The sequence below is a fragment of the Streptomyces sp. NBC_01506 genome (assembly GCF_045040295.1).
Taxonomy (GTDB): domain Bacteria; phylum Actinomycetota; class Actinomycetes; order Streptomycetales; family Streptomycetaceae; genus Streptomyces.
The window spans coordinates 4,200,109-4,656,246 of record NZ_CP109422.1 but is presented as its reverse complement, the minus strand read 5'-3'; the positions used below and the strand labels follow the sequence as shown (position 1 = coordinate 4,656,246).

The 456,138-nt window shown below is 70.2% G+C and carries 410 protein-coding genes, 1 tRNA gene and 8 pseudogenes (2 of these 419 cut by a window edge); 238 read left to right on the top strand and 181 right to left on the bottom strand.

Features of this window, described 5'->3' with window-relative positions:
• Together OG329_RS20315 and OG329_RS20310 are read left to right on the top strand one after the other, a co-directional pair.
• On the top strand, positions 1–469 hold the 3' portion of the coding sequence (locus OG329_RS20315; RefSeq protein ID WP_405797003.1) for a J domain-containing protein. The gene continues 455 nt to the left of window position 1, outside the view; 469 of the gene's 924 nt are visible here — the last part of the coding sequence; its start codon lies off the left edge, out of view; its stop codon occupies positions 467–469.
• 68 nt (positions 470–537) lie between these two features.
• Complete coding sequence (locus OG329_RS20310) at positions 538–882, top strand: rhodanese-like domain-containing protein (RefSeq protein ID WP_405797002.1); 345 nt, start codon at positions 538–540, stop codon at positions 880–882.
• Positions 883–976: 94 nt separating this feature from the next.
• Here the strand turns inward: OG329_RS20310 and OG329_RS20305 are convergent, their stop codons facing one another.
• Genes OG329_RS20305 through paaA form a run of 5 tightly spaced genes read right to left on the bottom strand, consistent with a single transcriptional unit; the run spans position 977 to position 4,606 of the window.
• Entirely contained in the window at positions 977–2,041 is a 1,065-nt protein-coding gene (locus OG329_RS20305) for a 2Fe-2S iron-sulfur cluster-binding protein (protein ID WP_405797000.1), read from the bottom strand.
• A complete protein-coding gene (paaD, locus tag OG329_RS20300) occupies positions 2,042–2,548 on the bottom strand; it encodes a 1,2-phenylacetyl-CoA epoxidase subunit PaaD (RefSeq protein WP_405796998.1) in 507 nt (168 codons plus the stop codon). It abuts the gene before it with no gap.
• Positions 2,542–3,312 (bottom strand): 1,2-phenylacetyl-CoA epoxidase subunit PaaC, encoded by a 771-nt coding sequence (paaC, locus tag OG329_RS20295; RefSeq protein WP_405796996.1) that lies wholly within the window; start codon positions 3,310–3,312, stop codon positions 2,542–2,544. Before paaC ends, paaD begins: the two co-directional genes overlap by 7 nt.
• On the bottom strand, positions 3,309–3,599 hold the full coding sequence (paaB, locus tag OG329_RS20290; RefSeq protein WP_405796994.1) for a 1,2-phenylacetyl-CoA epoxidase subunit PaaB: 291 nt from the start codon (positions 3,597–3,599) through the stop codon (positions 3,309–3,311). Before paaB ends, paaC begins: the two co-directional genes overlap by 4 nt.
• Complete coding sequence (gene paaA / locus OG329_RS20285) at positions 3,596–4,606, bottom strand: 1,2-phenylacetyl-CoA epoxidase subunit PaaA (RefSeq protein WP_405796992.1); 1,011 nt, start codon at positions 4,604–4,606, stop codon at positions 3,596–3,598. The genes paaB and paaA overlap by 4 nt, the downstream gene beginning before the upstream one ends.
• A 114-nt stretch (positions 4,607–4,720) precedes the next feature.
• Here paaA and OG329_RS20280 point away from each other — a divergent pair, with 114 nt between their 5' ends.
• From OG329_RS20280 to OG329_RS20270, 3 genes are read left to right on the top strand one after another with little or no spacing between them, the layout of a single operon-like run.
• Positions 4,721–5,509 carry a DUF5819 family protein gene (locus OG329_RS20280; protein WP_405796991.1) on the top strand — a complete coding sequence of 263 codons (789 nt, stop codon included), beginning with the start codon at positions 4,721–4,723 and terminating at the stop codon, positions 5,507–5,509.
• Positions 5,506–6,831 (top strand): HTTM domain-containing protein, encoded by a 1,326-nt coding sequence (locus OG329_RS20275; protein ID WP_405796990.1) that lies wholly within the window; start codon positions 5,506–5,508, stop codon positions 6,829–6,831. The genes OG329_RS20280 and OG329_RS20275 overlap by 4 nt, the downstream gene beginning before the upstream one ends.
• Positions 6,832–6,869: 38 nt before the next feature.
• Positions 6,870–7,622, top strand: coding sequence for a TrmH family RNA methyltransferase (locus OG329_RS20270; RefSeq protein WP_405796988.1), 753 nt, complete (start codon positions 6,870–6,872; stop codon positions 7,620–7,622).
• A 56-nt stretch (positions 7,623–7,678) separates the two neighbouring features.
• Here the strand turns inward: OG329_RS20270 and paaN are convergent, their stop codons facing one another.
• The gene (paaN, locus tag OG329_RS20265; RefSeq protein ID WP_405796987.1) at positions 7,679–9,388 is read right to left on the bottom strand and encodes a phenylacetic acid degradation protein PaaN; all 1,710 of its coding nucleotides are present in this window, start codon (positions 9,386–9,388) and stop codon (positions 7,679–7,681) included.
• A gap of 256 nt (positions 9,389–9,644) precedes the next feature.
• Between paaN and OG329_RS20260 the strand changes: the two genes are divergently transcribed.
• Both OG329_RS20260 and OG329_RS20255 read left to right on the top strand, forming a co-directional pair.
• Entirely contained in the window at positions 9,645–11,180 is a 1,536-nt protein-coding gene (locus OG329_RS20260) for a 3-hydroxyacyl-CoA dehydrogenase (RefSeq protein WP_405796985.1), read from the top strand.
• Positions 11,177–11,791 (top strand): TetR/AcrR family transcriptional regulator, encoded by a 615-nt coding sequence (locus OG329_RS20255; RefSeq protein WP_405796983.1) that lies wholly within the window; start codon positions 11,177–11,179, stop codon positions 11,789–11,791. Before OG329_RS20260 ends, OG329_RS20255 begins: the two co-directional genes overlap by 4 nt.
• Positions 11,792–11,853: 62 nt before the next feature.
• On the opposite strand, the gene OG329_RS20250 is transcribed toward OG329_RS20255, so the two are convergent.
• Complete coding sequence (locus OG329_RS20250) at positions 11,854–12,369, bottom strand: Lrp/AsnC family transcriptional regulator (RefSeq protein ID WP_405796982.1); 516 nt, start codon at positions 12,367–12,369, stop codon at positions 11,854–11,856.
• A 175-nt stretch (positions 12,370–12,544) separates the two neighbouring features.
• Between OG329_RS20250 and pdhA (OG329_RS20245) the strand changes: the two genes are divergently transcribed.
• The 7 genes from pdhA (OG329_RS20245) to OG329_RS20215 all read left to right on the top strand — a co-directional run bounded on the left by pdhA (OG329_RS20245) (position 12,545) and on the right by OG329_RS20215 (position 20,816).
• Complete coding sequence (pdhA, locus tag OG329_RS20245) at positions 12,545–13,726, top strand: pyruvate dehydrogenase (acetyl-transferring) E1 component subunit alpha (protein ID WP_405796980.1); 1,182 nt, start codon at positions 12,545–12,547, stop codon at positions 13,724–13,726.
• Positions 13,723–14,754 carry an alpha-ketoacid dehydrogenase subunit beta gene (locus tag OG329_RS20240; protein WP_405796979.1) on the top strand — a complete coding sequence of 344 codons (1,032 nt, stop codon included), beginning with the start codon at positions 13,723–13,725 and terminating at the stop codon, positions 14,752–14,754. Before pdhA (OG329_RS20245) ends, OG329_RS20240 begins: the two co-directional genes overlap by 4 nt.
• Positions 14,754–16,109 carry a dihydrolipoamide acetyltransferase family protein gene (locus OG329_RS20235; protein WP_405796977.1) on the top strand — a complete coding sequence of 452 codons (1,356 nt, stop codon included), beginning with the start codon at positions 14,754–14,756 and terminating at the stop codon, positions 16,107–16,109. Before OG329_RS20240 ends, OG329_RS20235 begins: the two co-directional genes overlap by 1 nt.
• A 176-nt stretch (positions 16,110–16,285) precedes the next feature.
• Positions 16,286–17,236: an NTP transferase domain-containing protein gene (locus tag OG329_RS20230; RefSeq protein WP_405801931.1), complete on the top strand. Its 951-nt coding sequence runs from the start codon at positions 16,286–16,288 to the stop codon at positions 17,234–17,236.
• A complete protein-coding gene (locus tag OG329_RS20225) occupies positions 17,233–18,663 on the top strand; it encodes a molybdopterin molybdotransferase MoeA (RefSeq protein ID WP_405796976.1) in 1,431 nt (476 codons plus the stop codon). Before OG329_RS20230 ends, OG329_RS20225 begins: the two co-directional genes overlap by 4 nt.
• A 20-nt stretch (positions 18,664–18,683) precedes the next feature.
• The gene (locus tag OG329_RS20220) at positions 18,684–19,742 is read left to right on the top strand and encodes a potassium channel family protein (protein WP_405801929.1); all 1,059 of its coding nucleotides are present in this window, start codon (positions 18,684–18,686) and stop codon (positions 19,740–19,742) included.
• Positions 19,743–19,829: 87 nt separating this feature from the next.
• Positions 19,830–20,816, top strand: a complete 987-nt coding sequence (locus tag OG329_RS20215) for an NAD(P)H-quinone oxidoreductase (protein ID WP_405796975.1) — start codon at positions 19,830–19,832, stop codon at positions 20,814–20,816.
• A gap of 121 nt (positions 20,817–20,937) precedes the next feature.
• On the opposite strand, the gene OG329_RS20210 is transcribed toward OG329_RS20215, so the two are convergent.
• The 7 genes from OG329_RS20210 to OG329_RS20180 form a co-directional block, all read right to left on the bottom strand.
• The gene (locus OG329_RS20210) at positions 20,938–21,498 is read right to left on the bottom strand and encodes a bacterial proteasome activator family protein (RefSeq protein ID WP_405796974.1); all 561 of its coding nucleotides are present in this window, start codon (positions 21,496–21,498) and stop codon (positions 20,938–20,940) included.
• A 120-nt stretch (positions 21,499–21,618) separates the two neighbouring features.
• Complete coding sequence (locus tag OG329_RS20205; RefSeq protein ID WP_405796973.1) at positions 21,619–24,588, bottom strand: ABC transporter permease; 2,970 nt, start codon at positions 24,586–24,588, stop codon at positions 21,619–21,621.
• Positions 24,585–25,328 carry an ABC transporter ATP-binding protein gene (locus OG329_RS20200; RefSeq protein ID WP_405796972.1) on the bottom strand — a complete coding sequence of 248 codons (744 nt, stop codon included), beginning with the start codon at positions 25,326–25,328 and terminating at the stop codon, positions 24,585–24,587. Before OG329_RS20200 ends, OG329_RS20205 begins: the two co-directional genes overlap by 4 nt.
• A gap of 99 nt (positions 25,329–25,427) precedes the next feature.
• Positions 25,428–26,114: a PadR family transcriptional regulator gene (locus tag OG329_RS20195; protein ID WP_405796970.1), complete on the bottom strand. Its 687-nt coding sequence runs from the start codon at positions 26,112–26,114 to the stop codon at positions 25,428–25,430.
• 158 nt (positions 26,115–26,272) lie between these two features.
• On the bottom strand, positions 26,273–26,917 hold the full coding sequence (locus OG329_RS20190; RefSeq protein ID WP_405796969.1) for a hypothetical protein: 645 nt from the start codon (positions 26,915–26,917) through the stop codon (positions 26,273–26,275).
• 170 nt (positions 26,918–27,087) lie between these two features.
• Complete coding sequence (locus OG329_RS20185; RefSeq protein WP_405796968.1) at positions 27,088–27,423, bottom strand: hypothetical protein; 336 nt, start codon at positions 27,421–27,423, stop codon at positions 27,088–27,090.
• A 45-nt stretch (positions 27,424–27,468) separates the two neighbouring features.
• The gene (locus tag OG329_RS20180; protein ID WP_405796967.1) at positions 27,469–29,100 is read right to left on the bottom strand and encodes a protein kinase domain-containing protein; all 1,632 of its coding nucleotides are present in this window, start codon (positions 29,098–29,100) and stop codon (positions 27,469–27,471) included.
• 446 nt (positions 29,101–29,546) lie between these two features.
• On the opposite strand from OG329_RS20180, the gene OG329_RS20175 reads away from it, so the two are divergent.
• Positions 29,547–31,148, top strand: coding sequence for a protein kinase domain-containing protein (locus OG329_RS20175; RefSeq protein ID WP_405796966.1), 1,602 nt, complete (start codon positions 29,547–29,549; stop codon positions 31,146–31,148).
• Positions 31,149–31,176: 28 nt separating this feature from the next.
• On the opposite strand, the gene OG329_RS20170 is transcribed toward OG329_RS20175, so the two are convergent.
• The 3 genes from OG329_RS20170 to OG329_RS20160 form a co-directional block, all read right to left on the bottom strand.
• The gene (locus tag OG329_RS20170; RefSeq protein ID WP_405801928.1) at positions 31,177–32,298 is read right to left on the bottom strand and encodes a phosphotransferase; all 1,122 of its coding nucleotides are present in this window, start codon (positions 32,296–32,298) and stop codon (positions 31,177–31,179) included.
• 45 nt (positions 32,299–32,343) lie between these two features.
• Complete coding sequence (locus tag OG329_RS20165) at positions 32,344–32,817, bottom strand: pyridoxamine 5'-phosphate oxidase family protein (protein WP_405796964.1); 474 nt, start codon at positions 32,815–32,817, stop codon at positions 32,344–32,346.
• Between the two features lie 162 nt (positions 32,818–32,979).
• Positions 32,980–33,639, bottom strand: coding sequence for a response regulator (locus tag OG329_RS20160; protein ID WP_405796963.1), 660 nt, complete (start codon positions 33,637–33,639; stop codon positions 32,980–32,982).
• A gap of 326 nt (positions 33,640–33,965) precedes the next feature.
• Here OG329_RS20160 and pdhA (OG329_RS20155) point away from each other — a divergent pair, with 326 nt between their 5' ends.
• From pdhA (OG329_RS20155) to OG329_RS20145, 3 genes are read left to right on the top strand one after another with little or no spacing between them, the layout of a single operon-like run.
• Positions 33,966–35,159: a pyruvate dehydrogenase (acetyl-transferring) E1 component subunit alpha gene (pdhA, locus tag OG329_RS20155; RefSeq protein ID WP_405796961.1), complete on the top strand. Its 1,194-nt coding sequence runs from the start codon at positions 33,966–33,968 to the stop codon at positions 35,157–35,159.
• Between the two features lie 2 nt (positions 35,160–35,161).
• Entirely contained in the window at positions 35,162–36,142 is a 981-nt protein-coding gene (locus tag OG329_RS20150; protein ID WP_405796960.1) for an alpha-ketoacid dehydrogenase subunit beta, read from the top strand.
• Between the two features lie 14 nt (positions 36,143–36,156).
• The gene (locus OG329_RS20145) at positions 36,157–37,569 is read left to right on the top strand and encodes a dihydrolipoamide acetyltransferase family protein (protein WP_405796959.1); all 1,413 of its coding nucleotides are present in this window, start codon (positions 36,157–36,159) and stop codon (positions 37,567–37,569) included.
• A gap of 151 nt (positions 37,570–37,720) precedes the next feature.
• Here the strand turns inward: OG329_RS20145 and OG329_RS20140 are convergent, their stop codons facing one another.
• Positions 37,721–37,891 (bottom strand): hypothetical protein, encoded by a 171-nt coding sequence (locus OG329_RS20140; protein ID WP_405796958.1) that lies wholly within the window; start codon positions 37,889–37,891, stop codon positions 37,721–37,723.
• A gap of 58 nt (positions 37,892–37,949) precedes the next feature.
• Complete coding sequence (locus OG329_RS20135; protein ID WP_405796957.1) at positions 37,950–38,903, bottom strand: endonuclease/exonuclease/phosphatase family protein; 954 nt, start codon at positions 38,901–38,903, stop codon at positions 37,950–37,952.
• Between the two features lie 167 nt (positions 38,904–39,070).
• On the opposite strand from OG329_RS20135, the gene OG329_RS20130 reads away from it, so the two are divergent.
• The 9 genes from OG329_RS20130 (at position 39,071) to OG329_RS20090 (ending at position 48,078) form a co-directional block, all read left to right on the top strand.
• Entirely contained in the window at positions 39,071–40,558 is a 1,488-nt protein-coding gene (locus tag OG329_RS20130) for a hypothetical protein (RefSeq protein ID WP_405796955.1), read from the top strand.
• Between the two features lie 231 nt (positions 40,559–40,789).
• The gene (locus OG329_RS20125; RefSeq protein ID WP_405796954.1) at positions 40,790–41,965 is read left to right on the top strand and encodes a methyltransferase domain-containing protein; all 1,176 of its coding nucleotides are present in this window, start codon (positions 40,790–40,792) and stop codon (positions 41,963–41,965) included.
• A gap of 661 nt (positions 41,966–42,626) precedes the next feature.
• Positions 42,627–43,520, top strand: coding sequence for a S1 family peptidase (locus OG329_RS20120; protein WP_405796953.1), 894 nt, complete (start codon positions 42,627–42,629; stop codon positions 43,518–43,520).
• 210 nt (positions 43,521–43,730) lie between these two features.
• Complete coding sequence (locus OG329_RS20115) at positions 43,731–44,171, top strand: hypothetical protein (protein WP_405796952.1); 441 nt, start codon at positions 43,731–43,733, stop codon at positions 44,169–44,171.
• A gap of 26 nt (positions 44,172–44,197) precedes the next feature.
• Positions 44,198–44,662: a hypothetical protein gene (locus tag OG329_RS20110; protein WP_405796951.1), complete on the top strand. Its 465-nt coding sequence runs from the start codon at positions 44,198–44,200 to the stop codon at positions 44,660–44,662.
• Positions 44,644–46,299 (top strand): hypothetical protein, encoded by a 1,656-nt coding sequence (locus OG329_RS20105; RefSeq protein ID WP_405796949.1) that lies wholly within the window; start codon positions 44,644–44,646, stop codon positions 46,297–46,299. The genes OG329_RS20110 and OG329_RS20105 overlap by 19 nt, the downstream gene beginning before the upstream one ends.
• Positions 46,299–46,859: a hypothetical protein gene (locus tag OG329_RS20100; protein WP_405796947.1), complete on the top strand. Its 561-nt coding sequence runs from the start codon at positions 46,299–46,301 to the stop codon at positions 46,857–46,859. Before OG329_RS20105 ends, OG329_RS20100 begins: the two co-directional genes overlap by 1 nt.
• Before the next feature lie 152 nt (positions 46,860–47,011).
• Positions 47,012–47,428 carry a hypothetical protein gene (locus OG329_RS20095; protein ID WP_405796946.1) on the top strand — a complete coding sequence of 139 codons (417 nt, stop codon included), beginning with the start codon at positions 47,012–47,014 and terminating at the stop codon, positions 47,426–47,428.
• A gap of 176 nt (positions 47,429–47,604) precedes the next feature.
• On the top strand, positions 47,605–48,078 hold the full coding sequence (locus OG329_RS20090) for a ribonuclease domain-containing protein (protein ID WP_405796944.1): 474 nt from the start codon (positions 47,605–47,607) through the stop codon (positions 48,076–48,078).
• Positions 48,079–48,191: 113 nt separating this feature from the next.
• Here the strand turns inward: OG329_RS20090 and OG329_RS20085 are convergent, their stop codons facing one another.
• Entirely contained in the window at positions 48,192–48,653 is a 462-nt protein-coding gene (locus OG329_RS20085; RefSeq protein WP_405796943.1) for an ATP-binding protein, read from the bottom strand.
• Between the two features lie 210 nt (positions 48,654–48,863).
• Between OG329_RS20085 and OG329_RS20080 the strand changes: the two genes are divergently transcribed.
• The 3 genes from OG329_RS20080 to OG329_RS20070 are packed head-to-tail and all read left to right on the top strand — an operon-like array spanning position 48,864 to position 50,151.
• Positions 48,864–49,745: a helix-turn-helix domain-containing protein gene (locus OG329_RS20080; RefSeq protein ID WP_405796942.1), complete on the top strand. Its 882-nt coding sequence runs from the start codon at positions 48,864–48,866 to the stop codon at positions 49,743–49,745.
• 3 nt (positions 49,746–49,748) lie between these two features.
• The gene (locus tag OG329_RS20075; protein ID WP_405796940.1) at positions 49,749–49,943 is read left to right on the top strand and encodes a DUF397 domain-containing protein; all 195 of its coding nucleotides are present in this window, start codon (positions 49,749–49,751) and stop codon (positions 49,941–49,943) included.
• 25 nt (positions 49,944–49,968) lie between these two features.
• Positions 49,969–50,151 carry a DUF397 domain-containing protein gene (locus tag OG329_RS20070; protein WP_405796938.1) on the top strand — a complete coding sequence of 61 codons (183 nt, stop codon included), beginning with the start codon at positions 49,969–49,971 and terminating at the stop codon, positions 50,149–50,151.
• Positions 50,152–50,160: 9 nt separating this feature from the next.
• On the opposite strand, the gene OG329_RS20065 is transcribed toward OG329_RS20070, so the two are convergent.
• The 3 genes from OG329_RS20065 to OG329_RS20055 form a co-directional block, all read right to left on the bottom strand.
• Positions 50,161–50,976 (bottom strand): RNA methyltransferase, encoded by an 816-nt coding sequence (locus OG329_RS20065; protein WP_405796936.1) that lies wholly within the window; start codon positions 50,974–50,976, stop codon positions 50,161–50,163.
• A gap of 40 nt (positions 50,977–51,016) precedes the next feature.
• Positions 51,017–51,943 carry a Bro-N domain-containing protein gene (locus tag OG329_RS20060; RefSeq protein WP_405796934.1) on the bottom strand — a complete coding sequence of 309 codons (927 nt, stop codon included), beginning with the start codon at positions 51,941–51,943 and terminating at the stop codon, positions 51,017–51,019.
• Between the two features lie 180 nt (positions 51,944–52,123).
• Positions 52,124–53,059 carry a D-alanyl-D-alanine carboxypeptidase family protein gene (locus OG329_RS20055; RefSeq protein ID WP_405801926.1) on the bottom strand — a complete coding sequence of 312 codons (936 nt, stop codon included), beginning with the start codon at positions 53,057–53,059 and terminating at the stop codon, positions 52,124–52,126.
• Between the two features lie 273 nt (positions 53,060–53,332).
• On the opposite strand from OG329_RS20055, the gene OG329_RS20050 reads away from it, so the two are divergent.
• Together OG329_RS20050 and OG329_RS20045 are read left to right on the top strand one after the other, a co-directional pair.
• Positions 53,333–53,983: a GntR family transcriptional regulator gene (locus OG329_RS20050; RefSeq protein WP_382562006.1), complete on the top strand. Its 651-nt coding sequence runs from the start codon at positions 53,333–53,335 to the stop codon at positions 53,981–53,983.
• The gene (locus OG329_RS20045; protein WP_405796932.1) at positions 53,980–55,323 is read left to right on the top strand and encodes a nitrate/nitrite transporter; all 1,344 of its coding nucleotides are present in this window, start codon (positions 53,980–53,982) and stop codon (positions 55,321–55,323) included. The genes OG329_RS20050 and OG329_RS20045 overlap by 4 nt, the downstream gene beginning before the upstream one ends.
• A 27-nt stretch (positions 55,324–55,350) precedes the next feature.
• Here OG329_RS20045 and OG329_RS20040 read toward each other — a convergent pair whose 3' ends face one another.
• Positions 55,351–56,175 (bottom strand): maleylpyruvate isomerase family mycothiol-dependent enzyme, encoded by an 825-nt coding sequence (locus tag OG329_RS20040; RefSeq protein ID WP_405796930.1) that lies wholly within the window; start codon positions 56,173–56,175, stop codon positions 55,351–55,353.
• 177 nt (positions 56,176–56,352) lie between these two features.
• Here OG329_RS20040 and OG329_RS20035 point away from each other — a divergent pair, with 177 nt between their 5' ends.
• Positions 56,353–57,165, top strand: a complete 813-nt coding sequence (locus OG329_RS20035) for a carbon-nitrogen family hydrolase (RefSeq protein WP_405796928.1) — start codon at positions 56,353–56,355, stop codon at positions 57,163–57,165.
• A 37-nt stretch (positions 57,166–57,202) separates the two neighbouring features.
• Here OG329_RS20035 and OG329_RS20030 read toward each other — a convergent pair whose 3' ends face one another.
• Both OG329_RS20030 and OG329_RS20025 read right to left on the bottom strand, forming a co-directional pair.
• On the bottom strand, positions 57,203–57,697 hold the full coding sequence (locus tag OG329_RS20030; RefSeq protein ID WP_405796927.1) for an LURP-one-related/scramblase family protein: 495 nt from the start codon (positions 57,695–57,697) through the stop codon (positions 57,203–57,205).
• Positions 57,694–58,959, bottom strand: a complete 1,266-nt coding sequence (locus tag OG329_RS20025) for an MFS transporter (RefSeq protein WP_405796925.1) — start codon at positions 58,957–58,959, stop codon at positions 57,694–57,696. Before OG329_RS20025 ends, OG329_RS20030 begins: the two co-directional genes overlap by 4 nt.
• Before the next feature lie 91 nt (positions 58,960–59,050).
• On the opposite strand from OG329_RS20025, the gene OG329_RS20020 reads away from it, so the two are divergent.
• Both OG329_RS20020 and OG329_RS20015 read left to right on the top strand, forming a co-directional pair.
• On the top strand, positions 59,051–60,142 hold the full coding sequence (locus tag OG329_RS20020) for an ArsR/SmtB family transcription factor (RefSeq protein ID WP_405796924.1): 1,092 nt from the start codon (positions 59,051–59,053) through the stop codon (positions 60,140–60,142).
• Between the two features lie 149 nt (positions 60,143–60,291).
• Entirely contained in the window at positions 60,292–62,136 is a 1,845-nt protein-coding gene (locus tag OG329_RS20015; RefSeq protein WP_405796923.1) for an NHL domain-containing thioredoxin family protein, read from the top strand.
• Positions 62,137–62,415: 279 nt separating this feature from the next.
• Here the strand turns inward: OG329_RS20015 and OG329_RS20010 are convergent, their stop codons facing one another.
• From OG329_RS20010 to OG329_RS20000, 3 genes are all read right to left on the bottom strand, one after another.
• A complete protein-coding gene (locus OG329_RS20010; protein ID WP_405796922.1) occupies positions 62,416–63,720 on the bottom strand; it encodes a M18 family aminopeptidase in 1,305 nt (434 codons plus the stop codon).
• Positions 63,721–63,854: 134 nt separating this feature from the next.
• On the bottom strand, positions 63,855–65,681 hold the full coding sequence (locus OG329_RS20005; RefSeq protein WP_405796920.1) for an acyl-CoA dehydrogenase: 1,827 nt from the start codon (positions 65,679–65,681) through the stop codon (positions 63,855–63,857).
• Between the two features lie 65 nt (positions 65,682–65,746).
• Positions 65,747–65,902, bottom strand: a complete 156-nt coding sequence (locus OG329_RS20000) for a hypothetical protein (RefSeq protein ID WP_405796918.1) — start codon at positions 65,900–65,902, stop codon at positions 65,747–65,749.
• A gap of 20 nt (positions 65,903–65,922) precedes the next feature.
• Here OG329_RS20000 and OG329_RS19995 point away from each other — a divergent pair, with 20 nt between their 5' ends.
• The 3 genes from OG329_RS19995 to OG329_RS19985 all read left to right on the top strand — a co-directional run bounded on the left by OG329_RS19995 (position 65,923) and on the right by OG329_RS19985 (position 68,715).
• Positions 65,923–66,387 (top strand): SseB family protein, encoded by a 465-nt coding sequence (locus OG329_RS19995; protein WP_242575068.1) that lies wholly within the window; start codon positions 65,923–65,925, stop codon positions 66,385–66,387.
• A 148-nt stretch (positions 66,388–66,535) separates the two neighbouring features.
• Entirely contained in the window at positions 66,536–67,489 is a 954-nt protein-coding gene (locus OG329_RS19990) for a pirin family protein (RefSeq protein ID WP_405796917.1), read from the top strand.
• Positions 67,490–67,581: 92 nt separating this feature from the next.
• Positions 67,582–68,715, top strand: coding sequence for an AI-2E family transporter (locus OG329_RS19985; RefSeq protein WP_405796915.1), 1,134 nt, complete (start codon positions 67,582–67,584; stop codon positions 68,713–68,715).
• Positions 68,716–69,134: 419 nt separating this feature from the next.
• Here the strand turns inward: OG329_RS19985 and OG329_RS19980 are convergent, their stop codons facing one another.
• Positions 69,135–71,339, bottom strand: a complete 2,205-nt coding sequence (locus OG329_RS19980) for a SpoIIE family protein phosphatase (protein ID WP_405796914.1) — start codon at positions 71,337–71,339, stop codon at positions 69,135–69,137.
• 229 nt (positions 71,340–71,568) lie between these two features.
• Here OG329_RS19980 and aspS point away from each other — a divergent pair, with 229 nt between their 5' ends.
• Entirely contained in the window at positions 71,569–73,332 is a 1,764-nt protein-coding gene (gene aspS / locus OG329_RS19975) for an aspartate--tRNA ligase (RefSeq protein ID WP_405796913.1), read from the top strand.
• Positions 73,333–73,466: 134 nt separating this feature from the next.
• On the opposite strand, the gene metG is transcribed toward aspS, so the two are convergent.
• The gene (metG, locus tag OG329_RS19970; RefSeq protein ID WP_405796911.1) at positions 73,467–75,080 is read right to left on the bottom strand and encodes a methionine--tRNA ligase; all 1,614 of its coding nucleotides are present in this window, start codon (positions 75,078–75,080) and stop codon (positions 73,467–73,469) included.
• Between the two features lie 256 nt (positions 75,081–75,336).
• On the opposite strand from metG, the gene OG329_RS19965 reads away from it, so the two are divergent.
• Together OG329_RS19965 and OG329_RS19960 are read left to right on the top strand one after the other, a co-directional pair.
• Positions 75,337–75,996 carry a response regulator transcription factor gene (locus tag OG329_RS19965; protein ID WP_405796909.1) on the top strand — a complete coding sequence of 220 codons (660 nt, stop codon included), beginning with the start codon at positions 75,337–75,339 and terminating at the stop codon, positions 75,994–75,996.
• The gene (locus OG329_RS19960; RefSeq protein WP_405796907.1) at positions 75,993–77,126 is read left to right on the top strand and encodes a sensor histidine kinase; all 1,134 of its coding nucleotides are present in this window, start codon (positions 75,993–75,995) and stop codon (positions 77,124–77,126) included. Before OG329_RS19965 ends, OG329_RS19960 begins: the two co-directional genes overlap by 4 nt.
• Here the strand turns inward: OG329_RS19960 and OG329_RS19955 are convergent.
• From OG329_RS19955 to OG329_RS19945, 3 genes are all read right to left on the bottom strand, one after another.
• The gene (locus OG329_RS19955; RefSeq protein WP_405796906.1) at positions 77,114–77,614 is read right to left on the bottom strand and encodes a hypothetical protein; all 501 of its coding nucleotides are present in this window, start codon (positions 77,612–77,614) and stop codon (positions 77,114–77,116) included. The two genes, OG329_RS19960 and OG329_RS19955, sit on opposite strands and share 13 nt — an antisense overlap.
• A gap of 97 nt (positions 77,615–77,711) precedes the next feature.
• Positions 77,712–79,520, bottom strand: coding sequence for an alpha/beta hydrolase (locus OG329_RS19950; protein ID WP_405796904.1), 1,809 nt, complete (start codon positions 79,518–79,520; stop codon positions 77,712–77,714).
• Between the two features lie 9 nt (positions 79,521–79,529).
• A complete protein-coding gene (locus OG329_RS19945) occupies positions 79,530–79,979 on the bottom strand; it encodes a hypothetical protein (protein ID WP_405796903.1) in 450 nt (149 codons plus the stop codon).
• A 243-nt stretch (positions 79,980–80,222) separates the two neighbouring features.
• On the opposite strand from OG329_RS19945, the gene OG329_RS19940 reads away from it, so the two are divergent.
• Entirely contained in the window at positions 80,223–80,723 is a 501-nt protein-coding gene (locus OG329_RS19940; RefSeq protein ID WP_405796902.1) for a hypothetical protein, read from the top strand.
• 244 nt (positions 80,724–80,967) lie between these two features.
• Here the strand turns inward: OG329_RS19940 and OG329_RS19935 are convergent, their stop codons facing one another.
• The 5 genes from OG329_RS19935 to OG329_RS19915 form a co-directional block, all read right to left on the bottom strand.
• Positions 80,968–81,444, bottom strand: a complete 477-nt coding sequence (locus OG329_RS19935; RefSeq protein ID WP_405796900.1) for an HIT family protein — start codon at positions 81,442–81,444, stop codon at positions 80,968–80,970.
• Between the two features lie 11 nt (positions 81,445–81,455).
• Positions 81,456–81,656 carry a hypothetical protein gene (locus OG329_RS19930; protein WP_405796899.1) on the bottom strand — a complete coding sequence of 67 codons (201 nt, stop codon included), beginning with the start codon at positions 81,654–81,656 and terminating at the stop codon, positions 81,456–81,458.
• A 114-nt stretch (positions 81,657–81,770) separates the two neighbouring features.
• Complete coding sequence (locus OG329_RS19925; protein WP_405796898.1) at positions 81,771–82,238, bottom strand: NUDIX hydrolase; 468 nt, start codon at positions 82,236–82,238, stop codon at positions 81,771–81,773.
• Complete coding sequence (locus OG329_RS19920) at positions 82,235–82,438, bottom strand: DUF397 domain-containing protein (RefSeq protein ID WP_405796896.1); 204 nt, start codon at positions 82,436–82,438, stop codon at positions 82,235–82,237. The genes OG329_RS19925 and OG329_RS19920 overlap by 4 nt, the downstream gene beginning before the upstream one ends.
• A complete protein-coding gene (locus OG329_RS19915) occupies positions 82,417–83,262 on the bottom strand; it encodes a helix-turn-helix domain-containing protein (RefSeq protein ID WP_405796895.1) in 846 nt (281 codons plus the stop codon). The genes OG329_RS19920 and OG329_RS19915 overlap by 22 nt, the downstream gene beginning before the upstream one ends.
• A gap of 122 nt (positions 83,263–83,384) precedes the next feature.
• Between OG329_RS19915 and OG329_RS19910 the strand changes: the two genes are divergently transcribed.
• The 3 genes from OG329_RS19910 to OG329_RS19900 all read left to right on the top strand — a co-directional run bounded on the left by OG329_RS19910 (position 83,385) and on the right by OG329_RS19900 (position 84,418).
• Positions 83,385–83,585, top strand: a complete 201-nt coding sequence (locus OG329_RS19910; RefSeq protein ID WP_405796893.1) for a hypothetical protein — start codon at positions 83,385–83,387, stop codon at positions 83,583–83,585.
• A 35-nt stretch (positions 83,586–83,620) separates the two neighbouring features.
• Positions 83,621–83,839, top strand: a complete 219-nt coding sequence (locus OG329_RS19905) for a hypothetical protein (protein WP_405796891.1) — start codon at positions 83,621–83,623, stop codon at positions 83,837–83,839.
• 81 nt (positions 83,840–83,920) lie between these two features.
• Entirely contained in the window at positions 83,921–84,418 is a 498-nt protein-coding gene (locus tag OG329_RS19900; protein ID WP_405796889.1) for a hypothetical protein, read from the top strand.
• A 130-nt stretch (positions 84,419–84,548) separates the two neighbouring features.
• On the opposite strand, the gene OG329_RS19895 is transcribed toward OG329_RS19900, so the two are convergent.
• Together OG329_RS19895 and OG329_RS19890 are read right to left on the bottom strand one after the other, a co-directional pair.
• Entirely contained in the window at positions 84,549–85,085 is a 537-nt protein-coding gene (locus OG329_RS19895) for a DUF4240 domain-containing protein (RefSeq protein WP_405796887.1), read from the bottom strand.
• 159 nt (positions 85,086–85,244) lie between these two features.
• Complete coding sequence (locus tag OG329_RS19890; RefSeq protein WP_405796885.1) at positions 85,245–86,579, bottom strand: VWA domain-containing protein; 1,335 nt, start codon at positions 86,577–86,579, stop codon at positions 85,245–85,247.
• Between the two features lie 419 nt (positions 86,580–86,998).
• Here OG329_RS19890 and OG329_RS19885 point away from each other — a divergent pair, with 419 nt between their 5' ends.
• The gene (locus OG329_RS19885) at positions 86,999–89,053 is read left to right on the top strand and encodes a PhoX family protein (RefSeq protein WP_405796884.1); all 2,055 of its coding nucleotides are present in this window, start codon (positions 86,999–87,001) and stop codon (positions 89,051–89,053) included.
• A gap of 100 nt (positions 89,054–89,153) precedes the next feature.
• Here OG329_RS19885 and OG329_RS19880 read toward each other — a convergent pair whose 3' ends face one another.
• Both OG329_RS19880 and OG329_RS19875 read right to left on the bottom strand, forming a co-directional pair.
• Positions 89,154–89,819 carry a response regulator gene (locus OG329_RS19880; RefSeq protein WP_405796883.1) on the bottom strand — a complete coding sequence of 222 codons (666 nt, stop codon included), beginning with the start codon at positions 89,817–89,819 and terminating at the stop codon, positions 89,154–89,156.
• Positions 89,816–91,177 carry a sensor histidine kinase gene (locus tag OG329_RS19875; protein ID WP_405796881.1) on the bottom strand — a complete coding sequence of 454 codons (1,362 nt, stop codon included), beginning with the start codon at positions 91,175–91,177 and terminating at the stop codon, positions 89,816–89,818. The genes OG329_RS19880 and OG329_RS19875 overlap by 4 nt, the downstream gene beginning before the upstream one ends.
• Positions 91,178–91,299: 122 nt before the next feature.
• On the opposite strand from OG329_RS19875, the gene OG329_RS19870 reads away from it, so the two are divergent.
• The 6 genes from OG329_RS19870 (at position 91,300) to OG329_RS19845 (ending at position 97,215) form a co-directional block, all read left to right on the top strand.
• The gene (locus OG329_RS19870) at positions 91,300–92,082 is read left to right on the top strand and encodes an ABC transporter ATP-binding protein (protein WP_405796880.1); all 783 of its coding nucleotides are present in this window, start codon (positions 91,300–91,302) and stop codon (positions 92,080–92,082) included.
• Positions 92,079–93,866, top strand: a complete 1,788-nt coding sequence (locus OG329_RS19865; RefSeq protein WP_405796879.1) for a hypothetical protein — start codon at positions 92,079–92,081, stop codon at positions 93,864–93,866. The genes OG329_RS19870 and OG329_RS19865 overlap by 4 nt, the downstream gene beginning before the upstream one ends.
• 360 nt (positions 93,867–94,226) lie before the next feature.
• Positions 94,227–95,951, top strand: coding sequence for an ABC-F family ATP-binding cassette domain-containing protein (locus OG329_RS19860; protein WP_405796877.1), 1,725 nt, complete (start codon positions 94,227–94,229; stop codon positions 95,949–95,951).
• Positions 95,952–95,961: 10 nt separating this feature from the next.
• On the top strand, positions 95,962–96,360 hold the full coding sequence (locus OG329_RS19855; RefSeq protein ID WP_405796875.1) for an RNA-binding S4 domain-containing protein: 399 nt from the start codon (positions 95,962–95,964) through the stop codon (positions 96,358–96,360).
• Between the two features lie 79 nt (positions 96,361–96,439).
• Positions 96,440–96,676: a response regulator transcription factor gene (locus OG329_RS19850; protein ID WP_405796873.1), complete on the top strand. Its 237-nt coding sequence runs from the start codon at positions 96,440–96,442 to the stop codon at positions 96,674–96,676.
• A gap of 101 nt (positions 96,677–96,777) precedes the next feature.
• Positions 96,778–97,215, top strand: a complete 438-nt coding sequence (locus OG329_RS19845; RefSeq protein WP_405796871.1) for an ATP-binding protein — start codon at positions 96,778–96,780, stop codon at positions 97,213–97,215.
• 32 nt (positions 97,216–97,247) lie between these two features.
• Here the strand turns inward: OG329_RS19845 and OG329_RS19840 are convergent, their stop codons facing one another.
• Positions 97,248–99,257, bottom strand: a complete 2,010-nt coding sequence (locus OG329_RS19840; RefSeq protein WP_405801924.1) for an FUSC family protein — start codon at positions 99,255–99,257, stop codon at positions 97,248–97,250.
• 228 nt (positions 99,258–99,485) lie between these two features.
• On the opposite strand from OG329_RS19840, the gene OG329_RS19835 reads away from it, so the two are divergent.
• Entirely contained in the window at positions 99,486–99,947 is a 462-nt protein-coding gene (locus tag OG329_RS19835; protein WP_405796870.1) for a hypothetical protein, read from the top strand.
• 49 nt (positions 99,948–99,996) lie between these two features.
• Here OG329_RS19835 and OG329_RS19830 read toward each other — a convergent pair whose 3' ends face one another.
• A complete protein-coding gene (locus OG329_RS19830; protein WP_405796868.1) occupies positions 99,997–101,424 on the bottom strand; it encodes a PP2C family protein-serine/threonine phosphatase in 1,428 nt (475 codons plus the stop codon).
• 837 nt (positions 101,425–102,261) lie between these two features.
• Here OG329_RS19830 and OG329_RS19825 point away from each other — a divergent pair.
• Positions 102,262–105,180, top strand: a complete 2,919-nt coding sequence (locus tag OG329_RS19825; protein ID WP_405796867.1) for a tetratricopeptide repeat protein — start codon at positions 102,262–102,264, stop codon at positions 105,178–105,180.
• Positions 105,181–105,314: 134 nt separating this feature from the next.
• Here the strand turns inward: OG329_RS19825 and OG329_RS19820 are convergent, their stop codons facing one another.
• Both OG329_RS19820 and OG329_RS19815 read right to left on the bottom strand, forming a co-directional pair.
• Positions 105,315–106,019: a carbonic anhydrase gene (locus tag OG329_RS19820; protein ID WP_405796865.1), complete on the bottom strand. Its 705-nt coding sequence runs from the start codon at positions 106,017–106,019 to the stop codon at positions 105,315–105,317.
• A gap of 208 nt (positions 106,020–106,227) precedes the next feature.
• Positions 106,228–109,371 carry a BTAD domain-containing putative transcriptional regulator gene (locus tag OG329_RS19815; protein WP_405796863.1) on the bottom strand — a complete coding sequence of 1,048 codons (3,144 nt, stop codon included), beginning with the start codon at positions 109,369–109,371 and terminating at the stop codon, positions 106,228–106,230.
• 137 nt (positions 109,372–109,508) lie between these two features.
• On the opposite strand from OG329_RS19815, the gene OG329_RS19810 reads away from it, so the two are divergent.
• The 5 genes from OG329_RS19810 (at position 109,509) to OG329_RS19790 (ending at position 114,202) form a co-directional block, all read left to right on the top strand.
• Positions 109,509–110,276, top strand: coding sequence for an SDR family oxidoreductase (locus OG329_RS19810; RefSeq protein ID WP_405796861.1), 768 nt, complete (start codon positions 109,509–109,511; stop codon positions 110,274–110,276).
• Between the two features lie 136 nt (positions 110,277–110,412).
• On the top strand, positions 110,413–111,000 hold the full coding sequence (locus OG329_RS19805) for an NADPH-dependent FMN reductase (protein ID WP_405796859.1): 588 nt from the start codon (positions 110,413–110,415) through the stop codon (positions 110,998–111,000).
• A 103-nt stretch (positions 111,001–111,103) separates the two neighbouring features.
• Positions 111,104–112,102, top strand: a complete 999-nt coding sequence (locus OG329_RS19800) for an ATP-binding cassette domain-containing protein (RefSeq protein WP_405796857.1) — start codon at positions 111,104–111,106, stop codon at positions 112,100–112,102.
• On the top strand, positions 112,099–112,959 hold the full coding sequence (locus OG329_RS19795) for an ABC transporter permease (RefSeq protein ID WP_405796855.1): 861 nt from the start codon (positions 112,099–112,101) through the stop codon (positions 112,957–112,959). Before OG329_RS19800 ends, OG329_RS19795 begins: the two co-directional genes overlap by 4 nt.
• A gap of 178 nt (positions 112,960–113,137) precedes the next feature.
• Positions 113,138–114,202, top strand: a complete 1,065-nt coding sequence (locus tag OG329_RS19790; RefSeq protein ID WP_405801922.1) for a MerR family transcriptional regulator — start codon at positions 113,138–113,140, stop codon at positions 114,200–114,202.
• 123 nt (positions 114,203–114,325) lie between these two features.
• Here the strand turns inward: OG329_RS19790 and OG329_RS19785 are convergent, their stop codons facing one another.
• Entirely contained in the window at positions 114,326–115,783 is a 1,458-nt protein-coding gene (locus tag OG329_RS19785; protein ID WP_405796853.1) for a WD40 repeat domain-containing protein, read from the bottom strand.
• A 149-nt stretch (positions 115,784–115,932) separates the two neighbouring features.
• Positions 115,933–116,883, bottom strand: a complete 951-nt coding sequence (locus tag OG329_RS19780; protein ID WP_405796851.1) for a LysR family transcriptional regulator — start codon at positions 116,881–116,883, stop codon at positions 115,933–115,935.
• A gap of 72 nt (positions 116,884–116,955) precedes the next feature.
• Here OG329_RS19780 and OG329_RS19775 point away from each other — a divergent pair, with 72 nt between their 5' ends.
• Positions 116,956–117,918 carry a dihydrodipicolinate synthase family protein gene (locus OG329_RS19775; RefSeq protein ID WP_405796850.1) on the top strand — a complete coding sequence of 321 codons (963 nt, stop codon included), beginning with the start codon at positions 116,956–116,958 and terminating at the stop codon, positions 117,916–117,918.
• Between the two features lie 27 nt (positions 117,919–117,945).
• Here OG329_RS19775 and OG329_RS19770 read toward each other — a convergent pair whose 3' ends face one another.
• Together OG329_RS19770 and OG329_RS19765 are read right to left on the bottom strand one after the other, a co-directional pair.
• Positions 117,946–118,590, bottom strand: coding sequence for a hypothetical protein (locus OG329_RS19770; protein ID WP_405796848.1), 645 nt, complete (start codon positions 118,588–118,590; stop codon positions 117,946–117,948).
• Positions 118,591–118,682: 92 nt separating this feature from the next.
• Positions 118,683–122,135: an ATP-binding protein gene (locus tag OG329_RS19765; RefSeq protein WP_405796846.1), complete on the bottom strand. Its 3,453-nt coding sequence runs from the start codon at positions 122,133–122,135 to the stop codon at positions 118,683–118,685.
• A 149-nt stretch (positions 122,136–122,284) separates the two neighbouring features.
• On the opposite strand from OG329_RS19765, the gene OG329_RS19760 reads away from it, so the two are divergent.
• From OG329_RS19760 to OG329_RS19735, 6 genes are all read left to right on the top strand, one after another.
• Positions 122,285–122,929 (top strand): TetR/AcrR family transcriptional regulator, encoded by a 645-nt coding sequence (locus tag OG329_RS19760; RefSeq protein ID WP_405796845.1) that lies wholly within the window; start codon positions 122,285–122,287, stop codon positions 122,927–122,929.
• Positions 122,930–122,933: 4 nt separating this feature from the next.
• Positions 122,934–126,485 carry a DNA polymerase III subunit alpha gene (gene dnaE / locus OG329_RS19755; RefSeq protein ID WP_405796843.1) on the top strand — a complete coding sequence of 1,184 codons (3,552 nt, stop codon included), beginning with the start codon at positions 122,934–122,936 and terminating at the stop codon, positions 126,483–126,485.
• Positions 126,486–126,636: 151 nt separating this feature from the next.
• A complete protein-coding gene (locus tag OG329_RS19750) occupies positions 126,637–127,092 on the top strand; it encodes a nuclear transport factor 2 family protein (RefSeq protein ID WP_405796841.1) in 456 nt (151 codons plus the stop codon).
• Between the two features lie 120 nt (positions 127,093–127,212).
• Entirely contained in the window at positions 127,213–128,640 is a 1,428-nt protein-coding gene (locus tag OG329_RS19745) for a DUF2201 family putative metallopeptidase (protein ID WP_405796839.1), read from the top strand.
• A gap of 305 nt (positions 128,641–128,945) precedes the next feature.
• A complete protein-coding gene (locus OG329_RS19740) occupies positions 128,946–130,706 on the top strand; it encodes an AAA family ATPase (protein WP_405801920.1) in 1,761 nt (586 codons plus the stop codon).
• Between the two features lie 88 nt (positions 130,707–130,794).
• Positions 130,795–133,296, top strand: a complete 2,502-nt coding sequence (locus tag OG329_RS19735) for a hypothetical protein (RefSeq protein ID WP_405796837.1) — start codon at positions 130,795–130,797, stop codon at positions 133,294–133,296.
• Positions 133,297–133,328: 32 nt separating this feature from the next.
• Here OG329_RS19735 and OG329_RS19730 read toward each other — a convergent pair whose 3' ends face one another.
• Both OG329_RS19730 and OG329_RS19725 read right to left on the bottom strand, forming a co-directional pair.
• Entirely contained in the window at positions 133,329–133,757 is a 429-nt protein-coding gene (locus OG329_RS19730; protein ID WP_405796836.1) for a protein-tyrosine phosphatase family protein, read from the bottom strand.
• A gap of 88 nt (positions 133,758–133,845) precedes the next feature.
• Positions 133,846–134,490, bottom strand: a complete 645-nt coding sequence (locus tag OG329_RS19725) for a TetR/AcrR family transcriptional regulator C-terminal domain-containing protein (protein WP_405796835.1) — start codon at positions 134,488–134,490, stop codon at positions 133,846–133,848.
• Between the two features lie 172 nt (positions 134,491–134,662).
• Between OG329_RS19725 and OG329_RS19720 the strand changes: the two genes are divergently transcribed.
• Both OG329_RS19720 and OG329_RS19715 read left to right on the top strand, forming a co-directional pair.
• A complete protein-coding gene (locus OG329_RS19720) occupies positions 134,663–136,231 on the top strand; it encodes an MFS transporter (RefSeq protein ID WP_405796833.1) in 1,569 nt (522 codons plus the stop codon).
• 10 nt (positions 136,232–136,241) lie between these two features.
• Positions 136,242–137,051 (top strand): alpha/beta fold hydrolase, encoded by an 810-nt coding sequence (locus tag OG329_RS19715; protein ID WP_405796832.1) that lies wholly within the window; start codon positions 136,242–136,244, stop codon positions 137,049–137,051.
• Here the strand turns inward: OG329_RS19715 and OG329_RS19710 are convergent.
• Both OG329_RS19710 and OG329_RS19705 read right to left on the bottom strand, forming a co-directional pair.
• A complete protein-coding gene (locus OG329_RS19710) occupies positions 137,041–137,841 on the bottom strand; it encodes an SAM-dependent methyltransferase (RefSeq protein ID WP_405796831.1) in 801 nt (266 codons plus the stop codon). The two genes, OG329_RS19715 and OG329_RS19710, sit on opposite strands and share 11 nt — an antisense overlap.
• On the bottom strand, positions 137,838–138,722 hold the full coding sequence (locus OG329_RS19705; RefSeq protein ID WP_405796829.1) for a helix-turn-helix domain-containing protein: 885 nt from the start codon (positions 138,720–138,722) through the stop codon (positions 137,838–137,840). The genes OG329_RS19710 and OG329_RS19705 overlap by 4 nt, the downstream gene beginning before the upstream one ends.
• Positions 138,723–138,955: 233 nt before the next feature.
• Between OG329_RS19705 and OG329_RS19700 the strand changes: the two genes are divergently transcribed.
• Together OG329_RS19700 and OG329_RS19695 are read left to right on the top strand one after the other, a co-directional pair.
• The gene (locus OG329_RS19700) at positions 138,956–139,465 is read left to right on the top strand and encodes a hypothetical protein (RefSeq protein ID WP_405796827.1); all 510 of its coding nucleotides are present in this window, start codon (positions 138,956–138,958) and stop codon (positions 139,463–139,465) included.
• 376 nt (positions 139,466–139,841) lie between these two features.
• A complete protein-coding gene (locus OG329_RS19695; RefSeq protein ID WP_405796825.1) occupies positions 139,842–140,513 on the top strand; it encodes an SDR family NAD(P)-dependent oxidoreductase in 672 nt (223 codons plus the stop codon).
• Positions 140,514–140,583: 70 nt separating this feature from the next.
• Here OG329_RS19695 and OG329_RS19690 read toward each other — a convergent pair whose 3' ends face one another.
• Positions 140,584–141,741 carry an ABC transporter substrate-binding protein gene (locus OG329_RS19690; protein ID WP_405796823.1) on the bottom strand — a complete coding sequence of 386 codons (1,158 nt, stop codon included), beginning with the start codon at positions 141,739–141,741 and terminating at the stop codon, positions 140,584–140,586.
• Positions 141,742–141,913: 172 nt separating this feature from the next.
• Between OG329_RS19690 and OG329_RS19685 the strand changes: the two genes are divergently transcribed.
• The 3 genes from OG329_RS19685 (at position 141,914) to OG329_RS19675 (ending at position 143,566) form a co-directional block, all read left to right on the top strand.
• The gene (locus OG329_RS19685; protein ID WP_405796822.1) at positions 141,914–142,228 is read left to right on the top strand and encodes a hypothetical protein; all 315 of its coding nucleotides are present in this window, start codon (positions 141,914–141,916) and stop codon (positions 142,226–142,228) included.
• A gap of 32 nt (positions 142,229–142,260) precedes the next feature.
• Positions 142,261–142,629 carry a tail fiber domain-containing protein gene (locus OG329_RS19680; RefSeq protein WP_405796820.1) on the top strand — a complete coding sequence of 123 codons (369 nt, stop codon included), beginning with the start codon at positions 142,261–142,263 and terminating at the stop codon, positions 142,627–142,629.
• A 175-nt stretch (positions 142,630–142,804) separates the two neighbouring features.
• Positions 142,805–143,566, top strand: coding sequence for a calcium-binding protein (locus tag OG329_RS19675; RefSeq protein ID WP_405796818.1), 762 nt, complete (start codon positions 142,805–142,807; stop codon positions 143,564–143,566).
• A 17-nt stretch (positions 143,567–143,583) separates the two neighbouring features.
• Here OG329_RS19675 and OG329_RS19670 read toward each other — a convergent pair whose 3' ends face one another.
• The gene (locus OG329_RS19670; RefSeq protein ID WP_405796817.1) at positions 143,584–144,099 is read right to left on the bottom strand and encodes a hypothetical protein; all 516 of its coding nucleotides are present in this window, start codon (positions 144,097–144,099) and stop codon (positions 143,584–143,586) included.
• 419 nt (positions 144,100–144,518) lie between these two features.
• Between OG329_RS19670 and OG329_RS19665 the strand changes: the two genes are divergently transcribed.
• Positions 144,519–145,487, top strand: a complete 969-nt coding sequence (locus OG329_RS19665) for a helix-turn-helix domain-containing protein (RefSeq protein ID WP_405796815.1) — start codon at positions 144,519–144,521, stop codon at positions 145,485–145,487.
• A gap of 5 nt (positions 145,488–145,492) precedes the next feature.
• Here the strand turns inward: OG329_RS19665 and OG329_RS19660 are convergent, their stop codons facing one another.
• Positions 145,493–145,711 carry a DUF397 domain-containing protein gene (locus OG329_RS19660; RefSeq protein WP_405796814.1) on the bottom strand — a complete coding sequence of 73 codons (219 nt, stop codon included), beginning with the start codon at positions 145,709–145,711 and terminating at the stop codon, positions 145,493–145,495.
• Positions 145,708–146,538: a helix-turn-helix domain-containing protein gene (locus tag OG329_RS19655; protein ID WP_405796812.1), complete on the bottom strand. Its 831-nt coding sequence runs from the start codon at positions 146,536–146,538 to the stop codon at positions 145,708–145,710. The genes OG329_RS19660 and OG329_RS19655 overlap by 4 nt, the downstream gene beginning before the upstream one ends.
• 299 nt (positions 146,539–146,837) lie before the next feature.
• Between OG329_RS19655 and OG329_RS19650 the strand changes: the two genes are divergently transcribed.
• Positions 146,838–147,044 (top strand): hypothetical protein, encoded by a 207-nt coding sequence (locus OG329_RS19650; protein WP_405796810.1) that lies wholly within the window; start codon positions 146,838–146,840, stop codon positions 147,042–147,044.
• Positions 147,045–147,088: 44 nt separating this feature from the next.
• On the opposite strand, the gene OG329_RS19645 is transcribed toward OG329_RS19650, so the two are convergent.
• Entirely contained in the window at positions 147,089–147,370 is a 282-nt protein-coding gene (locus OG329_RS19645) for a hypothetical protein (RefSeq protein ID WP_405796809.1), read from the bottom strand.
• Positions 147,371–147,799: 429 nt separating this feature from the next.
• On the opposite strand from OG329_RS19645, the gene OG329_RS19640 reads away from it, so the two are divergent.
• The 5 genes from OG329_RS19640 to OG329_RS19620 all read left to right on the top strand — a co-directional run bounded on the left by OG329_RS19640 (position 147,800) and on the right by OG329_RS19620 (position 150,590).
• Positions 147,800–147,955: a hypothetical protein gene (locus OG329_RS19640; RefSeq protein ID WP_405796808.1), complete on the top strand. Its 156-nt coding sequence runs from the start codon at positions 147,800–147,802 to the stop codon at positions 147,953–147,955.
• A 56-nt stretch (positions 147,956–148,011) separates the two neighbouring features.
• Positions 148,012–148,542, top strand: a complete 531-nt coding sequence (locus OG329_RS19635; RefSeq protein ID WP_405796807.1) for a DUF6879 family protein — start codon at positions 148,012–148,014, stop codon at positions 148,540–148,542.
• Positions 148,539–149,381: a helix-turn-helix domain-containing protein gene (locus tag OG329_RS19630; RefSeq protein WP_405796805.1), complete on the top strand. Its 843-nt coding sequence runs from the start codon at positions 148,539–148,541 to the stop codon at positions 149,379–149,381. The genes OG329_RS19635 and OG329_RS19630 overlap by 4 nt, the downstream gene beginning before the upstream one ends.
• A gap of 563 nt (positions 149,382–149,944) precedes the next feature.
• A complete protein-coding gene (locus tag OG329_RS19625; RefSeq protein WP_405796804.1) occupies positions 149,945–150,076 on the top strand; it encodes a hypothetical protein in 132 nt (43 codons plus the stop codon).
• 76 nt (positions 150,077–150,152) lie between these two features.
• The gene (locus OG329_RS19620) at positions 150,153–150,590 is read left to right on the top strand and encodes a hypothetical protein (RefSeq protein WP_405796803.1); all 438 of its coding nucleotides are present in this window, start codon (positions 150,153–150,155) and stop codon (positions 150,588–150,590) included.
• An 11-nt stretch (positions 150,591–150,601) separates the two neighbouring features.
• On the opposite strand, the gene OG329_RS19615 is transcribed toward OG329_RS19620, so the two are convergent.
• Genes OG329_RS19615 through OG329_RS19605 form a run of 3 tightly spaced genes read right to left on the bottom strand, consistent with a single transcriptional unit; the run spans position 150,602 to position 152,571 of the window.
• Positions 150,602–151,159, bottom strand: a complete 558-nt coding sequence (locus tag OG329_RS19615) for a DUF998 domain-containing protein (RefSeq protein ID WP_405796801.1) — start codon at positions 151,157–151,159, stop codon at positions 150,602–150,604.
• 50 nt (positions 151,160–151,209) lie between these two features.
• Entirely contained in the window at positions 151,210–151,647 is a 438-nt protein-coding gene (locus OG329_RS19610; RefSeq protein ID WP_405796800.1) for a PPOX class F420-dependent oxidoreductase, read from the bottom strand.
• Positions 151,648–151,677: 30 nt separating this feature from the next.
• Positions 151,678–152,571 carry an NAD(P)-dependent oxidoreductase gene (locus tag OG329_RS19605; RefSeq protein ID WP_405796798.1) on the bottom strand — a complete coding sequence of 298 codons (894 nt, stop codon included), beginning with the start codon at positions 152,569–152,571 and terminating at the stop codon, positions 151,678–151,680.
• An 82-nt stretch (positions 152,572–152,653) separates the two neighbouring features.
• Here OG329_RS19605 and OG329_RS19600 point away from each other — a divergent pair, with 82 nt between their 5' ends.
• Positions 152,654–153,046, top strand: coding sequence for a MerR family transcriptional regulator (locus tag OG329_RS19600; RefSeq protein WP_405796796.1), 393 nt, complete (start codon positions 152,654–152,656; stop codon positions 153,044–153,046).
• A gap of 89 nt (positions 153,047–153,135) precedes the next feature.
• Here the strand turns inward: OG329_RS19600 and OG329_RS19595 are convergent, their stop codons facing one another.
• Positions 153,136–155,451 carry a hypothetical protein gene (locus OG329_RS19595; RefSeq protein WP_405796795.1) on the bottom strand — a complete coding sequence of 772 codons (2,316 nt, stop codon included), beginning with the start codon at positions 155,449–155,451 and terminating at the stop codon, positions 153,136–153,138.
• 325 nt (positions 155,452–155,776) lie between these two features.
• On the opposite strand from OG329_RS19595, the gene OG329_RS19590 reads away from it, so the two are divergent.
• The 8 genes from OG329_RS19590 to OG329_RS19555 all read left to right on the top strand — a co-directional run bounded on the left by OG329_RS19590 (position 155,777) and on the right by OG329_RS19555 (position 168,591).
• Positions 155,777–157,021 carry an alanine racemase gene (locus OG329_RS19590; RefSeq protein WP_405796793.1) on the top strand — a complete coding sequence of 415 codons (1,245 nt, stop codon included), beginning with the start codon at positions 155,777–155,779 and terminating at the stop codon, positions 157,019–157,021.
• 59 nt (positions 157,022–157,080) lie between these two features.
• Positions 157,081–158,496 carry a diaminobutyrate--2-oxoglutarate transaminase gene (locus OG329_RS19585; protein WP_405796791.1) on the top strand — a complete coding sequence of 472 codons (1,416 nt, stop codon included), beginning with the start codon at positions 157,081–157,083 and terminating at the stop codon, positions 158,494–158,496.
• On the top strand, positions 158,493–160,094 hold the full coding sequence (locus OG329_RS19580; RefSeq protein WP_405796789.1) for a pyridoxal phosphate-dependent decarboxylase family protein: 1,602 nt from the start codon (positions 158,493–158,495) through the stop codon (positions 160,092–160,094). The genes OG329_RS19585 and OG329_RS19580 overlap by 4 nt, the downstream gene beginning before the upstream one ends.
• A gap of 578 nt (positions 160,095–160,672) precedes the next feature.
• The gene (locus OG329_RS19575) at positions 160,673–162,442 is read left to right on the top strand and encodes an IucA/IucC family protein (RefSeq protein ID WP_405796787.1); all 1,770 of its coding nucleotides are present in this window, start codon (positions 160,673–160,675) and stop codon (positions 162,440–162,442) included.
• Positions 162,439–163,890 carry a lysine N(6)-hydroxylase/L-ornithine N(5)-oxygenase family protein gene (locus OG329_RS19570; protein WP_405796785.1) on the top strand — a complete coding sequence of 484 codons (1,452 nt, stop codon included), beginning with the start codon at positions 162,439–162,441 and terminating at the stop codon, positions 163,888–163,890. The genes OG329_RS19575 and OG329_RS19570 overlap by 4 nt, the downstream gene beginning before the upstream one ends.
• A complete protein-coding gene (locus OG329_RS19565; RefSeq protein ID WP_405796784.1) occupies positions 163,887–165,704 on the top strand; it encodes an IucA/IucC family protein in 1,818 nt (605 codons plus the stop codon). Before OG329_RS19570 ends, OG329_RS19565 begins: the two co-directional genes overlap by 4 nt.
• Positions 165,701–167,086, top strand: a complete 1,386-nt coding sequence (locus OG329_RS19560; RefSeq protein WP_405796783.1) for a glutamine synthetase family protein — start codon at positions 165,701–165,703, stop codon at positions 167,084–167,086. Before OG329_RS19565 ends, OG329_RS19560 begins: the two co-directional genes overlap by 4 nt.
• Positions 167,083–168,591 (top strand): helix-turn-helix domain-containing protein, encoded by a 1,509-nt coding sequence (locus OG329_RS19555; RefSeq protein WP_405796781.1) that lies wholly within the window; start codon positions 167,083–167,085, stop codon positions 168,589–168,591. Before OG329_RS19560 ends, OG329_RS19555 begins: the two co-directional genes overlap by 4 nt.
• Before the next feature lie 114 nt (positions 168,592–168,705).
• On the opposite strand, the gene OG329_RS19550 is transcribed toward OG329_RS19555, so the two are convergent.
• Positions 168,706–169,683: an ABC transporter substrate-binding protein gene (locus tag OG329_RS19550; RefSeq protein WP_405796779.1), complete on the bottom strand. Its 978-nt coding sequence runs from the start codon at positions 169,681–169,683 to the stop codon at positions 168,706–168,708.
• A gap of 251 nt (positions 169,684–169,934) precedes the next feature.
• Here OG329_RS19550 and OG329_RS19545 point away from each other — a divergent pair, with 251 nt between their 5' ends.
• A complete protein-coding gene (locus tag OG329_RS19545) occupies positions 169,935–171,416 on the top strand; it encodes a PLP-dependent aminotransferase family protein (protein WP_405796777.1) in 1,482 nt (493 codons plus the stop codon).
• Here the strand turns inward: OG329_RS19545 and OG329_RS19540 are convergent.
• From OG329_RS19540 to OG329_RS19525, 4 genes are all read right to left on the bottom strand, one after another.
• A complete protein-coding gene (locus tag OG329_RS19540; RefSeq protein ID WP_405796775.1) occupies positions 171,413–172,399 on the bottom strand; it encodes an aldo/keto reductase in 987 nt (328 codons plus the stop codon). The genes OG329_RS19545 and OG329_RS19540 overlap by 4 nt on opposite strands.
• 93 nt (positions 172,400–172,492) lie before the next feature.
• Positions 172,493–172,942: a hypothetical protein gene (locus tag OG329_RS19535; RefSeq protein ID WP_405796774.1), complete on the bottom strand. Its 450-nt coding sequence runs from the start codon at positions 172,940–172,942 to the stop codon at positions 172,493–172,495.
• Positions 172,943–173,009: 67 nt separating this feature from the next.
• The gene (locus OG329_RS19530) at positions 173,010–173,213 is read right to left on the bottom strand and encodes a hypothetical protein (RefSeq protein WP_405796772.1); all 204 of its coding nucleotides are present in this window, start codon (positions 173,211–173,213) and stop codon (positions 173,010–173,012) included.
• On the bottom strand, positions 173,210–173,389 hold the full coding sequence (locus tag OG329_RS19525) for a hypothetical protein (protein WP_405796771.1): 180 nt from the start codon (positions 173,387–173,389) through the stop codon (positions 173,210–173,212). The genes OG329_RS19530 and OG329_RS19525 overlap by 4 nt, the downstream gene beginning before the upstream one ends.
• 162 nt (positions 173,390–173,551) lie before the next feature.
• Here OG329_RS19525 and OG329_RS19520 point away from each other — a divergent pair, with 162 nt between their 5' ends.
• Genes OG329_RS19520 through OG329_RS19510 form a run of 3 tightly spaced genes read left to right on the top strand, consistent with a single transcriptional unit; the run spans position 173,552 to position 175,186 of the window.
• Entirely contained in the window at positions 173,552–173,812 is a 261-nt protein-coding gene (locus OG329_RS19520; protein WP_405796769.1) for a hypothetical protein, read from the top strand.
• A complete protein-coding gene (locus OG329_RS19515) occupies positions 173,784–174,311 on the top strand; it encodes a DUF6879 family protein (protein ID WP_405796768.1) in 528 nt (175 codons plus the stop codon). The genes OG329_RS19520 and OG329_RS19515 overlap by 29 nt, the downstream gene beginning before the upstream one ends.
• A 23-nt stretch (positions 174,312–174,334) precedes the next feature.
• Positions 174,335–175,186: a helix-turn-helix domain-containing protein gene (locus OG329_RS19510; protein WP_405796767.1), complete on the top strand. Its 852-nt coding sequence runs from the start codon at positions 174,335–174,337 to the stop codon at positions 175,184–175,186.
• A gap of 156 nt (positions 175,187–175,342) precedes the next feature.
• On the opposite strand, the gene OG329_RS19505 is transcribed toward OG329_RS19510, so the two are convergent.
• From OG329_RS19505 to OG329_RS19490, 4 genes are read right to left on the bottom strand one after another with little or no spacing between them, the layout of a single operon-like run.
• Positions 175,343–175,954, bottom strand: a complete 612-nt coding sequence (locus tag OG329_RS19505; protein WP_405796766.1) for a hypothetical protein — start codon at positions 175,952–175,954, stop codon at positions 175,343–175,345.
• 16 nt (positions 175,955–175,970) lie between these two features.
• Positions 175,971–176,393 carry a hypothetical protein gene (locus tag OG329_RS19500; protein WP_405796764.1) on the bottom strand — a complete coding sequence of 141 codons (423 nt, stop codon included), beginning with the start codon at positions 176,391–176,393 and terminating at the stop codon, positions 175,971–175,973.
• The gene (locus OG329_RS19495; protein ID WP_405796762.1) at positions 176,390–176,659 is read right to left on the bottom strand and encodes a hypothetical protein; all 270 of its coding nucleotides are present in this window, start codon (positions 176,657–176,659) and stop codon (positions 176,390–176,392) included. The genes OG329_RS19500 and OG329_RS19495 overlap by 4 nt, the downstream gene beginning before the upstream one ends.
• On the bottom strand, positions 176,656–176,898 hold the full coding sequence (locus OG329_RS19490; RefSeq protein ID WP_405796760.1) for a hypothetical protein: 243 nt from the start codon (positions 176,896–176,898) through the stop codon (positions 176,656–176,658). Before OG329_RS19490 ends, OG329_RS19495 begins: the two co-directional genes overlap by 4 nt.
• A gap of 95 nt (positions 176,899–176,993) precedes the next feature.
• Here OG329_RS19490 and OG329_RS19485 point away from each other — a divergent pair, with 95 nt between their 5' ends.
• The 4 genes from OG329_RS19485 (at position 176,994) to OG329_RS19470 (ending at position 179,024) form a co-directional block, all read left to right on the top strand.
• Positions 176,994–177,833 carry a Scr1 family TA system antitoxin-like transcriptional regulator gene (locus tag OG329_RS19485; RefSeq protein ID WP_405796759.1) on the top strand — a complete coding sequence of 280 codons (840 nt, stop codon included), beginning with the start codon at positions 176,994–176,996 and terminating at the stop codon, positions 177,831–177,833.
• Positions 177,830–178,039: a DUF397 domain-containing protein gene (locus OG329_RS19480; RefSeq protein WP_405796757.1), complete on the top strand. Its 210-nt coding sequence runs from the start codon at positions 177,830–177,832 to the stop codon at positions 178,037–178,039. Before OG329_RS19485 ends, OG329_RS19480 begins: the two co-directional genes overlap by 4 nt.
• A complete protein-coding gene (locus OG329_RS19475; RefSeq protein WP_405796755.1) occupies positions 178,036–178,245 on the top strand; it encodes a DUF397 domain-containing protein in 210 nt (69 codons plus the stop codon). Before OG329_RS19480 ends, OG329_RS19475 begins: the two co-directional genes overlap by 4 nt.
• Before the next feature lie 95 nt (positions 178,246–178,340).
• Positions 178,341–179,024, top strand: a complete 684-nt coding sequence (locus tag OG329_RS19470; RefSeq protein ID WP_405796753.1) for a GPP34 family phosphoprotein — start codon at positions 178,341–178,343, stop codon at positions 179,022–179,024.
• Positions 179,025–179,042: 18 nt separating this feature from the next.
• On the opposite strand, the gene OG329_RS19465 is transcribed toward OG329_RS19470, so the two are convergent.
• Positions 179,043–180,428, bottom strand: a complete 1,386-nt coding sequence (locus OG329_RS19465; RefSeq protein ID WP_405796751.1) for a hypothetical protein — start codon at positions 180,426–180,428, stop codon at positions 179,043–179,045.
• Between the two features lie 113 nt (positions 180,429–180,541).
• On the opposite strand from OG329_RS19465, the gene OG329_RS19460 reads away from it, so the two are divergent.
• The gene (locus tag OG329_RS19460) at positions 180,542–181,849 is read left to right on the top strand and encodes a molybdopterin-dependent oxidoreductase (RefSeq protein ID WP_405796750.1); all 1,308 of its coding nucleotides are present in this window, start codon (positions 180,542–180,544) and stop codon (positions 181,847–181,849) included.
• A 340-nt stretch (positions 181,850–182,189) separates the two neighbouring features.
• On the opposite strand, the gene OG329_RS19455 is transcribed toward OG329_RS19460, so the two are convergent.
• From OG329_RS19455 to OG329_RS19445, 3 genes are read right to left on the bottom strand one after another with little or no spacing between them, the layout of a single operon-like run.
• Positions 182,190–182,975: a methyltransferase domain-containing protein gene (locus OG329_RS19455; RefSeq protein ID WP_405796748.1), complete on the bottom strand. Its 786-nt coding sequence runs from the start codon at positions 182,973–182,975 to the stop codon at positions 182,190–182,192.
• Entirely contained in the window at positions 182,972–183,646 is a 675-nt protein-coding gene (locus OG329_RS19450) for a DUF2064 domain-containing protein (RefSeq protein ID WP_405796747.1), read from the bottom strand. Before OG329_RS19450 ends, OG329_RS19455 begins: the two co-directional genes overlap by 4 nt.
• Entirely contained in the window at positions 183,643–184,491 is an 849-nt protein-coding gene (locus tag OG329_RS19445) for a glycosyltransferase (RefSeq protein WP_405796746.1), read from the bottom strand. The genes OG329_RS19450 and OG329_RS19445 overlap by 4 nt, the downstream gene beginning before the upstream one ends.
• 114 nt (positions 184,492–184,605) lie before the next feature.
• Here OG329_RS19445 and OG329_RS19440 point away from each other — a divergent pair, with 114 nt between their 5' ends.
• The 4 genes from OG329_RS19440 to OG329_RS19425 all read left to right on the top strand — a co-directional run bounded on the left by OG329_RS19440 (position 184,606) and on the right by OG329_RS19425 (position 188,104).
• The gene (locus OG329_RS19440) at positions 184,606–185,430 is read left to right on the top strand and encodes a response regulator transcription factor (protein ID WP_405796744.1); all 825 of its coding nucleotides are present in this window, start codon (positions 184,606–184,608) and stop codon (positions 185,428–185,430) included.
• The gene (locus tag OG329_RS19435) at positions 185,427–186,539 is read left to right on the top strand and encodes a sensor histidine kinase (protein ID WP_405796743.1); all 1,113 of its coding nucleotides are present in this window, start codon (positions 185,427–185,429) and stop codon (positions 186,537–186,539) included. The genes OG329_RS19440 and OG329_RS19435 overlap by 4 nt, the downstream gene beginning before the upstream one ends.
• 156 nt (positions 186,540–186,695) lie before the next feature.
• Positions 186,696–187,289 carry an ATP-binding cassette domain-containing protein gene (locus OG329_RS19430; protein ID WP_405796741.1) on the top strand — a complete coding sequence of 198 codons (594 nt, stop codon included), beginning with the start codon at positions 186,696–186,698 and terminating at the stop codon, positions 187,287–187,289.
• Positions 187,286–188,104 carry an isocitrate lyase/phosphoenolpyruvate mutase family protein gene (locus tag OG329_RS19425; protein WP_405796739.1) on the top strand — a complete coding sequence of 273 codons (819 nt, stop codon included), beginning with the start codon at positions 187,286–187,288 and terminating at the stop codon, positions 188,102–188,104. The genes OG329_RS19430 and OG329_RS19425 overlap by 4 nt, the downstream gene beginning before the upstream one ends.
• Here OG329_RS19425 and OG329_RS19420 read toward each other — a convergent pair.
• On the bottom strand, positions 188,063–189,154 hold the full coding sequence (locus tag OG329_RS19420; protein ID WP_405796738.1) for an NAD-dependent epimerase/dehydratase family protein: 1,092 nt from the start codon (positions 189,152–189,154) through the stop codon (positions 188,063–188,065). The genes OG329_RS19425 and OG329_RS19420 overlap by 42 nt on opposite strands.
• Positions 189,155–189,458: 304 nt before the next feature.
• Here OG329_RS19420 and OG329_RS19415 point away from each other — a divergent pair, with 304 nt between their 5' ends.
• Positions 189,459–190,973: an alpha/beta hydrolase gene (locus OG329_RS19415; RefSeq protein WP_405796736.1), complete on the top strand. Its 1,515-nt coding sequence runs from the start codon at positions 189,459–189,461 to the stop codon at positions 190,971–190,973.
• A gap of 56 nt (positions 190,974–191,029) precedes the next feature.
• Here the strand turns inward: OG329_RS19415 and OG329_RS19410 are convergent, their stop codons facing one another.
• Complete coding sequence (locus OG329_RS19410) at positions 191,030–192,328, bottom strand: CAP domain-containing protein (RefSeq protein ID WP_405796734.1); 1,299 nt, start codon at positions 192,326–192,328, stop codon at positions 191,030–191,032.
• Between the two features lie 184 nt (positions 192,329–192,512).
• On the opposite strand from OG329_RS19410, the gene OG329_RS19405 reads away from it, so the two are divergent.
• The 3 genes from OG329_RS19405 (at position 192,513) to OG329_RS19395 (ending at position 195,720) form a co-directional block, all read left to right on the top strand.
• Positions 192,513–193,289 carry a class I SAM-dependent methyltransferase gene (locus OG329_RS19405; RefSeq protein ID WP_405796733.1) on the top strand — a complete coding sequence of 259 codons (777 nt, stop codon included), beginning with the start codon at positions 192,513–192,515 and terminating at the stop codon, positions 193,287–193,289.
• A 74-nt stretch (positions 193,290–193,363) separates the two neighbouring features.
• Positions 193,364–194,449, top strand: coding sequence for a pyridoxal-phosphate dependent enzyme (locus tag OG329_RS19400; protein WP_405801919.1), 1,086 nt, complete (start codon positions 193,364–193,366; stop codon positions 194,447–194,449).
• On the top strand, positions 194,446–195,720 hold the full coding sequence (locus tag OG329_RS19395; RefSeq protein ID WP_405796732.1) for an ATP-grasp domain-containing protein: 1,275 nt from the start codon (positions 194,446–194,448) through the stop codon (positions 195,718–195,720). The genes OG329_RS19400 and OG329_RS19395 overlap by 4 nt, the downstream gene beginning before the upstream one ends.
• 92 nt (positions 195,721–195,812) lie before the next feature.
• Here OG329_RS19395 and OG329_RS19390 read toward each other — a convergent pair whose 3' ends face one another.
• Both OG329_RS19390 and OG329_RS19385 read right to left on the bottom strand, forming a co-directional pair.
• Complete coding sequence (locus OG329_RS19390; protein ID WP_405801918.1) at positions 195,813–196,463, bottom strand: sigma-70 family RNA polymerase sigma factor; 651 nt, start codon at positions 196,461–196,463, stop codon at positions 195,813–195,815.
• Between the two features lie 131 nt (positions 196,464–196,594).
• The gene (locus OG329_RS19385; RefSeq protein WP_405796730.1) at positions 196,595–197,296 is read right to left on the bottom strand and encodes a hypothetical protein; all 702 of its coding nucleotides are present in this window, start codon (positions 197,294–197,296) and stop codon (positions 196,595–196,597) included.
• 202 nt (positions 197,297–197,498) lie between these two features.
• Here OG329_RS19385 and OG329_RS19380 point away from each other — a divergent pair, with 202 nt between their 5' ends.
• From OG329_RS19380 to OG329_RS19350, 7 genes are all read left to right on the top strand, one after another.
• Positions 197,499–198,569, top strand: coding sequence for a ferric reductase-like transmembrane domain-containing protein (locus tag OG329_RS19380; protein ID WP_405796728.1), 1,071 nt, complete (start codon positions 197,499–197,501; stop codon positions 198,567–198,569).
• A 177-nt stretch (positions 198,570–198,746) separates the two neighbouring features.
• Entirely contained in the window at positions 198,747–200,951 is a 2,205-nt protein-coding gene (locus OG329_RS19375) for a septum formation family protein (protein ID WP_405796727.1), read from the top strand.
• Between the two features lie 68 nt (positions 200,952–201,019).
• On the top strand, positions 201,020–201,805 hold the full coding sequence (locus tag OG329_RS19370) for an FHA domain-containing protein (RefSeq protein ID WP_405796725.1): 786 nt from the start codon (positions 201,020–201,022) through the stop codon (positions 201,803–201,805).
• A gap of 16 nt (positions 201,806–201,821) precedes the next feature.
• Entirely contained in the window at positions 201,822–202,976 is a 1,155-nt protein-coding gene (locus tag OG329_RS19365) for a serine/threonine-protein kinase (RefSeq protein WP_405796724.1), read from the top strand.
• Positions 202,973–203,725: a hypothetical protein gene (locus OG329_RS19360; protein ID WP_405796723.1), complete on the top strand. Its 753-nt coding sequence runs from the start codon at positions 202,973–202,975 to the stop codon at positions 203,723–203,725. Before OG329_RS19365 ends, OG329_RS19360 begins: the two co-directional genes overlap by 4 nt.
• A complete protein-coding gene (locus tag OG329_RS19355) occupies positions 203,718–206,246 on the top strand; it encodes an Hsp70 family protein (RefSeq protein WP_405796722.1) in 2,529 nt (842 codons plus the stop codon). Before OG329_RS19360 ends, OG329_RS19355 begins: the two co-directional genes overlap by 8 nt.
• A gap of 5 nt (positions 206,247–206,251) precedes the next feature.
• A complete protein-coding gene (locus OG329_RS19350; protein ID WP_405796721.1) occupies positions 206,252–207,256 on the top strand; it encodes a hypothetical protein in 1,005 nt (334 codons plus the stop codon).
• 18 nt (positions 207,257–207,274) lie between these two features.
• Here OG329_RS19350 and OG329_RS19345 read toward each other — a convergent pair whose 3' ends face one another.
• On the bottom strand, positions 207,275–207,640 hold the full coding sequence (locus tag OG329_RS19345; protein ID WP_405796720.1) for a PH domain-containing protein: 366 nt from the start codon (positions 207,638–207,640) through the stop codon (positions 207,275–207,277).
• A gap of 55 nt (positions 207,641–207,695) precedes the next feature.
• Entirely contained in the window at positions 207,696–208,235 is a 540-nt protein-coding gene (locus OG329_RS19340; protein WP_405796718.1) for a MarR family winged helix-turn-helix transcriptional regulator, read from the bottom strand.
• Between the two features lie 96 nt (positions 208,236–208,331).
• Here OG329_RS19340 and OG329_RS19335 point away from each other — a divergent pair, with 96 nt between their 5' ends.
• The 3 genes from OG329_RS19335 to OG329_RS19325 all read left to right on the top strand — a co-directional run bounded on the left by OG329_RS19335 (position 208,332) and on the right by OG329_RS19325 (position 211,626).
• Positions 208,332–209,522: an amidohydrolase family protein gene (locus OG329_RS19335; protein ID WP_405796716.1), complete on the top strand. Its 1,191-nt coding sequence runs from the start codon at positions 208,332–208,334 to the stop codon at positions 209,520–209,522.
• Between the two features lie 140 nt (positions 209,523–209,662).
• Positions 209,663–210,070: a hypothetical protein gene (locus OG329_RS19330; protein WP_405796714.1), complete on the top strand. Its 408-nt coding sequence runs from the start codon at positions 209,663–209,665 to the stop codon at positions 210,068–210,070.
• Entirely contained in the window at positions 210,067–211,626 is a 1,560-nt protein-coding gene (locus tag OG329_RS19325) for a multicopper oxidase family protein (RefSeq protein WP_405796712.1), read from the top strand. The genes OG329_RS19330 and OG329_RS19325 overlap by 4 nt, the downstream gene beginning before the upstream one ends.
• A 10-nt stretch (positions 211,627–211,636) precedes the next feature.
• On the opposite strand, the gene OG329_RS19320 is transcribed toward OG329_RS19325, so the two are convergent.
• From OG329_RS19320 to OG329_RS19310, 3 genes are read right to left on the bottom strand one after another with little or no spacing between them, the layout of a single operon-like run.
• Positions 211,637–212,413: an ABC transporter permease gene (locus tag OG329_RS19320; protein WP_405796710.1), complete on the bottom strand. Its 777-nt coding sequence runs from the start codon at positions 212,411–212,413 to the stop codon at positions 211,637–211,639.
• Positions 212,410–213,930: an ABC transporter permease gene (locus tag OG329_RS19315; RefSeq protein ID WP_405796708.1), complete on the bottom strand. Its 1,521-nt coding sequence runs from the start codon at positions 213,928–213,930 to the stop codon at positions 212,410–212,412. Before OG329_RS19315 ends, OG329_RS19320 begins: the two co-directional genes overlap by 4 nt.
• Positions 213,927–214,913, bottom strand: a complete 987-nt coding sequence (locus tag OG329_RS19310; protein ID WP_405796706.1) for an ABC transporter ATP-binding protein — start codon at positions 214,911–214,913, stop codon at positions 213,927–213,929. Before OG329_RS19310 ends, OG329_RS19315 begins: the two co-directional genes overlap by 4 nt.
• Before the next feature lie 168 nt (positions 214,914–215,081).
• Here OG329_RS19310 and OG329_RS19305 point away from each other — a divergent pair, with 168 nt between their 5' ends.
• Entirely contained in the window at positions 215,082–216,257 is a 1,176-nt protein-coding gene (locus tag OG329_RS19305; RefSeq protein WP_405796704.1) for a sensor histidine kinase, read from the top strand.
• Entirely contained in the window at positions 216,254–216,940 is a 687-nt protein-coding gene (locus OG329_RS19300) for a response regulator (RefSeq protein ID WP_405796702.1), read from the top strand. Before OG329_RS19305 ends, OG329_RS19300 begins: the two co-directional genes overlap by 4 nt.
• A 73-nt stretch (positions 216,941–217,013) precedes the next feature.
• Here OG329_RS19300 and OG329_RS19295 read toward each other — a convergent pair whose 3' ends face one another.
• From OG329_RS19295 to OG329_RS19275, 5 genes are all read right to left on the bottom strand, one after another.
• Positions 217,014–218,012 (bottom strand): alpha/beta fold hydrolase, encoded by a 999-nt coding sequence (locus tag OG329_RS19295; protein ID WP_405796700.1) that lies wholly within the window; start codon positions 218,010–218,012, stop codon positions 217,014–217,016.
• Between the two features lie 380 nt (positions 218,013–218,392).
• On the bottom strand, positions 218,393–219,358 hold the full coding sequence (locus OG329_RS19290) for a threonine/serine dehydratase (protein WP_405796698.1): 966 nt from the start codon (positions 219,356–219,358) through the stop codon (positions 218,393–218,395).
• 151 nt (positions 219,359–219,509) lie between these two features.
• Positions 219,510–220,646: a DUF5937 family protein gene (locus OG329_RS19285; RefSeq protein WP_405796696.1), complete on the bottom strand. Its 1,137-nt coding sequence runs from the start codon at positions 220,644–220,646 to the stop codon at positions 219,510–219,512.
• On the bottom strand, positions 220,634–222,040 hold the full coding sequence (locus OG329_RS19280; RefSeq protein ID WP_405796694.1) for an amidohydrolase: 1,407 nt from the start codon (positions 222,038–222,040) through the stop codon (positions 220,634–220,636). The genes OG329_RS19285 and OG329_RS19280 overlap by 13 nt, the downstream gene beginning before the upstream one ends.
• A gap of 146 nt (positions 222,041–222,186) precedes the next feature.
• Positions 222,187–222,810: a TetR/AcrR family transcriptional regulator gene (locus tag OG329_RS19275; RefSeq protein ID WP_405796692.1), complete on the bottom strand. Its 624-nt coding sequence runs from the start codon at positions 222,808–222,810 to the stop codon at positions 222,187–222,189.
• Positions 222,811–222,938: 128 nt separating this feature from the next.
• Between OG329_RS19275 and OG329_RS19270 the strand changes: the two genes are divergently transcribed.
• The 3 genes from OG329_RS19270 to OG329_RS19260 all read left to right on the top strand — a co-directional run bounded on the left by OG329_RS19270 (position 222,939) and on the right by OG329_RS19260 (position 227,635).
• Positions 222,939–223,988: an aldo/keto reductase gene (locus OG329_RS19270; protein WP_405796690.1), complete on the top strand. Its 1,050-nt coding sequence runs from the start codon at positions 222,939–222,941 to the stop codon at positions 223,986–223,988.
• 120 nt (positions 223,989–224,108) lie between these two features.
• Complete coding sequence (locus tag OG329_RS19265; protein WP_405796688.1) at positions 224,109–226,511, top strand: phosphoketolase; 2,403 nt, start codon at positions 224,109–224,111, stop codon at positions 226,509–226,511.
• Positions 226,512–226,651: 140 nt separating this feature from the next.
• On the top strand, positions 226,652–227,635 hold the full coding sequence (locus OG329_RS19260; protein WP_405796686.1) for a sporulation protein: 984 nt from the start codon (positions 226,652–226,654) through the stop codon (positions 227,633–227,635).
• A gap of 77 nt (positions 227,636–227,712) precedes the next feature.
• Here OG329_RS19260 and OG329_RS19255 read toward each other — a convergent pair whose 3' ends face one another.
• Positions 227,713–229,911 carry an MMPL family transporter gene (locus OG329_RS19255; RefSeq protein ID WP_405796684.1) on the bottom strand — a complete coding sequence of 733 codons (2,199 nt, stop codon included), beginning with the start codon at positions 229,909–229,911 and terminating at the stop codon, positions 227,713–227,715.
• 199 nt (positions 229,912–230,110) lie between these two features.
• Positions 230,111–231,424, bottom strand: coding sequence for a methyltransferase domain-containing protein (locus tag OG329_RS19250; RefSeq protein ID WP_405796682.1), 1,314 nt, complete (start codon positions 231,422–231,424; stop codon positions 230,111–230,113).
• Between the two features lie 355 nt (positions 231,425–231,779).
• On the opposite strand from OG329_RS19250, the gene OG329_RS19245 reads away from it, so the two are divergent.
• The 10 genes from OG329_RS19245 to OG329_RS19200 all read left to right on the top strand — a co-directional run bounded on the left by OG329_RS19245 (position 231,780) and on the right by OG329_RS19200 (position 242,112).
• Positions 231,780–232,745, top strand: a complete 966-nt coding sequence (locus OG329_RS19245) for a hypothetical protein (protein ID WP_405796680.1) — start codon at positions 231,780–231,782, stop codon at positions 232,743–232,745.
• Positions 232,746–232,886: 141 nt separating this feature from the next.
• Positions 232,887–233,555 (top strand): SRPBCC family protein, encoded by a 669-nt coding sequence (locus tag OG329_RS19240; protein WP_405796678.1) that lies wholly within the window; start codon positions 232,887–232,889, stop codon positions 233,553–233,555.
• 185 nt (positions 233,556–233,740) lie between these two features.
• A complete protein-coding gene (locus tag OG329_RS19235; RefSeq protein WP_405796676.1) occupies positions 233,741–235,378 on the top strand; it encodes a hypothetical protein in 1,638 nt (545 codons plus the stop codon).
• A gap of 196 nt (positions 235,379–235,574) precedes the next feature.
• Entirely contained in the window at positions 235,575–236,621 is a 1,047-nt protein-coding gene (locus tag OG329_RS19230; protein WP_405796674.1) for a pentapeptide repeat-containing protein, read from the top strand.
• Complete coding sequence (locus OG329_RS19225) at positions 236,528–237,301, top strand: GntR family transcriptional regulator (RefSeq protein ID WP_405801916.1); 774 nt, start codon at positions 236,528–236,530, stop codon at positions 237,299–237,301. The genes OG329_RS19230 and OG329_RS19225 overlap by 94 nt, the downstream gene beginning before the upstream one ends.
• Positions 237,302–237,439: 138 nt before the next feature.
• On the top strand, positions 237,440–238,561 hold the full coding sequence (locus OG329_RS19220; protein WP_405796672.1) for a TIGR03364 family FAD-dependent oxidoreductase: 1,122 nt from the start codon (positions 237,440–237,442) through the stop codon (positions 238,559–238,561).
• A gap of 142 nt (positions 238,562–238,703) precedes the next feature.
• Positions 238,704–239,117 carry a YciI family protein gene (locus OG329_RS19215; RefSeq protein ID WP_405796671.1) on the top strand — a complete coding sequence of 138 codons (414 nt, stop codon included), beginning with the start codon at positions 238,704–238,706 and terminating at the stop codon, positions 239,115–239,117.
• A 1-nt stretch (position 239,118) separates the two neighbouring features.
• A complete protein-coding gene (locus tag OG329_RS19210) occupies positions 239,119–240,300 on the top strand; it encodes an RNA polymerase sigma factor (RefSeq protein WP_405796669.1) in 1,182 nt (393 codons plus the stop codon).
• Positions 240,301–240,574: 274 nt separating this feature from the next.
• Positions 240,575–241,468: a hypothetical protein gene (locus OG329_RS19205; protein WP_405796668.1), complete on the top strand. Its 894-nt coding sequence runs from the start codon at positions 240,575–240,577 to the stop codon at positions 241,466–241,468.
• Positions 241,465–242,112, top strand: coding sequence for an O-methyltransferase (locus OG329_RS19200; protein ID WP_405796667.1), 648 nt, complete (start codon positions 241,465–241,467; stop codon positions 242,110–242,112). Before OG329_RS19205 ends, OG329_RS19200 begins: the two co-directional genes overlap by 4 nt.
• Before the next feature lie 2 nt (positions 242,113–242,114).
• On the opposite strand, the gene pstS is transcribed toward OG329_RS19200, so the two are convergent.
• A complete protein-coding gene (gene pstS, locus OG329_RS19195) occupies positions 242,115–244,301 on the bottom strand; it encodes a phosphate ABC transporter substrate-binding protein PstS (protein ID WP_405796666.1) in 2,187 nt (728 codons plus the stop codon).
• A 94-nt stretch (positions 244,302–244,395) separates the two neighbouring features.
• Entirely contained in the window at positions 244,396–245,373 is a 978-nt protein-coding gene (locus OG329_RS19190; protein ID WP_405796664.1) for a LysR family transcriptional regulator, read from the bottom strand.
• A 109-nt stretch (positions 245,374–245,482) separates the two neighbouring features.
• On the opposite strand from OG329_RS19190, the gene OG329_RS19185 reads away from it, so the two are divergent.
• The 7 genes and pseudogenes from OG329_RS19185 (at position 245,483) to OG329_RS19155 (ending at position 250,825) form a co-directional block, all read left to right on the top strand.
• Positions 245,483–246,430, top strand: a complete 948-nt coding sequence (locus OG329_RS19185) for an NADP-dependent oxidoreductase (RefSeq protein ID WP_405796663.1) — start codon at positions 245,483–245,485, stop codon at positions 246,428–246,430.
• Positions 246,431–246,487: 57 nt separating this feature from the next.
• Positions 246,488–246,733, top strand: a pseudogene (locus OG329_RS19180) (aldo/keto reductase); the annotation flags it as partial.
• Between the two features lie 81 nt (positions 246,734–246,814).
• Complete coding sequence (locus OG329_RS19175; RefSeq protein WP_405796661.1) at positions 246,815–247,474, top strand: SDR family NAD(P)-dependent oxidoreductase; 660 nt, start codon at positions 246,815–246,817, stop codon at positions 247,472–247,474.
• A gap of 124 nt (positions 247,475–247,598) precedes the next feature.
• Entirely contained in the window at positions 247,599–248,198 is a 600-nt protein-coding gene (locus tag OG329_RS19170; RefSeq protein WP_405796655.1) for a hypothetical protein, read from the top strand.
• A gap of 237 nt (positions 248,199–248,435) precedes the next feature.
• The gene (locus OG329_RS19165; RefSeq protein ID WP_405796653.1) at positions 248,436–249,200 is read left to right on the top strand and encodes a polysaccharide deacetylase family protein; all 765 of its coding nucleotides are present in this window, start codon (positions 248,436–248,438) and stop codon (positions 249,198–249,200) included.
• Between the two features lie 166 nt (positions 249,201–249,366).
• Positions 249,367–250,311: a DUF5996 family protein gene (locus OG329_RS19160; RefSeq protein WP_405801915.1), complete on the top strand. Its 945-nt coding sequence runs from the start codon at positions 249,367–249,369 to the stop codon at positions 250,309–250,311.
• A 58-nt stretch (positions 250,312–250,369) separates the two neighbouring features.
• Positions 250,370–250,825: a VOC family protein gene (locus OG329_RS19155; RefSeq protein ID WP_405796651.1), complete on the top strand. Its 456-nt coding sequence runs from the start codon at positions 250,370–250,372 to the stop codon at positions 250,823–250,825.
• Between the two features lie 6 nt (positions 250,826–250,831).
• On the opposite strand, the gene OG329_RS19150 is transcribed toward OG329_RS19155, so the two are convergent.
• From OG329_RS19150 to OG329_RS19135, 4 genes are all read right to left on the bottom strand, one after another.
• Complete coding sequence (locus OG329_RS19150; RefSeq protein WP_405796649.1) at positions 250,832–255,580, bottom strand: caspase family protein; 4,749 nt, start codon at positions 255,578–255,580, stop codon at positions 250,832–250,834.
• Positions 255,581–255,597: 17 nt separating this feature from the next.
• Positions 255,598–255,969: a hypothetical protein gene (locus OG329_RS19145; RefSeq protein WP_405796648.1), complete on the bottom strand. Its 372-nt coding sequence runs from the start codon at positions 255,967–255,969 to the stop codon at positions 255,598–255,600.
• Positions 255,970–256,153: 184 nt separating this feature from the next.
• Complete coding sequence (locus OG329_RS19140) at positions 256,154–256,927, bottom strand: IclR family transcriptional regulator (protein ID WP_405801913.1); 774 nt, start codon at positions 256,925–256,927, stop codon at positions 256,154–256,156.
• 135 nt (positions 256,928–257,062) lie between these two features.
• A complete protein-coding gene (locus OG329_RS19135) occupies positions 257,063–257,908 on the bottom strand; it encodes a nucleoside phosphorylase (RefSeq protein ID WP_405796646.1) in 846 nt (281 codons plus the stop codon).
• Between the two features lie 428 nt (positions 257,909–258,336).
• On the opposite strand from OG329_RS19135, the gene OG329_RS19130 reads away from it, so the two are divergent.
• The 10 genes from OG329_RS19130 to OG329_RS19085 all read left to right on the top strand — a co-directional run bounded on the left by OG329_RS19130 (position 258,337) and on the right by OG329_RS19085 (position 267,514).
• The gene (locus tag OG329_RS19130; protein ID WP_405796645.1) at positions 258,337–259,086 is read left to right on the top strand and encodes an ABC transporter ATP-binding protein; all 750 of its coding nucleotides are present in this window, start codon (positions 258,337–258,339) and stop codon (positions 259,084–259,086) included.
• A gap of 2 nt (positions 259,087–259,088) precedes the next feature.
• Positions 259,089–259,940, top strand: a complete 852-nt coding sequence (locus OG329_RS19125) for an ABC transporter permease (protein WP_405801912.1) — start codon at positions 259,089–259,091, stop codon at positions 259,938–259,940.
• Positions 259,941–259,975: 35 nt separating this feature from the next.
• A complete protein-coding gene (locus OG329_RS19120; protein WP_405796643.1) occupies positions 259,976–261,016 on the top strand; it encodes an ABC transporter substrate-binding protein in 1,041 nt (346 codons plus the stop codon).
• Positions 261,003–261,824 (top strand): ABC transporter permease, encoded by an 822-nt coding sequence (locus OG329_RS19115; RefSeq protein WP_405796641.1) that lies wholly within the window; start codon positions 261,003–261,005, stop codon positions 261,822–261,824. Before OG329_RS19120 ends, OG329_RS19115 begins: the two co-directional genes overlap by 14 nt.
• Positions 261,825–261,892: 68 nt before the next feature.
• Positions 261,893–262,870 carry a dihydroorotate dehydrogenase gene (locus tag OG329_RS19110; RefSeq protein WP_405796640.1) on the top strand — a complete coding sequence of 326 codons (978 nt, stop codon included), beginning with the start codon at positions 261,893–261,895 and terminating at the stop codon, positions 262,868–262,870.
• A 61-nt stretch (positions 262,871–262,931) separates the two neighbouring features.
• Positions 262,932–263,546, top strand: coding sequence for a hypothetical protein (locus OG329_RS19105; RefSeq protein ID WP_405796639.1), 615 nt, complete (start codon positions 262,932–262,934; stop codon positions 263,544–263,546).
• Positions 263,543–264,025 carry a hypothetical protein gene (locus OG329_RS19100; RefSeq protein WP_405796637.1) on the top strand — a complete coding sequence of 161 codons (483 nt, stop codon included), beginning with the start codon at positions 263,543–263,545 and terminating at the stop codon, positions 264,023–264,025. The genes OG329_RS19105 and OG329_RS19100 overlap by 4 nt, the downstream gene beginning before the upstream one ends.
• Positions 264,022–265,332 carry a Zn-dependent hydrolase gene (locus tag OG329_RS19095; RefSeq protein WP_405796636.1) on the top strand — a complete coding sequence of 437 codons (1,311 nt, stop codon included), beginning with the start codon at positions 264,022–264,024 and terminating at the stop codon, positions 265,330–265,332. The genes OG329_RS19100 and OG329_RS19095 overlap by 4 nt, the downstream gene beginning before the upstream one ends.
• Positions 265,329–266,207: a dihydroorotate oxidase electron transfer subunit gene (locus tag OG329_RS19090; protein WP_405796634.1), complete on the top strand. Its 879-nt coding sequence runs from the start codon at positions 265,329–265,331 to the stop codon at positions 266,205–266,207. The genes OG329_RS19095 and OG329_RS19090 overlap by 4 nt, the downstream gene beginning before the upstream one ends.
• Positions 266,204–267,514, top strand: a complete 1,311-nt coding sequence (locus tag OG329_RS19085; protein WP_405796633.1) for a dihydroorotase — start codon at positions 266,204–266,206, stop codon at positions 267,512–267,514. The genes OG329_RS19090 and OG329_RS19085 overlap by 4 nt, the downstream gene beginning before the upstream one ends.
• A gap of 3 nt (positions 267,515–267,517) precedes the next feature.
• Here OG329_RS19085 and OG329_RS19080 read toward each other — a convergent pair whose 3' ends face one another.
• The 4 genes and pseudogenes from OG329_RS19080 to OG329_RS19065 form a co-directional block, all read right to left on the bottom strand.
• Positions 267,518–267,901 carry a VOC family protein gene (locus tag OG329_RS19080; protein WP_405796631.1) on the bottom strand — a complete coding sequence of 128 codons (384 nt, stop codon included), beginning with the start codon at positions 267,899–267,901 and terminating at the stop codon, positions 267,518–267,520.
• Between the two features lie 47 nt (positions 267,902–267,948).
• Complete coding sequence (locus OG329_RS19075) at positions 267,949–268,083, bottom strand: DUF397 domain-containing protein (protein ID WP_405796630.1); 135 nt, start codon at positions 268,081–268,083, stop codon at positions 267,949–267,951.
• Entirely contained in the window at positions 268,080–268,292 is a 213-nt protein-coding gene (locus OG329_RS19070; protein WP_405796629.1) for a hypothetical protein, read from the bottom strand. The genes OG329_RS19075 and OG329_RS19070 overlap by 4 nt, the downstream gene beginning before the upstream one ends.
• 27 nt (positions 268,293–268,319) lie before the next feature.
• Positions 268,320–268,487 (bottom strand): annotated as a pseudogene (locus tag OG329_RS19065) (IS256 family transposase); the annotation flags it as partial.
• On the opposite strand from OG329_RS19065, the gene OG329_RS19060 reads away from it, so the two are divergent.
• The gene (locus tag OG329_RS19060; protein WP_405796628.1) at positions 268,464–268,703 is read left to right on the top strand and encodes a lasso peptide biosynthesis B2 protein; all 240 of its coding nucleotides are present in this window, start codon (positions 268,464–268,466) and stop codon (positions 268,701–268,703) included. The pseudogene OG329_RS19065 and the gene OG329_RS19060 overlap by 24 nt on opposite strands.
• Positions 268,700–269,266, top strand: a complete 567-nt coding sequence (locus OG329_RS19055; protein WP_405796627.1) for a GNAT family N-acetyltransferase — start codon at positions 268,700–268,702, stop codon at positions 269,264–269,266. The genes OG329_RS19060 and OG329_RS19055 overlap by 4 nt, the downstream gene beginning before the upstream one ends.
• 107 nt (positions 269,267–269,373) lie before the next feature.
• On the opposite strand, the gene OG329_RS19050 is transcribed toward OG329_RS19055, so the two are convergent.
• The 5 genes from OG329_RS19050 to OG329_RS19030 all read right to left on the bottom strand — a co-directional run bounded on the left by OG329_RS19050 (position 269,374) and on the right by OG329_RS19030 (position 272,473).
• The gene (locus OG329_RS19050) at positions 269,374–269,607 is read right to left on the bottom strand and encodes a winged helix-turn-helix domain-containing protein (protein ID WP_405796625.1); all 234 of its coding nucleotides are present in this window, start codon (positions 269,605–269,607) and stop codon (positions 269,374–269,376) included.
• 163 nt (positions 269,608–269,770) lie between these two features.
• A complete protein-coding gene (locus OG329_RS19045; RefSeq protein WP_405796624.1) occupies positions 269,771–270,505 on the bottom strand; it encodes an SDR family NAD(P)-dependent oxidoreductase in 735 nt (244 codons plus the stop codon).
• Between the two features lie 168 nt (positions 270,506–270,673).
• Positions 270,674–271,273 (bottom strand): TetR/AcrR family transcriptional regulator, encoded by a 600-nt coding sequence (locus tag OG329_RS19040; RefSeq protein WP_405796623.1) that lies wholly within the window; start codon positions 271,271–271,273, stop codon positions 270,674–270,676.
• Positions 271,274–271,422: 149 nt separating this feature from the next.
• Complete coding sequence (locus tag OG329_RS19035) at positions 271,423–271,800, bottom strand: DUF2255 family protein (RefSeq protein WP_405796622.1); 378 nt, start codon at positions 271,798–271,800, stop codon at positions 271,423–271,425.
• Between the two features lie 40 nt (positions 271,801–271,840).
• Complete coding sequence (locus tag OG329_RS19030; protein WP_405796621.1) at positions 271,841–272,473, bottom strand: TetR/AcrR family transcriptional regulator; 633 nt, start codon at positions 272,471–272,473, stop codon at positions 271,841–271,843.
• Positions 272,474–272,580: 107 nt separating this feature from the next.
• Between OG329_RS19030 and OG329_RS19025 the strand changes: the two genes are divergently transcribed.
• The 4 genes from OG329_RS19025 to OG329_RS19010 all read left to right on the top strand — a co-directional run bounded on the left by OG329_RS19025 (position 272,581) and on the right by OG329_RS19010 (position 277,390).
• Positions 272,581–273,978: an MFS transporter gene (locus tag OG329_RS19025; RefSeq protein ID WP_405796620.1), complete on the top strand. Its 1,398-nt coding sequence runs from the start codon at positions 272,581–272,583 to the stop codon at positions 273,976–273,978.
• Positions 273,975–275,177 (top strand): FAD-dependent monooxygenase, encoded by a 1,203-nt coding sequence (locus OG329_RS19020; RefSeq protein ID WP_405796618.1) that lies wholly within the window; start codon positions 273,975–273,977, stop codon positions 275,175–275,177. Before OG329_RS19025 ends, OG329_RS19020 begins: the two co-directional genes overlap by 4 nt.
• Before the next feature lie 171 nt (positions 275,178–275,348).
• A complete protein-coding gene (locus tag OG329_RS19015; protein WP_405796616.1) occupies positions 275,349–276,584 on the top strand; it encodes a hypothetical protein in 1,236 nt (411 codons plus the stop codon).
• Positions 276,581–277,390: a methyltransferase domain-containing protein gene (locus tag OG329_RS19010; RefSeq protein WP_405796615.1), complete on the top strand. Its 810-nt coding sequence runs from the start codon at positions 276,581–276,583 to the stop codon at positions 277,388–277,390. The genes OG329_RS19015 and OG329_RS19010 overlap by 4 nt, the downstream gene beginning before the upstream one ends.
• A 61-nt stretch (positions 277,391–277,451) precedes the next feature.
• On the opposite strand, the gene OG329_RS19005 is transcribed toward OG329_RS19010, so the two are convergent.
• Together OG329_RS19005 and OG329_RS19000 are read right to left on the bottom strand one after the other, a co-directional pair.
• Positions 277,452–277,844 (bottom strand): ester cyclase, encoded by a 393-nt coding sequence (locus OG329_RS19005; protein WP_405796614.1) that lies wholly within the window; start codon positions 277,842–277,844, stop codon positions 277,452–277,454.
• Positions 277,845–278,120: 276 nt separating this feature from the next.
• On the bottom strand, positions 278,121–281,150 hold the full coding sequence (locus OG329_RS19000; protein ID WP_405796613.1) for an AfsR/SARP family transcriptional regulator: 3,030 nt from the start codon (positions 281,148–281,150) through the stop codon (positions 278,121–278,123).
• A 238-nt stretch (positions 281,151–281,388) separates the two neighbouring features.
• Between OG329_RS19000 and OG329_RS18995 the strand changes: the two genes are divergently transcribed.
• A complete protein-coding gene (locus OG329_RS18995; protein WP_405796612.1) occupies positions 281,389–281,892 on the top strand; it encodes an RICIN domain-containing protein in 504 nt (167 codons plus the stop codon).
• 67 nt (positions 281,893–281,959) lie between these two features.
• Here the strand turns inward: OG329_RS18995 and OG329_RS18990 are convergent, their stop codons facing one another.
• The 3 genes from OG329_RS18990 to OG329_RS18980 form a co-directional block, all read right to left on the bottom strand.
• Complete coding sequence (locus OG329_RS18990; RefSeq protein WP_405796610.1) at positions 281,960–282,694, bottom strand: DUF1775 domain-containing protein; 735 nt, start codon at positions 282,692–282,694, stop codon at positions 281,960–281,962.
• A gap of 55 nt (positions 282,695–282,749) precedes the next feature.
• Complete coding sequence (locus OG329_RS18985) at positions 282,750–283,028, bottom strand: hypothetical protein (RefSeq protein ID WP_405796609.1); 279 nt, start codon at positions 283,026–283,028, stop codon at positions 282,750–282,752.
• A 537-nt stretch (positions 283,029–283,565) separates the two neighbouring features.
• Positions 283,566–283,964 carry an ArsR/SmtB family transcription factor gene (locus OG329_RS18980; protein WP_405796607.1) on the bottom strand — a complete coding sequence of 133 codons (399 nt, stop codon included), beginning with the start codon at positions 283,962–283,964 and terminating at the stop codon, positions 283,566–283,568.
• 95 nt (positions 283,965–284,059) lie between these two features.
• Here OG329_RS18980 and OG329_RS18975 point away from each other — a divergent pair, with 95 nt between their 5' ends.
• Complete coding sequence (locus tag OG329_RS18975; RefSeq protein ID WP_405796605.1) at positions 284,060–286,129, top strand: heavy metal translocating P-type ATPase; 2,070 nt, start codon at positions 284,060–284,062, stop codon at positions 286,127–286,129.
• On the opposite strand, the gene OG329_RS18970 is transcribed toward OG329_RS18975, so the two are convergent.
• Genes OG329_RS18970 through OG329_RS18955 form a run of 4 tightly spaced genes read right to left on the bottom strand, consistent with a single transcriptional unit; the run spans position 286,048 to position 291,596 of the window.
• On the bottom strand, positions 286,048–287,679 hold the full coding sequence (locus tag OG329_RS18970; RefSeq protein WP_405796604.1) for an FAD-dependent oxidoreductase: 1,632 nt from the start codon (positions 287,677–287,679) through the stop codon (positions 286,048–286,050). The two genes, OG329_RS18975 and OG329_RS18970, sit on opposite strands and share 82 nt — an antisense overlap.
• Positions 287,676–289,175, bottom strand: coding sequence for an FGGY family carbohydrate kinase (locus tag OG329_RS18965; RefSeq protein WP_405796603.1), 1,500 nt, complete (start codon positions 289,173–289,175; stop codon positions 287,676–287,678). The genes OG329_RS18970 and OG329_RS18965 overlap by 4 nt, the downstream gene beginning before the upstream one ends.
• A 60-nt stretch (positions 289,176–289,235) precedes the next feature.
• The gene (locus OG329_RS18960) at positions 289,236–290,633 is read right to left on the bottom strand and encodes an FAD-binding oxidoreductase (protein ID WP_405796601.1); all 1,398 of its coding nucleotides are present in this window, start codon (positions 290,631–290,633) and stop codon (positions 289,236–289,238) included.
• 54 nt (positions 290,634–290,687) lie between these two features.
• On the bottom strand, positions 290,688–291,596 hold the full coding sequence (locus OG329_RS18955) for a hypothetical protein (protein WP_405796599.1): 909 nt from the start codon (positions 291,594–291,596) through the stop codon (positions 290,688–290,690).
• Between the two features lie 202 nt (positions 291,597–291,798).
• On the opposite strand from OG329_RS18955, the gene OG329_RS18950 reads away from it, so the two are divergent.
• Entirely contained in the window at positions 291,799–292,749 is a 951-nt protein-coding gene (locus OG329_RS18950; protein ID WP_405796598.1) for a YhfZ family protein, read from the top strand.
• On the opposite strand, the gene pglX is transcribed toward OG329_RS18950, so the two are convergent.
• On the bottom strand, positions 292,744–296,328 hold the full coding sequence (gene pglX / locus OG329_RS18945) for a BREX-2 system adenine-specific DNA-methyltransferase PglX (RefSeq protein ID WP_405796596.1): 3,585 nt from the start codon (positions 296,326–296,328) through the stop codon (positions 292,744–292,746). The two genes, OG329_RS18950 and pglX, sit on opposite strands and share 6 nt — an antisense overlap.
• Positions 296,329–296,768: 440 nt before the next feature.
• On the opposite strand from pglX, the gene OG329_RS18940 reads away from it, so the two are divergent.
• Positions 296,769–298,316 (top strand): ATP-binding protein, encoded by a 1,548-nt coding sequence (locus OG329_RS18940; RefSeq protein ID WP_405801910.1) that lies wholly within the window; start codon positions 296,769–296,771, stop codon positions 298,314–298,316.
• A 173-nt stretch (positions 298,317–298,489) separates the two neighbouring features.
• Complete coding sequence (locus OG329_RS18935) at positions 298,490–298,978, top strand: Lrp/AsnC family transcriptional regulator (protein ID WP_405796594.1); 489 nt, start codon at positions 298,490–298,492, stop codon at positions 298,976–298,978.
• Between the two features lie 19 nt (positions 298,979–298,997).
• On the opposite strand, the gene OG329_RS18930 is transcribed toward OG329_RS18935, so the two are convergent.
• On the bottom strand, positions 298,998–299,483 hold the full coding sequence (locus OG329_RS18930; RefSeq protein ID WP_405796592.1) for an Lrp/AsnC family transcriptional regulator: 486 nt from the start codon (positions 299,481–299,483) through the stop codon (positions 298,998–299,000).
• A 205-nt stretch (positions 299,484–299,688) separates the two neighbouring features.
• Here OG329_RS18930 and OG329_RS18925 point away from each other — a divergent pair, with 205 nt between their 5' ends.
• The 8 genes from OG329_RS18925 to OG329_RS18890 all read left to right on the top strand — a co-directional run bounded on the left by OG329_RS18925 (position 299,689) and on the right by OG329_RS18890 (position 307,907).
• Complete coding sequence (locus tag OG329_RS18925) at positions 299,689–300,618, top strand: ABC transporter permease (protein WP_405796590.1); 930 nt, start codon at positions 299,689–299,691, stop codon at positions 300,616–300,618.
• Entirely contained in the window at positions 300,615–301,412 is a 798-nt protein-coding gene (locus OG329_RS18920) for an ABC transporter permease (protein ID WP_405796588.1), read from the top strand. Before OG329_RS18925 ends, OG329_RS18920 begins: the two co-directional genes overlap by 4 nt.
• 94 nt (positions 301,413–301,506) lie before the next feature.
• A complete protein-coding gene (locus OG329_RS18915) occupies positions 301,507–302,589 on the top strand; it encodes a PotD/PotF family extracellular solute-binding protein (RefSeq protein WP_405796587.1) in 1,083 nt (360 codons plus the stop codon).
• A 1-nt stretch (position 302,590) separates the two neighbouring features.
• A complete protein-coding gene (locus tag OG329_RS18910) occupies positions 302,591–303,715 on the top strand; it encodes an ABC transporter ATP-binding protein (protein ID WP_405796586.1) in 1,125 nt (374 codons plus the stop codon).
• A gap of 109 nt (positions 303,716–303,824) precedes the next feature.
• Positions 303,825–304,646: a carbon-nitrogen hydrolase family protein gene (locus OG329_RS18905; protein ID WP_405796584.1), complete on the top strand. Its 822-nt coding sequence runs from the start codon at positions 303,825–303,827 to the stop codon at positions 304,644–304,646.
• A gap of 8 nt (positions 304,647–304,654) precedes the next feature.
• Complete coding sequence (locus tag OG329_RS18900; RefSeq protein ID WP_405796583.1) at positions 304,655–305,320, top strand: RraA family protein; 666 nt, start codon at positions 304,655–304,657, stop codon at positions 305,318–305,320.
• Between the two features lie 82 nt (positions 305,321–305,402).
• Complete coding sequence (locus tag OG329_RS18895; protein ID WP_405796582.1) at positions 305,403–306,122, top strand: 3-keto-5-aminohexanoate cleavage protein; 720 nt, start codon at positions 305,403–305,405, stop codon at positions 306,120–306,122.
• 102 nt (positions 306,123–306,224) lie between these two features.
• Positions 306,225–307,907 (top strand): serine/threonine-protein kinase, encoded by a 1,683-nt coding sequence (locus OG329_RS18890; protein WP_405796580.1) that lies wholly within the window; start codon positions 306,225–306,227, stop codon positions 307,905–307,907.
• Positions 307,908–308,337: 430 nt separating this feature from the next.
• Here OG329_RS18890 and OG329_RS18885 read toward each other — a convergent pair whose 3' ends face one another.
• The 3 genes from OG329_RS18885 to OG329_RS18875 all read right to left on the bottom strand — a co-directional run bounded on the left by OG329_RS18885 (position 308,338) and on the right by OG329_RS18875 (position 310,485).
• Complete coding sequence (locus OG329_RS18885) at positions 308,338–309,069, bottom strand: hypothetical protein (RefSeq protein ID WP_405796578.1); 732 nt, start codon at positions 309,067–309,069, stop codon at positions 308,338–308,340.
• A 124-nt stretch (positions 309,070–309,193) separates the two neighbouring features.
• Positions 309,194–309,538, bottom strand: a complete 345-nt coding sequence (locus tag OG329_RS18880; protein ID WP_405796576.1) for a hypothetical protein — start codon at positions 309,536–309,538, stop codon at positions 309,194–309,196.
• A 113-nt stretch (positions 309,539–309,651) separates the two neighbouring features.
• Positions 309,652–310,485, bottom strand: a complete 834-nt coding sequence (locus OG329_RS18875; RefSeq protein ID WP_405796574.1) for a PIG-L family deacetylase — start codon at positions 310,483–310,485, stop codon at positions 309,652–309,654.
• Between the two features lie 489 nt (positions 310,486–310,974).
• On the opposite strand from OG329_RS18875, the gene OG329_RS18870 reads away from it, so the two are divergent.
• From OG329_RS18870 to OG329_RS18840, 7 genes are all read left to right on the top strand, one after another.
• Entirely contained in the window at positions 310,975–311,796 is an 822-nt protein-coding gene (locus tag OG329_RS18870) for a DUF5707 domain-containing protein (protein ID WP_405796572.1), read from the top strand.
• Between the two features lie 203 nt (positions 311,797–311,999).
• Positions 312,000–312,440, top strand: coding sequence for a VOC family protein (locus OG329_RS18865; protein ID WP_405796570.1), 441 nt, complete (start codon positions 312,000–312,002; stop codon positions 312,438–312,440).
• An 86-nt stretch (positions 312,441–312,526) separates the two neighbouring features.
• Complete coding sequence (locus OG329_RS18860) at positions 312,527–313,465, top strand: helix-turn-helix domain-containing protein (protein WP_405796568.1); 939 nt, start codon at positions 312,527–312,529, stop codon at positions 313,463–313,465.
• A gap of 231 nt (positions 313,466–313,696) precedes the next feature.
• Positions 313,697–314,005, top strand: a complete 309-nt coding sequence (locus tag OG329_RS18855) for a maleylpyruvate isomerase N-terminal domain-containing protein (RefSeq protein WP_405796567.1) — start codon at positions 313,697–313,699, stop codon at positions 314,003–314,005.
• Between the two features lie 60 nt (positions 314,006–314,065).
• The gene (locus OG329_RS18850) at positions 314,066–315,148 is read left to right on the top strand and encodes a hypothetical protein (RefSeq protein WP_405796566.1); all 1,083 of its coding nucleotides are present in this window, start codon (positions 314,066–314,068) and stop codon (positions 315,146–315,148) included.
• Positions 315,149–315,280: 132 nt separating this feature from the next.
• Positions 315,281–315,649: a MerR family transcriptional regulator gene (locus tag OG329_RS18845; RefSeq protein ID WP_405796564.1), complete on the top strand. Its 369-nt coding sequence runs from the start codon at positions 315,281–315,283 to the stop codon at positions 315,647–315,649.
• Positions 315,650–315,937: 288 nt separating this feature from the next.
• Positions 315,938–317,446 carry an MFS transporter gene (locus OG329_RS18840; RefSeq protein WP_405801908.1) on the top strand — a complete coding sequence of 503 codons (1,509 nt, stop codon included), beginning with the start codon at positions 315,938–315,940 and terminating at the stop codon, positions 317,444–317,446.
• Between the two features lie 67 nt (positions 317,447–317,513).
• Here the strand turns inward: OG329_RS18840 and OG329_RS18835 are convergent.
• A pseudogene (locus OG329_RS18835) lies at positions 317,514–317,627 on the bottom strand (VapC toxin family PIN domain ribonuclease); the annotation flags it as partial.
• Between the two features lie 127 nt (positions 317,628–317,754).
• Between OG329_RS18835 and OG329_RS18830 the strand changes: the two are divergent.
• A complete protein-coding gene (locus OG329_RS18830; RefSeq protein WP_405796563.1) occupies positions 317,755–318,435 on the top strand; it encodes a hypothetical protein in 681 nt (226 codons plus the stop codon).
• A gap of 35 nt (positions 318,436–318,470) precedes the next feature.
• On the opposite strand, the gene OG329_RS18825 is transcribed toward OG329_RS18830, so the two are convergent.
• The 6 genes from OG329_RS18825 to OG329_RS18800 form a co-directional block, all read right to left on the bottom strand.
• Positions 318,471–320,555: a protein kinase domain-containing protein gene (locus OG329_RS18825; RefSeq protein WP_405796561.1), complete on the bottom strand. Its 2,085-nt coding sequence runs from the start codon at positions 320,553–320,555 to the stop codon at positions 318,471–318,473.
• Positions 320,556–320,594: 39 nt separating this feature from the next.
• Positions 320,595–322,817 carry a protein kinase domain-containing protein gene (locus OG329_RS18820; protein ID WP_405796559.1) on the bottom strand — a complete coding sequence of 741 codons (2,223 nt, stop codon included), beginning with the start codon at positions 322,815–322,817 and terminating at the stop codon, positions 320,595–320,597.
• Between the two features lie 4 nt (positions 322,818–322,821).
• On the bottom strand, positions 322,822–323,733 hold the full coding sequence (locus OG329_RS18815; protein ID WP_405796558.1) for a serine/threonine protein kinase: 912 nt from the start codon (positions 323,731–323,733) through the stop codon (positions 322,822–322,824).
• Positions 323,734–323,868: 135 nt separating this feature from the next.
• A complete protein-coding gene (locus OG329_RS18810) occupies positions 323,869–324,198 on the bottom strand; it encodes a TetR-like C-terminal domain-containing protein (protein WP_405796557.1) in 330 nt (109 codons plus the stop codon).
• Positions 324,199–324,488: 290 nt separating this feature from the next.
• Positions 324,489–325,298 (bottom strand): SAM-dependent methyltransferase, encoded by an 810-nt coding sequence (locus OG329_RS18805; protein WP_405796556.1) that lies wholly within the window; start codon positions 325,296–325,298, stop codon positions 324,489–324,491.
• A gap of 122 nt (positions 325,299–325,420) precedes the next feature.
• On the bottom strand, positions 325,421–327,073 hold the full coding sequence (locus tag OG329_RS18800) for a SpoIIE family protein phosphatase (protein WP_405796555.1): 1,653 nt from the start codon (positions 327,071–327,073) through the stop codon (positions 325,421–325,423).
• A gap of 662 nt (positions 327,074–327,735) precedes the next feature.
• Here OG329_RS18800 and OG329_RS18795 point away from each other — a divergent pair.
• The 8 genes from OG329_RS18795 to OG329_RS18760 all read left to right on the top strand — a co-directional run bounded on the left by OG329_RS18795 (position 327,736) and on the right by OG329_RS18760 (position 337,311).
• The gene (locus tag OG329_RS18795; RefSeq protein WP_405796553.1) at positions 327,736–329,862 is read left to right on the top strand and encodes a hypothetical protein; all 2,127 of its coding nucleotides are present in this window, start codon (positions 327,736–327,738) and stop codon (positions 329,860–329,862) included.
• Positions 329,863–329,969: 107 nt separating this feature from the next.
• Positions 329,970–331,580 carry a GT4 family glycosyltransferase PelF gene (gene pelF / locus OG329_RS18790; protein WP_405796552.1) on the top strand — a complete coding sequence of 537 codons (1,611 nt, stop codon included), beginning with the start codon at positions 329,970–329,972 and terminating at the stop codon, positions 331,578–331,580.
• Positions 331,577–333,001, top strand: coding sequence for a hypothetical protein (locus OG329_RS18785; protein WP_405796550.1), 1,425 nt, complete (start codon positions 331,577–331,579; stop codon positions 332,999–333,001). The genes pelF and OG329_RS18785 overlap by 4 nt, the downstream gene beginning before the upstream one ends.
• Positions 333,002–333,125: 124 nt before the next feature.
• Positions 333,126–334,127 (top strand): GDP-mannose 4,6-dehydratase, encoded by a 1,002-nt coding sequence (locus OG329_RS18780; RefSeq protein WP_405796549.1) that lies wholly within the window; start codon positions 333,126–333,128, stop codon positions 334,125–334,127.
• 41 nt (positions 334,128–334,168) lie between these two features.
• Positions 334,169–334,882 carry an NDP-sugar synthase gene (locus tag OG329_RS18775; RefSeq protein ID WP_405796547.1) on the top strand — a complete coding sequence of 238 codons (714 nt, stop codon included), beginning with the start codon at positions 334,169–334,171 and terminating at the stop codon, positions 334,880–334,882.
• A 7-nt stretch (positions 334,883–334,889) separates the two neighbouring features.
• Entirely contained in the window at positions 334,890–335,792 is a 903-nt protein-coding gene (locus OG329_RS18770; RefSeq protein WP_405796545.1) for an NAD-dependent epimerase/dehydratase family protein, read from the top strand.
• Complete coding sequence (locus OG329_RS18765) at positions 335,789–336,451, top strand: spherulation-specific family 4 protein (protein WP_405796544.1); 663 nt, start codon at positions 335,789–335,791, stop codon at positions 336,449–336,451. The genes OG329_RS18770 and OG329_RS18765 overlap by 4 nt, the downstream gene beginning before the upstream one ends.
• Positions 336,448–337,311, top strand: coding sequence for an endo alpha-1,4 polygalactosaminidase (locus tag OG329_RS18760; protein ID WP_405796543.1), 864 nt, complete (start codon positions 336,448–336,450; stop codon positions 337,309–337,311). Before OG329_RS18765 ends, OG329_RS18760 begins: the two co-directional genes overlap by 4 nt.
• 19 nt (positions 337,312–337,330) lie before the next feature.
• Here OG329_RS18760 and OG329_RS18755 read toward each other — a convergent pair whose 3' ends face one another.
• The 12 genes from OG329_RS18755 to OG329_RS18700 form a co-directional block, all read right to left on the bottom strand.
• Entirely contained in the window at positions 337,331–338,761 is a 1,431-nt protein-coding gene (locus OG329_RS18755; protein ID WP_405796541.1) for an aldehyde dehydrogenase family protein, read from the bottom strand.
• Positions 338,761–339,849: an AMP-binding protein gene (locus OG329_RS18750; protein WP_405796540.1), complete on the bottom strand. Its 1,089-nt coding sequence runs from the start codon at positions 339,847–339,849 to the stop codon at positions 338,761–338,763. The genes OG329_RS18755 and OG329_RS18750 overlap by 1 nt, the downstream gene beginning before the upstream one ends.
• A 41-nt stretch (positions 339,850–339,890) precedes the next feature.
• Positions 339,891–341,129, bottom strand: a complete 1,239-nt coding sequence (locus tag OG329_RS18745) for a 3-deoxy-7-phosphoheptulonate synthase (RefSeq protein WP_405796538.1) — start codon at positions 341,127–341,129, stop codon at positions 339,891–339,893.
• A gap of 5 nt (positions 341,130–341,134) precedes the next feature.
• Positions 341,135–341,446 (bottom strand): hypothetical protein, encoded by a 312-nt coding sequence (locus OG329_RS18740; RefSeq protein ID WP_405796536.1) that lies wholly within the window; start codon positions 341,444–341,446, stop codon positions 341,135–341,137.
• Positions 341,447–341,898: 452 nt separating this feature from the next.
• Complete coding sequence (locus OG329_RS18735; RefSeq protein ID WP_405796535.1) at positions 341,899–343,236, bottom strand: LLM class flavin-dependent oxidoreductase; 1,338 nt, start codon at positions 343,234–343,236, stop codon at positions 341,899–341,901.
• 32 nt (positions 343,237–343,268) lie between these two features.
• The gene (locus OG329_RS18730) at positions 343,269–344,870 is read right to left on the bottom strand and encodes an ABC transporter substrate-binding protein (protein ID WP_405796533.1); all 1,602 of its coding nucleotides are present in this window, start codon (positions 344,868–344,870) and stop codon (positions 343,269–343,271) included.
• Positions 344,867–346,594: an ABC transporter ATP-binding protein gene (locus OG329_RS18725; protein WP_405796531.1), complete on the bottom strand. Its 1,728-nt coding sequence runs from the start codon at positions 346,592–346,594 to the stop codon at positions 344,867–344,869. Before OG329_RS18725 ends, OG329_RS18730 begins: the two co-directional genes overlap by 4 nt.
• Positions 346,591–347,451, bottom strand: coding sequence for an ABC transporter permease (locus tag OG329_RS18720; RefSeq protein WP_405796529.1), 861 nt, complete (start codon positions 347,449–347,451; stop codon positions 346,591–346,593). Before OG329_RS18720 ends, OG329_RS18725 begins: the two co-directional genes overlap by 4 nt.
• Positions 347,448–348,497 (bottom strand): ABC transporter permease, encoded by a 1,050-nt coding sequence (locus OG329_RS18715; RefSeq protein ID WP_405796527.1) that lies wholly within the window; start codon positions 348,495–348,497, stop codon positions 347,448–347,450. The genes OG329_RS18720 and OG329_RS18715 overlap by 4 nt, the downstream gene beginning before the upstream one ends.
• Before the next feature lie 3 nt (positions 348,498–348,500).
• Positions 348,501–349,871 carry an aspartate aminotransferase family protein gene (locus OG329_RS18710; RefSeq protein ID WP_405796525.1) on the bottom strand — a complete coding sequence of 457 codons (1,371 nt, stop codon included), beginning with the start codon at positions 349,869–349,871 and terminating at the stop codon, positions 348,501–348,503.
• A 77-nt stretch (positions 349,872–349,948) separates the two neighbouring features.
• Positions 349,949–351,808 (bottom strand): asparagine synthase (glutamine-hydrolyzing), encoded by a 1,860-nt coding sequence (asnB, locus tag OG329_RS18705; protein WP_405796523.1) that lies wholly within the window; start codon positions 351,806–351,808, stop codon positions 349,949–349,951.
• 423 nt (positions 351,809–352,231) lie between these two features.
• Positions 352,232–353,182 carry a LysR family transcriptional regulator gene (locus tag OG329_RS18700; RefSeq protein ID WP_405796521.1) on the bottom strand — a complete coding sequence of 317 codons (951 nt, stop codon included), beginning with the start codon at positions 353,180–353,182 and terminating at the stop codon, positions 352,232–352,234.
• Positions 353,183–353,343: 161 nt separating this feature from the next.
• Between OG329_RS18700 and OG329_RS18695 the strand changes: the two genes are divergently transcribed.
• The 4 genes from OG329_RS18695 to OG329_RS18680 all read left to right on the top strand — a co-directional run bounded on the left by OG329_RS18695 (position 353,344) and on the right by OG329_RS18680 (position 357,629).
• Entirely contained in the window at positions 353,344–354,570 is a 1,227-nt protein-coding gene (locus tag OG329_RS18695; RefSeq protein WP_405796519.1) for an MFS transporter, read from the top strand.
• A gap of 260 nt (positions 354,571–354,830) precedes the next feature.
• A complete protein-coding gene (locus OG329_RS18690; protein ID WP_405796518.1) occupies positions 354,831–356,633 on the top strand; it encodes a CocE/NonD family hydrolase in 1,803 nt (600 codons plus the stop codon).
• A 182-nt stretch (positions 356,634–356,815) separates the two neighbouring features.
• Positions 356,816–357,238 carry an RICIN domain-containing protein gene (locus tag OG329_RS18685; RefSeq protein ID WP_405796516.1) on the top strand — a complete coding sequence of 141 codons (423 nt, stop codon included), beginning with the start codon at positions 356,816–356,818 and terminating at the stop codon, positions 357,236–357,238.
• A 112-nt stretch (positions 357,239–357,350) separates the two neighbouring features.
• A complete protein-coding gene (locus tag OG329_RS18680; protein ID WP_405801907.1) occupies positions 357,351–357,629 on the top strand; it encodes a hypothetical protein in 279 nt (92 codons plus the stop codon).
• Between the two features lie 186 nt (positions 357,630–357,815).
• Here the strand turns inward: OG329_RS18680 and dmpG are convergent, their stop codons facing one another.
• The 7 genes from dmpG to OG329_RS18645 are packed head-to-tail and all read right to left on the bottom strand — an operon-like array spanning position 357,816 to position 363,745.
• Positions 357,816–358,841, bottom strand: a complete 1,026-nt coding sequence (gene dmpG, locus OG329_RS18675) for a 4-hydroxy-2-oxovalerate aldolase (RefSeq protein ID WP_405796514.1) — start codon at positions 358,839–358,841, stop codon at positions 357,816–357,818.
• Positions 358,841–359,725, bottom strand: coding sequence for an acetaldehyde dehydrogenase (acetylating) (locus OG329_RS18670; protein WP_405801905.1), 885 nt, complete (start codon positions 359,723–359,725; stop codon positions 358,841–358,843). Before OG329_RS18670 ends, dmpG begins: the two co-directional genes overlap by 1 nt.
• A 44-nt stretch (positions 359,726–359,769) precedes the next feature.
• Entirely contained in the window at positions 359,770–360,621 is an 852-nt protein-coding gene (locus OG329_RS18665; RefSeq protein WP_405801904.1) for a 2-keto-4-pentenoate hydratase, read from the bottom strand.
• Between the two features lie 7 nt (positions 360,622–360,628).
• Positions 360,629–361,564: a 2,3-dihydroxyphenylpropionate 1,2-dioxygenase gene (locus OG329_RS18660; protein WP_405796512.1), complete on the bottom strand. Its 936-nt coding sequence runs from the start codon at positions 361,562–361,564 to the stop codon at positions 360,629–360,631.
• Positions 361,561–362,451: an alpha/beta fold hydrolase gene (locus OG329_RS18655; protein WP_405796510.1), complete on the bottom strand. Its 891-nt coding sequence runs from the start codon at positions 362,449–362,451 to the stop codon at positions 361,561–361,563. Before OG329_RS18655 ends, OG329_RS18660 begins: the two co-directional genes overlap by 4 nt.
• Positions 362,448–362,969, bottom strand: coding sequence for a cupin domain-containing protein (locus OG329_RS18650; protein WP_405796508.1), 522 nt, complete (start codon positions 362,967–362,969; stop codon positions 362,448–362,450). Before OG329_RS18650 ends, OG329_RS18655 begins: the two co-directional genes overlap by 4 nt.
• Positions 362,969–363,745: an SDR family oxidoreductase gene (locus tag OG329_RS18645; protein WP_405801902.1), complete on the bottom strand. Its 777-nt coding sequence runs from the start codon at positions 363,743–363,745 to the stop codon at positions 362,969–362,971. The genes OG329_RS18650 and OG329_RS18645 overlap by 1 nt, the downstream gene beginning before the upstream one ends.
• Positions 363,746–363,880: 135 nt before the next feature.
• Between OG329_RS18645 and OG329_RS18640 the strand changes: the two genes are divergently transcribed.
• The 3 genes from OG329_RS18640 to OG329_RS18630 all read left to right on the top strand — a co-directional run bounded on the left by OG329_RS18640 (position 363,881) and on the right by OG329_RS18630 (position 366,836).
• Positions 363,881–364,669, top strand: a complete 789-nt coding sequence (locus OG329_RS18640; RefSeq protein ID WP_405796506.1) for an IclR family transcriptional regulator — start codon at positions 363,881–363,883, stop codon at positions 364,667–364,669.
• 158 nt (positions 364,670–364,827) lie between these two features.
• Positions 364,828–365,298 carry a cupin domain-containing protein gene (locus OG329_RS18635; RefSeq protein ID WP_405796504.1) on the top strand — a complete coding sequence of 157 codons (471 nt, stop codon included), beginning with the start codon at positions 364,828–364,830 and terminating at the stop codon, positions 365,296–365,298.
• On the top strand, positions 365,295–366,836 hold the full coding sequence (locus OG329_RS18630) for a flavin-containing monooxygenase (RefSeq protein WP_405796503.1): 1,542 nt from the start codon (positions 365,295–365,297) through the stop codon (positions 366,834–366,836). The genes OG329_RS18635 and OG329_RS18630 overlap by 4 nt, the downstream gene beginning before the upstream one ends.
• A gap of 716 nt (positions 366,837–367,552) precedes the next feature.
• Here OG329_RS18630 and OG329_RS18625 read toward each other — a convergent pair.
• The 4 genes from OG329_RS18625 to OG329_RS18610 form a co-directional block, all read right to left on the bottom strand.
• The gene (locus OG329_RS18625) at positions 367,553–368,038 is read right to left on the bottom strand and encodes a hypothetical protein (RefSeq protein ID WP_405796501.1); all 486 of its coding nucleotides are present in this window, start codon (positions 368,036–368,038) and stop codon (positions 367,553–367,555) included.
• Positions 368,039–368,246: 208 nt separating this feature from the next.
• Positions 368,247–369,098, bottom strand: a complete 852-nt coding sequence (locus OG329_RS18620) for a hypothetical protein (RefSeq protein WP_405796499.1) — start codon at positions 369,096–369,098, stop codon at positions 368,247–368,249.
• Positions 369,095–373,129: an AAA domain-containing protein gene (locus tag OG329_RS18615; RefSeq protein WP_405796497.1), complete on the bottom strand. Its 4,035-nt coding sequence runs from the start codon at positions 373,127–373,129 to the stop codon at positions 369,095–369,097. The genes OG329_RS18620 and OG329_RS18615 overlap by 4 nt, the downstream gene beginning before the upstream one ends.
• A 684-nt stretch (positions 373,130–373,813) precedes the next feature.
• Positions 373,814–374,551, bottom strand: a complete 738-nt coding sequence (locus OG329_RS18610) for a hypothetical protein (RefSeq protein ID WP_405796495.1) — start codon at positions 374,549–374,551, stop codon at positions 373,814–373,816.
• A gap of 230 nt (positions 374,552–374,781) precedes the next feature.
• On the opposite strand from OG329_RS18610, the pseudogene OG329_RS18605 reads away from it, so the two are divergent.
• Both OG329_RS18605 and OG329_RS18600 read left to right on the top strand, forming a co-directional pair.
• Positions 374,782–375,222: pseudogene (locus tag OG329_RS18605) on the top strand (DUF317 domain-containing protein); the annotation flags it as partial.
• Positions 375,223–375,329: 107 nt separating this feature from the next.
• Positions 375,330–375,674 carry a hypothetical protein gene (locus OG329_RS18600; RefSeq protein ID WP_405802240.1) on the top strand — a complete coding sequence of 115 codons (345 nt, stop codon included), beginning with the start codon at positions 375,330–375,332 and terminating at the stop codon, positions 375,672–375,674.
• Positions 375,675–375,818: 144 nt separating this feature from the next.
• Here the strand turns inward: OG329_RS18600 and OG329_RS18595 are convergent.
• The 6 genes and pseudogenes from OG329_RS18595 to OG329_RS18570 form a co-directional block, all read right to left on the bottom strand.
• Positions 375,819–376,046, bottom strand: a pseudogene (locus OG329_RS18595) (MucR family transcriptional regulator); the annotation flags it as partial.
• Between the two features lie 96 nt (positions 376,047–376,142).
• The gene (locus OG329_RS18590) at positions 376,143–376,715 is read right to left on the bottom strand and encodes a GNAT family N-acetyltransferase (protein WP_405801901.1); all 573 of its coding nucleotides are present in this window, start codon (positions 376,713–376,715) and stop codon (positions 376,143–376,145) included.
• Positions 376,715–377,809 (bottom strand): tRNA (adenosine(37)-N6)-threonylcarbamoyltransferase complex transferase subunit TsaD, encoded by a 1,095-nt coding sequence (gene tsaD / locus OG329_RS18585; protein ID WP_405796493.1) that lies wholly within the window; start codon positions 377,807–377,809, stop codon positions 376,715–376,717. Before tsaD ends, OG329_RS18590 begins: the two co-directional genes overlap by 1 nt.
• A 434-nt stretch (positions 377,810–378,243) precedes the next feature.
• Positions 378,244–378,777: a copper chaperone PCu(A)C gene (locus OG329_RS18580; protein ID WP_326613370.1), complete on the bottom strand. Its 534-nt coding sequence runs from the start codon at positions 378,775–378,777 to the stop codon at positions 378,244–378,246.
• Positions 378,774–381,029, bottom strand: coding sequence for a heavy metal translocating P-type ATPase (locus OG329_RS18575; RefSeq protein WP_405796491.1), 2,256 nt, complete (start codon positions 381,027–381,029; stop codon positions 378,774–378,776). Before OG329_RS18575 ends, OG329_RS18580 begins: the two co-directional genes overlap by 4 nt.
• A gap of 53 nt (positions 381,030–381,082) precedes the next feature.
• Entirely contained in the window at positions 381,083–381,352 is a 270-nt protein-coding gene (locus OG329_RS18570) for a hypothetical protein (protein WP_405796489.1), read from the bottom strand.
• 524 nt (positions 381,353–381,876) lie between these two features.
• On the opposite strand from OG329_RS18570, the gene OG329_RS18565 reads away from it, so the two are divergent.
• The 10 genes from OG329_RS18565 (at position 381,877) to OG329_RS18520 (ending at position 393,249) form a co-directional block, all read left to right on the top strand.
• Positions 381,877–382,557, top strand: coding sequence for a hypothetical protein (locus tag OG329_RS18565; protein WP_405796487.1), 681 nt, complete (start codon positions 381,877–381,879; stop codon positions 382,555–382,557).
• 139 nt (positions 382,558–382,696) lie between these two features.
• Positions 382,697–383,374: a sigma-70 family RNA polymerase sigma factor gene (locus OG329_RS18560; RefSeq protein ID WP_405796485.1), complete on the top strand. Its 678-nt coding sequence runs from the start codon at positions 382,697–382,699 to the stop codon at positions 383,372–383,374.
• A gap of 83 nt (positions 383,375–383,457) precedes the next feature.
• Entirely contained in the window at positions 383,458–384,489 is a 1,032-nt protein-coding gene (locus tag OG329_RS18555) for an ABC transporter substrate-binding protein (protein ID WP_405796483.1), read from the top strand.
• 56 nt (positions 384,490–384,545) lie between these two features.
• Positions 384,546–385,514, top strand: coding sequence for a FecCD family ABC transporter permease (locus tag OG329_RS18550; protein ID WP_405801900.1), 969 nt, complete (start codon positions 384,546–384,548; stop codon positions 385,512–385,514).
• On the top strand, positions 385,511–386,314 hold the full coding sequence (locus tag OG329_RS18545; protein ID WP_405796481.1) for an ABC transporter ATP-binding protein: 804 nt from the start codon (positions 385,511–385,513) through the stop codon (positions 386,312–386,314). The genes OG329_RS18550 and OG329_RS18545 overlap by 4 nt, the downstream gene beginning before the upstream one ends.
• Before the next feature lie 212 nt (positions 386,315–386,526).
• Entirely contained in the window at positions 386,527–388,086 is a 1,560-nt protein-coding gene (locus OG329_RS18540) for an ABC transporter substrate-binding protein (RefSeq protein ID WP_405796480.1), read from the top strand.
• On the top strand, positions 388,083–389,159 hold the full coding sequence (locus tag OG329_RS18535) for an ABC transporter permease (protein ID WP_405796478.1): 1,077 nt from the start codon (positions 388,083–388,085) through the stop codon (positions 389,157–389,159). Before OG329_RS18540 ends, OG329_RS18535 begins: the two co-directional genes overlap by 4 nt.
• Positions 389,156–391,147, top strand: coding sequence for a dipeptide/oligopeptide/nickel ABC transporter permease/ATP-binding protein (locus OG329_RS18530; RefSeq protein WP_405796477.1), 1,992 nt, complete (start codon positions 389,156–389,158; stop codon positions 391,145–391,147). The genes OG329_RS18535 and OG329_RS18530 overlap by 4 nt, the downstream gene beginning before the upstream one ends.
• Complete coding sequence (locus OG329_RS18525) at positions 391,141–391,926, top strand: ATP-binding cassette domain-containing protein (protein WP_405796476.1); 786 nt, start codon at positions 391,141–391,143, stop codon at positions 391,924–391,926. The genes OG329_RS18530 and OG329_RS18525 overlap by 7 nt, the downstream gene beginning before the upstream one ends.
• Before the next feature lie 99 nt (positions 391,927–392,025).
• The gene (locus tag OG329_RS18520; protein ID WP_405801899.1) at positions 392,026–393,249 is read left to right on the top strand and encodes an ATP-grasp domain-containing protein; all 1,224 of its coding nucleotides are present in this window, start codon (positions 392,026–392,028) and stop codon (positions 393,247–393,249) included.
• On the opposite strand, the gene OG329_RS18515 is transcribed toward OG329_RS18520, so the two are convergent.
• On the bottom strand, positions 393,246–393,995 hold the full coding sequence (locus OG329_RS18515) for a class I SAM-dependent methyltransferase (RefSeq protein WP_405796475.1): 750 nt from the start codon (positions 393,993–393,995) through the stop codon (positions 393,246–393,248). The two genes, OG329_RS18520 and OG329_RS18515, sit on opposite strands and share 4 nt — an antisense overlap.
• Positions 393,996–394,094: 99 nt before the next feature.
• Here OG329_RS18515 and OG329_RS18510 point away from each other — a divergent pair, with 99 nt between their 5' ends.
• The 4 genes from OG329_RS18510 (at position 394,095) to OG329_RS18495 (ending at position 398,331) form a co-directional block, all read left to right on the top strand.
• Positions 394,095–395,129, top strand: coding sequence for a dipeptide epimerase (locus OG329_RS18510; protein ID WP_326613384.1), 1,035 nt, complete (start codon positions 394,095–394,097; stop codon positions 395,127–395,129).
• An 84-nt stretch (positions 395,130–395,213) separates the two neighbouring features.
• Positions 395,214–395,960 (top strand): class I SAM-dependent methyltransferase, encoded by a 747-nt coding sequence (locus OG329_RS18505; RefSeq protein WP_405796473.1) that lies wholly within the window; start codon positions 395,214–395,216, stop codon positions 395,958–395,960.
• Positions 395,957–397,177 carry an MFS transporter gene (locus OG329_RS18500; RefSeq protein WP_405796471.1) on the top strand — a complete coding sequence of 407 codons (1,221 nt, stop codon included), beginning with the start codon at positions 395,957–395,959 and terminating at the stop codon, positions 397,175–397,177. The genes OG329_RS18505 and OG329_RS18500 overlap by 4 nt, the downstream gene beginning before the upstream one ends.
• Complete coding sequence (locus tag OG329_RS18495; protein ID WP_405796469.1) at positions 397,174–398,331, top strand: acyl-CoA dehydrogenase family protein; 1,158 nt, start codon at positions 397,174–397,176, stop codon at positions 398,329–398,331. The genes OG329_RS18500 and OG329_RS18495 overlap by 4 nt, the downstream gene beginning before the upstream one ends.
• Positions 398,332–398,679: 348 nt before the next feature.
• On the opposite strand, the gene OG329_RS18490 is transcribed toward OG329_RS18495, so the two are convergent.
• Positions 398,680–399,309 carry a DJ-1/PfpI family protein gene (locus tag OG329_RS18490; RefSeq protein WP_405796467.1) on the bottom strand — a complete coding sequence of 210 codons (630 nt, stop codon included), beginning with the start codon at positions 399,307–399,309 and terminating at the stop codon, positions 398,680–398,682.
• A 707-nt stretch (positions 399,310–400,016) separates the two neighbouring features.
• On the opposite strand from OG329_RS18490, the gene OG329_RS18485 reads away from it, so the two are divergent.
• Positions 400,017–400,232, top strand: coding sequence for a heavy-metal-associated domain-containing protein (locus OG329_RS18485; protein ID WP_405796466.1), 216 nt, complete (start codon positions 400,017–400,019; stop codon positions 400,230–400,232).
• Between the two features lie 351 nt (positions 400,233–400,583).
• Here the strand turns inward: OG329_RS18485 and OG329_RS18480 are convergent.
• The 3 genes and pseudogenes from OG329_RS18480 to OG329_RS18470 all read right to left on the bottom strand — a co-directional run bounded on the left by OG329_RS18480 (position 400,584) and on the right by OG329_RS18470 (position 403,116).
• A pseudogene (locus OG329_RS18480) lies at positions 400,584–402,294 on the bottom strand (mobilization protein).
• Complete coding sequence (locus OG329_RS18475; RefSeq protein ID WP_405796464.1) at positions 402,291–402,578, bottom strand: mobilization protein; 288 nt, start codon at positions 402,576–402,578, stop codon at positions 402,291–402,293. The pseudogene OG329_RS18480 and the gene OG329_RS18475 overlap by 4 nt, the downstream one beginning before the upstream one ends.
• A gap of 370 nt (positions 402,579–402,948) precedes the next feature.
• Complete coding sequence (locus tag OG329_RS18470; protein ID WP_405796462.1) at positions 402,949–403,116, bottom strand: hypothetical protein; 168 nt, start codon at positions 403,114–403,116, stop codon at positions 402,949–402,951.
• Between the two features lie 982 nt (positions 403,117–404,098).
• On the opposite strand from OG329_RS18470, the pseudogene OG329_RS18465 reads away from it, so the two are divergent.
• Both OG329_RS18465 and OG329_RS18460 read left to right on the top strand, forming a co-directional pair.
• A pseudogene (locus tag OG329_RS18465) lies at positions 404,099–404,366 on the top strand (helix-turn-helix domain-containing protein).
• A 98-nt stretch (positions 404,367–404,464) separates the two neighbouring features.
• Positions 404,465–405,709 (top strand): tyrosine-type recombinase/integrase, encoded by a 1,245-nt coding sequence (locus OG329_RS18460; RefSeq protein WP_405796460.1) that lies wholly within the window; start codon positions 404,465–404,467, stop codon positions 405,707–405,709.
• On the opposite strand, the gene OG329_RS18455 is transcribed toward OG329_RS18460, so the two are convergent.
• From OG329_RS18455 to OG329_RS18445, 3 genes are all read right to left on the bottom strand, one after another.
• Positions 405,603–406,604: a recombinase family protein gene (locus tag OG329_RS18455; RefSeq protein WP_405796459.1), complete on the bottom strand. Its 1,002-nt coding sequence runs from the start codon at positions 406,602–406,604 to the stop codon at positions 405,603–405,605. The genes OG329_RS18460 and OG329_RS18455 overlap by 107 nt on opposite strands.
• 202 nt (positions 406,605–406,806) lie before the next feature.
• Positions 406,807–408,009 carry an RCC1 domain-containing protein gene (locus OG329_RS18450; RefSeq protein ID WP_405796458.1) on the bottom strand — a complete coding sequence of 401 codons (1,203 nt, stop codon included), beginning with the start codon at positions 408,007–408,009 and terminating at the stop codon, positions 406,807–406,809.
• 308 nt (positions 408,010–408,317) lie between these two features.
• Complete coding sequence (locus OG329_RS18445; RefSeq protein WP_405796456.1) at positions 408,318–408,587, bottom strand: hypothetical protein; 270 nt, start codon at positions 408,585–408,587, stop codon at positions 408,318–408,320.
• Between the two features lie 327 nt (positions 408,588–408,914).
• Between OG329_RS18445 and OG329_RS18440 the strand changes: the two genes are divergently transcribed.
• A complete protein-coding gene (locus OG329_RS18440) occupies positions 408,915–409,307 on the top strand; it encodes a hypothetical protein (protein ID WP_405796454.1) in 393 nt (130 codons plus the stop codon).
• A gap of 143 nt (positions 409,308–409,450) precedes the next feature.
• Here OG329_RS18440 and OG329_RS18435 read toward each other — a convergent pair whose 3' ends face one another.
• Positions 409,451–409,675 (bottom strand): hypothetical protein, encoded by a 225-nt coding sequence (locus OG329_RS18435; RefSeq protein ID WP_405796453.1) that lies wholly within the window; start codon positions 409,673–409,675, stop codon positions 409,451–409,453.
• Between the two features lie 151 nt (positions 409,676–409,826).
• Here OG329_RS18435 and OG329_RS18430 point away from each other — a divergent pair, with 151 nt between their 5' ends.
• A complete protein-coding gene (locus OG329_RS18430) occupies positions 409,827–410,444 on the top strand; it encodes a hypothetical protein (RefSeq protein WP_405796451.1) in 618 nt (205 codons plus the stop codon).
• Here the strand turns inward: OG329_RS18430 and OG329_RS18425 are convergent.
• A complete protein-coding gene (locus OG329_RS18425) occupies positions 410,434–411,129 on the bottom strand; it encodes a DUF4158 domain-containing protein (RefSeq protein ID WP_405796450.1) in 696 nt (231 codons plus the stop codon). The two genes, OG329_RS18430 and OG329_RS18425, sit on opposite strands and share 11 nt — an antisense overlap.
• A gap of 403 nt (positions 411,130–411,532) precedes the next feature.
• Positions 411,533–411,606 (bottom strand) — tRNA-Gly (locus tag OG329_RS18420).
• A 445-nt stretch (positions 411,607–412,051) separates the two neighbouring features.
• On the opposite strand from OG329_RS18420, the gene dcd reads away from it, so the two are divergent.
• Positions 412,052–412,627 (top strand): dCTP deaminase, encoded by a 576-nt coding sequence (gene dcd / locus OG329_RS18415; protein ID WP_381795719.1) that lies wholly within the window; start codon positions 412,052–412,054, stop codon positions 412,625–412,627.
• 5 nt (positions 412,628–412,632) lie between these two features.
• On the top strand, positions 412,633–413,130 hold the full coding sequence (locus tag OG329_RS18410) for a phosphoribosyltransferase (protein ID WP_405796449.1): 498 nt from the start codon (positions 412,633–412,635) through the stop codon (positions 413,128–413,130).
• Positions 413,131–413,167: 37 nt separating this feature from the next.
• Here the strand turns inward: OG329_RS18410 and OG329_RS18405 are convergent, their stop codons facing one another.
• From OG329_RS18405 to OG329_RS18390, 4 genes are all read right to left on the bottom strand, one after another.
• Positions 413,168–414,124 carry a Yip1 family protein gene (locus OG329_RS18405; RefSeq protein WP_405796447.1) on the bottom strand — a complete coding sequence of 319 codons (957 nt, stop codon included), beginning with the start codon at positions 414,122–414,124 and terminating at the stop codon, positions 413,168–413,170.
• 132 nt (positions 414,125–414,256) lie between these two features.
• Positions 414,257–415,459, bottom strand: a complete 1,203-nt coding sequence (locus OG329_RS18400) for an FG-GAP repeat domain-containing protein (RefSeq protein WP_405796446.1) — start codon at positions 415,457–415,459, stop codon at positions 414,257–414,259.
• 145 nt (positions 415,460–415,604) lie between these two features.
• Positions 415,605–417,851 carry a heterodisulfide reductase-related iron-sulfur binding cluster gene (locus OG329_RS18395; protein ID WP_405796445.1) on the bottom strand — a complete coding sequence of 749 codons (2,247 nt, stop codon included), beginning with the start codon at positions 417,849–417,851 and terminating at the stop codon, positions 415,605–415,607.
• 79 nt (positions 417,852–417,930) lie between these two features.
• Positions 417,931–418,527, bottom strand: coding sequence for a sugar transferase (locus tag OG329_RS18390; protein ID WP_405796444.1), 597 nt, complete (start codon positions 418,525–418,527; stop codon positions 417,931–417,933).
• A gap of 264 nt (positions 418,528–418,791) precedes the next feature.
• On the opposite strand from OG329_RS18390, the gene dnaK reads away from it, so the two are divergent.
• From dnaK to OG329_RS18370, 4 genes are all read left to right on the top strand, one after another.
• Complete coding sequence (gene dnaK, locus OG329_RS18385) at positions 418,792–420,654, top strand: molecular chaperone DnaK (RefSeq protein WP_405796443.1); 1,863 nt, start codon at positions 418,792–418,794, stop codon at positions 420,652–420,654.
• Positions 420,651–421,331: a nucleotide exchange factor GrpE gene (gene grpE / locus OG329_RS18380; protein ID WP_405796442.1), complete on the top strand. Its 681-nt coding sequence runs from the start codon at positions 420,651–420,653 to the stop codon at positions 421,329–421,331. The genes dnaK and grpE overlap by 4 nt, the downstream gene beginning before the upstream one ends.
• A gap of 86 nt (positions 421,332–421,417) precedes the next feature.
• Positions 421,418–422,626 carry a molecular chaperone DnaJ gene (gene dnaJ, locus OG329_RS18375; RefSeq protein ID WP_405796441.1) on the top strand — a complete coding sequence of 403 codons (1,209 nt, stop codon included), beginning with the start codon at positions 421,418–421,420 and terminating at the stop codon, positions 422,624–422,626.
• 5 nt (positions 422,627–422,631) lie between these two features.
• Positions 422,632–423,108, top strand: coding sequence for a heat shock protein transcriptional repressor HspR (locus OG329_RS18370; protein WP_405796440.1), 477 nt, complete (start codon positions 422,632–422,634; stop codon positions 423,106–423,108).
• Between the two features lie 207 nt (positions 423,109–423,315).
• Here the strand turns inward: OG329_RS18370 and OG329_RS18365 are convergent, their stop codons facing one another.
• Positions 423,316–423,699: a hypothetical protein gene (locus tag OG329_RS18365; protein WP_405796439.1), complete on the bottom strand. Its 384-nt coding sequence runs from the start codon at positions 423,697–423,699 to the stop codon at positions 423,316–423,318.
• A 994-nt stretch (positions 423,700–424,693) separates the two neighbouring features.
• Between OG329_RS18365 and OG329_RS18360 the strand changes: the two genes are divergently transcribed.
• The 4 genes from OG329_RS18360 (at position 424,694) to OG329_RS18345 (ending at position 430,870) form a co-directional block, all read left to right on the top strand.
• Positions 424,694–425,065, top strand: coding sequence for a hypothetical protein (locus OG329_RS18360; RefSeq protein WP_405796438.1), 372 nt, complete (start codon positions 424,694–424,696; stop codon positions 425,063–425,065).
• 98 nt (positions 425,066–425,163) lie between these two features.
• Positions 425,164–426,030: a hypothetical protein gene (locus OG329_RS18355; protein WP_405796437.1), complete on the top strand. Its 867-nt coding sequence runs from the start codon at positions 425,164–425,166 to the stop codon at positions 426,028–426,030.
• 212 nt (positions 426,031–426,242) lie between these two features.
• Positions 426,243–430,520, top strand: coding sequence for a hypothetical protein (locus OG329_RS18350; protein WP_405796435.1), 4,278 nt, complete (start codon positions 426,243–426,245; stop codon positions 430,518–430,520).
• Between the two features lie 89 nt (positions 430,521–430,609).
• The gene (locus OG329_RS18345) at positions 430,610–430,870 is read left to right on the top strand and encodes a hypothetical protein (protein WP_405796433.1); all 261 of its coding nucleotides are present in this window, start codon (positions 430,610–430,612) and stop codon (positions 430,868–430,870) included.
• Here OG329_RS18345 and OG329_RS18340 read toward each other — a convergent pair.
• The 3 genes from OG329_RS18340 to OG329_RS18330 form a co-directional block, all read right to left on the bottom strand.
• The gene (locus OG329_RS18340; RefSeq protein ID WP_405801898.1) at positions 430,811–431,842 is read right to left on the bottom strand and encodes a LuxR C-terminal-related transcriptional regulator; all 1,032 of its coding nucleotides are present in this window, start codon (positions 431,840–431,842) and stop codon (positions 430,811–430,813) included. The genes OG329_RS18345 and OG329_RS18340 overlap by 60 nt on opposite strands.
• A 33-nt stretch (positions 431,843–431,875) precedes the next feature.
• Positions 431,876–432,733, bottom strand: a complete 858-nt coding sequence (locus OG329_RS18335; protein WP_405796432.1) for a LuxR C-terminal-related transcriptional regulator — start codon at positions 432,731–432,733, stop codon at positions 431,876–431,878.
• A gap of 330 nt (positions 432,734–433,063) precedes the next feature.
• Positions 433,064–434,047, bottom strand: coding sequence for a helix-turn-helix transcriptional regulator (locus OG329_RS18330; RefSeq protein ID WP_405796431.1), 984 nt, complete (start codon positions 434,045–434,047; stop codon positions 433,064–433,066).
• A 290-nt stretch (positions 434,048–434,337) separates the two neighbouring features.
• Here OG329_RS18330 and OG329_RS18325 point away from each other — a divergent pair, with 290 nt between their 5' ends.
• Positions 434,338–434,658: a hypothetical protein gene (locus OG329_RS18325; protein WP_023539836.1), complete on the top strand. Its 321-nt coding sequence runs from the start codon at positions 434,338–434,340 to the stop codon at positions 434,656–434,658.
• Positions 434,659–434,840: 182 nt separating this feature from the next.
• Here OG329_RS18325 and OG329_RS18320 read toward each other — a convergent pair whose 3' ends face one another.
• A complete protein-coding gene (locus OG329_RS18320; RefSeq protein ID WP_405796429.1) occupies positions 434,841–435,245 on the bottom strand; it encodes a pyridoxamine 5'-phosphate oxidase family protein in 405 nt (134 codons plus the stop codon).
• 165 nt (positions 435,246–435,410) lie between these two features.
• On the opposite strand from OG329_RS18320, the pseudogene clpB reads away from it, so the two are divergent.
• Positions 435,411–437,993, top strand: a pseudogene (clpB, locus tag OG329_RS18315) (ATP-dependent chaperone ClpB); the annotation flags it as partial.
• A 240-nt stretch (positions 437,994–438,233) separates the two neighbouring features.
• The gene (locus tag OG329_RS18310; RefSeq protein ID WP_405796427.1) at positions 438,234–438,779 is read left to right on the top strand and encodes a YbjN domain-containing protein; all 546 of its coding nucleotides are present in this window, start codon (positions 438,234–438,236) and stop codon (positions 438,777–438,779) included.
• Between the two features lie 25 nt (positions 438,780–438,804).
• Here the strand turns inward: OG329_RS18310 and OG329_RS18305 are convergent, their stop codons facing one another.
• Complete coding sequence (locus OG329_RS18305; protein WP_405796425.1) at positions 438,805–440,361, bottom strand: mannosyltransferase family protein; 1,557 nt, start codon at positions 440,359–440,361, stop codon at positions 438,805–438,807.
• A gap of 42 nt (positions 440,362–440,403) precedes the next feature.
• Here OG329_RS18305 and OG329_RS18300 point away from each other — a divergent pair, with 42 nt between their 5' ends.
• Together OG329_RS18300 and OG329_RS18295 are read left to right on the top strand one after the other, a co-directional pair.
• Entirely contained in the window at positions 440,404–440,889 is a 486-nt protein-coding gene (locus OG329_RS18300; RefSeq protein WP_405796423.1) for a prevent-host-death family protein, read from the top strand.
• Between the two features lie 75 nt (positions 440,890–440,964).
• Positions 440,965–441,237, top strand: coding sequence for a hypothetical protein (locus OG329_RS18295; RefSeq protein WP_405796421.1), 273 nt, complete (start codon positions 440,965–440,967; stop codon positions 441,235–441,237).
• An 82-nt stretch (positions 441,238–441,319) separates the two neighbouring features.
• Here the strand turns inward: OG329_RS18295 and OG329_RS18290 are convergent, their stop codons facing one another.
• Positions 441,320–442,537, bottom strand: a complete 1,218-nt coding sequence (locus tag OG329_RS18290; protein ID WP_405796419.1) for a pyridoxal phosphate-dependent aminotransferase — start codon at positions 442,535–442,537, stop codon at positions 441,320–441,322.
• Between the two features lie 808 nt (positions 442,538–443,345).
• On the opposite strand from OG329_RS18290, the gene OG329_RS18285 reads away from it, so the two are divergent.
• From OG329_RS18285 to OG329_RS18275, 3 genes are all read left to right on the top strand, one after another.
• Complete coding sequence (locus OG329_RS18285) at positions 443,346–443,864, top strand: DUF2617 family protein (protein ID WP_405796418.1); 519 nt, start codon at positions 443,346–443,348, stop codon at positions 443,862–443,864.
• 108 nt (positions 443,865–443,972) lie between these two features.
• A complete protein-coding gene (locus OG329_RS18280; RefSeq protein WP_405796416.1) occupies positions 443,973–445,649 on the top strand; it encodes a polyamine aminopropyltransferase in 1,677 nt (558 codons plus the stop codon).
• 73 nt (positions 445,650–445,722) lie between these two features.
• Entirely contained in the window at positions 445,723–446,643 is a 921-nt protein-coding gene (locus tag OG329_RS18275) for an SRPBCC domain-containing protein (protein WP_405796414.1), read from the top strand.
• Positions 446,644–446,670: 27 nt separating this feature from the next.
• Here the strand turns inward: OG329_RS18275 and OG329_RS18270 are convergent, their stop codons facing one another.
• Complete coding sequence (locus tag OG329_RS18270) at positions 446,671–447,660, bottom strand: helix-turn-helix transcriptional regulator (RefSeq protein ID WP_405796412.1); 990 nt, start codon at positions 447,658–447,660, stop codon at positions 446,671–446,673.
• A 98-nt stretch (positions 447,661–447,758) separates the two neighbouring features.
• Between OG329_RS18270 and OG329_RS18265 the strand changes: the two genes are divergently transcribed.
• The 9 genes from OG329_RS18265 to kynU all read left to right on the top strand — a co-directional run.
• Positions 447,759–448,160, top strand: a complete 402-nt coding sequence (locus OG329_RS18265) for a RidA family protein (protein ID WP_405796410.1) — start codon at positions 447,759–447,761, stop codon at positions 448,158–448,160.
• A 52-nt stretch (positions 448,161–448,212) separates the two neighbouring features.
• Positions 448,213–449,031, top strand: coding sequence for an aldose 1-epimerase (locus tag OG329_RS18260; RefSeq protein ID WP_405796408.1), 819 nt, complete (start codon positions 448,213–448,215; stop codon positions 449,029–449,031).
• Positions 449,032–449,091: 60 nt separating this feature from the next.
• On the top strand, positions 449,092–449,637 hold the full coding sequence (pyrE, locus tag OG329_RS18255; RefSeq protein ID WP_405801896.1) for an orotate phosphoribosyltransferase: 546 nt from the start codon (positions 449,092–449,094) through the stop codon (positions 449,635–449,637).
• Positions 449,638–449,742: 105 nt separating this feature from the next.
• The gene (gene fbaA, locus OG329_RS18250; protein WP_405796406.1) at positions 449,743–450,774 is read left to right on the top strand and encodes a class II fructose-bisphosphate aldolase; all 1,032 of its coding nucleotides are present in this window, start codon (positions 449,743–449,745) and stop codon (positions 450,772–450,774) included.
• Positions 450,775–451,297: 523 nt separating this feature from the next.
• Positions 451,298–452,812, top strand: coding sequence for an MFS transporter (locus tag OG329_RS18245; RefSeq protein WP_405796405.1), 1,515 nt, complete (start codon positions 451,298–451,300; stop codon positions 452,810–452,812).
• Between the two features lie 102 nt (positions 452,813–452,914).
• Positions 452,915–453,328, top strand: coding sequence for a DUF3151 domain-containing protein (locus OG329_RS18240; RefSeq protein ID WP_405796403.1), 414 nt, complete (start codon positions 452,915–452,917; stop codon positions 453,326–453,328).
• Positions 453,329–453,543: 215 nt separating this feature from the next.
• Complete coding sequence (locus OG329_RS18235) at positions 453,544–454,353, top strand: DUF3152 domain-containing protein (RefSeq protein ID WP_405796402.1); 810 nt, start codon at positions 453,544–453,546, stop codon at positions 454,351–454,353.
• Between the two features lie 93 nt (positions 454,354–454,446).
• The gene (locus OG329_RS18230; RefSeq protein WP_405796401.1) at positions 454,447–455,292 is read left to right on the top strand and encodes a tryptophan 2,3-dioxygenase family protein; all 846 of its coding nucleotides are present in this window, start codon (positions 454,447–454,449) and stop codon (positions 455,290–455,292) included.
• Positions 455,285–456,138: the 5' portion of a kynureninase gene (gene kynU / locus OG329_RS18225; protein WP_405796399.1), read on the top strand. The gene runs 346 nt beyond the window's last position; only the first 854 of its 1,200 coding nucleotides appear in the window; it begins with the start codon at positions 455,285–455,287; its stop codon lies beyond the right edge, outside the window. The genes OG329_RS18230 and kynU overlap by 8 nt, the downstream gene beginning before the upstream one ends.

The window sequence follows — 456,138 nt, the reverse complement described above, 5'->3', positions numbered from 1 at the left end:
GGCCGCGGCGATGCTGACCGACCAGCCCGTGCAGCCGCCGAAGCGGGTGCGGCCGACGGACGAGGCCCGCAAGCTCTACCGCGATCTGGCCCGCAAGGCGCATCCGGATCTCGCGCAGGACGACACGGAGCGGGCCCGGCGTGAGGAGTTCATCACTCGCGTGAACGCGGCCTACGGGCGCGGGGACGAGGCGCTGCTCAGGCAGCTCGCCGAGGAGTGGGCGGCGGGGCCCGCGCCGAAGGAGCCCCGGCTGAGCGAGAGCGAGGAGCTGTACGCCAGGCTGGAGTGGCTGGCCCAGCGCAAGGAGCTGCTGACCCTCCTGGCGAAGGAGCTGGAGCACAGCGCGATCGGCGCGATGCTTCAGATGGCGCCCGACGACCCCGACCGGCTGCTGGAGGAGATCGCCGAGCAGTTGCTCGCCGAGGTTTCGGGACGCGAGTCGGAACTGGCCAGGTTGGTGCGGCCGTAGCGCGTTCTGTGCGCGAGGCTGTACTTGTCCCACCCGTATACACACACGTACGAGAGAAGGCGCATCGCATGAGTTTCGCCCAACTGCCCGCGGTGGATGTCGCGGCAGTCCCGTCCGACGCTCTGGTGCTCGACGTCCGTGAGGACGACGAATGGGCGGCGGGCCATGTCGAGGGCGCCCTGCACATCCCGATGAGCGACTTCGCCGCGCGCTTCGGTGAGGTGACCGAGGCGGTGGCCGGCGGGCGCAGGGCCTTCGTGATGTGCCGCGTCGGCGGCCGGTCCGCGCAGGTCACCCAGTACCTGGTGGGGCAGGGCATCGACGCGGCGAACGTCGACGGCGGGATGCAGGCGTGGGACGGCGCGGGCCGGCCGATGGTCAGCGACAGCGGCAGCCCGGCGTTCGTGCTCTGACGAGCCGCCGGCTCCCAGGAGCGGGCCGGCTGCCGGACGTCCCCGGAGCGCCCGCGGCGGCCCGATCCCGCCGGTACCGGCAGGCCCCGGGTCGTCAGCGGTCGAAGTCCAACTCGACCTCGGCGGTGGCCGGATGGGACTGGCAGGCCAGTACGTAGCCCGCTTCCGTCTCCTCCGGTTCCAGGGCGAAGTTGCGGTCCATCCGCACCTCGCCCGAGACGAGGAAGGCCCGGCAGGTCCCGCAGACGCCGCCCTTGCACGCGTACGGCGCGTCCGACCGGCTGCGCAGCACCGTCTCCAGCAGGGAGTCACCGTCCCGGACGGGCCAACTGCCGGAGCGGCCGTCGAGCGTCGCGGTGAGTGTGCTCCCGGCCGGGGTGGCCGACGCGGCGGCGGTCATGGCGGGTGTGGTCGCGGTCAGCGCGCCGTCGTCCACATGGAAGATCTCCTGGTGGATCACGGTCCGACGCACGCCGAGGGCGCGCAGGGCGCGCTCCGCGCCCTTGACCAGACCGAGCGGACCGCACAGGAACCAGCCGTCGACGCTGTCCACCGAGAGCAGTGCGGGCAGCAGCCCCGCCAGCCGCTCCTCGTCCAGCCGGCCTGAGGGGAGCCCGGACTGCTGCTCCTCCCTGGACACCACCGTGACCAGTTGGAAGCGGTCCGGCCAGCGGTCCTTGAGGTCGGCGACCTCCTCCAGGAACATCGTCGAGGCCACCGTGCGGTCGCTGCGGATCAGACAGAACCGGGCGTCCGGCTGCCGCGCGAGGAGCGTCGAGGCGATCGACAGCACCGGGGTGATGCCGCTGCCGCCGACGATCGCGGCGAAGTTCCCGGCGCGCGGGGCCAGTTGGAAGCGGCCGGTCGGCTCCATGACATCGACCGTGTCGCCCACGGTGAGTTCCTTGTGGGCGTACGTGGAGAACTCGCCGCCCTCGACCAGGCGGATGCCCACCCGCAGCACGGGCCGGTCGCCGGCGGGCGCGCAGATCGAGTACGTACGGCGGATCTCCTCGCCGTCCACGACCCGGCGCAGCGCGATGTGCTGCCCCGGTGTGTGCCGGAACGTCTCGTGCAGCTCGGGCGGTACGGCGAAGGTGACGGTCACCGAGTCGTCCGTGAGCCGTTCGACCTCGCAGACGCGGAGCGGATGGAACATCTACAACTCCTTGAAGTGGTCGAACGGTTCACGGCAGGACGAGCAGCGGCGCAGCGCCTTGCACGCGGTGGAGGAGAATCGGCTCAGCAGTTCGGTGTCCGTCGAGCCGCAGTGCGGGCAGCGGATGGCGAGGGTGAGCGGCACCGGTCCGTCCGTGCTGTGCGGGCGGGGCGGGGCGATGCCGAAGTCCGCGAGCTTGCGCCGCCCTTCGGCGCTGATGTCGTCCGTCGACCAGGCGGGGGAGAGCACCGTGACGACGGAGACGTCCGGTATCCCGTGGTCGTGCAGGATCCGCTCGATGTCCGAGGACATCGCCTCGATCGCCGGGCAGCCGGTGTAGGTCGGGGTCAGCTCGACCTCGACGCGGCCGGGCCCCGGGACATGGACGGCGCGCAGCACGCCCAGCTCCTCCAGCGTCACCACGGGCAGCTCGGGGTCGGGCACGGAACCGGCGAGCGCGCGCAGTTCGCTCTCCAGCGCCGTCGGCCGGCCCGTGTCGGTCACCATGACGCCCCCGGGTGGCTGCGGTGCAGGTGCTGCATCTCGGCGAGCAGCCGGCCGAACGACTCGGTGTGCAGGCCCTGTCTGCCCGCGCCCGCCGCCCATGCTCCGGCGCGCGGTCCGTCGGGCACGGTCAGCGTCGCGCGCTCCAGCACGGCGGTGATCGAGGAGAGCCAACTCTCCGCCAGCTCCGGGGTGTTCACCCCGTCGCCGTCGCCGCTCACGCTGCTGACCAGGGGCTGGAACATCTCGCCGGTGAACCGCCACAGCGCCGTACAGGCCCGCTGCATCCGCTCATGGCTCTCGGCCGTGCCGTCGCCGAGCCGCAGTGTCCACCGCTCGGCGTGGTCCTGGTGGTAGTCCACTTCCTTCACGGCCTTGGCGGCGAGCCCGGCGAAGGGGCCGTCCCCGGCAGCCAACTGTCCGTACAGCAGCCGCTGGTAGGTGGAGAAGTAGAGCTGGCGCGCGATGGAGTGCGCGAAGTCGCCGTTCGGCTGCTCGACCAACTGGAGATTGCGGAAGGCGCGCTCCTCGCGCAGGAAGGCCAGCTCGTCCTCGTCCCCCACCAGGGAGTACAGGATCCGGGCCTGGCCCAGCAGGTCCAGCGCGATGTTGGCCAGGGCCACGTCCTCCTCCAGCTCGGGTGCGTGTCCCGCCCACTCCCCCAGCCGGTGCGACAGGATCAGCGCGTCGTCGGCGAGGGCGAGGGCCGCGACGCTGTCGACGCCGGTCGCGGTTTCCGCTCCCGTGTCGGTCGGGGTGCCGGTCACAGGTGACGCACCCCCTCGGGGATCTCGTAGAACGTCGGGTGGCGGTACGGCTTGTCGCCGGCCGGTTCGAAGAACGAGTCCTTCTCGTCCGGCGAGGAGGCCGTGATCGCGGTGGAGGGCACCACCCAGATCGACACGCCCTCGCTGCGCCGGGTGTAGAGATCGCGCGCGTTGCGCAGCGCCATCTCCGCGTCCGGCGCGTGCAGGCTTCCCGCGTGCGTGTGCGACAGCCCGCGCCGGGACCGTACGAACACCTCCCACAGAGGCCACTGGGTCGAACCGCTCATGCCGTCGCCTCTTTCTCCAGGTGCTTGCCCAGGGGCTGTGTCGCGTGCTTTCGCGCGTACGCCGTCGCCGCCTCGCGCACCCAGGCGCCTTCCTCGTGCGCGCGGCGCCGCTGGCTGATCCGCTCTTCGTTGCAGGGGCCGTTGCCCTTCAGGACCTCGCGGAATTCCGTCCAGTCGATCACCCCGAAGTCGTGCTGCCCCCGCTCCTCGTTCCACTTCAGGTCCGGGTCGGGGAGCGTGAGGCCGAGCGCCTCGGCCTGGGGGACGCAGATGTCCACGAACCGCTGCCGAAGTTCGTCGTTCGAGTGGCGCTTGATCTTCCAGATCATCGACTGCTCGGAGTGCGCCGACTCGTCGTCCGGCGGGCCGAACATCATCAGCGACGGCCACCACCAGCGATTCACCGCGTCCTGCGCCATCTCGTGCTGCGCGGGGGTGCCACGGCTGAGGGCGAGCAGCGATTCGTACCCCTGGCGCTGGTGGAAGGACTCCTCCTTGCAGATTCGCACCATCGCGCGGGCGTACGGGCCGTAGGAGCAGCGGCAGAGCGGGACCTGGTTCGTGATCGCCGCGCCGTCCACCAGCCAGCCGATCGCGCCGACGTCCGCCCAGGTCAGCGTCGGATAGTTGAAGATCGACGAATATCTCTGGCGGCCGGCGTGGAGCTTGTCGAGCAGTTCGTCACGGCTCGTGCCCAGCGTCTCCGCCGCGCTGTAGAGATACAGGCCGTGTCCCGCCTCGTCCTGCACCTTGGCCATCAGGATCGCCTTGCGCCGCAGCGAGGGCGCGCGCGTGATCCAGTTGGCCTCCGGCTGCATGCCGATGATTTCCGAGTGCGCGTGCTGGGCCATCTGGCGGACGAGCGATGAGCGGTACGCCTCCGGCATCCAGTCGCGGGGCTCGATGCGCTCGTCGGCGGCCACCGCGGCGTCGAACGCCGCCTCGAACCCCTCTGCCGTCGTCTCCACCGTTGCCTCCACAGCCGTCCTCGCGGTCACTGCCGTCATCCGGACCCCCTACCGACCGATCGTTCGGTTCGTTGACTTCAATGGTCGGTCGGCGGCCCGTAGGGTGTCAACCCTGTGGATAACCGACTGTGGAAAGACGGGGATCGGGGCGGGATGGATTCGTACGACGAACAGGGTGAGAACCCGGAACCACAACCGGGCCCACCAGCTCATCCAGCACGGGGGATAGCCGGGCTCTCCCTCCCGTACCAAGTGGTCGCCGCGGTCGCCCTCGCGGTCGTCGGACTGCTCGCCGTGGGCCATGTGGCCATGGTGTTCCTGCACGTCGCGCCCGACAACACGGTCTCCAAGGAGTACGGCGAGGAGGTGGGCGCCTGGGTCTTTCCGGAGTTCGAGCAGAACTGGAAGCTGTTCGCGCCCAACCCCCTCCAGCAGAACATCGCCGTCGAGGTGCGCGCCGAGGTGGACCGGGCGGACGGATCGCGCGGTACGACCGACTGGATCAGCCTGACCGCCGAGGACGCCGCGGCGATCCGCGGCAATCTCTTCCCCAGCCATGTCGATCAGAACGAGCTGCGCCGGGGCTGGGACTTCTACGTCGACTCCCACGACGAGAAGGCCCGCCCCAACGGTCTGCGCGGGCAGCTCTCCGAGCGCTACATACGCCGGATAGTCATGCTGCGACTGGAGTCGCACGATCTTGGCGGTCCCGTCGAACGTGTCCAGCTCAGGTCCGTCACACGGTCCGTCGCACCACCGCCGTGGAGTGAAGAGAAGATCGACACGAAGGCCGGCTACCGGGTCTTCCCGTGGTGGACCGTGACCTCCGAGGATCTGCCGGAAGGCGTCCGGAACGAGGGCGCGGGGAACGACGGTGCGGGGAACGACGGTGCGGGCAACGACGGTGCGGGCAACGACGGCCGTACGGAGGCCCACGGATGAGCCGCCCCACCCGCCGCCCCGGCCACGAGCAGTCCGTCGACCGCAAGGCCGCGCGCGCCCTCCAGCGCGTCACGTCCCACGCCCTCGGCCCCCACCAGAGCGCCGTCGTCCGCATCGGTTTCGCCGCCGCCTGGCTTCTCTTCCTGCTGCGTGAACTGCCCAATCGCAGTGAGCTGTACGGGCCCGGCAGCCCGTGGAGCTGGGACATGGCCCAGCAACTGATCGCGGGCAACGGCGCGTTCACCACACTGATGTGGTCCGACAGCGGCGTCTGGTTCGAGATCGTGTACGCCGCCGCCGTACTGTCCAGCGCCCTGCTGATGCTCGGCTGGCGCACCCGCACCATGTCCGTGGTCTTCATGGTGGGCGTGCTCTCCCTCCAGAACCGCAGCATCTTCATGGGAGACGGCGGCGACAACGTCATCCATCTGATGGCGATCTATCTGGTGCTCACCCGCTGTGGCCAGGTCTGGTCGCTGGACGCCCGCCGGCGCGCCCGCGCCGCGCGCGTCGTGGCGTCCGGGGGGAGCGCGCCGGTCGACCGGGTAGGACCGGTCCTGTGGGTGGTGCTCGGCGTGGCCCTGCTGGGCACGCTGCTGGACCGCACCGGCGGCGAGTGGTGGGTGACGGCGCTGCTGTGGACGCTGTGGGTCTCCCAGGGGCTGTGGTGGGCGGCCAACCGCTACGCGCCGAAGGGCGAGCCGCGCGCGCTGCTGGACGTCCTGGCGAATCTCACGCACAACGCCACGCTCGTCGTGATCATGGTCGAGGTCTGTCTGATCTACGCCACGGCCGGCTGGTACAAGATCCAGGGGTCGCGCTGGCAGGACGGCACCGCGCTGTACTACCCGCTGAATCTGGACTACTTCGCGCCCTGGCCCGCTCTCTCCGACATCCTGGCGTCCAGCGGTGTGATGGTGCTGGTGCTGACGTACGGCACGGTGATCGTGCAGGTCGCCTTCCCGTTCACGCTGTTCAACCGGCGGGTGAAGAACGTCCTGCTGGTGGCCATGATGCTGGAGCACGCGGGTATCGCCGTACTGCTCGGGCTGCCGTTCTTCTCGCTCGCGATGATCGCCGCCGATGCCGTCTTCCTGCCGACGAGCTTCCTGGTCCGTGTCGGTGACATGGCGACGAGGGCCGGGCGGCTGTTCCCCCAGCGGTTGGAGCGCGGGGACGTGGCGCCGGGCCGGCATGAGGGGGACGGCTCCGGGCACTCCGGCCCCGGCGTCGTCACCGACACCGTCACCGACACCGTCACCGACTCCGGGACGGATTCCGGTACGGACAGCGCCGGCGCGGACCCCTCGCTCGTCCGTTGACGGCTCACCCCGTCCGTCAGCCCGCCTACGCTGGAGCGATGAACGACATGGATCCCGCGAGCGCCGTGCGCCGGTGGCACGACAGTGCCCCCGGCGCCGTGGTGCTCGACGGCTTCCACGCGCTGAAGCACGCACTGCGCTTCGGGGCGGACGTACGGATCGCCCTCACCAGCGACAAGGAATCCGTACTCGCTCTCGCGGGCGAACTCGCCGACGACCTGACCGGCGCACTGACGCGGTCCGTGGTCGAGGTGCCGGCCGACGCCCTGCGGGAGTTGGTGCCGAAGGTGCACCCCACGCGGGTGATGGCTCTGGCGGTCAGGCGGGGGCGCCCGGACAATCTGGCCGCCCTGGCGGCCGTGCCCCGGCGTTCGCCGGTCGTCGTCCTCGACAATCCGCGCAATCTCGGGAACGTCGGGGCCGTGGTGCGGCTCGCGGCCGGTTTCGGGGCGACGGGGGTGGTGACCACCGGGGATCTCGATCCGTGGCATCCGAACGCCGTCCGCGCGGGTGCCGGGCTGCACTTCGCCACCGCCGTGGAGCGGCTGTCCCCCGACGCGTTCCCCCAAGGTCCGCTGTACGCCCTGGATCCGGCGGGTGACGACCTGCGGTCGGTGACCGTCCCGGACGACGCGCTGCTCGCCTTCGGCTCCGAGCGGCACGGGCTCTCCCCCGAACTGCGGGAGCGGGCAGACGCGTTGCTGGCGCTGCCGATGCGGCCCCAGGTCTCCAGCTACAACCTCGCCACCAGCGTCGCCATGACCCTGTTCCACTGGGGCGGGCCCAACTGACCCGCGCCAACTGACCCGCGCCCGGCCGCCGTTGGACGGCCGGGCGCGGGCCCGCGTCAGGCCTGGCGGCGGACCTCCACCGTACGGAAGCGGTTGGCCACGAAGACCGCGTCGCACAGCGCCGCGTTCGCCGCCGGGTTGCCGCCGGAGCCGTGGAAGTCGGAGAACGCGGCTGTCTGGTTCACATAGACGCCGCCCGTCAGATTCAGCGAGAGCTGGGCCAGCTCCTCCAGACAGACGTCCTCGACGGCGCGCTCCGTCCGCTCCGAGGTCGTGTACGCGCCGACCGTCATCGCGCCCTTGTCACGCACCGTGCGGCGCAGCAACTCCAGCGCCTCCTCGGTCGATTCCATGGCGACGGCGAACGAGACCGGGCCGAAGCACTCGGCGAGATACGGCGCCTCGGAGCCGTTCGCCCCCGCCTGCGGATCCCACTGCTTGCGCGAGCCGTCGGACTTGACGATCGCGGGTGTACGCACCACCGCGTCCGGGAAGTCCGGGTTGGCGATCTCGCGCGAGGCGAGCGCCACGTCGCCCAGCTCGGCGGCGGCGTCCAGCCTCGCCTTCACGTCCGGGTTGACCAGCGCGCCGAGCACACCGTTGGCGCGGGCGTCGTCGCCGAGCAGGCCGCTCACCGACGCCGCCAGGTCGGCGACCACCTCGTCGTACGACTTCGGGCCCGCGTCCGTCGTGATGCCGTCGCGCGGGATGAGGAGATTCTGCGGGGTGGTGCACATCTGGCCGCTGTAGAGGCAGAGCGAGAAGGCCAGATTGGCGAGCATGCCCTTGTAGTCGTCGGTGGAGTCCACGAGGACCGTGTTGACGCCCGCCTTCTCCGTGTAGACCTGCGCCTGGCGGGCGTTGGTCTCCAGCCAGTCGCCGAAGGCGGTGGACCCCGTGTAGTCGATGATCCTGACCTCGGGCCTCACCGCCAGGGTCTTGGCGATGCCCTCGCCGGGACGCTCGGCGGCCAGCGCGACGAGATTCGGGTCGAAGCCGGCCTCGGCGAGGACTTCGCGGGCCACCCGCACCGTGAGGGCCAGGGGCAGCACCGCGCGCGGATGCGGCTTGACGAGGACCGGATTGCCGGTGGCCAGCGAGGCGAACAGGCCCGGATAGCCGTTCCACGTCGGGAAGGTGTTGCAGCCGATCAGCAGCGAGACGCCGCGCGGCGCGGCCGTGAAGGACTTCCGCAGCTCCAGGGGGTCGCGCTTGCCCTGCGGCTTGGACCAGTCGGCGTCGGCGGGCGTGCGGGTCTGCTCCTGATACGCGTACGCCACCGCCTCCAGGCCGCGGTCCTGCGCGTGCGGCCCGCCCGCCTGGAAGGCCATCATGAACGCCTGACCGCTGGTGTGCATCACGGCGTGGGCGAACTCGTGGGTGCGGGCGCTGATCCGGGCCAGGATCTCCAGACCGACCAGGGCGCGGGTCTCGGGTCCCGCCGCGCGCCAGGCGCTCATGCCCGCGCGCATGGCGGGCAGCAGGACGTCCACGTCGGCGTGCGGATACTCGACACCCAGCTCCGGGCCGTACGGCGACCTCTCGCCGCCCGTCCAGCCGTCGGTGCCCGGCTGGTCCAGGTCGATACGGGTGCCGCGCAGGGCCTTGAAAGCGGCCAGGCCGTCGGCCGGCGCGCTCTCGCCGTACGCCTTCGGGTGCTCGGGGTGGGGCGACCAGTACGCGCGCGTACGAATCGCGTCGAGGGCCCGGTCGAGCGTGGGCCGGTGCTTGTCGTTGAGCTGCTGGGGGCTGAGCTGGGCGGCCATGACTGACCAACTCCTCGTCGAGCTGGGCGGGAGGGGGACAAGTGGGACGGCGGGACACGGGCAACAGACAGAGTTAGAGTAACCGAACGATCGGTCGGGACAAGGGGGGCTGTGGAAAACCCGCACCCTTCACGCCACCCGGACGGCCCCGTTCCGGTCAGTTCCGGGGGATCGCCACCCGAGACCGGCCCCGTAACCGGCCCCGTAACCGGAGGTCCCGTACCGCGGCGGAAGTTCATACAGGAGGATCGGCTTCATGACTGCAATCGAGCGCTCCCGCGTCGTCGCGGTGGTCGGCACCGGCACGATGGGACAGGGAATCGCCCAGGTGGCTCTTGTCGCCGGCCATCCCGTGCGCCTCTACGACGCCCTGCCCGGCCGCGCCCAGCAGGCGGCGGAGGCCGTCGCGGCCCGGCTGGACCGACTGGCGGAGAAGGGCAGGCTGGACACCGTCGCCCGCGACAGCGCCAAAGCCCGGCTGCTCCCCGCCGCGGAACTGTCCGAACTCGCCGACGCCGCGCTCGTCGTCGAGGCCGTCCTGGAACAACTGGCCGTCAAACAGGAGCTGTTCACGGCGCTGGAGGACATCGTCGCCGACGACTGTCTGCTCGCCACCAACACCTCCTCCCTCTCCGTCACGGCCGTGGCCGGCGCCCTGCGCCACCCGGGCCGCTTCGTCGGCCTGCACTTCTTCAACCCGGCGCCCCTGCTGCCGCTGGTCGAGGTCGTCAGCGGCCACGCGACGGAGGAGACGACGGCCGCGCGCGCCTGGGCGACGGCGGCTGCATGGGGCAAGACGCCGGTGCGCTGCGCCGACACCCCGGGGTTCATCGTGAACCGCGTCGCCCGCCCCTACTACGCCGAGGCGCTGCGCCTGTACGAGGAGCGGGCCGCCGACCCCGCGACCATCGACGCCGTCCTGCGCGAGTCGGGCGGCTTCAAGATGGGCCCCTTCGAACTGACCGATCTCATCGGCCAGGACGTCAACGAGGCGGTCACCCGCTCCGTCTGGGAATCCTTCTTCCAGGACGTGAGGTTCACGCCGTCGCTCGCCCAGCGGCGCCTCGTGGAGTCGGGCGGGCTCGGCCGTAAGTCGGGCCGGGGCTGGTTCTCCTACGAGGACGGTGCCCCCGCCCCCGTACCGCACACCGCGCCGCCCGCCGATCCGCCGTCGTCCGTGGTCGTGCAGGGGGAGCTGTTCGCGGCGGCAGCGGTGCTGCCCGAGCTGATCGAGGAGACGGGGATCGAGGTCATACGTAAGGAAGACCACTTCCCCGGACTCCCCGGCCTGCTCGAACTGCCCTGCGGCACCCCGCTCCTCCTCACGTCCGGCGAGGCCGGGGACACCTTTGACCTGCCGTTGATCCACTTCGACCTCGCGCTCGACTACCGCACCGCGACCCGGATAGCCCTGGCGCCGTCCGCCACGGTGGCCGGGGAATCCCTGCGTACGGCCGTCGGCCTCTTCCAGGCGCTCGGCAAGCAGGTCAGTGTGATCGCGGACGTGCCCGGCATGATCGTGGGCCGTACGGTCGCCATGCTGGTCGACTTCGCGCTCGACGCCCAGGCGCGCGGTGTCGCCTCGGCCGAGGACATCGACACCGCGATGCGGCTCGGGGTGAACTACCCGCGCGGGCCGCTCGACTGGGGTGGGGAGCTGGGGGCGGGCCGCACGCTCCATCTGCTGGAGAGGCTGCACGTGGAGTATCCGTCCGGCCGGTACGCCGCGTCACAGGCGCTGCGCCGCCGCGCCGCCGCCGAGGCCGTGTCGTCGGAAAGGACGGGCTCATGACGAGCGCGAAGAGGGACACGTACACCCCGGAGACACTGCTGGCCGTCGCGGTCGGCGTCTTCAACGAACGCGGCTACGACGGCACCTCCATGGAGCATCTGTCGAAGGCCGCCGGTATCTCCAAGTCCTCGATCTACCACCATGTGGCGGGCAAGGAGGAGCTGCTGCGCCGCGCGGTCAGCCGGGCCATCGACGGTCTCTTCGGGATCCTGGACGAGCCGGGCGCCGGGCGCGGCAGGGCCGTCGAGCAGGTCGAGTACGTGACGCGCCGCACCGTGGAGGTGCTGATGGCGGAGCTGCCGTACGTGACGCTGCTGCTGCGGGTGCGGGGCAACACCAAGACCGAGCGCTGGGCCATGGAGCGGCGGCGGGAGTTCGACCAGCGGGTCGCGGACCTGCTCAAGGCGGCGGCGAGCGACGGGGACCTCCGCGCGGACATGGACATCCGGCTGGCGACGCGGCTGCTGTTCGGCATGATCAACTCGCTGGTGGAGTGGTACCGGCCGCAGGCGGCGGGTACCACCGGCGGCTACGACAGTGACCAGGTGGCCGAGGCGGTCGTACGGATGGCCTTCGACGGGCTGCGTACGGAACCGTCGTCACCCTCGTAGCGGTCCCGGAAGTCGCCCGAAGCCCTCGGCACGCCCGGCATGCCCGGCCCCGCCCGCCCCTGTCAGGGCGTGGGCGGGGCCGTCCCGTCGAGGTCGGTCTCCTCGAAGACCAGCAGCGTGCGGGTGGACAGCACCTCGGGGATCGACTGGAGCCGGGTCAGGACCAGCTCCCGCAGTGTCCGGTTGTCCGGCGCGTGGACCAGCAGCAGCACATCGAAATCACCGCTGACCAGGGCGATGTGCGTGGCCCCCGGCAGCTCCTGGAGCTGTTCGCGCACGGTGCGCCACGAGTTCTGAACGATCTTGAGCGTGATGTACGCGGAGGCGCCCTGACCGGCCCGTTCATGGTTGATCCTGGCGCCGAACCCCTGGATCACGCGGTCCTCGATGAGCCGGTTGATCCGGGCGTACGCGTTGGCGCGCGAGACATGGACGCGCTCGGCCACGGTCCGTATCGAGGCACGGCCGTCCGCCTCGAGGATGCGCAGGATGTCCCGGTCGATCGCGTCGAGCGGCCGGGGCGGCGGCTCCTGCCCGGTCCGCTCGTCCCCGTCCTCGGCCATTTGTTCAGCCGCCATGTCCCCCACCTCTCCGCTCTTGGACACCTTGTGCCCATCCCAGGCTGTGCAGAACCGTTTGTCCACAGGCTGAGGGCGCCGGTAGCCAAAATGGCCCGGCAACCGAACAATCGGTAGGTGAGGCGCACCACACTCATGCGCCGTCCATGCCCGCTCCCATGAGGAGGTGCACGCGTTGAAGAAGAGCAGCACGACGGTCCAGGAGCCTCCGGGTGCCGTCGTCCACCGGTCCACCCCGCCCCCGGCGTGGCAGCCCCGCACGGACCCCGCCCCGTTGCTCCCCGACCGCGAGCCGTATCGCGTGCTGGGTACGGCAGCCGTGGCGGACGCCGACCCCGCGCTGCTGCTGCGGCTCTACGCGGAGCTGGTCCGCGGCCGAAGGTTCAACGCGCAGGCCACCGCCCTCACCAAGCAGGGCCGGCTGGCCGTCTACCCGTCGAGCACCGGCCAGGAGGCGTGCGAGGTCGCGGCCGCCCTGGTGCTCCAGGAGCGGGACTGGCTCTTTCCCAGCTACCGCGACACCCTCGCCGTCGTGGCGCGCGGCCTGGACCCCGTCCAGGCCCTCACGCTGCTGCGCGGCGACTGGCACACCGGATACGACCCGCGCGAGCACCGCATCGCACCGCTGTCCACACCGCTGGCCACCCAGCTCCCGCACGCGGTCGGGCTGGCGCACGCCGCGCGCCTCAAGGGTGACGACGTGGTCGCGCTCGCCCTGGTGGGTGACGGCGGCACCAGCGAGGGCGACTTCCACGAGGCGCTGAACTTCGCCGCCGTATGGAAGGCGCCCGTCGTCTTCCTCGTGCAGAACAACGGCTTCGCCATCTCCGTCCCCCTCGCCAAGCAGACCGCCGCGCCGTCGCTGGCCCACAAGGCCGTCGGCTACGGGATGCCGGGCCGGCTGGTCGACGGGAATGACGCGCCGGCCGTGCACACGGTGCTCGCCGAGGCCGTGCGGCGGGCCAGGAGCGGCGGCGGCCCGACGCTCATCGAGGCGCTGACCTACCGCATCGAGGCTCATACGAACGCGGACGACGCGACGCGCTACCGAGGTGACGGCGAGGTCGAGGCGTGGCGCGCGCACGACCCGGTCCGGCTGCTGGAGCACGAGCTGACGGAGCGCGGGATGCTGGACGAGGACGGGATCCGGAAGGCCGCCGACGACGCCGACGCGATGGCCGCGCGGCTGCGCGAGGGGATGAACGCGGAGCCGGAGCTGGATCCCATGGACCTCTTCGCGCACGTCTACGCCGAGCAGACCTCACAACTGCGCGAGCAGGCGGCCCAGTTGCGGGCCGAGCTGGACGCGTCGGCCGAGTCGGCCGACGCCGCGGCCGGACAGGGAGAGGCGCGATGACGACCGTCGCCGCCACGGCCGCGAAGACCGCCAAGGCGGCGAAGCCCGCCACGATGGCGCAGGCGTTGCAGCGCGCGATGCGCGACGCGATGGCCGAGGACCCGACCGTGCACGTCCTGGGAGAGGACGTCGGCACGCTCGGCGGAGTCTTCCGGGTCACCGACGGACTCGCCGCCGAGTTCGGCGAGGACCGCTGTACGGACACGCCGCTGGCCGAGGCGGGCATCCTCGGGACGGCCGTCGGCATGGCGATGTACGGGCTGCGGCCGGTTGTGGAGATGCAGTTCGACGCCTTCGCCTATCCGGCGTTCGAGCAACTGATCAGCCATGTCGCCAAGACGCGCAACCGCACGCGCGGCGCGCTGCCGCTGCCGATCACCATCCGGGTGCCGTACGGCGGCGGGATCGGCGGCGTCGAGCACCACAGCGACTCCTCCGAGGCGTACTACATGGCGACGCCGGGCCTTCATGTCGTCACCCCGGCGACGGTGGACGACGCGTACGGGCTGTTGCGGGCCGCCATCGCATCCGACGACCCGGTGGTCTTCCTGGAGCCCAAGAGGCTGTACTGGTCGAAGGCCCAGTGGTCGCCCGAGGCGCCGGCCACGGTGGAGCCGATCGGCCGGGCCGTCGTGCGGCGTACGGGCCACAGCGCCACGCTCGTCACGTACGGCCCCTCCCTGACCGTCTGTCTGGAGGCGGCGGAGGCGGCGCGCGCGGAGGGCTGGGAGCTGGAAGTGGTGGATCTGCGCTCGCTGGTGCCTTTCGACGACGAGACGGTCGTCGCCTCCGTACGGCGCACGGGGCGCGCGGTGGTCGTCCATGAGTCCAACGGTTTCGGCGGGCCCGGCGGGGAGATCGCCGCCCGGATCACCGAGCGGTGCTTCCACCATCTGGAAGCGCCGGTGCTGCGGGTCGCCGGGTTCGACATCCCGTATCCGCCGCCGATGCTGGAGCAGCACCATCTGCCGGGTGTGGACCGGGTGTTGGACGCGGTCGCGCGGCTTCAGTGGGAGGCGGACAGTTGATGGCCCAGGTTCTCGAGTTCAAGCTGCCGGATCTCGGTGAGGGGCTGACCGAGGCCGAGATCGTCCGCTGGCTGGTGGCGGTCGGCGACGTCGTCGCCATCGATCAGCCCGTTGTCGAGGTCGAGACGGCCAAGGCGATGGTGGAAGTGCCGTGCCCGTACGGGGGCGTGGTGACCGCGCGGTACGGCGAGGAGGGCACGGAGCTCCCCGTCGGCGCGCCGCTGCTGACGGTGGCGGTGGGGGCGTCGGAGCCGGCGGCTCCGGCCGCCGCCGCGGGTTCGGGTGCCGGGTCGGGGTCGGGTACGCAGGCGGCCTCGGCCGACGGGGCCGGATCGGCCGAGACGTCGGGGAACGTGCTGGTCGGATACGGCACGGGCGCGCCCGCCGCCAGACGGCGCCGGGTCCGCCCGTCCGCCGCGCCTTCCGCCGTGGCTGTCGATCCGGCAGCGGCTTCCGCGCCTGAGCGATCCGGGCCCGTTCCGGTGATCTCGCCCCTGGTACGGCGGCTGGCCCGGCAGAACGGGCTCGACCTCAGGGCACTGGCGGGATCGGGCCGCGACGGGCTGATCCTGCGGTGCGACGTCGAGTTGGCCATCGAGCGGATCGAGCAGGCGGCACAAGCGCCGTCCGCCCCAGCCCAACCCCCGGCCTCAGCCCCCGGCACGGTCACCGAGCGCGTACCGCTGCGCGGCGTACGCGGCGCGGTCGCCGACAAGCTCAGCCGCAGCCGTCGCGAGATCCCGGAGGCGACCTGCTGGGTCGACGCGGACGCCACGGAGCTGCTGGCGGCCAGGACCGCCGCGAACGCGGCGGGCGGCCCGAAGATCTCCCTGATCGCCCTGCTGGCGCGGATCTGCACGGCCGCGCTCGCGCGGTTCCCGGAGCTCAACTCCTCGGTGGACATGGAGGCCAGGGAGATCGTCCGGCTCCGCGACGTCCATCTCGGCTTCGCCGCCCAGACGGAGCGCGGGCTGGTCGTCCCCGTCGTACGGGACGCGCAGCACCGCTCGGCGGAGTCGCTGAGCGCGGAGTTCGCGCGGCTCACGGAGGCGGGCAGGTCGGGGACGCTGACCCCCGGCGATCTGACCGGCGGCACGTTCACGCTGAACAACTACGGCGTGTTCGGCGTCGACGGCTCCACGCCGATCATCAACCACCCCGAGGCCGCGATGCTCGGCATCGGCCGTATCGCCGCCAAACCGTGGGTGCACGGGGGCGAGCTGGCGATACGCCAAGTCGTCCAGCTCTCCCTCACGTTCGACCATCGGGTGTGCGACGGCGGTACGGCGGGCGGCTTCCTGCGGTACGTGGCGGACTGTGTGGAACAGCCGGCGGTGCTGCTGCGCACGTTGTAGGCGGGCACGCCGGTTCCGGGTGGCGGGGGCGCCGGCATGACGGTCCGCGATCGCGCTCGCGGATTCCGCTCGCCGATGCCGGTCGGAGGTCTCGTTCCGAGACCACGTTCGGACATCACGTTCGGACATCACAGGGCATCGGACACGCGATCGCGCACCATACTTCTGCCATGACCATGAGCGCCCATGACGCCATCGTGCTCGCCGGAGGTGCCGCGAAGCGGCTCGGCGGCGCCGACAAGCCCGCTGTCAGCGTCGGTGGCCGGTCGCTGCTCGACCGGGTGCTCGGCGCCTGCGCCGGCGCCGGGCGCACCGTGGTCGTGGGCGGCCGGCGGCCCACGGCGCGGCCCGTGCGCTGGGCGCGCGAGGAGCCGCCCGGCGGCGGCCCGGTCGCCGCGCTCGACGCGGGGGTACGGCAGGTCGAGGCGGACACCGTGCTCGTCCTGTCCGCGGATCTGCCGTTCCTGAAGCGGGAGACGACGGACCGGCTCCTGGACGTACTCGCGGCGGACGGCGCACGCGAAGGCGCGCTGCTCACCGACGCGGAAGGCCGCGACCAGCCGCTCGTCGCGGCGTACCGCACCGAGCCGCTGCGCCGTGAGATCGCCCTCCTCGCCACCGAACACGGCAACCTCGTGGGGCTGCCGCTACGACTGCTGACGCATGAACTCGACCTCGCCCGGGTCGCCACGGACGCCGACCCGCTCGCATCCTTCGACTGCGACACCTGGGAAGACATCTCCACGGCGCGGGCACGCATCAGGGAGCATGGGACCGTGCTGGACGAATGGATCACCGCAGTCAAGGACGAACTCGGCTACGAGCTGGACGTCGACATCACCGTCCTCCTCGATCTCGCCCGCGACGCCGCGCACGGTGTCGCCCGGCCCGCCGCGCCACTGACGACCTTCCTGGTCGGGTACGCGGCGGGCCGGGCGGCGGCCGGCGGCGGAGGCCCCGAGGCGGTGGCCGAGGCATCGCGGAAGGCGACGGCGCTCGCCCTGCGCTGGGCCGACGAGACGGACGGGCCGGACAAGAGCGGGACGGACAACAGCCGTACGGACAACAGCAGTACGGACAAGGCGTCCGAGGGTGGCGGCGGGGCCGAGGGGGCCGACGCCGGATGACGGCTCAGGACCGCGAGGTCGACGGCGTCGAGGACGTCCTCGCGCTGTTCGCCAGACAGCCGGAGGCCGGCGCCGCCACCCCCGAAGAACCGGGCGCCGACCCCGTAACCTCGAAGCCCCCTGTCCATACGGGCAGGCACAGCGCCACACCGTGGGCCGAGGCCCGCGCCATCGCCGCCCGCTCGGGCCGCTCAAGGTCCGCCCCCGCGCAGACGACCGCCCTCACCCGGCGCGTCCCGCTCGAACAGGCCCTGGGCCATGTCCTCGCCGAGCCCCTGGCCGCGCTCACCGACCTCCCGTCGTTCGACACCTCCGCGATGGACGGCTGGGCGGTCTCCGGACCGGGCCCCTGGTCGGTACGACCGGTCGGGCCCACCCGGGACACGGCGTCCACCCGGGACACGGCGTCCACCCCCGGCATACTCGCGGGCCACGCCGCCACCACCCCGCTCCCCGACGGCACGGCGGTACGGATCGCCACCGGCGCCCGTATCCCGCCCGACACCACCGCCGTGATCCGCACCGAGCACGCCCGCACCGACCCCACCGGCCATCTCCACGCCGACCGCGAGGTCACCCACGGCCAGGACATCCGCCCGCGCGGCCAGGAGTGCCGCTCCGGCGACCAACTCCTGCCCGCCGGCGCCGTGGTGACCCCGGCGGTACTCGGTCTGGCCGCCGCCGCCGGTTACGACGAAGTGCTCACCACCCGCCGCCCGACCGTCGACGTCCTGGTCCTCGGCGATGAACTGCTTGTGCGCGGGCTGCCCCACGACGGCCTCATCCGTGACGCGCTCGGCCCGATGATCGCGCCCTGGCTGCGGGCGCTGGGCGCCGATGTCATCGACACCCGTCGCGTCGCGGACGACGAGCACGCCCTGTTCCGGGCGATCACCGAGTCCGAGGCCGATCTGGTCCTCACCACGGGCGGTACGGCCGCCGGCCCCGTCGACCATGTCCACCCCGTGCTCACGCGCGCGGGCGCCGAACTGCTCGTGGACGGGGTCGCCGTACGCCCCGGCCACCCCATGCTGCTGGCCAGGCTCGCCTCCGGCCTCCATCTGGTGGGCCTGCCGGGCAATCCGCTCGCCGCCGTCTCGGGGCTGCTGACGCTCGCCGAACCGCTGCTGCGTACGCTCGGGGGGCGGGCGTCACATCCCGCGTACCACGTGCCTGTACGGGACGAGGTGCACGGCCATCCGCACGACACCCGGCTCGTGCCCTTCGTCCACCGCGACGACCGGCTTGTGCCCCTGCGTTACAACGGTCCCGCCATGCTGCGCGGGATCGCCGTCGCCGACGGGCTCGCCGTCGTGCCGCCCGGCGGCGCGCGGCAGGGGGACGAGCTGGAAGTCCTCGATCTGCCCTGGGCGGCCTGGGCCGACGCCACCGCCACCGCCTCCACCGATGACGGGTGTTTCACGTGAAACTTCCCGGTCACGACGCGATGGCGCGTCATGCCGACGAACACCTGGTCACCAGCCGGGTGAAGCTGCCGCGCCGGATCGTGGACCGGCCGCTACGGCAGGTCAGCAAGCGGCTGTTGATGGCGCTGGGGGTGCTGGCGGTCACGGTCTTCATCGTCTGGATCGACCGCGCCGGTTACCACGACAACTCCGACAACTCGGTCGACCTGCTCGACTCCGTCTACTACGCCACCGTCACCCTCTCCACCACGGGTTACGGCGATATCGTCCCGTACAGCGACGGGGCCCGGCTCATCAACGTCGTGCTGGTCACGCCGCTGCGCGTGCTCTTCCTGATCATCCTGGTCGGCACCACTCTTGAGGTCCTCACGGAGCGCACCCGGGAGGAGTGGCGGCTGAACCGCTGGAGGTCCAACTTGCGTGACCACACCGTCATCGTCGGCTTCGGCACCAAGGGCCGGTCGGCGATGCAGACGCTCTGCGCCACCGGGCTCAAGAAGGACCAGATCGTCATTGTCGACCCGAGCGCGAAGGTGATCGAGGCGGCCAACGCGGACGGGTTCGTCGGTGTCATCGGCGACGCGACCCGTAGCGATGTGCTGCTGAGGGCCGAGCTCCAGCGGGCCCGGCAGATCGTGATCGCCACTCAGCGCGACGACACCGCGGTGCTGGTCGCGCTGACCGCGCGTCAGCTCAACCGGGGGGCGAAGATCGTCGCCGCCGTGCGTGAGGAGGAGAACGCGCCGCTGCTGCGTCAGTCCGGCGCGGACGCCGTCATCACCAGCGCCAGCGCGGCGGGCCGGCTGCTCGGCCTCTCCGTGCTCAGCCCCGTCGCCGGCACGGTGATGGAGGACCTGATCCAGCAGGGCAGCGGCCTCGACCTCATCGAACGGCCGGTGATAAAGGCCGAGGTGGGGCGCGGCGTACGGGAGACGGACGACCTGATCGTCAGCGTCCTGCGCGGGCACCGACTGCTCGGGTACGACGACCCGGCGGCCGGCCCGCTCCAGCTCACCGACCGGCTGATCACGATCGTGCGGGCGGATCCCGCCCCGGAGCAGAACGGCAAGACGGACTGACCGCGCTGCCACCCCGCCGTTCTTGGAGCCCGGTATCGAGCGGCCGTATCCGTACTACGAACGGGGCCGGGGGGTAGCCTCCGGACCATGTATGCGATCACGATTCCGGAACCCGGTGGCCCCGAGGCGCTTGTCTGGGCCGAAGTGCCCGATCCCGTACTCGCCGAGGGTGAAGTCCTCGTCGACGTCGTGGCGAGCGCGGTCAACCGCGCCGATCTGCTGCAACGGCAGGGCTTCTACGACCCGCCGCCCGGCTCGTCCCCGTACCCCGGTCTGGAGTGCGCGGGCCGCGTCGCCGCGCTCGGCCCCGGCACCGAGGCTTCCGGCTGGTCGGTCGGCGACGAGGTGTGCGCGCTGCTCTCGGGCGGTGGTTACGCCGAGAAGGTCGCCGTCCCCGTGGGCCAACTGCTCCCCGTACCCGAGGGCATGGACCTGGCGACGGCCGCCGCGCTTCCCGAAGTGACCTGCACCGTCTGGTCGAACGTCTTCATGATCGCCCATCTGCGCCCCGGCGAGCTGCTGTTGGCGCACGGCGGCGCCAGCGGTATCGGCACGATGGCCATCCAGTTGGCCAAGTCGGTCGGCGCGCGGGTCGCCGTCACGGCGGGCGGGCCCGAGAAGCTGGCGCGCTGCGCCGAGTTGGGCGCGGACATCCTGATCGACTATCGCGAGCAGGACTTCGTCGAGGAGTTGAAGAAGGCCACGGACGGGGCGGGCGCGGACGTCATCCTCGACATCGTGGGCGCGAAGTACCTCGACCGCAATGTGCGGGCCCTGGCCGTCAACGGGCGGCTCGCCGTGATCGGGCTCCAGGGCGGGGTGAAGGGCGAACTCAACCTGGCCGCCCTCCTGGGCAAGCGCGCGGCGGTCACGGCCACGTCGCTGCGCGGTCGGCCGCTCGGTGAGAAGGCGTCGATCGTCGCGGCGGTACAGGAGCACGTCTGGCCGCTGGTGGGTGCCGGGCAGGTGCGGCCCGTGGTGGACCGTACGTTCCCGCTGCCGGACGCCGCGCAGGCGCACGCCGCCCTGGAGGCGGGCGAGCATGTCGGCAAGATCCTGCTGCTGCGCCCGTAGCGGGCCCGTAGCGGCCAGGAAAAAGCGCCGGACGGGCCGCTCGTGCGGCCCGTCCGGCGGTCTGTACGGCGTTGACGGCGTCAACGGCCTTACGGCCTTACGGCTTTAACGGCAGTTCCGGTCAGAGATACGGCCCCGAGCGGATCGCGCCGTGCGCGCCCGGGTCCTCGCCGTCCTCGCCCTCGTGGGACGCACCCGGCGGCAACGCCCGGCGCATCTGCTCCAACTGCGCCCGCGCCGCCATCTGCTGGGCGAACAGCGCCGTCTGGATCCCGTGGAAAAGTCCCTCCAGCCAGCCGACCAACTGGGCCTGCGCGATGCGCAGTTCGGCCTCGGACGGGATGGCCTCGTCGGTGAACGGGAGCGAAAGGCGCTCCAGTTCCTCGACGAGTTCGGGGGCGAGACCGTCCTCGAGCTCCTTCACCGAACCGGCGTGAATCTCCTTGAGCCGTACCCGGCTCGCCTCGTCCAGAGGGGCCGCCCGCACTTCTTCGAGCAACTGCTTGATCATGCTGCCGATGCGCATGACCTTCGCCGGCTGTTCGACCATCTCCGTCACCGGGATCTCGCGCGGCTCGTCGTCCCCTTGTCCCTGTCCGCCGCCGAGCGCCATCCCGTCCTGTCCCACCACGAGGACATGGGGGTTGCTCTCCTGCGAACGTTCGTTCCTCGGCATTTCCATGTCCTCATTGTCTCGCACCTGGGTACGGATGCGCGGTGAGCCCCCGTAAGAGAGTGGTGCACTTCCCTGTGGGACCCCGACAGGGGCTCACGCGCGCCTTGCGACCGCCGGCCGAAGGCGTCAGATCGCCGCCCTGCGCGCCAGCGCGCCCCGGGAGCGGGTCACCAGCGCGGCCAGTGCCGCCGCGCCGAGCGGGACGGCGACGAGCAGCAGGCCCAGCGTCTCCCACGGGATGACCACCGGTACGAAGGGTGCCGCGGGCTCGGTACCGCCGCCCCAGCCCTCGTCCAGCATCCGCGCGTACATCTGGTCCTCCGCGCGGCGTTCGGTGAAGCGCAGCCCGATGGCGGGCAGGATTCCCGACGCGGAGCCGAGCAGCACACCCATCGCGGCCACCACCCCGCACTGGAACCCGCTGAGGGCCTTGCGGACCCTGGGCGGTGCCCCGACGGCGGCGAGGGTCTTCAGGTCGGCCTCGGCGTCCGCCTGGGCGAGACCGGTGGCGATACCGGCGGCGCCGATCGTGATCAGCCCCGCGAAGACGGCGAGTGCCAGCATCGTGGTGCTGCTCTCCGGGACGAAGCCCTTCTCGACGGTCAGCCAGGGATCGCTGCCCGTCTTGGCCAGCTCGCTGTTCAGCTTCTGCTCCTGCGCGTCGCTCGGCAGGTGCTCGGTGCTGTAGAAGGCACCCAGCGGTACGGCGGTGAGGCCCGCCTTCCGCGCCGCTTCCGGGGGCACGATCGTCGCGACGCCGTACGACTTGGGACTGCCGGAGACCTGGTGGGCGGGGATCTGCTTGATGGTGCCCGGCGGCTCCTTGCCGTCCATGGCCGCCTGGTCCGCCTTTTCCACCTGGGCGGCGGAGATGACGCGGATGTCGATCGTGCCGCTCACCCCGTCCTTGCCGTCCCCGGCCTGCGCGCCGCCCTTGCCTTCCTTGCTGTCCCCGGCCTGCGCGCCGCCCTTGTCGTCCCTGCCGTCCTTGCCCGCAGGGTTGAGGTTGTGTTTGAAGAAGGACACGGTCAGCCCGTTCGCCAGCGCCTTCGCCGCGTCCGGGTCCTTGATCTTCAGTACCTTCAGCAGCTTCTCGTCGCCGATCAAGATCGGGCCGCCCGCGTCGCCGACGCCTCCCCCGACGTTGGCGCAGCGCCAGTCGTTGGCGAGTGCGCGCCGCTCGGCGTTGGAGAACTTCGCGGCGGGGTCCTCACCTGTGCCGTCGTCCGCCCACAGCGGGCACTCCTGGTCCTTGGGCACGACGATCTCGTACCGTCCGCAGTTTTCACCGCCCCCGTAGGCCGAGCAGTTTCGATTGCCGACCACCACCCGGTCCACGTCGGCGCGTATGCCCGTCGGCAGCAGCTTCTGTACGTCGTCGCGCATCGCGGGGACGTCGGCCGAGGATTCCGGCGAGATGATCGCCACCGCGCCGTGCGGCAGGGCCGCCTCGTACTCCGCCTCGTCCTGAGCCTGCGAACTGGCCGAGTACGTCGCCACCGCGACCGTGCCCGCGACCGCCGCGAGCACCGCCGCCACCGCCGGAGCCGTACGGCCCCTGTTGCGTACGGAGTCCCGCAGCGCGAGCCGCGGCGACAGCGGCAGCCAGCGGCCTATCCGCCCGAAGAGACCCACCAGGGCGGGCGTCAGCGCCACCACGCCCAGTTCGGCCAGCGCGCTGCCGCCGCCGACGAGCGCGACCTGGTCGGACATCGTCGAGCCGTACAGCGCGATGCCCGCGCCGAGCAGGACGGCGGTCAGCCCCAGGATCGGCAGCACCCTGCTGCTCCTGCGGACGCCACGGCGGCCGGTGAGGGAGGCCACGACGGTCTGCCGGGACGCGGTGACCGCCGGGACGATCGCGGCCAGCAGTCCGGTGACGACCGCGATCAGCGCGATCCCGATCAGCTCCAGCGGCCGGATGTCGAAGTCACCGAAACGTTTGTTCAGCCAGTTTTCGAGCACGGGCTGGAGCGCGAAGGTCAGGCCGATGCCCAGCGCCGTACCGACCACGGCCGCCACCGCGCCGATCACCAGGCCGCCGCTGAGGACGATGGCCCTGATGTGGTGCCGGTCGCCGCCGTTGGCGCCGACCAGACCGAGCTGGCGGCGCGAGCGGCGGGCGCCGACGGCGAACGCCGGGCCGGCCAGCAGACAGATCTCCAGCATCGCGAGGCCGACGATGGTGCTGAGGATGGCCAACTGGACGGTGGTGTCGGAGCTGCCCGAGTAGTCCTGGTTGCCCTCCTGCTCGTAGTACGGCACGTCTGCGTCGGCCGGCGGGTCGAGCATGACGGCGCGCGAGACGACCGTGGCGCCCTTCTTGTTGGTCTCCTTGACCATGTTCCACGTGAAACCGGCGTCACCGGGCACGGAGACCAGATACGTGGTCGACGTATACGTGCTGGGCAGTTCCGCGGCGGCCAGCACCGTGTCGAGGGGGGCCAGCAGAGCGCCGGGCAGCGCGTTGACCTGGGCATCGCCCAGAGAGTTCGGCAATTCGTACGCGCCGACGATCCGGTAGGTGGTGTCGAGGCCGCGCGCCGTGAGCTTCGATCCGACGTGCAGCCCGCTGCTCTCCAGGAAGGCGTTGGTCGCGGCGACCTCGTCGGCCTTGCGGGGGAAGCGGCCCCGGTCGAGGCGCATGATGCCCTCGGCCATCGTGTCCGTCGACTTCAGCTCCCGGACCTGGGTGTTCCGCAGGCCATGGGTGGTGGTGAGCTTGGCCATGCCCACCGAGTCGACAAGCGACCTGGCGCCCGCGGGGACGGCCTCCTGGACGTCCGTCTCGCCCTGGGGCCACGGCTTGTCCTCGTAGTCGCCCTCCGGCGCGTACGTCTCGCCCTTCGGGTTCTGCATGACGGCGACACCGCCCAGACCCGGGTCGTTGACCCGGGCGTCGGCGTTCCCGAGGTCGCGGTCCAGCGACTGGGCGGTGGACAGTTCGGCGCTGCGCAGGGTCAGATCGGCGGCGCTCACACCGAGGATCGGCAGGGCGAGCATGGCGAGGACGAGGAAGCTGCGTCCCTTGAAGCGCCAGGCGTCACGGCGGGCTATACGGATCGCGGCGCGCCAGGAGTGGTACCAAGCCTTCACCGTTCGGCCGCCTGGCCCGTGAGAAGCGAGTCGGCCTGGCTGCGGATCGTCTGGTCGACGACGGCGCCGTCCCTCAGGAACACCACGCGGTCGGCCCAGGCGGCGAAGCGCGGCTCGTGCGTGACCAGGACGCCGGCCGCGCCCGCGTCGCAGCGGCTGCGCAGCAGGGCGAGCACGGACTCGCCGGTCTCGGAGTCGAGGGCGCCGGTGGGCTCGTCGGCGAGGACGAGACGGCGGTCGCCGACGAGCGCGCGGGCGATGGCCACGCGCTGCTGCTGGCCGCCGGACATCTCGTCCGGGAAGCGGTCGGCGAGATGGTCGAGCTCCATCTCGCGCAGCGCGGCGACGGCCTCGACGCGCGCCTTGCGGGCCGATGTGCCGTCCAGCTCGCGGGGGAGGGCGATGTTCTCGGCGGCGGTGAGGGCCGGGATGAGGTTGTAGTCCTGGAAGACGTAACCGATGCTGCGGCGGCGCAGTGCGGCGATCTGCTTGCGGTCCGCGGTGGTGAGGTCGGTGTTCTCGACGATCACCTGGCCCGACGTGGGGATGTCGAGGCCGCCGGCGATGGTGAGCAGCGTGGACTTGCCGGAGCCGGACGGGCCCATGACGGCGACGAGTTCGCCGGGGAAGACGTCGAGGTTGATCCCGCGCAGGGCGTGGACCTCGGTGGCGCCACTGCCGTGGACGCGGGTCAGGTCCTTGAGTTGCAGCACGGGATGCGGTGCCTGCTGGTCAGGCATGGGTGGTCCCCCTTGAGAGCGGATGTGGTCCGTAGGTGTGGGTCATTGGGTGCGGTATGGCGTGTACGGGCGGGTGCGGGTGCGGGTGCGGGCGCGGCGTCAGCGGCGGCCGGAGCGGCCGAGGCCGACTCGCGGGGCGGGCGCCGGCTTCTCCCCCGGCGGCGGTGCGATGTCGGCGCCCGCCTCCCGGCTCTCCCGCTCTCGCTCCTCCTGCTGCTCCTGCTTCTTCTCCCGCCTCTCCTTCTGCGCGGCCATCAGTGAGAGCCGCACGAGCCTGGCCTCGCAGTGGTCGAGCCAGCGCGCCTCCGCCTCCGTCTGGAAGATGAGCTGTTCGAGGACGAGCAGCCACGCCACGTCGTCAGGGTTGTCCGGCGTCATGTCGGCGGCCTGGGCCTTGAGACGGGTGTAGTCCTGCATCGCCTGCACGGTGTGGTGGCGCTGCGACTGGATCACGTCCCGGATGTCGATGCCGGGTGCGCCCACGGCCATCGCGAGCTTGATGGCCAGTTCGTCGCGCGGCGGGCTGCGCCGGTCGACCGGTGAGCGGAACCAGTTCCGCAGCTCCTCGCGGCCGGCGTCCGTGATGCCGTAGAGCGCGTGGCCGGCTTCGTCCTCACCGTCCTGGACGACCATGCCGTCGCGCTCCAGACGGTTGAGCGTCGTATAGACCTGGCCGACGTTGAGCGGCCAGGTGGCTCCGGTGCGCGATTCGAACTCCGTACGGAGCTGGGAGCCGTAGCGCGGTCCTTGTTCGAGGAGGGCCAGCAGCCCGTGGCGGATCGACATACTCAGTATGTATACCGAGTATGGCCTCCACGACAAGAGTCTTGAGAGGGACGTCACGCGTCCGTCGTAAGGAGGAGGTAAAGCCGACGCGAGATGTACGGGAGCGTCGAAGGCGCAGCTCGGAGGGGGTACGAGTGCGCCTGGCCGGGCCGTCGGGGTCAGCGTCTGCGGAGCCGTAGCCCCAGAAAACCGATGCCGAGCCCCATGAGCGCCATTCCGATGCCGAGGGTCAGGGCAGGGATGGCGCGGGCCACGGGCTGGGGGAGCGCCTGGCTGGTGCGCTCCTGTGCGGTGGCGTCCGGAGGGGGCGTACGGAGCGGGAAAGGCGCGTCGGCCGTGGCCCCGAAGTCGTCCGACAGGGCCGCTTCGTCGTCCTCCTCGCCCTCGTCCCGGCTCTCCCTCTCCCGCTCGCGCGCCGACTCCCGGTTCTTCTTCCCGTCGCTTTTCGTCCCCTTGTCCGGTTCGGCGGAGGGTGACGAGGAAAGGCTGGGAGAGGGTGAAGCGGAACCGGACGACGGCCTTCCGCTCGGGCTCGGCGATACCGACGCGGTAGCGCCTGCGGACGGGTCGCCGGCCCCCGGCGACGACGCCCCGGCACTCGCCGTCGTACGCCCCGGCCGGGGCCGTCCCTGCCCGGCCTCGTTCCCCGCCAGCGACGAGGACGCGCTGGGGGAAGGCGACGGGGCGGCACGCGGGGGTCCGGGGCGCTCCTCGGCGTACGCGAGGGGCGCGGCCACCAGGAGGGTGGCCACCGAGACCGCGATCACGCAGGAGGTGCGGCGGCGTGCGTGGAGCCGTGACATCACCGACTCAGCGTCACATGTGGTGACGGAAGCGGCATCTCGGTTGTGCGGTACCCGGCAAGCGGTTGACGCCCGGCGGCCGGGCCGCGAACCGCCCGGCACACGCTGTGTGCCGGGCGGCCTTCACGAAAAAGTGGGCCGGCCCCGTGTGTGGGTGGCCGGCTCGGATCCTAGTAGTACGGGTTGGTGATCGAGCTGTCGCCGCAGGATCGGATCACGCTGCCGCCCTCCATCACGAACGCCTCGATGTAGGCGTACTTGATGCCGAGAGAGTCGGTGGCGGTTGTGTTCCAAGTCTGCGAGGCACCCTTGCCGCCGTACTCGTGATGCAGCGGCCATATGTGTGACCCGCCCGAACCCCGAACCGTCTGTAGTTGTATCGCCACATGGTGGCCGTCTGCGGCGGTGTCGGTGATCTTGAGGCTGACGCTGTTGAGTTGAGTGCGGCTGGCGAAGACCCAGGAGCCGCTTCCCGAGGCGCCCGTGACGCTGCATGAGGCGCCCACGGCGTTCACCGTCGCAGCCCGCCGGAGAGGCGCCCCGAGCGACGCTCAGCCGGCCTTGCCCGTGGAGATCTTCAGCTCGAATTCTTGGTCCTCGGGCAGAACAGCCGCGCCCTGGCGGGGGTACTGCTCGACGACGATGCCCTCGGCCTGGGTGCCGTCGTCGACTTCCTTGACTTCGGCCCAGGTCCACCCTGCGGCCGTCAGGCAGTCTTTAACGGAGAGGATGTCTTTGTAGCGAAGGTCGGGCGCCTGGACTTTCGTCGGGTCCACACCGTCCTCTGAGGCATCCGAACACTTGTCGGGCTCAATCGTCCGGTAGCGCTCCGGCGGCCGGTGGTCGGCGGCGGCCGCCGATCCGCTCGCCTTGTCGTCCGGCTCCTTGGACCCGCCGTCGTCGCCCTGCGTGAGCGCGAAGACCAGACCACCGATCGCGGCGATCGCGACCACGATCGACCCGACGACGACCGGCAGATTCCGCCTGCCGCCGCCACCATGGCCACCGCCGCCACCATGGCCACCGTGGCTCACATGGGTCGGCTGCCCCCCCTGCTGCGGCGACATCGTGTACGGAGGCGCCGGGGTCTGGTAGCCCTGGTTCGGCTGCGGCGGGTAGCCGTACGTAGGAGGCGGCGTCTGCATCGGCGGTGTCGGCGGGCCGTAGGCCCCCGGCTGGTACGGCGTCTGTACGCCGCCCTGCGGCGCCGGCATCCCCTGGTCCACCGGCGGGAAGACCGCCGAGCCGACGCCCGCGCCGCTCGACGAGGGCGCGCCCTGCACGATCACCGGGGCGCCGGTCTGGCCCTGCGGAAGCACCCGCGCGCATTCGTCGCGCATCGCGGCGGCGCTCGGGAACCGCTCGTTCGGGTTCTTCTTCAGCGCCCGCGCGACGAGCGCGTCCACCGCCGGAGTGATGGAGCGGTTGATGGAGGAGGGGGCGACCGGCTCCTCCTGCACATGCGCGTACGCGATCGCCAGCGGTGAGTCCGCCTCGAACGGCAGTCGGCCGGTGAGCAGTTGGAAGAGCATGATCCCGACCGAGTACAGGTCGGAGCGGGCGTCGACACCGCGCCCCAGCGCCTGCTCGGGGGAGAGATACTGCGGCGTGCCGACGACCATGCCGGTCTGCGTCATCGACGTGACACCGGACTGCATGGCCCGCGCGATGCCGAAGTCCATCACCTTCACGACGCCGCGCTTGGTCATCATCACGTTGCCGGGCTTGATGTCGCGGTGGACCAGGCCCATCTCATGGCTGGTCTCCAGCGCGGCGAGCACGTCCGCCGTCACCTTCAGCGCGCGGTCGGCCGGCATCGCGCCGTACTGCCGGATGTCCGACTCCAGTACGGAGCCGAGCGGCTGCCCCTCCACGTACTCCATGACGATGTACGGCATGAGCGAGCCGTCCAGCTCGTCCTCACCGGTGTCGAAGACCGAGACGATGTTCGTGTGCGACAGCTTCGCCACGGCCTGCGCCTCGCGCCGGAAGCGCTCACGGAAGGACTGCTCACGGCCGAGCTCGGTGTGGAGCGTCTTGATCGCGACCTGTCGGTCGAGCGCCGCGTCGTACGCGAGGTAGACGGACGCCATGCCGCCCTCGCCGAGCAGGTCACGAAGCTGGTACCGGCCGCCCGCGACCGAACCGCCCGCGTAGCGGCCCTGTGCGCCGTCGTTGCTCATGACTGTGCTTCCCCCTCGGCGCGCGGCGACGCGGTGATCTCGTGATCTCAGTGCTTCGCGCTGACCCGTGCTTCCGTACTCGTCGTGTCCTGCGTACTCATGGGACCCGGTGATCCCCTGATCCCGCATTTACGGGCCAAGTCTGCCGCAGGGCAGTGACACGTCAAGCCAGGTGCCCGTTCCGTGACCGTACGCACAGCAAGCGTCTCGGAAGCGTTACAGGAAAAGCATGGAATTTGCGTGCGCCCGGCCGTACCGGGTTTGATGACCGGTCCATCTCCAATTGGCGTGTCGGACGAAGGCTGTAGCGTGACCGGCACAGCACGAGCGCAGGATTCACCCCGACTCCTGTCCCCACTCCTGTCCCCACTCCTTCATCCATCCCAGGCACCACCGCGACCCCGCGCACGCGGGCGGCACGCGGACAGAAACGACGGCGAGGACTGATGGCACCCGAACCCGAAGCAGGCAGCGGCGGAGTGCCTGATGCCGCTGACTCATGGGGCGTCGGCGGGCTGGTCGGAGACGGCCGCTACCGGATGACGTACCGCCTCGGCCGGGGCGGTATGGCCGAGGTGTACGCGGCGGAGGACGTCCGGCTCGGCCGGACCGTCGCCGTCAAACTGCTGCGGTCGGACCTCGCCGAGGACCCGGTCTCCAAGGCCCGCTTCACCCGCGAGGCCCAGTCGGTGGCCGGGCTGAACCACCACGCTGTGGTGGCGGTGTACGACTCCGGTGAGGATGTCGTGGGCGGCCAGACCGTTCCGTACATCGTGATGGAGCTGGTCGAGGGCCGTACGATCCGCGATCTGCTCCTCAACGCCGAGGCGCCGCCCCCGGAGCAGGCGTTGATCATCGTCTCCGGTGTGCTCGAAGCGCTCGCCTACTCGCACCAGCACGGCATCGTGCACCGCGACATCAAGCCGGCGAACGTGATCATCACGGACAGCGGCGCGGTCAAGGTGATGGACTTCGGCATCGCGCGCGCCCTGCACGGCGCGCAGTCGACGATGACCCAGACCGGCATGGTCATGGGCACGCCGCAGTATCTCTCCCCCGAGCAGGCGCTCGGCAAGGCCGTCGACCACCGCTCCGATCTGTACGCCACGGGCTGTCTGCTCTACGAACTCCTGTCGCTGCGCCCGCCGTTCACCGGCGAGACGCCGCTCTCCGTGGTGTATCAGCACGTCCAGGACATCCCCGTCCCGCCGTCCGAGGTCTCGGACGTGGTGCCGCCGGAGCTGGACGGGCTGGTCATGCGCTCGCTCGCGAAGGACCCGGACGACCGGTTCCAGAGCGCCGAGGAGATGCGCGGCCTCGTCCAGTACGGCATGCAGATGCTCCAGCAGCAGGGCAGCCACACGGGCACCTGGAACACCGGCCCCGTCGACACGCACGAGGGCGGCAGCACCCCGGCCATGGGCGTCGCCGCGACGACCGCGCTCGGCCACCCGCCGCACGGCGAGACGGCGCAGCGCCCGCTGCTGCCGCCGCAGAATCCGAACGACGGCGGTTACGACGGCGGCCGGCACGGCGAAGGGGGCGGTGGCCGCGGCAAGATGTGGCTGGTCGCCCTGCTCGCGGTGATCGCGATCGTGGCGGGCGCGGCGTACGCGGTGAACAACATGGGCGCCACGGGGAACGACAACAAGCAGGACCGGAAGACCGAACAGAGCCCGTCGCAGACGCCGAGCGACAAGCCGTCGAAGTCGAAGGACGAGGAGACCACGCCCTCCGACGATTCGGACACCTCGACGGGCGGTGGCCACCAGCAGCCGGAGTTCCCGACCGAGGACACCCCGAGCGAGAAGCCGTCACCCTCGGAGACCCCCTCGTCGGACACCCCCTCGCCGCCGCCCGACCCGGGGGACGACCAGGGGACGACGGACGGCACCGGCGAGGACCCGTCCGGCGATCCGTCGCCTCCGGACCCGGGCACGGCGGAGGGCGGGACGGCCGACGGCGGCACCACCGACGGTGGTACGGGAACGCCGGGCGGCGGGGCCGCGGGTGACCCCGGCACCCCCGAAGGCGCGACCGGGAGCTAGGCACACCGGACGGGCCGGAGGCCGGAGGTCACCCCGCGAACGCGTCGCACACCTCCCAGTAGTTCCGCGTCCACCACACCGCCAGGGCCGACACCGCGGGGAACTGCGGGTCGGCCCTTCGGTCGTCCAACTGGTAGCGCCAGCGCAGTATCCAGAAGTCGTTGAGCCGTTCCCACCACACGCGGTGTACGGCGGCGGCCAGTTCGGCGCAGTCCGCCCCGGCGGTCAGCCGGTAGGCACGCGCGTACGCCCGCACCTTCACCAGGTCCAGCTCCCCCGAAGGCTGTACGAAGAAGATCGCCGCCGCCCGGACGGCCTCCTCGGCGCGGGGCTGGACGGCGAGGCGGTCCCAGTCGACGATCGCGACGGGGTCCGTGCCCCGGTAGAGCACATTCAGCGGATGGAAGTCGCCGTGCACCCACCCGGTGGCCGTCTCGGCGCCCGGTGGCGGCCGGTGGTGCGCGTGGCGTTCCAGCAGCGCCCGGCGCTCCAGCAGCCGGTGTTCGGCGAGCGAGTCGAAGCCGTCGCCCGGGGTGCGCCCGCGAGCGAGGGCCAGTAACTCGTCGATGAGCGCGAAGGTGTCGGCGGGGGTGGCGCTGTCGTACGCGCCGTCGTGCCCGCCGTCGTACGCGCCGTCGTGCCCGCCGTCGTACGCGCCGTCGTACGCGCCGTCGTGCCCGCCTCCGTAGGAGAAGCGGTCCGGCGCCGGCTCCATGACCTGTTCCAGACAGGTGTGTACGACGCCGAGGAGCGAGCCGAGCCGCCGTGAGGAGGCGGGCGTCAACTGGGCGCCGGTGCGGTGCCGGCCGTCGACCCAGGGGTGCAGGGCGTAGCAGTGGCCGCCGACGACGGCGACGGTGCCGCCCTCGGTGTCCCGGACGGGCGGTACGGCGGGGACGCCCAGCGCCTGGAGCCGCCGGGTGGCGCGGTGCTGGCGGGCGATGGACTCGCGGTCGCCGTCGAGGTGGTGCTTGAGGAAGTAGGAGCCGTGGGTGGTGGTGAGCCGGTAGCCGCGGTTCAGCAGCCCTTGGGTGAGGGGCTGGCAGGCCAGGGGTTCGCCGCCGTACTCGTAGCGTCTGAGCAGGTCACCGAGGGGCAGGGAGCCGAAGGGGAGGTCGACCACGGGCGGAGCGCTCGCGACATAGGGCATCGTCGCGGTCGTTGCAGATGAGCACGGCACTCTTCAAATGATAGATCACACAGCGTGGCGATTGTGTCGCCGTCCGTTTCCGCTGTCGCTCGCGGACCCGCTCTCCGTCCCGTACTCGCTCCCGTACTCCGTCCCGTACTCGAGGATGTGCACGGTCGAGAACTGTGGCGTCAGGCGCATGTAGACCGGGTCGAAGGGCTCGCCGTCGACATGGTGGGGCCCCGCGCCGAACAGCTCCAACTGGCTGTCCGTCGGCCTGACCATGTTCGCGGTGCCGGTGAACTGGACCGACCAGAGGTCGGCCTCCCCGGAGTGGAAGTTGTCGGCGCCGTACGCGACGACGCTGCCGCTGCACGCCCGGTGATAGCCCATCCCACGGTGCATCCGCAGGACGACGCGGTCGTCGGCGACGATGTGCCGGGCGGGGGCCACGAACGGCATCGCCCGCATGCTCGTGGCCACCCGCCCGAAGGGGACTCGGTCGAGCAGGTCGATGGCGCGCAGATCACGGGTGGACATGGCATCCACTCTCTGTCACCGGCCATCCACAGAACTAGGGCAACCCGCCCCGGATCGGCCAGGACCTTGGTCCTTATCGGACCTTTAGGAAACCCGGCCGGAGTCGGGGCCTTCGACAGGTTTCGGCGCCGTTGAGCACCCAAACCCGCCGGTCAGTGCGGTTCAGCGCTGCTCGGCCTGGATCCTCGCCACGTACGCGGCGGCCTGGGACCGGCGCTCCATCCCTAGCTTGGACAGCAGGCTGGAGACGTAATTCTTGATCGTCTTCTCGGCGAGATGCAGCCGCTCGCCGATCGCGCGGTTGGTCAGGCCCTCGCCGATGAGATCGAGGATCTTGCGCTCCTGGTCGGTGAGGTTCGCCAGCTTGTCGTCGCCCTTGGGGGTGTTGCCCTCGCGCAGCCGCTGGAGCACCCGCGCCGTCGCGACCGGGTCCAGCAGGGACCGGCCGGCCGCCACGTCCCGTACGGCGGTCAGCAGTTCGTCACCGCGGATCGCCTTCAGTACGTAACCCGAGGCGCCCGCCATGATCGCGTCGAACAGCGCCTCGTCGTCGGAGAACGAGGTGAGCATCAGACACTTGATGCTCTCGTCCCGGGAGCGGATCTCGCGGCAGACCTCCACGCCGCTGCCGTCCGGCAGCCGTACGTCCAGCACCGCGACGTCGGGCCGGGTCGCCGGGATCCGGGTCAGCGCGTCGGCGGCGGTACCCGCCTCGCCCACGACCTCGATGTCGTCCTCGACGGCGAGCAGCTCATGGACGCCCCGCCGGACCACCTCGTGATCGTCCAGCAGAAAAACGGTGATTTTTCCCATTTCAGGCACAGGATCAGTCAAACACACTTCCCCCTATCCCCGTCGTGGGCCGCCGGGATAACGTGCCGTTGTTCCGGCGGCCTGCAAGGCTGTGACCAGTGGTTGTCCCCCGACAGTGGCGATTTACTTGGAAATCCAAGTAAAATCGCAGGTCAATAGGGGTTTCGCAGGAATGCGACCCACTGGGTAACGTGCCTGTGACAGGGCGCTCGCCGGGGCACCTGTCACGCCTGTCCCGGCCGGGTCGCACCCACCCCGTGCACGCGTCCGGAAGCAGGCGAGCCGCACTGGTTCCCGGCGGATCCCGGGGACCGGACCGACGGAGGAGCACGCACGTGACCGTGGAGAGCACTGCCGCCGCGCGAAAGCCGCGACGTAGCAGCGGCACCAAGCGCGCCGGCGCCAAGACGGCGTCGCAGCCGAAGGCTTCCGAGCCCCAGCTCGTACAGTTGCTGACGCCCGAGGGCGAGCGCGTCAAGAACGACGAGTACGACAGCTACGTAGCCGACATCACCCCCGAATCCCTGCGCGGGCTCTACCGCGACATGGTCCTGACGCGTCGCTTCGACGCCGAGGCCACGTCCCTCCAGCGCCAGGGCGAGCTGGGCCTGTGGGCGTCGCTGCTCGGCCAGGAGGCCGCCCAGATCGGCTCGGGACGCGCGCTGCGCGACGACGACTACGTCTTCCCGACCTACCGGGAGCACGGCGTCGCCTGGTGCCGGGGCGTCGACCCGACGAACCTGCTCGGGATGTTCCGCGGTGTGAACCACGGCGGCTGGGACCCGAAGACCAACAACTTCCATCTGTACACGATCGTCATCGGCTCGCAGACGCTGCACGCCACCGGCTACGCGATGGGCGTGGCCAAGGACGGCGCGGACTCGGCCGTCATCGCCTACTTCGGCGACGGCGCCTCCAGCCAGGGCGACGTGGCGGAGTCGTTCACCTTCTCGGCCGTCTACAACGCGCCGGTGGTGTTCTTCTGCCAGAACAACCAGTGGGCCATCTCGGAGCCGACCGAGAAGCAGATGCGGGTGCCGCTCTACCAGCGCGCGCAGGGCTTCGGCTTCCCCGGCGTGCGGGTCGACGGCAACGACGTACTGGCCTGTCTGGCCGTGACACGCGCCGCGCTGGAGCGCGCGCGCACCGGCCAGGGCCCGATGCTCGTGGAGGCGTTCACCTACCGCATGGGCGCGCACACCACGTCCGACGACCCGACGAAGTACCGGGCGGACGACGAGCGCGAGGCGTGGGAGGCGAAGGACCCGATCCTGCGGCTGCGCGCGTATCTGGAGCGGGAGTCGGCCGCCGACGAGGCGTTCTTCGCCGCTCTGGAGAAGGAGAGCGAGGCGCTGGGCCGGCGGGTGCGCGAAGCGGTGCGAGCGATGCCCGACCCGGACCATATGGCGATCTTCGAGCATGTGTACGCGGACGGGCACGCGCTCGTGGACGAGGAGCGGGCGCAGTTCGCGGCCTACCAGGCGTCGTTCGCGGACTCCGTCTCCGCTGCCGTCGAGGAGGGCAAGTAGCCATGGCCGTACAGAAGCTCCCCCTCGCGAAGGCGATCAACGAGTCGCTGCGCGTCGCCCTCGACACCGACCCCAAGGTCCTGATCATGGGCGAGGACGTCGGCAAGCTCGGCGGCGTCTTCCGGGTCACCGACGGCCTCCAGAAGGACTTCGGCGAGGGCCGGGTCATCGACACCCCGCTCGCCGAGTCGGGCATCGTCGGTACGGCGATCGGTCTCGCGCTGCGCGGCTACCGGCCGGTCGTGGAGATCCAGTTCGACGGCTTCGTCTTCCCCGCGTACGACCAGATCGTCACGCAGCTCGCGAAGATGCACGCCCGCGCGCTCGGCAAGATCAAGATGCCGGTCGTCATCCGTATTCCGTACGGCGGTGGCATCGGCGCCGTCGAGCACCACTCGGAGTCGCCGGAGGCGCTGTTCGCGCACGTGGCGGGGTTGAAGATCGTCTCACCGTCGAATTCGGCGGACGCCTACTGGATGATGCAGCAGGCCATCCAGAGCGACGACCCGGTCATCTTCTTCGAGCCCAAGCGGCGCTACTGGGACAAGGGCGAGGTCGACACCGAGGCCATCCCGGGCCCGCTGCACAAGGCCCGGGTCACCCGCACCGGCACGGATCTGACGCTCGCGGCGTACGGACCGATGGTCAAGGTCTGTCTGGAGGCGGCCGCTGCCGCCGCCGAGGAGGGCAAATCGGTGGAGGTGCTGGATCTGCGGTCGATGTCCCCGATCGACTTCGACACGATCCAGACATCGGTGGAGAAGACGCGCAGGCTGGTCGTGGTCCACGAGGCGCCGGTGTTCTACGGCTCCGGCGCGGAGATCGCCGCCCGGATCACGGAGCGCTCCTTCTACCACCTGGAGGCTCCGGTGCTGCGGGTCGGTGGATTCCACTCCCCGTATCCGCCGGCGCGCCTGGAGGAGGAGTATCTTCCGGGCCTGGACCGGGTACTCGACGCCGTCGACCGCTCGCTCGCGTACTGAGGAGTGCCGTGACCATGACTGCTGACACTTCTACCGCCGCCACCCGCTATCGCGAGTTCAAGATGCCGGACGTGGGCGAAGGGCTCACCGAGGCCGAGATCCTCAAATGGTACGTAAAGCCGGGCGACACCGTCGTCGACGGCCAGGTGGTGTGCGAGGTCGAGACGGCGAAGGCCGCCGTCGAACTGCCCATCCCCTACGACGGGGTGGTGCACGCGCTGCGCTTCGCCGAGGGCACGACCGTCGATGTCGGGGCGTCGATCATCACGGTGGATGTGGCGCCGGGGGCGCCGGGGGGCGCAACTCCTGTTGCGGCGCCGGTCGCCGAGGCCGAGCCCGAGCCCGAGCCTGAGGTCGCCGAGCCGAAGGGGCGCCAGCCGGTGCTCGTCGGCTACGGGGTCTCGGAGTCGTCCACGAAGCGCCGTGCGCGCAAGGGGGCATCCACTGTCCCCGAGCAGGGCGCGGCGGCTGCGGCGATCCAGGCGGAGATGAACGGCCAGGCGGCGCCCGCTCCTCTTACCGAGGGGCTGTCGCGTCCGCTGGCGAAGCCGCCCGTGCGCAAGCTCGCCAAGGACCTGGGGGTGGACCTGGCGACGATCACGCCGTCCGGCCCGGACGGGATCATCACGCGCGAGGACGTGCACGCGGCGACGGTGCAGGCCGAGGCTGATGTGCCGGTCTCGGCGCCGGCGCCCGCCGCGGTGGCCGCCGCACCCTCGCCTGCCGGCCGGGAGACCCGTATCCCCGTCAAGGGCGTACGGAAGGCGACGGCCGCAGCGATGGTGGGCAGCGCGTTCACCGCGCCGCATGTCACGGAGTTCGTGACGGTCGACGTCACGCGCACGATGAAGCTGGTCGACGAGCTGAAGTCCGACAAGGACATGGCGGACGTACGGGTCAACCCGCTGCTGCTCATTGCGAAGGCGCTGCTGGTGGCCATCAAGCGGCACCCGGAGGTCAACGCCACCTGGGACGAGGACGCCCAGGAGATCGTGCTCAAGCACTACGTCAACCTCGGCATCGCGGCGGCGACGCCGCGCGGTCTGCTCGTGCCGAACATCAAGGACGCGCACGACAAGACCCTGCCGCAACTCGCCCAGTCACTGGGCGAGTTGGTGGCCACGGCGCGGGAGGGCAGGACGACCCCGGCGGCCATGCAGGGCGGTACGGTGACGATCACGAACGTCGGCGTCTTCGGTGTCGACACGGGCACGCCGATCCTCAATCCGGGCGAGTCCGCGATCCTGGCGGTCGGTGCGATCAAGCTCCAACCGTGGGTCCACAAGGGCAAGGTGAAGCCCCGTCAGGTCACGACACTGGCGCTGTCGTTCGACCACCGGCTGGTGGACGGCGAGCTGGGCTCCAAGGTGCTGGCGGACATCGCGGCGGTGCTGGAGCAGCCCAAGCGGCTGATCACCTGGGGCTGACCAGGCCGGCCAGGCCGACCACGTAGAGACACGTAGAGACACGTAGAGACACGTAGAGACACGTAGAGACACGTAGAGAAGGGTCGCGACTCCCCCCGGGGTCGCGACCCTTCCCGCTGCGCGTGGAGCTGGTCCGTGAATCAGGTGCTGCCTACCAGGTGGGCCCGGAGTGCGGCTGCTCGGCCGCCCTGCGGGCCTGCTCCTCGGCGGCCCGCGCCTGGCGGTCGGCCTCCTGCTGGTCCATCCACTCCTGGTACTGGCGGTCGCGCTCCCGCTGCTCCCGGAAGGCGATCTCGGTGAGTTCGTCGTCGCTGAACGGCATGTCTTCCTCCTTGGTTGGAAAGCGAGTTGTGCTGGTCGGGCGGTCGATGGTCAGCGGGTCAGAGGGTTACCTCGGCCCAGAGCGGCACATGGTCGGAGTGGTTGGCCGAGGTGGCCTGGGCCCACCGGACGGGGACGTGCGGGGAGACGAACAGGTAGTCGATCTTGCCGGAGCCGTGGGTGCGCCCACCCAGCCGGCAGGGCGTCCCGTAGATGTTGGCGACGGGGGTGATCTTGTTGCCGCAGAGGCTGTCGGCCTCCTTGAACTCGCCCCGGGCCCCGAACCCGTAGCCGGAGTCGTAGAACCGGTCGGTCGCGGCCGACATCGGATCGTCGTTCAGGTCGCCGCCGACGAGCTTCGTGTACCCGGCGTACTCCACGGCCAGGACGCGGCGCGCCTCCTCCGCCTCCGCGATGCGCAACTCGCGGTCGTCGTGCGTCAGATGGACGGAGCAGGCGACGAGCTGACGCGCCGGGGCCGTGACGCAGAGCATCTCCCGCTGCTCCTTGTGGTCCTTGCGCGCCGGGTCCACGGCGGCGTTCTTCGTCAACTCGTGGGCCCGGTAGGAGTTCGGGTCGAAGCCGATGTCCTTGCGCATGATCAGCCCGTTGCCGAAGCCGAACGAATTCGGGTGCAGGCACTCGGCGTTGGGCCCGCCGGCGCGCTGGAGGACCGGGTTCAGCAGGACGTCGTACTGCTGCTCCCTGAGCTTGTTCCACAGGGCGAAGCTCCAGTCGCCGCAGCCTTCCTGGACGGCGACGACCGCGGGCATACGATCGCGCACACTGCGCGCCAGGGCCTCCGGCGCCTCGTCGCCCTTGGTGCCGTGCTCGGCGTTGCCGCCCGCCATGTTGAAGGTGCCGATCTGGTACTGGGCGGGTGCGGGTGCGGGAGCGGGTGTGGGAGCGGCGGTGGGCGTGGGCGCGGGTGCCGCGGTGGCCGGCGTGGTGACGAGTGCGGCGGCGAGTGCGGCGGCGAGCAGGGCCGGTGCCCCGGTGAGCGCGAGCCTCATCGGACTCCTTTCCTCGTGGGAGGCGGGCGGTGGAGACCCGCGTTCCCAGGCTGACGCGAGCGGCGATTGTCCGGGCGATTCGGCCAGAAATCACATGGGAAGTCCGGACAACGCGTTGTCCGCGGACAATCGAACTGCTGGGATTCCCAGGAGCGAGGGGGATCGCGATGACGGACGACGGGACAGGCAGGACAGGCAGGACAGGCAGGACAGGCGGGACAGTCGGGACCGGCGGGACAGTCGGGACCGGCCGGGCCGGCAGACGGCAGGGCGCGCCGAGAGGCCGTACGGCGGAGGCGAACGCGCTGGCGTCGTTCGTGCTGGAGGTGACGGCCGGGGCCACGCTGCGCGAACTGGCGGAGCGGTATCACGTCGGCAAGACGATGTGGGGGGAGTACCGCTCGGGCCAGAAGCTCGTACCACTGGACCTGTTGGAGCGGCTGGTCGCCGACCGTACGCCGGACGAGGCGGTCCGCCTCAGCCGTACGCGGACGGCGGGGCGGTTGCACGCGGCGGCGGTGGGGGCGGCGGCGCGGGCCGCTGCGGTGCCGTCCGACGAGGCCACGGTGACGGCGCCGGTCGCAGCCCCGGTAACGGCTCCGCCTCCGGTCCCGGTATCCGCCGCCGTACGCGGACCGGGCGGGCGGCGCACCCGGCTCGCGGTCGTGCTGACGGCCATGGCGGCGACCGCCGTGGCCGTCCTCCTGGTGCTGGTCGCGCTGCTCCCCTCCGGAGGAGAGGGGATCTCGGCCGGCGCCCGGTCCCCGTCGGGCGGCGGCGTCCAGTCGTCGGGGCCGTCCGCCCCGTCCGACGGCCCGCTCCCCGAAGGGGCCGCGCCGCTCACCGGCACCGGTGTCTTCGCGATCGGTCCCGGCGGCGACGGCGTCTTCCGGTGGGACGGCCCCGATGCGGACGACTGGACCCGGATCGGCGACACCGCGAAGGGCCTGTGGGCGGGCCCGGCGGGCCTGTTCGCGACGGGGGTGCGCGGCGACGGCCTCTACGCCTACGGAGGCAGGCCCGGCCGCTGGCACCGCGTCGGCGAGCCGGGCAGCGACATCGCGGTCAGCGGCACCCGCCTCTACCGCCTGACGGCGGACCGCGGCGCCGTCCATGTCTGGGACGGCCGGGGCACCTCGTGGACCTGGGTGGGCGGCCCCGCGCAGCGGTTGTACGGAGGCGGCCCTGGCCTGTTCGCGACGAACCCGAAGGACGGCCGGATCTTCAAGTACCGCGGCCGGCCCGGCGAATGGGACTTCGTGGGCACGGCGGGCGCCGACTTCGCGCTGACGGACCGGTATCTGTACGGCCTCACGCCCGACCGCGCGATGGTCACCCGCTGGCTGGCACCCGAGGCGAAGGACACCGAGCAGCAGTGGACGCGGGTGGCGGGCCCGGCCGGCGCGCTGTTCGGCGGCACCGCCGGCCTGTTCTCCACCGACCCCACGGGCACCCGTCTTCGCCACTACTCGGCGAACTCCTGGCACGACATCGGCCCGGCGGGGGCGCAGACCTGGGTGGCGGGCCATGAGGTGTACGTCCTGTCCGACGACCGTACGTCGGTGCGGCGTTGGGATTCCGAGTCCGGCACCTGGACCCGCGTCGGCGGCCCGGCACAGTCCCTGACGGTCGCGGTGCCACGCGGCCGTTCGTGAGGGGTGCTTGACCCGCCGCTCACGCACTCGCCCGTGAGCGGCGGTCAACTCCGCGCGGGCGCTCGTCCGTGAGCGGGCGGTTGTTGGGCCGTTGCCGCGCGCCCTGCTCGGCCCTGGGTGCTTCCGCACGCCCCCTGTGGTCACGGAGCGAAGTGGGTATACCTGTTTTGGTGACCGAATGGTGACTGAACGCAGTCGGTCGGTCCCACGACCGAGGGAGACCCCGAAGAAGTGCGCGACGGCTACGAGCGTTTACTGTCCGGCCTGACCCTGTCCGGCGCGTTGGCGGAGGGCTGGCGGGGCGCGTTCGCGCGCGCCCCGCGTCCGGAGTTCGTGCCGGAGGCCGTATGGGCGCCGGACGACGGATCCCCCACCGGCCACCGGCGGGTCACCCGTGCCGTCGAGCCCGACGCGTGGTGGGCACTGGTCGACGCCGACGACGTGGTCGTCACACAACTGGACGACGGCGCCCACGACGGCCCCGGCGTCCCCACGTCGTCCGCCTCCAAGCCCTCGCTGGTGGCGTCGATGCTGCGGCATCTGGATGTCACGGACGGCGCGCGCGTGCTCGACGTCGGTACGGGGACGGGCTGGACAAGTGCCCTGCTGGCGGCCCGACTCGGCCGCGAGGCCGTCACGACGGTCGAGGTCGACGCCGGCGTCGCCGCACAGGCCGCGGAGCGTCTGAAGGCCGCCGGCCTGGTGCCCGCGCGGACGGCCGTGGGCGACGGCCTCGCGGGCTGGCCGGCCAACGCGCCGTACGACCACATCCACTCGACGGCGGCGGTCCGCCACGTCCCCCACGCCTGGATCGCCCAGACCCGGCCGGGCGGCACGATCGTGACGCCGTGGGGCACCCCGTACGCCAACGCGGGCCTGCTGCGCCTGGTGTCGGGCGAGCCCGGCGGCCCGTCGTACGGCCGCTTCGTGGACAGCGTCAGCTTCATGTGGATGCGCGCCCAGCGCCCCCACACCGTCACGCTCCCGCGCACGGACCCCGACCGACTGGGCCCGTCCGCGATCGCCCCGGACCTGGCTCTGTCGAACGGGGGCGTGGCTTTCACGATCGGCCTGCGCGTCCAGGAGGCGCGCTACGTCCACACCTGGGAGAACGCGAATCCGGTGGCCACCTACCGGATCGTCCTCTCGGACGGCAACGGCTCGTGGGCGTCCGTGCGTTACGAGGAGTGGGACGCGCCGGACGCGGTGCGGCAGTGGGGCACCCGCCGCCTCTGGGACGAGATCACGGCGGCACGTGTGTGGTGGGAGGACGCGGGCCGCCCGGAGCTGACCCGCTTCGGCCTGACGGTGACGGCGCGCGGAGGCCAGGAGTTGTGGCTGGACCGCCCGGGACACCCGGTCACACCGATGCGCGCGGCGGGCATCACCGGAGAGCCCTGGATGTAAGCGCACGCCCCAGCGGCACACCTCCACAACACCCCTCCACAGCACACGCCCGCAGTGGTTCGCAAGAGCGCGCCTCCGGGCGCATCCGGGTCTCAGAACGACGGCGCTTCGAGGCGGATGCAAAGATTCGGCCATCGGAAATACACGGGCACTTCGCTCGAAGATCGCGCATGTATCCCAACCACGGAAGCCGTCCCACCTGACGCACACACCCCATCAGGCGCAGTACTCACCAGCCGTATCAGGTGACCGACCGGGCGACGAGCAGTGTGTGTTCGTAACGTAACCCGTGGCGACCTTCGGTAAAGAGACTGTATACGGGCTTGAACTCGCCCCCCGTAAAGGATGTTTACGGCACGGACCCCCCAATTCCGGCAGCCCGTATCCGCTTTGCAGCAAAGCCCGATGTGCGCCCCGACGCGCTCCTCGAAGCGCGGGCGCACGCCCCGACTCGGTGCCGGGAGAGGCGTATTCGCCACCGGAGGGATTCCGGGCCCGGGGTCCGGAAGTCGGCCTTGCGTCAGGAGCCGTAGCCGTCAACGATTCGATCCGCGCAGCTTGACAGGTCCACGTCCGGTGATCGCTGGACGGGGGCCTGCACGCAACAACTGCCCCATCCCACCCAATGGGCTGTTCATCCCCCATATCTGCGGAGGATCTCGTGACCTTCAAGCGCCTTTCCCCCCTCAGCGGCGTGTCCAGACGCGCCCGCGTCCTCGCCGTATCGACCGGCCTGGTGGCCGCCGTCGCGCTCGCCGTTCCCTCGGCCACGGCCGCCCCGGCCCCCGAGGCCAAGGCGACCGTCTCGCAGCTCGCCGAGGCCAGCTCCGCCGTGCTCGACGCGGACGTGGCCGGCACCGCCTGGTACACCGACAAGGCGACCGGCAAGATCGTCGTGACCGCCGACAGCACGGTCTCCGCGACCGAACTGGCCGAGGTCAAGTCCGCGCTCTCGGACTCCGAGGCCGAACTGACGATCAAGCGCGCCCCCGGCAAGTTCACCCCGCTGATCGCAGGTGGCGAGGCCATCACCACCAGCGGCAGCCGCTGTTCGCTCGGCTTCAACGTGTCGGTCGGCGGCGTGGCCCACGCGCTGACCGCCGGTCACTGCACCAACATCGGCGCCAGTTGGTCCATAGGCACGCGCACCGGAACCAGCTTCCCGACCAACGACTACGGCATCATCCGCCACTCCAACCCGGCGGCGGCCGACGGCCGGGTCTACCTGTACAACGGCACGTACCGGGACATCACGTCGGCGGGCAACGCGTTCGTCGGCCAGTCCGTGCAGCGCAGCGGCAGCACCACCGGTCTGCGCGGCGGCTCGGTCACGGGCCTCAACGCCACGGTCAACTACGGCTCCAGCGGCATCGTGTACGGCATGATCCAGACCAACGTCTGCGCCGAGCCGGGCGACAGCGGCGGCTCGCTGTTCTCGGGCAACACCGCGCTGGGCCTCACGTCCGGCGGCAGCGGCAACTGCACCTCCGGCGGCACCACGTTCTACCAGCCCGTCACGGAGGCCCTGAGCGTCTACGGCGCCACGGTTCTCTAGGGTCTCCGCCCCTCCGGAGCCCCCTGAAGTAACGCACCACCGGCGGACCGCGCCTCGCGCGCGGTCCGCCGTCGACGTATCCGGGTATCCGGATGTGAGCAGATTGCGCCGGTCTCCCGCCGATGGCTTCAGCTTGCAGGCAAGTTGCTAGCGTCAGTGGAGCGAACGCGTCCACCGGGACGGCCGCCGTACAGGGGGAAGGTTCAGCACATGGCATGGGACGAATGGGAACAGCTCAAGAGCGACGCCGCGGACAAGCAGTCCGCGCAGATGCGGTTGAACCAGCTTCCGGCCGACGGCGGGGGCGGGGGCGGCGGTACGGCCTCGAACGGCGATCTGGTGGTGCACGACGACCAGTTGGGGAAGCTCGGCAATCTGGCGTACGAGCTGCGCGAGACGTTCCGCGTGGACAGTGACATCGCCCGTCCCAGTACGTTCACCGCGTCGATCGACCTGTTCAACGACGGGCTCGACATGGGTTCGGCGCTGACCGAGCTGCACGACGCCTGGAACAGCCAGACCGCGACGTTGAAGGACGCCTGCGCGCACATCTCCAACCATCTGGACTTCTCCCGCGCGCAGCACTCCAAGGACGAAGTGCACGTCCAGACGGCGATGTCCATGTCGAAGATCAACGACTACATCAAGTAACGACCGCGAACGGGGCTGGACAGCGCATGGCGGCGGAAACGATGACCGCGGGGGAACTCACCAATCTGCGTCTGGGCACGCTGGACGGCGCGGTGTCCGACTGGGAAAAGATGTTCGCGAAGCTGAACACGCTGGCCACCGGCGAAGGAGGCGGAGCGAGCGCCCAGGGGCTTCAGACGCAGACGCAGGCCGCCGACTGGAAGGGCGCCAACGCCACCATCTCCAGGGAGTTCGTCATCAAGACGGCCGCCGAGTCCCGGGACGTGGCCGCCCAGGCCAGGAGCATCCTCGGAATTCTGCGTGACTCCAGCGCGGCCCTGAAGCGGCACAAGTCGGATCTGCGGGCGCTCATCGACGAGGTCGCGAAGAAGAACATCTACATCAACGACAACGGCACGGCGATCGTGTCCGTCCCCTCGGGCGCCGCCGCCGGCAAGGGGGACATCCCCAGCCGAGCGACGAAGAAGTCGCGGTGGCCGAGCGCCGGGTGAAGCGGATCCTGTGGGAGGCGAGCGAGACCGACCGCGTCGCCGCGCGGGCGCTGCGCGCGCTCGCGAAGAACAAGCACGACTTCTCCGGTGACGGTCCGGGCGGGCTCAAGGAGGCCGACGACCGGCAGGGCAAGGCGGACGCCGACTACTGGGCGAAGAAGGCGGCGGAGACCAACCCGAAGGACTGGAGCGACGCGGACGTCGCCCGCTTCAACGAGACGCTGGTGAACCAGCGCGACAACCCCGGCTTCAGCGAACGCTTCGCCACGACGCTCGGCGCGGAGGGGACGCTCCAGTTCTGGCGGGACATGGCGGCGCCGCCCGGCGGCCCGGTCGACGGCGACCGGGCCAAGATCCTCGCCGAGGTCCAGGACAACCTGAGCATGACGCTGGCCACCGCGACCCGGAGCGACAGCCCGGCGATGGACACCTGGAAGCGCGAGGTGATCGCGGCCGGTGGCAAGACGTTCGGCCACGAGGGCATGATGACGAAGGCGTACGGCTTTCAGATCATGAGCAATCTCATGGTCAAAGGGAACTTCGACAGTGGTTTCCTCCGGGACTACGGGAACGCGATGCGCACCTTCGAGACGGATACCAAGAAGCCCTTCGACCCCGCTTCCATTTGGGGAAACCCCGGTATGGCCGCCCAGTTGGACTACTCGGGGAAGGACGGCGCATCAGGCAGCGATCCGATGGCTGGATACCTCAAGGCTGTCTCCCACAACCCCAGTTTCGCGACGGAACTGTTCAACCAGGAGGACATGGCCGACTACCTGCTCTCGGAGCGGGAGTTCTACGACGAGGACGACCCCTTCGGCAAGGGCGACGGTACTGTCCAGTCCCGGGACGCCCTGGGCAAAGCACTGCTCGCGGCGGGCACCGGCCTCAATCCGGACGAGCCACATGTGGTCACCTCGAACAACCATACCGACGCACAACGTGAGGTCCTGGACGGTGCCTTGAGCAGATTGGCCGCGAGGGGTGACGACTTCCCGCCCGAACTGCGCGACGACATGGCCGGGCTTCTGCTGAACTACGGTGACGAGACCCATCACAGCGCGAGTGCGCTGGCCGACGACCCGGGCGACCCGAGGCTGCTCGACCGCCACGACCTTTTGGAAGTCAGCAAGCAAGTATCGCGCAGCCAGGACGCATACGGAATCCTGAACGACGGTCTCAACCAGGAAATGCTGCGTGACATTCACGAGGACAATCCGAAGGACCCGAAGGAAACCCTGATACGGGCCGGTCAGACCGTCGGCTTCCTCGAAGAGGCTCGCTATCAGGCGCTGAATACGGACAAGGACGCCCCGACCTGGGACGCGAAGTGGGGGTACCACGGCTTGGGTGGGGTCGTCAACTTCATTCCCGTAGTCGGCGACGCCGCACAGCGTGGTGTCGACGCGCTCGCGTATTCGTGGCAGTTGGACGAGCAGGGCCGGATCGACGAAGAGATCCAGCGACAGAACGGTGAGACGTTCACATCTCGCGAGAATCAACTCAAGGCATTGGCCGAAGAGTGGGGCAAGGCCAATCCTGGGCACACCAACAGTGCCTACACACTCACAGACGAGATCAACAGAGCCGCGTTCAACGGAAACGACCGGGCCAACGGTCTTGCGGGTGACCAGTGATGTCGAGCGGTGCACGAACCATCAGCGTGCCGTGGACCCGTCGTGTTCTGGCTCTGCTTGCCGGTGGGATGGTTGCGGCTGTGGCAGCGGGTTGCTCGGACTCCCGTGAGTACGCGGTGCCCGACACGGTCTGCGAAACGCCGGCCGACGCCGACCTGCTTGCCCCCTTGCTGCCGAACGGCGATGCGTTCGAGCAGAAAAGAAGCAATTTCGGCGAAGAAAGCTGGAGTTGCCGACTACAGGTGGACAAAGCGCTGGTGCTGTACGTAAAGGGTGACGTGGTCCCCGCCGACGTCGACCCCATCAAGGTGAAGGAGGAGGCGCTGGGACGTATGGGTCACCCGGAGAAGGCCGACATCGGTGATGATGCGCGCGTCGCGGATCAGGGGGCGCTCGCGGTTGTCGCGTGCCCTCGTCCCAACGACGAACGGAAGTTCGTGATGGAGATCGAGTCCATGAGTGACACACCGAAGGACACCTCCGAACGCCGACAGGCGCTCTCTCGTTTTCTGGATTCGTATCTGACGCAAGCACTCAAGGCTCAGGGGTGTCCGTCTTGAAGGCCATTGCCGTGACCGGAGATGTTCGGCGGGTCCCACGAGCCGCGCACTCCTGTCAACCTTCCCGGCCGCAGCAGTGGTCGCAGTAGACCGCGTTGATGTATTCACGTCGGCATTCACTTGGTCTGGCAGCACGGGCAGGAAGGTAGACCGTGAGGTCTGTCAACTTCGTTGTCGACGCGTCCGAGGGCGGAGGGAGGTGCGAGCTGTCCGGTGGCGGGACGAACCTCGGGATCCAGTTCAGCAGGTATCAGGAGTCCGAGTTCACCTGGGACGAAGTGGCGCGCGGTGCGGCGGAACCCGGCAGCACCCCGATCTCACTCGGACCGGCCGAGGGCTACCTCAGCGAATACGGGGCGGCGCTGTTCGTCGCCTGTCCGTACTCGAAGGGCCCCAGACGATCTGCTGGCCGTCCAGGTCGAGGTGGGGGCATGACCGAGATCAGGGACAGGGACACGAAGGAGAAGGTTGCCGCGCTGACGGCTGACGTCATGCGCGCAGTCGCTCGGGAACTTGAGCGCTGCGAAGGCGCCGGGGATCTTCCCGACGGCTCTCCGAAGGTCGGCTGAGCGCGTCGGGCGACGGCGCCCGCCGACCGGGCCGGCCCTGAGCATGTCGGGTCCGTCACGTGGTGGCGACGGGCGCGCCGGTTCTCTGCCTCGCGGCGCCCATTTTGCTTGCGCTGTCTGCCGAGCCCTTGGAGTGACGGGGAGTGACCGAACGGCCGGTACGTGGTTGACCAGGCATGAATCTCATCCGCAAGCCACGCTGCGCGGCGGTCGCCGCTCTGCTCCTGACGGCCCTCGCTGTTCCGGCGGCGGCCCCGACCGCGACGGCCGGAACACCCGCCCAGGCTCCGGCTGTTGCCGCTGCTCGGGCTGCCGACGTGATCGATCCGCCGCTGCCGGTGGAGGCGTTCCCGGGGCAGGTGAAGGACGCCTGCGCGATCTGGAAGGAGCTCAACTGGCCGCAGGCCAAGCGCCCCACGGACTACCCGGTGGTGAACACACGGCTCGTGATCCGGGGCAGCAACGTCTACGGCAACCGTTCAGGTGACCTTCCTTTGGAGGGCCACTACCGCGAGTACGACGTCAACCCCCGCCCGCCCGGCACCTACCGCGACGCGGAACGCCTCGTCCGTGACACCGACACCCATACCGTCTGGTACACCGGCGACCACTACGACAACTTCCAGGAGATCAGCTCCGGTTGCTCCTGACCGCCGACAGCGCGAACCGGGTCCTGGGTCCTGGGGATCAGCCGTATCCCCGGGACCTCGCGATATCCGGGGACGGCTCAGAGGACCAGGGTGCCCCGGCCCGGCGTTCGTGTTCAGCCGGCACCCGTCGGGCGTGGCCCGAGGCGGCATTCCGCCCAGACCGTCTTGCCGACGGTGCGCGGCTCGACGCCCCACCGGTCGGCCAGCTCCGCGACGATGAGCAGCCCCCGGCCGAAGCACTCGTCGTCCTCGGGGAGCCTTAGGTGGGGCAGCCGTTCGCCGCGTGGGTCGCTGACCTCGATGCGGAGGGTGGTGGCGGTGAGTTGGAGCCGTACGCGGAAGAGGCGGTCGCGCAGGCAGCCGTGCAGCAGGGCGTTGGTCGCCAGCTCGCTGACCAACAGGCCGGTGGTGCCCGCGAGTCCGGGATACCCCCACTCCCCGACGAGCCGCACGGCCCGCCGCCGCGCGAGCCGCACGCTGCCGGTGGTGGGGGTGTAGTCGAGCCGGTCCTCCTGGAGGACGGGCTCGGGGTCGGGGTCGGGGGTGGGTTGTTGTGGAGCGTGGGTTGCGTTCATGGGGGGCTTCCCTGGGGGTGAAGCGGCGGTGGCGATGCCGGCTGTCTTTTCGGCGCAGGGCAGCGCGGTGCACTTTCGCCGGGTGGCTCCGCTGCGCGAGCGACTGTGCGCTGACAGTAGCGACATCGGCTCTATTGGGACAAGCAGTCACGGAGATATTTATCTCCGATTTCGCTTGTTCGGGATGTCGGTGGGCGGCAGACTGGCGCTGTGACAGCAGAGCAGGCGAACCGAGGTAGTCGCGTATCCACAGTCCTGGGGCGGAAGTTGGGCGGTGAGTTGTTGCGGCTGCGCGACGCGGCCGGCCTGACGCAGTCACAGGCCGCTCAGGCGCTTACTGCGACCGCCGCCAAGGTGGCCAAGATGGAACGGGGCTGGGTGCCCTTCCGGGACCCGGACATCCGCGCCTTGTGCGACCTGTACGGCATCGATGACCCGAGGGTGCTCGACCGCCTGCTCAGCCTGGCGAAGACCGATCGCGAGCGCCGCAAGGCCAAGGGCTGGTGGAACCAGTACCCCGAGCTGCGCTCGCTCGTGGAGTACGTGGCTCTGGAGGACATCGCGACCGGTATCCGCAGTTGGCAGGGGTCCTTTGTGCCCGGACTTCTGCAAACCCCTGATTACGCACGGTCGTTGGCGGTCGGGAACGCCGACTGGGAGGATCCCGACGAGATCGAGCGGTTCGTCGAGGCGAAGATGGCGCGTCAGGCCAGGCTCTCCGACGCCACCCCGTTGCGTCTGTGGGCGGTCGTCGGAGAGGGCGCTCTGCGACAACTCGTCGGTGGGCGGGCCGTGATGCGCTCCCAGCTCGCCCGGCTGATCGAGGCGGCGGCGCTCCCGAACGTCAAGGTTCAGGTCGTGCCCTTCATCGCGGGCTCGCACCCGGGTATGACGAGCGCGTTCAGCATCGTCTCGTTCGAGGAGCATGGCGCGATGGAGGTGGTCTACATGGACACCACTTCGTCTACGCTGTGGCTGGAGAGTGAGAGCGACGCCGCGCGCCACAACGTCACCTTCGACCGGATCGTCCGGAACGGATTCGCTCCGCAGGACTCCATCGCTCTGATCGAAGGCATCCGCAGGGAGTTGTAGACCGTGCCGCACTACGAGTTCGTCAAGTCCAGCTACAGCAGCGGCAATGGCGAGTGCGTCGAGGTCGCTCGTAACGTCCCCGGTGCCGTCGCCGTACGGGACTCCAAGCATGTCGCCGGGCCCGTGGTCACGGTCTCGCCCCCCGCGTGGGGCGTGTTTGCCGTGTTCGTACGGGACTCCGGCTCCCGGTCCTGGTGAGAATCCTCAAGGAGTTGTAGGACGCGTGCCCATATACGAGTACATCAAGTCCAGCTACAGCTCCGCAGCCAACGAGTGCGTCGAGGTCGCCCGTAACGTCCCCGGCACCGTCGCCGTCCGCGACTCCAAGCACCCCGCCGGGCCCGTCCTGCGGGTCACCCCCGGTGCCTGGCGGGCCCTGACGGCGTACGTGCGGCGGGCCGCGTAACACCCCGGTTCAGGAACGGCGTTGGCGGGCCGCCTCGTACAGGACTACCGTCGCCGCGTTCGAGGCGTTGAGGGAGCTGGCCGAGCCCGACATCGGGATGTTCAGCACGTGGTCGCACAACTCGCGCCAGCCCGCGCTCAGCCCGGATGTCTCGTTGCCGATCAGCAGCAACACCGGCTGGGCCAGGTCGAATTGGTCGACGTCGGCCTCGCCGTGCTCGTCCGTGCCGACGACCGCGACGGGGCGTCCTTCCGCCCGCTCCTTCGCCAGCCAGTCCGCCACCTCGTGGTGCGACGGGCTGCGGACGACCGGGAGTGCGAACAACGAGCCAGTCGTGGCGCGTACGGCCTTCGGGTCGTAGACGTCCGCCGCGTGGCCCGTGACGATCAGGCCGTCCGCGCCGAAGGCGTCCGCCGAGCGGACGATGCTGCCGATGTTGCCCGGCTGGGTGGGGCGGTCGAACAGCACGCCCAGGAAGGCGTCATGGACGCGGATCCGGCTCAGGTCGTCCGGGCGCATCTCGACCACGGCCAGGACCTCGGGGGCTCCGTCGGTGCGTTCGCCAAGCTCGGCGAGGAGTTCGGGGGCCATCGCGACACGGTCCGTCACGATCCCGCGCAGCAACTCCTCGGCCCACCGCGAGAGCGGGCGGCTCGCGTCGTACAGCAGGGCGCGTACGTTCCACCCGTGCTCGACGGCCATCGTGATGGGCCGCACGCCCTGGACGAGGAACTCGTTCTGGCGCTTGCGCTTGTTGCGGTTGGCGAGCAGCGCGTGCCACTGCTGGAAGCGGGCATTGCGGGTCGTGATCCGCTGACCGGCCACCCGTCCTCCTCGTCGCGCTGCGATCCCTGACCGAGGAAGGCTACAGGGGGCGCGCGGGGCTCAGGCCGTAGACCGGGACGCCGTCCGTGGTGCTGCCGAGAGGGTGGATGCAGGCGTGCTTGCGCATGAACCGCAGGCATTCGTTGACGCGGTGCTCGGTCAGGCCGGTGCGGGTGGCGATGGACGTCAGGGACTGGCGCAGCTCGCCGTCGGCGGCGAGGGCCGGCGCGATGGTGACGGCGACGGCCCAGACGTCCTCGGTCACCGACATCCGCGACTTCCAGTCGGCGAGCACGGTGTCGGCGGTGGTACGCGGGGGCGGTGCGGCCGGGCGGTCGGCGATCAGGGTGTCGAGCCGGTCGGCGATCCGTTCCAGGGCTTGGGCGGTGGCTTGATGGGCGGTGACCATTTCGCGCCTGGTTTCGAGCGTTTCACGCTGTACGGCTGCGAATTGCTCGTCCGCCCGGATGTTCCGCTCTTCCAGCCGGACGATCGCGTCGGCGACCTGCGCGGGCATCGCGTAGGCGACGGGGGCCGACGGCTGCACCTCGGCGCCGGGGAGGGTGTAGGAGCCCTCGCGCTGGATGGTGATGACGACTTCCGTGATCCACTTCTTGAACGGCCTGGTCTCCGGTTTCGATGCTGCTGAGACCAGCATGATGAGACCGTTCAGGTTCACCACGTTCATCGATCGCTTGAAGCCGTGACCTGCGGGAACGGATGAACCGTAACGTGTGGTTACGGTTCCGAGTTGGGTTCTGAAAGCCTCCGGGACGTGGTCCTTGAGAGTCTTGCGCGGGTTGGTGTAGCCCAGCTCTCCGAGCACGTCCGCCACCGGGAACCAGTGGCTTCCGTCCGGCATCGTCAGCCTGCGGATTCTCGTCCCCGTCGCCCCGTAGACGAAGTCCCCGATGTCGATCGCCTCGTGCCGCGCCGCCGTGTCCGACGGCTGAATGTGTTTGTTCATGCTAACTACGTCCATGCGAGGGAACGTAATAGCGAACAAACCTCAAACCTGAAGAAAGAACCCGATATTCACCGTTACGGGTGAGGGCGGAGCGTTTCTGCACCCGCACCCGCCCCCGCAACGACGAAGGCGCGGCCACCATCCGGTGGCCGCGCCCCATTACCGCATCCCGCAGGGGGGTCAGTCGCGCTGTGCGCCCGCCGGGAGCTGGCGGAGCTTCATCGTGCTCGCCGAGACGCCCGAGTAGTAGTCGAGCAGCTTCTTCGCGTCGTTGTAGCGGTCCGTGCCGTTCAGGATGACGCCGATGTGCGTCTTGCCGTTACGGGTGGCGGCGAAGATCAGGCAGGGGCCCGCGGCCGTGCCCGTGCCGGTCTTGACGCCGAACGCGCCCGAGTACGAGCCGAGCAACTGGTTCGTGTTGTGCCAGGTGTACGTGCGCGTGGCGCCCGTGCTGCTGGTGGCCGCCGTCTTGATGGTCGTCGTCTTGACCACCGTACGGAGCGCGGAGTTCTTCATCGCGTACTGGGCGATCGTCGCCAGGTCGCGGGGGGTCGTGTAGTTGTTGCCGGCCTGCGAGATGCCGTCGAACGAGTCGAACTTGGTGTTCTTCAGGCCCAGTTCGGTCGCCTTCGCGTTCATCTTCGAGATGAACGACTTCGTGCGCGCGGCCACCGTGGAACCGGTACCGATCGCGTCCGCGAGGGCGTACGCCGCGTCGCAGCCGGACGGGAGCATCAGGCCGTACAGGAGCTGACGGATCGTCACCTTGTCGCCGGTGCGCAGGTCGGCGGTGCTCGCGCCTTCGCGGGCGACGTAGTCGCGGTACGTCTGCTTGATGGTGACCTTGCGGTTGAGGTCGATGCCCTTGGTGTTGAGCACGACGGCCGCGGTCATGATCTTGGTGGTGCTCGCCATCTGGCGCCGGGTGTCCCCGGTCTTGCTGTAGCGCGCCTTGCCGGTGGTGCTGTCCAGCAGGAAGGCGCCCTTGGCCGAGAGGGTCGGCAGCGCGGCTGCGGCCTGCGGTGCGGACTCGGCCGCCATGGTCGTGGGGGCGACCAGGGCCGAGCCCGTCAGCAGGGCGCCGGCGGTGAGGGCGACCACGGTGGTCCTACGCACGTTTCTGCGCACGCCCGGGAGACTGGTTATCAAAGGAACGCTCCGATGTCGCGAATGCGTTGGTCTGAAGTGAATTGGACTCGCGCCCGTGAAGGGGGAGTCCACTGAAAGACGCATGAGCGGTCTGAATGGATGTACGGCGCGCCCGGGAATTTCGCCGTTGGCCGCCGTTTCGGTGCCCGTTCGTCGCCGGTTCACCGTCGTTCCGCTCACCGTCGTTCCGCGATGTGGACGTGATCCCCGTCGTATCTCTGTTGTATCTAAGCTGTACGCATGCCTGCCGCCACGTCCCCCGCGCCCGCCGCCGACCGTGTCTACAGCCACATCAAGCAGGGTGTCCTCGACCGCCACTACCAGGGCGGAACCCTCCTTACGGAGGGCGAACTCGCCGAGGCCGTAGGGGTGTCGCGTACGCCCGTGCGCGAGGCGCTGCTCAAGCTGGAGGTCGAGGGGCTGATCAAGCTCTATCCCAAGAAGGGCGCGCTCGTCCTCGCCGTCTCCGCGCAGGAGATCGCCGATGTCGTCGAAACGCGCCTGCTGGTCGAGGAGTTCACCGCCCGTAGGGCCGTCCCCGCGTCCGCGCGGCTCGTCGCGCGCCTGGAGGAGTTGCTGGAGGAGCAGCGCCGGCTCGCCGACGAGGGGGACCTCGCCGCCGTGGCCGTCACCGACCGCTGCTTCCACGCGGAGATCGTGCGCAACGCGGGCAACGAGATCCTGTCGAAGCTCTACGACCAGCTCAGAGACCGGCAGTTGAGAATGGGCGTGGCCGTCATGGAGGCGCACCCCGAGCGCGTACGGACGAGCATCACCGAGCACGCCGAACTGCTCGAAGCCATCCGCGCGGGCGACGCCGACGCCGCCGCGCGGTGCGTGCGCGCCCATGTCAGCCGCGTCAAGGTGCTCATACGGGGTGAGGCCCGGTGAGTGCCGGAACCCCTGGCGGGCCGTCGTCCGGATCATCGGGGCGCGGCCGCGCGCTCTCCCTGCCCGGTGACCCGCCCGGCGGCCGGCGCGCCGTCGCCGTGTGGAGCATCGGTGTCGCCGTCTACTTCGTCGCCGTCATCTTCCGTACGAGCCTGGGCGTCGCCGGGCTCGACGCCGCCGACCGCTTCGACGTCAACGCCTCCGCCCTGTCCACCTTCTCGATCCTCCAGCTCCTCGTCTACGCCGGCATGCAGATACCCGTCGGCCTCATGGTCGACCGGCTCGGCACGCGCAGGGTGCTCACGATCGGCGTGACTCTCTTCACCGTCGGCCAGCTCAGCTTCGCCCTCGCCCCCACCTACGGCATGGCGCTCGCCGCGCGCGCCCTGCTCGGCTGCGGTGACGCGATGACCTTCATCGCCGTCCTGCGCCTCGGCGCCCACTGGTTCCCGGCCCGCCAGGGGCCGCTGATAGCCCAGTTCACCGGTCTTTTCGGGATGGCGGGCAATCTGGTCTCCACGCTCGTCATCGCCCGGCTGCTGAGCGATCTCGGCTGGACCACGACGTTCGTCGGCAGCTCGATGGCCGGTGTCGTCGTCCTCGTACTGATGCTGTTCTTTCTCAAGGACCACCCCGAGGGCCACGAGCCGCCGCCGACCGAGCACGCCGGCGCGACCTATGTACGGAGGCAGATCGCCGAGTCGTGGCGGGAGCCCGGCACCAGGCTGGGGCTCTGGGTGCACTTCACCACCCAGTTCCCCGCCATGGTCTTCCTGCTGCTGTGGGGGCTGCCGTTCCTCGTCGAGGCGCAGGGGCAGTCCCGGGCCACGGCGGGCGATCTGCTGACCCTGGTCGTCCTCGTCAACATGGTGATCGGCCTTGTCTACGGGCAGATCATCGCCCGCCACCACGCCGCCAGGGCGCCGCTGGTCCTCGGTACGGTCGGTGTGACCGCGCTCGTGTGGGCGTCGACCCTGGCCTATCCCGGTGCCCACGCGCCGATGTGGCTGCTGATCACCCTCTGCGTCGTCCTCGGTGCCTGCGGCCCCGCCTCGATGATCGGCTTCGACTTCGCCCGGCCCGCGAACCCGCCCGCCCGTCAGGGCACCGCCTCCGGCATCGTCAACATGGGCGGTTTCGTCGCCTCGATGACGACGCTGTTCGCGGTCGGCGTGCTGCTCGACGCGACCGGCGGCAACTACCGCGTCGCGTTCTCGTCCGTCTTCGTCCTCGAAGCGCTCGGGATCACGCAGATCCTGCGGCTGCGGGCGCGCGCGGTGCGGCGTGAGCGGGAGCGGCTGGTGGCGAGCCGGGTGGAGGCCGTGCACGTACCCGCCTGAGCGCGGCCTACGTACGAAGCGAAGGCGTTAGGGCGTGACCGCGAACTCCCGCAGGATCGCCGCCGCCAGCTCCGCGTCCCCGTCCGTCTTGATCCGGTCCGGCACCGCCGCGGCCCGCACCCGTCCGCACGCGAGGCGGAAGTACGTCTCCCAGTCCATCATCAGCGTCACCGCCGGGCCGAGCGAGGGCGAGCCGTCGATCGTGCCGCGGCCGTCCGCGTCGACGCGGATCGTCCGCAGGAACTCCAGGGGGCCGTGCACGTCGAGCACGATCGCCGTGTTCGGCGGCGCGCCCGCGTCCTTGGCGACGACCTTCGGGAGGGCTTCGAGGAGCGCGTCGCGCGTGACCAGCGCGCCGGCGGAGTCGAGGTTGCCGGGCTTGCTCAGCGTCGTACGCAGATCCTGCTCGTGCACCCAGATGTCGAACGCGCGGGCCCGCATGGCCTGTTCGAGCGTCTGCTGGGTGCCGAGCGGGGCGCGGACCATGGCGTCCGGCGCGCGGTTCTCGTTGCGGAGCTGACGGTTGCGGCGGATGATCGTGTACTCCAGCTCGGAGGTCATCTCCGGAGCGGTGTGGTGGCGCCGTACGTCCACCTGCATCTCCATGTACCGGGACATCTCGCTCTGTACGTGGTACAGGTCGCGCGGCAGCGTGTGGATGGGGCGTGGGTCCCCGAGCATCTCGCATTCCAGACCGATGACGTGCGAGACGATGTCCCGCACCGACCAGCCGGGGCACGGCGTGCGCCGGTTCCACTCGCCCTCGACGAGTGGCTGGACCAGCTCGGCTATGGCTTCAATGGAGTGGGACCAGGCATCGGCGTAGGTTTGAAGGCTGGGATGGACGGTCACGGGACCCCTCGACGGTTCTGCGGTTAGCGGGCTGGGCTGCTGGCTGCGGGCGGCGGGCTGTGGGCTGCGTGGGAGGTTCGAGAGCCTAAGTTACGCTGCCCGTTGGCACCCCGGCAGTGCTTTCGTGTGACGATCGTAGGCCCGTGTAGACGGCTCGAATGCCAGGACGGTGGTAGTGTGCGCGCCTCCCTCATCCAGATCGCAGTAGACCCGGACGAATCGGTCAATTCCCGTAGGCAGCGCGCCGCTTCATTGGTACGGCAGCAGCGCGGCGCCGATCTGGTCGTCCTGCCCGAGCTGTGGCCGGTGGGTGCTTTCGCGTACGAGTCGTTCGCCGCCGAGGCGGAGGCACTGGACGGCCCGACGTTCCGGGCGATGTCCGAGGCGGCGCGTGACGCGGGCGTGTGGCTGCACGCCGGGTCCATCGTGGAACGCGCCCCCGAGGCGGTCCTGGACGGCGCGGCCGACCTCTACAACACCGCGCTCGTCATCTCCCCGGACGGCGCCCTCGCCCGCTCGTACCGGAAGATCCACCGCTTCGGCTTCGACAAGGGCGAGGCGACCCTGATGGGCGCGGGCGACGAGCTGGCGACGGTCACGCTGCCGGACGCCGTACTGGGCCTCGCCACCTGCTACGACCTGCGCTTCCCCGAGCTGTTCCGGGGGCTGCTCGACGAGGGCGCGCAGGTCTACGTCGTCCCGGCGGGCTGGCCCGCGCGCCGGCGCGCGCACTGGACGCTGCTGGCGCGGGCGCGCGCGGTGGAGAACCAGGCGTACGTGCTGGCGTGCTCGACGGCCGGGACGCACGCCGGGGTGGAGCAGTCGGGGCACAGCCTCGTGGTCGACCCGTGGGGCGAGGTCCTGGCGGAGGCGGGGCCGGGCGAGGAGGTCCTGACCGTCGATTTCGACCCGGCGAAGGTCGCGACGACGCGCGAGCAGTTCCCGGTGCTGAAGGACCGTCTGCTGGGCGTGACGGCGCCCCGGCGCTGAGCCCCCTCGTCGGCGCCCCACACCCCCGCACCCCCGCTCAGCCCTCGTCGCGCTCCTTCTCCGCCATCCGGATCACGCACACCGCGACCGCGATCAGCAGCGCCGTGTCCGTGTCGTCCCTGACCACATTCACGGCGTACGTCTCGCGCACCCGGAACCACCGGCGCGAGACATGCGCCAGCAGCTCCCCGTCGTACTCGATCACGAACTCGCGGTCCAGGATCCGCCCGCTCACGTCCAGCTCGGTGCCCTCGGCCAGGGCGACCCGGTAGTGGTTACGCAGCAGCGACAGCCTCTTCTTACGGATGGTGGCCAGCGGCTCGCCGTCCCGCTCGATCGTCATCGCGTCCCGCAGACTGAGCAGCTTCTGACGCAGCGTGACCAGCACCCGCCCCCGGGGGTCCTTCAACTCCAGCGTGTCGCGCAGCCGCAGCGCCTTTCCGTCCACGAGGAAGGCCTGCCGGCCCTGCTCGTCCTCGATCCAGTAGTCGTCGCCGATGGCGAAGATCTTGTCGCGCACCAAGTACTTCATGCGGCATCCGTACCCACCGGGCTGCCGGGGGACGGCGCTACGGCGTCACCTGCACGCGTACGGGGGACGTCGGAGCCCGCAACGTCCGCCCCCACGCCCGCGCCCGCCCCCGGCCGCAGTCCGCGCGTCAGTACCAGGGTGACCGTGGCGGAGGCCGCCGCAAGCACCGTGATGCCCGTCGCGGGCGAGGTCAGCTCGGCGACGGCGCCCGCCAGGAGCGCGCACACACCCTGCATGGCCATCATGCCCGCGGAGTGCAGCCCCAGCGCGTGCCCGCTCAACTCCTGCGGGGTCAGCTCCATCAGACGCTCCTGGAGCACCAGACTCGCCCCGTAGCCGACGGTGGCGATCATGACGGCGGCCAGGGCGAGGGGCAGCGGCGGCCCCAGGACGAAGAACAGGTGCGGGACGGCGAGCAGCAGCAGCATCGGGACGGCCAGATGCGTCCGCCAACGGCGGGGCACGAAGCGGCCGATCAGGATGTCGCCCGTCAGCATGCCGGCCGCACCGGCGGCGAACAGGATGCCCGCGTGCTGCGGCGCGTACGACACGTACAGGGACTCGCAGCCCACCACCAGCCCGTTGGGCACCCACAGCCCCAGGAACACCCAGCGGCGGGGCGGGGAAGCCCACAGGAGCCCGTTGCCTCGCCACGTCGCGGAGATCGACGGGCGGTCGGCCGCCCGCGGCGGCCTCTTACGGAGGCCGAGCCGCGCCACGACGGCGGCGGTGAGATACAGGGCGGCGCCGGTGAGCAGGGTGCCGCGCGGGGACAGGACCGTCAGCAGGAGGCCGCCGGTCGCGTAGCCGCCGATCTGCATCAGGCCGGACGACATGTTGATCGTGGAGCGGCCGAGGAGATAGCCCTCGGGGGACAGGATCTCGTTCAGGAGCCCGAGCCGTACCCCGCCGCCGAGCGCGGAGACCACCCCGAGGCCGAGGACGATCGCGAGGGCTGCGCCGATGGGCAGTGCGGGCAGGGCCGTGACGGCCGTACCGACGGCGAAGACGGACCCGACGACGGTCAGGGTGGCGCGCGGCGGCAGCCGGTCGGCCGCCGAGAGCAGCGTCGTCGCGCCGATCACCTGGGCGAGGGAGGGGCCGAACATGGCGAGGGCGGAGAGCAGGGGCGAGCCGGTCGCGGTGAAGACGAGCGTGCCCAGGGCGAGTCCGCTCACGGTCTGGGCGGCGACGTTCGCGGCGGAGGTCAGGAAGAGCGGAGTGAACTCCTTCGTACGGAAGAGTTCCCGGTAGGTACGCATGCCGGGGAGTCTCGGCGGGGCCACCGGCGACGCGTTAATGTTTCGCGCGGGGGCGAAACATGACGTGGCGGCGGGGCGGGAGGGGTGGCGCATGGGCTGGTGGCAGATCGACGCGGACACGCTGGCGGGCAGCCGGTTCGTGGTCTCGCCGCTGGCCGAGACCGTCGCGAGTCTCAAGGCGCTGGAGCGCGGAACGGCCGCGCACGCGGGCGCGCACCCCGGCGAGCGCGCCTGGCTCGACGCGCACCTGCCCGCCTACCGGGCCCGGCAGACGGCCGACCCGGTCACGGCGCTGCTCGTACGGTCGGCCTTCGGCCGTACCTGGAACGCGGACTTCATCACGCCGACGCCGTCCGGCGACAGTGACGGCGAGCCCTCTTTCGAGGACGAGGTCGTACGGGTGAGGGAGACCCCGGCCGAGCAGGTCCGCGACGATCTGCTGCTGTCCATGGACGGCCCCGTCCCCGCCTCCCTCCACCGCTCGGACCTGCCGGAACGCGCCGCCGCCGTCCTGGAGTGGGTGTGGACTCAGGCCGTTCTGCCGTACTGGCCGCGCCGCCGCCGTCTCATCGAGGCCGATGTCGTCGCCCGTACGGCCCAGTTGAGCCAGGGCGGCTGGGCGAGCGCGCTGAGCGACATGCGGCCCGGCATGCGCTGGCTGGGCGGCAACCGCCTCCAGATCTCCACGCGCGGCGGCCCCCTGAACCCCTCGCAGGTGATCCCCGGAGTGCGGCTGATGTTCGTGCCCGTCACGCCGTACACGGGCTGGGTGTCCTGGGACGCGGACCGTTACGCCGTGGTGTACCCGTGCGCGGGCGCCCTCGCCGACACGGGCCGGGCGCGGGTGCCCGAGCCGCTGCGGGCGCTGCTGGGGCCCGCGCGGGCGGCGGTCCTCGTCCTGCTCGGCGCCCCCAAGAGCACGACGCAACTCGTGGCGCTGACCGGCCAGGGACTCGGCTCGGTGGGCCGCCACCTCAAGGTGCTGCTGGACGCGGGCCTGATCCGCCGCCGCCGCGCGGGCCGCTCGGTGCTGTACTTCCGTACGGAGGCGGGGGAGGCACTGGTGCGCGCGGGCGCCCCGGGGGAGGGCTCCGAAGCGCGACGGCATCAGGGCCCGGTCCGCGAGCCGGCCGCCGAGGAAGTTGCCGATGACCGCGCCCGCGCCGTAGACGAGCAGCAGTAGGGGCACGGCGCCACCGCCGAATCTGACCGTCTCCCAGCAGGACACGCTGCGCGAACTGCTCCAGGCGCTCGTGACCTGAGCCTCACCGGTCGCACCGGCCGCTGAGCGTGTGTGATCCCGCTGTCATACCCGGATGGCAAGCTTGAGGCATGAACGATGCCGCCCCGTCCGCCACCCCCACGCCCCGCCGCCGTGCCCGTGTCCGGGCCCCCGAGCTGATCGGCAAGGGCGGCTGGCTCAACACGGGCGGTCGCCAGTACACCCTCGCCGACCTGCGCGGACGTATCGTCCTGCTCGATTTCTGGACCTTCTGCTGCATCAACTGCCTGCATGTCCTGGACGAGTTGCGTGAGCTGGAGCAGAAGCACAGCGACACCGTGGTGGTCGTCGGGGTCCACTCGCCGAAGTTCGTCCACGAGGCCGAGCACGCCGCCGTGGTCGACGCCGTCGAGCGGTACGAGGTCCACCACCCGGTCCTGGACGATCCGGAGCTGGCGACCTGGAAGCAGTACGCGGTACGGGCCTGGCCCACGCTCGTCGTCATCGACCCCGAGGGGTACGTCGTCGCCCAGCACGCGGGCGAGGGGCACGCGCACGCCATCGAGAAGCTGGTCGAGGAGCTGGAGGCCGCGCACGCCGCGAAGGGCACCCTGCGGCGCGGCGACGGGCCGTACGTGGCGCCCGAGCCCGTCGCCACCGACCTGCGCTTCCCCGGCAAGGTGCTCGCGCTGCCCTCGGGGAACTTCCTGGTCTCCGACTCCACCCGCCACCAACTGGTCGAGCTGGCGGCGGACGGCGAGAGCGTGGTCCGGCGGATCGGCAGCGGTGAGCGCGGATTCGGTCCGGAGGCGTTCAACGAGCCGCAGGGGCTCGCCCCGCTGCCGGACGGGCGGATCGCGGTCGCCGACACCGTGAACCACGCCGTCCGCGCGTACGACCCGGCGACGGGCACCGTCACGACCCTCGCCGGCACCGGCAGCCAGTGGTGGCAGGGCTCACCGACCCACGGTCCCGCGCGCGACGTGTCGCTCTCCTCTCCGTGGGACGTGGCCTGGTGGAACGACCGCCTGTGGATCGCGATGGCCGGGGTCCACCAGTTGTGGACGTACGACCCGGCGACCGGCACCGTGGGCGTCGCGGCCGGGACCACCAACGAGGGCCTGGTCGACGGGCCCGCCGCCGAGGCGTGGTTCGCGCAGCCGTCCGGGCTCGCCGCGACCGGGGAACGGCTGTGGGTCGCGGACTCCGAGACCAGCGCGCTGCGCTACGTGGAGCGCGACGGTGAGGGGGCCGCGGACGGCTTCGTCGTACGGACCGCGGTCGGCACCGGCCTCTTCGACTTCGGCCACCGCGACGGCCCCGCCGGGCAGGCGCTCCTTCAGCACCCGCTCGGCGTGACCGCCCTGCCGGACGGCTCGGTGGCGGTGTCGGACACGTACAACCACGCCCTGCGCCGATACGACCCGGCGACGGGTGAGGTCACGACGCTCGCCACGGATCTGCGGGAGCCGTCCGACGCGGTGCTCGTCGGTGACGACATCGTCGTGGTCGAGTCCGCCGCGCACCGGCTGACCCGGCTGCGGCTGCCCGAGGAGGCCGTGCGCGTCGAGTCGGTGGCGCACCGCACGCAGCGCGCCGCGACCGATGTCGCGCCGGGCGGGCTGCGGCTCGACGTCGTCTTCGAGGCGCCCAAGGGGCAGAAGCTGGACACCCGTTACGGCCCCTCGACCCGGCTCCTGGTCTCCGCCACGCCGCCGGAGCTGCTGGCGCACGGGGCGGGCGCCGGCACGGAGCTGAGCCGGGAGCTGGTGCTGGCCGACGGTGTCACGGAGGGGGTGCTGCACGTCTCGGCGATGGCGGCGTCCTGCGACGACGCGCCGGAGATCGAGTTCCCGGCGTGCCATGTGCACCAGCAGGACTGGGGCGTGCCGGTGCGGGTTTCCGGGGCGGGGGTGGGGCGGTTGGGGCTGGTGCTGGCGGGGCTCGACGCGTAGGGGTTGGGGGCGGGTGGTCAACCGGGGTGGTCAACCGGGGCCGCCCGGTGGGCGGTTCGTCCTCAAGCGCCGGACGGGCTGAAATGGTGCGGCTCGGTGGTGGGTTGTCCTCAAGCGCCGGACGGGCTTGAGTTGTCCGCCGGGCGGTTGACATTCCCGCGCCCGGTGGTGGGTGTGTGCTCAAACGCCGGACGGGCTGGATGTGCCGCCCGGCTCGAGTTGGTCGGCACGGCCGGAGTTGAGTGGCGGACGGGCCGGATGTGCCGCCCGGCCCGGAGGTCAGGTTTCCAGGAACGCCGTTACCGCGTTTGCCAGGAGGAACGGGTCGTCCGCGCCGCACAGTTCGCGGGCGCTGTGCATCGAGATGATCGCCGCGCCGATGTCGACCGTCTTGATGCCGTGCCTGGCCGCGGTGATCGGGCCGATCGTCGTGCCGCACGGCATCGAGTTGTTCGAGACGAACGTCTGCCACGGCACCCCCGCCCGCTCGCACGCCGCCGCGAACACCGCGCGCCCGCCGCCGTCCGTGGCGTACCGCATGTTGACGTTGACCTTGAGGATCGGGCCGCCGTTGGCGCGCGGGTGGTGCGTCGGGTCGTGGCGTTCCGCGTAGTTGGGGTGCACGGCGTGCCCGGTGTCCGAGGAGAGGCAGACCGTGCCCGCCAGGGCCCGCGCCCGGTCCTCGTACGAACCGCCGCGTGCCAGCACCGTGCGCTCCATCACCGTGCCCAGCAGCGGCCCGTCCGCGCCGGTGTCGGACTGCGAACCGCTCTCCTCGTGGTCGAAGGCCGCGAGCACCGGGATGTACGGCAGGGCGGCGCCCGCGTCGGCCGCTTCCGCGACGGCGGCCAGCGCGGCCGTACCGGCGTGCACCGACAGCAGGTTGTCCATCCGGGGCCCGGCCACCAGCTCACGGTCGCGCCCGAGGTAGGCGGGCGGTTCGACGGAGTGCGGCATCAGGTCCCAGCCCGTGATGTCGGACGCGTCGACCCCGGCCTCCTCGGCGACGAAGCGGATCAGGTCGCCCTCCTCGACCTCGCCGAGCCCCCAGATCGGCTGCATGTGCCGCTGCGGGTTCAGCTTCAGACCGTCGGTGTTGACGCCGCGGTCCAGATGGACGGCCAGTTGCGGTACGCGCATCAGCGGCCGGTCCACGTTCACCAGTCGGTGTGTGCCGTCCCGCAGGGAGATACGGCCGGCCAGCCCGAGGTCCCGGTCCAGCCAGGTGTTGAGCAGCGGCCCGCCGTACACCTCGACGGCGACCTGCCGCCAGCCGTACGCACCGGTGTCCGGCAGCGGCTTCACCCGGAGGTTGGGGGAGTCGGTGTGCGCGCCCACGATCCGGAACGGTGTGTGCGGCTCGGCCCCCTCGGGGACGTACCAGGCGATGAGCGCCCCGCCGCGCAGGACGTACTTGGCGCCGGTGGTCCCCTCCCACGCGTCCGTCTCCTGGACCTGCCGGAAGCCGGCCTTCTCCAGCCGCGCGGCGGCGTTCGCCACCGTGTGGTACGGCGTGGGGCTGGCGGCGAGGAAGGTCATCAGGTCGTCGGTGTGGCCGCGGTCGAAGCGGGCGGATCTGCTCATGGGATCACCATAACGAGCAACGGTTTGGCATATGCGCCCCGGACAGCCACTGACCTTGATCGCCGGACGGGGCCGCACACGCGGCTCCTCCGGCGATCAAGGACGAACGCTCACCAGGGCGCCGGGGCACCGGGTCAGAACGCCGCCTCGTCCAGCTCCATCAGGGAGTTGTCCACCGACTCGGCCACCGCGCGCTCCGCCGAGACCCCCGGCAGCACGCTCGCGGCGAAGAACTTCGCCGCCGCGATCTTGCCTTGGTAGAAGGACACGTCCTTCGCGGAGGCCGTCTCCAGCTTCTCCACGGCCACCGCCGCGCCGCGCAGCAGCAGATAGCCGACGACGACATCGCCCGACGCCATCAGCAGGCGCGTGGTGTTGAGACCCACCTTGTAGATGTTCTTCACGTCCTCGGCGGTGGCGGTGAGGTCGGTCAGCATCTTCCCGACGATCGCCTCCAGGTCGACGGCCGCCTTGGCGAGCGCGTCGCGGGCCGGGGCCAGCTCGGCGCCGCCGGTGCCGACGGCGAGGAACCGCTTGATCTCCTCGGAGAGGGTGTTCAGCGCCTGGCCCTGGTCACGGACGATCTTCCGGAAGAAGAAGTCCTGGCCCTGGATGGCGGTGGTGCCCTCGTAAAGAGTGTCGATCTTGGCGTCCCGGATGTACTGCTCGATCGGGTACTCCTGGAGATACCCCGAGCCGCCGAGCGTCTGGAGCGACTGGGCGAGCTGTTCGTACGACTTCTCGGAGCCGTAGCCCTTCACGATCGGCAGCAGCAGGTCGTTCAGCGCGTGCTGCGCCTTGACGTCCTCGCCCTCCGCCTCGTTCTTGGCGATCTCGTCCTGGAGGGAGGCGGTGTAGAGCACCAGCGCGCGCATGCCCTCCGCGTACGCCTTCTGCGTCATGAGCGAGCGGCGTACGTCCGGGTGGTGGGTGATGGTGACCTTGGGCGCGCTCTTGTCCATGAACTGCGACAGATCCGGGCCCTGGACGCGCTCCTTCGCGTACTGAAGGGCGTTCAGATAGCCCGTCGAGAGCGCGGCGATGGCCTTCGTGCCGACCATCATCCGGGCGAACTCGATGATCATGAACATCTGGCGGATGCCCTCGTGCTTGTCACCGATCAGCCAGCCCTTGGCGGGGTGCCGGTCGCCGAAGGTCAGCTCGCACGTGTTGGACGCCTTGAGGCCCATCTTGTGCTCGACGTTCGTCGCATACACGCCGTTGCGCTCGCCCAGCTCGCCGGTCTCCCAGTCGAACTCGTACTTCGGTACGAGGAACAGCGACAGGCCCTTGGTGCCGGGGCCGGCGCCCTCGGGGCGGGCCAGCACGTAGTGAAGGATGTTCTGCGACATGTCGTGCTCGCCGGAGGTGATGAAGCGCTTCACACCCTCGATGTGCCAGGAACCGTCCTCCTGCTGGACGGCCTTCGTCCGGCCCGCGCCCACGTCCGAACCCGCGTCGGGCTCGGTGAGCACCATCGTGGAGCCCCACTGCTTCTCGACGGCGATCTCGGCGATCTTCTTCTGCGCCTCGTTGCCCTCCTCGAAGAGGATGCCGGCGAAGGCCGGCCCCGAGGTGTACATCCAGATCGCCGGGTTGGCGCCGAGCAGCAGCTCCGCGTAGGCCCAGATCAGGGAGCGGGGGGAGGTGGTGCCGCCGATCTCCTCGGGGAGGCCCAGGCGCCAGTACTCCGAGTCCATGAACGCCTGATAGCTCTTCTTGAAGGAGGCGGGCACGGGCGCGGTGTTGGTCTCCGGGTCGAAGACGGGCGGATTGCGGTCCGCGTCCGCGTAGGAGGCGGCCAGCTCGGACTCGGCGAGCTTGGTGACCTCGGAAAGGATGGTCCTGGCGGTCTCGACGTCCATCTCCGCGAACGGGCCCGTGCCGTACAGCTTGTCGCGCCCGAGGACCTCGAAGAGGTTGAACTCGATGTCGCGGAGATTCGACTTGTAGTGCCCCATGGCGACGGCTCCGTAAGCGGTTGAGAGGCGAATTCCTCGTACGCGTAGTACTGGCACCGATGATGCTACCCGCCGGTAATAAGATGCAACCCCTCCCGGACATCTGTGACGAGGACGACGGCGCGGATGACGGCGCGGATGACGGCGCGGATGACGGCGCGGGCGACGGCGCGGGCGACGGGGGCGAGGCGGGCCGCGCATGCGGCCCATGGGCGGGCCATTCCTCAGTACTCTTGGCGCCATGTACGGCTACGACCAGAACGCTGGCGCCCAGCAGCAGTACGCACCCCCGCAGCAGCCGATGGGCGGCGGCGGATACGGGGAGCAGCCGCTGTACCCCGAGCCGTCCCCGCCGTCGCTGGCGGACGCGGTGCGGGCGTTCACGACCGGGTCGCTCTCCGCCGAGGACTTCCAGCAGATCTTCGCGACGTCGAAGGTCTACTGTCCGCGCGGTGACAATCCCGGGTTCCTGGCCCTGCACAACACCCAGCAGCCGGTCATCCCGATGTTCAGCACGCTCAAGGAGCTGCGGCGGTACGCGGGCAAGGAGTCGAAGTACTTCGTGATCACGGGCGCGGAGGTGATCGATCTGCTGCCGACGGGGTACGGCTTCGTGATCGACATGGAGGGCGACCACCGGATGGTCTTCGACGCGAAGGCCGTGGAGCAGATGGTGGACTTCGCGATGCGCCGGATGTACGGCTGAACCTGACCTTCGTACGTACGTGGAGCGCCGGCCGGGCTGATGCCCGGCCGGCGCTCTTCTTATGAGGCCCGGCGTGTGTGGAATATCCGGCCGCTTGCCAGATGTTCACCATTCAACTAAATTGGAGCCAAAGCCAAGGAGGCCCCCGATGCCCGCTGTGACCGTCGAAAACCCGCTGACCCTTCCCCGTGTCACGGCGGCTGCCGACGCCGTCGCCCGTCCCGTGCTCGCCGTGTCCACCGCCCCCGGTGGGTTCGAGGGCGAGGGATTCCCGGTGCGCCGGGCGTTCGCGGGGATCAACTACCAGCACCTCGACCCGTTCATCATGATGGACCAGATGGGCGAGGTGGAGTACGCGCCGGGAGAGCCGAAGGGCACCCCCTGGCACCCGCACCGCGGCTTCGAGACCGTGACGTACCTGATCGACGGCACCTTCATCCACCAGGACAGCAACGGTGGCGGCGGCACGATCCGTAACGGCGACACGCAGTGGATGACGGCGGGCTCCGGCCTGCTGCACATCGAGGCACCGCCGGAGTCTCTCGTCACGTCCGGCGGTCTCTTCCACGGCCTCCAGCTCTGGGTGAACCTGCCCGCGGCCGACAAGATGATGGACCCGCGCTACCAGGACATCCGCGGCGGCCAGGTGCAGCTCCTGACGTCGCACGACGGAGGCGCGCTGCTGCGGGTGATCGCGGGCTCGCTGGACGGGCACGAGGGCCCCGGCATCACGCACACGCCGATCACGATGATCCACGCGACGCTGCGGCCGGGTGCCGAGGTCACGCTGCCGTGGCGCGAGGACTTCAACGGTCTCGCGTACGTCCTGGCGGGACGCGGCACGGTCGGCACCGACCGGCGGCCGGTCCACACCGGCCAGACGGCGGTCTTCGGCGCGGGGTCGTCGCTGACGGTCCGCGCGGACGAGTCCCAGGACTCGAACACGCCGGAGCTGGAGGTCGTCCTGCTGGGCGGCCGTCCGATCCGCGAACCGATGGCGCACTACGGGCCGTTCGTGATGAACAGCCACGCCGAGCTGAAGCAGGCCTTCGAGGACTTCCAGTCCGGCCGGCTGGGAACGGTGCCGGCGGACGCCGTCTAAGCCCGGCCCACCGCCACCTGTGAGTGACACTCCGTCACCCACCCGGCCCCCTCGTAGGGACAGCGGCGCGAGCGCCGTGGTCGGGTGGGCGGATGGAGAACTCGCGCGGAGGCACGCCGGGGGGTACGCCGGGGGGTACGCCCGGGAGCACACCCGCGAGTACGCCCCCGAGCACGCCCGGGTCGCTGCCGCCCGCCGTCCGGCGGGTCGCCGCCTGGTGTGCCGTCCTGCTGCTCGTCGCCGGGGTCGTCGGCGTCGGGATCTGGATCGTCATCACCTTCAAGACCGCCGTCACCCCTGTCCTTCTCGCCGTCCTCGGCACCGCGCTGCTCGGACCGCTCCATCAGCGACTCGTCGCCATGAAGGTGCCGAAGTCCCTGGCCGCCGGGCTGACCTGCCTGGCCGTGGTCGCGGTGGTCGGCGGCGCCATGTACATCGTCGTCGCCGCGCTCATCGAGACCGGCGACCAGATCGTCTCCTCGCTCAAGCAGGCCGGGCAGGATCTCAGCAAGCACCTCGGGGCGGCGGGGACGTCCCTGGACGATCTCGCGACGAACGCGAAAAGTCTGCTCGACAAGTTCGGCGGTACGGCGGCGTCCGGGGTGATCACGGGGCTCAGCGTCGTCGGCGAGCTGATCGCCACCGCTGTCCTGGCGCTGCTGCTGATCTTCTTCTTCCTCAAGGACTCCGACCGGGTCGCCGGCGCGCTGCGCTCCGTCACCCCGCCCCGTACCGGCGACATCGTCGAGGCGATGGCGCGGCGCGCGTACCGGGCGGTCGAGGGCTTCATGCGCGGAACGACCGTCATCGCGCTCATCGACGCGATCTGCATCACCGTCGGGCTGCTGATTCTGCGCGTGCCGGGCGCGATCGGGCTCGGGGCGCTGGTGTTCGTGGCGGCGTACATCCCGTACCTCGGGGCGTTCCTGTCGGGCGCGGTCGCGGTGCTCGTGGCGCTCGCCGACCGGGGGGTGGTGATCGCGCTGTGGGCGCTGGGGGTCGTACTGGCCGTGCAGGTGCTGGAGGGTCATGTGCTTCAGCCGATGATCCAGAGCCGTACGGTGCAGATGCATCCGGCGGTGGTGATGCTGGCGATCACGGCGGGGGCGAGTGTGGCGGGGATCCTGGGGATGCTGCTGGCGGTGCCGCTGACGGCGGCGGCGTTCGGGGTGGTGGCGGAGATCCGGGAGCGGTACGAGGGGGGTGGCGGGGTGGGGGTGTCGTGACCGGGGTGGTGACCGGGTGGGTGACCGGGGCCGCCGCCGCCCGGTGGGGCGGTTCGTCCTCAATCGCCGGACGGGCTGGGATGGGTCCGGTCGGTGGGTGGTGTCCTCAATCGCCGGACGGGCTTGGTTTGGCCGCCGGGTGGGGTGGTGTCGTGCGGTCGGTGGGTGGTGTCCTCAATCGCCGGACGGGCTTGGTTTGGCCGCCGGGTGGGGTGGTGTCGTGCGGTCGGTGGGTGGTGTCCTCAATCGCCGGACGGGCTTGGTTTGCCCGCCGGGCGGGCTTGAGTTGGCCGTCGGGCGGGCTTGAGTTGCCCGCCGGGCGGGCTTGAGTTGGCCGTCGGGCGGAGTTGATTTGGCCGCGGGGCGGGCTTGAACTGGCCGCTGCGCGGAGTTGAATTGGCCGCTGCGACTGGGCGTGCTCAGTCGCCGGGCGGGGCCGAAACGGTGTCCGTCGGGGCCGGATCGGCTTCGGAGGGGGGTGAGTTGTCGTCGTCCGACTCGTAGATCTCGAACCAGATCGATTTGCCCTCGCCCCTCGGGTCCACCCCCCACGCGTCCGCCAGCATCTCCATCAGCATCAGCCCGCGCCCGCTCGACGCCAGTTCTCCCGGGCGGCGCTTGTGGGGCAGTTCGTCGCTCGCGTCCGCGACCTCCACCCGCAGGCGGCGCTTGCCCGGCTCCCCCGTCGCCTCCGCGATCAGCACCGCGTCGCCGTCCGTGTGGACCAGGACGTTCGTGGCCATCTCCGAGACCATCAGCACCGCCGAGTCGACCTGCTCGTCGTCCGCCCAGTCGTGCAGCAGCGCCCGCAACTGCTGCCGCGCGCCCCCGACATGCTCGGGTTCGGCCTGGGCGATGGTCAGCACCGTACGGCGCGGGGGCCGGCGTGCCGGTGTGCTGTGGCGGGAGAGCAGCAGCAGCGCGATGTCGTCCTCGCGGCGGTCGGCGAGCGGGCCCGTCGTGTAGTGCGAGCGGGGGCCGTGGACGGCCTCGATCAGCGCGTCCGCGAGCTTTTCCAGCGACGCGTCCGTGGTCTTCTCCAGCACCGGCCGCAGCCGCGTCCAGCCGCTCAGCATGTCGTGCCCGCCGGTCTCGATCAGCCCGTCGGTGCACAGCATCAGGGTGTCGCCGGGCTCCAGGACCACGCGGGTCGTCGGGTAGTCCGAGTCCGCCTCGATGCCCAGGGGCAGCCCGCCCGCCGTCTGCCGGATGAGGGCGTTGCCGTCCGCCGAGCGGATCACCGGGTCCGGGTGTCCGGCCCGTGCGATGTCGAGCGTGCCGGTGTCCGGGTCGACCTCCATGTACAGACAGGTCGCGAAGCGCGGCACGGTGTAGTCGTTGTCGTCGAGGGCCCGCCCCGCGTCGCTCTGGTCGGGGTGCGCGGGGCCCTGGGCGGTCGAGAACTCGTACATGCCGTGCAGGAAGCGCGAGGCACGCGACAGGACGGCGTCGGGCCGGTGCCCCTCGGCCGCGTACGCGCGCAGGGCGATCCGCAACTGCCCCATCAGGCCCGCCGCCCGCACGTCGTGCCCCTGGACGTCCCCGATGACCAGCGCCACCTTGGTGCCGCCGGGCAGCGGGATGATGTCGTACCAGTCGCCGCCCACCTGGAGCCCGCCGCCGGTCGGCACATAGCGAGCGGCGACGCTCATGCCGGGGATGTCCGGCCCCAGCGTCGGCATCATCGAGCGCTGGAGCCCCAGCGACAGCTCGCGCTCGCTCTCGGCGACCTCGGCGCGCGCCAGCGCCTGCGCGAGCATCCGGGCGACCGTCGTCAGCACGGACCGCTCGTCGGGCGTGAACGTGACCCGGTGCTTGAAGCCGGCCATCCAGGCGCCCATCGTGCGCCCGGCGACGATCAGCGGCACGAAGGCCCAGGACTGACGGCCGAAGCCCTGTACGAGCGGCCAGGTGGCGGGGTAGCGGTCGTGGTAGGCCCGGGGCGTCGGCAGATAGATGGCGCGGCCGGTCCGTACGACCTCGGCCGCCGGATAGTCCGTATTCACGGACATGTCGGTGAAGGGACCCTCCGCGCCCGCGTCGTGCCCGTGGTGCCCGATGACCGTCAGATGATCCCCCTCGACACCGAAGACGGCGAGCCCGTCGGGGGAGAAGCCCGGCATCGACAGCGACGCCGCGACCCGCAGCACCTCGGCGGTGGAGCGCGCCTCGGCGAGCGCCCGCCCCGCGTCGAGCAGGAACGCCTCGCGGGAGCGCCGCCAGTCGCCGGCGACGGGGCTCTGGCCGGTCAGCGCGCCCGCCTGCGGTTCGGCGATCTCCTGGATGGTGCCGATCAGCTCGTAGTCCTCGCCGTACTCCTGGTCCGTGGCCAGCGGTTTCGAGCGGGATCTGATGGTACGGATCACCCGCCCGTCCCCGTCCACGACCCGTACATGCGCCTCGGCGAGGGTGTTCTCGGCGACGGCGAGGCGCACGATGTTGTAGGTCTCGTTCCAGTCGATCGGGTGCAGGCGGGCGCGCATGGCCGCCTCGCTGAGGACCGTGGGCTCGGCGGGCAGCCCGAACAGCCGCGCCGCCTCCGCGTCGAGGGTGACGAGCCCGGTCGCGTTGTCCCAGCGCCACAGACCGGTCGCGATCGCGGCCAGTACGTCCTCGGTGCGCATTGCACCACTTTAGACCGGTAAGGGTAGTGAGTGCGGTGTCAAGCAGGCGTGCGGGTGGCCGGGTGCCCGGGTGGGTAATCGCGGACGCCGTAAGTGACGCCGTAAATGCGGGGGAGGCGGCACCGGCCCTGCCGGTAACCTGGTGCGGGCCACGTACGGCCGAGTACGGCCGAGTACAGCCGAGTACGGCAACGCCCACCCGCCAAAAGCTAAGACTGGATGAACGACGATGCATCGGTACAGGTCCCACACCTGCGGCGAGCTCCGCGCCTCTGACGTCTCCACCGACGTCCGGCTGAGCGGCTGGCTGCACAATCGTCGAGACCTGGGCGGCATCCTCTTCATCGATCTCCGCGACCACTACGGTCTCGTCCAGCTCGTCGCCCGCCCCGGCACCGCCGCCAACGAGGAGCTGTCGAAGCTCACCAAGGAGACCGTCGTCCGTATCGACGGCCAGGTCTCCGCCCGTGGCGCGGACAACGTGAACCCGGAGCTGCCTACCGGCGAGATCGAGATCGAGGTCACCGACGTCGAGATCCTGGGCGCCGCCGGACCGCTGCCGTTCACGATCAACGCCGAGGACGGCGTCAACGAGGAGCGGCGGCTCGAGTACCGCTTCCTCGACCTGCGCCGCGAGCGCATGCACCGCAACATCCTGCTGCGTACGGCCGTGATCTCCGCCATCCGGCACAAGATGACCGCCCTGGGCTTCAACGAGATGGCGACCCCGATCCTCACCGCGACCTCCCCCGAGGGCGCCCGCGACTTCGTGGTCCCCTCCCGGCTGAACCCCGGCAAGTTCTACGCGCTGCCGCAGGCCCCGCAGCAGTTCAAGCAGCTCCTGATGATCTCGGGCTTCGACCGCTACTTCCAGATCGCGCCCTGCTTCCGCGACGAGGACGCCCGCGCCGACCGCTCGCCCGGCGAGTTCTACCAGCTCGACGTGGAGATGTCCTTCGTCGAGCAGGAGGACGTCTTCCAGCCGATCGAGAGGCTGATGACGGAGCTGTTCACCGAGTTCGGCGGCGGGCGCGAGGTCACGTCCCCCTTCCCGCGCATCCCGTTCCGCGAGTCGATGCTCAAGTACGGCAACGACAAACCGGACCTGCGGGCCAAGCTGGAACTGGTCGACATCTCGGACGTCTTCGAGGGCTCGGAGTTCAAGGCGTTCGCGGGCAAGCACGTGCGCGCGCTGCCGGTGCCGGACACGGCCGGGCAGTCGCGGAAGTTCTTCGACGGTCTCGGTGACTACGCGGTCGAGCACGGCGCCAAGGGCCTGGCCTGGGTGCGGGTCGGCGAGGACGGCACGCTGGCGGGCCCGATCGCCAAGTTCCTCACCGAGGACAACGTCAAGGTCCTCACCGAGCGCCTGTCGCTCGTGCCCGGCCACGCGATCTTCTTCGGCGCGGGCGAGTTCGACGAGGTCTCGAAGATCATGAGCGTGGTCCGCGTGGAGGCGGCCAGGCGGGCCGGCCACTTCGAGGAGGGCGTGTTCCGCTTCTGCTGGGTCGTGGACTTCCCGATGTACGAGAAGGACGAGGAGACCGGCAAGATCGACTTCTCGCACAACCCGTTCTCCATGCCGCAGGGCGGACTTGAGGACTTGGAGACGAAGGACCCGCTGGACATCCTGGCGTGGCAGTACGACATCGTCTGCAACGGCATCGAGCTGTCGTCGGGCGCGATCAGGAACCACCGCCCCGAGGTGATGCTCAAGGCGTTCGAGATCGCGGGGTACGACCCCGAGACCGTCGAGGCCGAGTTCGCGGGCATGCTGCGCGCGTTCCGCCTCGGCGCCCCGCCGCACGGCGGCATCGCGCCGGGCATCGACCGCATCGTGATGCTGCTGGCGGACGAGCCCAACATCCGCGAGACGATCGCGTTCCCGCTCAACGGCAACGCGCAGGACCTGATGATGGGCGCGCCGACGGAGCTGGACGAGACGCGGCTGCGGGAGCTGAACATCCAACTGCGCAAGCCGGTGGCGAAGTAGTAGCGGGATCGGTCTTCAACAGATTGGAGGGGGCCGCACACGCGACCCCCTCCACCTGTTGAGCACAGAACGTACAGCCACAGCCGCAGCCGCAGCCCCCCGCTACGCCGGCTGGTCGCTACGCCGGCTGGTCGCTACGCCGGCTTGTCCTCCAGCCGCGGGAACAGCACCGCGCCCTTCGTCACCGTCGTGCCCGCCGGGAGCCGGCCCCATGTGCCCGCGTCCTGCACCCGCTGGTCCGCCAGCGCGCCCAGCGCGGCGTCCGCGCCCAGCGAGTCCCACAGCTTCTGTGACGTGTCCGGCATCACCGGGTTCAGCAGCACCGCGACCCCGCGCAGCGCCTCCGCCGCCGTGTACAGGATCGTCGCCAGCGCGGCCTGGCCGGCCGGGGACGTGTCCTTCGCGACCTTCCAGGGCTCCTGCTCCGTGATGTAGCCGTTGACCTGCTTCACGAAGTCGAAGATCGCCAGGATGCCGCCCTGGAAGTCCAGCTCCTCGCCGATCTTCCGGTCGGCCTCGCTGACCGCCTTCGCCAGCCCGTCGCGTACGGCCTGCTCGGCGGCCCCGCCGTCCGTCGCCTCCGGCAGCGTGCCGCCGTAGTACTTGCCGACCATGGCCGCGACGCGCGAGGCGAGGTTGCCGTAGTCGTTGGCCAGCTCGGAGGTGTACCGGGCGGCGAAGTCCTCCCAGGAGAACGAGCCGTCCTGGCCGAAGGCGATGGCCCGCAGGAAGTACCAGCGGTACGCGTCCACGCCGAAGTGCGAGGTGAGGTCCTGCGGCTTGATGCCGGTCAGGTTCGACTTGGACATCTTCTCGCCGCCGACCATCAGCCAGCCGTTCGCGGCGATCTTCCCGGGCAGCGGCAGGCCCTGCGCGAGCAGCATCGCGGGCCAGATGATCGCGTGGAAGCGCAGGATGTCCTTGCCGACGAGGTGTACGTCGGCGGGGAAGGTCTCCTCGAACTTCGCCGGGTTCTCGTTGTAGCCCACGGCCGTCGCGTAGTTCAGGAGCGCGTCGATCCACACGTAGATCACATGCTTCTCGTCCCACGGCACCGGCACCCCCCAGTCGAACGTCGACCGGGAGATGGACAGGTCCTGAAGGCCCTGCCTGACGAAGTTCACGACCTCGTTGCGCGCGGACTCCGGCTGGATGAAGCCGGGGTTGGCCTCGTAGTGCGCGAGGAGCTTGGGACCGTACTCGCTCAGCTTGAAGAAGTAGTTCTCCTCCTTGAGGATCTCCACCGGCTTCTTGTGGATCGCGCAGATCTTCTGACCCGCGAACTCACCTTCGCCGTCGAGCAGTTCACCCGGGAGTTTGTACTCCTCGCAGCCCACGCAGTACGGGCCCTCGTAACCGCCCTTGTAGATCTCGTCCTTGTCGAACAGGTCCTGCACGAACTCCTGGACGCGGTCGGTGTGCCGCTTCTCCGTCGTACGGATGAAATCGTCGTTTCGGATGTCGAGGTGTTCCCACAGAGGCCGCCACGCCTCGTCGACGAGCTTGTCCGCCCACTCCTGGGGGGTGACACCGTTCGCCTCGGCCGTGCGCATGATCTTCTGACCGTGCTCGTCCGTGCCGGTGAGGTACCACACCTTCTCGCCCCGCTGGCGGTGCCAGCGGGTGAGGACGTCGCCTGCGACGGTCGTGTAGGCGTGGCCCAGGTGAGGAGCGTCGTTGACGTAGTAAATGGGGGTGGTGACGTAGTACGCCCGCCCACCCTGCTCTTCGGATCCAGTGGCGGCCATGGTCGAAATCCTAACGGCCCGGCGCGGGTCCGCTCACCTCGGTTAAACCTGAGAGTGTGCTTCTAAACCTGAGACTGTGCTTAAAGAGTGTGGATTCGGCACAACCTATGCCCCCGGCAAACGCATCTTTAGAAGGAGAGCAGGAGAACGGATCGGGCGGGCCGGGTGCCGGGGCCGGGTGGGCCGGGTGGGCCGGGTAGGTCGGACGTACGTCTGACGTACGCAGGCCGGGGCGGGAAGGGCGGAGGGGTTCATCATGCGGGTGCTGGTCGCCGAGGACGAGGAAATCCTGGCCGAGCTGATCGCCACGGGGCTGCGGCGTGCCGGATTCGCCGTCGACACCGTCTACAGCGGCGACGCCGCGCTCGCCTATCTCGGGCTGCACGACTACGACGTCGTCGTCCTGGACCGCGACCTCCCCCGCGTCCACGGAGACGACGTCGCGCGCGGGCTCGTCGCGGCCGAGTCCCGCACCCGGATCCTGATGCTCACGGCGTCCACCTCCATGGAAGAACGCGTCAAAGGACTCGACCTGGGCGCGGACGACTACCTCGGCAAGCCCTTCGAGTTCCCCGAACTGGTCTCGCGGGTCCGGGCGTTGCGCCGGCGCAGCTCCCGCGCGTTACGGCCGACGCTCGAGCGGCGCGGCGTACGGCTGGACACCGTGGACCGTACGGCGGCCCGCGACGGACTCGCCCTGGACCTCTCCGTCAAGGAGCTGACTGTCCTCCAGATCCTGCTGGAGGCGGACGGCAAGGCGGTGACGGCGCAGCAGTTGCTCGAGCGCGCGTGGGACGCGCAGACCGACCCGTTCTCCGGTGTCGTGGGGCTCTGTGTGGGCAAGCTGGGCGAGAAGCTCGGTGATCCGGCGCTGATCAGGACGGTGGACGCGGACGGAGGGGGTTACGTGCTGTGACGGGCGCGATCAGAAAGCGAATAGCCCTCGTCTACGGCGCGGTCTTCCTGGTCCTCGGCGGCTGTCTGCTCGCCGTCGTCAACCTGCTGTCCAGTGCCGGTACGCAGACGGAGGCCGCCGAGATCGCGGCCCGCGTCGTACCGGCGTACCCGCCGTCGTCGGGCAACGGCTACTTCCTCACCGAGAAGGGCGACCTCGCGCCCGTCACGGTCTACCAGCTCACCGACAACGTCAGCGACGCCGCCTCCGACGAGCTGATGTTCTGGTCGGTGGGCGCGCTGGTGGTGATGGCGCTGTGCGCGGTCGGCGTCGGCTGGTGGACGGCGGGGCGGGTGCTGCGGCCCGTCCACGCGATGACGGCGAAGGCGCGGATGCTGTCGGAGCACAACCTCCACGAGCGGATCGGGTCCACGGGCCCCGACGACGAGCTGAAGGCGCTCGGCGACACCCTGGACGAGCTGCTGGGCCGGCTCCAGACGGCCTTCGACAGCCAGCGCCGCTTCATCGCGAACGCCTCGCACGAGCTGCGTACGCCGCTGGCCACGCAGCGCACGGCGATCCAGGTGGGCCTCGCGAGCACCGACTCGCCGCAGGAGCTCGCCCGTACGAAGCAGATGCTGCTCGACAACAACCGGCGCAGCGAACAGCTCATCGAGGGGCTGCTGGTGCTGGCACGCAGCGAGCGCGAGGTCGAGGACCAGGAGGAGATCCGCTGGGGCGAGCTGGTGACGGAGGAGGCGGCGCGGCACGGTCTGACGGCGACGGTGGCGGAGCCGGGCGGCGTACGGGGCAACCGGGCGCTGCTGGACCGGCTGGTCGGCAACTTGCTGGCCAACGCACAGGCGTACGGGAAGGGCGAGGTGACCGTCTCGGTGCGGGGCACGGCCCTGACCGTACGGAACAACGGCCCGCACATCGCCCCGGAGGAGATCCCGGCCTTCTTCGAGCCCTTCCGGCGCGGCGAGGGCCGCGACCGGATGGGTCCGGGCGCGGGTCTGGGCCTGTCGATCGTCCGCTCGATCGTGACGGCCCACGGCGGCACGGTGACGGCGGAGCCGGGCGGTGCGGGCGGGGGGTTGGCGGTACGGGTGGAGCTGCCGGTGTCGCCGGGCGGGCTTCAGAAGCGGTAGACCTTCTCGCCGTCGGGGACTTGGTAGCAGCCGGAGACGACCGTCAGGCTGAGCTTCGGCGGGTCACGCTTCGTCATCTGGACGATCTTGACGCTGTACTTCTTCTCGTCGTTGTCGGCCGTGAGGTTGAGGTTCTTGTTCTGGCTCGTGTCCGGCCCGAAGTCGACAACCTCCCAGCCATGCTTGGGCAGTTCCGTCCTGAGCCGTTCCATCACACCGTCGAGTTGGTCGGCCGATGCCGGAGTGAAGCTCCACGGGTGAAAGATCGTGAAGTACTTCTCCGGATCCTTGTCGCCGCACTCGGAGACGCCCGGTCCGGTCTCGGACGCCTTGCCCTTGATGCCGATCAGGTCGTACAGCTCGCTGGAGACCTGCTCCGCCTTGTCGGCGGCGTCCTCCGTGTTGCTGGTGCCCGCGCTCGGGGTGCCGTCGGAAGTGTCGGGGCTTTCGGAGCCCCCAGAACCGCCGGAGCCTTTGCTGTCAGTCATGCCGCATCCAGTGAGGGTTGTGAGGGCGAGGGACAGGAGGAGCGCGGACGCGCCCGGCTTGATCTTCACGTTGACGAGCCTCTGTCGGTGGGGCATTTCAGGGATCGGTCGGTGTCGGTGTCTTCAGGGTCTTCAGGTCCGCGTCGGCACCGTTGCCCGCGACGACCTGGCCCTGGTTGTAGAGGCTCTGGGTGCCCTCTTTCCAGTAGTCGCTGTGGCCTTCGGTGTCCGTCTGCAACTGGTTGGCGCCGAAGCGCTCGTCACTCGGAATCGTGAAGGCTCCTTCCCAGTCGAAGCCGCCGTGCCCCCAGCGCCCGATGTCCGGGACAAGATCCCCCTCCGCCTCCTGGTTCCAGACATGCCCCTTCGGGACATCCATCTGCTCGGCGTCGCTCACCTGCACCCCGGGGCTGCCCGCGAGGATCACGTCGTCCACGTTCAGATCACCCTGCCGAGCCGCGGAGCCGATGAGTGTCGTGCCGTACGAGTGGCCGATCGCCGTGCGGTGCGGGTCCGAATCGGCCGTACGCGATGCGTCGAGGCCGTCGAGGAAGCGGTTGTAGGCCGGGGCGCCGTCATCCGCGTAGTGGCTGAACGGTGAGTCCTTGACGATGTTCTGCGGGGCGTCGTAGCCGAGCCAGGTGATCGTGGAGACCGAGCCGCCGTCGGCGGACTCGGTGGCCGAACGCCACACGTTCACCATCCGGCCGATGTCACCCCCGATACCGCCCAGGTTCGATGTCGTACCCGGCACATAGACCGCCTGGTGGTCGGCCGTGTCCGGGTTGCCGTTGGCCACGATCGCGCGGCCGTTTCCCTCGGGGCTGAAGCCGAGAAGGTACGCCTCCGGCAGACCGCGCTCACCGGTTCTGTCGAAACGGTCCTGGATGCTGCCCATGCCCTTGAGGGACTTGTTGAGCTGTTCGTACCGGTCCCCGTACTTGTTGTGCCACTCCATCCACTCGTCGGTGTGCACCTTGGACGGGTACGGACCCCGGGTCCACGCCCACTCGTTGACAGGCGGCTTCGGGATGGAGTCCAGTTCCATCTGGAGTTCGCCCCGCTTCTCCTCCAGGACCACGCGATTCGCCTCGTCAAGGACCGTGGCGGGCAGCCCGTCGAGCGCCCCCACCGTGTCCGGCCGAAGCGCGAGCCATGCCGCTTGTTCCTCCGGGCTGAGCTTCTTCCACCACTGCGCGTTCTGCGCGGGGGTGCCGTCCTTCGGGACCTGGGGCAGCGAGTCGAGGTAGGTCTTCCCCGCATCGCGGACCCCGCCCATGTCCGACTGCGCGTCGGCCCAGTCCTGCTTGGAGACGGTCAGGTCGTCGTCGGCCTTCAGCGCGCGCAGCTTCGGCGCCCACTTCGCGTCGGCGTCGGTGGCTTCCTTCAGGGCGTCGGCGATCCGGTTCGCGTACGTCATCGCCCTGCCGTAGTACGGGTTCGGGTGGATGCCCGCCGCCTGCCGTTCCATGGCGTCGGACGTCGGGTTGCCCCCGGCGCTGCCGCTCACCGTGCCGCCCGGCTCGTTCTTCTCCTCGCCGGGCTTCCTGCCAGCGGGGTAGCTGACCGAACCGTCCTGCTGGACCGTGCAGTTGTCGGCACGGGCGTCCTCGACGGCCGCGTCCAGTTTGCGCTTGGCGGCGGCCATGTCGAAGGCGAAGCCGGTGAGGGCGGTGCTCACCAGACCGCACTCGGTCTGGGCGTAATGGAAGTTCTTCGACAAGCTCCGGAGTTCCCGCAGAGCGGCGGTCGCGGCCTTGCCTTTCAGCTTGCTGGTCATTCCTGCGGTGATTCGGTTGTTGATCGTGTCCTTGGCCGTACTGGCCATGTCACCGGTGCTCCGATAGCCGTCGGCGGCCTCTTCGTACTCCGACGGTTTGAAGGCTCTCAGCGTCGCGAGGTCCATGACGACGGATCACTTCTCCTTCGGGGCCTGGCCGCCGACCGCCTCGGTGTCCGCGTACTCCATCTTGAGCTGGTCCAGCTCCGTCATGACGGCCTGGTCGGTCTTCGACAGGTCGTGACCGGCCTTCTCCAACAGCCCGCCGAGTGCGCCGCAGCGGCTGCTGACATCGGCGATGTACTTCTTCCAGGAGTCGTACAACTCCTTCTGCGCGGCGGCACTCTGACATCCGGCGGTGTCCCCGAGCCCGGCCTGCCCGTCATCCAACTTGGCCAACGCCTTGCCGATGTCGCCCTTGAGTCCGGTGACGCCCTCGCCGGCCGTCACCCATGCCTTCTTCTCCGACTTCAGGCTCTCCGAGGGCCCGCTCCCTGGATCGGACGGGGTCTGGTCGAGCTGCGTCTGTGTGGAGCCGCGGGCCTCCGCGTCGGCCTTGAGCCCCTGCCACTCCTCCCACGCCATGGGCGTGCCCTCCCCGTTGTCCCGCTTCGCCGTTCCCGGGCGACCCCGGGCCGAGGCCCCATACTGTCCGCCTCCGAGGGCGAGATCAATCGGTGACTGTAGGTGATTCGCGTGATAGCGGGGGGTCGGCGTGAGGCGGTGGAACGGGAAGGGCGGGGTGACCGTCTTGGTGTGGGGAGGGTGCTGAGGCAGGGGTTGACGGGCTCGTGAGACGGTCTGACCTGTACTGGACAATGAGGGGTTATGAAGAGCAAGAAGGTCCTGATCATCGTCGCCGGCGCGTGCGTCGTCCTGTGGGCTGTCGGCTCGCTGCTGAAGCCGGTGCTGAAGAAGAACGACGAGCACTTCCCGGACGTGTTCAACGACGTGGTCCTCGGCGAGCGCGTGAAGACGTTCCCGACGGTGGCGGACGCGCCGGAATCGGGCGACGGCGAGGGCCAGTTCGTGCTTCCCGGCTGGGTCCCGGAGGACGCCAAGGACGTGCGGGTCAAGATAGAGACCACCGGCAACGCGAAGCTTCTCCGCTTCACCCTCGGTGACACCCCGCTGAAGCTGGGCGACGAGAAGGCGTGCACGGAGGGTGCGTTCACGGACGGCCCGAAGCTGGCGGCGACCTGGTTCGCGGACAACGCGAAGGATTCGTCCGGGGCGCGGACGGACTGCTCGGAGCAGTACCAGTACCGGGTGACGGTGCAGGACGGCGAGGTCTACGCGTGGAGCAACGGCGACTTGGCGGAGGTGTAGGCGTTCGGGGCGGGGCGGGGCGGGGCGGGGCGGGGCGACGGAACGCACTGGCTGGCCCAACTCATCTTGCGGGATTACCAATTGACGGTTATGGGCACATTTGGCCGATTCGGCGAAACTGCTCGCGAGAGCCTGCTCCCCGCACGCGCGGGGCCCCACGCACCGCCTGCGGGAGCCTGGAACGTTGATCTTCGGGCACGGACCCCTCCTCGCACTCGCGGCGCCCGGCCGGAGCGGGCCCGTCTCAGCCGAGGGCCGCGCGCAGGCGAGTCGTCAGGGTCGCCGTCTCCTCGGGGGTCGGCGCGAGGACCCCGTTCTCGGCCATCAGGGCGTGAAATTGCTGCCGTTCCAGCGGCACGCCCGGCGGCAGGGCGGCGATGTGCCAGTGGAGGTGGGCGTTGGCCTGCTGGCTGCCGAGTGAGAGCAGGTACGTACGTTCCGGGAGCAGCGCGCTCTCCACGGCGAGCGCGACCCGCCGTACAACGAGCATCAGCCGGGTGTACGCCGCCTCGTCCAACTCCCGTACGACGTGCTCCACATGGGCCTTGGGTGCCACGAGCACCCGGCCGGGGAGCGTGGGCCAGCGGTCCAGGAACGCGATGTGGGCGTCGTCCTCGTAGACCGTCTCATGGCGGTAGTCGGGATCCCCGCGCAGGAACGCGCAGACGAAGCAGGGACCATTGCGGGCGCGTTCTTCGTACGCGGCGAGATTCATGTCCATGCGCCGTGACCCTACTTCGGAGGGAGTTGGGCGCTGATCGAGCTGTCGAGTTCGTCCATCGTCCGCCGGAAGGCGTGGTCGAGGATCAGGACCGACCACAGGCAGTCGGCCAACTCATGCTCCAGCGCCTCCCGCCCACCGCCCGGTCGGGCGCCGTCCTCGGCCATGACGAGTTTCGCGAGATCACCCACGTCCCCGACGAAGCCGAGCATGAAGTCCTAGCGGGTCCACACCCGGCCGCGGGTGCGCCGCAACGCCCGAGCCTGCATCTCGTGTAGTTCCATGCGCGTTCACACCTTCCGTCCGCTCCACGAAATCGGCGATGCTCAGTGCTGGATCAGGCCGCCGACCGCGACCGAAGCGACATGGCCGGTCGCCGGTGCTGTCCGTGCCAGCTCAAGGCCGACGTCGACCAGCGATGAGCGGTGCAGACGAGGGACATCGGGGATCGCGGTCCAGACGGACTCGGCGATCTCGCCGCTCGGCTCAGGTCGCAGTTCACCGCCGGTGATACGGACCCGGTAGAAGACGCCGACATTCTGATGCTCGACTCCCGCACGCGCGGTCGACGCGGAGATCACCCTCGAGTCCACGCCCAGCAGGCGTTCGACCACCGCGTCGCAGCCGGTCTCCTCGCCAACCTCCCGGATCACCGCGTCGAACGGATCCTCCCCGTGCTCGACCCCGCCGCCCGGCAGGGTCCAGTTGCTCTCGCCCGTCGGCAGTACATGACGGGCGAGCAGCACGCGCCCGTCCACGATGGCCACGGCGTACGCCGCGAGCCGGAAGCTCATCCTTGGGTGCCGGCGTAGGCGACGAAGTCGCCCCAGGCGGTGGGGGTGAGAAGCAGGACCGGGCCGGTGGGGGTCTTGCTGTCGCGGACGAGTACGAGGGAGGGGTGGGCGTCCGCGAACTCGACGCAGTTACCGCCGTCCGAGTTGCTGTAGCTGGACTTACGCCACTGTGCGGTGCTCAGGTCGGGTCGGGGGCGCATGATGTGCCGTCCTCCAGCAGTTGCTTGATGAACGCCACGGACTTCCGGGGCGAGAGTGCCAAGTCTCGCAGGAGATCGTAGGACAACCGCAAGTCTTCAACGTCTTTGGCGGACTCAAGCAGTTGGCCGGAGTGCTGGTCCTCGGTGTAGGCGACGGCCTTGCCGTCCGGGAGCCACAGAATCGTGAGCGATGTGCCCATGAGGGCGTGTAGCCCCGCAGCGAAAGGCAACACCTGGATCGTGACGTTCGGCAGTTGGCTGACCGTCACGAGATGCTCGAGCTGGGCTTGCCACTCCTTGGGGTCATGTCCTCCTCGTCGCAGCACCGATTCATCGAGCATGGCCCGGTAGTACGGCGGGTGGTCACCCTGTAGCAGCTTTTGTCGTCCCAGCCGCGCCGCTACCTGTTCGGCCAGGTCTTCGTCGTCGCGCGGGCGGGCCGCCTGAAGTACCTCGCGCGCGTATCCCTCGGTCTGGAGCAGACCCGGAATGGTGCCGGCCGCGTACTCGTATCGAACCGTCGCTTTCGCCTCCAGCTTCATGAACCGCTTGTACTTGTCGGGGAACGCGTCCTCCTGTGCCAACTGCCACAGCATCATCAGGTGATCCCCCACCCCGTACACCGCGCTCAGCGCCGCGATCACCTCCGGGGACCCCACCCGCGCACCCGTCTCCAGCTTGTGCAGATACGCGCGGTCGTACGTCGTCTCCTCGCCCAGCGTGGCCAGGGACTTGCCCGACTCCTCCCGTAGCCGTGCCAGTTCCTTCGCCAGCATCTGCCGGGCCGACGGCCTCTGGCCCGCGTTCGGGTTCCGTGCGCCCATGACAACTCCCCTGTGTCCAACGGCAACCGGGCTATGGCCGAGCCCTTTTGGTCACGGCCTCACGTGCCGATTCTTGATGTACGGAACGTAATTGCGCAATGACGGAAAGGTGCGTCCCACTCATGTTCGAATCAGTTGAATCGATCGAACCGGGCGCTCGGACAGCGTCCCGCGTCGCCGACGACGTGGCCGAGTTGGATGCCGTCGTGCACGGCGGCGGCTTCTGGCGGCTGGTGCCCCACGTCGTCCCCCGTGTGTACGCATCCGTGACACCTGAGCTGCTTCGGCGCGTTGAACAAGGACTGAAGCGGGTCGCGGAGTGAGTCGCAGCGAGGCGCGACGGGTTCTGGCCCGGTTGATGAGTACGTACGGTACGGATGGGGTGCTGGTGGTGCGGAAACTGGACGGCGACGACGACACGGGACAGCTTCTGGGACCGGGGGCCGCGCTCGCGTGGCCCAAGTGCGAGTGCGGGAGCCCGAAGTGCCCGGACTATGTGGCGCCCACGACCATTTCGACGGAGCTGAGCGCGCGTCTGGCGGAGCGCAATCAGCACAGTCGGCGGGGGCGGTTGTAAGGGCGCTGGGCCCAGTCGCACCGGTGACAAGGGGCAGTTGGTGTGCGAAGGTCAAAACCCTTCTGTTATCGGGGGTTTTGGATGGCGATCACCGCTGGGTTACCGCTGGTGCTTCTGTGGCTGATATTGGGGCTGCTGCCCGTCCGGAACCCCTCCGCGCGGCGGCTGTGGATCGGTATCTACATCGGCATGTCGCTCGTCGCTCTGCTCATCGCGTATCTCTACAGCGAGCAGCGCACGTCGAGCATCTGGGACGAGTCCGCCGACGACGAATACGCCCCTCTGCTGTACGTCGCGGTCCTCGTCGTGCCGGGAATGCTGGCCGCGATGATCCGTCTGGTGGTGTCCCGGCCCGACCCGCCGACGCCGCCTCCGCCGGTCGTACAGTATCTGCCGCCGCCGTACCCGTATCCGCCGCAGCAGTACCCGCCCGCCCAGCAATATCCGCCGCAGCAGCATCCACAGCAGCAGTACCCGGCGCCGCCGTACCCCGACCCGCAGGCCAACCAGCCTCCTCCGCCTGCCGGTCCACCACCGGCCACACCGCCACCACCGCCTTCCTCACCTCCCACGATCTGAGAATCCCGCCAGGCCCGACGGGCGGCGGTACGCAGGCCGGATCACCAAGCGCTGTCTCACGGAGCTTCGGGTGTCGCGCACACGGTGAGAGCCGCAGCCTCTGTGCGAGGTGGAGCTATACGAGGTGGAGCTATACGAGGTGGAGCGCTGCCAGGCGGGGCAGCCGGCGGCTCATTTCCGCGTGGTCGCTGAAATCGAAGTCCCAGCCCGGGTCCAACGCCGCGTACCGGATGGAGAACGCGTCGTCGGGAAGCTCCGCGCCCGTCGCCTTGATATGGGCGTCCCATACGATGCCCAGCACCGACTCGCACTCCAGCTCGTCCCCCTCCGCCGCCGAAGCCCGTACGACAGGCAGCTCCGCGAGAGTGTCGGGATCGGCGACCACTCGCTCGAAGACCTGCTGCCCCCGCGCCAGCAACCAGGCGCGGAAGTAGTCGAATCCGTCGTCGGAGCAGCCGCCGTTGGTTATGTAGGCAGCCGCCCACAGCGGACTCGTGTACGAGTCGGCCATCAGGTCCCACAAGGACTGTTGGGCCGCGACGATCTCCTCGGCCGGGCGGCCGGCGAGGATTTCGCTTGCCCGGCGGGCGACCGCCTCGCCGTCCCCCGAGTCGGACACCTGATCGCGGGCAGCGTCGATGAGCTGCCAGAACTGCTGCTTGTTCATATCCAGATCATGGCACCCGGCACTGACAACGCGGCCGGAGACCAAACCGGACGCGCCCTCCGGCAGTTGTCGGCCGGAAGGCGCGTCTCGTGGTGGCGATCGGTGACTGGTGATCGGTGACTGGTGATCGATGTCGTGCCGTCGCCTGTGGAACAGGACTCAGGCGTTGCGGGCCGACCACCAAACCGGCAGTGCCGCGAGCAGTTGGCCGTAGACCTCCGCGTCCGGGAGGTCCTTGGGGGCCGGGCCCGCGTGGAAGAACGCCACGTTCGGCGCCTTCTCGTCCGCGCCCAGCTTGCGCGCGAAGTCGAAACCCTTCGCCTCGTGCTCGCCGAACGCCACGAACTGCCAGAACAGCGGCAGCTTCGCCGCGTCCGCGAACGCCTGCTCCGCCGCCTGCTTTGCGGTCGGCGCGCCGTCCGTCTGGAAGATCACCAGCGCCGGGCCGGTGCTGCCGGACTTCTCGTGCAGGGCGACGACCTCTTCCACCGCGCGGTGGTAGTTCGTACGGCCCATGTGGCCGAGCCCGGCGTGCAGTTCGTCCACCCGGTTCTCGTACGACGTGAGGGTGACCTCCCCCGTACCGTCGATGTCGGTCGAGAAGAAGACGACCTGCACGGTCGCCTTCTTGTCCAAGTGGGCCGAGAGCGCGAGCGTCTGCTCGGCGAGGTGCTGCGCGCTGCCGTCCTTGAAGTACGGGCGCATGGAACCCGAACGGTCCAGCACGAGATAGACGGTCGCGCGCTCCCCGGCCAGGCCGAGGTCCTTGAGCGCGGCGCCCGCGCTTTTGTACGCGTCGAGGAGGCCGGGCGCGCTGGTCTTGACGCGGGCGGCGGAGTACGCGGGCTTGCCCGCCGGCTCGGCTGCGGGCTCGGTCGCCAACGGCTCGGCTGCCAACGGCTCGGGGGTGGGGGTCGGTTCCGGTACGACGACCGGCTCCGGCTCGGGCTCGGGTTCCGGCAGGACGTCGGCGACCGGCTCCGGCTCGGGTTCCGGCTCGGGCTCGGGTACGACCTCCGCGACCGGTTCCGGTTCCGGTACGACGACCGGCTCGGGCTCCGGCTCCGGCTCCGGTACGACCTCCGCCACCGGCTCGACCACCGGTTCAGGCTCCGGCTCCGGCGTGGACTGGGCCTGCGCCTGGGCCGGGACCGTTGCCGTCTTCGGCTCCTCCCGCTTGGTCTGGGCCGGAACGCTGGGATTGTCGAAGGCGGCGGCGACCAGGTCCTCGGCCTTCTCCGCCTCCGTCTTCGTCCTGGACTTCTCCGCGAGGACCGGCTCCGCGGCGGGTGACGGCTCCTTGGCCGGGGCGGGCACCTTGGCGGTGGCCGTCGCCGTCGTGGCCGTGGTGGCCGTCGTCGTGGTCGTGGAGGGCGTTGTGGGCTCTGGCTGATGCGTGCGCTCGGTCTGGGCCGGCACTGTCGTGGCCACCGACTCGTCACGCTCCGCACGCTCGCGTCCAAACACCTTGCGCAGCAAGCTCCGAATGCCCATGGGCGAGCCTTTCAGATGAGTTGGGTGCGGCATATATCCGCACTTGGAACAGGGGATCCGGGGACGTGCCCCAACCAAAACTCAGCATCCCTGGCCACGGCGGATACGTAAGGTTAGCGGCCACCCGGCGCATGCCCCGGCAGGGGCGCCCCGCGACCTGGAATGTGACCCTCACGGATGTCCGTCCGGCGTACGGCCGAGGCCCCGGCGGAAGCCCCGTCCCAAGCCCCGCCGAACGCCCCGCCCCACGCCTCGCCGAACGTCTGCCGAAGCCCTGCCGATGCCGGTCAACTCACATTCATCACGCGTTCATCTTGAGGCCGCTGAACCGGGGGCCTACGCGCATAGCGTCGCCGCCGTACATATCCCGACACATTGTCGGCGCAGGGCGCGCCGAGTAGAGCCCATCGGAGGGGAAAGTGCGCAATCTGCTGCCGCTGCTGAACTCGCACCCGGGCGGACGTTCCGCCATGACCTGCCGTTACCGCTGCGGTGACGCGTGTTTCCACGAGACGCCCAACACCAGTGACAACGAGTACGTCGGCGACGTCATAGCCGGTGCGCTCTCCCGCCGCTCCGTCATGCGCGGCGCCGCCGTCGTGACCGTCGCCGCCGCAGCCGGTACGACCTTCGCCGCCGGCCCCGGCAACTCCCCGGCCGCCGCCGCCCCCCTTTCCGGCGACAGCAAGGGCGGCAAGACGCCCGACGGCGCCCGTGGACTGCGCTTCGCGCCCGTCGCGCCCAACACCGCCGACAAGGTGACCGTCCCCGACGGCTACTCGCAGAACATCGTCGTGCGCTGGGGCGACCCGATCCTGCGCGGCGCCCCGGAGTTCAACCCGGACAAGCAGACCGCCAAGGCGCAGGCCGGCCAGTTCGGTTACAACAACGACTTCCTGAGCCTGCTCCCGCTCAAGGGCGAGCGCGGAAAGCAGCTCCTCGTGGCCAACCACGAGTACACGGACGAGATCCTGATGTTCAAGGGATACGACTCCGCCAAGCCCACCCGCGAGCAGGTCGAGATCGCCTGGGCCGCGCACGGCCTGTCGGTCGTCGTCGTGGACGAGGAGTCCCGCACCGGCAAGCTCACCGTCGTACCGCGTCACGAGCTGAACCGCCGTATCACCGTCACCACCGAATTCCGGCTCACCGGACCGGCCGCGGGCAGCGCGCTCCTGCGCACCTCCGCGGACGGCACGGGCAAGAAGGTCTACGGCACGCTCAACAACTGCGCCGGTGGCACCACCCCGTGGGGCACGATCCTGTCGGGCGAGGAGAACTTCAACCAGTACTTCGCCAACGGATCGAGCGCCACCGACAAGCGTTACGGCATCGGCACCGCCGCCACCGAGCGCAAGTGGGAGCAGTTCGACAAGCGCTTCGACCTCAAGCAGGAGCCCAACGAGGCGCACCGCTTCGGCTGGGTCGTCGAGCTGGACCCGTACGACCCCGACTTCACGCCGCGCAAGCGCACCGCGCTCGGCCGCTTCAAGCACGAGGGCGCGCAGCCGCGCCTGACCACCGACGGCCGGGCCGTCGTCTACATGGGCGACGACGAGAAGTTCGACTACTTCTACAAGTTCGTGTCGTCCAAGGCGATGAAGAAGGGCGACAGCCGTTCCGCCCGGGAGCACAACCTCACGCTGCTGGACGAGGGCACGCTGTACGTCGCCAAGCTGACCGGCGACAGCCCGGCCGAGGAGTTCGACGGCAGCGGCAAGCTGCCCAAGGACGGCGAGTTCGACGGCTCCGGTACGTGGATTGCGCTCGCCACCGGCGATGTCTCGCACGTGCCCGGCATGACCGCCGAAGAGGTGTACGTCTTCACGCGCCTCGCCGGTGACAAGGTCGGCGCCACGAAGATGGACCGCCCCGAGGACGTCGAGCCCTCGCCGCGCACCGGCCGTGTGTACGTCGCGCTGACGAACAACAGCGACCGCGGCGCCGCGGGCAAGGCGGGCGCGGACGAGGCCAACCCGCGCAAGGCCAACAAGCACGGTCAGATCCTGGAGCTGGCCGAGAACTGGGACGACCCGGCGGGCGACGGCTTCGCCTGGCGGCTGTTCCTGGTCGCGGGCGACCCGAAGGACCCGGCGACGTACTTCGCGGGCTTCCCCAAGGACAAGGTCAGCCAGATCTCCTGCCCGGACAACGTGGCGTTCGACGCGCACGGCAACCTGTGGATCGCCACGGACGGCGCGCAACTCGGCTCGCACGACGGTCTGTTCGGTGTGGCGACGCAGGGCGAGCGGCGCGGTGAGCTGAAGCAGTTCCTCACCGTCCCGAACGGCGCGGAGACCTGCGGCCCGATCGTCCAGGACCGGCGCGTCCTGGTGGCGGTGCAGCACCCGGGCGAGATCGACGGCGCGACGGTGGAGAACCCGCTGAGCGCGTGGCCTGACGGGCGCGGCAAGATGGTCCGCCCGTCGGTGGTGGCGGTCTGGCGCAAGGACGGCGGCGACATCGGCGTCTGATGTTCTGACGTTCTGATGTAGGTCGGTGCTCGATCGCCGGACGGGCTGCTTCTTCCGAAGCCCGTCCGGCGATCGCCGTTACCTGCCCCCTACGTACCCCCTACGTACGCGCGTCGTGGGCCAGCAGCGCCAGTTGGAGGCGGTTGTCCAGGCCCAGCTTGGCCAGCGCGCTGGAGATCGTCGCCTTCACCGTGCCCACGGAGACGTACAGCCGCTCGCTGATCTCCGTGTTGGACAGCCCCTCCGCCACCGCGCCCGCGATCTCGCGTTCGCGTTCCGTGAGCAGCGCGAGCCGTCTCGTCGCCTCCGCCGCGCGCTCGGGTGCCGCCGCGTGGTCGATCAGGGCGCGGGCCGCGGACGGGGAGAGGACCGGTTCGCCGCGTGCCGCGCGGTGGACCGCCTCGACGATCTCCTCCGGTTCGGTGTGCTTGAGCAGATAGCCGGCGGCCCCCGCGCGCATGGCGCGCAGCACCGTACTGTCCGAGTCGAAGGTCGTCAGCACGATCACCCGGGGGACGGGCTCCGTGCCGCCCGCGCCCTCCGCGCCCTCCGCGACCGTCAGTTGGCGGGTCGCCGTGATGCCGTCCATGACGGGCATCCGGATGTCCATCAGGACGACATCGGGGGCCGTGTCCCTTACGGCGTCGGCGACTTGGGCGCCGTTGGCGACCTCGGCGACGATCTCGATGCCGTCCGCACCGCGCAGCATCATCCTGAGCCCGGCGCGGACGAGGGCGTCGTCGTCGGCCAGCAGTACGCGGATCATCTGCCCTCCGTCGGAGCCGGGCCGGTGGCCGGGGGTGAGTACCACGGTAGCCGGGCGCTCAGGGTGAACGTGCCGTTCACGGAGCCGTGACGCAGTGTGCCGCCGTCAAGCTCGACGCGTTCGTGCAGACCGGTGAGGCCCGCCCCGGCGCCGGGGATCTCCGACTCGGTCACTCCGATCGGCAGCGGATTGCTGACCTCGACCGTCACCTCGGTAGGAGGTGAGCCCGCGCGCACGCTCACCGTCACGTGTGAACCGGGCGCGTGCTTACGGGCGTTGGTCAGGCCCTCCTGGACCACGCGGTAGACGGTCCGCTGGAGCTGCGGACGTGGTGCGGGGGAGCCGGTGCCGTCCTCCTTCGTCTCCGTACGGAAGTCCACCGTCTGGCCCGCCGCGCGCGCCTCGTCCACGAGGGCTTTCAGGTCGGCCATCTTCGGCTGGGGCGGGGCGGTCTCACCGTCCCGCGTCTCGGTGTTCTCGGCGTTCTCGGTGCGGAGCACGTACAGAACATCGCGCAGCTCGTCCAGCGCCTGGTGCGCGTTGTCACGGATGACCTGCGCGCTTTCGGCGATCTCGGTGCCGTTCAGCTCCGGGCCGACCCCCGCGACGGAGCGCCGTGTGCGGTACGCGAGGGCCCCGGCGTGCACGGACAGCAGCGAGATGCGGTGGGCGAGCACGTCGTGCATCTCGCGTGCGATCGCGGTGCGTTCGGCGCGACGGGTGTCGACGAGACGGCGGGCGTGCTCCGCGCGCTCCCGGTCGGCGTCCTCGCGCAGCTTCAGTACGAGGAGGCGGCGGGCGCGGAACGCGGTGCCCCAGGCGAAGAAGACCAGGTAGTAGGCGAGTACGAAGCCCGCGACCAGCCAGCCGCCCTCGTACGGGACGGTGAGGAGCAGCACGTACGGCGCGCCGGCGGCGATCATCAGGCACAGCACCGGCACCGAGCGCTGCCAGGGGACGCGCATCGCCAGGTTGAGGATGATCACCGAGCCCGCGCCGAAGGTGGTGTTGGCCAGCGCGCCCGAGGGCACCGAGAGGAGTGCCACGAGGAGCGGAAAGCGGCGGCGCCACCAGAGGGAGAGGCAGGCGAGCGCGCCGAGGGGCGCGTCCACCGCGGCCATCCAGTCCGGGAGGTGCCCGTACGCGGGCAGTTGGTAGGTCAGGATCAGGGCCCACCAGCCCACGGCCCAGGCGAAGACGGAGGCGTCGACGATCCAGTCACGGGCGGTGCGGCGGGCGGGTCCGCCGACCGGCCCGTTTCGTGCTGCGCCGCCCTCGACGTGGAAGGCCGGCGCGCCGGGCAGCATCGACCTCGACACGGAGTCGGGCCGGTGGCTGTCTTCGAGCGGATGGCTCATGCTCCGAGCCTAAGCGGGCGCCGCCGTACGTCACGCTGTCGCACATCTCCTGGCCGATCGGCCAGCAGTCCTGGCCGCTCGGCCAATGGCCCTCCCGGGGGACGCGGCGGAACGCTGGAGCCATGAGTACCCACAGACACGGACCCGCCTTCGAGATGGTCGGACTGACGAAGGTCTTCAACGAGAAACGGGCCGCCGACACGGTGAACCTCTCCGTACCGCGCGGCTGTCTGATGGGCCTGGTCGGCCCGAACGGCGCGGGGAAGACGACCTCCCTGTCGATGGCGGTCGGGCTGCTGCGCCCGACCAGCGGCACCGCGCGGGTGCTCGGCGTCGACGTATGGGAACGCCCCGAGGAGGCGAAACGCCTGCTCGGCGTCCTGCCGGACGGCCTCGCCCTGCCCGAGCGGCTGACGGGCGGTGAACTGCTCACGTACTGGGGCCAGTTGCGCGGCATGGATCGTACGACCGTCCAGGCGCGCACCGCCGAACTGCTGCGGGTCATGGAGCTGACCGAGGCCGAGGAGGCGGGGACCCTCGTCATCGAGTACTCGACCGGTATGCGCAAGAAGATCGGCCTCGCGACGGCGCTGCTGCACGCGCCGAAGATGCTGGTGCTCGACGAGCCGTACGAGGCGGTCGACCCGGTCTCGGCGCGCGTACTGACCGGCATCCTGCGCCGCTTCACGGCCGCCGGCGGTTCGGTGATCGTCTCCAGCCATGTGATGCCCCTGGTGGAGCGGATCTGCGAGCGGGTGGCGGTGATCGCGGACGGGCAGGTCCGCGCGGACGGCACGCTGGCGGAGGTCAGCGGGGAGGGGACGCTGGACGATGCCTTCGTGCGGCTTGTGGGGCGCGACGGCATGGATGAGGAAGAGCTGACCTGGCTGGGGGCGGAAGCGTGACCGCGGCCATGAACGGGAGCGGGAGCGGTACGGGGAGCGGTACGGAGGGTGGCGCGGCGGGTGGTGCGGAAGCCGGTACGGAGGGTGGCGCGGCCGGGATGGCGCTGGCACCCACCGTCACCGCCCTCGTCCGCCTCAAACTGACCATCCTCGGCCACTCCTCCGAGGGGCTGAGGCTGGGCCGGGTCGTCTTCTGGCCGCTGTCCGTCCTCGCCACCTGGGCGGTCGTCGTCCTCGCCGACGGGGCCGCCGCGCGGCGCGATGTGCTGCTGCTCACCCTGGCCGTGTGGGGTGTCGGCTGGATGCTCGGCCCGGTGCTCGCCTCCGGCGCGGGCGTCCTGCGCCCCGCGTACTTCTCGCTGCTGCCGCTGAACCGGCGCAAGCTCGGCCTCGCGCTGCTCGCCGCGGCGTGCGTCGGCTACGGTCCCGTCGTCAGCCTCCTGTCGCTCGCGTCGACGGCCGTGCACGCAGTCGACCTGGCCCCCGCCGCCGTGCCGGTCGCGCTGCTCTCCGTCGTACCGACACTGCTGTTCATGGTCGCGCTGTCCCGCATCGTGTACGCGCTGATGGGCTCGGCCATGGGCTCGCGGCTCGGCGTGGCCATGTCGTCCGTCCAGTACGGGCTGCTCGTCGCCGCGCTGTTCGTCGGCTGGCTCGCTGTCGCCGGTACGTCGGAGGGCGTCGTCAAGGTCGTACGGGAGGGCCTGCCCGGACGGACGGCGGCCCGGGTGCTCGAGGCGTCCCCGACGTCGTGGCCGGTGCTGGCCGTCGAGGCGGCGGCCGACGGACGCCCCGCCGTCGCCGCCGGGTGGCTGCTCGCGCTGACCGCCGCCGCCGGTGTCCTGGCCGGGCTGTGCGCCCTGCTGCTGACGCCGAAGGCCCCGGCCAGGATCGCCCGGCGCAGATTCCGCCCGCTGGGCAGCGACGTGCTGACCGGCCGGCCCGTGCTGCCCGCCACTCCGCTCGGCGCCGTCACGGGCAAGGAGCTGCGCCAGTGGTGGCGCGACCCGTGGCGGTCGCTGGAGTTGCAGACCGGTATCTGGACGGGCGTCTTCGTCGCAGTGATCTGTCTGATCGCCGACAAACCGGGGATCCTGCCGTTCGCCGGGCTGTCGATGGTGATGCTGACGGCGCTGGGCAGTTGCAATCTGCTCGGCCAGGACGGCACCGCATTGTGGCTGACCGTGGTCGGCGCCGAGAAGGGCACGGTCCGCGCGGACATCCGGGGCCGGCAGACGGCGCTGCTGATTCTCTTCGGACCGCTGTCGGTCGTCATGACGGCGGTGTTCATCCTGGTCTCGGGCGAGCACTGGGCGTGGCCGCTGGTGCTCTCGCTGCTGCTGTCGCTGTTCGGCTCGGCGGTCGGAGTCGCCGTGCTGCTGTCGGTCGTGGCGGCGACGCCGGGTGTCGACCCCAAGTACCGGGTGGGGCCCAACGACGCCGGGGACACCACATACCAGATCTGGATCGGTGTATACGCCACGCTGATCCCGGCCCTCCCCACGGCGGCGGTCGGACTCACCGGCCAACTGACGGGGACCACCTGGCTGACATGGGCGGCGGTCCCGCTCGGGCTGGCCAACGGTCTGCTCGCCTTCTGGTGGCTGGGCCGCCTCGCCCACCGCCGCTTGGAAACGCGGCTGCCGGAGACGTTCGTACGGCTGCGTTACGGCAAGGCCATCGCCGCACAGCAGTCCGCGGCGGTGGCTGCCAAGGGCTGGCTGGACGGACTGGAACGGGGCTCGATCAAGAGCAACGAGGAGCGGAGCCCGGTGGGGACGTGAGGGGTGGGCCCGGGTGCGGGTACGGGGGTCCCGCACCCGGGCTCCGCCCCCGGAACTCCGTTGCCTCCCCCGCCCCCGTCGCCTATGGTCGACCCCGTCCTTGTCGTCTCCGATAGAGGTGGACGTTGCGCATCTGAGGTTCGCGATCAGCACGCCGTACGGCTCCACGGCTTCTTCGTCGTTTCCAGCCGTACGCCCGCGTGGCAGCGACCTCGATGCCTGTGCCGTCCGTGACCTCTCGGGCGGCGGCCGCATCCCCTCCCTGGGCTCAGGCCCGCCGGCCCGTCGTACGGGCCCGGTCGCCGCGTGGTGGTCGCATTCGACGTCCCCCGTCCCACCGCGCCCCACGAGGACACCACCATGGCTCTGCCCAGCAACGCCGGTAACCCCAGCAACGCCGGCACCCCGACCACCCCCAGCGCCTCCCTGACCTGCTCCGCGCTGTCCTTCCGGTGGGCGGACGGCACGCCCGTCTTCGACGGGCTCTCCCTCAGCGTCGGACGCGGCCGTACCGGCCTCGTCGGCGCCAACGGGACCGGCAAGACCACCCTCCTGCATCTGCTGGCGGGCGAGCTGCGGCCCTCCGGCGGGTCGGTCACCGTGGGCGGCAGCCTCGCCTACCTGCCGCAGAACATCACCCTCGACACCGCCCTGCGCGTCGATCAGGCCCTGGGCATCGCCGAGCGGCGCGACGCGCTGCGCGCCATCGAGAGCGGAGACGTACGCGACGAACACTTCGAGACCGTCGGCGAGGACTGGGACGTCGAGGAACGCGCGATCGCCACGCTCGGCTCGCTCGGGCTCGGCGCCATCGACCTCGACCGCACCGTGGGAGAGATCTCCGGCGGTGAGACGGTCCTGCTGCGCCTGGCCGCGCTGCTCCTGGAGCGTCCCGACGTCCTGCTGCTGGACGAGCCGACGAACAACCTGGACCTGCCGGCCCGCCGCAGGCTCTACGAGGCCGTCGACTCCTGGCGCTCCGGCGTGCTGGTCGTCGTCAGCCACGACCTCGAGCTGCTGGAGCGCGTCGACCGCATCGCGGAGCTGCGGAACGGCTCGGTGAGTTGGTACGGAGGCGGCTGGTCCGCGTACCAGGAGGCGCTTGCCACCGAGCAGGAGGCGGCGGGGCGCATGCTGCGCGCCGCCGACGCGGACGTACGCCGGCAGAAGCGGGAGCTGGAGGAGACGCACGTCAAGAACGCCCGCCGGCAGCGGCACGACAAGAAGCTCAACGCCCAGCGCAAGTCCCCGAGGATCGTCGCGGGCGAACGCAAACGGTCCGCGCAGGAGTCGGCGGACAAGCTGCGCGTGCTTCAGGAGGAACGGCTGAGCGAGGCGCGCGAGCGCCGCGAGGAGGCGGCGGACGCGATCCGCGAGGACGCCGAGATCCGGGTGAGCCTGCCCCGTACCGCCGTGCCCGCGGGCCGTACCGTGCTGACCCTGCGTGACGTACGGCCCCGCCACGGGAGGCTGCGCGAGGGAACCCTCGACGTGCGAGGGCCCGAACGGATCGCTCTCGTCGGGCGCAACGGATCCGGCAAGACGTCCCTGCTGCGCACGCTCACCGGAGAGCTGGCGCCGCTGTCGGGCGAGGCGAGGACCTTCGTACCGCTGCGGTTCCTGCCGCAGCGTCTCGATGTGCTCGACCCGGAGCTGAGCATCGCGGCGAACGTCACGCGCCTGGCCCCCGGTGTCACCGACAACCACGTCCGCTCGCAGCTCGCGCGCTTCCTCTTCAAGGGCGCGCGGGCCCAGCAGCTCGCCGGGACACTCTCGGGCGGCGAACGCTTCCGCGCGGCGCTCGCCGCGATGATGCTCGCCGCGCCCGCCCCGCAACTGCTGACGCTGGACGAGCCGACGAACAGTCTCGATGTCGCCGCCGTGCGGCAGTTGACGGGCGCGCTGGAGTCCTACGAGGGCGCGCTGTTGATCGCGAGCCATGATCTGCCTTTCCTCGAATCGGTCGGGATCACTCGGTGGCTGGTGGTCGGGGAGGAGCTGCGGGAGACGTCGGCGGACGAGGTGCGGGAGGCGCTGGAGGCGTCGTCGGAAATGCCCGGGGCGCCGCGGGCGGACACGCTCTAAGCTCGGGAGCATGGCTGCTGCTGAAGCTCATGCCGGGAACGGGGACCAGGGGTCGGTACGCGCGGACGTCTGGATCTGGTCCGTACGGCTGACGAAGACCCGCTCCCAGGCGGCGTCCGCCTGCCGCGCGGGCCACGTCCGCGTCAACGGCGAGCGGGTGAAGCCCGCGGCTCCGGTCAAGGTGGGCGACGAGATCCGTGTCCGGCACGCGGAGCGCGAGCGCCTGGTCGTGCTCACGCGGATCGTCCGCAAGCGGGTGGGCGCGCCGGTGGCCGTCCAGTGCTACGTGGACAACAGCCCACCGCCCCCGCCCCGCGAGTTCGCCGGCCCGGTGGCGGTCCGCGAACGCGGCGCCGGCCGCCCGACGAAGCGCGAGCGCCGCGTACTGGACGAACTCCAGGGCCACTAAGCCCTGTTGGGGACGTCCGGCACCGGGGTCCGCTGCTCGCGGATCAGCCTTCGGCCGCCCCGTACAGAGGGACGCGTCCGTGACCGCCGCGCTCACCGGGCGTGAGACCGAGACGCTACGGCTCGTGGCGCGGGGGTTGTCCGACCAGGAGAGCGCCGCCCGGCTGACGGTGAGCACGGAGACCGTGAAGACCCATGTGGGCAACGTGCTCGCCAGGCTGGGCGTCGGCAACCGCACCCAGGCCGTCGTCCTGGCCTTCGGGACGGGGGTGGCCGACCCGGGGGCACGCTTCGATCCGGGTCCACCAACCCGCTAGTAGGACCGCGAAGTGGTGGTCGAGGCGGTGAAGTTCAACTTTGCGTGGTCAGCTCCCGTGTACGGACAGTAAAAGGCCCCGCCGTGGGGAAGGTCATCTTCATGAACCACGACTGTGACCAGCACTGTGACCAGCACATGAAGCTACGACTCCCCCGCCATCCCCGCAGCGTCGGCCGAGGGCGGGAGGCATTGCGGGAGATCATGGGTCTGTCGGGCGAGTTGGGCGAGACGGCGGCGCTGCTGCTGTCGGAGTTGGTCACCAACGCGCTGCGGCACGGATCGCCGCCGGGACGGGAGATCGTGGTGACCGCGTGGCGGGCCGACGGGCTGCTCCGGATGGAGGTCGAGGACGCGGGGGAGACGCTGCCCCAGCCGCGTACGCCCGATCCCGGTCCCGACCTCGCTTCCGATTCCGACCCCGACGAGTGCGGGCGCGGTCTCGCGCTGGTCACCGCGCTGGCGGAGAACTGGGGGGTGGAGCCGAGGAAGGGGCCGGGGAAGCGGGTCTGGGTGACGTTGAAGGCGCCCGACCATTGAAGGTGCCGGCGGGGTCCGCGCGGTGTCGGTGTTCACCCACGATGTGACGTGATCGCCTGCGCCGCCCGCAACTCCTGTCGCAGCGGCGCCAGTACGCCCTCCTCGTCGGCCGCCGTCCACCCTTCGCGTACGTCCACCAGGACGACACTGGAGCGCACCCGCGCCGCCAGTTCCCGCAACTGCTTCTCCGCGTCCGCGATTTCGGCCGTGCCGGGCGGCGGCGCCCCGTGGTTGACGCGTACCCGGGCCGCCGTCGTCGCGTCGATGATCCGTTCCAGCGCGACGACCAGCGGCCACCAGGCGGCGGCGCGCGTGCCGGTGGGCGGCGGTTCCGTGAGCGCGCGCTGGAACTCGGTGCGTACGACGGACAGATCGCGGTAGATGACGCGCCTGCGCCGTACCCGCTCCGCCTGGTTCGCCGCCGTTTCCGCCGTTTCCGCCGCCAGTTCCCCAGCCGTTGCGCCCGTCGGCAGCGCCGCTGTTGACGTGTCCGCCGACGCCTCCCCCGACGCCCCCGGGCCGAACGCGTACGCCAGGTAGTCCGCCGTGTCCTCGACGGCGTCCGCGAGCCGGTCGCCGATCCGGGTGTGCCAGCTCTCCGGCCAGAGCAGATAGCCCGCGACCAGCGCGATCGCGCAGCCGATGAGACTGTCCACGAGACGCGGCACGACCAGGGCGAACCCCTCGCGGTTGAGCACGTCGGACAGCAGCAGGATCACGGGGGTGATGGCCGCCGTCTGGAAGCCGTAACTCTTCGCCGAGACCGCCGGGATGAACGCGGCGAGCACCACCATGACCGGCACGTCCCACCAGCCGCGCGGTACCTGCGACAGCACGGCCGCGGCGACGACGAGACCGGCCGCCGTACCGAGCGCGCGCAGGACGGCGCGCGAGAAGACCGAGCCGAAGTCCGGCTTGAGGACGAAGGTGACGGTGAGGGCGACCCAGTACGAGCGTGGTACCTCGATCACCGACACCAGGGACTGGGCGAGACCGATGCACAGCGCGAGGCGCAGCCCGTAGCGCCAGGACGACCCGCTGAACAGCATGTCGCGCCCCGCCCGCCGGATCCGGACGCCGAGGGCGGCGGGCAGGCCGAGGCGGTCGTCCACGTTGTACGGGTCGGGGTCGGCCTTGTGCACGACGGACGCGGCGTGCCGCAGCGCGGCGTCGACGGCCCGCTCGGACGGGGTGCCGGCGGGCGGCAGATCGAGGTCCGCACCGCCGAGCCGGCCCTCCTCGACCGCCTGCGCCAACTTCCGTACGGCGGACGGGATCTCGTCCGGCAGCGGGCGGCGCCGCAGATGGGCGGCGGGCGCGGCCTCGACGAGCGGGATGAGCACGTTGAGCTGCGAGAGCAGCCGTACGAGCGGGCCGCGTCTGCCGTGGTCGCGGGCGCGGCGGGCGAGGACGAGGTCGTACGCCTGGTTCAGCGCGGCGGTGACGGCCTGCCGCTTCGCGTCGTAGTCCGAGCCCGAGCCCGGGTCTTCGCGGCCCGCCGACTCCAGCAGATCGGCGCAGGCGCGGTACGCGTCGGCGACGGCGGTGCGCTCCGCGACCCGCCCCCGGAACGGCCAGCCGAGCAGGGACAGCGCGAGCACGAAGAGTCCGCCGCAGGAGAGCAGCAGCGGAGCCAGCCACCAGGGGTGGGGCATGGGGAGACCGGCACCGACGACCGCGTTCAGGAGCAGGAGCAGCCCGGAGACCGAGGCCACCGCGCCGATCGAGGAGATCATCCCGGAGACGAGCGCCACGAGGGTCAGTACGACGACGGCGAGCCAGCCGTGGCCGAAGACGAGGGTGCCGAGGGTGACGCCGATCGCGCCGAGGAGCTGGGGGATCGCGATGTTCAGTATCCGCAGCCGGTAGGCGTCGGCGGTGTCGCTGATCACGCCGGACAGGGCGCCCATGGCGGCGAGGGCGCCGTATGTGGGCCGGTCGACGGCGAGTCCCACGGCGAGCGGCGCGGCGAGCGCGACGGCGGCACGGACGACGGCCGCCCACGGGATGGGGGCGGGCGTCGGCCGCAGGCCGCTGAGCAGCCACTCGGGAGGCGCGAGCCGGACGGCCGGCCGTGCGCCGGGCCTTGCGCCGGGTCGTACACCGGGCCTTGCGCCGGGCGGGTCGGGGCGGGGAGAGATCACGGTCGACACAGTGGCTTACGGGGGGTGGGGCTGTCAGCCCCGGGGTGGGGGCGCGGCGGTCCGAGTTGCCGCGGGACGTCGGCGGGTGTGCCCTGGAAAGGGGACGAGCGGGAGGAGTTCTCGGCCATGGCCACACAGGCACCGACGTCCACACCCAGGACCCCGTCCGGGCCCCGGCACGCGCGCCCGTCGCGCTTCGCGCGGCGTTCGCCGGGCCACTCCCCGGGAAGCGGGAGGCGCCGCATCCCCATCCACACCGTGGCGTGGCCGGTCTCGCTGGGCATCCTCTACGGCATCTGGGCCCCGTTCATCCAGCGCCACGGCTCCCCGCTCAACGCCCTCCAGATCACCCTCGGCGTGGTCTCGGGCCTCGCGGTGGCCGTGCTCGTCTTCGTACTGATGCGGCTTCCGACGACGATGGCGACCGAGCTGCGCGCGATGGCCTACGGCACGGTGGCGGGCGTGTCGGTGGGGTTCCTGCACAGCCTCACGTACGCGAGTGTGCTGCGGTCGTCCGGCATCGGGTTGACGGTGGGGGTGGCGACCGCGGTGGCGACGTTCTACTTCTTCCATACGCGGGAGGACTGAGCGGCCCGACGAGTACGACGGCGTCGGGGCGCGACCAGGTCCGGGGGTGTCAGGAGCGGCCGTAGCCCATGAGGGGCGGGGTGCGCAGGGCGATCACGGCGATGTCGTCGTGGCCGTCGCTGGGGTGGTGGTCGGCCAGCGCGAGGCACAGCTCCTCCGGGTGCCGGCCCGCGTGCCGGGCGGCCGTGACCGCCAGCGCGTCCATGCCCACGTCCAGCGACTGTCCGGGGCATTCCACCAGGCCGTCGGTGAAGAAGACGATGGTGCTGTCGATGGGCACCATCTGGGAGTGGTCGGGGCGAGGCAGCTCGGTGGCGACCCCGAGAGGGACCCCGGGCTCGGTGTCGAGGTACCGCGTGCGGCCGTCCGGCAGCAGCAACAGCGGCGGCGGGTGTCCGGCGCTGGTCCAGCGCAGCAGCCAGCCGCCCTCGGCGGGTTCCAGGCGGCCCAGCAGGGCGGTGGCGATAGGGACGTCCGCCCAGGCGTGCATGATGCGGTCGAGCTGGGTGAGGATGCTGCCGGGCGGGGTGCGCCTGTCGTAGCACAGGGCCCGCAGCATGTTGCGGATCTGCGACATGTTGGCCGCCGCCCACAGGTCGTGGCCGACCACGTCCCCGACCATCAGCGCGCAGGCGCCGTCCGGCAGGAGCAGGGCGTCGTACCAGTCCCCGCCCAGTGCGGCGGGGGCGCTGGCGGGCCGGTAGGCCGCACCCGCCGTGAAGGGACGCAGGTCCGGCAGTTGCGGTAGCAGCAGCCGCTGGAACTGTTCGGCGCTGCGGCGCACCTGTTGGTAGAGACGGGCGTTCTCGATGGCCACGCCCGCTGTGCCCGCGAGTGCGAGGATCACCCGCTCGTCGTGCCGGTCGAAGGGCCGCCCGTCCTTGCGTTCGGAGAGGTAGAGGTTGCCGTAACTCCCGCCGCGTCCGCGGATGGCGACACCGAGCAGGGAGCGCATGGGCGGATGTCCGGGCGGGAAGCCGGCCGACTCCGGGTGCGTCGAGATGTCGGTCACCCGCAGCGGTTCGGGGTGGCGGATCACATGTCCCAGCAGGCCGCGTCCGCGTGGGAGTTCAACGCCTTCCAGGTCCGCCAGTTCCTTCGCCGTGAGTCCCAGCGGGATGAACTCGGACAGGAACTCGCCGTCTTTGTCGAGCACTCCCATCGCTCCGTAGCGGGCACCGGCCAGCTTCATCGCGGTGCTGACGATACGGCGCAGGACCGTGGGCAGTTCCAGTTCGCTGGAGATGCTGAGCACTGCCTTGAGCAGTTCCTGGAGGGCGCCCTGGGCACGGGCCAAGGTGTGCAGTTGTTCGCTGATCCGGTCGAGGTCCGAGCTGAGCGGCAGGTTCAGCAGCGACACGTAGGACTCCCCCGTCGTGGTCTCCCCGGTCGTGGACTCCCCCTGCGGGTCCTGCGGGTCCTGCGGGTCCTGCGGGTCCTCGTCCCGGTCTCCCGTGTCCTGCGGGTCCTCCGCCATCGCAACCGCCTCACTCGCGCCGTCCACTCCGGGTATCCCCCGGCCCCTATCTGAACGGCGGTCCGTGCCCACCGCCGAGCGACTGGCCGCACAGTTCCGGCAGACACCCGGTCGGCGCAGATGCCCGGCCCGGGGTGGCCGGGCCTGGGTGGCCGGGCCCGTGTCACCAGGTGCGGTACGCGGACAGCGGGCGTACCCCCTCGCCCCAGCGCGCCGCGACGACCATGTCCCCCTGGACGTGCACCCCTTGGAGTACGCAGCTCTCGTTGTCCGCCTCCCCGGACCGTCCGCGACGCCGACTGTCGCGTTGTCCTTCTCCGGCGCGAACTCGCCGTGCTCGCCTGCGGCCTCGATCCGGCCCAGCAGGCGGCCCTCCGGACTGAACGACAGGATGGGGCCGTCCCGGCCGTCGCCCTCCGTGATCTGGACGACCAGCGGGTGGCGAGCTTCAGTTCGGAGCCGCACTCCAGGACCGCGACCACGTGACGTTTAGCTGCCTCCGCCCGGTACGACGGGTTGCACCCCTGGGGCAGATCGGCCGTCCTCCCACCGCTCGGCCCCCGACTTTGACGTCGAACCCGGTCACCGCGCCGAACCGGGACCGCACGACAGTGTCCCGACGCGGGCCCCCGGACCCCCTGCGCGCCGACCGTCTCTGACGGTCCCGGCAGGGAAGAGGCGGGCAGGGCGCTGGAGTCGTTGAGGTCGGCCTCCGGTGTCCTGTCCGTCTACCACCCACCGTCCACCGTCCACCGTCCCAACCCCGTTGTCAGACCCCCCGCCTACGCTTTTCGCAGTACGCAACGAGAGCGGAAATCAAGAAGTCGGGGGACTATGATGGACGGTTCGTCAGAAGTGGGCAGCGGCTACCAGCCGCATCGGGCGTTGTTCGCGGTGTTCGCCGCGCAGTTGCGTGGGGGCGACCACCAGGCGGCCTTGGCCGCCGCGCGGACGGCACACGACCAAGTGCTTGCCGCCGGGGATGAGGACCTGCTCGGTGTGGCGTTGAACTGCCTCGGTCTGGCTCAGTTCGAGCTTGGCGAGTTCGCCTCCGCAGCCCAATCGCACCAGCGCTCCAAGGACCTGAGCGGGCGTTCCGACGTACGCGGGTTCGCCGCCCTGCGAGGCAGCCTCGCCAGGATCGCGGCCGGCGAGTCCGTCGCGTATCCGGAGGTCTGGGAGGCCGACTCCGCCCCCGGCCAACTGGCCGCGCTCGCGCGCAGCGAGCACCCGCACCTGGCTCCGGCGGCCGGTGTCGAGCTGGGCCGGCTGCTGCGCGGTGAGGGGCACTCCCTGGCGGCGATCCGCGCCTTCCGGGGTGTGGTCGACTCCGGTCACCCCTGGTTCCGGCCGCAGGCCGCCGTGCCACTCGCGGAGTTGCTGCGCGAGGGCGGTGACCACGACGGCGCCGCCCGGCTCCTGGACCACGCCCGGCCGGAGGCCGACGTACCCGACCTGGTCGATCTGGCGCTGGCCCCGTTGGACGATCCGCAGGGACCGTCCTTCTGGCTGGCCCCGGTCCGGCCCGGTCTCGACCACTACCGGGCGGGCGAACTGGCCGCTGCACGCGCGGAGTTGACTGCCACCGCTGCCAGCGACTGGCGACACGCCGCGCACCAGGCAGTCACCGTGCTCGCGGGCATCGAACTGCGGCACGGCGATCCCACAGCCGCCCGCCAACTCCTGGGTGGCCTCGCCGAGTCCGCCGGCTTCACCTACGGCCCGCGCGCCGCCGTGGCCCTGGCCGTCCTGGACGCCGCCGAGGCCGTCGACTCGGTCGGGGTCCTCGCCCGCTACCTGACCCGCGACCAGGACGTACTGGACGATCTGGAGGCACTGGCCGAGGGCCGACACCCATTGGCCGCGGTGTCCGCCGCCCTGCTCGGTGACCTGCTCGGTGACCTGCCAGGCGACAGCCGGCCCGGAGCGGGCCCCGGGCAGGCCAGGGCCGTGCAGTCCGAGGACAGGCTGGCGGCCGGCTACACCGCCTATCTGGCAGCGATCAATCTGACGACGTGGGACAACGCCGAGCACGTCGTGGACGCGCTCGCCGACGCCTACGAATCCTCGTCCCCCGTGCTGCCCTGGGCCGCAGTCCGGCTCGGCGAGGCGAGCCTGGCCGACGTCTACCGGATGGGCGACAGCCAGTCGTGCTTCCACTGCTCGCTGGACACAGGTCACCGCGCGCTCATGCCCCGCGCCGCACTCGGGCTGTTCAACTCGTCGCCGTCGGACAGCTACTCGGCGGAGGAGCGGTACGAACTGGCCGAGGAACTGCTGACCGGCGACCTGCCCGCCGAGGCGGTTCCGCCGCTCGCCTGGCTGGTGGCCGAGAAGCTGATCACCTATGAGGACGACCTGGACGGCGGACGGGCGGCGCTGGAGCGGATTTCCGCGTCCGATCCCGGGTTCGGTGCCCCGGCGCTGGCCGTGCGGCTGCTGCTGGACGGGGACGTCGACGGTATGCGGTCGGTGTTCGAGCGGCGGCTGGCACGGGGTGATGGCCAACTGCTGGAGATGGCCTCCGAACGCTGCATGTCGGTGCTCTGGAAGCTGCCCGACACCTCGGCCGTCACCCGGCAGGCCCTCCTTGTGCTGGCCGATCTGGGCGACCGTAGCGCCCCCCTGGCCTCCAAAGTGCTGGAGCGGTTGGCCAAGGTCTGCCAGGTCCAGCACGACCTGGAGGGCGAACTGGCCGCCACGGAAGCGCTGTACCTGCGCCGCCAGGGCGGCCACCCAGGAGGCGGGGTGCTGGAGATCGCCCGCCGCTCCTACCTCGCCGGTGATCTCGACCGGGCGATCGAGCTGTACGAGCGGGTCAGCACCCCGGAGTTCCTGCTGGCGCGCGGCAAGGCGGGCGTCGACCTCGGCGTGCTGTTCCGGCACCAGGGCCGGCCCGAGAAGGCTCAGGAGCTGTCGCCGGCCGGTGTTGATGCGGAGCACTGCTTCAAGCTGGGCACCGATCTGGAGGGGGCCGGGCGGGGCGACGAGGCCATCCTCGCCTGGGAGTTGATCGCCGATACGGACGACGTCACCTGGGCGGTCCGTGCCAACCACCACCTGGGCAAGGCGTACGCGGACCGAGGTGAGACCGGCGCGGCGATCGCCGCCTACCGGCGGGCCGGTGCGACCCGGGACTCCTTCTTCAGCGCGATTTCCTGGTACGAACTCGGCTGTCTGTACCAGGACCAGGGGAATCTCGCGTTGGCCAAGGAGACCCAACAGCTCGGGGCCGACGTGGGGGCCAGGCTGAACAAGGACGATGAGTTCGTCCTCGGTCTGTGCCAACTCCGGCTGGCTCAACTGGCGAAGCTGTCCGGCGACACCGACGAATCCCGGCGCCGGTATCTGGACATGGTCGACAACTCCGATCGGGGTACGGCGGCGATGGCGGCGATGATGCTGGGCGCCGATGCCAAGGAACGCCGGGACGTGGCCGAGGCGCGGCGCTGGTATCAGTGGGTGATCGACTCCGGTGACATATTCCAGCGCGAGCTGGCTTTGGCCCACCTCGGCGAGCTGTACTACTGGGTCGGCGACCGGGACCAGTCGCGTGCGTTCTACCTGCGAGCCCTCAACTCCACCAGGAGCAACCCGGATCTGGTCGCCGAGGCCGCCTACCGGCTCGGGGAGATGGCCGGTGAGGACGGCGACACCGACCAGGCCGTGCGCTACCTGGAGCGGGCGTGGGAGACCGGCGATGCCACCTTCGGGCCCCAGGCCGGCGAGCTGCTGGGCCGCCTGGTCGGAGGATGATGCCGCTCGCGTCGATCCGGTGAACCAAGCCGTTGGGCCCGGATCGGCCGCCGCAGGCGTGGGCGGTCGATCCGGGCCCGGTGGGGTGTGCGACGTGTCCGGCGCACCGTCCCGGGGCGGTGCGCCGGGGTGGATCAGGTCACCTTGGTCGCGATCCAGGTGCTCAGCTCGTACCGGGCGCCGATCACATTCAGTGTTCCCGCCGCTATCCGGTCCGCTATCGCCGTTTCCGCCATGAGCTTGTTCCGTATGAGCCGGACATTCTGGTTGACCGTCAGGTTCGTCCGGTCCGGGGTGCCGACCGGGGGTATCGCGGGCTTGATCGCCTCGGTCAGGAACTTCAGACGGGGCGAGTAGTCGGGGCCGGGTGGTGTGTCCAGCACGCTGATCGCCTCGTTCACCGCGCCGCACTTCTCGTGCCCCAGCACGACGATGAGTTTCACGCTGCTTTGTTTCGCGGCGTACGTGGTGCTGCCGTAGACCGCCTCGTCCAGCACCTGACCGGCGGTCCGTACGACGAACAGGTCGCCGAGCCCCTGATCGAATATCAGCTCCGGCGGTACGCGGGAGTCGATACAGCCCACGATCATCGCCCAGGGGTGCTGGGACAGCGTGGCGGCCTGGTTCCGCGCGACGCTGTCCTCGCGCGGGTGCACCTGTCCTTCCACCAGCCACCGGTGGTTGACGTCGAACAGCAGTTGCTCTGCGGCTTGCGGGGTCGCGGGCTTGGTGCCGGGCGGGTACTGCTCCCACATCGGGACCGTGCGCGGTGCCGCCACGGCGGGCGCGGCGCCGCCCAGTGTCAGCCCGGTTCCGGCGACCAGCCCGCCGGCGACCATGCCGCGTAACAGGCTGCGTCGGCTGTTCGTTGCTTCCGGGTTTGCGAACCCTTGTGACTCTGTTGGCCTTTTCTTTTCTTTTTTGCTCATGAAGCGAGAACTTAAGGTCGGAGATCTCTATCCGTAAGCGGCTAATCGCGCCAAAGTGGGACTGGTATAGACCTGGACGTCACTCCGCTCGGATGCGCAACGCCCCGACCGCGTCGGCCTACGAGAGCCCGGTCCGGGCCACCGCCTCGTCCGGGGTGAGTGCCGTGCCGAGGGTGAAGGCTTCCTCGAACGCGCCCGCGCCCAGGGCCGTTCGGGCCGAGTGCGTGATGCGGTCGACGTCGGTGCGTTCGGCGGGTGGCAGCGAGGCGCCCGCCGCGCGGCGGGCCGCCGTCGCGGCGCCCAGCAGCAGGGCCGCCGACTCGGCGCGGCCCGCCAGGGTTTGCGCGCCGGACAGCCCTTCGAGCGCGAGCGCGACCGCGCGCGGGTCGCCGATCGCACGGGCGGCGGTGAGGCCGTCCAGGTGGGTGGCCAGCGCCGTCGCGGCGTCGCCGCGCTGCTCGGCGACGAAGCCGAGTTCGGCGAGGACCAGCGCGTTGCCGGCCTCGATGGACACCTCCGCGTACCAGTCGCGGATACGTAGCAGAAGCGTCCGCGCCCCGTCGAGGTCGCCCGTGCGGCGGGCGCCGAGAGCGAGGCCGATCTCCGCGTGGATCTCGCCGAAGCGGAAGCCCTGTTCGGCGGCCACCCGCCGCGCCCGCTCGTGCAGTTCGCGGGCGCGGTCCGGCTCGCGGGTGAGCAGGGCGAGCCGTCCGAGGCCGGAGAGCCGGGCGGAGACCTCGGCCGCGAGCCCCAACTCCTCGGCGATCCGCAGCCCTTCGCGGTGGATACGGGCCGACTCGGCGTAGTCGCCGTTGATCGAGGCGAGGGTGGCGAGCGGCATGACGGACTGCAACTCGCCCCACCGGTCGCCCAGTTCGCGGAAGAGGTGCGCGCTTCGTTCGCCGTCGGCGCGCACCGCGGCCAACTCCCCGCGCAAGGTGGCGTGCGCCGCCCGCCGCCCGAGGGACGCGGCGATGCCCCACCGGTCGCCCAGGTCATCGAAGCCGCGCAGGGCACGGGTGTTGAGGCTGTCGGCCGCGGCGAGGGCCCCGGCGTTGAACAGGCCGTACGCCCCGAGCCACTGCGCCCGCGCCCGCCGTGGCGGCGATTCGACGGCCGCGTGGTCGCGCGCCATCGCGCGCGGGGTGCCGGGTGTGACGGGTTCGCCGCCGAGCAGGGCGAAAGCGGTGTGCAGGGCGCGGACTTCGGCGCGGAGGGAGGGAGCTGGGGTGGGCTGCGTGGCGTCGAGCGCCGTCGACAGGGCGCGGCGGGCCTCCTGGAGGCGGCCGGAGAGGAGCCAGTACCAGGCGAGGGCCGTGACGAGGCGAAGCGCCTCCCCCGTCCCCGTGGCCGTCGCCGTCGTCAGCGCCGTACGCAGATTCGCCGTCTCCGCCGTCAGCCGCAGCATCCGGGCGCGCTGCCGGGGGCCGCGCAGAAGCGGCTCGGACTCCTCCGCCAGGCCCAGGTAGTAGAGCAGATGGCGCTCGCGTACGGCGGTGAAGTCGGCCATCTCGTGCAGCCGTTCCGTGGCGTACGCGGCGACGGACTCCAGCAGGCGGTAGCGCGGGCCGGCCGGCCCCTCCACCCGTACCACCAGGGAACGGTCCACAAGACGGGCCAGCAGGTCCAGCACCTCCTCGCGCGTCACGCCGTCGCCCGCGCACACCGCCTCGGCCGCTTCGAGCGTGCAGCCGTCGGTGTGCGCGGCGAGACGGCGCAGCACGATGCGTTCGGGGGCGGTCAGCAGCTCCCAGCTCCAGTCGAGCACCGCCCGCAGGGTCTGCTGGCGCGCGGGGGCGCCCCGCCGGCCCGCTGTGAGAACGCGGAAGCGGTCGTCCAGCCGGGCCGCCAGCGTGCGGACGCCGAGCGCGCGCACGCGCGTGGCGGCCAGCTCCAGCGCGAGCGGGATGCCGTCGAGACGGCGGCAGATGGCCGCGACGGCCTTCTCTTCTTCGTCGTCGCGCAGGGCGAAACCGGGGTCGGCGGCCGTCGCGCGGTCCGTGAACAGCCGTACCGCGTCCGCCTGTTGGAGTGGTTCGACCGGGAGCAGCGACTCGCCGGACACACCGAGCGGTTCCTGGCTGGTGGCGAGCACCCGCAGGCCGGGCGCCGCGCGCAGGAGTCGTTCGGTGAGGTGGGCCACCGGTTCGACGACATGCTCGCAGTTGTCGAGTATCAGGAGCGTTCGGCGGTCGCGCAGCGCGGTCGAGAGCTGGTCTGCGGGGGCGGGCGTCCCCGCGTCGTCGCGCAGGCCCAGCGCCGACGCGATCGCCTCCGCGATGTCGTTGGGGTCGTCGGTGCGGCGTCCTGCCAGCTCCACCAGTTGTACGCCGTCCCGGAAGTCGCTCGCGTACGTATCGGCGACGCGGCCCGCCGCCGCCAGCGCGAGGCGGGTCTTACCGACGCCGCCCGCGCCGGTCAGGGTCACGAGCCGGGCGGTGGACAGCAGCCGGCCGACCTCCCGCACGGCATCGTCCCGGCCGACGAGGGGGGTCAGGGGGGTGGGGAGCGGTGGGGTGGAGGCGTTCAGCGACGGGTCCTGGCGGAGGATCGCGGTGTGCAGCGCGCCCAGCTCCGGCCCGGGGTCGGCCCCCAGCTCCGCCGCCAGCGACTCCCGCAGCTCCGCGTACGACGCCAGCGCCTCGCCCTGCCGCCCCGCGCGGTAGAGCGCCCGCATCTGTAGGAGGCGCAGTCGTTCGCGCAGCGGATGGCGGGCGACCAGTACGGCCATTTCCCCGGCCAGCGGTGTGTGTTCACCCAGGTCGAGCCGGGCCTGTGCGTGTTCCTCCAGGGCCGTGAGCCGCTGCTCCTCCAACTCCTCCACGGTCGTACGTACGAAGGACTCGTCCCGGAAGTCCGCGTACGCCGGCCCGCGCCACAGCCCCAGCGCCTCCCCCAGCAGCTCCGAACGCGTCCGCGCGGTCGCGGCGGACCGGGCTCGTACCAGCAGCTCACGGAAGCGGTCGGCGTCGGTCTGGGCGTCCGAAAGGTCCAGCGCGTAGCCGGCGGGGCCGTGCACGACCCGGTCGCGGCCGATCGCGCGGCGCAACTGGGAGACCTTGCCCTGGAGGGCGTTCGCGGGCTTGCCCGGCGGTTCGGGGCCCCACAGGTCGTCGACGAGCCGGTCGGCGGAGACGGGCCGGCCCTCGTACGTAAGGAGGACGGCGAGCAGGGCGCGAACCTTGGCCTCGGGCACCCGTACGGCAGCCCCGGCACCGCTTCGGACGGTCAGGGGACCGAGGACTCCGAACCGTATGCGCATATCCGAACCGTACCTACCGACCACCCTCAGCGGACCCGCAGCCGACCCGCAGCCGACCATCAGCGGACCATCAGCGACCCGGCGCAGCCTGGCTCCAGTCCCACCCACACACCCACAGCAGGCAGAAGGAGCGCCACATGAGTACGTACGCGGGTCTGAAGGCAGTCGTCATCGGCGGTTCGATGGGCATGGGTCTCGCCATCGCCAAACGCCTGGTGGAAGGCGGTGCGGAGGTGCTTCTCACCGGCCGCAACCCGGCCAATCTGGAGGACGCGCGCAACGAGCTGGGCCCGTCCGCGCACGTCGTCAGCTCGGACATCGCCGATCCGACCGCCGTCGCCGCCCTCGGTGACCTGGTCGCTTCGAAGCTCGGCCGGGTGGACCGCCTCTTCGTCAACGCGGGCATCGCGCGGCTGGGGACGTTCGAGACGGTCACGGAGGAGGACTACGACGCGCAGTTCGCGGTCAACACCAAGGGCGCCTTCTTCACCGTGCAGCGGCTGATCCCGCTGCTCAACGAGGGCGGCTCGATCGTCTTCACCACCTCGGTCGCCGACAACTCGGGCACGCCGGGCATGGGCGTGTACTCCGGCACCAAGGCGGCCCTGTGGTCGTTCGCGCAGACGCTGGCCGCCGAGCTGGTCTCGCGGGGGATCCGGGTCAACGCCGTCGCGCCGGGCTTCATCGACACCGCGGGGTCGGGGATCCAGGGACTGCCGGACGAGGTCGTGGCGGCGTTCAGGAAGAGCGGGGACGAGAAGACGCCGATGAAGCGGCACGGCACCTCGGACGAGGTCGCGAAGGCGGCGTTGTTCCTCGCGACGGACGCGACCTTCACGACCGGGTTGAAGCTGTCGGTCGACGGCGGTCTCGGCAAGCGGATCGCCACGCCTGAGACCGTCTGACCTCGGCTGACCGGGTCTGACCTGGTCCTTTCCCGTCTCGCGCGCCCGCCAGATCTGATCTGGCGGGCGCGCGGTCCCGTCTAGCGCCTCAGTGGTGAAGGGGAACGAGGGAGGACGAGGGAGGGAGGCGGGCCGTATGCGACAGCACAGCGCGGCGGCGCCGTTGCGGGTCGCCGTCATCATCGGCAGCACCCGCGAGGGCCGCCTCGGTGAGTCGATCGCGCGGTGGTTCGTGGAGCGGGCGGGCAAGCGGGACGAGTTGGAGCTGTCGGTCGTCGACCTCGCCGACTTCGACTTCCCCGCGCGCTATCCCGACGTGCCCACGGAGCCGATGGTCCGGTTCACCGCCGAGGTCGACCGCGCGGAGGCGTTCGTGGTGGTGACACCTGAGTACAACCGCTCGTTTCCCGCCTCCCTCAAGCAGGCCGTCGACTTCGCGTACGACGAGTGGCACACCAAGCCGGTCGCGTTCGTCAGCTACGGCCACGGGTCGGGCGGGCTGTACGCGGTGGAGGGGCTGCGCACGGTCTTCACGGAGCTGCACACGGTCACCCTCCGCAACGGGGTGTCGATCAACCTCTTCGACTGCGGTGACGACGCGTTCGACATCGACGCGGCGGCGGAGGAGCACCGGGACCGCGAGGCGTGCGTACTGCTCGACCAGCTCGGGTGGTGGGGCGTGGCCCTCCGCGAGGCGCGGGCAGCCCGCCCGTACATCTGCTGATGAGTTTCCGGCACCGGCGGAGTCATAAGGGGAAATCCGCCGAAGGCGATCCAGAACGACGAGCAACGACGAGCAACGACGAGCAACGACGAAGGACTGAATGATGAGTAATGATCTTGCGATCGAGACCTCAGGGCTGGTGAAAGTCTTCGGCTCCAACCGCGCCGTGGACGGAGTCGATCTCGCCGTGCCGACGGGCACGGTCTACGGGGTGCTCGGCCCGAACGGCGCGGGCAAGACCACCGTCGTACGGATGCTCGCCACGCTGCTGCGCCCCGACGGCGGCCAGGCCCGCATCTTCGGCAAGGACGTGGTCAAGGACGCCGAGGCGGTCCGCAGCCGGGTCGCGCTGACCGGGCAGTACGCGTCGGTGGACGAGGACCTGACCGGTTCGGAGAATCTGGTTCTGCTCGGCAGGCTGCTCGGGCACACCAAGCCCGACGCCCGCGATCGCGCGGGGCAGTTGCTGGACGCGTTCGGTCTTACGGAGGCGGCCGGCCGGCAGGTCAAGAACTACTCGGGCGGTATGCGGCGCCGTATCGACATCGCCGCCTCCATCCTGAACACCCCCGACCTGCTCTTCCTGGACGAGCCGACGACCGGCCTCGACCCGCGCAGCCGCAACCAGGTGTGGGACATCGTGCGGGCCGTGGTCTCGCAGGGGACGACGGTGCTGCTGACGACCCAGTATCTGGACGAGGCGGACCAACTGGCGTCCCGTATCGCGGTGATCGACCACGGCAAGGTGATCGCCGAGGGCACGAAGGGCGAGCTGAAGGCGTCGGTCGGTTCCGGCGCCGTGCATCTGCGGCTGCGCGACGCGGCCCAGCGGCCCGACGCCCAGCGGGTGCTGGCCGCCGCGCTGCACGCGGAGGTCGTGCTGGACTCGGACCCGGTCGCTCTGACCGCCACCATCGGCGGGGGCGGCAGCGACCGGGGCGCGGCCGAGCAGGCCGGGCGGGCGCTCGCCGAGCTGGCCCATGAGGGGATCGTTGTCGACAACTTCTCCCTCGGCCAGCCCAGCCTGGACGAGGTCTTCCTCGCCCTCACCGACAAGCAGAAGACGAAGAACAACACCGTGAAGGAGGGGGCGGCGGCATGACCACCGTAGCCACGAAGACCCAGGACCTGGACGACATCGAACTCACGACGCCCTCGGCGGACGACCTCGCCGCGCTGCTCGTGAACAAGGAGCGCCCGCCCCGGCCCAGCCCGCTCTCCGCGTCGATGACCTTCGGCTGGCGGGCGATGCTGAAGATCAAGCACGTGCCCGAGCAGCTTTTCGACGTGACCGTCTTCCCGGTCATGATGGTGCTGATGTACGCGTATCTGTTCGGCGGTGCGCTGGCCGGGTCGGTCTCCGAGTACATCCAGTTCCTGCTGCCCGGCGTCATGGTGATGAGCGTCGTGATGATCACGATGTACTCGGGCGTCGCGGTCAACACGGACATCGCCAAGGGTGTCTTCGACCGTTTCCGTACGCTCCCGATCTGGCGTCCGGCGCCTATGGTCGGCTATCTGCTCGGCGACGTGGTCCGCTACGTGATCGCCGCGATCGTCATCCTGGGCGTGGGCCTGGCCATCGGGTACCGCCCCGACGGCGGTGTGCTCGGCATCCTGGCGGGAGTGGTGCTGCTGCTCGTCTTCTCCTTCTCGTTCTCATGGATCTGGACGATGTTCGGGCTGATGCTGCGCACCGAGAAATCGGTGATGGGCGTCAGCATGATGGTGATCATGCCGCTGACCTTCCTGAGCAACGTCTTCGTCGACCCGAAGACGATGCCGGGCTGGCTCCAGGCGTTCGTCAACAACAGCCCCGTCTCCGAACTCTCCAGTGCCGTAAGGGAGTTGATGGCCGGCAACTGGCCGGCCCACGACATCGCGGTGACGCTCGGCTGGTCGGTCGGACTGGTCCTCGTCTTCGGTACGTGGACGATGCGGCTCTACAACCGCAAGTAAGTGTGAGCGCGTGAATCCGAGCGCCTGTGGCCTGCGACTCCCCGGGGGAGAGCCGCAGGCCACAGGCGTGGGCGACGGTGTGTTGACTCTGTCCAAGGGGCAAGCCTCAGCATCGGGTGTACCGGGCGAGACGCCCGGTACGAGGAGAGAGAGGCGGCGGACCGTGGACGGCGATTACCTGGGTGAACTGACCATCGGCGCGTTCGCCCGCGCGTCCCGGCTGTCGCCGAAGGCACTGCGCCTCTACGACGAACTGGGCCTGCTGGTACCGGCTCGCGTGGACGCGACGACCGGCTATCGGTATTACACCGAGGCGCAGTTGGCACGCGCCCGGCTGGTGGCGTGGCTACGGCGCGTCGGGATGCCGCTGGCCCGGATCGGTGCGGTCTGCGATCTGTACGAGACGGATCCGGGGGCCGCCGGCCGGGACATCAGTGCGTACTGGGCGCAGGTGGAGACGGAGACCGCCGCGCGCCGGGACCTGGTGACCTTCCTCGTTGGCCAACTGTCGGGAAATCCGGCAGGGAAGGGCGTTGAGGAGATGTCTGACATGAGGATGCGTTACGCGGCCGGATCGGACCGGGGGCTGGTCCGGGCGGTCAACCAGGACACGGCGTACGCCGGTTCAAAGCTGCTCGCCGTGGCTGACGGATTCGGGGACGACGGCGCGCGGGCGAGCGGGGCGGCCGTCGACGCGCTGGTGGCGCTGGAGGAGTCGGTCCGGGGCGGTGATGTGCTCAACGGGCTGGCGGACGCGGTGGACCGGGTGAACGCCCTGACGGGCGGTGGTGCCTCCGGGACCACGCTCACCGCGATACTGTGGACCGGATCCCGGCTGGCGCTCGTGCATGTCGGCGACACCCGCGCGTATCTGCTGCGCGGCGGTGACCTCTCCCGGATCACGCACGACCACACCCTCGTACAGTCCATGATCGACGCGGGCACGCTCACCGCCGAGGAGGCGGCGTCGCATCCGCAGCGGGCGCTGCTCCTCCGCGCCCTGGACGGCGCCGAGGACCACGCCCGGCCCGATCTGCGGCTGTACGACGTGGAGCCGGGCGACCGCTATCTGCTCTGCTCCGACGGCCTGTTCACGGTCGTCCGGCCCGACGACATCCGGCGCGTGCTCGGCACGGCGGCTCAGCCGGAGGACGCCGTACGAGAGCTGATCGCGCTGGCTCTCGCGGCGGGCGGGCCGGACAACGTGGCGTGTGCGGTGGCCGACGCCGTCACGGCGGCATGACGGCGCCCGGCGACGACCTGCACCTTCGGCTCCATCGGCTACGGGCCGAACAACTCGCCCGCGAGGTGGTGGACGCGGCCGACGTGGCCGAGGCGCGGGTACGAAGCGCGACGACGCGATGGATCAGCCGGGTCGGCCAGGTTCGCCGGTTTCGCCGGTTTCGCCGAGTTCGCCGGCGAACTTCGTGGGGAGGCCGACGGGGAGGATGTGTATCTCACCGCCCTTCGCCTCCCAGCCGTGCCGAGAGGTCACGCACATCAGTTTGACGGCCAGCCAGCGGTTGTCGGGGGACCAGGCCATCGCGTAGTCCTGCAAGGGGAACCAGCCGCTGCCGATGGAGTGGCAGGTGACCTCCCGGTGGTCGCCGACCCGCCGGATGATTACTTCCAGCACCCCCGGGGATGCCGCCGAGATCGCCAGATAATCGCCGTCCGGGCTCACCCGCAGGGACCGGATCTTGATTCCGTCGTTCTCGATCACCTCCAGGGTGCGGCCGTCCGCCGGGTCCATCACATGCACCCGCGACCCGAGCGCGACGAACATCTTCGACTCATCGGCGCAGAACGCGACGCCTTCGTACGAATCCACACGCTCCGTGTCGTCCTCGGCCACGGCCTCGTCCACGGGTATCACCCGCTCGTCGCCGGTCGGCGACAGCAGGGCGACGGCGGGGCCGGACGCGTACGAGGTGCGGTACCGGCCGGTGGCGGAAGCAACGTCGCCCGACTGCGGAGGAGCCTCGACCGGAGCGCCCGACACCGCGTCGTAGGCCAACTGCGGGAGTATTTCCTCGTGGTCGCGGAGGGTGATCACCGGTTCGCCGGGCACCCACATCAGCCAGGGCACGATGTAGTCGTCGTGACGGGCGCGCAGGCATTCGCGCCAGTCGGTGGTGTCGTAGACGACCAGCTCGCCCGGATGGTCGCAGGTGACGGCAAGGAAGCGACCGTCGTCGGAGAACGCCACCTGGTAGGGCGCGTTGTCCCCGCTGAAGGGCTTCAGCACGACGGCCGGGTTTCGCAGATCGGGGACGGCGGTGGCCTCACCGTCGAGCAGTTGATCGGCGCGAGTGTCGTAGGAGGCGGTGCGCCACCAGTCGCCGGCCGTCAGATGCTCGATCCACCGGGCGTCGGTGACGGTCACGTCGTAGTCGGCCCCCGTGCGTGCCTCCTCGCTGCGTAGCAGCTCCGCAGCGGCCTTCGGGGACATCTCATCGAACCGCAAGCCGCTTTCCCAGGGATAGCTGACGTAATCCTCGTCCTCGTCCTCGTCCTCCTCCTCGTCTTCCTCTTCCTCTTCGTCTGTTTCCTCCGTGGCGAGGTAGTTGCGCGTCTCTAACTGCTCCACGCTCTCCACGAACCAGCGGGTATTGGTGTCCACCCATGCCTCGTCGAGACGCTGGTCCTGGGTGACCGCGAGGCCGAGTGGGGCGTCGTCGGGGGCGGTCTCACTGAAGATTCGCAGGAAAAAGCTCGCGTCGTCGGCGAGCGTGACATCGGGGTGGATAACGGCCACGCGCACGCGGACACGTCGCTGCGGTGGATCGACCGCCAGCACCCGGACGCCGTAGAGGTCTGACATGTTGCTTTCCTTCGGTGGATCTCGCGTTCCTCGCCGGTGCGAGAAAAACTGACACCCGCAACACTCGCATCCGCCACTGACAACGGGCCTCCGTCGCAGGCGACTTGGCGAGGCGAGGCGAGGCGGGTCGGGGCCCAGGTCAGGGCAGGTCAGGTCGGCTCGGTGGCGAGTTCCGTGGGCAGCGCGTCGCGCAGCGCCGCGATGAACGCCTCGACGGCGGGATGAGCCGCCGAGCCGCCGCGGAACGCGACCTCGCTGCGCCGGCGCAGCGGGAGCGGCGTCAGCACGGTCCCGGCGGGCGGGTTCTGCGCGCTGAGTTCGGGGACGACGGCGACGCCCGCGCCCGCCGCGACCAGACCGAGCGCGGTGTCGTAGTCGTCCACGCGGTGCCACGAGTCGACATGGAACCCGCTCGCCTCGCACAGCCGCGTCACGCTGGTGTGGCAGAGGGTGCCCGGCGTGGGCAGGATCCAGGGCGCGTGGCGCCACTTCCGTACGGGATCGTCGTCCGGCGTCGGGTCCCGGTCCTGGTCCCGGTCCTGGTCCCGGTCCCGGTCCGGGGCCGCCGGGGTGGCCAGCCGCATCCGTTCGGTGAACACGGGGCGGCTCTGGATGCCGGGCCGGACGGGGGGCGGGCGGCCGTCGCCGGAGTCGTAGTGATGGGTGAGCGCCAGGTCCAGTTGGCCGGCGCGCAGGGCGTCGGGCGCGTCGGCGGGGTCGACCTCCCAGACCCAGGGCTCCAGCCTCGGATACGCCCGGCGCAGCGAGACGAGCAGGCCGGACGCCAGGACGCGGGCGGCGGACGGGTAGATGCCCAGCCGCAGGGGGCCGGCCACTTCCCTGCCTTCGGCCAGCTCGGTCTGCGCGGTCTCCAGCCGCTCCAGGATGACCTCGGCATGGCGCACCAGATTGGCTCCCGCCGGGGTGAGGGCCACGCGTCGGCCGCTGCGTTCCAGGAGGGGCACGCCCGCGTTCCGTTCCAGCAGCGACAACTGCTGGGAGACGGCGGATGGGCTGTACGACAGGGCCTCGGCCACGGCGGCGATGGTGCCCCGGTGGGCGAGTTCCCGCAGGAGACGCAACTGGTGCAGGTTGAGCATCGGCTCAGCTTACGAGCGGCGTCAGTATTTCCCGCTGGACCGGTGCCGTGGGGGCGGGCGAGGATCCGAAGCATGACGAGTGACAGAGGGACGGACAGAGAGACGAACCGAACCCCGGCGAACGCGATCCGGGCGAACGCGATCCCGGCCAGGGGCGTGCACCTCCCGCTGATCACCCCCTTCGACGGCGCCGGGGAGGTCGCGCTCGACGCTCTGGAGGCGCTGGCCCACGACATGCTCAGCGCCGGCGCGGCGGGCCTCGTCGCCCTCGGCACCACCGCCGAGGTGGCGACCCTGAGCGCGGCCGAGAAGGACGCGGTCGTCACCACGCTCGCCCGCGTCTGCCGCGAGCGCGGCGCGCCTCTCATGGCCGGCGCCGGGAACAACGACACGGCGGCCAGCCGCGACGCGCTCACCGCCCTCGGGAAGGTGCCCGAGGTCGTGGCGGCGCTGACGCTCGTGCCGTACTTCACCCGGCCCTCCGAGGCGGGCGTCGTCGCGCACTTCACCGAACTGGCCGCCAACAGCCCTGTCCCGCTGGTGATTTACCACATCCCCTACCGCACAGGGCAGGAGCTGAGCGCGGACACGCTGCGGGCTATCGGCGCGCTGCCGGGTGTCGTGGGCGTGAAGTACGCGAACGGCGGGATCAGCGCGGCCACGGTGGACCTGCTCGGCGAACTGCCCGACGACTTCGCCGTGTTCGCCGGGGACGACGCCTTCGTCTCGCCGCTGCTGGCCCTGGGCGCCCACGGCGGCATCCTGGCGTCCGCGCATCTGGCGACCGGCCGTTACGTGGAGTTGGCCGGGGCCTGGGCGGCCGGTGACGTGGCCCGTGCCCGCGACCTCGGGCACCGGCTCGGTGCCCTGTCGGCCGCGGTCTTCGCCGAACCGAACCCCACGGTGATCAAGGGCGTGCTGCACGCCCAGGGGCGTATCCCCACGGCATCCGTACGGCTGCCGCTGCTGCCCGCCGCACCGGCGGCGGTGGACGAGGCACTGCGGCTGCTGGCGGGGCTGGCCGACCTCGGCTGATCCCGCCGGGCGGGCCCTCAAGGCCCCTCAGGAAACGGCGACTTGCCCGTTCGGGTGCCAGTCGGCCTCGGGCCAGTCGTACTCGTCGAACTCGTTGGGGACCTTCCCACACGGCGCGTAGACGCTGATGAACAGAGTGGTGGTCGAGTCGTTCCACCGAACGTCGACCTGGTCGCCGCCTTCCGGATCTTCGAATCGGAAGCCCCACTCACGAAGAGTCGCCCCCGCGCGGTCGCCTTCGTGGGTGAGTTTCCATCCTTGCTTCACCAACTGCCGGCGCACGCGCTGCTGTGCGTCCCGTGCGGTGGCCTCGGGGACGTCGGGCACGCTCCAGTCGAGCCCGAAACTGAGGACGTCGTTACGTGGCTGGTCGATCTGGGTGAAGCTCGTCAGCCCCCGGTGGTAGCAGGCGCCGGAAACCACACTGCCCGGCTCCGCGAGGTACTGCTCGGGGAGGGCGAAGCCGTCGTGTACGTCGTCGGACCGGTCCTTGAGCCGTTGGGCGACCGCGTCGGGGTCGGCGTCGGGATACGGCTCGCCGTTCCACACGGCCGACACCAAGCCGCCCGCCGCGACGGCGAGGACGGACAGCGCGACCAGTACGAGCCCTGCGGCTGCGTACGTGACCAACCGCCCGGCGGCCCGGACTCTACGTACAAGGGTCTTGAACACGTATGCGACGGTAGGCATCGGCATCGCGCGCCACATGAGTAGCGATACCCAGGTGGCCACTCAGCGGCGGTCCGTGCGACAGGCTCACAGGCTCACAGGCGCCAGTTGAGTGTGCCGGAGGTGTCGTCGTCCGTGCGGTCGGGGCGGTAGGCACAGGTCGCACCCGTGGTCACCGACCGCCTCAGGTGCGCGGCCAGTTCGGGGTGTAGGGCGTCGAGCTTGCGCAGGGTGTCGCGGATTCGGGCCGTGACGGTCTTACGGGCCCGCTCGGCCTCGTCGCCCAGGCGACGGGTGCGTCCGCCGAGACCGGCGGCGGTGCGCAGTTCGTCCAGGAGGGCCTGGCGTTCCCTGTCGTACGCGGCGGCGCGCGCGTCGTCGCCGCGCTCGCCCGCGCGGTCGATCTCCTGGTCCAGTTGGTCGAGCCGGCGTCTGTACTCGGCCTTGGCCCGCTCGTCCAACACCGGGTCGCCGCCCATGGCGTGCGCGGCCACCGCCGTCTCGCCGCCGTCGGGGGAGAGCAGCCGGACGGCCGGGAAGTCGGTGCCCGGGTGGGAGACCAGCGTGTGCAGATCGCGCAGCCCCTTGGCGTCGGGTACGTGGACCGCCCGCCCGTCGAAGGCCAATGCCCATACGGCCCCGTCCCGTCTGAACTCCCGCCTGGAGGTGGGTGGTTGGGGCTGGGCGGTGTCGGCGACCGTGTCCGTGTCTGTGCCCGTGCCCATCTCCGTACGGGATCCGGCGTCAACGCCCGGTCCGCCCGGTCCCGCGTCTTCCGCCCATGGGCCGTTCACCCACGGCCCCCGCCGTGTGTCCGCGTCCGGCGGGTCCGGTGAGGTGGGCGGGGTGGGTGAGGCGGGCTCGTCGGCCGCGCCCGGAACCGCCGCCGGCCGCACCCCTGGCCGTACCAACTCCGGCCGTACCACCTCCGCCTGTACCTCCGGCCCACGCCTCTCCAGATGCCGCAGCCCCATCGCCGCCGCCGCCCGCGCCGTCTCCGCGCGCAAGGCCGCCTCCGCCGCGGCGTCCCCGGCACCGCCGCGCGCCCGCAGCGCGTCCGCCAGCGCCAGGCCCGCGCGCAGGGACCACGGCCTCGCCTGGAGGCGGTCGGCGGAATCGCGCGCCGAGGTGAACGCGGCGACTGCCGCGTCCCACCGGCCCTCCGCCGCGTCCAGCAGACCGAGCCAGAGGTCGACGGGCCCGCTGATGTCGCAGCCGTACAGCGCGACGAGCCATCGGCCGCTGTGCGCGCCGAGCGCGTCCCGCGCCTTGGCGATCAGCGCGGGATCGCCCGACGCGGCGGCCGTGTGCGCCAGGAGCCGGAACCACAGCGGCGCCAAGACCCGCGAGACGGGCTCCGGCCGGTCCGCCACCTCGTGGAGCAGCCGCAGCGCTCGCGCCGTGTCGCCGCGCTCGATCGCCGCGATCCCCTCGAGCAGCACCGGGAACGGGTAGTCCACGCCGTCGAGGCCGCGCGTGACGGCGTCGGCCTCCTCGTAGCGGCCCCGCATCATCAGCAGGGCCCAGCGCAGATGGGAGGTGAGATACCCGAACGCGGCGTGCCCGCACATCACTTCGAGCGTGTCGGCATACCACTTCTCGGCCTGCTCGAAGTCGCCGGTGAACGCGGCGACGATGCCCATGTCGACGGCCTTGCCCAGCTCGTGCCTGCGCTTGCCCGCCCGGTCGGCCAGTGTCCTGTACGTACGCAACTGGCCCAGGTAGCGCGGATCGCCCATCTCCAGGAGCGTCACCCAGCGCATCGCCCCGGCGTGCACCTCCATGTCCAGATTCTGGGTGCGGCGGGCGACGGCCGACATCTCGGTGGTCAGCGCGAGCCGTTCGTCGGAGCTCCCGAGGCCCCAGATGGTGTCGTGCCGTGCCCAGAGGGAGAAGGCGAGCGCGTCGTCGTCATCGTCCCGCCGGGCGAGGTCCGTGGCGCGGACGGCGAGGTCCTGCGCCATCCGCTCCATCTCCTCGCTGCCGGAACCGCCCCCGCCCGCATCCGAACCCTGGCCCGCGCCCGCGCCCCCGCCCCCGAACAGCGCGCGGTACGCCTCGTGCAGCAGCTCCCCGGCCTGCGAGCCCTGGCCCGGGATGTCCTGCTGCTGGTGGAGCGTGAGCGCCACGCGCGTCAGCAGCTCGGGATCGCCCAGCTCACGCGCCGGTGTCACCGCGCGGTCGTAATACCGCTGCGCCTCCTCCTCCATACCGTGGGCCCGCAGCTCGCCGGCGAGGTCGAGCGCGATGAGGACGGCGCGGCGCGGATCCCCCTCGCCGGACGTCTCGGCCACCTCCAGGGCGCGCCGGAAGTGCCCGACGGCTTCGTCGGCCGCGAGCCTGCTCGACGCGTCCCGCGCCGCAGCGAGCAGCAGATCGATGCGGTGGTCCCGGTCCACCGTCTCCCCCGCGAGATGGGCGTGCCGGGCCAGATCGGCGGGGACGATCTTCTCGCTCAGCGCCGGGGCGGTGGCCAGGGAGCGGACGACCGCGCCGTGCAGACGGGCCGCGTCCGGCTCCTCCAGACAGGCGTACAGCGTCTCGCGGACGAGGTCGTGGGCGAAGGCGAACCGGCCGCCGCCGCGCGTCACCACGAGCCGGGCCGCCACGGCCCGGTCCAGCAGCCGGTCCACATGCGGCACCGGCGACGCCGTGACAGCGGCGAGGACCTGGCGGTGGAACTCCCTGCCGAGCACGCTCGCCGTCAGCAGCAGGTCCCCCACCGGATTCGGCAGCATCGACAGCCGCCGCCGCACGGCGTCGCGCACACCGGGGGCGATCGTGCTGACCGGGCTGCCGCCGTGCCACAGACGGGCGGTCTGCTCCACGAAGAACGGATTGCCGCCCGTGCGGCTGTGCACCTCGTCCACCAGGGTGGGCGCCGGCTCGCGCCCGGTGGTGAGCGCGAGGAGCGCGCCCACGTCGTCCCTGTCGAGCCCGGTCAGTGTCACGGCCGCGGTGGCGCGGGCGACGAGCGGAAGGATGAGCTGCTGGAGGGGGTGGCCGGGTGTGTCCACCTCCACGTCGCGGTATGTCCCGATGAGCAGCAGCCGCTCGAACCAGGCGTGCTGGGCGGCGAATTCGAGGAGTCTGAGCGAGGCCGTGTCCGCCCAGTGCAGGTCGTCCAGGACGACGACGACCGGCCGGTGCTGGGAGATCGTGACGAGGGCGGTCGTCACCGCGTCGTACACGGAGAAGGCATCCTTGGCCTCGTCGGCCCCCGCCGCCTCGCCGAGCAGCACCGCGAGCCGGCCGCCCGCCGCCTCCTCGGCCTTCGCCCACTCCTCCTCGCCGACGCCGCGCCGCATCCCGCGCACGACCTGCACCCACGGCCAGTACCCCGGAGCGCTGCCCTCCCAGCAGGAGCCGCCGAGCACCAGCGCCCCGCGCTGTCTGGCCTCCAGGGCGGCGGCGGTGACGAGCGTGGTCTTGCCGATCCCCGCCTCGCCCGCGACCAGCACGAGACCCCCGTGGCTGTCCGTCGCCCGGCCGATCTCCGCGCGAAGGACGCCTGCGGGGTGGTCACGCCCGATCAGTGCAGGGGTCATGACCAAAACCATAGAAGGCACCACTGACAATCGGCATACCAAATCTTTACCGGGGGCGAGACCGAACGGATGTTCGGAACGAACGTTCTGGACGGGTGTCTTGAACGTAGGTTCTGAACGAACGTTCAAGTCTGCGGTACGGTGTCTCCATGGGACACCGCGAAAAGCTGATGGCCGGAGCCCGGCGCTGCCTGGAGGAGCGTGGCTACGCGCACACGACCTCCCGCGACATCGCCGCCGCCGCCAACGCGCCGCTCGGCACGATCAATTACCACTACGGCTCCAAAGAGGCGCTGCTCAACGCCGCCCTGCTGGAATCGCTCCACGAGTGGGGCGCCAAGGTCCAAGAGGCCGAAACGACTACCGACGCAGCGACCGAGGCAACGACCGACGCAGCGACCGACGCGACCGATACGGCAGACCCGCCGACCCCTGTCGCGGCCCGGCTCGAAGCCATGTGGGCCCGTGTCATCGAATCCCAGGTCACCGACCGGCCCCTGCTCGTCGCCGCGACCGAGGCGCTGCCGCAGGCCGAGCGCTCCCCCGAGGTCCGGGCGCAGATCGCCGCGGCGTACGAACTCGCCCGCCCCCAACTCGCCGCCGATCTGCACGGCATCCACGGCGAGGAGGGATCGGCCGACGCCGCGACCGCCCGCGCCGTCGGCTCGGTGCACATGGCGCTGGTCGCCGGTCTGACGCAGCAGTGGCTCGTGGACCCCGAACACGCGCCGTCCGCGAGCGAGATCGCCGCCGGTCTGCGGGCGATCGCCCGGAGCCTCGACACCGACGCGTGAACGCGTGAACGGACCGAGAACGCGGCGGCCTTTCACTCATCTCCATGTCCACACGCAGTACTCGCTGTTGGACGGCGCGGCGCGGTTGGGGGACATGTTCAAGGCGTGCAACGAGATGGGGATGTCTCATATCGCGATGACGGACCATGGGAATCTCCATGGTGCGTACGACTTCTTCCATCAGGCGAAGAAGGCGGATGTGACGCCGATCATCGGTATCGAGGCGTATGTGGCGCCGGAGTCGCGGCGTAACAAGCGGAAGGTGCAGTGGGGGCAGCCGCATCAGAAGCGTGACGATGTTTCCGGTTCGGGTGGGTATACGCACAAGACGATCTGGGCGGCGAACAAGACGGGGCTGCACAATTTGTTCCGGTTGTCGTCGGACGCGTATGCGGAGGGGTGGCTGACGAAGTGGCCGCGGATGGACCGGGAGACGATCGCGAAGTGGTCGGAGGGTCTGATCGCGTCGACGGGGTGTCCGTCGGGTGAGTTGCAGACGCGGCTGCGGCTGGGGCAGTTCGACGAGGCGGTGCAGGCGGCCTCGGACTATCAGGATATTTTCGGTAAGGACCGGTATTTCCTGGAGTTGATGGATCACGGGATCGAGATCGAGCGGCGGGTGCGGGACGGGTTGCTGGAGGTGGGGAAGAAGCTGGAGATCCCGCCGCTGGTGACGAACGACTCGCATTACACGTATGCGAATGAGGCGACGGCGCATGATGCGCTGTTGTGTATTCAGACGGGTAAGAATCTGTCGGATCCGGACCGGTTCCGGTTCGACGGGACGGGTTATTACCTGAAGTCGACGGACGAGATGTATGCGGTCGATTCGTCGGACGCGTGGCAGGAGGGGTGCGCGAACACGCTCCTGGTGGCGCAGCAGATCGATACGGAGGGCTGGTTCCAGGAGCGGAACCTGATGCCGAGGTTCGATGTCCCCGAGAGTTTCACCGAAGTCACCTGGTTTCGCGAGGAAGTCGCCCGCGGACTGCGTACCCGCTTTCCGGGCGGTGTTCGGGAGCCGTATCAGCGGCAGGTCGAGTACGAGATGGGCATCATCATCGAGATGGGGTTCCCGGGGTACTTCCTGGTCGTCGCGGATTTCATCATGTGGGCCAAGAACAACGGGATCGCCGTCGGTCCGGGGCGGGGGTCCGCTGCCGGGTCACTCGTGTCGTACGCGATGGGGATCACCGACCTCGATCCGATCGAACACGGTCTGATCTTTGAGCGGTTCCTCAATCCCGAGCGGGTGTCGATGCCGGATGTCGACATCGACTTCGACGAGCGCAGGCGGGTGGAAGTGATCCGCTATGTCACGGAGAAGTACGGCGCCGACAAGGTCGCCATGATCGGGACGTACGGAAAGATCAAGGCGAAGAACGCCATCAAGGACTCGGCGCGCGTGCTCGGTTACCCGTACGCGATGGGTGACCGGCTCACGAAGGCCATGCCCGCCGACGTCCTCGGCAAGGGCATCGACCTCAACGGCATCACCGACCCCAAGCACCCGCGCTACAGCGAGGCGGGCGAGATCCGGGGGATGTACGAGAACGAGCCGGACGTGCGGAAGGTCATCGACACGGCAAAGGGTGTCGAGGGTCTGGTGCGGCAGATGGGTGTGCACGCGGCCGGCGTGATCATGTCCAGCGAGACGATCACCGACCATGTGCCGGTATGGGTCAGGCATTCCGACGGGGTCACGATCACGCAGTGGGACTACCCGAGCTGTGAATCGCTCGGCCTGTTGAAGATGGACTTCCTGGGTCTGCGAAATCTGACCATCATGGACGACGCCGTCAAAATGGTGGGCACGAACAAAGGCATCGATCTGGAGCTTCTGTCGCTGCCGCTCGACGACCGGAAAACCTTCGAACTCCTCGGGCGCGGAGACACACTCGGCGTCTTCCAGTTCGACGGGAACGCGATGCGTTCGCTGCTGCGGCTGATGAAGCCCGACCATTTCGAGGACATCACCGCCGTCACCGCGCTCTACCGGCCGGGCCCGATGGGCATGAACTCGCACACGAACTACGCGCTGCGCAAGAACAAGCAGCAGGAGATCACCCCGATCCACCCGGAGTTGGCGCAGCCTCTCAAGGACGTCCTCGGCATCACGTACGGACTCGTCGTCTACCAGGAACAGGTGCAGAAGGCGGCACAGGTGCTGGCCGGCTACACGCTCGGGCAGGCGGACCTGTTGCGCCGGGCCATGGGCAAGAAGAAGAAAGAGGTCCTGGACAAGGAGTTCGTCCCGTTCCGCGACGGCTGCCGTGAGCGCGGCTATTCGGACGCTGCGGTGCGGGCGGTGTGGGACGTACTGGTGCCGTTCGCCGGATACGCGTACAACAAGGCGCACGCGGCGGCGTACGCACTGGTCTCGTACTGGACGGCGTATCTCAAGGCGAATTACCCGGCCGAGTACATGGCGGCGCTGCTGACCTCGGTGAAGGACGACAAGGACAAGTCGGCGGTCTATCTCAACGAGTGCCGTCGGATGGGCATCAAGGTGCTGCCGCCGAACGTGAACGAGTCGGTGGCGAATTTCGCCGCGCAGGGCGACGACGTGATCCTGTTCGGACTGACGGCGGTCCGCAACGTCGGTACGAACGTGGTGGATTCGATCATCCGCTCGCGCAAGGCGAAGGGGAAGTACGCCACGTTCCCCGACTTCCTCGACAAGGTCGAGGCGGTCGTCTGCAACAAGCGCACCGTCGAATCACTCATCAAGGCGGGCGCCTTCGACGAGATGGGGCAAACGCGTAAGGGGCTGGTCGCCCACCACGAGCCGATGATCGACAACGTGGTGCAGATCAAACGGAAAGAGGCGGAAGGGCAGTTCGACCTCTTCGGCGGCGACACGGCGAGTGAGCAGACCGCCGCCGAACCGGGCTTCGGGCTGGACGTGGAATTCTCCGACATCGAGTGGGACAAGTCGTATCTGCTCGCGCAGGAACGCGAAATGCTCGGTCTGTACGTCTCCGACCACCCGCTTTTCGGTATCGAGCACGTGCTGTCCGACAAGTCCGACGCGGCCATCTCCCAGCTCACCGGGGGTGAGCATGCGGACGGCGCGGTGGTGACGATCGGCGGCATCATCTCCGGGCTCCAGCGCAAGATGACCAAACAGGGCAACGCGTGGGCGATCGCGACGGTCGAGGACCTGGCGGGCTCGATCGAGTGCATGTTCTTCCCGGCGACGTATCAACTGGTCTCCACCCAACTGGTCGAGGACACCGTCGTGTTCGTCAAGGGCCGGCTCGACAAGCGCGAGGACGTCCCCCGTCTCGTCGCGATGGAGATGCGCGTCCCCGACCTGACCGACGTCGGCGCGCACGCGCCCGTACGCCTCGACATGCGCGAGTCGCACATCACGCCCGAGTCGGTCCACCAGCTCAAGCAGATCCTCAAGGCCCATCCGGGCCCGACGGAAGTACGGCTGCGAGTACGCGGGCGGACCACGACCACCGTCTACCGACTGGGCTACGGGGTCGCGGTCACCCCCGAATTCTGGGCCGATCTCAAGGCGGCGGTCGTCGTGACCCGGAGGGCATGAGCGGGCATGAGCGGGCATGAACAACAGCGGTGCGGTGCTCGTGATCGACTCCGCCTTACCTCCGGGGTAATCGCCACGGCCCGCCCGCCCGGCCAGAATGTGATCACACGCCGTGCCGGCCGGGCGCGGGACGCGGGAGAGGCACGCAGTCATGTCGGAAGAGACGAGCGCACGGACGCGTCAGGTGGTCGAGGAGTTGCTGCGCAGGATCGGTGCGGGTGAGCTGGACCGCATCGCCGAGTTGTACGCGGACGAGGTCGACTGGAAGCTGGACTGGCCGGAGGGTGAGCACGGCCGGGCCGCGACGCCCTGGATCCGGCACCGCCACAGCCGTGCCGACGCGGCGGCCAACTACCGCGAACTCCGTGAGCACCATGTGCCCGAGGAGGTCGGGACGCAGGTCGAGCGGATCCTGGTGGACGGTGCCGACGCCGTCGTGACGGGCGAGATCCGGCAGACGGCCCGGTCCACCGGACGCGCGTACCGGGCGCGGTTCGCTCTGCACCTCACGGTCGAGCACGGTCTCGTCGTCCGTAACCACCTGTACGAGGACAGCCTCGCCGTGGCCCAGGCGTTCGAGGGGGCGACCGGGGGACCGCGCGGCTGACGGCTCGCTTCTCACTTCCCCCCCGACAGTCTTCCGCGACGGCGATGTCGCCGTCGCCGTCGCCGTCGCCGGGTCGACGGTCCCGACGCGATGTCAGACCCCGGCGCTAGGGTTTTTCCCATGACCGAAGCGGCCGTGACCACGACCACGAGCGTCGCCCATCTCCGTGACTGGCGGCGGCTGTTGGACGATCCGCCCGACCCCGAGATCACCGAGCAGGGCCGTCGCCTCAAGGAAGCGGCGATGCTCGACTTCGGGGTGCGGGAGAGCGCGATCGCGTCCTGGCTCTACACGAAGTGCCACCGCCAGATCCCCACCCTGGCCGTGGAGACGGCGGCGGTGGTCGCGACCGGGGACGGGAGCTGCGTGCTGCTGTACAACCCGGAGTTCTTCGTGGCGATCGGCGCGGACGGCGTGCGGTTCGTGCTCTTCCACGAGGCGCGCCATCTCATCCACCGGCATCTGTATGTGGAGGAGGAACTGCGCGAGGACCCCGTGTTCGTGCTGGCCGCCGAGGTCTCCATCAACCATGTCGTCATGGGACGGCTGCGCGCCCAACTGCCCACACGCCTGGTGGGGGGTGCACAGGGGGACGTACGGGAACCGGTCGGGATCGATCCGCACGAGGTCCACGCGCGGTACGAGGCGGATCTGCGCGCACAGGGCCTTCAGCCGCTGTCGTACAAGCGCTTCACCGAGACCGACCTGACCGTCTACGGCGAACTGAAGCGCATGAGCGACCCGCCCGTGCCTCCCGGCGGCGGCGCCGCCTGCCCGCATCTGATCATCGGCGGTCTCCCGCAGGACGACGAGACCGTGGGCGAGGTCGTGGAGAGCGTCCTCGCGGACGTGCTGCGGGCCGCCCTGCGCGGCGAGGGGCCCGCCCGCGAGGAGATCCTGCACCTGGCGGACCGTTCCGAGGACGGCAGCGACCGGGTCGGCAAGATGTGGTCCCGGCTCGGCCTCGGGGCGCTGCGCGGCCGGACCGAGCCCACCCGCCGGGTCGAGTGGTGGAAGCGCTGGCTCGCCGACACGCTCGCCTCCAAACTCCGCGACGGCGAACGGCTCATCTACCCCCGCAAGCACGGCGCGGTGCTGCTCGCGCTCGGCCACGATCCGATGCTGTCGCGGCGCGGCAAGGAGCGTACGAAGGTCGTGGTGGTCGCCATCGACACCTCGGGCTCGATGTCCCAGCGGGTGATCGACTGGCTGCTGACGCTGGTCGGCCGCACCGACGGGGTCGAGACGCACTGGCTGAGCTTCGACGGCGAGGTCATGCCGTTCGTCGCGGGGGAGCGCGTCAGCGGCGGCGGCGGTACGGACTTCGGCAAGGTCGTGGAGTACGTGGAGGGGCGCCGGGAAGTCGGCGGCAGGCGCTGCGAGGTGCGCCCGGACGCGGTGATCATGGTCACCGACGGCTACGCGCCGCATGTGACCCCGGCCCGTCCCGAGAACTGGATATGGCTGATCACCGACGACGGCGACGACTGGCCGGAGAGACACCGCCCGCCGATGGCCTGCCACCGCGTCACGACCGGCGAGAGCTGACCGCGCGGTCCCGAGTTTGTTGTACGTCTTTTCTTGTACGTCGGTGCGCGCCTGCGCGCGCCCGGCCACCCCGCACGCATCGCGCATCTCCGCGTTCGCACGCACGAGGACTGGATCCCATCACCGTGACCACGACCACCACCGAGGCCGAGACCGACACCGGGACCGGCCCCGAGGCCGACGCCGAGACCGACGCCGGGACCGGACCCGCCCGCGACACCACCCCCTGGCCCGCCACCGCCACCTACCCCAAGCGGCCCGGCGGGCGCCAACCGGGCAGGCGGCTGGCCGACTTCATCGACGCCATGATCGCCATGGGCCAGACCGGCCAGGTCTTCGGCGAGCACGGCATCGGCAAGACCTCCACCTTCCTCAGCCATATCCCGCAGGCCCACCCCGGCACGCGCGTCGTCCTCGTCCCGGCGGCCAATCTGACGCCCGACGACCTCCTGATGAACGCTCCCGTGCGGGACGGGAGGACGGGCGAGCTGGTCCTCACGCAGTTGATCATGAGTCAGCTCTCCCCCGGTGAGCCCTTCGTGCTGCTGATCGACGACTCGTTGCAGGCCGGCGAGACCATCCAGTCCCAGCTCATGCAGATCGCCTGCAACTGGACCCTCGGCGAACACGACCTGCGCGCCCTGGGCTGCGTCGGCGTCTTCCTCTGCGACAACGAGTCCCTGACGGAGACCACCTCGGCGCGCGGCGACCTCGCCGTGCTGGACCGCATGGTCACCCTGCGGCTGACGGCGAACGACACGGCCTGGCGCCGCACCCTCGCCACGCGCTACGCCGACTGGGACCTCGGCGACGTCTTCCGGCTCTGGAGCGGACTGACACCCCGGCTGCGCTCCCTGCTCTCCCCGCGCACCCTGGAGCATGTGCTCGACTGCGCCCGTGCGGGTCTGCCGCTGAGCTGGGGGCTGCCGCTGGTCGGCGGGGTGCGGATGCGGCTGCGGGATCTGCGCAAGGACGGCACGGAGGGCACCGACCGTACGGCGGAGATCCTGGACGCGATCGCGACCGCCGTGGGCGTGGCCAATCCGTCGACGGTGGCCGATCCCGTACGCCGCATCCTGCGCACCGCGCTGCGGGAGAACTGGGCGGTGCTGCTGCAAGGGCCGCCCGGCTGCGGAAAGACGGAGATCACCAAGAGCGTCGTACGGGACGAACTCGGCGCGGAGCCGGTCTACTTCTCGCTCCCGGTGACCAACGTCGAGGACCTGTGCGTGCCGGTGCCCACGCCGGACGGGCGGCTGGACACCCTGCTGACCCGGGCGCTGTCGGGACCGGGCGAGAAGGTGATCGTCTGGGACGAGTACAACCGGCCCAAGGACAAGGCCGCGTTCGCCAAGCTGATGGAGATCACCCAGGAGTGGACGCTGGCCGGGCGGCCGGTGGAGGGGCTGCGCGCCCAGATAGCGCTTCAGAACCCGCCGTACCACCTGGGCAGGAAGCTCCAGGTCAGCAGAAACAATGTGGCGCAGGCCAGCCGCTTCACGGTCAGTTACGAGGTGCGGCCCGAGGACATCCCGGCGAACGAATGGCTCATCGCGGCCTACGGCGAGGTCGCCGAGACCGTCCTCGAATGGTGGAAGAACGACATAGACGACGAGGCCCGCGACTGGATCACCAAGCGGACGCTGGAGCGCCTGATCAAACTGCATCTGGCCGGGCAGCCGCTGATATCCGGTCTGATCTATCTCGGCGAGGGCGAGTTCGCGCCGGTGCCGCTGACCGGGCTGGAAGCCAGGCTCGACGGCATCGGGCAGGAAGTGGCCCTGGGATTCAAGGAGTTGGCGCGGGACATCGATTTGTGGGAGAAGCGTCTGGCTGTCGCGTCGGAGATCTCCTCGGAGGGGACGAACGACACCGACGTGGTGCACCGGGTACTGGCCAACGCCGAGCTGTCCCAGCTCAAGCGGCACAGCGAGGCCGTGGCACGGCTGCTGCGCCATATGCCGCCGAAGCTGCGCGCCACCCATCTCGTCGGGCAGACACCGGCCCGGCAGAAGTACTGGGTGGGCGCGCTCGCCCGGATGAAGGAACTCACGGCGTCGCCGTGAGCGTCACGGTGAGTGTCGTCGTGCCCCCGGTGGGCCCGACCGTCTCATCCTGCCCGTCCGTCACTTCGAGAGAGCCTGAGCAACCCCGATGCGCCTCGCCGAGCACACCGTCGTATCCGCCGTCTACGCCCTCGCCGACCGGGAACTGACCCGCGCGCTGATCTCGCGCATCCGCGAGGAGACCGTCCAACTGCTGGGCAGCAGTGTTCCGTTGCCGCCCTTGCTGCTGGAAGAGGTGCTGTCCGCGCGCGACCCGGAGCTGATCGTGGCGCTCGTGGAGTCCGCCCATCATCGCGGCGAGGTGTTCGATCAGTTGGCCGCGCTGGGGGATCCCACGCTGGCCGTCCGCCTGTACGGCAAAAACGAGTGGGAGCGCACGCCCGCCCAGCGCGCGGCCGTGTGGGCGGGTGCGGTGGCCACGGCCGACGACATCCGCTGGCAGGCGCCGGACGCCCTGCCGGTGAAGCTGCTGTCGTCCCGGCGCCGTGAGCTGCTGGAACCCGCCCTGCTGGCGCCCTTCCCCGAGTTGGTGGAGGTCGCGCGGCAGGTGACCGGCAAGGTGGCCGGCCAGGCGGTCGGTGGCGAGGGCGGCGGATCCGGCAAGTTCAGGGTCAGCGAGGCTTCGGCCAACACCCCTCGGCAGGACCGCAGCCGGTGGGACCGTCACCCCGAGACGACGAAGGAGCTGATCGGGTATCTCAGGGACAAGGATTTCCATGGCCGGATAGTGCTGCCGACGACCCCGGGCGCCCTGGACTGGGACGAACTGGTGGCGGAGCACCGTTGCGTGCCGTTCTTCGCGAGCGGGCTGGAGATCCTGTGGAAGCACCCGGACTGCCCGGAAGCGCTGGCCCTCGCCGCCTTCGAGCGGAACAGGAACAGCGGGAAGGTCAGCGGCGCCACTCACTGGTCGATGCTGGAGAGCCCTCATTTCGAGTACGTCGAGGCGCACCAACTGAACCTGCTCCTGCGTCGCGGTGTCCCCTCCGGTTCCCTTCCGGTCGACCGTGTGCTGCGGGAGGTCGGTCCGGCCCGCAGTATCCTGTGCGCGCTGCCGCACGAGCACGAGGAGGTACGAGCCGCGCTGGCCGCCCAAGTGGCGCGCCTGGGAGCCGAGTTCGCGCCCTGGCGGGCGGTGTACGCGCTGCTGCCCCGCTTCGCCGGCAGTATCACCGAACTTGTCGATGCCGCGCTCGCCGAGACGCCGAAGCACCGTGGGAAGTCCTGGCCGAAGCCGACGGGGCCGGAATTCCCCAGTCGTAGGCTGCCGAACGGCCGGCAGGCGTGGCTTCGTCTCTACGACGCGGCGGATTACCCGGCGCGCTGCGCGCTCGGCGAGCACATGGACGAGCGTGCCATCCAGCAACTCCTGCTCTGGCACCACCCCTCCCCCGAACTGCGCGCGCACATAGTCCAGTCGCGGGGAGCGTCCGTCCTCGCGGGCGTCGCGTCGACGTGGCAGACCACGCCCGATGTGATCGAGGACCTGATCCCGTACGACGACCCCGAGGTCAACGCCGCGCTGTTCATGCACACCGACCTCACCCACGCCCAGCGCCGTCATGTGCTCTCCGGGCGGCGCTGGCAGGACGGCGCCTCCGCCGACACCCCCGCCGCCGACCGGCTCCCGCTGGCGGAGGATCTGATCGGGGCTCTGCGGGAGAGCGCGCGGCGGCCCTGGCTGCTGGCGTGCGCCGACTCGGGCGACCCGGTGCTGTGCCGCATCCTGCTGGGCAGTCCCCGGGCGAAGATCCACACGCCCGCGCTGGAGCTGCGCATGCTGGTACGCCTCTGGGAGCGTCACGGCCCTGATGAGGTACGGGCGTTGCTGGACGAGAGCGATTTCCCGGGCCGTAAGCGGCAGCCCAAGCACCCGCTGTCGCCGACGACCCTGGCGACGGGACACACGGCGCTGGACGCGGGGGCGGACGGAGTGGCCCTGCTGCGTGCCGCGTCCGAGGCCGCCGCGGGCCCGGCGGGGCGGGCCGGGTTCCTGGCCGAGAAGGGGGCCGGGCCGGAGGAGGACGACTTGGGGAAGGCCATCGAACTCTTCAACGAGGAGATCGGCCCGGGGCCGGTTCCATGGGAAGAACTGGCGGCGGACCACGCCGCGAGGCCGCTGCACGACCGGCTCCTCGTCCGCCTGGGGAAAATGGACGGCTGCCCGCCCGCACTCGCGGCCGAGTGCGCCGCCGCGGACCTGCGCCTGTCGCACCCGTCCTACCGGCCCCGCAAGGGAGCGAAGCCGCCCACGGTGTCCGAGATGCTGACGAAGCTTCCGCTGCCGGTGCGCGACGGCAGATGCCACTGGCTGGAGAAGGCGCACGGCGTCGGTCAGCTCAGCCTGCCCGCGGTGGTGCGCGACGCGTTCCCCGCGCAGGCGACGGTGGCCTTTCTGGCCAGGGCGCTGGACCTGGGCGACTCACCCGCCACGGAGGAGGTACGGGAGACCCGACGTGAGGTCGCCGCACTGACCGCCGAACATCTGGCGGACAACCCGGAGGGCTGGGCGCTGGCGCTGCGCCTGATCCCGGACTTCGAGGGCACGCTGCCGGATCTGCTGGTGGCGTCGGGGGCGGTGGTGAGCTGAGCCGGCGGCGTGCCGTCCGGTAGCGGTCGCGGTTACGCGAAGCGCGACACGTAGCGCTTCTGCCACGGCGTCTCGACCGCGTGCCGCGAGTAGTGCTCGCGGACGTAGGCGACGGCCTGCGCGTTCGGCACGCCGTCCAGGACGGCCAGGCAGGCCAGGGCCGTACCGGTACGCCCCCGGCCGCCGCCGCAGGCGACTTCGACCCGCTCGTCCCCGGCCCGTTCCAGCGCCTCGCGCAGTGCTTCGGCCGCATCCGTCCGGTCGCTCGGCAGCCGGAAGTCGGGCCAGCGGATCCAGCGGGCCGTCCACTCGACGGCGGGCGGCTCCTTGCCGAGCAGATAGAGCGCGAAGGCGGGCACCGGACCCGCCGGAAGGGGGTGGCGCAGTCCCCGGCCCCGTACGAGACGGCCGGATGGCAGTCGCAGCACACCCGCTGCGGTGGGCTCCCAAGTAGTGATCACCGAATCGAGGCTAGTCGGCCTTGTCGCGCCCGTCCGGCGATCGAGGAGACGTACGTGTACGTGTACGCGTACGTGAGCGGAGCCGCCGTCACTGGTCGGCGGCCCCCGCGATCCCGTCCAGGACGTACCCGAGACCGCGCACGAACGTCCCGTCCCAGTCGTCTTCCAGCATGTACTCGTTGGCGCTGAGCGTCGGGAACTCCTCGCTCCGGTCCCGCAGTCGCCGCTGCGCCGCTTCGCGGTCCTCCTCGGACAGTGCGAATCCGGCCCGTGCGACCGTCGCGCCCATCAGGTAGTTGTAGAGCGTCCAGGTCGCCGCCGTCAGATGGTCGCCGGTGAATCCGGCGCGGACGAGGGCCGCTTGCAGGAACTCCATCCGGGCGAGCAGGTTCGGGCCCAGCGTCGGGCGCTGGAGCAGCGCCGCCGACCAGGGGTGCCGGAGCATCGCCGTACGCCAGTCCAGCAGCAGCGCGGCGATGGCCTCGCGCCACTTCGTATCGGCGGGTGGCGCGGGCGGCAGTTCGCCGAAGATCGCGTCGAGGGCGAGGTCGACCACGTCGTCCTTGGTGTCGACGTGCCAGTACAGCGTGGTGACGCCCGAGCCGATCCGCTCGGCCAGCCGGCGCATGGTCAGGCCGTCGATGCCCTCCTCGTCCAGCAGGGCCACCGCCTCGCCGACGATGCGCGCGCGGGTCAGCGGCGGCTGCTCGCGCGCGGCTCGCGGCTCACGCAACCAGACACTTCTCGCGCCGCCCGCATGGCCTGTGACCTGGCGTTTCTGGCCGTTCTGCTTGCCCTTGATGGCCCGTACCTCCCCGTCACCGGTGTCGCCGAGAGCCTAGTATGGTGCGCGACCGGTACAACGTACTAGTGCTGGAACGACGTACTAGAAGGGGCGGGAACGCATGTCTCAGCAAGATCAGCAACGGTGGGATCCTCAACGGGATGACGCGAGCGAGGCCGCGAGCGGGGACGCAAGCGAGGCCGGGTCCGGGGCCGGCCGGCCCGATCCACGGCGCTGGTGGCCGCTCATCGTGATCGCCCTCGCGCAGCTCATGATCGTCCTGGACGGCACGATCGTGAACATCGCGCTGCCCTCCATGCAGAGCGAACTCGGCATGACGGACGGCGACCGGCAGTGGGCGATCATCGCGTACGTCCTGCCGTTCGGCGGGCTGCTCCTGCTCGGCGGCCGGATCAGCGGGCTCGTCGGCCACCGCCGTACGTTCCTGATCTCGCTGGTCGGCTTCGCCGCCGCGTCCGCGCTCGGCGGTGCCGCGAACGGCACCGGTGTGCTGTTCGGCGCCCGCGCGCTGCAAGGTGTCTTCGCGGCGGCGATGGCCCCCGCGGCACTGTCGCTGCTGACCCTGACCTTCACCGATCCGAAGGAGCGGGGGAAGGCGTTCGGGGTGTACGGCGCGATGGGCGCGGCCGGTTCGGGTGTCGGGCTGCTGGCCGGCGGGGTGCTGACCGAGTTCCTGGACTGGCGCTGGTGCCTGTGGGTCAACGTGCCCATCGCGGCGCTCGCGCTGCTCGGCCTGCCGTACGTACGCAAGGACTCGGGGACCGGTACCTGGTCGGACGGGCTCGACATCCCCGGCGTGCTGCTGAGCGTGAGCGGTCTCGCGGCGCTCGTCTACGGGCTGAGCCAGGCCGAATCACGCGGCTGGGACGACCCGTTGGTGCTCGTCCTGCTCTTCGCGAGCGTGGCGCTGCTCGTCGCGTTCGTCGCGGTCGAGGCGCGCGTACGCCAACCCCTGCTGCCCCTGAGGGTGTTGAGGCACCGGGCGCGCGGCGCGGCGTTCCTCGTCTCGGCGCTGATGCTGGCCGCGCTGTTCGGCTGCTTCCTGTTCCTGAGCTACTACGCGCAGACCGTTCTCGGCTACTCGCCCGTCGAGGCCGGTCTCACCATCATGGTGCTGGTCGCCGGGTCCCTGGTCGGCTCGATGCTGATCGCGGGCCGTCTGCTGTCCCGCGTGAGCGTGCGCGCGCTCATGGTCCCCGGCCTGCTCGCCATGGCCGCCGGGCTGTTGATCCTCTCCTTCCTGGAGGCGGACAGCGAGCACGTACTGGCCCTGTATCTGGTGCCCGCGCAGTCGCTGATCGGCCTGGGCCTCGGTGTCGTACTCACGGCGGCGACGAGTCTGGCGACGGCGGAGGTGGGTTACGCGGACATGGGGACGGCGTCCGCGGCGTTCAACGCCGGTCAGCAGGTGGGCGGTGCGGTGGGTACGGCGCTGTTCAACACGGTCGCGACGACCGCCGCGGCGGCGTATCTGCGTACGCACGGCGCCGGTTCGGATTCCGTCACCGCGGGCACCGTTCACGGCTTCGGCGTCGGCCTGCTGGTGGCCACGGGCATCATGCTGCTCGCCGCGCTGGTCGCCACGTACCTGCTGCGACCGCGCACAGGGGAGACCCGGTCAGGGGAGACCCGGTCAGGGGAGACTCGGTCAAGGGAGACGCCCCGCTAGCCTGAACGGCATGGAGTCCTACGTTCAGCTCGGTGGTCGTCGTTTCGCGTATGTGGACTTCCAGGGTCCCGGCCCCGTCGTCCTCGCGCTGCACGGTCACTTCGGGCGGGGCCGGATCTTCGCCCCGCTCGCCGCCGCGCTGGCCGGTCGCTACCGAGTGGTCGCGCTCGACCAGCGCGGCCACGGACTGTCCGACAACGGCGGTGAGTTCACCCCCGACGCCTACGTCGGCGACGCGGCCGAGTTCCTCCGTACCCTGGATCTGGCCCCCGCCGCCGTCGTCGGGCACTCCATGGGCGGTCTGATCGGCTACCTGCTCGCGCAGCGCCACCCGGACCTGGTCTCGGCGCTCGTCGTCGCCGATATGACGGTGCTGAACGAGGAGCCCGAGACCCACCCCGTGCTGGACGTCTCCGACTGGCCCCGGCGTACGGACTCACCGGCCGCGCTCAGAAGCGCCATCGAGGCGCGGGGAATCCCCGACGCGGGCTACTTCCTCGACAGCGCCGTCGAGTTCGATGACGGGTGGGGGCTGCTGTTCGACACCACCGATCTGATGGCCTCTCAGCAGGCCCTGGTCGGCGACCACTTCGACCGCTGGACCGCCTCCCGGCAGCCGGCGCTGCTGCTGAGAGGCGGTGACAGCTTCATCCTCACCGCGGCCACGGCGGAGCGCATGGCACGCGAGCGGCCCGGCACCGACCTGGTGGAACTCGCGGGCTGCGGGCACTGGCTGTACGCCGACGCGCCCGAGGTGTTCGCCCGCGAGATCGGCACGTTCCTCGACCGGACCCGTAGCGACAACCGAACTACGGCTTGACCGCCAGGAATCCCCACTGCACGCACTCGTCGGCCTCGGGGGACGGAGTGATCGCGTCCGGCAGGACCAGCTTCGGCAGCGGGCCCACTCCCGGCGGGATCAGGGTCAGTCCCCGCGCGCAGTCGGCGATCTGCTCGGGCGTACGGGCGAGATACGCCCCCTCGGGGTCGGCCGCCAGATAGTGCTCCTGCATTCTGAGCACGCCGGGCGTCTCGATCGTGTCGCACACCGCCAGATACGAGCCGGAGGCGAAGCGGCTCGTGTACTGCTCGATCAGGTCGGCCGCCTCGGCGGCCGGGAAGTGGCCGAGGGTGGAGAGCACGAGCAGGGCGACCGGCTCGTCCAGATTCAGCGTCTTCGACGCGCCCTCCAGGACGGCGTCCACATCACGGAAGTCCTGGAGGAAGTAGTGGATCTTGCCCTCGGGTGAACTCCGCAGCGTGCTCACGTGGTTGAGGACGACCGGGTCGTTGTCGACATACACGACACGCGACTCCGCAGCCGCCTTCTGGGCCATGCCGTGGGTGCCGCTCCCGGTGGGAATGCCCGTGCCCAGGTCCAGGAGCTGGCGGATGCCGAACTCCTTGACCACGTGGTACGCCACCCGCTCCTGGAACGCCCGTGACTCCATGGCCGCCGTCTTGATCTCCGGGAAGGCGCCCAGCATGACATCGCCCAGCTCCCGGTCGACCTGGTAGTTGTCCTGGCCGTCCTGCGCGTAGTTCCAGATCCGCGCGGAGTTGGGGATGGTGGGGATGACATTGGTTCCGGGGCGTACGGAGTCGCTCATCCGAAGTCCTTACTGGTCAGGGGCAGGGGCGTGAAACGCGGTGGTGCGTACCCACTGGTCACATCCACCGCCATCCGGTAGCTCTCCACCGCTTCGGAGTCGTCGGTGATGAGCGTCATGGCCGGGTGGAGGCCGATCTGGATCAGTCTCTCCCCCATCCCGAACTCCTTGAAGCGGAGAATTTCGAGATGGCCGCAGAGGCTGATGGCCAGCGGGTGCGGTACGCCCGGCGGAATGACCTGGATGGCCACCGACGAACGTACGTCGGCAATACGGCTTTCAAGGTAGTCCAGTTGACGCCTCATCACCCGGGGACCGCCCACGCGGCGGCGCAGTGTGGCCTCCTCCAGCAGCACCCACAGGCTGGCCCGCCGGTTTTCGTTCCCCTCGGAGTCCACGCCGCCGATGGTGTGCTCCTTACGGGCCTCCAGCAGCTCCAGCCGCTGCCGCCGGACGGCGGGGTCCTCGTACGGATTGCGCAGGCTCATCAGGGCCTCGGCGTACCCGGCGGTCTGGAGCAGGTCGGGCAGCACTCCCGGCGCGTACGAGCGGATGCCGGTCGCCGCCGACTCCAGGTCGATGACACCGACCTCCGCGACCTCCCGCCAGGGGTGCCACCACCCCGGCTTCTTCGCCTCCTCCAGCGCGCGCAGGACCTCGTCCCGCTCGGCGGGCGGCGTCCGGTAGAGGTCGAGCAGGGTGACGACCATGCGGGGGTTGGGCACCGTCTCCGCGTTCTCCCAGCGCGCCGGTGTCGCCCGGTCCTTCTTGATCTTCTCGGCCACGGTCTGGAGGGTCAGACCCGCCGCTTCGCGTCTTCGGCGCAGATCCGCCCCGAAGCACCGCAGAGCGACCGTGGGGCCGGATCGTGGCTGGCTCACCGGGCCCTCCTCGCGTCTGCGGTGGCGAGGGTCTGTTCCTCCCCGTTCGGAGGGCTCCACGATACCCGCCGGTCGAACTCTGTCACGTTGCAGAGTGTGGGTGCGGTGGCTACAGTGGACTCTGGAGTTCCCCTACGCGGTACCCCCCAGACCGCCGCGCCAGGGTCCGGAACCGACCCCGCCGGACGCACCGCAAGGTGTGACAGGGCGGGGGGTCACGGAGAACCGATGCCATGCACGTCTCACTACCGGCCGTCCCGGAGCAGATCCAGGTCGCGCGCCGCATCGTCCGCAAGGAACTGGTCGGTCTCGGCTGGCCGCCCGCGAAAATCGCGGCCTGCGAGGAGATCGCGGTCCATCTGGCCCGGCACGCCATCAGTGTCGTAGGCGTAAGCGGTTACTACCTCGGGGTGACGAAGCGGCCCGGTCCGCGGGACGACGCCGTCGCCATAAGAGTCAGTGTCACGATCCTGGACGGGCCGGACGGCGAATCGGCGTCCGAGCCGGCGTCCGAATCGGTGTCCGAGTCGACGTCCGAGCCGGTGTCCGAGTCGGCGATCGTGCCCGCGCAGGCGGGACCGGTCGAGCCGACCGGGGCGATATCGGACACAGACACTTCAAGACTGGCCGAAGTCCTGACGAAGCGATGCGGGACCGAGGTCAACATCGTTGTGCAGAAGGGCAGTTGGGCAGCCTCGGCCACCCTTCCGGCCGAGGTGCCCTGCCTCAGCGCGCGGCCGTGAGCGGCCGGACGACCGCCGGATCAACGACCGCCGGATCAACGACCTCCGGATCACCGGCTGACGAGTGTTGCCCGATGGGCTCTGACCAACCCGTCTTGGAGAGGCTGCTGTGGACGCACTGAGGGGTGCCGCATCCCATGACCCCACGTGGGGGACCGCACGTGAGACGACAACGGCGCACACCGGCCCACGCCACGCGGCGCCCCCGGCCCGTACGTCGCCGCCCGGCCACCGTCTGTCGCAGTCCGCGAAGTCCGCGAAGTCCGCGGAGCAGCCGCGCGGCCGCAGATGGACCACTTGGTACCGGCCGACGAGCGCGGATTCGCAGTTCTCGGTGCGCGACAGTGAAGTCACGCACAGTGGGGGAGTGGTCGACGTGAGCCGTTCGGTGCTGGTCGTCAGCGGGGCCAGCGGGAGCGCCGAGAGCGTTGCCGCCGCCTATGCCCGCCAGGACGACTGGGTCGGGTTCCTGTACGAGCGCGGGACCCCGCCCGACGAGTTGTACAACGTGCGGTGCGACGTGAGCGACGGATTCCAACTGGATGCCGCCGTATCGGAGTTCGAGACCGGGCACGGGGCGGTGGACGTGCTCGTCGTGGACGCCGACCGCCAGGGCCGTCACGACCGCCGCGACCCGGCGGCGGCCGAAACCCGCGCCCGCGCGAACGCGATCATCGGACGGACCCTGCCCGGCATGCGCGAGGCCGGCCAGGGCCGGATCGTGCTGATCGCCTCCACGAAGGGTCTGGGGCGTGGCTCGGCCCTGGCCGGCGGCGCCCCGCACGCGGACCTGATGAGCCTGGCCTGGCACCTGGTCCACGAGTGCCGTGGCTCGGACGTCACCGTCAACGTCATCACGTACGGCTGCGCCAACTCGGCCACCCACGAGGGCCGCGCCCACCGCGCCCAGCAGATCGCCGACCTCGCGGTCCACCTGACCCGCCCGGAGGCCACCGACACGGGAGCGGTGATCCCGATCGAGGTCCTGGGCGCGATCCCGGTATTCGACCCGGCCCGCACACAGGGCCCGTCGTACCAGGACCGCTGACCGCCGCGTCTCCGGGGAACCCCTCAGGCTCCGGAGACGCGGCACACTCGTGCGTACGGCGCGTGCTCGCTCAGCCGCTGTGAAGGACGCGGAAGCGATCGGGCGCGGCCGGATCCCGGTCGACGACCTGGACCGGCCCCCAGGTCCATTGCCACACGCTGATGTCCGGCGTACGGGAGAACTGGATCTGCCCGCGCGTGCCTTCGACCCTGACGTGCGGCCAGGAGTCGGCGATGCGCGCCCAGTCGTACGCCCCGTCCGCCCCGTCCCCGCCGTCCGCCCCGTCCCCGCCGTCCGCGCCCTGAGAACGCAGCACATCGGCGAGGACGGTGACCGTGTCGTACCCCTCGAAGGCGACGAACGAGGGCGCCCCGCCCAGTTGTTCGCGCAGCGCCGTATCGACTCGTACACCGAGTGGGGTGAGGTGCTCGGGCAGGTAGCGCAGGAACGGGATCGCCGTGCCGTCGTCGCCCAGCAGCGCCGCCCATTCGGCGAACTCCGGCTGTCCGGCCGGAGCCCCGATCAGGATCTCGGCGAGGCGCGGATCGCGGCGTACCGACTTGACGATCGGCACCGCCGGTTCCGGGGTGCCGAGCAGAAGCAGGAGCGCGGTCGCGCCGCTGTCGGCGAGCTGGTCGCACACGGCCGTGGGGTCGAGCGAGCGCATGTCGAGTTCGCTGACGGTGCCGCCATGTGAAGCGACGTGGTCCCGCAGAAGGCGGGCCCCGGACGCCCAGTAGACACTCGGCTGGGCCGCGACGGCGATGTGGCTGTGGCCCGCGCCGAGGACAAAGTCCGCGTAGATCCGCCAGCCGCGCGACTGCGGCGGGGGGAGGCGCGCGACCCACCGTGTCGGCTGTTCGGTGAGCGCGTCGAGGACCGCCGACGAGCAGAGGAACGGCACGCCGAGCGCGTCGGCCCTCGCGGCGGCGGCGCGGGCGACGACGCTGTGATACTCCCCCGCCAGCGCGGCCACGCCCATGCGGGCCAACTCGTCAACGGCCGCCGTGGCCTTCTGCGGATCGGCGGCGGTGTCCCGGACCACGAGTTCGAGTGGTCTGCCACCGATGCCCCCGCCGTCGTTGACCTCCCGTACGGCCAACTCGAGCCCGGCGAGCAGGTGTTGGCCTGCCTCGACCCAGCCGGGCCGGGTCAGTGGAACGAGAGCGCCGATCTGAACGGGTTCATCTCGCCGCGGCGAGCGTACTTGGGTGACCATGCCGGGCATTCCATCCGGCACTGTCGCCCACAGGCAAATCGATTATGTGCTCGCCGGGCTGCCCGGCCCCGTCGGGCCCGGTCGGAACCGCGAGAGGCCCGGAGACCTACGTGCCTTTTGGGGCATTAGGCCGTTAGGGGTGTCGCGGACGCACTCGGCGTCCCGGCCGGAAGGATGCCCGATGTCTACGAAGCGCGTTGCCCGCCGTCTGCTGGTGCTGACAGCCACGGCCGCCGCCGGCACAGGTGCGTTGAGCGTGCCGGCCGTCGCGAGCACGAACATCCTGGCTGCCGGGAACGCCGCGTACGACACCACGATGATCAACAAGGACCGTGCGGTCACGGCGGTCGGCGCGACGGCCCACAGCAGCGGGGTGAGCGGCGGTCTGGTCCAACTGCCGGTGAACAGCCCCGAGAACCGTGGTGGTGGGGGCAGCCTGCTCTTCTCGGACCGCGGCCTGAAGACCGACGTCTCCGCGGTGGTCTGGGAGCGATGAACTACCGGCGGCTGAAAGGGGCCTTGGCCCGGATGCGCCCCCGACCGAGGGCTTCGGCGGCCGGTCTGGCGTCCGATGCCGTGTCGGGTGCGGTGCGCGGCAGCGATCCGGTCAACGGCTACCAGGTGCTGGAGCAGGTGACGCGACTGCCGGTCAGCACCTGGCGGTACCACTGGGACCCGCCACACGTACGCCACCTGGGCCCGATGGCACAGGACTGGTGGAAAGCGTTCGGGGTCGGTGAGAACGACCGGACGATCTGCTGCACCGATGCCAACGGGGTGGCCATCGTCGCCATCCAGGCACTGCACCGGGAACTGACCGAGCTACGAGCCGAAGTCGCCGCCCTACGGGCCCGGAGCGCACCGGCACACCACCCTGACGGTCCCGAAGCCCGGTGACGTATGCGTATGTCTTCGCGACCCATGCGTTAATTTTTCACATCTTCTGCAACCTTCTGCTCTCTTCTCGTGTCCCATCTCAACAGGACCACCAGGTCCCACAGACTGAACGAGAGGGGAGGGCGCGGCCCGCTGCCGAGCAGTGGGCCGCGCCCTCCCGACGAGGGGAAAACTCATGCGCATCCGCGCCTCTGTCGCTGTCATAACCGGCGCGCTGGCCCTGTCCACCGTCGCGGTCCCGGCCGCGCAAGCTGACGGCGGGTTGGGGGACACCAAGATCACCAAGGTTGTTGTCGACGGTGACAACAAGGTGTCGATCAGCACATCCGGCACGAACACCATCAAGGTCAGCGTGACCGCGAGCGACGACTCGGGCATCCAGGGCGCCGACGCGTTCTCGCTCGTCGGGCCGGGCTACGGCTTCGAGGTGACCGGCACGCCCACGTGCACCGCCGCGAGCGCCACCACCTCCACCTGCACCGCCTCGGTCAAGATCGCCCCGAAGACCGACTACCTCAGCAACACCAACGCCGGAACCTGGTACGTCGACGCGTGGATCGACGCCAACGACGGCGACTTCGTGTGGAAGGAGAAGGCAGGCTCCTTCTCGTTCCAGCGGGCCTCCAAGCTCACCGCCAACGCCTCACCGGAGCCGGTGAAGAAGGGCAAGACCATCACCGCCACGGGCGCGCTCACCCGCGCCAACTGGGAGACGCTGAAGTTCGGCGGCTACGCCTCCCAGTCGGTGAAGCTCCAGTTCCGCAAGAAGAACTCCGACACGTACACCACGCTGAAGACGGTCAAGGCCGACTCGAAGGGCAACATCAAGACCACGACCAAGGCCACGGCCGACGGTTACTACCGCTTCTCGTTCGCGGGCACCTCGACCACCCCGGCGGTCAACGCCGCGGGTGACTACGTCGACGTCCAGTCATAACGGCTGCCCGCTCCCCGTCACCCAGTAGTGGGGTGCGGGGAGCGGGGGTACGGCTCGCCGCCTGACCATGCGTCGTAGTCGGCCGCGTCGTGCGCCTGCTGGGCGGCCCGGCGCCAGTCGTTCTCGTTCCGCCCTCGGCCGAGGCCCACTTCCAGGAACAGATCGTGGTAGTCCGGTGCGCCGGGGCCGGCCGGGGCCACGCCGAGGCGGGCGAGCGCCGCGTTGATCGGCCAGTTCTCCCGGGGGCCGCCGAGTTCCGAGGTGTGCGCCGGACCCCACTCCCGTACACCGGCCCGCCACACGGCGGCGGTCTGCTCCCCGTCGCCGCCCCAGAAGTCCGCCTGGACATGGGCCACCGGTCCGCCCTGTGACAACTCGCACAGCGTGCGGGTCAGATCATCCCGGATCGCGGTGGGCACCGGCAGCAGCCCCATGCGTTGCGCGAGCGGGGCGACCACGGCCCACGGCACTCCTGCGGCGTAGCCGCGCAAGCGGTCGAAATCGCCGATGACGGCGTTGAGTTGGTACGTCATCCGCGAACCGTAACCGCGCCGCTCGACCCGGGTTCGCGGGAGCGGGTCGCCGACGATGCGACGACTGCGAAGCCACGCCGAACACCCCCGCGATCCGGCGGGGCCGCGCAGTCGGCATATGCCACGTATTCGCTGGCCCTCGTCCATGGACACTAGGGCCGTTGTGGGCTTCGGACTGTGTCGTTCGTGCAGGTAAGTTTGTCAGTCGTGCACGGTGACGAGCCTGTACGGGCACGGCCACGGGCACGGGCACGGTTACGGCCACGGGCACGCGCCGGAGCCGTCGCACAGCGAGGGGGAATCCCGACAACCGATGTCGGGAACCGGTCGAACCGGCTGTCTTGAGGGGGTTTTGTGGGGATACGTACCGAGGCGCCGACGGGGCGTGGGCCGGGCCGGGGCGGACGAAGGTCCGGCGCATGAGCTCGGTCCTGGACACCTCGTTCATACCGCCGAGGGACCGGGAGGAAGTGCTCCGGCTCGCGGTGTGGGAATCCCTGGTGGCGGTCGACATCGACCACCGGCCCGCGGCTGAGGACATCGCCGTTCGCATGGGGCTCGGCAGCGTGGGGCCCATCATGATCTGCTCGGCGCGGGCGACCGCCGTCACGATCCGTCGCACGCAGCGCCTCGCCCGGGAGGACGAGGAGCCGCACGTCTTCCTGGGTATCCAGATGGCGGGCAGCAGCATGGTGGTGCAGAACGGCCGCGAGTGCGTGGTGCGGCCGGGAGAACTCGCCGTCTACGAATCGATCGCGCCCTACTCGCTTCTCTTCGACCAGGGACTCGACCACCGCTTTCTGCGCTTCCCTCGCGCGGCACTCGCGCTCCCCGACCGGTTGCTACGAGAGATCAGCGCGGTCCCCCTGGGACCCGACAACCCCATCGCGCGCCTCGCCTTCAACTACTTCTCCCAACTGGCCGTCACCGACGAACTGCACGAGGGCGCGCACGCCGATGCCGCCGTGCAGCCCAGCGTCGAACTCCTGCGTGCCGTCCTGACATCCCAGCACGGCAACTCCAGCTTGGGTAAGGGGCCGTTGGAGACGACGCTCAGCCTGCGGATCACTCACTACATCCGGGAGCATCTGGCCGATCCGGACCTGTCGGCGGCCCGGATAGCCGCCGCGCACGACATCTCCGTACGGCATCTCTACGCGGTGCTGTCCAGCTCCGGAATCAGCCTCGGCGAGTGGATCCGTACCCGCAGGCTCGCCGAATGCCGGCAGGAGCTGGCGGGCCCGAACGGGAGGCTGCGGACCATCGCGGCGACGGGACGCAGATGGGGCTTCGTGGACGCGACGCATTTCAGCAAGGTGTTCAAACGGACATACGGCATCTCGCCCCGCGACTGGCGCGACCAGAACCACCCGCGCGCGGCCCGGTAACCGCGTTACGGGGTGGCAGTGGCCCCCGAGGCGGCGTACGCCACGAAGGCGGCCCAGGCGGTGGGGGTGAGGGTGAGGACGGGGCCGGCGGGGTCCTTGGAGTCGCGGACGGGGACGGTGTTGGTGGTGGGGGTGTGGGCGGGAGCCCATTCGACGCAGCCGCCGCCGTTGCCGTTGCTGTAGGTGGACTTGACCCATTGAGCGTGGGCCAGGCTGCTGCTCATGACGGAAGTGCCTCCATGACTGCTCGGATGAACGCCGCTGAGTCCTTCGGCGACAGGGCACTGGCCCTGAGCAGATCGTAGGCGCGCTGCTTGGCCCTGACGAGTGTCTTTTCCTCCAGTAGCGTGCCCGTGGAAATGCTTTCCTCATAGGCGACTTGAGTGCCTTTTTCGAGCGTCAGCAACGTCAGTGATCCGTTGGCCAGGGCATGTCCCCCGTGCGCGAATGGGAGAACCTGGATCATGCTGGTCGGCGTGAGCGTCAGATCGAGCAGTCGGGCCAGTTGAGCCCGCATGACGGTAGGGCCGCCGTACGAACGCAGCAACACCGCCTCGTCCAGAATGGCGGAGAAGTCGGGTGCCGGGTCGGCGATGAGCAACCGCTGCCTGCCGGTTCGGGCTGTGACCAGTTCATCGATCTCTTCCCGCGTGGCCTTCGGGTTGTGGATCTCGAACAGCGCGCGGGCGTACGGCTCCGTCTGGACGATGCCCGGTACGAGCTGACCGGCGTACTCCTGGATGACATGCGCCCGCGCCTCCAGGTCCATCCGTCGCTGGTACTGATCCGGATGGATCTCCTTCCGCGCCAGCGCGTACAGCTTCATGAAGATCCCGCCCGTGCCGAACACCTCGTCCAGGCGTTCCGGCAGGTCCTCCGGGATCATTGTTTCGGCGGTTTCGAAGCGGGCCAGTGAGCTTTTCGCGTATCTGACCACCGTGGCGAGGCTTTCCAGGCTCATGCCCGCCGCCTCGCGGTAGCGCCGCATTTCGGAGCCGAACAAATCGCGGGCCGAGCGTTCCGGTGAAAGCTCGCGCGGTCGTGGTGCCATCGGCGAACCCCTTATCCCCGTAGTGGTGTTGGGAGACAAACGACTTCTGATCGTACGCGTGAAGACCGATTCTTGATGCACAGACGGTAATGACGCGATGACGGAAGGCGCATCCCCCACATGTGCGAACAGGGACTCGAAGAGTCCGGCCCAACAGACCCCGGCACGGCGGAACTTGACGCTGTCATCCATGCCGGAGGCTTCTGGCGGCTCGTGCCCGAGTGTGTGTCGCGCGTCTATGACCCCGTCACCCGAGAGCTGTTGGAGCGCGTGCTCCGGCGACTGAGGCGAGGTGTGGAATGACGCAGAGCAACGCCCGCAGATTCCTGTCACGGCTGACCGAGGAGTTCGGCACGGACGGCGTCCTGGTGGTCCGTACGGACGGCCGCCGTTCCGAGGAGCCGCTGATCGCCGGGGACGCCGTACACCGCTGGCCGCCGTGCCGGTGCGGGCACTCGTTGTGCCCGGACTACCAGCCGCCGGGGGAGCGTTCAGGCCGTGCGTAGTGTCAGGCACGTCAGCCAGGTCCCGCTGATCGCACCCACCGCTACTAAAGAGGGGTGTCCTCGCCTTCGGTTGTCTCGACCCGCGCGATCGGCACCCCCACTTCGCCCAGCCGTTCAACGGCCCAAGCCACGGCCTCTTCCAACCGCGGAGCCCGCACTACGCAGGGGAAACGCGTGCCCTGCTCATCCCGCTCCCAGCCGATCTGACCGCCGGCGAGGGCGTCCGCGTGGTCGAAACGGTCGGACTGCTCCTGCGTCGGCTCATACTCGGGGTACATGACGAACGACCACTCACGCACGGTCGCCGTACCGCCGGGCGAACTCATCGGGCTTTCTCCCGACTTAGGGTGCCGATCACCCTTCATAAGATAACCACCTCCAGGCATCCGTAACGTGTGGCAGGGCAATAGGGCACGGGCGCCACAGGTGAGCTTTAAGGCCGCCGTGAGTGCGAGGAATCCGCCGAGTGACAGCAGATCGTGCGTGTCCCCGCGACGGTGGGGCACCGGAACCGGTCGGGCGCGCCGTCCACGACGGTCAGTGTTTCGACTGCTACACGCGTGACGCGTGGCCACACCGCACGCGCTGCCGAAGAACCGATCCATGTGGCCCAACCCCAGTCGCCCGCCCCGCTTCACCTCGGAGAGGCAGGGCGCGTTTCGTGGGTCCGGAATCCCTGCGTGTTTCTCGATCGCCCAGCTACCGTCACACCACGCCGGTCGCCAGACCGGCCTCATGACCGAGAGGGGAACCCCATGGCCCGCAGGCTGCGGATGCTCGGCACCAACTCAAAGACGGGTGAGTGCCCGACGCTGTACGAGGACGAGGAGACGGGCGAGATCCTGGTTCAGGGATACACCGTCACGGATCCCGACGTCCTGGCTCAGATGGCGAACCCCTTGAAGGGGTAATCCCTCGTAGTCGTCGACCGTGCTCTGCTCATGAACTTCGCGCCGAAGGAATGACCTTGGACGTCGTCCCCGCACACCACATCCTCGACTTCTTCCGCGACGGCTTCGAGCACACCGCCTGGAGGCTGGAGACCCGCCTGGCGTACGCGGCCGACGAAGGCACTGAGGAATACCGCCAGTTCCTCGCCGGGGTCACCCCGCCGCCCGATGAGGAGGGGCCCTGGTTCGTCAACGCCCGGGAACAAGTGGCGGCCGGGAAGCGGATCGAGCGCGTGCGCCTGATCGATGAGCCGCCGTCGGACGGGCAGCGGTATCTCCTGGCCACGACGCCGGACAACCTCGGCGCCGGTGAGGACATCCGGTTCATGATGCGGCAGGACGCCGTACGGCTCGGGCTGCCGGACTTCGACTTCTGGCTGTTCGACTCTCGGGTCCTGGCCCGCTTCAACTGGGAAGACGCCGCGAGGCGCATGGAGTTGAACACCGATCCCACCGACGTCGTTCGGGCGTGCCAGGCCCGCGATGCCGCATGGCACCACGCCAGCAGGTACGAGGAGTTCACACGGCGGGTACGTTTCCGTATGTGAGCACCGACTACCAACAGGCCAGGGTCGCCCTCGGTGCGCGGCTGCGCGAGCTGCGCACCGAGGCAGGGCTTACTCTGCGCGGGCTCGCCGCAGTGTGCGGCTGGGTTCCCTCAAAGGTCAGCAAGCTGGAGAACGGCAAGCAGACAGCGTCGCCCGCCGATCTCGAAACGTGGGCGACCGGTGTGGGCCGGCCCGAGGCTGCGGCCGAGCTGAAGGGTCGCCTCGCCGGGCTGGAGTCCACGTACCGTTCTTGGCGTCGGCAGCTCGCCGGCGGCCACCGCGCGGTCCAGGACGCGCTCGGAGCTCAGCACGAGAGGACTACGGTGCTCCGAGGCATCTCCGCATCCGTCGTCCCGGGGATCTTCCAGACCCCGGAGTACGCGCGTGCCGTGCTGTCAAGCTATGCCGAGCTGCACGGCGCCGTACACGACGTGGAGGGCGGGGTGGCCTCTCGGATGCGCCGACAAGAGGGCCTGTACGCGCGCGGCAGACAGTACAAGGTGCTGCTGTGGGAGTCGGCGCTCCATGTGCGCATCTGCTCGCCCATGGTCCTCGCCGACCAGATGGACCGGCTGATGTCGGTCAACGGCCTTTCGACGGTGGAGCTTGGAATCGTCCCGCTGGGGGCGAACGTGCGCATTGCGGCTGGTGATGACTTCTGGATCCACGACGACCGCCTGGTCATTGCAGAGTCGTGGCACGCTGAGATGTGGCTCGACTCTTCGGAGGACGTCGCCCTGTACCGGAAGGTCTGGGACGCGCTCGCCTCCAGCGCGGTCAGCGGGCGGGATGCGCATCGCATAATCGCCCGCGCCAGGGCAGCTCTGACTCCCACCTGAGCAACACCCGGAAACCTCTTCGGCCGTGTGAGAAACGTTGAGAAACACGCCGGATTCTGAGAAACAGTCAGCCCTACGGTGCCCGTATGGCTACCGCTTCCCGCGCTCCCGCCCCCGCTGCTGAGCCTGCCTGCGAGGTGTATCACCGGGGTGAGGGCTGGCCTCCGTCCCTGTTGCGGCCCTTGGTTCTCACGCCCTCCGAGGAGGCGTTGGTGGTCGCCGGTCTGGCGGCGGTGGTGCGGGCAGGGCGGCGGGCCGGGCGGTGATCGCGCGTGGCGAGGGGGCGACCCGTGCCGTGCTGCCGCCTGTTGAGGGGCTGGCGGAGCGGCAGTTGCGTGGTGCGGACTGTGTGTTCTGTGAGGCGCGCCTCAACAACGCCACCGCCGTCGACCTGGGGACGCGCACCGTTCACGCGCACGGCACGGTCACCGCGTGGTTCCCCCGCTCGTGCGCCGGGTGTGCTGCCCGACCCCGTTGATCCCCGTCCTGGCCGTGACTCCGACCAAGAAACCCCGGCCAGGGACGGGTCCACGCACCACCCCTCCTGAAGAAGGGAACGGCACATGTCCACGACCGTACAGCGCCGGGCGATCGCCTGGGGCGACGAGGACAACACCGACATCGAAGACAGTGACGGCGGCGGCTCCAACCCCGCCGCCGGCTGCGGCGACAACGACAGCCTCACCCACCGCTGACCCGCACCAGGACGGCCCGCCCCGCACCACCGGGGCGGGCCCGTCCGTCGAGAAGGGAAAACCCATGGCACACCCCATGACAGGCACCGGAAGAGTCACCGTCCTCCCACTCCTCCACACCTGGCCCGACCAGTACGGCATCCTCGCCTACACCACCCTCGGGGCCTTCGGAGACACCGCCGTCATCGGGTACGTCCCCCTCCCCGCCATCGCGGACCTGCCCCTCATGGACATCGCCGCACGACACCACCCCAGGAAGGTCTACGGCTCCGCCGGCGGCCCCGGCTACGCCGAAGCCTGCTGGCTGCTGTGCACCGGCTGGAGCGGACGCGTCATCCGCAAACCCGGCAGCCTTGAACTCCACCACGCGCACTGGGCACTTGAGCCCGACAGCACCACCCACCTCTACAAGACCACCTACGGACACGACCGCCTCCACACCGGACGCCTCACCCTCACCAACCCCGAACTCATGACCCAGGCACACGACCTGCTGCGTTCAGGTGGTGCGTAGGGCCAGGAGTGTCAGCCAGGTCCAGCCGATGGTGAGGGAGATTCGCTGGAGCAGCCGCCGAGGTGGGGCAGGTGCTCGGACAGGGCCGTGGTCGTCGCGAACAGTACGCCGCTGGCGATGGAGTAGACGGTCCAGGCCGGTGGGCCGGAGGGGGCGAGGGTGAAGCAGGCTGCGGTGAGTGCGAGGAATCCGGCGAGCGACAGCAGGTCGTGCAGTGTTCCCGCGGGGGTGGGGCGCCGGGGCTGGTCGGGGGTGCCGGGAGGGTAGCCGCGTACCGGGTCCGTTCGGAAGGCGCCCGCGCCCAGCAGCCCGGCGCCCCACGCGCCGACCAGCAGTGCACCCCAGGGGGCGGAGCCCGTACGCCACAGGCCCACGGCGAAGGCCAGCGACAGCAGGCCCGAGGCGAGGAAGGCGGCCGTCTGTGTCCGTCCACCGGGGCCGAGGGTCAGTGAACTCACCGGGTAGCGACGGGAGTTGTAGCCGGGGCGTACGGCGCCGAGTAATGCGTACGCGGCGGTGAAGAGGGGGCCGGCGGCCACCCCGCAGGTGAGCAGCGGTTGATTGCCCATGGTGTCAACATAGGTTGACACCATGGGTCCGTCAACCCCCGTTGACGCCGTCAGGCGATCTTCGCGCCGTACACGTGGTTCACCGTCATCGTCATCAGCACCCGGCGGTCCGACACCATCACCGAGCGGTACTCCGCCCAGTTCGGGTGCTCACCCGAGGCACGGCGGTAGTACTCCACCAGGGCCTCGACCTCCGGGCCCTCGGGGTCGGTGCTCGGGCCGGTGAGGGTGACCGGGCCCTCGGCCGTCGCCCAGGACCAGCCGTCGGGGCTGGTGACCTCCAGGGCGGCGCGGGGATCCCGGCGCAGGTTCACCGTTTTCGCCCGGCCCTCGGTCATCGATACGTAGAGGACGCCGGCCTCCTCGTCGTAGAAGGGCATGACGGGGGAGAGCTGGGGGCTGCCGTCCGACTTGATGGTGGCCAGGACGCCGAGACGGCTCTCCCTGAGCAGTGCGCGCGGGTTGAAGGGGGGTGATGTGGTGGTCATGTACGGCTCCAAGTCGTGACGGGATGTCGGCTATTCCCGGTCGCCCGAAGGCTTGCGGAAGAGTTCGATCATCGCCGCATAGCCTTCCGCGCCGTGACCGTCCGCCACGGACCGGGCCGCCAGAGCCTTGACGAACTTGGGGAACTCGGTGCTGACACCGGCGGATTCACTCGCGTGGACCAGGTGGTCCATCGAGGCCAGATGGGTGTCCAGGGTGGCATCGGGGGCCGGGAACTCGCCCTTGTCGATCTGCTCCGCGTAGCCGCCGACCCAGTCCGCCACGGTCCTGATGCTCGTACTCGCGAGCGGCGCGAACGCCGAGGCGTCCACCCCCGCCGCGCCGAGCACGGCGGCGCCCTGGAGGAAGCCGTTCAGGATGCCCCACATCAGGCCCAGCACGGACACGTCGTACAGCGACGCCAGACCGTGGTCCTCGCCGAGGTGCGTCGTGGCCCCGCCGAGAAGCCTGAGCGTCGACTCGTGCGCCTCGAAGACCGCGCGCGGGCCGCTGTGGAGGACGACGGCGTCCGCCGTGCCGATGCCGCCGGGGTCGGTCAGGATCGCGCCGTCGAGATACGTGGCTCCGTGCCGCGCCGCCCACTCGGCCATCTCGCGGGCTCCCTCGGACGTGCCCGACGTCAGGTTGACCAGGACCCGGCCGTCGAGCGCGTCGCCGTCGCCCACCGGATCAAGCAGCGCGTGCACGGCGTCGTAATCCAGGACGCAGACGACCACGAGCGGGCTCGCCGTTACGGCGTCGGCGACCGAGCCGGCGAGCGCGGCACCCTTGGCGACGAGGGGTTCGGCCTTGGCCGCCGTACGGTTCCACACGGTCGTCGGGTGCCCCTCGCGCAGGAACGTCTCGGCCAGCGCGTGCCCCATCAGGCCCAGGCCGATGACAGTCACGGGTGCGGCAGTACTCATTCTTCGCTCCTCGGTGTGAATTGGTGCGCGTGGCAGAATCCTCAACGTTCATACCGATATGAAGGTCAAGGGGGCTGCTCACATGCTGATCGGGGAGCTGAGCCGGCGGACGAGCGTCAACGCTCATCAGTTGCGGTACTACGAGGCCCAGGGCCTGCTCGAACCGGAGCGGGGCGCCAACGGCTACCGCGAGTACGGCAACGACGCGGTCGTGACCGTGGGGCAGATCAGAAGGCTGCTCGAAGCGGGGCTCTCGACCGAGGAGATCGAGTTCCTGCTGCCCTGCGCGACCGGCGCGGCGCCCGAACTCATGCCGTGCGACGACGTCCTGGAGATGCTGCGGTCACGGCTGCGCGGGCTGGACGATCACATCGACATCCTTGAGCGCTCGCGCCGGACGCTGCTCGACTTCATCGACGCGACCGAGCGGCAGGCATCGCCGTACGTCCTGTCCGGGGCGTGCGACAACGCCTGAGCCTCTGAGCCGCGCCGGAAAACGGCCCACCGGGCCGTGGAGTTCCACGACCCGGTGGGTGGGGGGAGGGGGGAGGGGCGGGGGTGCCGCTACCGCTCGTTCGGCGGCACGTAGTACGGGTTGTCCACCCATTCGCCCCAACTGCCGTCCGGCTGGAGCTTCCAGGCGCCCTTGATGTAGCTCGAATCGATGCCGCCGGGGAAGGAGATCTCGTTCTCGCTGGACCAGCGACTGTTGTCCCCGAAGGTCTTGTTGATGTCGATGCCACCCGGCGCATCGATTTCGTAGCGGTAATCGGCTTCGTATTGCAGGTCCGGCTCGTCGTTCCGCGTTGTCGAGACGAACGCGGACTCGGTGTTCTGAGTGACGTAGTCGTACAGGTTCGTGTAGTCCGGGTCCTTCGGCTCGAAGTCGTTCACGAAGACCTCGTTGGGGGGACGGTTGTCGAAGCGGTACAGAGGCTCGTCCGTGTCGCGCCACACCGTCTCGTCAGGGAGCTTCGACAGATCGACGTCGGCGTCGACCGCCACCTCTGGGTGCGGGTTCTTCTTGGGGTCGGGCTTCCGGACGTCGCAGCCGTCCGTCTCCCCCTCCGGCTCCGGGTCGGGCTTGTCCTCCGGCTTGTCCTCCGGCTCGTCGTCGGGCTTGTCCTGCGGCTTGTCCGGCGGCGGGTGGACCGGCTCGCCGGTGAGGCTGATGTTGGTCTGAAGCTTGTCCTTCGCGTCGTCGAACGTGTCGACGCCGGGGATGGTGGAGCCCGACAGCCCCTCCATCAGGACCAGCGGGACGGCGCCGCCGATCGCGAGTGTGGTGCCGCCGCTGTAGACGACCTGCTTGCCGGCGCCGGATGAGGCCAGTGTGTAGCGGCCGCTGCCGGACGCGCCGGAGGTCAGGCTGCCGTAGAAGGCGACGTTCTTGTTGTTCTTGCAGTCGTCGTCCGGCTCGTCGTCCGGGTCGTCATTCGGCTTGTCCTGCTCGGTGCAGTGCTGGGTGATGCCGGCCGGGCCCATGACCGGCGTGCAGACGGTTTCTGTGTCGTCGTTCTTGTCGTCCTTGTCGTCGTCTTTGTCGTCGTCCTTGTCCTCCGGCTCCGGGTCCGGGTCCGGGTCGTCAATGGGCTGGCAGATGATGCCCGCCGGGCCCATGACCGGATTGCAGTTGGTGCCGCCGGTTGACCCGCCGCTGTTCGAGCTGCCGCCGCTTGCGCCGCCGCTGGAACTGCTGCCGCCGGAGCTGCTGCCGCCGCTCGCACCGCCGCTGCTTGAGCCGCCGCCGCTCGAACTGCCACCGATGAGTCCGCCGATGAACCCGCCGCTGGAGAGTCCGCCGATGCTGCCGATGAGTCCGCCACTGGCCATTCCGCCGATGGAGCCTGATCCACCGTTGGAACCGCCGGAGTCGCTACCGCCGCTGTCGCTACCGCCGTTGTCGGACCCGCCGCTGTCGTTTCCGCCGTCCGAGCCTCCGGAGTCGCTTCCGCCGTTGTCGCTTCCGCCGTTGCTTGAGCTGCCTCCGGAGTCGGAGCCACCGGAGTCGGAGCCGCCGTCCGAACCGCCGCCGTTGTCACCGCCGCCGTCGCTGCCGCCGTCCGAACCGCCGTTGTCGCCCCCGCCGTTGGCACCTCCGCCGTTGTCGCCCTCACCACCCGAGTCGCCTCCGCCGGTGCCGCCTCCCCCGCCGGTGCCGCCCCCGCCGCCTGTGCTGTCCCCACCCCCACCGTTGCCACCGTCTCCGACCGTGGTCGACTCACAGTCCCCGCCCAGGATGTTGCACACAGCCGTCTGAAGGCCGGTCGAGATCTGCGGCGCCACACCACTGAACAGCAGCGCGCCGATGATCAGGGCGACCAGGCCGATCAGGCCGACGTACTCGACCGTCGACTGACCCCGGTTACGCCGCCACGTGATCAGGTGCGGAACGGACGGCATACCCTCCCGGCGCAGCTTGCCCAGCGTCACGCGCGGCCTCACGGCCCGCTGCTCCGCGGGGAGTTCGAACCACTGCCGGCTTCCGCCCACGCTCACCAGCGCCAGCAGGACACCGGGGAGCAGCAGTTGGCTGAACCCGCGCTCGGACCCGGCGTACAGATTGACCACGCTGCCGGTCAACAGCCACGCCTGGAGCCCGACCAGCGCGAACCAGACAACCTTCCCGCCGGTCCACAGGCGCCGGGCCAGGATCACGGCGGCGACACCCGGCGCCATCGCGTACAGCGCCAGCAGACTGATCGTCGGGGTGATGTGGGTACCCAGGTCCAGCAGCGAGTTCAGCACCCCCACGCCGCCCAGCAGCGTCAGACCGAACACCAGGTACAGCAGAACCCGTGTCGCGGCGAGCGACCTCGGCAACTCCCACCTGTGCGTAGGTACGCCGACCTGGATCGCCAGGTCCTTTGAGTCCAACAACGGGAAAACCCCTCCACCAAACTGCGGCAAGCCCGGCTCCCCCGATCCGGCTGTAACGCGAACGCCGCCACGCTACGTACGGACAAGGCCCAATCCGAAGGGCCCACGGACCCACCCCAGGGCCCAAGTCGGGCCCGCCGCCGACCCGGCTCACCTGGCCTTCTCCTCGCGGAGTGGCGCCGAGTGGCATCGGCCGAGAAGTGATGGCCGATAACTCTGTGTCCGGAACTCTCTCCCACGTATGGATTACTTTGGCGTTCCCCGACAAGGCGTTAGGTTAGGCTCGCCTAATAATTGGCCGACCCCAACCGAGGTTGAAACCGACGTGTCCGTCCAGTTCCCGCCCTCCGCCGCGCCGCTCGCCGCCCACCCCGTGGAGGTCCTGCCGGCCCCCGTCCGCCGCCGACTGCTGGAGCTGGCGCAGGGTGCCGAGCCTGTGTCGGCGTACGTGTACGACGGAGAGGTCGCCGCCGCGCGTGCCCGGGAGTTGCGTGACGCGCTGCCCGACTGGGCCGCTGTCTACTACGCGGTGAAGGCCAACTCGTACCCTGGCGTGGTCCGCGCCCTCGCCCCGTACGTCGACGGCTTCGAAGTCGCCTCCGTCAGCGAGCTGGAACTGGCCCTGGCGACAGGGGGGTTCATGGACACGCCCGCCGTCGTCGCCGCCGGGCCCGCCAAGTCCGTACCCGTCCTGACCGCCCTCGTCCGCGCCCGTGTCGAGGCCATCAACGCCGAGAGCCTGCTCGAACTCCACCGGATCAGCCGCATCGCCGTCGCCGAAGGTGTCACCGCGCGCGTCGCGCTGCGCGTCAACCCGGCCGACATCCCGATCAGCGGTTCGCTCCATATGGGCGGCGCGCCCTCGCAGTTCGGTGTCGCGGAGCCCGACGTACCGGACGTGCTCGACGCCGCGCGGGGGCTTCCCGGCCTCGACATCGTCGGCTTCCACATCCACGCCGCGTCCAACAACCTCGACGCCGACTCCCATGCGGCGTACCTGCGTTGGTGCGTCGAGTGGAGCGTACGTACGGCCGCCGGCACCGGCGTCGAGCTGCGGCATGTCGACATCGGCGGCGGCATAGGCGTCGCGTTCGAGGGCGAGGAGCCCTTCGACATGGCCCGGTTCGGTGAACTCGCCGCCCTGGTCGAGCCACCCGTAGGGGTGAAGGTGGTGCTGGAGCCCGGCCGGTTCCTGGTCGCGGACTGCGGCTGGTACGCGGCCGAGGTGACGGACGTCAAAGCCTCCTACGGCGAGTGGTTCGCTGTACTGCGTGGCGGAATAAACCACTTCCAACTGCCCACCTCCTGGGACATCGTGCACAACGTCGCCGTGCTGCCCGTCGACGCGTGGGACGCGGGTGAGGACTGTCCGAGGCCCGCCGCCGAGCACACACGTGTCACCGTCGTGGGCGAGCTGTGCACGCCCGAAGACACCCTGCTGCGGGACGTTCACGTCGAGCGGGTGCGCGCCGGTGATCTCGTCGTCTTCCCCAACGCGGGTTCCTACGGCTGGGAGTTCGCCATGCACGCCTTCCTCGGGCACCCGGTCGCCGGGCGCCATCTGCTCTGAGCCGGTCCCTTCTTCTCCTTGCTTCTTCTTGCTTCTCCTTCATATTCCGGAGCTGTTCCATGACCGTTCCCGCTGTCACGCTGCCTGCCTCCGGGCGCCCCGCCGGCGACGCCCACTCCGCGATCCTGGAGCGGCAGCGCGCCAGGGAGTCGTCCGCCCGTACGTACGCCCGTTCCTTCCCGATCGTCCCGGCCCGTGCCCACGGCATGACCATCGAGGGCAGCGACGGCCGCCGCTATCTCGACTGCCTCTCCGGCGCCGGAACGCTCGCGCTCGGCCACAACCACCCCGTCGTGCGCGAGGCCATCCAGCGCACGCTCGACAGCGGCGCCCCGCTGCATGTGCTCGACCTCGCGACACCGGAGAAGGACGACTTCACGGACGCGCTGTTCGAGACGTTGCCGAAGGCGTTCGCCGACCGTGCCCGCGTGCACTTCTGCGGGCCCGCCGGGACGGACGCCGTCGAGGCCGCGCTGAAGCTGATGCAGACGGCGACGGGGCGGCGCGGGGTGCTCGCGTTCACCGGCGCGTACCACGGGATGACGGCGGGCGCGCTGGCGACGACGGGCAGCGTTGCCGTCAAGGAGCCGGTGCCGGGGGGCGGTGCGGCCGGTGGTGAGGTGACGCGGCTGCCGTATCCGTACGCGTACCGCTGCCCGTTCGGCGTCGGCGGCGAGCGCGGCGCGGAGCTGGCGGCGACGTACACCGAGCGGCTGCTCGACGATCCGTCCGGCGGTGTCGTACGTCCGGCGGCGATGATCCTCGAAGCGGTGCAGGGGGAGGGCGGGGCCGTGCCCGCGCCCGACACGTGGCTGCGCGAGATGCGGCGGATCACGCGCGAGCGCGACATCCCGCTGATCGTGGACGAGGTGCAGACCGGCGTCGGGCGCACTGGCGCCTACTGGGCGATCGAGCACAGCGGCGTCGTGCCCGACGCGATGGTGATGTCGAAGGCGATCGGCGGCGGGCTGCCGCTCGCGGTGATCGTGTACGACCAGGATTACGACGGGTGGCTGCCGGGCGCGCACACCGGTACGTTCCGGGGCAACACGCTGGCGATGGCGACGGGCGCGGCGACGCTGCGCCACGTCACGCGCGAAGGGCTCGTGGAGCGGGCGGCGACGGTCGGCGCGCGGATGTCCGCGCGGCTGGAGGGGCTGCGGTCCGAACTGCCGCTGATCGGCGACGTACGCGGGCGCGGGCTGATGATCGGCGTCGAAATCGTGGACCCGGACGGGGAGTTGGACTCGTGTGGGGCGCGCCCGGTGGCGCCCGAACTGGCGGCGCGGGTGCGGGAGGGCTGTCTGAAGCGGGGGCTGATCCTGGAGCTGGGCGGGCGGTTCGGGTCGACGGTGCGGCTGCTGCCGCCGCTGGTGATCACCGACGAGGAGGCCGAGTCCGTACTGGAGCGGCTGACGGACGCGATCGCCGAGGCGCGGCAGCAGTTCGAGTGCGTCGCCGGGCGGGCGGCGTGACGGCGCAGGCGTGGGGCGCCGCGCTGGAGGCGGCGCTGCGGCCCGTTCCGGGTACGGATCCGGGTACGGAGTTGTCCGGCGGGGTGGGCGGGGCTGCGGCTCTGGAGCCCCTGGTACGTGAGGTGTTGGGCGCCCTCGCGCAGGGCGCGGCGCGGCGCGGTGGGCCGGTCGCGGCCGGTGCGCCGGGCGAGATCACGGCGGCCGTCGCCGAGGCGTTCCGTACCGCGAGCGGCCCCGCCGCGCTCGACCGGCTCACCGAACTGCTCGCGCACGGCAGCGCGGACCCGGCCGATCCCGCGTGCGCGGCGCATCTGCACTGTCCGCCGCTGGCCGTCGCCGTCGCCGCCGATCTGGCGGTCTCCGCGCTGAACCCGTCCCAGGACTCGTGGGACCAGGCGCCGGCCGCAACTGCCCTGGAAACGCTGCTCCTTGAGGAGCTGGCGAGCATGCTCGGGTACGACCCCGCGCAGGCGGCGGGCGTGCTCACGTCGGGCGGTACCGAGTCCAACCTGATGGGGCTGATGCTGGCCAGGGACCGGGTGCTGGGCGCCGCGACGGGGCGGCAGATCGAGCTGACGGGGGTGCCGAGGGCGGGCGCCGGTTCGCCGGCCGGGGCGCGGCCCCGGATTCTGGCGTCGGCCGCCGCGCACTTCTCGGTGCAGCGGGCGGCGGCGCTGCTCGGGCTCGGCGAGGACGCGGTGATCCCGATTGCCGTGGATGCCCAACTGCGTATGAAGGCAAGTGCGTTGGCGGCGACGCTGGAGCAGTGCGTCGGGCGCGGGCAACTGCCGGTCGCGATCGTCGCGACGGCCGGCACGACCGACACGGGCGCGATCGACCCGCTGCGGGAGTGCGCGGAGCTGGCGGCCGAGTACGGGGCGTGGCTGCACGTGGACGCCGCGTACGGGGGCGGCGCGCTGCTGTCCGACCGGCTGGCGCCGCTGCTGGACGGCATCGAACTGGCCGACTCCGTCTCCCTGGACTGGCACAAGCTGGGCTGGCAGCCGGCTGCCGCGGGGATCTTCCTGGTGCGGAAGTCGGAGACGTACGCCTCACTCGCCCGCCGCGCGGTCTATCTGAACCCGGCGGACGACGAGGAGGCGGGATATCCGAGCCTGCTGGGCCTGTCCCTGCGCACGACGCGCCGCGCGGACGCCTTCAAGATCGCGGTGACGCTGCGGACGCTGGGTCGGGAGGGGCTGGGGCAACTGGTCGACGCGTGCCATGAGTTGGCGGTGGCGGGGGCGCGGGCGGTGGCGGCGCACCCGAGGCTGGAGCTGCATGGGGAGGTGGGCGCGGGGGGTGGGGTGCCGGTGCTGACGGCGTTCCTGTTCCGGTACGTGCCGGTGCCGGTGCCGGTGTCGGTTGACGGGGTGGCGGCGGCGGACGAGGCCCGCACGGACCGGGTGAACGCGTCGCTGCGGCGGCGGTTGCTGCGGGAGGGTGGCGCGGTGGTGGGCCGGACGGAGCTGCCGGGGGAAGGGCCGGGCCGCGTACGCCTGAAGCTGACGCTGCTGAACCCGCATGCGACGGTCGCGGAGGTGGTGCGGTTGCTGGAGGCGGTGGTGACTGCGGGTGAGGCGGAGGAGGGGTTTTGAGCGGGGCGGGTGGTGAGGGGTTGGGCGCTGGTGGGCGGGGCGTTGGTGCGCGGGGCTCCGCCCCGGGTCCTGGCCGGGGCGCTGCCCCGGGCCCCGCTCCTCAATCGCCGGAGGGGCTCGGTTGGTCTGCCGGTTCCGGAGGGGGAGGGGGGCTGGGTGAGTCCGCCCGCGTGGGTGAGTCGGTGGGGCGGGTTGAGCCTGCCGGGCTCGGTGCGGCCGAGGGGCCGGATGGCTCCGCCCCGGGTTCTGGCCGGGGCGCTGCCCCGGGCCCCGCTCCTCAATCGCCGGAGGGGCTTGATTGGTCTGCCGGTTCCGTGTCGGGTGAGGGGCTGGGTGAGTCCGCCCGCCTGGGTGAGTCGGTGGGGCGGGTTGAGCCTGCCGGGCTCGGTGCGGCCGAGGGGCCGGATGGCTCCGCCCCGGGTCCTGGCCGGGGCGCTGCCCCGGACCCCGCTCCTCAATCGCCGGAGGGGCTTGATTGGTCTGCCGGTTCCGTGTCGGGTGAGGGGCTTGGTTGGTCTGCCGGTCCCGTGCGCGGCGAGGGGCTTGGTTGGTCCGCCGGTTCCGGAAGGGGTGACGCGGTGGAGGCGATCGACCAAGGCGATCCGTTCCAGGCCGCCGACTCCGTCGCCGTCGAGACGTTGCTCCGTGCGTACGTCCGGGAGACCGGCGTTGACGTGCCGCGCAGCGGGGACGTGTTGTATCTGTCGTTGCCTTGCAGCGCGCTGACCCTGCGCGTACGTGTGCTGTACCGGTCCGTCACCGGGTGGCACCGGTTCGGGGGCATTCGGGTCGTCACCTCCGGCAGCGGTGGCAGTCTGCCCGCCGACGTCGCCCTCGTCGCCGCCGCGCTGATCCGGGAGTCCACCCTGGGGCGTGGCGTGCCGCCGCATGTCGGTGTGGATGCTGTCGGGCGGGTCGTGAACTCCGCCGCGCGGACCGGAGCGCACCTTGCGCGGCGGCGGGCCGAGGTGCCGGGGGCGCGAGGGGTGACGCCGTTTCTCGATGCCGAGCAGGCGTTGCTCCTCGGGCATCCCTTCCACCCCGCGCCCAAGAGCCGCGAGGAGGCGTCGGAGGTCGAACTCGACGCGTACTCACCTGAGTTGAGGGGGTCCTTCCCGCTGCACTGGTTCGCCGTGGACCCCGGCATCCTCGTCGGCGAGAGCGTCGACGGGCGTGGCCCCGCCGAGTTGCTGCGGCCCCTGACCGCCGACCTCGGTCTGACCGTGCCGGACGGGATGGCCGTGGTGCCCGCGCATCCGTGGCAGGCTCGGGACGTGCTCGCGCGGCCCGCCGTCGCCGCGCTCGTGGACGCGGGGCGGTTGCGGTCCCTGGGGCCCGCCGGGCCGCGCTGGTATCCGACGTCGTCCGTGCGGACCGTGCACCGGCCCGACGCCGACGTCATGTTGAAGCTTTCCCTCGGCATGCGGATCACCAACTCCCGCCGCAACAATCTCCGCAGTGAGATGCGCCTCGGCGTGCGCGCCGCGCGACTGCTGGCCGCCGGGCCTGCGGGGCCTGCCGCGCAACTGCGCGCCGAGCACCCGGAGTTCGGGATCCTGCGCGACTTCGGGTGGGTGTCGGCGGGCGTCGACGGCGACGTCGAGACCGGGTTGGAGACCGCCGTACGCGACAATCCGTTCAGGGGCGACGGGCTCCAGGGGCTCTGCGTGGCCGGGCTGGTCGCCGAGCGCACCGGGCCCGGCGACGGCTCGCCGCCCCCGTACCGCGCGCTGCTCTGCGAGGCCGTCGCCCGTACCGCCCGCGCCCACGGCGTCTCCACCGCCGAGGCGTCCGCGCGCTGGCTGGCCGCGTATCTCGACGTGCTCGCCGTCCCGCTCATCCGTCTGTACGCGTGGTACGGCATCGCGCTGGAGCCGCACCACCAGAACACGCTCGTCGCGCTCGACGCGCACGGGCTGCCGCGCGCCGGCTGGTACCGCGACAGTCAGGGCTACTACGTCGCCGCCTCCCACGCGCCCACCGTGGAACGGCTGTTGCCCGGCGCGGCGGACGGGCTCGACCTCGTCTTCCCCGACGCGTTCGTGGACGAGCGCGTCGCGTACTACCTCGGCATCAACAATCTCCTCGGTCTCGTCGGCGCGTTCGGCGCGCTCGGGCTGGCCGACGAGAGCGACCTGCTGCGCGTCCTGCGCGCCCGACTTGAGCGACTGCGGGCCGCCGAGCCCGGCGCGCGGGGACTGCTCGACCTGCTGCTCGACGCACCCGTGCTGCGCTGCAAGGGCAACTACCTGACCTGCGTGGACGGGCTCGACGAGCTTGTCGGGGACGTCGAGTCCCAGTCCGTCTACGTCGACCTGATCAACCCCCTCGCGGAGGCCAAGCGGTGACCGAGTCCGAGCCCGAGCCCGAATCCGAGCCCGAATCGAATGTTCCTGTGTACGACCTGTACGAGCTGTACGACCTGGTCGGCATCGGTATCGGTCCGTTCAACCTCTCCCTCGCCGCCCTGGCGCACGGCGCGCCCGAGCTGCGCACGCTGTTCCTCGACGCGAAGCCCGCGTTCTCCTGGCACCCCGGTCTGCTGATGGAGGGCACCACCCTCCAAGTCCCCTTCCTGGCCGACCTGGTGACGATGGTCGACCCCACGAGCCCATGGTCGTATCTCAACTACCTGCGCCACCACGACCGGATGTTCCCCTTCTTCTTCTCCGAGCGCTTCCACATACCGCGCCGTGAGTACGACGCCTACTGCCGCTGGGTCACGGAAGGGCTGCCGTCCTGCCAATTCGACGCGCATGTCGATGAGTTGGTGTGGGACGAACAGCGTGACGTGTTCGTCGTCGGGCATCGCGCGGCGGACGGTACCGTGACGCGCGTGCTCGCCCGGCAGATCGTGCTCGGGGTCGGTACGGACCCGGTCGTGCCGGAGCCCCTGCTCCCGCTGCTGGCGGACACCGCGCACGCGGGCCGGGTCCTGCACAGCGCCGACTACCGTACGTACCGTTCGCGGCTCGCCGCCCGCGACGACGTGACCGTCATCGGCGCGGGTCAGTCGGGTGCGGAGGTAGCGCTGGATCTGCTGCGGCACCAGGACGGGGACGGGGCGGGCGGCCCGTACGTCCGCTGGCTCGCCCGTACGAACGCGTTCGCGCCGATGGAGTACTCGAAGATCGGGCTCGAACACTTCACGCCCGACTACATCCGCTACTTCCGCGCGCTCCCGGAGGACCGGCGGGACCAACTCGTACGAGAGCAGTGGCAGTTGTACAAGGGCGTCAGCGACGAGACGCTGGGCGAACTGCACGACGAGCTGTACGAGCGCACGATCGGCGGCGCGGAGCCGAGGGCCGCGCTGCATCCGGGAGTCGCCATCGTCGCCGCCGAAGTCGCTGGCTCGGACTACGCGTTGACGTGCCGTCATACACAGCAGGACGCGTACTTCGAGATCCGTACGTCCGCGATCGTGTCGGCCACCGGCTACGCGGCGTCGCGGCCGGCCTTCCTCGGTGAGCGCGGTCTCGGCGCGCTCGTGGACTGGGACGACAAGGGCCGCTACCAGATCGACGCCGACTATCGCGTCGCGCTCGACCCCCGCGTATCGGGCGGACTGTACGTCCAGAACGCGGAGTTGCACACGCACGGCGTCGGCGCGCCCGATCTGACGCTGGGCGCCTGGCGCGCGGCGACGATCCTGAACGCGGTGGCCGGGCGGACGGTGCTGCGGGTGCCGGAGCGGGCGGCGTGGACGACGTTCGGGGTGCCCCGCCCTGCCCCGGCGGTCGGGCCGCCGAGAGCCCCCGCCCATTTTGCCGTCCGCGAGGAGAGGAACCGATGAACCACCCCAACCGGGATGCCTGGCAGGAGGCCGGCCGGCGGCTGCTGGTCAAGGCCGTGGAGGAGTTCGCGTACGAGGAGCTGATCGTCCCCGTACCCGAGACCGGGACCGGGACCGGGACCCCCGGCGCCTACCGGCTCGACCTCGGCGACGGTGTCCACTGGACTTTGCGCGCCATTCGCGGCACCTTCGGCACCTGGCGGGTCGAGCCCGACAGCCTGTGCCGCCACCCCCACAGCCCGGACCCCGGCCCCGAACGCCTGTTGCTCGACGCGCGCGCCGTGCTCGGGTGGGACGGTGCCACCACCGCCGAGGTCCTGCGCGAGCTGACCGCCACCCGGCGGGCCGACGCCGAGGCCATCGGCGCGGCGCTGCCCGCCGCCGAGCTGGCCGATCTGGGCCATCTGGAGCTGGAGGCGTACCAGGACGGGCATCCGTGCATGCTCCTCAACAAGGGCCGTCTCGGCTTCTCCGCCTCCGACGCCGCTGCCTACGCCCCCGAAGCGGCCTCCGCCGTACGGCTGTTGTGGGCCGCCGCGCACAGCGACCTCGCCGCGTACTCGGGCGTCCCCGGGCTCGACGCCGAGCGGCTGCTCGCCGAGGAACTGGACCCGGCCACGCGGGAGCGGTTCGCCGCCGTCCTGACCCACGAGTGCGCTCAAACCGGCCTGGAGGAAAGGGAGTTCGTCTGGCTGCCGGTGCACCCCTTCCACTGGGACGAGGCCGTCGCCACCCTCTTCGCGCCCTATCTCGCCGAGGGCCGCATCGTGCTGCTCGGGCAGAGCGACGACCGCTACCGCCCGCTCCAGTCCATCCGCACGCTCGCCAACATCGACCACCCGCACCGCCGTAACGTCAAGGTCCCGCTCCTCATCCGCAACACCCTTGTCTGGCGCGGGCTTTCGACGGCGCCGACCGAGGCGGCGCCCGACATCAGCGCGTGGCTGCACGCCGTACGGGACGCCGACCCGTATCTGCGCGACGAGCTGCGCATCCACCCGCTCGGTGAGCTTTCGGCCGTCGCCGTGGGCCATCCACTGTACGAATCGGTCAAGGACGCCCCGTACCGCTACCACGAACTCCTGGGCGCCGTCTGGCGCGAGCCGGTCGCCGCGCTGCTCGACACGGACGCGGGCGAACGGGCCCGCACCATGGCCGCGTTGCTCAAGACCGGGTCGGACGGGCGCGCACTCACCGCCGAGCTGGTCGCGCGCTCGGGGCTCACCCCCGCCCACTGGCTGGAACGATTCTTCGGCGCGCTCCTGCCGGGGCTGCTGCACTACCTCTACCGCTACGGTGTCGCGTTCTGCCCGCACGGCGAGAACACCGTCGTCCTCTTCGACCGCGACGAGATCCCGATCGGTATCGCCGTCAAGGACTTCGCCGAGGATGTGAACCTGCTGCCCGGCGCCCGGCCGGAGTACGCCGCGCTGCCCGAGCGGGCGGACCGGGTCCTGCTGCGCTGGCCGGCCCACGAGCTGGCACACTCGTTGCTCAGCGCGGTCTTCGCCGGGCACTTCCGCTTCTTCGCGCCGCTGTGCGCCGATCAACTGGGCGTGCCGGAGGGCGAGTTCTGGGCGCTCGTACGCGCCGAGATCGAGCGCTACCACGCCCGTTTCCCGGAGTTGGCGGACCGCTTCGACTCGTACGGGCTTCTCGCCCCGTCCTTCGACCGCGTCGCGCTCAACCGCGAACAGCTCCTGGGCGGCGGCTTCCACGACCGCTCGGAACGGGACGAGGGCTTCGACGTCGTGCACGGCACCGTGCCCAACCCGCTGGCAGCGGTACCCGCACGAATAGAGGACGCGAAATGACGGACCGGTATGAGCTGTTGCGGGCCGAGGCCGCCGCCGGGCGGGTCGAGGAGGTGATCGTCGCCGTCCCCGACATTCAGGGCCGCCTCCAGGGCAGCCGCCTGTCCGTCCCCTACTTCCTGCAAGAGATGGCCAACAGTGCCACTGCGGGCTTCGGCGCGTGCGTCTATCTCCTCGCGTCCGACGTGGAGATGGACACCGGCCCCGGCTACGCCATCGACGCCTGGAAGACCGGCTTCGGCGACTTCCTGCTACGGCCCGACCCCGCCACCCTGCGCACCCGGCTCCCCTGGGACGAGGGCACGGCGCTCGTCCTCGCCGACGCGCACTGGCCCGGCGAGGACGGCCCCCCGGTCACCGTCGCGCCCCGCCACATCCTGCGCACACAGCTCGACCGGCTCGCCGAGCGCGGGCTGACCGCGTTCGCCGGTACGGAACTCGAATTCCTCGTCTTCCTCGACACCTACCGCGCCGCCCGCGAGACCCGCTACCAGGGCCTGACGTCGGCCACCACGTACAACGTCGACTACTCGCTCCAGGGCCTGTCCGACATCGAGCCCGTCGTACGCCGCATCCGGCGCGAGATGGGGCGGGCGGGGCTCGCGATGGAGACGGCGCGCGGGGAGGTGCACGCGGGGCAGTACGAGATCGTCTTCCGTTACGCGGAGGCGATGACGACCTGCGACAACCACGTTTTCTTCAAGAACGGCGCCAAGCAGATCGCCGCGCAGGAGGGCGTGGCGCTGACGTTCATGCCCAAGTTCGACGAGGGCGAGGGCAATTCCTGCCACATCCATCTGTCGCTGCGCGGCACGGACGGCACGGCCGTGCTCGCCGACCCGACGGCCGACGCCTCCGCCGACGACGGCATGTCCGACCTGATGCGGCACTTCGTCGCCGGTCAGCTCGCCTGCCTGCCGGACCTCACCCTCCTGATGGCGCCGAACATCAACTCGTACAAGCGCCTCAAACCCGGCGCCTTCGCGCCGACCGGCATCACCTGGGGCCGCGACAACAGGACCTGTCCGATACGGGTGGTGGGAACGGGCCCCTCGATGCGCATCGAGCACCGCGTACCCGGCGGCGACGCCAACCCGTACCTGGCGGTCGCGGCAGCGATCGCCGCCGGCCTGTACGGCATCGAGCACCGGCTCCAACTCCCGCCCCCACACCGGAAGAACGCCCTCACCGACCCCTCGGTGCCCAGGCTGCCCGGCACGCTCACGGAGGCGCTGCACCGCTGGGAGAACAGCGAGATCGCCGCGAAGGTCTTCGGCGAGCCGGTGGTGACCCACTACGCGCAGGCGGCCCGCACCGAACTGGCGGCGTTCGAGGGATCGGTCACGGACTGGGAACGCATGCGCGGCTTCGAACGCCTGTGACCCGGACCGGCCGTCCGGTGCGGCGCGTCGCGTCGCGTCGCGTTCAAGTGCAGGAACTGAACTGGGGCTCACCCCGAGCACAAGCCTTGATCAACACCGGGGACGTCGGGGGTCTCATCAGGTGGGCGCGGCGAGAACGGGGGTGGCGTCAGGCCGACCTCGGCAACGCCGCGGGGTATTCCGCCTCCGCCGTCTCCCGGCTGGAGACCGGCCGACGTCGTGCCAGCGACCTCCACATGATTCGCCTGTTCGCCGACGCGCTGTTCGTCCCTGCGGGCGTACTTGCCGCAGTCCTGCGGGTAATGCCCCTCGCGCGCAATACAGTTGCGGTCAGCGCCGATAGGTACGCCAACGCGGAGGAGGACCCGTTGAAGCGCCGGTCCTTGCTGCGAGCGGTTGCCGGGGTCACCGTCCCCGACACCGTTCTGACCGCCTTCGACGAATCCCTTGCTCTGCTCCCCGGTCCTACCGCCTCGCCCACAACCGCTCGGCCGGCCGAGCGGTTCCGCCGGGCACGCGCCCTTTTCAACACCGGTGCCCACACCGAACTGGTCCAAGCACTCCCCGATCTGCTGGCCATCGCGCATGCCTGTGCGGAACACGGTGGACCCGACGCCTACGCCCGCGTCGCGGCTTGCTACGACCTGGCCACCGAGGCGTTGTCCAAGATCGGGCGGCACTCCGCGAGCCGGCTCACCGCCGACCGGTCGAACACCTTCTCCGCTCTCTCCGGCTCCCCACTCGCCGCCGCTGCCTCCGCTCGTGCGTTCAGTATTGTTCTGCGCCATGAAGGCCGGCCCGCCACCGCGCGGCGGATCACTCTTCACGCGGCGGCGAAAGTCGAAGCCACCGGGCTGATCACCGAGGCCCAGGCCGCGACCTTTGCTCAGATGCTCTGCACGGTCGCTTACGCCGCCGCCCAGGCCGACGACCGCGATCTCGCACTCGAATCGATTCGTGACGCCGAACGGGCGGCAGCCCTGCTCCCCGATCCGAACAGCGGTCAGCAGCACACGTTCCGCGTCACACCCGCCTCTGTCGCCCTGTACAAGACCGGTGTGCTGTGGGCACTTGGCGACTCCGGAGCGGCCATCCAGGCAGGCAGCGGCATTCGGCCCGGTCAGCTCCCCACCGCTGAGCGCCGTGGCCGCCTGCACACGGACATGGCCAGGGCCTGGTGGCAGTGGGGGAAGCCGGAACAGACCGCCCTCGCACTGCTTGCCGCGCACCGCGAAGCACCCTCCGAGGTCCGCGACCGGGCGGGCATCCGGTCCATCGTCGCCGACCTCGCCGAGCGTCACGCCCGCACTACCGGGGTGCGCGAACTGTCAACCCTCGTCGGTGCCGCACGCCAGGACCGCTCCGCGACCACGCCGGGGGCGCACCGCCACGACCGGCGAGGCGGTGTTTCTCCGCATTCCCGACGATTCCTCGTCGCCCCGGCGTGTGGTGGTCCAGGAGTTCGACAGTCCGTCCTGGACTCTCTACGAGATGACGTTCGGTGAATGGCTGCTGGCCTATCTCAAGGGCAGGGACGTGATGCTGTGTTCTCGTAACTTCGCGCCTGACGGCCCGTCCTACGAATTCCTGCCCTGAGAATGAGGCGGATTCGCCTGTGATCAACTGCCGGCGTAGTTCTTCTCGATCTCGTCCAGCACCTGGTCCGCGCCGGTGTAACCGATGCCCAGCATCCACAGGTTGTCGTCGACCTTGAACGCCTTCTTGGCCTTCACCGCGTCCAGGTTCTTCCACAGCGGGCCGCCGATGACGTCGGTCTCCTTGGCCTTCTTCGCGTCGCCGTACGTGGAGTAGAAGACGACATCCGCGTTGGCCTGGTCGATCTTCTCCGGGCTGACGTCGAGCGAGAAGCCGTTCTTGTCCTGGTTGGCGGGGCGGCCCACGCCGAGGTCGGCGTAGATCGAGCCGACGAACGTGTCGTTGAAGTAGAGGCGGGTGTCCGCGCCTTCCACGAAGCGGACGAAGCCGAACGTCGTCTTCTTCGCCGTCTCCGGGCCGCCCAGCGTCGTGGTCAGTTCCTTCGCCCGCGCGTCGTACGCGGCGGCGATCGTCTTCGCCTCCGCCGTCTTGCCGAGGGCGTCGGCGTGCAGCTCGAAGTTCTCGCGCCAGTTGGGGCCCGTGGTGTCGGAGAAGACGGTCGGGGCGATCTCCGACAGCGGCTTGTAGTTCTTCTCGTCGCGGACCTTGCTGCTCAGGATCAGGTCCGGCTTGAGGGCGGCGATCGCTTCGAGGTTCGGCTCGGCGATCAGGCCGACCGGCTTGATGTCCTTGAGCTTGTCCGCCGGGAGGTACGTGGAGAACGGCGCGTCGGCGACGGCCGTCGTGGCGCCGACCGGCGTGATGCCGAGGGTGATCGCGGAGTCGAGCGCGTCCGTGTCGAGGACGACGACGCGCTTGGGGTCGTCCTTGACCTTCACCTCGCCCATGGCGGTCGTCACGGCGTGCGTCGCCGCTCCGGCTCCCGACTCGGTCTTGTCCGTGGACTCGTCGCCGTCGCCGCCACCGCACGCGGAGAGTGAGACGGCGAGTGCCGTGACGGCGGCGGCCACGCTGATACGGCGGGTGAGGTGTGTGGACACGGTGGGGAAGCCTCCCTGACGGCCGCCCGGAGTCGGCCCGGACGTAACTAAGGCAAACCTAACCTTAGCGGGACCGGGGCAACAAGTTCCGTACATCACGGTCCAATCACAGGGCCGGCCGGCCGGCCGGCCGCGCCCCGCCCCGCCCCGCCCCGCGCATGCCACGGCCGCCGTCCCGCCGCCGGGACCGTCGTACGTACCATCGGCAGAGACCGAACCTCCCCACCACCGGACCCGGATCACCACCCGCGATGGCGCACCAACGCACCGACCCCGCCTGGGGCACCCTCCTCGACCTGGGCGAACGGGCCGCAGGCCCCCTGCACCTGCGGCTCGTCCGTGCCCTCCGGGCGGCCGTCGTGGACGGCCGTATCGCTCCCGGCAGCGCTCTGCCGCCCAGCCGGGCGCTCGCCGCCGATCTCGGCTGCTCCCGCTGGGTGGTGACCGAGGCGTACGCGCAACTCGTCGCCGAGGGGTACTTCGAGGCGCGGAGCGGGTCGGCCACCCGTGTCCGTACGGCGGCGGTCCCGAGCGCGGGTCACGCGCTGCGGTCGATCGGGCAGCCCCATGCCCAACCGGCCCTGTGGCAGCCGGAGTTCGACATGGTGCCCGGCATGCCCGACCTCCGCGCGTTCCCCCGTAAGCCGTGGGCCGACGCCGTACGGGAGGCCACCGGCTCCCTCACCCCCGTCGAGTTCGGCTTTCCCCACCCCGCCGGCCACCACGGGCTGCGGCAGCGGATCGCCGCCTATCTCGTACGCGGGCGAGGCGCCAGCCTCGATGCCCGACAGCTCGTCGTATGCGGCGGAACCCTGGACGGGGTGCTGCGGCTGTGCCGTGCCCTGCGCGCCGCCGGGCACACCCACGTGGCCCTGGAGGATCCCGGCTGGTCACGGCTGCGCACCGCCGTCGCGGCGGCGGGCCTGACGGCCGTCGCCGTCCCCGTGGACGACGACGGCCTGCGCGTCGATCTGCTGCGCCGCGAGCCGCACGTACGGGCGGTGATCGTGGCGCCCGCGCACCAGTTCCCCACCGGTGTGGTCCTCACCCCGCCCCGCCGGGCCGAACTCATCTCCTGGGCACGGGAGTTGGACGCACTGGTCATGGAGGACGACTACGACGCCGAGTTCCGATACGACCGCCGTCCCGTCGGCAGCCTCCAGGGCATGGACCCCGAACGCGTCGCCCTGCTGGGCTCGTTGAGCAAGACGCTGTCGCCCGCCCTGCGGATCGGCTGGGCCGTCGTGCCGCCGGGGCTGCTCGACGGGCTGTACGCGGCGGACGCCGTGGGATCGCCGCCGCCCGTGATCGACCAGGCGGCGTTCTCCGGGTTCCTCGAGTCGGGGGCGTACGACCGTCATCTGCGCGCCTCCCGGCTCCGCTACCGGCGGCGCCGCGACAACCTCCTTACGGAGATCGCCGAACGGCTCCCGCACCACCGGGTGTCGGGGGCCGCCGCCGGATTTCATCTGCTGCTCCATCTCACGGGGTGCGTGGCCGGGGACGTGGTCGGTGCCGCCGCCCGGCGTGACGTACGGCTGACGGATCTGGCGGAGCACGAGGCGGGGCAGACGGGGCAGGCCGGGCAGGCGGGGCAGGCGGGGCAGGGCGGTTCGGCACGCGGCGCCACGCTGGTGATCGGGTACGGCAACCTGGCCGACGCGGCGGTGCCCGAGGCCGTACGGCGGCTGGCGGACTCGATCCGCGAGGCGGGCGGTGAGGCGGGTGCCTAGACGGACGGCGCCGGTTCGCCCGCCGCGTCCAGCCGCGCCCGTAGCTCCGCCGGCAGCGACACCTCCAACGCGCCCAGCACCTCGTCCAGTTGAGCCACCGAGCTGACCCCCACGATCGGCAGCACCGCCGGATCCGCCCCCATCAGCCAGGCGAGCACCACCTGGTTGGGGCTCGCGCCCAACTCGTCCGCCACCTCGCGCAGTACGGCGAGACGCGCCGCCGTGCCGGGATGGTCGTACGCCGGGGGCAGCGGCTTGTCGGTACGGGTGTACGCGCCCGAGATCAGCGCCGAGTAGGCCATGAGCGTCAGATCGGGCTCGCTGCGTACGTAGTCCAGCAGCTCGGGCGTCACATGCCGGTGCGCGGACTCCGGCAGGCCGATGTCGAAGCGCGGCTGGAGATAGGACTGGCGCTGTTGCACGCAGGTGTACGCGGCCCAGCCGTTGGCGCGCGAGAGGTCACGCGCCTGCGCGGTGCGCCACGCGGTGTGGTTCGAGGCGCCGATGACCGAGACCTGACCGCCCTTCACCAACTCGTGCAGCGTGCCGAGTGTTTCCTCCAGAGGGACGGACCGGTCCTCGATGTGCGTCCAGTACAGGTCGATGCGTTCGATGCCGAGGCGCCGCAGGCTGCCGGCCGCGGCTCTGCTTATCGCGCCGGCCGACAGCCCTTCGGCCGTCTCCAGACCGGTGCCGGGGACGGTGGGGCGGGCCCCCGCCTTGGTCGAGATCAGCACGTCGTCGCGGAGGCCCCGGCTCGCCAGCCAGCGGCCGACCGTGGTCTCGCTCTCGTCGCTGGTGGAGCCGGGGAGCCAGAAGACATAGCTGTTGGCGGTGTCGATCAGGTTGCCGCCGGCCTCGGTGAAACGGTCGAGGATCGCGAAGGACGTCTTCTCGTCCACGGTGCTGCCGAATGGCAGCGTGCCCAGGCACAGCGCACTGGCCAGGGGCCCGGTCGGCCCGCCGATACGGCGTTGTCGCATGTCAAAACTCCTTGTGCTCGTGTTCTGACTTCACCGTAGGCGCTGATCGGCATGGTGTACCGGTCCGATCAGCGAGCGAAAAACCAGACCGACTCAGCAGGACCGGGTGGGCAGCAAGTCGCCTGCCTGGGTCATGAGTTCGGGGTTGGTGAGGGTGAGGCGTCCGGTGTGGAGGCGGTCGTGTCCGTAGGTGGTCTTGTAGAGGTGGGTGGTGCTGTCGGGCTCAAGTGCCCAGTGCGCGTGGTGGAGTTCAAGGCTGCCGGGTTTGCGGATGACGCGTCCGCTCCAGCCGGTGCACAGCAGCCAGCACGCTTCGGCGTAGCCGGGTCCGCCGGCGGAGCCGTAGACCTTCCTCGGGTGGTGGCGTGTGGCGATGTCCATGAGGGGCATGTCCGGGATGGCGGGGAGGGGGAGGTAGCCGATGACGGCGGTCTGTCCGAAGGCGCCGAGGGTGGTGTAGGCGAGGATGCCGTAGCGGTCCGGCCAGGTATGGAGGAGTGGGAGGACAGTGACTCTCCCGGTGCCCGTCATGGGTTGTGCCATGGGTTTTCCCTTCTCGACGGACGGGCCCGCCCCCGGGTGGTGCGGAGCGGGCCGACCGCCCGCCTCACTACGCGCACCCGGCGCACGCGCGCGGGAACCACGCGGTGACCGTGCCGTGCGCGTGAACGGTGCGCGTCCCCAGGTCGACGGCGGTGGCGTTGTCGAGGCGCGCCGCACAGAACACACAGTCCGCACCACGCAACTGCCGCTCCGCCAGCCCCTCAACAGGGGCCAGTTGGAGGCCGGTTGACCCCTCGCCACGCGCGATCACCGCTCCACCCGCCGCCCTGCCCGCACCACCGCCGCCAGACCGGCGACCACCAACGCCTCCTCGGAGGGCGTGAGAACCAAAGGCCACAGCCGCGACGAGGGCCAGCCCTCACCCCGGTGATACACCTCGCAGGCAGGCTCAGCAGTGACGGCAGGAGTACGGGAAGCGGTAGCCATACGGGCACCTTAGGGACCGGGTGTGCACGGTCGCCAGGAATGTGCACCGATGTTCACACCCGGTCATAAGCACTGTGTGTAGCTGGATTTGCCCTCTTGACTCGAACCACGGCCCGGCCGAAAGTGGTGCACATTGCCGCACACTTCGACCAGGAGGCTGCCATGCCACTGCGATTCATCGGCATCGACCCGAACACCGGAGAGGGTGAATCCCCCACCGTCTGGACGGACACCGACCGGCGGGAACTCGTCTTCCAGGGATGGAAGCCCGGCCCCGAACTCGAAGCCCGGTGCGCCGCCACCCAGATCCCCGGCCACGCCATCGGCATCCCCGACACCGAAGCCGTCGTACGGATCCCCGCCCGCATGGTGCCGATCATCCGGGAGGCGTGCGATGCCATCGAGCGTGCCCACGTGGGATGAACTTCTCGGCGCGGCCCAGCACACCGCCGTGCACCTGGAGATGCGCGACTCGTACGCCGTCGACTACGAGTCCGGTCCCTTCGCCGACTGGCGGGCCGGCGCCCGCACCGACCCCGACAACCCCACGTCGTGGTGGCGGCCGTGGCACACCCTCATCCAGCACACCGTGACCCGCGGAGTAGTCGTACGCCGGGCCCGGATCGTGTCCGAACCCGTCAGCGAGTACACCCGCTTCCTCCACGAGGGCACCGTCAAGAACGTCATCGCCGGGGAGCACGTACGGTGGCTCCCGCGCCGCCACACCTGCGGCATCCCGCTTCCCGGCAACGACTTCTGGCTCATCGACGGGCGCCTGATCCGGTGGAACCACTTCACCGGCAACGGCGCGTCGGCCGGCGGCGAGATCAGTGAGGACCCGGCCGCCGCCAAACTGTGCGCCGAGGCGTTCGACCTCGTATGGTCACGCGCCATACCCCACCACACCTACAAGATCAGCTAGCGAAAGGGCCACCAGGCCGGCTCATGCCCACATCCCCCTCCTCATCCGCCCAGGCCGCGCGCGAAAGCGTCGCACAACGGCTGCGCGAACTGCGTACAGAGGCGGGGCTCACCGGGTCTGAGCTGGCCTCCCTGTGCGGCTGGACACACTCCAAATCGTCACGGATCGAGAACGCGAGGACACCCCCCTCACCCCAGGACATCCGCCGCTGGTGCACCGCCTGCGGGCACCCCGAGCAAGCACCCGGCATCGTCGCCCAGTCCCAGAACGCCGAGTCGCAGTACGTCGAATGGCGCCGAAAAGTCCGCGTCGGAATGAAACAGCTCCAGGACAGCTACGTCCCCCTGTTCCAGTCCACCCGCGTGTTCCGCGTCTACTCCGCCACCCTCGTCCCGGGCCTGCTCCAGGCCGAGGGCTACGCCACCGCCCTCATGACCTCCATCACCACGTTCCGTGAAATCCCCGACGAGGTGGCCGACGCCGTCGCCGCACGGATGGAACGATCCCGGATCCTCCACCGGACCGGCCACCGCTTCCTTCTCCTTGTCGAGGAGTCGGCACTACGGCACCAGATCGGCGACGCCGACGCGATGGCCGCGCAGCTCGGCTACCTCCTGACCGCAGGGGCGCTGCCCGCTGTGTCTCTCGGCGTGATCCCCATGAAGACACCGGCGCGGTCAATCTGGCCGATGGAGACGTTCCACATTTACGACGACAGTCTCGTGTCGGTAGAGCTGCTGTCAGCACGGGTGACAGTCACACAACCGAGCGAGACCGCCCTATATCTGCGGGCATTCGACGAACTACGCGCCATGGCCGTCTACGGGGCGGACGCTCGGGCGTTGATCGTGAAGGCGATCGACGCGCTGACCTGACCGATGAGTTTCGCCCCTGCACGCGGGTGTTGCGTGTCAGCGTGGTTCCCGCGCAGGCGGGTCATCGGGTGAGCGGCAGCATCAGCAGCCAGCCGACAGCCGCGTACGCCGCGAGGGTCGCGACGGTGATCAGTGCCGTTCGGACGATCCGCACGGCTAGGGTCTTTCGACGGCGGTCACGCCACGCAACTGCCGGTGAAGCCGGGACGCGAGCATGCCGGGGTGGCGGGGCTTGCTGTACTGACAGAGCACGTCGTCGGCCGAGGTGCGCCAGCCGTCCGCCGTGAGGGTGTAGAGGGTCCCCGAGACGCCGTAGAGCTGCGGTTTCCGTACCCGCAGGAGAACGTGTTCGCGGTGGCGGAGGAACGGGCACTGTCGCTCGGACAACGGCACGTGCTCGGCGCACAGCGGAGGCATCGTCGTGACGGCCTTCTCGGGCCATGTCGGCGGCGAGTCCTCGCGCCGCCAGTCGATGAACAGCCAGCCGTCCTTGGTGCGGTCGGCGGGCTGGGCGCAGATCTGACACAACATCCTTTCCATACACGTGCGTTGACGGGTCGAGTGCATCAAGCCGAACTGGACCCGGCCGGGCTCGGGGGACTCCTCCACGCGGGTCCACAGGAATCCGTGCGCGTCACGGTCCTCCGGGCGGACGCATTTGTACGTGAGTCGTGGGCCGCTCGCGGTGAACTCGATGTCCAGCAGGGATTCCAGCACGCCCCGGTCGGTGTCGCGTGCGGCGACGTAGGGGGTGGTGAGCGGCGGCACGGAAACTCATCTCTCCTTACTGGTAAGGGTTGTTGGCCCGGCCGAAGGGCCGGACGGTCAAGGTGTAGCGGCAGCCGCAGTCCGTTATCACCACGAACAGCGGTGCCCCCTGTCTGAGCTGGTCCCGCGCGGAGCGGTAGGTGTCGGGGTCCTCGGCCCAGAAGGCCAGCTCGGCGCATCCATCGGAGACGGGCGCGGGTGCGGGTGCGGGTGCGGGGGTCACGCGTATCCACGGCGTCACCCATGCCGAGCGCTCGGGGTCGGGGTCGAGCCGGTCCGCGACGCGCAGTGCCTCATCGCGGAGCCACCGCAGCGCGAGCACCGGGGAAATGGACCGGAACGTGCCCAGGACGTACGGCACGACCTCGCCCGTGCCGTACACCGGTCCTTCGGCGCGCACTTCCGCCCAGTAACCCGCCGGGTCCGGGCCGCCGTTCATGCCGGGCCCTCGGTCCTCATGACCCAGGGGCGTTCGATCACTTCGGCGTAGCTCAGGTGGTCGGGGTGGGTGCGCAGGTGGGCGAACACCCACAGTTGTGGTTCGGTCGGGTCCGTACTCAGGGCCGACTTCTCGGCGCACTCGGTGTCGTCGTCGTTGAGGGTGAGGCACCGGAACGAATACGTGGTGGGCGCGGCGTCGTCGTCCCGGTTGGGCTGGAGCCGCCAGTTGACGAACGTCAGGGTTCGGTGGGACGAGGCGGTCACAGCACCTCACCCCGGCTCCGGGCATTGCACCGCGCGTTCTGCGCCCTCAGGCGCTCGGCGGGGGTCGCTTCACGCAGGTGGCCCGGCTCGGCTTCCCACTCGGTTCCGCCGCAGACCGGGCGCAGTGCCCAGTAGGGGCCGGCGAGCCCTCGGAACTCGCCCAAGCGGCCGTTGTTGGTGTCCACCATGATCGTGCCGGGGGTCGGTACGCGGGGGGCTTCCTGCTGTTCGACAGGCACAGTCCCGCTCCTCTCCGTAGCCGTTTGACTACCAGGGCGGCCCAGCATTGGCCTAGAGTGGTGCTGTCTGCAACGTGGCTCTATAGGAGGGCACTTTGGTAAACCGCAAGGAGCTGAACCCCGAGGCAAGCCCGCAAGCGGCCTTCGGCGCTCGTCTACGCAGGTTGCGTGAGGCTCGCGGTTGGACTCAGGACCACTTGGCTACGCTGGTCGGTTGCACCGGGAGGCATATCTCGGCGCTCGAAACTGGTCGGAAGTCGCCAACTCTGCCCTTCTCGCGCAAAGTTGATGTGGCATTCGGCACGATGAACACCACAGACTCGTTCGAGCGCGAATGGCGGGAGATCAAACACGGCAGCCTGCTGGAAGGCTTCCCTGAGTACCTGGGGTACGAGGGGCGGGCCGTAGAGATCCGACTGTTTGAGGTCGGCATCATTCCAGGCTTGCTTCAGACACCTGAGTACGCACGGGTACTGGCAGACAGCGCCGTGCGGCGCGAGGCGATCACACCCGAACAGGCCGATGAACGCGTCTCGTTCCTGTCGGAACGTCAAGCCGCGCTCGTTCGACCCCGTGCTCCCATGATTCTGGCGGTGATAGACGAGAGCTGCATTCGCCGTACGGTAGGCGGCGCTGAGGTCATGGACGCCCAGTTGCAGCGGCTGGCCGAGTTTGCGGCGCTCCCCAACACCATGTTCCAGATCGCGCCGTACGACATAGGAGAACACCGCCCGTTCAACCGGCCGGTGAATCTGCTGACCTTGGCCGACCGCTCCGTAATGTCTTACGTTGAGTCCCAAACCAACGGGTACTTGGACCGGGAGAGCACTTCCGTACTGCCGTTGGTGAGGGCCTACCATCAACTACAGGCCGAAGCGCTCTCCCAGGCGGCATCCGTGGGCATGATCAACGAGGTACGAAAGGGCATCCTGTGACGACCGAATCCCCCCTCTGGTTCAAGTCCTCCTACAGTGACAATGGCGGTACCTGCGTCGAGGTCGCCGCCAACCTCGCCGCCACGCGCGGCATCGTCCCCGTCCGTGACTCCAAGAACACGGCCGGCCCGGTCCTCAGCCTCCCCACCGGCTCGTTCGCCTCCTTCGTGGCGAGCGTCAAGGCCGGGGAGTTGGGCACCCCGTGACGACCGAAACCCCTAGCTGGTACAAGTCCTCCTACAGCAACAACGGCGGCACGTGCGTCGAGGTCGCCGCCAACCTCGCTGCCGCACGCGGCATCGTCCCCGTCCGTGACTCCAAGAACACGGCCGGCCCGGTCCTCAGCCTCCCCACCGGCTCGTTCGCCTCCTTCGTGGCGGGCGTCAAGGCCGGGGAGTTCGGGGTCGTTTGACCACTCGGCCAACCCTCGCCGGTCCGATCGTGACCCCATCGTGCGACAGCATGGTGGGGTCTCGCCGCCCTGCAATCCAATGAGAGACGAGCGTCATGGACCTCCCCACGAATTCGCCGGTCGAGACCACGCTGGGCGAGCAGTTGCTCCTCCTGTCGCTGGACGACGAGTCCGGAGCCGCGAAGGAGTCGCCGAACGTCGCCTTCGCCATCGCGGCGGCGTCACTGGTCGAACTGGCCCTCGCGGGCCGGGTCGAGGTGGAGGGTGACCTGGTCACCGTTCGCGACGCGGCGCCCCTGGGGAACCCCACCCTGGACGCGGCGCTGGCCGACATCGTCGGCGACGAGAAGCGCAGGTCGCGTAAGACGAAGGCGTGGATCGAGCACCTGAAGAAGGGCGCGGTGGCCGGGACGACCAGGAGTCTGGTGGCCAAGGGGCTCGTCCGGGAGGAGCAGAAGAAGGTCCTCGGCCTCTTCCCCGTACGCCGCTATCCGGAGGCCGACGGCTCGGTGGAGTCGGCGTTGCGGGAGCGGCTGGACGCGGTCGTGATGCGGGGGGCGGCGCCGGACGAGCGTACGGCGAGTCTGGTGGCCTTGCTGCACGGGGCGAAGCTGCATGGGCTGCTGTACAAAAAGCCCGAGTTGGCGACCGCCAAGGTGAACATGGAGACCGTCGCCCACGGTCAGTGGGCGGGGCCCGCAGTGCGTCAGGCGGTCAGGGCGGCCGAGGAGGCGCTGACGGCGATCGTCGTGTTGACGATGGTGACCACCGTCTTGTGAGTGGCCGACGCAGGGGCGTCACCAGCCGGTGAAGACAAGGTGGTTGACCAGCAGTGCAACAGCCGCCTGCCCGGCCAGCCAGCCCCGCCGGCTACCCGGCAGCAGGGCGGTCGCGGGGATGAGCCACAGCATGAACGGCAGCCAGATGCGTTCCGTCTCCGCCTTGCTCATCCCGGACAGGTCCGCCACGAGCAGGGCGAGCAACGCCGCCAGGACCAGAACGGCCAGTCGGAGCACGGGTGTTGAGGGCTGCCGTACGGCGCGGGGCGCGAGCGCCAGCGCCCGGCCGAGGCCCGCCACCGTCGCGAGCCCGACCGCCAGGGTCGTGGCGGCGAGATTCGCCCAGATCCAGTACTCGTACGGGCGCACCCCGCCCGCGCCCTGGTAGTAGCGCACCACCAACTCCTGATAGCCCTCCCACCAGTTGAACCCCGCCAGCGTGAACGCGACCGGCGTGACCAGCGCGCCCGCGAGCACCAGGGGCAGCGGGCGTGCGGTGCGGGCCAGGATGAGGACGCCGAGGCCGGGGAGGGCCATGAGCGTCAGACCGTACGAGAGGTAGCAGGTGAACCCGTACAGCAGTCCCGCGCCCAGCGCGGCGGCGGCCGGGAAGCGCACCGTACGCGTCGCGGCGAGCGCGAGCAGGGCGAGTGACCAGGCGGTGACGGCCGCGAAGTAGCCGTCGGCCGATGTGCCCATCCACACGGCGGCCGGGGCCAGCGCCAGGAACGGGGCGGCGCGGCGCGCGGTGTGCTCGTCGGTGAGGGCGCGGAGCGTGACGAGTACGGCGGCCACGGCCGAGCCGCCCACCACGATGCACCAGACCCCGGCCCACGAGCCGCCGCCGAGGCCGATGCGGTCGAGCCAGACGAAGGTGAGGGTGGCGCCCGGCGGGTGGCCCGCGATGTGCGCGGGCCAGTTGTCGGGCGCGCCGATCACGATGTGGTCGGTGAAGCCGCGCAGCGTGGCGCCGATGTCGGAGAAGCGGTCGATGACGGTGAGGTATTCGTTCTTCGTGGTGAGCCGGCGCGCGACGCCCCAGTGCCACCCGTCGACGAGCGCCAGCGAGAACGTCCAGGCCAGCGCCGCGACCCAGGTGGTCAGGAGCAGCGCGCGCCACGGCAGCCTGGCGGCCAGGCCGGGGCCGTACGCGACGATCAGGACGGCGACGACCAGCGCGGCGGGGGTGCCGGGGCCGACGCGCGGGTCCCAAGTGCCCAGCAGTGGCGGCCAGTTGACGCGAAGGATGTTGTCGTCGCCCTGGATCGCCCAACCGACGAGCGCGGCGGCGGTGACGAGCGCGACGCCGACCCCGGCGGCGACAAGATCCCGGCGGTGCCGGCGGGGGGTGGGTCCGTCCGTGTGGTCGTCGGTGCGTTCGGCGGCGCGTGCGTCGGTCTTCACCCCGGCACGTTATGCAGGGGGCGGGCGGTTGCGGCGGTACGACGGGGCCACGTCACCATTTCGTCAGAAGTCGTACCACCTCTCCCGTGGGTGCGCGGGTTTACGGTCGCCGCATGGATCACCCCCGCCCCCGACGGCTGTCGAAGACGCCACCACTGCCGACCGAACCCGGCTTCTGGCGCAGTCCGGTGCGTGGACTGCGGTTCACCGCCGTGCTCGGACTCGTCCTGCTGGTCGGGCTCACGCTGCTGTTCGTGACGGGCCTGCTGTCGTACGCGGCGTACAACCCGGATCTCGCCTCCGTCAACGACAAGACGCCGGACCGGGGGTGGCTGGGCTTCTACCTCTTCGACTGGCCGACCCACCCGTATTGGCTCTACCGACTCACGCAGGGGGTGCACGTCACGGTCGGGATCGCGCTGATCCCCGTGCTGCTGGCGAAGCTCTGGTCGGTGATCCCGAGGCTTTTCACGCTGCCGCCGGTGACGTCACTCGCGCACGCGCTGGAGCGGATCTCGCTGGTGCTGCTGGTGGGCGGGGCGCTGTTCGAGTTCATCACCGGGGTGCTCAACATCCAACTGGACTACCTCTTCCCGGGGTCCTTCTACCGGCTGCACTTCTACGGGGCGTGGGTGTTCTTCGGGGGGTTCGTCGCGCACGCGGCGCTGAAGATGCCGAAGGCGCTGCGGGTGATCCGAAGTGGGGAGCTGCGGTCGGGGAGGAGGGGGGACGAGGCGGGGGCTGGCGCGTACCGGGCTCCCGACGCCGACGACCTGGCGTCCCCCGCGCCCGCCGCGCCGACCGTCTCGCGGCGCGGGGCCTTCGCCGTCGTCGGCACCGGCTCGCTGTTCATGCTGCTCACGACGGCGGGCCGGAGCTTCGACGGGCCGCTGCGCCGTACCGCGCTGCTCGCCCCGCACGGCTGGGAGGATCCGGGCGGCGGCCCGAACGGCTTCCAGATCAACAAGACGGCGGCGGCGGTCGGCGTCAGGGCGGGCGACACCGCCTCGGACCGGTGGCGGCTCGTCGTCAGCGGTCCGGCCGGGGACACGCACCTGTCGCGCGCGCAGCTTCTCGCGATGGCCCAGCACACCGCCGAGCTGCCGATCGCCTGCGTGGAGGGGTGGGCGACGTCGAACCAGTCGTGGCGCGGCGTACGGCTGCGGGACCTCGCCGCGCTGGCCGGGTATCCGGCCGACGCGCCGGGGGTGTTCGTGGAATCCCTCCAGGCGCGGGGCAGCTTCCGCTCGGGCGCGCTGCGCGACAACCAGGTGCGCGACGGGCGTTCGCTGCTGGCGCTGAAGGTCAACGGCGCCGACCTGTCGCTCGATCACGGCTTCCCGGCGCGGATCATCGTCCCGGCGGCGCCCGGGGTGCTGAACACGAAGTGGGTCACCAAGCTGACGTTCGGAGAGCTGTGATGAATCGCGGAAATCGCGCGGGGCGGGGCGCCAACTACCGTGCCCTGCTGGGCAGTCCGTTCCAGATCGTGCTGCTGCTCGCGACCCTCGCGTTCGCGGGGTACGTGGGGGTGCGGCTGCTGGTGGGCGAGACGTTCCTGATCGTGGTGTGGTTCGTCGGCGCCGCTCTCGTACACGATCTCGTCCTGCTGCCGCTCTACACGGCGGCCGACCGTACGGTGACCGCCGCGCTGGGACGACCCCGGCGCCGGCTCGTCAACTACGTACGCGTACCGGCCTTCCTGTCCGCGCTGCTCCTGCTGGTGTGGTTCCCGATGATCACGGGGCAGGTGAAACTGCGCTACGAGCGGTACGCCGACCTGTCGTCGGACGGGTTCCTGGCGCGCTGGCTGCTGATCACCGCCGCGCTGTTCGCGTGCTCGGCGCTCTGCCTGGTGACGCGCGCGGTGCTGCGGCGCAGGGCCACGAAGGGGCGGCCCGCCGCCTCCCACTGATCGACGGGCAGCCAGCCGACGGCGCGTGCGTGGCGGAGCAGGGCCGGGGTGCCGAGGCGGGCCCACGGGAAGTGGGAGCCCGCTGCCCCCGGTGGCGGGCGGCGTCCGTCGTCCACCCGTACGCGTACCCGCTCGTCGATGTCCAGGGGCGCGGTCTCGGCGATGATCAGCCCGCCGTGCGTCAGCAGTCCGCCGACCCGGCGGAGCAGGCCGGCCGGGTCCCCGCCGATACCGATGTTGCCGTCCATGAGCAGGACGGTGCCCCAACGCCCTTCGCCGGGAAGGGGATCGAAGACCGAGCGGCGCAGGGCGGTGCCGCCGAGCCGCAGCGTGTGTTCGACGGCCGCCTCGCTGACGTCGACGCCGAGCGCGCGCCGGCCGCGCGCGGCGAGCGCGGCGACGAGGCGGCCGGGGCCGCAGCCGATGTCCAGGACGGCGCCCTCGCAGCGGCGCAGGGCGGAGAGGTCGGCGGCGTCGGCGCGGGCACACCAGCGTTCGATGTCGAGGGGCAGCAGCCAGCCGTCCGTACGGCGCAGGAAGAGGGGGCCGCGGCCGGTACGGAGGGCGGCGGTGTACGGGTCGGTGCTCCAGGCGGTGGTCTCGGTGGCGGTGTCCGTCGTCTCGGTGGTCATCGGGCGCCCACCTCGGTCAGTCGGCGGAAGGTGGCGGCGAACAGGCCGTCCGGGGCGGCCGATGCCACGTACTCGGCGTCGGCCGCCGAGTCCACGTCCCGAAGCGGCGGCAGATCGCGCACGGTGAGCCCGGCGTCGACAAGACGACGGCGCTGTACGGCGCCGGTCTCGGGCACCGACATGGGCACCCCGCGAATGAGATCCGGCGGGGCGGACTCGGGCGCGGCGAGGCCCAGCGCCCAGAAGCCGCCGTCGTCGGCGGGCCCGAACCAGGCGTCGTCGCCGAGGCGGGCGTCATCGCCGAGGCGGGCGGCCGGGTCGAGCGCGGGGGCGAGCAGGGCGGGGGTGATCTGCGGGGTGTCCATGCCGACGAGGAGAGTCGGCCCCGTACAGCTTTCGAAGGCGGCGGCCAGCCGCTCGTCCAGCCCGCCCGCGCACTGCGGCACCACCTCGATACCGGGCGGCAGCCAGCGGCCGGGGCGTCCTTCGAGTACGAGGACGCGGCGCCGGGCGGGGAGGGTGAGGACGGTCCGCAGGGTGTCGGTGAGCGCGGCCTCGGCGAGGAGGGCGGCCTCGGCGGGGCTGAAGGGCGGGGTGAGGCGGGTCTTGACCCGGCCGGGGACGGGTTCCTTGGCGATCACGAGGAGGGTGGTGGAGGTCACTTTGGTCACTTGACCGCCTCCGCGGGGGCGCTCGGGGACTGCTGGTCGGGCTGGGCGGGTCGGTCGGGTCGGTCGGGTTGAGCGGGTCGGGTGGGTCGGTCGGGTCGGTCGGGTTGAGCGGGTCGGTCGGGTTGAGCGGGTCGGGTGGGTCGGTCGGGCCGGGCGGGCTCGGCAGGCGGCTGGTTCAGCACGGCCCGCATGTCGCGTACGGCGTGCCAGGTGCCCCGCCAGGTGCCGGTGACCTTGGACTTTCCCGTACGCGGCCGGTAGGGCACGTCGGTCTCGGTGACCGTCAGTCCGGCGTCGGCCGCCCGGACCACCATCTGAAGCGGGTAGCCGCTGCGCCGGTCGGTGAGACCCAGCGCCAGCAGGTCGGCGCGGCGTGCGGCCCGCAGGGGGCCGAGGTCGCGCAGCGTCACACCGGTACGGCGGCGCAGCATCCGGGAGAGGGCGAGATTCCCGGCGCGGGCGTGCGCGGGCCAGGCGCCCCGGCCCTGCGGGCGACGCCGCCCGAGCATCAAGTCGGTCCGGCCGAGGGCGACTTGGCGTACGAAGCCGGTGAGGAGGCCGGGGTCGAGGGAACCGTCGCAGTCGCAGAAGCAGACGTACTCGGCGTCGGACGCGAGGAGGCCCGCGTGGCAGGCCGCACCGAAACCGCGTCGCGGCTCGTGCACGACGGTCGCGCCGAGGGAGCGCGCGATGTCCGCCGAACCGTCCGTGGAGCCGTTGTCGACCACGATCGCGCGCCAGTTGGCGGGGACGCGTTCCAGTACCCAGGGCAGCGCGGCTGCCTCGTCGAGGCAGGGCAGGACCACGTCGGCGGTGAGATCAGTGAGGTGGGTCACGGCGCTCACCCTACGGATCGTAGGTGCGCATAACGGACTTCTGGACCTTACGAAACACGGACGTCCGGCCGTTCAGGGCACTCGCGGCGACGGCCGCCCGGGACGTGGTGCGAAGGTGGACATATGCAGAACTTGCAGAACACAGGACATGCGCCCGCGCACGTCCTCGTCGTGGACGACGACCCGACCGTCGCCGAGGTCGTCGCCGGCTACCTCGACCGGGCCGGCCACGACGTCGCACGCGCCGCCGACGGCCCCGCCGCGCTCGCGCACTGCGCGCGCCGACGGCCGGACTTGGTCGTCCTGGACCTGATGCTGCCCGGTATGGACGGCTTCGAGGTCTGCCGCCGGATGCGCGAACAGGGCGGCCCGGTACCGGTGATCATGCTGACGGCGCGCGGGGACGAGGAGGACCGGGTCCTGGGGCTGGAGACGGGAGCGGATGACTACGTCACCAAGCCCTTCAGCCCACGGGAGTTGGTGCTGCGCGTGGAGTCGGTACTGCGCCGGGCGCGGCAGCCGGTGCCCGTGCCGCCCGGTTCGTCGCCGGGCGCGGGCGCGGGTGCGGGCGCGGGTGCGGGTGCGGGTGCGGGCGTGCTGCGCACGGCGACCCTCACCCTGGACCCGGCGGCCCGGCGCGCCACCCGCGACGGCGCCGAACTGGCGCTCACGCTGCGGGAGTTCGACCTGCTGGACTTCTTCCTGCGGCATCCGGGGCGGGCGTTCTCGCGCGAGGAGCTGATGAGCGAGGTGTGGGGCTGGGACTTCGGCGACCTGTCGACGGTCACGGTCCATGTCCGCCGCCTGCGCACCAAGATCGAACCGGATCCGGCGCGGCCGAGGTTGATCCAGACGGTGTGGGGGGTCGGGTACCGCCTGGAGCCCGATCCGGCGCCGGACGCCTCCCCTGTCCCCGCTTCCGACCCTCAAGGATCTGAGGCGCGATGACCGACATGCTTCTCATCGCGCTCATCGCGTTTCTCGGGGCCGCCGCGGCGGGCGTCCTCGGCGCGCTCGCCCTGCGACTGTTGCGGCATCGGTCGCTCGTCGTGTCCGTGACCGTCGTGGCGGCGGTCGCCGTGACCGCCATGCTCGCCGGGACGCTCGCCGTCGCCTGGGCGATGTTCCTGTCGCCGCACGATCTGAGCGTCGTCACCACGGTCGTCGCGATGGCCGCCGTCGTCTCGCTCCTCACCGCCGTACTCCTCGGCAGGTGGATGGTCGCGCGCAGCAGGGAACTGACCCTGGCCGCCCGGTCGTTCGGCGACGGCGGCGTCTTCGCCGCGCCCGGTCTGCCCGCCACCGCCGAACTCGCCGCGCTCACCCGTGAGTTGGCGGCCACCAGCGCCAAGCTCGACAGTTCGCGCGAGCGCGAACGCGCGCTGGAGACCTCGCGGCGCGAACTCGTCGCGTGGATCTCGCACGACCTGCGGACGCCCCTCGCCGGGCTGCGCGCCATGTCGGAGGCGCTGGAGGACGGGATGGCCGCCGACTCACCGCGCTACCTGCGGCAGATACGTACCGAGGTCGAGCGCATGAACGACATGGTCGGCGATCTCTTCGAACTCTCCCGGATCCACGCGGGATCACTCACCCTGACCCCGACCCGTATCTCCGTCTACGACCTGGTCGGCGACGCCCTCGCCGGCGCCGATCCGCTCGCGCGCGAGCTGGGCGTACGGCTCGTGGGGGACCGTATCGACGCCGTACCGGTCGAGGTCGACAGCAAGGAGATGAGCCGGGTCCTCGGCAATCTGCTGGTCAACGCCATCCGCCGGACCCCGGCCGACGGCACGGTCGCCGTCGCCGCGCGCCACGCCGAGGGCGGGGGCGGGGTGGTGCTCTCGGTGACGGACGGCTGCGGCGGCATCCCGGAGGAGGACCTGCCGCGCGTGTTCGACACGGGCTGGCGCGGCAGCGACGCCCGCACGCCCCCGGCGGGCGCGGGCCTGGGACTCGCGATCGTACGAGGCATCGTGGAGGCCCACGCGGGGCGGGCGGCGGTCCGTAACGTGGCGGGAGGCTGCTGCTTCGAGGTGACGCTCCCCGCGGCCTGACCTCCCTGGGCACGTCGTCTCGTCGCCTCTCCGGTCAGCGGCGGATGAGGCCCTGGGCGGTCGCGGCGGCAGGGCCTGGTAACCCGTGACCACCGCGACGGCGACGGCGGCGCCCAGTACGGGGCCGATGAAGGTGCCCGGGGTGAGGACGTGGGTGTGCCAGCCGAACCCGGCGATCGCCAGTGCCGTGGTGGTCGCGACCGCGACCAGGGCCCAGCGGCGCGGCAGCAGGTGCAGTTGGACGAAGAACAGGGGGAAGGCCAGCCAGATGCCGTCCGGGGTGAGCGCGAGCAGCGCCAGCCAGGCGGCCATGACGGCCGCCAGCCACCAGGCCGCGGCCACCGCCCCCGTACGGACGGGCCGCAGCAGCGGTCCGATGCCGTAGACCGCCGCGAGCGCGCACGCCGCGATGACGACCGCCGTGGCGTTCGCGGCGCCGCCGGCCACGGCTCGTACGACTGCCAGGGCGAGCGCCGCCCTCACCAGCTCTCCGGCGGCGAGCGCCAGCGCGTCAACATCGCCCGCGCCCTGATGAACGACCCCGCCGTCCTCCTGGTCGACGAGCCCACCAGCGCCCTCGACCACGAACGCGGCGCCGCGATCCTCGACCTGATCACCACCCTGACCCACCGGAAGGCCACCGCCACCGTCCTGGTCACCCACGACCGCTCCCTGCTCACCACGGTCGACACGGTCACCGAAGTCCAGGACGGCCGCCTCACCACCCCCACCCGTACGGTTCGCGCATGACTTCCCCAACCTCCCCCGCCGCGCTCAGCTTCCGCGAACTGCACCACCGCACCGCGCCCCTGGTCCTCCCCAACGCCTGGGACGTCCCCTCCGCGCTCGCCTTCGCCGACGCCGGTTTCGAGGCCGTCGGCACGACCAGCTTCGGTGTCGCCTCCGGGCTCGGGCGCCCGGACGGCGGCCGGTCGACGCGGGAGGCGAATCTCGCGCTGGCCCGCGCGCTGGCGCCGCTGCGGGTGCATGTCAGCGTGGATATCGAGGACGGCTACCGCGACGCCCCGGACGAGGTGGCCGGGTACGTCGCCGACCTTGAGGGCGTCTCGGGTGTCTCGGGCGTCTCGGGCATCAACATCGAGGACAGCACGGCGGAGACGCTGATCGACCCGGCCGCGCACGCCGCGAAGATCGCGGCGGTGAAGGGGCGTTGCCCGCAGGTGTTCGTCAACGCGCGCGTCGACACGTACTGGCTCGGCCAGGACGCCACCGTCGCGGCGACGCTTGAACGCGCCGCGCGTTACGTAGAGGCGGGCGCGGACGGCGTGTTCGTCCCCGGCGCCACCGAGCCCGCCGTGCTGCGCGAACTGGCCGCGGCCGTCCCCGTACCCCTCAACGTCCTCGCCGTGCCCGCGCTTTCGCTCGCCGAGCTGGCTGACCTCGGCGTACGCCGCGTGAGTACGGGTTCCCTGCCGTACCGCGCCGCGCTGCACGCCGCCGCGCGGGTGGCGGACGCGGTACGGGGCGGCGGCACCGTCCCGGAGGCGACGCCGTACGCGGAGCTACAGGCGCGGCTCGTGGACTACGCGACCCGGCTCGCGTAGCGGCGCGGTCGCGAACTGCGCCATACCGGCCGCGAAACCCACCTCCGGCTTCCAGCCCAGCTCCTCGCGCAACGCCCTTGAGTCGGCGGTGACATGGCGTACGTCCCCGAGGCGGTACTCGCCCGTGACGACGGGCGCGGGCCCGCCGTGCGCCGAGGCCAGCGCGGCGGCCATCTCACCGATGGTGTGCGGCTCGCCGCTGCCGGTGTTGTACGCGGCGAAGCCGGGGCCCGCCCCCGCCCCCGCTGACAGCGCGTCGAGCGCGGCCACGTTGGCGGCGGCCACGTCCCGTACGTGCACGAAGTCCCGCCGCTGGCGGCCGTCCTCGTAGACACGGGGCGCCTCGCCGCGCGCCAGCGCGGACCGGAAGAAGGACGCGACCCCCGCGTACGGGGTGTCGCGGGGCATCCCCGGCCCGTACACGTTGTGATACCGCAAGGACACGGCGCGCCCACCCGTGGCCCGCGCCCACGACGAGGCCAGGTGCTCCTGCGTGAGCTTGGTCGCGGCGTACACGTTACGGGGATCGACGGGCGCGTCCTCCGCCACCAGGCCAGGCGTCAACTGGGCACCGCAATCGGGGCAGTTGGGCTCGAACCGCCCGGCATCCAGATCCGCCGCCGCACGCGGCCCCGGCCGCACGACGCCGTGGCGCGGGCAGTCGTAACGCCCCTCCCCGTAGACGACCATCGACCCTGCGAGCACGAGCGCGCGCACGCCCGCCTCCGCCATGGCGGCGAGAAGCACCGCCGTACCGAGGTCGTTGCACCCCACGTACGCGGGCGCGTCGGCGAAGTCCTTGCCGAGCCCGACCATGGCGGCCTGATGACACACGGCGTCCACCCCGACGAGCGCCCCCTCCACCGCGGCCCGGTCCCGCACATCCCCGACGACCAACCGCTCCCCGTCCCGCATGGACCGGGCCGGAGCCCCACCATGGGCGGAGGCCAACATCGCGTCGTACACGACGACTTCATGCCCCCGCGCCACGAGGGCACCGCCGATCTCCGCCCCGATAAACCCGGCTCCGCCGGTGACAAGTACCCGCATACACCCCACGCTAGGCCCCCCACCCCCCACCGGCCCGCCACCGACGACGGCATGTCACGGGACCGTAAGACCGGCCGGGGCTTCGACTCCGCCGACGCCGACGCCGACGCCGACGCCGACGCCGACGCCGACGCCCACGGCCTCGGTGGCGATCAGCACCTGTCCGGCGGCGGTGAGAGCACGTCCGGGCGGTTTGTCTCACATCGCGCGTTCCGACGCGCTGGGGACCCTCGGGGGATACCCCTACCTCGGGATGCCTGCCTGCCGCATGGGAAACAGCCGTCCGTTCAACAACCCTTGTGGCATGACGACTTACCGGGAATACAGCCGACGGACTCTCGTTCTCGCCCTCTCCGCCGCCGCGGTGGCCTCCACCCTGACCGTTGTCGCCGGGCCCGCCGCGCGGAGTGTGGCGGGGACCGGGCTGGTGTGGGAGCCATGTGCGCGGGACGGGGGGCCCGTGGGGCAGGAGTGCGCGGAGTTGGACGTGCCGCTGGACTACCGGAAGCCCGGCGGGGAGCAGTTGACGCTCGCCGTGAGCCGGGTGCGCAGTGAGCGGGCCGAGGCGCGGCGGGGGGTGCTGCTGATGATTCCCGGGGGGCCCGGCGGGTCCGGGGTGCAGGCGCTGGCGCGGAAGGGGAAGGCGCTACAGGGGGAGATGGACGGGGCTTACGACATCGTGAGTTTCGACCCGCGTGGGGTCGGTGGCAGTACGACCGCGAGTTGCGGGCTCGACGCGGACGACCGGTATCTGGCGAACCTGCGGTCCTGGCCCGGCGCCGACGGGCAGATCGGTGAGAACGTGGCCCGCTCGCGTCGTACGGCCGAGGCGTGCGACGAGAACGGGGGCGCGGTCCTGCGCAGCTTCACCTCCGCCAACGAGGTGCGGGACATCGAGCGGTTCCGGCAGGCGCTGGGGGAGGAGAAGCTGTCGGCGTGGGGGACCTCGTACGGGACATACATCGGGGCCGTGTACGCGCAGAAGTACCCGCACCGGACGGACCGGTGGGTGCTCGACAGCAGCGGCGACCCCGACCACACGCGGGTCGAGCAGGGCTGGATGGCCAATACGTCACAGGCCGTCGAGGACCGCTTCCCCGACTTCGCGGCCTGGGCGGCCGACCCGGCGCGTGACGCGGAGGGCGACGGGCTCCGGCTCGGTGAACAGGCCCAGGACGTACGGGAGTTGTACCTCTCGCTCGCCGCACGGCTGGACCGGACGCCGAAGGAGTCGACCACCGAGGGCAACCCGCTGACCGGCAACATGCTGCGGCAGGCGTTCCTCAGCGGCCTCTACAGCGACGCCTCCTTCCCTCAGCTCGCACGCCTCGTCAAGGACGCCCGGGACCCGGCCGCCACGCCCGTCCTCGGTCCGGATCTCGCCCAGCCGCTGCGTGACGAGGACGCGACGGTCACGCTGGCCGTCATCTGCAACGACGTGAGCTGGCCCACCTCCGTCTCCGGATACGCGCGGGCCACGAAGGAGGACCGTGCCCGCTATCCGCTCACCGCGGGCATGCCGCAGAACGTGCTGCCGTGCGCCTTCTGGAAGAGCGACCCGGTGGAGAAGCCGACCCGCGTCACGGACCGGGGGCCGTCCAACATGCTGATGATCCAGAGCCTGCGGGACCCGTCAACGCCGTACTTCGGCGGTCTGAAGATGCGCGAGGCCCTGGGCGACCGGGCCAGGCTCGTCTCCGTCGACCAGGGCGGGCACGGGATGTATCTGGGCAACGGCAACGCCTGCGGCAACAGCAAGGTCACCACGTTCCTGACGACCGGCGTGCGGCCCGAGCGGGATGTGACCTGCGCGAGCTGAGTCGGCAGTCGGCAGTCGGTGGCCGGTGGCCGGTGGCCGGCAGTTGGTGGCCGGGCTCACCCTGCCTGGCCGAAGAGTTGGGTCCAGTACGTCGCCGCCTCACCGCCTCCGCGCAAGCCGACGCCTATGTGGGTGAAGTCCGGCTTGAGGATGTTGGCGCGGTGTCCGGGGCTGTCCATCCAGCCCCGGACCACCTCGGCGGCCGACCGCTGACCGCACGCGATGTTCTCGCCGATCCCCCGGTGCGCGCAGCCCGCGGCGGTGGCCCGGTCCCAGGGATGGCGGCCGTCGGGGCTCGTGTGCGAGTAGAAGCCCCGCGCGACCATGTCGTCGCTGTGTGCCTGCGCGGCTGTCGTCAGCCGGGGGTCACCGGCCAGGGGGCGCAGGCCGGCGGCCGTACGCTCCGCGTTCGTGAGCGCGACGACGTCGGACGCGACGGACGCCAGGCCGTGCGGGGTCAGCGGGTGCGCCCACACCGCCGTCCAGAAGATGTCGCCGCCCGGGGCCGGGGCGTGGGCGACGCCCACCTGTGCGAGGGCGGGGTCGCGCACCGTACGGCCCATGCGGGCGTCGGTGAGGCAGTACGCCAGGAAGTTGGCCTCAGTACGAGGGCCGGAGACGAGTTGTTCGGCGACCGTCAGATACGCGTACCCCAGGGCCGTGACCCGTTGATACAGCGACGGACCCGATCGGGGCGCGGCGCCGAGCCGGCCCTCGGCCGCCATGCCGGTGCAGTGCGCCTGTGCCGCGGACGTGAGGCGGGCGTCGGCAGTGACGGGTGGCGCACCGGAGCGTGAGCGCTCGGCGTTGACGAGGGCCGCGAAGCTTCCCTCGGGGGTGGGGGCGCCGACCGGTGGTGCGTCGTCCTCGACCACCTCGATGCCGAAGTCGCGGGCGACGCCGGCCAGCCCGTCCGCGTAACCCTGCCCCAGCGCCCGCAGCTTCCACCCGCCGCCCCGGCGGTAGATCTCCGCGAGCAGCAGCACGCTCTCGTGCGCCGGGCGCGGTGGAGTGAACCGGGCGAGCACCCGGCCCGCGCTCCCCAACCCCGCCCCCGTCACCGACAGCGTGGGCGGAGGCAGTTGGCCGAGCCGTACGGACGGGTCGGCGGCGCTCACGACCACCGTGACCCGGCTCGCGCCAGGGCGAAGCCGCCCCGCGTCCACCGTGACCGTGTCGCCCTGGAGACGCGCACCGGGCGCCGACGGCTGGTTGTAGAAGACGAAGTCCCCGTCGCCGGACACCTTTCCGTCCTCGCCGGTGATCAGGACGGACAGGTCGAAGGGCCCCGGCACCCGGATCGTGAGGACGCCGCCGGGCAGCGACACGTTTCCCCCGGAGATCAAGTCGAGCATCGTGCCTCCCTCCCCATACGTCTGTTCCGGACAGTTGACGGGAGAACGCCCGGTGCGAGCGACAGGGTTCCCGCACCACCCGTCGTGGCCACCTCTCGCCATTTCGCCCCCTCCGGGAACTCGGACCCGCCACGCCGCGACAACTCAGGAAGACGGAAGACGGAAGACAAAGACGGGGTCAGGGATGCGCACGAACAACCAGGAGGCCGATGTGACGCGCGACGACTGGTACGACGACGACAGCCTGTGGGTCGACTTCGCCCCCGCCATGTTCTCCGGCACCCGCGCCGAGACCGTCGCCGAGCTGGTCCGCACCGCCCCGCTGCTGGACTTCCCACCCGGCTCGCGGGTCCTCGACCTGTGCTGCGGCCCCGGCCTCTTCCTCGTCCCCCTGGCGGCACGCGGTCACCACGTGACCGGCGTCGACCTGAGCCCGGCCATGCTGGAGCGCGCCGAAGCCGCCTGCCGGGAGGCGTCGGCGGACGTCCGGCTCGTACGCGAGGACATGCTCACCTACGCCGCCCCCGAGAGCTACGACGTGATCCTCAACGTCTATACGTCCTTCGGCTACTTCGAGGACGCGGACGACAACTTCCAGGTGCTGCGCAACGCGTGGCGCAGCCTCGCTCCCGGCGGCCGGCTCCTGGTCGACGTCATGGGTAAGGAGGTGCTCGCGGGCTGGATCGGCCGTCCACAGGCTGTGGATCTGCCGGACGGTTCCTACATCGTGCAGCGCGACACCGTCCTCGACAGTTGGCGCAGGCTCCGTACCGACTGGACGCTCGTACGCGGGGAGAGCGCCCGCACCGCGTCCATCAGGTCGTTCCTCTACAGCGCGGCCGAGCTGTACGACCTGTTCGTGGCCGCCGGGTTCGCGGACGTCGAGTGCTTCGGGGACTTCGACGGCGGTCCGTACGACCAGAGTTCGCGCCGGCTGATCGTCCGGGGTCTGAAGAAGTGACGCCTCCTGATACCGACGACACCCATCAACACGTCCGTACGCCACGATCCACCGTCCTGGAGGACCCGTACGCCATGCCCCCGCTCAGCCCCACCACCCCCCGCCTCTCGGTCCCCCACGTCCCCGTGCACGACCACATCACCGACGCCATGAAAGCCCCGGCCTTCCTCCGGCTCGCCGAGAACGTCGTGCTCGCCCGCTTCGAGACCATGAAGGTGTACGCGGCGCTCGGCGCCGTACGTGCGCTCCTCGAACGCGGCCGGGTCGTGCCCGGTCAGACCCTCGTGGACAGTTCGAGCGGTATCTACGCGCTCGCGCTCGCGATGGCCTGCCACCGTTACGGTCTGCGCTGTCACATCGTCGCCTCCACCACCGTGGACGCGACGATGCGCGCCCAGTTGGAGGTCCTGGGCGCCACCGTCGACCAGATGCCGCCCTCGCGCAGCCTGCGGCTCGACCAGGAGCGGCGTGTCCGACACGTACGCCAACTCCTCACCGAACGGCCGGACTTCCACTGGATGCGGCAGTACCACGACGGCGTGCACCACACCGGCTACCGCGAGCTGGCCGACCTGGCCGCCGCCGCGCTGCCCGGTGAGGACCTGACCGTGGTGGGCACGGTCGGCACCGGCGCGTCGACCGGCGGACTGACGCGGGCGCTGCGCGCGGGCGGCCGTACGGTACGGCTGGTGGGCATCCAGCCCTTCGGCAGCGTGACGTTCGGCAGCGAGGGCTTCAACGATCCGGAAGCGATCATCGCGGGCATCGGCAGCTCCATTCCCTTCGGGAATGTGCGGCACGAGCTGTACGACACCGTGCACTGGCTCGACTTCCGGCACGCCATGGCCGGTTCCGTCGCGCTGCTGCGCCACCACGCGGTGTTCGCGGGGCTGTCCACCGGCGCCGCGCATCTCGTCGCGGGGTGGGAGGCGGCAGGCGATCCCGCCCGTACGCATCTGGTCCTCGGCGCCGACACCGGACACCGTTACGCGGAGCGGGTGTTCGCGCGTCATGCGGAGGCATCCGACCCGAGCGAGCTGAAACCGGAGCGGATAGCCGAGCTGGCCGAACTTCGCCCGCCCTGGGCCGTGTTGGAGTGGGCGGGCCGGCCCGCGCCGCCGGCCGCCGTCGTCCCGCCCGAGAGCGAGGCCGTCCGATGACCATCGCCGCACTGGAAGCACTCTCCTTCGGCCTCGGGCGTACGGCGCGGGCCGCCCGCGCCGCCGGGCACCGGTTCGTTCTGCTGACCGGCGACCGGAGCGTGTACCGCCACGAACTGGCCACCGTGAGTGGTGCGGACGGGGTGGAGGACGTGATCGACGTGATCGACGTCGACACCTTCGACCTGGACGCGGTGCGTCGCGCGCTCGCGAGCGTGCCCGACCTCGCCGGGCTGATCAACACGACGGACACCTGGAGCGTGCCCGCGGCCGACATCGCACAGGAACTCGGATTGCCGGGTCCGGATCCGGAGGCCGTAAAACTTCTTCGTGACAAGGCGCGCGTGCGGCGGACGCTGTATGAGGCGGGGTTGAGCGCCGGGACGTCGGTCGTGGTCGAACCGGCCCCAGCCGGTGTGGAGTTGACGCGCGCGGATTTGGTGCGTGCGGGCGTCGGGCTGCCCGCCGTGCTGAAGGTGTCCGCCGGGACCTCGTCGCGCGACGTGTGGATCGTGCACGACGAGGAGGAGCTGCGCGCGGCGCTCGGGGAGGCGCGGGAGCGCGGACGCGCAGCAGGCGGGCTGAACGGGCGGCTGTTCGCCGAGCCGTTCCTCGCCGGGCCGCTCTACAGCGCGGAGACCCTGAGCTGGGAGGGGCACACGCGGCTGCTGGGCGTGCTGAGCCGGCAGACCTCGCGCCGTCCGGCCGTACGGGAGGAGGCCGCCGCCTTCCCGGTGGCTCTGCCGCCCGGCGAACTGGCCGGGATCGAGACGTGGGTCGGGGACGTACTGGCCGCCGCCGGGCATGAACAGGGCTTCGCGCACGTCGAGTTCGTCCTCACCCGGCGCGGACCGGAACTGGTCGAGATCAACCGCAGGATCGGCGGCGCCCTGGTCGCCGAGGCCATGTGCCGCACGCTCGACGTCAATGTGTACGAGGCGCTGGTGGACGTCACGCTGGGCCGCCGCCCACGGCTGCTGGACGCGCCGCTGCGGCCGACCGGCCCGGCCGTCGCGTTCGTGCTCGTGTACGCGGACGAGCCGGGCGTGCTGGAGGGGTGGGCCGGGCTGGACGGTCTGAACGCCTTTCCGGGGGACGTCGGTTGGTACCCGGTCCGGGCGCCGGGCGACGAGGTGCGGCACGTGGGCGATCAGCGCGGCTGCACGGGCATGGTGCTCGCGCAGGCGCCGACGGCGGAGCTGGCGCAACACCGGGCGTGGAGCGCGGCGACGACGGTGCGGCCGGTGATGAAGACGGCGGCCGGGGGGTAGTGAGGCGCGGGCCGCCCGCGCGGGCGGCCAGCGCGGGCGGCGAGCCGGTGGGGGCCTTGGCTTCCAACGGCTCGCCGCCCGCCGCGGGGGTGTTACCCGGCCAGGGCGGGCACCGTCTCTGTCGCCGCCTCCCGGGGGATCTCCGCTCCCTCACCCTCGGCGTCCAGCTCCCACACCGCCGCGAGATCGCGCCGGGCGCGGGCGACCCGGGACCGTATCGTCCCGACCGGACAGCCCAGAGCGTCGGCGGCCTCCGCGTACGACAGTCCCATGAGCCGGGTCAGTACGAACGCCTGCCGGCGCCCCGGATCCATCGCGGCCAGCGCGTCCGCGAGCGCCACGGACTCCTCGAAGCCCGGTAGATGCCGTGGCTGGGCCCGGTCCGCGACCGTCACCCAGTCCGCCGTGTCGGCGATCCGGGGCCGTACGGCCGCCCGCCGGTACCGGTCCACGACCACGCGGCGCGCGATCGCCAGCAGCCACACCCGCGCGCACGAGCGCCCGGCGAACCGCGCGAGGCTCGCCAGCGCCCGCAGATAGGTCTCCTGGGTGAGGTCGTCGGCGCCGCGCACGTCGGCGCTGAGGTGCGCGACGAAGCGGCGTACGTCGTCATACGTCGCCCGTACGAACAGTTCGGCGGCCCGCCGGTCACCGAGACCGGCGGCCAGGGCCCATGCGGTGATCTCGGAATCGTCGGCGGAAACGCGCTGGGCGGTCGTCGGATGAATGCGGGTGGGGGGTATGTGCGTGGGGGGTATGTGTGTAGGGGGAACGCGCGTGGGCGCAGGGGTGTGCAGGGCAGCAGGTCTCACGGAACGTCCTTCGCGTCCGGGCCCGTCGGGGCCCGTGGAATCAGAGCGGTGAAGTGCGTGGCTCAGGACGGAAGGAGCGGCGGCCCGCGCCGTGACACGGCGTGCGGGGGCGGGAGTTGGGCGGGTGGCCGGACCGGCCGGTACGCCACCGGGGGCGCGAGCGCCGGGAGGTACGTCGGCCCGCCGCCGCCCAGCACCTCGTGGGCGAAGCGGAGCCGCGCGTACGCGAAGCCGTACGCGAACTCGCAGGCGAACAGCGCGAGGGTGCTCACCAGTCGTACGAAGGCGCGGTCGCCGCGCCACAGCCACCAGCCGCAGACGAGGCCGGCGAGCAGGTGGGCGCCGATCATGCCGGAGGTGAGGCCGGCGGTGAGACCGTTCAGGCCGTTCAGGCCGTTCAGGCCGTTCGGACTGAGGAGTTCACCGAAGCCCTCGTACGAGAACTCGCCGTTGTCCCGGCCCATCTCGTGGCCGCCATGTCCGCCGTGGCCGCCGGACGTGCGGGGGTGCAGCCCGCCGAACAGGACGTGCAGCAGCAACTGCCCGGCGGCGCTCGCGCCGACGATCACCGCGCCGCCGCGTTCCTTCCGGGACAGCCACCAGCCGGCCGCGCACACCGGCGGGAACGCGAGGGCGAGAACGCCCGGCGGCAGCGCGCCACCGGACGACAGGGCGTGGCCGAGCCCGGACACCAGGACACACACGGCGGCGAAGACCGCGGTGCGTACGAGGCGGAGTGCGGGTCCGGCGCCCATGGCCGTCATGGTGCCAGCGTGACAGGGCTGTCGGGAAAGCCCACCGGATGGGTATACATCGGATGTTCACGCGCTATGCGATGAAATGGAGTTGGTGTGATCCAGCTCACATCGAAGCCTCGGGAACTTATCGGGTCCGGCCACCGACACCTCCAACAGTACGACCGCACCAATCCGTACGACGGAAGATGACGGAACCGGAGACCGCCCGATGAATCCGCCCCCAGAACCGGCGACGCCCAACGCAGAGCAGACGAAGACCCCGGCTCAGGCCCCGGCCTCGCCCCCGGCGACCTCGGCCACCCCGGCGGCCACCCCGGCGGCCACCCCGGCGGCCACCCCGGCGGCCCCGTCGCCGGTCGCCGCCACGACGACCCCGCGCGTCACCCTGCGCTCGGACCTGCGGGCGAGTTGGCTCGACGGCACGATCGCCCTCGTCGTCACGGCCGCCGTCTTCGTCGTCCTCTACATCCGGATCAAGTCGGAGGCGTCGTCCACCCTCACCGTCATGCCGTTCATGGCGGACACGGGCGCCTTCTGGATGTACTACCTCAGCCAGGCGTTCGGCTGGTCCGCCCTGCTCTGGGCGTGGACCACCGTCGTCATCGGACTGCTGCTCTCCGGCCCGCGCCCCGCGCTCCTGCGGATCTCCGGCCCCCGACTGGAACGCCTCCACCGCACCACCAGCCTCAACACCATCGCGCTCATCGTCGCCCACGCGCTGCTGTTCGCCGCCGAGTTGATCTACCAGGACACCGACGCCTGGCCGTCACGGGTGGGCACCGCCGTCCTGGAGACGTTCATCCCCGGCGGCTACAACTCCGGCACCGGCGTCTGGGCCATGCCGATCGGCCAGGCGGCCCTTTACCTCGCCATCCCGCTCGGGCTGCTGTTCTACATACGCCACCGAATCGGCCCCAGGACCTGGCGGGTCCTGCACCGCTTCGTGCTTGTCGTGTACGTGCTGAGCGTGTGGCACACCCTCCTGTACGGCACGAACGTCTGGTACGACGGAGCCTTCCGCAACACCGTGTGGCTGCTCCAACTCCCCATCGCCGCCCTGTTCGTGCTCCGACTCATGCGCCCGGCCCGCCGCTCGGAACGGCTCGCGTCGCTCGGCGCGCACCGGGGCACGAAGACCGGCTGGAGCCTGCGGCTGACCGGGCGGGTGGCGGCCGTGGCCATCCTCGGTGTCCTGGTCGCGGTGATCGCCTCGGGGCGTGACGGCGGGCGCACCGTGCCGCCGGACGACACGTCGTCCACGCACGTGCACGACGAGTAGAACTGACTCGCGCTCCGGCACTTCCGCACCTTGTCCACCACCCCTCCCGCCCCCTTCGCCCGCCCCGGTTCCACGCGCAACCGGGTCCGCGCAGGGGGCGTCACTCATGTGGATTCCATTTGGTTGCCATGGAGTTGGGCACCTGGCGTCGCCATACTTTCCACAGGGAAACCCCACGTGGTCGATTCGGAGCGTGCTGTGATCGACGAGACGACAGTTGGACTGCTGGAGGCGGCAGGTCCGCAGATGTACCGGCGGAACGCCTTCCGTATCACCGGGTTGCCCACGACCGCCGACCGGCGAGCCGTGCGGCAGCGTCAGCAGCGCATCACCCCGGCGCTGGAACTCGGCGCCGACGTCGACCTCGGGCACTCGCTCCCCGTCGAACTGGACGACATCCGCGGCGCCTTCGACCGCGTACTCGGCGATCCGCGCCGCCGGCTGGTGGACGAGCTGTTCTGGCTCTGGGACGCCAGTTCCTCGAACGGCACGAGCGCACCACCGGCCACCTGCTCCTGCCCGAAGTCGCTGCACGCCGACCACGACGCCGCCGTACGGGCACACAGCGCCGCACTCGACCTGGAGGTCGAGAACGACGGCCTGTCGGCCGGACAGCGACTCGCCGAAGCCACTCAACTCTGGTCCGACGCCTCACGGTTGTGGGGCCAGGTCCTGCGGCGCGCCGTTTTCTGGGACCACGTGCGGCACCGTATCGCCGTCCTCGACGACCGGCAGCTCGACGAGTCCGTGATCGACACGTTCCGCGACGCACTGCCGGGCACCCTCGTCAAACCGCTGATCGAGCTGGCCGCGGCGGCGTCGGCGCCCGCCGACCGCGTCCGGCTCGCCGAACTGGCGCGCCAGTGGCCCCTCGTACCGTCCGGCACGGTGGACGATCAGTTGGAAGAGGCCGCGGCGCCGCACTACGAGTCGCTGCGCGCGACCGCGAGACGGGCGTCGTCCCAGTTGGACGGGGGGAACTGGAACGACGCCGCGACCGAGGTGTACGACCACGCCCTGCCCGCGCTGGCACTGCTGGAGTCGCTGGTCCCGTACGCCCGGCACCGGCGCACCGCGAGTGCCCGCAACGACGTCGCGGTCCTCCTCAACAACTGCGCCACCGCCGCCATCGGCGCGCTCGGCCCGGCCGCGAACCTGAACGCGTCCAAATGGTTCCGTACGGCGGACGAACTGGCGACGGACCCGGTCACCCGGCAGACGCTCACGACGAACCGTGGCGAGCTGCGCGACATGATGGAGACGTTCCGTCAGATCCAGTCCCAGGTGGACGCGTTGGTCGCCGCGGGCCGTATCAGCCAGGCCAGGTCCCTGCTTCTGAGGGTCAAGCGCCAGTTGGCCGGTGGTCCGGGAATCGACGAGATCGACCGGATGCTGCTCGATCTCCGTCAGTGGCAGCCGACGACGACGTACCGGCCGCCCAGCCGTGGACGGGCGCTCGCCTGGGCCGTGTTCGCGCTGATCGTCCTGGGCTTCCTGGCGGCGAATATCACGGGGGTCTTCGACGGAGACGGCGACGGCGGGAGCGGCGGGACCGGTGCGCAGAGGGGCACCGCCGTCGTGTCGGCGCAGGACCTCACGGACAACAGCCCGGTGGGCGCGTGCATCGAGCAGGAGTCGGACTGGCAGGTCGGTGAGGACGAGGTGGCCACCGTCCCGTGCGACCAGCCGCACTGGGGTGAGGTGCTGGCGTACGTCCCCCTGGTGACCAGCACGTCCGCGCTCATGACGGCGGAGTACCCGGGAATCAACCGGACGGTGGCGCTCTCCCGGTTCCGGTGCGAACAAGCACTGCGCCAACTGGTCCCGGACAACGAGGGTTTGATGACCAAGTACGAGAGCCCGCTGGAGGCGGCGTGGTCCCCGTCGGCATCGGAGCGGGCGCGGTACGCGACGTGCGTCGTGCACTGGATCGACGGTTCGGAGATGGTCGAGGGGGACGTGGTGCGACAGACGACTCCGGCCACGGGAGTGCCGGTTCCGATGAACACCTTCAGCGAGAAGATCATTGAAAACGCGCCGGTGGGCACCTGCATCCAGTCCCGGATCGACATCAACGTCGTGACGGCCGACGTCCCCATAGTGGACTGCTCCGAGTCCCATTGGGCCGAGATCGTGGGCTATCCGGTGCTGTACGAGGGCGAGAACGCGACACAGCGCGTGTGGCCGGGGGACAAGGCGGTTCTCGCCAAGGCCGAGGCGGCGTGCGCCAAGGTGGTGCCGCCGGGCGGGGGCGGCGACGTCGTCCACACCACCTGGCCCTCCCAGAGCTGGTGGGGCGTCACGGCGGACGACTCACCGATCTACGCTATGTGCGCCGTCTCCCGGGCGGACGACCGGCCCACAGTCGGCGGGCTGCGATGACACTTCCGGCCGACGGAACGCGCCCGTCCGACGCACGACTACCGATGATGACCACGGAGGAGCAACGGGTGGTGGGGGTCAAGGGGGCGGCTCTGCGGGTCAGTTCACCGGAAGGGGCGCAGACCGTCTTCGAGCTGTCGGGGGTGTCGGTGACCGTGGGCCGCACCGTACCGGAGCGGGCACCCGACGTCGGTCTTGGCCCCGACCCACAGCGCTGGGTGGGCCGGCTGCACTGCACGCTCGACTTCGCCGACGGCATGTGGTCGGTGACGGACAACGCGAGCGTCAACGGAACGCTCCTGAGGCACGGCGACACGATCGAACGTCTCCAGGCGCGCAAACGCATACAGCACGGCGACACGCTGCTGATCCTCGGCGACATGGACCCCGAAGGGGAGCCGGTGTACTGGGAGTTGACCTTCCTGGACCCGCACACGACACGACCGGCGCCGTTCGGTTCGCCGTCCGAGGTACGCCACACCGGACCCTGTCTGCGCTACGACTGGGTCGCCGCCAGGGCGTACCGCAACGAGGACGGCGAGGAGACCCTGATCACCGGACTGCGCCCGCAGGGGCACCAGTTGCTGCGCTACATGGCGGGGCGCAGCACCAGCGGCGCGGCTGTCGCCTGTGAACACGCCGAGCTGATAACGGCGTTGTGGGGCGCACACGAGGAGTGGGCGCCGCACCGCTCGTACAGCAGGGCGGACATCGCGGGCGTCGTACGGGCCGTACGCCGCTGCGTGGAGGCCGACCCGTCGAATCCGAAGATCCTGGAGACGGTGACGGGGATCGGATACCGGCTCAACGTGCTGGCCGGCGGGGGCAGTACGGGGCAGCGGGGCACGGAGTGAGGGGGGTGTTACGGCGATGACTCTGCTCGTCAGTGGTGACCGGGTGAGCGACACCCTCGTGATCGACCGTCCGTTGGGTGAGGGGGCGTTCGCCGAGGTCCACCGGGTGCGCCACGAATATCTCGGCTGGCAGGCGATGAAGCTGTTCAAGCGGGTGGCGTCCCTGGAGGAGACGCGCCGGATGCTGGACGAGGCCCGGCTTCTGTCGACTCTCGGGCACCCGAACATCGTCCGCCTCTTCGACGCGAACACCGTGCGCACACCGGAGGGCCTGCGGGGCTTTTTCACGATGGAGTACGTCGCGGGCGGCAGCCTCGAACGGCTCGCCGCCGCGCACAAGTCGATGGTGCCCAGGGACCTTGTCGCCGAGGTGATGACGCAGATCGCGAGCGGTCTCGCCGTCGCCCACGACCAGGACCCGCCGATCGTGCACCGGGACGTGACCTTGGCCAACGTCCTGATCGGCTACGACGGAACGGGCATGCGGGTGCGGGTCAGCGACTTCGGGCTGGCCAAGCGCGCCGATCCGTTCACGCATCTGGCCAGTGCCCAGGGGACGTACGCCTTCATGGCTCCCGAAGTGATGCGTAACCAGGGCTATTCGTGCGCCAGTGACGTGTGGTCGGTGGGCGTGATCGCGTATCTGCTGCTCACGAACCGCTTTCCGTTCCATCAGGGGGGAGAGGAGTTCTCGTCGTTCTCCTTCGGGCGGTTCAACCGGTCGCTGCTGCCGCCGAGCAGCTACAACGACGAGGTCGACGCGGACCTCGACCGCATCGTGCTGGCCACTTTGGAACTCGACCCGCAGAACCGGCCGGCCACGGCCCAGTTCCTCGCGGACGCGCTGCGCGAGCGCGCCGAGTCCATGGCCGGCGCGGCACCGCCCGGCGGCGCTGCCCACTCCGGTGCGCCCGGGGCCTCGCGTACGGCGGGGGAGACGCCGGGGGAGACGGGGGAGACCCCGGCCAGGCCCGCCACCACCAAACGTCCCGTCAGGCCGCCCACGGAACGCGCGCGGCGGCTGGCCGAAGAAGCACTCGTACTGGCCCGCTCGCCGGGGGAACTCGACCGCGCCGCCGACCTCATGGAGGAGGCCGTCAACTTGTCGCCGTACCTGCGCGACCGGTATCTGTCCAAGCTCACGCTGTGGCGGCGGGGGGTGATGATGTGAGCGGGCGGCTGTCCCTGTACCGACTGCGGGAGGATCTGCGGCAGCGCCGGCACCACCGCGCCTTCCGGATCGCGCCGCTGCCGTGGGACGAACCGTCGCGCGAGGAACTGGAGCGACTGCTCGCTTCGGTGACCGCTGTTGATACGGGGAGGGCGTCCGGCGCGGACGACCAACCCGAACTCCCGTCGCCTGACGGCTCGTTGGACGCGAAGGCGCTGGCCGACGCCGCGACGAATCTGTGGCGTGCGCAGCGGAGGCTGACCCGCCAGGGCGAGGCGGCGTCGTCGCGCTCCCGGCAGACCGGGCGCTATCTGCGTTCGTGCCGGGAGGCGCTGGACGAGGCCGGTCTCCTCGTACAGGAACACGAGGGCGATCCGTTCCACACCGGCCGCTCGCTGGAGGCGCTGACCTTCCAGGACGATCCTTCGCTGACGGCCGAGACGGTCCTGGAGACCATCAGGCCGACGATCTATCTTCACGGGCGGCGTATCCAGATGGGCCAGGTGATCGTGGGCTGCCCGCCGACGCCGGAGGCCGCGCCGGAGCCGGAGCCGGAGCCCGAGGACTCAGTCCGTGAGCCCGAACTCGAACCCGATTCCGAGCCCGATTCCGAGCCCGAGGACTCCGTCCCGGCTCCTGTTGTCGCCCCCACTCCTGCCTCTGCCCCCGCCCCCGCTCCTGCCTCTGCCTCTGCCTCTGTTCAAGAAGCACCGTCCAGCTCGGACCACGAGAGGACCGATCATGCGTGACACCGTCGACTTCGGTATCGACCTGGGTACGACCAACAGCGCCATAGCCGTCGTCGAGGGCGGCACCGTCTCCGTCATCAAGAACAACGACGGCTGGGACATCACACCCTCCGCCGTGTGGATGCCCAAGCAGGGCAGGGTCCACGTAGGCCGCGCCGCGCGCGACCGCGTGGAGCACGATCCGGCGAACGCCACCGCCGAGTTCAAGCTGGAGATGGGCCTGGCGGACTCGCGGAAGACCTTCACGGCCGCCGGAGTCTCGCTCAGCCCGCCGCAGTTGTCGGCGGAGGTGCTGCGCTCGCTGCGCGCGGACGCCGCGCACCACTGCGACGCCCCGCCCGAGTCGGCGGTCATCACCGTCCCGGCGGCCTTCGCGCTCAACCAGAACAAGGCGACCGTGGAGGCCGCGCAGCTCGCCGGATTCACCTCCGCCTGCCCCCTCGTGCAGGAGCCGACGGCGGCGGCCTTCGCGTACGGCTTCCAGGACGCCACCGACCGCGCGTACTGGATGGTGTTCGACTTCGGCGGCGGCACCTTCGATGCCGCCCTGGTCAGCAAGCGCGACGGCGATCTGAGGGTGCTCAACCACGCGGGGGACCCGTATCTCGGCGGGAAGCTGATCGACTGGGCCGTGATCGAGCGGCTGCTGGTGCCCGCTGCCGCCGCCGAACTCGGGCTGACGGACATGCGCAGGGACAATCCGCAGTGGCGTGCGAACTTCGCGAAGCTCAAGCGCGCGGCCGAGGACGCGAAGATCCATCTCTCGCGGCGCGACCAGGTCGACATGATGATCGAACTCAACGACGCCGACGGCAACCCGCTCACCCTCGAACACACCCTGACTCGCGGTGAATTGGACGCGATCGCCGAGCCCTTCTACGTACGGGCGATCAATCTGTGCCGCGACGCCCTCGCCGAGGCGGCCCTCGGCCCGGACGACATCGACCGGCTGCTGCTCGTCGGCGGCGTCACGCTCTCTCCCGGGCTCCGCGAACGGCTGGCCGACCCGCGCCATGGCCTCGGCATCGAACTCGACGTCAGCCTCGACCCGACCACGGTCGTCGCCCGTGGCGCGGCGATCTTCGCCAGCACGGTGCGGATCCCGCAGTCGAAGTCGGCGCCGGTGCCGGCCGGGCAGTTCGCCGTCGAGCTGTCGTACGAGCCCAGTGTCACCACCCTCCAGCCCACGGTGGGCGGACGCCTGCGCGGCTCGTCGGAGTCGGGGTCGTCGGAGTCGGGCTTGTCGAAGTCGGGCTCGCCGGGTTCCGGGGTGGACTGGACCGGCTACACCATCACCCTGAACAACCCCAACGGCCAGCCGCCGTTCCGCTCCGCCGCCATCTCGCCGAACGCGGACGGCGTCTTCGTCACCGACGTGGACGTCGACCCGCACACCACCTCGAAGTTCTTCGTCGAGCTGACCGATCCGGCGGGGGCGCGCTGCGAACTCGCCTCCAACACCCTGTCGATCACCCACCGGGACCTGGAGTTCGGTGGCGTACGGCTCGCGCACTCGCTGGGCATCCAGCTCGCCGAGCAGGTCTTCGCGCCGATGCTGCGCAAGGGTGCCACCCTGCCGACCTCGGTGCGTGAGGTGTTCCGTACGTCGGCGGCCCTGCACCGCTCGGACGCCGACGCGACGATCCGGATCCCGGTCATCCAGGGCGAACGCAGCCGGGCCGACCGCAACCGTGGCGTGGGCATGCTGGAGATCCGGCCGCGCGACATCCGGATCGATCTGCCGGCGGGTAGTGAGGTCGAGGTGACGGTCGAGGTCGACAGGTCCAGCATGGTCACGGTGATCGCCGATGTACCGCTGGTGCAGGCGCAGTTCGAGGCCGAGATCGACCTCGACAACATCCGGACCACGGACCCCGAGGAGCTGCGGGACGTCCTGGACGAGGCGGAGGGACGGCTGGCGGCGCTGCGCGGATTCGTGGCGGACGCGGGCTCGTCCGACGCGGAGCGGCGGCTGGCCAAGCTGGACGAGGAGCGGACCGTCAGCACCGCCCGCGACCAGGTCGAGGCGTCGACCGTGGATGTCGGCGCCGCCGCCGCTGCGGAGGAGCGACTGCGCGATCTACAGGCCGAGTTGGACGACATCGCGGACGCGGTGGGGCTGCCCGGTCTCGTACGGGATCTGCGGGCCGCGCTCGCGGAGGCCGACGAGCTCGTGCGTCAGCACGGTGACGCGGCCGACCGGCAGGAACTCGCCGCGATCCGCAGCCGGGCCGACGAGGCGATCGACGCACAGGACTCGGTCGCCGTGCGTGGGCTCATCGACCGGACGGGGTCGCTGCTGTTCGAGCTCGAACGGCGAAGCCCCGACTGGTCCGTGAAGCTCTTCTACACGCTCCAGGACATGCTCCGGTCGTCCGGACAGGCGGGGCCGCTCATCCAGGAGGGGCAGCGGGCCATCGCGGCGAACGACCGGCAGGGCCTGGACGCGGTGAACCAGCGGCTGTACCGGCTGCTGCCCAAGGATGAGCAGGACAAGGTCGTCTGGCTGGGCAGGTCATGAGTGACGTGAGTGCTTCGGATTCGGCGCGGGCGCTGAGCCTTCAACTGACGGTGCGGCGGGCGCACTCGGCGGCCCGCGCGGGCGATCTCGACCTGGCGGCACAACTGCTGGACGAGCTGGGCGAGCTGGGGGAGCCGGTCGAGTCCGAGCGGGCGACGGTGCTGGCCGCCCTCAACCTGCGCGCCAAGGTGCATGCCCAGCGCGGTGAGCTGGCGGAGGCGGACGCGTGCTGGTCGCGGGTGGAGGCCGTCGCCCCCGACGATCCGGACGCGGCGGCCGGCCGCCGTACGCTCGCGAAGATCGCCGCCGGACGTCGGCCCGCCCGCCCGGTGGTCCACACCGGCCGGGTGGTGGTCGCCGCCGCCGCGTTGGCGGTGGCCGCGCTGCTCGGCGGTGGCGGCTGGCTCCTGGTGAACGCCGGTGACGGTGGCGACGACGGTGACAGTGACCGGCAGTCGTCGGGGTCGGTGGCCCAATCAGACACCGAATCGGAGCGGCTCAAGGAGCGTCTGGCGGCTCTTGAGGCGGACGACACTGCTGAGGCGGCCGAGGCGGCGCGCCGCGACAGCACGCTGGACGCGGTGGCTGAGCGGCTGGCGATGCCGGGTGTGGAGATCCGCCGGCATGCCGAGGACGTCCAACTGGTGTTCAGTACGGGGGTGTTCCCGTACGACTCCGTGATCGGCCCGCGGGGCGCGTCGGCGCTGACGGAGATCGGCCGCAGGCTTTCCGACCTCGGGCCGGACGCCGGGGCGGTGGAGACGACGGTGGTGGGTCACTCGGTCGCGGTGCCGGGCGGCGCCCCGAGCGGTGGCTCCGTCGTCGCGCTGAACCGGGCGCGGGTGGCTGCCCAGTATCTGGCGCAGGACAGTGATCTGCGGCTGACGGACTTCCGGCTGGTCAGCGCGGACCAGCGACGGGGCCCCTTCCCGGCGACGGACGCGAACGCGCCCCGCAACCGCACGGTCACGCTGCTCATCACCGCCAAGGAGCCACCGCCCGCGCCCTGAGGGCGCGCCGGACAGGGCCTACCGGGCGGCGAACTGCGTGAGGATGGCCTGCACTTCGTAGATGTCGACTCCCTTGGTGAAGGTCTTCTGGATCGGCACCGAGGCGCCGGAGAGCCAGATCTTCAGCTCGGCGTCGAGATCGAACGTGCCGGCCGTCTCCACGGCGAAGTGCGTGATGCTCCGGTACGGGATGGAGTGGTACTCCGTCTTCTTGCCGGTTATCCCCTGCTTGTCCACGAGGATCAGTCGCCGGTCGGTGAAGAGGATGCTGTCGCGTACCAACTGGTAGGCGGCGTGCACCTGTTCACCCTGCCCCAGCAGCCGCGCGTAGTCCTGCTGGGCGGTGGCCGGATTGATGGTGTGTGCGTTGCCGAACAGCGCCATGGAAGTCCCCCATTTATCCAAGTTGCACGATCTTCGTACTATACCTGGCGGGGAATCAGGGGCCAGAAGTCGCCGTATCGGCGCCCGACTCCTTGCCCGCGCGCACGAGCGCCAGCAGCGCCCGGTCGAGGCCGTCGCGCTCCGCGTCCGTGAGGTGCGAGACGAGCGCCGAGAGGGCGGTCACCAGATCGGTGAGCGCCGCGTCGACCACCCGGCGGCCCTCGTCCGTGAGCGAGACCCGGAAGCTGCGCCGGTCGTCGGCGTCGAGGGCGCGTGTCAGTAGGCCGGCCTTCTCCAGCCGGTCCAGCCGCTTGGTCATTCCCGCGCGCGACATCATCAGCTCGGCGGACAGCACGGACGGGCTCAGCGTGTAGGGCGGGCCTCCGCGTCGCAGCGTCGCGAGCACGTCGAAGTCGCCCCTGCCGATGCCGTGGCGCTCGACCGCCCGGACTCCGGCCGGTCCGACGACGTTCTCGGCGACGAACGTCAGTCGGCCGACGGCGGCCACGGCCGACACATCGAGATCGGGTCGCTCCCGGCGCCAGTCCGCCAGGACGCCGTCCACCATGTCCGCGCCCGGCTTGTCATCGCTCATGGCCAAGGATTCTAGCGACTGGTAAATAGTTAGCTGGCGTACTATCTTCTGGGGAACTACATTCGAGCCGATTGATCGATTGGTCGAGGTGACCCCGTGAGCCCTGCACGAACTCTCATCCACGATGTGCGCGTCTTCGACGGCAGCCGGACGATCCCGTGCGCCGATGTCCTGATCGAGGACAACCGCATCGCCGAACTCGATGCGAATGCCGACAGGGTGGGCGCGGACATCGACGTCGACGGCACGGGGCGGACCCTCCTTCCCGGGCTGATCGACGCGCACACCCACACCTTCGACGGGAGTCTCGCGCGAGCGCTGACGTACGGGGTGACCACCGAACTGGACATGTTCTGCCTGCCGTCGAACCTGGCGCGGCAGCGGAAGCTGGCCGAGCGCGACGACGTCGCGGATCTCCGCAGCGCGGGCGTCCTCGCCACCGCCCCCGGCGGGCATCCGACAGCCGTGATGACGGCGATGGCGGCCACGCTGGATGAACCGGGCGACGCGGTCGGGTGGTTCGACACGATCGAAGACGCGGCGCGGGCCGAGGAGTTCGTCGCCGCCCGGCTGGCGGAGGGAAGCGACTACCTGAAGATCGTGATCGACGACGGATCGACTTCTCGGTCCGCGTCCACGTCCGCGTCCACGTCCGCGTCCGCGCCGATACCGACCATCGGCCGGGACCTCGCGACCGCCCTGGTCGACGCGGCCCGTGCGGTCGGCCTGCGCACCATCGCGCATGTGGCCACCGCCAGGGACGCCGCCGTTGCCCTGGACGCCGGGGTCGACGGCCTGGCCCACGTCTGGTCGGACAAGGCACCGGCGGATCTGGACAACGACGAACTGATCCGTAGAGTCGCCGCGCAGGGCGTGTTCGTGGTCAGCACCCTCGTGTACATCGAATCCCTCGGCGCTGACGACACCCGCCGCATCGCCAACGCCGCTTACGTGGCCGGGGCGTTGCACCGGGCCGGTGTACCGGTGCTGGCCGGCACCGACGCCAATCCGTACGCCCCCACCCACGGCGAGGGCCTGCACAGCGAACTGGAACTGCTCACCCGGGCGGGACTCACCCCGTCGGAGGCCCTGGCCGCGAGCACCGCGGTGCCGGCCCGCCACTTCGGTCTGTCGGACCGTGGCCGTATCGCCCCTGGTCTGCGCGCCGATCTCGTACTGGTCGAAGGCGATCCGACCAGGGACATCGCCGCCTCGCGCGCGATCGTCGCGGTCTGGCGGCGCGGCGTCGCACTGCCCCTGCCCCTGCCCTTGCCCCTGCCCCGTTGACGACGGCCGGCCACCACCTCCCAACTCCCAGGAGCTGACGCATGCCCACGCCCACTCCCATTCCTTCGCCCGCGCCTCCACCTGCGGACACGTCCCACGCCGCTCCCGCGCCGGCTCCCGTGCCGGGTCATACGCCGGCGGTGCCGCAGACGCGTCGGCACGCGCGCCTGACGCGCCTCCTGCGGATCACCTCCCTCCTCCAGGCCGCCGCGATCCTGGCGCAGTCCGTCACGGCCGGGCTCCTGCTGGCCTCCGTACCTGTCGGTCGGACCTCGCACAGCATGCTCGGCGGAGCCGTCGCGCTGACCGTGGTCCTCAATCTGTTCGTGGCGGTTCTCCTATGGCGACCGGGCGGCGGTTCGCCGCGTCTCGCCGTCAAGAGCGCTCCTCTCGTGGTGTTCACGGTGGTACAGATGGCGCTGGGCTTCGCCCGCGTACGGGAACTGCATGTGCCTCTCGGTGTGCTGATGTTCGGCGCGAGCATCATGCTGGTGATGGAGACCCGGGCCGAGGTTCCCCGCCCCGCCCGGGGCGGTGAGCCGGCATGACGCTCACCAGACGCCGGACACTGCGGCTGCTCGGGGCCGGCGCCGTACTGCTGCCGGCCGTCGGCCTCGGACTGCCCCGGCTGGTGGCGTCCGTCACCGGCGCGAAGACCGACACCGTGGGCAAGGTGGCGTTCACCAACGAGGTCAAGGCACCGCCGCTCGCCCCGTCCCGGATCGACGGTGACGGCCGCCGGGTCTTCGACCTGGACATCCGCGCGGGACGCCATGAGTTCGTCCCCGGCAAGCCGTCCCCGACCTGGGGCGTGAACGGCGGCTACCTCGGACCGACGCTACGGGCCCGGCGCGGCGAGAGTGTGCTGATGCGTGTCTCCAACGGCGTTGGAGAAAGGACCTCCCTTCACTGGCACGGAATGCATCTGCCCGCCGTGATGGACGGCGGCCCGCACCAGATGATCGAACCGGGCACGACCTGGTCGCCCACCTGGAAGATCGACCAGCCCGCCGCCTCGCTCTGGTACCACCCGCATACGCACGGGAAGACCGCCGAACATCTCTACCGAGGCGTCGCCGGCATGTTCCTCATCGACGAGAACGGCGGTGGTGACAGCGGTGGTGACGACGCCTCCGGACCGCTGCTGCGGCTGCCGCATCGGTACGGCGTCGACGACATACCGCTCATCGTCCAGGACCGGCGACTGACCGACGGCGTACTGGACCTGGCCGAGGACATGGCCGGCACCACCGGCTTCCTCGGGGACCAACTGCTGGTCAACGGTGTGGTCGGACCGTATCTCGCCGTCACCACCGAGCGGATACGGCTACGGCTCCTGAACGGATCCAACGCCCGCGTCTACCATTTCCACTTCGCCGACGACCGGCCGTTCACCCTGATCGGATCGGACGGTGGCCTGCTGCCGGCACCACACACCACCCCTCGCGTGGAACTCTCCCCGGGCGAACGCGCCGAGATCGTGGTCGAGGTCGAGCCCGGCGAGCGCCTGGTCCTGCGCAGCGACGAGCCGTCCACCGGAAGCGGGTTCGTCCAACACGACGGCGGTTCCGACCGGTTCGACGTACTGGAGCTACGGGCAGCCGCCTCACTGACCCCCTCGCCCGCCCTTCCGGCGCGGCTGGCCGACCTTCCCCGGGCGTCGGCGGAGTCCGCCACCCGGACCCGGACCTTCGAACTATCCGAGCACCACATCAACGGCCAACAGATGCGTATGGACCGCATCGATTTCGGCGTGCGGAAGGACAGCACCGAGATCTGGGACGTGCGAAGCGGCGACGGCACCTTGCACAGCTTTCATGTGCACGATGTTCAGTTCCGGGTGCTGTCGGTCGACGGGGACCGTCCGCCGCCCGAGCTGGCCGGCTGGAAGGACACGGTCTTCGTGCCGCCGGGAAGGACGATGCGGCTCGTCATTCGATTCGCCGACTACTCCGACCCCGACGTGCCGTACATGTTCCACTGCCACATGCTCTACCACGAAGACCAGGGAATGATGGGCCAGTTCGTGGTCCTGGGACCGGGCGAGCGTCCGGGCAGTCCCCCGAGTCGTACCGTCCCTTCCCACGAAGGACACGGGAGCTGAGGCGGAACGCTCACGCGTCGCGCAGTGTGAAGACCGCCGCCCCCGCCAGCAACCCCGCTCCCGCCCAGGCAGCCAGGACCGCGAGGCCCGCCCAGGGGCCGATGGGCAGGCTCTCCAGGTCTCTGGTCGCCTGAACGGCCAGTCCCGCCGACGCTGGGGCCCACTCCCGTATTCGCTCGCGCCACTCGTCGTTGCCCAGCAACTCGACCACGGCGGGCAGCGCGTAGAGCAGTCCCAGCACTGTGGTGACGGCTCCGGCGGTGTCCCGTACGACCGCGGCCACGCCCAGCGCCAGCAGAGCTATCAGGCCGAAGTAGACAACGGTGCCCACGGCGGCACGCAAGGTCGGTCCCTCGGTGAGGGAGAGGGGGGCCGCGCTGAAACCGTTGCCGGGGAGGATGAACCGGCCGGCGAGCAGCGAGCCGAGGACGGCGAGCGTCCCCGCCGCCAGCGCCGCAGCCAAGACGACGACCGCCTTGGCGGCGAGGACACGGGCCCGGCCCGGCACCGCCGCCAGGGTGGTGTGGATGGTCCCGGTCCCGTACTCACCGCTCATCGTCAGCACCCCGAAAGCGCCCACCGCCGCCTGACCGAGCCAGACCCCGACGAGGCTGAGCCTGACGGTGTCCTCGTGGCACTCGTCCGGCGACGGACACTGGTCCGTCGACACCGTCCCGGTCGCCACCGCGCCCAGCGCCACCGTCAGCGCGACCACGGCGAGCAGCAGCCACCAAGTGCTCGGCACCGTACGCAGTTTCGTCCACTCCGCGTGGAGCGCGCCCTTCATGCGTCCCTCCCGCGCAGTCGCCAGACAGCCAGACCGAGGACGACGACCGCCCAGGCGCACAGCACCGTGAGCCCTGCCCACGGTCCTTGTGGATAGCAGCCGTTCTCCGGGAGACAGACGGAGTCCACGTGTTCGTACACCGGCAAGGTCCGCTGGACCGCGAAGCCGGCGAGCGGGGTCAGCTTCATCACCCACTGCGCGGCGCCGATCGGCAGCCCGGAGAGAAGGACGACCGGCAGGACGAGCACCACCACGATCAAGGTGACGGCCACGGCCGTGTTCCGCAGAAGCGCGCCCACGGCCAGGGCCAGGACGGCGACGCCGGCCAGCAGCACGGCGGTGCCGAAGACGGCGCGCACCACGGGCCCTTCGATCAGGGACACGTCGGGATAGAAGAGGGGATTGGGCATACGGTCGCGCAACTCGGGCTCGCTGAGCAGGAACGACAGCACCGCGGCGACCAGGCCGGCCACGAAGGCGGCTCCCGCGAGGACGACGGCCTTGGCGACGAGCACCCTTCCCCGGCGTGGGCTGGCGGTGAACGTCGTGAGGATCATGCCGCGCCGGTATTCGGCGGTGATGAACAGCACGCTCAGTGCCACCAGCGGGATCAGCCCTATCTGGGCTCCGACCAGGGACTGCTGCGTGATGTCGACCTCCGGCGTGTGGGGCGCGACATCGCCCGAGCCGGTCAGCGTCCACGCGCCGGCCTTCTCCGTCGAACTGTCCGGCGTCCCCTTGGAGCCTGGGCCGCCGACGGCCTCACCCACGTTGTCCTGGCGCCAGGCGCCCTGTCCGCCGTCCACCGTGATGTTGTCGAAGGTCGCGGTGACCCGTGCGGGCTGGCCCCCGACCGAGGTGGAGCCGAACTGCCGCCGCACCATGGTCTCTTCGGGCGTGGCCACGAAGAGTCCCGCCCGGACGGTGTCCGGCAGCCCGTCGACCCGTGTCGTGCCGACCTTCACCCATGTCGAACCGTCGGCCGACTCGTACGCGGTGAACTCGTCGCCCGAGCGGGTCAGCCGCAGCCAGTGCGGCCGGTCCCGGGACACGGGGCCACCGGCGGTGTCGTGGGTGAAATTCGACTGGAGCCGGACGCCGTGCCCCGGCGTGATCATGGTCGCCGCGTAGGGCGATCCCTGCTTCGTACTCTCCTTGATCACTATGCCGGCCTTGGCCCACGGCTCGGCCGCCCCCACCCGGCCGGTGGGTGGGGACACCCGGGCGGTGATGCTCCCGTCACCGGTCAGTGACTGGTGGACGAAGGGGAAACCGTCGAGGACGACGCCGCCCTCCGGCCCCTTGGGGGGTGGTGGCCGGTCTCCGGTGACGTCACTGCTGCCGCTGAAGGCGGAGAGCAACGAGATCAGCACCGTGATCACGACGGTGGCGAGCAGGGTGAGGCCCCAGCGGGGCACGGTGCGCAGCTTGGTCCACTCCGCGCGCAGCAGTTGCGGGAACCCGTCGCGCGCGGGCGGGAGTTCGGAGCGGTAGGGGGTGACGGTGGGAGTGCTCATGACTGCGTGCCCTCCCTTTCGGTCGTCGCGGCCGTGTCCGCCGCCGTGCCGGACACCGTCTCCGGGTGCGCCTCGGTCGAGCGGAACTCGGCAGCGTCATGGGTCAGTTCCATATACGCCTCCTCAAGCGTGGCCCGGTGGGCGCCGATCTCCGAGAACGGCACCCCGCCCGTGCTCAGCAGAGCGACGATCCGCTCCGTGGGCAGTCCGGTGACCGTGAGTGTCTGCGGCCCGTCCGCCGCGACCGTCGCTCCCTCGCGGGCCAGCAACGCCATGGCGTCCGTACGCGCCGACGTACGCAACGAGACCCGCTCGCCCGAAGCGGCGGCCAGCAGCTCGGCGACGGAGGTGTCGGCGATGAGCCGGCCCCGCCCGACGACCACGAGATGGTCGGCGGAGTCCTCCAGCTCGCTCATCAGGTGACTGGAGACCAGCACGGCGCGTCCCTCGCGCGCGAGCCCGCGCAGAAAGCCACGGATCCAGCGGATTCCTTCTGGATCAAGGCCGTTGACCGGCTCGTCCAGCACGAGCACCGGCGGATCGCCCAGGAGCGCGGCAGCTATACCGAGCCGCTGGCGCATACCCAGCGAGTAACTGCCCGCCCGGCGGCGGCCCGCCGACGTGAGCCCGACCTGCTCCAGCAGCTCGTCCACGCGGGCGGGCGGGAATCCGTGCGAGTGCGCGAGCCACAGCAGATGGTCCCGGCCGCGCCGACTCGGGTGCACGGCCGCCGCGTCGAGCAGCGCCCCCACTTCGGACAGGGGCCGGCGCAGCGTCGCGTACCGCCGCCCACCGATCAGGGCACTCCCGGAATCGGGCGCGTCCAGGCCCAGGAGCATACGCATGGTCGTGGACTTCCCCGCGCCGTTGGGCCCGACGAAGCCGGTGACCTGGCCCGGCCGCACGGTGAAGGACAGTCCGTCGACCGCGACGGTCTGCCCGAACTGCTTTCGCAGCTCCTGAATTTCGATGGTTGCCTTCATGCTCGAAAGGCTAGGCAGCGGGGGTGCCCCGGGTCGTCACGCGCCAGAGCGCACTTCGGCACCCCTGGCACGGGGGAGGAACCCCCGCCGGTATCGCTCGTGTGGGGGATGCCAAGAGCGCTGGCCAGGGGGACGCCAACGGGCCCCGGCGCCGGGACAATGGTGGACGTGAGCGAAGAAATCAAGCGCGTGGCGAAGTGGATCGCCGGGTCGCCCGACCGCCAGGCGGGCACCGGGGCGGTGCTCGCGCTGCTCGCGTGCGGGGAGACCGCGCTGCGCGGGGGAAGTATCGACACCGATCTCTCGTTCGCGATGGCGCTCGCCATCAGCACGACGACACCGGCCGGGCTGCTGCGCATGCCGCTGGCCACCGCCGCCACCATCGGCCTCACGGCCGCGGGTGTGGTGTCGCTCGTGAATTTCCACGTGTTGACGGTCGGCGGGCTCGTCGCGCAGTTGATGGTCCTGCACTGGCTCGCCGGTCGTGGTTCCCGGCACCTCGCGGTGCTGCTGGTGTTCCCCTATGTCCTGATCGCCCTCGCGGGCCCGCAGATCAACGGCATAAGGGTGTACGGGGTGGTGACGGCCGTGCTCGCGGCAGCGGCGGTCGCGAACGGGATAGGTCATCGTGCGCGTGCGGAGGAAGTGGCGCGCGACGCCACCGAGCGAGCGATGGCGGACACGCTCTACGAGCATGTGGCGCGCGGCGAGCGGGCGCGCATCGCGCGCGAATTGCACGACGTGGTCGCGCATCACATCTCGATGATCTCCGTCCAGGCGGAGACGGCCCGGCTGACCACGCCCGGCATGACCGAGGCAGGGGCCAAGCGACTGCTGGACATAGGTGACACGGCTCGCGCCGCGCTGACGGAGATGCGGCGGCTGCTCGGCGTGCTCCGCGAGGACGCGGGCACCCCGCCCGTCACCCGCAGACCACAGCCGGGGCTCACCCAGCTCAACGAGCTGCTGGACGAGGCGCGTGAGGCGTCCGGCGCCGCCACACGGCTGATCGTCAGCGGGCCGGTGGCGACGCTCGACCCGGGCATCGAGCTGACCACGTACCGAATAGTCCAGGAAGCCCTCACCAACGCCCGCCGGCACGCACCGGGGGCGGCCGTCGATGTCGAACTGCGCTACCAGAGGGAGGTGCTTGAGGTGCGGATCAGGGACAACGGCCCGGGGCCGGGGCCGGGAGCGGAAGACCGGTCCTCCGGGCACGGGCTGTTGGGCATGCGCGAGCGCGTCGCCGCGGTCGGCGGCGAGCTGCGCGTGGGCCCGGCACCCGGTGGCGGGTTCCTGGTGGAGGCCAGACTCCCCCTCGCGGTGCGGGAGACCGTCCGATGAGTACGCGGATCGTCATCGTGGACGATCACGAGCTGGTACGGGCCGGCTTCGCCGGACTGCTCGCCACGCAGAGCGACTTCTCGGTGGCCGGCACCGCGTCGGACGGCGCGGAAGGGGTGCGGGTCTGCCGGGAACAGCGTCCCGACGTGGTGCTCATGGACGTCAGGATGCCGGTCATGGACGGCATCGAGGCGACCGAAAAGATCTGCAACGCCGCGGCGGACGGCGCCGGGCCGCGCATCATCATCCTGACCACCTTCGATCTGGACGAGCATGTCTACGACGCGCTGGGCGCCGGCGCCAGCGGCTTCCTGCTCAAGGACGTCGCCGCCGAGCGGCTGTTCGACGCGGTGCGGGTGGTCGCGGCGGGCGAGGCGCTGCTCGCTCCGACGATCACCCGCCGCCTCATCGGCGAGTTCGCCCGGCTGCGCAAAAAGCCGGCCGCGCCCGCTGCCGCACCGCTCACCGCGCTCACCCCACGTGAGACGGAGGTGCTGCGGCTGATCGCCGAAGGGCTGTCCAACCCGGAGATCGCGGCGCGGCTCGTCGTCAGCGAGGAGACGGTCAAGTCGCACGTCAGCCGGGTGCTCAACAAACTCGGCCTGCGCGATCGCACGCAGGCGGTGGTCGCGGCGTACGAGTCGGGCCTGATCGTGCCGGGCGTCGGCGGACAGGAGGGGTGAGGAATGGGCGCGGGAGGAGGACCCGGACGGGATCCGGGCGGCAGGGGTGGCGCGCCATCGGGGCGAGAGCCGGTCAGGCGGGCAGGGACGCGCCGAATACCTCGGGCTCGGTGGCGTAGGGCAGGCCCTCCAGCGGGCGGTCGGTACAGAAACGCGCCATGAGGTCGGCGAAGTCGGCGATGCGTTCCACCGGGGCGAGGTGGTCCGTCTCCTCGATGGTCATGAACCGGGCCGACGGCAGGCACGCGGCCATGGTGCGGCCCATGGCGGGCGTGGTCAGGGTGTCGTGTTCACCGGTGACGACCAGGCTGGGGACGGCGGGCGTGGGTTCGGGGCGGTACCACTCGTGGCGCATGAGCCGGGAGTTGTGCTCGGCGGACATGCGGAGCTGTTCCGGGTTCTGCGCGGCGATCTGCTGGTAGACGAGCCGGGCGACGGCGGCCTTCTTGCGTACGTGGCCGGTGCCGGGAGGCGACATGAAGCGGTCGGCGAGTTCCCGGGCGATCGGTTCCGTGTCACCGCGTCGGATCATGCCGTCCCAACGCTCCATGGCCAACGCGTAGTCGGCCGGAATGACGGTGGTCATCCCGACGAGCATCATCCGTTCGAGGAGGTGAGGGTAGTGCTGGGCGAACCGTACGCCGATGGCTCCGCCGTAGCAGGCGGCCACCAGATTGATGCGGGGGATGCGGAGTTCCTGGACGACGTGGCGTACCGCGGCGGCGAGGAAGTCGACGCCGTACTTCGCGGGCAGGAAGTCGGCCGTTCCATAGCCGGGCAGGTCGACGGTGATCACGGAGCTGAGCGGGGTGAGCCACTTCTCGTGACGCTGCCACGAGTGGCGGTCCTGGGAGGACCCGCCCAGGACGACGATGGGCTCGGTGTCGAGACGGCCCTGGCGGGCGACGCGGCAGGTGTAGCGGAATCCGTCGAAGGTCAGATCGTGTTCGACGATTTCGGCGGGCTGCCCGGCGTTCTCGGTGTCTCTGTCGGTGGACTGGACCGGCAGCGTGAGGGCGGCGTCGGCGGTGGGGGTGCGTGAACTGGTGATCGCGTCGGTGGGCACAGGCACTGGGTGGCTCCAAGGACTGAGGTGGGGGGTGTCGCCGTCCGGCAGGCGACCCAATACGTCCCGCAGTGGCGGCACACCGGATCCGGACGCGAGCGAGCGGGAGCACTTCCGCTTCACTGCTCCTACCAACGACCAGAATTCGCCACGAAATCATCTGTGGACGAGTCTTGGGGAGAAAGTGGAACGGGATTCCCTCGTACGAGTTCCAGGAATTCGCGCATATCTGCGTCATGCGGCCGGGTGCCCCACCCGTGGCCGGTGGCCGGTGGCGGGAGCGCGAAGAGAAGGGCACGCGGCAACGGCCGGCGCCCCGGCAAATCTTCGAAGTGAGGAGAGTGTGCCAATTGTCCTTGGGGGGCGGCGAACCCCGGCGCGCGCCGTCAGCGGAGGTTGAAGCGTTCCGCCCAGGTCATGACGTCGGCCGTGGTCGCGTTGCCGCCGCACAGCACCAGGCCCAGGCGCGCCTCGCCGCCGACGCGTTCGATGACGCGGCGGGCCGCCGGGACGAGACAGCCGGCGGCCGGTTCGGCCCAGACCTTCGCGTGGTTCGCGAGGTCGAGCGTGCCCTGGACGGCCTCGGCGTCCGTGACCACGAGCACGTCGCTGACCAGGTCGGTCACATGGTCGTAGGTGATCCGCGAGACCGAGGGCGCGCTGAGGGTGGAGACGATGGACGACAGTTGGACCGGCTTCGGCCCCCCGGCCGCCAGCGCCTCGGACATCGCCTGCGCGCCCACGGTCTCGACCCCCCAGATCCGTACGCCGGGCCGGCGCGCGCGCAGGGCCGCCGCGACACCGGAGATCAGCGCGCCGCCGCCGATGGAGACGAGTACGTCCGTGATCTCGGCGCTCGCGGCGTCGTCGGCGAGTTCGAGGCCGACCGTGCCCTGTCCGGCGACGACCACCGGGTCGTCGAAGGGGTGGACCATGGTCAGTCCCTCGCTCTGGAGCCGGGACATGAGCGCGAACGCCTCGTCCATCGTGTCCGTCAGCCGCACCGTCGCGCCGGCGGCCTCCGCGATCTCGACGGCGCGCGCGGGCGCGGACTTCGCCATCACGACGGTGGCCTTCACGCCCAGCGCCTCGGCCATGACCGCGACGGAGATGGCGTGGTTGCCGCCGCTCACCGCCACCACCCCGGCCGCGCGGTCCGCGTCGCTCAGCGACAGCAGCTTCGCCGTCGCGCCGCGCGCCTTGAAGGAGCCCGTGCGCTGCAACACCTCCAGCTTGGCGGTGACGGGAACCCCGAGCAGTGCCGACAGCCCGGGGCTCTCGACCGTCGGCGTACGCACGACATGTCCGGCGATCAGTCGCGCCGCCGCTTCGATGTCCGAGATGCCGATCACGAGACGTACCTCCTGTTGGCGGCCGGTTGCCGCCGCCTCTGGACAGACCGTACAGACTGCCGCGCGCGCCCGTCCGGGCCGGGGCCGGGGGCGTGGGCGTGGGCGGGGGCCGGGGGGGGAACGGGGGCCGGCAAGATCGGCAAGACACCGCCTAGTACTGCAACGCCGTCGCGACGTCGCGGCCGATGCGTTCCACCGCGCCGAGGTCGAGACCGTAGTGCACGTAGCGGCCGTTGCGTTCCGTACGTACGAGTCCCAGGTCGCGCAGCGCGCGCAGATGGCGTGAGACCTGCGGGCGCGTCATCGACAGCCGGTCCGCCAGGTCCGCCGTGGTCATCGACTGGCGGGCGATCAGCCGGCACAGGCGTACGCGGCTGGGGTCGGTCAGCGCGAGCATGCGGCTACGGGCCAGGGTGACGCCCACCACCGGGGCGTCCACCGGGAAGTGCACGACCGGCGGCAGGCCCGGCTCGTTCTTCACGACCAGGTGCGGGGCGCCGTAGCGGGTGGGGATGAGGAGCACCGGCGTACGGGCCGGTGAGATCACCGCGTGGTGCACCTTGTCGAAGACCACGCGCGGCGGGTCGGCGAGCCGGACGCTGGACGGGCTGAGCGCGGCCAGCGCCGCGCCGGGGCCGTCGTCCGCGAGCCGCTGCCGTACGCGGTGGGCGGCGCGCGCCAGATGGGGTTCGGTCTCGGCCCACAGCGCGGCGAAGAAGACGGGGCGGCACAGGTCGAGGAAGGCGAGCACGTCGGCGCGCAGGGCTTCCGGGTCGCGCAGCAGGGCCTCGGCGAGTTCGAGGTGCGGTTCGGGGAGCCCGGAGGCGGCGTGGCGCAGGGCGGCGGCCTGGGCGGGGTCGTGGAGGACGCGGCCGAAGGCGTAGCCGAGGTAGCCGCTGGCGCAGGAGTACGCGGTGAGTTCGGCGAAACGGTCGACAGGGAGGCGCGACAACGGGGACAGGGGGGACAGGGGGGAAGGAATGGACGGTGGCGCTAATGGGGTGGGGGGCGGTGGGGGTGGCGGGGCGGAGACCCCCGTCCTCTCCAGCCCCATGTAGAACCCCCGCCACCGCAGCGCCGTCCACAGCGGGGAGAATCGCCGCAGCCCGGCCCGGAATGCGGCCGGCGCCGTGCGCGCCACCTCGCGGGCCCAGGGCGCGTGTTCCGCGTGGTGGCCGTGTCCGTGCACGGTCAACACATGCAGGCTCGCGGCCAGTTCGGCGAGGGGCGAGACCGCGACCGTGAAACGGCCCGGCCCCGCCCCCTCCAGTACGACTACGACCGACATGGCCGGATTGTACGAGCGTGGCTCGCCCGACGCGCGTGACGAGCTTCGTACGGTCGACCGTTGCCGTTGGCCTGGTTGGACTGGTTGGCCTCGATGACCTCCAGGATTTCCTCGTCGTCCTCCGTCTCCCCCGTCTCCCCCTCCTCCCCCGCCTCCGCCGCCTCTCCCGTCTCCTCGAACTCCGCCCGCGCCGCCGCCAGGAACTCCGGATCCGTGACCAGATCCGTCACGACCCGGGCCAGCCCCGTCGCCGCGACTTGGGCGCGGTCGTGTGCGAAAGCCGTCGCCGACGCGTTCCGCATGGCGTCGGAGTGGCTGGGCGTACCGAACTCGGCGGTCCGTACGTACGGGTGGATGACCGGCAGCAGTTGGGAGAGGTTGCCGATGTCCGACGAACCCGCCGGTTCGTGCGGCCCGCCCGGGGCGATGCCCACGCCCAGCGCCCGCAGTGTGGCGCCGAACCGGGCGGCGAGCACGTTGTTGTCGCGGCGCTCCGCGTACAGCGCGCCCGTCTCGGTGACCGCCGCCTCCGTCCCGGTGGCGAGCGCCGCGCCCCGCGCCGCCGCGCGGACCCGCTCGACCAGCGCCTCGGTGGCGGTCGACGTGGTGTCCCGTACGTAGAAGTCCACCGCCGCGCGCGAGGGCACCACGTTCGGGGCCCGGCCGCCGTCGGAGACGATCCCGTGCAGCCGGGCGGTCGGCGGCATGAACTGCCGCATCGAATCGAGCGCGTTGAGAAAGAGCTGGGCGGCGGCCAGCGCGCTGCGCCCCTCCCACGGGGTCTTCGCGGCATGCGCGCTCACGCCGACGAAGTCGGCCCGCAGATGCGCGGCGGCCAGCGCGTGCTGGGTGGTCGCCGAGCGGTCGGCCGGATGGAACATCACCGCCGCGTCGACTCCGTCGAAGACCCCGGCCTCGGCCAGCAGGACCTTGCCGCCGCCGCCCATCTCCTCGCCGGGCGTGCCGATGACGGCGATCGTGCCCGCGTGGCCGGGCAGCGCGCGGACGGCCGCGATCGCGGCGGCCACGCCGCCCGCCGCGATGAGGTTGTGGCCGCAGCCGTGCCCGACGCCGGGCAGCGCGTCGTACTCGGCGAGTACGGCGACGTACGGACCGGGCTCGCTCCCCTCGTGCACCGCCACGAACGCGGTGTCCACCCCGCCCGCCCCCGTCTCGACGACGAAGCCCGCCTCGGTGAGCCAGTCGGTCAGCACCCGTACGGCGTGGAACTCGGCGAACTTCAGCTCCGGCCGCCCGTGGATGGCGCGGCTGACCTCCTCCATGCGGGGCCGCAGCGCGGTGAGTTCGTCGCTCAGGCCCTTCAGAGTGGGCGCGAGGGTGCTGCCGGGAAAATCGGAGTTGTCGGTGTTGGTGTCGGTGTCGGTTGCGGACATGGGGGGACTCCCGTCGTACGAGATCGAGTTGACGCGGCTCCGGCCACCTGGCCGGACATGACGAGCTTGCGTCCGCCGCCGACCGTCCGGCCTCCGATTACCGCGCCTCAGGTAACCCCGCGCCTTCCCGCCCGCCGACCTCGTGGTTACGCGTAGACCCCCGCCTTCGCCGCCGCCGCTGCCGCCTCCGCCGCACGTGCCCCCGCCGCCTCGTCCAAGGGCGCGTCGCTGGTCAGCAGGCGGTAGTAGAGCGGGGCCGAGACGGCGCGGATCACCTCGTACGGGTCCGTCCCCGCCGGCAACTCGCCCCGCCGCACCGCCTGTTCGACACACGGCGCCCACTCGGCGACCCGTATCTCGTAGAAGCGGTGCAGGGCCTGGGCCGTCCTCGTGTCCGTCGTGGCCGCCGCGATCACCGCCTTGAACAGCGCGCCCTGGCGCGGGTCGGCCAGTGTGCGGCGTACGAGGTCGGCGTTGGCCCGCAGGTCGCCGAGCAGCGAACCGGTGTCGGTGCGCGGCAGCGACTGCTCGGCCATGTCCGTCAGCAGGTCGGCGACGAGACCGGCCACCGTGCCCCAGCGGCGGTACACGGTCGACTTGCCGACGTCCGCGCGGCGCGCGACATCGGCGAGGTCGAGGCGGGCGAAGCCGTGTTCGGCGAGGGCGTCGCCGGCCGTCCGCAGCACGGCGGCGCGCACTCTGGCTGTACGGCCTCCGGGGCGCAGCGTCCCAGGATCGCCACAGGCGTCGTCGTTCTCAGCGGTGCTCATGGGCGCGCCTCACCTCCATAACGGGACTCCAGTTCCATTAGTCGCACTCCTCTGTTACGTTGGAGCCATCTTAAAGGGAAATCCTTCCCGTTAAGGCATGAGTTTCGGGTTTGTGGAGGGGTTCGATCATGGAGTACAGGCAACTGGGTGCGTCCGGGCTCACGGTCCCGGTCCTCTCCTTCGGAGCGGGCACGTTCGGCGGCCAGGGGCCGCTTTTCGGTGCCTGGGGCAACACCGACGCGCGGGAGGCGCGCCGGCTCGTGGACATCTGCCTGGAGGCGGGCATCTCGATGTTCGACACGGCGGACGTCTACTCGGCGGGCGCGTCCGAGGACGTGCTCGGCCAGGCGATCAAGGGCCGCCGCGACGACGTCCTGCTGTCGACCAAGACCGGCCTGCCGATGGGCGACGGGCCCGGGGACGCGGGAACCTCGCGCTCCCGGCTGATCCGGGCGACGGAGGACGCGCTGCGCCGGCTCGGCACGGACCACATCGACCTCTTCCAACTGCACGCGTTCGACGCGCGGACGCCGGTCGACGAGGTGCTGTCCACGCTCGACCAGCTCGTACGGTCCGGGAAGATCCGCTACGTCGGCGTCTCCAACTTCTCCGGCTGGCAACTGATGAAGTCGCTGGCCGCCGCCGAGCAGCACGGCTACCCGCGCTATGCGGCACACCAGGTCTACTACTCGCTCGTCGGCCGCGACTACGAGTGGGAACTGCTGCCCCTCGGCCTCGACCAGGGCGTCGGCGCGATGGTCTGGAGTCCGCTGGGGTGGGGGCGGCTCACGGGCAAGCTGCGCCGTGGCCGGCCGCTGCCGGCGGGCAGCAGGCTGCACGAGACCGCCGACTTCGGGCCGCCCGTGGACGACGACCATCTCTTCCGCGTGGTCGACGCCCTCGACGTGATCGCGGAGGAGACCGGCAGGACCGTCCCCCAGGTCGCCATCAACTGGCTGCTGCGGCGCCCGACCGTGTCCTCCGTCATCATCGGCGCCCGCAACGAGGAGCAACTGCGCCAGAACATCGGCGCCGTCGGATGGGAGCTGACGCCCGAACAGGTGGCCCGGCTCGACGCGGCGAGCGCCAAGGTGGCGCCGTATCCCCACTTCCCGTACGAACGCCAGGAGGGCTTCGCCCGCCTCAACCCGTCCCCGCTCACCCGCAGCCGCCCCTGATCGCGTACGCGACAGGCCGGTCAGCTTCTTCCGCCGACCTGCCCCGGCTGTGCGACGGTGACCAGAGGTAACTGGCCCGAGTGCAGACAGCGACGACGTGACGACGTGACGGAGAGGCCCATGCGGCAGACGAAGGCGAAGGCGAAGGCGAAGCGCGACAGCGGCACGGTGCTCACCGACGAAGAACTCGCCGCGCTCGACGCCCACTGGCGCGCGGCCAACTATCTCGCCGTCGGCCAGATCTATCTCATGGGCAACGCGCTCCTCACCGAGCCCCTGCGGCCCGAGCACATCAAGCCCCGCCTGTTGGGCCACTGGGGGACCTCCCCAGGACTCAACCTCGTCCACACCCACCTCAACCGCCTCATCAAGAACCGGGACCGGTCCGCCCTGTGTGTCTGGGGTCCCGGGCACGGGGGACCGGCCGTGCTGGCCAACTCCTGGCTGGAGGGCTCGTACGCCGAGACGTACCCGGACGTGAGCCGGGACGCGGCCGGCATGAACCGTCTCTTCCGGCAGTTCTCCTTCCCGGGCGGCGTCCCGAGCCACGTCGCCCCGGAGACCCCCGGCTCCATCCACGAGGGCGGCGAGCTGGGCTACTCCCTCGCGCACGCCTACGGCGCCGCGCTCGACAACCCCGATCTGCTCGTCGCGTGCGTGATCGGCGACGGCGAGGCGGAGACCGGGCCGCTGGCCGGGTCCTGGCACGCCAACAAGTTCCTCGACCCGGTCCATGACGGCGCCGTCCTGCCGATCCTGCATCTCAACGGCTACAAGATCGCCAACCCCACCGTCCTCGCCCGTATCCCCGACGACGAACTGGACGCCCTGCTGCGCGGATACGGCCACGAGCCGCTGTATGTGGCGGGCAGCGACCCGCTCCCGGTGCACCGCGCGCTGGCGGCGGCCCTCGACCGCGCGGCGGACCGCATCGACGCGATCCAGCGCGCCGCGCGGGAGGGGACGAATGCCGAGCGCCCCGCCTGGCCCATGATCGTGCTGCGCACGCCCAAGGGCTGGACCGGTCCCGTCGAGGTCGACGCACTGCCCGTCGAGGGGACGTGGCGCTCCCACCAGGTCCCGCTCCCCTCCGTACGCGAGAACCCGGCCCACCTCGCCCAACTTCAGGCGTGGCTGCGCTCGTACCGTCCCGGCGAACTCTTCGACCGCGACGGCCGGCCCACCGCCCAGGTCCTGTCCTGCGTCCCCGCCGGTACGCGCCGGCTCGGCGCCACCCCGCACGCCAACGGTGGCCTCCTGGTCCGGGACCTGCCGGTCCCGCCGCTGGACGAATTCGCCGTCCAGGTCGACAAGCCCGGCGCGACCCTGCACGAACCGACCCGCGTGCTGGGCGGGATGCTGGCCAGGATCATGGCCGACACCGCCGAACGCAGGGACTTCCGGGTCGTCGGCCCGGACGAGACCGCCTCCAACCGGCTCGAGGCGCTGTTCGACGCCACCGGCAAGGCATGGCAGGCACGGATCCTGCCCACGGACGAACATCTGGCCCGCGACGGCCGGGTGATGGAAGTCCTCTCCGAGCACCTGTGCCAGGGCTGGCTGGAGGGCTATCTCCTGACGGGCCGTCATGGGCTGTTCTCCTGCTACGAGGCGTTCGTGCACATCGTCGACTCGATGGTCAACCAGCACATCAAATGGCTCAGGACATCACGGGCGTTGGCCTGGCGCCGCCCGGTGGCGTCCCTCAACTACCTGCTGACGTCGCATGTCTGGCGCCAGGACCACAACGGCTTCTCCCACCAGGACCCCGGCTTCGTCGATCACGTACTGAACAAGAGCCCCGAGGTCGTACGCGTCTATCTGCCGCCGGACGCCAACACCCTGCTCTCCGTGGCCGATCATGTGCTGCGCAGCCGGGATTACGTGAACGTCGTCGTCGCCGGCAAGCAGCCCACCTTCGACTGGCTCACCATGGACGAGGCACGCGCGCACTGTGCGCGGGGCGCGGGCCTGTGGAAGTGGGCCGGTACGCAGGACGGGGACCGGGAGCCGGACGTGGTCCTGGCCTGCGCGGGGGACGTGCCGACCCTGGAAGTCATCGCGGCGGCGGGGCTGTTGCGGCAGCATCTGCCGGAGCTGGCGGTCCGCGTGGTCAACGTGGTCGACATGACACGGCTGATGACGAGCGAGGAGCATCCGCACGGGATGCCGGAGTCCGAGTACGACGACCTGTTCACCACCGACAAGCCGGTGATCTTCGCGTACCACGGCTACCCGTGGCTCATCCACCGGCTGGCCTACCGCCGCACCGGCCACGAGAATGTGCACGTACGCGGCTACAAGGAGATGGGAACGACGACCACGCCCTTCGACATGGTCGTCCGCAACGACCTGGACCGCTACCGGCTGGTCATGGACGTCATCGACCGCGTCCCGGGCCTCGGGGTGCGGGCCGCCGACGTACGCCAGACCATGGCGGACACCCGTACCCGCCACCACAGTTGGATCCGCGAACATGGGGTGGACCTCCCGGAGGTCGCGGACTGGAGCTGGGCAGGCTGACGGCGGCCCGCACATGGCGCGATGTGTGTGCTTCGCGCCGGGTCCCGGCTCCCAACTCCCTATGCTGGGTGTGTACTTCTACAGCCCTGTAGAGATACACGCGCCTCGGGCCCCCGGGAACGAAGGAATCAAAGGAATCAATGGTGTTGAAGCGACTGCTCGGTTCACTCGGCGTCGGCGGGCCGAGTGTGGAAACGGTGCTGGAGCCCGGTGCGGTGGTGCCGGGAGGCACCCTGCGCGGCGAGGTCCAACTGGTGGGCGGGAGCGCGGCGTACGACGTCGACCGCGTCGAGCTGGAATTCGTCGCCCGCGTCGAGGCGGAGCACGAGGAGGGGGAGAGCGAGGGCTTCGTCACCTTCGAGCGGTACGAGATCGCCGGGGGTTTCCGGCTGGGCGAGGGCGAGTCGCGCGGCGTGCCGTTCGCGGTGACGGTGCCGTGGGAGACACCGGTCTCCGAACTGCACGGTGAACCGCTCGGCATCACGCTGGGCGTACGTACGGAGCTGGAGATCGCGGGCGCCAGGGACAAGGGCGACTTCGACGCGTTCGCCGTACGGCCGCTGGCGGTGCAGGAGGCCGTGCTCGAGGCGTTCGGGCAGCTCGGCTTCGGCTTCAAGTCGGCGGACCTGGAGCTGGGACACATCAACGGGAGCGGCCAACGGCTGCCGTTCTACCAGGAGATCGAACTGATCCCGGCCCCGAGTTACGCACACCGGCTGAACGAGGTCGAGGTGACGTTCCTGGCTCACGCGGGCGGGACGGAGATCGTCCTGGAGGCGGACGGCCGCGGGGACGCGGGCGTGGACGACGCGTTGAACCGGCACACCGTCGGGCACGACGAGGTGGCGCGCACCGACTGGAACACGGTGGTGGCGGGCTGGGTGGACCACCTCGCGGGCGGCTACGCCGGGCACGCGCACACGTCCGGGCACGGGTCCGACCACGGCCACGGTCACGGCTCCGGCCTGAGTACGGGGGCGGCGGTCGGCGTCGGTGTGGCCGGTGTGGCCGTAGGGGTGGCGGGCGGCCTGGTGGCTGCCGAAGTCGTGGACGAGGTGGGCGACTTCTTCGAGGGCGATGAGGGCGATGAGGGTGACGAGGGCGGGGGAGGCGACGAGGGCTAGGGCGGGAGCAGAGCCATCGCGGCGGGTGCCGGGGCGAGCGGTCCGGCCCCCGCCACTCACCCACCCCCCCCTCGGCGTCAGCGCGCGCCCTTCCGCGCTCCCGCCGAGTCGATGGAGAAGTTGGGCACGATCCGCTCCAGTCGGGCGGGCATGGCCCAGTTGGCCGGGCCGATCAGATGCATCAGGGCCGGGACGAGCAGACCCCGGATGATCAGGGCGTCGACGAGTACGGCGAAGGCCAGCCCGAATCCGAACTCCTTGAGCACATGGCTGTCGCCGATCAGGAACGAGCCGAACACCAGGATCATGATGCCGGCCGCCGCCGCGATGATGCGTCCCGTCTTCGCCAGACCATGTGTCACGGCCCAGTGGTTGTCCGCGACTTCGGCTCCCGGCGAGGCGGCGGCCCGGCGCCGTACATGCCATTCCTCCTGCATACGGCTGACGAGAAACACCTCGTAGTCCATCGAGAGGCCGAACAGCACCGAGAACAGCAGGACGGGGATGAAGGCGTCCACGGGCCCGGTGCCCGTGATGTTGAAGACCGAACCGCCCCAGCCCCAGGTGAACACGGCGTTCATCGCACCGAGCGCGGCACCGACGGACAGCAGATTCATCACCGCCGCCACCAGCGGGATGAGCAGACTGCGGAAAACCGCCACCAGCAGCAGGAACGCCAGGACGACGACGACCGCGATGAACAGCGGCAGCTTCTGGCTCAGCACCCGCGAGAAGTCGATGTTGGCGGGCGTGACGCCGCCGACATGGACGGCGGGGTGGCCGGGGCCCTCCGCCTTCGGCGCCAGGTCGCGGATGTCGCTCACCAGACTGACGGTCGCCTTCGCCCCCGGCCCGGTGGCGGGATAGAGGATCGCGAGCGCGACCTTGCCGTTCGGGGAGGTCGTCGCCGGTGTCACCGACACCACCCCCGGCTGTTCGGCGGCCGAGGCCAGGAAAGTGTTGAACGCCTGGGCGTCGCTTGGGGAGTTGATCTCGCTCACGAGCTGGAACGGTCCGTTGAAGCCCGGCCCGAACCCCTTGGCCAGGGCGGTGTACGCCTGGTGGGTGTTGGAGTCGGGCGGGTCGTTCGCGGCGCCCGACGAGCCGAGACGCAGGGTGAACAGGGGCAGCGCGACCACGACCACCAGGGCCAGGGCGCCGGCGGCCACGAGCACGCGGCGCCTCTCGACGAACGTCGCCCAGCGCAGCCAGAATCCGGCCGCGTCCTCGGGGACCGGCCCCTTCTGCGCGAGGGCGCGGCGCTCACGCCGGGAGAGCGTCTTCGGGCCGAGGAAGCCGAGCATGGCGGGCAGGAACGTCAGCGCGGTGGCCATGGTCAGCGCGACCGTGAGGGCGGAGGCCGCCGACACCCCGTACAGATAGTCGACCCCGAGGGCGAACTGTCCGAGCAGGGCGATACAGACGGTGATCCCGGCGAACAGCACCGTACGCCCGGACGTGTTGACCGCCTGGACCGTCGATTCCTCGTAGGTGTGACCGGCCTTCACCGCGCCTCGGTGGCGGCTGATGATGAACAGGCCGTAGTCGATGCCGACGCCGAGCCCGATCAGGACGGCGAGGTCGCTCGAGACGTTCGGGGTGTCCATGACGTGCGACAGCAGGCTGATGAGGGAGGTGCCGGTGAACAGCGCGACGGCCGCCGTCACCAGTGGCATCAGCGAGGCGAACAGGGCCCCGCCGAAGACGATCAGCAGGATGACGAACGCGGCGATCGCGCCCACCGCGACCGACACTCCGGGGCCGGCGCTCTCCTCGGCTTCGATCGACTGACCGCCGAGCGAGATACGGACGTCCGGCCCTTCTGCGGCCTTGGCGGTGTCGATCAGTTTCCGGGCGTCCGACTTCGTGACGTCGGCGGCCTTCATCTTCCAGTTCACGGCGGCGAACGCGACGCTGCCGTCCTTGCTGATCTGCGCGGCGCCCTGCGGGCTGTACGGGCTGACGACGGACGCGATGCCGGGGATGGCGGCGACCTTGGTGAGCGCGGCGGTGACGGGCTGCCGGACCGAGGCCGAGCGGACGGTGGCGCCACCCCTGGCCTCGATGACGATCTGGTCGCCCTCGCCCGACGCGGCGGCGAAGTTGTCGGTGAGGAGGTTCACGGCGGCCTGCGAGTCGGTGCCCGGCAGGCTGACGCTCTCGTTGTACTTGCTGCCGATCGACTGGCTGAGCGCGACGGTCACGACCAGGATCAGTAGCCAGGCGGCCACCACCGTACGGCGGTGCAGGAAACACCAGTGAGCCAGACGTGACACGTTGCTTCCCCGCCGAGGTTTCGAGTAGCCGAGCAGCCGAGTGGTCGAGTCGTTGAGTTGCCGGACGTGACGAATGAAGATCTACGCCACGGGCGAGGCGGCGCGGCGAAACGTCACTCCAACGAGGGCGGGTCATACGCCCGCGGGGCCGCTCGACACCCCCGGTCCGGACTTCGCCATCGTCACGCCGTGAGCTGCGTCAGCGCTCCCGTACCGCGAGGGTGAGAAAGTACGTCTCCGCGTCCTCGTAGCACGTCACGCGCCATCCCGACGCCTCCAGCAACGGCCGGAGGTTGTCGGCCGCGAGCACGTCGTCGGGGCTCAGCGGGCGGCCGTGCCGGGCGGCGCGCTCGGTGCGGCCGGAGGGGTGGAACAGCGCCAGGGCGGCTCCGGGTGAGCCGACCCTGGCCCATTCACGTACAGCGCGTTTCGGGTCGGGCAGGTGGTTCAGCAGCCCCGCCGTGAAGACGCCGTCCAAAGCGCCGTCCGCGAACGGCAGTTGACAGGCGTCCGCCAGGAGCAAGGAGGCGAGGGCCGAGTCGCCGCGGCGCTCCCGCGCGGCGGACCGGAGCATCGCCGCGGTGAGGTCCACCCCGAACACGGCCCCGCGCGCGCCGACCGCCTCCCGCAGCGCGGGCAGCGCGCGCCCCGACCCGCACCCCACGTCCGCCGCCACCTGCCCGGGGCGCAGGCCCAGGCGGGCGACCGCCGCCGCGTACCTGGGCTGATCCCGCGCGAAACGGGCCTCCCACTCGCCGGCCCTCGGGGTGAAGAACGTACGCACGGCGGTGCGCCCGGCGCGCGCGGCGGCCAGTTCCGCGAACCGGCCGAACAGTTGGTCGCGGTACGGCGCCAGCTCGGCGAGCCGCGCGGGCGCGGCCTCCCGGATGCCCGGCCCGCCGCCACCGGGCGCCGAGGCCGCGTCGTACGGGAACGCCTCCACGAACGCGCCGACCGCTTCCTCGTCGGCCTCCAGATGGAACTGCAACCCCCACGCGGAACTGCCCGCCCGGAACGCCTGGACCGGATACCGCTCGCACGAGGCCAGCACGACGGCCCCGGCCGGCAGGCTCATGGTGTCGTCGTGCCAGTGCAGCACGCCCAGGCTCGCGGGCAGCCCGGCGAACAGCGGATCACCGGCCGCCTCCGCGGTCAGCCCGACCCGCCCCCAGCCGACCTGCTTCCCGGTCCCGGCGTACGCGTCGCCACCCGCCGCGACCGCCAGCAACCGCGCGCCCAGACAGATGCCCAGTACGGGCACCTCGGCCGCCAACGCGTGGCGCAGTAGCGCGAGTTCGACGGTACGGGTGGGGAATCCGGCGTCGCTGTACGCGGACATCGGCCCGCCCATCACCACCAGCGCGGCCACCCCGTCAAGCCCCTCGGGCCCGTCCGGCACCACGTCCCCGGCCCACACCCGACATCGCCGCACGGCCAGCCCGGCGGCCTCCAGCGCGACGGCGACGGCGTAAGGCCCCTCGCCGGGCACATGCTGCACCACGAGAACGGCCACCGGGCACCCCACCTCTCGACCCTTCAGGCATCCATATCTGCCAGGCGAAGAATCACTTTCTCATGGCATCTGAGGCTGTGAGCGCGCCTTTACCCGGTTTATGCGTCCCCCTCCGCCGTCCGCCGGCATACCGCTTCTGATATGCGAAGTTCGTACATCCCACCCGCTGTTTCGCAGACACCCGGTAGGCCGATTGCTAGGTTGATCGCGATCAACGAAATCGACCGAAACGATCTATAGGGTGATGTAGTTGAGCGAAAATACCCAAAGCGGTGGATCGTCCCCCGTAAGCCGTCGCACACTCCTCAGAACCGGCACAGGAATAGCCGCCGCCGCCGCGACCGGCGGTTTCTCTTTGGCTACGGCCGGGACGGCGCAGGCGGTCGTCGATCCGACGCAGCGCATCCTGCTGGAGGGGAACGGCGACGATCCCGTCGTACGGAAGACGCTCCACCAGCCCTACTGGGCGATGCAGTCCTTCGCCTTCGACCATGTCCACGGGCACATCTACTTCGTGCAGACCAAGGTCGGGAGCAAGAACGGCGACCTCTGGGTGACCAGGACCGACCTCAGCGGCAACGTGCTGGGCGCCATGGCGCTCCACTCGTTCGACCACGGCTCCTCGATGGGGGTCCAGCCGGATACCTTCGGATCTCCGTATCTCTGGCTCGCGGGCGACTGGCGGAGCCTGGATCCGGATTCCGGGACGCCGCCCAACAGCCATACGATCGCCCGCGTCAAGTACAAGGACGGGGGGCTGATCGACTACCACACCAGCCCCGGTGTCGGGGAATTCCATATCGGTCTCTCCGATTTCGTGGACTGTCCGAGACCGTCGATCGATCCCTACACGAACCGGCTGCTCGTGCGGTACATGGGGACGACGAGTCCGTGGCGCCTCGCGCTGTTCAACCTCTCCGACGTCCTCGCGCGCGGCATCCACGACGACACTCCCTGCCTCGCCATGCGCGCCCTGCCGACCAACGCCCAACTCAAGATCGCCGAGGGTGACCACTTCCAGGGCGTGGCCGCGTACGGCCAGTACGCGTACCTCTCCTACGGTGCCGCGCCCGCGCATCCCTCGGACCCGCCCAGGCCGTCCTATCTGTTCAGTGTGGACATGAACCGGACCGGAGGGCAGTACACCGAGAAGTTCCAGACGCACGCGGGCGACTCGCTGCCCGGCCGCGAACCCCAGGGCCTGGCGATCTGGCGGCACTCCAGCGGCCCGCGGCTCGCTTTCGGCTTCTCCAGCAAGATCGCCGTCAGTCCTGACGAGTTCCAGTCGACCGTCTTCTACAAGAGCGACCTCGCCTTCTGACGAGCAGTCGCCCCCGCCCGGCCCTCTCTCGCGCGGCGGCGCGGGGGAGGGCCGGTGCCATGTGAGGAAAATCTGACACTGCCCGATGTTCCGACTCCTGACTAGCGTTCGTGGCGTCAACTCGCAGAAGGAGAAGGCCCCATGAGCGCATCGATTTCCCGCCCGTCCGCCCGGAGGAACGCCCGCGCCGCGCTGTTCGCCGTCCCGCTCGCCGTCGCCGGCGTCCTCGGCACCGCCGTCGCGCCGGCCGCGGCGACCTCCCACCACCCCGCCACGTCCCTCACCTGCCGGGGAGAGGGCGTCGACCCCGACGCGCTCGTCCGCTACAAGACCGAGACCGTGATCCACGCGCCGCTCAGCACCATCTGGAAGCTCCAGACCGATGTCGAACGCTGGCCGACCTGGCAAGGCCCCGTCGAGAGCGCCGAACGCCTCGATCACGGCCCCTTCCGGGCGGGTTCGGCGTTCCGGTGGACGACCCCGGCACCCGCCACGCCCACGACGCCCGCCACCACCCTGGAGATCACCTCGACCGTCGAGCAGGTCAGGCGCGGCTCCTGCATCCGCTGGACCGGGCCCGCGATCGGTGAGGGGCTGCGCATCGACAACGGCGTCCACGTATGGAACTTCACCAAGGTCAGGGGCGGCGTGCGGGTGAGCACCGAAGAGACCCACGTCGGCGACCAGATCGAATCGAACGTCCCGCTCGCGACCGAGATCCTCGGTATGGGCCTTGAGGGCTGGCTGAGCGAACTGAAGACGGCGGCCGAAGCGGCCGAAGCCAGTGCCCGTTCCCGTACCGACGGGTGAAGGCGTACGCCCGTAACCATGCCGCCACCGCCCGTATGCCGTGATTTTCATGCCCGTTGACGGTCAACGCGCCACGCTGGGCCCGCCGCTGGGCCCCTGGACCCTGCGTCTGGGTCCGGGCCCGTCCCTAGTCTCCGGAGATCTCCCGAGCGGGGAGGCCGGGACGGCTTGGGTGAGGAGTCCGGATGAGCGGCACGCAGTACGTACGCGGATCGGGGCGGCGGCGCGACAGAGGGCAGGGCGGTGTCGAGTACGTCGCGCTGATAGGTGTCGTCGCCGCGATCGTCGGCGCGATCGTGGCGCTGACCGTTCCCGACGACACCTCGGTGGCGCTCAAGGACGCGGTGTGCCGGATCGTCAACGCCGGTGACGGGGGCGAGGGTTGCGACTCCGGAGCGGGCGGGGACGGGGACGACGGAGGTGGCGGGGACGACGGCGGGCCCCTGCCCCCACCGCCGCCGGGCGACCCCTTCCAGCCGGCGAAGTGCCTGCTCGCGCAGGATCAGACCAAGACCACCGTCGTCGTCCAGATCCTCTTCATCAAGATCAGCGGCTCGGAGCAGATCAAGCTCCAGCAGTGGTCCGACGGCACCGTCACCCTGGAGCGCGTGACCGAGTCCGGGGGCGGCGTGACCGCCAGCATCTCGGCCGGGATCCCCGGTCTGAAGGACTGGGGCGGCAGCGCCTCGCTGAGCGGCAGTTACATGAAGGGCAGCGGCAGCGGCGGTCAGTGGCTGTTCAACGGCAACAAGACCGGTGACCCGCAGAAGGACCTGGAGCTGAACCTCGAGGACGCCAAGAAGTTCACCGAGTATCTGAAGGCGCAGGACGACTGCAACTCGCGCTCCGGACGGTCCGAGTTGCAGATGATCTGTAGCTACCACGCCAACAACAAGAAGCCCGACCTGCCGCCGGAGCGCGCCCCCGACGTCGACATCACCAAGACCAGCACCGAGGTGTCGGGCGGGGTGAGCTTCGGCAAGTCCTTCACGAAGGGCAAGGGCGGCAAGGACAAGGACGGCAAGCCGACCGATCTCGGCAGTATCTCGGGCGAGTTCGGGACCGGGACGATGACCGAGGACGTGGTGGTCATGCGCGCCAACACCGGCCCCGACGCCGGGAAGATCACCTTCATCTACACCTTCAGCGTCGACGCCAAGGGCGGCGAACTCGCCCAGGGCAAGGCCACCCGCATGCAGCAGGTCGCCGTCACCTACGACGCCAAGACCTTCGACCAGGAGGAGAAGGACGGCAAGGAGCACCGGCCGCAGAAGCTGGTGATCACGACCAGCCAGGAGAACGGCGAGGGTGTGGGCGTCCAGGTCGGAGCCGGGGCGAACGTACCCGGTACGCCGGTGACGATCGACGTCGGCGGCGGTGGCGGCAATATCAAGTCGCAGATCCACACCGAGTCCGCCGAGGTCGTCCTCGACAACGACGGTGACAGCAAACTGGTCGAGGACTGGCTGCGCGGACGCGGCGACTTCCCCGCGTCGGACGCCCTGCCCACCCCCTCGGACGCGGCGAAAGCACCCGGCAGCGACGCCGGACCGCTGGAGCGCCTGCTCTACAACAAGGGCAAGCTGTCAAGGCTCGACTACAACGCCAACACCGACTGGTGGAACGCCTCTCTCGGCATCGGCTTCGGCATCTCCGCCGGCCAAGTGACCGCGGGCTTCAAACTCTTCGGCATCGACATCACCCACGAAGAGAAGAACCAGACGATCACCGGCAACCCGTCGTACGCCACGGGCCCCAAGAACGGCGGGGCGCGGCAGTGGGTGGAGTGGACGAACTGCACGCAGACGAAGCCGATCGCGTAGTCGATGACGCGGGAGTACGTGGCGGGACTGCCGGTACTGCCGTGGCGCTCGGCGCCACGGCGTCCCATCTCCCGTACCCGATGGGATAGTTGGCCCTGATGACCGCTCAGCGCATCACGGCCGCCGCTGTACGGACGCGGCTTCGCCGCCACCGTGCCGTTCTCGGCCGGGCGGTGGGAGTGCTCGCGGTCCTGGGGTGCGCCAGACGGTGCTCGCCGCCGCGGCGGGCGCGAGCGTGCTGCTCGGCGCGGTGTTTACGGCGCGCACGTACGGACTCTCCCGGCGCGGCCAGGTGACGGAGCGGTTCAGGGCGGCTGTCGGACTTCTGGCCTCGGACAAGCTCACGGAGCGGCTGGGAGCCGTATACAGCCTGGAACACGTCATGGCGGAGTCGCCCGAGGAGCACAACACCGTGGTCGGCGTGCTCGCGGCCCTCATCCGCGAGAACACCAGGCGCGACACCGCGCCGAGCCCTGGTACGGAACCCCCGGAGCAGGGGATGCGGGAGCCGGTTCCCGACTGGGGGACCGAACCGCCCGCCGACATCCGCGCGGCGGTGGACGTGCTGGCCCGCCGGCCCGAACGGCCCGAGCCACGACGTGTCGACCTCCGGTCGGCCACCCTCGTGGGGTTGATCGTCCGGGGGTTCGACTTCGACGCCCCGCTCTCCCGGATCTACTTCACCGGGGCGGACCTGCGGCGCGCGGACCTGCGTGGTGCCGATCTGACCGACTCGATCCTCAACGCGAGCGAACTGTGCCTGGCGGCGCTCGGATCCGCCCGGCTCGATCACGCCCAGCTCACCGGGGCCGACCTGCGGGGCGCGTCCCTCGTCGGTGCGACCCTGCTCGGCACCGACCTCTGTGGCGCGGACCTCAGGGACACCGAGCACTTGACCGCCGGGCAACTGTCGGGCGCCGAGATCGACGAAACCTCCCGCCTGCCCCGGAACTCGCCACCGACCCATGGGTCCTGGCCCGCCTGGCGGACTGCGTCGCCTGGCGCGAACGGCAGATCGCGCGGGGCCTGTACCCGACGCCCGCTGCACCGACGCCCGCTCCGACGACGGGTCCGTGAGCCGGGCCTGCCGCTGTGTCGTCGGTGGCGTCTGCGAACATCCAGTGCGTGGACCATCCGATCAACCGTCCGATCAACGATCCGGCGCCGCCCGGCTTCGACCCCGGCGCACCCGTGCGCTCCGGCATCCCGGAGCACGGGCGCGTGCCGAAGTACTACGCCGTGAAAGCCCATGTCGTCGGGTTGATCGGCGAGCTGGGCGACGGTGACCCGCTGCCGACCGAGCGCGATCTCGCGCTGCGGTACGAGGTCTCGCGCGAGACCGTGCGCCAGGCGCTGCGCGAGCTGCTGCTGGAGGGGCGGCTGCGCCGGCAGGGGCGCGGGACCGTCGTCGCGGGCCCGAAGCTGGAACAGCCGCTGTCGCCGGCCAGCTACACGGAGGGCGTACGCCGTCAGAACCGCCGGCCGGGCCGCAATCTCATCGGGCTCGAGCGCTTTCCCTGCCCCGCCGTCCTGGCGGCCGACGTGGGTGTACGGACCGGTGACCCGGTCTGGCACATGGAGCGTGTACTGCTGGCGGACGACGAGCGCGTCGGGCTGGAGAGTACGTACGTGGCGGTCGCCCGAGTCCCGCGGCTGGAAGCCGACTTCGAGCCGGACTCGTCCTTCTACTCCTACCTGCGCGACGTCGTCGGTGTGCCCTTCGGCGACGCCGACGAACGGATCGAGACGGTCCTGGCGACACCGCGCGAGGCGCTGCTCATCGGGACTCCGCCGGCGCTGCCCATGCTGCTGATCCACCGGCTCTCGCGCGACGCGCAGGGGCAACCGCTGGAGCGGGTGCGGACGTTGTTCCGGGGGGACCGCTTCAGCTTCACCGCTCACCTCGGCCGTCGGCCCGGGTGACCGCATCCCCATCGGCGGCCGAAGCCACCCATCAAATCACGGAAAGATAACAAGTCTAGTCCATAATTGAGTGCCCGTTCACCGCGACGTCGCCATCCGGACCCCCGCCCGCCACCCACCGCCAGCAACGTGGCCGACGTGAGAGTCATAGTCGTCGGAGCCGGCGTAGTGGGAATGATGCACGCCTGGCACGCAGTGGAACGCGGCCACGAGGTCGTCCAGATCGAGCGCGAGGCCGAGGCCCGGGGGGCCAGCCTCCGTAACTTCGGCCAGATATGGGTCAGCGGGCGGGCCGGTGGCGCGGAGCTGGAAACCGCCCTGCGCGCCCGCGAGTTGTGGGAAAGCATCGGCGCGCGCGTACCGGAACTGGGCTTCCGGGCCATCGGTTCGCTCACGCCCGTCCGCAACGAACTGGAACTGGCCGTGGCCGAGGCGGCGTTGAGCCGCCCTGACGCGGCGTCCCGTGGCTACCGACTGCTGACCGCCGACCAGGCGCGGGCCGTCAACCCCGCCCTGCGCGGTACGTACGAAGCCGCCCTGTGGTGCGAGCGCGACGCGGCCGTCGAGCCGCGCACCGCCTCACTCGCTCTGAAGAACAAGCTTCTGGAGTCCGGCGGTTACACCTTCCTGGGGGGCCGGGAGGTCCGCGAGGTGGTCGGTGACAACGCGGTGCGCGACGACCACGGTGACGTACACACCGGGGACGCGGTCGTCCTGTGTACGGGTGCCTGGCTGGGCGGGCTGGTCAGGGAACTCGTACCCGACCTGCCCGTACGCCGCGTCCGCCTCCAGATGATGCAGACCGACCCCCTCGGCGAGGCCCTGACCACCTCCGTCGCCGACGCCGACAGCTTCCGCTACTACCCCGCGTACGCGAGCCAGGCGCTCGACACCCTCAACGCCGAGCAGGCCCAGGAGCCGACCGCCGCCGCCCACCGGATGCAACTGCTGATGGTCCAGCGGCGCGACGGCGGGCTGACGATCGGGGACACGCACGAGTACGAGCACCCCTTCGCCTTCGACGTCGTGGAGGAGCCGTACGAGCACGTCACCCGCGTCGCCGAGGCGTTCCTCGGCCGCCCGCTGCCCCGCGTCAGACACCGCTGGGCCGGTGTGTACGCGCAGTGCGTCGACCGGAGCCAGGTCGTGCACCGGCAGCGGGTACGCGACGCGGTGTGGCTGGTGACCGGGCCCGGCGGACGCGGCATGACCTGCTCACCCGCCATCGCCGAGACGACCGCCGACGAACTGGGCTGGTGAGACCGCGGTCCGCCCGCCACCCACGCGGCTCAGCCGGAAAGCCGAAAGAAATTCCGGCGGTGATGTCGAGAACCCGTGGCCCGCTCCGTCCCCGTAGTGCGAGCGGCCAAAATGGGTCGCACCAGCACCGAGGAGAGACACCATGGCGAAGTACCTGCTGCTCAAGCACTACCGAGGCGCCCCGGCCCCCGTCAACAACGTGCCCATGGACCGATGGACGCCGGAGGAGATCTCGGCCCACATGAAGTACATGCGGGACTTCGCGGACCGGCTCGAAGGGACCGGCGAGTTCGTCGACGGCCAGGCGTTGGCCCCCGAGGGGACCTTCGTCCGTTACGACGGCGAGGGACGCCCGCCGGTCACCGACGGCCCGTTCGCCGAGACCAAGGATCTCATCGCCGGGTGGATGGTGATCGACGTCGACAGCTACGAGCGCGCCGTCGAGCTGGCCGGAGAGCTCTCGGCGGCCCCCGGGGCGGGCGGGAAGCCGATCCACGAGTGGCTGGAGCTGCGTCCCTTCCTGGCGGCGGAGCCGACCGTCACGGAGTGCCACTGACGTGGACGAGGCACTGCTCCGGAACCTCACACCGGGCGTGCTCGGGGTCCTCGTCCGCCGCGGAGCCGACTTCGCGGCGGCCGAGGACGCCGTACAGGACGCGCTGGTCGAGGCGGTCCGGGTCTGGCCGGCGGGCCGGCCGCGCGATCCGAAGGGCTGGCTGGTCACGGTGGCCTGGCGCAGGTTCCTCGACGCGACGCGCGCGGACGCCGCCCGCCGGCGGCGTGAGGGCGTCGTGGACGAGGAGCCGGCGCCGGGCCCCGCGCCCGCCGTGGACGACACGCTCCAGCTCTACTTCCTGTGCGCCCACCCGTCGCTCACGCCGTCGTCGGCGGTCGCGCTCACGCTGCGCGCGGTGGGCGGGCTCACCACCCGGCAGATCGCCGAGGCGTATCTGGTGCCCGAGACGACCATGGCGCAGCGCATCAGCCGGGCCAAGCGCACCGTCTCCGGTGTGCGGTTCGACCGGCCCGGCGACGTGGCCACCGTGCTGCGCGTGCTGTACCTGGTCTTCAACGAGGGCTACTCCGGCGACGTCGACCTCGCCGCCGAGGCCATCCGGCTCACCAGGCACCTCGCCGCCGTGATCGACCACCCCGAGGTGGCGGGGCTCCTGGCCCTCATGCTGCTCCACCACGCCCGGCGCGCCGCCCGGACCGCGCCGGACGGCGGCCTGGTGCCGCTCGCCGAGCAGGATCGCGGCCGGTGGGACACCGGGGCGATCGCCGAGGGCATCGCGATCCTGCACACGGCCCTGGCCCGCGACCAACTGGGCGAGTTCCAGGCCCAGGCCGCCGTGGCGGCACTGCACGCCGACGCGCCCACCGCCGAGGAGACGGACTGGGTGCAGATCGTCGAGTGGTACGACGAACTGGTGCGTCTGACCGACAACCCGGTCGTCCGGCTCAACCGCGCGGTGGCCGTCGGTGAGGCGGACGGGCCGCGCGCGGGGCTGGCGGCGCTCATGGCGCTGGACGAGTCACTGCCCAGGTACGCGGCGGTGGCGGCGTACCTCCACGAGCGCGACGGAGACCTGACGACGGCGGCCCGGCTGTACGCGGAGGCGGCCCTCAAGGCCCCCAACCTCGCCGAGCGCGACCATCTGACCCGCCAGGCCGCCCGCCTCAACGCCGGACGCGACGCCGGACGCGACGCCGGACGCGACCCCCGCCGGCCCGCCTGACGGCTCACGCCCGGCCCACCGGAAGGGCACCTGCTTCTTTCGAACGTTTCCTGTGGGGTGATCCGTCGTTGATCAACAAGCACCTCGGCGACTGTCGCGCGCGCCGCTCCGGGTCGCCCACGCCCGAGTACCCGAACCACACGGCCCCGCCTGACACCGGCCATGACCCGCCATGACACCCGCCATGACACCCGCCCGCCCGATACATCACTCCTTTCGAAAGACACGACCGTCGATGACCGCTGTCCCGCACCCCCCACCCGGACCCGCCCCGGTGAGCGCCGCCCCGACCGCACCGGTGCCGCCGCTGCTGCTCCCCATGCCGGACGACGATCCCGCCGACTGCTCCGACTCCAGATGCGCCGAGTTCGACTGCCCCGAACTCCTGCGCGGCGAGCTGACCGACCTGCGCCGTGCCGTGGCCGGCGACCCGCCCGAGACCCACCTCCCACCCCCCGGCGAGGCGGACCGGGCCCGGCACCGGTGGTTCGTCGGCCATCACGCCGCCTTCGCCGTATGGCAGTTACAGGCGCGCGCCCTCCAGGCCATGGCCGTGACCCCCGAACCCCCGACCCAGCGGGCGGTACGCCGGGCGGCGGCGCTGTACGACGCCTACTCCGTGCTTTTCCTCTACTCGGGCAGTTGCTCGCCGGAGCAGTACGCCGCCGTCGTACGCCCCCATATGAGCGCGGCGCACCCGGCGTTCAGCGGCGCGTGGGCGCGTGACCACGCCCCGGTTCCGGCCGCCCTGCGCCTGGTCCGGGCCCGCCATCCGGCGTCCGTCCTCGCGCCGTTGACCCGCGCGGCGCGGGACAACCAGCGGGCGCACATGGCGGTGGCGAACAAGCTCGTACCGAGCGGCGGCTCCCTGCTCGAGGAGGCCGGGCGGCAGACCGCCGACCTCACCACCGCGGCCGAACACGACCTGTACGACGCGTACTTCGGCGTGCGCCGGCGCCAGGTGTGCCGGCCCGGCTTCGAGGCACAATTGGTCCGCCGCCTCGCCCAGTGCGCGAGCGACATCGTCGTGCACGGTCTCGGTCCGAGCCCGGACGGCTGCCCCGAACGGTTCACCCACGACGCGCTGTCCGTCCTCACCGCGCTCGCCGAGCACATCGCGGCACGGCAGGAGCCAACTCCCCTCCTCCCGAAGGAAGTCACCAGATGAAGTCGGTCCCCCTCACCCCCGGCCTGTACGACTACGTGGTGGCCCAGGCGGAACCGCCCACTCCCGTCCAGGAAAAGCTCATCGCCCGTACCCACGCACTCGGCGGGCCCGCCGAGATGCAGATCCCGCACGAACAGGGCGTCCTGCTCACCCTGCTGGCCAAGCTGACCGGCGCCCGCCGGATCGTGGAGGTGGGCACCTTCACCGGTTACTCGACCCTGGCCCTGGCCGAGGGTCTTGTCCCCGGCGGCCAGGTCCTGACCTGCGACATCTCCACGGACTGGACGGCCATCGCCCAGCAGGCATGGGAGGACGCCGGAGTCCGGGACCGTATCGAACTGCGGATCGCCCCGGCCCTCGACACCCTCCGGGCCCTGCCCGCGGAACCGCTCATCGACCTCGTCTTCCTGGACGCCGACAAGCCGGGCTACCGGGCCTACTGGGACGAACTCGTACCGCGCGTACGTCCCGGCGGTCTCCTCCTCGCCGACAACGTGCTGTACGGCGGCGCGGCGGCCGACGCCGACGCCCAGGGCAACGGCCTGGCGATCCGCGAGTTCAACACCCACGTGCGCGCCGACGACCGGGTCGAGTCCGTCCTGCTGCCGATCGCGGACGGCCTGACCGTCGCGCGTAAACGCTGAGGTCAGGTGAGCGTCGCGACGGACTGGCGCACTCGGTCGGCGAGTGCGGCGGGCAGCCGGGCGTAGCCCGTCGAGGCGATCGAATCCTGGCCCACCTCGCTGGAGATGTACGTGAGGAAGTACTTCAGGGAGGCGAGTTCGACCTTGTCGCAGACGATCTCGTAGGTCACGGAGACGAGTGGGTACGCGGCCTCGGCCTCGGGCGCGTAGTCGAGTGCGAGGGCCAGATCCCGGCCCGTGCCGACCACCGTGGCGGCGGCGAGGCCCTTGGAAGCGTTGTCGGCGGTCGCCTTGACCGGCTCCCCCGTGCCGGTATCGATGTCGGCGGTCGGCAGGCTCACGTCGGCCGCGTAGGACAGCTCGGCGTAACCGATCGCGCCGTTCACCCGCATCACTGTGTCGACCATCCGGGAGGAGCCGGATGCCGCCTGACCGCCGGGGGCCGACCACCGCGTGCCGGGCTTGAGCGGCCAGTCGGCCGGGGCGGTGGCGTTCAGATAGCTGCTCAGTGTCTGGTTGGTGCCGGACGCGTCGGAGCGGTGGATCGTCCGGATCGGCAGGGCGGGCAGCGCGACGTCCGGGTTCAGCTCCCTGATCGCGGCGTCGTCCCACCTCGTGATCTTCAAGGTGTAGATCTTGGCGAGGGTCGGGGGATCCAGGACGAGGTTGTCCACACCGTTGAGGTTGTGGACGACGGCGACCGGGTTGCCGAGCACCGGCAGATTGACCGCGCCCCCCGTACAGGCTTCCGCGCCCTCGTCGGACGTGAGCGCGGACTCGGAACCCGCGAAGTCGCTGGTGCCTTCGGCGAAGTCGGAGACACCGGCGCCGGAGCCGACCGGCTTGTAGCTGATGTCGGAGTCGGGGCAGGCGGCTGTGTAGTTCTCGATCCAATTCCGCATGGCGACGTCCTGCGTGGACGAGCCCGAGCCCAGGACCCCTTGGCTCTCTTCGGCGCATTCGGGTCGGGTGCCGGCGGGCGCTTCGGCCACCGGGGTCGGGGTCGATCCGCCGCTTACGTCGCCGTTGGGGTCGAACAGGGAGCGGTCAATGCGGGGAACCGGGTGGACGATTACACCGAGGAGGAGGCCCCCGATCAGCAGCATCCTCGTCGTGCGCCTGCCTACCCGACGGGGGCGCGGGGCGGGAGTGGCCGGGGCCGGAGTCGGAGTCGTATCCGCGTCGTTGCCCGCACCGGCGCCCGTCCCGCCGACCGCGTCGGCCAGCGGCGCGGGCAGCCAGGGGGACTTCGCCAGGGCGAGGACGAGGGTCCGGGTCCGGTCGTCGGCCGACTTCGGCTCGTCCGCCTCCGGTCCCGGATCCGCTTCCGGTCCCGCTTCCGCTTCCGCTTCCGGGGCACGGCCCGACGCGACAAGTCCGGCCAGTTCATTGAGCAGTTCGGGCACGGGGGGCCGGGCCGCCGGGTCCTTGGCCAGGCAGCGCGCCACCACGGCTCGTACGCGCGCGGGAAGCCCCTCAAGATCCGGCTCCTCGTGGACGACGCGATAGCCCATCGCGTGCGACGAGCCGGACCCGAACGGCCCCTGGCCGGAGCCCGCGAAGGTCAGCACCGCGCCGAGACAGAACACATCGGCGGCCGGCCCGACGCGCTCGCGGGTGAACTGTTCGGGAGCCATGAATCCCGGCGTACCGACGACGAGATCGGTGCTGGTGAGCGCGTCGGCGCCGGCCTCCCAGGCGATCCCGAAGTCGATGACGCGCGGTCCGTCGGACGCGAGCAGTACGTTCGAGGGTTTCAGGTCGCGGTGGACCAGCCCGGCGGCGTGGATTGCCTGCAACGCCTCGGCCAGCCCGGCCCCCAGCGCGCACACCGACCACTCGGGCAGCGTTCCGTGCTGTCCGACCGCCTCGGACAGCGAGAGACCCGGCACGTACAGCGTGGCCAGCCACGGGGTCTGACCGTGCGGGTCCGCGCCGACCACGGCGGCGGTGAACGCCCCGCTGACGGCCTGCGCCGCCGACGCCTCGCGTGCGAACCGCTTCCGGAAGCCCGGTTCGTCCGCCAGCTCGGGCCGGATGACCTTCACGGCCACCTGCCGCCCGCCCGACGACGACGCGAGGTAGACCTGCCCCATTCCCCCTGTGCCCAGCCGCCCCGTGATCCGATACGGCCCGACCCGCCGCGGATCACCGGCCGTCAGAGGTTTCACCACTGGCCCCCGCCCCATTTCCGGTGCGCCGCACGGCACTTGACGCCCGCGGGACTCGACGCCCACGAGCGTATCGAACCACCTGCCGGCCATGTCCGCCGTTCGGCGAGCCCTACTCCTGCCGGGGAGCCGCCGCGATCGTGGCGGCCACCCGGACGAAGGCGGCGACGGCCGGGGAGCGCGATTCCTGCGGCCATGCCACGGCCAGGGTGGCCGGTTCGAGGTCACTGACGGGCACGTAGGCGATCTCGGGACGTGGATAGCGCAGGGTGACCGAGGTGGGGAGGAAGCAGACGATGCTGCCCAGCTCGACGAGCCGGAGGATCTGTGGCAGGTCGGAAGTGCTTTGCGCCGTGCCGGCGGTGGGCGTGTCGTCGTCCCCGGCCGGACCGTCCCCGGCCGGACCGTCCCCGGCCGGACCGTCCCCGGCCGGGCCGCTGTGCTGGTCGGGTGTCCCGGTCCAACCGTGCGCGTCGGCAAACGGGCCCTGGTGTGCGGGGGATCCGCCGGGAAGGCTGCGGCCGGTCAGATCGGCCAGGCGCAGGGACGGCCGCGCGGCCAGCGGGTCGGCGACCGCCATGGCGAGCAGGAACGGCTCGGTGACCAGCAGATGGTGGTCCAGGCCGTGCTCGTCGAAGGGGTGGAGCAGAAGCGCGGTGTCGGCGCGGCCGTCGCGTACCGGCTGCGCCTGCTCGCCGAACCGGCCGAGCACCAGCTCGACCGGCAGGGCCGCTTCGTCTCCGGCGTACGCGTCGAGGATCCGCGGCAGCAGACCGCCGTCGATGTCGGGCTTGAGCGCGAGCCGCAGCCGGCGGGTGGGTTCGCCGGCGTGCCGGGCCCGCCGGCCGGCGGCTCTGACCGCGTCGAGCGCGGTACGGGCGTCCCGCAGCAGGATCTCCCCGGCGGAGGTGAGGACGACCCGGCGGGTGGTGCGCGTGAACAGTTGAACGCCGAGCTGGTGCTCCAGCTCCCGGATCGCGCGGGACAGCGGTGGCTGCGCCATGCCGATCCGCTCGGCCGCGCGTCCGAAGTGGAGTTCTTCGGCGACCGCGACGAAGTACCGGAGCTGTCGGGTCTCCAGGTCGTTCATACCTCCACGGTATCAACGGTGCCCGGATCGGTCCTTCAGGTCCGTCGCGGTGCCGGGTTGACTTGGGGCTGAAGAAGCCGGAGTACGGGAGATCACGGGAGAGGAAGCCATGCGTGCTGTCGCGGTGCACAAGACGGGGGACACACCCGAGCTGATGGAGCTGCCCGTACCCCGCCCGACGCCCGGAGAGGTCCTGGTCAGGCTGACGGCGGCCTCGCTGAACCCGATCGACGCGGGGATCGCCGAGGGCATGCTGCCCATGCCTCAGGTGTTCCCGCTGGTCCTGGGCGTGGACGGGGCGGGGGAGGTGGTGGCGGCAGGGGAAGCGGTGCGCGGGCCGGCGCCCGGGGACCTCGTACACGGCCAGTTTCTCCGCGCGCCCCTGGGCAACGGCACGTTCGCCGACTACGCGGTGGTCACCGAGCACCCGGACAGCGGGGCGCTCCAGCGCGTCCCGGACGGCATGCCCGCCGACATCGCGGCGGCGCTGCCGACCGCGGGCATGACCGCGCTCGGTGCCCTGGAGGCCATCGGCCTGCGGGCCGGGCAGTCGGTCCTGATCGTGGGGGCGACCGGCGGGGTGGGCGCCTTCGCCGTCCAGCTCGCGACGGCTCTCGGCGCGGAGGTCATCGCGACCGCCCGGCCCGGCGCCGACCGGTGGATCCGGCGCCTCGGCGCGGCTCGGACGGTCGACTACACGGCCGGCGACACGGCGGAGCAGGTCCGCAAGACGCATCCCGACGGGATAGACGCCTTCCTGGACCTCACCCGCGACACGGCGCGCTTCGGCGACTACGCCGCACTCGTCCGCGACGGTGGCGCGGCCACGTCCGTCACCTTCACCGCGCCCCCGGAACTGGTCGCCTCCGAACGGATCGCCGTCAGCAACTTCCAGATGGCGGACAAGCCGGACCTCCTCGCGCGGATCACCGCCGAGGCCGCCTCGGGCCGGATCACCGTCCCCGTCCAGCGGACGATCACGCTGGACGAGACCCCCGGCGTACTGGCACGGAGCGCGGCGGGCGGCGCGCGCGGCAAGACGACGGTACGCGTCTGAGGCGGCCCCGGTCGCGAGAACGGTTCACACCCCGGACGAACTGGAGGAGAAGATCACCATGGACTACAGGTCGCCCTCGCGTGGCTGCACAGCAAGCCGGTCGTCACCGCGCCCCTCGTCGGGGCGAGCAGGACACAGCAGATCGACGACGCGCTCGCGTCGCTCGCGATCGAGCTGACCGACGACGAGATCCAGGCGCTCGAAGCGCCGTACACGCCGCGTCACGACTTCCAGGGCGTCTCCGACGACGCCGAGATACAGGCCGTCATGGCGCGGCTGCCCCAGTTCACGACCGCGAGTTAGTCACCTCCGCCAGTCAGTACGGCAAGCAGCAGAAGCAATCATGAGCAAGGAGCAAGGAGCAACCATGAGCAAGGAGCAATCATGAGCAAGGGATCGGCCCTCGTCGTCGGTGTGGGCCCCGGCCTCGGTCTGGCTCTCGCGGAGGCGTTCGCCCAGGACGGCAATCCGGTGGCGCTGTTCGGCCGTGGCGCCGAGCGCCTGGAGACGTACGCCTCCGGGCTGGCGGCCCAAGGCCGTACGGCGCGTGCCTACCAGGCCGACGTCTCAGACCCCGAGGGCCTGGCGGCAGCGCTCGTGCGGGCCACGGACGACCTGGGGGCGCCCGAGGTGCTTGTCTACAACGCGGCCCTGCTGACCACCGATTCGCCCACCGGACCGGACGCGCGGGACTTCGCGCACTCCCTCGCGGTGAACGTCACCGGGGCGGTGGTCGCGGCCCGTACCGTCCTTCCGCTGCTGGCGGGCGGCCGGGGAAGCCTGCTGTTCACCGGTGGTGGGCTCGCCCTCGATCCGTCGCCCGAGTTCGCCTCGCTGTCGGTGGGCAAGGCGGCGCTGCGGGCCTACGTCCAGACCCTGCACAAGCAGCAGCGAGGCTCCGAGGTGCACGCGACCACCGTGACCGTCGCCGGCTACATCGGCGGTGACGACCCGCGCTTCGCTCCCGGGACCCTGGCCGCCGCTTACGTCGACCTGCACCACCAGCCACGGGAGCAGTGGCAGGCAGAACTCCTCTACAACTGATTTCCGTTCGCATCCGCTCGCATTTAAAAGCCCCTTATTCATCGTGCTGGGAGGAAACTGGCTGTTCGCTTTCGTGATATAGTCCTTGTGAATTCACAGGACGCCACGAAAAAAGGGGAATGGCGTGAATACCGAGAAGGTTACGGCTCGACGTCTTACGGCCGAAGAGGTCTCGGAGTTGGGCCTCCAGGACGGAATCTTCGTCTCGGCAGAGATGGATGGTCTTCCTCTCGACTGCTACGCCCCGGCTTTCCTCGCGGAGCCGGGTAAGAATTTCGAGGGAGGGTCCTTCACCGCGCGGACGGTATTCGGTCAGGAAATCCGCGTGCTCCCTGACAATTCCGAAGAGCGTGGGATCTGGATGGCCGACAAGGCGGGGGAGGAAATCGAGGTTCTACAGAGTGCGGGCGTACTTCTGAATCTCGCCCTCTTCGTTCCCGACGGGAGCAAGGAATCCCTGGAGTCGCTTTACGCCGCCGCCCGGGACGCCTTCGGCGCGGGGATCGTCCAGCGCTGGAGCGAGGAAGTCGTCGCGGTGCCGGACGTCAAGGTCGACCTGTTCGAGGAGCCGGCCCGGGGCCGGAAGAACACGAGCGGTCAGAACCGGGACCGCCGTGCCCTGGACATCTACCCGACCCGGGTGCGGTTCCTGGAGCCGAGCGACGGCTGGAAGTTCGTTGTCGAACCGCACAAGGAAGTCGTCGACGAAACACCGACGATCTGACCTGATGGCAGGTTAGGTCCTGTCCCCGACCACTCGCGAGAGCCCGTCAGCCTGCTGACGGGCTCTTGTGCGTCCGTCCCGTCGTCCGTCCCGTCGTCTGTCCCGTCGCGAAGCCTCGGCGTTTGTCGCCGGGCCTCTGCGGCTTTGTCCTTGATCAGTAACAGAGGTGTCCCGCGCGGGCGTTCGTATGTCTTGATGAGCACACGACATCGGCGGAGACAGCGAAGGGGCGGGGACATGGCGGGTCGCAGGGGACGGGGATGGCACGGTCGGCTTCTCGCGGCGGCGCTCGGTGTGACGGCGGTGGCCGCGGCCACCTCGATGTGGAGCGCGCAGGCCAACCCCGCCGCAGCGCGGCAGCCGGTGTCGGACGCCAAGCCCGAACAGACCGTGACCAAGGTGGCGGCGGACATCGCGCACGCCTCGGACCGCGGCCCCCAGGGCGTCAACATCACCATTGACGACGGACCGGACCCGGTCTGGACGCCGCAGGTGCTGGATCTGCTGAAGGACAGCGGTGTGAAGGCCACGTTCTGCATGGTGGGCACGCAGGCCGAGGCGTACCCGGACCTGGTCAAGAAGGTCGTGGCGGGCGGGCACAAGCTGTGCAACCACTCGGTCTCGCACGACACCGCCATGGACACCAAGTCCGAGGAGTACCAGTCCAAGGAGATCCTGGACGCCGAGCGCATGATCACCAAGGCGTCCGGAGGCGTACGGCCGGAGTACTACCGGGCGCCGGGCGGTGCCTTCACCCCGTACAGCCGTCAGCTCGCCGCGTCCCGGGGGATGCGGCCCCTGGGCTGGAACGTCGACACCAAGGACTTCGAGCGTCCCGGAGTGGACACCATGGTCACCACCGTCAAGACGGAGATCTCCGACGGTCCGACCGTCCTGTTCCACGACGCGGGAGGCGATCGCTCCCAGACCCTGGCCGCGCTGGGTGAGGTGCTGCCCTGGCTGCGGGAGCAGGGGTACTCCTTCGGCTTCCCCGTACGGTAGCGAGGCCCGCCTCACCCCCCGCCTCACCCCCACCCCCGTGATGGCGAAGTTGCGGGGGAGCGGGACGCTGCGCAAGGTGGACGGGACGGGGATCGCGGGGATCGACGCACACACCGCACGTCCGTCCGACGCCGCCGACGCCGCCGCCGAGCAGAGGACCACGATCATGCGAACGACGGAAACCTCCCGTGCCGGGTCGGCGTGGCCGCGTTTGCGCGTCGACGACTGGGTCGAGACCCGCGACACGCTGCACATGTGGGTCCAGATCGTGGGCAAGGTCCGGCTGGCGCACGCGCCCCTGCTCAACCACTGGTGGCAAGTGGTCCTTTACGTCACCCCCCGGGGGCTGACCACCTCCGCCATCCCCTACGGTGCCGGGTCCTTCGACATCGAATTCGACTTTGCCGACCATGTGCTGCGGCTGCGCACCAGTGACGGCGGTACCCGCGCCATCACCCTGGAGTCCATGCCGGTGGCCGACTTCTACGTACGGGTCGGGCAGGCGCTGGTCGACCTGGGCGTACCCACCACCATCCAGGACCAGCCGAACGAGGTCGAGCCGGCCATCCCGTTCTCGGTGGACTACGGGCACCACACCTACGACCCGCGTGCGGCGCACCTGTTCTGGCGTCAACTCCTCCAGGCTGACCGGGTGTTCGGGGAATTCCGGGCACAGTTCGTCGGCAAGTCCAGCCCGGTGCACTTCTTCTGGGGCGCCATGGACCTGGCATGCACCCGGTTCTCCGGGCGCCCTGCCCCCGTACATCCCGGCGGTGCGCCGAACTGCGGTGACTGGGTCATGCGGGAGGGGTACTCGCACGAGCTGAGCAGTTGCGGGTTCTGGCCCGGCGGCGGGGACGAGGGGGCCTTCTACTCGTACGCCTACCCGGAGCCGGCCGGGTTCGCCGACAGCCCGGTCACCCCGTCGGACGCCTACTACAGCCAGGAGAACGGGCAGTTCCTGCTGCCGTACGAGGCGGTGCGCACCGCCGACGATCCGGACCGCGCACTCGCGGGATTCCTGCACAGCACCTACGTGGCGGCGGCGGACAGGGGCGGCTGGGACCGGGCGGCACTGGAGACCGATCCGGAGCGCTGGGCCGGCCGGTGAGCGTCCGACAACGGACGCATTTACGTGGACAACGTACCCAAGTGGAAGGACGACCCTCATGACTTCCCGTGACAACTGGCCGACGCCGTCCGAAGGTCTGGTACTGACCCACTTCGTGACCGTGCGGGACGTCGCGGTCTCGCGACGCTTCTACGCGGAGGTGTTCGGCGGGCAGGTGGTGCTGGAGGAGAACCCCTGCATCGTGAAGATCGCCAACGGCTGGATCATCATGAACCCGGGCGGTGGCCCCACACCCGACAAGCCCGACGTCATCCTCACCGCCCCCGAACCCGGCGACCCCGTGTCCTCCTTCCTCAACGTACGGGTGGCCGACATCGCGGCCTTCTACGAGCAGGCGGTCGCCAAGGGCGCGCGGTTCCTCACCGAGCCCCTTGACCGCAAGGCCGAACTCCGCTGCTACGTACAGGATCCGGACGGCTACCTGATCGAAGTCGGGCAGGCCACCGGCATGTTGGAGGGCCTGTTCGCGGATCGCGCCGACCCGCCCGGGTAGACGCGGCTATTCGTCGGCGTAGATCACGTCGTCGGCCAGCGTGAATCCGATGTCGCGCAGGCGTCGGGCGACTTCCAGGATGGGGCGTCCGCTGAGGACGGACCCCTGGTAGACCCGGCACAGCTTGACCGGGGTCTTCCTGTCCCATTGGTCCCTATCCTCGCGGTCACTGAACATCCGAAGATCCTCCAGCTCGATCTTCTCGAGTTGGGCGGCTTCGCCCGCCACCCGCAATCCGAGTGTCACGAGTCTGGCGGCCACCTTCGCGGGACGGCGCCCCAATCGGTTCGCCACACGCACCACATGGTTCACCGGCACTGGTACCGACGCGTCCAGCCATGGTGCGATCCGATCGTGATCGCGGCTGAGGATGGCAGGATCATCGACTCCGACCGTATCCGGCAGCACCATTCCTTCCACGAGCCGTAGTCCCAACTCGGCAAGCCGGGCCGCTATCTCCGCAGGACGACGCTTCGTCTGCTCGGCCGCCGCGAGGACATGGCCCAGGGGAACCGGTTCGGCCACATTCAGCCATGGCTCGGCCCGGTTCACGCTGCTGCTGAGGATCACGAGATCGTCGAACTCGACCACGTCCGGCGGCGCGGCGCCCGCCGGAAGGTCCAGCCCGAGTTCCGCGAGCCTGGCGGCCACCTCCACGGGACGGCGCTTCGTCCGCTCGGCCACTGCCAACACGTACCCCAACTGAACTGGCCAGATGGTGCTCAGCCAGTGCGGATTCCGCTCGCTTCCCGTGTTGAGCAAGGCGAGATCTTCGGGGTCCACGGCCGTGGGCAGCACAGCCTCCGTGTGCAGTTGCAGGCCGAGCCGGACCATCCTGTCCGCCACTTCCCCCGGTGGCCGCCCCACCACATGGGCGGCCACCAGCACCTGCGCCGGTGGCACCGGCCTGGTGATGTCCCACCAGTACAGCTCGTCCTTCGGGTCCTCGCGCAGAATGATCAGGTCGTCGGGCTCCACGACCGAGGGCGGCGCGGCGCCCGCCGGAAGGTGCAGTCCGAGTTCCGCGAGCCTGGCCGCCACTTCCGTGGGGTGGCGTTTCGTCTGCTTGGCCGCCGTCAACAGGTGCCCCAGCGGAACCGGTTCGGCCGCGTCCAGCCACTGCCGCCGTCCGCCCAGATCCGCGACGCTGAGCAGGCGGGAGTCATCGGGCTCGGCGATCTCGACCGCCGCCGCGCCCTGGACGAGGAACGGCCCGAGTTCCGCGAGCCTGGCCGCGATGTCTGGGGGGCGGCGTTTCGTCTCCTCGGCGACTGCCAACACGTGCCCCAGCGGAACCGGTTCGGCCGCGTCCAGCCACGGCGGCATCCGGTCGAGGTCCCTGCTGAGAATGAGCAGGTCATCAGCGATGACCGTGTCGGGCAGGGGCACACCCTCCGCAAGCCGGAATCCCAGCTCCAGGAGCCTGCCCACCGTCTCTCGCGGACCGCGTCCCACCGCGTGAGCGAACTCCAGAACGTGCCCCAGGGGCACCGGCCGCTCGGGGTCGAGCCAGTTCTCCGCGAAGTGCTGGCCCTTGGAGCTGAACTTGTTGCTCGGGTCTTGGCCGACTGGCTGGGAATTGAGCAGACCGAAGTCAGTGGGCCGGGCCCGTACCACCGACCCGGGGTCGGCGAGTGTCACCCCGGGGAGCGCCCCCGCCGCCGCCGCAGCCCTGGCTCGCCATTCGAGGACGGGGTCCGCGAATGCCTTGATGGGATGGTCCAGCCAGGCGCTCCCATCCGTGATCTCTCTGTCCAGCGGGAAGCAACCCGCCTTGGTGATGTCCAGCTCCCGCCCGCCCGCCGTCCAGGGGCTGTACCCGCAGTCCACCGCGGCTTCGGCTATCTCGTCCGCCAGCGCGGGATGGTGGGCGACCAGATCCGACAGCCAGTCGTGGCCGAAGACCTCGCCACCCTCCCGCAGCAGCGCCGGGATCTCCTCGCGCAACCGCTGCCGGACATGGCCCTCGTCGTAGGCCAGGGTGCGCCTGCGGTCGACGGTCAACTGCGGCACCTTTGTCCCGGTCAGGTTGACCACGAAGCCGAACAGCGGAACACCGATCCACACACCGTCCGCCAGGACGCCGCCTTGTGTGTTCGTCCACCACACATCCGGACGGGAGGTGCCGTCAACCGCGATGTCGGCGTCGCGCACCGTATCCGCGTCATACGGGTCTCCGTAGCCCAGCGGCGCCACGTCCGACAGCTCGTTCGGCTGCCACTCGAACCGGTCCTCCGCGTCCTGTGCCACGACCGAGTACTCGGAGATCCACAGCAGCCGCCTCAACAGGCTGGTGCACGACGGCAGTTCGGCGGACGGGCGGGGATACAGGCGCACGGTGGTGCCCGCCTCGTACCCCCGTCCCAGATCCTGGATGTGGAACAGGGACCCCGGTCCCGCGATGTCCACCTGGAGGCGTCGCCCCGGGTGACCCTCGCGGTCCAGGCGGCAGGTGGTCACCGAGACGTCGTCGGCGAGCATGAAGTAGCTGAGTACGCCGATGCCGAAGCGGCTGTTGGGGTGGAGTTCGATGCCCACCTCGCGCCATTCGGCCTGCTCGTCCAGGTATTCGGGGAGGTCGGCGAAGCGCATGCCGGCATGGGAGAAGACTTCGCGGAGTTCGCGTTCTCCCATGCCGATGCCGTTGTCGGTGCACTCGATGTAGGTCCGGCCGTGTTCGTCCACGTCCTGACTGAAGGTGATGCGCCCCGGAGAGGGGGCGACGTCGGGGTGGCGCAACCGGAGGTACCGGGTGCGGGCCCCTCGGTAGCGGCAGGCGTCGAGCGCGTTCTGGTACAGCTCCCGGATCGCCAGCGCCGGATCTCCGTACAGTTGCTCGCCCATCAGGAGCTTCTGGATACGGTCGTCGGCGAGTCGGAAGCGCAGGTCCGTCGTCTCGTACGCGAGCTTCCCGGCGGCGGTCGGGGCCGGCCGCACCTGGTCGGCCGTGGCGTGCGCCGGCAGGTCCTCCAACGGCTTCATCTGAGGATCACCGCCCGACTGGATGTCGACCGTGCCGAACAGCGCGTCCAGGGCGGCGGCCTGCTGCTGGAGAGCCAGGCCGATCGCCGGATGGTGGCAGGTGGCGTTGAGGACGCGGGTGCGGCCGTAGTGGTCCCAGCGGGCCGTCTGGATCGTCCGGTGCAACTGCTCCAGTTTTACGGAGTAGTTGATGCCCAGGTGCTCCACGACGACGTCCGACAGCAGGATCGGGTCGATCGCCAGGTGGTGCGCGACCGTGACCAGGACGGTGAGCAGTTGCTCCCGTACGTGCTGCTCCACATCGGCACCGCCCGCCAGGTGGCGTTTGGGCCGGATGGTGGTGGTGTCGAACGAGGTGCGCAGCGAGCGCAGCAGCATCGGCAGGGTCTTCAGCTCGAACAGTTCGGCGACCAACTTGCGGTCGGCGTCGGCGGGCAGGTACTCCAGCAGGCTCTCCACGGGGCCGAGCAGGCTGTCGAGGACCTTCTCCTGGAACCCGCCGGGCTTCGTCGTCAGCCAGCGGCGGAACAGCCACCAGGCGATGTCGGACGCGCGGTCGCCCTTGTCGGGCGACAGGTCCGCGAGTTCGGCGCGGCGCACGAGCCGTTCGCGGTTGTTGAAGAACTGCTCGTAGCTCGCGCGGGCGGCGCTGGGACAGGGCACCTGACCGAGGTCGGTGGGCCGGACCTCCAGGGCCTGTACCGAGGCACGGTTGGTGCACGACACGTAGAGGTAGGGCACGACGACCAGCAGGGCGGCCTCGGCGGCGGACAGTTTCAGTTTGTCCGGGCTGAGCTTGGACAGCAGCCAGCCCACCGCGCCGGTCATGCGTTCCGCGAAGTCGACGGGCCGCCAGGGGTCTTCCGTCAGCAGGGTCTCGTCCCGGGCGGACTGCGGGGCGATCTGGGCGACGAGGGCCACGGCGGCGGCGCGCATGGCGTCGGCGCCGGGGGTGCCGTCGACCAGCTTCCACGCCGGGTGGCCGCGGGCCGCCGTCACCCAGGGGTGCTCTCCACCGGCCCCCGGCGCGGTGCGGTCGGGCCGCTCCAGCACGACGAAGTCCTCGGTCTCCGTCTCCGTACGGACCCGGATCTGCTGGCGAGGCAGGTCGTGTTGGGCCGTCAGCGCGTCCGTCGCGCTCTGCAACTGTTCCTTGAGTTCGCGCAGCGTGCTCCCGCCCGCCTCGTCCGCCACGACGGTGCTCAGGGCGCGGGAGAAGATGCTGAAGGTGCTGTTTCCTGCCCGGGTGTAGCGCGAGCGCTCGCCGGGCGAGCAGGCGTACACATGGCCGTAATGGCGGTCGCCGGTGCGCACGACCCGCATGTTGGACCAGCCGACGGCGTTGCCGACGGACATCTCCCGCAGGGTGATGCCCTCACGGCAGGCGTCCACGAACACGACCACGTCACCGGCGTCGCTGCGCTCGACATAGCCGCTGAAGTCGAGCGAGAGGCATTTGCCGCGGAAGTCGTGGGACGCGGTCCGCGCGCCCTTGGGGACGAGATAGTCCTTGCCGTCGTGGTGGATTCCGTGGCCACTGAGGTAGAGGAGCAGCGTCTCGTCCGAAGTGGCGCCCTGGAAGAAGGCTTCGACGGCGTAGTCGATGCTCTCCCGGTCGGTCTCCTCGACGTTGTGGGTGTGTACGTCGTACCCGACGGCGGACAGCGCCTCCGCCAACTCGGCGATGTCGTCGGTGACGAAGGGCAGCGGGTCGATGTGGGAGTCGAGGTAGGTCGGTACGCCGATCAGCAGGGCGCGGTACGAGCCGGTCATCACGCTCTCCGGCGGGATCAGGAGCCGAAGGTCAGCGTGATGGCGCCCTTGGCGCCCACTTGCGCGGATGTCCCCACGATGGCGATGCCGCCGGTCGCGGTGATCTCGAAGGAGACCTGCGCCTGCTGCAACGGCATGCCGCCTTCGGGTACTTGGAGGCCGGCGAGTACCTGATGCAGGGTGTCCACGGTGCGTTGGAGGTTGTCCCGCAGGACGGTGGTGGGGATACGCCGGACCGACGGGTCCTCGCCGCGACGTCCGAAGATGCCCATGTCGCCGGAGCCGGAGGGTGTTTCGGTATCGTCGATGGACACCAGTACGTCCAGCCCCGCCGGCTCCGCCACGGCGGCGTCTTCCTCGGCAGCCGCGACTTTGGCCGTCTCGAACATCGCTCCCCCTCGTCCCAAGCGTGGAAATCGTCACATCATAGAGTCATCGCGCTACTCTCCGAATGCCACTTGACGAGAATTCACCCGGTGCCGGTGCCGGTGCCGGTGTCGGCACCGCTGCCGCTGCCCGTACGCGTCGTCGCCGGGAGCGCGGCGGGGATGACGCAGGTGATGCCGGGCCGCCCTAGCCGGCGGGTTCGGGTGAGGGGCGGAAGCGGGCGGGGGAGGCGGCGGCGTAGCCCTGCTCCATCGACAGCGCGCGGGCGGCCCGCAGCGTCGTCTCGGTGGCGCGGGTGCGGGCCAGCGGGTCCCTCATCCGCCGGCCCGCGGCGGCGAGGGTGATGCTGGACGTGGTCTGTCCGGTGGAGCCGAACACGGGGGCGGACACCGCCCAGACGTCGTCGTCCAGTTCGTTCTCGCACACGTCGAAACCCTGCATCCGCACCTGGACGAGATGGGCGGTCACATGCTCGACCGTGTGCGGGGTGTCCGCGGTGTAGGCCGTCAACTCCTGTGCGCGCAGCACCATGGCGACGGTCTCGGGTGTCTGGTAGGCGAGGATGCTGCGGGCCGAGGCCGCCGCGTGCGGGGGCATGTCCTGGCCCACCCGGACGAACAGGCGCAGCGGGTGTATGCCCTCGACCAGGGCCACGCACAGCAGCCGGGAGCCGGTGAGTTCGGTGAGGAACACGGTCTCGCCGCTCTCCTTGGCGGCCTCTTCCATGGGGCGCGGCGGGCTGAGCGCCGTCCCCTGCGAGGCGACGGCCATCGTGGACAGCTCGGTGAAGGCCGGTCCGAGGAAGTAGCGGCGGTTGCTGGGGGAGCGGGTCACGTAACGTTCCTCGACGAGCGCGGCCATCACCCGGTGCAGACTGCCTATCGGGATGCCCAGCTCCTCGTGCAACTGTTGCAGCGACATGCCGCGCGCGTGGGCCGCGATGGCCCGCAGGACGCGCAGCGTTCTGGTGTAACTGTCGGTACTCAGCGGTCTGTCCGTTCGTTGGGGCCAAAGGACTACCGGGCGGGGGACAGGGGCTTCGTCCTGACACCGCCGGCACGCCCGCTCGTGCGTGGCGCCGGTGCCGGTGCGCGGTTACCCGTGCGCCGTTCCGGTCGGGTCCCCGGTGTCCGCCGTGTCCGCCGTCTCCGCTCCAGGGTCGTCCTCGTTCGAGAGTAGCGCCGCGGCGCCCACAGCCACCCGGAGCATGGCGAGTTGGGCGGGACGGTAGTCCTCCAGCCAGTCGTCGGTGGCGCGATTGGCGTGCGCGACCAGTACGGCGCCCGCCCGCAGGCCGAGGGCCCCGGCCACCGCCAGCACCGTCTCGGTCTCCATCTCCACGCCGTCGACGCCCAGTTCGCGAAGGTCGTCCATCCTGCTGGCCGCGCGTTCCTCGTGTCCGGGCAGGGGGCGCCCCTGCCCGAGGTAGTACGAGTCGACCGTGGCGACGGAGATCTCGGTGAGTGGTACGGCCAACTCGTGTGCCGTACGCCGCAGAGCGGTCAGGACGGCCGGATGGGCCGCCGGTCCGTCCGGGGCGAAGGGATAGTACGAGGCTGCGCCGCTGCCCGGCACCGCCCGGGTGGCCGCGCACACGGTGCCAGGCGCGATGCGGTCGGTCAGGGCGCCCATGCCGCCGGTGCGCAGCACGGTCCTGACTCCGAGCCGGGCCAGCTCGACCACGGCGATCTCGGTGGAGGGGCCGCCGATGCCGGTCGAGCAGACCGCGATCCGCCGCCCGCCGGGCGCGCGGCCGGTACCGATCCTGAACTCCCGGTTCTGGCCGAGGACTCGGAAGTCGTCCAGCACCTCGGCCGCCAGGTCGACCCGGGCGGGGTCGCCCGGGAGCAGGCAGACCGGTGGCAGGGCTTCGGCGGCGGCGCCGGCCGGGAGGTGGGGCGGTGCCCCCCTGTGCCAGGGATCCTGTGCGCTTCTCGCCATCGGCGACGACCTCCGTAGGAGTTCTTGATTTCCATAGATGGAAAAGGATGGGTGACGGGGGGGTAACTTTTCGGCATCTGGCCGAGACTGCATGAGTCACCGCGCGAGCCTCTGTGCCGGGAAAATCGAACCCGCAACACGGTATACACCGAATTGAGGGTCAGATCTAGGTCTTGACTGTGGCTGAAAAACAGCCCAACCTCTGAACAACGCAGTGGAAATACGCTTTCCAGATACGGAAGCTGCAATGCGGTGGTGTGTGCCGGTGGTCCGGAACGATCCCGCCGGGCCCCGTACGGACATCGAGCCGCCGTGACTACTGAGGAGATCTTCATGCCACACCACCCCATACACGCCGATAACGGGTCTCATCGCGGCGCGGGCGTCTCGGCCGACTCGGGCCGCGCGACCGCGGGGGCGGGGTCCGCATGAACCCCCTGCTGTCGGTGCGCGGTGTCCACAAGACCTACACCGCCGCCAAGCGCTCGAAGGTGGTGGCGCTCGAGGACGTCGACCTGGACGTGGGCGAGGGCGAGATCGTCGCGCTCATCGGCCCCTCGGGATGCGGCAAGTCGACGCTGCTGCGGATGATGGCCGGTCTGGACACGGACTTCGAGGGCGACCTGAGCTGGAGCGTCCCGCCGCGTCCGGGCAAGGACATCGGCTTCGTCTTCCAGGAGCCGGCGCTGCTTCCGTGGCGCACGGTGCGGCGCAATGTCTCCCTGGGGCTGGAGGCGCAGCGCGACACCTCGGAGCAGGGGCGCGAGCAGGTGACTGCCCTCCTCGACCTGGTCGGTCTCACCGACTTCGCCGATTCGTTCCCCAAGGAGCTGTCCGGCGGTATGCGCCAGCGCACCGCCATCGCGCGGGCGTTGGCCTACAACCCGCGGATCCTGCTCATGGACGAGCCCTTCGGCGCGCTGGACGCGATCACCAGGGACCGGCTCCACGACGATCTGCTGCGGATCTGGGAGACGACCCACAAGACCATCGTCCTGGTCACCCACAGCGTCGAGGAGGCCACCTACCTCGCCGACCGGGTGGCCGTGATGTCGGCGCGGCCGGGCCGTATCAAATCCGTCCACACCGTCCCGCTGAGCCGTGAACGCACCCCCGAGACAAGGCAGTTGCCGGAATTCGCGAAGTTCGCCGGCATGCTCCGCCAGGAGCTGGTGTGAGCATGGAAACCCTCACCCGCCGCCGGGGCCCGGACCGGGACGTCAAGCGTTCCGCCGCGTCCGGCACCGGCGGCAGCGATATTTCCCGTATGTCCCGTGTGTCCCGCGGGGTCGTACGCGTCCTGACGCCGCTCGCGTACGCGGCGGTCGTGCTGGTCGCCTGGAGCGCCTACGTCCGGCTCGCCGACGTACCGTCCTATCTGCTGCCCGCTCCCGGTGACGTACTGGACGCGGGGGTGAAGCTGGTCCAGGACGGCACGCTGTGGCCCAACCTCACCTACACCCTGCGCAACATCGTGCTGGGATTCGTCGGCGGGTCACTGATCGGCATCGCCCTGGGCTGGGTCCTGTGGGCCTCCCGTACGGTCCGCGAGATTCTCGCCCCGTACATGGTGCTGCTCCAGGCGGCTCCGAAGATCGCCGTCGCACCGCTGCTGGTGCTGTGGTTCGGTCTCAGCCTGACCTCGCAGTACGCGCTCATCCTGCTGCTCGTCTTCTTCCCGATGGCCATGGCCACGATGCTCGGGCTGAAGGACGTGCCCGAGGACATGCGCACACTGGGCAAACTGCTGCATCTGTCCCGCTGGCAGTACCTGCGGATGATCCAGCTCCCCGCAGCCGTGCCCGCGCTGCTGGCCGGCGCCAAGATCGCCGTCATCGACGCCATGACCGGCGCGTTCCTGGCGGAGTACCTCGCCTCCGAACGCGGCCTGGGTTACCTCATGGTGCTCGGCAACACCTCCAGTGACACCCCACTGCTGATCGCCGCGGTCCTGATCACGGTAGCGGTCGGGCTCCTCGGATTCGGCCTCGTCTCCCTGGCCGAGCGCAGGCTCCTGCGCGGACGCCGCTGAGTTTCACTCCCACCTCGCCTCCCTAAGGACAGATCATGAACAGCACCAGCAGAAGGTCCCTGAAGCTCGTCGGCATCCCCGCCGTCCTGGCCGTCGCCGCGCTCCTCGCCACCTCGTGCAGCCCCGGCTCCTCCGACTCGGCGAAGACGTCGTCCGACGGAACCAAGAAGGTCACCATCCAGATCGACGGCGCCGCGGTGCCGTACTACGCCCCGCTGTACGCGGCCAAGGAGCAGGGCTACTTCGCCGACGCGGGCCTCGACGTCCAGTTCACCTACGCCCAGGGCTCCGACATCGTGAAGAACGTCGCGTCGGGCAACGTCGACTTCGGCTTCCCGAACGGCGACTCGGTCATCACCGCGTACGGCAAGGGCATCAAGACCAAGGTCGTGCACACCACGTACCAGCAGGGCATCGGCGCGCTGCTGTCCCAGCCCTCGGCGAACATCAAGTCCCCCGCCGACCTGAAGGGCAAGACCGTCGCCGTCACCGACCTCGGCAGCCCCAACTACATCCAGCTCCAGGCGATGCTGGAGAGCGCCGGTCTGAAGCTGTCCGACGTCAAGGTCCGCACCCTGGGCACCGGCGTCATCGTGGACGCGCTGAAGAACGGGCAGGTCGACGCGATCGTCTTCTCGCGCCTGCGCTACTACGCGCTCCAGTCCGCCGGCGTCGACGTCAACCAGATACTGAGCGACAAGTACCTGCCCTCCTTCGGCAACGTCGTCATCGCCGGCGAGGACAAGGTCAAGAACGACCCTGACACGGTCAAGGCGTTCGACAAGGCGCTGAACAGCGGCATCGAGTACACGGTCAAGAACCCGCGCGCGGCGGTCGACATGTCGGTGAAGAAGTACGCCTCCTCCTTCAAGGGCCAGGAGAGCGACATCACCACGATCGTCGAGGACCTGTTCGCCAAGAGCCTGTGGCAGTCGGACAACACCGAGAAGAACGGCCTGGGCTCCGCGGACCTCGCGCGCTGGCAGCAGGCCATCGACTCCCAGAAGCAGTTCAAGCTCCTCGACTCGTCCTTCGACGCCGGTGACCTGGTGGTGAAGCCGAATGACCTCGGCTGAGGCGCCCGCCCGCGCCGGCCGCTCCGGCCACCCCGCCCGTCCCGGCCGGACGGCCGACGCCGTCCGGCCGGTGGTGATCGGCACGCTGTCCCTGCTGGCCGGTGTCGGCCTCTGGTGGCTGATCACCGCGGTGTTCTCGATACCGGCCTACAAGCTGCCGAGCCCGGCCGCCGTCGCCGAGCACGCCTGGCAGTTGGCCTCGGACGACGTACTCACGGTGCATGTCCAGCAGACGCTCGCCGAGGTGGCGCAAGGTGTGCTGATCGGCGCGGTGGCGGGGGTCGTCCTGGCGATCCTCTTCACCCGGCTGCCGATCGTCGAACGGCTGCTGATGCCGCTCGTCATCGTGGCGCAGGTGACCCCGAAGATCTCGATCGCGCCGCTGATCGTGCTCTGGCTGGGACTCGGTGTCGGCTCCAAGATCGCCCTCGTGGCCCTGGTGTCGTTCTACCCCGTCATGATCAACATGGTGACGCGACTGCGGTCCGTGCCCAAGGGCGTTGACGACCTGGCCCGTCTGCTGCGTATCGGACCGGTCGCCAGAGCGTTCAAGATCGACCTGCCGTACAGCCTGCCGGCCATCGCCGTGGGGCTGCGGCTGGGGGTGCTCCAGGCGGTGACGGCGGCGGTCATCGGCGAGTTCATCGGAGCGCAGTCGGGGCTCGGCTATCTGGAGAAGCAGGCGCAGGACAACGACGACATCAAGCTCGTGATCATCTGCCTCGGGCTGCTCTGTCTCATGGCCTGGGTCATGTACGCGCTGATCGGCTGGGCCGAGCGCAAGCTCACCGAGCGATTCGGCGGCTGAGTTCCCCAGTTCCCGTTCCCCCCTTCCCCCTTCACCTCGATCCCCCTGACGCAGAAGGCAGGCCCCCCATGACGGAGGTTCAGGACCACAGTCCCGCGGTGCTCGACGACCGCGACCGGCACTTCGCGGACCACGCCGCGTCCCGGACCGACCTCGCGGTCTCACTGGGCCCGCTGCGGCTGGCCAACCCCGTCATGCCCGCGTCGGGCTGCTTCGGTCCCGAACTCGCCGCTCTCCTGCCGGTGCGTGAGCTGGGCGCCGTGGTCACCAAGACCCTCTTCTCGCAACGGCGTTCCGGCAACCCCTCGCACCGGCTCACCGAGAGCGCCCAGGGGATGCTGAACAGCGTGGGGATCCCCAGCCCGGGATCGCCGGAGTTCATCCGTACGGTGCTGCCCCGCTACCGGTCGTTCGGGGTGCCGGTCGTGGTGAGCGTCGGGGGCCTCGCCGTGGACGAGTATCTGCGGATCACCGAGGATCTGGCCGACGCGCCCTGCGAGGCACTGGAGGTGAACGTCTCCTGCCCGAACCTCGAGCACGGCGGGCTCGCCATCGGTACGGACGCGGCGACCGTGGAGCGCGTCGTCTCCGGTGTCGTGGCACGCACGTCGCTGCCCGTCGTCGTCAAACTCACCCCGAACGTGACCTCGATCGGCGACATCGCGCGGGCCGCCGAGCAGGCGGGCGCGAGTGCCGTGACCGTCGCCAACACCTTCCCCGGCATGGCCATCGACGTGCACGGGCGCAGCGCGGTGCTGGGCAACGGGGTGGGAGGGCTGTCCGGACCGGCGGTGCGGCCCCTGGTGCTGCGCCTGGTGTGGCAGGCCGCCGAGGCCGTGTCGATACCCGTCGTCGGATGCGGCGGCATCAGCACCGCGCGGGACGTCCTGGAGTTCGTCCTGGCCGGGGCCACCGCCGTACAGATGGGCACCGCGACGTTCACCCGCCCGTACGCGATGACCCAGGTCCTGCGGGATCTCGACGTCCTGTGCGGCGAACTCGGCATCGCCCGTCTCGCGGACGTACGCGGCACGGTGCGGATCTGACCTCGTACGTCCGCACCTCGCGCTGCTCTCCACCGACCGTCCCATTCACGGAAGGCCCCACATGAACCTCGCCCAGGTCCTGCGTACGGCACCTGACGCGCCCAGCGCCTTCCAGAGCGCCGGGCAGCGCAGCGCCGAACTGTACGCCGACATCCTCGCGGTGGCCCCCGGCGGCGACGGCCGGGTCGACATCGAAGCCGTCCAGAGCCGGCCTTCCATCCTGCGCCGCACCGCGGCCCTGCTGTCCGAAGCGCTCCCGCCGGGGACCGACCGGCTGGTGTGCGCCGGCCCCGACGGCATCGCCGTCACCACCGCCCTGGCGCTGCACACGGGGCTGCCGTTCGCGACGGTGACCGGCGGGACCGGCGGCGGGGACGAGGCGCGACTGACGGGCGAGGCCCACGCGGGCGAACACACCGTCGTCGTCGTGCCGTTGGTGGGTACGGCGCAGGACGCGGCACCACCGGTGCTCGCCGCCCGGAAGGCCGGGATGCGGGTCTCCGGCGTCCTGAGCGTGCTCGACAGCAGTGACGGCAGTGGCGGCAGCAGCGTGGCGGACGTGCTCCAGGAGCGGTACGACGTACGGTTCCACGCGCTGTTCTCCGCCTTCCCCGCCCTCCCCGCCCTCCCCGCCTTCTCCACCACCACCGACAAGAAAGAGGTGGATCCCCGATGACCGAAAGCACCCCCGCGATCCTCGCCGGCATCCGTGAACTCGGCGCGGCCACGGACGCCTACGGCACCACCCTCAACACGCAGGTCTCCCCGGCCGCCGCCGACCTCATCGGCCGGGCCGTCGCCGACGCCGTACGCGAACTGGCACCGGACCACATCTCGGTGTGGGAGAGCAGCGACGAAGCCGTACTCGCCCACATCGTGGCCCTGGCCACGGGCGCGACCGTCCTGCGGGTCACCGACGAGTCCGGGATCACCTCCGTCACCCCGTCGATCACCCCCGGCGACCGGGTCGTGCTGCTGGCGACCGCCTGGGAGCCGCGCCGGCTCCAGGCCATGCTCAGTCTGCTGCGCGGAGCCGACGCCGAAGTGACGGCGGTGGCCGCCGTCCTGCACACGCCGACGCTCGACGCCGCCGGTTCCGTACCCGTCGTATCGCTGCTCTCCGAGGCGGAAGCCTCGTCGGCCGGCCTGCGATGAGCGCACCGACCCTCCAGGCGGCCATCGCGGCCCTGCCCCGCGCCGACGCCGACCGGCTCCAGACACATCTGGACACCTTCGCCGCGCTGTCGGAGCCCGGCAGCGGCCCCGGCGTCACCCGCCTCGCCCACACCCCGCTCGAGCGCCGGGCCCATGACGTATACGCGGCGTACATGCGTGCGCTCGGCCTGGAAGTACGTACGGACACGGCCGGCAACACGGTCGCCGAACTGCCCGGCACGGCCCCCGGACTGCCGGGGGTGGGCACCGGCTCGCATCTCGACAGCGTGCCGGGCGCCGGCGCGTACGACGGGATAGCCGGTGTGGTCGCGGCGATGGAGGTGGCGCGGCTGTTCGTCTCGGGCGGGATCCGGCTCACCCGGCCGGTCCGCTTCGTGGCCTTCGCCGCCGAGGAGGGAGCCCGCTTCGGGCAGGCGTGCACGGGCAGCCGGATCGTCGCGGGGCTGACCGGCCCCGCCGATCTGCGGGCCAAGCGGGACGCCGGGGGCGTATCGCTGGCACAGGCCATGGAAGCCGTGGGCCTCGACCCGGACGACACGGAGTCGGCCCGCTGGCGCGCCGAGGACTGGGCGGCGTTCCTGGAACTGCACATCGAGCAGGGCTCGTTGCTGGAGTCCGAGTCCGTTCCGATCGGACTCGTGGACCTGATCTCGGGCAGTACCCGGCTGCGTCTCGACCTCACCGGACGGGCCTCGCACACCGGGGGAACCCCGATGCGGCTGCGGGCCGACGCGATGGCCGCGGCGGCCGAGGTCATCCTGATGATCGAGACCCTTGCCAACGACAGCCGCCATCACGGCACCCGCGCGACGGTCGGCCGTATGCACGCCTCGCCCGGGTCCCTCACCACGATCGCCGGGAGCGCCGAGGTGTATGTCGACGTCCGGGACGTCGACAACGACCGGCAGCGGCTGACGGCGGCGGAGATCGTCGACGCCGCGCAGAGCATCTGCTCCCGGCGCGGGATCGGGTGCGAATCCCAACTGCTGGCCGACGCCTCCCCCGTCATCCTCCCCCGCTGGCTGCGGGACACCGTCGCCGAGGCGGCGACGGACGCCGGGATCGCGCACCGGGTCATGCCCAGCGGAGCCAGCCACGACGCACAGATGATCAACCATGTGGTGCCCACCGGCATGATCTTCGTCCCCAGCCACAACGGCGGGGTCAGCCACAGTCCCGACGAGCTGACCCGCCAGGACGAACTCGCGGTCGGCACCGACATCCTGGCCTCGGGTCTGCTGCGACTCGACGCCCGGCTGTCCGCACAGGAGGCCCCAGCAGCATGAACACCCTCGACACGGACGCTGGCATACCGGTCAGGGACAGCGTCACACCGCTACGCGGATCCGGGACCGACCTGCCCGCCCCGACCTGGCACCGGGCCCGGGTCCTCGCCTCCACCCCGTACGGCCGGGGCTACCACTTCCTGCGGCTGGAGGCACCGAGCATCGCCCGGACGTGCCAGGCGGGACAGTTCGTGATGCTGACCGCCGCCCGGGACGGCGAGACGGACCCCGTCCTGCCCCGCCCCATGGCCGTGTACGGCCGGAATCCGGAGGCCGGCACCCTCGACATCCTCCTCGGAGTGGTCGGTGACGGCACGCGCCGGCTGGCCTCCTTCCGGCCGGGCGAGCGGATGCTGGTGGTGGGACCGCTGGGCCGGGGTTTCAGGATCGCGGCCCCGACGCGGCGCGTCCTGCTGGTCGGACGGGGCATCGGCACCTGTTCGCTGACCACGGTCGCGCAGGAGTGCGCGGGGACCGACATCGAGATCGCCGCCGTGGCCAGCGGCCGGAGCGCGGACCGGGTCGTGGGCGCGGACGTCTACCGGGCGGCCGGTGTGACACGGCTGTACGAGGTCACCGACGACACCGGCGCCAGCGATCCGGCCCAACTGCGGGACCTGCTGACGGCGGAGCTGGACCAGGCCCCGCCGCAGCAGATCATGACGTGCGGTTCGGAGCGGCTGGCCCGGCTCTGCGAGGAGCTGGGCCGCCGCTGGTCGGCGGACGTACAGGTGTCGCTGGAGGCCCATATGGCTTGTGGCCTCGGGTACTGCCACGGCTGCGCCACCGGGACCCGCAGCGGTCCCGAGGAGTCCCCGCTGATCTGCGCGGACGGCCCGGTCTTCCGCCTCGCGCGCGCGGACACCGGCCGGTGAACGGCCCTGCGGGGACGACGGTCCTGCGAGGGGTCCGACCGCTCGGCGGTGCGCCGCAGGACGTGACCGTACGCGGCAGCCGCATCACCGCCGTAACACCTTCCGTGACAACAGCCGACGGCGACGGTCTGATCCTGCTGCCGGCCCTGGTGGACCTCCACACCCATCTGCGCGAGCCCGGTGACACACCCTCGGAGACCATCGCGAGTGGTACGAGGGCGGCGGCGCACGGCGGGTACTCCGACGTGCTCGCCATGGCCAACTGCGTACCGGTGACGGACACTCCGGAACGCGTACGCCACATCATCGACCGGGCGGCGCTGACCGCGTCCTGCCGGGTGCACCCGGTGGGGGCCGTCACCAGCGGACTCGCGGGTCGCGACCTCGCGCCCCTCGATGCCATGGCGGCGGCGGGCGCCGTGATGTTCTCCGACGACGGCGTATGTGTGGACGACCCCGCGCTGCTGGTACGGGCGTTGGAGGCGGCACGCCGTACCGGAACCCTCGTCGCGCAGCACGCGCAGTGCCCGCGTCTCGTGGCGGGCGGCCAGGTCAACGCCGGTGCGGCGGCGCGCGCCACCGGTCTGCCGCCGTGGCCGGCGACGGGCGAGGAGTCGATCGTCGCCCGCGACGTCGTACTCGCCGGGGCCACCGGCGGACGGCTGCACATCTGTCATGTCTCCACAGCCGGGACCGTCGAAATCGTCCGCTGGGCGAAGTCACGCGGCTGGCCGGTGACGGCCGAGGTGACCCCCCACCATCTGCTGCTCACCGACGCCATGACGCACGACGCCGACCCCCTGCACAAGGTGAACCCGCCCCTGCGCACGGCAGAGGACGTGACGGCGCTGCGCGCGGCCCTGCGCGACGGAACGATCGACGCGGTCGCCACCGACCACGCCCCGCACACCGCCTCGAGCAAGGACAACCACTGGTGCGAGGCCCCGTTCGGCATGCTGGGCCTGGAGACCGCCCTACCCGTGGTCGCCGAGGCCCTGGGCGCCGGGGCCGAACCGGACTGGGCCCTCGTGGCCACGGTGATGTCGACCCGCCCCGCCGCTGTCGCGGGGCTGTCCGCCGTGGCGGGCCGTCCCTTGCGCGCGGGGGAGCCGGCGACGTTCACCCTGGTGGACCCCCGGGCGAACTGGCGGGTGGACCGGACACGGTCGGTCAGCGCGTCGGACAACACCCCCTTCCACGGCATGACGTTCCGCCATCGCGTCGTGGCGACCATGGTCGAGGGCCGCGTCACGGCGGACATCGACGGCCGACTGGCCACATCGACGGGCGGCCCGGACGGCGCGTGAGCGTCAGGAACCCATGGCGGCCCGGTCGGACTCACTGCGCAGCACGCACAGTTCATTGCCCTCGGGGTCGGCGAGAACCGCCCAGCCCGACCCGTCGGGATTCCGGTGATCGGCGACAAAGGTGGCCCCGAGACCCATCAGCCGCTCCACCTCCTCATCGCGGGAGGTCTCGGGGCGCAGACACAGATGGATCCGGTTCTTGACGGTCTTGGGCTCGGGCACCTGATTGAAGTGCAGCACCGGTCCGTCCGCGAGCAGCACTTGAGTCTCCTGGGCACCCGGCCTGTCCTCCGGATGCAGCGGCCGGCCGGTGACACCGCTCCAGAACCGGGCCAGCCCATAGGCATCCGCACAGTCGATCGCCACGTTCTGCAATACCGAAACCATGGGCGCGAGCTTCCCTGATCTCCGCGCCGAACGCCACCGAGTCGCGCTCACACGTCCTTCGAGTCACGAACCGGCACGGCCCCAACCTCCAGCAGTGACGTGCTGTACTCGATGCAGTTTCCGCCGTTCGTGCTGTAACTACTCTTCTGCCACTCAACTGGCAGAGTGCGTGCGCTGGTCACCCCTCGTAGGCGAGGTTGGGGTAGAGGTCGGCGGCTCGACGGTCCAGGTGCCTCAGCACGGCGGACTGGGCCATCGTCTGGTCCGGATCGGTGAGCACGCGGCTGACCAGATCGACCTCGTTCGCGTCGGCGACCTGCCGCAGCTTGTCGAGGTAGGCCGCGAAGCGGACGTGCTCGTCCGGATTCTGCGGGATGTCGTGAAGGTTCATGCGGCTTGCTCCTCAGGAAGCTCCGGTGATCGCGCGCCATCGCGCCTGGGCGGACTCAACGAGCTTGAACACCATCGCGAGCGCGGCCGCCGGGCTACCCGCGCCGCGGGTGACCTTGGTGCGGAGCTTGACGGTGGAGAACGTCGACTCGATCGGGTTCGTGGTCCGCAAGTGAATCCTGTGCTCGGCGGGAAAGTGGACTCGACGGCAGCCTCTCTCTTGCTGGCGGGCGCCCGACGCCGCGCCGAATGGCGGCATGGCGTGGCCGTCGACCCGGTACGGCTGCACGCCTGGATTGCCGATCCGGAAGGGGAGCCCGTCGAGGAACCGGCGGACACCGCGCTCTACACCCCGACCTACACACCAGACGGACCCGGCCCGGCAAAGGCCGGAAGAGGAGTACGACCGTGACTGACCCGCACATCCTTCTGTCAGGCGAAACGCTCGCCCTGGGGATGCCCCGGCACGACATGCTGCCTGAGTACCACAAGTGGGAGAACGACCCCCGAACCATCCTCGGGTACGGCAACCAGTGGGCGCAGTCCTGGGAGGTTCGCGCCGCCGGATACGAGCGTCAGAGGGGCAACGAGCGCTTCCAGCAGTTCGAGGTGGTGCGCTTGGAAGACACCGCAGCGGTGGGGATGACGATCCTTGAAGTCAACACCTATGTCCGTACTGCCGAGTTCGTGATCGTGCTCGCCCCGGAAGCGCGCGGCAAGGGGTACGCCGCCGAAGCGGCGCGACTGACCCTGGACTGGGCATTCCACCTCGCCCATCTGCGCATGGTGTGGCTGAAGGTGCTGGAGCCCAACCGGGCCGGAATCGCTGCCTACGAGAAGGCAGGCTTCCGCCCGTCCGGCCGGCTGCGGCAGTCCGGCTACTGGCTTGGGCAGCCCGTTGACGAACTACTGATGGACGCGTTGCCCGCGGACTTCCCCGGCCCGTCTGCCGTGGCCGCCACTCTCGGCACCTGACCTAGAAGACGCTGATGGGCGCCCCGTTCACCGATCTGCGGGCGGGGCTCCGCTGTCTCATCCTTACACCGTCAGGGAACCCGCGACGTGTACTTTCGCAACACGCCCTAGTCGTCCTGGTGCTCGTCCTCGCCGGCTCGCTCGGCAAGACCGACAACGAACGTTCCTCTGCCCCACTCCGTTCGCACGATGCCCCGCTCGCGCAGAACCCGAACCGCTCGACGTGCGGTCTCCCGCGCCACCTTGTGCCGCTCGCACAACTCGGACTCTGACGGGATGCGCTCGCCCGGACCGATCCTCCCCGCCTTGATATCGGCGGTGAGCGCGTCCAGCACCCGCATGTACGGCGCGTACGGAGTGTGTCGCGCTCACTCGCCGCGCACACACCTCGGGCTCGGGCCGTTGGCTCGCGCGCCCGGACGACCTGACGTGCGCGTGTGCCCGAGCGGGAGGGCGCACGCGAAGGGCGTGCCTTCCCGAGTGGCCAGGCGCCTGCTGGGGCACTTACGTCTGCGCGTATCCACCGTCGGCGAAGAACTCCGCACCGTTGACGAAACTAGCCGCGTCCGAGGCGAGGAACGTCGTCACCGCGGCGATCTCCCTGGGCTCGGCGAGGCGGCCCAGAGGGATGCCCTCCTCGGCCTGCTTGAGCACTTCGGCCGGGATCAGCTCCAGCAGACCCGGGGTGCGCGTACCGCCCGGCGATACGACGTTGACCCGAAAGCCGCGTGCGCGCGAGCTGAGGGCCCAGCCGCGGGCAAGACTGCGCACCGCGGCCTTCGACGCCGCGTAGACCTCAAGCCCGGGGTCGGGCCGCGTGGCGGCGGTCGAGCCGGTCAGGATTACCGAAGCACCGGCATTCAGATGCGGCAGCGCCTGCTGGAAAGTGAAGATCGTTCCCTTGACGTTGGTGGCGAACACGGAGTCGATCACCTCCTCCGTCACCTCGCCGAGCGGAGCTGCGATGCCGATGCCGGCATTCGCGACCAACACGTCGATACCACTGGCCTGTTCGCGCACGGCCTGGTAAAGCGCGTCGAGCTCTGCGGGTACGGAGACATCGCACACCACGCCGGTCACGCCGCTGCCGAGTTCGGCGACCGCGGCGTCCAGTGCGTCTTTGCGGCGACCGGTGATGAAGACCTGGGCGCCTTCATCACGAAACGCGCGTGCCGTTGCGAAACCAATACCGGTACTGCCACCGGTGATCACAGCGATCTTGCCTGCCAAGACGGCCATGCCGCCCTCCTCGAGAGTTATGGACCGTTGGGTCAATAATCATCCTCGATATGGACCGAGCAGTCAAGAACAGGCTCGGGAGGGGCTGCTCCGCAGATTGAAGGTGCACCTGACGGGACTGGGCCCGTAGGGGCCTACAGCGGTTTCCGTTCGGCCGACGGGTGGCTGCTACTGCGGCGCGGGGGCGGGCAGGAGTCGCGCCAGAGCGGACCGGGCCGCCGCGGTGAGGGTGTCGATGTCCATGCCTGTCCGCCCGAGGGCGATGAGGCCGAGCTGGGCGACGAGAACCGTGCGGGCCGTCTCGGCGGGGTCCGCACCGGGGGCGAGGTCGCCTTCGCGCCGGGCCCGCTCCAGCGCCTCGGTGAGGATGGCGGTGATCGCGTCGTAGCTGCGACGGGCCTCGGCGGCCACTTCCGGAGTGCTGGTGGCGAGTTCGGCGTTGCTGTTGGCGAGCAGGCACCCTCGACGCGCAACTGCCCCGTTGGGGTCGGCGGCCGGGCTGAGCACGAATTCGCGCACCAGGTCGATCCCTCGCGTCGCCGACTCCAGGCGCTCGCGCAGCATGAGCAGATTCGCGTTGTCGTAGTCGCGCAGCACCCGCAGGAACAGGTTGTGCTTGTCTCCGAACGCGCCGTACAGGCTGCCCTTGCCGAGCCCGCTGACGCGCAGCAGGTCCTCCAGGGACGTCGCCGCGTAGCCCTTGTCCCAGAACTCGTCGCGGACAGCGAGAAGAACACGATCTTCGTCGAATTTACGGGGCCGGGCCATGTCCTCATCGTATTAGTTCTGGACTGTACGGGCCATAACGGGTCCGCCCCGGACGGACCCGTTATGGCCCGCCCTCCAGCGGTGCGATAGGGACGGTGGCCTCCCGCATCCCGTCGTTCATCGTGCCGACGGCGCCGTACTTGTGCGCGTTACGCGTCGTCGATCGCCCGCGTCAGCCGCGCGTCCTGCGGTACGGGGACGTCGAAGGCGACCGGCCGGTCGGCCCCGTCCACGCGGATGACGCCCCGGTGCAGTTCCTGGGTGGCCCTGAACAAATGGGACACCGGACCCTGGTAGGCGCATACGAACACCTCGCCGTCCACGACCACGACACCGATCTCCACGCCCGGACGCGGTGGCCGCCCGTCGCCGACGTCCGCGGTGAGGACGATCGTGTACGCGGCATCGATCCCGCGCAGCTCGCCGGCCGTCCACGGCCGTACGCCGCTGCCCGTGTCCCGCGGTCCCTCGGTCGGGTGTGACAGGTTCCGCTCCTCACGTCCTCGACCCGCTACCACCGGGGTCACACCGTCACCCCTTTCGCCGCCGGGCCCCGGTGCCAGGCACCTACGTGGTGCGGTACGCCCGGAGGAAGGTCCGTACTCCCTCCACGACCAGTGGCCGGACGCGGCTGTCCTCCACGGCGTTCGCGGAACCGAGCCTGTCCAGCGCGACGCCGAACGTCAGCGCGATGAACTGGTCGGCCGCGAGCCGGGGATCGGGTACGTGGAGCAGCCCGGCCGCGCCGAAGGCGGCGAACTGTTCGGCCAGTGCCTCGTCCGGGGTGTCGGCCATGGAGTTGTAGCCCCGGTGCGGCAGGTGGCCGGACTCCGCTCGGACCAGTCGTTGCAGCGTCGCGTACTCCGTCGAGCCGAGCATGTCGGTCGCGATGCGCATCGAGAACGTGACCAGCGCGTCCTCGAGTTCGGCCTCCTCGGTGAGGTCGGTGAGGGTGTCGTCGATGGTGCGCCGGATCGTGGTGATCATCGATTCGCCGACGGCGTCCACGACTGCCCGCAGCAGCGTCTGCTTGTCGCCGAAGTAGTCGTAGACCGTCCGCTTCGAGACCTCGGCCCGCGCGGCGACCGCGTCGACGCTGGACCGGTCGAAGCCGTCGGCGAGGAACAGTTCCCGGGCCGCCGAGAGGATGGCGGCCCGCTTGGGCGTGGACCCCTCGCGCAGTGTCTTCGTGGTCGGCATGGGCCCATCTTAACCGTTCTACACTGCACGGTGTAGTGTAATTTCAGGGTGTCGCGGCGCGCGTGTGTCCGTACCCCGCCCGGCAATGACGGAAAGAGAGGACGTCCATGACCGCAACACCCGTTTCCCCGGTCCGCGTCGGGAAGGGGGCTGTCGGCGCTCTCGGCCTGCTGGCAGTCGCCACCGGTGCGTTGGAGTCGGTGGTGACGCCGACCCTCCCGCTCCTGCAACGCGAACTCGACATGAACCCCTCCGAAGGGGCGTTACTCAGCATCGTGCTGCTCATCACGGGCGCGCTCATCACGCCGGTCGCGGGCAAGTTCGGCGACCGCTACGGCGGGAAACGGGTCCTGATCCGGCTGATGGCGGTGGTCTCGGCCGGCGGTCTGGTCTCCGCGCTGGCGCCGAACCTGCCCGTGCTGCTGTTCGGCCAGATACTGCAAGGGGCGATGGTGGGCGCGCTGCCCCTGTCGTTCATCCTCGTACGAGAACACCTCCCCGCAAGGGAGTCGAAGGTGGCCATCGGGGTGGTCAGCGGACTGTTCGTCGGGGGCGGGATGGCGGGGACGCTGTCGGCCGGGCCCGTGGCGGAAGGGCTGTCCCGGCACTGGATGTTCGCGCTGCCGACGTTCGCGGTCATCGGCGCCACCGTGCTCGTGAGCAGGCTGATGCCGCACGATCCGCCCGGCCGGTCGGACGACGCGAGGGTCGACTGGCCGGGCCTCGTTCTGCTGAGCGGGACGCTGGTCACGCTCATGCTCGTACTCGCGCTGGCACCCGAGCTGGTCTCGCGGCCACTCGTGGCCGTCGCCCTCGTCCTGCTGTTGGCCGCCTTCGTGGGTGGATGGGTGGCCGTCGAGCGTCGTGCCCTCGCGCCGATGGTCGATCTGCGCCTGCTGGCCCGGCCCGCGGTGTGGAAGTCGTGTGTGCTGACGTTCGCGATCTGCGTCGGTACGGCCGTGCCGGTCCATCTCGTCCCGCAGATGTTCGCGGTGTCCGCCGACGACTACGGGTTCGGGGCCGGCGCCACCGAGATCGGCTTCTTCCTGCTGCCCGGCGCCGTGGCCGCGTCGCTGGCCGGGCCCATCAGCGGGATCGGGGCGCGGCGTTACGGCTCGCGTGCCGTGGTCACCGCCGGGATCGTCATCATGGCCGCCGGCCTGATCGCCCTGGCGGCCGTACACACCGAGGTCTGGCATCTCGTCGTCGGCAAGATGCTGGTGGCGCTCGCCAACGGCCTGTGTGTCACGGCGATGGTGACCAGCACCGCCACCTCCGTCGACCGGGGTGACACCGGCATCGCCACCAGTCTGGTCCTGGTGACCCGCGTGATCGGCTTCGCCGTGGGGGTGCAGCTCAGTGGCGGGATCCTCACCGCCGGGACCCCTGCCGGCTCCGATGTCCCGGCCGAATCGGCCTTCGTCACCGGCTTCGTCATAGCCGGCGCCGTCACGGCGCTGTCCCTGCTTGTCACCCGCACCATGACCAAAGGAGTCAAGGAATGACCCGCACCGATCAGCCGAGGCGCAAGGTCCTGATATCCGGGGCGAGCATCGCCGGGCCCGCGCTCGCGTTCTGGCTGAACCGGTACGGATTCGCGGTCACGGTGGTCGAGAAGGCGGGGGCACCGCGCAGCGGTGGCTACCCGATCGACGTACGCGGCACGGCACTCGAGGTCGTCCGGAGGATGGGAATCCTGCCGCGGCTGCGCGACGCGCACATCGACCTGCGCCGGCTGACCTTCCTCGACAAGGACGGCGGCGAGGTGGCCTCGGTCGACCCGCACACCCTCACCGGCGGTATCGCGGGACAGGACCTGGAGGTGCCGCGCGGGGAACTGACCGACGCGCTCCACGCGGCGGTCCGTGACGACGTGGAGTTCCTGTTCGACGACTCCATCGACACCCTCGACCAGTGCGGCCACGGCGTCGACATCACCTTCCGCGGGGGCGGCAGGCGTACGTTCGACTTGGTGTTCGGCGCGGACGGTCTGCACTCACGTACCCGCGAGCTGCTGTTCGGCCCCGAGGAGCGGTTCCACCGGTATCTGGGCTACTGCTTCGCCGGATTCACCATGCGTAACACCTTCGGGCTCTCCCACGAGATGACGATGTGGAACACCCCGGGCAGGGCCGCCGCGCTGTACGCCGTGGGGGACGGCGGCGACGTGCACGCCTTCCTCAACTTCGCCCACCCGCAGCCGCCGTACGACGCGTTCCGGAACCCACAAGCCCAACGGGACCTGGTCGCCGAGGTCTTCGCCGACGCGGGATGGGAGGTCCCGGGCATGCTCGCCGCCCTGCGCGACGCGGACGACCTGTTCTTCGACGCGGTCAGCCAGATCCGCATGCCGCGCTGGTCCGGCGGCCGGGTCGCGCTGGTGGGCGACGCCGCGTACGCGCCCTCGTTCCTCACAGGCCAGGGCACCGGCCTCGCCCTGGTCGGCGCGTACATGCTCGCCGCTTCGCTGGCCGGACCGGCCGACCAGGACCACGCCACGGGCTTCGCCGCCTACGAACGCGACACCCGCGAGTTCGTGACCCTGAACCAGGACCTGGTCGGCGAGGGCGACGCCACCCTCTTCCCCACCACCGCCCTCGCCCTGGAGCGGCGCGACGCCATGCTGCGCGATCTCGGCGCGCTGCCCGCCGCCGCTGAGGGGCGCCCGGCCCATTCGGCCCTCACCCTGCCCGTACGCGGCTGACCTGGCCGATCGCCGCACGCGCATGGGCTGTTGGATGCCGGCGGTACCAGGAATCTCTCCAAAGGATCTTGGGCGGTACGGCCGTTACCTCTGCCCGGAGAGTCCGTTACCCACGCGGATGATCAAGACCGGATGATCAAGAACTCTCTGAAGTGGACTGAGTAGCACGATATGGATCCCACATCGGTCGCGGAGCGCACCCTCGCGCCCGCGCCCGCACCCGCACCCGCGCCCGCGCCCGCGAATTCGTCCAGGCAGGCGGGCCTGGCGGGCCTGGCGGGCGACTGGTCAGATTTCGGATGCCGGATCAACGCATGGTCCCCCGAGGATCTTTTCGACCGGTACGAGAGCACGCGTTTCCTCTATCCGGCCAAGCGGGCACGGCTCGACCCGTACTGGCCGGTGATCCTCGACAACTGGCAGCGGGCCCGCCAGGCCGGCGAACTGCTGCACTGCGTGGTGACGTTCGAGGACCCGAAGGGCGGCTGGGCGTCGATGACGTCCTGGCGTTCCACCCACGCGGGCTGGCAGACCCAACACCTGGTCAGCCACGGCACGTTGGTGGGTGCCCGCGCGGTCATGCTGGGGGCCGTGGCGGTCCGGATGGCCGAGAAGCGGGACGCGGCCCAGCAGAACTGGTTCAGCCCCGGCAACCGATTCGCGGCCCTCGCCTTCGGCGGCATGGTGCGAAGCATTCCCCCTGGCCGGGCCGCGGTGGTGCCGGGCGACTATGTGATGGTCCCGCTGCCCCTCGCCCGTCAACTCGGCGGTTCGCAGAGCGGATTAGGTGGCGGTTCGCACGGTGGCTTGCACGGCGGTTCGTACGGCGGTTCGTACGGCGGCGGCGGGCGGCAGGCACGCGTGGTCGAGCTGGACGGCGGGGCGTGTCGGGAGCTGGCCGACCTCGCGGGCCGCTGCCGAGGTGAGGTGTACGTCCACGCCGAGGGCCTGGACCGGGACGATCTGAGGCTGGACGACGTCGACCGGCTCTACCGGCTGGTGGGCCTGCGCCGCTACCGCAGGATCTGGGTCGCGTACGACGCCTCCGGCCGGATGCGGGCGGCCGTACTGGCCTACCGGGGACCGCTGGGCTTCAACTTCTCCTTCCTGGAGAACCGGTGCGACCTGCTGGTGGCACCCGATCTCGACGTGGAGGAGACGCGGCGGTTGACGGACACACTGCTGGCCGCCGCGTGCCCCGCCTACGAGGGGTTCGAGCCCGGCTGCCTGCCCGTCGCGAGTGCCCTGCCGCTCGACCGGCTTGTCGCGGCCGGCGCGCGATCCGTCCGGCCGTACACCCAGGCGATCTGGCTCGCCGAGGCGTACCCCGATTTCTACCGGCACATCGACGACCTCTACGCGCGGCGCCTGCGCGGGCGGGTCGAGCACCCGAGGAGGACCGCATGAGTGTTCCGTATCTGATGGAGGACAGCCGCGAGGCCGACCGGCTGACCGCCAAGGTCGACGCCGACGCGTGGGTACGGGAGTACCTGGCCCCCGTGATGCCGCAGGGCACGCCCGACGTCCTCGACGTGGGCGCGGGGCCCGGCCACATCGCGCAGGCGGTGTACCGGTCGTGGCCCCGCGCGCGGGTCGTCGCCTTCGACGGCAGCCCCGGCCGGCTGGCCGCCGGTTCCGCGGGCGCGGACGGTGCCGTCCTCGTACGGCGCTGCGGCGACGCCCGCCAACTCCCCTTCGACGACGGCACGTTCGACGTCGTCTACTCCCGGCTGATGCTCCAGTACGTCGCCGAACGGGACCGGGCCGTCGCGGAGATGGCCCGTGTCACCAAGCCGGGCGGCACGGTCGTACTCTTCGATCTCGACGGCCAGCTCGTGTGGCACGACCCGGTCGGTCCCGAGCTGCGCGCGGTCCTCGATCCGGTGGTGGATGCCCTGCGTACGACCGGGTTCGACCCGCACACCGGTCGCGGGCTGTACCGGCTGGCCCGCGAGGCGGGCCTCACCGGCCTGACCGTGCGGGTCGATCCGTACCACTTGATCGCCGGAGCGGTGAATCCGGCCGAACGCGAACAGTGGCACCTGAAACTCGACATCGCCCGGCCCGCCATCGCCCGCGCACTCGGCTCGCCCGAGGCGGCGGACGACGCCGTCCGGATCTGCCTCGACCATCTGGACAGTGCGGAAACCCTCACCTACTCCGTCGCGTTCACCGTCACCGGCCGCCAGGAACGGACCCTCGGATTTGGGTAGCTTTGCCTCCTGGGCAGGGCCCAGGAGTGTCCGCCGCGTCGCCGGGACCAGATCCCCCCGGTCAGCCCGCGAGCTGCTTCTGGAGGGCTTCCGCGTCGTGAATGGCCGACATGTGCAGGAACTTGCCGTCACGGATGCGGTAGATGGCGTACTCGACGATCTCGACCGACTTGCCGGTCGGGGCTGCCCCGAGCCACTCCTTGGCGGGGGTACCGGTGTTGATGAGACGGGCGGCGAGGCTGTCACCGTTGACGGCCAGCTCCTGGGTCTCCCAGTGGAAGTCGGGGACCGCGTCGGTGATGCTGTGTAGCTGGGCGACGAGGGCCTCGCGGGAGCTGGGCTCGCTGTGCATGACGATGGACTCGTGGACGAACTCGTCCATGCGGTCGAACTCGTGTGCGTTGAGCGCCTCGATGTAGCGCCCGTAGAAGTCACGCAGGCTGGTCTCGGACATCGGTCTTCCCATTCTGTGGTCCTGAGCCGGGCCCGCGCCCGGCTGCGTCTCGTGAGGCCCGCTCCTGGTCGGCGGCTCGTTCGGTCAGAACACACGGTCCGACTATTTCATTCCGATCGGTACAGAATAGATGTGCGTCGCCGCGGTCAAGGACCGGCGAGAGGACACGGTGAAGCTCCGTCAAGTCGTGCAGCCGTCTTGCCTCGCCGTTTCCAGACATTGTTCGACCATGCCATCAGCGTCTGACAGTCACGGCTGCATCCACCGGGCGGACACTCAGGGGGTCGGGAAACAGGTACTAAGACTCCGCTCCGCGATGCCGTCGGTGTCGGCGGCGGTGTCGGCGGCGGGACGTGGCTCGGTGAGCGGACGGTCCGCCCGTCGGATGTGGAGGTGCATCGCGGCGGCGTCGGCGGCCAGTCCCCGGTCGGTGTAGATCGCGGCGGCTTCCTGCCAGCAGGCGACGGCCTCGGTCACGCGTCCCAGGTGGTTCAGCGAGGTGGCGAGTACGGCGAGGGGCCAGGCAAGTGTCTCGTCGTGGCTGCCGAGGGACGCGCGGCCGAGTGCGATCGCGCGCCGGCAGTGAACGATCGCCGGGTCGTGGTCGCCCAGGCCCTGAAGACCCCTGGCGATGGCCGCGAGCGCGCATGCCTCGCCGTCCGTGTCGCCGAGTTGGTGGCGCAGCCACGCGCTGCGGGTGCCGTGATCGATGGCCTGCCGGTGGTTGCCGAGATCGGCGTGGAGTTGGGCGATGTTGCCTTCCGCCACCGCTTCCCACCGTCCGGTGTCGAATCCCCGGCTGAGGACGCACACCTCGTCGAAGTGGTGCAGTGCTTCGGCGAACCGGGTCTGCCGGCGCAGCAGTTGGCCGAGTTCGGTGCGGGCGGCGATCTGGATGTGGATGTTGCCGGCGCCCCGGGCGAGTGTGGAGGCGGCGGTGAGGTCCGGCTCCGCGTCGGGATGTCGCAGGTGCGCCAGTGCCTCTCCGCGGGCAAGCAGGACGTTCGCCTCGTGCTCGGTCCGGCCGGACCGCCGCGCCGCGTGCAGGCCCGCGGTGGCGGTTTCGATGCGTTCCTCCCAGCCGCCCATGAGCACGAGGAAGCCGAGAGCGTCGACGAGGTGCAGCGCGTACCGGTCCATGGCGCGGTCGACGGCGTGGTGCAGGGCGGCGACCAGGTTGGCCCGTTCGGCGGTGAACCATGCCCAGGCCGCGTCACGGTCGGCCACGGGGTGGGGATGGGCGGGCTCGGCGGGGTTCGCCACCAGGCGCGTGCAGGTGGGGTAGAGCCGGCGGTCGGCGGTGTGAGCGGTGTGGCTGTACCACGTGAGCACCGCGTCGAGGGAGCGGCGGCGCTCGTCCTCGGTGTCGTGTTGACGGGCCAAGTCGTCCGCGTAGGCGCGCAGCAGGTCGTGGAAGCGGTATCGGTCGCGCGCGAACGGTTCGATGAGGTGCGCGTCGGCCAGCGCGTTGAGCAACTGCCGTGTCTCGCGTGGTGGCAGGTGCGCGAGGGCCGCCGCGGCGGGTGTCGAGATGTTCGGACCGGGGTGCAGGCCGAGGCGCCGGAACAGGTGCGCCTGCGGCGTGGTCAGTTGCTCGTAGGACCAGTCGAGTACGTTGCGGACCGCGGCGTACGGGTCCTGGCCCCAGCTCAGTGCGTCGAGTCTGGAGTCGTCGTCGGCCAGCTCGGCGACGATGTCGGCGACGCGGACGTGCGCGTACGCGGCCACGCGCCCGGCGGCGATCCGCAGCGCCAGCGGCAGTCGCGCGCACAGCCGGATGAGATCTTCCACCGCGGCCGGTTCCGCCTGGACCCGGGTGGCGCCGATGATGCCGACGACCAGGTTGAACGCCTCGGCGAGGGAGAGCACGTCGAGGGTGAGCCGGTGCGCGGCCTCGGTGACCACCAGGCCGGTCAGGCTGTCGCGGCTGGTCACCAGCACCATGCACCCGGGTGCTCCCGGCAGCAGCGGCCGGACCTGCTCGGCGCTGTTGGCGTTGTCCAGCACGATCAGCAGGCGACGCCCCGCCGCCAGCGTGCGGAACAGTCCCGAGCGGGCGCCGGTCCCGGCGGGCACCGCCGCCGGGGGTACGCCGAGCGCGACCAGGAAGTCGTCCAGCACCTCGTCCGGGCTCGCGGGCCTGCCGGGACCGTATCCGCGCAGGTTGGTGTGGAGTGTGCCGTCCGGGAACCGGTCCTGGACGCGGTGGGCCCAGTGCACCGCGAGCGTCGTCTTGCCCACTCCGCCCGATCCGTCGAGTGCGGAGATCACCACGGCCCGTCCGTCGTCCGGCGGCAACAGGGCGTCGAGCGCGGCCAGGTGGCCGGTGCGGCCGGTGAAGTCGCGGATGGTCTGCGGCAGTTGCCGGGGCACCGGTGAGGCTACGGCCGGGGGTGACGCGACGGCCTGGGGCGGCGCAACGTCCCGGGGCGGCGCGACGGCCCGAGGTGACGCGACGGCCCGGGACGACCTCGGGGCGGGCAGGGCGCCGACGGCCTGGGCGAGGGCGGCCGGGCGGGCGTCGACGGCCTGGGCAGGGTTGGCCTGGGCGCGGTCGGCCGGGCGGGGCCCGGGTTCACCGCGCAGGATCCGCTCGTGCAGTTGCCGTACACCGGCTCCGGGGTCGACTCCGAGTTCTTTGGCGAGGCGGGTTCTGAGGCGGTGGAACACGTACAGCGCGTCCGCGCGCCGGCCGCAGTGGTCCAGCGCCGCCATCAGATGCGCGTGCAGCCCTTCGCGCAGCGGATGGTCGTGCACGAGATCCGCGAGATCGTCGACGACCTCGTGGTGCTCGCCGAGTTCCAGCCGCCACCTGGCACACAGCTCCAGCGCGCCGAGCCGCTGCTCGTCCAGCCGTGCGGCGGATCTGCTCAACGCGGCGGTGCCCAGCCCGTCGAGTGTGGGCCCACGCCACAGGCTCAGTGCCGGCCGGATCACCCCAACTGCCTTATCCAGCCCGCCCTCGGCGGCGTGGCGGCGGCTTTCGGTGACTGCGGCGGCGAACCGGAGGGAGTCGAGCCGGTCCGCGTCGACGCGGATCCGGTAGCCGGGTCCCTCGGTGAGGATGAGCCGCTGGTCGGCATCGCCCAAGCGTTCCCGCAGTACGGAGACGGAGTTCCGCAACTGCTTGACGGCGGTGGCGGGTGGCTCGTCGTCCCAGGTCATCTCGGCGAGCTTGGACAGCGGCACCACCGAGTTCGGTGCCAGCAGCAACGTGGCCAACACCCGCTGGCGGCGCGCTCCTGGCAGCAGCACCCGCTGACAGCCTGCCCAGACCTCGAGCGCGCCGAGTACGCGAAAGTCCATCCCCCTGAACTTCCCCCTCACTGAAAGTAATTGAACCTGAGCATAGCGTTTACGGGAATGTCCGCCCGACGGCCGATGGTGACGTGGTGATGACGCGGGGGGACGCCGCAGGGATGCCGTGGGGACGGGACGCGAGACGGTGATCGTCGTCCTCACCGATCCCCGCAAGCCGGTTGCCGAAGGCATCCGCGCGGCGGCGGACAGGGGGCGATCCGTCATTCAATCGAGGGGATCAGTCATGGAACTCAAGGGAAAGCTCGTTCGACTCGCCGGTGCGGGCGCGGCGATGGCGTTCGGCTCGACGCTGCTGGTCGGCGCCGGAACCTCGGCGCAGGCGGTCGAGACGGCTGAGGCGGCGCGGGCGCCTCAGGCGGTGAACTACCAGGTGATCAACGGCAACAGCCGCAACTCCTGCCTACAGGTGGTGAACATCGTGGACGACAAGGGAAACGTCACCCTCGGCAAGTGTGACCGCAGCGCCAAGCAGGTGTGGCAGATCAGCGGCGGCTTCTTCAAGAACCCGGGATCAGGCCACTGCCTGGATGGAAACGGCGCGGACGTCTACACCTTCCGTTGCAACAACGGCGGGTACCAGAAGTGGACGACCACGTCCGGCAGTCCGAAGCAGATCAAGCACAACTGGAGCCGCGAGTACCTGGACGCGAACGGAAGCGTCGGCGCCCACGCCGTCTTCCAGCCCAGCGCCGGGACGGCGTCCCGCTGGGTGTTCGACAAGGTGTGAACCGGCTGACCCGGTGAGCATCCCCTGGCGGACCCGGCACACCGGGTCCGCCAGGATCCACGGCCGGTCAGGACGCGCTCGTACCCCGGCGCCTGAACCACCAGAAGCCGCCCGCGGCCAGGGCGACCACCACGACCACGAGAGCGACGATCAGGCCGGTGCTCGAGCCGTCGTCCTCGTTCTTCTTCTCCTCCTTCTCCCCCTCGTCGCCGGCCGCCGGGGTGGAGGGTGCCGCCGTGGTCGTCTCGGCGGTCGGGCTGGAACTGGGGCTGGGGCTGGGGCTGGGACTGACGAGCTCGGCGCCGGGCTCGGCGGGCTCCAGCTCCAGTACGGGTGCGCTGTTGCCGTGCCCGCCGTCCGCGTGCTCGCCCAGCTCGATCCAGCGGTCGACGCGGTCGTCGCTGTAGGTCTGGAGCGTCTTGAACGCCAGGGACTCGGCTTCCGGAAGCTGCCGGACGGTGACGGCGTACGCGGCGTCCTCGCCGGTCGCGATCGCCGGGCCGCCCACGGTGTAACCCCGGTCGGTGGCGGCGAACTTCCAGCCCTTGGGGCCGTTCTCGTACGAGACGTCGGCGGGGGCTATGCCCTCGGGAAGAATGACCTCCAGCTCGGTGATTCCCGCCTTGTCGGACTCCGTCTCGGCGCTGAAGTTCAGGGTGACGTTCTCGGCGAGGGCACTGGCGCCCGCCGCTTCGACCTCGACGTGCGCCGACGCCGGAGCGGCGAGGGCGACGGACGCGGCCAGGACGAGGACGGTGAGACCGGACAGGCGCACGGCGCGCGATCCTGAATTGAGGAACACGGGTAACTCCCATGACGGTGAAGGGTGTACGGGCACGCCGAAGCGCGCCCCGAGGTCAGATGGCGGGAGCGGGCCCCGCCGGCGGGCCTCGGCGCGTCATCGCGTGTGCCAGGACAGGGGAGTTACGGGGAGGCTCCTGCGCCCGTTCACCGACGGGCCGCAGGATCCGGGGCACCGGAACCCGCGCCCCGGCCGGGACGAGCCGGACGAGCAGCCCGGCGAGCGCGCCGCCCAGCGCGCCGCGCAGGCGCTCGCCCACCGCCGAGCACGCGGCGTCCGCACGCTGCATCGTCCAGGCCACCAGCAGAGCCGCCGCGATATGCGCTGCCGTCATCGCCGCACCGTGGTGGCCCGAGTGCCACCCCTCGTGGCCGCCCCGCGCGGAGCCGTGACCAACCGCCGTATGGGCGACCGCAGTTGACTTCAGGTCCGTTACGGCACGGGCCAGCCACAGGTGCAGGGCACCCTGTGCGATTGCCGTGGCGGCCACCACCGCGCATAGGGACCGTGGCCGCGGTCCGCGTGCGAGGGGAAGGGCGAGGAGGAACAGCAGGGCGCACGCGCCCCATACCGCCGGCCAGGCCAACTCGCGTCCGGACGCCAGGTGGTGGCCGGTGACGGCGAGCCCCGTACTCGTCGCGGCGAACACCAGCGCGCGAACAGCCGTCGCCGGCGCACCGTCGACCGATTCCGCTCCGTCTCGGTGCGCAGGGCGGGACGTGCGTATCCACCACATGGCCGCCCCATCATCGGGCATGGCGGCCGGCCACCGGCCTGAGTTCCGCTATGTCCACGAGCGAGTCATGCGCGCATGCGCGCATGTGCGCATGCGCACCAGGACACCACCGGCCGTTGTGTCCCTGCCGTCGTGTCACCGGGGCGCGTTCGGCTTCGCTTCCTCGGCGGGGGTGTCGTGCAGACCGAGGCGCAGATGCTCGATGTGGAAGAGGGCCTGGTCGAGGAGTTCGGCGACGTGGTGGTCGTAGAGGGCGTAGACGATCGAGCGGCCTTCGCGTTCGCCGGTGACCAGGCCCAGATTGCGCAGCAGGCGCAGTTGGTGTGAGCAGGCGGAGGCTTCCATGCCGACCGCGTCGGCGAGGTCGCCGACCGCGCACGGGCCTTCCTGGAGCCGGGCCAGGATCCGCAGCCGGGAGGGGGTGGCGAGTGCCTGGAGGGTCGCGGCGACGTCCGCGGTGCCTACCGCGTCGAGGCGTTCGCGGGTGGTGGCGGAGTTCTTGTCGCCGTTCTTGTCGCCCATTCCATGGCCCATACCGCCCATCCTAACGGCGACACATGAAAGCCTGTTCATATATTCCTGTACGGTGGATGCGCCGTCGTCCCCCCCCCGTGAAGGGTTCCTCCGTCATGCCCTCGACCACGCTCCGGCGCCCGGCCCCGCCCGCCGACAACCGGAGGACTGTCGCCCCCCGGCGCCGTACGCCGGTGCTCGCGCTCGCCGAGGCGCGCTGGGCCGGGGCCGCACTCGTACTCTTCCTGCTCGCCCTTCCGCTCCAACTGATGGGCGCCCCGGCGTGGTTGTGGGGTCCGTTGTACGCGGTCGTCTACGTCACGGGCGGCTGGGAACCGGCCTGGGCCGGGCTCAGGGCGCTACGCGAGAAGACCCTGGACGTGGATCTGCTGATGATTGTCGCCGCGATCGGCGCGGTCTCGATCGGGCAGGTGATGGACGGTGCGCTGCTGATCGTCATCTTCGCCACCTCCGGCGCCCTGGAGGCGCTGGCCACCGCCCGTACCCAGGACGCGGTCCGCGGCCTGCTCGACCTCGCGCCCACGACGGCCACCCGCCTGTCCGACGACGGCGAGTCCGAGGAGACGGTGGCCACCGCTCAACTCGTCGTCGGCGACACGATCCTCATCCGCCCCGGCGAGCGCGTCGGCGCGGACGGGCGGGTCCTGGAGGGAGCGAGTGAGGTCGATCAGGCGACGATCACCGGCGAGCCGCTGCCGGTGGTGAAGGAGCCTGGCGACGAGGTCTTCGCCGGCACCCTGAACGGCACAGGGGTCCTGCGGGTGAAGGCCGAGCGGGACGCCTCCGACTCGGTGATCGCCCGGATCGTGGCCATGGTCGAGGAAGCCTCCGAGACCAAGGCCCCGACCCAGTTGTTCATCGAGAAGGTCGAACAGCGCTACAGCCTTGGCATGGTCTTCGCCACGCTCGCGGTCTTCCTGATCCCGCTGGGCTTCGGCGGGGAGTTGACGGACTCGCTGCTGCGGGCGATGACGTTCATGATCGTCGCGTCGCCGTGCGCGGTGGTGCTGGCCACGATGCCGCCCCTGCTGTCCGCGATCGCCAACGCCGGGCGCCACGGCGTGCTGGTCAAGTCCGCCGTCGTGATGGAGCGGTTGGGGCAGATCGACGCGGTCGCCCTGGACAAGACCGGCACCCTGACCGAGGGCACGCCCCGGGTCACCGACATCAGCCCCCTGGCCGCCGGCGGCCTGGACGAAAACACCCTGCTCGCGCTCGCCGCCGCGGCCGAGCACCCCAGCGAACACCCGCTGGCCCGCGCCGTCGTGGCCGCCGCCCGTGAGCGGGACCTGGTCATCGCCGACGTACGGGACTTCACCTCCGCCCCGGGCATCGGCGTCACCGCCACCGTCGACGGCGGCAGGATCGCGGTGGGCGCCCCCGCCCAACTGCTCGACGGCACGGACAACGCCCCTTCGGCCGTCGCGGAGTTGGAGGACGGCGGACGTACGGCGGTCCTGGTCCTGCGCGACGGTGTTCCCGTCGGCGTGCTGGGCATCGCCGACCGCCTGCGCCCGGACGCCGCCGCCACCGTGGCGGCCCTGACCACCCTGACCGGCGCCACGCCGACACTCCTGACCGGCGACAACCCGCGCGCCGCCGCACACCTCGCCGAGGAGGCCGGCATCACCGACGTACGCGCGGGCCTGCTCCCACAGGACAAGGTCGCGGCCGTACGGGAATGGGAGACGGCCGGCCGCAAGGTGCTGGTGGTCGGTGACGGCGTCAACGACGCCCCCGCCCTCGCCGCCGCCCACACCGGCATCGCCATGGGCCGCGCCGGCTCCGACCTCGCCCTGGAAACCGCCGACGCGGTAGTCGTCCGCGACGAACTCGCCACCATCCCCACCGCCGTCAACCTCTCCCGCGCCGCCCGCCGTCTGGTGACACAGAACCTGGTCATCGCCGCAGTCTTCATCTCCGGCCTCGTCATCTGGGACCTGGCCGGCCATCTCCCGCTGCCCCTGGGCGTACTGGGCCACGAAGGCTCCACCGTCATCGTCGGCCTCAACGGCCTACGGCTCCTGCGCGACGCGGCCTGGAACCGCGCCGCCCGGGACCGAGCCACCACCCCCCCGGAGCGTCAGGTGACCCGCTTCCCCCGGTTCCGTTCCACCCAGCGCGTGTACTCCGCCTGCTGTGCCGTCCGCTGCTCCCCCGTATAGCCGTGCGCGGCGTCGAGTGCGTCCGACACATGGTCGATCACCGCCGTATCCCCGTCGCCGGACCAGAAGAACGAGCCGGTCCGGCGGACGAGGACGTCCGCCACCGTCATCGCCATCTCGCGGTGCACGGCGTGCCCGATCTCGGCGCGGGTGAGTACGGAGTCGCCGATCCTGGCGCCGTCCTCCTCGTTCCGGGCCGCCGCCCACGCCAGTTCGGCCGCGTTGCCGCCGTAACGGCGCAGCCAGCGTTCCCTGGTCTGCGGGGTGACGGGTGCCGAGGCCAGGTCCTGCCGGGCGCGGAAGATCTCGCCGGAGGCGCCGCCGGAGATCGCCACGCGGCCGGTGGTGGACGGGGGCAGGCCGCGGATTCCGTACTGGTCGCGCAGTTGTGCGGCGACCAGGTCGACGATCTGCGCGCCCATGAGCCGGGCGGTGGTCAGCTTGCCGCCGGCGGCGGTGATCATGCCGCCGGGCCCCGCCGTGACGGTGTGCTCGCGCGACGCGGCCGAGTTGGACGTGCCCGGAGCGGGAGCGATCAGCGGGCGCAGCCCGGCCCACGAGGCGACGATGTGGCTGGTGTCGACATGCGCGTCGGGCAGGGTGTGGTTGGCGGCCTCCAGGAGGTACGCGAAGTCCGCCTCGTCCGCCACCACATCGTCCGGCGAGCCGGTGAAGTCGGTGTCGGTGGTGCCGACATAGACATGCCGGCCGTCGCCCGCCGGGGTGGGCCACACCACGCGCGAGTCCGAGGGGGAGCGCAGGAACACGGCGGTGGACAGCGGGAAGTCCTCGGTACGCAGCACGATGTGCACGCCCTTGGTGGGCCGCAGGGTGGGGTGTCGCGGCATCCGCTCCAGTCCCAGTACGCGATCGACCCACGGGCCCGCCGCGTTGACGACGGTCTTGGCGCGCACCGTCAGGTGCTCGCCGGTCAGCCGGTCGGTCAGCTCCGCGCCCGCGATACGGCCGCGTTCGCGGATCAGGCCGGTGACCTCGCGGTGGTTGGCCAGCAGCGCCCCCGCCCGGGACGCCGACCGCAGCACGTCCAGGACCAGCCGGGCATCGTCGGTGAGCGCGTCGTGGTAGAGGCCGCCGCCCTTGAGCCCGTGCGGGTTCAGGTGCGGTTCCCGGCGCAGTACGGCCTCGCGGTTCAGCATGCGGTGCCGCCGCTTCAGCGGGGCGCGGGAGAACGCGTCGTAGAAGGTGAGGCCCAGATTGAGCAGGGCCCGGCCTTCGGGGTACCCGTCGTAGACCAGATACAGGAACGGTCGCAGGTCGGCCAGGTGCGGGGCGATCCGCATCATCACCTCACGCTCGCGGACCGATTCGTTGACCATCCTGAACTGGTACGTCTGCAAGTACCGCAGGCCCCCGTGGATGAGCTTCGATGACCGGCTGGAGGTTCCCGAGGCGAAGTCGTCGCGGTCGACCAGGACCACCGAGAGCCCGCGCAGCGCCGCGTCCCGCGCGGCGGAGGCGCCGGTGATGCCTCCGCCGATGATGAGGACGTCGGCTTCGTACGGAAGATCGGATGCGGTGAAGCGCCTCATGGCCGTACCGCCCATCCTTTCGCGCGCTCGACGGCGCGCTGCCACTGTGTGTAGTTGGCGTCCCGGGTCGCCTCGTCCATCGACGGGGTGAAGACGGCGTCGTCGCCGGTCGCGCGGAAGCAGTCCTGCGGGTCGGACCAGACGCCGACGCCCAGACCGGCCAGACAGGCGGCGCCGAAGGCCGTCGCCTCGACGTTGGACGGGCGGTGGATGGTCGCGCCGAGCATGTCGGCCTGAAACTGGAGCAGGAAGTCGTTGGCGGAGGCGCCCCCGTCGGCCCGCATCGTCGTAACGGCCTGCCCGGACTCCTGCGACATCAGCTCGATGAAGTCCTTGATGGAGTAGACGATTCCCTCCAGCGCGGCGCGGGCGAGATGGCCGCGCTTGGTGCCCGGGGTGAGGCCGATGAGCAGGCCGCGGGCGCTGGAGTCCCAGGACGGTGCGCCGAGTCCGGTCAGCGCGGGGACGAAGTAGACGCCGTTGTTGTCCTCGACACCGCGCGCCAACTCCTGCGTCTCGGCCGCCTCGGTGAGCAGTTCGGCACCGTCGCGCAGCCACTGGACGGCGGAGCCGGTGACCGGGGCGTATCCCTCCAGCCCGTACGTCGTGACGCCGTCGCGGCGCCAGGCGACGATAGTGCTGAGCCCGTGCCGGGAGATGACGGGTTCGGTGCCGGTGTTCACGTCGAGGAAGGTGCCGGTGCCGTGGGTGGTCTTGGCGTCGCCGGGGCGGACACAGCCCTGCCCGAACAGCGCGGCCGACTGGTCGGCGATGGCCGCGGTGATGGGTGTCTCGGCGCCGGTGACCGAGGGGTCGGTCGTCGCGATGAGCCCGGAGTCGTCGACCACGTCGGGGAACAGGCTCATCGGCAGCCCCAGGGCGCCGAGCCATTCCTCGTACCAGCGGTCGGCGAGCAGGTCGTACGCGCCGGTGACGGCGGCGTTCGAGGCGCTGATGGCGTGTGTCCTGCCGCCGGTGAGCCGGTGGACGAGCCAGGAGTCGATGGTGCCGAAGGCCAGTTCCCCGGCCTCGGCCCGCCGTGCGAGGTCCCGGTCGTTCTCCAGCAGCCAGCACAGCGACAGTGAGGAGTAGACCGGCGCGAGCGTCCAGCCGGTGCGGGCCTGCACGGCCGCGCCCCACTCGGGCGCGAGGTCGGCGGCCATCGCGGCGGTGCGCAGGTCCTGCCAGACGATGGCCGGGGCGACGGCCTCACCGGTGCTCCGGTCCCACAGCACCGTCGTGGCGCGCTGGTTGGTGATGCCGATCGCGGACAGCGCGGCCGGCTCGGTGCCGTCGCGGCGCAGCGCGTCGGTGATACGGGCCGAGGTGAGCTGCCAGATCTCCTCGGGGTCGTGCTCCACCCGGTCCGCCGCCGGGTGGTACTGGGTGAATTCGCTGTAGGCACGACTGCGGATGGTGCCGGTGCCGTCGAATACCAGGGCACGGGTGCCGGTGGTGCCCTCGTCGATGACGAGGAGACGGGATGGGTTACTCATCGTTGAGCTCCAGAGTCGAGAGACGGAGAAGGGTGGTGTACGAGGCCGGGGGCCCGGCGGTCAGAGGCCGAGCTTTCCGGGGTTGAGGACGGCGTCGGGATCCAGCGCGTGCTTGAGCTTGCGCAGGACGAGGTGGGCCGAGCCGAGCGAGCGGCGCGAGTACGGCGAGCGGGCCAGTCCGCCGCCGTGGTGGTGGGACAGCTCCGCGCCGTGGTCGAGGCAGACCGCCATGGCGGTCGACCAGATCCGCTCCAGCCGCTCGGTGGCGGCGGCGTCGTCCTGCGCGTGGCCGAGGAGGATCAGATACATCGACGTGCCCTGGGTGTAGACGTGCGAGAAGTGGGCCAGGACCTCGTCCGCGAGCGGGGCCAGGGCCGCCTTCATGGCGTCGTACAGGCCCTCGATGTGCCGCCAGGTGTGGGCGACCTCGACGGTCTCGGCGTATCCGCCGGGGGTGTTGAGGTACGTCTCCACGGTGGAGAAGTCGAAGCGCCGGCCCATCCAGGCGGCGGCCGGCTCCGGGCCGAGCACCGTGGCGCCGTGCGCGGTGGCGATGTCGGTGAGGACCTGCGACTCGGCGGCGGAGACGGCCGGTTCGCCCTCGGTGCCGGCGAACAGCACCGGGTGGCCGACGGTCGGGTCGGCCATGGCGTGGCGCGCCTCGTCGGTGTCGTACAGCCGCAGCAGGAACGGCCGCAGGCCCACGGCGGCCTGTTCGCGCATCACGGCGAGACCGGCGGCGACGTCGGGGAGCCGGAACGCCTGCAACCGCTGGTCGGCCGGGATCGGGATGATCTTGTACGTCACCTGGGTGATCACGCCGAGCGTGCCTTCGGAGCCGAGGAACAACTGGCGCAGGTCCGGGCCCATGGCCGCCCTCGGGGACGCCTTCAGCTCGGCGACCTCTCCGGTGGCCAGCACCACGCGGTAGCCGACGACCAGGTCCTCGATCCCGCCGTAGCGGGAGGAGAACTGGCCGGTGGCGAGCGTCGCGAGCCAGCCGCCGACCGAGGAGCGGTACAGCGACTGCGGGGAGAAACGGGTGGTCCAGCCCGCCGCGTTGAGCGCGTCCTCCAGCTCGCCGCCGTTGTTGCCGGCGGGAGCCGTCACCGTCATGTCGATCTCGTCGATGACATGCGGCCCGACCAGCCCGGACACGTCCAGCACGATGCCGCCACGGGTGGGCAGCGGCTGCCCGGTCACCGACGAGCCCAGGGCGCGGGTGGTCACCGGGGTGCCCGTGGTGGTCGCGGCGCGCAGTACGGCCACGACCTCCTGCTCGGTGCGGGCCCTGACGACCACCTGCGCGGTGTACGGGTGCTTGTCCTGGAGGTCCCACTTGGTGGACACCGGCCAGGTGTCGTGGCTCGTGGCCGCCAGGACCGCCGGATCCGTGCTGACCGCGTCGGGCCCCAGGGCCTCGGTGAGCAGTTCCACAACGGTAGAGATGTCAGACACGCTTTGTCCTTCTTCTGATGAGTTGTGCCCCGGGCCGGGCTCTGGACCGGGCTATCACGTCAGTACGGCTGCCGTGGTGAGGGCGACCGGGGTCATGACGGCGATCGCCACCGCCGGCGGGTCAATATGGGTGTCGCCGTGGATGAGGAACAGCCGGGAAGCCACCTCGCCGACGAGCGCGGTCACCAGCCCGGCCAGCGCGCCGATCCACACCGAGGAGAACGCCAGGCCGGCCGCCGCGGCGACCGCGGTGATGTGGTGCGTCACCGGTACGGCGACGGGCGTGGCCAGGAAGATCAGGGACAGGGCGGAGACACCGAAGGCCAGGACCCCGGCCGCGACACCGAGCGCCGGGTCGGTCTTCACCAGGGCGACCGCCGACCAGGAGGCGACGAATCCGACGCCGAGGCCGAGCAGACCGCTCATCAGCGGTGTCTCCTGCCACTTGAGCCACACCGCCTTGTCGGTGGTGGTGAGTCTGGCCCGCAGTCCGGTGGCGTCCGTCGTACCGAACAGCCCGGTCCGCCCGAAGACGAGGCGGACGACGACGGCCGACAGGGCCACGGTGATGGCCGTGGTGTTGGTGTACGTGAGCATCCAGTCGCTCTGGTTCATGGCGGTCTGCGCGAGCAGGCCGAACACACCGAAGGCCGCGCCGACGACCAGGGTCATCGGGTCCGCCGTACCGACCATTCCGGACACGATGTCGCGACCGCTGTCGGTCTTGCCCCGGCGGGCCGCGTACGCCACGGCGGCGATCGCGCCGGCGAAGGCGATGTGCGGGCCGAACCACTCGCCGAGAGCGACATGCTCCAGGAACCAGGGGTTCCCGGCCCCGATCACGGCTCCGATACCGACCAGAATCGCCAGCCCGCACAGCACGAACGCCGCCAGCGCGCCGATGGAGGCGGCGAACAGACCGCCTGCCGCGGCGGCGGCGATTGACTCCAGCGTGAGGTTCATCCGTCTTCCCGTCCGAAAGGCGACGTTCACCCCACGCCGCGCTCCAAGGTTACTCCATTTTTGGAGTACTCTAATTTTGGAGCGACGGTACGGTGGCGCCCGAGCGGTGTCAATGGGTTCCTGTAACCTGATCCACCGGGTTCGCCCAGGTGAGCCCGGGTGAGCACCGCGCAGTGGACGGGAAGAGGAAGAGGGGCTGTCTGTGAGCGACCGGACCGGTCCTCTCACGCCCCCGGCGGCGCAGCGCCCGCTGGACCAGGCCGTGAAAGCGATCGTCCTCGACGCGCTCCGGGCCGGTGTCGGGGCGACGCTGCCGACCAACAGCCACTACTTGCACGCGCTGGGCGCCAGCGCCGGAACGGTCCAGCGCGCGATGAAGCTCCTCGCCGACCAGCAGGCACTCACGGTGACCTCGCGAGGCCATCTCGGACGCACCCTGGACTCGCTCGACATCGGCGCGGCCTGGCACCTGGCGGGGCTCACACCGCTGCGGCTGCTGTTCCCGCCCGTCGGGCCGGTGGAGATCGACGTACTCACCGAGGCTCTGGCGGGTGAGCTGACCGCCCGGGGCGTCCCGCACACCGTTCACCACCAGCGGGGCGGCGCACGCCGTATCGACGCCATCGTCGCCGGGGACTACGACCTCGCGGTGGTCTCGGCGGGCACACTCGGCGCCGCGGCCCGCCAACTGGAGGCGGCACCGACGCTCGTCCTGCCCCCGGGTACGTACTACGCGCCGCGCCGGCTCGTCTCGGTCACCAGGACGGCCGGCCCGGAACCCGGTCCTGGCGCGCGGGTCGCCATCGACCACGACTCACCCGACCACGTCCTGCTGACGGAATCCGCCTATCCGCCCGACCGCGGATACGTCTACGTGCCCTGCAAATTCCCCGAGGTCCCGGCGGCGGTGCTGCGCAGCCAGGTCGACGTCGGTATCTGGCACCTCAGCCACACCGTCATCCCCCTCGACCTGGCGGGCCTGAGCTGCACCGACCTCGAGGACCTGCCCACCACCACCCCCTGGCGCGACCTGTCGGCCGCCGCGCTCGTCGGCTGGCCACAGCGCGGCGAACTCACGTCGGTCCTGTCCGCGATCGACCTGCCCACCCTCACCGAGACGCAGCGCCGCGTCGCCGACTCCGCGACGTCATGAGCCTTTTCGTGGACGTCCCCTTCTCGGCGCGGGGGGCCTCCAACCGGCGATCTCCGCCTGCGAAGTTCCAAGACGCTCCATGTGACGGCGGAAGGCTTCTTCGTACTGCTGGTAGGCGCCTGGTTGTTCGGTCTGCCCGAGGTCCGTCTCAGTCCGCCGTGCCCGGCGCAGGGCATCTTGTACCGCTGTGAGCAGCGGAAACGCCGATTCGGTAGCACTGGTGTCGGGCTGTGAACCGGATTCGAGCAGATCGAGCAGCACCTGAGCGAGTTCATGGGCGTCCCATCCCGCCCATCCCAGGACCGTGGTCGGGGACAGCGAGGGAACGGGCGACAGGAAAGACGTGAAACGTTCATTGGGAACGTCGAGCTTGCCGCGTTGTCGCCAGTAGGAGGGTTTGACGAAGTCGGCGGCCGTGAAGCGAGGCGGTACAGAACGTGCGGCGCCGACCTGCTCTCGCCGGTCGGCTGTCTCCTGTCCCCCTTGACCCGACGCCCATTGGCGCTCCCACACCGCTTCCCAGTCGCGCCGTTTCGACAGGCCGGTCTCCCGGTACCGCAGGGGTGGCGCCGCGGGTACATGCGTGTCATCGAGCAGGTTCCGCACGACGTCCAGGATTCGGCTGCCGGGTGAGAGACGAGCGGCGAGCATGACGAACTCCGCATCGAGCTCGAGCAACTTGGCCAATTGCTCCACAGTGCGTGCGACAGGACGAAGCTCTCCCTTCGTCGTCTCGAACCACAGGTCTCGGCCCTCGCACCGATCGAGCATGCGGTCCCGCAGTCCCACTCGCAGGAAGTGGTGCCAACCGGGGGCCGACCAACGGCGTTTGTGCTCCGGCTGCTCCAACAGTGCCAAGGGAGCGTGCTGTTCGATGGCCTCGATGCGGTGTTGTACGAGATCCCGATAAGCGCTGGGCCAGTGGGGGGGGATTTCGGTCGTGGGGGTCGCTCCGTGACGTTCGAACCACATAGTGGAGGCCAGACCCTCTTGGACCTTGCGGGCCAGCACGATCTCGAACGCCCGCTGGCCCGCCTCGATCGGTGGTGTCTCGGTCAGCGGAGAGACCAAGTCGCGGTCACCGGGGAGCAGTTCGTACAACTCGTAAACCCGCCAGTCGAGCTCCTCCTGCACGGCGACCATCCGGGAATGGAGCGAGGCCCACCGGTACTCCGCGGACTCGAAGAATTTCTGGTCCAGAGGCACGTTCGTATCGGTGAGCGGCGATGACAGCTCCGTGAGGCTGGTCGCCATCGCGTCGAGCAGCACGGTGTGTTCGAGGGGGAAGCCGGCGGGCAGAGGCAGGTCGTGCAGGCGCGTCGAGGTGAACTCAAAGATCTTTTCCCATGCCTCGCCGCCCCGGAGTTGGCCGGCTCTGGGCTCGCCCTTGTTCTGACTCATGTGCTTGAGCCAGAAACAAGCAGCCGAGCTGTTGAGCACACCGAGCAGACGGAGGTGGTCGTCCTCCGAAGCGGAGGACGAGAGCTTCAGTACGGGTGCCGAGTTCAGCGGGACCACCTGCGGGTCCTTCAGCAGACCGAAGTGGGGGTGGGTCGCCACCCAGGGGAAAGCGATCGACCAAGGATGCAGGCCCCGGTTCGACGCGATCTGGTGCCAGTCGTACCAAGGAGCGGAGTTCTTGATGCCGGGACGGTCGACGAGCACCGACCAGTAGGGCCGCAGGCGTCGGTGATGACCGGGGAAACGCGACAGATCAATTGCCTCGGACCGGTCGCCGTCCCCACGCTGCACGCGGGGGAGAAACGCGGCGGATTCGCTGCGTACAGCCCAGTCACGAATGCCCGACCCGGTCAGCACCGGTGCGCAGGCTTCCCACTCGGCACCGGATCGTGTGAACGACTGGAGCGGGGCGCAGAAGACGTCATCGGATCCCGTGGCGGCTTGATAGCCGATGCGGGCCACGTGTGTGCCGAGCCGTTCCCCCCGCTCCATTCGACGTAGCAGATCGCTGCTGGTCGGGTCAGTCAGGCTCCAGGGAAAAGTGGCCAGCTCACTTCGCTGCTGGAAGAAGGACTTGGCCCAGCGATTTTCGGTGGCGGCGGACACACCTGACATGTCGTCGAGAGACTGCCACACGATGCCTTCGCTCGGCACCGCCGGCATCTCGGGCTCCCCCTCTTTGGTCACCACCAGGTACACAGGCACCTGCGGATCTGGTTCACGATTGCGCCCGATGAGTACGAGGGTCGGTGTGCCGTGCCCAGGAAGGTAGGCGCCGGACGTATCGATGATCCGGGAGACTTCGACCTTGGACAGCACACGTTCGATGAGTGGTCGACCGAATTCTCGTTTCATGAACGAGTTGGACATCAGAAGCCCCACATACCCGCTGCTCTTCCCTGCCGCCGCGAGTTCGAAGGCAAGCTCGGTGAAAGGCGCGGTGAGCGCGTACTTCCCCCTGCAACTTTGATAGGCGTCGTGGTACAGCGCGGAGAGTGCCTTGTCCTTGACTGTGAGATACGAGGGATTGAACGCCACGGCGTGATAGGAAGCGCGGCCGAGCAGGTCGTAGCGGCGCGAAAAGTCGGAGAATTCTGCCCTCGGGGAGATCGGTGACGGTTCCTCCCGGGCGAGGTCCACGACGTGCGGAGCGCCCCTTCCCTGGAGGAGGGAGTCTCCCACCGCGACGACTACGGGCACGTCGGGGACCGTGCTCAGACGCCGTTCGCCGGTGGCGTTCATGGCGGCTACCAGAAGCCGGAACCGCGCGATGGTCACCGCGCATGGGTCGATGTCGACCCCGTGGACGGACCGCAGTGCTCGTCCTGCCCGCTGCCAGGGGCTCATGTCCGGCTCGGCGTCGGTCCACAACTGGAAGAGTCGGCTGAAGACGCCCAACAGGAAAGTTCCTGAGCCGCAGGCGGGGTCGACAGTCCGCAACCCCGGCAGGCCGAACTCCGCGACAGCCGGTTCGACCGCGAGATTGATGACCATATCGGCCACGAAGTCCGGCGTCGCGACCAGTCCGTATGACTTCGTCGCCTGTTCGTCGAGGGCCGCGTAGAGGTCTTGCAGGAATCTCGTATCGCGGGTCTCGTCCGTGAAGTCGTGCTCAAGAGAACCTTCCGGGGATCTGCGGAGCCAGAACTCCTGAAGCGTCCGAAGAGCTTGGTCGCTGGGGGCGATCTGCCACAGCGGGTTGCTGTGCGAGCTGAGCACGTGCCCCATGACGGGCAGCGAACGAACCCGCTCCAGCAGACGGAACACGGACTCCTGTGCCGGTGTCTCGGAGAGGGGCGAGCCGTCCTGCGACTCCCCGGCGGCCAGCAGGGCAGGAGCGTCGAGCATCCCATTGTCCTCGCAGAACCTGATCATCGTCAGGGCCAGAAGCCAGGACGCAGCCGCGCGGCCGATCTGTTCGTCCCGCCACGCTTCGCGGGTTGCCGATGTCGTCCGCTCTTCCCGCGCGCGCGGGAAGGCGCTGTCGAGAGCGGTGGCGGTGGCGCTCTCCTGAGCGCGTTTCAGCAGATCGCTTCTGAGGCCCGTCATCAGCACGCGCAGGTCCCGGCAGAGGTGCTCGCTGGAGATCACTGGCAGCTTTCCGTTCGGTCGATCCATGGCGGCTTCCGTTGGGGCCGACCCGTACGGTCGAGGCTACCAGCCATAAATACTTGAGAGTGTTGGGTGCGCCCTCTACGCTCAAGGCGCGGCGGTCGACCGGTTGCCGCTCTGGGCTGGACGTGTGTGGCGAGCGGGCTGCCGCCGGCCCCCGGGAGAGAGGTTGGTTCCGTGAGTGCGGACAGTTCGAGCCACAGAGGGCTCTGGTTTGCGTTGATTTGTCTTTCTGCGGCAGTCGGCGCCGTCGCCACGTTTGCGATCTTCCGGGAGTTGGGGCAGGGGGCGGCGGCTTCGCTGGGGAAGGGGGGTGTGGTGTTCCTGGGCGTCGCGAGCCTCGGCTTCTATGCGCGATCGGCTCTTTCTGACTGAGTGGCATGGATCCCTAAGGGGTACACTCCTTAGGAGTCTATATCTAAGGAGTGTCCTCGGTGTCTGCTTCCATGCGTTCGGGCAAGCCGGCCCATGTCTTCGATCGGCACGCCGAGTGGGATGCTCTCGCGGCTTTTGCCTGCCGGACGAGGCCCCATGCGATGCTCGGGATCGTCAGCGGTAGGCGACGGATGGGGAAGACCTACCTGCTGCGCGCCCTGGTGGAGCAGCAGGGTGGCTTCTACTTCGGAGCCACCGCGGCGACGGAGGCGGAATCCCTGCGTCAGTTCGCCGCGGCTCTCGCCGATCACGTGGGGTCGCCGGCTCCTTTCGCTTTCGCCACGTGGGACGACGCGATCTCCTTCCTGTTCGGGCTGGCCGCGCCGCGGAATTCGCGCGAGCCCCTGCTTGCGGTGATCGATGAATTTCCGTATCTCGCGAAGACCGCCCCGGAACTTCCATCGATAATCCAGAGGGAGGTCGACCGGTTTCAAGTGGAGGAGAGCCGGATGAGACTTCTTCTGTGCGGGTCGGCGATGTCTGTCATGGGCGGACTGCTCGCAAGTACCGCGCCTTTGCGGGGGCGCGCGCAATTGGAGCTCGTCGTACGGCCCTTCGGATACCGGTCGGCCGCAGATTTCTGGGAAGTCGCCGACGTTCCGGCGCTCGCGGCCCGTCTGCACGCGGTGGTCGGCGGCACGCCCGCGTACCGCCGGCAATTCCTCGGCGACGACGTCCCCAGCAGACTGGAGGAGTTCGACGGCTGGATCTGCAGTACGGTCCTCTCGCCCTTCAGCCCACTCTTCCGGGAGGCTCGGTACCTGCTTGCCGAGGAGGCGGACATCCGGGACACGTCCCTGTATCACTCGGTCCTTGCCGCGGTGGCCCAGGGGAATTCCACGCGGGGCGGGATCGCGGGATACATCGGCCGTAAGTCGGTGGACATCTCACACCCTCTGCACGTCCTGGAGGACAGCCACCTGCTGGCAAGGGAAGCGGACATCTTCCGAGCGGGGAAGTCCGTGTACAGAGTCACCGAGCCGCTGATCAATTTTTACGAGGTGGTGATGCGACCCGCCTGGGCGCGACTGGAAAGCGGACAGGCTCGGGAGGTGTGGGCGCATTCCGCGGAACGCTTCGCGGCGCAGGTGGTCGGACCGCACTTCGAGACGGTGTGCCGCGAATACATACTCGGACCGGGCAGGGCCCTGCTTCGCTCGGCGTTGGGGGAGGTGGGCAGCGGTGTGGTGACAGACCCGGTGGCACGGCGGCAGACGCAGATCGACGTGGCCGTGGTCGAACCGGGAGCCGGCGGTAGGAAGCAGGCGGTCCATCTGCTCGGCGAGGTGAAGTGGGGCACCGTCATGGGGCTGAGCCACTTGGAGCGACTGGCCCGGGCGAGGGAAGTCCTCACCGCGCGCGGTATGGACACCAGCCGCTGTCAGCTCGCCTGCTTCAGCGGGGCCGGCTTCAGCGACTCGCTGAGAAGCGAGGTGGCGCGTGAGGCAGGAGACGGGGACGATGTGCTGCTCATCGGCCTTGACGAACTCTACGGCGGACCGTTCCGGGCAGCACCCATTGACCGAGCGTCCGGCACGGAACGGGCACGCGATACCTGATCGGATCCAGACGACGACAAAGCCCGGGACAGACGCTCGCCGCGGTGCGACGGCCGGTCGACTTCCTCTTCCTGGACGGGTGGAAGGACCTCTGCCTGCCCGTCCTATGTCGCCTCTGATGCCCGAATCGGCCGCCCGCCGCCTCATGCGCGGGGTATGTCATGGTTGAACACATGCTCGACGACATAGACCGCGGCCTCGTGGAAGCCCTCACCAGGGACGGTCGGAGTTCCTACACCGGACTCGCCCGGAAACTGGGCGTCTCCGAGGCGACCGTACGGCAGCGGATCGCCCGGCTCCAGGCCAGCGACATGCTGCGGATCGTGGCGCTGTGCGACCCGCTGGCCCTGGGGCATCAGTCCGTACGGCTGATGATCCGCGTACGGGATCTGACCCCGCGCGCGGTGGCGAAGTCGCTGTCCGGGATGCCGATGATCAACCATGTCGCGCTCTGCGCGGGCAGCCAGGACATCTTCCTCGAGGGCACCTGCCGGGACCAGGCCCAACTGGTGCAACTGATGGACGACATCCGGATGCTGCCGGGGGTGTCCCGGATCCAGGTGCTGTTGTTGCTCGAACTGTTCAAGGACTACTCATGGAGCGGGCTGGCCAGCGCCGTGGGCCAGAGCATCTCCGAGGACCAGGGCCAGGGCCAGCTCTAGGGCCTGTCCGGCGGACGCGTCAGCTCGGGATGATCCGTTCCCCCGGGCGCACCGGGACCTCCCGGAAACCGGCCCACAGATAGGTGTCCTTGATGACCTCCAGCACGGTCAGCGCCTCCGCGTGGGCCACCCCGTTGACCCGGCGCACCCGCTCGGTCAGAAGCTCCGCGAGGTGTTCGAGGTTGCGGCAGCGCACGTCCGCGATCAGGTCGTACGGCCCCACGCACGACGCCACATACCGGATCTCCGGCATCCGGGACAGCTCGCGGGCCACCAGCGCGACAGGGATGTGGTGGACCCGTAGCGCGAGATGGACCTCCATCTCGCCCATCCGTACCGCGTCCGTCATGCCCACCACCTGAAGCACACCCTTGCGCTGGAGCCGCTGGTAGCGGGCTCGCACGGATGCCTCGGAGAGGCCGACGGTACGTCCGATCTCCGCGAAGGAACGGCGGCCGTCCACGCGGAGCTGGTCGATGATCTGCCGATCCAGGTCGTCGATCACCACACACCTCCAGGAAGAGACCGCCACACACTCTCATCATCCCCGGCATGTCAAGCTCGGGCTTCGAGGCGTTCGCCGACCACGAGATCCGTGGAATCAGGCAGCGTATTCCACGGATTTCGTTTCCCGTTCATCTATCCGGCCGGTGGCCGATAACCGACGCTGTTCTCCATCGGCGTCCCACCCGGACCGAGGAGAACAGCGTATGGAAACGACCGTTCAGCCCGACCGGCCTCCGTCTCTGGACGCCCCGGCGCGAGCCGCACCACGCTCGGCACCCCGCTCCCCTCGCCGGGGCGCGGTCACCGCGGCGCTGCTCGCGCCGGCCGGGATCACGGTGCTCGGCCTGGTCCTCGTGCCGCTGGTCCTCGTGGTGCGCAACAGCTTCGCCTCCGCCGACGTGTACGGCGGTGTCCAGGGCGGCTACACCCTGGCGAACTACCGGGACCTGCTCGAACCGGTCTACCTGAAGGTGTTCGGCTACAGCCTCGGCATGGCGGCCCTGAACACCGTCGTCTGTCTCCTCCTCGGCTACGTCGTCTCGTACTACCTCGCCGGTCGCAGCCAGCAGCGCCAGATGCTGCTCCTGCTGCTGATCATCGTGCCGTTCTGGACGGACTTCCTGGTCCGGACGTTCGCGTGGATCAACCTGCTGAGCCCCGGCGGGCCGGTCAACAGCCTCACCGACGCCATCGGGTTCACCGACGGTCCCACCCAGTGGATACCGAGTCAGGGGGCGTCGTTCGTCGGGCTGGTGTACGCGTTCCTGCCGACCGCGATCTTCCCGATCTACGCCTCGCTGCGCGGCGTCGACAACTCGCTCGGCGAGGCCGCCCGCGACCTCGGCTGCGGCTGGTGGCGGGTGCATACGCGGGTGCTGCTGCCGATCGCCCGGCCGGGCATGCTCGCGGCGGCGCTGCTCACCTTCATCCCGACCCTCGGCGTCTTCGTCATCCCCGTGCTGCTCGGCGGGGGACGGGACCAGTTGGTCGGCAATCTGATCGTCACCCTCTACACCGAGTTCCGTAACCAGCCCATGGGCGCCGCGGCCTCCGTGGTCCTCCTGGTCCTGATGGTGGCTTCGATGGTGGCCTTCGGACTGGCCGCCCGGCGGCTGAGGAGGAAGACCGCATGAAGCACGCGCTCGACACCGTCACGGCCTGGCTGGCCCGGGGCGTCATCGCCTTCCTCTACATCCCGATCGTCGCCGTCGTGGTGCTCTCGTTCAACGACTCCGAAGTCACCTACAAATGGGCGGGGTTCTCCACCCGCTGGTACGGGACGCTCGCCGACAACACCGACCTGCTGGCCGCGCTGCGGGTCAGCGCCGAGGTCGCCCTGGTCTCCGCGACCCTCGCCACCGTGTGCGGCCTGCTCTCCGCGATGGGCATGGCCCGCCTCGCGAACCGCTGGAAGGCCGTGTTCTCCGGCGGGCTGTTCCTGCCGCTGATCATCCCGGAGATCGTGCTCGGCGTGGCCATGCTCTCGGTGTTCGGCACGATGGGCGTGGACCTGGGGATGACGACCCTCGTACTCGGTCATCTGGTGGTGACCCTGCCGTACGCGTCGCTCATCGTCCTCGGCGCGTACAACGCGCTCGACGGCTCGCTCGGGGAGGCCGCGACCGATCTCGGCTGCAACCCCTGGCAGGCGTTCAGGCGGGTCACCCTGCCGTTGCTGCGACAGCCGCTGCTCGCCGCCTGGCTGCTCTGCTTCACCATCTCCTTCGGCAACATCGTGATGTCGACCTTCACCAACGGCATCGGCTCCACCACGCTGCCGCTGCGCGTGTACTCGATGCTCAAGGGCGGTCTGACGCCCGAGATCAACGCACTGGGCACGCTGCTCGTGCTCTTCACCCTGCTGATCATCCTCGGCGTGGGGCTGCGCCAGATGCGACAGGTGCTCGTGGGCGGCAAGCGCGACTAGCGCGACTAGCTCGACTGGGCCCCGTACTCCCCGTACTCCTCGTACTCCTCGTACTCCCCGAACTTCCCGACCGACCCGTGAAAGGCACACCCTCATGCGTACGCGAAGAGTCTCCAGAACCGTCCTCGCCATCTCCGTCACCACCGTCACCGCACTCGTCGCGACCAGTTGCGGCGACTCCGACTCCGCGTCGGGTTCCGGCGGGGGCGGCGGGAAGACGCTGAACATCTACGCCTGGGCCGATGAGATCCCCGAGTCGGTGATGAAGAAGTTCGAGGCGGAGACAGGGATCAAGGTCACCCTCGACACCTTCGACAGCAACGAGACCATGACCGCCAAGCTCAGCTCCGGCTCGGCCGGATACGACCTGGTGGAGCCCAGCCAGTACACCGTGCAGCAGTTGGTCGGCCAGAAGCTGATCCAGCCTCTCGACCACGCCCGGATCAAGGGCCTGGACAACCTCGCGGAGAAATTCCGCGACCCGTCCTACGACCCCGGGAACAAGTACAGCGTCCCGTGGATCTGGGGCACGACGGGCCTCGCGTACAACGACAAGTGCGTGCCGTCGGCGACCAGTTGGAAGACCCTGTTCGACAAGAAGTACCAGGGCAAGGTCTACATGCTGGACAACATGCTGGCCGCCTACATCGCGGGTCTCCAGGTCACCGGCGCCCGCGCCACCAGCACCGACGAGGGCGAGATCAAGGCCGCGACGAAGGCACTCGAGGACCAGAAGAAGCTCCTCGCGGGTTACAACTCCACCAACTTCGCCCAGCTCCTGTCCACCGGCCAGGCGTGCGCGGCCCAGGCGTGGAGCGGTACGGGGATGGCGAAGGTCGTCGCCGCCAACAAGAACGTCCACTACGTCATCCCCGAGGAGGGCGGTTCCATCTGGACGGACGGGCTCGCCATACCGCAGGGCGCGAAGAACACGGACGCGGCCTACGAGTTCATCAACTTCACGCTGCGCCCCGAGATCGCCGCCATGGCCACCGACGACGGCGGCAGCGCCAGCACCAACGCCAAGGCCTGGGACCACATCAAGGACAAGAAGGCGCTGGACAACCCGGCGATCTACGCCTCCGACGAGGCCATCAAGAACGCGGACTTCCTGCTCGACCCGGGCGCCGCGATGAAGTACTTCCAGCAGGGCTGGACCAAGGTGAAGGCGTCCTGACATGACAGTCCCGACAGTCCCGCTCAAGGAACCGCAGCACCGGACCGAATCCACGGCGCCCGCCGTCCGGCTGACCGGTGTCGGTAAGGCGTTCGGCGACGCCTGGGCCGTCCAGGACGTCACCCTCGACATCGAACGCAACGAGTTCTTCTCGATCCTCGGCCCCTCGGGCTGCGGCAAGACCACGCTCATGCGGATGATCACCGGCTTCGAGTCGCCCACCGAGGGCACCGTCGAGCTGGGCGGCGTCCCGGCGACAGGCGTGCCGCCGCACAAGCGGGACCTCAACATGCTCTTCCAGAGCTACGCGCTGTTCCCGCACCTCGATGTCCGCCAGAACGTGGCCTTCGAACTGAAGGTCCGCAGGTCCCTGCCCAAGGCGGAGATCGCGACCGCCGTGCGCGAAGCGCTCGCCCTCGTACGCCTGGAGGGGTACGGGGAGCGGTCCATCGCCCAGCTCTCCGGCGGTCAGCGGCAGCGGGTCGCCATCGCGCGGGCGCTGATCGGCCGGCCCTCCCTGCTGCTCCTGGACGAACCGCTCGGTGCGCTCGACCAGAAGCTGCGGGCCGAGATGCAACTGGAGCTGAAGAAGATCCAGCGCGAAGTGGGGGTCACCTTCGTCACGGTCACCCACGACCAGGAGGAGGCGCTGACCATGTCCGACCGCATCGCGGTCATGGACGGCGGCCGGGTGCTCCAGGTGGACACACCCGAGGCGATCTACGAGCGCCCCGCGACCCGGTTCGTCGCCGACTTCATCGGTACGTCCAACTTCCTCACCGGCACGCTCGGCGGCGGGCGCCTGGGAGTGGACGGGCTGGGGAACATCGCGGTCCCCGACGGCCACGGACAGCCCGACGGCAGCCGGGTACATCTGGCCGTCCGCCCGGAGAACGTCCGCCTCGCCCCCGCGCCCGAGGAACCGGCCGACTGTCCGGTCCTGGTGGGCGCCGTCCTCCAGGAGATCGTCTACCTCGGCAACGCCACCCGCTACCACCTCACGCTCACGGGCGGTGGCGGCGAACTGATCGCCGAGGCACGGGGCGCGGACGTGAGCGGGCTCGCGGTCGGTCAGCAGGTGGTCGCCGGATGGCACCCCTCGCACTCCCGGGTGCTGGCCGAATGAGCGCGCCCGGCCGAATGGGCGTGCCCGGCCGAATGAGCGCGCCCGCGCCGTCCGCGCCGCCCCCGCCGTCCGAGTCCGTACCGACCCTTCGTACCAAGGAGATCCGACCGTGAAGGTCGCCGCAGCCCAGTTCGCACCGACCGCCGACGCGGCGGCCAATCTCACGGTCATCGAGGAGATGACCCGCGACGCCGTCGAGTCCGGCGCCGAACTCATCGTCTTCCCCGAGGAGTCGATGCTCCCCTCGGACGCCGCCGAGCCCCCCTCGGCCGCCACCGGGTCCGCGCCGACCCCGCTCCATGAACTCGCCCGGACCCACTGGCCCGCGTTCATCGAGGGCATCACCCGCATCGCGTCCACCCACGGCATCGCGATCATCGCCGCCGGCTACGAGGACAGCGGTACGGCGCTCCCGTACAACACGATCGCCGCCGTCGACGCGACCGGTGAGGTCCTTGGTCTCTACCGCAAGATGCATCTGTACGACGCGTTCGACTACAAGGAGTCCCGCCGGGTCCAGCGCGGCGACACCGGCCCCGTCGTCGTCCGGATCGGTGACTTCAACGTCGGCCTGGTGAACTGCTACGACGTCCGCTTCCCGGAGTTCACCCGGTCCCTGGTGGAGATGGGCGCCGACCTGCTGTCGGTGTCGGCGGCGTGGGTCAAGGGCCCGCTCAAGGAGGACCACTGGGTGACGCTGCTGCGTACCCGTGCCATCGAGAACACCTGCTGGGTGGTGGCGTCGTCGCTGACCACGCCCGACTGCATCGGGATGAGCATGGCCGTCGACCCGCTCGGCGTCGTACGGGCCTCGCTCGGCGAGGAGGAGCGCTCGATGCTCGTCGTGGACGCCGACAAGGAACGGATCGACCGGGCCCGCACGGTCCTTCCCGTGCTCCGCAACCGCCGCATCATCATCGGACCGAGGTAGCCCCCGCCATGCCCATCGAGATACATGACCTGCCCGCCCCGCTCGACGCGGAGTTGGCCGACAGACTGCGCAAGGTGGACTTCCCCACCCTCGGCCACTACCTGGAGGAGGGTTTCTGCGATCCGCGGCTCCAACGGCAGGCGGGCACCGACCGGGTCGTCGGACGGGCCGTCACCGTACGGATCACCGCCACGGACTCCACGATGCTGCATCACGCCGCCGGGCTGGTCGGGCCGGGTGACGTGATCGTGGTCGACTGCGGCGGCGACCGGCGGCACGCCCCACTGGGCGAGGTCGTCGTCAACGCGCTCGCCTCGCGTGGCGCGGCGGGCGCGGTCGTGGACGGTCTGTGCACCGACATCGAGGCGCTGCGGGCCGTGGGGCTGCCGGTGTACGCGTACGGGCGTACGGCTCTGACCACCAAGCTGCACGGGATCGCGGACGGCTCGCTGTGCGCGCCGGTCGTCTGCGGCGGCGTCCCGGTCCAGGCCGGTGACATCGTCCTGGGCGACGCCAACGGCGTGATCATCGCGTCCGCGGCGCGGCTCGCCGCCGTCGTCGACGAGGCGCTGGCCGACGACGCGGAGGAACCGGCCCTCGTGGCCGAGCTGTGGCAGGGCAAGCCGCTGGGTTCGCTGACGGGCGCCACCGAGACCCTTCAGCGCCTGACCTGACACCCGCTCGTCCGCCCACCCGCTCCGTATCACTGTCGCGCTGCGCACACACGCGCCGCGCCCACCATCCGAAAGGTCCATCGTGTTCCTCAAAGCCGCCGTCAACGGCGGGCGTTCGCAAGCGGAGCGGCCCACCGTCCCGGTCACCGCCGCGCAGATCGCCGCCGACACCCTCGCCGTACTCACGGCCGGGGCGGACGTCGTCCACTTCCACGTCCGCACCCCGGACGGCGGGCAGACCATCCGGCCCGAGGCCCTGTCCGAGGTGCTGTCCGCGATCCGCGAGGTCGCACCGGACGCCGTCGTCGGCACCACGACGGGCCTGTGGACCTGCTCGGGCCCGGCGGAACGCTACCAACTGGTCAGCTCATGGGAGTCGCTGCCCGACTTCGCGTCCGTGGCCTTCAGCGAAGAGGACGCCGCGCGGACGGCGGAGCTGGTCGTGGCACGCGGCATGGTCCTGGAGAGCGCGGTGTGGACGATGGACGACGTCCCCGCGCTGCTGGCGTCACCGACGCTGCTCGACAACGTCCGTATCCTCATCGAGCCCCTGGAGGAGGACCCGGCGGCGGCGGTCGCGGCGGCCCGCGCGATGGCGGCGCGGATCCAGGAGTCGGGGGTGACCTGCCCACTGCTCTACCACGGCGACGGCCCGACGGTATGGCCCCTGGTACGGGCGGCGATCGAGGACGGTCACGAGACCCGGGTCGGCTTCGAGGACGGCACCGACCTCCCCGACGGCACGGAAGCCCCCGACAACGCGGCGCTGATCCGCGCGGCCCGCGCCCTGGCCGTCGGCTGACCCCTTGGAGGGTGGCGCGACCGGCACCACTGTCCCCGGCCGCCTCCCCCTCCCCTTAGGCTGCTGTTGTTGGCCAGTGCATCAAAGTGGGGGAGTGGGCCGATGAGTGATGCGACGGACGTCTTCCAGCCACTTCAGGCAGCCGACCCGTCCGTGGTGGCGGGCTACCGGCTCGCCGCCCGGCTGGGCGCGGGCGGCATGGGCCGGGTCTACCTCTCGCACACCCCGGGCGGCCGGCCCGTGGCGATCAAGGTGGTACGGCCGGAACTGGCGGACGACCCGGACTTCCGGCGGCGGTTCGGCCGGGAGATCAGAGCGGCCCAGCGGGTCCGTGGGGCGTACACCGCCGAGTTGATCGACGCCGACGCCGATGGCGTACCGCCCTGGCTGGCCACGCTGTACGTACCCGGCCCGTCCCTGTCGGAGGCCGTGGCCCGGCGCGGTCCGCTGTCGGTGCCCGCCGTGCTGTGGCTGATGGCGGGGATGGCCGAGGCGCTGGAGGCCATCCACGCCGAGGGCATCGTGCACCGGGATCTGAAGCCGTCGAACGTACTGCTGGCCGCAGACGGACCGCGCGTGATCGACTTCGGCATCGCACTGGCCGTCGACGGAACCTCGTACACCGCGACGGGACACACGATCGGCACGCCCGCGTACATGGCCCCGGAGCAGGCGTCGGGAGCAGAGGTCACGGCGGCGACCGATGTCTTCGCCCTGGCCCAGACGGCGGCGTTCGCGGCGCTGGGCAGGCCGCTCTACGGCGATGGCGCGGGCGTCGACGTGCTGTACCGGATTGTGCATTCCGGCCCTGAACTGTCCCTGCTGCCCGAGCCTTTGCGTCCGCTGTTCGCCCGGATCCTGGCCGCCGATCCGGCGGAGCGGGCCACTCCGGGAGAGATCGTGGAGTGGTGCCGGCAGCGGTTGGGAGCGGACGCCGACGCGGGCGGGGCGCCGGCCGTGTGGCGGGAGATCAGCGGCCCGGAGGTCGTGGTTCCGCCCCCGGTGCCCGACCCCACCCCGGCACAGCCGCAGCCATTGATCGGGTGGCTGCCACCGACGCGGCAGGAGCCGAAGGCGCGTGGCGGGCGTGGCGGGCGCAGACTGGTCGCGGCGGTCGGTCTGACGGGGGTCGCGCTGCTGGTATCGGCTCTGACCTGGTGGGTCATGGACGGGAAGGGCCAGCGCGATCAGCAGGACAAGACCGGCTCGTCGGCCTCCGCCACGGGGTCGTCGGAACAGCCGTCGGATTCCGCGCGAGAGTCGTCGGCGGACTCGGCGGACTCGGCGGACTCGGCGGGCTCCTCGGGCTCCTCGGACTCGGGGGACTCCCCGGACTCGGCGGCTCTGGGCGCCGATGAACCCGGGCCCGGGACTTCGCCGTCCTCACCGGCCTCCCCTCAGGAGCCGACGCCCGAGCCGTACCCCCTGGTCATGCTGGACACGAAGAACTCGGTGAACCTCAAAGACCCGGACGCGCAGGTGAAAGGCCGCACGGGGGACATCCGTTTCGCCTGCCAGTCGATCGGCTGCCAACTGGAGAGCGACACCAGCGTGTTCCTCCAGTTGTACGGCAAACCCGGCGGCACCCTCGAAGAGTGCCGTCGCCTGCTCAAGGAGGGAAAGAACCACCGCCTCCCCCTCGCCGGCGCGGCGAACGGCAGCGAGATCTGCGTCAAGGGCGCTTCGGGAGACATCGGGCTGTTCGTGATCACGACGAAGTCGACCGCGATGCCGGACATCGCCTTCCTCCAGGGCGAATTGACGATCTGGCGAGACGCGGCCTAGTGCCGTGACCACAAGCCGCAGGCCGCAGGCCGGAACGTGACGGAGCCCGGGAGCATGTCCAGCTCCCGGGCTCCAGCTTGCCACCCATTTGCGCACACCGGCGGCGTTTAAGAACCGCGGGTCATGTTGAGATCGACGTGTTCTGCCTTTGAACTACAGCGCCATGAGAGAGGCGCCGGGGGGAATTGAACCCCCATCCGTCGATGTTCGCCCACGCTCGGTCGATCCGGTGTTCGGCGGCGAATACTGAGACTGGAGCGAGAATCTGAGTTTCACCGGGGCCGCCTCTGCCAGGCTTGGGCCACCCCCGCATGTGGTGCGGGGAGAGGGATTCGAACCCCCAACTGACACCCCTTCATCAGCTTCAACATCAGTTTCAGCTTGCGCTCATCGCGCACCCTCCGCTCGCGACGGAGGGCGTATGTGGGGGCTACCTGAAGAGGTAGCCGAATACCGCGTCGCCGACCCGCTGGTCGGTGACCTCGGTGTTGTTCGCCTCCTCGCGGGCGAACTTGACGGACTGCTGGAGCTTCTCGACGCGGTCGAGGAGCTCGTTGACCCGCCGGGCGGGCAGCGCGCCGGAGAACTTCACCGTGGTCCAGTAGCCGACCGGTACGTCCTCGTAGTACACCTCGACCTGCGCCGGGTGCTTCTCCGTGGCCTCGGCCTTCACATGGTTGCGCGGAACCTTCTTCGTACGGATGGTCCGCACCGGGTCCGTCTTCCACGAGTCCGTCGAGGGGTCCACGTTCCACGACTCGGAGGCGTCGAGCACCGGCAGCTTGCGCACGAAGGTGTGCAGGTCGGTGAGTTGCTTCTCCAGGAACAACAGGTACGGGACGGGCACCTGGGGCAACAGCACCGTACCGTCGACCACCACGTCCGCGACCGCGGACCGGTTCGCCCAGTCCTTCGTCGCGGTCACGTCGAAGAGGCGCGTCAGCGTCCCGGCGGTCGCCCGCAGAGCGTCCTCGGCCTTGATCTGCACCCGCGTGGACTCGGGCGGCAGTTGCTCGCCCTCCTCGTCCTTCGGCTGGTAGGTCCGGGAGATGCCGGCCAGCAGGGCGGGCTTCTGCACGTCCTGGTGAGCCTGGGTCAGCTCCTGGAGGGCCTTGGACTTGACGCCCTTTTCGACTGCGATGATCTGATTCAGCTTCGCCACACGGCGAACCTAACAACCCCGCGCCGCACGCACATCCGATTAAACGCCTGCCCCAACGGTGAGGCGGTCGCCCGGCGTGGATCTCCCGACCGCGGTCGAGGAGACGCTGATCCATGAAGAACGCTCAGACACCCGCGCTCAGGATCAAGCTCAACGCCAACATCCCGAGACCTCCCAGGGCCACGACGCTTCCCATGATCCGAAAGAACCAGGGCCCGATGGGATCGTTGTCCGCAAGGCTCAGGTTGCCCGACCGTTGCCCCTTCAACTCCAGAACAGCACGCAGGCGCCGCATGGTCGAGTCGACCGCGCCACGCAAGTTGAACGCCCACCTCACTCCCATGACGAGCGCTGCGGCCCCGAAGGCGCCAAAAAATATCAGAAGCCCTGTGGGGGTGTCGGCGTCGGCGGGCGACGCAAAGATCATGAACATGTCGCGAAGCTTCTCAGGTAATGACGTGAATGTCATGAGCCGATCAGCAGATCGGCGACGCGACGTGAGGCGCCGGCCCGCTCACTCCGGGACGTGCGTGATCAAGGGGTCGTACGCCGACCGGCGACTCGGGCAGACGGGCGGGCCGATCAGCGCAGTCCGGCGAAGAGATCCGTCTCGGGTACGGCCGCGTCGGTGGCGTCCTTGACGCGTACGAAGGTCTCCACGCCCATCATCTCGCCGAACCTCTCCTTGCCCATCTTGAGGAAGAAGATGTTCTCGCCCTGACTCGCGTGCGCGGCCAGCGCGTCGAACTTCTGACCGCTGAACGCTGTGGTGTCCACCCACGTGGTGATTTCCTCGTCGGGCAGGCCGATCTCGGCCATCGCCTCGGCCTCGGCGGGGTCCGGCTCCGGCATGTCCTCCCCGAACTCCCGCATGGTCTCCTCGAACCGCCGCATCAGCGAGCGCGGCATCGTCGTCCAGTACACCTTCGGTGTCAGCGCGGTCATCTCCAGCGCCGCCATGGTGATGCGATGGGCCTGGATGTGGTCGGGGTGGCCGTAGAAGCCGTTCTCGTCGTAGGTGACGACCACATCGGGCCGGTACTGCCGCATGAGTTCCGCGAGTCGGGCGGCGCCTTCCTCCACGGGGGTCTGCCAGAAGGATCCGGGTGCGTCGTTGCTCGGCCAGCCGGCCATCCCGGAGTCGGCGTAGTCCAGCGTCTCCAGATCGCTGACCTTCAGGACGCCACAGCTCGCCTCGAGTTCCTGACGGCGCATCGAGGCGACGGCCGCCGGATCGTGCCCGGGATCGCCCGGCTTCACGCCCCCTGGTCCGTCACCGCAACTGCCGTCGGTACACGTCACGAGAACGGTGCGGATGCCTTCCGCCGCGTACCGCGCGAGGATTCCACCGGTTCCGGTGGCCTCGTCGTCGGGGTGGGCGTGTACTGCCATGAGCGTCAAGGGCCGGTCAGTCATTGAAGAGTCCTTCGGTAGAAATGGCGTACCGCGATCGCGGTCCCGGGGCCCGGATCCTGACGGGGCGGACGACCTCGCGGTCGCCGTGTCCCCCCGTACCGCACCGGCCCTCGGTCGGTGCAACCGCGCCGACCGGACCGGCTGTTCCCGGCACGGCCGCTTGACCTACGCCGACATCCGGTGGCTCGTCGTTCACCAAGTCGACGTACGGTATTCCGTAACCCGTAATCTGTAATTCCCGATTCATTACCCACGGTCGATTAAAAGGCTACGGTGACGGGCCCGCTAATGGCCCGCATAAACGCGTACGAGAAAGAATTTTACGAAGTCGCACAACCATTCACTGCTTCTCCATGTCTGATCAGTGGAGTCAGCGGACTTCAGAAACTGACTGGATCGGGCGCCGCGGAAGCGTGGAACAGAACCTTCCCGTGCGCCCCTTTTGCAGACGTGGGGAAACACATGCGCATTCGTGCCTCTGTCGCCGTAATGACAGGCGCCCTGGCCCTCTCCGCTCTCGCCGTTCCGGCGGCGCAGGCGGATGACAGCAACACCGTCTCCGCGTTCACGAGGAGCGTCGAGACCGACGCGGTCGACGCGGCGGTCTCCGCGGCCGACGACGTCAGCGGAGACACCACCATCTCGAACGTGGTCGTGAACGGCGGCAAGCCCGTCGTCGTGGGTGCGACCACGAAGAGCACCTTCACGGTCAGCTTCACCGCCACGGACGACTCGGGCATCGAGTGGGCGACCGCGGTGCTGTGGCGCGGTTCGACGTTCGACGACCTCGACGGCGGCGCCGTGCCCAACGAGGACGAGGCGGTCTGCACCGAGGTCAACGCCACGACCTCCACCTGCAAGCACACCTTCACCGTCGACGCCAACTACGACCTGCTGAACAGTCTGGCCGGCGGCTGGAAGGTCTGGGCACTCGCTCAGGGCACGGACACCGACTACGTCCAGAAGGACAACGTCAAGGGCTTCAGCCTCCAGCGCATGTCGAAGCTGACGGTCAACGCGTCCCCCGAGCCGGTGGTGAAGGGCAGGACCATCACGGTCACCGGCGCGCTGACCCGTGCCGACTGGGAGTCGAACAAGTACGCGGGACTCAGCGGCCAGTCGGTGGTGCTGCAATTCCGCAAGGCGGGCACCACCAACTACACCAACGTCAAGGGAATCAAGTCGGCCACGGGCGGCGCGCTGAAGACCACGGTCACGGCGTCCACCGACGGCTACTACCGCTTCACCTACGCGGGTATCGCGTCCACCGCGGCGGTCAGCGCCGCGGGTGACTACATCGACGTGAAGTAGCTCCGTAGAACCAGCGGATTTACGCGGGAAAGCGGCGGTCGACCTCCTTCGCACGAGCGCCAGGTCGGCCGCCGCCTGAAGTGGGGCACGGCGAGCCCACCAGGTCACCCGGCGGTGTGCGGATGTCGAGAACGTGCCACCGGCTCCGTCCCAGGAACATGAGGGGCCACCACCGGTCGTACGAGGAAGAAGGAGAAGCCACCATGGCGATTCAGCGGATGGACAACGTCGGCATCGTCGTCGAGGACATGGATGCCGCCATCGCGTTCTTCGTGGAACTCGGTATGGAGCTGGAGGGCAGGGCGGAGATCGAGGGCCCCTTCGCCGACCGGTGCACCGGACTCGAGGGCGTCCGCTGTGACATCGCGATGGTCAGGACCCCGGACGGTCACAGCCGGCTCGAGCTGGCGAAGTACCGCAGCCCCGCGGCGATCAGCGCCGGGCCGCGCAACCGGCCGCACAACATCCTGGGCACGCACCGCGTCATGTTCGCCGTCGACGACATCGAGGACACCGTTGCCCGCCTGCGCCCTCACGGCGCCGAACTCGTCGGCGAGATCGCCCGGTTCGAGGACAGCTATCTGCTCTGCTACGTCCGCGGCCCGGAGGGCATCATCGTCGGACTGGCCGAGCAACTGAGCTGAGACCCGCGCTCCGCCGATCGGGAACTGTCGTGTCTGCTACTCCCAGGGGCAGGCTAGGTCCGAAGACCGTCGCCATACTCGACCGCATGGACGAACGAACGCACGGCAAATCCCACCTCGGTGAGTTCCTGGCCACGCGCCGGGCGCGGTTGAAGCCGGCAGACGTGGGGTTGCCGGACTACGGCGACCGGCGGCGGGTGCCGGGGCTACGGCGTGAGGAACTGGCCCAGTTGGCCGGTGTCAGCGTGGCCTACTACATCCGGCTGGAACAGGGGCTGTCGCTCAACGCCTCGCCGCAGGTTCTCGACGCGCTGGCCACGGCCCTGCGGCTGGATGACGCCGAGCGGCGTCATCTGCACACCCTGACCGGTGATGCCGCCCGGCAGAGCCGCCGCCGGCTCCCCGCCGAGCGGGTCACCGCGGCGGTGCGCCAACTGGTGGACGTCTTCGGGGACTCACCCGTGGTCGTCCTCGGCCGGCGTTCGGACATCCTTACGTGGAACCGCGCCGGGCACGCGTTGTTCGCCGGGCACCTGGCCCCGGACAGCCCGGATCACGCGGCTACGCGGCCCAACACCGCCCGGCTGGTGTTCCTGGACGCCCATACGCGCGACCTGTACGTGGACTGGCCCCGGAAGGCGCGGGACGTGGTGGGCAAGCTGCGGCAGGCGGTCGGCGAATATCCGAACGACCCGCAGTTGGCCTCCCTCATAGGCGAGTTGACCATGGGCAGCTCGCGGTTCGCCACGCTGTGGGCCGAGCACCGGGTGCGCGGCTGGGACATGGCCGAGTACCGGATGCGCCATCCGATGGTCGGGGAGCTTGACGTGGTTCAGCACTCGCTCCCGGTTCCCCGGGGGCAGGGGATCCGGGTGGTGGTGACGACGGCGGCGCCGGACTCCACCGCTCAGGCGGCACTGCGGTTGCTCAACCAGACCCTCCTGCCCGCCGCGGACCGGCCGGCGACAGCCCACCCCGCCCCCGACGACACCCTCGCACGCGTCGTTCCTCCCGCCCGCTCCTGATTCGGCCGCCCGGTACGTCCATCCGGCCGCCGCGGTTCCACCGTCCGCCCAGTACGTCACGCCTGATCATCACTCGGCAGCCCCCGGCCCCAGGCCGGTAGGCACTGCCGAAGGGGCCTTGTCACGCGCGCCTTCCTGCCGCCGATGAGTCTGCCGCCCGTCTCTTCTTCCCTCCCACCCCCACGTCGTCGAGTACGCGCGTTGCTTCTTCACGCCTTCCGGAGGTTCTCCATGTCCACCACACCCGTCACCGCTTTCACCGACGTCGTTGACACCGTCGCCTACCTGGTCGAGGCCGTGCGGGACGAGCAGCGGAGCGCGCCCACGTCCTGCACCGAATGGAATGTCCAGCAGTTGATCGACCATCTGGTGGCGGGACAGCGCGCCTTCGAGGCGCCGGGAGCGCTGGAGCGGATGGTGCAGGCCCCGATCGGTGAGGTGCCCGGCGCTGTGGCACTGCACTTGCGGACCGTCGAGCACCTGGTGCACGGCTGGGATCTGGCGCCGGCCGCCCTCCTCGGCCGCGACATCTCCGAGTGACCACCCACACGTAGCTCGCCGCAGTACACATCGCCCCAACTCTTCTAAGGAACAAGGACAATGAAGAAGACGAAGCTGAAGATCGCCATCGCGGGCGCGGTACTTGTCGCCATGGCGGCCACCGGGACGGCGTTGGCCGCGAGCGGTTCCTCCGACGGAGCCGGCTCCGGCTCCGGCTCCGAGAAGCCCCGGATCGAGCAGAGCTCGCAGCAGAAGGCTCCCAGCGCCATCAAGGCCGACGGCGCGAATGTGTTCCCGCACTCGCTGGACTACGACGCGCGGTCGAAGACGTTCTTCGCCGGCTCGCTGAAGCAGGGCAAGGTCTACGCCGTCACTCCGGACGGAAAGGTACGCACCTTCATCGACGACCCGGAACTGGTCTCCGCGCAGGCCGTCAACGTCGACCGCGAGCGGGACCGCGTCCTGGTCAGCAATGTGGACTACGGCACTGCCGACCGTTCCAACAAGGAGTCGCCCTTCGGTATCGCCGGTGTGGGCAGCTACGACCTGAAGACCGGCAAGCAGGACTGGTGTGTCGATCTGACGGCGATCGCCCTCGACGGCAAGAAGCACCTGATCTCCGATGTGACGGTGGCCCCCGACGGCACCGCCTACGCCGTCGACGAGCTGACCCCGACGGTGTTCCGTATCGACACCGAGGGCCGCGCCTCGGTCTTCCTGCGGAGCGACCTGCTCCAGGGCGAGTTGGACATTCCCAACTTCCTGGACGATGTGGGGATGGCGGCGGTGGAGTGGGTGAAGGGGAACCAGTTGATCATCGCCATGGCGGACGGCTCCCTCGTCAGGGTGCCCGTCGACCAGCCCGAAGACGCGGCGAAGGTGAAGCTCTCCGCGCCGCTGGCATCCCCCACGGCCGGTATGCGGCTGCTGAAGGACGGCTCAATCACGGCGGTCAGCAGCGGTCTGCTGTCCGGCAAGCCCGCCCAGATCCAGCACGTGAAGCCCCGCAACGGCTGGAAGGAAGCCACAGTGACGGTCACCGACACCGTCGAGGACCCCGTCACCAGCGACGTGACCGAGGGCCCGGGCTCGACGACGTACGCGCTCAGCGGCGGTCTGGCCGACCTCCTCGCGGGCAAGCCCAACGACGGCTTCACCCTGACCCCCGTCAAGACCAACTGAACCGGTAGCCGTTCCACCGCACTGCGGACAACGAAGAAGGCCCAAGTCGCTGACTTGGGCCTTCGCCCGTTGTCCGCCGGGTGGGTAGGCTCGCAGAGGCGTGAGGCGGACCGGCAGGCAGTGGAGGCGCGGGTGCGGATCGGCGAGCTCTCCCGGCGTACGGGAGTCAGCGAACGGCTGCTGCGGTACTACGAGGAGCAGGGGTTGTTGCATCCGCAGCGGCGCTCCAGCGGCTACCGCGAGTACCGCGAGGGGGATGTCGCCGCGGTGCGGCAGATCCGTGCGCTGCTGGCGGCGGGGCTGGGAACGTCCCTGATCGCCGGGGTGCTTCCCTGCATGCGGGAGGACGGTGACCATCTCGTCCCCACCTGCGCGGAGATGCTGGACGATCTGCACGAGGCGAGGGACCGGATGACCCGCGCGATCGACGAACTCCACTCGTCCCGCGACAAGTTGGACGCGGTCATCGCGGCGGCCCCCCTGCTCGAGGAAGCTTCGTAGCACCGCCCGTGCCAGAAGGCGTCCGCGCATCCGGACGCCCGGTCGGACCTTCGCTCCTCGAAGCGGTGGCCGTCCCGGCGCCGTCGAGGGTTGACTCTGACATCGGTGTGAAGGTCTAGCGTCGCCGATGCGTGACGCCCCCGCCCCGCCCCGCCCCGCCCCGTGACGGAGCGAGAAGTCCCGGCCAGGCGCGCGTAGTTGAGGGAGGAATGCGACGTGCCCACACAGGCTCCGGCTCGGGCCGGCCGGCGGGAGTGGATCGGTCTGGGGGTGCTGGCCCTGCCGACCATGGTGCTGTCGATGGATCTGACGGTGCTGCACCTGGCGGCTCCCAGCCTCAGCGCCGATCTCGCGCCGACCGGTGGCCAGTTGCTGTGGATCCTGGACATCTACGGATTCCTCGTGGCGGGATTCCTGATGACCATGGGCACGTTGGGCGACCGGATCGGCCGGCGCAGGCTGCTGCTCCTGGGCGCGGCGGCGTTCGCCGTCGCCTCCGCGGTGGCCGCGTTCGCCCCGACGGCCGAACTGCTCATCCTGGCCCGTGCCTTGCTGGGGATCGCCGGATCCACGGTGATGCCGTCGACGCTGGCGCTGCTGTCGGGCATGTTCCGCGATCCGGGCCAGCGGACCTTCGCCTTCGCGGTCTGGATGACGTGCTTCACCGCGGGTGAGGCCATCGGCCCGCTCGTGGGCGGGGCCCTGCTGGAGTACTTCTGGTGGGGCTCGGTGTTCCTGATCGGCGTGCCGGTCATGGTGCTCCTGCTGGTCACCGGGCCCGTACTGCTCCCGGAGCAGCGGGAGAAGGTGACCGGGCGTTTCGACGTGGCCGGTGCCGCGATGTCACTGGCGGCCGTGCTGGGCGTGGTCTACGGCGCCAAACACGCGGCGTCCTCGGGGCTGTCGGTGCGGGCCGGGGCGTTCTTGCTGGGCGGTCTGGTGGTGGGCGCGCTGTTCCTGCGCCGTCAGCGCCGGGTCGAGAACCCCCTGGTGGATCTCGGGCTGTTCCGGCGGTCCGCGTTCGGTGCGGGACTGGCCACGCAGACCGTCGCGGTCGCGGCGATGGCGGGCTCGCAGTTGCTGGTGATGCAGTACCTGCAGGCGGTGATCGGGCTGTCCCCGTTGGCCGCCGGACTGTGGACGGTGCCGTCGGTGCTGTCCGGGATCGGAGCGACGCTGCTGGCGCCGCGGTTGGTACGCCGGGTGCGTCCGGCCGTCGTGATCAGTGCGGGGCTCGGCACGGCCGCCGTGGGAGCGGCGATGATCACCGCGACCGCCGGGCAGAGCAGTCTGGCCTGGACGGTGGTCAGCTTCACGATTCTGTACACGGGCGTGACGCCGACGCTGGCGCTGACGACGGACGCGATCGTGGGCTCCGCCCCCTCCGCACGGGCGGGCCTGGCCTCCGGAATCTCGCAGAGCGGCGCCGAGTTGGGGCTGGCGGGCGGGATGGCGTTCTTCGGCACCATATCCATGGTGACCTATCAGGGCCGACTCTCCGACAGCATGCCGGACGCACTGGCTTCCGCGGCGCGCGAACAGGCACGGGAGACCGTGGGTGGCGCCCTGGCCGTGGCCGAGCGGCTGCCCGAGGGCGTCGGGTCGGCGCTGCGGGATTCCGCACAGAACGCGTTCGCCGCCGGGCTCCAGGCCGCCACCGCGCTCAGCGCGGTGGGCCTCGCCGCCGCGGCGCTGCTCGCGGGGCTGTTCCTTCGTGCCATGCCCGCCGCCTCGGACGCCCGGGAAACACGAGTGGAGTCCTCCGGAGATACGCGGGGTGTGCCCGCCGAGTACTGACACCGCGCCGATGGGGGCCTTTCTTCGGAGCGGGTGACGAGAATCGAACTCGCGCTCCGAGCACGTCTTACCGGTCGTGCAGGACGGTGGGCCGGGTGACGGGTACGACGGTGAGCAGCCCGCCGAGGCCCTGGTAATCGTCGGGGTTGGTGGTGAAGAGGGGTAGTTCTTCGGCGATGGCCAGGGTGATGGCGGTGATCGCGACCTCGGCGAGACGTCCGACGCGGTCCGGGACATGGCCGCGACGGAGCTGGTGAACGCCCCGGTTGAGACGCCGACTGTCAGAGGCGGCGGGTTGGATGGGGTGTATGACCTCATACGACGTCGCGCGCCGACTGCCTGCCATTGGTGACCTGCGGGACCTGTCCCGTTCCTTGGCGGTGCTCGATACGATCCTCAGCCCTGACTGGGAGTACCGGTACTACTCCTTCAACTCCGCCTGGGCCGCGGGCGAGGAGATGGCCTCGATGCGCAACGGCTCGGGGGACGAGTACTCCATCGTCTTCTCGGCGGCAGGCGCCTACGTGCGCGGCTTCGACCATGAGGCGCCGATGAGCCCGTACGCCAACGACGGTGAAGTCTGGCCGGGCGTGATCGACGGTGTTCCCTCGGCCTTCCGCTCATGTGTGGAGGAACCCGCCTTCACCGACGAAGACCATGTGCCGGTCGTGACGGCCTGCGTATGGCGCGAGACAGCCGACAGCCGATGGAGCCACGGAACGATCGACTTCCCCGCAGGCTACGACGACCCTGACGGCGCGAACCGGCTGTTCCACCTCCTCGCGGACCCTTCCCCCGAGGCGTACCAGCGGTTCGCCGAGGACTACTACGAGGTTCCCGTAAACCTCGAAGCGGTGCGCCACGTGTACGCGCTTCGACCGCTGACCCCCGCACTCGTCTCGTCGCTGAACGCGGCGACCAGCCTGGCGGACGTGGCCGAGGAAATCGGAGAGATCGGCTACCCGAGGCTCCAACGTGATTCGTCCTGAGCGCCGCATGAATGAGATGACGGGGCGTCGCGTTCTCAGAACACCGGCAGGGTGACGACCGAGCCCTTGTTCAGCAGGAACACCCGGTTGCCCGCGGCGGCCAGGTGCCAGGGACCCTCCGACTCGGGTTCGTAGGTCCACATGAGCCGGCCGTCCGCCTCGCCGCCCGGGTTGTTCGCGAAGGCCGATACGCCTGACGAGGTGCCCCCCTCGCCGATCCAAAGGGTGTTGCCCTGGACGACCGGTGGAGTACGGGACGGGAGGGTGCCGTCCGGCCATGAGACCTGGCCCCCCGTGCCGGAAGCCTTGTCGACCCGGTACAGAAGGCTGTTGTCGATCGCGGCGAGGTTGTCGCCGGTTATCGCGGGAGCGCCCCATCCGTCCTGCTCGGGGGTCAGCGACTGCGAAGCCGCGGACCAGACCTCGTCGCCGGTCTCCAGATCGAGTGCCAGGAGCGACTTCCCGCCGACGTAGACGAATCGTTCCTCGACGGCCGGGGTCAGCGCCGTCGTGGCATGGCCGTCCAACTGCCAGGCGTCTTTGCCGTTGGCGGAGTCGAGGGCGAAGTAGTGCCCTTCCGCCGTGCAGACGACCAGTCGGCCGGGTCCCGCACCGGCCACGGCGGCCGGGTCGACGACGACGCTCCCGGGGGCCGTCGCGGTCCAGGCGACCTTGTGGTCTTCGGTGTCGACCGCGGCCACCTCGCCGTCCTTCGTCAGCACGTACACGAGCGCCGCGTCGGGTGCGACGGCCAGCAGGCTGCCCGCCTTCGCCGGGGCACTCCACAGCGACTCACTCGTGGACGCGTCGAAGGCGAGGACATTGCCCTCGGCATCGGCCGCGACGAACTGCTCGGCCGTCAACCGCAAGAAGCCCGCGGACGGCGACACCTCCGGAAGCGTCCACTTCTGCCGGCCGTCGCTCACCCTGTGCGCCGTAAGTCCTCCTGACAGGCCGGCGGTCATGACGACATCCCGTACCGGCAGAAGCATGGACGCGCTCGGAGCAGCCACTTTCAGCGGCCCCCACAGTGGCTTCGGCGGCGCCCCCTCCTCGTACTCGCCGGAGGTCAGCAGCTTTGCCGGCACGGCGTCGGCGGCCGAGGGCAGATCGGGCCCTGTGTTCAGCCACCAGGCCGCCGCGCCACCTCCCAGTGCCAGTACCGCTCCGCCGGTGACGAGCGAGGTGAGGAAGACCCGCCGTGACGCCTTCGCCCCCGGAACGGTGGTGCCGGCCAGGGTGGTGAGCTGATTGGTCCGGGTCTCGTACTCCTTGATCTGCTTGCCGAGAACGCCTTGTTTCCACAACCGGTGTGCGCCACGAGGAGGTGCGAACGCCTGGATGACCGACGAGGGGTGGGGACGGTGGGCGGGCTCTTTGGCCAGGCAGGGGGCGATGAGTGGGTGGAGCGCTTGCGGTACGCCGCCGAGGGCGGGGCTTCCGTGCACCACTTCGTACTGCACCGCCGCGACGTGCGCACCTTCGTACGCCTGCCGGCCACTGGCCGCGTACACCAGTACCGCCCCGAGGGAGAACACGTCGGCCGACGGGCCGACACGCTGACCCAGTACCTGCTCGGGTGCCCCGTATCCGGGCGTGACCGGAGCCTGTCCTGTGGTGGTGAGGGTGAGGCCGTGCTCGGGGCGTGCGATACCGAAGTCGATGATGCGCGGGCCCGAGGAAGTGAGCACGATATTGGCCGGCTTGAGGTCGCGGTGGATCAGTCCCGCCGCGTGAATCTCCTGAAGCGTCGATGCCAGGGCGCCGGCCAGCGCGCGTACACCGGCGTCGTCCAGCGGCCCGTGGTCGGTGATCGCCTGCTCCAGCGTCGGCCCCGACAGGTACTCGGTCGCGATCCAGGGGCGCCCGCCCTCGGTCTGCGAGCCGACGACGCGTGCCACTCCGGTGCTGGTCACGGCCTGTGCGGTCTGGGCCTCGCGCAGGAACCGCTGGGCGAGGTCGCGGTTGTGGGCGAGTTCGGGACGCAGTACCTTGACGGCCGCGAGGCGGCCGGAAGTGTCGTGACCTACGTACACCTTGCCCATGCCACCCTCGCCGAGCACTCCGGCGATGCGGTACGGGCCCAGCCGGATCGGGTCGCCGAAACTCAGAGGTCGCATGGTGGGAGTCGAGCCCTTCGCGGTGATGGGGTGGGGAGCCTATGACGAGGCATGGTCCGAGGACGAAGGCGAAGGCGAAGGCGAAGGTGAAGGCTCCAGCGGCAGAGCGACCATGGGGCCTTCGCCGACGCCGATGAGCAGTCCCTCCGTGATCAGGGCGGTGTACCGGTCGAGAGGTTCCGGGTGGAGCCAGCCGGTTTCGTGGGTCCGCAGATCGATCGCGCGCAGCCCCGCCGCGGAGTGCTTGTAGACGTACCTGTCGCCGACAGTGGGGGCCACCTTCAGCTCGTGCCCGGACGACTCGGGATTCTTCTCCCGCCACAGCAGTGCGCCGGTGTCCGCGCTGATGGCCACCAGACCCCGCGCTCCCGCCGCGTAGACGACTCCGTCCTTCACCGTGGGAGGCCCGTACCCGGTCGCGTCCGCTTCCTGGTATTTCCAGGCTTCCTTGCCGTCGGTCAGGCGCCGTGCCCGCACCGCGTCCGACGAGGTGTAAAGGTGCTCGCCGTCCACGGCGATGGGACTGCGGGCCGCGTCGTCGGCGTTGAGGTCGAGGGGTGCCCGCCAGACGCCGGTTCCTGTACGCGTGTCGCAGACGAGTACGTCGACCCCGCCGGATTCCGTACGGAAGAAGAGGATCAGGCGTGAGCCGATCGCGCGCACGCCGGTCACCCAGGGGTAGTCCTGCGGCACGGTCTCGTCCAGGATCAGCTCGGTGCGTCGCTTGCCCGTCGACAGCGAGAAGGAGGCGATGAGCCAGCCTCGTTCGGGACCGACGCCGCTCGATTCGTCGGTGTCTTCCTTCCGTACCCGCGCCGTGAGCAGCCAGGCGACGTCACCGCTGACGCAGAGAAGCTGATTTCCCACCAGCTTCCCGTTGTACGCCTTCTCGGTGACGGCCGGATCCATCAGCGCTCCGTCGGCGAGGTCGATCTCCGTGATACGCAGACCTTCTTTCGGGGACAGGGAGTAGTCCATCGCGTAGAGCTTCGTTCCGTCCGTGGCCACGTCCCAGGAACTCAGCACCGGGTTGGTGGACCAGAGACTCTGCCCGCTCGACACCTGGATGGCGCTCACCCCGCTCTCGGTGGTCACGATCAGCTTGTCGCCGACCACCAGAGGACGACCCAGGTCAGATGGTGACGCCGTGGCGATGCTTCTGCGCCACACGGCCTCGGGAGGTTCGCCCGAGCCGGTGGAGTTCGACGTGCGCGATTTCCGCTCTGTCGTCGATGCCCACACACCCGCGCCGATCCCTGTCGTGGCCAGCAGCGCACCGCCGCTGATGGCGATGAGCTTGCGGCGGCTCATGCCGGGCGCGGTGGCGGCCGGGACGGTCTCGGCCGTCGCGTGATCGGAGGGGACGGGAAGCCGCTGCGGCTGGTGCTGCCAGACCTCCGAGGCACGCCGGGCTATGTCCGCCAGCAGCGCGTCGTGCAGATGGTCGGCGAAGTGGCCCTGGCCGCTGTGGAGTTGGCCGGCGAGGTCGTGGGTGGTGGGCCGCCGGGCCGGGTCCTTCGCCAGGCAGGGGCCGAGGATCGGGACCAGGGCCTGGGGGAGGCCGGAGAGGTCCGGCTCGGCGTGGCGGACGCGGTAGAGGAGGTCCGCCGGCTGCCCGGTGCCGAAGGGACCGTGGCCGGTGGCGGCATAGAGAAGCACTCCGGCGAGGGCGAACACGTCGCCCATGGGGGTGTGTTCCTGGCCGACGGCCTGCTCGGGCGACATGAAGGCAGGGGTTCCGGCGGCCGATCCCGTGCGGGTGAGGTGGTCGTCGCCAAAGGCGCGGGCGATGCCGAAGTCGATGATCTTCGGGCCGTAGGCGGTGACCATCACGTTCGAGGGCTTCAGGTCGCGATGGACGACGTCGGAGGCGTGGAGCTGGGCGAGGGCTCCGGCGAGTGCGGCGCCCAGGGCGCGTACGGACACCTCCGGCAGGGGGCCGCACATCTCGACGGCCTCGTCGAGGGGCGGGCCGAGGACGTACTCGGTGGCGAGCCACGGTGTGGGTGCCAGGGGGTCGGCGTCGACGACGACGGCGCCGTGGTGGCCGCCGATGACACGGGCCGCGTCCGTCTCCAGACGGAAGCGGGTGCGCGACGCCGGGTCGGTCGCGATGGACGGGTGCATGGTCTTCAGGGCGACGGTGCGGCCACCCGCCGTACGAGCCAGGTAGACGGTTCCCATGCCGCCGTGGCCCAGCCGCGCGAGCAGCCGGAAGCCCGCCAGCCCGGCCGGATCGTCATGGGTCAGAGGGGAGAGCATCGAGTCAGATCCTGGCTGTCTGTGAGATCGGAGTACGGACTTCCGAGGCGAGGACCTCCGAGGACTGCCGCGCCATGGCCGCGACCACCCGGCTCGGCAGCCAGCCCGGCCCCAGCAGCGCACCGGCCGAGTCCAGGACCGTCGCCATGGGGGTGGGCGACGCCGCGAGCAGCGCGCGCAGCACCTCGGGCGCGGTCGGGCGGGCGGCGGCCTCGCGCGTCAGGCAGCGCCCGACCAACGCCCGAAGTGAGTCGGGCAGTTCCGCGGAGTCGGGGACCGAGTGGCCGGTCGCCGCGTAGGCCAGAACCGCACCGAGTCCGTAGATGTCGCCGGGCGGCCGGGGCCGCCCGCCCGATGCCTGCTCGGGGGCCAGGCTGCCGGGCTCGAGCCCGGGTAGACCGGTGCGCCGCTCGCCGTCCGGGGCCGCCGCGCGGACCGCGCCGAAGCAGGTCAGACGTGGTCCGTCCCAGGCGAGGAGTACGGAGGCGGGGGACAGTCCGGCGTGCGTGATGCCGATGGCGTGCGCGCCCGCAAGGGTCTCGGCCAGGGTGGTGCCCAGGACCCGGACCGTGCGCTCGGGCAGCGGGCCGCCGTGCAGGGCGAGGGCGACCGGCAGCGGAAGTACGGGAAGGTACGCGGACGCGTACCAGGGGGTCTCGGACGGGGCGGCGAGCTCGGCGACGGGCAGTACCCACGGGCCGAGGAGCCGGCGGCCCGCGTCCGCCTCGACGAGGAAGCGCGCCGGATCGGCGCCGTCGAGTGACGTGCTGATGAGTACCGTACGGTCACCGTCCGCACTGCGGCCGATGAACCGGCGTACGGGGACCGGCAGTTGACCGGGGCCGCTCGGGTCGAGACGGGTGATGAGGTGGTACGGGCCGATCCGTCGCGCCCCGTCCGTCGGTGCTTGTTCCATCTGTGCGTCCCCCTAGCCACGACAGCGGCCAGATGAGACTACCGGCGCGAGGGCGCGCGCCGACGGGAGGGTCGGGGCGACGGGCCCGTCAGGCGCCTGAGCCTCGCTCATCGCCCACATCTCGCCCCGTCGTGGTCAGTCCGGCAGCAGGTGTGACACGAGGGTCTGGGCCCATTCGGGGGTGAGGGGCTCGTTGGTGAAGACGGCCCGGTGGTAGAGGGGCGCGAGCACGGCGTCCGTGGTGCGTTCCAGGCTCGGGGGCGGATTGCCCCGGGCCTGGTCCCGTTCGAGGATGGCTTCGAGTTGTCGCCGGCGTTCGCCGCGGCATGCGGCGGCGCCTTGTTCCCCGCCGGTGCCGATGGTGGCGCGTACCAGGGCGAGGGTGTCCGGGTCGCAGAGGTCCTTGGCGAGGTCGTACGCATAGCGTTCCAGGTCGCTGCGGAGACCGCCGGTGTCGGGCACCACGATGTCGCCGGAGAAGCGGCTGGTCGTGACGTCGGCGATCAGGTCGGCGACGGTGCCCCAGCGGCGGTAGACCGTGGTCGCGTGGACGCCGGCGCGGGTGGCGATGACGGGGATCGTCAGTGGTTCGCCGGCCTCGTCGGCGACCAGTTCCTTGACGGCCTGGTGGACGGCCGCGCGTCAAGCACAGTTGACCAGCCCCGGGCCCGGCGGACCCCACCGTCCGCCGGGCTCGTCGGCCCGGCCGCGCACCGCCCCGCACCGCACGAGGCATCATCCCGGCGCAGGTCGCTTCAGGGCTTTCTGGCGACCGCCCCGTACATGGCGATGTCGCGGCCGTCGATGCCGGCCTGTTCAGGGCCGGGGCGCCAGGTGTGCACCTGGGTGACTCCCGGCTCCTGGAGCTCCAGTCCCTCGAAGAACGATGTGGCGGTGGGCAGATCGCGCAGCACCATGGGCATGTTCTGCTGCCGGTATTCCTCCGCCACCCGGTTGACCTCCTCGGGTGCGAAGTCGGCGGTGCCGATGGTCATCGCCAGATAGCTGCCGGACGGCAGCGGTTCCAGGAGCCGCTTGACCAGGCGCCGGTCGTCGGGAGGCAGGATGAAGTGCAGGATGCCGATCAGCATCAGGCCGACGGGCCGGTTCAGATCGATGAGGTCACGGAACTCGGGGCTGTCCAGAATGGTGTCGGGGTCGTGCATGTCCGCGTCCACGTACGCGGTGGCCCCTTCGGCCGAGCTCTGGAGCAGGGCGCGGGCGTGGGCGAGGACGACGGGGTCGTTGTCGACGTACACCACATGCGATTCCGGCGCCACCTCCTGCACGACCTCGTGCAGGTTGGGCGAGGTCGGCAGTCCGGTCCCGACGTCGAGGAACTGGCGGATGCCCCGCTCCTCGGCGAGGAAGCGGCCGGCGCGGTGCATGAACCGGCGGTTCTCCATCATGTGGACAGGCAGGGCGGGCCAGTGCCGGCACATGGCTTTCCCCGCTTCGACATCGACGGGGTAGTGGTCCTTGCCGCCGAGAATGTAGTCGTACACCCGGGCGGAGTGGGCGCGCGAGGTGGCGAGTCCGCTCTGTCGATCGTGCGGAGTGTTCATGCGGCGCCTCTTTCGGTCAAGGACGGCTCATCAAAGGTATGAACGTGGTGTTCCGGCCGCAAGCCGAACAGCGGGAACACCGGGAACAGCGGGATGGGGAAAGGCCCTCGGCAGGCCGGGTATCACCGCTCCCGCCGGGCTCGCAGGGCGATGACGGCGATGTCGTCCCAGCGGTTCTTGACGGGCGGCAGGAGCCCTTGGAGCAGGGTCATCTGGGATACACCCTTTCGGACCAGCGCGTCGGTGTGCTCACGCAGGCGCCGCAGGCCGTCACCGATGTCCGTGCCCGGCACTTCCACGAGTCCGTCGGTGTAGAGCACCAAGGTGTCGCCCTCCCGGATGACCGCGTGGAGGTCGGTACGGGGGAGGGCTTCGCCGACACACAGCGGTGGGTCCGAGGCCGTGAAGTCGTGCAGGTACCGCGATGGCGCGTCGGCCGGGATCAGCAGGGGTGGCGGGTGGCCGGCGTTGGACAGAGCGATGTGCCAGGCGTCGTCCGCCTGCCGGTGCAGGACCGCGTGCACCGCCGTGACCATCGACGGGCTGTCGAGCGCCTGCACGACGCGGTCGAGCCGGCTCAAGGTGGCCGCAGGGCTGGCGGCCGGGCCGCTGTCGTAGGCGAGTCCCCTCAGCATGCTGTTCACACGGCCCATCGCGGTGGCCGCGTCCACGTCGTGACCTGCGATGTCGCCGATGGACAGGGCGAGTGAGTCCGCCGAGAGCCGGACGGCGTCGTACCAGTCCCCGCCGACCTCGGCGGCCGAGTCGGCCGGATGGTAGAGCGCCGTGATGACGAGACCTTCGACGGACGGCGGGACGGCCAGGAAGGACTGTTGCAGTACGAGGGCCATGTCGCGGATGCTCTGTAGTTCCATCGTCCGGCGCAGGGGCCCGCTCATCTGCTGAAAGACATCCTGCAACAGGTACAGGTCGGCCTCGTCCGAGGGCGGGTTGCCCCGGCAGGTCGCCGTGGTCGCCAGCGCGACCGTCCGGCCGTCCACCACGACGGGCAGCAGCGCCACGCTTGTCCCGTCAGCCTCCCGCAGCCACCGCACGGAAGCCTTGGAAAGACTGTCTTCGGGCGGCTCTCCCGGCGGGAAGGTCAGCAGCCCTGCCTCCCGGCTCTCGATGGCGTCCCGTACGGCCGGCCCCAGCAGGAAGTCCGCGTCCAGCGGATGCATGGGAGGCAGCCCGGGGGCAAGCCCCACCCGCTCCGCCGACGCCGCGGCCGGTACGCCCTCGGAAGCCCGGAACGCGGCTTCGGCGTCGCCCGGTACGCGGAAGACAGCGACGGCGTCGGCAAGTTCAGGCACGACGGCCGCCGCAGTGGTCAGAAAAGCCTCGGACAGGTTGTGCGCGGCCGGTACCGGCGCCATACGGGCCAGCAGCTTCTCCCGCATGCGGGTGCGCCAGTGGTCCTCGGCATCGGTGGCGGTACCGATCCACTCCACTTCCCCGCCCCGGTCCAGGACAGGTGCGGCGACGATCTTGATGTGGCGGAAGCGGTCGGGGGCGTTCTCGAGCCGCACTCGTACGATCGTGTCGAGGGGGGAGCGCTGCTGAGTAGCCTTGCGCCAGGCCCGCTGGAACCAGTCCCGGTCCTTCGGATGCACCGCATCCATCCATGAGCTCTCACCGTCGGGGTGCCACAGCCTCTCCGGCATCCCGCTGCCCATCAACAGAGTGACGACCCCGTCGGCCGACAGCACCCAGACCGACTGCGGCACGGCGCCCAGGAGCGCTTCGTACCGTCTGAGGAGACTTCTCTCATCCACCGCCCCCTCCCCGCTGCCGGGCCGACGGACGCACCGGGCCGCCATGACCGGCGGCTTCCGCGGCCCGGACCCGCCGGACAGGACTCGTCACCGAAACGGCTGCCGCCGTCACCGCCTCCTGACAGCCCTGCAAGCCCGGCTCCGCACCGAACACCAGAGGATCATCGCCTCTCATGCTTCGATCATCCCCCGCATGCGGGACAACAGCACGCCCTGGCCTGACCTCCGCGTGCAGGCGGCTGCCGCACGCGCATATCACCCCGTTCACAGGAAGTACGTCTCACTCGAACGTGTGAGCTGTCGTCGTGAGAATGACCTGAAACGGTTTGTGACCAGGCGCGCATCGCTATGCCGACCACCGGAACTCCGCGCGGTGGGCTCCAGGGCCCGGACCAGCGGGCCGGGCCCCCGTGTTCATCGGCCCGACATGTACCGGCGACGAGAAAGAGGTCGGTTTGATTCCGGCCGCGCCCCGTTCGGCACCTGTGCTTTTCCGTCATTTTTCACAGCAGCATCACTAAAGCCGCACATGAGTATCACTATGTGTCGTGACGGATGTGTCGACGACTGGCTTCTGAGGGGAACGCCGGGGTCGCACAAGGGGGTGCGTCCGCTCCATGGGAGCCGTACTCCCTCCTGTTCACGGGAGGGGACTTCGCCACATGAGGCGGACTATACGCACCACCGCTCTGGTCGTGGGCACGCTCATAGCCGCGCTCGGCCTGCCGGCCGGCGTGGCCCACGCCGACATCACCTCGCCCCGCGTCGACCTGCGTGTCCTGGTGGTCAGCGACGGCGGCCCGGCCATCGACGCCATCGCGGCCGAACTTCAAGCGGCCGGAACGCCGTACACCGAGATCGACCTCACGCGGTCCGGCCGGGCCGTGATCGACTCCGGCTACCTCGCGGACACGGTCGAGGGCCGTCCGCGCGCCAAGTTCCAGGCTGTCGTCCTGCCCAACGACAACCCGTTCCCGGCCGGCTCCACCGAGATGGCGGCGCTCGCGGCCTACGAGCAGACGTACGCCATTCCCCAGGTCGACGCCTACACCTACGCGCGTCCGGAGGCCGGACTCCAGTACCCGGTCCCGGCCGGCTACTCCGGCAGTGTCGACGGTGTGGAGGCGGAGGTGACCGCCGCGGGCAAGGCGGGCCCCTTCGGCTATCTCGACGGGGAGGTGCCCTTCGAGGACAACGACCCGGCCGTGAGCGAGAGTTACGCCTACCTGTCGACGCCCGTGCCGGGTGCCGACTTCACCTCCTACGTCGACGCACCGATCCCCGGGCAGACGACGCGCGGCTCACTGGTGGGCGAGTACCGGCACGACGGGCGGCGCGAACTCGTCGTCACCTTCGCCTACAACCGGTACCAGCAGCAGTTCCGGTTGCTGGCCCGCGGCATCGTGGAGTGGATGACCGGCGGCGTGCACCTCGGCGCCTCCCGCAACTACTTCGCCGTGCACGTCGACGACGTACTCGCCGCCGACGACCGGTGGGACACCGAGCTCAACTGCACCCCGGGCGACATCGACTGCCAGCCGGGCGAGGGCACGCCCGACCCGATCCGTATGACGGCGGCGGACGTCGACCACGCCACCGCCTGGCAGGCCGAGCGGGGCGTGACCCTCGACCTGGCGTACAACGCCGTCGGCAGCGTCGACCACCGCGAGGAGAACAACGGCGCCGACGAACTCGCCGACAAGCTGATCGCCGACCGGAACCGGTTCCGCTGGATCAACCACACCTACTCGCACCCCTTCCTCGGCTGTGAACAGGACACCACCGTCGTGCCGTGGCGGTGTGCCACCAACCCCGACGGCAGCACCAAGTGGGTCAGCCGCACGGCGATCGCCGGCGAGATCTCCACCAACCGGGTGTGGGGTCAGACCAACGGACTGCCGCTTCAGAACGACGAGTTGGTCACCGGGGAGCACTCGGGTCTGAAGGTGCTGCCGCAGCAGCCCGAGGACAACCCCAACCTGGCGCTCGCCCTCGCCGACAACGGCATCGACTGGATCGCCTCGGACAACTCGCGCGATCCGGCCCAGCGTCAGGTCGGCGCGGCCACGACCGTGCCCCGCTACCCGGTGAACGTCTTCTACAACGCGGGCCGGGTGGCCGAGCAGGTCGACGAGTACAACTGGATCTACACCAGCCGCGCCCAGGGCGGCAGCGGCATCTGCGAGGACAACCCGGCCACCACCACCTGTCTCGCGGCGCCGCTGGACACCACCACCGGGTACGCCGACCAGATCGTGCCGCAGGAGACCGGGACCGCTCTTGGGCATGTGATGTCCAACGACCCCAAGCCGCACTTCATCCACCAGTCGAACCTGGCCGAGGACCGTATCGCCTACCCGGTGCTCGACGGCGTCCTCGACGGCTACGCCGCGCTGTTCGCGGACAACACCCCCGTGGTGAACCCGCGGATGAAGGACATCGGCACCGAACTCCGGCGCAGGGCCGACTGGCGGAGCGCCCTTGAAGCCGGTCAGGTCACCGCCTACCGCATCGGAGACACCGTGACGGTGGAGGCACCGGACGGGCTGGCGGTCACGGCGACCGCGCCCACCGGCACCACGCTGGCGGGTGCGGCGTTCGGTGACGCGTACGCGGGCGGGGTATCCGGCTGGACGCCCTCCGCGGGCACGGCGCTCGCCCTCCTGCTGCCGTCGTCCGACGTGCCTGCGGCGGCGACCGGCGACCCCGCTCCGGCCACGGACCCCGCGCCGGACACCCGGGTCCCCGCGGGCGTGAGCGAACAGGTTCCGTACACAGCGGACCGCTGAACGGCGCACCGGTCCAAGCACCGATCCAAGCACCGACCGAACGTCCCGGCCGCCGTCCGCGGCCGGGACCGGCATGACCACTCACACCTCGGCCGTGGAGCCCATCGATGCACGTTCATCACGGCGCGCGACGCCCCCGCGCGACGCGCGTCACCCTGCTCACCGAAGGCACTTACCCGCACAGTCACGGCGGCGTGAGCGTCTGGTGCGACCAACTCGTCCAGGGCATGCCCGACATGGACTTCGACGTCATCGCCGTCACCGGCAGCGGACGCGAGCCCGTCGTATGGGACCTGCCCGCCAATGTCGGGAGCGTCCTGTCCGTCCCGGCATGGGGAGCGCCGCCTCGAGGCAGCCTGCCCCGGGGCCGCGCCCGCAATCAACTCACCTCGGCCTACGAGCGGTTCCTCACCGCGCTGCTCGACCCGTGTGCCGAGGACGGGTTCGCCCCGGCCCTGTACACGATGGCGCGGGCCGCGGCGGACGGCGGGCTGAGCGCCTTCCTGCGCGGCGACCGGGCGATCCCGATCCTGACCGGGGTGTGGAACCGTCCGGGCCTGGCCGTACGCGAGGCCCGGCCCACCCTGCACGACGCGCTCACCGCGACCGCCCTGCTGGAGCACGCCCTGCGACCGCTGGCCGTGCCCCTGCCGGACAGCGGCGTCGCGCACGCGGTCAGCGGCGGCGTCGCCGCCCTGCCGGGCCTCGCCGCCCTCGAACGGCACGGCGTTCCGCTGCTGCTGACCGAGCACGGTGTCTATCTGCGCGAGCGTTACCTCGGCTACCGCACCGCGCCGTACCGCTGGCCGGTGAAGGCCGTTGTCCTCGGGTTCTTCCGGCTCCTCGCGCAGGAGAGCTACCGGCGGGCGGCCCTGATCACGCCGGGCAACCGCTACAACCGGCTGTGGGAGGAGCAGGGCGGGGCCGCCCCGGAGTCGATCCGTACGGTCTACAACGGCGTGGACCCCGCCGCGTTCCCGCCGGCCGGGCCCGAACCGGCGGAACCCACCCTGAGCTGGGCGGGCCGCGTCGACCCGATCAAGGACCTGGAGACCCTGATACGGGCCTTCTCCCTCGTCAGCGCCCAACTCCCGGACGCCCGGCTGCGGTTGTTCGGCGGGACGCCGCGCGGCGGGGAGGCGTACCGGGAGCGCTGCGAGGCGCTGGCAGCGGCGCTCGGGCACGCGGACACCGTCACGTTCGAGGGCCGCGTCGACGACATCAAGGACGCCTACGCGGCCGGTAACGTCGTGATGCTCTCCAGCATCAGCGAGGGCTTCCCGTTCACGCTGATCGAGGCCATGTCGTGCGGGCGGGCGACCGTCTCCACCGACGTGGGCGGGGTGCGGGAGGCTGTCGGCGACACCGGGCTCGTGGTTCCGCCGCGTGATGCGGAGGCGATGGCCGAGGCCGTGCTGCGGCTGTTGGGCGACGCGGGGCGGCGCCGGGCGATGGGGGAGGCGGCGCGGCTGAGGGTGATCGAGCAGTTCACCCTGCGGCAGACCATCGACACGTTCCGGTCCATCTATCTGCGACTGCCCACGCTCGACCGGTACGCGGCCGAGCCGGCCACGCCCGCGCCCGCACCTGCACCCGGACCCGCACCCGGACCCGCACCCGGACCCGCACCCGTACCCGTACCGACGTATACGACGTATACGACGCCCGCACCGACGCAGCCCTCGGCGGTCACCGGCACGAGGAGCCTGACCGGATGAGCGGGCCGCAGAGACTCGAACCGGGGGGCTCGGAGCAGGAGACGCTGGCGCTGCGGCTGGCCGACACGCGCCCGCCCCGCCGCCGCCCACGCTGGGCGCTCGACGCCCTCGACGACGCCACGGTCGCCATCCGAATACCGAGGCACGGCCCCGACGAACTCGCGGTCAGCTTGCTCGCCGCCGAACTGGCCGACCGCGTCGGCCCCGCCGTCCACCCCTACGAGGTGGCCGCGCTGCTGGAGGCGGAGGGACTGTCCGCCGGTCTGATCAAGGAGCGCTACGGGCACACCAACCTGTTCTCGCTCGCCGCCGCGCTGTACGAGCAGGTGCCCCGGACGTTTCCCGAGCCCGCACCGACCGCCGACCCCTGGCGCCCGGACCATGTCCGCTGTCTGCTGCGGGGTGCGCTGTTCGCGCTGCCGGGGCTGGCCTACCTGCTCATCGCACCGCTGTGGAACGCGGGCGGCCACGCCCCGGTCCTGATCGTGGCAGGGCTCGTCTCCTGGGCCTGGGGGCAGGCGCTCGGCCACCGCGCCCACCTGCGGAAGGCGACCGGCCTGCCGGAGGCCGGCCGCACGCTGCTGACCGGCGCGCCCCTCGGGGCCGCCGTGGCCACGGCGCTCGCGGCGGTGCTCGCCGGGGGCGGCCCGGTCACGCTCGTCGCAGCCGCGCAGTCGATGTACCTCGCGGCGGCGGGCGTCCTGCTGGTGCTGGCCCGGGAAACGCTGCTGCTCGCCGCGCTCAGCCCGCTGGTCGCAGGTGCCGCCGTGCTGCCCTGGTGGGAGCCGGGCCCGGTGGCCCGAACCGGCCTGCCCCTGCTCGCGCTGCTGGCCACCCTCGGCGTCACCGGCCACGCGCTGCGGACCGCACTCGCCGCCCCGGCCGTGCCCGGCGCGGCCCGGCCGCGCCTGCTCCCGTCCCTGCCGTACGGCCTGTTCGGACTGGCCGCGGGAGTGCTGGTGCTGCTGGAAGGCCGGCAGGAGCCGTACGCGGTGATCGTGCTGACGGTGAGCATGGGCCCCGCGGAGTGGCTGCTGTACCGCTACCGGGGCCTGTCGGTCTCCGCGCTGCGCGTCACCGCGACGCCCGCCGGGTTCCTGCTGCGCTCGGCCGGCATCCTCGGCCTCTGTCTGTTCGGCTACCTCCTGCCGCTGCTCCCCGCCGCACTGCTCGTCGGTGCCGAGCCGGTTCCCCTGCTGCTGCTGGCGGCCGTCCTGTGGACCGCGCTGCTGCTCCAGGCGTTCGGGGCGGCCTGGCCGTCGGCCGCGATCTGTCTCCTGGCCGCGGGCGGCGCCGGGGCGGTCACGCTGCTGGACCTGCCACCGGGCCCGGCGGCCCTTTCGCTGTGCTGCGGCGTGGCCGCGCTGTGTCTGTCGGGGTGCGCCCTGTGGCTGCTGGGACGGCCCGCCCCGCATGTCTGACGGCCCGCCCCGCGCCGCCGTACCGCACACCCACCGCACCGAAGACCGCACCGTCCGACCCCGACCACGCACGCCCCACGCACGCCCCACCCACCGGAACACCTGAACACCGGAAGGACATGAGTTGACACCCGCACCGCTCGCCGCCGTCACCGGAGCCGAGGGATTCATCGGCTCGCACCTTACCGAGGCGCTGGTCGCATCCGGCCACCGGGTCAGAGCGATGGCCCAGTACAACTCCTTCTCCTCGTACGGCTGGCTGGAGACCCTGTCCCCGGACGTCCTCGACCAGGTGGAGATCGTCCTCGGTGACGTCCGCGACCCCGGCTCGGTCCGTGGCCTGATCCAAGGCGCCGACGTCGCCTACCATCTGGCGGCCCTGATCGCGATCCCGTACTCCTACCAGGCACCCCACAGTTACGTGGACACCAACGTCACCGGCACCCTCAACGTGCTGGAGGCGGTACGTGCCCTCGGCACGCCCCGGCTGGTGCACACCTCCACCAGCGAGACGTACGGCACCGCCCAAACCGTGCCGATCACCGAGGACCACCCCATCAACACCCAGTCGCCGTACGCGGCTTCGAAGGCGGGCGGTGACCGGCTGGCCGACAGCTACCACGCCAGCTTCGACACCCCCGTGGTGACGCTGCGGCCGTTCAACACCTTCGGGCCGCGCCAGTCGATGCGCGCCGTGATCCCCACCGTCATCGGCCAGGTGGCGGCAGGGGAGCACACCATCACCCTCGGTGATCTGCGCCCCACGCGGGACTTCACCTACGTCAAGGACACCGCCCGGGCGTTCCTCGCGGTGGGCACCGCGCCCGCCGGGCAGGTCGTCGGCCGCACCTTCAACGCCGGGACAGGCGGGGAGATCTCGGTCGGCGATCTCGTCGCGCTGATCGGCAAGGTGATGGACACCGCCCTCGACGTGCGCGAGGACACCGCACGTATCCGGCCCGCCAACTCCGAGGTGATGCGGCTGGTCGCGGACGCGGGCAAGCTGGCCGCCGCCACGGGCTGGGGGCCCGCGCACAGCCTTCAGGAAGGCATCGCGCACACCGTGGAGTTCTTCCGCGACCCGGCCAACCTGGCCCGCTACAAGACCGGTCTCTACAACATCTGACCCCGTCCGGCACGTCCCCCACGTACAGAAGGAGGAACCCCATGCACGCAGTGATTCTGGCGGGAGGCAAGGGCGTCCGGCTGCGGCCCTACACCACCGCGCTGCCCAAGCCGCTCGTCCCCATCGGCGATCAGCACGCCATCCTGGAGATCGTGCTGCGCCAGCTCTCCACGGCCGGCTTCACCCACTGCACCATCGCGATAGGTCACTTGGGTGAGATCATCCGTGCCTATGTCGGCGAAGGCTCCCAGTGGGGACTGACCATCGACTACGCGACCGAGGAGAGCCCCCTTGGCACCATGGGCCCGCTGCTGACCCTGCGCGACCGGCTGCCCGACACGTTCCTGGTGATGAACGGTGACGTCCTCACCGACCTCGACTACGGCGACGTCCTGCGCCGGCACCGGGAGTCGGGCGGGCCGCTGACCATCGCCACCTACCCCCGCAAGGTGCATATCGACTTCGGGGTGCTGACCACCGACGCGAGCAGGGTCGTCGCGTTCACCGAGAAGCCGAGCATGGACTACCACGTCTCCATGGGCGTCTACGGACTGTCCCGCTCGACGCTCGACGGCTACACGCCCGGACTGCCCCTGGGCTTCGACGAGTTGGTGCTCGACCTGCTGGCCGCCCGGAACGAGCCGCACGCCTACGAGTTCGACGGCTACTGGCTGGACATCGGCCGCCCGGACGACTACGACCGGGCCAACGCCGAGTTCAGCACCCGTAAGTCACATCTGCTGAAGGGAGCCTGAGTACCACATGCGTGTTCTCGTCCTGGGCCTCACCGGCTACCTGGGTGCCCACATCGGCGAGGACCTGCGTGCCCTGCCGGGCACGCGGGTCCTCCACGCGGGCCGCTCGCCCGCCGCGCGGTACGGCGTCGACCTCGCATCGGCCCGCCCGGATCAGTTGGCGAAGACCCTGGCCTCGATCGCGCCCGACGCCGTGGTCAACTGCGCGGGTTCGACCGGCGGGGACGCGGTGACCCTCGCCGAGGTCAACGCCCGCGGCCCCGCCGTCCTGTGCGCCGCGCTGCGGGAGGCGGCCCCCGGGGCACGCCTGGTCCATCTGGGCTCGGCCGCCGAGTACGGCCCCGGCGCCCGGGGCATCCGCGTGACGGAGTCGGCGGCCACCCGCCCGACCGCCCCGTACGGCGCGACCAAGCTGGCCGGCACGCTCGCGGTGACGACATCCGGCCTGGACGCGGTGGTGCTGCGGGTGGGCAACCCGGTGGGGCCGGGGGCGCCGTCGGCCGGGCTGCCCGGCCGGATCGCCGGACTGCTGCGGGAGTTGGGCCCGCAGGGGGTGCTGCGGCTGGGCGATCTGTCCGCGTACCGCGACTTCGTGGACGTACGCGACGTCGCGCGGGCGGCGGCGCTCGCGGTCATGGCGCCCGGTCCGCTGCCGCCCGTCCTCAACATCGGCGGCGGCGGCGCCGTCCCGGTGCGCGACCTGGTGCGGGGCCTGGCCGACCAGGCCGGCTTCCGGGGGCGGATCGAGGAGAACGCCGCCGGCTCGGCCCGCTCGGCACAGGTGTCGTGGCAGTGTTCCGACATCACCGCCGCCGAACAGGCCCTGGGCTGGCGCCCGTCCCACACCCTGGACGAATCGCTGGCCGCGTTGTGGGCGGCCACGGCCGGGGAAGGCGGCCGGGCACCATGAGCCTGCTGATCCCGCTGTACGTCCACCCGGCCGAGGATCCGGGGGCCTGGCACCGGCTGATCACGGCCGCCGCCGACACCTACGGCGTCGTGTTCAACCCCGCGAGCGGGCCGGGCGAAGGCCCCGATCCCGCGTTCACCGCCGCGGCCGGAGCGCTGCGCGCGGCCGGGGCACGGCTGCTCGGTTACGTCGACACCGATTACGGGCGGCGCGACCGGGACGAGGTCACCGATGACGTACGCCGCCACCAGGAGTGGTACGCGGCCGACGGCTGCTTCCTCGACCGGGTGACCGCGACGACGGACGAACTGCCCGCCTGCCGCCGGCTGATCCGGTCGGTGCGCCGGCTCGGCGCCGGGACCGTCGTCCTGAATCCGGGGGTCCATCCGGCGCCCGGATACGCCCGCCTCGCCGACCTGACGGTCACCTTCGAGGGCCACTGGTCGACGTACGTGTCGGCGTTCAGCAGACCGGCGTGGACGGCCCGGCACCCGCCCGAGGGGCTGTGCCACCTCGTCTACGGCGTGCCCGAGGCGCTGGTGCCCCTCGCGGTGCGCACCGCGCACGAGCGGGGAGCGGCCGTGTGCGGGCCCGTCACGGGCGAAGGGCCCAACCCCTGGGCCCAGTTGACCCCCGCACTGAAGGCGACGGAGCGATGAGGCGTATGAGGCGTACGGCGGCGGCCTGGGCGAACGTGCTGGCGGCCCTGGCGCTGGCCGGTTGTTCCACCACGCCGCCCGGCACCACGCCGCCCGGCACCACGTCCCCCGGCACCACGCCGCCCGGCACCAAGTCCCCCGCGGCCCGCTGGGAGCCGCGCCCCGGGCTGGCCTGGCAGTGGCAGCTCGACGGAAAGGTCGATCCGTCGGTCGATGTGCCCGTCTACGACATCGACGGGTTCGAGAACTCCGCGGCGGACGTGGCACGTCTGCACCGCGACGGCCGCAACGTCATCTGCTACATCAACGTCGGTGCCTGGGAGGACTTCCGGTCCGACAACGACGCCTTCCCGCGCTCGGTACTCGGCGAGCCCAACGGCTGGGCGGGCGAACGATGGCTGGACATCCGGCAGATCCCGGTCCTGCGGCCGATCATGGAACGGCGCTTCGACATGTGCCGTGACAAGGGCTTCGACGCGGTGGAGCCCGATCTGATGGAGGGCTACAACAACGACACCGGCTTCCCGCTCACCGCGCGCGACCAGCTCGGCTACAACCGCATGATCGCGGCGATCGCCCATGAGCGCGGACTGTCGGTGGGGCTGAAGAACGATCTTCCGCAGATCCCCCAGCTTGTGGCGGACTTCGACTTCGCGGTCAACGAGGAGTGCGCACAGTACGACGAGTGCGCGGAGCTGACTCCGTTCATCGAGGCCGGCAAAGCGGTGTTCCACGTGGAGTACGCGGTGCCGAGGAGCGGCTTCTGCGCCGAGTCGCGCCGGCTGAACCTGTCGTCGATGGTGAAGCGACTGGAGCTGGGAGTATGGCGGAAGCCCTGCCCGGTGGATTCGGACCGGTAGTGCCTGGTGTAGTGCCTGGTCAGTGCGGAGCCTCCGGCCGGTCCAGGTCACGCGCCACCGCCTTGTTCCGCATGAGGAAATCGCCGATGTAGTCCTCGTGCGGAAGGCTGCCGTCGCTGTGCGTGGTGGGCGCGTTCACGTATACGTTTCCCACGCTCGGTTCGCTCAGGAGCGCGCCGACGAGGTCCGTGTCCCGGGTGATCGCGTTGACGACCAGCGAGCCGCGCAGCGGACCGACGCCGTCCGCCGGGGTCCAGGGCGCAACCCATACGCAGGGGAAGGGCAGTTCGGTGCCGAGCAGACTGTCGTAGGGGTCCGCGACGGTGAACACCGCCGGGCCGAGTACGACGCCGCCGTCCGGATGCGGTGTCACCACCTCCTTGAGCGGTATCTCCGCGTACGCGTGGGACGCGTGCCGCTCCAGGTACCCGATCAGCGCGTCCGCCGTCTCCTGGCGCACGCGCGGCCCGAGGTGCCCTCGCGTGGTCCGCCGGTCGCCCGCGCGTGCCGTGAGCGTGCCGGCGAGGTCCCGGGCGAACTGCCGGTGGTCGCCCTCCACAAGCACCGCGGTCGTGTTCACACACGCCGCGCCGGACAGGGCCGCGACGGACCGGGCGACGACGTCCACCGTCCCGGACGAGATGTGGTCGCGGGTGACCAGCGTCTTGGCGCGGCCGGGGCCCGCGACCTTCACGTTCGGCGACGTACCGTATCTGGACGCGATGTCGTCGCCCCCGTACGCGAGAGCGAGGTCGGCGCGGCGCAGCAGCGCCGGCACCCCCGCGTGCGTGGACGGGAGGCAGACCGCGCTGGTGGCGGGGAACCCGGCCGCCCTGAGCGCGAGGACGGTCCGGTGGGCGGTGAACGGTTCACGGCGTGACGGGCGCACCGCGACGCGGTACCCGAGGGCGAGAGCCTGGAGCCAGCCGCTCTGGATCGTGGGCGCGTTGCCCGACAGGACGGCGGCGAGTGTTTCGCCACGCCGTACCCAGACGCCGCTCCCGGTGCCTTCGGTGACCTCCCGCCAGGAGCGCAGCGAGCCGTTCGGCCTCGCCCGGTCGGCGCGCGAGGGCGCTTCGGCGATCGCCACGGCGACGGCGCGGCTCATCTGCTCGGTGAGCGGCACGTTGTGCCCGGACACCCGGTTGACGTAAGCGCAGTGCTCCGCGAAGGAGAGCCCGCCCAGTACGTCGTCCAGGAACCGCCGTGACGCCTCTGCCAGTTGCTCGGCGCGCTCCCGCGCGGGCAGTGGCGCGGCCCGCCGTTGGGCGAGAAGGCTCTGCGACACGAGCAGGTCCGGGGCGAGTGACAGGGAGGCGAGCGGGCGGCCGTCCACGCCGTACACGGTCTCGCGCGCACGTGTGCTGTGCGCTCCGCCGTGCGTCAGCAGTGGCAGCTCGATGATGTCCTTCTCGGCGTTGTTCTCGGCGGGGTCGGCCGCGGTCGTCATCAGTACACCCCCTCGATCACAGGCTCCCCGTCGAAGGCGGCGAGCGGCCGGGGCGAGCCGATGGCGTCGCCCACGCCCCCGTCGGCGGCGGGCAGCCGGATCGCCGAGTCCCGCTCCAGGTTGTTGGGGACGAACACCCCGCTGCTGATGTGCGTCATGCGGACCTGCCCCCTTTCGCCGTACGCCACGGGCCGCCGGGTCTCGGGGTCGAGGACGGCGAAGACGACGAAGGGCGGGTACCCGTCGTAGACGGCGGACGCCCCCTCGGTGCCCGCGCGTGGCTTCGCCGTGGTCAGCACCATCGTGCTGCCGTAGAGGTTCTGGATGACGGTGCCGGGCACGGTGTCCGCGATGATGTCGTAGGTGTCCTCGTCGAGGTGCGCGCCGGCGAAGGCGAGGTACTTGAGCGTGCGGCGCAACCGGTCCGTCAGCTCCTCGTGCAGGAGCAGTTCGGCGAAGATCGGGGGAGTGGTGGTGAGGGCGCCGATGTTCTGCGTACGGATGATGTGGCCGAGCTGGTCGATCAGATGCGTGAGGTACGTGTCGGGGCTGCCTCCCGAGGACACCAGCTTCTTCACCCAGCGCGGGTCGAGATCCACGGTGTGCAGGACGGACCCCAGAGCCTTCGCCTGGAGGCGGGTGGTGTGCCCGAAGGCGTGCGGGCCCGAGGGCATCGCCACCAGCCACGGCTCACCGGCGGGGAATCCCGCTTTCCGCAGCTCGGCCGTCTTCCATCCGAGGGTCCGCCGGATCCAGCGTTCGGTGTAGAGAAGCCGCTTCGGGGACCCGGTGGTGCCGCCGGTCTCGAACACCGAGGGGACCGGTTCGTGCGCCAGCCCTCTCGGTATGAGGTCTTCGACCGGCCTGTCCCGCAGGTGCGCGGCGATGTCCGGGAATCTGCCGAGGTCGGCGAAGGAACGGATGTCGGATACGGGGTCGAAGCCGAGCTGCCCGGCGAGGGACAGCCACAGCGGGGAACCGGTCTTTTCCGAGAAGTGCCAGCGCAGCGCGGCCCGCAGATATTCGTCCGGGTCGACTGTCTCTGTGTCTTCGAGTTCGAGTTCAATTGCGAGGAGCGAACGTGTCATGGGGCTGCTCTCCTGTTCCGGGGCTCGCGTCGGTTCACGGTTCACACGAACCAGTGGCTGAGGACCCGCGCCGTCTGCTGGGGGTTCAGCCGGGGGTCCATCAGCGTGCGGTAGCGGGCGGGGTCGCGCGGCTCGTCCCCGTTCTCCGTGCACTCGTACACGTCCTCGGGTGTCGCTTCGAGGTGCAGACCGGCGGGCCGTCTGCCGCTGTCGACGACGATCTTCTGAAACCGCGTCAGCTCGGCGATGATGTGCTCGACATGGCGGGTCTTGACACCGCGGGCGCTCGTGACCGTGTTGCCGTGCATCGGATCGCTGACCCAGTGCACATGCTCGACCCGCCGGTGCACGCTGCGCACGAGGGGCCGCAGCAGTTCCGTGTCCCGGTGGCCCATCCGGGCGATGAAGGTGAGCTTGCCGGGCTCGTCACGGGGATTGAGCGTGACCGCCAGCTCCGCCGCCTCGTCCGGTGCGGTGTCCGGTCCGATCTTCACGCTGACCGGGTTGCTCAAGGTGGCCGCGACCGCGATGTGCGCTCCGTCGAGGTTGCGGGTACGCGCTCCGATCCAGGGCCAGTGGGCGGTCGCGAGATGGTTGCCGGAGTGGGAGCCCGGGTCGGAGCCCGAGTCGGAGTCGCCGTGGCGCAGGAAGCCGAGTTCGTAATCGAGTAACAGCATCTCGTGGCTCGTCCAGATCGGATCAAGGTTCGCGGTCGCGCGGTGGTAGTCGGCGATCGCCGCGTAGGACGCCTGCGCGGCGGTGTGCGCCTGCGCGATGCGCGCCGGTGACGGCCGGCGCGCCTGCGCGTTCGGAAGCGGGGAGTTGACGATGGGGCCGCGGTAACTGGGCAGTCTCACCCCGCCCACCACTTCGTGGTCCTGCGAGCGGGGTTTGGCGTACTGCCCGGCGAGCCGCCCGACGCCTACGACGTGCCGGCCCGTGCGGCTGCGCAGATGCGACCGGAAATGTGTCAGGAAAGCGATCATGTCGCGGGTGTCGGCGTTCACATCGGATTCGATGTCCTCGACGCAGTGCCCGAGTTGCAGGATCAGTCCGCCGCCCGCGTCCAGGTTGGCGAGTTCGCAGGTGAGGTCGGCGACCTCGGCACGGCTCACGAGGTCCCGCCGCGGGAGTGAGCGTACGGCGGCGCGGAGTGCTGCCAGGTCGGGCCAGTCGGGCTGTTGGCGGGCGGGGAGGTCGCGGAAGTGGTCCCAGTCCGTCTCCGCGGGCGGGGTCGGATCGAGTCTCGTCTGTCCGGCCTGTCCGGTCTGTCCAGTCATGGGAATCATCCTTCGGAAGCGGCTCGGTGGCCCTCGGCGGGGCGGGCGGGGTTCCGCGAGGTGGTCCAGACGCAGCCGTTGCCGTCCTGATCCGTGGTGAGTTCGTGCGTGGCGCTGAGCCCTTTGTTGGTGATCATTCCGGTGGTCGCGGGCACGCAGTATTCGCAAGGGGAGCGGAGAGTGATCGCGACACCGCGACCGCGGGCGATCTCCCGGTAGTCCCAGATGGCGCAGTGCCGTATCCGCAGGACCGAGCGGTCGGCGCCGTGTTCGACCCATTTCGGTGTCGGAGCCGTAGAGATCGGCCTGGGCGTCAAGCCGCTCCAGCGGTACGCCGGCGTCGTGTTTGGGGGCGGGGTCGACGGCCGCGTAGATCGTGCTGTTCGTCGTGGCCCAGGTCGCGAGGTCGGCGTGGCCGAAGTGGGCCACGACGAACTGCTCCATCAGGGCCTGCCCCCGGAAGAACGCCGCTTTCCACTCCACTTCGGCGTCGTTCTCCGGCAGTGACTCGAAGATGGCGTGCTTGACCCGCAGGAGTTCCTGCATGTGCACGCCCGCCCTCGCCTCGACCAGGAAACGCGTCAGGCCGGCCTCCGCCTCGAAGAGGCGGCGTTTCCATAACGCGGTGCGGTGTGTGGTGTCGGAGGTGGTATCTCCCCGGGGTTGCGCGCGGGGGATCGAGGTCTGTTCGCGTTCGGTCATGGGTGATCGCTGCCTTTCGGTGGTCTTATGGGCTTCGTCGCCCTTGTAGCCCTCGTAACTCTCTTGATCACGGGGCCTTGTCCCGTGTCTCCTCGCGGGCGCGCGCGTCGGCGCCGCGGAATCGGGGGACGACCCGTGCGCAGAGTGCGTCGAAGTCGTTTCCGAGGATCGTCTGGAACCCGTCGACCCCGCCGTCGTCGTACCAGCGGCGCAACTCGTCCCCGATCTGCTCGGGCGTGCCGGTGAAGGTCGCGTGCTCGCTGAGCGCGACCGCCTCGGCCGCGAAGTCGGCCACCGTCCGCCCGGGATCCCGGGCGAGATCCCACGCGGGCAGGTAGCGCGATCCGAGGGTGGCGAACACCTCGTCCGGATCCTTCGAGATCACATCCGAGGGCAGCCGGTCGGCAGGGCTCACGCCTTCCAGGCGCAACTCGGGGAATCGCGCCCGCAGTTGCCCGAGTACGTGCTGCCCACCGGGCGCGCGGACACTGCGCCGCCGCTCGCGCGACAGTCGCTCGGCCTCCTCGCGGGTCTCGGTGATACGCAGGTAGCAGCCCGGCAGCAGGGCCACACTGTCCGCCGGCCGGCCCGCCCGCCGCGCCTCCTCGCCGAGTATGCGGCGCAGTTGCTTCGCCGCGCCCAGGGTCGGTGTGCCCGCGAAGACCCCGTCGGCGGTACGGGCCGCCAGGCGCAGCCCGGCCAGTGACGACGTGGCCTGGAGGGTGAACGGGAAGGCGGCCGAATACGGCGCCATGTCGATGGGCCCCGACTGCTCGTAGAACTCGCCGTGATGGTCGACGTCGGTGATCAGGTCCTCGCGGACGAAGCGGTCCGTCGCCGGGTCGGGGGTGTTCGCCCCGGGCGGCCAACTCGCCCACAGGGCCCTGGCGACCTGGATGAACTCTTCGGTCTGCGCGTGGTGTTGGGCACGCGGGACCTGGCGCCGGACGCCGATCGCCGTACCCGGCCGGAAGGAGGAGACGACATTGACCCAGGCCCGGCCCGCCGAAATCCGGTCCAGACTGGCGAGAGCGCGCGCGAACGCGAACGGGTGGGTGTGGAGCGTGGACACGGTCGGCATGACCGCGATCCGCGTGGTGGCGCTCGCGATGACGGCGGCGGCCTGGAACGGCTCGAAGGCCGTCAGCGGCGGCCCCGAACGCAGACCGGCCCGGTTCACACCCGAGAAGTCCGCCTGGAACAGCGCGTCGAAGCCGGCGGCCTCCGCCTGCCGCGCCTCCCGTACGAAAGTGTCCAGTCGGAAGGGGGAATCGGCTCTGCCCTCCGCCGTCCGCCAGTCCCGGCTCGACGGCAGATACTGCGCGTTGAGCAGGAGGGTCGGTGCGCGGCCCCGCCGCCGTCCGGCGGTGGCCGGCACGGTGCCGGTGGGTGACGAGGTGGTCATCGTTTCCTCTCGGTGATCTGCGGGAGTACGTGTCAACTCTTCTGGACGCGGTAGAAGATCGGCTCCCAGGAGTTGACCGGGAAGGTCAGGTCCCGCACCGACGTACGCACCAGCAGCACCTGCGCGGAGTCGAACAGCGGTATTCCGTACGCCTGCTCGATGATCGCCGTCACGGCCTCGTCCACCAGGGCGCGTCGCTTCTGCGGATCGACGGTGGCCGCCTGCTCGGCGAGCGGGCCGTCGACCTCCGGCCGGGGTGCCTGCCCGTCCCAGGTCGTGAGCCGCGTGGAGTAGAACGCGGCGATCCCGTCGGCGTCGCCGCGGCTCGCCCCCTGGTAGACGGCGAGCTGCCAGTCCCCGGACGCGCGCAGGTCCGCCTGTTCCGCCTCCGACACCTGCTTCAGCTCAAGCGCGACGCCGATGTCGGCGAGGCCGTTCTTCACGTACTCCCAGCCCGAGGCCGCCGAGCCGATGTCGGTGCTCGCGTAGGTCAGGGCCAGCTCCAGCTTCCGGCCGTCCTTGGCCCGGACGCCGTCGCCGCCCTTCACCCAGCCGGCGTCGTCGAGGATCGAGCGGCTGCGGGCGGGGTCGTGGCCGAGCAGTGCGCTGTGATCGGTGTAGAAGGGATGGTCGCGGGAGACCACGTCGGTGGCGGGTTCGACGCCCTCGCCGTAGAACGTGTCCACCAACTCTCCCCGGTCGATGCCCTGTTGGATCGCCTGCCGGACGGCGGGGTCGGCGAGGACGGGGTCGGAGGTGTTGACGACGAAGTTGTTCACCACACCGCGGTTGGGGGCGAGGACGGCTTCGACACCGTCCTGGTTCTTGGCCTGGGCGAGCCCTGTCTCGGTCATCGAGTACGCGAGGTCGTACTCGCCCGCCAGGACACCGGCCGCACGCAGGCTCTCCTCGGGCACGATCTGGACCGTGACCCGGTCGAGCGTGGACGCGCCCGTACCGCCGAACACCGCCGGGGCCCAGTCGTAGCCCGCACGCCTGTCGAACTCGACGCGCTCGTCCTGGACCGCCTCCCGCAGGACGTACGGCCCCGAACCGATCGTGCCCCCGGCGCAGCGCTCCTTCGGACTCTTCGCCAGGGATTCGGGAGCGATGATCCCGAACTGGCCCTCGGTGTTGGCCTGGAGGAACCCCGCGTTGGGCTCCTTGAACTCGACCCGCACCTTCCGCCCGTCCAGGGCCTCGGCGTGGTCGTACCCGCGCAGGTAGGCGCCGGGTGTCGGGGACACCCCCTGCTCGGCCAGCTCCCACAGCGTCTCGAAATTGTCCGCGACGACCTGCGGGGTCAGCTTCTCGCCGTTGCTGAAGGTCACGTCGTCGCGGATCGTGAACTCGTAGGCGCGTCCGCCGTCCAGACTCCGCCAGGATTCGGCCAGATACGGTTCCAGCTCGCCGGTGCCGGGATTGTGGCTCAGCAGCGTGTCCAGCACCTGTCTGCCGAAGATCGCGTACGGGTTGGACTGCGCGTAGTCGAAGCAGGTCGGGTACCAGCCGTAGGCGACGCGCAGATGCGCGGGGTCGCCGCCGGTGGAGTCGGCTCCGCTCGTGCAGCTTGTCAGCAGGAGCGCGGCGGCTCCGCAAGCGGCGAACGAGCGCGTCAGGGTCGCGCGGATCATGCGGATGAGGTCCTGTCTTGAGAGGGGCGCGGAGAGGAGAGCGCAGAAGGGACAGATGACGAGAGGCGGGAAGATGACGGCGGGAGGGCGGGCACCGCGTCCAGCAGCGCCCGGGTGTAAGGGCTGGTGGGGGCCGTGAACACGGCCTCGGTGACCCCGCGTTCCTCGACCCGGCCGTGGTGCATGACGATCACCTCGTCGGCGACGGCGCGCACCACACCGAGGTCGTGCGAGACGAGCAGATAGGCGACGCCAAGTCGCTCCTGGAGTTCGCCGAGGAGTCTGAGCAGGGCGAACCGCACCGCCTGATCGAGGGCGGAGACCGGCTCGTCGAGCACCACGACGTCCGGATCGAGAGCGAGGGCCCGGGCGATCGCCACCCGCTGCGCCTGCCCGCCGGAGAGCTGAGCCGGACGGCGTTCGGTGAAGGCGGCGGGCAGTTCGACCTGTTCGAGCAGTTCCCGGGCGCGCTGGGCGCGCCATCGGGCGGTGCCGATACGGTGCGCCTCCAGCGGCTCCGCGATGGCCCGCCCTACGGGGAGCGACGGGTTCAGACTGCGCGCCGGATTCTGGTAGACGAGCTGCACCCGGCGGGCGAAGGCCGCGCGGGCCTTGCGGCCGGGGCGCTGCTCCACGCCGTCCAGCAGCACGGTTCCGGCGTCCGCGCGCTCCAGCCCGGTGAGCAGGCGCAGCAGCGTGGACTTGCCCGCCCCCGACTCGCCGACGACCGCGAGCGTCCGTCCCCGGTGGAGGGTGAGACTCACCTCCCGTACGGCGTCGACACGTTCGTGGCCCTTGCCGTGGTCGAACGACTTGGCCAGGTCACGCGCTTCGAGTACGACCCGCGGCGCGGTCGGGGAGGCGGTCGGCGCTGCCGGAGTACGGGCGGGCAGCGCGCTGGGCAGGGAGGTCAGAAGCTGCTGTGTGTAGGCGTGTTGCGGGTCGCCGAGGACGTCATGGGTCGGCCCGTGCTCGACGACGCGTCCGGCGCGCATCACGAGCAGATGATCCGCGCGCTCCCCGGCCACGGCGATGTCGTGCGTGACCAGCAGCAGCGACAGCCCGCGCGCCGCCCGCACCTGGTCGAAGAGGTCGAGGACGAGCCGCTGGACTGTGGTGTCCAGGTTGGAGGTCGGTTCGTCGGCCAGCAGCAGGCGCGGCTCCCCGACGAGCGCGAGGGCGATGAGGACGCGCTGCCGCTGACCTCCGGAGAGTTCGTGCGGGTACTGGCGCAGCCGCAGTACGGGCCGGTCGAGGCCGACCGCTTCGAGCGCGGCGACGGTACGGGCGCGGCTCGCCTCCCGGTCGGTGAGACCCAGGAAGTGCCGGTGCAACTCGGCGAATTGGGCCCCGATCCGCAGCAGCGGATCCAGCGCGCGGACCGGGTCCTGGGGTACGAGTCCGACCGACCGGCCGCGCAGCGCACGGGGATCATCGATACGGCGGAGTTCATCGGAGCCGTCGCGGAACTCCAGCCGCTGAAGGCTGACATGTGCCGTACGGGGTGTCAGACCCAGCAGCGCGTGCAAGGTGGTGGACTTTCCGGAGCCGGACTCGCCGACGACGGCGACCGTCCGGCCCCGGGGCACCGTGAGGGACAGGCCGTCGACCGCGACCGTGCCGTCGTGGCCCCGCCGGCCCCGCTGGTCCGGGTAGACCACCCGGAGCCCTTCGAGCCGCAGCAGCGCGTCGTCACCCGTCGTCGTTTCGATGGCGGCGGTCATACCGGCCCCGCTTCCGACGCGCCGAGCGTGCGACCCACCCGGTGCAGCGCGAGCACGACGACCGCGAGGACCGCTCCGGGAAGTGTGGTCAGCCACCATGCCGTCGCGAAGTGGGCCCGCCCTCCGGCGATGAGGCTTCCCCACTCCGGGTCGGGCGGTTGGGTGCCGTATCCCAGAAAGCTGAGGGCGGAGACCGAGAGGACCATCGTCGCCAGCTCCAGCGCGCCCAGCGCGGTGATCGGGCCGCGCGCGTGGGGCAGGACGTGTCGCGCCAGGATGCGGCGGCGGGGGAGCCCGAAGCCGCGCGCCGCCTCGACGAAGGTCCGCGCGCTGACGCGCAGTACTTCGGCGCGGGTGACGCGGGCCAGTGCCGGGACCGAGGCGATGCCCACGGCGACGGCGAGGTTGACCGGTCCGGTGCCGAGGCCGGAGACGATCAGCAGGGAGATCAGCAGCGAGGGCAGGGCGAGCAGTACGTCGACGGCGGCCATCAGCACGCGATCGGCGACGCCCCCGAAGTAGCCGGCCGTCAGGCCGATGACGACACTGAGGCCGAGGGCGAACACCAGCGCCAGCAGCGCGATCGACAGGCTCGCCTGCGCGCCGTGGATGACCCGGCTGAACAGATCGCGGCCGAGTTCGTCCGTGCCGAAGGGATGCGCGGTCGACGGCGGGCGCAGGCGCTGGGCGACATTCTGTGCGAGCGGGTCGCGGGGTGCCACGACTCCGGGCAGCAGCGCGGCGGTGGTGACGACCGCGAGGACGGTCAGCGCGATCCACGGAGGGCGGGTCCGCGTACGCGATCCGGTGCGAGGCCCTGTGCGAGGCCCCTTGTTGGGGACGGCTGTCACGGTCACGCGCGTACTCCCTTGCTCTGGCGCCCGCTCTGGCGCCCGCTCGGTCGGCGCGTCCGCGGGTCGAGCACCGGATACAGAAGGTCGACGGCGAGGTTGGTCGCGGCGAAGACCAGGGCCGCGAGCACCGAGATCGTCAGGATCACCGGCGCGTCCTGCGTCTCCACCGACGAGGCGAGCAGCCGTCCGAGCCCGGCTCGCGCGAACACCGTCTCCGTGATCACGGTGCCGACCAGCACCCCGCCGACGGTCAGCCCGGTCAGCGTCACGAAGGGAAGCAGCGCGTTGCGCGCCACATGGACGACATACACCCGGCCCCAGGGCAGCCCCCGTGCGCGCAGCAACTCGACGAACTCCGCCTGACCGACCTCGTCCAGGCTCCGTACGAGGACCGCCGTCAGTGACGCCGACACCGGCAGGGCGAGCGCGACAGCGGGCAGCACCAGCGCGGCCGGACCGCTCCCGCCCGCCGAGGGCACCCAGCCCAGGGTGAACGAGAAGAGTTGAAGCAGCAGCAGACCGAGCCAGAAGGCGGGGACCGCGGCGACCACCGCGGGCACGTTCACGAGGATCCGGTGAACGGCGCTGTCACGGCGCCACGAGGTCACCAGCGCCAGCGCGAGCGAGAACGGTACGGCGACGGCGAGCGCGGCAGCCGCGAGGCCGAGCGTGTTCGGGGCCACCGCCGCGATGGTCCGCGCCGCCGGTCTGCCCGACTGGAAGGACGTACCCGGGTCCCCGCGCAGGAGTTGCCCCAGCGTCTCGACGTAGCGGATCAGCAGGGGCCGGTCGAGCCCGTACTGCTCGCGCAGTGCCTGGACCTGCTGCGGTGTGCCGCCTCCCGCGCCCGCCGACCGGCGTTCGAGCATGAGCGCGACCGGGTCGCTGGGCAGCGCGTAGAGCAGGAAGAACGACAGTGTGTACACCGAGAACACCACGACGACGAAGTAGCCGCAGCGGCGCAGTACGTACCCGGCCGTCGACCGATGGGCCGTCGGCCGTTTCGGCAGGGCGACCGGAGGCAGCGCTGTGTGCGAGGTCCCTGTCACGCCTCAGAACCTCTCCCACGCCTCGGTGAGGACCGCGCGCAGCGCCTGCTCGATGAAGTCGAACTCGGGCCGGCCGATGACGGCCGGGGGCGCCAGGAGGATCGCGGGGTCACCGCGCTCGTCGAGGCGGGCGTGCAGCCCGGCCTCGTGCAGTGCCGGCGCCAGCAGTTCGTCGAGGAGGCGGCGGCGTTCCTGCGGGGCGAAGGGCTCGCGGGTGTTCTTGTCCTTCACCAGTACGACACCCCAGAAGTACCCGGCGCCGCGTACATCACCGACGATCGGCAGGTCGCGCAGCTTCTCCAGCGTCGAGCGGAACAACTCCTCGTTGGCACGGACCTGTTCGTTGAGCTTCTCGCGCTCGAAGATCGCGATGTTCTCCAGCCCTACGGCGGCGGCGACCGGATGCCCGCCGAAGGTCAGGCCGTGCACAAAGGTGTTCTCCTTCTTCGTGAAGGGCTCGAACAGGCGGTCGCTGACGATGGTCGCGCCGGCCGGAATGTATCCGGACGTGATGCCTTTGGCGCCGGTGATGACATCGGGCGTGATCCCGAATCGGTTGATAGCGAAGAAGTCGCCGATACGGCCGAAGGCGGTGATGACCTCGTCGGCGACGAGGACGACTCCGTAGCGGTCGGCGATCTCGCGGACGCGCTCGAAATATCCGCGGGGCGGTGGGATCGCCGCACCCGAATTCTGCACGGGCTCAAGGAAGATGGCGGCGACGGTCTCCGGTCCTTCGAATTCGATCGCCTCGGCGATCCGGTCCGCCGCCCAGCGGCCGAAGGCGGTCTCGTCGTCCCGCAGATGCTCGGGGGCGCGGTAGATATCGGTGGTCGGCACTTTGTGCCCGCTCGGTACGAGTGGTTCGAACGGTGCCCGCAGTCCGGGGAGAGCGGTGATGGACAGGGCGCCGTGGGTGGTTCCGTGGTAGGCGATGGTGCGGCTGATCACTTTATGGCGGCCGGGTTGCCCGATGGCCTTGTAGTACTGCTTGACGAGTTTCCACGCCGTCTCGACGCTCTCGCTGCCGCTGTTGGTGAAGAAGACACGGTTCAGATCACCCGGCGCACGTTCCGCCAGCGCCTCGGCCAGTTCCGCGGCTCGCGGGTGAACGGCGTTCCAGATCGGGAAGTAGTCGAGTTCGCGGATCTGTCTCGCGGCTGCTTCCGCGAGTTCGGGCCGGCCGTGGCCGGCATTGACGGCGAACAGTCCGGAAAGGCCGTCCAGGAAACGGCGTCCCTTGTCGTCCCAGAGGTACGCGCCCTTCGCGCGAGTGATGACGGGGACCTCGCCACCGGCGGCGAGTTTCGCGTGATTCGTGAAGTGCAGCCAGAGATGGTCACGGGTCTGCTGTTGGACGTGCGAGGTGGACAAGGAATTCTCCCGGGCTTCGCTACATGCCTCTGCGGACACAGTGGGTGGGTGGCGTCGGTGAATGCGGACCGGCCGGCTCAGATCGCCAGTTTTGGGGAGTACTGCCGTAGCCAGGAGGCGAAGTTCAGAACGACTTCGCCTTCGAAGTTGCTCACCAGGCCGTGCGACCGCGCCGAGTCGGTGACCTGGCCGGGAGCCAGCACACGCGCGGCGAAGATGTCCCCGAGTCCGTCGGGCGGATCGGCGAGGACAGCGGCGACATGCTCTTCGAGCCTGTGTGAGTAGTCCGGATCGGGTGTGGTCGGGTAGGGCGACTTCTTGCGCTCCAGCACGCCCACCGGGAGCAGATCGCGCACCGCGTCGCGCAGTACGCCCTTCTCCCGGCCGCCCGCGTTGTGGATGCCCTGCGACAGCGTCACCAGGTGTTCGACGATCCGGTGATCGCAGAACGGAACACGCACCTCAAGGCCGCTCGCCATGCTCAGCCGGTCGTTGCGGTCCAGCAGCATCGGCAGGAAGTAGGACGTGGCGAGATAGATGATCTCCCGGTGCCGCCGCTCCTCCTTGCTCAGCGCCGGGTCGAACGAGAGCCCGCCGAGCGCGGTCGCGTACTCGTCACGCAGATACTCGTCAAGGCGCAGCGCCCTGGCGAGATCGGGGTCGATCGTGTCCAGCACACGCTGATGGAGATAGCCGTGGGCAGGGCTGTCCGCCATCCACGGAAACGTCTGCGCCCATACCGCGCGCGGATCGTGGAACCACAGGTACCCGCCCAGGATCTCGTCCGCGGCCTCACCGGACAGCGCGACGGTGGCGTGCTCGCGTACCGCACGGCAGAGCAGGAGAAGGCTCGTGTCGAGATCGCCGAACCCGTTGGGAAGGTCCCGCGCCCGTACCGTGGCATCGCGGACATCGCCGCCGGCGAGCAGTGAGCTGTCCAGCACGATGTTGGAGTGGAGCGAACCGATGTGGTCCGCCGCCTCCCGCGCGTACCGGCGGTCCAGCGCGGACCGCGAGTCGGCCGAACCGGCCGCGTCCGTGAAGTCCACGGAGAACGAACTCACCCCGCCGCGCCCCGGCAGGCCGTTGGCGATCGCGGTGACGGCCGACGAGTCCAGGCCGCCGGAGAGAAAGGTGCACAGCGGGACATCCGCGATCGTCTGCCGGGCGACCGTGTCGTCCAGCAGCGAGCGCAACCGCTCGACCGCGTCCGCCAGGTTGTCCGTCTCGGTCGGACGGCCGATGAAATCCCTGATGTCCCAGTACCGGGAGGTCCGGACACCGCGTCTGGAGAATTCGAGTAGCTGACCGGGCAGCACCTCCGAGATCCCGCGGTACGGGTTGGTGCCCGGGAATTTCAGCAACGGCAGCACCAACTGCCGCAGACCGTCCTCGTCGACCGCCGTGACCACGTCCGGATGAGCGAGAATCGATTTCGCCTCGGAGCCGAAAATCAGGCGGTCGCCGTCGTGGTGGTAGTGCAGCGGCTTCACGCCGAGATGATCGCGTACGAGCCACAGGGTCTCTTCCCGGTTGTCCCAGACCGCGAAGGCGAATATCCCGTTGAAATGCTCGACGGCACGCACGCCCCACTCGGCCCAGGCGGTGAGAACTACCTCCGTGTCACTGGATGTTCGGAAATGGTGTCCCCGGGAGGACAGCTCGCGGCGAAGCTCCTGGTAGTTGTACAGCTCACCGTTGTAGGTGAGGGCGAGCCGGGGCTCGGCGCCTGCCGGGGCGGGGGAGAGCATCGGCTGATCGCCATTGTCGATATCGATCACCGACAGCCTTCGATGGGCGATCACGGCGTAACGAGAAAGCCATACTCCGGACCCGTCAGGGCCTCGCCGGGCGTGCTCGTCGTTCATCTTCTCGGCGATGGCCCGCGCGTCGGGAGGAAGCCCGGATAAAGCAATCCACCCGGCTATTCCGCACATGGCAAATCAACTCCGTTCCAGAGAGGGAGGGGGTCGTGACAGGCGTGACGCGTCAATGCTGCGAACAGGGCTGGGATATCGCGAACCGCTCCGTGGGCGGCGTTGCCTCAGCGGAGAGAGAGCGGGCGCGTGAAGAAGAATCTGTCCTCAAGGACAGCAGTCGAGAACCGAACCGTACGAGAGGGAATCAGGTCCTACAACAGAGATGAATAACCACATCGCAGCACACATCTGACGTCGCGTCAGTAGGCCGAATTGGAGTGGTCATGCGCAGAAGGATTGCAACACGCGACGAGCCCGCGCAAGGACTGATCCCCAACGTCTCACCATTTGAGACGCGGCTGGTTCCGCTCGCCACGGCGGTGCCGAAGTGCCCTGGGAGGCACGGGTGTTGTGGCCCCGCGCCGCTCACCGCGGACGCCCTCACACGGAAATCCGCTCGGGGATCGCCCCCCGGGAGAACTCCTGGCGGAGCAGGTCCGCGAGCGTGGTCAGTTGCCGCGTCGTACGGTCGGTGCGCCAGATCAGGGCCAGTTGTGACGGCTCGTCAAGGCCGTCGATCAACAGGTAGCGGACATCGCTGCGCAGGGCCCGTTCGGCCAGCGGGCGGCAGACCAGCATGCCGTGATCGCCGGAGGCCACGAGCGCCAGGCCCTCCTGCACGGTCGTGATCCCCGTGGTCGAGCGGATGGGCGCGCCCCCGGGTGTCGAGCGTGGGACGCCGGCGGCCATCCAGTAGTCCGGGGCGTCCCCGACGGGGTGGACGATGTCCAGCTCCGCCAGGTCCTCGACATCCACCCGGTCGACCTTGCCGGCGCCGGCGGTGGCGCCGGCGGTGGCCAGCGGATGGGACGACGCGACGGCGAGCAGCCGGTCCTGCGGCGGGAAGCGGAACCCCGTGGTCAGCGCGGCCTCGTTGACGGGAAGCTCGACCACGGCGGCGTCGACCCGGCCCGCGAGAACGGCCGAGAAGGGTGAGCCCAGCGGAATCTCGTGCAGCGCCAACGTGACGTCGTGGTGCGCGCGAAGCTGGCGGAAGGCTTCGGTCAGTTCCTCGTAGACGCTGCCGTGGAAGCCGATGCGCACCTGCGACAGGGTGCCGCTGCCGGCGCGCTCCCGGGCCTGGGTGATCACCGTGCTCAGCGCCTCGTAGGCCGGGCGCACCTCGTCGACGAACTGCGCACCGAACCGGCTGAGTCCCACGCTTCGGCTGGTGCGCTCCACGAGCCGCACCCCGACCCGGCGTTCGAGGGCGGCGACGAGCTGGCTGACCCGGCTCTGGGAACAGCCGAGACGCGCCGCCGTCCGCCCGAAGTGCAACTCCTCGGTCAGCACCAGCAGACACTCGATCTCCTGGATATGGACCTGATTCATCGCGTCCCCTCCGGCACCTCATCGATCACTCCAGCTAATCAACCCTTGAAAGAATGGCTCTTGTTCCCGTTCCGGGGCGCTGATTGGTTGGTGCCATGGTTTCGCACGCACCGGCCCACCCCACCGGTCCCGATCCGGCTCGCACCACACCGTGGCAATGGATGTCGGTCGCGGTGCTGTCGCTGAGTACGTTCGTGGTCGTGACGTCCGAGATGCTGCCGGTCGGGGTGCTGACCCCGATGGCCGACGGCCTGCGGATCAGCCCCGGTACGGCGGGCTACAGCCTGGCCATCACCGGGGTGGTGACCGCGGTCACCGCCCCCGCCGTGCCACGGCTGCTGGGAGCGGTCGACCGGCGCGTGGTCCTGGCCGTGGCGATGGTGGTGCTGGCGGCGGGCAACGCGCTGAGCGCCGTGGCACAGGGATTCGGCCTGCTGGTCGTCTCCCGGATCGTCCTGGGCATCGGAATGGGGGCGGTGTGGGGCCTGTCGGCTGCCGTCGCGACCCGCCTGGTGGCTCCCCGTAACGCCGCCCTGGCGGTGTCCGCCGCGGTCAGCGGGGTCGCGGCGGCCTCGGTCGTCGGCGTTCCCCTGGGCACGCTGGTCAGCAACGCCTTCGGGTGGCGTGCCGCGTTCGCCTCGCTCTCCGTCGCCGCGGTGGTCCTCGCCGCCGGGCTGGTGCTGGCACTGCCCCGGCTCCCGCGCCCGGTCACACCGGCGGGCGCGGACGACGGGGCGGCCCGCGAACCGCTGCTGCGCACCGCCTCGGTGACGGTCGGTCTGGCACTGATCGTCTTCCTCGTCACCGCGCACTTCGCGGCCTATACGTATGTGCGGCCCGTCCTCGAGGAGCGCACCGAACTCACGCCGGGGGCCGTCGCGTTGGTCCTCCTGGTCTACGGCCTCTTCGGGCTGGCGGGCAATTTCGCCGCCGGCGCCCTGGCGGCGCGACGCGCCCGCGTCACGGTACTGGGCCTGGCGGCCGGCATCGCCGCGGCGATCGCCCTGCTCGCACTCTTCGGCACCGTAGCCGGCCTCACCGGCATCAGCGTCGCCCTGTGGGGTCTGGCGTACGGCGGGCTCTCGGTGGCCGGCCAGATCTGGATGACCCAGTCCGCACCGCACCGTGTCGAGCATGTGACCGGGCTCTACGTGGGTGTGTTCACCGCCGCCATCGCCCTGGGCGCCTTCCTGGGCGGCACCGTGGTGGAATCGGCCGGCATCACCCCCCTGCTCTGGAGCGCCGCCGCCCTCGCGGTCGTGTCCCTGACCATCGGCCTACTCGGCTCCGGCCCGCCCCCTTCCCCCCGCCGCCCCGCGGACGCCACCACCCCACCGGACCACCCGCACGAGACCACAACCACCACACCTACCCGCACCCCGAGCTGACGGCCCGCGCCGCGCGTACCAAGGCTTCTGGGGAGATGAGCAGCCGGTAGCGCTATCTGATGATCCTGGTGACCGGAGAGCGCTGATTCACACCATGTAATGAATGCCCAGATCTCAGGTCAATGTGCCCTGAACCTCGTTGATCATGGTGCTGGATCACGGCCGTTCAGAGCCGTGACGGCCGGAGCGGGAAGTTCCCGCGCCGGCACCGCGTGACCCTTCACCGGGTCTCGCGTCCGTTACGGAAAGGGTGGACCTTCATGAGCGCTGCCGGTGACGAGCCGACCGCGTCGGTCAACGACATCGCCACACAAGGCATTTGGGCCTCGGGCCCCACCATCAGCCCCTCCGTCGTCCAGGTGGCCAGGGCCCTGCTCGCGGCACTTGAGGACGAGGCGGCCGGGACGGCCGGGGCGCTGCCCGCGGAGTTGTCGGAGCTGGTGGCCGCTGTGCGGGAGAGGGCCTCGATCGGCTTCCCGCGCATCGTGGCCTCGGACGGAGTCCGTCTTTCGGCATTCTCCATCAAGCTGAACGACGGCAAACCGCACCCCGTCGTGATCGTGCCCGCCGGCTGGAGCCCGTACGGCTGGCTGCCCTTCGCGTACTCCTACCTCACGCTGGCGCAGCGCGGATACCACGTCCTGGCCTACACGCCCCGGGGCATCGGTGACCCGGCGCTGCCGTCCACGTCCGAGGGCACCGTCGATGTCGCCGGGCCCAAGGACCGGGCCGACGGATCAACGGTGATCGACTACGCCCAGGCGTACTTCGACCCGAGCCGCATCGGGCTCCTCGGCGAGTCCTACGGCTCCGGGATCAGCCAGCTCGTGGCGGCGCACGACCCCGACGCCCGGGTCTCCGCCGTGGTCGCGCTCAGCACCTGGGGCAATCTGGCCACCAGCCTGTACGACAACGGCACCCGGCATCTCGAAGCCGCCCAGGCGCTGATCGCCTTCACCGGCGGCCCGATGGAGGACAAGTTCGACGAGGAGACCCAGCAGATCCTCACCGACTTTTTCCACGGCCAGAACCTCGACGACGTGGTGGCCTGGGCCACCGAGCGCTCGCCCGCTTCCTGTGTGAAGCTCACCAACCAGCGGCGGATCCCGACGTTCGTATCGAACACATGGCACGAGAGCCTGTTCCCCGCCGGTCAGACGATCGACATGTTCACCCGGCTCACGGTCCCGAAGCGGCTGAACATGTGGACCGGCGACCACGGCGCGCCGGAAGGCCCCGGCCTGAGCGGGCTGCTGACCAGCCTGCCGTTCCCCGGGCTCCGGGAGCCGATGCGGGAGGCGTACGAGTGGCTGGACCACCATCTGCTCGGCGCCGACAACGACGTGCCCACCTGGCCCGAGGTCAGCAACCAGGTCATGTTCACCTACAAGACCTCCCCGGTGCCCGGCGGTACGCACCGGATCACCGCCCCCGCCCGCCGCGAGACGCACGCCTCGTGGAGCGACGTCACCACCGGCAGCGAGACCTGGTACCTGACCGCCGCCGCCGGCTCCGGTGACGGCGTGCTGGCCGAGGGGGCGGCCAACGGCTGGTCGCGCGGATTCACCACGGGCAGCCTCACCGAGGCCACCGCGATGGACGCAGTCCTGCGGACCGGCCAGAAGGAGTGGAGCGGCAATCCCAAGACCTACGACCTGGAGAAGTTCGACCGCTCGCAGTTGCTGGTCTGGGCCACGGAACCGCTGTCCGGACGGAGCGGAGTGGCCCGCCGGATCCGGGGAGCCGCCACCGTACGGATGACCGTACGCGGGACCGACGACGCCGCCACGCTGGTCGCCTACCTGTTCGACATCGCTCCGGACGGTACGGCGCGGATCATCACGCACGAGCCGTACACCGCCGCCGGCCTGCCGCCGAACACGGACCGCAACCTGAGCTGGCAACTCCAGCCCACCGCTTACGACTTGGCGGAGGGGCACCGGCTCGCACTGGTCGTCAACAGCCGCGACCAGTTGTACTCCTGCGCCGAAACGGACGGCGGCACCACCACCGTCGGCTCACCCGGCGGGCACGACGCCGGGGTGGAGATCCCGCTCGGCTGAACCCGCCGTGGGTGCCACACCGGCCCGGGGTGGAGTCAGTCCTCGGTCCCGGCTTCGAAGACCGCCGATTCTTCCGCGTCATTGGTGGGTGCTTTTCCGGTCATACCGCCCAGGCGCCCACCGCTGAGAAGCCGAACGGTCGTTACCGCAGTACCCCAGTGATCATCGAATGAGGAGATGTCATGGCTGTTTTCACCGCCGCTCTGGTCGCCCGCCACAGCGACAAGCTGGTGTCCGTCACCGCCTCGGGTACCGAGGACGGCGCCGAGGTCGTCCAGTGGACCGACAAGGGCAAGCCCAACCAGCACTGGAACCTCGTGGCGACGACGGGCGGTTACTACCACGTCGTCGCCGTGCACAGCGGCAAGGCCCTGTCCGTCACCAACTCGGACATGGAGGACGGCGGGACCGTCGTGCAGTGGACCAACAAGAACAAGCCCAACCAGGAATGGAAGCTCGTCCAGAAGGACGACGGCTACTTCTCCCTGGAGGCGCGCCACAGCGGCAAGCTCCTGTCCGTCGTCGGTGAGGACACCGCGGACGGCGGCAAGCTCGTCCAGTGGACCGACAAGGGCAAGCCCAACCAGCACTTCCGCCTCGGCTGAGTTGCCTGCGCGCACGGCCTCGCCGACGTTCTCGGCGAGGCCGTGCGGCGCCGTCGCCCGTGCGGCGTTGATCGCACGTCACCGAAAACTACCCACTCAGGAAGGACGCATGGTGATCGCAAGGATCATGGGGGAGGGGCAGTGGACCCTGACCGCCTCCGACATCGACGCCCTCAACGCGTTGGACGACGAGTTGAGCGTCGCGGTTGAGACCCACGACGAGGAGGGCTTCCGTAACGCTCTCGGCGCCCTCCTTGAGGAGGTTCGACGCCGGGGGACCCCACTGCCCGAAGACGCGGAGAAGCCCAGCGAGTTGATCCTTCCGTCCCCCGACGCCTCCCTCGACGATGTCCGCGTGATGTTGAGTGACAGCGGCCTCATTCCTGGCTGACTTGCTGTCCGGCGGCTCACCCGGCCCACTGCCGCGCGCACCGTCACATCGGCACCTGAAGTGATTATTCAAAAGCTCCGCGCGTCTGGTTGGCTTCCGCCCAGGCGCGACGGTCGCGCCCTCACACCGCTCGTCCGCGGCACAGTCGTACGGGCCAACTCGCCCGCTCCGTCCGCTGGGGTCTGTTCAGTCCGCTCCGTCCGCGATATCCAGTGCGATGTCGACCAGCATGTCCTCCTGCCCGCCGACCAGCCCCCGCCTCCCTGCCTCCACCAGCATGTCGCGTACGTCGACGCCGTAGTGGCCGGCCGCCGTCTCGGCGTGCCGCAGGAAGCTGGAGTAGACCCCCGCGTACCCGAGGGTCAGTGTCTCGCGGTCGACCCGTGCCGGCCGGTCCTGGAGCGGGCGGACGAGATTCTCGGCGGCGTCCTGGAGGGCGAACAGATCACAGCCGTGTTCCCAGTCCTCCAGCGTGGCGACCGCGACGAACGGTTCCAGCGGGCAGTTGCCGGCCCCCGCTCCGTGGCCCGCCAGCGAGGCGTCGACCCGGGTCGCCCCCTCCTCGCACGCGGCCAGCGAGTTGGCCACCGACAGGGACAGGTTCTCGTGCGCGTGGATACCGATCCCGGTGCCGGGGCCGAGCGCGTCGCGGTAGGCCCGGACCCGCTCGCGGACGCCGTTCACGGTGAGTCGGCCGCCGGAGTCGGTGACGTACACACAGTGCGCGCCGTACGACTCCATCAGCCGTGCCTGCCGGGCCAGTTCGGCCGGGGTCGCCAGGTGACTCATCATCAGGAAGCCCGACACGTCCATGCCCAGCTCCCGAGCGGTCGCGATGTGCTGGGCCGACACGTCGGCCTCGGTGCAGTGCGTGGCGACCCGCACCGACCGTACGCCCATCGTGAACGCCTGCCTCAGCTCCTTGACGGTGCCGATGCCGGGCAGCAGGAGGGTGGTCAGCCGGGCGCGGGTGATCGCTCCGGCCGCCGCCTCGATCCACTCCCGGTCCGTGTGGCTCCCGGGGCCGTACGTGAGACTGCCTCCGGCCAGCCCGTCGCCGTGCGCGACTTCGATACCGTCGACCCCGGCGGCGTCCAGCGCTCCGGCGATACGGGCGACCCGCTCCGGAGTGATCCGGTGCCGCATCGCGTGCATCCCGTCCCGGAGCGTGACGTCCTGGATGAACAGCCGGCGGGTCGTCGAGCGGGTCATCAGGCGGTCTCCCTCGCGCTGTGGGTGGCGACGCGCTCGGCGACCGCCAGGGCGGCCGAGGTCATGATGTCGAGATTCCCGGCGTACCCGGGCAGGTAGTGGCCCGCGCCCTCGACCTGGAGGAACACGCCGACCCGGTGCGTGACGTGGGCGTCCCCGGCCAGGGTGCGTACGTCGCCGTCGAGCGGGGTGATCTGGACGCGCTGTTTGAGCCGGTAGCCCGGTACGTACGCCGCCACGTCGGCCACCATCCGCTCGACGGAGGCGACCACCCGCTCGTGAGTGGCGGGATCCGGATCGCCGATCAGACAGGACACGGTGTCGCGCATGATCATCGGGGGCTCGGCCGGATTGAGGATGATCACCGCCTTGCCGCGACCGGCCCCGCCGACGGTGCGGATCGCGGTCGCCGTGGTCTCGGTGAATTCGTCGATGTTGGCGCGGGTGCCCGGACCGGCCGACTTCGAGGCGATGGACGCGACAATCTCGGCGTACGGGACGGGTGTCACCCGCGAGACGGCGGCGACGACCGGGATGGTCGCCTGGCCTCCGCAGGTGACCATGTTGACGTCGGGCTCGTCCAGGTGCTCACCCAGATTCACCGCGGGGACGACGAACGGGCCCCGCGCGGCCGGAGTCAGGTCGATCAGGCGCTTGCCGTACGGCGCCAGGGCGGCCGCGTTGGCCTCGTGCGCGCGGGCCGACGTGGCGTCGAAGACGATCTCGATCGCGTCCGATCCGGGGAGCGCGAGCAGCCCCGCGACACCGTCGGCCGTCGTGGGCACACCGAGCCGGGCGGCGCGCGTCAGCCCCTCCGAGGCCGGGTCGATGCCGACCATCGCGGCCATCTCCAGGCGCTCCGACAGCCGCAGTACCTTGATCATGAGGTCGCTGCCGATGTTGCCGGAGCCGATCACCGCGACCTTGGTCACGAGGCACCTCCCGTTCCCGTGAAGCTTGTACGGACCGTGCCGAGACCGCTGATCTCCGCCTCGAAGACGTCTCCCGCCGCCACCGGCACCATCGGGCCGAGCGCGCCCGAGAGCACGATGTCGCCCGCGCGCAGTGGGCGGCCATGGGCATGTGCCGTACGGGCCAGCCAGGCCACGGCCCGGGTGGGACCGCCCAGGCACTCGGCGCCCGTACCGGTGGACACCACTTCGTCGCCGCGCCGCAGCACCATCGCGCACCCGGTCAGGTCCAGTCCGTCCAGGGGGCGCGGCCGGGAGCCGAGGACGAACAGACCGGAGGAAGCGTTGTCGGCCACCGTGTCGACCAGGGAGATGTCCCAGTCGGCGATCCGGCTGTCCACGATCTCCAGGGCGGCGACCACCTGGCCGGTCGCCTCCGCGACCTCGGCGGCGCCGATGAACTCGGTGTCGAGATCGGCGGCGAGCACGAAGGCGACCTCGGCCTCGATCTTCGGCTGAAGCAGGCGGCCCATCTCGACAGGGGCACCGTCGCGACACGCCATGTCGTCCAGCAGGAAACCGAAGTCGGGCCGGTCGACCCCGAGTTGGGCCTGGACGGTGGGGCTGGTCAGTCCGATCTTGCGACCGATCACCCGGGCGCCGGCCGCCACACGCTCGGCCACCCACGTCGACTGGACGGCGTAGGCCGTGTCGACGTCGCCGGGGGGCAGGAGGTCGCGCACCGGTGGACAGGGGCGGTGTGACGCGCGGGCGGCGGCCAGCCGCAGGGACGCCTGAGCGGTGGTGGCGGTGGCGGCGGTGTCGCTGTCGCTGTCGCTGTCGCTGTCGGTGTGCGAGGACGGGGTCATCTCCATCTCACACGACCTCGAAGGTGGTGCCGATGGCCATGCCCGTGATCCACTCCGGCACCGGCTCGTACGAACTCCACACCAGCGGCTCGCCGACGGCGGCGTGTCCCACCAGCCAGCAGCGGATCTCGTGGCCGCCGCTGCCCGCGTGTTCCTCCAGGCCGTCGTGGCCGAGCGCGGTCACGGGGGCGGTGTCTGCGGCGGCGAGTTGTCCGAGGAACCAGCCGTCCCAGTCGGCGTTGACCCGTGCGGTGGGGTCGCCGCCCATCGCGCGGACCCTGGGTTCACGGACCGCGGCGAAGGCACGGGTGTCCCGGCGGCCGTGGATCAGCGACTCGCGCCTGTCGCCGGTGACGGACACGTCGCGGGGGTCGTTGGAGGGCAGCCAGTGCGACAGCCCGCCGCTGGCCACGACGAGCACCCGCCCGTCGAAGTCGGCGCCCCGGATCGCGGCGCCCAGCGCCCTTCCCAGCGCCACACAGCGTTCCAGGCCCGGCAGCGGCGGCGCCGCGGTGTTGACGATCAGCGGGACCAGTGGGATTCCGTCCTTGTGTGACACCATCTGGTAGCTCTGCACGATGCCGTGGTCGACGGTGAGCGCGTACGACAGACAGATGTCGAAGTCGGCGGCGGCCAGGCCCTCGTGGATCGACCAGGCCAGTGCGGAGGCCACCGGCAGCGGCCCCGACGCGCTGCCGAAGTCGCCGAAGCCCTCGGCCGCCTCGACACCGAGGACGAACGGCGGCATCACGTCGTAGAAGTTGGCGTGGAAATGGTCGGGGCCGATGACGACGATCGCGTCCGGCGCCAGCGCCGTCACCGCGGCCTCGACCCTGGCGACGTCGCTGAGGAATCCCGCGCCCGGCGCGGCCGCCGAGTCGGGCGGCAGCATGGTGACGAAGGGGGAGTGGGACATCCCCACGAAGCCGATGATCTCGCTCATGCCGGATCCTTGTCGAGAAGCAGGAAGTCGCGGTGCGCGCACAGGTATTCGTCGACCTTCTCCCACTGGGGCCAGTGGCCGGCGTCCTCGATGACGTGCAGGCGGGCGTCGGGCAGCCACCGCAGGAGTGTCGCGGCCTCGTCGAGTCCGCCGGTCGGGTCGTGGTCGGTCCACAGCAGCAGCGTCGGCGCCCCGATCCTGCCGACCCACTCGGGATCCCAGGCGAAGTCCTTGCGTACGACGGGGTCTTGGAGCACCAGTGTGTTGGTGATCGCCCGGACGAATCCGGGCCTGCTGTAGACCGCCCGCCGCAGATTCACCAGCTCGTCGGTCACCAACTCCTTGTGGTGGAAGAGGAACTCCACCCGGCGGCGTACGGTCGCGTCGCTGGGGTCCCGTACGGCGGCCAGCGTGCTTTCCCGCACGAGAGCCATGACTTCGGGCTTGTCGGCGATGTTGCCGGGGGTGTTGAGCACCAGCCGGTCCACCCGCTCGGGGTGGTGCGCGGCCGTCCACGCCACCACCCAGCCGCCGAGCGATTCGCCCGACAGATGCGCGCTGCGGATGCCCAACGCGTCCATCAGGCCCAGCAGATGGCCGGAGAGCACGTCGATGGTGTACGGCGTGTCCGGCAGGTCCGACCAGCCGTGGCCGACCATGTCGTACAGCGTGACGCGGAAGTCGGCCGCGAGCCCGGCGATGTCGCGGGCGTACGCCTCGAGATGCCCGCCGGTGCCGTGCAGGAGGATCAGTTCGGGCCCGGAGCCCGCGCGCAGTACCCGGGTGCGGACACCTCCGACATCGACATGCAGCAACTCGTGGTCCACGTCGGCCAGTTCGGCCCAGACGCTGATGTGGTCGGGGAGCCCGGCGGGTCGGCCGCTCATGAGTTGTCCTCCTTGAAGGGCGCGCGGGTGTCGAAACGGGCGCGGGCCTGCGCCACCGTGACCAGACCGGCGCTCTGCCGGCGGGAGACTCCGAGCAGACCGAGCAGCCGGGAGTTCTCGATCGTCAGGAATTCGACCGGGTGCTCGGTGGAGTCGTTGTAGTGGCGGTGCCAGGTCCACGGCGCGGTGTAGACGAAGTCACCGCTCGACCACGACTCGGTGTCGTCCTCGACCTCGCTGTGCCCCTCCCCGGAGATGACGAAGTGCACCGTCTCGTGGTGGTGGCGCTGCATGTCGGAGCTCTCGCCGGCCGGGATCGTCTGCCGGAAGATCTCGAACGTCGTGGTCGGCAGCCGCCCGGCGACGGAGAGCGCGGTCGGGTTGTGCACCTGGTCGGCGGGCAGCCGCTCAAGTTCCGCCGCACGCACCACGACCGGGCGCGCCGTGCCGGGGCGGACGGTGTCGGAGATACCTCCGAGGAAGTCCGCCAGGGTGAAGTCGTTTCCGGACTCGGCCATCAGATCGTCTCCGTTCGTCCGCCATCGACGGTCAGGACCGTCCCGTTGACGTAGCTTGCTTCCGCCGAGGCCAGGAAGGTCACGGCCGCTCCGATCTCCGCCGGTCGCCCGGCCCGCCCGGCCGGGACGCTCGCGGCGTCCTCGGCGTCGAGGTCGGCGTGGGTCCGCCCGGTGGCCGTGGCGCGGGCGGTCAGGATCTGTTCGCGCCGCCGGGTCGCGGTCGGGCCCGGCGCGACACAGTTGACGGTCACACCCTCGGCCGCGTACTCCCGGGCCAGCAGCTTGGCCGCCGCCGTCACCGCCGAGCGGAGCACGACGGAGAGCGCGAGGTCCGGCTGCGGCTGCCGGACCGCCGTGGAGGTCAGGAACACCACGCGGCCGAAGCCGCGGGCCGCCATCCGGGGCAGCGTCAGCCGGGCCAGTGTGAGGGGGCCGAGCAGCAGGAGGCCGAAGGCGGACTGCCACTGCTCGTCGTCGATCTGAAGAATCCGGCCCGGCGGCGGGCCGCCCGCGTTGAGGACGAGGATGTCGGGGGAGCCGTACCGGCCCGTGACCTCCGCTGCCACGGCGGCCGTGGCGACGGGGTCGGCTAGATCACCGGCCAGCCAGTGCACGTCTCCCCCGGTGCCGGCCCGCAGCTCGGCCGCCGCCGCGTCCAGGGCGTCGGCGCGCCGGCCGGTGATGACCACCCGGTGGCCGGCGAGGGCCAGTTGTCCGGCGGTGGCGAATCCGATACCGGTGGCTCCCCCGCCTACGAGTGCGGTCCGAGTGGCGATGGCGGTCTCCCTGGGGTGAGTTGGGGGGCTTGGCTTCCGACGGTGCCGGGCTCGCGAGATCTGGCCCGATCCGCGCGATCTGGCCCGATCCGGAAGACAGCCCTAGCCTGACCGCATGACAGCGAGGTACCAACGATGAGTCCCACTGAACGGGACACCGGTACGGCGGCGGCCAACGGCACGGCGGGTATGGGAGCACTCCACCGCGCCGCGGCGATCCTCGGCGCCTTCACGCCGGCCCACCGCGAACTGACCCTCGCCGCGCTGGTCCAACGCAGCGGTCTGCCCCGCTCGACCACGCACCGCACCGCCGACACCATGATCAGGCTGGGCTGGCTCGACAAACCCCGGGACCGCTACCGGATCGGGAACCGACTCTTCGAGATCTCCGGTCTCGCCCCGGTCCGGCACGAACTGCGTGAGGCGGTACTGCCGTATCTCCAGGACCTCTATCAGGCCACGCGTACGACGGTGCAACTCGGCGTGCTCGACAGCCCCCGCGTACTGGTCGTCGAGAAGATCACCGGGCATCGGCCGATGCCGATGCTTTCACAGGTCGGCGGCACCATCCCGGCCCACTGCTCGGGCCTCGGACGGGCCATCCTGGCGTGGTCCGACGCGGCGACCGTCGACACGGTGATCGAGGCCGGCCTCACCGCGCGTACGCCCTGGACCCTCACCAGCCCGGTGGGCCTGCGGCGTGAGCTGGCCGCCGTCCCCGACCGGGGCTGGGCGGTGGACCAGGAGGAGGGCAACACCGGGGTGTGCTGTGTGGCCGCGCCGGTCTTCGGGCCGCTCGGCGACGTCGTCGCCGCCCTCTCCGTCACCGGGCCGACGGGACTGGTCCGCGCCGAGCGCGTCGGCCCCGCCGTACGGATGGCCGCCGCGGCCGCGTCGCGCGCCTACTCCACGCGGCGGCGGTGAGCGCGGGCGCCCGGCGGCGGAAGCTGTCCCGGTGAGCGGGACGCGAGCTTGGTGGATCGACCACGCCCCGGCACGCTGTGAGCCAGGCCACACCGGTCGACAGACGGTGTGACGGCTCCGCGAACAGCTCCGCGAACGACTCCCAAGGAGGCCGACGAATGACCCTCGGCGGTGGCTATCTGCTTCCCTCGCGCGACGGCACGAAGATCGCCGCGATCGGGCTGGGCATCACGATGAAGACGGACGGCAAGTCGACGCACGACGCGTACTCGCTGTTCGAGTACGCGATCCCCCCGGAGACCGACGGACCACCGCTCCACACGCACACCCGGGAGGACGAGTCCTTCATCTGTCTCGCCGGCCGGCTGGACGTCACGCTCGGGGCCCAGGACTACGTCCTCGAATTCGGCGACTACATGTATCTGCCCCGCGATGTGCCGCACGCCTTCCGCAATCCGTACGCGGAGGAGTCACGGGTGATCTCCGTGGTGTCGCCGGCCGGGCTCGAAGGGTATTACCAGGCCCTGGCCGCCATGCCGCCGGGACCGAAGGACATCTCCAGGATCAAGGCGATCATGGACGACTTCGGGATCGTGCTGCACCTGCCGCCCGGGGGCACCGAGCTATGAGGATCGGGATCATAGGGGCCGGTGTCGCCGGACTGGCCACGGCCAAGGTGCTCAAGCAGGCGGGCCACGAGGTCCTGGTCTTCGACCGGACCCCGGACGTCGGGGGTGTGTGGAGCGAGACCCGGCGCTATCCCGGTCTGTCGACGCAGAGCCCGAAGACGCAGTACGCCCTGTCGGACTTCCCCATGCCGAAGGAACTGCCCGAGTGGCCGAGCGGGGCCCAGGTGCAGGGCTATCTCGCCGCCTACGCACGGCACTTCGAGCTGGACGCCCGACTGCGGCTGCGGACCGAGGTGACCCGGGTGCGGGCGACCGAGGGCGGCTGGACCGTCGGCGTACGGGACGCGGACGGGGCGGGTGAACCGTCCACGGAGACCTTCGACCGGGTCGTCGTCGCCAACGGCGTGTTCTGCGAGCCGGCTGTTCCCGCGTATCCCGGACGGGACGAATTCACCGCGGCCGGCGGCCGGTTGTGCGCCGCCAACGCGTTCCACGACGCGGCGGAGGCGCGCGACAAGCACGTGCTCGTGGTGGGTTACGGCAAGTCGGCGTGCGACGTGGCCGTCCCGATCAGCGGGACCGCCACGAGCACCGACGTCGTCGCACGCCAGTTGCTCTGGAAGGTACCGCGCAGGATCGGCGGCCTCCTCAACTTCAAGATGCTGCTGCTGACCCGCATGGGCGAGGCCCTGTTCCGCTACCGGCGGCTACGGGGAGTCGAACGGTTCCTGCACGGACCCGGCGACGGCCTGCGCCGGCGGATGCTCAACTCCATCGGCTCGGTCTCCGTGCGGCAGTACGGACTTCAGAAACACGGCCTCGTCCCGAAGGGGCGGATGGAGCACATCATCCAGGGAGCGATCGGACTCGGCACCGAGGGCTTCTTCGAAGCGGTCGCCGCAGACGCGATCACGGTGCGCCGCGACCGTACGATCACCCGGCTGTTCGCCGACGCGGGCCGCCCCCGCGCGGAACTCGACGACGGCACGACCCTGCCCGCCGACCTCGTGGTCTGCGCCACCGGCTTCACCCAGGGCGTACCGTTCCTCGCCGAGGACGTTCAACACCAACTCCTCGACGAGCGCGGCAACTTCATGCTCTACCGGCAGATCCTGCCCCTCGGCGTACCCGGGCTGTACTTCAACGGCTACAACTCCTCCCTCTTCAGCCCGCTCAACGCCGAACTGGCGGCACTGTGGATCGCCGCCGACCTCGGCGACCTGCTCCCACTACCCGACCCGGCGGCCCGCCGGCAGGCGGTGGTCGACCAGCTCGCCTTCATGGACGACGCCACAAACCGGCACCACTGCCGGGGCACGAAGATCATCCCGTTCTCGATGCACCATGCCGACGACGTACTGAACGACCTCGACCTCAACATCAACCCCCTGACCCGCGCGACCCACTGGCTGACCCCGATCAACCCGACGGCCTACCGCCGAGCAACCCCAACACTCCTGTCCCGCCTCACCTCACCCGGCACCCCTACGGGGGCCGAACCCCCGACGGAGGACCGGACACCGGAGACGGCTTCGTGATGACGGCGGGTCTCCAGCTATTGCGTCTCATTGAATGAGACGACGGAGTGTCGGGCGCCCCCCGAGGAGGTCCGACAGCAACGTTCGGCCTGGTCGCAGGGGCCGCGATGGCACGCGAACGGCACCCGGCCGAAAAATGGTCCAGACAACAAAGGAGGCCCAAGCCGCTGACTTGGGCCTTCGTCGTGGAGCGGCTGACGAGAATCGAACTCGCGCTCTGCGCTTGGGAATCCAGGCGCTCCGGAGTACCGCAGGGCTCTGGCCAGGTGTTACTTGGACTGCTAGCTGCGCTGGAGCCGGTTTGATTGACCGTCTTTGACCGTGGTCTGCCGAGCTAAGGGGCTGGGATGGGGCTGGCCTGCGAGGGGTCTGTTGTGAAGGCAACTCGAGTGGTCCTGGGCTGGTACGAACAAGGGCTTCGTGCCCATGGCCACAGGGGCGTGTGCGCACGCGAAGGATTCGGAGTCCCGTCCGCTCCCGCGCGCCAACACGCTTTCCAGATGTCCGTCCGGTGGATTCAAGGGCAAGGCGTCCTATCCGTGGTGGAGCAGTCTGTCCAGCGCCGTCCGGACGCCGCCGAACCGCGCTGAATGCAACCCGAAGTGCAACCAAGGAGAAGACGGCCACTCTGACTCAGAGCCGACATCGCATCATGGCCGATGCCCCTAAGCTCTCAGGCCGTCCCGCCGCAGGATCTGGGTGCCCGCTTGCCACGGTTACAGGTGATGGCACCTGTCCCGCTGGGTGTAGCCCCCAGGGATGTCCATGCCAACGGAATCCCAGAAGGGCTCGGACTCGCGGAAATGACCGCCTCCGGTGTGCCAATGGAGTCCCGGGTACGCGCTACGTAGGGACCGGAGAGCGGCTGAGGCGAGGCCGCAGCGTTTGTAGCCCTCGGAGGAGTAGGGCGATTCCACCCAGCCGATCTCGCACTGGTCGCACACCACGTACTCGACCTCGAAGGCCAGCTCGGATCCGAAGTAGGCCGCTCGAATGCGCCATCCCGTCCGCTCGTAGTGCCCGGCGGGCCGGTCGATCCAGGGTCTCGGCGGGCCGCCGTTCGGGTCGAAGCGGTAGGACTCGGGGTACGCCCATCGGTGAAGCCGGTCTCGCCAGGTCGGCCTGTCGGGCCACTCCCGTACCCAATGCAAGTGATCGGTGAGTTGTGCCAGAGTACAGATCGCCGCTTCCTTCTCCGCCATGGGTTCTCCTTTTGTGTCTTCGGTATGTCTGGAGTTGCCGTGGTCACGGTCGGCGCGGGGGCTGTTGTCGAGCACGTTGAAGTGCCCACCTTTCGAAGCCCTGAGAAACGATCCGCCTTTGCTGAGTCATCGTTCGGTCGGACGGCATTCGAGATGCTTGGGTCGTTGGCTGACTTGGGACGGGCCTGCAATGAACCGTGGTTGCCGCCTACTTTCGCGGCTCTGGGTTACTAGTTTCGAGGTCATTCAGGACAGCGAGGACAGGGCCCCAACACAGTCTGACGGTGTCCTGGTCGGGTACGACCCCACGGTCTTGCTGGGCACGGAGGTGAACGAAGTTCCGGTACTCGCGAACGATCGTCATAAAGTCGTGGGCGTCCATCTGGATCCAGCCCCGTGCCCTGGCTGTATCGAGCAGAAGGGCGAAGCTGGCGCGTTCTGGAGCGATGGTTTTGGTGCCGTTGGGGAGCGGAATGCCCTGGAGGAGTTCGGGGTCTCGGTGGGTGAGGATGTCGAGAAGCAAGGCTTCGGTGAAGCTTCCGATTCCAATCAAAGCGAGGCCGTAGGCGCCGTGCTGTTCGCAGATCCGAGTCTCGGTTACTCGCTGCATCAACTGTTGCAGGAACGCCTCGCCGCTGACCATTGGGCGGATGCGGGTTTCGAGGTCGTCAGGTGCGCTGAAGATCGAGTGTCCGTCGGCGGCAGTTTCGCCGAGAACGGGGCGCCCGGCCACATAGGTGACCGCTAGGTGCTCGGCGGTGAGGATCTGGTTGAGTTCCTGGCGGACGATGTCGGCTGAAGCGAGTCCGTCGTCATATTCGAGCGGGTCGCAGATGCGGCATAAGAGCCGACCGATGGCCGCGTGGTCCTTCAGCACGCCGGTGATGAGATCGGCCAGCCAGGCGACGCGCGGCGTACCGTCGTATTCCTCGGCCTCTGGCCACGCGGCGCGTTCAAGGAGCTGGGCGAGCTGGTAGCCGCGCCGTTCGAAGGGTCCGTCGATGTCGACGATGAGCCGGGTGATGCGCTCCACTGTCAGCGGGTCGAGCGGCGGTGTCATCGGATGGACTCCCTGTCGGCTGCTTGCTGGGCTTGTTCGAAGGAGCGAGTGAGGCGTTCGACGATGACGCGGCCACGTTTTTTGAAGCCAAGCTCAACGATGGCCTGTGAGACGCGGGTATCGCGATCAAGCTGGTATCCGTCACTGAGGAGCCAGCGGGCGAGAGAGACGAGGTCCACGTCCGAGAAGTCGGTGATGCGCGAGCCGGTGGGCAGGTTGGGCCGGCGCCCCCGTTTGATCGCTTCATCCGGCGGCGACGAGGCTACCGGGACAGGCGGTTCATCACTGTGCTTGTCGGGATCACCGATCTTGCTCACAGCCTCTTCCCAGGCTTTGAGCACGCGGACGGTTTCTGCCTGTGGGCCATGGAACCAGTCGGAGGCCCAGATGCGGTGAAAGCGCCAGCCGAGACGTTCCAGGTGTGCCTGGCGCAACCGGTCCCGGTCGCGGGCGCTGGGCGCTCTGTGGTAGCGGTCTCCGTCGGTTTCTACAGCAAGGAGCATCTCGCCGGGGCGCTCCGGGTGGGCGAGGGCGAAGTCGATGCGGTAGTCCGATACCCCCCATTGCGGTACCACGGGGATACCTGCGTGTTCCAGCGCTTCAAGGACTTGCTTTTCGAACGGGTTCAGCTCATAGGCGTTGTGCTGCCTTCCAGAGCGTTCCAGGTCTCCGCGATGCGCACAGTATTCGAGGAAACGGCGGAGCAGTTCCGGTCCTTGGTTCCTTGCTGTGTTCAGGACCCGGGGATCGAAGTCGTGGTGAGAGAAGGAACTGACGACCGTCATGGACTCGCGGGCCCTGGTGACGGCCACGTTCAGACGACGCTCACCGCCTTCGTTGTTGAGCGGACCGAATCGCATGGAAAGGCGCCCGCTGGCGGCTTTGGCGTAGCCGATGCTGAGAATGATGGCATCGCGTTCATCTCCCTGGACCCGTTCGAGGTTCTTGATGAAGAACCGTTTGCCTGGGCCGGCGTCAGGACTGAAGAAGCTCTGGAGATCGGGGTGGTCGTTCAGTGCCTTGCGGAGTGCGAGGTCGATACGGTCGGCGTGCCGCTGTCCCATGGTGATGACGCCAAGGCTGAGATGGGGGTGCAGGGCGGCGTGATCGAGCGCCAGTTTCACCACACGCTCGACTTCCGCAGGTGCGGAGCCTGATTGACCGGGTGAGACGTGGCCGTCGACGGTCTCCAGCCGGATGGGGCTGTCGACAGTGGTGCCGGGGAAGGTGACGAGCCGGTCCTCGTAGATGTTTCGGTTGGAGAAGGCGATCAGTCGTTCGTCACTGCTGCGGTAGTGCCATCGCAAAGTATGGACCTGCGGCAGGCGACTGCTGAGCATGTCCAGCAGTGATTCGAAAATGCCCGGAGTGTCCTCGCTCTCATCGTCATCCTCCTCCCTCTGGTCTGCCGCTCCGCTGAGTGTGCGAGTGAAGAAGGAGCTGGGAGGTAGCTGATGAGGGTCCCCGGCGACGATGACCTGCCGGCCCCGCATGATCGATGCGATCGCGTCGTGCGGCAGAATCTGGCTGGCCTCATCAAAGATCACCACATCGAACAGGCGCTCCGCCGGCAGGACGCGGCTGACAACCAATGGCGACATCGCCCAACAGGGCTTGGCCGCCAGCAGTACGTTGGGTGCTTTTTCGACGAGCTTCCGCAGCGGCAAATGCCGCGTTTTACGCCGAGCTTGAGTGCGTACCACGGTGTTTTGGTCCTGGTGGGCGTCACGGACCTTCCGCAGGCGGGTGGCGACCTGGTAACGGACGCGTTGGGCGTTACTGGCTAGGTGCTCCGCGTCGTTGCGTCGGAACTCCGACACGATGTGGTCGTGCTCCCGGCCCGTGAAGGCCCGTACGTACGAGGACTGAAGTTTGGCCTCATCGAGAATCGACGACCACCAGGCGAACTGCATTATGTCGACGGCGGTGTCGGGTTCGACATCCTGGTGGGCCAGGTCATCCAACAGCGGACCCAGCCCTGCAGCCTCCAGCCGGTCGGTCAGCTGGTTGAGCTCGGGCATGCGCAAGAGGGTGTCGCGGTCGCTGTCGAGCTGTTGGATCACCCGGGCGACCTCTTCCGTGGGTTTGGCCTCCAAACCGTCGAGGCGTGCGCACAAAGCCACCGCGGTCAGGCGGTCTCGCAGCTGGGTGAAATGTTCGAGCGCCTGGGAGAGGCCGGGGATGGTTGAGGGGGTGCTTCCATCGGTCGACAGCGATTGCCAACGAGTGCTCTGTTCCACTGCCCGCGCAAGCACCGTATGAAGGGCACGGCGGTCACGCAGTCCGTCACGGCGCAGCGCACGCGCCACCTTCAATAGTCCACGTCGCTGCCACCAGCCGAGATGCTGGTCGTTCCGCTTCCGCCAGGCACGGTCGGCGGTTGCGGCCACAAGTCGCTCCAGATGAGGGCCGAAGACATCCTGGGTGAAGTCTTCCAGGGTCTCGGCGACGGACTGCAGGAGGCCGAGAAGTTCCTGCCAGCCGGCGATATCGGTCGCGGGACGCAGGCCCGCGGTGTGCACTAGAGATTCGATTTCGCGGCGAGTGTCGTGGAAAGCCGTGCCGGACAAGTGGTCCAGTTCGGCAAGTACAGGCCGAAGCTCCTCGACGCTGCGGGCGCTGGTGCGCGCCCACGGGGACTCGCCACGCCGGATCGCCAGCCCACGGCCCGCGACGTACGACCGTAAATCCTGTCCAGCCTGCGCCAATGTGGCTCCGTGCAGTTGGCGCAGAAATCTGCCGCGCAGCCGCTGGCGCGTGTGGTGGGCGGGAGGACATCCTGTCAGGTGAGTAAGTGCGTCGTGTGCACTAACCTGCCATGGGACACGCGGTTGGTGGAATTCGTCCACGTGCCGGCGGGCCTGGCTGCGAAAACGTTCCAGACGTACGTGCAGTTCGTCCTGCTGCGGTGGAACCTCTTGCCCGGCGCGCTCCAGGCTCTCTTGCAGTTGCTGAGCAATCTGGCGCCGGTTCAGCTTGTTTCCGTGAAGATCGAAGACCAGCCCGCTGAGATCGACTCGGGCCAGGCGGTCGGTCACTGCCTCGATAGCAGCTCGCTTTTCCGCGACGAATAACACATGACGCCCCTGGGCGGATAACGCCGCTATGAGGTTGGCGATAGTCTGGCTCTTACCCGTTCCTGGGGGGCCTTCTATGACTAGGTGTTCTCCAGCCAGGGCCGCACTGATCGCGCGCTGCTGGGAAGCGTCCGCATCATGAACGAGAAACTCCATACGGGGCTTGATGTCGTCAGCTCCCGCGAGTTCTCCCGACGATGAATGTTCCAGCAGAGCCCGTGTGGCCTCGCCGTCACCAGCCAGCGCGGCGATGACCGGGTGGTCGGCCAGCAGCTGTGCGGAAGACCGCAGATCGTTGACCATGGGTAGCCTGTCGAAGCTGAACGCCCCGGCTACGACACGGTCCTCTAATGTGACCGTCAGCCGGCTGCGGGACAGTGTTTGCGCGAGGATGTCATAGACCACGCGTATCTGATCAGCGGGATCGGAGCATTCCTCCATTGCGACGGTCGCCTTTTCGGCCAAATCCTCAATGTCACCGTCCATGCCGTACTGGCGGCTGAGCGCGTACAGCAGAACAGGGTTGATCTCTGCGTCCCCTTCTATCTGCAGGACGAAGTCGTTCTCCGAGGCAGTGCGGGGTTGCACTGTCAGCGGATACAGAAGTAGGGGTGCCCGCAGCGGCGGCACCGGAGTTGTTCCACGTGTGGATGGTGAGTCGACGAGCAGCAGACCGAGCGCCAGGCGCCCAGCTTCGATTCCCTGCTCCTCGTCCAGCTCGACGATCTTGCGACGCAGACCACGGGCTCGGGTGCAGGCACCGTTGTGGTCTGCCGAGTCGGGGAAGAGGCTTCCAAGGCGCGTCTTGCGACCTGCCAGCAGTGAACTCAAAATCTCCGGCAAGGTGTTGGTCAGATCCAGGGTTGCAGCCTTGATGTCCTTGAAGTGCAACAGCGTGTTGTAAGGCCCGAAGTCGATGAGAGCGTCGGCCCATCCTTGAGCCTGAGCGTTCATTCTCTCCACGCGAGCGCGCCGGGCAGTGCCTTCCACTTGCCACCCTCCGGTCATGTGTCGTGATCCGGTCAGGCGCCACCGGAGCCCGCCCCCCAGGCGGCGAACATGCCAGCATAGGGCAAAGCATGGGGCTAGGGGGAAGGTTCCTATGGACGGAGTGACAGAAGGGGACCGCTTGCCTATCTGCCTTGCTTGCCAGGTGGTCCCACCGAGCACTTCTGCGCCACAGAAGACACTTCTGGAGACTTCGGCGTACGAACTCCACAAGGGGTCGGGATGCTCGGCCCTGTCGGAGGACGTGGGGCTGAGCTCTCTCCGTGCCACTGAGTATGAGGATTCGTCGTGGAGCGGGTGACGAGAATCCAACTCGCGCTCAGAGCTTGGGAATCACGGGGTGCTGGAGGGGTGATGGCCTCTTGACCTGCGCGTATGTCGATTTTGGCTGCCCTGTGTTCTGACCGGAAGTGACCGTGATTGGCCGAAGGGCTGGCCAAGGGCTGAGAAGTTCAGCTGATACTGGGCATATCACCCTGGATCTTCCCTCGGGCTCTTACGGCAGGCAGGCAGTCGGTGATGGCTTGTGCGTAGGCCGCGAGGAGAGCTGTCAGATGGTCCAGCATGTCGGAAAGCTTGTCGAATTCGGCAGACTCCGTGCTTGTCCAGGGTGTATCACTGTCGTCCAACTCAGATTCGTACTCCGGCCATCGCCGCCTTGATCACCTCCCTGGCGGCAGCCCGCAGGCGCTTTGCAGCCTCTGTCGGGGTTCGGGCCAGTAGAGAGTCGAGTTCATCCGGCTGGGGCATCGCAGGGATCCGGTGCTCGACCCAGAATCCGCCCCAGAGGCGACGTCGCCGTGCTTCCGGGAACTCGTCGTCCACCACATGCACCTCACCTGCCACGTCTCGACGCAGGAGTAGGCCAGAGTTAGCTGCGAGATCGGCTGTCGCAGCTGCATGGTCGTCGTCGTGACCGTCTGTGGAATCGGGCAACGGCGGGGCGAGGAATGCGCCGAACTCCACGAGTTGGCGTGTGTGGTCATCCGCCTTAGGCACGACGACCAGGTCTTCCTCGGTCATCAGGATGTCCGGCGCCGCTGCACCGACGCGAGCGTAGAGCAGCGGCGTCCCAAGGACCGCGGACTTCCAGGCCATCGTTGCTACGTCGACCCACCAGGACACGTACTCACGTGCGGCAGTGCGATGGGCTTTCGCGTTGTTGTTGGCCAATCGCAGACGGACTGAGAGCAGGACGGGATCCGCTTTGTAGCGCGCGCCCTGTTGACCAGCACGCTGTTCGATGCCGAGCTCGTTGAGCGCGTCCAACTCCTCCATGCGCCGCTGCTCGGCTTCCCATTCCTGGAGCAGCACAGTTGAACAGCGAGCCAGCGCGGACAGCGCCTCGTCGATCTCATAAGCAGTCATGCTCTGCGAGGCTTCGGCTGAGAGGGACGTGGGGCCGGCGGAAGGTGCGGTACCGCTCATACAAGTGCTCCTGAGAGGAGGTGGGGTGCTCTCGCATCCCTTCGTACTCCGTGCAGCAGGAGGAGTTTGGCGAAAGCGTCAATTCTGAGACGTAGGTGGTGTTGCGCTGGTAATGCCAGGGCTGCAATCGGGACGATGGCGGAACGGCGCATCGGTCGTGCCAGGTTTGCGTCCCCGGGGAGACCGTGGCCGACTTCCTCGTCGCACTCGACAACTGCGACCAGCCCGCCGTGCCGCTCGGCGGCCCCGAGCTGGTCCTCGACGCCGTCAGCGCGCACGGCTGGCTTCGGGACGTCGACCATCCCCGTACCGGGGCGACGGACCCGATGTTCACCACCTACCTCAGCCTCGGAGACGTGCCGCCGCTCATCCAGGACGGTGACCCGCACGCCCTGACCCTCGCAGCCGACGATACGGGCCCGGCCGGATGGCAGGCATGGGCCGAACCCGCCCTCGGCGCACCGTACTTGGGGGCCGCGTCGTTCTCCGCCGGCGTACCGCACGACCTCGTCGCAGCCTTCACCTCCTCCCTCAGCTCCACCGCACCGGTCCTGCGCCACGTGCTGCCGGAGAGCACGAGGGACCGGCTCCTTCGGGCCCCGGCCGGATAGGCGCACAAGCCCTCACCGGCACGGCGCACACGGGTCAGGGCCTTTGAACCTCCCTGCCGTTGGCGCCGCCCTGCCCCCCAACCGCGTCTGTGCGCAATGCACCGCGGGTGCCTGTTCGTGCCGTCACCCAGGGGATGCTGCGTCCGGTCGCTGTTGCCAGCTCCTGGAGGGTGGCGCCCTCCTTCTGCCGTTCGCGCAGCCAGGACGTGATGTTCGGTGTGCCGGATGGTGATGCCGTGCTCGGTCAGCAGCCGCCGCACTCGGCCGCGGCCGATGTCGAGGGCGCGTGCGGTGTCGTCGATGCTGTGCTGCCTGGTGACGTAGAGCGTGTGCAGCGCCTGGCCGAGGCCCTCGAAGCCGCCGGCTCGCAGGGCAGCGGTCAGCCGGGCGTCCGCGGTCGAGGCGCGTGTACGACGGCCGGCGGCGAGGGCGTCCCGCTGGGTCCGCCGTAGCTGGGAGGGATCTGTTCTTCCTCGATCTGCCTCCCTGCGTCTGCGGGCCAGTTCCCCGGAGCGGGCCATGTCCTGGCCTGCCGACAGGTGTCCCCGGGCTTCCTTGGAGGCCGTGTAGATCGCTACGTGCGTGCGGGACTGCTCGTGTGAAAGTGACACGGCGCTCAGTGGTTTGCTCCGCAGCAGTCCGAACTCCTGGCGGAATTCGGCCGCGGTCATCCGGTGGACGCGTACATGGGCACCGAGCGAGCGGAAGGCGCGTCCGCAGATGTGGCACACGACGGTGTCGGTGTCCTCATCGCGGATTAGCTGCCCGTGGTGGGGATGCCGGGCCCCACGTTCGACATCCTGAGATCTGCCGGATCGGCTCACGGTTGTTCTTCTTCGAGTTCGGTACGAGGTCTGGGGGGTGCGGCGAGGTGAGGAGGGCTGGCAGGCGCTCGGCCGGAAGACGGGCTCCAGAGAGGTTCAGAGGGAGGTGGCGGCTTCGGTACGGGCGGGGTGGCCGGGGCCCAGGAACGCCGCGTAGCCGGTTCCGTCGGGGGCCGGGTGGGTGGCCTGCCTCCAGCCGTGCGTCCGGTAGAAGCGCAGGGGCCCCTCGGGCTGTACGGAGGTGAGGAGCCAGCAGCGGCCATCGGGCGCGTCGGTGGTGACCGTCTTCAGCAGGGCGGCGCCCGTTCCGGAGCGGTGGGCCGCCGACGCGACGGCCAGCTCGTCCACCTCCCGGCCCCCGCACAGCCATTCGGTCGTGCGCCGGGGACCGAGGGCCGCAGCGACCTGGGGGTAGCAGCGGCCGGCGGGGAAGACCGGTGGCGTGGTCCAGGCGGTCGCGAACCCCCGCACGGTCTCCCCGTCGAAAGCCAGGGCCGCCACGAAACCGGGGCGGCGTACGTCGTCGGCCAGGCGCTCCAGGTACAGATCGGCCTGTGTGCCGTCCTCGTGCCACGGCGGCGCCGCGAACGCGTCCGCGTGCACCGCCCGTATCCCCGCCGCGTGGGACAGCAGGAGCGCGCCGGACACCCGCCGGACCGTCGGTTTCATCACGCGGCCCGGGTGCCGGTACGGGCGACGGGGTGCAGCGCGGCGTACTCCAGCGGTGCCGAGGGATCGACGGACACGTCGAGCGGCGCGGGCTCGGCTCCGGAGCGGACCAGCAGATCGCCGACCGCGGCGATCATCGCGCCGTTGTCGGTGCACAGCCCGAGCGGCGGCACCCGCAGCGTGATCCCGGCGGCCCCGCACCGCTTCTCGGCCAGCGCGCGGACCCGTGAGTTGGCGGCCACCCCGCCCACCACGACGAGGGTGCCGGCCCCGTGTTCGCGGCAGGCGGCCACGGCCTTGCGGGTCAGTACGTCCGCGACGGCCTCCTGGAGCGAGGCGGCCCCGTCGCCCAGCGGCAGCTCCTCGCCCCGGGCTCGGTACCGCTCCGCCCAGCGCGCGGCGGCCGTCTTCAGCCCGGAGAAGGAGAAGGCGTTCGGGTCGTCACACGGTCCGGTCAGCGGACGCGGGAACGGCACTGCGCGGGGGTCGCCGCCGCGCGCGGCCCTGTCGATGGCCGGACCGCCCGGATACGGCAGACCGAAGAGGCGGGCGGCCTTGTCGAAGCATTCGCCGGCCGCGTCGTCGAGGGTGTCGCCCAGGTGGAGGACCGGATCGCGGGCCAGATCCCTCACCAGGAGCAGGGACGTGTGCCCGCCGGAGACGATCAGCACCATGCACGGTTCCGGGAGCGGCCCGTGGACCAGGGTGTCGGCCGCGACGTGCCCCGCCAGATGGTGGACTCCGTACAGCGGCACACCGAGGGCGTACGCCAGGGCCTTCGCACCGGCCAGACCCACCTGGAGCGCGCCCGACAGCCCCGGACCGGTCGTGACGGCGACCGCGCCGATGTCCCGCATACCCAGCCCGGCCTCGGCGAGTGCCTGCCGGACCACCGGGGTCAGCGCCTGCACATGGGCCCGTGCCGCGATCTCCGGGACGACACCCCCGAACCTGGCGTGCTCGTCCATGCTCGACGCGAGCGCGTGCCCGAGCAGCCGTCCGCCCCGTACCAGCCCCGCACCGGTCTCGTCGCACGAGGACTCGATACCGAGCACCACCGGAGCCTTCACCAGAGACCCGACCTTCCTGCGCATCATTCCTAGTTGCGACCAATGTGCAATAAGGATAGAGGCGGGTGGTCCGATGCGGTGTGGTCGACGGAGATCAGGCGTGCCATCCCGTGGCTGGCGTCAGATTGGCAGGGTCGCCCGGCATGCGGGGCAACCGCCTCACAGGGAGATCGCTGACCGATTCACGGTGTTCGGCTCTCTTCGGTCGGTGGCTTCGGCAGCAGCGATGTCGGCAAGGAGAACTGAGAGAGCGCCGAAGGACGTCTGCCAGCGCTTTGGGAAGAACGCGTGGCCGCCCGCGTTCACGCACATCTTGACCCGGTCGATAACGGTGTCGAGCCCTCGACCGCAGGGGCGGTGCAGGCGATGAGAAGGAAGTCGGGGTCCTGGCGAGTGTCGACGGCAGCCCGGATCCGGGCTGGACGACGCTCTTGCCGTCGAGATCGGGCCGGAATCAGTCAGCTTCCTGGCCGGACCACCGTTGCGATTGCCTCCATGGAGCCGCTGTGGCGGAAGTGGAGGGTGAACTTCACCGCGTCGCCTTCCTGCCAACGGGTGCCGCTCTTCAACGTCACCATCACGTCGAGGTCGAAGGGCGACATGGTCAGGGTCGACCCCGCTGCTACGTTTGCCGATTCGGTCATCCCCATGGAGTCGGCTCCGTCGCCGTTGTTCTGGTGCAGGCTCAGCATGGCGTCGGTTACGGCGGGGGACGTGACGGATAGAAGTTGATCGTCCGCGCCGCCTGTGTTGGTCACCGTGAAGAAGGCGGCGGTCTGCGTGTTGTCGTTGTACGGGAGGAAGACGTGCGGGTCGCTGACTGCCAGGGCCGGGGGCGTGCCCGCCGCCCCCGAAGCGGTCCATTGCGTCAGGCCCGCGAGCGCCAGCACGCACGCCGTCCACGGGACGAGCGCGGCGTAGAAGCCGTTACGTACGCGTTCTCGCGTGATGTTCCAGCCCGTTGAGGTGTCCGCGGTGGACGGTTCCGTCATGAGCGCTGTTCTCCTTGGCGGACTTGGCCGGCTTGACCGACACGCGCGCCGGTTCTCCGGGCGGCCGGTGGCTGCCAGGCGCGCAGTCGCAGGCTGTTGCCCACCACGAGCAGGGAGCTCAGAGACATCGCCGCGGCGGCGACCATTGGGTTGAGCCATCCCACGGCCGCGAGCGGCACGGTGACGGCGTTGTAGCCGAAGGCCCAGATCAGGTTGGCGCGAATGGTGCCGAGAGTGCGTCTGGCGAGGCCGATCGCGTCGGCGACGGATTCGATGTCGCCGCGTACCAGGGTTACGTCGGCCGCGCCGATGGCGACATCGGTGCCGCTTCCCATCGCGATGCCCAGGTCTGCGCCGGCGAGGGCGGCGGCGTCGTTCACGCCGTCCCCGATCACCGCGACGCGACGGTCCTCGTCCCGCAGACGCCGAACCAGCTCGGCCTTGCTCTCGGGCGTGCAGCGCGCGTACACCTCGTCGATGCCGAGTTCATCGGCGACCGCATCGGCGACGGCCTCGCGGTCACCGGTGGCCAGGACGGGTGTCACCCCCAGTCGCTTCAGCCGGTCGACGGCACGGTAGCTGCCGGGGCGCGTGACGTCCCCCAGGGCGATGAGCGCCTCGTCCACCCCGTCGACCCTGACCCGTACGACGGTGCGGGCGGAAGCCTCCGCGTCCGCCAGTGCCCGCGTCAGGGTTTCCGGGAGGTCGTCGCCCGGAGTGACCACCTCGACTTGGTGTCCTTCGACGAGGCCGCGGACGCCCACACCGGCGGTGGCGGCGAACTCGGTCACCTCGGGCAAGGGCTCCTCCGGAAAGGCTCGTTCGGCGTACGCGGTGATCGCGCGCCCGAGCGGGTGCTCCGAACCGCGCTCCACCGCTCCGGCCAGACGGACCACGGTCCGCTCTCCGAGGCCGCCGGGGACCACCGTGACCTGGGTGACGCTCATGCGGCCGGTGGTCAGGGTGCCCGTCTTGTCGAGGATCACGGTGTCGATGTGGCGCAGTGTCTCCAGCGCCTGGGGACCGCTGACCAGGACGCCGAGTTGCGCGCCGCGCCCGGTCGCCGCCAGCAGCGCGGTGGGGGTCGCCAGGCCGAGCGCGCACGGGCAGGCGACGACCAGGATGGCCACGCACGCGGTGATCGCCGCCTGCGGGTCGGCTCCGGCACCGAGCCAGAATCCGAGGATGGTCACGGCGAGTGTCAGGACGACGGGGACGAAGCCGCCCGCCACGGAGTCGGCCAGCCGCTGGGCACGGGCCTTGCCGGCCTGGGCCTCGGTGACCAGCTCGGTGATGCGGGCGAGCTGGGTGTCCTTGCCGACCGCCGTGGCGCGTACGGTGAGCAGGCCCCCGGCGTTGACCGCGGCGCCCACGACCGCCTGCCCGGGGGCGACTTCGACCGGGTCGCTCTCCCCGGTGACCAGCGACAGGTCGAGCGCGGAACTGCCGGAGACCACGACGCCGTCGGTGGCGACCCGTTCTCCCGGCCGGACGACGAACTCCTGCCCCACGCGGAGCTGTTCGACGGGGATGAGGCGTTCCTTGCCGTCGACCCGTACGGTCACGTCCTTGACGGCCAGTCCGGCCAGCGCGCGCATCGCCTGACCCGTGCCGCTACGGGCCCGAGCTTCCAGGAAGCGTCCGGTCAGGACGAACAGCGGTACCCCGACCGCCGCTTCCAGGTAGATGTGAGGGATGTCGTCGCCCGCCGAGGGGAGAAAGGAGAAGGGCATACGCATACCGGGATCGCCCGCGCCACCGATGAAGAGTGCGTAGGTGGACCAGGCGAACGCAGCGGTCACGCCGAGCGACACCAAGGTGTCCATGGTCGCCGACGCGTGCCGCAATCCCCGCAGCGCTCGACTGTGGAAAGGCCAGGAGCCCCACGTCGCGACCGGTGCGGCCAGAGCGAAGCACAGCCACTGCCAGTTACGGAACTGAAGGTCCGGAACCATCGAGAGGACAAGAACGGGTACCGAGAGCAGAGCCGTCACCAGCAGTCGCCGCCGGGCCTCGGCCGACTCCCGCGCTTCTGCCGGCTCGGACGTCTCGCTGCCGGCCTCGGGTTCCGGCGGGCGGGGCGGTTCAGCGGTGTAGCCGGCGCGTTCGACCGTTGCCACCAGGATCTCGGGAGTGATCTCCGGAGGGTGGCTGATCCGGGCATTCCCGGTGGCCAGATTGACCGTCGCGGTGACGCCTTCGAGCTTGGCCAGCCGCTTCTCCACGCGGCTCACGCACGCGGCGCAGGTCATTCCACCGACCAAGAGGTCCGTGGTGACGGCCGGAGAAGCCGTGGTCTCCGACGTCACCGTCCACCGTCCGAGTGCATGCCGTCCATGTCGCTCATGTCCCCCGTGCCGTCTCCCGGTTGGGTTCCGGGCCCTTCCCCGGGCCGGGTATCAGTGTCGGTGGAGTGCATGCCCGGCGCGACCGGGCCGACCGCCGAGCCGACCGCGTACGACACACCGAACACCACCACCAGCAGAACCAGGAATCCGATCAGCGCCGGCGGGGGCGCGTAACGCTTCAGCGTCGTCACCGTCCGCGGGGAGAGAAGCTCACGCCGGTCCGCCATCACCGCTCCAGAGAAGAGAATTCCGCCAACTGCCGGGCGGTAGGCGTATCGCGCTGCCGTGTACTCGGCCCGCGAGAGCCCGGGTGCCATGCTGACATGCGGCCGGTGGGCGGGCAGTCGCTACGCTCACCTGTCCCGCTGTGAGGATTCTCCCGCAGCGCCACGGGAACCCTGCCGGCCGACCGACCGACTGCCTCTTGAGAAACCTCGACCGGCGCTGATCGCGGTTTCTCGCCGGTGGGCCGCTGCCCGGCACGGGCAACGGCTGCACCCGAGAAGCCGCCGTCTGATGTGACCTGCGCACCCTCGCGCGATGCCCGGCGCGTGCCGGGAGCGCGACGCCGTGAGGTCGCCCGGATTCGCTTTCTCGATAGACGCATGCTTGATGAGTCGGTCGGCAGGGCGGTTGAGTTCCCCGCCTTGCCAAGTCTTTCCGGCGCCACGGAGAACGGGGCCGCTCGCGGTCCGAGACATCGCGCACCGGGCTTTTCCGGGGATGGCTCCGGTGCAACGATGAGTCCGCCATGACCCCGGGTCCGTATTTCCGCAGAGCGAGGGCCGCCCTGTTCGCGGCCGTCTGTGTGCTCTTCGCTGTCCTGGGGCACGTGCTCATGTCGGAAGTGACCATTCCTTGGACGGCGACGCTTCCCGCGTTCGGTGCTGTCGGCGTCATGGGGTGGGCTCTCACGGGGCGGGAACGCGGGTTCCGCACTGTCCTCACCGCGACCCTCGCCGTCCAGGCCGTCCTGCACGCCTGGTTCTCCCTCGCCCAGGTGGTACTTCGACCCGATTCCGCCGGTGGGTCACTCGCGGAACAGTGGCTGGGCCACGTTCTGTGCAGAGCGCCCATGGCTCCCATGGACGGCCACGCCCAGCACACGATGCCGGGAATGCCCGGCATGGCCATGGACTCGGGTCACAGTGCCGCCGGCACGGCGTCGCTGGGAATGCTCTCCGCCCACCTGCTGGCCGCGCTGCTCTGCGGGCTCTGGCTCGCCTTCGGTGAACGGGCGGCCTTCCAGTGCATTCGGGCCTGCGCCGGCTGGATCGTGGCGCCGCTGCGCCTGCCCGGCGTACTGCCGACACCGCCGGACCGGCCGCGCGTGCGGGCCGGTTCATCGCACGGGACGTGCGGACCGCGGCGGTTGCTGCTCGCTCATGCCATCACCTCACGGGGCCCGCCGACGGGAACCGCTGTCCTCTGACAGCCAGTTCCCCCTGTCTCGCCGACCGGTTGGCGAGACAGGGCAGTCGGCCCTGCCCGCTCAGGGCCGAACCAGCGGCCGGAGCCGCCTCGAAGCCGTGCCCGGCCGACCCCCGAATTCCGAAGAAGGACACCAGGCGATGACGCATGCCCTGCCCCGACTCGCGCAGAGAGACAGCCACACGCGTACGGCGAACCCCTCCCGCACGAAGGAGGAGACCATCACCAACTGGGCTCTTGCCGCGAGGGAAGGTGACCCGGACGCCGTGGAACGGTTCGTCGGCGCCCTGCACCGCGACATCTGGCGCTACATGGCCTTCCTGAGTTCCGACCCGCAGGCCGCCGACGACCTGACCCAGGACACCTTTCTCCGAGCGCTGGGCAGTCTGCACCGGTTCGAGGGCCGTTCCTCCGCCCGCACCTGGCTGCTGTCGATCGCCCGGCGGTCCTTCGTCGACAGCCTCCGCCACGCCGCCGCTCGCCCGGTCGTCGCGGACGCCGTCGACTGGTGTGCCGCGGCGGAGAAGGCAAGACCCCAGGGTGCTCCGGGCTTTGAGGAGGGAGTCGTCCTCGCGGAGCTGCTGGCGTCCATGCCGGCGGAACGGCACGACGCTTTCGTGCTCACCCAACTGATCGGCCTGCCCTACGAGGAAGCCGCACAGGTCATGGGCTGCCCGGTCGGCACGGTCCGCTCGCGGGTGTCCCGCGCCCGCGCCCACCTGATCGGCATGCTCACCGCGGCCGAGCGCTCGGCGGCCGAGAGGACGAACCCCTACCACCGGCCGCCGACGCCGGATCTGACAGCCGCGGCGGCCTGATGGGGCGGGTAGCGGGAACTACGGCGTCCCCCGGTCCGACTACTCGGACAGACAACCCGATCAGGCAGCACCGAGGAGCCAGTATGTCCAGGAAACGGCCAGTCGTCATCGCGGTCACCGCGCTCTGTCTGCTCATGGCCGGATGCGCAGACTCCTCGACCGAGACCGTGGGCAGCGAGTCGCCCAAGTCCGGTTCCGGATCGGGCTATCCGGTGACCATCGAGAACTGCGGTGAGAAGCAGACCTTCACGAAGACGCCCGAGCGTGTTGTCGTCATGAACGGCGCGTCCGTCGCCGAGGTCTCCTCGCTCCTCGCGCTCGGCCTCGGCGACCGGATCGTCGCCAACCAGCAGTCGTACGGGCGCTCCGAGGTCGAGGGACGGGCCGAGGCCATCAAGGCCCTGCCCAAAGGCGACGTCAAACTGAACGACGCCTACGACATCCCCCGCGAGGCGATGCTCGGGCTGCGTCCCGACTTGGTCCTGTCCGTCACCTCTTACGGGTTCGACGCGAAGAACGGGTTCGCCACCCGCGCCGACCTCAGCTCGGTGAGCGCGAACAGCTACATCTCGCCACAGGGCTGCGACGACGACCCCGCCAAGATGACCGTCGCCGACAGCTACACGCTCCTGCGCGATCTCGGCAAGATCTTCGGCGTGAGCGACCGGGCGGAGAAGCTGATCGCCGAGTCCGAGAAGCGCATCGCCACGATCTCCGCCGAGGTCACGGGCGAGAAGAAGCCGAACGTGATGGTGCTCTTCTCGAACATGGTCATGGGCGGCAACGACTTCAGCTCGATCGTCGCCAACGGCATCATCAACGACATCCTCACCAAGGCCGGCGGCACCAACGCCTTCGCGAACGCCTCCAGGAGCACCTTCGCCGACCTGAGCAAGGAGAAGGTGGCCGCCACCTCCGTCGACTCCCTCGTCGTCATCAGCTACAACGACCCCGACCCCGAGGCGTACGCCAAGAAACTGCTCAAGGAGTTCCCCCAGTGGCCGGCCGCCAAGACCAACACGTACACCGTCCTGTCGGACTCGATCTACCTCGGGCCGAGCAACGACGTGGCGATCGACAAGCTGGCAAGGACGTTTCACCCCGACGCGTTCTGAACCGGGTTCCTCTGCCGCTCCTTCTGACGGTGCTCCTGGCCCTGCTCGCCGTGGTGATGGTGGTGGGCGTCAGTATCGGGGCGGTCACCATCCCGGTCGGAGAGGTGTGGCGCATCGTCCTCCGTCACCTGACCGGTGGCGGTACGACGGGCGATCCGGCCACCGACCAGATCGTGTGGAACTTCCGCACACCCCGCGTCGTCCTGGCCGCTCTCGTCGGCACCGGGCTCGCGGTCGCCGGGGTGATCCTCCAGGCGGTGGTGGCCAATCCGCTCGCCGATCCCACCGTCCTGGGCTTCTCCTACGGGGCGTCGCTCGGCGCCGTCCTCGCCATCACCGCGGCCGGCGGCGCGACATTGGGCGGGCTCGGCGTCTCCTCCGCGGCCTTCGTCGGCGCGCTCGCCGCCGGGGCTCTGGTCTTCGTCCTGGGACAGAAGAGAGGACGCATGGCACCAACGCGGCTGGTGCTCTCGGGAGTCGCGGTGGGCTACCTCTTCCTGGCGGCCACCAGTTTCCTCCAACTGCGGGCGACGCCGACCGAGTTGCGCACCGTCATGTTCTGGATGCTCGGCAGCGTCTCGGGAGCCAGATGGGATCAACTGCCCGTGGTCGCCACGGTCGTCCTCACCAGCGCCCTCGCGCTGTCGCTCTTCGGCCGCAGGCTCAACGCCCTGCTGGCCGGCGACGAGTCCGCGACAGCACTGGGCGTCGACGTCCACCGGCTGCGGGGCATCCTGCTGGTGATGTCCGCCCTGGTCACCGGCACAGTGATCGCCGTCGCGGGCGGTATCGGCTTCGTCGGCCTGATGATCCCCCACCTCGTACGGCTCGCCACAGGCGCCGACCACCGCAGACTGCTTCCCCTGACCGCCGTGGTGGGAGCCCTCTACCTGGTCCTCGTCGACCTGCTGTCCCGCACGCTCAACCGCCCCAACGAACTGCCCATCGGCATCCTCACCGCCCTGCTGGGCGCTCCGTTCTTCCTGTGGCTCCTGCGCCGCAACAAGGGGCTGGACTCCGTATGAGACTCACCGTCGAACAGCTCCACATCACCCTTGACCGCCAGCCGATCCTGCGTGACGTCGCCCTGGAGGTACGGCCCGGCGACATCGTCGGGCTCGTCGGGCCGAACGGCAGCGGCAAGTCGACGTTGCTGCGCGCCGTCTACCGCTCGCTGCGGCCCGAAAGAGGCGTGGTCCGCGTGGGAGGCGACGACGTCTGGACACTCTCCTCCCGGACCGCGGCGCTTCGTACCGCGGCCGTTCTTCAGGATGGCGGAGTCAGCGCGACAAGTTTGAACGTCACCGAGATCGTGGCCCTGGGCCGCACCCCGCACCACGGGCTGCTCGGCCGTGACGGTGCCGACGACCACCAGGCCGTCGACGACGCCCTCCGGCGCTGCGGAGCGCACCAGTTGGCGGACCGTGACTTCGCCTCACTGTCCGGCGGCGAACGCCAACGCGTACTGCTCGCCCGCGCCCTGGCCCAGAACCCGCAGGTCCTCGTCCTGGACGAGCTGACCAACCACCTCGACATCCGGGCCCGTTTCGAGGTGCTGGAACTCATCAGGTCCACCGGCACCACCACACTCGCCGTCCTGCACGACCTCGATCTCGCCGCCCGGCTCTGCGACCGGATCATCGTGCTCAACGAGGGAACGGTCGTGGCGGCGGGCCACGTTCTCGACGTGCTCACCCCACGGATACTGGCCGACGTCTTCGGAGTGGCGGCCGAAGCCGAACGTCACGCGGACGGAGTCGTACGCATCACCTACGCGGCCGAACCCCTCAGCACCGGCCCGACGACCGAAACAGCCGACCGGTGACCGGAACGGCGGCGAGGCGGCCCGCCGAGGGCGGTCCGAGACACGCATAGCCCCCAGCCCCCCATCGCCTCCGGGGCGACGGTGAAGCGGTTCCGCCGTACCGCGCGAAGAATTGTTCGCGAACGCGGGGAACTAACCGCACGGGGCCACCGACTACTCGCGTGGTGGGAGAACGCCCACTGTGTCATGGCTACTGTCTGCCAGGAGTGTCCGTGCTACGACCTCGTCCCCCTCTCGCCGTCCTCGCTGCCTCGATCGTGCTGATCGGCGGGTGTGCCGCCGGCCCCGATGACCCGGGCTCCACCACCACGGTGCTGCGCGTCGGGCTGAGCGAGGAGTCAGGCGCCGTGGACCCGCATGCCTTCACCGGTAACTTCCTGCTGCTCGACGCGGTGTACGAGCCGCTCGTCACTTACGCGGCGGGCGGCAAGCTGAAGCCGGGGCTCGCTGAGTCGTGGACCGTCGCCAAGGACGGCCGGAGCGTCAGCTTCGACCTGCGCGACGGCGTCACCTTCACCGACGGGACTCCGTTCGACTCCGCCGCCGTGAAATGGAACTTCGACCGGTGGGTGGGCAAGAAGGAGTTCACCTTCTTCCGCGCCTCGCAGGTGATCTCGGCCGTGGACACCCCGGACAAGGACACTGTCCGGCTGACCCTCTCGGAGCCGTACGAGCCGCTGCTGCAAGAACTGTCGATCGTGCGTCCGGTGCGTCTGCTCAGTCCGAAGGCCGCGACAGCCGACGGCGAGTTCCAGAAAGCCGTCGGAACCGGGGCGTGGAAGCTGGAGTCCAACTCCGCGACCGGAGCGAAGCTGGCGCGCAACGACGACTACTGGGGAACCGAACCGAAGCTGGAGCGGGTCGAATTCAAGGTCATACCGGACTCCCAGGCGCGCCTCGACGCCCTCAGCAACCGTGAGATCGACCTCATAGGTAGCGCGTACATGGCCCCGATCACACCGATGGAGGCCAAGACGCTGAGCGGGCGCGGCGACATCAAGTCGCTCGTCGGCGAGCCGGATGTCTCGATCATGCTCGGCTTCAACGCCGACGGTCCAGCCGGTGACCGAGCCGTCCGTGAGGCGGTGCGCCAGGCCATCGACACCACGTCCCTGACCAAAGCGCTGTTCCAGGGCTACGGCAAGCCCGCGCGGCGGGTGTTCCCCCCGAACGTGCCCGACTCGGGCACCGACCAGCCGACGTACTTCGACCAGGCGGAGGCTCGCAGAACGCTGGACGCGGCCGGGTACACCCTGGAAGGAGGCAGCCGGGCCAAGGACGGCAAGCGGCTCTCCCTGAAGCTCCTCATCCCCGCTACTCCGGCCCAGGGGCAGCTCGATCCCCGCTCGATGGCCGAGGCCGTCGCCGGGTCTCTCAAGGAGATCGGCATCGCCGTCGACATCTCCCCGGTCGACGCCGCCGCCTACTACGACGAGCGGGCCGAGGGTACGTACGACATCACCTTCTTCGAGGGACTCGGTGCGCCGTACGACCCCTCGGGTTCGATCGTGTCGATGTTCACCTCGGGCGCCCGCGGTCCGCTCTGGGTGACGCCGGCCACCGAAGACCTGGTCGACAAGGCGTTGTTCGCGGACGGCCCCGCCGCCCGCGCCGCCGCGTACCAGAAGCTCTACGACGAGGTCGCCGCCGACGCCGGCTTCGTGCCTCTGGTCTACCGGCCGCGGGTCTGGGCCGCCCGGGACACGGTGAAGGGCTTCGCCGTGCCGCCCACGGACGTCGACCTGGAACTCACCGGGGTGACTGTCGGGTGAGATCGCTGGGGCGGCTGGCGACCGCCGGCGGGCACGTCGCGCGGTGGACCGTCGACACCGTCGGCGTCCTGCTGGCGATGTCGGTGGGCACCTTCGCCCTCGTCCTGCTCGCACGTGGAGACCCGGCGGCGGTGCTCGCGGCGACCCGGGCCGGCCGCCCCGCCATGCCGGAGCAGATCGAGGCCGTCCGCGTGGAACTCGGCCTCGACGATCCGGCTCCCGTGCGGTACGTCCGGTGGCTGATGAACGCCTGCACCGGCGACTTCGGGCTCTCGTTGCGGACGAACGCGCCCGTCGGCCCCGAAGTCGCGGACCGGCTGGGCGTCACGCTGGGCCTGGTGGCCGGATCCGCCGTGGTCGCCGTCGTGGTCGGGGTGAGCGTCGGCGTCGCCGGCGCGGTGCTGCGACGCGGGGTGCTGCGCGGCGCCCTGCGCACCGGGGCGCTCCTGGTCACCTCGATACCGTCGTTCTGGCTGAGCTACCTCCTGGTCCTGTATCTGGCGATCCGTCTCGGACTGCTGCCGACGTCGGGGATGGCGGGCCCCTCGACATGGCTGATGCCCATGGCCGTACTGGGGCTTCCGGTGGCCGGCGTGCTCAGCCGGGTCGTCGCCGTCACGCTGCGCGAGGCGCTGGACCGCCCCTACGTACGCGCGGCGCAGGCACGGGGCAGTGGAACGCTGTCGATCGTGCTGCGGGACGGCCTGCCCAATGCCGCCGGACCGATCCTGTCCGTCGCGGGGTTCGGTATCGGCAGCCTTCTCGTGGCCACCGTCGTGGTGGAACAGATCTTCGGCTGGCCCGGTCTCGGTGCCTACTTCGTCCACGCCGCCGGTGCCCGGGACGTTCCGGCGCTGCAGGCGGCCACACTCGTCATGGGAGGCGGCTTCATCCTCGCCAACCGCTGCGCCGACGTCCTGCAAGGACTCATCGATCCCCGCTCCCGGCGCGGTCGGGACGCGCGTGCCGGCCGTCGGCCCACGCTCCCCGGCAGGAAGTCCCCGGACCGGGACACACCGCTCCGTGACCCGGTCGGCGTGCTCGGCGCACGGACCCGGCGGGGGGCGTCATGACCGGCGAACAGGGGCGCTCGGCAGGCGGCCGGGCGCGGCTCGGCACCCTTCTGCTCGCCCTGCCCCTGATCCTCTTCGTGATCGTCGGGGTCCTCGCCCCGGTCCTCGCTCCGGCCGACCCGACCGCCAACGACCTGGCGGCCGGGCTGCTGCCCCCGTCGTCGGAGAACCTGCTCGGTACCGACCAGCTCGGCCGGGACCAGCTCAGCCGGATTCTCTACGGCGCGCGGATCTCGCTCTCGGTCACCGCTGCCGTGCTGGCGGTCGCACTGACAGCCGGCACCCTCATCGGGGCAACCGCCGGCTACCTCGGCGGATGGGTCGACCGGGTCGTCTCCCGGGTGATCGACGTGGTGGTCTCGCTGCCCGGCATGCTGGTCACACTCGCGGTCATCGGGGTGCGGGGACCGGGAGTGGAGAACCTCATCCTCGCGCTGTCGCTCTGGTCGTGGGCGCCGTATGCCCGGATCGCGCGCGCCCGCGTCGCCGACATGCGCAAGAGCCCTCATCTGGACGCGCTGCGCCTGCTCGGAGCGGGCCGCGCGCGCATCATCGGCCGGCACCTGCTCCCGCCGGCGCTCGCGCCCTGCCTGGTCTACGCCAGCACCGATGTCGGCACCATCGTCCTCGGCGTGGCCACGCTGAGCTTCCTGGGCCTGGGTGTCGCTCCGCCGAGCGCCGAGTGGGGCCAAATGCTCGTTGAAGGACGGGCGTTCCTCGACTCCGCGTGGTGGCTCGCCTATCCGCCCGGCATCGCCATCACGGCGGTGGTGTTCGCCAGCAACCTGTTCGGCGAGCGGCTGGCGGCCGGCGAGGAGCGACCCTCGGTCCTGCGCCTGGTCCGTCCGACGCGGACCGGCTCGGCGCGGCCGGGCCGGAGGAAGGCCGCACCGTCCGCACGCGCCGGTGTCGCGGAACGGCCGCCCGCCGCCGCGCCGGCGGACACGCGGGAACATCCCGGGGACACCACGGTGCTCCAGGTGCGGGACCTGACCGTCACGTACCCGCAGGACGGCGAGCGTCGCCGCGTCGTCGCCGGAATGTCGTACGAGGTCGCTCGTGGAGAAGTCCTCGCTCTTGTCGGCGAGACCGGAAGCGGCAAGACCACGGCCGCGTTGGCCCCGTTCGGACTGCTGGACCCGTACGCGGTGGTCACCGGCTCCGCCCTGCTGGGGAGCGGAGCCGGCACGCGCGAGATGGTGGGACTGTCGCCGGGGGGACGCCGCGACATCAACGGCCGCCGGGTGGGAGTGGTCTTCCAGGACAGCGGCGCCGTCCTCAATCCGCTGCGAACGATCGGCGCGCATGTCGACGAGGCCGTCCGCAACGCGGGCCGCGGGGGGCGGCGCCCGGTGACCCGCCGGGTCACCGAGGAACTGCTGGGCCTGGCCGGTCTGCCCGATCCCGCCGCGGTCGCGCGGGAGTTCCCTCACCAGTTGTCCGGCGGTATGCGTCAGCGGGCACAGATCGCCATGGCCCTGGCGTGCGAGCCGGAGTTGCTGGTCGCCGACGAGCCCACGTCCGCGCTCGACGTCACGGTGCAGGCCCAACTGCTGGACCTGCTGGCACATCTGCGGGAGGAGTTGGCGATGTCCATGATCGTCGTCAGCCACGACCTCGCGGTGGTGACGCGCCTGGCCGACACCGTGGCTGTCGTGTACGCGGGCAGGATCGTGGAGACGGGTCCCCTCGCCACGGTGCTCACCGGGCCCGACCACCCGTACACACGAGGTCTGCTGGACGCGGTGCCGCGTCCGGGGACGGCGCCGGGCACCCGGTTCCGCACCATGCCGGGCCGAGGGGGCACCGGTCCGGACGACGCCGGCGGTTGCGGGTTCGCGCCTCGGTGCTCGCTCGCCGTGGCTGCCTGCGTGGACGAGACGCCCACTCTGGAGACGGTGGCCCGGAACGCTTCGCACCGGTCGGCCTGCCTGCGTCACCCCGGTGGAACGGCGGCCGTCGTCGGGAAGGGAGACCTCTCGTGCTAGAGATCGTCGAGGTGAGCGCGCGCTACGGAGACCGGAACACCGCACCGGTCATCAGCGACGTCACCATGAGCGTGGCAGCGGGCGAAATCGTGGGGCTGGTCGGCGAGTCGGGCTGCGGCAAGACGACGCTGGCGCGGGTCGTGACCGGGCTGCACCGGCCCGGCGCGGGAGTGGTGCGCGTCGGCGGGGTGGAGGTGCACGAGCTCCGGGGACGCGCGCTTCGCGCGCACCGGCGGCAGGTCCAGATGGTGTTCCAGGACCCTTCGCTCACGCTCAGTCCGCGGCAGACGGTACGTCAGGCGCTTGACGAACCGCTGCGCATCCACCGGGTGGGCGACGCGCGGGTGCGGTCGGCACGTGTACGTGAACTGCTCGACCTCGTCGGGCTGAACCCCGAGGTGGGTGACCGCCGTCCCAGGCAGTTGTCCGGAGGACAGCAGCAGCGCGTGGCGATCGCCCGGGCACTGGCTCTGGAGCCACGGCTGCTCATCTGCGACGAACCGGTCACCGCGCTCGACGTATCGGTCCAGGCGAAGGTGCTCAATCTCCTCTGTGATCTGCGTGACCGACTCGACTTCGGCTGCCTGTTCATCACCCATGACCTCGCCGTCGTCTCGCAGTTGGCGGACAGGATCGCCGTCATGCAGAACGGCCGGATCGTCGAACAGGGCCGGACCGAGGACGTCACCGACCGCCCCGGTCACCCGTACACCCGTACTCTGCTCGCGGCGATCCCCACGATGGACATCCGGGCCGCGAGCGGTGCCCTTCAGAGCTGATCTCCGACGATCCCGGGTGATGCCGGTCCGCACGGCGGCAGGACGGCCGAGCTCGACCCTCACGGGAACCTTCCGCGGTGTCGGGCCGACATGTCAGTTATGACTATCGCGTGTCTTGAGATGCTCTCCTTCGGCCTCGCCCACCTCGCCCGTGCCGCGCGCGAGTCGGGCGAGCGTCTGGTGCTGCTGACCGGTGTGGAGCCGTTGTATCTGCACGAACTCGCCACACTGCCACCGGGGTCGGTCGACGTCGTGGCGGTCGACACCGGTGACCGGAAGGCGGTCACCAAGGCTCTCGCCTCGATCGAAGACCTCCGGGGCCTCATCAGCTCGACGGACACCTGGGGTGTGACGGGCGCCGAGCTCGCCGCCGAGTTCGGCCTGCCCGGCATCGACCCGGCGGTCATCCGACTGGTACGCGACAAAGCCCTTGTCCGCGACCTGCTCCACCGCAAGGGTCTCAGCCCGTTCGGGTCCGCGCCGGTGGAGGAGGTGGCCGCGGTGGACATCGATTGGCTCGCCTCGACCGTCGGGCTGCCCGCCATAATCAAGGACACCGCCGGCACAAGCAGTCAGAACGTGTGGCTCGTCCGTGACGCGGAGGATCTCTCCCGCTTCCGTCAAGAGGCCCAGGGCGCCGCCCTGTTCGGGCGGCTGTTCGCGGAACCGTTCCTCGCCGGTCCGGTGTACAGCGCGGAGACGGTGACCTGGGCCGGGGAGACCCGGCTGCTGGGGCTCTCCAGCCGTCTCATGTCGCCGCAGCCCTGGTTCCGGGAGGATGTGACGGCGTTTCCGGTGGCGCTGCCGCCCGCGGAGCTGAGCGAGATCGAGGCGTGGCTGGGCGAGATTCTGGCAGCCCTCGGATACACCGACCGTTTCGCCCACATCGAACTGTGCATGACCGTCGACGGGCCTCGGTTGATCGAGGTGAATCCCCGCATCGGTGGGGCGCTGGTCGGTGAATCCATGTGCCGGTCGCTGGACGTGAACGTGTACGGCGGCCTCGTCGACCTCGCACTCGGCCGCCGTCCGCGCCTGCTCGACGCTCCCTTGTCCGGAGGGCCGGCGGTGGCGTTCGTTCTCGCGTACCCCACACAGGCGGGCGAGTTGGTCGCCGTACAGGGCCTTGAGGACATCGCCCGCTATCCGGGACTGCCCACGTGGTATCCGACGAAGGCGATCGGCACACACATCGAGCACGTGACCGACGGGCGCGGCTACGTCGGCATCGTGCTCGCCGAGGGACCCACCGCGGAGATCGCCACGCACCGTGCGGTCACCGCGGCGGGAGTCATCAACGTCGACACACATCCCCGGTACTAGGAGGCCGCTGGTCCTCGGCTGCCTCGGACGATCAGTCGGCGGGCGTGGTTGTCGAAGGGCTCCGCGTCGAAACCGCCGAAGCACTCGACGTCGGTGAAGCCCGCCTCGACGAGCATCGTCTTCAGTTCGAAGGCGCTGTAGAGGGTGTGCTCGACGAATGCCGTTCGCGCCCGGTCCCCCCGTACCAGGATGAAGTCGTCCCGGAACCGCTCCCAGTCGCCGAGGATCGTGCCACGGACGATCAGCGTGCCTCCCTCGATGTCAATGATCTTCGGCAGGCCACCGTCACGGGCCAGGATCTCCTTCCCGTACAGATCGATCAGAAGGCGGCCCCCCGGCTTGAGGCTCGCCAGCACATTGCGCAGGACCCGCATGTTCTCGTCGTGATCGGCGAAGAGTCCGAAGGAGGTGTACATGCTGATGGCCAGGTCGAACCGGTCCGGTTCGGCGAATTCACGCATGTCCGCCCGGACGAGCCGTAGTTCGACGCCGGCGTCGGAAGCCCCCGTCTCCGCGCGTTCGAGCAGCGCCGCGCTCAGGTCCACGCCGGTGACCTCGGCCCCGCGTTCGGCCAGCGGGATCGCGTACGCCCCCGGTCCGCAGCCGAGGTCGAGCACCGCGGTGCCGGCCGGGACCCGCAACAGCGGGGAGGAGGCGACCCGTTCACGGGCCTCCTCGGCACGTCCGGCGGAGAACAACACATCCGAGAAATCGACCCACAACGCCTCGTTCTCGAACCATTCCATCGCTGTCCCCTTCACTCGTCGCTCGTGTCCACCGTGTAACAAGTCGCCGGCTCGCCCTGGCAAGTTCCAGCGGACCGAACGATCAAGAGAGGCCCACTCATGACGCATGATTCCGGCACGATCAAACTGACCGTCCGTCGCGAGTCCCTGAGGCTCATCGAGACCGTGAAGAGCTCCCGCGGCGAGATCAACTCCGTCGACACCTGCATGGTCACCCTCACGTACGACGGCATCACCGCCTACGGCGAGGGCACGCCGACCGAGTACAGCGGAGTGACCGCGGATCACGTCGTGGACGCGGTCGAGGCCGATGGCGCGGCAATCGTCGGCCAGGATCTGAAGGATCCGAGACGCGTCCTCGACCGCATCGAGGAATGGGACGCGCCGGCGGGCGCGCGGATGGCGCTGGACGGCGCGGTGCACGACTGGATCGGCAAATCGGCCCGGCAGCCGACCTGGAAGCTGCTCGGCATGCCCAGAACGCTGGGGCCCACCGTCTACACCATCGGCATGGAGAGCCCTGACGAAGCGGTGAGCGCGGTCCGCAGAGCTCCGGCGGTGGGTGCGTTCAAGGTGAAGGTCGGCGGCCCGGACGACCTGGAGGCTCTTGAGGCGATCCGGAAAGTGACCACGCTGCCGGTCCGTATCGACGCCAACGAGGCATGGGACCTCGACACCGCTCGCGCCCTCACGCCCCGGCTGCGCACGCTCGGCATCCAGCTCATCGAGCAGCCCTTTCCCACCACGGCGATCGACGACTACCACCGATACCGGGAGTTGCCGGGTCGGCTCCCGGTCTTTCTCGACGAAGGGTGCACCGACGCGGCCAGCGTCCTCGCCGCGCGGTCGTACGCCGACGGCATCGTCGTCAAGCTGTGCAAGGCCGGCGGAATCCGGGGCGCGCGACGGGTGATGGAGGCGGGCCGGGAGGCGGGCCTTGAGGTGATGCTCAGCTGTATGTGTGAGTCGGAGCTCGCCATCAGCCAGGCCGCCCAGCTCGCGCCGCTGGCCGACCGTATCGATCTGGACGGTCACCTCTACCTGAGCGACCCACCGTTCCGCGGACTCGCCCTCGAAGACCGCAGCATCGTCCTGGGCGAGGCCCCCGGTCTGGGCGTGCTGCCCACGGGTTGACCGTCGTGCCGGGAGCGGGAACTTCTCCCGCTCCCGGCACGACATGTGAGAAGGGCGCGAGTGCGCCGCACGACGGGAGGAACGATGGACTGGTACGAGGACCTGAGCCTGTGGTCCGGCTTCTCGGCGGTGCTTTTCTCGCCCGAGAGGGAGCGGGCCGCCGCCGACGTGGTCGCCACCTCGCCGCTGCTCGCGTTCCCGCCGGGCACCCGCGTGCTCGACCAGTGCTGCGGTGTCGGTGTGTACACGGTGCCCCTGGCCCGCCACGGCTACCGGACAACAGGGGTGGATCTCCATCCCGAACTCCTCGAACGAGCCGGCCTCGTATGCGCGGAGGCGAAGGTCGAGGCGGCCTTCGTCCAGGCGGACGTACGCGAGTACGTGGCGCCGGACGCGTTCGACGTCGTGCTGAACATGTACACCTCCTTCGGCTACTTCGAGGACCCGGAGGAGAATCTCCAGGTCCTGCGCAACGCCTGCGAATCGCTCGCTCCGGGCGGACGGCTGATCGTGGACCTGTTGAGCAAGGAGACGTACGCGTCCTGGGTCGGCCCCCCGAAGATCGTCGACGTGCCCGGGGGCATGGTCGTGATGCGCGACCACATCCTGGACGACTGGTCCCGGTACCGGACCGACTGGACGCTGGTGCGGGGAAACACGGCCGAACACTCCTCGCTCACCTGCTGGGTCTACAGCGCCACGGAGTTGCGGGCCATGTTCGAACAGGCCGGGTTCGAGAACGTGGAGTGCTTCGGAGACTGGGACGGCGGACCGTACGACGGCGGGGCCACCCGCCTGATAGTGCGGGGAAGCAAGGCACCATCGGCGTGACACCCACCCCCCGCGACGCTCCGGGCACCTCCGCACTGTCCGGCGTCCGCTCCTTCACCGGCACGCAACGGGCGCTGCTCGGGAGCGGGTTCCTCGTCAACCTCATCAGCTTCTCCGTCTACCCGTACCTGGCGGTTCTGCTCCGCGACCGGATGTCCCTCGGTATGAACGAGGTGGGGGTCGTCCTCGGCCTGGCGACCTTCGTGCAGTTCGCCGGAGGAGTGCCGGGCGCCGCGCTCGCCGAGCGCATCGGGTTCCAGCGGTGCCTGTTGATCTCGATGGCCCTGCAGACCCTCGGGTCGCTGGGATTCGTGGTCGGCGGAGCGTGGCCGGCGGTGACGATCGCCGCGCTGTTCCTGCGATCGGCGGCCACGGCCCTCTACTCACCGAGCGTCAGGGGCTATACCGTCCACGGCGCGAGCCTCGAAGAACGGCCGCGCCTGGTGGCCGCGAGCTACGCCACGGGCAACGTCGGTGTCGCCCTCGGGCCGGTGGTGGGTTCGCTGTTCATCCGCGACCCCGGCGGGATGTTCGTCGCCGCCACCGCACTGCACTTGGTGATGATGATCGGCCACGTGTTCCTGCCCCGGGAACGCCGTGACGACCGCGAGGTGGTCGAGCCGATGCGCCGGGCCCTCCGGGGCCTCGCCGTCCTGCCGTTCGCCGTAACGGCTCTGACGCTCTACCTGCACATGCACTTCTACCAGTACCTGTCGTCCTACGCCGAAGACAGGGTGCCCACCGTGTTCTACGGCGCGGCCATGATGGGGTACTCACTGGTACTGGCAGTGATGCAGCCCCTGATCGCCGACCGTGTCGAGCGGATGCGCTACACCTACGCGATGGCTCTCGGCTTCGGGGGCCTGGCAGTCGGCATGATCGCGTTCACCGGCGGGAACGAAGTGATGATCGCCGTCGGCATCCTCGCCATCGGAGCGGGGAACTCCGTACTCCTGCTCAAGAACGTCCTCGAAGCGCTCGCCCGCACGAAGCGGTCACCGGCCGTGGTCTTCAGCCACCAGCGCCTGGCCGAAGGTGTCGGCGCCTTCCTCAGCGGGCTCGTCGGCGGAGGGCTCTACTACCAGTTCGAGACCGCCGGACAACTGCCCGGATTCTGGCTGGCCATCGCCGCCCAGTGCGCGCTGATACCCCCGGTCCTGCTTCTCGTGTACCGCCGATTCCGGCACCTCCCGCAGGAAAGGGCAGATTCATCATGAATCCGACAGACGCCGTCACCACCGCCCGTGCCGTCGCCGAGCGACTGCGCAAGGACGCCGTCGAGAGGAACCACGCCAACCAGCCACCGCTGACCGAGATCGAACTGCTCCGCGAGAGCGGACTGCTCGCCGTCGACCCCGACGACCACCGGACCACGCACGCTGTCACCCGGCTCGTGTCCGCCGGCGACGCCTCGATCGGACACCTTCTCGGCTACCACTACCTTCACTTGTGGCGAGCCTCGCTGTACGACAACGGCGAGTTGTCCCGCTCACTGCGCCACGACGTCGTCACCAACCGGTTGTTCGTGGCCGCCGTGAGCAATCCGCGCGATACCGTGACCGCCACCGCGGCCGGCGATGTGCTGTCGGTGTCCGGCCGGGGCGCGTTCGCCACCGGCTGCGCGGTCGCGGACCGCCTGTTCATCAGTGCGACCCGCGCCGACCGCGAGGCACGGCTCGTCGTCGTCGCCCGCCGCGGCGCGGACGGGATCTCGCATCCACCGGACTGGGACAACCTGGGCCAGCGCCTGAGCGCGAGCGGGAGCATCGTCTTCCAGGATGTCCGGCTCGACCCCAGCGATGTCCTGGGCACGTTCCCTGTCGAAGAGAACGAGTCGAGTCCGCGCTGGCTTCGCCTGTCACTTGTCTCGCTGGCCTTCCAGGCCGTACTCACTCAGGTCCTCGTCGGCATCGTCGAGGGCGCGCTCGCCGAGGCCACCCAGTACACGCGCGAGCGCTCGCGCCCCTGGCCGGCGAGCGGGCTGGAGAACGCCGTCGACGACCCGCACATCCGCGCCGGTTACGGCGAGCTCGACGCGACACTCCGCGCGACACGCCTCCTGGCCGACGACGCGACCCGCGCCTTCGCGGACGCCGACGCCCGCGGTCTCGCCCTGACCTCGGCCGAGCGCGGCCGTGCCGCGCTGACGATCTCGGCCGCGAAGGTGATGTCCTCCCGTACAGCGACCGAGGCGACCAGCCGCATCTTCGAACTCACCGGCGCCAGGGCGACAACACGATCCTCGGGCCTGGACCGGTTCTGGCGCGACGCCCGCACCCTCACCCTGCACGACCCCCTCGTATACAAGGCCCAGGAACTCGGCACCTCTCTCCTCACCGGCGAGGTCCCACCGCTCACGGCGTACAGCTGAGGCCGGCGGGGCCGTGCGGAGGTTCGCCGCACCACGCAACCGGCGTTGCCTGAAACCTGCCGGACACTGAGAAACGATCTCGGCGGACTCAGCGAGTCGAGGCCGAACTCCTCACGTATCGCGGCGAACTGTTCGCCCGTCGACTGCATCAAGATTTCCTCTCCGCCCGCCGCCGGGGGCCGTACCGGGTGCCCCGCCCCCCCTGCGGCTGCTGACTCCCCGAGGGGCGGTGGACGCTTCGCGCCAAAGGTCGAATGACTCTTGCACCTGAACTCGCGTCAGGGCCGAGAAAGACCCATCGGAAGTCCGAGGGTTGGCGAGCTGCCCGGGGTCGATTGCTCTCTGTTGTCAATTGTGTCCGAACAGGGTGAAGAGTTTGTCGACGACCTCGGCTGAGGCCGCCTCTTTGGTTCCCGCGTCGTAAGGCGGCTGCGGGGCGTACTCGATGAGAAGCTGCACGGCTTGTGCCACATCGTCGCCCGCGATCCGGCCGGCCAGCACCAGGGCCATATCGATACCTGCCGAGACGCCAGCGCCGGTCGCATAATGACCGTCGACGACGACTCTCTCTTTCGTCGGCGTCACACTGAAATCGGCAAGTTGGTCCAGCGCGGCCCAGTGGGTTGTCGCTCGGCGGCCGGCAAGGATGCCGGCCGCGGCGAGGATCAGGGATCCCGTACAGACGGACGTCATCCACGTGGCCGACTGATCGACCTTCCGCAGCCACGTATGCAGAGCGCCGTCGGACATCTGGTCCGCCTGCCCAGGGCCTCCGCCGACGACCACAATGTCCGGGTTGGGCACTTCATCCAGATGCTTCATAACTTTGATCGAAAGGCTGCCCAAGTCGTTGTGGACAAGGCCGGGATTCTCGGCCACGAAGACGGCTTCGGTCTCAGGCAGGCGACCCAGGACTTCGTAGGGACCTATGGCGTCCAACGCGGTGAAGCCGGGATAGAGGACGATCGCGACCTGCATGAAAATCAAATCTCCTTCTGTGGATCGGTCACGGCACGAGCACAAGCAGAGACAAATTCCTGGGCATACGTACAGGCGGCCGGTTCGGTATCCGCTGAGCGCGCCGACTGACTCACGGCTCCCTTCCGTAGCCGCTTCCTATCAATAGTCGAATGGCTCTCCACCCGAGTTCCCGGCACGGCCGAGAACTTCGGTCAGGAATACAAGGCACCGGCGAGCCCCTGGGCTGTCCGGCGTGCCCAGGACGCGGCCCCCGCGCGACGGGCCTGACGACGGTGTCCACGGTGAATCCGTCGTGCACAGGCCGTGTAGGTCATGCAGCCGGCGGCGATGTCCGTTACCGCCGCCGTGGCCCCGCCGGAAGCCATAAGCGACCGCCCCGTGCCGCACCGGGATGTCTGCGTCAACGGCAGGCTCGTTTCGGGCACAGGGTTTGCCGCCTGCTTCGCAGAGTGCTCCTCGACGTCCCAGACATGAGCCATGAAGCGACGGCTGGTGGAGGTCCAGAACTCGAAGGCGACCCAACCTGAGTTCCCAGGCGTAGGGGTGGGCAGCATCACAGCATCCACTCGGATGAGGTAGGGAGCGGCGCAAGGACGGCGGACGACCACTGTGGTGACCGGCGACCGAAGCCGTCCGGCCCGGCGACCGGTGAACCTTCCCTCCGCTGTCCGGAAACGGAGGGAAGACGACACGAGGAGCAGAACATGAGTGAGAACCGTTACCGCGTCACCGGGATGACGTGCGGCCACTGCGTTGCGAGTGTCACCGAGGCGGTGGCCGAGGTCCCGGGCGTCAACGAGGTGGAGGTTGATCTGCCCGGCGGCACAGTACTGGTTCGCGGTCGGGACCTTGACGACGCCAAGGTCCGCGAGGCCATCACCGAGGCCGGATACACCGTCGTAGAGCCGACGGCCGTCTGACCGGACCACCGCCACGGAGTATCGCCGGCCGCCGAGCCTGTCGGTATGCGCGGGTCCGGGAACTCCGATCCGGACCCGCGCAACCGTCACGCGCTGACGGCTGCGGCGAGGCGGCCGAACTCCTGGAACTGACGACCGTCTCAGAGGTCTCGCACCTCCCTGTGCGCCACGACTCTGTGCATGCTGGAGGGACATCCGCCGACTCACCGGCCACAACGCTGCTCCACCCAGCAGACCGTCGTCATCGGTGCACGCCTCTTCATCTGGCCCACCAATCAACTTCGAGAGCGTTGTTTCGTCAGTGGCGCGGTGCTGTCTGTTGAAAGCTTCCGTAACCCAACGGTTTTCAAGTCATCGGCGTTGACGCGATGAGTCCGAACCGCCCTTGAGCTGAGGGCCCAGGAGTGTCCGTGAGGGTGTCGGGGCGGCCTTATGGACGGGCGTTTGCTCTGCGTCGGCGGACGGGTCGGCGATGCGGCGCAGCCGCCAGACCATTACGTCGCTGACCGAGTCTGCAGTGTCGAGTTCTCTGCGCCTGGTGGCGTCGGCCAGCAGGGCGGCCGGGTTGTACCCGGCGGTTTCGGCGTCTGCGAGGGTCGCGGCCAGGGCCTGCCAGCCGGGCTCGGCGAGGATCCGGTCGACCAGTTCGGGCAAGGCCCGGCGTAGGGAGGCGGTCTGCTGCTGCCGCAGGGCCTGGGGCAGGCGCCGGCCGCGCCGGTGCAGCGCGGCGATGGGCGGTGGGGCGGCGGTCTGGTAGGCGGAGCGTAGGTGCTCGGCGGCTTGGTGGGCTGCGGCGGCTTGCTGGGCGTGGTGGTGCTTGGCGTGCCAGTGGGCGGTGGCGGTGATGAGGAAGAACAGCATGTCGATGAGCATCGCGGTGGTGGCGCCGTCTTCGCCGTGGCCGAGGGCGGGCCCGCTGTGGACGAGGTCGCGGGCGGCTTGGCGAAGGGCGTGGTCGTGGCCGTGTTCGGCCCGGATGTGGGAGCGGGTGGCGCGCTCGAACGTCCGGGCTGCTTCTCGCAGTTCACGCCGGGTGTACGGGGGCGCTGGTTGTGGCGAATGCGTCCAGGACTTCCCCGGTTCCGGCGATGTGTGCGGCGGCCTGAGTGTCGGTGCCGTGGTCGATGACCAGCAGCGCCTGCCACGCCGCTGTGGAAGCCCGGCGCCGGGCTGCCGCCGGGCCGGACGCCTGGTGGGTGGCGGTGTCGTTGCTGGGGGCGGGGGTCTCTTCGGCGGACCAGCGTTCGCGGATGCGGGGCAGGGACAGGTCCGGGGCGAGCTTGGAGCCCGGGTAGAACACCGGCTGCCCGTCCTTGTTGAGGTCGTCCGGCAGTGCGACCTTGTAGCCGAGCAGGTCACCTGAGGGCGCGAGTCGCTGGCGGACCACAAGCCCGGAGGCTGCCAGTCGGCCGAAGAACTGGGTCTCGCTGGTGGCGCCGGCCACCGCGCGGCGGACCGTCTCGCGCAGTTGTTCGCGTGGGGTGGTGGCGTGGCCGTGGCGTGCGGCTTTGTGGCGCTCGGCGCTGGTGGGCCGTTTCGCGGCGGTGCCGTCGCCGGGATTGACGCGGTGCAGGTCGTAGTCGGTTTCGATGAGGCGGGCTTCGGCCTGGGCGCGTGTGCCGGAGCGGTGGTGGTCGGGGCGGCGGCCGTCTTCGCGGACGAGGGTGGCGATGATGTGGATGTGGTCCTCCGCGTGGCGGACGGCTGCCCAGCGGCAGCCGGCGCCGTCGCCGGGGTCGATACCGGTCGCGGCCACGATCCGCCGGGCGATGTCCGCCCACTGTTCGTCGGTCAGGACCGGGTCGTCGGGGGCGGCGCGTACCGAGCAGTGCCACACGTGCTTCCCGGGCCGCTGATCTGGGTCGAGGAGGTGCATGGGCTGGTCGAGGAGTTGCTGGAGGTCCTGCTTCGTCGCGTTCGGGTCGCGGCCGGGGTCGGGGGCCATGTGGTCGAAGGACGCGACGAGGTGCGGGTCGACATGGACCTCGTGGGTGCCTTTGCCGTAGAGGTAGTTGAGCAGGCCGAGGGTGTTGCTGCCCTGTTTGTGGATCTGCGGAATCAACTCGGCCCGCCGGCTTCCCGGTTGGCGACCCGGTCGGCGGCAATTCTGACCGCGTTCGTGACGCGCTGGATGTCGGCGATCACGTCCGCCAGGTGCGGTACGTCGCCGCCGGAGTTGAGGGTCTTCGCGACCTGGTTGAGGTTGCTGCCGGCCCAGCCGAGCTGGCGGCGCATCGCGAACAGCTCCGTCAGCACGTCGCGTTCAGTCGCGATGGCCACAGCCGTGCGGGACTGATCGCGCGCCATGGCCATCCCGGAGTAGGCGAGGAAACCGGCCAGGCTCATACCGACACTGTCCGCACCCGCCTGCGTCACGGCACGCTCGGAGGTGTTGAGGCGGACGCTGCACGCGGGCCGCTGCTTCTTGTCGCGCGGGCGTGATTTTCCCCTGGCCCGGCCCCTGCGGGGGGTCGTGTCCGGCTGCGATCCGCCCCCGGTCGCAGCCTTCCCGTCCGGCGCCCCCTGGCGCCGGTCGGTGCCCGCCACCCCCTGGGGTGGGCCCTGGTTCGGACACTCCCCCCTCGGGGGAGTGTCCGAACCTCCATCTTGCTCCGCCTGAGGCCGAGTTGGTGTCCGCCTCATCCGGCTGGTGGGCGGGGGCGTTCTGCGGGTCTGTCATCGGCTTCGGTTTTTCATCGTGCGTGCTTGTCGGATGTCAGATGGTGGTTTCGGTGCGCAGTTCCTGCAGCACGGGGCCCAGGCGGTCGTTCCGGCCGCCCCTCAGGCCCTCTCGGCAGAGGATCTCCCGCAGCTGAACCCGGGTGACGGCCTCGTTGCCGTCCCGCTCCAGCACCGCCGGGACATGGGGCTTGACCCTGGTCACGAGTTGGTCCACCGACAGGGCCGGCCCCTTGGGCGCGCCCTTCGCCTGCCTCGTTCGGGACCGGTTCCGCTTGCCCTTCGCTCTCTGGTTCCGTCGCACGGGGACCGTACGAACTCGTTCTCGGTCCCCGTGATCCTCGGTCCCCGTCTCGGTCCCCACGCGTGTGGTTCTGCGGTCCCGGTCCCCGCGATGAACTGCGGCAGGCTGCTCAGGAGTCACCTGACCAGCGGGTTCGACCCGGTCCCCGTCGCTGACGACGGCGTCGGTCCCCGCAGCCCCTTGGGACTTCCTCTCGGTCCCCAGCTCGCTTCGCCCGGTCACGGCGAACACCGGCTGCCGGGTCTTTCACTAACGGTAGACCCGAAACGCCGGTTGACGAAAAAGCCCGCCCAAGGGTAAAGCCAGAAGCATCACATCGCGGAAACCTTGCACAGCCGCCGTGGCCCGAGCTACAACACACAACCCCACGTCAGACCACACCTCGACGCCCGCCGCCGACACCCGCACCTCGCCCCTGGGCGCCCCACTCAACTTCCCCGTGACGGTGAAACGGGCCGCAACATAGCCGCAGAACGCCGGTTCACCAAACCGGCGAACGCGAGGTACACATTTGGCTATGGAAATCAGACCACTCGCAATAGGTCGGGCAGGAATCCGGGCTGCTCGCACCATTGAATTCCTCCGCACCCGGCAAGGCATCGAAAAGTGTCAACTCGCCGACCGCGCCACGGCTTTGGGCCGCCCGGCGGCCAAGTCCGCCGTGTTCCGCATCGAACGCACCCCACGACGCCCCGGTATCGACGCTCTCGTCGTCATTGCGGTCGCGCTGCGCGTCTCGCCCTCCGCACCGCTGCGGGAGCCAACCGCCCCCTAGCCGGGCCGGCACTGCCTCTCCCTGCCCTTCCGCGATCAACACCCAAGGCGCCGCCCAGGGATGCCAGTCCCGCGCGCCGGAACAGGAACGTTCTTGCACCGCTCCGCCATGCCCTTGCGCGGCCCCTTCGCCCGGACCGCTGCCTGGAAGGAGGTGAGCGACGAACCCGATCGCCTCCTCACTGTGGCCGACGCCGCCCAACGGCTCGGTACCGGCGAGCGGTTCATACGCCGCCTGATCCACGAGCGCCGTATCCGCTACGTCAAGGCCGGCAAGTACGTCCGCATCGCCGAAAAGCGTTCTTCGCGCCTACGTGGATGAGCGGACCATCGAGCCCGTCCGCAGCACGCGGTCCCGTCATGGGAGAGCGGCTTGACCGCCCGCGGTCGTGGGGCTTCGCGTCGCCGCTTCGGCGCGATACGCAAGCTGCCGTCCGGCCGGTACCAGGCCCGGTACCCGGGCACCGACGGCTTGTTGCGCCCAGCCCCCGACACGTACGAGACGAAGCGTGACGCCGAGGTCTTCCTCGCGCAGATCCAGGCCGACCAGACGCGTGGCGACTGGATCGACCCGGCCGACGGCGAGGTGCAGTTCACCGAGTACGCCACCCGCTGGATCGACGAACGGGGCCTCGCGCCCACCACGGACGAGCCGTACCGCCGGCTCCTGCGTCTGCACCTGGAACCCGCGTTCGGGGCTCTGGCCGTCAACGCCATCAGTCCGGCCCGCGTCAGGTCCTGGCGCGCGGAGCGGCTGCGGTCCACGGGCAGCACCACGGTCGCCAAGTCGTACCGCCTGCTGAAAGCCGTCATGGAGACCGCGGTCGACGACGACATGATCCGCAAGAACCCGTGCCGTATCCGCGGCGCGGGACGCGAAGAGGCCGACGAACGTCCCGTCGCGACGGTGGCCCAGGTCTTCGCTGTCGCCGATGTCATCGGCCTGCGCTGGCGGCTGATGGTCCTCCTCGGTGCGTTCGCCTCGATGCGCCCTGAGGAACTCGCCGAGCTGCGCCGAGGGGACATCGACCTCGACGCGGGTTCCCTCTGGGTGCGCCGCGCCGCGCCTGAGCTGAACACCGGACACCGCGTCATCGGCGACCCCAAGTCCCGCGCCGGCAAACGGGAGATCGTCCTGCCCGCCTTCCTGTACGAAGACCTCCGCCGTCACCTGGAATGGTTCGCCGAGCCAGGAGGCTACGGGCTGGTGTTCGTCGGAGAGAAGGGCGCGGCCCTGCGCGGTACGACCTTCGGCCGCAAGTGGCGAAGAGCCCGCGACCAGGCGGGCCTGCCCGAGGGTTTCCGCTTCTACGATCTGCGGCACACCGGCAACACCCTCGCCGCCGACACCGAGGCCAAGCTGAAGGACCTCATGGTCCGCGCGGGCCAGTCCTCCGAGAAGGCGCAGCTCATCTACCAGCACTCCACCAAGGAGCACCAGCGCCGACTCGCCGCCGACATCGACCACGACGTCCGCCGCCAGACAGAGCCGACCCCGCAGAGCGGCAGCGGAAGCGCGACCATTCACCCTCTCGTGCCACGCCCGCCGGGACTCGACGCACAGGCCGCTCGCCGGCCTTTGGGGAGGATCGGACCGGCCAGCAGCGACTCCGCTACGAGTTGGCGGGTGCTGTCGCCGAGCGCTGGCGGAGGGCCGCGAAGTCGGCCTGGGCCGCTTCGATCGCCTCGGGGTACGCCTGGGCCTTCTCGTGTTCGGTAAGGGCCCGGTAGATGCTCGCGACGGAGGGGCTGTGCCCTTTGCGCTTGCCGGTGGGGATGATCAGGTCGGGCTGGATCTGCTCGACGGACTCGCCGGCCGCGCGGCGTCGGAGCACGGTGTGGAGCATGTCGTCGGTGATGACCAGGGGCCGGCCGCCGTGCTTGCCCTTGCGGGCGGCTGTGTCGAGTCCTTCGAGGGTGGACTCGCGGACGTTCTCCCGCTCGGTCTCCGCCATAGCGGCGAAGAACTCAAACAGCAGGCGGCCCGGGCCGCTGGGGTCGTACATCCCGGGCAGGGGTCCGGCGAGCATCTCCAGGACCAGGCCGTGGGCGGTGAGGTGGTCGGCGAGAGCGGTGAGTTCGGCGGCGTCGTGGCCGAGGCGCTTCATTTCGTGGACGGTGAGGATGACGCGGCAGTGCGGGGCGTGTGCCTTGATCTCGCGGGCTGCGGCGAGCGCGGCCTCGAACTGCGGGCGGACCCGGATGCCAGTGCTGATCTTCTCGCTGAAAACCTTCTGCCGGGATGCCGTGCTTGGCGAGTGCGTCGAGCTGGGAGTCGAGTTCCTGGCCGAGGGTCGAGCAGCGGGCGTAGCCGATGCGGATGTCTGCGGCCGGGGTGTCCGGGTCGAGGGGTGCGGGCGGTGGGGTGCCGGGCCGCCAGGGCCGGCGGGGGCTGCGGTCGGCCGAGGTCTGGACCCGCAGTAGTTTCGCGAGCCGGGGCACCTTGGTGAACCGGCCGGTGATGGGTCCCGGTGGCTCTGTTCACGAGAACGGGTTCTGGCACAACTTCCGTGAAGCCGTACCGATCCTCGGCGTCCGAGGCTGGCGGCTCTGGTGAACCGGCAGGTCAGCAGCTCGTCCAGAGGCCCGCGCGAGTCCCGGCCGACGGGGTTCACGGAAGTTGTGCCAGACCCCGAGAACGAGCAGCAGTTGTGCACCGGTTTGGGAGGCGGTAGGGGCCGGCGGGGAATTCGAAATGTTCACGGGAAGGGCGGCGGTTGGCTTGCTCCGGCTACGACCCGGTGCCGGCTCGGCCCCGGTGGTCTGTGTCGGGGCCGAGCTGCGGGCCGTGTTGGGATGCTGCCTGTCGGAGCCGGGTTAGTTGGCGAGGCTGAAGTCGCCGCCCACCGGAGCGGCGATCTTGTCGACTCCGGTCAGGGCCGTCAGGCTGGTGACGGGGGTGCTGCTGTTGGTGGTGGTGCCGTTGCTGAGCTGGCCGGAGTTGTTGTTGCCCCAGGAGCGCACGGTGTTGTCGCCCAGCAGTGCCATGGTGTGCTCCCGGCCGCCGGCCACGAGCTCTACGCCTGTCAGGCCGGGGACCGGGACGGGGGTGGTCCGGTTGTCGAGGGTGCCGTCTCCGAGCTGGCCTGAGGTGTTCTGGCCCCATTCCGCGAGGCGGTTGTCGCTGCCGGTGACGGCGATGCTGTGGTTGCAGCCGGCCGCGATCCGGGAGACGCCGCCGGGCCAGGTGCCCCAGGTTTCGACCGGTGTGTGGCGGGAGACCGTGCTGTTGTCGCCGAGTTGTCCGGCGGCGTTGTAGCCCCACGCCTTCAGCACGTCGCCGCTTCCGCTGCCGGGCGGGCCGACCAGGGCGAGGTTGTGGTTGCAGCCGGCGGCGATCCGGGTGACCCCCGTCAGACCGGTGACAGGGGCGGGGACGTTCCGGCTGGCGGAGCTGCCGTCACCGAGCTGCCCGTTGGCGTCGTTGCCCCAGGCCCACACGGTGCCGTCCTCGCGCAGTGCCAGGCTGTGGTTGAGGCCCGCGGCGATCGCGACCACCTTGTTGAGGCCCTCGACCCTGACGGGGACGCTGCTGTCGGCGTTGGTGCCGTTGCCCAGCTGCCCGTGGTCGTTGCGGCCCCAGGCCACCACGGTCTGGTCGGCCAGCAGCGCCAGACTGTGCCAGCCGCCCGCGGCGATGTCGGTGGCATTGGAGAGGTTGACGACCTGGCCCGGCGCGTTGTGGGAGAACACCGAGCCGTCGCCGAGCTGCCCCGACCCGTTGGCGCCCCAGGACTGCACCGTACGGTCAGTCAGCAGTGCCAGACCGTGACCCGTTGCCGCTCCGCCCCCGCCCGCGACGATCTTCACTACCTCGGCGCTGGTCAGGCCGAGCACCGTGGTCGCCGTCGTGCGGAAATCGGTCCAGGTGCCGTCGCCGAGCTGCCCGGATCGGTTGTTGCCCCAGGACTTCAGCCGCTTCTCCTGAGCGTGCGCCGTACTGGCCGTGAGCGGTACCAGCAGGGCAACCAGCGCGCAGAGCGCGGTGGCAAACCTGCGACGTGTATGGGTGGTGTGCACGAACGGTTCCTTCCGAAGATCACGAACACGACGTGATCTTCGTAACGAGCCCCCAAGGCACCCGGGACGCGACGCGCCCTCGGATTCACCCAGGCGGCGCACACACCCGAAACTCCCGGGAGACGCCGCCCGCTGCGGGCGCCGTCGCTTCTCGTGAACATCGAACACTCATCAGCCGGGGTGCCTCCCGAAGCAGCGAGCAAGTGCTGCCCAATCCCAGGCTCTGGCACAACTTCCGTGAAGCCCCGTCGGCCGGGACTCGCGCGGGCCTCTGGACGAGCTGCTGATCTGGCCCTGCCCTCCCGAAGCTACGGCGAAGTGACAAGTAGCTCTCTGTAATCAGAGTGAGACTCGGTCAGGGATAGTGAGGCGGGGTCCGGGGATTTCGCCGACCTGGCGGCGAAGTCGGCGTGTGCCTCTTCGACGGCTTCGGGGTACGCCTCGCGCTTGGTGTGCTCGGCCAGTGCCCGGTAGATGCTCGCCACCGAGGGGTTCTGTCCCTTGCGCATGCCGGTGGCGATCCAGAGGTCGGGCTGGATCTGCTCGGCGGACTGGCCGCCCGCGCGGCGTCGGAGCACGGTGTGGAGCATGTCGTCAGTGATGACCGGGGGCCGGCCGCCGTGCCCGCCCTTGCTGGCCGCGGCGTCGAGCCCGTGTGTGAGTAGTTGGCGTACAGAACATCCTGGCGCGAACGATCTTCCTTGACTACTTGGTCTCCGGATTCGTGCGCATCGTGCTGGGGGAATCCGGGGTGCTCAGGGAGCCATCCGGGTGGTTGCGAAGAGCATGATCATCCGCAGGAGTGAATGCGGCTGGGGCGAGGTGCGGACCGCAGGAGTAAATGAGCGCGCCCGGTCTTCCGCCGGGCTGTAACTCTGCCCAGGAAGGGCATGATTCTTATGCGTATGCGTACCAAGCTGGTTCTGGCCGGTCTCGGTGTTGCCACTGCCGGTGCCGCCTTCGGCGGGATCGCGATGGCGGCCGACCCCACCAATACGGTCAGGGCCCCGTATGCCCAGGCGGCGACCTCGGTAGGCCCGAGCGGCAGCATCGTCCAGAAGACCAACACCATCGCGTCGGTGAGCAAGCCCGAAACGGGTTTGTACTGCGTCGTGCTGGCCGCGGGCATCGACGCCGGTCGGGCCGTTCCGGCCGCCACCCTGAGCGCCTCGGCCGACTGGGGCAGCGAGATCCGCGTGTCCCGCAACCACGGCTCCTGCCCCGGCAACTCGATCCGCGTGACCACCGGCACCAACGGCGCAGCCGCGGACCAGGCGTTCTACCTGGTCATTCCGTAACGGTCCGGCACTGTGGTGTCCGGTCCGGGAGGGTGGACGGGACACCACAGGCGTCGACCTGCTCGGACGTGGTGTCGATCGAAGCGACGGTCGCGGCCCTGTTCTCGTAGAGCTGCCGGCAGGTGGTGTGTAGCGCTGAGTGGCTATATGGGGCTGCGGCCGCGCTGCTGGAGGGCGGCGAAGTCGGCGTGCGCCGTTTCGACGACCTCCGGGTACGCCTCCCTCTTCTCGTGCTGGGCCAGCGCGCGGTAGATGCTGGCGACGCTGGGAGCCTGGCCCTTGCGCGTGCCGGTGGGGATGATCAGGTCGGGCTGGATCTGCTCGACCGACTCGCCGTTCGCCCGGCGCCGCAGCACGGTGTGCAGCATGTCCTCGGTGATGACGGCCGGCCGCCGTGCTTGCCCTTGCGGGCCGCCGGCCCGGCTCCAGGCCGGGGGCGGCGAACACCAGCCGCCGCCACGACCCGCTCACCAGGGAGTCGGAGACCTCGCAGGCGTCGATCTTCTTGCGGCCGATCAGGTGCGGCATCTGCTTGAGGGCCTGCACCACCGGGGTGCCGGCCTGCACAGCGCCGAAGTCGACGACGTCGACCAGCAGACGGATGAAGCCGCGCACGGTGCTGCAGCGGGTGGCGAGCGCGGCCCGCCACTCCGCGTCCTCGTCCCCCTCCTCGTCGGGGACGACCTCGGCGATGACCGCCAGGGCCTCGGCGAGCTTCTCGCGGGGTACGACCTTCTCGATCGCCGACCACGCGTCGACCACCGAAACCAGCTCCCCGTGTCGGTCGCAGGCGCGGTCTCCAGCAGCACCCCGACCGCCCTCGCGACCCGCCCCGCCGCCCGGCGCAGCCTCGGCAGGGACCTGAGTTTCTCCTCCTTGCCCACCCGCTCCGCCCGCGACAGCAGCCGTGAGGACATCAGGACGTCCAGGAGGTCCAGGGCGTCATCGACGGTCGCGGTCTCCAGGTGCTGCACGGTGGCCAGCAGCGTCGCCGTCTTCCGCGACTCCTCCAAGTCCCGCAAGGTGGGCGCCTTCGAGCCCATCCCGTACCGGGCCAGCCCCGCCAGCCGGGCCGTCGGCATCACCGACGTCGACACCAGGTGGGCGCCCAGGTCCTGGACCTCCTTCACCCGCTGAAGGGCGCGGTCATCGCCGTACCCGAGACCCGCATCGGCGGGGTCCGCAGGCGCTCCAGCTCCGAGACCCGCTTGCCGTCGGGGACCGTCAGCAGGTCGCGCATCGTCTGCCGCAGATCCTCCGGGACGGCCTCGTCCAGCGTCCGGTACAGGGCGGTGTTCTCGCTCGCGCGGACCTCGGCGATCAGCCGGGTCAGCGTCGTGACCCCCGGCAGCAGCACCCGGTTGTCCACCAGCCACACCACCGCCCGGTCGAACAACGCCCGCGGCCCCTCCAACGACGCCCACACCCGCGCCGCCAGGAACGCGCGGACCTCGTCCTCGGCAGCCGGAAACTCGCGGTAGCCGCAGGCTTCCCGGATGTCCCACGCTTGCTCGTACCGGTTCTGCCGCCGGGCCCCGTACGCGGCGAACTCCTCCGGCTCGACATCGAGCTGCTCGGCCGCGAAACGCACCACCACGGCCGGCACGACCGACAGGTCCTCGGTCGGGAACACCCCGAGCATCCGCACACAGCCCCACTGCACCGCCCACCCCAGCCGGTTCGCCGGGGCCCGCTTCGCACGGGCCAGACCGAGCGCCTGCGCGTCCAGGCGGAAGAACTGCTCCAGCTCACCGGGCGAGGGCGCGGCAGCGAACCGGCCGAAGCGGGAAACCTGATCACCAGAAAGGAAATCAACTGGCATGACCCGGAACGTAGAACCGCTGAACAGCGGAAACAGGGCGAGTCACCGAACCGGAACCAAGATCGGCCAGTTGTCGCTACTGGCCGTTCCGATCCTCCTCAAGTGCCTCGTCGCCGGTAGTCCGAAGGACTGGCTCCTCCTGCCGCAGAGTGACGACGACAACAGCAGTCGCTCCGCAGTGGATTCGCCCCCGCACAGCCCAGCCCGATCCACCCCCTGTGACGCAGGTCACTCAAGGCGTGTCTCATTAAATGAGACGACGGAGTGTCAGGTGCTGCCCGAGGGGGTCCGACGGCAACGTTCGGCCTGGTCGGAGGGGTCGCTATGGCACGCGAATGGCACGCGGCCGGAAAATGGTCTAGACAACAAACAAGGCCCAAGTCGCTGACTTGGGCCTTCGTCGTGGAGCGGGTGACGAGAATCGAACTCGCGCTCTGAGCTTGGGAAGCTCATGTTCTACCATTAAACTACACCCGCGCGAAGCGCCCTTGATCAGTGGCGCTTGCGTGGACACTCTACCCCATTGTCGACTCCGCCCGCTCGATGGCGCTGTCGGTCGCGGGAGTTGGGGTGGGAGTTGGGGCGTAGCCTCCGTGGTCGGAGTGCCGCTTGGGTGGGTGTTCTGTTGATCCCCTAATGTGTGGGTTCGTCCGCGTTTTTGGGGAAGGGACCTGATGGATTTGATGGAGCGCACCGTCGTCCGCTGTGCCGAAGGGCATGTGTTCAGTACTACGTCGTTCCCGATGCAGCAGCTTGACAACGGGCGGCTCGGGCCCGGGCGGCTCATTCGGTGTCCGCGTTGTGCTCGGTTGAGGCATGCCGTGCCCGTGGAGGTCGGGCGGGGCTGACCGCGGTCGTCGGTAGGGGCGCGCGGGGTTGCCCGAGTTGGGGTGGGCCCGCGCGTTCTGCGTATCCTCGGGGCGTGCTTCTCTCTGACAAGGACATCCGGGCCGAGATCGATTCCGGGCGCGTGCGTATCGACCCCTACGACGAATCGATGGTGCAGCCGTCCAGCATCGACGTACGGCTCGACCGGTTCTTCCGCGTGTTCGAGAACCACCGCTATCCGCACATCGACCCCGCCGTCGAGCAGGTCGACCTGACGCGCACCGTCGAGCCGGCCGGGGACGAGGCGTTCATCCTGCACCCCGGTGAGTTCGTGCTCGCCTCGTCGTACGAGGTCATCTCGCTGCCCGACGACATCGCCTCCCGGCTGGAGGGCAAGTCGAGTCTCGGGCGTCTGGGCCTTGTCACACACTCGACCGCCGGTTTCATCGACCCCGGCTTCTCCGGGCACGTGACCCTGGAGCTGTCGAACCTCGCGACCCTGCCCATCAAGCTCTGGCCCGGCATGAAGATCGGGCAACTGTGTCTGTTCCGGCTGAGTTCGCCGGCGGAGTTCCCGTACGGCTCCGAGCGCTACGGGTCGCGTTACCAGGGGCAGCGCGGGCCCACCGCCTCCCGCTCGTTCCTCAACTTCCACCGGACACAGGTGTGAAGGACGTGGACGACATACGGGAGAACCTGACGTACGAGCGCTTCGGCTGCGCCGTACGGGAGCTGGCGCAGGCTGTCGCGGACGACGGGTACGAGCCCGACGTCGTCCTGAGCATCGCCCGCGGCGGGGTGTTCGTCGCCGGCGGACTCGCCTACGCCCTCGACTGCAAGAACATCCACCTGGTAAATGTCGAGTTCTATACGGGAGTTGGCACCACTCTCGCGATGCCGGTCATGCTGGCGCCGGTGCCGAACGTGGTCGACTTCTCCAACAAGAAGGTCCTCATCGCCGACGACGTCGCCGACACCGGACGCACCCTCAAGCTCGTCCACGATTTCTGTCTCGATCACGTCGCCGAGGTCCGCAGCGCCGTCATCTACGAGAAGTCGCAGTCGCTGGTGAAGTGTGAGTACGTCTGGAAGCGCACCGACGAGTGGATCAACTTCCCCTGGAGCGTCGAAGCTCCCGTCGTACGGCGCGGGCGGCAGATACTCGACTCGTGACAGCGGGCCCGCCGCACACCGCGGCGGGTCCCGGCCGTCAGATCGTGCCCAGCTTGATCAGCGACAGCAGCGCGACGAGCTGGATCGCCGACGCTCCCAGTGCCTTCGGCCACGGCAGGTCGTGCGACCTGCTCACCATCAGCGTGAACAGCGCTCCCGCCGCGATCCAGGTGACCCAGCCGACGATCTGCACCAGGGAGTTCTCGCCGCCCAGGAACAGCGCGAAGAGCAGGCGAGGCGCGTCCGTGATCGACATGATCAGCATGGAGAGACCGACCGTGGGCTGCCAGGCGCCGTCGCCGCCGAGCTGGCGGGCCAGGGTGTGGGTCACCGCGCCCAGGAGCAGGCCGCCGATCACGAAGGCCACGCCCGTCGTCAGGGCATACGGGACGGCCGTCGACAGGGTGGCGTTGATCGCCTCTTCGCGGGCGGCGTCGAAGCCGAAGATGGCGAGCAGCCCGTAGAGGAACGTCACGACCAGCGCCGGGCCCCAGACGGGGTAGTCGCGCATCTGCCAGAACGTCGCGTTCGGGCGCAGCACGATGCCGCTCAGCAACTGCTTCCAGTGCAGTCGCGGGCCGGACGGGGCGGGCGCGGAGCCCGCGTGGTACGTCGCGCCGTCGCCGTAGCCGTGCTCGTCCACGCTGAACTGCTGCGTGTGACCGGGGTTGTTGGCGTACGGGTCGTGGGCGCCGCCCCCGCCGTGCTGCTGGTTGTACGGGTCGCCGAAGTACTCGGGCTCGCCGTGCCCTCCCCCCTGGCCGCCGTGCCCACCCGGTCCGGGGTAGCCGTAACCCCCCTGCGGGGGGCCGGGCTGTCCGGCGCCCGCGGGGGGCCATTGCTGCTGCGGAGGGTGCGGCTGTCTGCCGTACGGGGGTTCTGGCTGCCCGCCTCCGTACTGAGGAGGGGGCGCCGCCTGCCGTCCGTACGGCTGCTGCTGCGGTTGTTGCCGTGCGCGGTTGTCCCGGCCGCGTCCGATCCTGAATCCAGCCACGTCACCGAACGTACCCGCTTCGGAAGGGCGCCGGGCTGGAGGAGCCGGAACAGGCCGGCCTTTGCGGCCGAGCTGTGACATCCCCTAAGGGGACCCTGGGGGGCCTGCTGGCCTGCTACCGGGCCCGTACGCCTACTTGAGGAAGATCGACGTGCTGAAGGTGATCGCCGGGCGCTCCGCCGCCTTCCCGCCCTTCCCGTCCTTCCCGTCCTTCGCCGACTTCTCCGACGGATACAGCGCGATCAGGTCCTTCTCCTCGCCCTGGTGTGTGCGCGTCACGAGGAAGTCCGCCGACTCCAGGAGGTCCGTGGCCGCCTTCCCGTCGGCGCCCGGCAGTCTCGGCGCCGGCGGGAGCGCGACCGCCTTGAAGGTGTACGTGCCGCCCGCCTCGCCCGGTCCCTGCGGGCCGCCGAGCAGCAGCTTGCCCTTCGCGGCCTTGCCGGGCTCGTGGGTGCGGGTGGTGTGCACGAGGTCGTCGTAGCCGTCGCCGTCCGTGTCCGCCTTGCCTGTGGGGGCGTAGAGGACCGGGCCGCCGCCGGGGACGGGGGCCGTCGCCGCCTTGGGGGCGCCCGCGCGGCTGAAGGGGCCGCGCAGATAGCTGACCTGGCCCGCGCTCGCCGAGAGGGCGAGGTCCGGGCTGCCGTCGCCGTCGAAGTCGCCGCACACCGGATGGTCGGGCCAGTCGTCGCCGTAGCGCGCCTTGGCGGGGATCTTGAGCACGACCGCCTTGCCCGTGATGCCGTCCGGGCCGCCGAAGAGGAGCTGGAGGGGGACGGGCGGGCGGCCGAGGCCGTCGTACGGAGGGTCGGTGCTCACGATCAGATCGGCGAAGCCGTCGCCGTCCAGGTCGCAGGTGGCCGCCGCGTCGAAGGCGGCCGGGAGGACGCCGTCGGTGGCCGCGCCGTTGGCGGTGGGGCTCAGGGTCTGGCGTACGGCGGGGTCGACACCGCGCGGTGAGTCGGAGCCGTACACGATGCCGATGCCCGCGTCGTCGCCCTGGACCGCGTCGGGGGCCTTCACCAGGTCGTTCAGTACGAGGTCGCGGTGGCCGTCGCCGTTGAAGTCGGCCGGGACCTCGCTGCCGTCACCGCGCGGGACGGGGCGCTTCGGTACGGAGGAGGCGCGGTCGGCGAGGGGCGCGGTGTCGCCGTTCTTGGCCTCGGTGCCGCTGGCGGGCTTGCCGTCGTTGTCGGCGGAGCCGCTGCAACCGGTCAGCAGCAGGGCCAGTGCCGTACAGACGCCGGCGCCGGTCATCACCGCTGTCGTCGCACCGGTGCGTATGCGCACGGTCCCACCCGCCTCATCCGTCTCTTCATATGACACTCGCTGCCACATGATGCTCCAGTTCGCACGTCGCGGTAAGGAAACGGACCGATCGCGATCACGGCCCGATCGTCCCAGGGGATGGAAAAGGCCGGACCCGCCCCCGAGGCAGGTCCGGCCACGTGTCCTGACGTGTCCTCCGTAAGAAGGGCGTTCGTTACGTCGCGGGCTCCGGTTGTGGTTCGGTGGCCGGTTCGGTGGAGTCCTGGGGGTCGGTGGGGGTGTGTACCGAGTCGAGGAGGAGTTGTGCGACGTCGACGACCTGGAGGGTTTCTTTGGCCTGGCCGTCGTTCTTCCTGCCGTTGAGTGAGTCGGTGAGCATGACGAGGCAGAAGGGGCAGGCGGTGGAGACGATGTCGGGGTTCAGGGAGAGGGCTTCGTCGACGCGTTCGTTGTTGATGCGTTTGCCGATGCGTTCTTCCATCCACATCCGCGCGCCGCCGGCGCCGCAGCAGAAGCCGCGTTCCTTGTGGCGGTGCATCTCCTGCTGGCGCAGGCCCGGGACGGCCGTCATGATCTCCCGGGGCGGGGTGTAGATCTTGTTGTGGCGCCCGAGGTAGCAGGGGTCGTGATAGGTGATCAGGCCCTCGACGGGGGTGACGGGGACCAGTTTCCCCTCGTCGATCAGGTGCTGGAGCAACTGGGTGTGGTGGATGACCTCGTAGTCACCGCCGAGCTGCGGGTACTCGTTACCCAGGGTGTTCAGGCAGTGCGGGCACGTCGCGACGATCCTCTTCGACGACTTCGCCTTCCTGGTCGACTCGTCTTCTTCGTCTTCGCCGAAGGCGGTGTTGAGCAGTGCGACGTTCTCCTGGCCGAGCTGCTGGAACAGCGGCTCGTTGCCCAGGCGCCGGGCCGAGTCACCGGTGCACTTCTCGTCCCCGCCCATGATCGCGAAGCTCACCCCGGCGATGTGCAGCAGTTCCGCGAACGCCTTCGTCGTCTTCTTCGCCCGGTCCTCCAGCGCCCCGGCGCAGCCGACCCAGTACAGGTAGTCGACCTCGCCCAGGTCCTCGAGGTCCCGCCCGACGACGGGGACGGGGAAGTCGACTTCCGTGGTCCACTGAAGGCGCTGTTTCCTCGCCAGGCCCCAGGGGTTGCCCTTCTTCTCCAGGTTCTTCAGCATCGTGCCGGCCTCGGAGGGGAACGAGCTCTCGATCATCACCTGGTAGCGGCGCATGTCCACGATGTGATCCACATGCTCGATGTCGACGGGGCACTGCTCGACACACGCCCCGCACGTGGTGCACGACCACAGCACGTCCGGATCGATCACCCCGCCCTCCTCCAGCGTCCCCACCAACGGCCGCCCCGCCTCCGCGACAGCCCCCGCCGGCACACCCTCGAGCGCCCGCTCCGAGGCGTTCTCCCCGCCCGCCAGCAGATACGGCGCCTTCGCGTGCGCGTGGTCCCGCAGCGACATGATCAGCAGCTTCGGCGACAGCGGCTTGCCCGTGTTCCACGCCGGACACTGCGACTGGCAGCGCCCGCACTCCGTACACGTGGAGAAATCCAGAATCCCCTTCCAGGAGAACTCCTCCACCCGTGAGACACCGAAGACGTCGTCCTCGCCCGGGTCCTCGAAGTCGATCTCCCTGCCCCCCGACACCATCGGCAGCAGCGCACCCAGCGCCGTGGCCCCGTCCGCGTTGCGCTTGAACCAGATGTTCGGGAAAGCGAGAAAACGGTGCCAGGCGACACCCATGTTCGTGTTGAGGGCAACCGTGATCATCCAGATCAGCGAGACGCCGATCTTGATCATGGCGACGAAGTAGATCAGCGTCTGGAGCGTGGACAGGCTCAGGCCCTTGAAGGCGGCGACGAGCGGATACGAGACGAAGTAGGCCGCCTCGTAGCCGTCGACGTGGTGCAGGGCGCCTTCGAGGCCGCGCAGGGTCAGGATCGCGAGGCCGATGACGAGGATCACGTACTCGACGAAGTACGCCTGCCACGCCTTCGATCCCGCGAAGCGGGACTTGCGGCCGGCCCGGGAGGGCAGGTTGAGCAGCCGGATCGCCATCAGGACGACGATGCCCGCCACCGTCATCAGACCGATGAACTCGATGTACATCTCGAACGGGGTCCAGCCGCCGATGACCGGCAGCACCCAGTCGGCCTGGAAGAGCTGCCCGTACGCCTGGACGAGCGTGGGTGGCAGCGTCAGGAAGCCGATCGCGACGAACCAGTGCGCGAAGCCCACGATGCCCCAGCGGTTCATCCGCGTATGGCCGAGGAATTCCTTGGTCAGGGTGATCGTGCGCGCCCTGGGGTTGTCGGTGCGGCTGCCTGCCGGTACGGGCGAGCCGAGCTTCACGAACCGGTAGATCTCGGCGACGGCCCGGGCGATGAGCGCGACGCCGACCACGGTCAGCACCAGCGACACGATGATCGCGGCGAGTTGCATTGGGGGCTCCTGGTGCCGAGCGCCTACCAGGCGCCACTACTAAGCGGTAACTTAATCGGTTTGTGCTGAGGGTACCCAGTTATCCCGCCGCACTGTAGCCGCGCGGTCGGTGATCTGTGTCGCGCAGGTGCCCCTGGGCGGGGATGCGCGGCGCGGCGGCGTCCGCGCCGTACGGGGTGAGCGCGGCACCCGGCGTACGGGCGAGGATCGCCAGGTCGAGGCCGATCCAATGGTGCTCCACGTAGTGCTGGTCGAGCAGCGCCGGCTCGTCCCACGGCATCGGGGAGCGACGGCGCACCTGGGCGAGACCCGTGAGGCCCGGCCGTACGAACCGCCGCCACGGCGCGGCCGTCCTGGGGTCGCCCGGTGCGAGTGGCGCGGGACCGACGAGGGACATCTGGCCCCGTACGACATGGGGTAGCCGCGACAGCAGATCGAGCCGGTGGCGGCGGGTGGCGAGGGAGTGGACGGTGAAGACGCGGCCTTCCAGGCCGACGCGGCGCGCGTGGGTGAAGGCGCCGCCGGGGTGCCGCGCGGAGAGTGCGAGGGTGAGGGCGACGGCGGCCAGCAGGGGGGCGGTCAGAATCAGCAGGAACGAGCCGAGCGTCAGGTCGAACAGGCGCTTGGGGTCCAGATCCAGGTGTGGATCCAGGTGTAGATCCAGGTCCGGAACCATGGGACCTCCCTGACCGTTGTATGCGGCATCAGCGACATCGGCGACATCACGCCTTTTGGTCACGCCTTTTACGAACGCTTGCCGACCGATCGTGCCGTAGTAAGGAAGCGAAGTTCCGAAGGCGCGCGGACCTGCGGGAACCGCACAGTTCTCGGAAATCGAGCCGCACGATAGTTGAGTCTGGTCGACTCAGCTCTGTTGACGCCCGAGGATCAGTCGTGCATCCTTGAGCCTGTTCCACTCAAGTCAGTTGGAGGAATCGAAATGGCACGTGCGGTCGGCATCGACCTGGGCACGACTAACTCCGTCGTCAGCGTTCTCGAAGGCGGCGAGCCCACCGTCATCACCAACGCCGAAGGCGCCAGGACCACGCCGTCCGTCGTCGCCTTCGCCAAGAACGGCGAGGTGCTCGTCGGAGAGGTCGCCAAGCGCCAGGCAGTCACGAACGTCGACAGGACCATCCGGTCGGTCAAGCGCCACATGGGCACCGACTGGAAGATCAACCTCGACGGCAAGGACTTCAACCCGCAGCAGATGTCCGCGTTCGTCCTTCAGAAGCTGAAGCGCGACGCGGAGTCCTACCTCGGTGAGAAGGTCGTGGACGCGGTCATCACCGTCCCGGCTTACTTCAACGACTCAGAGCGCCAGGCCACGAAGGAGGCCGGCGAGATCGCGGGCCTCAACGTCTTGCGTATCGTCAACGAGCCGACGGCCGCCGCGCTGGCGTACGGGCTCGACAAGGACGACCAGACGATCCTCGTCTTCGACCTCGGCGGCGGCACCTTCGACGTGTCGCTCCTGGAGATCGGTGACGGCGTCGTCGAGGTGAAGGCCACCAACGGTGACAACCACCTCGGTGGTGACGACTGGGACCAGCGTGTCGTCGACTACCTGGTGAAGCAGTTCGCCAACGGTCACGGCGTGGACCTGGCCAAGGACAAGATGGCTCTCCAGCGTCTCCGCGAGGCCGCGGAGAAGGCGAAGATCGAGCTGTCGTCCTCCACCGAGACCACGATCAACCTGCCGTACATCACGGCGTCCGCCGAAGGCCCGCTGCACCTGGACGAGAAGCTCACGCGCTCTCAGTTCCAGCAGCTCACGGCCGACCTGCTGGAGCGCTGCAAGACCCCCTTCCACAACGTCATCAAGGACGCCGGCATCGCGCTGTCCGAGATCGACCACGTGGTCCTGGTCGGCGGCTCCACGCGTATGCCCGCCGTCGCCGAGATCGTCAAGGAGCTCACCGGCGGCCGTGACGCCAACAAGGGCGTCAACCCGGACGAGGTCGTGGCCATCGGTGCCGCCCTCCAGGCCGGTGTCCTCAAGGGCGAGGTCAAGGACGTCCTGCTGCTCGACGTCACCCCGCTGTCTCTTGGTATCGAGACCAAGGGCGGCATCATGACCAAGCTCATCGAGCGCAACACGACGATCCCGACCAAGCGCTCCGAGATCTTCACGACGGCCGAGGACAACCAGCCGTCGGTGCAGATCCAGGTCTACCAGGGCGAGCGCGAGATCGCGGCGTACAACAAGAAGCTCGGAATGTTCGAGCTGACCGGACTGCCGCCCGCCCCGCGCGGTGTGCCGCAGATCGAGGTCGCCTTCGACATCGACGCCAACGGCATCATGCACGTGGCCGCGAAGGACCTCGGCACCGGCAAGGAGCAGAAGATGACCGTCACCGGTGGCTCCTCGCTGCCGAAGGACGAGGTCAACCGGATGCGTGAAGAGGCCGAGCAGTACGCGGACGAGGACCACCGCCGTCGCGAGGCCGCCGAGACCCGCAACCAGGCCGAACAGCTCGTCTACCAGACGGAGAAGTTCCTCAAGGACAACGAGGACAAGGTCCCCGGTGACGTGAAGGACGAGGTCGAGACCTCCATCGGCGAGCTGAAGGAGAAGCTCAAGGGTGAGGACACGGCCGAGATCCGTACGGCCACGGAGAAGGTCGCCGCCGTCTCGCAGAAGCTCGGCCAGGCCATGTACGCCAACGCGCAGGCCGACGGTGCCACCGACGCCCCGGGCACGGAGCAGGCCGGTCCCGCCGGTCCCGCCGACGGCGCGGACGATGTCGTGGACGCCGAGATCGTCGACGACGAGAAGCCCAAGAAGGACGGTGCCGCGTGACGGAGGAGACTCCGGGCTTCGAAGAGGAGCCCGACGTCCCTTCAGGCGCCACCCCCGATGACGCCGCGCCGAAGGCCGCCGAGCCGGACTCCGCGAAGGAGCCGGGCCCGGCGGCCCCCCCGGCCGGGGACGTACAGCAAGACGCCACACAGACCGCGCTGATCGCTCAGTTGGACCAGGTCCGTACGGCGCTCGGTGAGCGCACGGCCGACCTCCAGCGGCTCCAGGCCGAGTATCAGAACTACCGCCGCCGGGTCGAGCGGGACCGGGTCTCGGTCAAGGAGATCGCTGTCGCGAGCCTGCTGACCGAGCTGCTGCCCGTGCTCGACGACATCGGGCGCGCGCGGGAGCACGCCGAGCTGGTGGGCGGGTTCAAGTCGGTCGCGGAATCGCTGGAGACGGTGGCCGCGAAGATGGGCCTCCAGCAGTTCGGCAAGGAGGGCGAGCCCTTCGACCCGACGATCCACGAGGCCCTGATGCACAGCTACGCGCCGGATGTCACCGAGGACACGTGCGTCGCGATCCTCCAGCCTGGGTACCGGTTCGGCGAGCGGACCATCAGGCCCGCGCGCGTCGCCGTGGCGGAGCCCCAGCCGGGGGTCCAGCCCGGGGAGAAGGCGTCGAACGCCGACGAGCCGGAGACGGACGAGGAGAGCGGTGGCCCGGACGAGGGCTGACGTACGGACGGGTGGTACGGACGAGCGGTACGGCGGCCGTACGGACAGGCAGTACGCATGACAGGCAGTGAGGAGGGACGTCGGGAATGAGTACCAAGGACTTCGTGGAGAAGGACTACTACAAGGTTCTCGGCGTCCCCAAGGACGCCACCGAGGCCGAGATCAAGAAGGCGTACCGGAAGCTCGCCCGCGAGTTCCACCCGGACGCCAACAAGGGTGACGCCAAGGCCGAGGAGCGCTTCAAGGAGATCTCCGAGGCCAACGACGTACTCGGCGACCCCAAGCGGCGCAAGGAGTACGACGAGGCGCGGTCGCTGTTCGGCAACGGCGGCGGCTTCCGGGCCGGCCCCGGCGCCGGTGGCGGCGGATCCTTCAACTTCGACCTGGGCGACCTCTTCGGAGGCGGCCCCCAGGGCGGCGGCCAGGGGTCCCAGGGCCAGAGCGGCGCCGGCGGCTTCGGCGGCGGGCTCGGGGACGTGTTCGGCGGCCTCTTCAACAGAGGCGGTCCCGGCACGGGGACGCGTGCGCAGCCGCGCCGCGGCCAGGACATCGAGTCCGAGGTGACGCTCAGTTTCACCGAGGCGGTCGACGGGGCCACGGTCCCGCTGCGGATGTCCAGCCAGGCGCCGTGCAAGGCGTGCTCGGGCACCGGCGACAAGAACGGTTCGCCGCGGGTCTGCCCGACCTGCGTGGGCACCGGACAGGTGTCGCGCGGCTCGGGCGGCGGCTTCTCGCTGACCGACCCGTGCGTGGACTGCAAGGGCCGCGGGCTCATCGCCCAGGACCCGTGCGACGTCTGCAAGGGCAGCGGCCGTGCCAGGTCCTCGCGGACCATGCAGGTCCGGATCCCGGCGGGCGTCAGCGACGGCCAGCGGATCCGGCTGCGCGGCAAGGGCGCGCCCGGTGAGCGCGGCGGTCCGGCGGGCGATCTGTACGTGGTCGTCCATGTCGGCTCGCACCCGGTCTTCGGCCGCAAGGACGACAACCTCACCGTCACCGTGCCGGTCACCTTCACGGAGGCGGCACTCGGCGGCGAGGTCAAGGTCCCGACGCTGGGCGGGCCGCCGGTCACGCTGAAACTGCCCGCGGGCACGCCCAACGGCCGTACGATGCGCGCCCGGGGGAAGGGTGCCGTACGTAAGGACGGCAGCCGTGGCGACCTCCTGGTCACCGTCGAGGTGGTCGTCCCCAAGGATCTCGGCGCCGAGGCCCGTGACGCGCTGGAGACCTACCGGAAGGCGACCGCGGGGGAGAACCCGCGGGACGAGCTGTTCCAGGCAGCGAAGGGAGCGTGACTCCAATGGACGGGGTCGGGCGGCGTCGGCCGCACTCATCGTTCAACCGAGCCTACGAGCTGACCGAAGAGTCGCCGGTGTACGTCATCTCGGTGGCGGCCCAACTGTCCGGTCTGCACCCGCAGACGCTGCGCCAGTACGACCGCCTCGGCCTGGTCTCACCGGACCGTACGGCGGGCCGCGGCCGGCGTTACTCGGCGCGCGACATCGAACTGCTGCGGCAGGTGCAGCAGTTGTCGCAGGACGAGGGCATCAACCTCGCCGGCATCAAGCGCATCATCGAGCTGGAGAACCAGGTCGCGGCGCTCCAGGCGCGCGTGGCCGAACTGGGCGCGGCGGTGGACGGCGCGGCGGCGGCGATGCGCCAGCGCGAGGCCCAGGTCCACGCGTCGTACCGGCGGGACCTGGTGCCGTATCAGGACGTACAGCAGGCGAGCGCGCTGGTGGTGTGGCGGCCGAAGCCGAAGCTGTCGTCGGACTAGGGCGTGTTCTTAAGGTCCCGTCCGGCCCGGGCGATCTCGCATGACGGTCCGTCGGTTTGTCCGGCGGGCCGTTTCGCGCACGAGGCTCCCGTGCGTCGAGAGAGGTGTCGTAGTCTCATCTCTCCGGCACGGGAGCCTCTTTGCGGTCTGGTCGGGTGGGTCACCTTGCGCGACGTCACCCGCGAGGGCGACCGCTGACGGGCAGCATCAACCGCAGTGGACGTTCGACCACTTGCCGATGGCGACGGTTGACCCCGAGGGGTTGCTCACCTCACCGGAAACGGTGATGCAATCTCCGTTGGTTTCGCTCAGCGAGACGGGCCCGGCGTACTGCGAGTACCTGCCTTTGTCATCCGCCCGTCGGCTTCCCTGGAAGAGGTGGACCTCCAACCCATGCGGCGTTCCCGCGTACTTCTTGGCCACGTTGACGATGCAGTTGGTTCCGCCGCTCGCACTTGAGTAGTAGACGTTGATGGTTCCCCACGTGCTGTTGTCGGACCCCTTGATGTTGTACTGACCGACCAGCGACCCACCGCACCCGTAGCCGGCCGCGCTCGCCGTGGGAGCCGTGATCAGACCTATTCCTCCCATTCCCAGGACGAGAGAGACGAGAGTAGCGAAAGTTCGACGCATGCAGATTCCGTTTCATCGAGTCGATTGTTCCAGCGCTCGTAACCAAGCCTCAACCCTGCCTCACTTGAATACCAAATACTCTTCCTCTCCGCGCCGCACTCCCTGCCTGGGCGAGTGATTCCACTCTCTTCTTGACAAGCGCGTCGGCGAATCCCGGAATAGCTTATTCCAAACGATTCGCTTGCAGGACGGCTCATTGCCGCGAGCAAAGATGTGCGATGGCGCCTTCATTCCCGCGCCACGGCATTATGCAGGGGCATGCCTTGGAGCGCATCAAAGTAATCTGCACGGTGGTAGAAGTCGAGCGAGCGACGGTAAATGGTCTGGTTTTCGACACGGGCACCTGGGACTTGAGGCGTGAGTGGCTGAAAATGACCGGTTCAGGACCGCGTGTGGACCATGCGGCGGGCGGACAGGGGCCGGCGCATCCCAAGCTCACGATCACCTGCCCCCGGCGTCCGGGGCCGTGTTGCTGACCATGTTCCAGGCGTTTTCTCGTGCTTTGCGCCGTGCTGCCGGCTCGGCCCCGGAGCATCCCGACCTCCGCGAGGCGGTCCCCGCCCGGCGTGACCGCCAGGGCGGCGTCCAGCGGGACCCTGTCCGGATCGTGTACGGCCTGCGGCCTACGCCACGCTCGTTCCGGCTGTTCGCTTCCGTTCTTGGCTGATCTGTCCCGTTCTGAAGCCCACCGTTTTATGCAATGCAGCAAGGTGAGGGTGTTGAAGCAATCGCTACTGGGCGATTGTTGGTCATGGCTGCGAGTCACGAACTGTCCATCGTGGCCCCGTCTTTGCAGAGCGAAAGGAAAGCCGTCTTGAAGAAAAGACCCATCGGCCGACTCTCTCTGATCTTCTCAGTGGCGTCTGCCGCGCTGTTATTTCCCACCAGCCCCGCGAACGCCTACGTCACGTACACGGATGACGAGTGCAGCTCATCGACCAGATGTTTCGCGGTGTTCTACAACAGCATGCGGAACATCGGACTCTTCTCGAGCCCGTGCTTCATCACCAATGGGAGCGAGCACTCGCACCAAGGCTTCGACCAACTGACGTCGTCAGGTATGCAACAGGTGCGCTACCAGTTCAACCACGGAACCGGGTTCGACACCGGACTCCCGAACGGGAGCAAGTGCCGTGCGGGCGACCCCGGCTCGGGCGAGGGTGTGAAGAACAACGCCGCCGGAGCGGCCAACGGTGACTCGCGTGCCCACCGCATCTACTACAACACGGGCTACGGAGGCACCTATCAGACCTTCCAGGCCGGGGCCATGGCCAACTTGATTCCCGCTCTCAAGAACAACAACGCCAGCAGTAAGAGGCTGTGATGACTGTGCGACGACGACTTCTCGTTCCGCTTGCCGCAGCCTCACTGGCAATGATCTCCGCAGGCTGTGGTCAGGGGCAGACAGAGGTCCCTCAGACGGTGGCGGACGACGGCGCGGCGGCCCGGTCCGCGGCTCAGGGACCGAGGATCTTCGAGGACAACTGGCCCGAGAAGGTCCCGACCAGCGGTCTCACCAAGGGCCTGGTGCTGCCATTGGAGACGTACATGATCTCGTACGCCGAGGAGGTCGCCGTCCAGCAGGCCCGGGACACCGCGGAGATCGCCTGTATGAACCGGTTCGGGTTCACGGACTGGCGTACGGAGGACCTCGGCACTTCACCGCCGCCGGCCGACAACGCGTCCAACATGCCGCGCCGTTACGGGCTGACAGATCTGGCGCAGGCGCGGACGCACGGCTATCACCTTCCCTCCACAGGGCGGGAGAGCACGCCCCCGCCGGAGCAGGACACACCCGAGGCCGCCACGGTTCTCACCGGACAGGACGGGAGCGAACCACTCACCTCCTTCAAGGGGGAGGAGTTGCCGGAAGGCGGCTGCACCGGTGAGGTCGGGCGCAAGGCCCCCACACCCGACGTGGCACTGGTCGAGCGGCTCAACACCGAGAGCCTGGAACTCTCCCAGCGGACCCCCGCGGTCAAGGCCGCCATGGCGCGCTGGGCGTCGTGCATGAAGGGCCGCGGGTACCAGGTCGACACCGTCTGGGAGACAGCCGACGTGGCCGGTGCGGAGGCGGAGACGGCCGACCAGGATGAGATCGAGGTGGCGACGGCCGAGGTCGAGTGCAAGCAGGAGACAGACCTCGTCAAGATCTGGTTCGCCGAGGAGACGACCATCCAGAAGCAGCTTGTCGACGACAACCAACAGGCTCTCGTCGGTGCCCAGTCACAGTTGAACAAGACCCTGGGCAAGGCCGCGGCAGTCAACCGGAGCGCCGGCCTTCGGTGACGCCTTCCGCGCCGGACCAGGTACCGACGGTGCGGCACCCATACCCCTCCGGCGCGCATCGCACGGATCCGTGACGTCGCGCGGATCGGCCCCATCGCCGTACGACACCACAAAGAGCCGCCGTCGGGGCAGCGTTGACGACTACCGACGGCGGCTCTTTCGGAGTGCGCTCACCCCACTCGGGGTTGGCGAAGACGGAGAGGAAGCCCGGAATGGAACTACGCCGAAGAACCAAGAAGATCCTGGTGGCCGCCACCGCCGGCCTCATGCTCAGCGGGACGTTACCCGCCCTGTCCTGGGCCGCGCCCGCATCGCCAAGCGGTGCTGATGTGGCAGCGACCGAACCACCGCCGCCGGATGTACTGCCGCTCTCACAGCGGGACTCGGTGCTCGGGGAGGACTGGGAGAGTTCACGCGACGTGGTCTGGTCGACCACGGGCGACGCCGGTGGATTTCATCTGCTGACCGCCCGTGAGAAGGACGGCTACGCATGGCGGACGGCGGCATCGCTCTCCGAGCCGGGATTCGACGCCGACGCGTGGATCGGCAATGTGTGTGTCACGGCGTCCGGACAGCGGGCAGTCGTCGTGTACGCCCCTCGCACATTCACCAACAAGGCCGATCTGATGGCCCGTGGCGCGTTCACCGCCGTGGTCGACCTGGACACGGGCAAGGTCCGCAAACTCAAGATCAAGGCATCGCTCTCCTACTACAACCCCGGCTGCGGTACGGGCGAGGATGTCGTACTGACCCAGTCCGGCGGTGAGGACCTGCCGGGCACGCGCCTCATACGTGTGGACACTGTCACGGGCAAGGCACAGCGGCCTGTCACCACCACGGGCCAGATCACCTCCGCCGTGCCGCTCGGCGAGACGGGCATGGTGGGCGCCGCCGCCGGTGCGGTCGTCCAGGTCAACGCCTCGGGTACGACCACCGCGCTGGCGCGTACGGACGGAGTGCCTTACCGGCTCTCGCCCGACGAGGCGGGCGGTCTGGTGTTCCTGGACAAGCGGGACGCCGTCGCGAGGGTGAAGAGGGTCACCGCCGCCGACGTGACCCGGCGCAGTGCGGACCGGACCCGGCCGGAAGTCCTCGTTGAGGGCGCGGCCACCGAGACCGGGCTGACCCGCAACGGAACGCACGTCTATGTCACGGGTCCCACCAAGTCCGTGGCGAGTCTGCCCGCGGTGGTCCGACGTCTGCCCACCACGGCCAAGACCGCGACTGTGTCCACGACGGGCTCCGCCACGGTCGGTGTTCCCCAGTGGGACGACGGCAAGGGCACGATGCTTCTGCCGGGCGAAGCCGGCGAGGGCCGGACGGTGAAGACGACCGTGTCTCTCCTCGACACCGGCCGACGGATGGCCTTCTCGGTGGATCCCGAGCGCCGGCCCTCGCCGTACGCCGCGCAAGGTACCGCACTGTCTCCCGGAGTGACCGGCGGCAATTCACCGGGGCAGGACAAGGCCAAGGGTGCGGGAGCGGCGGCGGACGCCTCTCCCATGGATCCGGTCGAGGAGGAACGGACCTGCGCCGTACCGCGCAACGATCCCCGGAACCAGGCGATGCAGCCCAAACCACGCCAGGTGGAATGGGCGGTGAACCAGGCGGTCAAGGGCTATCTCAACACCTGGATCGCGCGCCCCGCGAACTGGAAGAACCTCGGGATGCCCGCCTACTCACCGCAGACTCTCTTTCTCAATCCCCCTGTTGAGGGCGGTGACCGTGTGATGGCCCAGGTCATGCTGGGCATCACCACGCAGGAGTCGAACATGTGGCAGGCGGCGCGGTCGGCGGTGCCTGGTGTCACGGCCAACCCGTTGATCGGCAACTACTACGGCATCGACCTCTACGACGGCGAATCGAGCAACGACTGGGACGTCAACTTCGCCGAGGCGGACTGCGGGTACGGGGTGTCCCAGGTCACCGATCACATGCGTATGGCAGGTCGTGAAGGTGAGGGCCAGCTCCCGGCATGGCCCTATCAGAAGCAGCGGGCCGTCGCTCTCGACTACACCGCGAACATCGCCGCAGGGCTACAGATCCTCGTCGACAAGTGGAACACCACCCGCAAAGCCGGGATGACCGTCAACCACGGCAGCGCCCTGCGCCCGGAGAACTGGTACTACGCACTGTGGGCGTACAACTCGGGCTTCTATCCGAAGAAGACTGACGGGTCTCCCTGGGGACTGGGCTGGGCCAACAATCCCGCCAACCCCGAATGGGACGCCGGCAGACTCCCCTTCATGGAGAACGCGAGCGGTGGCGAGGACGCCAGCGCCGCGGCCCGGCCGCAGAACTGGCCCTACCAGGAGAAGGTCCTCGGTTTCGCGGCCCATCCTCCTTCCTTCCTGGAGTCCCCCGGCAAGATGGTCCCCGCCTTCCGGCCTTCCACCTGGAACGGGACCAACCAACCCGTGTCCATCAAGGGAAGCGCGCTCTACAATCGCGCCCGGGTCAAAGCCCCCGAGGACGCGTTCTGCACGAGTGCCAACGAGTGCACCCCCAGCCGGATTTCGGACAGCGCCTCCAACGACTCAGAACTCAGCGGGCCTTGTGGCCGCAGCGACTTCAAGTGCTGGTGGAACAAGCCCATCACATGGAAGGAGGACTGCTCGACCACCTGCGGATTCGAGTTCATCCGGTTCGACGAGACCTACCCGGAAGAGGCGGACGGCACGGCCTACCCGCCCGTGTGCTCCACCACCGGGCTGCCCGCCGGGGCGCGGATTGTCGACGACGTCCCCACGGGTACGCCGGTGGTACGCCCCGGATGTTCCAACTCCTGGAGCAATGACGGAGAGTTCTCCTTCACCTTCCACAAGAACACCACCGAATCGGTGTACCCGTCCAAGGTCGACCTGCATCAGCTCGGCGCCGGCTTCGGCGGTCACTTCTACTTCGGCCACACCCGTCAGAACGACAGCAAGGGAAATCGACTGAAGATCACTGGTACCTGGTCGTTCGGCACGGCCATCAACGGGCCGGCGAAGATCATGGTCCATCTGCCTGACCACGGCGCGCAGACGAAAAAGGCGAAGTACGTGGTCGACACCGGTAAGGGAGTTCGATCGAGAGTTGTTTCCCAACCCGGAGACGGCAACAGATGGAAAACCATCGGCGCCTTTATGTTCAACGGAAAGCCGAAGGTGACGCTCGACAGCATTACGCCCGACGGAACGGGTGACTTGGACGTCGCCTTCGACGCGGTCGCCGTGGTGCCGATCCAGGGAACCTACACCGAGAGGACCGTACAAGCAGTCGGTTTCTTCGACGAACACCAGAACCTCGACACCGATCCGGAGTCCACGGCGCCGCTCGACACTCCGTTCAAGAATCGGCAGACCATCTACGACTGGGGTGTGTCGACCTCCGGCGCGGTGACCTCCGTCCCCACCTGCATCGACCTGCCGACTCCGAACTGCGTTATGCCAGAGACGAAGGCCGCGATGGCGAGCTGGAATCAAGCGGTCAGGGACGCGGGAACCGATCCGACGAACCATCCCGACGGCGCGGGCATGACGAGTTGGCTGAACTTCGCCAATCCGTACACCTACCGGCCCACCAGCGACGCGAAGCCGTACTTCTTCGATACGGACGACGGCAGCTACAAGATCCGTAACAAGGCTACGGTCTCGTTCGTGAAAGATGAGAGCGGAAAAATAATCGAGGGGAGTGAATTCGTCGAATATGACGACCGCACCGCGGACACCCACCTTCCTCGATTCGTCCGGGATACGTTCGCGGTCCTGGAGGATGAATACGGCATCGCCCCGCCCGACCTCAACTACACCAGCAAGGACATGAACGAGCACAACGGGCTCGAGACGACCACCGACACCAACTCAACCGGAGTCCTGCCCGGCCGCGCATATGCCGCGATGGGCCTCGGCCCCACCATCGTCGAAGGCGGAACCTGCGTGCGCGCTCTGAACACGTCAGGAGGATCAATCGGCTACCGGCCCATGCTCGCTGATTCCGGAGCGACTTCTTCCGTCGCTCGCTGGAAGGATGAAGCGGAGAACTCGCCCGTGGTGAGTGATTCCGTCGCGGCGGTGGCGGGCGAGATATACAACGCCTTCTTCAAGCCGGGCATCACCGGGTCCCTGCACAATCAGGCACCGCCTATCTGGCAGGAGTTGAGCTTCCAGCTCTGTACGGACGGGAAAATCCGGCCTTACGACGGAGATCCGATCCTCAGAGCCAGCCATATGCCCAACCAGTACCTGTACCTGGACGACAAGGCGATTGATCAGACCGGCGCCTATACGAACAGCGCCAGTCCGCTGCTGAAGGGAGACTTCGAAGCGTTCAGCGCGGTGATCGACCTCACTGGGCATGGAATGCCGTACGGCGAGTGTGGGCCGACCACAGGGCGAAGCGGTAATCCATGGGGTATTGACGTAGGTCTGGACGGCCCTGGGGTCAACCCCAGCGGCAAGTTCTGTTCGTGGCCGAGCACCAGTCCATCGGACGAGTACAGCAGCTAGGCTCCACTTCATCTTGAGGGCCCGCCAGTCCGACTGGCGGGCTCTCAGGTCTGTTTCAAGGCGGACCACGAGAGAAAGGAAGATGCGTAGTGGCTTTTGGATTCCTCATATATCTGGCCCTGGCGATGGCGTGGGCTGTCGTGCCATTCCTTGCGATGAAGCAGGAGCGCTTCGCGGTAAATCTGCTTGTCGGCCACGTCGCGCTCAGTGCTGCCGCCTATCTTTCTGCCGCAACACTTGGCGAGTGGGGGCCGGCAGTGATTTTCTGTGCAGGCCCCGGCGTGTTTATGTCACTGTTTTTTATTTTCTTGAAGGTGGCTTTTCCCGACAAGAAGAACGGGTCGTCCTGAATGGGGTGTCTGGGGTTTGGCGAGGCCCGACTGGACCAGTAGGGCGCCGAGGTGGGTGCGGCTGGAGGCGCCCAGGGCGTGCATGAGTTTGGCTATGTGGGAGCGGCAGGTGCGGACGCTGATGCCCATGCGGCGCGCGACCATCTCGTCCGTCGTGCCCTCGGCGAGCAGGCGGGCGATGCTGTGCTGGACCTCGGTGACCGGGGTGTCCGGGGCTGTTGGGGGCAGGTGTTCGGTCAGGGGGGTGCCGTGCGCCCACAGCACGTCGTAGACCTGGATGAGGTAGGTGACCAGGGCGGGGTGCCGGATCTCCAGGGCGGTTGTGCGTTGGGCGTTGGCGGGGATGAGTGCCATTTCGCGGTCGATGATGATCAGGCGTTCGACGGTCTGCTCGACGGTGCGCACCTCCAGGTGGTCCGCCGGCATGCACGCCATGTAGTCCTTGAGGTGGGGGTTGTACCGCGCGGGGTGTTGGTAGATGTGGCGCAGCCGGGCGCCTCGTTCGATGGCCGCGAGAGAGTTCTTGAGCCCTTGCTCCAGGGATGTTTTCGTTCTGTTGCCGCCTGGTTGTGCGGTGAGGATTTCCGTTGTGGCGGCGGCTGATGCCTCGCGCAGCACGGAGGTGATGAGCGGGACTCCCTCAAGGACGGTGATGGAGAGGTTGGGGTCGCGGCTGGGCACCGCCGTCAGTGGTGCCAGGGAGTCGGCGAGGGCGGTGGTGAGCCGTACGCGTTCGTGGATCTCCCGTGTGATCGGCAGCAGCAGGTGTGCGAGGGCGGCCGAGGGGGGTACGGGGCGTAGCCATTCGGCGTCCATGGGGTCGGGGTGCACCAGTGCCATGTCCGTCAGGCACGGAGCGGCGGTCAGTGCCGCGCGGCCGATCCCGTCGTTGCGCAGGGCCTCCGTGTAGAGCCGTACAGCCTCGTCGCACAGTTCCCGATCGCCATGTGGATGCGTCAACTCTGTCTTCATTCCTGCCACTTGGGTCCCGTTCCTTACGGGTGTTCAGCGCGTGTCCGGCGGGCGCGTCGTCCCGGCGGCCACCAGGCCGGACTGGACGAGGAGGGCGCCGAGGTGGGTGCGGCTGGAGGCGCCGAGGGTGTGCATGAGTTTGGCTATGTGGGCGCGGCAGGTGCGGACGCCGATGCCCATTCTGCGGGCCACGACCTCGTCGGTGGTTCCTTCGGCGAGGAGGCGGGCGATGCTCTGTTGGACCGAGGTGACCTGGGCGCGGGGAGTGGGCGCGGGCAGGTGTTCGGTCAGGGGGGTGCCGTGCGCCCACAGCACGTCGTAGACCTGGATGAGGTAGGTGACGAGGGCCGGGTGCCGGATTTCCAGGGCGGTTGTGCGTTGGGCGTTGGCGGGGATGAGTGCCATTTCGCGGTCGATAATGATGAGGCGTTCGACGGTCTGCTCGACGGTGCGTACCTCCAGGCGGTCCGCCGGCACGCGCGTCATGTAGTCCTTCAGGCGCGGGCTGTAGCGCGCGGGGTGTTGGTAGATGTGCCGCAGCCGGGCGCCCCGTTCGATGGCGGCCATAGAGTTCATGAGTCCCTGGCTCATCTCGTCCTTCGTCCTGTTGCCGCCTGGTTGTGCGGTGAGGATTTCCTTGGTGGCGGCGGCTGATGCGTCGCGCAGCACGGTGGAGATGAGCGGGACGCCTTCGAGGACGGTGATCGAGAGATTGGGGTCGCGGCTGGGCACCGCGGTCAGTGGTGCCAGGGAGTCGGCGAGGGCGGTGGTGAGCCGTACGCGTTCGTGGATCTCCCGTGTGATGGGCAGCAGCAGGTGTGCGAGGGCGGCCGAGGGGGGTACGGGTCGTAGCCATTCGGCGTCCATGGGGTCGGGGTGCACCAGTGCCATGTCCGTCAGGCAGGGGGCGGCGGTCAGTGCCGCGCGGCCGATCCCGTCGTTCCGCAGGGCCTGCGTGTAGAGCCGTACAGCCTCGTCGCACAGTTCCCGATCACCGTGCGGGTGCGTTAACTTTGGTCCGGTTCCTGCCACTTGGATACCCCCCGTTTTCTGCAATGCAGGAAGATGGCGGTGGTGGGATTCTAGCTAGTCGGGGATCGTTGCCGGTGTTGGGAGTGAGCAACTCCCAGATCACATCCCGGTCGTGGCCGTGTCGCCCCCCGATGCGGCCACGACCTCCCTCCCCCGGCGTGATGGTGTGTGGATGGATGGGGGTACGTGTCAGTGGTCCTGGTCCAGGATTCCCGACTGGGCGATGAGATAGCCGAGTTGGGCGCGGCTGCCACTGCCGAGTGTGGTGTTGAGTTTCGCGATGTGCGCGCGGCAGGTGCGTACGTTCATGCCGAGCCGGCGCGCGATGGCCTCGTCCACGTGGCCGTCGACGAGGAGCTTGGCGATGGACCGCTGGGTGCTGGTGATGCCGTCCAACTCCGGTGCGTACGACATCTGTTCGTCCCAGGGCCTCCCGTGCAGCCAGAACTGTTCGAAGACGCCGACGAGATACTGGACCAGACCTTCGTGACGCAGCTCCAGGGCGATCTGGCGGTCGCTGCGGGCCGGGACCAGTGCCACCTTTCGGTCGATGATGATCAGTCGCTCGATGATCTCCTCGAGCGTCCGTACCTCGGCGCCGTAGGGCGCGACGTGTTCCACGAAGGCCAGCGTGGACGGGTGGTGGCGAGCGGTGTGCTGATAGAGGGTGCGCATCTTCACGCCGCTGCTGAGCAGCGGTGCCACCCGCTCCAGCCCCTTCTCCAGGGTGTCGGGCCTGCGTCCGCTGCCGGGCTGGACGGTCAGCAGCTCCTCGGTGCACTCGGCCGTGAGGCGGTCGAGCGTGGTGTTGATGAGGCTCAGCCCTTCGAGCACGGTGATGGCGTGCGTTGTTGACGGGTCCATGGCGGTGAGCGTCATGAACGGTTCGAAGGTGTCCGCGAGCGAGATGGCGACCTGTCGACGCTCCTGGATCTCACGCTCGATGGGATGCGTGAGCTGGTTGAGCGCGATCGCCGGAGGCACCGGGCGCAACCACTGGGCGTCGTCGGGATCCGGATGCAGCAGGGACAAGTCGAGCAGGCAGGGCGCCGCTTCCGTGTCCGACCGGGACAGTCGACCGGAACGCAGAGCTGCGGCGTAAAGGTTTTTGCCTGCTTCGCATAGTTCGCCAGGCCTGTGCCTGTGCCCTGAAGTAGCCCTATTTGACTGCATTTGTCACCCCCTCAGGGTCCTGAATTACAGGAACATGATGCCCGTGCTTGCTGGTGGTTGCGTGAAGTGTGGGCCATCGTCTTAGACGCGGGGGGAGGGATAGTGATCAGAATGGGGTGGAGATCGTCCATGAAGAGGATGGTTCGCACACTTTGCGCGCTAGCAGTAGTCGCGGCTGCGTTCAGCGTCGCGGTGAACGGTGACCCCACTTGGGAAACCGAGCCGGCGCACGTCGAGCTGGCTGCACCCGGTGAGCCCACGTGGGAAAGCGCACCGGTGGATCTGGGCGCATGACTGTCCCGCCCGACGACAGGGTCTTTCGGCGTGAGATGGCCTCGGCCTACCGGTCCGGATGGCACTTCATCGATCTCGTCACGGCGATCCCACACCGTGGTGACTCGCTGATGGTCACCCTGTTCGGCGAGCCGGTGGTCGTCGTCCGCGAGGAGGACGAGGACGTCCGCGCATACCGGTGTCTGAGGAAGCCCCGGGGGGCGCCGCAGCCCGTGCGCTGCGCGATTCGGTACGACATGATTTTCGTCAATCTCGACCAGCGTGACCACCAACTGGTCGAACCACAGACCATTTCCGCCACCCCCCGCAGTGCCTGAGCGATTCCCCCGTCGTAGTAGATCGCTCCGGCACTTCCCCCACACAGCGGCGCCATCGTGGACCTGAAACGCGATGGCGCCGCTGTGCTGCCCGCGTGCGGGTCGGCGCTTCCCCGGTTTCCCCGGCTTCCTCCGTAGGGCGCCGTGCTTCCGTACGGCGCCGTGCCCCTGTACGCCGCGGGTCATCCTCGGCCCAGCGCGCGGGTGACGGCGATCTCGATGACGATCCGGTCCGGATTGGGCGACGGTACGCGCTCGTAGCGGGCCGCGTAACGGCCTACGGCGTCCGCGACCCTGTCGGCCTCTGTGCGTACCGTCGCGATGCCCTCAAGCGTCGCCCAGCGCCTTCCTTGGGCCTGGCAGACCGCGACCCGCCCTCCGTCGGGGCCCGCCGCCAGGATGTTGGCGACCTTGGCCGAGTTCTTGTTCGTGATGACACGTGCCAGCGCGGCCTGCGGCTCGTACGTCACGCCCACCGGCACCACATGGGGCGTGCCGTCCGGCCGGAGCGTCGTCAGGGTGCACAGGTGGCGCTCGTGCCAGAAGGCGAGATATTCGGGGTCGGGATCGCGTACGTCTTGGGCCATGCCGGAAGAATAGGCGCGTATCGGCCTCCGGGGGGCGGGGCGGCGGGAGTTGGGCGTTCCTCCTTTGGTGTTGAGTGGAATAGACTCAACTTTGCGTACGCTGGGTGGGTCAGGTCCCAGGGTTGGGGAGGGGACGGGCCCGAGTCGAGGAGGAGAGAGACGCACGTGGACGCCGAGCTGACGAACAAGAGCAAGGACGCGTTCAACGCCGCCACCGAGCGCGCGGTGTCGGCGGGCCACGCCGATCTGACCCCCGCGCACCTGCTGCTCGCGCTGCTGGCGGGCGAGGACAACGAGAACATCACCGACCTGCTCGTCGCGGTGGACGCCGACCAGGCTGAGGTACGGTCCGGGGCGGAGCGGCTGCTGGCCGACATGCCCAGCGTGCGGGGCTCCACCGTCGCGCCCCCGCAGCCCGACCGCAGGCTGCTGGGCGTCGTCGCCGACGGGGCCAAGCGGGCGCGGAAGCTGGGCGACGACTACGTGTCGACCGAGCATCTGCTCATCGGGATCGCGGCCGAGGGCGGCAAGGCCGGGGACGTACTGGACCGGCAGGGCGCCGGTGCGAAGAAGCTGCTGGACGCGTTCGAGAAGGCAAGGGGAGGACGCCGGGTGACCACACCCGACCCGGAGGGCCAGTACAAGGCCCTGGAGAAGTTCGGCACCGACTTCACGGCCGCCGCGCGCCTGGGCAGGCTCGACCCGGTCATCGGCCGGGACCAGGAGATCCGCCGCGTGGTGCAGGTGCTGTCGCGACGTACGAAGAACAACCCCGTCCTGATCGGTGAGCCCGGCGTCGGCAAGACGGCCGTCGTGGAAGGGCTCGCGCAGCGCATCGTCAAGGGCGATGTGCCGGAGTCCCTGAAGAACAAGAAGCTGGTCTCCCTGGACCTGGGCGCGATGGTCGCCGGCGCCAAGTACCGGGGCGAGTTCGAGGAGCGGCTGAAGACCGTCCTGTCCGAGATCAAGGAGAGCGACGGGCAGATCATCACGTTCATCGACGAGCTGCACACCGTCGTGGGCGCGGGCGCCGGCGGCGACTCCGCCATGGACGCGGGCAACATGCTCAAGCCCATGCTGGCGCGCGGCGAGCTGCGCATGGTCGGCGCGACGACGCTGGACGAGTACCGCGAGCGCATCGAGAAGGACGCGGCGCTGGAGAGGCGCTTCCAGCAGGTGCTGGTCGCCGAGCCGAACGTCGAGGACACGATCGCGATCCTGCGCGGACTCAAGGGCCGATACGAGGCGCACCACAAGGTGGGGATCACGGACGCGGCGCTGGTGGCCGCCGCGGCGCTCTCCGACCGTTACATCACCTCGCGGTTCCTGCCCGACAAGGCCATCGACCTCGTGGACGAGGCAGCGTCCCGCCTCCGTATGGAGATCGACTCCAAGCCTGTCGGGATCGACGAACTCGAGAGGACGGTCGACCGCCTCCGTATGGAGGAGAAGGCGCTCGAGCCCGCCTCGGACCCCGCCTCCAAGCAGCGTCTGGAGAAGCTGCGCCGCGACATCGCCGACCGCGAGGAGGAGCTGCGCGGGCTCAACGCGCGCTGGCAGAAGGAGAAGCAGGGGCTCGACCGCGTCGGTGAGCTGAAGGAGAAGCTGGACGAGCTGCGCGGGCAGGAGGAGCGCGCGGAGCGCGACGGCGACCTCGACACCGCGTCCGAGCTGCTGCACGGCGAGATCCCGGCCGTGGAGCGGGAGTTGGCGGAAGCGGCCGAGGGGAAGCAGGAAGCCGCCAAGGACACCATGGTCAAGGACGAGGTCGGCCCGGACGACATCGCCGACGTCGTCGGGGCGTGGACCGGGATCCCGGCCGGGCGGCTGCTGGAGGGCGAGACGAGCAAGCTTCTTCGTATGGAGGCCGAGCTGGGGCACCGGCTGATCGGTCAGCCGGAGGCGGTCGGGGCGGTGTCGGACGCGGTACGGCGCACCCGCGCGGGCATCGCGGACCCGGACCGGCCCACCGGCTCGTTCCTCTTCCTCGGACCGACCGGTGTCGGCAAGACCGAACTGGCCAAGGCGCTGGCCGACTTCCTCTTCGACGACGAGCGGGCCATGGTCCGTATCGACATGAGTGAGTACGGCGAGAAGCACTCCGTCGCCCGGCTCGTCGGCGCGCCACCCGGTTACGTCGGTTACGAGGAGGGCGGCCAGCTCACCGAGGCCGTCCGCCGCAGGCCGTACAGCGTGGTCCTGCTGGACGAGGTCGAGAAGGCGCACCCGGAGGTCTTCGACATCCTGCTCCAGGTCCTGGACGACGGCCGGCTCACGGACGGCCAGGGCCGGACGGTGGACTTCCGCAACACCATCCTGATCCTCACGTCGAACCTCGGCAGTCAGTATCTGGTCGATCCGATCCCCTCGGCGCAGACGAAGAAGAAGCAGGTGCTGGACGCCGTACGCAGCTCCTTCAAGCCGGAGTTCCTGAACAGGCTGGACGATCTGGTGGTCTTCTCGGCCCTCTCCACGCAGGAGCTGGCCCGGATCGCCGACCTCCAGATCGCACGCCTCGCCAAGCGCCTGGCGGACCGCCGGCTCACCCTCGACATCACCCCCGACGCCCTCGCCTGGCTCGCCGAGAAGGGCAACGACCCGGCGTACGGCGCGCGTCCGCTGCGCCGGCTGATCCAGACGGCGATCGGCGACCAACTGGCGAAGGAGATCCTGGCGGGCGAGGTGGTGGACGGCGACACCGTGGGGGTGCGGCGCGCGGGGGACGGGCTGATCGTGGGGCCGCTGACACGGGGGGAGGAGCCGCAGGACGCGGGCGTGGGGCCCGGTGACGCGGGCGTGGGGCCCGCGTCGGGGGCGCCTTCTTTGGAGAAGACGCCGTAAGGCTGGGTCGGGCCTCGGTGCGGGTGTGCGTGTGGGTCCGCGCGCGGGCCCGCGTGTGATTGCCGACGGGGTGCACGGTTTCCGCATAGGGATCGCGGCTAGGGTCGTTGCCAGACAACGGCATGCCATCCTCAGGAGAATCCAGCGATGACCATCGACCCGTCCTCGATTCCGAATTTCGGGGCCCAGCCCCAACCGCAGGCTGCGGGACCGGCGGGCCCTGTCGTCCCCGACCAGGATCTGGTCAAGCAGCTCCTCGATCAGATGGAGCTGAAGTACGTCGTCGACGACGAGGGTGACCTCGCGGCGCCGTGGGAGGAATTCCGCACGTACTTCATGTTCCGCGGCGAGGGCGACCAGCAGGTCTTCTCCGTGCGGACGTTCTACGACCGGCCGCACGCCCTCGAGGACAAGCCCAAGATCCTCGACGCGATCGACGACTGGAACCGTCGCACGCTGTGGCCCAAGGTCTACAGCCATGTGCACGAGGAGGAGGACGGCCCCACGACCGTCCGGCTCATCGGCGAGGCCCAGATGCTGATCGGCACCGGGGTCAGCCTGGAGCACTTCGTGTCGTCGACGGTCAGTTGGGTGCGGGCGTCGATCGAGTTCGACAAGTGGATCGTGGAGACCTTCGGGCTGACTCCGGCGGAGGAGAAGCCCGCGGAGGAGAAGCCGGCCGACGACGCCTGACAGCGATTCCGGCTGTTCCTGCCGGCTACAGCGGCATTGGGGCCAGCGCCAGCAGATACGTCCCGTAGCAGCACGACAGCCCGGCGAGGGCCGCGATCAGCACGATCGCCGCTCTCGGCCGGGCTTTCGTGAGCGCGCACGCGAGCGGGAGCAGCAGCGGGAACGCGGGCAGCAGGAAGCGCGGCTTGGACTCGAAGAACCCACCGCCGCCGACCGCGATCAGGAGCAGGACCCCCGTGTAAACGAGCACGGGCAGCGGTGGGCGGTTCTCCCGGTCCACGACGAGCAGCGCGAACAGCACGAGGGCCGTGGCGACGATCAACGCCGTCATGGGGGAGGCGAGTTCGGTCGGCCGTAGCGCGATGTCCCGTACGTTGAGCACGTTGTCGGCGCCGAAGTCGAAGCGGGACCGCCAGCCGCCCTGCACGGCGAAGTAGCCCCGGAGCGGATCGCCGGTGCGTACGCCCACCCAGAGCACGTAACCGCCCCAGCCGAGCGGCGCGACGACAGCCGCCGCCCAGAGCCGCCAGGGGGCGTGCGCGCGGCGCTTCCACAGCTCGTACACCGCCGCGACGCACACCGCCGCCGCGATCGCGACCCCGTTGGGCCGGGACAGGCCCGCGAGCGCGGCCAGCGAACCCGCCCACAGCCAGCGGCCGGTGAGCACCGCGTACAGGGAGAAGGCGGCGAAGGCGGTGAGCAGCGGTTCCGTGTACGCGAGGGAGAGCACCACCGAGTGGGGGAGCAGGCCCCACAGGAGCACCAGGACAACCGCCGTGGTGCGGCCGTGGAGGCGTTCGCCGAGGAGGAAGACGCCGAGGGCGGCGGCCGCGGCGGCGACCCAGGAGACCAGCAGGGCGGCGGTGTCGCCGCCGAGCGGGAGCACGGTGGTGACGGCGCGTACGAGACCGGGGTAGAGCGGGAAGAACGCCAGGTCGCTGTGGACGGCGCCGTCGGTGAAGTGGAGCGTGTGGCCGTAGCCGTTGGCGGCGATGCGCGTGTACCAGACGGAGTCCCAGGAGCGGGTGAGGAGTTGGTGCGGGGAGCGGCCGACGTGCTCGGCCCACAGGCACAGGACCAGCACACCGGTGAGCCGGGCGGCGGCGAACAGCCCGAGCGCGGGGGCGGCGCGGCGCAGCGCCGCGGCGAGTCGGGCGGCGCGGCGGCGGGGGCCGACGGTGGTGAAGGTGACGGCCGGGGCGGCGCCGGTGGTGTCTGCGGTGTCGGTGGTGTCGGTGGTGTCGAGCGTGTCGGCGGACAGGGGGCACCTCCGGGCGCGCGTGATCGGTCGCCCCGACCCTCCGCGCGCCCCGCACCGCGCGCGACCGCTGGCCCGCCGACCGGGTACGAAGCCGCGCCGTACGAGGGGCGCGCGAAACCGCGCGGCGTGTCGACGTGACAGGCGCGCGGGGCGGGGGCGGGGCGGGTGGGGCGGTTGGGGCGCTCTCCACCGGCGACACAGGCGCTTCTGCCGACTCGCGGGCCCGTGACCGGGCCACCACCTCTCGGCGACGGCGAGACAGTCGACCGACCGCGCACCGAGCCGTGTCGATGCCGGGAAGACGCACTGTCCCGGACACACCCACAGGTGGTAATCAGAACACGATCTGAGTACAGTCTGAGTATGAGCGTCTCGCATCTGGCAGCAGAGCCGGAGTCCGTTTCTTTCACCGACCTGTCCCGCAATCCGAAGGGTGTCGCGGCCAGGGCCGCGGCCTTGGGACATCTCCGCGTCACCCATCGGGATGCGCCCGACATGGTGCTGACCACAGCCGTGCGCGCGGAGCACGCCGAGGAGAATCTGACCACCGCCTCCCGGCTCTTCCTCGCTCTGATGAAGCAGGACGACGGGGCCAAGTCGCTCCTGCTCGCGCTGCCCGAGGTGTTCCCCTGGGTGCGGCATTTGGACGCGGAAGAGGTTCGAGCTTTCACCGTCGAGCTTCTTGGAGCGCTGTCCGACGCCGCCGAGCTCGGGGCGGGGGAAGTCGTGCATCGCACGATCGTTTCCTGGCGCGCCACTGCCCGCGTCAACGCTGACCCTGACCAGCTCAGGGAATCCCGGCGTCCGCTCGACGGTGACGATCTCGGTCCGGTCGAGGTGCCTGCGTGAGCCCGAAGAAGGGTGATCGGGTCAGCGTCCCTCCGCTGAGCGGTTGGAACGTCGTCTTCGGTACGGACGGAGGCGGTGGCGGGATGGGAGCAGTTGTGCCGAGCCGTGTTGCCGAACGCGCATCGTTGCCTGGACGCGCTTCGCACCGACCCGCAGTCCCGATCCAACTGGAATCGCCAGCACCAACTCCGAGGGAGGCATGCCACCAAGGAGTGGAAAGGGTCCGAGCTGGAGCAGTGGGAGTACGAGATCACCAGCGGTGGCCGGGTCCGCTACCTGGTCAGCCCCGAGACCTCGACGGTGATTCTCGTGTATGCCTCGCCACGGCATCCGAAGGACACCGAGTGAGCTGCGGCTGATCGGGCTGCGGTCGGCAGCGACCACTGCCCGCGTCGTACCGCCGGGGCGGGTGTCCGGTCGCCGGTGGGTGTCAGGGGGCGAGGCGTTTGAGGCGGGTTGCCGCTTCCGTCAGGACGTCCGTGCGCTTGCAGAACGCGAAGCGTACGAAGGGGGCGCCCTGGTCGCGGTGGTCGTAGAACACCGCGTTCGGTACCGCCACCACTCCGCAGCGCTCCGGCAGCGCGCGGCAGAAGGCGAAGCCGTCGGTTTCGCCGAGGGGGCGGATGTCGGTGGTGACGAAGTACGTGCCCGCCGGGCGGTAGACCTCGAAGCCGGCCGCCGCGAGCCCCGCCGACAGCAGGTCGCGCTTGGTGCGCAGGTCGTCGCGCAGCTCGTCGAAGTAGCTGTCCGGCAGTCGCAGGGCCTCGGCGACGGCGTACTGGAAGGGGCCCGCCGAGACGTACGTCAGGAACTGCTTCGCGGCCCTGACCGTGGTCACCAGCTCCGGCGTGGCCGTCACCCAGCCGACCTTCCAGCCGGTGAACGAGAAGGTCTTGCCGGCCGAGGAGATGGTGACCGTGCGCTCGCGCATCCCCGGGAAGGACGCGAGGGGCAGGTGTTCGCCGTCGAACACCAGGTGTTCGTAGACCTCGTCGGTGACGACCAGCAGATCGCGCTCGACGGCGAGCGCGGCCAGCGCCGTCAGTTCCTCGCGGGTGAGGACCGTGCCGGTGGGGTTGTGGGGGCTGTTGAGGAGGATCAGGCGGGTGCGTGGGGTGACCGCGGCGCGCAGCTCGTCCAGGTCCAGGTGGTACGCGCCGTCGCGGGGGCGCAGCGTGACGGGGACGCGGGTGCCGCCCGCCAGGGCGATGGCGGCGGCGTACGAGTCGTAGTACGGCTCCAGCGCGATCACCTCGTCGCCGGGCTCCACGAGGGCCAGCAGCGACGCGGCGATCGCCTCGGTGGCGCCCGCCGTGACCAGGACCTCGGTGTCGGGGTCGTACGTCAGGCCGTACCGCCTCGACTGGTGGTCGGCGATCGCGGTGCGCAGCTCGGGGACGCCGGGGCCGGGCGGGTACTGGTTGCCGCGGCCGTCGCGCAGGGCTCGTACGGCCGCCTCCCTGATCTCCACCGGGCCGTCGGTGTCGGGGAAGCCCTGCCCGAGGTTGATGGCGCCGGTCCGCACGGCCAGCGCCGACATCTCGGCGAAGATCGTCGTCCCGAACTCCGCGAGGCGTCGGTTGAGCAGAGGGCGCCGGGGCGCCGGGGCGTCGCTCGCGGCGGGTGCCGGGGGATTCATGGCGGTCATGGCGGCCATCCTGCGCCGAAGCTCTGGACTTGCTCAAGTCTGCTTTGGGCTCGCGGGGCACCGGGCATCTCAGTCAGACAGTCACACAGGTGCACGGGTACGTAAGTACCCAGAGGAACGGTGCGAAAGGTGATCACTGGCGAAGCCCGTCCCGCGACGGCGCGGGGGCCTCGCTTCGGGGGACGGAAAGACGGTGAGAACGATGGACTCTTCGGCAGTGGCCTTCGGGTTTCTCCTGGTGTGGATAGTGGTGTTCCTGTACGTGGCGGTCACTCTGCCGAGGGGCTTGCGCGCACGGAGCGACCGCAAGGTCCGCCCCGCCGGGAGGCGCCGTTCCGGCGGCGGAACGGGGGGCGGCGGCGATGGCGGCGGCGGTGGTTCGGCCGGGGGCGGTTGGTCCACGGGGGACGGCGGCGGCTCCTCGTCCTGCGGGGGAGGCTCGTCCTCCTGTGGAGGAGGCGGCGGGGGGTGCGGCGGCGGAGGCGGCTGACACGGGGCAGCCGGTCCGTGCTCGTTGAAGGTGCCCGGCGGAACGAACTTCCGCCGGGCACCGTCATGTTGATCGCATCTCGACTCTCCGTGCCTTATTCCGTTGAACAGTTGAACTGTGGTGCCCCCGAGGGGATGGAAACCACGCCAAGTTGGGTAAAAACGCTGTGAGCGCCCCTTACTTCGTGATTCTCTCGCTGTTGAGATTTTCCAGCCCCCGGACCTTGGGCGCCTCGAACCTCGGACCTTCGCGCGGAGCCGAGCAGACGATCTCCTACTTCCGTCAGTTCTCAGTTCTCGTGTTTTGCGGAGCCGACCCATGCTCAGAACCCTCAACACCGCCTACACCGACACCCGTGCCGCCGATCTCGCCTGGGCGCTGGGGCGCGAGCCGCTGCCCGCGCTCGCCGTCCTCGATCTCGAACTCGCCGGCGCCAAAGTCCAGATGAGACTTCTCGGCGCCTCCCACCAGGTACTTCTCGAGCAGGAGCAGGGCAGTTGCTCCGAAACGGTCGCCTGTATCCCCGGCAGCAGCACGCCACTGCCGCTCGGCGTGGCCGAGCGCGTGGGGGAGTGGGAGTACGAATTCGCGGCGCGCGTCGAGACGTTGTCGCACGGCTCGTTCGCGGGGCGCGCGCAGGAACTGCTCGCGCTGGTCGCCGACCATCCGAACGGGCTCGCGGGCACGTTCCCGGGTGAACCGCACGCGTTCACGGCGATGCTCGTGCGGCGCATCGAGGGGCAGGTGTCCTGGCACACCTGGCACGCGTATCCCCAGGAAGGGGCGCTGGTGGTGACCCGGACGCGGGTGGGGGTGCGGGTGCCGGTCGCGCTGTAGCCGGGGCGGGGCAGCCCGTGGCCGGGGCTGTCGTGGAGGGCGTGAACGACGGTTTATCACCCTTGTGGGTGACAAGGCGCACGGAAGTCGTGACGTAGCGTTACTGACATGATCGACCAGTCCGTGGCCGCGCCGCCCGACAGCGTGCCGCGGCTGCCCGTCCGACCGAGCGCGGGTCGCTTCCTGATCCTCGCCGTGGTCTTCGTGTGCGCCGCGTGCGGACTGGTGTACGAGCTGGAGCTGGTCGCCCTCGCGTCGTATCTGATCGGGGACTCCGTCACACAGGCGTCGGTCGTCCTGTCCCTGATGGTCTTCGCGATGGGCCTCGGCTCGCTGCTCGCGAAGCGGCTGCGCTGCCGGGCGGCCGTCGGATTCGGTCTGGTGGAGGCGGCGCTCGCGCTGCTCGGGGGCCTCTCGGCGCTGGTGCTGTACGCGACGTTCGCCTGGATGGGCGAGTCGCGGTACGCGCTGATCGGCTTCTCGCTCGCCATCGGGGTCCTCATCGGCGCGGAGATCCCGCTGCTGATGACGCTCATCCAGCGCGTCTCGCGGCAGGACGCGGGCGGGACGGTCGCCGATCTCTTCGCCGCGGACTATGTGGGGGCGCTGGTCGGCGGGCTGGCCTTCCCGTTCCTGCTGCTGCCGTGGTTCGGGCAGCTCACCGGCGCGCTGCTGACCGGCGCGGTCAATGTGGTGGCCGGCGGGGCGCTGGTGCTGTGGGTCTTCGGGCATGATCTGACGGGCCGTGAGCGTGGGCTGCTGCTGATGGTGAACGTGCTGGTGCTGGCGGTTCTGGGCACCGCCGCGGCCCTGGTGGACGACTTCGAGCGGGCCGCGAGGCGCGCGGTGTACGGGGACGGGGTGCGGGTCGCCGTCCAGACGGATGTCCAGGAGATCGTCCTCACGGGCGGGCGCGAGGGGCCGCTGGACCTGTATCTGGACGGGCGGCTGCGGGTCAGCGAGCGCGACGAGTATCGGTACCACGAAGCGCTGGTGCATCCCGCGATGCGCGGTGCGCACGCGCGCGTGCTGATCCTGGGCGGCGGTGACGGGCTCGCGGCGCGCGAGGTCCTGCGCTATCCCGACGTCCGTTCGGTCACGCTGGTCGAGGTGGACCCCGGAGTCGCGCGCCTGGCCCGTACGGATCCGGCGCTCGCGGGGCTGAACGGGCATGTGTACGACGACCCGCGATTCCGGGTGGAGTACGCGGACGCGTTCGCGTGGCTGAGGGGGCGCGGGGCCGCGGCGGGGGCGGGGCTCGGAGCTGGGCGGGGGGCCGGGCGTGGGGCGTACGACGTGGTCATCTCGGACCTGCCCAACCCGGGCATCACCCCGAGCACGAAGCTCTACTCGGAGGAGTTCTACGGGCTCGCCTCACGGGTCCTCGCCAAGGGCGGGCGGCTGGCCGTCCACGCGGGGCCGCCGGCCGTCCTGCCGCGTACGTACTGGACGGTTGACGCGACGCTGCGCGCGGCCGGTTTCGGTACGAGTCCGTACACCGCGACGGGGCGGGTGTCCGGTTTCGGGGCGGGGCCCGACCGGTCCCACGACGGGAAGAACGCGGGCGACGGCGGTGGCGACGGCGGTGGCGGCGGCGCGGGGGCGGACTGGGGCTTCGTCCTCGCCGCGCTCGGCCGGGCGCCGGGCGTGGGGCTGGCCCCGGACGCACCCCGGCTGCGCTCCCTGGCCGCGCCGGTGCTCAAGGCGGGCGTCCTCGGGGCCGAACGCACCCGGTTGCGCGATCTGCCACCGTCGACGCTCGTACATCCGAGGTACGCGGGATGACAGATGCGGTCGTAGGTGGCTGTTGTGTGCGGAGAGGCGCCTGAACCGGCGGGGCTGAGTAGGCTCGGATCCCATGGAGCATGAGGTGTTCATTCCGGTTCCGGCTGAGACCCTCCGCGAGGCGCTGCGGGACCACGCCCGCGTCGCGCGCTGCGTCCCCGGACTCCAGCAGGACGCGGACGAATCGGCGCGGCCCCTCTCGGGCCGCCTCAAGGTCCGCGTGGGCGGCCACACGATCACCTACCGCGGCGCACTGACGCTCACGGAACGGTCGGGCGCCTTCACGGCGAAGGGCGAGGGGGCGGAGGTACGCGGTACGGGCTCCGCCAAGCTGCGCGTGCTCATCAGGCTGACCGAGACCGCCGGGGGCACGACGGTGGCCTTCACGGCGACGGCGACGTCGGACGGCCGCCTGGCGGACATCCCCGCTACGACGGCGGAGGCGGCGGCCCGCCGGCTGCTGGACCGCTTCGCGGCGGGGTTGGGGAAGCCGGGGGAGGGGCCGGGGGCAGATCCGGAGGCGGATCGGGGCGCATCTGCCGCGAGCGCGGCCGGAGTTGCCGGTGCGGACGACGACGTAACGGCTTCGGGGGGCACCCCCGGCGCCGACGACTCCGAGCCGCAGGACCCGCAGGACCCGCAGACCGCGCCCGGTCCCGCCCCTGAAGCCGTCGACCCCGTCGACCCCGACGACCTCGATCCCGACGACCTCGCCCCCCTCGACGCTTCCGCCGGGTTCGGGGTCACCGCCTCCGGGGACGGGGACTTTCTCGTACCGCTCGATCCGCCCGCCGAGGCCGCCCACGCGCGGCGGACCATGATCGGCCGCAGTGCCGAGGAGGTCGACCACGCGCCGCCGCGTGGGCGTTACGCGCCCGAGCAGGTCCCCGACAGCGGGGGCGCCGGTGCCGCGCTGCGGTGGGTGGCGCCGGCCGCCGCGCTCGCCATCGCGGGCGCCGTCGTCGTCGGGCGCGCGCTGCGGCGCAGGCGTTGAGCCGCACGCCGATCCGTACGCCCAGCCTCAGGACGGCGCCTCGTAGCACGTGGCCATCGCGACGGCACGCTCGCGCAGGGAGTCGCGCAGCCACTGCGGGGCCAACGCCTCCGCGCCCGTGGCGAGTTGCCACAGCGCCCATTCCGCGTGTCTGCGATCCTGGAAGGTCAACTCCAGCCGCAGCCACCCGTCCGTGCCGGCCCCGTCGTCGGCGCCTTCGGTGAGGACGGCCAGCGCCGTGCCCACCAGTTCCTCCCGCCGCGCCGGGTTCACCCGTACCAGCACGGTGACTTGGTCGCCGCCGGTCCGAAACCGGGTGCCGCGTTCCTGCCAGGCCCGGCCCAGATCCACCCGGTCCGGTCGCTGGGCCGGTTCGGTGAGTTCTTCGGCGGCCAGGACCCGGGACAGCCGGTAGGTGCGGTCCGCGCCGGACCTCGTCGCCAGCAGGTAGCCCTGGTCGCGCACGGTGACCAGACCGATCGGGTCCACCGTGCGCCACTTCGGCGGCCGGTCCACAGCCGCGTAATGGATACGCAGCTTGTGCCCGGCGAACACCGCCCGCCGGACCTCGGCCACGATGCGGTCGGGCACCTCCTCCTCGGCGGCCGGCCGACGCGAGAGGAGGTCCGTCTCCGGGTCGATGAGCAGTCGCCGGGCCGCGCCGGCCGCGGTCGCCCGATAGCTCTCGGGCAGCGCGTCGACCACCTTGCGCATGGCCGACGCGAGCGCCGAGCCGAGGCCGAACACCTGCGCGCCGCGCCGCGATCCGGCGACCAGCAGGGCAAGTGCCTCGTCGTGGTTCAGCCCGGTCAGCTCGGTCTGGAAACCGGGCAGCAGCGCGAAACCGCCGTTGCGCCCACGCTCGGCGTAGACCGGGACGCCGGCCGCCGACAGCGACTCGATGTCGCGCAGCACGGTGCGGGTGGATACCTCCAACTCGCGGGCCAGCGCGGTCGCCGACATCCGGCCGTGCTGCCGCAGCAGCAGCACCATCGATACCAACCGGTCGGCGCGCACAGGAAAAACCTACCGGAATACATGACACAGGATGTCGTGTATTCGTTGCGAGGCTTGCCCACGTGAAAGACCCCCATCGCCTAGGAGAGGTGAGCCACGTGGCACACACCGTTGTCAATCCTGACGGCTTGCACGACCCGGTCCCGTTCGGCTACAGCCACACCGCCACCGTCCCCGCGGGCACCGAACTGGTGCTTGTCGCGGGCCAGTACGGATCGGGCCCGGACGGCGCTGTCGTCTCGGCCGACTTCGCCGAGCAGGTGAAGCAGACGTTCAGCAACATCCGCGTCGCTCTCGCCGCCCATGGTCTCGACCTCAGCCATGTCGTGCAGCTCAGGACGTACGTCGTGAACCATGACGTCGGCAAGCTCGGGCCGATCGCCGGGGCCGTACAGGAGGGCTGGGGCAACCAACCGCCCACGCAGACCCTCATCGGTGTCGCGAGCCTGGCCGCGCCCGACGTGCTGTTCGAGGTCGAGGCCCTGGCCGCCCGGCCCTGACGCGGCGCGGGCGTTGAGCCGTACGCCGGGCCCCGCCGGTTAGGGTCATGGCGTGAGTACGGACACGGACCAGAAGCGCGAGATCCGACTGGCGGCCGGCGACGCCGAGTTGACCATCCATCCGGCGAACGGCTGCCGCGTCGCGAGCCTGCGCGTCGGCGGCACCGAACTGCTGCGCCAGGGCGACCGCTACGGCTGCTTCCCGATGGTGCCCTGGTGCGGGCGGGTCGCGCTGGGGCGGTTCCGCAACGGTGGTGAGACCCACCAACTGCCGCTCAACTCCCCGCCGCACGCCATCCACGGCACCGGACGCGACACCTCCTGGCGTACGGCGCGCAAGGGCGCGAGCGAGGCGGCTTTCACGTACGAGCTGTCCGACCCCTGGCCGTACACCGGCCGGGTCACCCAGCTTTTCGAGCTGACCGACGACTCGCTCACGCTCACGCTGGGCGTCGAGACGTACGACGACTCCTTCCCCGCGCAGGCGGGCTGGCATCCGTGGTTCCTGCGGCACCTGGACGGCAGCACGGCCGACGAGGACGCCGTACGTCTCGACTTCACCCCCGCGTGGCAGGAGGAGCGCGGCGAGGACCATCTGCCCACGGGGCGCCGTATCGAGCCCCGGCCCGGCCCGTGGGACGACTGCTTCGCGATGCCCGACGGCGTCGACGCCACACTGACCTGGCCGGGACGGCTCGAACTCAAGGTGACCAGCACCGCCGAGTGGGCCGTGATCTACGACGAGCAGGCCGAAGCCGTCTGCGTCGAACCGCAGACCGGCCCGCCGAACGGGCTCAACACCGCGCCGCGGCTGGTCACCCCCATCGATCCGCTGGAGATCCGGGCGACCTGGCGCTGGCGCCGGCTCTGAAAAGCCTCTCCGACAGGGGCGCGGCGCCCGGGTCGTAAGCTCAGGGCCATGACTGAGGCCATGACTGACGTACGCGCTGACCTGCTCCAGCAGATCAAGGACAAGGCCGTGGTGCACGGCAAAGTGACCCTCTCGTCCGGCATCGAGGCCGACTGGTACATCGACCTGCGCCGCATCACGCTGGACGGGCAGGCCGCGCCGCTGGTCGGTCAGGTCATGCTCGACACCGCCGCCGAGGCCGGTGTCGACTACGACTGCGTGGGCGGGCTGACGCTCGGCGCGGACCCCGTCGCGACGTCGATGCTGCACGCGTCGGCCACGCGCGGGCAGCGCCTGGACGCGTTCGTCGTACGTAAGCAGGGCAAGGCCCATGGCATGCAGCGGCGTATCGAGGGCACGGATGTGAAGGGCCGCCGCTGTCTGGTGGTGGAGGACGTGTCGACCACCGGCGGGTCCCCGCTGACGGCGGTCGACGCGGTGCGTGAGGCGGGCGGCGACGTCGTCGCCGTCGCGGTGATCGTCGACCGCGGGGCCGCGTCCGCCGTCGAGGCCGCGGGGCTGCGCTACATCAACGCCTACACGCTGGGCGAGCTGGGGCTGGCCTGAGGCTCACCGCCCGGACGAGAGTCTGGAAAGATGGAGGCGACAATGACGTCGCCCCCAGGTCAGGGACAAAGCACCTCACACCCGCACATCACAAGGAGCGGCCCGATGCCCATCGCAACCCCCGAGGTCTACGCCGAGATGCTCGACCGGGCGAAGGCAGGCAAGTTCGCCTACCCGGCCATCAATGTGACCTCGTCCCAGACTCTGCACGCCGCGCTGCGCGGGTTCGCGGAGGCCGAGAGCGACGGCATCATCCAGATGTCAACCGGTGGTGCGGAGTTCCTTGGCGGCCAGCACAACAAGGACATGGTGACGGGTGCGGTCGCGCTCGCGGAGTTCGCGCACATCGTGGCCGCGAAGTACGACATCACGGTCGCGCTGCACACCGACCACTGTCCCAAGGACAAGCTGGACACGTACGTGCGTCCGCTGCTGGAGGTCTCCGCCGAGCGCGTCAAGGCCGGCCGGAACCCGCTGTTCCAGTCGCATATGTGGGACGGCTCCGCCGAGACCTTGGCCGACAACCTCGCCATCGGCGAGGAGCTGCTGGCGAAGGCCGCCGCCGCGCGGATCATCCTCGAGGTCGAGATCACCCCGACCGGTGGCGAGGAGGACGGCGTCACGCACGAGATCAACGACTCCCTCTACACGACCGTGGACGACGCGCTGCGCACCGCCGAGGCGCTGGGCCTGGGCGACAAGGGCCGTTACCTGCTGGCCGCGTCCTTCGGCAATGTGCACGGCGTGTACAAGCCGGGCAACGTCGTGCTCCGTCCCGAGCTGCTGAAGGACCTTCAGGAGGGCGTCGCCGCGAAGTACGGCAAGCCCGCCGGCAGCCAGCCCTTCGACTTCGTCTTCCACGGCGGCTCGGGCTCCTCCGCCGAGGAGATCGCGACGGCGCTGGAGAACGGCGTCGTGAAGATGAACCTGGACACGGATACGCAGTACGCCTTCACGCGGCCCGTGGCCGACCACGTACTGAAGAACTACGACGGCGTGCTGAAGGTCGACGGCGAGGTCGGCTCCAAGAAGACGTACGACCCGCGTACGTGGGGCAAGCTGGCCGAGGCGGGCATGGCGAAGCGGGTGACCGAAGCGTGTGGGGCGCTGCGGTCGACGGGGACGCGGCTGAAGTAGCCGATCCCTGCGGGTCGGTTTCGTCCTCAAGCGCCGGACGGGCTGGGTGGTTGCGGTGGTGGCCGGGTGCCGCTCCGGGGTCATGCCCGGACGGCATGATTTACGGCGCCCAGCGGTCCTGGGAAAGCGTCAGGCCCGGGTTGCGCCACAAATCACGCTTTAGTGTCCGGACACGACCCCTGCGCGTCCCCCTTCCCCGCGCGGGAGGGGGGTTTGCCTGAACTGCGGACCGTGGCGGCGTGAGGGGGGCGGGGTCGGAGGGTGGGTGTGTTCGGACACTCAGGCTGATTTGTGTCGCGTGGACATGCCGGTCTCGTCGAGACCAACGAGCGTTGCACGCGGCGTAAATCATGCCGTCCGGACATACCCACCCGGAGGGCCCGCACCCCGCCCCCGGCAACGAGACCGCAACCACCAAGCCCGTCCGGCGCTTGAGGACACCCGACCACCGGCCCGCAGGCCGCGGACGGCCCGCGCGGTCCACCGGCTCGCCACGCAACGCCCCCGCAGGGATGATGCGCTCATGGACATCAGGCTGGGCACGGCCCCCGGCCGGTGGATCGTGCTGACCACCGTGCTCGGCTCCACCATGGCGCTGCTCGACTCGACCGTCGTCAATGTCGCCCTGCCGCACATCGGTGACGATCTCCACGCGAGCCTGGCCGACCTCCAGTGGACGGTCAACGCGTACATGCTCACGCTCGCCGGGCTGATCCTGCTCGGCGGGTCGCTCGGCGACCGCTACGGGCGGCGGCGGATCTTTGTGCTCGGCACCGTGTGGTTCGCCCTCGGGTCGCTGCTGTGCGGTGTCGCGCCCACCGCCGAGGTGCTGATCGTCGCGCGGGCGCTCCAGGGGGTGGGCGGTGCGCTGTTGGTGCCCGGGTCGCTGGCGCTGATTCAGGCCAGCTTCCATCCGGACGACCGGGCGCGGGCGGTGGGGCTGTGGTCGGGGCTCGGCGGTGTCGGGGCGGCGGTCGGGCCGTTCCTGGGCGGGTTTCTGGTGGACGGGCCCGGCTGGCGGTGGGTCTTCCTGCTGAACGTGCCGCTGGCCGCGATCTGTGTGCCGGTGGCCCTGCGGCACGTACCGGAGTCGAAGGACCCGGCGGCGCACGGCCGGTTCGATGTGCTCGGCGCGGTGCTGGGCGCGGTGGCGCTGGGCCTGGTGACGTACGCGCTGATCGCGAAGGTGTGGTGGGCGGGGGCCGCGGGGGTGCTGGTGGCCGTGGCGTTCGTGGTGCTGGAGCGGCGGCGGCCCGATCCGATGCTGCCGCCGTCGATCTTCGCGTCGCGGCTGTTCACGTCGGTCAATCTGGTGACGCTGTGCGTGTACGCGGCGTTCGGCGGGTTCTTCTTCCTCGCGTCGTTGCAGCTCCAGGTCGTCGCGGGCTACTCGGCGCTCGGCGCGGGGACGGCGCTGCTGCCGACGACCGTGCTGATGCTGCTGTTCTCCGCCAGGTCGGGTGAGCTGGGCGCGAAGATCGGGCCGCGTATCCCGCTCACGGTGGGGCCGCTGCTGTGTGCCGCCGGGCTGTTGCTGATGCTGCGGGTGGGCGGGGGCGCGGACGCGTCGTACGTACGGGACGTACTGCCCGCGCTGGTGGTGATGGGGCTCGGCATGGTGACCCTGGTCGCGCCGCTGACCTCGACGGTCCTGGCGTCGGTCGACAGCTCGCGCGCGGGTCTGGCCAGCGGTATCAACAACGCGGCGGCGCGTGCGGCGGGTCTGCTGGCGGTGGCCGCGCTGCCGCTGCTGGCGGGCGCGGGGCCGGAGGTGTACCGCTCGGCGACGCAGTTCGACGCGGCGTTCGACCGGGCGATGCCGATGTGCGCGGGGGTGCTGGTCCTCGGGTCGCTGATCGCCTTCGTGGCGGTGCGTACGCCGGGTGCCGCCGCTCCCGGCGCGAAGGCCGAGGTCGCGCCGAGCCTGCCGCAGTGCAAGGTCAACTGCGGGCTGTCGTCGCCGCCGCTGGAGCCGACGGCGGTGCGGGAAGGGCCGGCGGGAGACGGGGGCGGGGGCGCGTCCAGGGCGCAGGCGTGAGGCGCGTGGGGGCGCGGTCGTACGGGATTCGGGCGGGCGATTGCCGGTGGCAAACCCGCACCACCGCCACGGAATCCGGCGCGACCTGGGACACTCGGAAGCATGGCCATCCACAAAGACCTTCTTGGGGGACCGCCCCCCACCCACCTGCCCGACGACCCCGAACCGCGCGAGCTTCTCGCGAACGGGACGGCGCCCGCCGACGTCGCGGCGAAGTACCCGACGTCGTCGCTCGCGTGGGCCCAGCTCGCCGACGACGCCTTCGAGAACGGCCGGGTCGTGGAGTCGTACGCGTACGCCCGTACCGGCTACCACCGCGGCCTCGACTCGCTGCGCCGCAGCGGCTGGAAGGGGCACGGCCCGGTGCCGTGGGAGCACGAGCCGAACCGCGGCTTCCTGCGTGCCCTGCACGCCCTCGCCCGCTCCGCGCAGGCGATCGGCGAGCGGGAGGAGTATGAGCGCTGCTCGGGCTTCCTGCGGGACTCGTCCGCGGCGGCGGCCGACACCCTCGGCTGAGTCGCGGATCAGTCCGTAACACCGTGAATCCCCGTGTATCCACGTGAATCCCCGGGTATCCCCGTGAGTCGTCGCAGGTCCGTGGCCGTCCGAAAGGCTAGGGGCCCGCGACGGTCCGGCGTGTGCGGTCGATACGATCGCACACGCCATCGAATCCGGCAGGAGGCCCCGGCACCCTCTCCCCCGTAGCCGGTCGTAGTGGGGAGAAGTCGGTCTTGGGCAAGAGAGACCTGGCCGAACGCCGTCCGGTCGCCCGTGCCGTGCTCATCGGCGTGGGACTGACCGCACTCCTCGTCGGCGGTGGCGCGGCCCTCGTGGGGTCGCCGGACTCCGAGCCCACCGCCGAGGCCGCGGCCCCCGACGACGAGAAGCCCCGGTCGTCCACCAGCCCGGTCCCCCCTCCCACCGGCAGCCCCAGCCTCACCCCCGGCCCCGAGGCGCCGTCCCGTATCCCCATCCCCCCGGACGGCCCCGGCACCTTCACGACCGCCCGCTCGACCGGCTCACCCGTCGGCTCCGGCGACGCCGTGCTCCGCTACACGGTCCAGGTCGAGAACGGCATCGACCTCTCCGAGCGGGACGCCGCCGTCGAGATCGAGACAATCCTGGCGCACCCCCGGGGCTGGACCTCGGACGGCCGGAACTCCTTCCAGCTCGTGGGCTCGGGACCGTCCGACTTCGACGTCAAGATCGCGACGCCGGGCACCGTGGACCGGATCTGCGGCGCCGCCGGCCTGCTCACGCGGGGCGAGGTGAACTGCACCGTGGGCCACTCCGTCGTGGTGAACCTCAAGCGGTGGGTGCTGGGGTCCGAGCAGTTCGACGGCCCGGTCACCGAGTACCGCGCGCTGATCATCAATCATGAGGTCGGCCACCGCCTGGGGAAGGGCCATGTCACCTGTGGCGAGGCCGGAAAGCCCGCGCCGGCGATGATGCAGCAGATCAAGGGTCTGCACGGCTGCCTTGCGAATGCCTGGCCGTACGCGGAGGACGGGGCGTACATCACAGGTCCGGCGGTCTCGTGAAGGCGGGATTATGATGCCGTCAGGGGACCGGAGCTCCGATGCCGATCGGAAAGGGGCGGACCGCTACCCGGTAGCAATATCGAGGAGACAGAGATGTCGCAGCACCCCGATGCCTCCGGAGCCGGTTCGGATGCCCCGAACCTCGACTTCGCGGGTACGACCCCGTACGAGGACTACGTCCAGGCGGATGTCCTCACCCATCTCCAGCACCCGGTGTCCGACGACCCGGGCGAGATGGTCTTCCTGGTGACCACCCAGGTGATGGAGCTGTGGTTCACCGTCATCGTCCACGAGTGGGAGACCGCGTCGCGCGCGCTGCGCGAGGACCGGGTGCCGGTCGCGGTCGACGCGCTCAAGCGGTCGGTGCGCGAGCTGGAGGCGCTGAACGCGTCGTGGACTCCGCTGGCGCAGTTGACGCCCGTGCAGTTCAACTCGTACCGCAGCGCGCTCGGTGACGGCTCGGGCTTCCAGTCGGCGATGTACCGGCGGATGGAGTTCCTGCTGGGCGACAAGTCGGCGTCCATGCTCGTGCCGCACCGTGGTGCGCCGCGCGTGCACGCGGAGCTGGAGAAGGCGCTCCAGGAGCCGAGCCTGTACGACGAGGTGCTGAGCCTGCTGGCCCGGCGCGGGCTGCCGGTGCCGGCCCAGGCGCTGGAGCGGGACCGCACGCTGAAGTACGAGCCGTCGACGGCGGTCGAGGAGATCTGGACCGGGGTCTACGCGGAGCCCGACCAGCACGGTGAAGTCATCAGGCTGGGCGAGGCGTTGACGGATGTCGCCGAGCTGGTGTGGCGCTGGCGCAACGACCATCTCGTGGCGACGCGGCGTGCGATGGGGTCCAAGACCGGGACGGGCGGCTCCGCCGGGGTCGCGTGGCTGGAGAAGCGCGCGCAGAAGAACGTGTTCCCGGAGCTGTGGACGGCGCGCAGCCATGTCTGAGGCTCTGTCCGACGTGCTGTTGAAGCGCGCCGCGGAACTCGACGCGGCGGACGAACTGGCCGCGCACCGCGAGCTGTTCGCGCTCGACGACTCCGTATACCTGGACGGCAACTCGCTCGGGGCGCTGCCCCGCCACGTACCCGCGCGGATCCAGGATGTTGTCGCCCGGCAGTGGGGCGAGCTGCGCATCCGCTCCTGGACCGAGGGCGGTTGGTGGACCGCGCCGGAGCGCATCGGCGACCGGATCGCGCCGCTGGTCGGCGCGGGACCGGGCCGGGTCGTGGTCGGTGACTCCACAAGTGTCAACGTCTTCAAGGCGGTTGTGGCGGCGGCTCGGCTGGCCGGGGAGGGGCGTGACGAACTCCTGGTGGACGCCGAGACGTTCCCCACGGACGGGTACCTCGCTCAGTCGGCGGCACGGATGACCGGTCTGCGGCTGGTGCCGGTGTTGCCTGCGCGGGTGCCGGGTGCCGCCGGGCCGCGTACGGCCGCCGCGCTCGTCAACCACGTCGACTACCGCACGGGCCGGCTCCATGACCTGCCCGGTATCACGGCCGCGCTGCACGACGCGGGCGCGCTCGCGATCTGGGACCTGTGCCACAGCGCGGGCGCGCTGCCGGTCGGACTGGACGAGCACGGCGTCGACCTGGCGGTGGGCTGCACGTACAAGTACCTGAACGGCGGGCCGGGTTCACCGGCCTTCCTGTACGTCTCCGAGCGCCATCAGGCGGCCTTCGACTCCCCGCTGCCCGGCTGGACATCGCACGCAGACCCGTTCGGGATGACCCCCGACTACGCGCCGGCGGACGGCGCGACGCGCGGCCGGGTCGGCACGCCGGACATCCT

Excerpts from the sequence above, each read along its gene's own strand:
- OG329_RS20310 (WP_405797002.1), top strand. The coding sequence starts at position 538 with ATGAGTTTCGCCCAACTGCCCGCGGTGGATGTCGCGGCAGTCCCGTCC.
- OG329_RS20305 (WP_405797000.1), bottom strand. The coding sequence starts at position 2,041 with ATGTTCCATCCGCTCCGCGTCTGCGAGGTCGAACGGCTCACGGACGAC.
- paaD (WP_405796998.1), bottom strand. The coding sequence starts at position 2,548 with ATGGTGACCGACACGGGCCGGCCGACGGCGCTGGAGAGCGAACTGCGC.
- paaB (WP_405796994.1), bottom strand. The coding sequence starts at position 3,599 with ATGAGCGGTTCGACCCAGTGGCCTCTGTGGGAGGTGTTCGTACGGTCC.
- paaA (WP_405796992.1), bottom strand. The coding sequence starts at position 4,606 with ATGACGGCAGTGACCGCGAGGACGGCTGTGGAGGCAACGGTGGAGACG.
- OG329_RS20280 (WP_405796991.1), top strand. The coding sequence starts at position 4,721 with ATGGATTCGTACGACGAACAGGGTGAGAACCCGGAACCACAACCGGGC.
- OG329_RS20275 (WP_405796990.1), top strand. The coding sequence starts at position 5,506 with ATGAGCCGCCCCACCCGCCGCCCCGGCCACGAGCAGTCCGTCGACCGC.
- OG329_RS20270 (WP_405796988.1), top strand. The coding sequence starts at position 6,870 with ATGAACGACATGGATCCCGCGAGCGCCGTGCGCCGGTGGCACGACAGT.
- paaN (WP_405796987.1), bottom strand. The coding sequence starts at position 9,388 with ATGGCCGCCCAGCTCAGCCCCCAGCAGCTCAACGACAAGCACCGGCCC.
- OG329_RS20260 (WP_405796985.1), top strand. The coding sequence starts at position 9,645 with ATGACTGCAATCGAGCGCTCCCGCGTCGTCGCGGTGGTCGGCACCGGC.
- OG329_RS20255 (WP_405796983.1), top strand. The coding sequence starts at position 11,177 with ATGACGAGCGCGAAGAGGGACACGTACACCCCGGAGACACTGCTGGCC.
- OG329_RS20250 (WP_405796982.1), bottom strand. The coding sequence starts at position 12,369 with ATGGCGGCTGAACAAATGGCCGAGGACGGGGACGAGCGGACCGGGCAG.
- OG329_RS20240 (WP_405796979.1), top strand. The coding sequence starts at position 13,723 with ATGACGACCGTCGCCGCCACGGCCGCGAAGACCGCCAAGGCGGCGAAG.
- OG329_RS20235 (WP_405796977.1), top strand. The coding sequence starts at position 14,754 with ATGGCCCAGGTTCTCGAGTTCAAGCTGCCGGATCTCGGTGAGGGGCTG.
- OG329_RS20230 (WP_405801931.1), top strand. The coding sequence starts at position 16,286 with ATGAGCGCCCATGACGCCATCGTGCTCGCCGGAGGTGCCGCGAAGCGG.
- OG329_RS20225 (WP_405796976.1), top strand. The coding sequence starts at position 17,233 with ATGACGGCTCAGGACCGCGAGGTCGACGGCGTCGAGGACGTCCTCGCG.
- OG329_RS20220 (WP_405801929.1), top strand. The coding sequence starts at position 18,684 with ATGGCGCGTCATGCCGACGAACACCTGGTCACCAGCCGGGTGAAGCTG.
- OG329_RS20215 (WP_405796975.1), top strand. The coding sequence starts at position 19,830 with ATGTATGCGATCACGATTCCGGAACCCGGTGGCCCCGAGGCGCTTGTC.
- OG329_RS20210 (WP_405796974.1), bottom strand. The coding sequence starts at position 21,498 with ATGGAAATGCCGAGGAACGAACGTTCGCAGGAGAGCAACCCCCATGTC.
- OG329_RS20200 (WP_405796972.1), bottom strand. The coding sequence starts at position 25,328 with ATGCCTGACCAGCAGGCACCGCATCCCGTGCTGCAACTCAAGGACCTG.
- OG329_RS20195 (WP_405796970.1), bottom strand. The coding sequence starts at position 26,114 with ATGTCGATCCGCCACGGGCTGCTGGCCCTCCTCGAACAAGGACCGCGC.
- OG329_RS20190 (WP_405796969.1), bottom strand. The coding sequence starts at position 26,917 with ATGTCACGGCTCCACGCACGCCGCCGCACCTCCTGCGTGATCGCGGTC.
- OG329_RS20180 (WP_405796967.1), bottom strand. The coding sequence starts at position 29,100 with ATGAGCAACGACGGCGCACAGGGCCGCTACGCGGGCGGTTCGGTCGCG.
- OG329_RS20175 (WP_405796966.1), top strand. The coding sequence starts at position 29,547 with ATGGCACCCGAACCCGAAGCAGGCAGCGGCGGAGTGCCTGATGCCGCT.
- OG329_RS20170 (WP_405801928.1), bottom strand. The coding sequence starts at position 32,298 with ATGCCCTATGTCGCGAGCGCTCCGCCCGTGGTCGACCTCCCCTTCGGC.
- OG329_RS20165 (WP_405796964.1), bottom strand. The coding sequence starts at position 32,817 with ATGTCCACCCGTGATCTGCGCGCCATCGACCTGCTCGACCGAGTCCCC.
- OG329_RS20150 (WP_405796960.1), top strand. The coding sequence starts at position 35,162 with ATGGCCGTACAGAAGCTCCCCCTCGCGAAGGCGATCAACGAGTCGCTG.
- OG329_RS20145 (WP_405796959.1), top strand. The coding sequence starts at position 36,157 with ATGACTGCTGACACTTCTACCGCCGCCACCCGCTATCGCGAGTTCAAG.
- OG329_RS20140 (WP_405796958.1), bottom strand. The coding sequence starts at position 37,891 with ATGCCGTTCAGCGACGACGAACTCACCGAGATCGCCTTCCGGGAGCAG.
- OG329_RS20135 (WP_405796957.1), bottom strand. The coding sequence starts at position 38,903 with ATGAGGCTCGCGCTCACCGGGGCACCGGCCCTGCTCGCCGCCGCACTC.
- OG329_RS20130 (WP_405796955.1), top strand. The coding sequence starts at position 39,071 with ATGACGGACGACGGGACAGGCAGGACAGGCAGGACAGGCAGGACAGGC.
- OG329_RS20115 (WP_405796952.1), top strand. The coding sequence starts at position 43,731 with ATGGCATGGGACGAATGGGAACAGCTCAAGAGCGACGCCGCGGACAAG.
- OG329_RS20110 (WP_405796951.1), top strand. The coding sequence starts at position 44,198 with ATGGCGGCGGAAACGATGACCGCGGGGGAACTCACCAATCTGCGTCTG.
- OG329_RS20100 (WP_405796947.1), top strand. The coding sequence starts at position 46,299 with ATGTCGAGCGGTGCACGAACCATCAGCGTGCCGTGGACCCGTCGTGTT.
- OG329_RS20090 (WP_405796944.1), top strand. The coding sequence starts at position 47,605 with ATGAATCTCATCCGCAAGCCACGCTGCGCGGCGGTCGCCGCTCTGCTC.
- OG329_RS20085 (WP_405796943.1), bottom strand. The coding sequence starts at position 48,653 with ATGAACGCAACCCACGCTCCACAACAACCCACCCCCGACCCCGACCCC.
- OG329_RS20060 (WP_405796934.1), bottom strand. The coding sequence starts at position 51,943 with ATGAACAAACACATTCAGCCGTCGGACACGGCGGCGCGGCACGAGGCG.
- OG329_RS20050 (WP_382562006.1), top strand. The coding sequence starts at position 53,333 with ATGCCTGCCGCCACGTCCCCCGCGCCCGCCGCCGACCGTGTCTACAGC.
- OG329_RS20030 (WP_405796927.1), bottom strand. The coding sequence starts at position 57,697 with ATGAAGTACTTGGTGCGCGACAAGATCTTCGCCATCGGCGACGACTAC.
- OG329_RS20025 (WP_405796925.1), bottom strand. The coding sequence starts at position 58,959 with ATGCGTACCTACCGGGAACTCTTCCGTACGAAGGAGTTCACTCCGCTC.
- OG329_RS20020 (WP_405796924.1), top strand. The coding sequence starts at position 59,051 with ATGGGCTGGTGGCAGATCGACGCGGACACGCTGGCGGGCAGCCGGTTC.
- OG329_RS20015 (WP_405796923.1), top strand. The coding sequence starts at position 60,292 with ATGAACGATGCCGCCCCGTCCGCCACCCCCACGCCCCGCCGCCGTGCC.
- OG329_RS20010 (WP_405796922.1), bottom strand. The coding sequence starts at position 63,720 with ATGAGCAGATCCGCCCGCTTCGACCGCGGCCACACCGACGACCTGATG.
- OG329_RS20005 (WP_405796920.1), bottom strand. The coding sequence starts at position 65,681 with ATGGGGCACTACAAGTCGAATCTCCGCGACATCGAGTTCAACCTCTTC.
- OG329_RS20000 (WP_405796918.1), bottom strand. The coding sequence starts at position 65,902 with ATGGCCCGCCCATGGGCCGCATGCGCGGCCCGCCTCGCCCCCGTCGCC.
- OG329_RS19995 (WP_242575068.1), top strand. The coding sequence starts at position 65,923 with ATGTACGGCTACGACCAGAACGCTGGCGCCCAGCAGCAGTACGCACCC.
- OG329_RS19990 (WP_405796917.1), top strand. The coding sequence starts at position 66,536 with ATGCCCGCTGTGACCGTCGAAAACCCGCTGACCCTTCCCCGTGTCACG.
- OG329_RS19985 (WP_405796915.1), top strand. The coding sequence starts at position 67,582 with ATGGAGAACTCGCGCGGAGGCACGCCGGGGGGTACGCCGGGGGGTACG.
- OG329_RS19980 (WP_405796914.1), bottom strand. The coding sequence starts at position 71,339 with ATGCGCACCGAGGACGTACTGGCCGCGATCGCGACCGGTCTGTGGCGC.
- aspS (WP_405796913.1), top strand. The coding sequence starts at position 71,569 with ATGCATCGGTACAGGTCCCACACCTGCGGCGAGCTCCGCGCCTCTGAC.
- metG (WP_405796911.1), bottom strand. The coding sequence starts at position 75,080 with ATGGCCGCCACTGGATCCGAAGAGCAGGGTGGGCGGGCGTACTACGTC.
- OG329_RS19965 (WP_405796909.1), top strand. The coding sequence starts at position 75,337 with ATGCGGGTGCTGGTCGCCGAGGACGAGGAAATCCTGGCCGAGCTGATC.
- OG329_RS19955 (WP_405796906.1), bottom strand. The coding sequence starts at position 77,614 with ATGACTGACAGCAAAGGCTCCGGCGGTTCTGGGGGCTCCGAAAGCCCC.
- OG329_RS19950 (WP_405796904.1), bottom strand. The coding sequence starts at position 79,520 with ATGGACCTCGCGACGCTGAGAGCCTTCAAACCGTCGGAGTACGAAGAG.
- OG329_RS19945 (WP_405796903.1), bottom strand. The coding sequence starts at position 79,979 with ATGGCGTGGGAGGAGTGGCAGGGGCTCAAGGCCGACGCGGAGGCCCGC.
- OG329_RS19940 (WP_405796902.1), top strand. The coding sequence starts at position 80,223 with ATGAAGAGCAAGAAGGTCCTGATCATCGTCGCCGGCGCGTGCGTCGTC.
- OG329_RS19935 (WP_405796900.1), bottom strand. The coding sequence starts at position 81,444 with ATGGACATGAATCTCGCCGCGTACGAAGAACGCGCCCGCAATGGTCCC.
- OG329_RS19930 (WP_405796899.1), bottom strand. The coding sequence starts at position 81,656 with ATGCTCGGCTTCGTCGGGGACGTGGGTGATCTCGCGAAACTCGTCATG.
- OG329_RS19925 (WP_405796898.1), bottom strand. The coding sequence starts at position 82,238 with ATGAGCTTCCGGCTCGCGGCGTACGCCGTGGCCATCGTGGACGGGCGC.
- OG329_RS19920 (WP_405796896.1), bottom strand. The coding sequence starts at position 82,438 with ATGCGCCCCCGACCCGACCTGAGCACCGCACAGTGGCGTAAGTCCAGC.
- OG329_RS19915 (WP_405796895.1), bottom strand. The coding sequence starts at position 83,262 with ATGGGCGCACGGAACCCGAACGCGGGCCAGAGGCCGTCGGCCCGGCAG.
- OG329_RS19910 (WP_405796893.1), top strand. The coding sequence starts at position 83,385 with ATGTTCGAATCAGTTGAATCGATCGAACCGGGCGCTCGGACAGCGTCC.
- OG329_RS19905 (WP_405796891.1), top strand. The coding sequence starts at position 83,621 with ATGAGTACGTACGGTACGGATGGGGTGCTGGTGGTGCGGAAACTGGAC.
- OG329_RS19900 (WP_405796889.1), top strand. The coding sequence starts at position 83,921 with ATGGCGATCACCGCTGGGTTACCGCTGGTGCTTCTGTGGCTGATATTG.
- OG329_RS19895 (WP_405796887.1), bottom strand. The coding sequence starts at position 85,085 with ATGAACAAGCAGCAGTTCTGGCAGCTCATCGACGCTGCCCGCGATCAG.
- OG329_RS19890 (WP_405796885.1), bottom strand. The coding sequence starts at position 86,579 with ATGGGCATTCGGAGCTTGCTGCGCAAGGTGTTTGGACGCGAGCGTGCG.
- OG329_RS19880 (WP_405796883.1), bottom strand. The coding sequence starts at position 89,819 with ATGATCCGCGTACTGCTGGCCGACGACGACGCCCTCGTCCGCGCCGGG.
- OG329_RS19875 (WP_405796881.1), bottom strand. The coding sequence starts at position 91,177 with ATGAGCCATCCGCTCGAAGACAGCCACCGGCCCGACTCCGTGTCGAGG.
- OG329_RS19870 (WP_405796880.1), top strand. The coding sequence starts at position 91,300 with ATGAGTACCCACAGACACGGACCCGCCTTCGAGATGGTCGGACTGACG.
- OG329_RS19860 (WP_405796877.1), top strand. The coding sequence starts at position 94,227 with ATGGCTCTGCCCAGCAACGCCGGTAACCCCAGCAACGCCGGCACCCCG.
- OG329_RS19855 (WP_405796875.1), top strand. The coding sequence starts at position 95,962 with ATGGCTGCTGCTGAAGCTCATGCCGGGAACGGGGACCAGGGGTCGGTA.
- OG329_RS19845 (WP_405796871.1), top strand. The coding sequence starts at position 96,778 with ATGAACCACGACTGTGACCAGCACTGTGACCAGCACATGAAGCTACGA.
- OG329_RS19835 (WP_405796870.1), top strand. The coding sequence starts at position 99,486 with ATGGCCACACAGGCACCGACGTCCACACCCAGGACCCCGTCCGGGCCC.
- OG329_RS19830 (WP_405796868.1), bottom strand. The coding sequence starts at position 101,424 with ATGGCGGAGGACCCGCAGGACACGGGAGACCGGGACGAGGACCCGCAG.
- OG329_RS19825 (WP_405796867.1), top strand. The coding sequence starts at position 102,262 with ATGGACGGTTCGTCAGAAGTGGGCAGCGGCTACCAGCCGCATCGGGCG.
- OG329_RS19820 (WP_405796865.1), bottom strand. The coding sequence starts at position 106,019 with ATGGTCGCCGGCGGGCTGGTCGCCGGAACCGGGCTGACACTGGGCGGC.
- OG329_RS19815 (WP_405796863.1), bottom strand. The coding sequence starts at position 109,371 with ATGCGCATACGGTTCGGAGTCCTCGGTCCCCTGACCGTCCGAAGCGGT.
- OG329_RS19810 (WP_405796861.1), top strand. The coding sequence starts at position 109,509 with ATGAGTACGTACGCGGGTCTGAAGGCAGTCGTCATCGGCGGTTCGATG.
- OG329_RS19805 (WP_405796859.1), top strand. The coding sequence starts at position 110,413 with ATGCGACAGCACAGCGCGGCGGCGCCGTTGCGGGTCGCCGTCATCATC.
- OG329_RS19800 (WP_405796857.1), top strand. The coding sequence starts at position 111,104 with ATGAGTAATGATCTTGCGATCGAGACCTCAGGGCTGGTGAAAGTCTTC.
- OG329_RS19795 (WP_405796855.1), top strand. The coding sequence starts at position 112,099 with ATGACCACCGTAGCCACGAAGACCCAGGACCTGGACGACATCGAACTC.
- OG329_RS19785 (WP_405796853.1), bottom strand. The coding sequence starts at position 115,783 with ATGTCAGACCTCTACGGCGTCCGGGTGCTGGCGGTCGATCCACCGCAG.
- OG329_RS19780 (WP_405796851.1), bottom strand. The coding sequence starts at position 116,883 with ATGCTCAACCTGCACCAGTTGCGTCTCCTGCGGGAACTCGCCCACCGG.
- OG329_RS19775 (WP_405796850.1), top strand. The coding sequence starts at position 116,956 with ATGACGAGTGACAGAGGGACGGACAGAGAGACGAACCGAACCCCGGCG.
- OG329_RS19765 (WP_405796846.1), bottom strand. The coding sequence starts at position 122,135 with ATGACCCCTGCACTGATCGGGCGTGACCACCCCGCAGGCGTCCTTCGC.
- OG329_RS19760 (WP_405796845.1), top strand. The coding sequence starts at position 122,285 with ATGGGACACCGCGAAAAGCTGATGGCCGGAGCCCGGCGCTGCCTGGAG.
- OG329_RS19750 (WP_405796841.1), top strand. The coding sequence starts at position 126,637 with ATGTCGGAAGAGACGAGCGCACGGACGCGTCAGGTGGTCGAGGAGTTG.
- OG329_RS19745 (WP_405796839.1), top strand. The coding sequence starts at position 127,213 with ATGACCGAAGCGGCCGTGACCACGACCACGAGCGTCGCCCATCTCCGT.
- OG329_RS19740 (WP_405801920.1), top strand. The coding sequence starts at position 128,946 with ATGATCGCCATGGGCCAGACCGGCCAGGTCTTCGGCGAGCACGGCATC.
- OG329_RS19735 (WP_405796837.1), top strand. The coding sequence starts at position 130,795 with ATGCGCCTCGCCGAGCACACCGTCGTATCCGCCGTCTACGCCCTCGCC.
- OG329_RS19720 (WP_405796833.1), top strand. The coding sequence starts at position 134,663 with ATGTCTCAGCAAGATCAGCAACGGTGGGATCCTCAACGGGATGACGCG.
- OG329_RS19715 (WP_405796832.1), top strand. The coding sequence starts at position 136,242 with ATGGAGTCCTACGTTCAGCTCGGTGGTCGTCGTTTCGCGTATGTGGAC.
- OG329_RS19710 (WP_405796831.1), bottom strand. The coding sequence starts at position 137,841 with ATGAGCGACTCCGTACGCCCCGGAACCAATGTCATCCCCACCATCCCC.
- OG329_RS19700 (WP_405796827.1), top strand. The coding sequence starts at position 138,956 with ATGCACGTCTCACTACCGGCCGTCCCGGAGCAGATCCAGGTCGCGCGC.
- OG329_RS19690 (WP_405796823.1), bottom strand. The coding sequence starts at position 141,741 with ATGCCCGGCATGGTCACCCAAGTACGCTCGCCGCGGCGAGATGAACCC.
- OG329_RS19685 (WP_405796822.1), top strand. The coding sequence starts at position 141,914 with ATGTCTACGAAGCGCGTTGCCCGCCGTCTGCTGGTGCTGACAGCCACG.
- OG329_RS19680 (WP_405796820.1), top strand. The coding sequence starts at position 142,261 with ATGCGCCCCCGACCGAGGGCTTCGGCGGCCGGTCTGGCGTCCGATGCC.
- OG329_RS19675 (WP_405796818.1), top strand. The coding sequence starts at position 142,805 with ATGCGCATCCGCGCCTCTGTCGCTGTCATAACCGGCGCGCTGGCCCTG.
- OG329_RS19670 (WP_405796817.1), bottom strand. The coding sequence starts at position 144,099 with ATGACGTACCAACTCAACGCCGTCATCGGCGATTTCGACCGCTTGCGC.
- OG329_RS19665 (WP_405796815.1), top strand. The coding sequence starts at position 144,519 with ATGAGCTCGGTCCTGGACACCTCGTTCATACCGCCGAGGGACCGGGAG.
- OG329_RS19660 (WP_405796814.1), bottom strand. The coding sequence starts at position 145,711 with ATGAGCAGCAGCCTGGCCCACGCTCAATGGGTCAAGTCCACCTACAGC.
- OG329_RS19655 (WP_405796812.1), bottom strand. The coding sequence starts at position 146,538 with ATGGCACCACGACCGCGCGAGCTTTCACCGGAACGCTCGGCCCGCGAT.
- OG329_RS19650 (WP_405796810.1), top strand. The coding sequence starts at position 146,838 with ATGACGCAGAGCAACGCCCGCAGATTCCTGTCACGGCTGACCGAGGAG.
- OG329_RS19645 (WP_405796809.1), bottom strand. The coding sequence starts at position 147,370 with ATGAGTTCGCCCGGCGGTACGGCGACCGTGCGTGAGTGGTCGTTCGTC.
- OG329_RS19640 (WP_405796808.1), top strand. The coding sequence starts at position 147,800 with ATGGCCCGCAGGCTGCGGATGCTCGGCACCAACTCAAAGACGGGTGAG.
- OG329_RS19625 (WP_405796804.1), top strand. The coding sequence starts at position 149,945 with ATGTCCACGACCGTACAGCGCCGGGCGATCGCCTGGGGCGACGAGGAC.
- OG329_RS19620 (WP_405796803.1), top strand. The coding sequence starts at position 150,153 with ATGACAGGCACCGGAAGAGTCACCGTCCTCCCACTCCTCCACACCTGG.
- OG329_RS19615 (WP_405796801.1), bottom strand. The coding sequence starts at position 151,159 with ATGGGCAATCAACCGCTGCTCACCTGCGGGGTGGCCGCCGGCCCCCTC.
- OG329_RS19610 (WP_405796800.1), bottom strand. The coding sequence starts at position 151,647 with ATGACCACCACATCACCCCCCTTCAACCCGCGCGCACTGCTCAGGGAG.
- OG329_RS19605 (WP_405796798.1), bottom strand. The coding sequence starts at position 152,571 with ATGAGTACTGCCGCACCCGTGACTGTCATCGGCCTGGGCCTGATGGGG.
- OG329_RS19600 (WP_405796796.1), top strand. The coding sequence starts at position 152,654 with ATGCTGATCGGGGAGCTGAGCCGGCGGACGAGCGTCAACGCTCATCAG.
- OG329_RS19585 (WP_405796791.1), top strand. The coding sequence starts at position 157,081 with ATGACCGTTCCCGCTGTCACGCTGCCTGCCTCCGGGCGCCCCGCCGGC.
- OG329_RS19565 (WP_405796784.1), top strand. The coding sequence starts at position 163,887 with ATGAACCACCCCAACCGGGATGCCTGGCAGGAGGCCGGCCGGCGGCTG.
- OG329_RS19560 (WP_405796783.1), top strand. The coding sequence starts at position 165,701 with ATGACGGACCGGTATGAGCTGTTGCGGGCCGAGGCCGCCGCCGGGCGG.
- OG329_RS19545 (WP_405796777.1), top strand. The coding sequence starts at position 169,935 with ATGGCGCACCAACGCACCGACCCCGCCTGGGGCACCCTCCTCGACCTG.
- OG329_RS19540 (WP_405796775.1), bottom strand. The coding sequence starts at position 172,399 with ATGCGACAACGCCGTATCGGCGGGCCGACCGGGCCCCTGGCCAGTGCG.
- OG329_RS19535 (WP_405796774.1), bottom strand. The coding sequence starts at position 172,942 with ATGGCACAACCCATGACGGGCACCGGGAGAGTCACTGTCCTCCCACTC.
- OG329_RS19525 (WP_405796771.1), bottom strand. The coding sequence starts at position 173,389 with ATGGCTACCGCTTCCCGTACTCCTGCCGTCACTGCTGAGCCTGCCTGC.
- OG329_RS19520 (WP_405796769.1), top strand. The coding sequence starts at position 173,552 with ATGCCACTGCGATTCATCGGCATCGACCCGAACACCGGAGAGGGTGAA.
- OG329_RS19515 (WP_405796768.1), top strand. The coding sequence starts at position 173,784 with ATGCCATCGAGCGTGCCCACGTGGGATGAACTTCTCGGCGCGGCCCAG.
- OG329_RS19510 (WP_405796767.1), top strand. The coding sequence starts at position 174,335 with ATGCCCACATCCCCCTCCTCATCCGCCCAGGCCGCGCGCGAAAGCGTC.
- OG329_RS19500 (WP_405796764.1), bottom strand. The coding sequence starts at position 176,393 with ATGAACGGCGGCCCGGACCCGGCGGGTTACTGGGCGGAAGTGCGCGCC.
- OG329_RS19470 (WP_405796753.1), top strand. The coding sequence starts at position 178,341 with ATGGACCTCCCCACGAATTCGCCGGTCGAGACCACGCTGGGCGAGCAG.
- OG329_RS19460 (WP_405796750.1), top strand. The coding sequence starts at position 180,542 with ATGGATCACCCCCGCCCCCGACGGCTGTCGAAGACGCCACCACTGCCG.
- OG329_RS19455 (WP_405796748.1), bottom strand. The coding sequence starts at position 182,975 with ATGACCACCGAGACGACGGACACCGCCACCGAGACCACCGCCTGGAGC.
- OG329_RS19440 (WP_405796744.1), top strand. The coding sequence starts at position 184,606 with ATGCAGAACTTGCAGAACACAGGACATGCGCCCGCGCACGTCCTCGTC.
- OG329_RS19435 (WP_405796743.1), top strand. The coding sequence starts at position 185,427 with ATGACCGACATGCTTCTCATCGCGCTCATCGCGTTTCTCGGGGCCGCC.
- OG329_RS19425 (WP_405796739.1), top strand. The coding sequence starts at position 187,286 with ATGACTTCCCCAACCTCCCCCGCCGCGCTCAGCTTCCGCGAACTGCAC.
- OG329_RS19420 (WP_405796738.1), bottom strand. The coding sequence starts at position 189,154 with ATGCGGGTACTTGTCACCGGCGGAGCCGGGTTTATCGGGGCGGAGATC.
- OG329_RS19415 (WP_405796736.1), top strand. The coding sequence starts at position 189,459 with ATGACGACTTACCGGGAATACAGCCGACGGACTCTCGTTCTCGCCCTC.
- OG329_RS19410 (WP_405796734.1), bottom strand. The coding sequence starts at position 192,328 with ATGCTCGACTTGATCTCCGGGGGAAACGTGTCGCTGCCCGGCGGCGTC.
- OG329_RS19405 (WP_405796733.1), top strand. The coding sequence starts at position 192,513 with ATGCGCACGAACAACCAGGAGGCCGATGTGACGCGCGACGACTGGTAC.
- OG329_RS19400 (WP_405801919.1), top strand. The coding sequence starts at position 193,364 with ATGCCCCCGCTCAGCCCCACCACCCCCCGCCTCTCGGTCCCCCACGTC.
- OG329_RS19395 (WP_405796732.1), top strand. The coding sequence starts at position 194,446 with ATGACCATCGCCGCACTGGAAGCACTCTCCTTCGGCCTCGGGCGTACG.
- OG329_RS19385 (WP_405796730.1), bottom strand. The coding sequence starts at position 197,296 with ATGACGGCCATGGGCGCCGGACCCGCACTCCGCCTCGTACGCACCGCG.
- OG329_RS19380 (WP_405796728.1), top strand. The coding sequence starts at position 197,499 with ATGAATCCGCCCCCAGAACCGGCGACGCCCAACGCAGAGCAGACGAAG.
- OG329_RS19365 (WP_405796724.1), top strand. The coding sequence starts at position 201,822 with ATGACTCTGCTCGTCAGTGGTGACCGGGTGAGCGACACCCTCGTGATC.
- OG329_RS19355 (WP_405796722.1), top strand. The coding sequence starts at position 203,718 with ATGCGTGACACCGTCGACTTCGGTATCGACCTGGGTACGACCAACAGC.
- OG329_RS19345 (WP_405796720.1), bottom strand. The coding sequence starts at position 207,640 with ATGGCGCTGTTCGGCAACGCACACACCATCAATCCGGCCACCGCCCAG.
- OG329_RS19340 (WP_405796718.1), bottom strand. The coding sequence starts at position 208,235 with ATGAGCGATGACAAGCCGGGCGCGGACATGGTGGACGGCGTCCTGGCG.
- OG329_RS19325 (WP_405796712.1), top strand. The coding sequence starts at position 210,067 with ATGACGCTCACCAGACGCCGGACACTGCGGCTGCTCGGGGCCGGCGCC.
- OG329_RS19320 (WP_405796710.1), bottom strand. The coding sequence starts at position 212,413 with ATGAAGGGCGCGCTCCACGCGGAGTGGACGAAACTGCGTACGGTGCCG.
- OG329_RS19315 (WP_405796708.1), bottom strand. The coding sequence starts at position 213,930 with ATGAGCACTCCCACCGTCACCCCCTACCGCTCCGAACTCCCGCCCGCG.
- OG329_RS19310 (WP_405796706.1), bottom strand. The coding sequence starts at position 214,913 with ATGAAGGCAACCATCGAAATTCAGGAGCTGCGAAAGCAGTTCGGGCAG.
- OG329_RS19300 (WP_405796702.1), top strand. The coding sequence starts at position 216,254 with ATGAGTACGCGGATCGTCATCGTGGACGATCACGAGCTGGTACGGGCC.
- OG329_RS19285 (WP_405796696.1), bottom strand. The coding sequence starts at position 220,646 with ATGTCGGTCGTAGTCGTACTGGAGGGGGCGGGGCCGGGCCGTTTCACG.
- OG329_RS19280 (WP_405796694.1), bottom strand. The coding sequence starts at position 222,040 with ATGTCCGCAACCGACACCGACACCAACACCGACAACTCCGATTTTCCC.
- OG329_RS19275 (WP_405796692.1), bottom strand. The coding sequence starts at position 222,810 with ATGAGCACCGCTGAGAACGACGACGCCTGTGGCGATCCTGGGACGCTG.
- OG329_RS19270 (WP_405796690.1), top strand. The coding sequence starts at position 222,939 with ATGGAGTACAGGCAACTGGGTGCGTCCGGGCTCACGGTCCCGGTCCTC.
- OG329_RS19265 (WP_405796688.1), top strand. The coding sequence starts at position 224,109 with ATGCGGCAGACGAAGGCGAAGGCGAAGGCGAAGCGCGACAGCGGCACG.
- OG329_RS19260 (WP_405796686.1), top strand. The coding sequence starts at position 226,652 with ATGGTGTTGAAGCGACTGCTCGGTTCACTCGGCGTCGGCGGGCCGAGT.
- OG329_RS19240 (WP_405796678.1), top strand. The coding sequence starts at position 232,887 with ATGAGCGCATCGATTTCCCGCCCGTCCGCCCGGAGGAACGCCCGCGCC.
- OG329_RS19235 (WP_405796676.1), top strand. The coding sequence starts at position 233,741 with ATGAGCGGCACGCAGTACGTACGCGGATCGGGGCGGCGGCGCGACAGA.
- OG329_RS19215 (WP_405796671.1), top strand. The coding sequence starts at position 238,704 with ATGGCGAAGTACCTGCTGCTCAAGCACTACCGAGGCGCCCCGGCCCCC.
- OG329_RS19200 (WP_405796667.1), top strand. The coding sequence starts at position 241,465 with ATGAAGTCGGTCCCCCTCACCCCCGGCCTGTACGACTACGTGGTGGCC.
- pstS (WP_405796666.1), bottom strand. The coding sequence starts at position 244,301 with ATGGGGCGGGGGCCAGTGGTGAAACCTCTGACGGCCGGTGATCCGCGG.
- OG329_RS19190 (WP_405796664.1), bottom strand. The coding sequence starts at position 245,373 with ATGAACGACCTGGAGACCCGACAGCTCCGGTACTTCGTCGCGGTCGCC.
- OG329_RS19185 (WP_405796663.1), top strand. The coding sequence starts at position 245,483 with ATGCGTGCTGTCGCGGTGCACAAGACGGGGGACACACCCGAGCTGATG.
- OG329_RS19175 (WP_405796661.1), top strand. The coding sequence starts at position 246,815 with ATGAGCAAGGGATCGGCCCTCGTCGTCGGTGTGGGCCCCGGCCTCGGT.
- OG329_RS19165 (WP_405796653.1), top strand. The coding sequence starts at position 248,436 with ATGGCGGGTCGCAGGGGACGGGGATGGCACGGTCGGCTTCTCGCGGCG.
- OG329_RS19160 (WP_405801915.1), top strand. The coding sequence starts at position 249,367 with ATGCGAACGACGGAAACCTCCCGTGCCGGGTCGGCGTGGCCGCGTTTG.
- OG329_RS19155 (WP_405796651.1), top strand. The coding sequence starts at position 250,370 with ATGACTTCCCGTGACAACTGGCCGACGCCGTCCGAAGGTCTGGTACTG.
- OG329_RS19150 (WP_405796649.1), bottom strand. The coding sequence starts at position 255,580 with ATGACCGGCTCGTACCGCGCCCTGCTGATCGGCGTACCGACCTACCTC.
- OG329_RS19145 (WP_405796648.1), bottom strand. The coding sequence starts at position 255,969 with ATGTTCGAGACGGCCAAAGTCGCGGCTGCCGAGGAAGACGCCGCCGTG.
- OG329_RS19135 (WP_405796646.1), bottom strand. The coding sequence starts at position 257,908 with ATGGCGAGAAGCGCACAGGATCCCTGGCACAGGGGGGCACCGCCCCAC.
- OG329_RS19130 (WP_405796645.1), top strand. The coding sequence starts at position 258,337 with ATGAACCCCCTGCTGTCGGTGCGCGGTGTCCACAAGACCTACACCGCC.
- OG329_RS19125 (WP_405801912.1), top strand. The coding sequence starts at position 259,089 with ATGGAAACCCTCACCCGCCGCCGGGGCCCGGACCGGGACGTCAAGCGT.
- OG329_RS19120 (WP_405796643.1), top strand. The coding sequence starts at position 259,976 with ATGAACAGCACCAGCAGAAGGTCCCTGAAGCTCGTCGGCATCCCCGCC.
- OG329_RS19115 (WP_405796641.1), top strand. The coding sequence starts at position 261,003 with ATGACCTCGGCTGAGGCGCCCGCCCGCGCCGGCCGCTCCGGCCACCCC.
- OG329_RS19110 (WP_405796640.1), top strand. The coding sequence starts at position 261,893 with ATGACGGAGGTTCAGGACCACAGTCCCGCGGTGCTCGACGACCGCGAC.
- OG329_RS19105 (WP_405796639.1), top strand. The coding sequence starts at position 262,932 with ATGAACCTCGCCCAGGTCCTGCGTACGGCACCTGACGCGCCCAGCGCC.
- OG329_RS19100 (WP_405796637.1), top strand. The coding sequence starts at position 263,543 with ATGACCGAAAGCACCCCCGCGATCCTCGCCGGCATCCGTGAACTCGGC.
- OG329_RS19095 (WP_405796636.1), top strand. The coding sequence starts at position 264,022 with ATGAGCGCACCGACCCTCCAGGCGGCCATCGCGGCCCTGCCCCGCGCC.
- OG329_RS19090 (WP_405796634.1), top strand. The coding sequence starts at position 265,329 with ATGAACACCCTCGACACGGACGCTGGCATACCGGTCAGGGACAGCGTC.
- OG329_RS19080 (WP_405796631.1), bottom strand. The coding sequence starts at position 267,901 with ATGGTTTCGGTATTGCAGAACGTGGCGATCGACTGTGCGGATGCCTAT.
- OG329_RS19070 (WP_405796629.1), bottom strand. The coding sequence starts at position 268,292 with ATGAACCTTCACGACATCCCGCAGAATCCGGACGAGCACGTCCGCTTC.
- OG329_RS19050 (WP_405796625.1), bottom strand. The coding sequence starts at position 269,607 with ATGCGGGTGCTGGACGCGCTCACCGCCGATATCAAGGCGGGGAGGATC.
- OG329_RS19045 (WP_405796624.1), bottom strand. The coding sequence starts at position 270,505 with ATGGCCGTCTTGGCAGGCAAGATCGCTGTGATCACCGGTGGCAGTACC.
- OG329_RS19040 (WP_405796623.1), bottom strand. The coding sequence starts at position 271,273 with ATGGCCCGGCCCCGTAAATTCGACGAAGATCGTGTTCTTCTCGCTGTC.
- OG329_RS19030 (WP_405796621.1), bottom strand. The coding sequence starts at position 272,473 with ATGCCGACCACGAAGACACTGCGCGAGGGGTCCACGCCCAAGCGGGCC.
- OG329_RS19025 (WP_405796620.1), top strand. The coding sequence starts at position 272,581 with ATGACCGCAACACCCGTTTCCCCGGTCCGCGTCGGGAAGGGGGCTGTC.
- OG329_RS19020 (WP_405796618.1), top strand. The coding sequence starts at position 273,975 with ATGACCCGCACCGATCAGCCGAGGCGCAAGGTCCTGATATCCGGGGCG.
- OG329_RS19015 (WP_405796616.1), top strand. The coding sequence starts at position 275,349 with ATGGATCCCACATCGGTCGCGGAGCGCACCCTCGCGCCCGCGCCCGCA.
- OG329_RS19010 (WP_405796615.1), top strand. The coding sequence starts at position 276,581 with ATGAGTGTTCCGTATCTGATGGAGGACAGCCGCGAGGCCGACCGGCTG.
- OG329_RS19005 (WP_405796614.1), bottom strand. The coding sequence starts at position 277,844 with ATGTCCGAGACCAGCCTGCGTGACTTCTACGGGCGCTACATCGAGGCG.
- OG329_RS19000 (WP_405796613.1), bottom strand. The coding sequence starts at position 281,150 with ATGGACTTTCGCGTACTCGGCGCGCTCGAGGTCTGGGCAGGCTGTCAG.
- OG329_RS18995 (WP_405796612.1), top strand. The coding sequence starts at position 281,389 with ATGGAACTCAAGGGAAAGCTCGTTCGACTCGCCGGTGCGGGCGCGGCG.
- OG329_RS18985 (WP_405796609.1), bottom strand. The coding sequence starts at position 283,028 with ATGACGGCAGCGCATATCGCGGCGGCTCTGCTGGTGGCCTGGACGATG.
- OG329_RS18980 (WP_405796607.1), bottom strand. The coding sequence starts at position 283,964 with ATGGGCCATGGAATGGGCGACAAGAACGGCGACAAGAACTCCGCCACC.
- OG329_RS18975 (WP_405796605.1), top strand. The coding sequence starts at position 284,060 with ATGCCCTCGACCACGCTCCGGCGCCCGGCCCCGCCCGCCGACAACCGG.
- OG329_RS18970 (WP_405796604.1), bottom strand. The coding sequence starts at position 287,679 with ATGAGGCGCTTCACCGCATCCGATCTTCCGTACGAAGCCGACGTCCTC.
- OG329_RS18965 (WP_405796603.1), bottom strand. The coding sequence starts at position 289,175 with ATGAGTAACCCATCCCGTCTCCTCGTCATCGACGAGGGCACCACCGGC.
- OG329_RS18955 (WP_405796599.1), bottom strand. The coding sequence starts at position 291,596 with ATGAACCTCACGCTGGAGTCAATCGCCGCCGCCGCGGCAGGCGGTCTG.
- pglX (WP_405796596.1), bottom strand. The coding sequence starts at position 296,328 with ATGGATCGACCGAACGGAAAGCTGCCAGTGATCTCCAGCGAGCACCTC.
- OG329_RS18940 (WP_405801910.1), top strand. The coding sequence starts at position 296,769 with ATGCGTTCGGGCAAGCCGGCCCATGTCTTCGATCGGCACGCCGAGTGG.
- OG329_RS18935 (WP_405796594.1), top strand. The coding sequence starts at position 298,490 with ATGCTCGACGACATAGACCGCGGCCTCGTGGAAGCCCTCACCAGGGAC.
- OG329_RS18925 (WP_405796590.1), top strand. The coding sequence starts at position 299,689 with ATGGAAACGACCGTTCAGCCCGACCGGCCTCCGTCTCTGGACGCCCCG.
- OG329_RS18920 (WP_405796588.1), top strand. The coding sequence starts at position 300,615 with ATGAAGCACGCGCTCGACACCGTCACGGCCTGGCTGGCCCGGGGCGTC.
- OG329_RS18915 (WP_405796587.1), top strand. The coding sequence starts at position 301,507 with ATGCGTACGCGAAGAGTCTCCAGAACCGTCCTCGCCATCTCCGTCACC.
- OG329_RS18910 (WP_405796586.1), top strand. The coding sequence starts at position 302,591 with ATGACAGTCCCGACAGTCCCGCTCAAGGAACCGCAGCACCGGACCGAA.
- OG329_RS18900 (WP_405796583.1), top strand. The coding sequence starts at position 304,655 with ATGCCCATCGAGATACATGACCTGCCCGCCCCGCTCGACGCGGAGTTG.
- OG329_RS18890 (WP_405796580.1), top strand. The coding sequence starts at position 306,225 with ATGAGTGATGCGACGGACGTCTTCCAGCCACTTCAGGCAGCCGACCCG.
- OG329_RS18880 (WP_405796576.1), bottom strand. The coding sequence starts at position 309,538 with ATGACATTCACGTCATTACCTGAGAAGCTTCGCGACATGTTCATGATC.
- OG329_RS18875 (WP_405796574.1), bottom strand. The coding sequence starts at position 310,485 with ATGACTGACCGGCCCTTGACGCTCATGGCAGTACACGCCCACCCCGAC.
- OG329_RS18870 (WP_405796572.1), top strand. The coding sequence starts at position 310,975 with ATGACAGGCGCCCTGGCCCTCTCCGCTCTCGCCGTTCCGGCGGCGCAG.
- OG329_RS18865 (WP_405796570.1), top strand. The coding sequence starts at position 312,000 with ATGGCGATTCAGCGGATGGACAACGTCGGCATCGTCGTCGAGGACATG.
- OG329_RS18860 (WP_405796568.1), top strand. The coding sequence starts at position 312,527 with ATGGACGAACGAACGCACGGCAAATCCCACCTCGGTGAGTTCCTGGCC.
- OG329_RS18855 (WP_405796567.1), top strand. The coding sequence starts at position 313,697 with ATGTCCACCACACCCGTCACCGCTTTCACCGACGTCGTTGACACCGTC.
- OG329_RS18850 (WP_405796566.1), top strand. The coding sequence starts at position 314,066 with ATGAAGAAGACGAAGCTGAAGATCGCCATCGCGGGCGCGGTACTTGTC.
- OG329_RS18840 (WP_405801908.1), top strand. The coding sequence starts at position 315,938 with ATGGTGCTGTCGATGGATCTGACGGTGCTGCACCTGGCGGCTCCCAGC.
- OG329_RS18830 (WP_405796563.1), top strand. The coding sequence starts at position 317,755 with ATGACCTCATACGACGTCGCGCGCCGACTGCCTGCCATTGGTGACCTG.
- OG329_RS18825 (WP_405796561.1), bottom strand. The coding sequence starts at position 320,555 with ATGCGACCTCTGAGTTTCGGCGACCCGATCCGGCTGGGCCCGTACCGC.
- OG329_RS18820 (WP_405796559.1), bottom strand. The coding sequence starts at position 322,817 with ATGCTCTCCCCTCTGACCCATGACGATCCGGCCGGGCTGGCGGGCTTC.
- OG329_RS18815 (WP_405796558.1), bottom strand. The coding sequence starts at position 323,733 with ATGGAACAAGCACCGACGGACGGGGCGCGACGGATCGGCCCGTACCAC.
- OG329_RS18805 (WP_405796556.1), bottom strand. The coding sequence starts at position 325,298 with ATGAACACTCCGCACGATCGACAGAGCGGACTCGCCACCTCGCGCGCC.
- OG329_RS18795 (WP_405796553.1), top strand. The coding sequence starts at position 327,736 with ATGAGGCGGACTATACGCACCACCGCTCTGGTCGTGGGCACGCTCATA.
- pelF (WP_405796552.1), top strand. The coding sequence starts at position 329,970 with ATGCACGTTCATCACGGCGCGCGACGCCCCCGCGCGACGCGCGTCACC.
- OG329_RS18785 (WP_405796550.1), top strand. The coding sequence starts at position 331,577 with ATGAGCGGGCCGCAGAGACTCGAACCGGGGGGCTCGGAGCAGGAGACG.
- OG329_RS18775 (WP_405796547.1), top strand. The coding sequence starts at position 334,169 with ATGCACGCAGTGATTCTGGCGGGAGGCAAGGGCGTCCGGCTGCGGCCC.
- OG329_RS18770 (WP_405796545.1), top strand. The coding sequence starts at position 334,890 with ATGCGTGTTCTCGTCCTGGGCCTCACCGGCTACCTGGGTGCCCACATC.
- OG329_RS18765 (WP_405796544.1), top strand. The coding sequence starts at position 335,789 with ATGAGCCTGCTGATCCCGCTGTACGTCCACCCGGCCGAGGATCCGGGG.
- OG329_RS18760 (WP_405796543.1), top strand. The coding sequence starts at position 336,448 with ATGAGGCGTATGAGGCGTACGGCGGCGGCCTGGGCGAACGTGCTGGCG.
- OG329_RS18755 (WP_405796541.1), bottom strand. The coding sequence starts at position 338,761 with ATGACGACCGCGGCCGACCCCGCCGAGAACAACGCCGAGAAGGACATC.
- OG329_RS18750 (WP_405796540.1), bottom strand. The coding sequence starts at position 339,849 with ATGACACGTTCGCTCCTCGCAATTGAACTCGAACTCGAAGACACAGAG.
- OG329_RS18745 (WP_405796538.1), bottom strand. The coding sequence starts at position 341,129 with ATGACTGGACAGACCGGACAGGCCGGACAGACGAGACTCGATCCGACC.
- OG329_RS18735 (WP_405796535.1), bottom strand. The coding sequence starts at position 343,236 with ATGACCACCTCGTCACCCACCGGCACCGTGCCGGCCACCGCCGGACGG.
- OG329_RS18730 (WP_405796533.1), bottom strand. The coding sequence starts at position 344,870 with ATGATCCGCGCGACCCTGACGCGCTCGTTCGCCGCTTGCGGAGCCGCC.
- OG329_RS18725 (WP_405796531.1), bottom strand. The coding sequence starts at position 346,594 with ATGACCGCCGCCATCGAAACGACGACGGGTGACGACGCGCTGCTGCGG.
- asnB (WP_405796523.1), bottom strand. The coding sequence starts at position 351,808 with ATGTGCGGAATAGCCGGGTGGATTGCTTTATCCGGGCTTCCTCCCGAC.
- OG329_RS18700 (WP_405796521.1), bottom strand. The coding sequence starts at position 353,182 with ATGAATCAGGTCCATATCCAGGAGATCGAGTGTCTGCTGGTGCTGACC.
- OG329_RS18695 (WP_405796519.1), top strand. The coding sequence starts at position 353,344 with ATGTCGGTCGCGGTGCTGTCGCTGAGTACGTTCGTGGTCGTGACGTCC.
- OG329_RS18690 (WP_405796518.1), top strand. The coding sequence starts at position 354,831 with ATGAGCGCTGCCGGTGACGAGCCGACCGCGTCGGTCAACGACATCGCC.
- OG329_RS18685 (WP_405796516.1), top strand. The coding sequence starts at position 356,816 with ATGGCTGTTTTCACCGCCGCTCTGGTCGCCCGCCACAGCGACAAGCTG.
- dmpG (WP_405796514.1), bottom strand. The coding sequence starts at position 358,841 with ATGACCCGCTCGACGACCCGCCGGCTGTTCATCCAGGACGTCACGCTC.
- OG329_RS18670 (WP_405801905.1), bottom strand. The coding sequence starts at position 359,725 with ATGATCAAGGTACTGCGGCTGTCGGAGCGCCTGGAGATGGCCGCGATG.
- OG329_RS18665 (WP_405801904.1), bottom strand. The coding sequence starts at position 360,621 with ATGACCCCGTCCTCGCACACCGACAGCGACAGCGACAGCGACAGCGAC.
- OG329_RS18660 (WP_405796512.1), bottom strand. The coding sequence starts at position 361,564 with ATGAGCGAGATCATCGGCTTCGTGGGGATGTCCCACTCCCCCTTCGTC.
- OG329_RS18655 (WP_405796510.1), bottom strand. The coding sequence starts at position 362,451 with ATGAGCGGCCGACCCGCCGGGCTCCCCGACCACATCAGCGTCTGGGCC.
- OG329_RS18650 (WP_405796508.1), bottom strand. The coding sequence starts at position 362,969 with ATGGCCGAGTCCGGAAACGACTTCACCCTGGCGGACTTCCTCGGAGGT.
- OG329_RS18640 (WP_405796506.1), top strand. The coding sequence starts at position 363,881 with ATGAGTCCCACTGAACGGGACACCGGTACGGCGGCGGCCAACGGCACG.
- OG329_RS18635 (WP_405796504.1), top strand. The coding sequence starts at position 364,828 with ATGACCCTCGGCGGTGGCTATCTGCTTCCCTCGCGCGACGGCACGAAG.
- OG329_RS18630 (WP_405796503.1), top strand. The coding sequence starts at position 365,295 with ATGAGGATCGGGATCATAGGGGCCGGTGTCGCCGGACTGGCCACGGCC.
- OG329_RS18625 (WP_405796501.1), bottom strand. The coding sequence starts at position 368,038 with ATGGCGGAGAAGGAAGCGGCGATCTGTACTCTGGCACAACTCACCGAT.
- OG329_RS18620 (WP_405796499.1), bottom strand. The coding sequence starts at position 369,098 with ATGACACCGCCGCTCGACCCGCTGACAGTGGAGCGCATCACCCGGCTC.
- OG329_RS18615 (WP_405796497.1), bottom strand. The coding sequence starts at position 373,129 with ATGAACGCTCAGGCTCAAGGATGGGCCGACGCTCTCATCGACTTCGGG.
- OG329_RS18610 (WP_405796495.1), bottom strand. The coding sequence starts at position 374,551 with ATGACTGCTTATGAGATCGACGAGGCGCTGTCCGCGCTGGCTCGCTGT.
- OG329_RS18590 (WP_405801901.1), bottom strand. The coding sequence starts at position 376,715 with ATGAAACCGACGGTCCGGCGGGTGTCCGGCGCGCTCCTGCTGTCCCAC.
- tsaD (WP_405796493.1), bottom strand. The coding sequence starts at position 377,809 with ATGCGCAGGAAGGTCGGGTCTCTGGTGAAGGCTCCGGTGGTGCTCGGT.
- OG329_RS18580 (WP_326613370.1), bottom strand. The coding sequence starts at position 378,777 with ATGACGGAACCGTCCACCGCGGACACCTCAACGGGCTGGAACATCACG.
- OG329_RS18575 (WP_405796491.1), bottom strand. The coding sequence starts at position 381,029 with ATGACCTGCGCCGCGTGCGTGAGCCGCGTGGAGAAGCGGCTGGCCAAG.
- OG329_RS18570 (WP_405796489.1), bottom strand. The coding sequence starts at position 381,352 with ATGGCGGACCGGCGTGAGCTTCTCTCCCCGCGGACGGTGACGACGCTG.
- OG329_RS18565 (WP_405796487.1), top strand. The coding sequence starts at position 381,877 with ATGACCCCGGGTCCGTATTTCCGCAGAGCGAGGGCCGCCCTGTTCGCG.
- OG329_RS18560 (WP_405796485.1), top strand. The coding sequence starts at position 382,697 with ATGACGCATGCCCTGCCCCGACTCGCGCAGAGAGACAGCCACACGCGT.
- OG329_RS18555 (WP_405796483.1), top strand. The coding sequence starts at position 383,458 with ATGTCCAGGAAACGGCCAGTCGTCATCGCGGTCACCGCGCTCTGTCTG.
- OG329_RS18550 (WP_405801900.1), top strand. The coding sequence starts at position 384,546 with ATGGTGGTGGGCGTCAGTATCGGGGCGGTCACCATCCCGGTCGGAGAG.
- OG329_RS18545 (WP_405796481.1), top strand. The coding sequence starts at position 385,511 with ATGAGACTCACCGTCGAACAGCTCCACATCACCCTTGACCGCCAGCCG.
- OG329_RS18530 (WP_405796477.1), top strand. The coding sequence starts at position 389,156 with ATGACCGGCGAACAGGGGCGCTCGGCAGGCGGCCGGGCGCGGCTCGGC.
- OG329_RS18520 (WP_405801899.1), top strand. The coding sequence starts at position 392,026 with ATGACTATCGCGTGTCTTGAGATGCTCTCCTTCGGCCTCGCCCACCTC.
- OG329_RS18515 (WP_405796475.1), bottom strand. The coding sequence starts at position 393,995 with ATGGAATGGTTCGAGAACGAGGCGTTGTGGGTCGATTTCTCGGATGTG.
- OG329_RS18510 (WP_326613384.1), top strand. The coding sequence starts at position 394,095 with ATGACGCATGATTCCGGCACGATCAAACTGACCGTCCGTCGCGAGTCC.
- OG329_RS18505 (WP_405796473.1), top strand. The coding sequence starts at position 395,214 with ATGGACTGGTACGAGGACCTGAGCCTGTGGTCCGGCTTCTCGGCGGTG.
- OG329_RS18495 (WP_405796469.1), top strand. The coding sequence starts at position 397,174 with ATGAATCCGACAGACGCCGTCACCACCGCCCGTGCCGTCGCCGAGCGA.
- OG329_RS18490 (WP_405796467.1), bottom strand. The coding sequence starts at position 399,309 with ATGCAGGTCGCGATCGTCCTCTATCCCGGCTTCACCGCGTTGGACGCC.
- OG329_RS18485 (WP_405796466.1), top strand. The coding sequence starts at position 400,017 with ATGAGTGAGAACCGTTACCGCGTCACCGGGATGACGTGCGGCCACTGC.
- OG329_RS18475 (WP_405796464.1), bottom strand. The coding sequence starts at position 402,578 with ATGAGCCTGGCCGGTTTCCTCGCCTACTCCGGGATGGCCATGGCGCGC.
- OG329_RS18440 (WP_405796454.1), top strand. The coding sequence starts at position 408,915 with ATGCGTACCAAGCTGGTTCTGGCCGGTCTCGGTGTTGCCACTGCCGGT.
- OG329_RS18435 (WP_405796453.1), bottom strand. The coding sequence starts at position 409,675 with ATGCTGCACACCGTGCTGCGGCGCCGGGCGAACGGCGAGTCGGTCGAG.
- OG329_RS18425 (WP_405796450.1), bottom strand. The coding sequence starts at position 411,129 with ATGCCAGTTGATTTCCTTTCTGGTGATCAGGTTTCCCGCTTCGGCCGG.
- OG329_RS18400 (WP_405796446.1), bottom strand. The coding sequence starts at position 415,459 with ATGTGGCAGCGAGTGTCATATGAAGAGACGGATGAGGCGGGTGGGACC.
- OG329_RS18395 (WP_405796445.1), bottom strand. The coding sequence starts at position 417,851 with ATGCAACTCGCCGCGATCATCGTGTCGCTGGTGCTGACCGTGGTCGGC.
- OG329_RS18390 (WP_405796444.1), bottom strand. The coding sequence starts at position 418,527 with ATGGTTCCGGACCTGGATCTACACCTGGATCCACACCTGGATCTGGAC.
- dnaK (WP_405796443.1), top strand. The coding sequence starts at position 418,792 with ATGGCACGTGCGGTCGGCATCGACCTGGGCACGACTAACTCCGTCGTC.
- dnaJ (WP_405796441.1), top strand. The coding sequence starts at position 421,418 with ATGAGTACCAAGGACTTCGTGGAGAAGGACTACTACAAGGTTCTCGGC.
- OG329_RS18370 (WP_405796440.1), top strand. The coding sequence starts at position 422,632 with ATGGACGGGGTCGGGCGGCGTCGGCCGCACTCATCGTTCAACCGAGCC.
- OG329_RS18365 (WP_405796439.1), bottom strand. The coding sequence starts at position 423,699 with ATGGGAGGAATAGGTCTGATCACGGCTCCCACGGCGAGCGCGGCCGGC.
- OG329_RS18350 (WP_405796435.1), top strand. The coding sequence starts at position 426,243 with ATGGAACTACGCCGAAGAACCAAGAAGATCCTGGTGGCCGCCACCGCC.
- OG329_RS18340 (WP_405801898.1), bottom strand. The coding sequence starts at position 431,842 with ATGAAGACAGAGTTGACGCATCCACATGGCGATCGGGAACTGTGCGAC.
- OG329_RS18335 (WP_405796432.1), bottom strand. The coding sequence starts at position 432,733 with ATGGCACTGGTGCACCCCGACCCCATGGACGCCGAATGGCTACGACCC.
- OG329_RS18330 (WP_405796431.1), bottom strand. The coding sequence starts at position 434,047 with ATGCAGTCAAATAGGGCTACTTCAGGGCACAGGCACAGGCCTGGCGAA.
- OG329_RS18325 (WP_023539836.1), top strand. The coding sequence starts at position 434,338 with ATGACTGTCCCGCCCGACGACAGGGTCTTTCGGCGTGAGATGGCCTCG.
- OG329_RS18320 (WP_405796429.1), bottom strand. The coding sequence starts at position 435,245 with ATGGCCCAAGACGTACGCGATCCCGACCCCGAATATCTCGCCTTCTGG.
- OG329_RS18310 (WP_405796427.1), top strand. The coding sequence starts at position 438,234 with ATGACCATCGACCCGTCCTCGATTCCGAATTTCGGGGCCCAGCCCCAA.
- OG329_RS18300 (WP_405796423.1), top strand. The coding sequence starts at position 440,404 with ATGAGCGTCTCGCATCTGGCAGCAGAGCCGGAGTCCGTTTCTTTCACC.
- OG329_RS18290 (WP_405796419.1), bottom strand. The coding sequence starts at position 442,537 with ATGACCGCCATGAATCCCCCGGCACCCGCCGCGAGCGACGCCCCGGCG.
- OG329_RS18285 (WP_405796418.1), top strand. The coding sequence starts at position 443,346 with ATGCTCAGAACCCTCAACACCGCCTACACCGACACCCGTGCCGCCGAT.
- OG329_RS18280 (WP_405796416.1), top strand. The coding sequence starts at position 443,973 with ATGATCGACCAGTCCGTGGCCGCGCCGCCCGACAGCGTGCCGCGGCTG.
- OG329_RS18275 (WP_405796414.1), top strand. The coding sequence starts at position 445,723 with ATGGAGCATGAGGTGTTCATTCCGGTTCCGGCTGAGACCCTCCGCGAG.
- pyrE (WP_405801896.1), top strand. The coding sequence starts at position 449,092 with ATGACTGACGTACGCGCTGACCTGCTCCAGCAGATCAAGGACAAGGCC.
- fbaA (WP_405796406.1), top strand. The coding sequence starts at position 449,743 with ATGCCCATCGCAACCCCCGAGGTCTACGCCGAGATGCTCGACCGGGCG.
- OG329_RS18245 (WP_405796405.1), top strand. The coding sequence starts at position 451,298 with ATGGACATCAGGCTGGGCACGGCCCCCGGCCGGTGGATCGTGCTGACC.
- OG329_RS18240 (WP_405796403.1), top strand. The coding sequence starts at position 452,915 with ATGGCCATCCACAAAGACCTTCTTGGGGGACCGCCCCCCACCCACCTG.
- OG329_RS18230 (WP_405796401.1), top strand. The coding sequence starts at position 454,447 with ATGTCGCAGCACCCCGATGCCTCCGGAGCCGGTTCGGATGCCCCGAAC.